The sequence below is a fragment of the Pseudomonas tensinigenes genome (genome assembly GCF_014268445.2).
GTDB classification, from domain to species: domain Bacteria; phylum Pseudomonadota; class Gammaproteobacteria; order Pseudomonadales; family Pseudomonadaceae; genus Aquipseudomonas; species Aquipseudomonas tensinigenes.
The window spans coordinates 2761983-3223355 of record NZ_CP077089.1; the positions used below are offsets into that span (position 1 = coordinate 2761983).

The window sequence follows — 461373 nt, forward strand, 5'->3', positions numbered from 1 at the left end:
TCGGGGTTTTGCTGGATGTCGACGCGAACCAGTGGCATGGGAAGGCTCCGCAGGGCAGGGGACTCATCTCACGCTAGATCAAGTGGGGCAAATTGAAAGGCACGGGTACTTGATCGCGAGGTGTTTTCTAAAAGATCTCTGTATGAGGCTGCCTACTTTACTCACGGATTTTGCCTACGAAACCGCCGGATTCATCCGCTATCTGGCGCGAGATGATTAGGAAATCATGAGGGCACAAAGCAGTCCGGCCAGTCACTGCCAATAGCCAAGGAAGGCGCATGCTTCAGGACGATCGCGAAAACCTGGAGCTCCAAAGGCTCCTGAATGAAACACGGAAACTCGTGGCAGAAAGACAAAAGCTTCTGGCGGAAGCAAAAAAGCTAAAGAGAGAGACGAGTTTTTATCCACTCGCGGTATTGGCTGGAGTGGTGACCGCAATCACTGCGGTAGTAGGCGTTTTTTTCAAGGTTTGAGTGATCACGCTTCACAACAGTCAGACCCATGACCCAAAAAGGAAATCAACATGAGCACATTTGACCGCAAGGCTATGATTGAACTATCGGACCGGGAGTACGATGAGTCGGTCGAAAGAATGCGTATCAAGGACAAGGACGATATGTATCCAATCTGGGGGATGCTGGCGTTCGGCATTTTTTGCATGTCGCTCGGATTCATCCTGGCACGATCAATCTGATCAAGTCCTCGCGACTGCATCAAACATTGGAGCTTGCCAGAAAACGACACAGTACCTACCTGTCACCGACAGTTATTTTCCCGAAAACGACACCCCACTGATCTGCTCCGCACAACCATTCCTCAGCTAAGTCTTTGCTTATGCTCATTTATCACGGAGAATCGCGCCCCTGTTTCGGCCGGAGCATGTCTGTCGGTTTTTTCCGACGCGTCCTGACCGAGTGGCAAGTGACCGGAATGCGGAGATCCGACCGGATGAATGATCAGGCCAAAAGCGTTGATCAACGCTTTGATGCAGCAGCACCCGCTGAACTTTCGAGCTGGAATCGCCAGGACACCACCTGGATGTTGGGACTGTTTGGGACGGCCATCGGCGCCGGTACCCTGTTTTTGCCGATCAACGCAGGGCTGGGTGGCTTCTGGCCTCTGGTGATCCTCGCGCTGCTGGCGTTCCCGATGACGTTCTACGCCCACCGTGGCCTGACCCGCTTTGTGCTTTCCGGTCGCGAAGGCGCCGACATCACGGAAGTGGTCGAGCAGCATTTCGGCATCAAGGCCGGTGCACTGATCACGCTGCTGTACTTCTTCGCGATCTTCCCGATCCTGCTGATCTACAGCGTCGGCCTGACCAACACGGTTGCCAGTTTCCTCGAGCATCAACTGCACATCACGCCGCCACCGCGCGCGCTGCTGTCGTTCGTGCTGATCCTCGGTTTGCTGGCGGTGGTACGTTGTGGCGAGCAGGCGATCGTCAAGGCCATGAGCCTGATGGTCTATCCGTTTATTGTCGCGCTGTTGTTCCTCGCCGTTTACCTGATTCCGCACTGGAACGGCGGCATCCTGACCACGGCATCGCAGGTGCCGGCGCCGTCCGCACTGCTGCATACGCTGTGGCTGGCGATTCCGGTGATGGTGTTCTCGTTCAACCACTCGCCGATCATCTCGGCATTTGCGGTTGATCAGAAACGTCGTTATGGCGTCCACGCTGAAGAGCGCAGCTCGCAGATCCTGTCCCGCGCCCATGCATTGATGGTGCTGATGGTGCTGTTCTTCGTGTTCAGTTGCGTACTGACGTTGTCGCCAGAGCAATTGGCGGAAGCCAAAGAGCAGAATCTGTCGATCCTGTCTTATCTGGCCAACCACTTCAGCAATCCGACCATCGCCTTTGCGGCACCGTTGATTGCGTTTGTGGCGATCTCCAAGTCGTTCCTCGGTCACTACATCGGTGCCAGCGAAGGCCTGAAAGGACTGATCGTCAAGAGCGGTAAGCGCCCAAGTGCCAAAGCGCTTGATCGCATCGTGGCGGCGTTCATGCTGGTGATCTGCTGGATCGTGGCGACCCTGAACCCGAGCATTCTGGGCATGATCGAAACCGTCGGCGGCCCAGTCATCGCGGCGATTCTGTTCCTGATGCCGATGTATGCCATTCGCAAGGTTCCGGCGATGGCGCGCTATCGTGGTCAGGCGTCTAACGTGTTTGTGACGGCGGTAGGTCTGGTAGCGATTTCGGCACTGGTTTACAAGCTGACGATGTAACACGGATTCAATCGATAAAAACCGCTGTGCCTGCCCGGGCACAGCGGTTTTTTTTTGGCTCGGGAGCTGAGCTTGCTCGCGAAAGCGGTGAGTCATTGCCAGCGATGAGGCCCGAACAGGCAACCACCCTCCATCAGGCATAAAAAAACGCCGCTCATCTCACGATGGGCGGCGTTTTTCATTGCGTTGCAGCGTTAGGCTTGAACGGCCGGGATGTTGGCGTTCGCAGCAGCTTCACGGAACTCGGCGATCTGGTCGAAGGACAGGTAGCGGTAGATATCGGCCGCCATGCTGTCGATCTTGCCAGCGTATTCCATGTACTCCTCGACGGTCGGCAGGCGACCCAGGATCGAAGCCACGGACGCCAGCTCGGCCGAAGCCAGGTAGACGTTCGCGCCGTCGCCCAGACGGTTCGGGAAGTTACGGGTCGAAGTCGACACCACGGTGCTGTTAGGCTCAACGCGTGCCTGGTTACCCATGCACAGCGAGCAGCCTGGCATTTCCATGCGTGCGCCAGCCTTGCCGTAGATGCCGTAGTAGCCTTCTTCGGTCAGTTGGTGAGCGTCCATTTTGGTCGGCGGCGACAGCCACAGACGGGTTGGCAGCTGACCCTTGACCTGATCCAGCAGTTTACCGGCAGCGCGGAAGTGACCGATGTTGGTCATGCACGAACCGATGAACACTTCGTCGATCTTCTCGCCAGCAACGCTGGACAGCAGACGGGCATCGTCCGGATCGTTCGGCGCGCACAGTACAGGCTCGCTGATGTCGGCCAGATCGATTTCGATGACTTCGGCGTATTCGGCGTCGGCATCGGCTTCCATCAGTTCCGGGTTGGCCACCCAGGCTTCCATCGCTTGAGCACGACGTTCCAGGGTACGCGCATCGCCGTAACCTTCACCGATCATCCAGCGCAGCAGGGTGATGTTGGAGTTCAGGTACTCGGTGATCGATTCTTTCGACAGCTTGATGGTGCAACCGGCAGCCGAACGTTCGGCCGAGGCGTCGGACAGTTCGAACGCCTGCTCCAGGGTCAGACCTTCCAGACCTTCGATTTCCAGGATGCGGCCGGAGAAGGCGTTTTTCTTGCCTTTCTTTTCAACGGTCAGCAGACCGTTCTGGATGGCGAAGTAAGGAATGGCATGAACCAGGTCGCGCAGGGTGATGCCAGGTTTCATTTTGCCTTTGAAGCGCACCAGGATCGATTCCGGCATGTCCAGCGGCATAACGCCGGTGGCTGCAGCAAACGCAACCAGACCGGAACCGGCCGGGAACGAAATGCCCATCGGGAAACGGGTGTGCGAGTCACCACCGGTACCCACGGTGTCTGGCAGCAGCATGCGGTTCAGCCACGAGTGGATGATGCCGTCGCCCGGACGCAGGGAAACGCCGCCGCGGGTCATGATGAAGTCAGGCAGGGTGTGGTGGGTGGTGACGTCGATCGGCTTTGGATACGCCGCGGTGTGGCAGAACGACTGCATTACCAGATCAGCGGAGAAGCCCAGGCACGCCAGGTCTTTCAGTTCGTCACGGGTCATTGGACCAGTGGTGTCCTGAGAACCTACGGTGGTCATCTTCGGTTCGCAGTAGGTGCCAGGACGAACGCCTTGGCCTTCTGCCAGACCGCAAGCCTTGCCGACCATTTTCTGCGCCAGGGTGAAACCCTTGGTGCTTTCAGCTGGGGCTTCTGGCTTTTTGAACAGGTCGAACGGTGGCAGACCCAGTTCGGCGCGAGCCTTCTCGGTCAGGCCACGGCCAATGATCAGCGGGATACGGCCGCCGGCGCGAACTTCGTCCAACAGCACCGGAGTCTTCATCTCGAAGGTGGTCAGGACTTCGTCGGTGCCGTGTTTGCAGACTTTGCCAGCATGCGGATACAGGTCGATCACGTCGCCCATGTTCATGTTGGAAACGTCGAACTCGATTGGCAGTGCGCCGGCATCTTCCATGGTGTTGTAGAAGATCGGAGCGATTTTGCTGCCGAAGCAGAAACCGCCAGCGCGCTTGTTCGGCACGTAAGGAACGTCGTCGCCGAAGAACCACAGCACCGAGTTGGTCGCCGATTTACGCGAGGAACCGGTACCGACCACGTCACCGACGTAGGCGATCGGGAAGCCTTGACCGCGCATTTCTTCGATCTGCTTCATCGGGCCGATGGCGCCCTGCTGATCAGGAACGATGCCGTCACGGGCCATTTTCAGCATGGCCAGGGCGTGCAGCGGGATGTCTGGACGCGACCAGGCATCTGGAGCAGGGGACAGGTCGTCGGTGTTGGTTTCGCCGGTAACCTTGAAGACGCGCAGGCTGATCTTGTCGGCCAGGGTCGGACGGTTCTTGAACCACTCGCCGTCAGCCCAGGATTGCAGTACGCCTTTGGCGTGAACGTTGCCGTTCTTGGCTTTTTCTGCGACGTCGTGGAACGCATCGAACATCAGCAGAGTGTGCTTGAGTTGTGCGGCAGCGACTGGCGCCAGTTCGGCGTCGTCCAGCAGGTCAACCAGAGTGACGATGTTGTAGCCGCCCTGCATGGTGCCAAGCAGTTCTACAGCGCGCTTTTTGTCCAGCAGAGGGGAGGAAACTTCGCCCTTGGCCAGTGCAGAGAGGAAGCCGGCTTTGACATAGGCCGCTTCGTCCACACCTGGTGGAATGCGATTGGTGATCAGGTCAACGAGAAATTCTTCTTCGCCAGCCGGAGGGTTTTTCAGCAGCTCGACCAGGCCTGCTGTTTGTTCGGCGTTAAGCGGCTGGGGAACGATACCCAGGGCTGCACGCTCTTCGATATGTTTGCGGTAGGCTTCAAGCACAGTTATTACCCTCATCAGTGGTCCCAAATGGGTGTCCGGGACGCTCATCCCGAAATTGCCGTACTCATGCTCCTCACGACGTTGTGGGTCGTTCGGCCAGAATTACCGGCAATTCCTTACAGAAGCTGCTTTCAAAGTTTTACGCCTGCAGAACGGGGAGCTGATGAGGGTTGGCGCTGGATTTTTCCCCGCTGGAAAAATCCTTCGCCAACACCGCTCTGAAGGAACGACTGTGCTCGTGACGCTTTGAAAACAGCTTCTAACGGACATTGGCGCCTTAAAAGGCTGGCTGATTCTACGGCAAAAAAAATTTAAAGGTAAGTCGCGCTCTATTGGACTTTCGTGGCAATGCGCGCGGCCGGGGCAAACGCGCGGTGCGGCTGAGACCCTGATGTTTGAGGGGTGATCAATGCCCGACAAAGGGCTAACATGCCGACCTGTTCCGCGTTTCAGTGTTTTGCCTATCTTATGCCCAATCAGACCATCAAGACCCCCTGCGTCGGCCTCTGCTCCACTGTTTACGGTGATCTGGTGTGCCGTGGCTGCAAGCGTTTCCACCACGAAGTGATCCATTGGAATGGCTACAACGAGGAGGAAAAGCGTGCAGTGTGGTTGCGTCTGGAGCAATTGCTGTCACAAGTGATGGCGGCCAAGGTCGAGATTTTCGATTCCGCGCGCCTGCGCGAGCAGCTGGAACAGCGCAAGATCCGCTTCGTGCCGCACCAGTCGGAATATTGCTGGGCGTATCAACTGATTGCTCGCGGTGCGCGGGTGATCATTAATCTGGAAGCGTACGGGATGGTGTTGCTGCCGGAGTTTCGCGACTGGAACCTGCCGGAACTGCGTGATGCCATTGATCGGGAATTCTTCCTGCTGTCGGAAGCGCACTATCAGCGCTACATCGCCCCCGGGTTCCTCAAAGACGCCTTTGGCGCCTGAAGATCAAAAGCTTCGGGAGCAGGCTCGCTCCCACAGGGGAATGCATTCCAAATGTGGGAGCGAGCCTGCTCGCGAAGGGGCCGGTTCAGGCACCGCAATCCTTAATGTTTCACCGCCAACTCCACCAGATGATCCTCAACCTCCTGCGGCTTGAGCACCAGTACATCGCTCTCCAGCGCATCCAGTACCACTTCCGCAGTATTGCCGATCAACGCCCCTGACAACCCGGTACGCGCCACGGTGCCAATCACGGTCACTGCCGCCTGCAGCTTGTGCGCCATGAACGGGATCAACACATCCGCCGGGCCTTCCTCAATGTGCAGATGTTCATCATCGACATCGAATTCAGCCTGAAACGCCCGGCATTGCTCGCGATAACGCGCCTCGATGGTTTCGCTCAGTTGCAGCGTAGGGTCTGCAGCCGACAACATCGGTGATGGATGCGCAGCGATCACGTGCAGATGCGCCTTGGCCAGACTGGCAATGTCATAGCCATGATCAATGATCGTCGTGTGCAAATGCCGGTGCTCGCCATCGGCATTGCCCACGTTCACCGCCGCCAGAATCACTTTGTCCTTCCACGAACCTGCGGTTTTCACCAGCAGCACCGGAGTAGGGCAGTGGCGCAGGAGTTTCCAGTCCGCCGGGGTCAGCAGGGCTTTTTTCAGGGAACTGTCCGGGAAGTGCTGCTTGATCACCAGCCCGCAACCCTCGGCCTGCTGCACATCGATGATGGTTTCATGCAGGCTCTCGTTCCACGCCTGCTCGGTGGTCACACTGTAGCCATCGGCCACCAGCGCAGCCTTGAGTACGCCAAGCATGCCGGCGTGATCGTGTTTCATGTCGCACACCAGCAGGTGCAGATGGGCCTGGGTCACGCCGGCGATCAACTTGGCGCGCTTGAGCGCCAGGCTTTCCGAATGTTCGGGTTCGATGACCACCAGAATGCTGCGAATGGCTTGCATGAGCGGAGTCTCCAGCAAAGAAAAGGCACGGCGTTGCACAACTATAGTTGCTGCTCGATCGTGCGCGACTTGATGCATATCAACGCCAGCCGCTGGTGGTCTGCGGACAGGCCGGTATAATCGGCGCCCTTCGCTCGAACACCTTTTACCGTGAGCCCCATGACCCTTCCCGAAATCCACGAATTCCTTGGCTGCCGCACCCCCGACGCCTGGGTTCAGGCTGCACTGGCCGATCAGGAAACCCTGCTGATCGACCACAAGAACTGCGAGTTCAAGGCCGCCAGCACCGCCCTGAGCCTGATTGCCAAGTACCATTCCCATGTCGACCTGATCAACATGATGTCGCGTCTGGCCCGGGAAGAACTGGTGCACCACGAGCAGGTCATGCGCATCATGAAACGGCGCAAGATCGAACTGCGCCAGCTCCACGCCGGTCGTTACGCCTCGGGCTTGCGCAAGGTGGTGCGCAGCCATGAGCCGGTGAAACTGGTCGATACGCTGGTGGTCGGCGCGTTTATCGAAGCGCGCAGTTGCGAGCGGTTCGAAGCCCTGGTGCCGCACCTGGACGAAGAACTCGGCAAGTTCTACTTTGGCCTGCTGAAAAGCGAGGCGCGGCATTTTCAGGGTTATCTGAAGCTGGCCTATCAGTACGGTGATGCGAAGGATATTGCTCAGGTCATCGACAAGGTCCGTGCCGCCGAGCAAGAATTGATCGAGTCGCCGGATGAAGAATTCCGCTTCCACAGCGGTGTGCCTGCCAACACTTAAAGATCAAAAGATCGTCCGAATGCGGCCCGAGCCTTCGGCAGCTCCTACAGTTGGAATGCTTTTCCCTGTAGGAGCTGCCGAAGGCTGCGATCTTTTGCGTTTGAATGTTAAAAACTCTTAAGAGTATGAAACATCACCGAAAACCGGCCCCAGCGGCCGGTTTTTGCTGCCTGAAGCAAACGCCTTCAGCGCGATTGCCGCCATAATGCCGACCACTTCACACATGGGTGGCAGACGGTCGTTATGGATAACCTGGGTTTTGGCAAGCTCCTGCTGGTGGAAGACGATGAGCGCCTTGCTGCGCTGATCGCCCACTTTCTTGAACAACACGGCTACGAGGTGCGCACAGTGCATCGCGGTGATCTGGCCGTGGCTGCCTTTCTCGAGTTCAAACCGAAAGTCGTGGTGCTTGACCTGATGTTGCCGGGGCAGAGCGGTCTGCACGTGTGTCGGGAGATTCGCAGCGTGTCGGACACGCCGATCGTGATTCTGACCGCCAAGGAAGATGACCTCGACCATATCCTCGGTCTGGAGTCCGGTGCCGATGACTACGTGATCAAACCGATCAAGCCGCCAGTGTTGCTGGCCCGGCTGCGGGCGCTGCAGCGGCGGCAGGTACCGGACAGCAACGTGGTGAGTTTTTTGGAGTTCGGCCAGTTGAGCGTCGACCGCAGTTGCCGTGAAGTGCGGCTGGCGGGCGAGGTCATCGAAATGACCACCATGGAATTCGAGCTGCTGTGGTTGCTGGCCAGCGCGGCCGGCAAAGTGCTGTCGCGCGACGATATCCTCAATCGCATGCGCGGGATCGCCTTTGATGGGCTCAATCGCAGCGTCGACGTGTACATCAGCAAATTGCGCAACAAACTCAAGGACAATCCCCGCGAACCGATGTGCATCAAAACCGTGTGGGGCAAGGGTTATCTGTTCAATCCGTTTGCGTGGGAGCTGTAGATGCTGCGGTTATTTCTCGGGCTGTTTCTGGTCATGACGATAGGTCTGGTGCTGGCGTTGCAGACGGTCGAACGCACTTTTGATGCCTTGCTCGATTATCAGATGCAGGACTACAACCGCGAGGCTGTGCGGGGGCAAGCGTGGACGTTGGCTCAGCAGTTGCGTGACCTCGATGGCCCGGCCCGGGAAAAGCAGCTGGAAACGATTCGCCCGCATTACGGTTTGGGGCTGACGCTGGTCGATACCTCTGAACTGGCCCTCAGCGACGAGGAAAAAGCCGAGCTGGCCAAAGGGCTGCTGGTGATCCGCGACAAATACAGCCAGTACATTTCCGCCATTGACGATGGCCCGCAACTGCTCAGCATCCGTTTGCCGGCCGAGCCGAGCCTGATGCCGTTCTACATCGCCGCTGCCTACCTGATGATTGCTGTGCTGATCGGCTTCGTCCTGTTTTTCTGGGTGCGTCCGCACTGGCGTGATCTGGAGAAACTGCGCCTCGCTGCCGAGCGTTTTGGCGACAACGATCTGTCGGTGCGCATTCAATTGTCGAAACGCTCGAACATCCGCGATCTGGCCGAGCACTTCAACCTGATGGCGGCGCGCATCGAAGGGCTGATCGCCAATCAGCGTGAGCTGACCAATGCCGTGTCCCACGAGTTGCGCACGCCGATCGCGCGGTTGTCGTTTGAGCTTGATCAGCTCAAGCAGCAGTCGGACCCCAGCCAGAACCGCGAGCTGATTGCCGATATGTATGCCGACCTCGGCGAGCTGGAGGAAATGGTTTCGGAACTGCTGACCTACGCCAGCCTTGAGCGCGGCGCGACGGTGATCAAACGCGAAAACATCCAGGCTGCCAATTGGCTCGACAGTGTGGTCGGCAGCGTGGCGCTGGAGGCCGAAGCGGCGGGGGTGCAGTTGTTGATCGGTGATTGCCGGCTCGACACCGTGCGTATCGAGCCGCGATTCATGGCGCGGGCGGTGATCAATCTACTGCGTAACGCGATTCGCTACGCCGAGCAGCGGGTTGAAGTGACACTGGTGCGCACCGGTGATTATTACGAAGTGCGGGTCAACGACGATGGGCCGGGCGTGCCGGTGCATGGGCGGGAGAAGATCTTCGAGCCGTTTTCGCGGCTGGATGCCAGTCGCGATCGGCGTACGGGTGGGTTTGGCTTGGGTTTGGCGTTGGTGCGCCGCGTGTCGCAGTCCCATGGTGGGCAGGTTGAAGTGGGCGATTCGGCTTGGGGCGGGGCGTCGTTCCGGATGACCTGGTCGCATCTGGATTGAATGCCGTTGTCTGCGCCGGCCCCTTCGCGAGCAGGCTCGCTCCCACATTGGATTTGTGAGCACCACAGATCACTGTGGGAGCGAGCTTGCTCGCGAAGGGGTCAGTTCAATCAGCATTTTTGCGGCTGACCCACCGCTATCGCGAGCAGGCTCACTCCTACAGGGTTTTGTGTCTTGCTCAAAATTTGTAGGCAGCGCAGACCCCCTGTAGGAGCGAGCCTGCTCGCGATGGGGCCATCCGTGGCGCCGCTGTTTCAGCCCAGAATCAGAAATCCCACTTGGTCGTCAGCATCAAATTGCGCGGCTCACCGTAGAACGTGGTGTCGAAGTTGCCCAGCCCCGTCAGGTAACGCTTGTCGAACACGTTGTTGGCGTTGACCGTGAAGCTCAGGTGTTCGTTGTACTGATAGCGGCTCATCAGGTCGACGAGGGTGTAGCCGCCCTGTTTGATCCGCGTGTAGTCGCCGGCCGGGGCGCTGTAGATCTTGCCGTAGAACGCACTCTGCCAGCTCACGCCGCCGCCAACGGTGATCTTGTCCAGTACGCCGGGCAAACGGTAGGTGGTGAAGGTGCGCACCGTATGCTCGGGCTTGGTGGTCGACAACGGATAACCGTACATGCGCTGCTCATCGGCATCACGGGTGCGCGCGTAGGTGTAGCCGGCGGAGATATTCCAGCCTTCGGCCAGTTCGCCGGCCAGCTCCAGCTCCACGCCTTTGGTGGTGGCGCCGTCGATGGCTTTATAGATGCCTTCGTTGGTCACCGCGTTGGTGCCGATCGACTCGGCCACGCCGTCCTGCTCGATGCGGAAGAACGCCAGGCTGGCGTTGAGGCGACCGGCGAAATACGCCGCTTTCAAACCGGTTTCATAGCTGTCGCCCTCGACCGGCGCGAGGGTCGAGCCGTTGGCGTCCTTGTAGGTCTGCGGCTGATAGATGCTGGTGTAGCTGGCATACAGCGAGTAGGTGTTGTCGAGGTCATAGATCACCCCGGCGTACGGTGTGACTACGCCGTGTTCCTTGTAACTGGTGTGGGTGTCGTCGAGGCCGGCCCCCGGGTTATAGCGGTAGTCTTCGTTGTACTTGAAGGTGCTCAAGCGGCTGCCGAGAATCACCGAGAGATCGTCGGTCGGGCGCAGGCGCGTGGCCAGGTAAATACCGTTCTGGCTTTGGGTGCGCTCGTACTTGCCGTTTTTCGGGAAGTCCTGTTTCGGCAGATTGCCGTCCCAGTCGTAAATGCTCCCCGGCACTTCGGAAAAGGCGCTGGTGTCGTAGGTCGAACCGGTCTGGCGCGAATGCGAGGTCATGACGCCGGCGATCAGTTCATGCTCGCGACCGCCCAGCGTGAACGGGCCGGAGACGTTGACGTCAGCGGTGTTCTGTACACGATGACCTTCCCAGCGCCCCCAATACATGAACATGCCTTCGCCCGTGGCGCGATTCGGATTGCCGCCGCTGGCCGAGGCCAGACGCGTGTCGTGATCGGTGGTTTTCTGGTCGAGGCTGACCTTGAATTTCCAGTCGTTGGCCAACGCCTGTTCCAAGGAGGCGAAGTAGGTGATGTTGTCGAAATCGCGGCGGCTCCAGTCCGCAGCGGAGTTGAAGTGGCGCCCGAAATCAGTGCGCCCGCCATCGGCGAAATACACCGGGTTGCCGGTCCACGACGAACCGCGCGGGGTGGTGCTGGATTTGTCGACGCCGAAGGTCAGCAGGGTGTCGTCGCTCAGGTCGGCTTCGAGGATGCCGTAGAACAGGTCTTTGCGCTGGCTGTAGTGATCCAGATAAGAGTTCTGATCGGAGTAGGCGCCGACGAAACGCCCGCGCACGTTGCCCGATTCAGTCAGCGAACCGGAAATATCACCGACGGTACGGTAGGCATCCCACGAACCAACGGTGCCGCTGATAGAGGCTTTGAACTCCTTGGTCGGCTTCTTGCGGATCAGGTTGACCGTAGCCGACGGATCGCCGGAGCCGGTCATCAGGCCGGTCGCGCCCTTGATGATTTCAATGCGGTCGATGCTGGCGGCGTCGTCGCCGTTGTTCGGGTTCTCGCCGTACACGCCATCGTAGGGAATGTTGATGCCGTCGTACTGGAAGTTGGTGATCGCCAGACCACGGGCGGAAAACTCGGTACGGTCGCTGTCGTACTTCTGCATGGAAATGCCGGGAGTATTGCGCAGCGCATCACCGACACTTTGCACGCCACGATCGTCCATTTGCTGACGGGTAATCACCGTCACCGACTGCGGGGTTTCGCGGATCGACAGCGGCAGGCCGGTGGCCGAGGACATGGCGCCGGTGGTGTAGGAGCGGGTGTCTTCAGTGGTACTGCCGAGGCCTTGGGCGGAAATACTGGTGGCGCCCAGTTGCAAGGTCTGGTCGGTTTTTTCAGCGGCGTTGGCAGAAATGCTCAGCAGGGCCAGTGCCAGCGGGCACAGGGCGAAACGGACGTGCGACATGGAGATCCCTTTGCATCGAATCGATCGGTAGTTGAAGTGCTTCTGAGGGGTTAACCGAACGAGTGCGGGAAAAGGGAACTGCACCGAATCAAGAACGATGAAAAACCTGTGGGAGCGAGCCTGCTCGCGAAAGCGTTGGGTCAGAAATATCAATGTTGGCTGACAGGACGCCTTCGCGAGCAGGCTCGCTCCCACAGGGATTTGTGTTTGCCGTGGATCTATCGGGTCAACCCGAGGCGCTCATGCCATTGGGCGATGGACTCTTCGGGGTAGACGTCGAACTGTTGGTCTTTGGTTTTGGCCTCGACTTCCACCCAGCTTGCTTTCGAGCCGAGCATCAGATGCGTGTGCTCCGGCGGTACTGGCAACGGCGTATCGATGGCCGAAGCGAACGGGTGGATCAGCTCCGGCCATTCCGGGCTGAACAGCCACAAGCCGCTGCCGCACAGTGAGCAGAAGTGCCGCTCGGCTGTGCTGCGATGGGCGCGTTTGTCGCCTTCGTCTTTCATCTTCGCGTGGTAAATGCTGATGTGTTTGCGCCCGCGCACCTTGAGGCTGGTCGCGTCGCCGCCGAGGTTGATCGCATAACCGCCACCGCCCTGGGTCTTGCGGCAGATCGAGCAGTAGCAGCGTTGATAAGGGTAGGGGTGGGCGCTGGTGAGGCTGAATGTGACCTCGCCGCAATGGCAGGAGCCTTCGAGCTGCATGGGTGCTCTCCCGTTTTTGAATGTGCGCTTGAGCCTAGAACACTCCGCGCGATTGCGGCCGGTGTGATTCGACGGGCGGGCGCAGCGTCTAGCCCCAGTGTCCCCGCAATCCCATGGGGCGAGACTTCGGAACCCGGCATGCAAGCGCTGTTGAACGAGATTCTTGACGCTGTCCGCCCGTTGATCGGGCAGGGCAAGGTCGCCGACTATATTCCCGCCCTCGGCACTGTGCCGGCCAATCAGCTGGGCATCGCCGTGTACGGCAACGACGGCGAGATGTATTGCGCCGGTGACGCCGAGACGCCGTTCTCGGTGCAGAGTATTTCCAAGGTGTTCGGCCTGGTGCAGGCGATCGATCATTCCGGCGAAGCGATTTGGGAACGCCTCGGTCACGAGCCGTCCGGACAGCCGTTCAACTCGCTGGTGCAGCTGGAATTCGAGCGCGGTCGGCCGCGCAATCCGTTCATCAACGCGGGCGCGCTGGTGATCTGCGACATCAACCAGTCACGCTTTGCCGCGCCGACCCTGTCGATGCGCGATTTCGTCCGGCGCCTGTCCGGCAACCCGCAGATCATGATCGACGGCAAAGTCGCCGATTCTGAATATCAACACCGTGCGCGCAATGCGGCGATGGCGTATCTGATGCAGTCGTTCGGCAACTTCCACAACGATGTTGAAGCGGTGTTGCGCAGCTACTTCAGCCATTGCGCGTTACGGATGAACTGCATCGATCTGGCCCGGGCGTTCTGTTTTCTGGCCAACGACGGTTATTGCAAACACAGCGGTGAACAGATCCTCACACGTCGGCAAACCCAGCAGGTCAACTCGATCATGGCCACCAGCGGGCTATATGACGAGGCGGGCAACTTCGCCTATCGCGTCGGCTTGCCGGGCAAGAGCGGTGTCGGTGGCGGGATTGTCGCGGTGGTGCCGGGGCAGTTCACGGTGTGCGTGTGGTCGCCGGAGTTGAATGCTGCGGGGAATTCGCTGGCGGGGATGGCGGCGCTGGAGATGCTCAGTTCGCGGATTGGCTGGTCAGTCTTCTGACCCGATCCGCCAAACACTACAAAACCCTGTGGGAGCGAGCCTGCTCGCGAAGGCGTCAGGTCAGCCAACATTGATGTATCAGATCCACCGCCTTCGCGAGCAAGCTCGCTCCCACAGGGTTAGCGGTTGCTTTGGAGGATTGTGTTCCTATACATTTTCCGGCCGCTCCCTGCATGGTGAATCCGCTTCATGTCTCTTGCGCTCGAACGTCTAGTCGCTGGCACGCCGATCCCTTTCGCTGGTAACCGCGTCACCGTGGTCAGCCCCGAACTGGCCGCGCGTTTTCAGCCCGGTGACCACCTGCTGGTGGAGCAGGTCAGTGGCGAGTTGCTGCTGATCCCCGTGGCGGATCAGCAAGCGGCGTCCGTGGCGATCGAACGCGCGGCAGCGGCATTCACCGCGTTGTCGGCGGTGTCCGATGAGGCGATCAGCAAGTTCTTCGACGTGTTCGCACAACGTCTGGAAACCCCGGACTGCTGGGCGCACATCGAAACCGCCAACCGCGCCGACATCGAAAGGGCCAAGGCGCGCGGCCGCTCCACCACCCGACTGCTCGCCGATGAGCGCATGCGCTGTGACATGATCGCTGGCCTGCGTGCCTGGCGAGACGCAGCGGCGACGCGCGGTAAAGTCATCAGCAGCGTCGAGCACGACGGCTGGAAGGTCGAGCAAGTGGTGTCGCCGCTGGGCATCGTCGCGTTTGTCTTTGAAGGCCGGCCGAACGTGTTCGCCGACGCCGCCGGTGTCTTGCGCACCGGCAACACCGCCGTGTTGCGTATCGGCAGCGATGCGTTGGGCACCGCGCAAGCCATCGTCACTCACGCCTTGAACCCGGCGCTGGCCGATGCCGGTCTGCCGGCCGGTGCGGTGTCGCTCGTGGAAAGCGTCAATCATGCGGCCGGTTGGGCGATGTTCGCTGACCGGCGTTTGTCGTTGGCGGTGGCGCGCGGTTCGGGTCGTGCGGTCAGTCAACTGGGCAGCATTGCCCAGCAGGCCGGCACCGCGGTCAGCCTTCACGGTACGGGTGGCGCGTGGTTGATCGCCGATCGTGTTGCCGATGCCACACGTTTTGCCGCCGTGGTGCGCAACTCGCTGGATCGCAAGGTGTGCAACACCCTCAACGTCTGCCTGATCCAGCGTGATCGCGCGACGGAACTGGTGCCGCTGTTTCTTGATGCGCTGCAACAGGCCGGTACTGCGCGTGGCCAGGGCTGCAAATTGCACATCGTCGAAGGCAGCGAGAGTTACCTGCCAAGCGAGTGGCAGAACACAACCGTCGAGGTTTATCGCGCCGAGGGCTATCAGACCGAAGCGTTGGCTGAACCTTTGGCGGAGTCGGCGCTGGGCCGCGAGTGGGAATGGGAAGAAACCCCGGAAGTCAGCCTGATGATCGTCGATGATCTGGATCAGGCGATTGCGCTGTTCAACCGCTACAGCCCGCAATTTACCGTGTCGTTGATCAGTGAGGATGCGCAGGTTCAGGAGCGCTTTTACAACGCGGTGAATGCGCCGTTCGTGGGTAATGGCATTACCCGTTGGGTCGATGGGCAGTATGCGTTGAACAAGCCGGAGCTGGGTCTTTCGAACTGGGAGAGCGGGCGCTTGTTTGCGCGCAGTGCGATTCTTTCGGGGGATGGCGTGTTCACTGTTCGTAGCCGGATGACCCAGATCGACCTCACCGTAAAACGCTGATCTCGTGGTCTGTGATCGTTCCCATGCTCCTGCGTGGGAACGCAGCCCGTGACGCTCCGCGTCACTGGACGCAGAGCGTCCCCTGAGGCATTCCCACGCAGAGCGTGGGAACGATCAGTTGCTCAGGCCGCGTGGGTGGTTTGTGCATGGATCGCGCAAGTCGTCGGTTGCTCGGCCAGCGGCACAAACGTGCGGCGGTCCGAGGCCAGCGCATCGATCGAACCGGTCTCGATGTCATACACCCAGCCATGCAGATTCAGCAGGCCTTTCTCCTGAGCCAGACGCACGCTCGGGTGGGTCTGAATATTCGCCAGTTGCGCGATCACGTTCTCGCGCACCATCGAGCTCAACTTAGCCGCGTCATTGGCATGTGGCCGCGCTTCGTTAACCACTTTCGCTGACTCGGCATGCTGCAGCCAGCCACTGACGGCGGGCAGGTGATCCATGCATTTGCACTGCGCAATCGCGGTCATCGCGCCGCAGTCAGAATGCCCGCAGATGACAATGTCGGTCACGCCAAGCACCGCCACCGCGTATTCCACCGTTGCCGAAACCCCGCCCGGGTGCGGGCTGTAGGACGGCACGATATTGCCGGCGTTGCGGATCACAAACAGCTCGCCGGGTTCTTGTTGGGTCAGCAGTTCTGGCACGACACGGCTGTCGGAACAGGTGATGAACAAGGTGCCGGGTTGTTGCGTGGTTGCCAGGTGTTTGAACAGTTCGGTGCGTTGCGGGAACGCTTCGTTCTGGAATTTCAGGAAGCCATCAATCAGATTTTTCATGGTGTTGTCCTCTCAGTTCGAGCAACCGCTGCCGAATTCGCTGTATTGAAGAATGTGTTTGCCGCCGTGGCTGTCCAGATACGTCATCTCCACCGGCACCACGCCACACACGTCGGCAACCGGGGTAATACTCAGCACTTGGGCGACGTCCAGCTGCATCCCGTAGCGGTAGGCAACGGCCTCGTCAGCGGCAGATGCCTGCACGGAAAAGCCGCCGAGCAGGGCCAGAATCAATAGAATTTTTTGCATGGGGCAGCCTCCAGATATGTTTGGTGACGGGTAGCCATTTGAGGTCGGTTGGCCCGCACACAGGGTGCGGGCCGATGTGGATCAGAACGGACGCAGGGGCAGGAACTTGCCGTCGAGGCTGACCACAGCGCGGGAGCCGCCTTCCGGGTCTTCGACTTTCTTGATGTCGAGTTTGAAGTTGATCGCGCTGATGATGCCGTCGCCGAACTGCTCGTGAACCAGCGCTTTGAGGGTGGTGCCGTAGATCTGGATCATCTCGTGGAAGCGGTAGATGGTTGGGTCAGTCGGCACGCCGCTGAGGCTGCCACGCAGGGGGATGATCTGCATTGCCGCGACGTCTTCAACGCTCAGTTCAAGTTTGTCGCCGACCACTTGGGCGGCGTTTTCCGGCAGTGGGTGCTGGCCCAGCAGGGCGGCGGTGACGTACGCCAGGCTCAGGCCAGTGCCGTCGGCGAGATCCTGCCACGACAGATCTTTGCGTGCCTTGGCATCGAGAACGCGGGTGGTCAGGGCCAGGCTGGTGTCGTTGTAGGCGTGGGACTGTTGCATGGTGTCACTCCTTTCAGGGGTTGGCTTGCTGTGTGGGATTGATCTTCTGCCGATTCATCCATAGCGTCCAAGACCGATATACAATGCTTGGCATAAGCCCTGCCTATAGATGGTGACTCCCATGCTGCTGCGACATTTGCGTTATCTGCTGGCCGTCGCCGATCACGGCGGCTTCACCCGTGCCGCCGAGGCGTTGCATGTGTCGCAGCCGACCCTGTCGCAGCAGATTCGCCAACTGGAGGAAACCCTGGGCGTGAATCTGTTTGATCGCACCTCGCGCACGGTCAAACCGACGGATGCCGGCGTGGCCTACATCGAATGTGCGCGGCGGGTGCTGGTTGAGTTGGAGGCGGGCAAGCGCGCGTTGCATGACGTGAAGGATTTGTCTCGTGGGACGCTGCGTCTGGCGATGACGCCGACGTTCATGGCGTATCTGGTCGGGCCGTTGGTACGCGATTTTGCGGCGCGGTATCCGGGGATTCATCTGCAGATTTTTGAGTTGTCGATGGACGACATCGAGGCGGGACTGGCGGATGACTCGCTGGATATTGCGATTGCGTTTACGCCGGTGCGCAGTCCTGATATCGAGTGTATTCCGGCATTTACTGAAACATTGGGGATTATGGTTGGGCGTGAGCATCCGCTGTATGACAGTCGCTCGGTGCTGGCGCCGGAAGATATCGCGTCACTGGATTTCGCCTTGTTGGCGCCGGACTTCATCACGCGGTTATCGGTGGATGAATATTTTCGTCAGCACGGGATTATGCCGCAGGTGCGGATCGAGGTGAATTCGGTGAGTACGTTGCTGGAAGTGGTGCGTCATTCGCCGATGGCAACCATGTTGCCGGAAGCGATTGCCACCGAGGATCGGGCGTTGCGCAGGTTGCGGGTCGAGAGTGATGCGCCGCAGCGTGGGGCGGCGTTGTTGCGGCGGCGCAATAATTATCACAGTGCGGCGGCGGTGGCGTTTGTGGAATTGGTGTTGGGCATGGGAAGCCCCTCACCCTAACCCTCTCCCAGAGGGAGAGGGGACTGACCGAGGGATGCTGGAGTAATACACCGACCTGAAAGTGCTCTGTTGAATCCATAATCAACTCGGTGTGTCCGGTTGACGGATGACTTTATACAACTCGATCGGCCCCCTCTCCCTCGGGAGAGGGCTGGGGTGAGGGGCTACAATTCCAGTCACGCCAAATCAATGCAAGCGAACAAAAAAAGGCCTGCTTCCTTTAAGGAAGCAGGCCTTTCAATTATTTAATGACTAACTCAGCAGAACCGATCAATCACCCGAACTTCATTCTTGTTCTGCATCGAATCCCACGCCTGTTTCAGCGTTTGCAGAACATTACCGATGAAGTCCTTGTCGGCCGCAGCCTTCTTGCCAACATAACCGTGGCCACGGCGATACATCTTCAGGCGGGCCAGCAGGTTCTGATGATTGCGGTCGAACTCTTCTTCGCCAGCATGAGGCGCCAGGCAGTCGATATGCACCTGCCCCGACTTGCTGATCCACAGAATATGGCTGTCGTGGCTGTCTTTCTGCGCAGCGAACATACGAGCCAGTTCTTCGATAGTTGGTTGATTGTTCAGATTCATGATTTTGCCCCTTGACCAGTCTGGTGATCTTTCAAAGTTGATTCGCTAATACAGGTAGCCCATCGGTTAGTTGATCCCTGGCACCGAAACCAGGACGTCAGCGCTCGCCCGTGTGAAGTACGGGGTCGTGCATCTGTTGCATGTAGTCGTGTTGAATAACTGCTACGCAATAGCGTCACAACGAGGAGAAGCAGCGAAAACCGGGAGGCTCCTTGACGACATTTACCGTGTCGACCACAAGCGTCTTGAGAATTTTCGCCAGCGCTTCTCGTCCTTGTACTGGACGTTCAGGCCAGGTCAGCTTCTTCAATCTGCCTTGTGGGCAGCGTGTATCCGGAAAAAACAACTCGGCGGTCAGACGAGTTTGCTCAAGCGTGTTACCGATGTTCCCGATCGGGGAACGTCTTCATCATGCAAAAGCAAAACGATGCCGTCAACGGTTTTGTAGTGATTATTTTTGCTCACTACATATTGTCGGACAAAGCTGTTTTGGAATGAGAAAGAATCCGTTCAGGCAACGGAAAAAGGCGTGCGCAGCCCGTAGAAGGTGCACGGATAACCGTCTACTTCGCGCTGCTGCAGGGTGAAGTGGCCGTCGCTCAGTAACGGAATCAGCCTGGCCCAGAAGCGCTGGGCCGGCAGGTTGGCGTCGATATGGAAAATCTGCCATTGACCGGGGATCTGGCTCAAGAGGGCAGAGATGACAAACTGCGCGACGCCTTGGCCACGAAAGCGTCGCGCTATGAAGAAGTAGCCGATGTTGTGTTCGGCGCCGGCGATGTGCGTTTCGTTGTCGGCGGTCACGAAACCGGCGAGCTCGCCGTCGACCTGAATCAGGAACGGTCGAGTGGCCGGGTGGCGCCAGTAGTCGATTTTCGGCTGGATGGAGAAGAAGCCGTGTTCGGCGAGCTTCAGCGGCAGCCACTCGCTGAAGTCGTGCATGTAGAACTGCATGAGGTTTTCGATGACTTCCAGCTCATCGCGCTGAGCGGGGTGCAGTTCGATATTGGCCATGCTCCGGGTTCCTGAAAGTGATGAGCCTTGCAGAAACAGTAGCGCGTTTTATTTGCCTGACGGTTTCGCTGTGCGTTTTGTCGTACCCGTGGTTTTGCTGCGGGTCGATTTGCGTTTCTTCTTCCACGGTGCCGCCGCTTTACCGGCCGGCGGCGGGCCGCTGATGGTCAGGCTGAGGCTCGAGCAGCGTGTCACCTGTTTGCTCATCCACGCCGCTTGTTTGGTGACAAATTCTTCCAGACTCATTTCGCCGCTTTGCACCATGTCCAGCGCCTGCTCCCAGATCGCCGTGGTGCCGGGGTCGGCAATTGCGCGGGGCACCGCGTCGATCAGGCTGAACGCCGCCGGGGTGGCGGCGAGAGCCTTGCCGTTTTTCACCAGATAGCCACGGTCAATCAAGCCCTGAATGATCGAGGCACGGGTGGCTTCGGTGCCGATACCGGTGGTGTCCTTGAGTTTCTGTTTGAGCAGTGGATCCTCGACCAGTTTGGCGACGTTTTTCATCGCCTTGATCAGATCGCCCTCGGTGTAGGGTTTGGGCGGTTGCGTCCACAGATCCTTGAGCTTTACAGCGGCGATGGCGCATTCGACGCCTTGGCTAAGGGCCGGCAAGGTTTGCGGTGCGGGTGCTTCGCGGCCCTTCGCCGCTGCCAGCGCTTCGGGCAGAGCACGCTTCCAGCCCGCTTCGATGATTTGCTTGCCGACCGCGCGCAACGCTTCACCGGCGCAATCGAAGTCGGCCTGGGTGCGATCGTATTCGTGATTTGGCAGAAACTGCGCCAGATAGCGTGCGCGGATCAGCGTGTACACCGAGCGGTGCTTGCCGCTCAGACGATCAAGGTTCTTCGCGGCGGCGGTAGGAATAATGCCGTGGTGAGCACTGACCTTGGCGTCGTTCCATGCCCGGGATTTGCGTTGCGGCTCCAGAAACCCGTTGAGCGCCTCAAGACCCGGATCGGCCTGCCGCAACGCGGCGAGAATCCCCGGTGCCTCGCTGTGTTGGCTCAAGGGCAGGTAACCGCAATCACTGCGCGGGTAAGTGATGACTTTGTAGGTTTCGTAGAGTGCCTGAGCAATGTCGAGGGTTTCCTGCGCGCCGAGGCCGAGTTTCTTCGAGCAGACTTCTTGCAGGGTGCCGAGATCGAAGGGCAGCGGCGCCACCTCACGCATGCGCTCGGTTTTCAGCTTGACCACCCGGGCACTCGCAGCGCTGCTGATCGCCGCAGCTGCTTGCTGGGCCAACGCCTGATTCACGCAGCGCTCCTGATCGTCACAGACATCCGACGGCGCCCGCCACTGTGCGGTAAACGGAATGTCGTTGTGCAGCAGATCGACATCGATCGCCCAGAATGGCACCGGCACGAAATCGGCGATGCTGCGGTCGCGATCGACCACCAGGCGCAAGGTCGGCGTCTGTACCCGGCCTACCGGCAACACCCCTTGATAACCCGATTGTCGCCCGAGCAGTGTGAACAGTCGGCTCATGTTCATACCGATCAGCCAGTCCGCCCGCGAGCGCCCCAGCGCCGAGTGATACAGGCTGAACGTCTCGGCCCCCGGTTTCAGCGCGGCAAGGGCTTTGCGGATCGAGGCTTCGTCCAGCGCCGACAGCCACAAGCGGCGGATCGGCCCGCGATAACGACAGTGCTCGACCAGTTCCCGGGCGATCATCTCGCCCTCACGGTCGGCGTCGGTGGCGATGATCAGTTCGCTGGCCTCGCCGAGCAGGCGTTTGACCGCTTTGTACTGGCTGGCGGTGCGCGGCTTGACGGTCATTTTCCACTTGTCCGGGATGATCGGCAGATCGGCCAGCACCCAGCGCTTGTAACGCGCGTCATAGGCATCCGGCGGCGCGGTTTCGAGCAAGTGGCCGATGCACCAGGTCACCGTGACGTCCGTTCCCAGCCAGCAGCCGTCGCCCCGACGCTTGGCGCCGAGCACGGCCGCAATGTCTTTGGCCTGAGAAGGTTTTTCACAGAGGTACAACCGCATAACCACCCACGTCGATCAAGGTCCGGACAGGTGCACAGAATGGCCGGACTTGGCGTCAGGGGCAACTTTTATCTGTATGGATATACAGATAAAAAGCATTGCAGCAGGTGACGGGTAATACAGGGACGCAGCCCGGGCTATCGAGAAATTGATTAGCGCCCGGTTTGCGCCTGTGTCAGGTTTTTCGCCGATTCAAACACGCGAGTGACAGGACGATCTCGCCAGAAGATCGCCGTGGTCTGTCGACACTGACTACTCAGAAACAAGGAAGTCCACCATGGCTCAAGCCAAATCCAAAACCAGCAGCGCCTTCGACGAAATCGATACGTTCAGCCACCTGTATGACCGTGGTGTCGGGCTGGTCAATGGCAAACCCTCATTCACTGCCGACCAGGCTGCGGATGAAATCCTGCGCAAAAACCTGTCGTGGGGCGACAAGAACGCTGACGGCAAGATCGACCTCAGTTACACCTTCCTGACCGAGAAACCGGCGAACTACAACGTCAACCTGGGCAACTTCAGCGAGTTCAGCGCCCAGCAAAAGGCCCAGGCCGTGCTGGCCATGCAATCCTGGGCTGACGTCGCCAACGTCACCTTCACTGAAGGCAAGGGCGGCGATGGTCACATGACCTTCGGTAACTACGATGTCAGCACCGGTGGCGCAGCGTTCGCTTACCTGCCGAGTGGCGGCAGCTATGACGGTCAGTCGTGGTACTTGATCAACGATCAATATCAAGTCAACAAAACCCCGGACATCAACAACTACGGGCGCCAGACCCTGACCCACGAGATCGGTCATACCCTCGGCCTGTCGCACCCCGGGGCCTACAACGCCGGCAACGGCAATCCGACCTACAACGACGCCAAGTACGCCGAAGACACTCGCGGCTACAGCCTGATGAGCTACTGGAGCGAAGCCAACACCGAGCAGAACTTCAGCAAGGACGGCAGCGGCGCGTACGCCTCGGCGCCGTTGCTCGACGATATTGTCGCGGTGCAGAAACTGTATGGCGCCAACTACGCGACCCGCGCCGATGACACCACATACGGCTTCAACTCCAATGCCGAGCGCGATTTCTACAGCGCCACTTCGGCGTCCTCCAAAGTCGTTTTCTCGGTGTGGGATGGCGGCGGTAATGACACGCTGGACTTCTCCGGCTTCAGCCAGAACCAGAAGATCAACCTCAATGAAGGTTCGTTCTCCGATGTTGGCGGTCTGGTGGGCAACGTTTCCATTGCTTACGGTGTAACCGTGGAAAATGCCATCGGCGGTTCAGGCAATGACCTGCTGATCGGCAACGCCGTTGCCAACGACCTGGTCGGCGGTGCCGGTAATGACATCCTTTACGGTGGTGGCGGTGGCGACACCTTGTGGGGCGGTGCAGGTGCAGATACTTTTGTGTTCGGTGCTGCCAGTGATTCGACCATGACTGCGCCGGACTGGATCATGGATTTCACCAGCGGCCTGGACAAGATCGACTTATCGGGGATCGCCGGTTTTACCACTGGCGCGGCGTCGTTGAACTTCGTCAGCGGCTTCACTGGGCATGCGGGCGATGCGATCCTGACCTACTTCGCGCAAACCAATCAGACCAGCCTGATGGTTGACCTGACGGGGCAGGGTTCGGTGGACTTTGCCGTGGGCGTGGTGGGGCAGGCGGTGGCGACTGATATTGTTGCGTGATGCCTGAAGAGCGGCCCTCACCCTAACCCTCTCCCAGAGGTAGAGGGGACTGATTGGGGGATGCTGGAGAAATACATCGACCTGATAGCGCGATGCCGAATCCATAATCGACACTGCAATATCAGGTCGAGGTATAACGAAAGACACCACCGTAGGTCCCCTCTCCCTCCGGGAGAGGGCTAGGGTGAGGGGCTTTTGAGGTTAAAAGGGCCGTTCGGCTGTAAAACCACCCCAACCAGAACCGATGGGCTATACCTGAACCGGTCTCTTCGCCGTATCCAGGAGAACCCCCCATGAAAACCTCCGGCCCCAGTCCCGTCATCACCCTCGAACAACTCCCCGGCTGCCTGATAGTGAAATTCCACGGCATCCAGGTCGCCGCGTCCTCCCACGTACTGATCCTCAACGAAGCCAACTACCCGCCGGTCTATTACGTCCCCCGCGAAGACATCGACGAAAAGTATTTCGCCCGCACCGACCACACCAGTTATTGCCCGTACAAGGGCGATGCCAATTACTTCAGCCTGCAAGTGCCGGGGCATGAGGGCGCGAATGCGGTGTGGACTTACGAAAACCCGAAAGTGTCAGTAGCGCCGATCCGCGACTATGTGGCGTTTTATCCGGATCAGGTGAAGTTCGAGGTGATCAAGTCTGAGTAGTAAATCGCTTGCGCCATTAGGCGCTCTATAGCGTCGCCCTGTCATTGAAGGCTGCGGGGCCTGTTCTCTTTCAGTTAAAGTGCGTCGCTATGCACCTCTCTCGGCGGTGCATTTCAATGCGTGAGCGTAGTCAAAAAAGGACTTGGTTTTATGAGTAACGTTGCAAAGGGAATCGATCGGGAAGAAAGGCGGTTCAGATTCGCTGGTTTCGGCTCGGTAGGGGTTTGTTTCATCCGTACAAAGGTTCGCCAGGGAGGCGTTGTCGTTTTGTGTGCACAGCTTAAAAACTACTATGGGACGTCCGTCACCAATGCAGTAGAAGATATTTATGGACGAGTGATAAATCAACTCACCAAGGAGGGGGCGATTAAACTTCCGGTGACGAAGTGGTGGTTCTTCAAACGCAAGGATCCTTCTGAAGAAATCGCAGCTCAGGTCATCTGGATCGAGCACTACCCGCAAGGCGCTGGAATGTTTCCGAACGGCTCTTATGCGCTTGTCAGCTTTGACTCGCAAATGAGTCCTGTGTGGAACTATGTAAGCAAGGAATACATTGTCCGTGAGTGTGGTGTGGAAGAGTCTTTTCTTGAAATAGATCCAGAAGCGCTCGATTATGCCGTTTAAAAGTTTGCTGTTTCAGAAGGTGTTGTTCAAGAAAGCAGAGAAATTTTCGCCAAAATTAATTAATGATTTAAATGTTGGGCTGCATTCACTGGTTGCGGCAGAGAATGCTCTCATTGGCGCGTTGGCGGATGATCATCAAGCAGAACTTGTTGTTCAGCACTTGATGGTTAAACTGCTGATTCCAAACCTGCCATCACCGGATTTGTTAGTGCAAAATCGTGCGGTCCCGCTCAAAAGTCATCCAAAAAAAATACTGATCCCCGACCTTATTATCAATAAGCTCGGCGGAAAGCCTTGGGGTTTTATTGAGTTAAAAACGCTTCTCAAAGACGATAACTTGTCCGTCAGCGATGTTCACGACGATCTAGCGAAGCTCTGTGCGTATAAAGCAGATTATCCAAACGCGGCGGCAATATTTGCGCTGGTTGGCAGTCGGGCGCGACTGTTCAGCCCGACCCGGATGAGTTTTTGGAGTAGTTGTAATATTCAATATGGATCCAAATCATTTGGCGTCAATAAGCTTCTCCCTCAAAAAATTGATGATGATTTTGTTGCTGTACCTTGTGGCTGTGCCAGCGAGGAAGGCACTCCTGATGTATTGAGTTACATGTGGGAGGTACTTCCTGCCAGCAAGGCAAATGTGCTGCTGTCCAGTTCATTTACCTTCTTGGCTCATATGATGTGAAGTAATGGATGCAACGGGGGGAGTGTCCGAGTCATGATCCTGACTACAAGTCAGGATCATGACGACCGTTGTTGCGGTTGGAATCAGTTCTTGTCGAGATCGATATTCTTCGTCTCACGCAAACAGATCATCCCCACCACCAGGCTCACCCCGGTAATCAACACCGGATACCACAGCCCGTAAAAGATGTCCCCGGTGTACACCACCAGCGCAAACGACACCGTCGGCAGGAACCCGCCAAACCAGCCGTTACCAATGTGATACGGCAGCGACATCGAGGTGTAGCGAATGCGCGTCGGGAACAGTTCGACCATCAGCGCCGCCAGCGGGCCGTAGCACATCGCTGAGATGATGATCAGCGCCACGATCAGGGCGACGATCATCGGTTTGTTGATCTGCTGAAGATCGGCCTGTTGCGGGTAGCCGGCGAGGGTGATCGCGCCGCGCAGGGCGGCCTCATCGAAGCCATCGAGTTTGACGTCGCCGACGCTCACTTGCACGGCGCTGCCAGCCGGGGCGGCGGCGCTGGAGTAGGGCAGGCCTTGCTTGACCAGGAAGGTTTTGACCTTGTCGCACGGGCTGTCGAATTTGGCTTTGCCCACCGGGTCGAACTGGAAGGTGCAGGTCGCCGGATCTGCCAGCACGGTGATCGGTGCCTGACGGCTGGCCTGATCGATCGCCGGGTTGGCGTAGTGCGCGAGGGATTTGAAGATCGGGAAGTACAGCGCCGTGGCCAGTAGCAAGCCGAGCATCAGCACCGGTTTACGCCCGACCTTGTCCGACAGCCAGCCGAAAAAGATGAAGAACGGCGCACCGATGACCACGCTGATGATCAACAAAGTGTTGGCCACCGCTGGGTCCATTTTCAGGAACTGGGTGAGGAAGAACAGTACGTAGAACTGCGCCGCGTAGAAGGTCACCGCTTGTCCGGCGTTGATGCTGAACAGGGCGATCAGCACGACTTTAAGGTTCTCCCATTTGCCGAAGGATTCGCGGATCGGCGCTTTCGAGGTTTTACCTTCCTCTTTCATTTTCAGATACGCCGGCGATTCGTGCAGGCTCAGGCGAATCCAGGTGGAAATGCCCAGCAGCACGATCGACAGCAGAAACGGAATACGCCAGCCCCACACTTCAAACTGATCGCCGGTGAAGTAGCGGCAACCGAGCACCACCAGCAGCGACAGCAACAGGCCGAGGGTCGCGGTGGACTGAATCCAGCTGGTATGGAAACCGCGCTTTCCGATCGGCGCGTGTTCGGCAACGTAGGTGGCCGCGCCGCCGTATTCACCGCCGAGCGCCAGGCCCTGCAGCATGCGCAACACCACCAGAATGATCGGCGCGGCGATGCCGATGCTGGCGTAGGTCGGCAGCAGGCCGACGCAGAAGGTCGCCACGCCCATCAGAATGATCGTCGCGAGAAAGGTGTATTTGCGCCCGATCATGTCCCCCAACCGACCGAACACCAGCGCCCCGAACGGCCGCACGATAAACCCTGCAGCGAAAGCCATCAGCGCAAAGATAAACGCCGTGGTGTCGTTGACCCCGGCGAAAAACTGCTTGCTGATCACCGCCGCAAGGGCGCCGTAGAGGAAGAAGTCATACCACTCGAACACCGTCCCCAGTGATGAAGCGAAGATGACTTTGCGTGTGTCCGGGCTGGTCTCGACGCTGCGCACGGCGTCCAGCGGCTGAACGTGTTCTGACATATCGGTATCCCTCACAGTGATTGTTTTTGTTGTTCCACTGGTGTTGCGTGTCCGGGTGATGCCTTGAATTAAACGCGGTTCTTTGTAGGAGCTGCCGCAGGCTGCGATCTTTTGATCTTGCTTTTGATCTGGAAAATCCAAAGTCAAAAGATCGCAGCCTTCGGCAGCTCCTACAGGGTTTGGGCCAGCTCCAATTTCGCGGTGCTGCTCCTGGTGTTGGGGCTGAGGATCAGTTGTGCCGCTTTCTCGGCAATCATCAGCGTAGGCGAACAGGTGTTGCCCGAGGTGATGCGCGGCATGATCGAGGCATCGGCAATGCGCAACCCGGGCACACCGTGAACGCGCAGTTGTGCGTCGACCACCGCTTCGCCGTCATTGCCCATGCGACAGGTGCCGACCGGGTGGAAAATCGTCGTGCCGATTTTCGCTGCTGCTTGCTGCAATTGTTCTTCACTTTGCAGGTTGGCGCCGGGCAGATATTCGACCGGTTTGAACGCTTGCAGGGCAGGGGCGCTGACGATGCGCCGGGTCAGGCGAATCGCATCTGCCGCGACGCGCAAATCCTCTGGATGACTGAGGTAGTTGGGCTGAATCAGCGGCGCTTCCTGCGGATCCGCCGAACGAATGTCGATGCGTCCCCGACTCTGCGGACGCAAGTCGCAAACTGAGGCGGTGAAGGCGGGAAAGCTGTGCAACGGCTCGCCAAAACGCTCCAGCGAAAGGGGCTGCACGTGGTACTCAAGATTCGCCGAGGTCTGCTCCGGCCCCGAACGCGCAAACGCGCCCAACTGACTCGGCGCCATCGACAACGGCCCACTGCGGTCATACAGATAACGCAGACCCATGCCCATCTTGCCCCACACGCTGCCAGCGATCTGGTTCAGGGTTCGGGCGTTTTCCAGTTTGTAGATCAGGCGCAATTGCAGGTGATCCTGCAGGTTGCCGCCGACGCCTGGCAGCTCATGAATCACGCCGATACCGAGGCGTTCGAGCAGTGGGCGCGGGCCAATCCCGGAGCGCTGCAAAATGCTTGGTGATCCGACCGCGCCGGCACACAGGACGATCTCCTTGCGCGCCTTGAACTGCTTGGTCTGACCTTCGTGGCGCGCACTGACTTTTGTTGCGCGACCGTCCTCTAGCAGCACACGATCCACCTCAACCCCGGTCAGCACTGTCAGATTGGCTCGGTCACGCACCGGTTTCAAAAACGCCTTCGCCGCGTTCCAGCGCACGCCGGATTTCTGGTTGACCTGAAAGTAGCCGCAACCCTCGTTGTCGCCCTGATTGAAGTCATCGATGCTGGCGATGCCGCTCTGCTCGGCGGCACTGCGAAAGGCATCCAGAATCGGCCACGACAGGCGCTGCTGTTCAACCCGCCATTCACCCTTGGCGCCATGAAATTCAGCCGCGCCGGCAAAGTGGTTTTCGCTTTGTTTGAACAGCGGCAGCACGTCGTTCCAGGCCCAACCCGGGTTGCCCTCGGCCGCCCAGCCATCGTAGTCGTTGGCCTGGCCGCGCATGTAGATCATGCCGTTGATGGACGAACAACCGCCCAGCACTTTACCGCGCGGATAGCTCAGCGCGCGGCCGTTGAGGCCCGGTTGTTCTTCGGTCTTGAAGCACCAGTCGGTGCGCGGGTTACCGATGCAGAACAGGTAACCGACAGGAATGTGAATCCACGCATAGTTGTCGCGCCCGCCGGCTTCGAGCAACAGCACGCGCTGCTGCGCATCAGCGGAGAGCCGATTGGCCAGCAAACACCCGGCAGGGCCGGCGCCGACCACGATGTAGTCGTATTCATCGAGGGAAGTCTGCATTCCCTGACCTCGCTTTTTGTTTTTATTGTCGGACACTCTAGTTGTTAGCTTTCGTTAAAAGAATGTTAGTTTTTGCGCAGCCGCTGTGCGTTTTCAAACAGCCTGCATAGACCATAGCCGACAAGGACACGCCATGTTCGACTGGAACGACCTGCGGTTTTTTCTCGAACTGCAACGCAGCGGCCGCCTGCTCACCGCCGCCCGCCGTCTCAACACCACCCACGCCACCGTCGCCCGCCATATCGAAGCCATCGAGAAAAGCCTCGGCACCGCGCTGTTCGTCCAGCACGCCCAAGGCTACGAAATGACCCCGGCGGGGGAGGCGCTGCTTAAACATGCTGAGGCGATGGAAAACGTTGCGTTGCTGGCGCAGGAAGAGATCACCCAATCCACCGCGCCACTGGGCAAGATTCGTGTCGGCGTCACCGAAGGGCTTGGCATCAAGTTTCTCGCCAGCCGCATGATCGGCTTGTTCGAACGCTATCCGGGATTGGAAGTGGAACTGGTCGCCGTACCGCGCTTTGTCAGCATTCTCAACCGCGAGGCGGAAATCAGCATTCATCTGGAGCGCCCGGCGGCGGACATGCTGGTGACGCGCAAACTCACCGACTATCGACTCGCGTTGTACGCCAGCCAACGCTATCTCGATAAGGCGCCGCCACTGCACAGCCGCGAAGACCTCGGGCGGCATGCGTGGATCGGTTATGTCGATGATTTGCTGTTCAGCCAGGAACTGATGTTTCTCAACAGCTTCTGCCGCAGCCCTCGGGTTGTGTTCCATAGCACCAGCGTTATTGCGCAGCAGGAGGCCGCTCGGTCAGGGTTGGGGATTGCGGTTTTACCGTGCTACATGGCGTCATCTGACCCTGACCTTGTCCCATTACTGCCGGATGAAAGCATCGAACGCAGCTACTGGATCAGCACGCGGCGCGAGTTGCACAAGTCGGTGCGGCTGCGCGTGGTCTGGGATTATGTGGTGGGGTTGTGTGAGGCGGAGCAGGGGCTTTTACGCGGTTAAACCAGGCGCATCCAAATCCCCCTGTGGGAGCGAGCCTGCTCGCGAAAGCGGTGTATCTGATACGCAAATCTCGCCTGACCCAACGCCTTCGCGAGCAGGCTCGCTCCCACAGGGGGTATGCGCATATCACTCGAGATGTGTGTCATCTCCGGGTTGATTTACATATGGATGTCCGTATATTCGAATTTCCGTATGTATCGAGCCCGTCCCATGATCACCCCCACCGAAGTCTTCAAGAGCCTCGCCGACGAAACCCGCGTTCGGGCCATGCTGCTCATCGCCGATCAAGGTGAGCTCTGCGTCTGCGAGCTGATGTGCGCGCTCGACGACAGCCAACCGAAAATCAGCCGCCACCTCGCGCAACTGCGCAGCAATGGTTTGCTACTTGATCGCCGCCAGGGCCAGTGGGTTTATTACCGGCTCAATCCGGAGCTGCCGGCGTGGGTACGCGAAATCCTGCAAGTGACGTCCAAAGCCAACGCCGATTGGCTCAAGGACAACGCCGCCCGCCTGCAGAACATGGACGGGCGTCCGGTTCGCGAAACCGCCTGCTGCTGAGAAAGAAAAAACCATGCGAATTCTGTTTATGTGCACGGCCAACAGCTGCCGCAGCATCCTGTCCGAAGCCATGTTCAATCATCTGGCGCGCCCCGGATTCGAGGCCGTGAGTTCCGGAAGTTTCCCCAAGGGCCAAGTGTTGCCGCGCAGCCTGTCGACGCTGCAACAGGCCGGCATTGCCATCGATGGCCTGTATAGCAAGGGTAATGACGCGTTCGAAGACAATCCGCCAGACATTGTCATCACCGTCTGTGACAAGGCCGCCGGTGAGAGCTGCCCGGTGTACTTCGGCCCCGCACTCAAAGCCCATTGGGGCCTGGCAGATCCCTCGGATGTGATCGGCGACGATGCCGCCGTGGACGCGGCGTTTGCTGCCACGCTGGCGATCATCGAGCGGCGCTGCGCGACCTTCCTTGGCCTGCCATTTAAAGCACTCAGCCGCGCTGATCTTCAGCGTGAGCTGGATCGTATCGGCTCTCTCTGAGCTGGAGGACACATGTCAGAACACCTGCCCCATCTTGATCATTCGCTGTTCGAAGGAGCGTCCCCTTTGGGCGAACACAAACCGCGCATCCTGCTGCTCTACGGCTCGACCCGCGAACGCTCCTTCAGCCGTTTGCTGGTAGAGGAGGCCGCGCGCCTGCTCGAACATTTCGGCGCCGAAACGCGGATCTTCAACCCGTCCGGTCTGCCACTGCCCGACGACGTTCCGGTCGACCATCCCAAAGTGCAGGAACTGCGCGATCTGGTGCTGTGGTCGGAGGGTCAGGTCTGGTGCTCACCCGAACGTCACGGCGCGATGTCGGCCGTGTTCAAGGCACAGATCGACTGGATCCCGCTGGAACTCGGCGCCGTGCGTCCGACCCAGGGTAAAACTCTGGCCGTGATGCAGGTCTGCGGCGGTTCGCAGTCGTTCAACGTGGTCAACCAGTTGCGCGTGTTGGGCCGCTGGATGCGCATGTTCACCATCCCCAACCAATCCTCGGTGCCCAAGGCCTACATGGAATTCGACGACGCCGGGCGGATGAAACCGTCGCCGTTCTACGATCGTGTGGTCGATGTGATGGAAGAACTGGTGAAGTTCACCGTGCTGCTGCGCGATCAACAGGCGCATCTGGTCGACCGCTACTCCGAGCGCAAGGAAAGCGCCGAGCAACTGATGGCGCGGGTGAATCAGCGTTCGATTTGAGGCCGTCCCTCGGCGAGGGACGGCTGCGTTCAGTCGACCAGTACTTGCGGCGACACCACCCAGGCGCTGCAGGGCATTTTGTACAGCAGCTGTTCCACCGTGCTACCGATCAACCGACCCAGGCCGCGATGGCCGATACGGCCCATGACGATCACATCGATGTCATAGGCATCGGCGTAGCTGCACAGCACGTTGGCCGGATTGCCCATGATCATGTGCTGGCGTTCCGGCGCAATGCCGTTGCGCTCGGCCAGTTCGCGGAATGCATCGCCTTGCGCATCGAACAGCGTTTTCGCCTTGCCCTCGGTGAAAAACGTCGAGGCGTTGCCAAAGCCGAACTCGTCGGCGCTGATTGATGACAGGTCGTAGGCATAGACCACATCCAGTTCGGCATCGCAGAGGCTGGCCAGTTTCGCGGCCTCGCGCAGGATACGGTCGTTGAAGTCGGCGTATTGCTCGTCGCGATGAAACGGATCAATCGCCGCGACGATCCGCCGGGGCCGGGCGTGCTGGACATGGCTGACGAAGTGCAGCGGTACCCGGCATTCGCGCAGCAAATGAACATCGAGCGGGGTGAACATCAACCGTGACATGAACGAGGCGTGCTGCAGATCCTTGATCAGCAGGGCCATCGGCTGCTCCTTGAGGTGAATCTGGATTTCATGCAACGGATTGTCGACCCACACCACTTCCGTGGTCACGGTCACGCCGAGGTGGCGCATGGGCCGCGCCTGGTCCTCTAGCCATTGGCGGTGGCGCTCGACATAACCCAGGCGCATCTGTTCCAGGGCCTGCTCGTTGACCAATCCGGCGGTCGCCAGCCCTTCGAGGTAATCGAATGCCACGATGTGCAGCGCCGCCCCCGATGCTTTGGCCAGGGCCGCGGCCCGATCGAACGCAGGGCTGTGTTTCATCAGCGGTGAAGCTACCAGCATGAAACGTGCTTGCTCGGACATGACGAATCTCCTGTGGGTAGCGGCATTGGACGGCCAGACGCAACGGCGTCAGTTCATGTTGCTCCGTACCGCCGGGCGTGGCTTGATCTTTGTCAATGACGCGGCCCAATAATGCCTGCGTCCGACGTGCGGCATCGGCGATGCGCAATCCAGCATTGATTGATCGTTATCAACCTTGTGTCGGTCAGTTCGGCGCAGCCTTGGAAAGGTGCTGAACTCACTGCAAACACCTGCACAGGAGTCTTGATCATGGCCATGATGAAAGCGGCGATATTCGTCGAAAAGAATCGCATCGTTCTGGATGACAAACCGATTCCCGAGGTTGGCCCGCTGGACGCACTGGTGCGGATCACCACCACGACGATCTGCGGCACCGACGTGCATATCCTGCGTGGCGAGTATCCGGTGGCCAAAGGTTTGACCGTCGGTCACGAACCGGTGGGCGTGATCGAGAAACTTGGCTCACAGGTGCGCGGATTTTTCGAAGGCCAGCGGGTGATCGCCGGCGCGATTACCCCCAGCGGCCAAAGCTACGCCTGCCTGTGTGGCTGCGGCTCCCAGGACGGGCCGGACACTCGCCACGGTTTTCGCGCCACCGGCGGCTGGAAATTCGGCAACATCATCGATGGCTGCCAGGCGGAGTACGTCCTGGTGCCCGATGCCTTGGCCAACCTGTGCCCGATCCCCGACGGGCTCAGCGACGAACAGGTGCTGATGTGCCCGGACATCATGTCCACCGGATTCTCCGGCGCCGAACGTGGCGAAGTCAGTATCGGCGACAGCGTTGCGGTATTCGCGCTGGGGCCGATCGGTCTGTGCGCGGTGGCCGGGGCACGGCTCAAGGGTGCTAGCGTGATCATTGGCGTCGACGCGGTGGCCGAGCGCATGAGCGTCGCGCGGCAGTTGGGCGCGACCCACGTGGTCAACTTCAAGGACGGCGACGTGGTCGAGCAAATCATGGCGTTGACCGACGGGCGCGGCGTGGATGTGGCCATCGAAGCCTTGGGCACCCAAGGCACGTTCGAGTCTGCCTTGCGGGTGTTACGCCCGGGCGGACGCTTGTCGAGTCTGGGTGTTTACGCGTCGGACCTGCGCATTCCCTACGATGCCTTCGCGGCAGGGCTGGGCGATTACAGCATCGTCAGCACCCTGTGCCCCGGCGGCAAGGAACGCATGCGCCGGTTGATGGCGGTGGTGCAAAGCGGTGGCGTCGATCTGTCGCCGCTGGTGACCCACCACTTCAAACTCGACGATATCGAAGCCGCCTATGAACTGTTCGCGCATCAGCGCGATGGGGTGATGAAGGTGGCGATTACGCCGTGATCGGCAACGCGCCCCGCAACGTTTAAAGGTACGGGGCGCAGGAATGTCGCTACAGACTCAGGCGATGAATGACTTGGTGCGGGTCATCAGGATCGCTGTGGGTTTCAAAGCCCAGCGAACGGGCGAGGTCGCGCATGGCCGTGTTGCTGGCCGAATCCACCGAATACAGATGCTTGAAACCGTTGTGCCGGGCAGCCTTGATCAAATGTTCCATCAGCAACGTGGCCAGGCCCAGGTGCATCCACTCATCGGCGACCGTGACGGCGCATTCACAGTACTGTTCGCCCGTGGCGGCGTAGCGGCTGATGCCGATCTCGATCAATTCGCCATTTTCGTGAGCCAGTGCGACGTAGGCCGCGCGTTGCTTGCCGTCGACGTCCATCAACTGATCGAGCAACGCGGTGCCCGGCTCACTGATCTGCGCGAGAAAACGCAGGTGTCGGGACTCGGGCGACAAGCGCTTGATGAACGCATATTCGCGTTCGCGATCCTCGGCGGCCAGGGCACGGATCAAGACGTGGCGGCCATCCCTGAGCGACTCGATCCAGTATTCACCTGGGTGCGCGGCATAGGCCGGCGCCGCGCGGTCATTGTGGTCTTTGACAGTGAGCATGAGATGAGCCTCCATCGGGGCTGAACGAGCAACGCGCAGGAGAGTGCGCTGAGTCTGTTCTACACCGATGTCAGCCCCGGAAGCTGATCTGGATCAGATTCCGACGCGCGGCCACTGTTTTAACGGGCAATGGCGCTCCTGGCTCCGTAACAGACTCAACTCTGCGGCGGTTCGCGAGTGCTGCGTTGCGATGCGGGGAGCGGTTGCCCGTCAGGGATCGACAAGGTCGCGCGCAGGCCGCCCTCAGCGCGGTTGACCAAAGTGATCCGCCCGCCCAACTGCGTGGCGATGGTGTTGACGATGGTCAGTCCCAGCCCCGCACCGTGGGCATTGCCGCGACTGTAGAAGCGTTCGAACAAGCGTGCCCGGTCCGTTTCATCAATGCCCGGCCCCTGATCTTCGACGCTCAAGTGATAAAACCCCTCGGACTGGCTGAGCAGCACGGTGATCACGCCGTGTTCGGGGGAGAAGTTCGCAGCATTGGTGATCAGGTTGTTCAGGGCAATGTCGATCGTGCCGGGGCTGGCCATGATGTTGAACGGCTGGGCGCTGTCTTCGAAGGCCAGTTCCAGGTGTTTGCTCAGCAACCATGGCGTCAGCTGCACCAAGCTGTTGCGCACGGTTTCGCTGAGGTCGATGGGTTGCAACGGCGGGGGATTGGGTTTCGGCTCCAGGCGCGCCATGGTCAGCAACTGGTTGACCAGGCGACTGGTGCGGTCGACCCCGGCGATCAGAAACGCCAGCGATTCGCGGCGCTCCTGTTCGGTGCCGGCCTCCTGCAGGTTCTGCGCATGCACCCGCAGCACCGCCAGCGGTGTGCGCATTTCGTGGGCGGCGTCGGCGATAAAGCGCCGTTCGCGGCCAAGCACTTCCTGAATCTGCGCGAGCATACGGTTGAGCGCTGCCTGCATCGGTTCCAGCTCACTGGGCAGCGGCGCCAGTTGCAACGGTTCCAGCGAACCGCTGTGACGGGCGCGCAGAGTTTCGGCCATGTTCGCCAAGGGCTTGAGGCCCCAGCCGATGGCCAGCCAGACCATCGCCGCGAGCAGCAAGCTGCCGACCACATTCGGCCAAAGGGTGTGGCGGACGATGCGGTCAACCAGATCGGCGCGCACATCGTCGCGCTCACCGACCCAGATGCGCAGGCCGTTCTGTTTGTCTTCAAGGAGAAAGGCGCGCCAGTGACGATTGTTCAGGTCCACTACATCGCTGAAGCCGGGCTGCGTCGGTGGTGCCTTGAAGGACGGTGCGCTGGCGGTGTGCACCAGCACATCACCGGCAGGATTCCACACCTGAAAAGCGATTTTGCGTTCGTAAGGATGACCTTCGCCGCGCGGCACCGCTTCGCCCAGCGCCGAGTTGAACGCCTGGTACAGTTCCGCGTGCTGTTTGCTGGCCAAGGGCATGCGCATCACGCCTTGCAACAGGCGCGCGTTCTGCGCCAATTGTGCGTCGTAGACTTCGGCGATTTCGTGGTTGCTGTCGTGCAGGTTGAAGGTGCTGAGCACCGCGAGGCCGGCCAGCAACAGGCCGATGATCAAGGTCAGCGTGCGGCGGCGGATCGAGGTCATCGACGCTCCTCCACCAGATAACCCACGCCGCGAATGGTGCGGATCAGGTCGGTGGAAAACTTCTTGCGCAAGTGGTGGATGTGCACTTCGAGGGTGTTGCTTTCGGCTTCTTCGTTCCAGCCGTAAAGCAGTTGCATCAGTTGATCGCGGGTCATCACCCGGCCCGGCGGCGACAGCAGTTCGTGCAGCAACTGATATTCCTTGGGCGTCAGGGCCACCGGTTGGCCCTGATAGCTGACTTGCTGGGTGCCCGGGTTGAGGCTGATGCCGGCATGCTCGATCAACGCCTGGGCGCGCCCGGCACTGCGCCGCAACAAGGCGCGCAAGCGTGCCTTGAGTTCGTCCAGGTCGAACGGTTTGATCAGGTAGTCGTCGGCCCCGGCGTCAAGCCCGGCGATGCGATCTTCGGTGGCGTCACGGGCGGTAAGAATCAGCACCGGCAGATTCGAACCGCTGTCGCGCAGGCGGCGCAGCACTTGCAGGCCGTCCATGCGCGGCAGACCGAGATCCAGCACGGCGACATCGAAGGTTTCGCTGAGCAGCGCATGCAAGGCACTGCTGCCGTCCTTGAGCCAGTCGACGGTGTAACCCTCGCGGCCCAGCGCCTGATGAATGCCTTCACCCAGCGCGACGTCATCCTCAACCAGTAATAAACGCACGCGGACTCCTGTCAGTCGAGTTTCTTGTTCACGTCCACCAGCAGGGCGGCGATCTCTTTGCGACGCCCGGCATCGGCACTTTCCCGGCCCGGGCGCGGCGCGGCTTGCTGGGCTTTGAGCAGCGCAGCTTTGGCTTCAGCGTAGCGCTTCTGACGGTAGAGGTGATCGCCCCAGAAGTACAGGCTGTCGATGCCGTTGGGGTTGAGTTGCAAGGCTTGCTTGAGCAGTTGCTCGGCCTTGTCGATGTCGCCGAAGCCGATGGGCCAGCCGGGCACACGGTCATACAGCGCGGCGAGGCTGGTGTAGGCCGAGCCTTGCAGGGCTTTGGGGTCGAGGGTCAAGGATTTTTCCAGATCGGCCTTGGCGTCCTTGGCTTTGCCCAGAGCGCCGAGTCCGCCTTCGGCACCGGCCCAACTGCTGGTGACGATGCCTTTCCAGATCCACGCTTCGGCCACCGCCGGGCGTTGCGTGGTGAACGTGTTGGCCTCGTTGGCCAATTGTTCGAACGCGGCGGCGCGCTGTTTTTCCGCCACTTCATATTGGATGTGCGCCCAGCTCTGCTGGATGCCCTCAAGACGTTTCTGGTCGGCCGGTTCCAGCGCCCAGACGCTTTGACTGAGGGCGGCGAGCAACAGGCATGCGGATAGTTTTTTCATGGCTTTGGCGACTCGTGGTCAGGTTTTTCACTGAGGCGGCGGATCAGCGGCAACTGCTTGCGCAAGCCTCGATCGACCAGATGCGGGAGCAGATTGTTCAGGCGGACGAAGAAGCGTTCCGGCCAGCCCAGGTAGAGGTCGCGACGATCACCGGCAATCGCATGGATCACCGCCGAGGCCACGGTTTGCGGATCGTCGACGTTGGCCTTGAGTGCGTCGTTCAAGGCTTGTGCGGCGGCGCTGTTCATCGAGGTGCGCGTGGCGCGTGGCGCGACGTACAGCACGCTGACGCGGGTGTCAGCGAGCTCGCGGCGCAGCGCCTCGGAAAATCCGCGCAAAGCAAACTTGGTCGCGCAGTAACTGGCGTAACCGGGGTAGCCGATCGAGCCGTAGGTCGAACCGACGTTGACCACCATCGCGCTGTCGGCCTGCTTGAGCAGCGGCAACAGCAGTTTGGTCAGGCACATCGGCGCACTGATATTCACCGCCAGCATCGCGTTGATGTCGCTGTCATCGAGCTGTTCGAGCATGGCGAAGTGATTGACCCCGGCGGCGTTGATCAGCAGGTTGATGCCGCCGATGGCTTCGGCGGCGACCAGCACTTTGCGCCGGTCGCTGAGGAAGGTCAGGTCGGCGCCGACCCAGCACAAAGACTCGGGGTAGCGCTTGAGCAACGGCAGCAGTGCTTCCTGATGCCGCGCCACCGCGAGCACGTTGGCACCGGCGGCGCACAAGGTTTCGGCGATGGCCAGGCCGATGCCGCCACTGGCACCGGTCAACACTACCCGCGCGTCACGCAGCTGCATATTGAGCCTCCGCGTCACGCGGCAAGCCACGGAACATGTCGGTGTACAGGCGATAGACGACCTTCGAGGCATGGATCACGGCGGCTTGATCGGCAGGATCTTCCAGCTGATTCATCAGGCGCCGATAGGTCTGCATGTGCTCGATATCGAGCGAACCGTGAGAGCTTAGGTAACTGAACGCGGTTTCCGGCAAGGCCAAACGCTCGCGAATGCTGTCCGCCGCATGGGTGGCCAGGGCGATGCTGGTGCCTTCGAGCACATTGACCATGCCGAACAGACCGACCGGATTGCCACGGGCGATCAGGTCGTAAAGAAAGCTGACCATCAACTCGATCGACAACGACGGCTGACCGTCGCGCACCGCATCACGATCACCGCCACATGCAGCGATGTCGTTGAGCACCCAGTGTTCATGGCCGTATTCGTCTTCGATGTACTTGGCCACCGCTTTGCGCAGCCATTCCAGACGCGTCGGCAGGCGCGCACCGCAAGCCATCATCAGCGGCACGGTGTGGCGCACGTGGTAATACGCTTGCGCGAGAAACGCCCGATAACTGTCGAGGCTGACCTTGCCTTGCAGGGCATCGACGATGATCGGCAGGTTGAACAGTTCGTGGCGTTCCTGTTGTGTGGCTTCTTGCAGGGTGTCAAAAAAACTCATGATGCGGACTCCTCGGAAACAGCGGATTCGGTCAATTGGCTGTGGTACTGCGCGACGATGGCGTCGCGGCGCGGGCGGCCGTTGGCGGTGAGCAAGCCATTGGCGCCGGTGAAGGGTTGCGGCAAGCGCGTCCACTGATGCACCTGGGCGTAATCGGGCAAAGCCTCGTTGGCTTCGGCGACGGCAGCGGCCAGTTCGGCATCGGTGCAGTCCGGGCGATGCGGCCAGAGCAGGGCGTGATTGCACGGCAAGGCCTCGCCGTAAACGAAGGCCTGGGCGATGTGGCGGCGCTGGGTCAGTTCGGACTCGACCCATTCCGGGTTGACGTTGCGCCCGAAACTGGTGACGAACTGGTGCTTCTTGCGGCCCTTGAGATAGAGAAAACCTTCCGGGTCGAACTCACCCAGATCGCCGCTCGGCCACCATTCCTCGGCATACGGCGCGTCGCCCAGATAACCGAGCAGCGTCGAGCCCTTGATCAGCACCTCGCCGTCCTCGGCCAGCCGCACTTCAACATGCGGCAACGGTCGGCCGACACTGCCCGGGCGGCGTGCCCCGGGTCGATTGAGGCACACCACCGAAGCGCATTCGGACAAGCCGTAACCTTCATAAACCGGCAGCCCGACCCGTTGCGCGCGGTGCAGCAGATCCTCCGAGACCCGCGCACCGCCGACAGCGGCAAAGCGCAGGGTTTGCGGGTCGAAGGCTTTTTGTTCGGCGGCGCTGACCAGTAACAGCAGCAACTGCGGCACCAGGATCAGACTCTCCGGTGCACGGCTGGCCAGATAACCGAGCAGACGCGGAATCTCGACGCCGCTAGCGCCCTGAATGCCGAGGGTTTTCTGGCTCGGCAAACTCAACATGGCGCCGGCATACAGCGCGGCGTAACAGCCAAGGTTTTCCAGCAGAATCGCCAACGGCAACAGCGCCAGATGATGCTGCGGGCCGGTCGCTTCGCTGGCCTGATGCAGCTCCCGTGCCACCCGCAGCAGGCTCTCGGCGCTCAGGCACACACCTTTCGGCGTGCCGGTGGTGCCGGAAGTGAAGGTGAGTTTCGCGGTGCCGACCGGCATACGATTCGGGCCACTGAACGAACGGCACCAGAACTCGCCACGTTGTTCATAACCAGCCGCGAGCAGTTCGACTCCCAGCTCCGGCTCGGCGATCACCCGTTCGGCCTGGCTCTGCTCCAGACAATGAGCGCGTTGCGCCGCACTGAAAAATGGCGGCAGCGTCACGCAGGTCAGGCCTTCGAACAGCACGGCCAGATCCCAGAGCATCGCGTCGACGCCGTTGTCCAACGCCAGCGCAATCACCTGCGCCTGCTCGTCGCGCAAACGCTCCTGGCGATACAACACTTCGGCGTACAGCGTGGCGTAATCGAGTTTCAGCGTGTCGCCCCACAAAGCGGTCGCGTTGTCGTTGCGCCGGGCATGGTCGCGCAGGGTTTCCTGGAAGCGTTGCAGTTCAAGCGACATGGCAGGCTCCTTCAATCGAAGTCGGCAAACCCAGGCGAGTAAACAGGCCGATATCGCGCAAATGGACGAACCCGGCGCGGATGTTGCCGACGTGCACCCAAGGTTTACTTTCGTAATAACTGCCCCAGTGTTGACGCTCGTCACCCAATCGTTCCGGATCAGCGGCGCACAATGTCACTGGCTTCAGACCCAGGCGATGGAAGCTGTTGACCAGTCCGATGTTGCCGGTGAACGTCACCCATTCCAGGCCGCCCATGGCCAGCAGATAGGTGATGGCGATGATGCTCAGGCGCGCACTGCCGGTGTCGCTGGCGGCGAGATTGCCGACTTCGACGATGGCTCTGCGCTCGACCGGACGATCCGCCGCCGCGCTGATCAAAGGCTCGATCGGCTCATCCAGATAGCGCTCAAGGAACAGTGATTCCAGATGCGCGCGACGCACCCCGGCCACGGCGCACAACTCGCCATCGCCGTTGTGCATGCCGAACAGCTCGGGCATGAAATGGCGAATGTCGGCGCCATGGGCCTTGCGAAAACGTTGCTGGATAAAGGCTTCGAACGGCTCTCGCAGGGCATCGTCGGGCAGCGCGCCGGTCAACGTCATCTGCGGTGTTTCGGCTTGACCGAAGCGCAGGGGCAGGGCGATGTTCCAGTCAAAATCGGGCATGGGCAGAACGCCTCCCTCAATAGGTTTGAGGCGAGTATCGGAGGCATTTCTTAACGAAGTCTGAAGGTGAAAAAAGGTTAACGTGAGGGTCTGTCTTCAGACTCTCTTAAGACTGGGCGGGCAGGGTAACGCCGTCGGTTCGCCCAACAACCGGAGCGAGGCGGTCGAACGAATCGGCCGTCACTCACGACAATCACGAGGCACAGCTTATGTCCCGAGACATCGCCGTAACCCGTTACGGAAAACTCTCAATCACCCTGCACTGGCTGATGCTGGCGCTGTTCGTCGGCGTCTACGCCTGCGTCGAAATCAAGGGCTACCTGCCCAAGGGCAGCGAAGCGCGCGGCTTGCTGATGGGCTTCCACGGCCTGTTCGGCGCGAGCATCTTCGCCCTGGTGTGGATCCGCCTGCTCGGCCGCCTCAGCCCACGCCCGCCGATCACGCCCAAACCACCCGCGTGGCAGACCGGCATCGCGCACCTGATGCACCTGGCGCTTTATGGGCTGATGATCGCCACGCCGATCCTCGCCTGGCTGATGCTCGCGGCGGGCGACAAACCGTTCCCGTACTTCGGCTTCCACGTCCCGGCACCCGTGGCCATCGACCCGGACTTCGCCAAACAACTGAAGTACTGGCATGAACTGATTGGCAGCACCGGTTACTGGCTGATCGGGCTGCACGCGCTGGCGGGGTTGTTTCACCATTATTGGGTGCGGGATAACACCCTCGTGCGGATGCTGCCGGGCCGCACCGAATAACCCTGATCCACTACAACCCCTGTGGGAGCGAGCCTGCTCGCGAAAGCGGTGTGTCAGCCTACGATGATTTTGGCTGACATGGCCCCTTCGCGAGCAGGCTCGCTCCCACAGTTTTTTGTGGCGTCTGGCAGAGCGGGGCAGTTGCCGGAACCGCACTTCGCGTCCACTCTATGACCTGCCGACAAGGAGCGTCCGCCGACCCTCCGTCGTGACCACAGGGAGCTTGCAGCATGAGCGAAGACAACAAGGTAAAAGGCCCGGCGTCATACTTTCCCTCCATTGAGAAAAAATACGGCCAGCCCATCGATCACTGGCTAAACCTGCTCGCCGGCATCAGCGACAAGAAACACATGGAACTGGTGGCATGGCTCAAGGAAGAACACGGCATGGGACACGGTCATGCCAACGCCTTGGTCGCGCATCATCTGGCGGGTAAAAAGTGAGGGCAGGGCAGCGATGAATTTCTCCCACCGGCCAGTGACGGCCGACGACGTCAACACCCTGATCAGCTTTCCCCAAGGCGAACAAGAGCTGTTCTTCATGTTCCCGAAAGCCAACTTCCCGCTGACGGAAGAGCAGATGCACAGCGCAATCAGCCAGCGCTTCGACTCCACGGCTTTTCTGGCCAACGGCGAGTTCGTTGGCTTCGCCAACTTCTACCGCGCTGAGCACGACGGCATCTGCTGCATCGGCAACGTCATCGTCGCGCCCTACGCCCGTGGGCAAGGTGTGGCGCGGTACATTGTCGAAACCATGACCGCAGTGGGCTTCGAAAAGTACCAGGCCAAGGAAGTGCAACTGTCCTGCTTCAACGAAAACACCGCCGGCCTGCTGCTCTACCCAAAACTCGGCTTCGTGCCGTACTCCATCGAAGAACGCCCGGCGCCAAATGGTGGACGATCCGCCCTCATCAACATGACACGCCACCGACCATAGCCATCCCCCAATCCCTGTGGGAGCCGGGCTTGCCCGCGATGACGCCAGCCCGCCCGCCGCGAATCCCAACCCAACCACAATCCCCTGTAGGAGTGAGCCTGCTCGCGATAACGCCAGCCCAACCGCCCCAAATCCAAAGCCAGACTCAATCCCCTGTAGGAGTGAGCCTGCTCGCGATAACGCCAGCTCAGCCACCACCAATCCCAGCTCAACCACAAATCCCTGTGGGAGCGAGCTTGCTCGCGAAGACGCCCACCCAGTCCACCCATCAACCACTGACCGAAATAAACAGTAAAAACCACCACTGTTTAAACGAAGCCTCAAGTAACCACCGAAACCCTACAACGCCTTGCGCCGTTACCTACGACTAAGCCAGAATCCGCCGGCTTGTGCGTCTAGGTCGCGGGTTCTATCGTCTGTCGGTCGCTGAAAAACAGTGATCGGGTTTGGTAGCCCTGAGTTTTCGTAGATTGCATAAGCATCATGATTCGCAGTGTCTGTTCGACACGGCTTTATGGTGGTCATGCACAGGGCGTCTTCGGGCGCGCCGGTTTTCTACGTCCCGGTCTACCAACCTGCGCATGGCCGCCACCCTCGTTTGGTAGCGAGAGTGATGGTTCCTTTTTTTGACGTAGGAGCTTCATCAATGATCAAACCAACACCCAACCCACCCGAAACCGACCCCACATCCCCCTACGAATCCCCCGATTCCAAGCGATTCCACGAAGCCGCCGAACGCGCCCTCGACCACTACCTCAAACCCGCCAGCCAAATCATGGCCAGCACCCAACAACCCGAACGCATGTACCTCGCCAACCCGAAGTACAACAGCGAATCCCTGCTCGCCAACGCCAGCGAAACCCTCGGCTCCGCCAGCGAAATGCTCCTGAACTTCGCCGCCATGCTCGACACCCCGCACCGCAAAACCGCACTGGGCATCGCCCAAGTCGTGATGCTCGGCGAAATCGCCGTCAACCAAGCGCTGGATAACGTCGAAATCGCCAGCTAACCAACCCCACCCCGACGAGGGAAAACCCTCGTCGAACCCCGTGGTCACACCCTGGCTGGCACACGGCCACGGCTTGCGCCCCCCAGCCACGGCTGTCACCCTTCGGGCCGTTCTCAAGGATCAGAACCAGGAATCACGGATGAGTGGCTACGTACCCAACCCCCCGAAAAACCACCGCTACGAAGAAGCCAAACCCGTCGATATTCACGCCCAGTTGGGCCGGTTTATGAAGAGCATGGGAAATAGCCAATGACAGGGAAAAATGGTATTTAGAGTTAATCAGAGCCTAGTCGTCGTACAGGTGCATTGTTATCTAGTTTAGATGCTTGGTTTTTTATTAAATCCTGGGCGGATATTCCGGTAGACTCAATTGTTTTAATCATTTCGTCCTTCAGTTCTTTGAAGTCTTTGTTCATTTTTAATAAGTATTCTTTTTGTATCTGTCCGCTACTAGATGTAACAAAGCTTTTGTCGTTGGAGATTGTAATGGTTCTCCCAAGTGTTGTTGTACAATCTAAAAAGCTTTCGCTTGAAAGTATTGCTATTGGGTTCGGTTTGTAACCTGTTGATAGAAGAGCTTTCACTGAGTCTCGCTCAATCATTAATTCGTAAAGCGAGGCGAGGACATTGCTTTCTTTTGTTCCTACCGAGTTTAATAGCTCCCTAGACAAAAAAGCGACTTTTTCATTTATCTCGATTAAATGCGCCATCGTGTCTGCCATCCGAGCATTTTCATTTTCTTGTAATAGAAATGAAAACATTATTCCGGCCCACTGCTGTCTTAAGTAGTTCTCGATGTCGTTGAAGTCTCGGAATGGGATCAAGGCGTTGTTGGCTGCTTGTGTTCTTACTTCGTCAATGAACTCAAAAATTTTCGGTGCGTTTTTATCAATTGACGGGTATGAGATTTTGGATCTGTCCAACTCCTTATTGTTTTTGTTGGATGTGTAAACGAAATGGTCTGAATAAACGGCTTGCTCTATTAAAGCAAATATCGGAATTTTTCGTTTGATAGCTTCTCTGTATTCCTCGTTTGTTATTGATGTTTTCTTTCCGTTGAACTCTCCACCAAACCTGCCTCCGATAATTAGTACGAATAGTTGGCAGTTCGGTACCTCTGTTAAGCAGGAGTCGTGAGTATGTTTTTTGGGGTCATAAAAAACAGCGCCGTCGTCACTTAAAACCGGTTCGTACCCGATATTTCTAATAAAGTATTTCAGGTTCTCTCTGATGTATTTCAGATCATAACAAGTGGAGCTGACAAAAACTCTTGGAGTCGCCATTTGTTTCCTCTGGGGGAGTTGAAGGTGAAAGTTTTAATTATCGAATGAAAAAAAGCTAATCTTAGGGTTGGGGTGTCGATATTTATCTCGCAAAAAGGAAAGCGGTGTAAAGATGGTGGTAGGCTATTCAAGGTGGTGGCTTAACCTAACTTTGCACCTCGGGGCGAATATCAAAGCGCTAAAAAACGATCGTCTAGATTTATTCTGAGCATAGTATCGGCCAGCCATGTTTTGATCTCCAAACTTGTTCTCCAAGGCGGAGCATGACTTCTTTGCATTGGCAATCTGTCATGAATCTGTAGAGTGTTACAAAGTTGAATATCCACTCGTACTTATGAAGTTCAGGGTATTTAAAAAGAGCGAGGCCAGCAGTTCCAGGGTCCGCGAAGGTGTGCTCGCGTGCGCGAGATTGCAACTTTGATGTCAAGCCAGAGTAGACGCCTTTGGTATTGAAGTATGGTGAAAGGTTGTCCGAGAAGCGTTTGGCCCTGTGCTGAATATCATAATTCTTCACCTTAACAATCTCTTGATCCTTTGCTCTCGAATAAGTATTGCTCCACAAATTTTGCTGTTGTAGAACGCTGATAGGTGTGTTCGTACTTATGTAGTACCAGCCTGGTGTTTCCGGAATCCCAATGCGGTGATGCCATTGTTTGTTTTGAAAGTCAATTTGTACGCTGGAGTGCGTGCTGTCGAGGTAATCAACTAAGTTTTTCATGAGAACTCTGATGTCTTAATCGTTGCGCCACAAATTAATATGGTGTTAATGGTTTTTTGAGTGTGAGCAATGGTCATGCCTTGGTTTTTAAATAAGAGGGGATAAAATTAAAAAAATATCAATTTTACATATATACGCTGAAGGCTTTTGCTTAGGGGCGTTTAACTAGATTATTAATCTGGGAGTAGTGTCTTGAATTGAAGCCAATAGGGTTGCCATTGAGCTTGTCGCAAATTTCATTTGTTTCTTTCACGAACTCTAAGAACATGTTATCTAACCCCTCAGTTTCCGGAGTTACGCACATTCGGGAGAAATGGTTGATCATTGCGATAGCTTGGGCATATTCATAGATGGCTACTATCCCTTGAGCGACGCTGGAGTAATCTACCCGCAGATAATCATATTTGAATTTTTCGAACTCTTCATGCTGCTCGACGGTTGTCGCATTGGTCAGAGCGATCGGGTTGGGGTGTGCGCCGAAGTCAATGGCAGCGTCATAGAGCCCCATAATATGATATTCGTAAGGTGTTCCCGTTGACTGTTCATCATGCTCTCTTAGGTACTTTCGAAATCGCTTCATCGCAGGGGTGAACGATTTTTTATTCTCTAGAAAACTATCCTCGTTATCATGCCTGTTCAGCCAAGATTGGTATAATCCAGGTTCTCTATTAAAAAGATAGCCGTAGACAGCAGATTCCATGGCTGTTCTAAGAAGTGGAAAAATAGCCGACAGATGTGCCCCGAGAGCTAGGTTGCAGGCCGCTAAGTAGAGGGAGTGAGAGTGAGCCGCCGCCGCGCGTGATTCGTTGCTACCCAAATTTTCCAATGTCGAAAGGATTAAATGGTCGCATTTCTTCAAATGCCAAACCGCTTCTGGAAGCGAGTTAGTAATATTTTTTTCCGCTTGTACCATCGAATCTCTATATTGTTCAAAATCGAAGGCATTGCCTGAGAATTCCATTTCGTGATCCGCAAGTCTTGTTGAGATAGTGGTTGGCTATGTGCCATCATTCGATAAATTACACTTGTTTTTATAAAAAATCCAGCGAGTTCGCCATTTATTATATGGTCCTTAAATGGGTAATTTGTCGAAGCCAATTTAACTCTACGCAGGTTTTGCGAGGCCAATAGTTAGTTGCTTAAACTCACCAAACAATGATATTGAACGCGGTTCTGCCCAGCAAAGCACCATTCACCATCACTTGAATCGCCTGCCGTCCACTATGATGCTTCCGCGTCGTAAAATCCTTAATCACCTGCCGCCTCCCCACAACCACACTCTCAAACCCCTCCAAAACAACCGTCTTCAACTTAAAAACCTTCCCCGAAACCCCGCCATTCGCCTTCACATAGTCAATCGCATAATCAATCACCAACCGCTGCTCATGCGCCACCGTCGACTTCACCACAAACGACAACGTAATCGCTTCCCCCAACCTGACCACCGCCGGCTCAACCCGCACATCCAACAACTCAACCTCAGCCTTCGCCCCCGCACCAATCACCGTCAGCGCCCTTAAATCCCCCTGCTTAATCAAACTCCGCAACGCATGCTTCGCAATCCACGCCGTGTGCTTGTTCTCCAACGACCAACCTTCGATCGTGTCCAACACCCACTCCGGATGCACCTTCGTCACATCATTCAAATGATTCGCCACGGACTTGCGCACGTACAAACTCTCATCCGCCTTCAACCGATCGAGTATCCCGGCGGCCAACTGCGGATCCGCCTGAACCGCTTCCAACCGAAACGACCAAGGCAGGCGAGGGCGGCTGCCTTCGCTGGCGAGGCGTCGAACGTGGTGGTTTTCGTCTCGGGTCCAGTCGTGCATCAATTCCAGCGAGCGCTCTAGGTCGCTGCGCAGAAAGTGGCGGATGGCGAATTCGGAGGAGCCGAAGGTGGTGAAGTATTTCAGGGCGTCCATGGAGGTGTCGAACGCATGCCCGCCATAGCTCGCGACGTAATGCGGCAAACACATGCTGACGAATCCGCTGTTCAGCCTTGGTGCGAGTTCGAAAAGCACTTCTAGGGATTCTTGGTAATCCAGCGGCAATACGGCGTGCAGGCTTTCGCTGACACGTGCCATGCGTTGCATCACTGATAGTTCAACGAGTCCGTCCTGGGCATGTTTGAGAAACGCTTTGGCCTTGAACGCCGGGTACACGGCGCTCATTTCTCGGGCGATGTGCTGCAAGCGCTCGGCGTTGAAGATTTCCTTTAACGCCGGGGCGGCGGTTTCGGTGGTGCTCATGGTCAGGTCATCGGGGTGCTGACGAACGCTTCTAGGGTTTCGGCGTAGGCGGTGTATTGGGCGATGTGGGGGTAGCGGCGGGTGTCGATCTGGTCGGGGACGACGAGGTCGGTGAAGCTCCAGGCGACGGCGAGGCTGATGCCGGCCTGGGTGAGGGTGCCGTCGGTGGGCAGGCCGGTTTTTTCCAGTTCTTGCTCGAGGGCGGTGAAGGCGGCGGCGAGTTGGCCTTCGACGCGTTCGACCCACGGCTGGTATTGAATGTCGGCCGGGCGCAGGTTGCGTTCGTAATAAAGCTGCACGGCTTTTTCGCAGGCGGCGAGGCTGAGGCCGATCAGACGCAGGGCTTGGGCGCGTTGTTTCAGGTCGGTTGGCAGCAGGCTTTTGCCGGAGCTGGCTTCGAGGTAGTCGAGGATGAGGGTCGAGTCCATCAGGACCACGCCGTCGTCGAGGATCAGCGTGGGGGCTTTGACCACCGGGTTGATCTGCTGGAATTGCTCGAAGTGGCGGAACACCGAGACCGACTCGTGTTCGAGGTCGATGCCAAGGCGTTTGGCGGAGATCGCCACGCGGCGCACGTAAGGGGAGTCCAGCATGCCGATCAGTTTCATGACGCGTTCCTTCAAGTCAAACCGGTGGGAAGGCATAACCTAGCCGACGTTGAGGCAATTGTCAGTCGTCAAAGCCGGGTTGTTCGTGAATCTCATCGACATTCAGTTCCAGCCGATACGCCACCGCCACAAACAACGCCTGGCACAAACACAGCGTCGCACTCAGCGAACGAAAGGCGAGGGCGCTGCCTTCGTTGACCAGCAATACGCTGTTGGCGAGTTTCGCCAGTGGTGAGAGTTGGCTGTCGGTAAGGATCAGGGTGTTGGCCTGTTGCTGGCGGGCGAAGCGCAGGCAGTGTTGGGTTTCCTTGGCGTAGGGTACGAAGCTGATGGCGATGACCAGATCGTTGGCGCGCACGCTGCGCATTTGCTCGCGATAGCTGCCGCCGAGCCCGGACACCAGATGAATTCGTTTCTGAGTGTGTTGCAAGTTGTAAACGAGGTAGTCGGCGACCGCGAAGGAGCGGCGTACGCCGACGACATAAATGTTGTCGGCGTTGACGATCAGGTCGACGGCTTTTTCGAACGCGGCGTCGTCGAGTTCGCGGCCCAGGCGTTCGATGCCGGAGCGGGTGGCGTCGATGCATTCGCGGGCGAGGTCGCCAGCGCTCGCTTGCTGCGACTGGTTGGCGATCATGTTGCGGATGCGTTGCTGGTAGTTTTGCACCGGCGAGGCTTTGTGCGTGTAGGCGCTGCGGAACAGCGCCTGCATTTCGCTGAAGCCGCTGAAACCGAAGCGTTGCGAGAAGCGCACGATGGCGGACGGGTGGACTTCGCACTCGCGGGCGATGTCGCTGATGCGGTCGACCATGATCCGATCGCTCTGTTGGCTGATGTAGCTGGCGATGCGTTTGAGCTGGCGCGGCAGGGCGTCGTATTCGTCGGTGATCAGTTGCAGCAGGCGCTCGGCATTGATCGGGGGGCTGGCGAGTGAAACCTCGTCGGTGGCCGGCAGATCGGGGCGGGGCATAGGTCATCCTTCAGGCTGTTTGATCTCACGGTGGGCCTGATAGTAGGGGGGCTTTTGCGGTTCTGCTTTGCTGAAACGATGCAGTGCGTGGTAAAAAATTACGTCTGGGCGCTGCGTGGTTAGCCGTTTGTCTTCTATATACAGCCGCTCGACTGAATTTCTTGCTATAAACGCACTCCGATGGCCGTGTGAGCGCTGTGTCAGAGCAGTTTCCGAACGTTGTCGGACAAATTCCCTGTATTTACAGTTGCTGAGGCCTCATTCGGGCCTTAGACTGCCGCCCCTCGTAAATTGAGTGCCGGGTGGCATTTGCAATAAACGATGCCTTTTCGCCGACCGCACGCGGTTCGCCGAAACGCTCCCTAATTCGCCTTAATGCACGTTTTTTTATAGAGATATCAATGACAAAGGACAAGTTGCTGGCCATGCCGGCAGATGACTACATGAATTCCGAGCAGCACGCTTTCTTCACTGAGCTGTTGCAGAACATGAAAGTCGAAACCCACGAGCGCATTGAGCAAAATCGTATCGCCATCGAAAGCCTGGACACCCCGGCTGACCCGGCGGACGCGGCTTCGGTTGAAGAAGAGCGCACTTGGCTGGTGAACGCGATCGATCGCGACCAGCGCATGCTGCCGCAACTGGAACAAGCCCTTGAGCGCATCAAGGAAGACAGTTTTGGCTGGTGCGATGACAGCGGCGAGGCCATTGGCCTGAAACGCCTGCTGATCAGCCCGACCACCAAGTACTGCATCGAAGCTCAAGAGCGTCACGAGCAGATCGACAAGCACCAGCGTCAGGCCTGATTTTTCCGGCGCTGTGATCGCGGGCAAGTCCGTCCCACAAGGTTCAACACCGAACCTGTGGGAGCCGGGCTTGCCCGCGAAGCTTTTTATCGTCCGCAATATTTCCGCGCGATTCCATTGACCTGCCACAGACCCCACGACTAACGGACCATGGATAATGGCGTTGTAGTGGCGTTTAATGCAGTCACAATAATGAGAACAAGCGTGGGGTGTTGATATGACGAGAGATGGATCTCTGGTTGGGGCTCTGCCTGCACCAGTGCTTTTGCCGAAAAACCGCTGGATCGCTCCGACCCTGCAAAGCATCGCCCTGATGCTGTTGCTGGCCGGCATGACGCTGGGTGGATGGTCGCTGTACATTGGCATGCCACTGGCGGTGCTGATTGTCTGGCTGCCGCGCCTGCGCTCCCGCGCTATCCCCGATGCCCAGCCTGCCGATACCGGCAGCGCAATGTCCGACCTGACCCGCGACCTTTCCTACACCACCAGTCATAACGCGTTGTCGGCAGCCGGTGTGGCGTTTTCGGTCAAGGAACTGGCGAGCAAACTCGAATCGCAACTGTATGCGGCGGCGCAAATCGTCAGCAATGCCGAGGTGATGATCGCGACCGAACATGCGACTTCGCAGCTTAGCCGCGCCGCACTTGAAGCAGCGAGTCAGGCGCATCACAGCAGCGCGGCGGGGCGCACGGAACTGCTGGATTCGATCTCGCGCATGCATCAGCTCAGTCAGCGTGCCAATGCCAGCCGTGAATTGATCGAAGCCTTGAGTCTGCGCAGCGATGATATTCAGCGTGTGACCCTGGTGATTCAGTCGATTGCCAGCCAGACCAATCTGCTCGCGTTGAACGCGGCAATCGAAGCGGCGCGAGCCGGTGAGCATGGTCGCGGTTTTGCCGTGGTGGCGGACGAAGTTCGCGGGTTGGCGGCGCGCACGGCGTCAGCGACCGGTGAAGTGGGTGAGATGGTCGCTGACATTCAGCAACGCACGGCGCAGGTGGTGGAGCAGATTCGCGAGTTGTCGAGTGATCTGCAGACCGGTGTCGAGCAGGTCGAGCACACCGGCCAGCATCTGGAGAACATCGCGCGACTGGCTGCTGGGGTGGAAAGTCAGGTCGGTGAAATTGCTCAGGGCGCGGAAACCAATCGTGAACAACTCGATAGCCTGTTCAAGGCTATCGAGCAGATGCGCAGCGACCTGGCGATCAGCGATCAACAGACTCGCCGCCTCGCCGAAGCAGCGGTGCAGATGGAAGGGCAGGCGGAAACCATCAGCGAGCGTCTGGCTGAAGTCGGTCTGGATGACTATCACCAGCGCATCTACGATCTGGCCCGCGAAGGCGCGAGCCAGATTGCTGCGCGGTTCGAGGCGGATGTCGAGCAGGGGCGGATTAGTCTTGAGGACTTGTTCGACCGCCAGTATCAGCCGATCCCGAATACGCAACCGGCGAAGTTTCAAACCCGTTTCGACCGTTACACCGATCAGGTGCTGCCGGCGATTCAGGAGCCCTTGTTGCCGCGTCACGAGGGGTTGGTGTTCGCCATTGCCTGTACGCAGCAGGGTTATGTGCCGACCCATAATCAGGCGTTTAGTCAGCCATTGACCGGCGATGCGCAGGTCGATGCGGTCAACAATCGCACAAAGCGCAAATTTGCTGATCGCACCGGTATTCGCTGCGGCAGCCATCAGCAACCGGTGTTATTGCAGACCTACACCCGCGACACCGGTGAGCTGATGCATGACCTGTCGGTTCCGATCATGATCAAGGGCCGGCACTGGGGTGGTTTGCGTCTGGGCTATAAGCCGGAAAGTCCGCGCTGAGGGATTGTTACCCCCGGTGCAATGAATCTGTGCACGGAGCTTGCTGTTTCCGCGCGCAAGAAACCATTAACCTGCCCGCTTAGTTAGGTAGCTAATGATTTCGGGAGGGCTGCATGCAGTGCAGAGTTGATGTCGCCGTGATGATCGGCAGTGGCGTGCCTGCCGGATTGCGCGCAATGGGTCGGAGCGTCTGCTGGGTGGTGTTGCTCAATGGCGAGCGTCGCGGCACGGCGTTTGCCAGTCGCGACGAGGCCGAGGAGTGCAAGGCCGCGTGGCTTGCACAATTGCATGCCGAACCGAGTGACAGCCTGCACTGATCAGGACTACTTGCCGCGGTGCAGGCGTACATTCAGTTCATCGACCATTACCGCTTCTTCACCGTCGGCCCTTAACCATTCCTTGAGCAATTGCGCCTGTTGAGGTGACCAGAAGTCGGCGTCGATCAGTTTGGTCTCGGGGGCCAGCGGATGCGCCTCGATGAAATCGTCGATTGCGTTACCTTCTGAAGGCAGTCCCAGTTGATCGAACAGGGTTTTCAGATCGTATGCTGGCAGTTCCATCGTGTACTCCTTCGGTGGGCGCCGGTATGGCGCGTTCGATCGCTCTCTTTATCTGAGGCAGCCGTTCGCCAGGAGTTCGATCTTTGACTCAAGTGAGCGGGCAAGGGCGCAGGCTTCGTTGTGATCTTCGCGGAAACCTCTTACGCGTCCGGTCGATGTTTCCTTTATGTGAAAGAACGCGTTGCCGGCGGGCACGACCTGAAAACGTGGGCAATGGTCGTTGAAGTCAGTGGCACTCAGTATCAGTGGTGATTTGATCCGGTCGTCAGCAGTCATGGCAAAGTGAGTCAGAGTGCACATATGAAGTCCTTTTCATCAGTCGGCCGGGATTTAAAGGCCGTTGCGGGTAGTCGTAATGAGCATCGCTGCTCTAGAATCGCCAGTACCTGTTGACGACAGGGCTTATCTAAAGCAATTTTTCGCTTGCGATATGTCGGAAAAGTGCTTTTTTTCGTGAGAATTTTCCCTAAAGTTCGTAGTCAGACTGCTCTCGCCGCTAACGAAGATTTTTCCTTCAAGCTTTGGCGACATCGGGATGAGTTTCGCGAGTGACAATCCAGTAGTCTTGGCAACCTCGCGTTGAATGAGCACTCTGCTCGATTCGGGCTTTATTGATTTATTTGCAGTGACATCGGCCTGGCCGTTTATTTGCCGTGCGCGTTTTCCGCGTGCGGTTTTTTCAGATGTGGGGATGTTTCTTTGGCAGTCAGTAATCTCGATATGCATGCTTTGTTCGTGTTGGGTGATTTGCGTGCAAAGCTGGTCAAGCTGTTTCAGTCGCGTTTTGTTTACATCACCGAGCAAAACGCCGAAGGCATTTACGTGGCCGAGATCGACACCGAAAGCGCATTGGTGGTCGATGACAAACCAGGGCTCAAGCTCAAGGTCGGCGACCATTTCAGTGCATCGGTCTTGCCCAGCCGTGAAGGTGGCAAGATGGATATCCGTTTCCGCGAAATCAAACTGACGGTCTATGGACTGGGCGATTACGCCTTTGTCGACACCGCCGACGGGCACGCGATCCTGTTCAAGGAAGGCCACAGCGTGGTGACCGTGTTCGCCGCCCATCAGCAATTGCAGGAAGGCCTGACCAAAACGCTGAAAGCCGTCACCGCCAAAGCCGCCAAGTGGCGCAAGGGTGAACTGGTGACCTTCAAGGCCAGCGAGTGAGCCGCGCGGATTTCCATGCGCAGAACCTCGACACTGCACGCAAGGAGGCTCGGCGTTTATTCGCCGCCAAGGCCGAACTGCAAGGCGCCTGGCTGAATTGGCTGGCTGCGCAGATCTACGCACTGCGTCCTGCGGAATACGCCAGCATGGTCAGACGCGAGCTGCAAAGCCTGCAGGAAAAGTCTGATTCATAACCTCGTCCGGAGCGCGGCCCGGAAAAAGCAGGAACCTCGGCTACAGTCAGTTGACTGAGTATTCAGAGGCTTGTGGTCTTCTGTCAGGCCAACCTGCCATTGCTGAGAACAGCACGAGGTGCAATGCATGAACGGATTTCGACGGTTATTGGCCGCCAGCGTGGCCACGTTCGGTTTGCTGACATCAGCGCCATCGGTGATGGCCGCTCAGGCACCGATCCACTTTGCCGACCTGAACTGGGAAAGCGGCAGCCTGATTACCGATGTGTTGCGGATCATCGTCGAGAAGGGTTACGGCTTACCGACCGACACCTTGCCTGGCACCACCATCACGCTGGAAACCGCACTGGCCAACAATGACATTCAGGTCATTGGCGAAGAGTGGGCCGGGCGCAGTCCGGTATGGGTCAAGGCCGAGGCCGAAGGAAAGGTCGTCAGCCTGGGCGATACGGTCAAGGGCGCTACCGAGGGCTGGTGGGTGCCGGAGTATGTGATCAAGGGCGACCCGGCCAAAGGCATCAAGCCGCTGGCGCCGGACCTGCGCAGCGTCAGTGATCTGAAAAAATACAAGGACGTGTTCAAGGATCCTGAAGCCCCGAGCAAGGGGCGCTTCCTCAACAGCCCGATCGGCTGGACGTCGGAAGTGGTCAACAAGCAGAAGTTGACGGCTTATGGTCTGCAGGACGATTACACCAATTTCCGCAGTGGTTCGGGTGCGGCGCTGGACGCCGAGATCAGTTCTTCGATTCGTCGCGGTAAGCCGGTGCTGTTTTACTACTGGTCGCCGACGCCGCTGCTGGGCAAATTCAAATTGGTGCAACTGGAAGAGCCGCCGTTTGACGCCGAAGCGTGGAAGACGCTGACCGATGCCGATAATCCCAATCCGAAACCGACCCGGTCGCTGGCGTCGAAGCTGTCGATTGGTGTGTCTACGCCGTTTCAAAAGCAGTATCCGCAGATTGCCGAGTTTTTCAGCAAAGTGGATTTTCCCATCGAACCGTTGAACAAGGCGTTGGCCGAGATGAGCGAGAAGCACACGGCGCCGCGTGATGCGGCGGTGGCGTTCATGAAGGCCCACCCGGATGTGTGGCAGGCCTGGTTGCCGAAGGATGTGGCGGAGAAGGTTTCGGCTGATCTGAAATAAAGGGTTGAGGCTGATGGCCTCATCGCGAGCAGGCTCACTCCTACATTTGGAATGCGTCCCCCCTGTAGGAGTGAGCCTGCTCGCGATGCTTTTAAAACTTCGTTTGCACCGCCAATTCAAAGGTACGCGGTGTTCCGAGGTAATAGGCCGGCGAAACATGCGCAAACTCGGCATACACCTCATTGGTCAGATTACGCACGCGCCCGGTCACGGTGGTGTGCGAATCAACCTTGTAGCTGAGGAAGCTGCCGAACAAGGTGTACGACGGCACCGTCATGGTGTTGGCCGTGTCCGCATACACCGACGCCACATACCGCGCATCAACCCCACCTTGCCATTGCGGCGAAAAGTCATAAGTCAGCCACAGATTACCGACCCGATCCGGCACATTGGTCGGCGTATTGCCCTTGCGTGAAACCACCACACCGGCGGCATTCTTTTCGGTGAAATCATCGTACTGCGCGTCGACCCAGGCGAAGTTGCCTTCGGCTAGCAACTTGTCAGTGATGCGCAACGAACTGGCGATATCCAGCCCTTTCGACGTCTGTTGACCGACCGGAATACTGCCGGCCGGATCCAGCGGATCAGTCACGGCGAAGTCCTTTCGCTCAATGGTGTAGGCGGCAATCGTTGCCGAGCCACGCCCGTACAGATAATCAAATTTGCTGCCAATCTCCCACTGCTTGCCGGTCGAGACGTCGAAATTCTGCGTGCCATTCGGTTGTTCGGCGGCGGTGCTGTATTGCACGTAGACGTTGGCCGAGGGAATGAACTGGTAGGTCAAACCGGCACGGCCAGTGACCGGCTCCCAACTGCGCTTGAGATGCTTGGGGTTGGCGGCGGTCACGGTGCGATGGTTGGTCACGTCGAGGTCAATGTCGTCATAGCGCAGACCGGTGAGCAGCGACAGTTTGTCGGTCAACGCCAAACGGTTTTCCACGAACAGTGCCTTGGTGGTGACCTCGTTGGTTTTGTCGCTGATCAATTTCGGGTTGGTGCCGGGAATGTCGTAGAAATGCCCCGGACGGTAGTTGTTCGGGTCCACCGTGCTCGGACCTTTGATGTTCAGCGGCGAGTTGGTGGTCTGGTTGACCTTGTATTCAAAGTCACCCGACCACGTCGTATCCAGACCGAACAGCGTGTTGTCATGGCGCAGTTCGAACTGGTTGCCGTTCTGCTCGCCCTGATGGCGTACTTGATACGCGGTGGAGCGATTCACCGCGGTGTTGTCGGCGTTGTACTGGTAGGATTCGAGATTGCGGTAATCGCGCTGGCTGTCGAGGTGATACAGCGTGTTGCGCAGGGTGGTGCTGTCGTTGATCCGATAGTCGATGATCGAACGGACCCAGATCGTTCGCTGTTCGTAACGACCGTCCTCGACGTTGTAGTTGTTGAAGCGGTTGTGTTTATCGATCTTCAGCTCGCCGGCCTTGGGGTTGAGCACGGGCGTGCCCCAGTACGGACTGTCTTCGTGTTCGTCCTGATATTCCAGTGCCAACGTGTGCGACAGATCGGGCGTCAGGTCGCTGAGCAGCGAGAACGCCACGCTCCAGGCATCGCGCTCCTGGCGGTCGATGTAGCCGTTGCTGGTGTTGTGGCTGACGTCGAGTCGCGCGTAGTGCTGCATGTCGGCGCTGGGATCGGTCAGAGCATGGTTGAGGCCGAACGCGGTTTCGGTGGTGTCGTACGTGCCGTAGCTGACCCGGCCTTCAACAGCTTGTTCGTCGCGGGTGGCGAGTTTGGTCACGTAGTTCAGCGAGCCGCCGACGGAGCCCGCACCATTGATCAGCGATGACGGGCCGCCGACCAATTCCACTCGGTCGTATATCCACGAATCAACTGGCCGCGCGAGGCCGCCGGAAACGTTGATGCCGTTGAACATCTGGGTAATCTGGCTGCTGGTGAAGCCACGATAGGAAACGAAACCGCCGAACCCCGGCGGTGCGCTGGCGTTGACCCCGGGCAAGGTGTTGGCGGCGTCCTGGAAGTTCTGTGCGCCGTGACGTTCGATGTCGTTGCGATTGGCGATGGCTACCGACGCCGGCGTGTCACGCACGCTCAGACCCAGGCGCGAGGCCATGCCGCTGGATTGGTCGAGGCTCAGGCCCGGTTCCGCGCCGGACTCGCCGTCGATGGTGATCGGCGCGAGATCCACGGTGGATTGCGCCCAGACGTTGACGGACAGGCAGCCGCACAGGCTCGCCAGCAAAGTGAGTTGTTTCATCATTGAATCCTGAATGCTTGTCTAGGAGTCAGCGCACAGGCGAACGCCGCGCGTTGGCGCAGTGGGCTGACAAATCAAAAAGGCAGGGACATTCAGGCGAGCGGCGGGGCGCGAGGGTTGGCCGAAGGCCAGGTGAAGCGGGTAGGGAGGTCGGCGCTGACGATGGGCGCGAGCGGCGGACTGTGCTGTTCGGGCAGGATCGCCAGCGTGAGGCTGGAGTTGAACGCTGGGCCCATGCCGCCGCCGACCGAGCACAGCGGGCAGCCGAATGCCTTGGACAGGGTCGGCAGTTGTTCTTCAGTGGAATTGCTGGCGAGCGGCGCTTGAGTGGCCGGGTCGACTGTACAGAACTGGCCGCCGATGCCGTTGAGCTGCATGCCGACCATTTGTCCGTGACCGATGCTGCAGGCGAACACGTTGAACAGGACGCAGCAATAAAGCATCCAGGCCAGCAGTGAGCGATCGGAACGGGAGAATTTCATGGGGCGGCACTTTACCGTACCGCTGATCGGTCGTGCACTTGAAAAAAATCCGACTAGGATGATTTGTTCAAATCCCTTTCCAAGGATTTCAACCATGACCTTTGTGTTGGCTCAATGGCTGGTGACAACGTTTGCGGTGATCGCCTTGATGCACGTGTATTGGGCGTTGGGTGGGCAGTGGGCGGCAGCGGTGGTGGTGCCGCAGGTGCCGGTGCGCGGTTTTGTCGCAACGGTGCGGCCGGCGTTCAAGCCTTCGGGCTGGCTCACGTTGATTGTGGCAGCGGCATTGCTGGTGATTGCTGTGTTGGTGTGCATGCGGGTTGGCTGGGGCATGCCGGCGGTGACGCACAAGGCGCTGCAATGGGTGATCAGCGCGATTGCGCTGTTGATGTTTGCCCGGGCGATTGGTGATTCGAATCTGGTCGGGTTTTTCAAGGAAGTGACGGATTCGCGGTTTGCGCGACTCGACACCTGGGTGTATTCGCCTTTGTGTGCGGTGTTGGGGGCGGGGTTGTTGGCGGTGGCTTGGGTTTGAAGCAGATCTGAAATCTGCGATGACTTGGCTGGCCCCTTCGCGAGCAGGCTCGCTCCCACAGTGATTTTGGGTGTTCACAGATGTGTTATTTCACCCAAAACCCTGTGGGAGCGAGCCTGCTCGCGAAGAAGCCAGTCCAGACACGGAAAACTCTGGACTAACTGCCGCTTTCAGTCCGCCGGCTACTGACCTCAGCCGGCACATCATCCCCGGCCATGCGCTTGCGGAACAACGCCGCCCGCGCCAGCAGCAAAGTAGTCACCGGCACGGTGATTGCGAGCAGGATCGGAATCAGCCAGGCATGCACCACCGGCCCGGACTTAAGCGCCGAAAAGCAGATGATCGACGCCAACGCCACACACCACGCCCCCAGCGTCGAAGCCAGTGCCGGCGGGTGCATGCGCTGGAAGTAATCCTTCATGCGCAATAACCCGATCGCGCCGATCAACGCAAACAGACCGCTGAGCACCAGCAGGACCGCCACCGGAATTTCGACCCACAGCGACAATTCAGCATTCATTCGATCACCTCGCCACGCAGCAGGAATTTCGCCAGGGCAAACGAGCCGACGAAGCCGAACAGCGCAATCAGCAGCGCCGCTTCGAAGTAAGTGTCACTGGAATAACGAATACCTAGGGTCAGCATCATCAGCATGGCGACGATGTACAGGTAATCCAGCGCCAGGACCCGATCCTGCGCTGACGGGCCTTTGAACAGGCGCACCAAGGTCAGCACCATGGCCAGCGAGAACAGGAACAGCGTCAGCAGAATCGCGTTCGACAGTAATGGGCTCATTCGAAAATCTCCATCAGCGGCCGCTCGTAGGTGCTCTTGAAGTGCTCGATGAATTGCGTTTCGTCATCCAGATCCCAGACGTGCAACAACAGAATGCTGCGATCCAGCGACAGTTCCGACCATACCGTGCCGGGCACCACCGTGCAGATCATCGCCAGAGTCGCCAGGCCGTGGGCGTCGCGCAAATCCAGCGGGACTTTGACAAAGCCCGAGCGCGGAGGGCGCCGACCAGCATTGAGCACGCCCCACGCAACGATCAGGTTGGACGTCACCACGTCACGGCCCACGAGCAGAAACAGGCGCAGAATCGTTCCCGGACGGCGAATACGCACTTTTTTCGGGCGCAGTTTGCGCATCATCAACGGTGCAGCAAAACCCAGAATCGCGCCGAGCAACAGATTGCCCGGGCTGACTGACAGGTTCAGGGTCAGCCACAAGACGCACAGTGCCAGCGACAACAACGGTGCAGGAAACACACGCTTCATGGCTGCACCTCCAGCATCGCCGATTTGGCTTCCGGACTCGGTACCGCGCGGGTGCCGAGCACCGCCATCACGTACTGCTGCGGGTTGTGCAACGCCTCGGCGGTGGCCTGGGTGTAACGCAACAGGGGTTCAGCCTTGAAGGTCAGGACGATGCTCAGCCCCAGCAACAGGAAGATCGGCGCGCATTCGAGTTTGCGCAGCAGCGGCGAAGGGCGCTCTTCCGGGGTCCAGAAGCGCTGGATGCCGAGACGCGAGAACGCCATCAGCGATGCCAGCCCGGTGAGGATCAGCAGCGCCAGCAACGCCCAGGCCGCGTTGGAAATCGGCGCGCCAGTGCCCAGGCCCAGCGGATTGAGCAGCGCGCCGATCAGACTGAGTTTGCCGATGAACCCGGAGAGCGGCGGCATGCCGATGATCAGCAGCGCGCAAGCAATGAAGCTCAGGCCGAGAAACGCCATGGTCCACGGGATGACCTGACCGACCACGGCTTTCTGCTCGTCATCGAGGTTGATGCCTTTGGGTGGCTGCAGGGACTCCTGCGGACGCGGCAGCAGTTCGCTTTCGTCTTCCAGCGGGATCTCGTTGGCCGAACGTGAGCGCTCGATCAGCTCGGCCAGCAGGAACAGCGCACTCAACGCCAGCGTCGAGCTGACCAGATAGAACAGCGCTGCGCCGATCAGGTTCGGCTGGGCGAAACCGACGGCGGACAGCAGGATCCCCGCCGACACCAGAATGCTCAGGCTGGCCATGCGCTCCAGGCGTTGCGCGGCGAGAATCGCCAGCGCCGCGCAGGCCATGGTCGCCATGCCGCCGTAGATCAGCCAGTCGCCGCCGAAGAATGCCGACGCACCCGCCTGTCCTGAGAACAGCAGGGTCCACAGGCGCAGCAAGGTGTAGACGCCGACCTTGGTCATGATCGCGAACATCGCCGCCACCGGCGCACTGGCCGAGGAGTAGGCGGGCACGAGCCAGAAGTTCAGCGGCCACATGCCGGCCTTGGCCAGGAACGCGACGGCGAGAATCCCGGCGCCGGCATGCAGCAAGCCACGGTCGGCTTCCGGCACCAGCGGAATCTTCAGCGCCAGATCGGCCATGTTCAGCGTGCCGGTGACGCCGTAAATCAGTGCCGCGCCAATCAGAAACAGCGACGAGGCCAGCAGGTTGATCGAGATGTAATGCAGCCCCGATGAGACCCGTGCCCGACCCGACCCATGCAACAACAAGCCATAAGAAGCCGCCAGCAGCACTTCGAAGAACACGAACAGGTTGAACAGGTCAGCGGTCAGGAACGCGCCGTACAGGCCCATCAACTGAATCTGGAACAGCGCGTGGAAACTCGAACCGGCGCCGTCCCAGCGGGCCATGGCAAACAGTAGGGCGCTGACGCCGATGATCCCGGTCAGCACCAGCATCAGCGCCGACAGTCGATCGACCACCAGCACAATGCCGAACGGTGCCTGCCAGTTACCCGGCAGGTACACGCCAATGGAGCCGGGCACGCCGGTGGTTTGCGTCCATTGCAGCAACAGCACCGAAATGAACAGGCCGACGAGGCTGGAGAACAGATTGATTTTCGCCTTCAGCGGTCGGTGCCGCTCGCCGAGCATCAGCATGATGGCGGCGGTCAGCAGCGGCAGCAGAATCGGTGCGGCGATCAGGTGAGTCATCGCCATCATTCTTTAGGCTCCCGGCCGTCGACGTGGTCGGTGCCGGTCAGGCCGCGCGAGGCGAGCAGAACGACGAGGAACAACGCGGTCATGGCGAAGCTGATGACGATCGCGGTGAGTACCAGTGCCTGTGGCAGCGGATCGGTGTAGTGCAGCAAATCCTGGGTGACGCCGTCCTTGATCACCGGCTCCTTGCCGATGAACAGGCTGCCCATACTGAAGATGAACAGATTGACGCCATACGACAGCAGACACAGGCCCATGACCACCTGGAAGGTCCGTGGCCGCAGGATCAACCAGACGCCGGACGCGGCGAGCACGCCGATGGCGATTGCGATGACTTCTTCCATCAGACGGCTCCTTTGCTGGCGACGGACTTGGGCAGCGATGCGGTCTTGTGACCCCGCACCGATTGGTGGGCGAGGGCGGTGAGGATCAGCAGCGTCGAGCCGACCACCACGCCATACACGCCAATGTCGAAGAACAGCGCGCTGGCGACATGGATGTCACCCAGCACTGGCAAGCTGAAATGCCAGGTGTGCGTGGTCAGGAACGGATAACCGACGACCATCGCCCCCAGTCCGGTGGCGGTGGCGAAGAGTAATCCGGTGCCCATCCAGCGCAGCGGCCGCAGACTCATTTGCGCTTCGACCCACTGCGTACCGGCGACCATGTATTGCAGGATGAACGCCACCGACATCACCAGACCGGCGACGAAACCGCCGCCCGGTTGATTGTGCCCGCGCATGAACAGGTAGAACGACACCACCAGCGCAATCGGCAGCAGCAGGCGCACCAGCACGGCCGGCACCATCATGAAGCCGAGCGCGGTGTCGCTGGCCGAACGCGGGTTGACCAGATCGGTGACCACGTCCGGCGCCAGCAAGCGTTGCTGGGCGGGCAGTTGCAGGCTTTCTTTCGGTGGGCGGAAACGGCGGAGCAGGGCGAATACGGTCAGGGCCACGGCGACCAGTACAGTGATTTCACCGAGGGTGTCGAAGCCACGGAAATCCACCAGCATTACGTTGACCACGTTGCTGCCGCCGCCTTCGGGCATGGCGCGGCTGAGGTAGAACGAGGAGATGTCGTTCGGCGTCTGCCGCGTTAGCATCGCGTAGGACAGCAGCGCCATGCCACCGCCGACGGCTATCGACAGCAGCAAGTCGCGCAGACGGCGAATGCGCGCCTTGCGCAGGCTGCTTGGCAGTGGCGAGACTTCTTCGATGCGGCGTGGCAGCCAGCGCAGACCGAGCAGGATCAGCACGGTGGTGACCACTTCGACCGCTAGTTGCGTCAGCGCCAGGTCGGGCGCGGAGAACCAGACGAAGGTCACGCAGGTCATCAAGCCGCAGACGCTGACCATGGTCAGAGCGGCGAGACGGTGGTACTTGGCCTGCCATGCGGCGCCAAGAGCACAGGCAATCGCCAGCAGCCACAGGGTCACAAATACGATCGAGCCGGGAATCTTCGGCCGGTCGCCCCAGCTCAGCGTGCTGTGCAGCATCGGGATCAGACCGGCGAGCACGGCCGCCAGCACCATCAGGAACAATTGCATCTGCAGACGCTTGGTGCCGAGTCGCCGTTCCAGACGTCGGGCCATGCGCATCATCACTACCAGACTGCGCTCGAACAGGCGCTTGCCGTTGAAGCGGCCTACCAGTGGCGGGTATTTGAAGCGACCGCGCTTGAGCTGATTGCGCAGCAACAGATAGACGATGATGCCGCCGGACATGGCGATCAGGCTCATGATCATCGGTGCGTTGAGGCCGTGCCAGATCGCCAGGCTGTATTCCGGCAAGGTGCCGCCGACCACTGGCAACGCAGCAGCGGCAAGCAACGGGCCGACGATCTGCGCCGGGAAAATCCCCACCAGCAAGCAGGTGAACACCAGCAGCTCTACCGGCGCACGCATCCAGCGTGGCGGTTCGTGCGGGGTGTGGGGCAGATCGGTGGCCGGTGGACCGAAGAACACATCGACGGTGAAACGCAGGGAATAGGCAACGCTGAACGTACCGGCGATGGTCGCAACAATCGGCAGCGCCGCTTCGACCCACGCCGTGGCGTTGATGAACACGGTTTCGGCGAAGAACATTTCTTTCGACAGGAAGCCGTTAAGCAGCGGCACCCCGGCCATCGAGGCGCTGGCAACCATGGCCAGCGTCGCCGTGAACGGAATCAGTTTGATCAGGCCGCTGAGTTTGCGGATATCGCGGGTGCCGCTTTCGTGGTCGATGATGCCGGCGGCCATGAACAGCGATGCTTTGAAGGTCGCGTGGTTGAGAATATGGAACACCGCCGCCACCGCCGCCAGAGGGCTGTTCAGACCCAGCAGCAAAGTGATCAGGCCGAGGTGGCTGATGGTCGAGTAAGCGAGCAGACCTTTGAGATCGTTCTGGAACATCGCGCAGTACGCGCCGAGCAACAGCGTACACGCACCGGCCCCACTTACGATGTAGAACCATTCTTCGCTGCCGGACAGCGACGGCCACAGGCGTGCGAGCAGGAAAACCCCGGCCTTGACCATGGTCGCCGAGTGCAGATAGGCAGAAACCGGTGTCGGCGCCGCCATGGCATGGGGCAGCCAGAAGTGAAAAGGAAACTGCGCACTTTTGCTGAGTGCGCCAATAAGAATGAGGGGTAAAAGAATAGGGTAGAGGGCGTGTGCACGAATCATTTCGCCGGCGGCCAGGACCTTGTCGAGGTCATAGCTGCCGACGACATGGCCGAGAATCATGACCCCCGCCAGCAGGCATAATCCGCCGGCACCGGTGACCATCAACGCCATGTACGCACCGCGACGGGCGTCGGCGCGGTGGTGCCAATAGCCGATCAACAGGAACGAGAAGAGGCTGGTCAGCTCCCAGAAAAACACAATCTGGATCAGATTGCCGGAGATCACCAGACCGAGCATGGCGCCCATGAACGCCAGGAAAAACGCGAAGAAGCGCGGCACCGGATCGTCCGGCGACATGTAATAACGCGCATAGAGAGAAACGAGCGTGCCGATGCCCAGCACCAACATCGAGAACAGCCAGGCGAAGCCGTCCATGCGCAGAACGAAGTTCAGGCCGAGGCTGGGCAGCCACATGAACTCTTCACGGATCACACCGCCGTGGGCAATTTGCGGGTACAACATCGCGACCTGGACGGTGCCGATCAAAGCGACCAGACCTGCCAACAGGGATTCGGTATTACGCGCGTTGTGAGGCAGCACCGCTGCCAGACAGCTGCCAATGAATGGCAGAAGCAGTAGAACTATCAGGGACATAGGCTTCTAATCTGCGGAAGTTTGTGAAGCATCATACGTGCCAGCTCCCCGATCACCAAACGCCAGGATGTCTCAGAATCCTACAAAGTAGTCTGGAATTTTCTGTTTGGCATTGTTTCAGGGCAGTGATGTCGTGGCAGATGGCCCTTTCGCGAGCAGGCTCGCTCCCACATTGGAATGTATTTCAAAATGTGGGAGCGAGCCTGCTCGCGAAAGCGTTGGGGCAGACGCTGAAGATGTTGCGGATTAGCCCTGAGTTTCCCGCTCCAGCTCAACGTCTGCTGGGGCAGCCTTACCCTTGGTCTTCAACTCACTGACAATCACCGCCGCAACAATCAACCCGGCGCCCACCAGCGCAATTGCCGGCAACCGTTCCCCGGCAATTCGCCCGACAATCCCGGCCCACACCGGCTCACCGGCATAGATCAGCGTTGCCCGAGTTGGCGAAACACTTTTCTGCGCCCAGTTCATCGCCACCTGAATCGCTGCACTCGCCGCACCCAACCCCAACGCGGTCACCAGCAAGGTCCAGGAGAAATCCGGAATCATTTCCCCGGTCGGCACCACTAGCAGGAACGACAGCACGGAAGTGGTTGCCAGTTGCACAACAGTCACTCGGCGCACATCGACCTGACCGGCATAGGTGCTGATCAGAATGATCTCGGCCGCGATGGCGATCGCGCTGATCAATGTGGCAATTTCACCCGGACTGAAATTCAGCGCAGCCCCGGACGGCCCCGACAGCAACATCAGCCCGGTGAACGCCAGCATGATGCCAATGCTCGGCATCAGCCCCGGCCGCCGACCCAGCACCAGCCATTGCAACAAAGGCACGAACGGCACATACAACGCGGTGATGAACGCCGATTGACTGCTCGGGATCGTTTGCAAACCGACCGTCTGCAAGCCGTAACCGAGCATGATCGCCACGCCAATAAAGGCGCCAGCCTTGAGTTCGAACAGGGTCAATTCACGCAGATGACGCCACGAGAACAACGCGACAATGCACGCCGCTGCGGCAAAACGCAGGCCGACAAAAAACATCGGACCGCTGACGGTCATCGCGTGCTGCACCAGCAAAAAGGTGCCGCCCCAGATCATGGTGATCAGCACCAGCACGCACTCGGCTTTGCTGAAACGGGAGAAACGGAGGGGGGTGGGGGAGCTGTTCTGCGACGTCATGACCTTGCGCACTATAAAAAGGAGGCCGCACAATGCGCCCAACGTTGCGCAGTATACTGCCCAACCTCACTGAGTGAGCAATATAGTGCACAAAGATTCAACGCAACGCGCCTCCGTCCTGCAACACGTCAGCCTGAATGTGCGGCGCCTACGGCATGCCGCCGACATGAGCCAGACCGCGCTGGCAGAAAAGTCCGGGGTCAGCCGGCGCATGCTGGTGGCGATCGAGGCGGGTGAAAAGAACGTCAGTCTGACTACGCTTGATCGCGTCGCCGAAGCGCTTGATGTGGCGTTCAGCGATCTGATCCAGGCGCCGGATGCCCGCGACCCGAGCCGCATCAACGAGGTGGCATGGGCAGGCACCCACCCGGGGAGCAAAGCTGTGCTGCTGTCCAAAGCCACGGCGACCCGCGAAGTCGAGCAATGGGAATGGTGTCTGCAACCGGGCGAGGTCTATCCGTCACAAGCGGATGCCGAAGGCTGGAGCGAGCAGATTTTCGTCTTCGAGGGTTGCCTGACGCTAATGCTCGGCGATCAGCCGCAGCACATCGGCACGGGTGAGTTTTTCATGTTTGCCAGCAATCAGCCGCATTCCTATCGCAACGATGGCGATGTCGCGGCGCGGTTTGTGCGCAATGTGGTGATTTGAATGAGTCAGAGCGCAGACATCCTGATTATCGGTGGTGGCCTCAGTGGCACGATGCTGGCGGTGCAATTATTGCGTCTGCCTGGCCGGCGCAAGGTCCTGATCGTTGAACCGCGTCCGGAACTGGGACGGGGCGAGGCGTACAGCGCGGTCGAGTTGGGTCACACACTCAATGGCAACGCCGCACGCATGAGCGTCGATCCGGATAATCCGGATGACCTGACGCAATGGCTGACCGAGCACATTGCCGGTGGCGGCTGGCCGGAGTCTGCCGAACAGAATGTGCCAATCAGTGAACTGTTTCCGCCGCGTGGGTTGTTCGGCGTCTATGTGCAGCAGCGCCTGGGTGAAGCGCGCAGAGTAGGGGCGCTGCATGACTCAAGTGTTGAGCACATTCGTGCGGAGGTCGTCGATCTGCAAGTTGACACCGACTCGGTGCAACTGACGCTGAGCGATGGCCAATCATTGCGCGGTGGCTACGCTGTCCTGGCGACTGGAATGTTCCCGGCCGCGCGAACCCCGCAGAAAACCTCCAGCGGTCTCAACGCCGCAGCGCTCGATCCGTGGGATGTCGCGGCGATGCGTCAACTCGACCCGCAATCCACCGTGATGATCATTGGCTCCGGCCTGACCATGGTCGATGCTGTGGTCTCGCTGGAACAGGCCGGGCATCGCGGGCCGATTGAAGTGTTTTCCCGCCATGGTTTATTGCCCCATGTACGCCGACAACCGCCGGCCTGGGTGGATTTTCTGGGTGAAAATCACGGCATTTGCACACCACGGCAGTTGCTCCGAGAATTGCGTCGGCAATGCCGGGCAGCCATCGCGCAAGGTATCGATTGGCAGGCGCCACTGGACACGGTTCGGGTGCACATCGCTCGGTTGTGGAGTCAGGCGACTGACGCGCAGCGTCGACAATTCGTACGGCATGTACGGCCGTGGTGGGAAAGTCATCATCACCGTTCGCCGCCGATGAGTGCGGCGCTGGTTGAGCGTCTTTATAAAGAAGGGCGATTGCGTATTCAGGCAGCTTCGTTCAATGGGCTTGAGCCAAGTCCGGACGGTGGCGTCCGTATTTGCATCCGCCGTCGCGGTGAGTCTGAAACCTGCGTGGTGCAAGGCGCCGCATTGATCAATTCCAGTGGAATTGAATACGACTGGCGCCGGGTGGCGCGACCGTTGCCGCAGCAGGTGCTGGCGCGGGGTTTGGTGCAGCCGGGGCCATTGGCGTTGGGGATTGCGGCGGCGGTGGATGGCGCTGTGCTGGATGCCGAGGGGTGTGCGGCTGATCGGTTGTTTGCAATGGGACCACCATTGCGGGGGATGTGGTGGGAGAGCACGGCGGTGACGGATGTGGCGTTGCAGGCCAAGGCGCTGGCGGCGCGGTTGGTGGGATAAGGTCGGTGGTGTACTTTCGGGCCTCTTCGCGAGCAGGCTCGCTCCCACAGGGGGACTGTGGTTGTAAATACCCTTTGCGCCACACACCAGAACCTGTGGGAGCGAGCCTGCTCGCGAAAGCGGTGGTTCAGTCAATATAAAAGGTGACTGATATACCGCTATCGCGAGCAGGCTCGCTCCTACAGTTGTTGCGTGGTAACCGAAAGAGTTACGCCACCACTCGATAACACGGCACATACGCCGCGCCGCCCGGCAGTTTCATCCGGTGTTGGGCGACGAAGGCTTTGAGCAGGGCATCGAGCGGTTGCATGATCGCCGCGTCACCACGGATCTGGTACGGCCCGTGTTCTTCGATCAGGCGAATGCCCTTGTCCTTGACGTTGCCAGCGACAATGCCGGAGAACGCCCGGCGCAGATTGGCCGCCAGTTCGTGCGGTGGCTGGTCGCGGTGCAGTTTGAGGTTGGCCATGTTTTCGTGGGTCGGATCGAACGGACGCTGGAAGCCTTCGTCGATTTTCAGCAGCCAGTTGAAGTGGAACGCATCGTTGCGCTCGCGGCGGAACTGCTTCACTGCTTTCAGGCCTTGAGTCATCTGCCGCGCCACTTCGGCCGGGTCGTCGATGATGATTTCGTAGTGCTGCTTGGCCGCTTCACCGAGAGTGGCGATGACGAAGGCGTCGAGTTGCTCCAGATACGGCGCGGCGTGCTTCGGTCCGGTGAGGATCACCGGGAACGGCAGGCCTTTATTGTCCGGGTGCATCAGGATGCCCAGCAGGTAGAGGAATTCTTCCGCAGTACCGGCACCGCCCGGGAAGATGATGATGCCGTGGCCAACGCGGACGAAGGCTTCCAGACGTTTTTCGATGTCCGGCAGGATCACCAGCTCGTTGACGATCGGGTTCGGCGCTTCGGCGGCGATGATGCCCGGCTCGGTCAAACCCAGATAACGCCCGCCGTGAATACGCTGTTTGGCGTGGGCAATGGTCGCGCCTTTCATCGGGCCTTTCATCACGCCCGGGCCGCAACCAGTGCAGATGTCGAGGCTGCGCAGGCCGAGTTCGTGGCCGACTTTCTTGGTGTATTTGTATTCTTCGGTGTTGATCGAATGGCCGCCCCAGCACACGACGATTTTCGGCTCGACGCCCGGGCGCAGGGTGCGCGCGTTACGCAGCAGGTGGAAGACGTAGTCGCTGATGCCTTGCGAGGTGGTCAGGTCGATGCGTTGGCTGTCGAGTTCGTTTTCGGTGTAGACGATGTCGCGCAGGGCGCTGAAAAGCATTTCGCGGGTGCTGGCGATCATTTCGCCATCGACGAACGCGTCGGCCGGCGCGTTCAACAGCTCCAGGCGTACGCCGCGATCCTGCTGGTGAATGCGGATTTCGAAGTCTTTGTAGGCTTCGAGGATGGTCTTGGCGTTATCGACATGGGCGCCGGTGTTGAGGATGGCCAGGGCGCACTGGCGGAAGAGGGTGTAGGTGCTGCCGGATCCGGCTTCGCTCAGTTGCTGAACTTCACGTTGAGAAAGGGTTTCCAGGCTGCCTTTCGGGCTGACCGAGGCATTGATTACGTGTCGTTGGGTCATGCAATGATCCTTAAAACGATGTCATCTCAAGACTAGGCGATGGCATCCGAATAGTGTGTATCCATGAATGAAGATGGCACGATCTGCGCTATACCGCCATGTCCCCGTTGGACGCTGAAAAGATGAAAAGGAGCCCCAGCATAGCTAAATCCGCGCTAGAGGCGATAATGCGCCGGCCGGTTTTTTCAGTTAGCCCTTTTGTCGCTCAAGGAAGTCATTTGTGATGTTCGAGATTCAGCCGATGGACGCCGCCACCTTTCGCCAGCAGACGCGACGCAGCACGATCATCATCGCCGTGCTGTTCCTGGTGCTGGCGATGCTGTTTTCCAGCGTGGCGGTGGCGCTGTTTGGCGAGCCCGGCGGCGATAACCTGCGCTTCAATGTCGGCGGGGTGTTTGTCGCCTTTCTGCTGACCGCTGCGTTATTGCGCGGACGCTTCTGGAATCAGAGCTGGATGGCGCCAGCGGTGTACAGCTGGCGGCTCAAGCGCAATCTGATGAGCATCACCAATGTGATGCATCAGGTGACGGCGGCGGTGGAGCAGAACGATCCGACGGCGATGAAGGTTCTACGCTTCTACCATCTGGGATTGACGCAAATGCACGAACTGGACGGTAACTCCAGCGATCATGGGCAACTGTGGCGCGAAGCCGAAGCGCACAAGGAACGGATGCAGGCGCTGGGACTCGATACCGAGCAGACGCGCCTGGATCCGGCCTGGCTGGAGGCGTTGAAGCCGACTTCGCGCTGAGATGCCTGCGATTCAAGCATCAGCCAAAGATCATCGAGCGGTGAGTGCCCGCACCGGCGCGGGCACCGTCGCCAACCGCCAGCGCCACTGAACCGGCAGCCAATGCCGCATCTCCGCAGGCAAATACGCCGGCGACGCTGGTTTGTTGTGTCGCGTCAGTCTGAATAAACGGTCCCATCGGGCCATCCTCGAATGTACATCCCAATTGTTCAGCCAGCGGGCTGGCCATGCGTGTGCGTGGCATGGCGAACAGGCCTGCAACGGCGATGACCTGACCATCGCTGAGTACCACGTCCGCACGCTCGCCACGGATATGACTGACCGGCCGGGTTTCCAGGGTTACACCGCGGCGATCCAGTTCCGCCAATTGTTCGGCATCCGGCTCGAACACGTTGTTAGTGAAGAACGTGGTCGGGCCCCAATCCGGCAGTAGCAGGGCGTGATGAATCGACATCGGTGACGTCGCCAATACGCCGATCGCGTCTTGATTCAGTTCATAACCGTGGCAGTAGGGGCAATGGAAAACACTTTGGCCCCAGCGTTGCCTGAGACCGTCGATGTCCGGCAACTCGTCGATGACGCCCGAGGCCAGGATCAGTCGCTTGGCGCTGAGCCATTGTCCGCTCTCGGTGCGCAGATCGAATCCGCTGTCAGCCCGAGTCGCTTCAACTGCTGTATCTGTTAGCCATTGCACGCTGGGGTAAGCCAGTAACTGTGCGCGTGCTTCGTCAGCAATCTGCCCCGGTGCACGTCCATCCTGGCCGAGGAAACCGTGGGATGTTTCGGCAAAACGGTTGCGTCGCAGTCCTGAATCCAGCACCAACACATTGCGTCGGGCGCGGGCCAGTTGCAGGCCGGCGGACAGCCCGGCATAGCTGCCGCCAACGATGATGACGTCGTACACCATGAGTGAATCTCCTCTTGAATTTTCAGAGTACACCGTAAGTTACGAGAAATATTGCTGTCAATATTCTCGTAACTTCAGACATTGCAAGCGATACTCGGCGCATCTTCGCAACTGGCTAAAAAAGGATCATCGATGAGAAACGACACGCGGTTATCGCGCATGCTCCATGTGTTGATTCACATGGCTCGCCATGAAAAGCGCGCGACCTCGGAAACCATCGCCGGCATGCTTGGCACGAACCCGGTGGTGGTGCGGCGCACCATGGGTTTGCTCAAGGAGCAGGGGTTTGTGACGTCAGAGAAGGGCCATCAGGGAGGCTGGGCGCTGGCCAAACCGCTGGCGCAGATCACCCTGCTGGATATCCACCAGGCGTTGGGCACGCAGTCGATTTTTTCCATCGGTTTGTCGACGGATCACCCGGAGTGTCTGGTCGAGCAAGCGGTGAACGCCGCACTGACACGCACCTTCGATGAGGCGCAGGCACTGTTGCTGTCGCGGTTGGGCGGCATCACCTTGGCGGACCTGGCAGCGGATTTCGAGGCCCGCTTCAAGTCAGTCGGCGAGGATAATTAAAGCGGCGAGGCGGCGCGACGATGTTTCCATGAGCGAATTGCCCGCCCATACACCAGCAGGTTGACCGCCAGCACGACGCTGCCGAGCGCCAGTTGAATCTGCGGGGTGAGCCCGGCCGGATAGATGATCGGCCAGACGTAATGCTCGATGAAGCCGCCGGCATATTCGGTCTGCCCGGCGGCGTGACGCATAAGGTTTTCCCAGTACGTCAGCGGACAGGTCAGATGCAGCACCTCGACCGCCACGCCCCAAGCAGCGGCCGGCAAATGCAGCCACATCAATCGTGGCCATTTGAGGACCAGCAGCCCGCCAAACAGCACGAACAGAATGAATGACAAATGAAACAGCACCAGCCCGTCGGCTGCGATTCGGTACAGCATGTCGTCTCCCTGACGCGGTTGTGAATGGCGCTATGTTACGCCGCTCAGGGGATTAACAGTCAGTGCGAAAATCAGCGAATTGCGCGCTCATCCGGCCGATTTCCCACAAGTGCGCAAGATTGTTCAAGCCAGAAAGGCGAAATGGCTGGCACAGTCTTCGACCGTTTCCTGGTTGAAGAACGTTTATGTCTGATGCACTTATGCCGCGCAGTGCGTTCCTTCGCGGCGCTGCGGCGATCATGCCGTTGTCTCTGGCCACCGCGCCATGGGGGCTGCTGGCCGGCTCCATGGCGATCGAGGCCAACCTCACGCCGCTGCAAGGGCAGGGCTTGTCGAGCATCGTGTTTGCCGGTGCGGCGCAGTTGGTGGCGATCGGCATGCTCAAGGGCGGTGCGGGGATTTTCTCGATTCTGCTGACCACGCTGCTGCTGACCTCGCAGCACTTGCTCTATGGCATGAGCATGCGCTCGGTGATTTCGCCGCTGCCGGGGCGCTGGCGTGCAGGTCTGGGTTTTTTGCTCACCGATGAGTTGTTTGCACTGACCAGTCAACATGATCGCCAGCAGTTCAATCGCTGGTATGCGTTGGGCGTCGGTTTGACGTTCTACATCGCGTGGAATCTGTTCACTCTCGCCGGCATTGTCCTCGGCAGCAGCATTCCAGGGCTTGAGCACTTGGGGCTGGATTTCTCGATTGCCGCCACGTTTATCGCGTTGATCACGCCGGTGGTGCGTAACGTACCGACGCTGGTGTGTGTGGCGGTGTCGCTGTTTTGTTCGGTGCTGTTCAGTTACTGGCAGTGGGGTTCGGCGCTGGTGTTGTCCGGACTGGCCGGAATGACCGCCGGGTTTATCTGCAACAAGCTGTATCGGGAGCGCACATGATGGTTTGGGCGGTGATTTTTGGTATGGGGCTTCTGGTGTTTCTCAACCGCTACGTGTTTCTCGAACCGCGTTTGCCGGTGCGTCTGAGCAGCAATGCGCGACAGTTTCTCGGGTTTGCGGTACCGGGGATGTTGACCGCTATCTGTGGGCCGATTGTCTTCATGCCCGACAAACAGCTGAATCTGCAGTGGGATAATCCCTACCTGCTCAGTTCGCTGGTGGCGATCGCTTTGGTGATCTACACGCGCAGTACTTTGCTCAGCATGTTGTTGAGCATGGCGTTCTTCTTTTTGCTGCGCTGGTGGCTGTAAGTTGTCTGTTCTACGCTTCAGGGATGAAAGGTTACTGATCACGGGAGGTGCACATGGCGACTGAGCAAAAGCATCCAGAGACGGATGACGAAGATACGGATGAACCGACGCAAGAAGAAATAGAGCGGGAGAAGCACAAGGAGCAGACCTGGAAGCACGATGATGGCCGAGAGCTTTCCGATCCTGACCGCAAGTTTTGAGTGACTTCTACGATAAAGCCCCACAAGTGTGGGGCTTTTTTACGGTTTCAAAGTTCGTCCAACTGCGTGAAATCGGGGTGTGTGGCCCGATATCCCAAGGTTCGATCAATCCACGCATTGAGCTCGTTGACCATCACCGGCGCGTGGCCCGGATACCCTTCGAGGGTGGTGCGCAGGATGCGTTCGATTTCGGGTACGGCACGCAGGTTTCGGGTCTTGATGTAGTGGCCGATAAAACAGTCGAGTTCAAAGCGCTCTGTCATGGACAGATAAATACACTCCAGGCCGCTGACCTGTTTGATTGCAAAATCGTCGCGCAACTTATTTCTCTGCAAGGCTTGTAGACGTTAGGGGGTTCCTGGTTTGTTGACTCTTTGGTCAACTGGTATACCAAATGGAAATGCGGCGCGCATGCTAGCCGTAGTGCATCTAAATGTATGTATGACGGTTGAAATGTCAGACAGGCGGTTAGTTCATTCAAACGTGTGTTTTATGTGCGCCGTCTCAAAAATGAAACAGGGGTTGTAACGGCAGTGATTCGCTCTATGAGTTGGTAAAGTTTGCAATAGTTTTATTCCTTATAACGCTGCGTCAAAAGATCGCAGCCTTCGGCAGGTTCTGCATTGATAGACGCGTGAAGTCGGCAAATGTTTAAGTCTGCTCAATAATCAAACTGGCCCCCTGATTGCGTGCGTTACCAACAGCTTTGCCGACTTTGTACCACTCGAACACTTCGCTGCCTTCACCTTCGAATAGCAGCATTTGCTCGGCCCGTTCAACTGGCGTCGCCGGATCCAGCCACTCGCGCACCAATTCCGCGCGGAACACCACCGGTCGGCGATCATGGATATCGAGCATGCCGCCGACGGCATCGGCGGTGACAATCACGAAACCGTCGTCATCCCGATCCGGCGTTTCGGCTGTCGGAAATTGTCCAATGGCCGCGCAGAAAACTGCACCGTGGTCCGCGCGACGGATCAGCCAAGGTTGTCGGGTTTTATCCTCGCTATCGACCCATTCAAACCAGTTGTCCACGGGCACGATCAAGCGATGTCGCCAGATCGCCCGGAAGAACGGGCCATGCGCAACTTTCTCGACCCGGGCATTGATCGGTGGTGGGCGATCCTTGGCCCAGTGCGGGCGCCAGCCCCAGCGCAGATTGTCGGCATGCAGGTGCTGCCCTTGTTGATGCAGGACGGCCAGCGCGGTAGTCGGCGCCGCGTTATAGCGATCAAGCGGCGCATCGCCGACGTGATTGATCAACGCGTCGGGAATGCTCAGCACCGCGACAAAGTCGTGAATGCCACGGTACTGCGAGAGTCTTCCGCACATGGGCCGATCTCCGGTTGGAGAGTTCAGCTTAGTCGCTGGCGCCCTGACCGGTGAATGTGTCGCGCCAGTTCAAGCAGCGGCGTTCGAGCATGGCGAGCAGGCCATCGCTGAATTTGCCGAGCAAGGCGAGCACGATGATCGCAGCCAGCACGATGTCCGGCCGCGAGGTTTCCCGGCCGTCACTGAGCAGATAGCCAAGCCCTTTGGTGGCCGCGATCAATTCCGCCGCCACCAGAAACATCCACGCCAGGCTCATGCCACTGCGCAACCCGGTGAACAAGCCGGGGAGGGCGGCCGGCAGCAAGATCCGTCGCACCAATTGCAAGCGACTGAAGCCATAGATGCGGCCGACTTCCACCAGTTTGCGATCAATGTTGCGAATGGCCGCGACCACGTTGACGTACACCGGAAAAAACGCGCCGATGGCGATCAAGACGATTTTCGAGGTCTCGTCGATGCCCAGCCACAACAGTAGCAGCGGCACCCAGGCCAGGCTCGGAATGGAGCGCAAGGCAGCGAAGGTCGGTTCCAGATAAGCTTCGGCTTCGCGACTCAAGCCGACCCAGGCAGCAAATACCAGCGCCAGGCTGGCACCGATGGCAAATCCGAGCAGCACGCGGATCAGGCTGGCGCCGATGTGTTTCCACAGCGCGCCTTCGGCGAGGTCGGTGAGGGTCAGAGCGATCTCGCTCGGCGCTGGCATCTGGTAGGACGGCAGCCAGCCGATGCGTACGATAATTTCCAGCGCGACGATGATCAGCAGCGGCAAGGTCAGGCCCTTGCAGCGGCGCTGCCACATCGGATTCAAACTCGCAGGACGCCGGCGCGGTACGGCAAGTGGCGCGGACAAGTCTTTGCTGTGAGTGGTCATGGTTTTGGCTCCGCTCACGGCAAATCCGCGACGGGCGCGGATTTGTCGTGAGGCTGATCAATTACTGGTGGGCGACGGCTTGCTGCACACCGCTGTTGAGCAATTGATCGATGACTTGATCGACATTCACTCCACGGCGCACCAGTTCCTCGGAGACCAGAATCGGCGCTGCAGCCTTGGAGGCGCTGATGTCCTGCTGGCTCAGTTGCGGGCTGCTCAGGTCAGTGCGCGACAGTTGCAACTTGGCTACATCCAGCGGCAATCCGGACTCCTTGGCGAGAAGGGCGGCGAACTCATCGGGATTTTTCAGCGCCCAGTCGCGGGCCTGTTCGTAGGCCTTGATCACGGTGTCGATAGTCTGCGGATGTTCTTTGGCGTATTGCTCGGTGACGCTGACCACGCCGTAACTGTTGAACGCCGGGTTGCGATACAGCAGGCGTGAACCGGCCTGGACCTGGCTGGCGGCCATGTGCGGATCGAGTCCGGCCCAAGCGTCGACATCGCCTTTTTCCAGCGCGGTGCGGCCGTCCGGATGTTGCAGGTGAACCAGTTCCACATCGTCTTTTTTCAGCCCGGCCTGTTGCAGACTGCGCAGGGTAAACAGGTAAGGATCGGTGCCTTTGGTGGCGGCGATCTTTTTGCCCTTGAGGTCGGCGACGGTCTGGTAAGGAGAATCCTTGCGCACCACCAGTGCAGTCCATTCGGCGCGGCTGTAGACGTAGACCGATTTGATCGGGCTGCCGTTGGCGCGGCTTAGCACGGCGGCGAGGCTGGCGCTGGAAGCGAAATCCACGCCGCCGCTGTTGAGGTATTCCAGCGAGCGGTTGCTGCCCTGGCTCAGTACCCAACTGACCTTGGTCTGCGGCAAGGCTTTTTCGAGGAAGCCGAAGTGCTTGAGCACCAGACTGACTGGCGAGTAATAGGCGTAGTCGAGATGCACTTCTGCCGGCGCCGTTTCAGCTGCGTGGGCGAGTGGTTGCAGGCTCAGTGCCACTGCGCTGGCAGCCAGCAGGGTTTTGAGTCGAGGAAAGAACGATGTCATGGGGCGCTCCGGCAAAGCCACAGGTTTCTTATGTCCAAAAAGATATTTTTATCGAATGCTTCCTGCATGAATGGAATATTGCAGGCTCTGTGCCATGTGCTTGAAAGCGCCGGTTTATAAGGGTTTTAACGCCAGGTGCAGGATTTCAGCTGTTGCGTGGGCAACAGTGTGATTCGCTACTGTTGCCAAGCAAACAGCAACTATCAGGCGTCATGAGCTTATGCATTTATCGAATTTCAAAACCTTGAATCAACAGCGTTATGGTCTATGCAATTACCTTTGCAGGACTCGCCATGAAGCTTTCTCGTTTCCTCCGCAGTGCGTTAATCACTGCACTACTAACTTCGCCGCTTTCCTACGCAGCCGACCCATTGGTCCTGCATGTCGGTGATCAGAACTACTACAACATCCGTGCCTCGGTGGAGGCATCCGGCGTGTTGAAAGACGCGCCTTATACCGTCGACTGGAAACACTTCCAGGCCGCTGCACCCTTGGCGGAAGCCTTGCAAACCGGTTCACTGGATCTGGGCTTCCTGGGCGATTCCGGTTTTCTGTTTCTGGCCGCCAAGCAGGCGCCGGTGAAACTGATCGGCGTATCGCGGCAAAATCCCGACACCATCGCGTTGCTGGTGCCCAAGGATTCGCCGGTGAAAACCATCGCCGACTTGAAGGGCAAGAAAGTCGCTTATTGGCCCGGCGCCTGGAGTCAGCAGTTGACCTTGCGCGCCCTGGAGCAGGGCGGTCTGCCGGAAAACTACGTCGACTTCGTCAAGTTGATGCCGATCGATGCCGCCGCAGCCCTGCCACAGGGCAGCATTGACGCTTTCCCGGTGTGGGAACCGTACATTTCCCAGCAGATCGTGTTCTCCGGCGCGCGACCGATCCTGACCGCAAAAAACCTGATGCCGGGGCTCAGTGCAATCGCGGCGTCAACGCCGTCGATCGACAGCAAACGTGCAGCGATTGAGGATTTTCTCGGTCGTTTGCAACAGGCTCGGGCGTGGGTCGACAGCCACACGGACGAATACGCCGATCTGTGGGCGAAGAAAGCCAATCTCGATCAGCAGGTGTCGCGCCACTGGTTGCGTCAGGCGCACATGACGGTTGGGCCGGTAGATCAGCAGGCTGCGACGGATCTGCAAAGCACTGCCGACTTCCTGTTCAAAGTAAAAGCGCTGCCGGCTCCGTTGGCTACCGCTGGCATTATCGACACGTCTTTTAAACAGGCATTGGCTCACTGAGCGAGCGCCGGAACCAAACCCTGTGTACCTTATCCAACCTCGGCTCGAATATCCGAGCGCAGGGATGGATAAGGGCGAGGGAGTTTTGCCAATCGATCACATGACGGCAGCCGCCGTGTTCAAGGCAAAACATGACATCCGGATTCAAACTTCTTTGTGCCGCGCTGATTGCCCTCGGGCTGACCGGTTGTATCGCCGCCCCGATCGAAATGACCGCGCAAACCGAAACGCGCCTGAAAACCCAGGCACCGGTGCGCTTTCTGTTGACGTTCGACGACGGCCCCAGCGCCTCGAGTTTGTGGAATCCGTCGGCCACGGTGCTCGACAGTCTCAAGGACAACCCGCTGCAGCCGGGTATCAAAGCGGTGTTCTTTGTGCAGACACGCGCGCCGCGAGCGGGCAACAGTGACATCGGCCGCAGCCTCATGCGTCGCGAGCATGACGAGGGGCACATAATTGCGTTTCACACGGCAACCCATTGGCACACCAATCATCGCTTGCTCGACCCGCAAGAACTCGAAGAGTCACTGACCAACGGCACGGCTGATATTGCTGCTATTTCGGGTGCTCCGCCGACACTGCTGCGCCCGCCGTTCTGGAATTACGACAAGCGCACCTTCGCTGCGTATCAGCAGCACGGCTTGCACGTTTTGCTCACGGATTTAAGCGCCAACGACGGCAAGATCTGGGGTTTCAATGCCAGCCCGCGACGTCGGGCCAACATGTTGCGACAGCTGTCAGAAGTCCGTGAGCGTATCGCCCTTGGCGAATTGCCCACCGTGGACGGGGTCATCCCGGTCGTGGTGACGTTTCATGATCTCAACCGCTATACCGCGCGCCACACGCGCGAATACCTGCAGATTCTGCTGGACAGCGCGGCCGCCACGGGCGTGAGGCTGGCGGACAAACCTTTTTATGATGATCACGCCGCGCTGGAGAAGGCCGCACTGGCGCGCACGGTGGAGAACAGCTCGGAGGCGGTGAATTTGCCGGGGATGTGGAACTGGATCTGGGATCATGACGCGCATTGACGGCGTGCTTGAAAGTTGTGATCGGGTTGGCATTTTTGTGTCGAGCGAGACACAAATTGCTCATCTATGCTCTACGAGTCGACCGACCCACCGCCTGCGAGGCGTCCACTCATGCTTGCCATTGACGATATCTGCCGGATTGTCGAATCCGGCTTTCCTGCGTTCAAGTGTGACTGCATTGCAGGCACTCAGGGGCTGCTGCAAATCAAGGTATATGAGCCGAACAGCGGGCGTGTCGAATTGCTGCTCAATGGCGTTTCCCCGGAACACCTCGTCACGATCCGTGACATTTCCAACTTCATCGGTGAATTACGCACCGAAATCAGCGCGGGCCGCCGAGCGTTCGCTGGTTAACGCCTCATAAACGCCGTTGAAACGCTTGAACAATGCGCAGCGTCGCTTCGCTGGTTCTCAGATTGCGCACCGCATCCAGCGGATGCCAGATGCAATCGATGATCTCGTTCTGTGGACGCACTTGCTCAAAGTCCAGCACGGACGCCTCGTAGACATGATGCCGCGTGCTGCCGCTCTGCAATTCCATTAGATACAACACATCGTCGGCGTCCAGGCCGGTTTCTTCTTGCAGTTCGCGCACGGCAGCCTCCGCTCGGGTTTCCCCGTGCTCGACCTTGCCGCCGGGCAATGTCCAGCGGCAGTGGGGTTTGCGTACCAGGAGAATGTGGCGATCCTGCTCGCATATAACGGTTGCACGTACTTTCATCTGTTACCTGGTTTAATGCTTGTCACAAAATAGAAATAAAACTGCAATATTTGAGCCGAAGCTTGCGACAAAGGTTTCATTGGAGTTTGGAGCGTTCGCTGTGTTGAAAAGTGCCAGATCCTTGACTGTTGCGGCTGGCGACATCCGGTCGGCATTTCGGGCGGGTCAGGGTGTAAGGTAAAAGCGTGAAGCTGGATCTGACCGTTAGCAAAAATGGAGGTATCCATGAGCATGCCGATGTTGAACAAGATGCACATGAACGGCTATGACGTGCTTAGCGTGAACAATGGCCCATGGCGGGTTTGCACTCAGGGCGATCGGCTGGCGTCGTTTGGTAGCCGGGAAGAGGCGCTGGCCTATGCCGCAGCGCTGCCTGGCTACAAAAAACGCACGACGCGCGCGCAAAGTCGCAAAACCCACTGACAGGCTGGCTGTAACGAAAGAGCCCCGGCAATTGTCGGGGCTTTTGTTTTGGCTGGGGCGGACGGGTCTCAGTGGACCTTGGTTCGGCTGATCGCGCGGGCTTTCACTTCCCGGGCATAGAGTTGCAACCGTTCTTCATCGCTTTGCAGCACCTCGCAGGATCTCAGCACGGTTTGCGCATCCGCCTCGTTGCCGGATTTGCGCAATTGTTCCGCGATACGTTTCAGGTCGACCGCCGACCATCTCAAGTCCGATGCAACGCTTTGCAGATCGCGTTGAAGTTCGTGTTCGTATTCATTGAGCCGCATGATCACCTCCAGAACATTCTCGGTAGAAAAGAGTAGTCGCATTTTTCGTCGATGGGCAAAGCCTGTTCATCAGCACGCTGAACGGTTGTGAAAAGTTGTGCAGATTGCGCCAAGGGCGCGTTGCCACGATGGATGTAGAGCCGCTTACACGCTACATTCACTTTTTTCAGATCAGGAATACACCATGCGGATATGGATCGGGAGTCTGGCGTTGGCCATGTTGGCGGGTTGCTCGTTGCCGGCCTCGTTGGTGCCGGGTGAGCCGAATATCAGCAAGACCAGCGCCAAGTCGCCCAAGGACTATGCGGCGTGTTTATTACCGTTGTGGCAGAAGGATGTGGCCAAGACTTCGCAGACATCGATTTCCAACGGCTATCGCATCACCGCACCGAGCATCATCACTGCGGACGAGATCCTCGACATCGTCAAGTACAAGGACGGAAGCCGGGTTTCGTTGTATCAGGGGCCGCCGTGGGCGAAGTCCGGTTCGTTGCGCCAATCGGTGCGTGATTGCCTGTAACGCTATTGTCCTATGCAAAAAAAGCAGAAACCGCATCGACGGTTTCTGCTTTTTTTGGCTGCCTGGAGGCTGAAAGGTGTGGATCTGATTCGCGAAATGAACGGTGACAGTTGCGCACGAAGGGTTTTCTCCGTGTGCACTAGGCTTTTGCGGGGCGGTCGATAGTCAGGTCGGCCGGTCTTTCAAGGAGTCTCGGATCATGGATGATCTGGTCAAAGAAGTTATTCCGCTGTTGCAGTATCTGATTCCCGGTTTTTTGTCAGCATGGATTTTTTACTCACTGACGGCTTTCAAGCGACCCGATACGTTCGGGCAGATTGTGCAGGCGCTGATTTTCACGTTTGTGATTCAGGGAGCGGTTTTGGGGATTGGGGCAATGTGTTTGTGGGTGGGTTCGAGAGGGTTTTCTCTGGGGCAATGGGATGCCAAAGCGGAAACGATGTGGGCATTCGTTGTTTCGGTGACGCTCGGGTTGCTCTCCTGCTATCTGGCTACGAATGACAAATTGCATGGCTGGTTACGTAGTCGAAATGTCACGAAACAAACTTCCTATCCCAGCGAATGGTTCAGCATTTTTGCCCAACACCATCGTCTCGTCACACTGCATTTGAACGACGAAAGGCGCGTGTTTGGCTGGCCGGTGGAGTGGCCACCGGAATCCAGCAGTGGCCAGTTCGTGATGCAGAATCCCTGTTGGCTGGATGCCGAAGGGGCAGAAGTGCCCTTTGGCGCTGAGTTTTTGCTGATAGATTCCGGGAAGGTCAAGTGGGTCGAATTCGGCCCGAAATCGGAGGTTTCGTTATGACAGCCAGAGCACCGCAACCAATGCCGGAATGGGTAGCGCGCCGCTACACGAAAGATGGCAAGCCAGTGGCAAATGCTCAGCCCAGAGCGCCGAGCGCTCCACCACCGCTGAAGAACTAGTATTTCCCTAGCCCCAACCCTCAGCCACTGCCCGGCGAATCGCTTCCAGCAACATCGCAAACGCCGGGTTGTCGTTGTTCTCCCGCCAGATCAGATGCAGCTCGCTCTGCACCCCTTCACCCAGATCGATATCGCGAAACACTACATTTTTGAACACCACACTGGTGGCGCAACGGGGCACCAGCGCCAGGCCCATGCCAGCGTTGACCAAGGCCAGAATCGTCAGCGACGACCCCAGCCACTGCACGTAATCCGGCGCAACCCGGGCCGAACGCAGCATGCCGGTCAGCAATTCGTTGAACGGCGGATACGCGGCGTGGGAGTACATCAGGAACGGCTGTTTATCCAGGTCACTGACTGCCACTTCAGCCGCCGTTGCCAATGGATGTCCGCTTGGCACTGCCAGCACAAACGGCTCGCGCACCAGGCACTCGGTGGCATACCCCGGCTCCAGTAACGGCGCGCGGGCAATGCCCAGATCAATCCGTCTCGCGCGCAGGGCTTCGTGCTGCTGGTAAGTGTTCATCTCCGACAGATCGATTTTCACCTGCGGTTGTTTAAGTCGCGCCTCGGCAATGACTTTGGGCAAAAACTCATACACCGCGCTGCCGACAAAACTGATGTTCACCGAACCGATATCGCCCTCGGCAAACCGCCGGGCGGTTACCGCCGCTTGCTGTGCGCGTTCCAGCAGGTTCTGAGCTTCGATGAAGAAAGCACGGCCGGCGGCGGTTAACGCAACACTGCGGGTACTGCGAGTAAACAGCTCGACACCGAGGTGATGCTCGAGCAATTGAATCTGCCGGCTCAACGGTGGCTGCGTCATATTCAGCCGTTCGGCGGCGCGGCGAAAGTTGAGTTCGGTGGCGACAGTGGTGAAGCAGCGCAGTTGGGTCAATTCGAACATTGATCTAATCCAGGTATCAATCGAATGCCAAGTTAGATTAGACGGGATCAATGATCGCCGTCCATGATCGGCCCATCGCTTTACGCCATCCCTAAAAAAACAAGATCGGGAGTCGCCCCTTGAAAAACCTCCAGAGTCCGCTGGACGTCACGGTTCTCGCCCGTGCCGCCGCCAAGGTCAAGCGCCACGTGCTGCCGCTGTTCGTGGTGATGTTCATCGTCAACTACATCGATCGGGTCAACATCGGTTTTGTGCGCAGTCACCTAGAGACGGATCTGGGCATCGGCGCTGCGGCTTATGGCCTCGGCGCCGGTTTGTTCTTTGTGGGCTACGCACTGTTCGAAGTGCCGTCCAACATGCTTCTGCAGCGTTATGGCGCGCGGGTCTGGCTGACGCGGATCATGTTCACCTGGGGCGCAGCGGCCATGGCCATGGCGTTCGTCAGAGGTGAAACCAGTTTCTATGTGTTGCGCTTTATTCTCGGCGCGGCCGAGGCGGGGTTCTTTCCGGGGATCATTTACTACTTCACCCAATGGCTGCCGGCCTCCGAGCGCGGCAAGACCATGGCGGTATTTCTCAGCGGGTCGGCCATTGCTTCGGTGATCTCCGGCCCGGTGTCCGGTGCGTTGCTGCATATCAGCGGTCTGGGCCTGCATGGCTGGCAGTGGATGTTCCTGATCGAAGGCGCGGCGTCGGTGGTGCTATGCGCATTCGTATGGTTCTGGCTGCAATCGCATCCGCGTCAGGCCAAGTGGTTGAGCGAAGAGGAACGCGAAGCGCTGGTGGCGGCGATTGCCGAGGAACAGCGCGCTCGCGAGGCGTCGCAGGTGGCCAAGCCGTCGATGTTCAAGCTGTTGGCGGATCGGCAGATTGCGCTGTTCTGTTTCATCTATTTCTCCATCGCACTGACCATTTACGGCGCGACGTTCTGGCTGCCGAGCATGATCAAGAAGATGGGCAACCTCGGTGACTTCCAGGTCGGCCTGCTCAACTCGATCCCGTGGATCATTTCGATTGTTGCCATGTACGGTTTCGCGGCCATGGCCGGCAAGTGGAAATTCCAGCAAGCCTGGGTCGCGCTGACGCTGGTGATCGCGGCGATCGGCATGTTCATGTCAACCACTGGCGGGCCGATTTTCGCCTTCGTCGCCATCTGTTTCGCCGCCATCGGTTTCAAGGCTGCATCGGCACTGTTCTGGCCGATCCCGCAAAGCTATCTGGATGCGCGCATTGCCGCGGCGGTGATCGCGTTGATCAACTCCATCGGCAACCTCGGCGGTTTCGTTGCGCCGACGGCGTTCGGCATCCTCGAAGAAACCACCGGCTCCATCGAGGGCGGACTTTATGGTCTGGCGGCGACGTCGCTGATCGCGGCGGTGGTGATCTTCTTCGCCCGCACGGCGCCAGGAGCCAAAGGCAAAACCCCGGCAAAGCCCCGTGACGAGACCGCCGTTGTTGCGACGGCCAGCCCGGCCGCGAGCCACTGAATTGATTGTTGATCTGCCAGGAGCGTTATCTTGAAAATCACCCGCGTAACTGTGACCCCGATTGCCTTTCGCGATCCGCCGCTGCTCAACGCCAGCGGCATCCACGAACCCTTCGCCCTGCGCTCGATCATCGAGATCGAAAGCGACAACGGCTACATCGGCCTCGGCGAAAGCTATGGCGATGCCCCGGCGCTGGCGATTCAGCAGCAGTTGCAGGCGCAGTTGATCGGTCTCGATCCGTTCAACCTCAACCAGTTGCGCGCCATCGTGCAGGCCACCGTCGCCGCGAATAAACCTGCCAGTCTCGCCGGTGCTGAACTGGCCCCCGGTTCCCACGCCAGTAAAGCAGTGAGCAATGCCTATTCGGCGTTCGAAGTGGCGTTCCTCGATCTGCAGGCGCATTACCTGAATGTGCCGCTGGTGGATCTGCTCGGCGGCGCGATTCGCGATGAAGTGCCGTTCAGCGCTTACCTGTTCTTCAAGTACGCGCAGCATGTCGATTCGCCGTACAAACCGGACAATTGGGGCGAGGCGCTCAGCGAGCAACAGATCGTTGCGCAGGCTGCGCGGATGATCGAGGCATACGGCTTCAAGAGCATCAAGCTCAAGGCCGGTACGTTGCCGCCAGAGCATGAAGTGGCGTGCATCAAGGCGCTGAAAAAAGCCTTCCCCGGTTACCCGTTGCGCATCGACCCGAATGGCAACTGGTCATTGGAAACCTCGATTCGCATGGCTGAATTGCTCGGCGATGATCTGCAGTATTACGAAGACCCGACCCCGGGTCTCGACGGCATGGCTGAGCTGCACAAGCGCACTGGTCTGCCGCTGGCGACCAATATGGTGGTCACCGATTTCGACGAATTCCGCCGCAGCATCGCGCAAAACAGCGTGCAGATTGTTCTCGCCGACCACCATTACTGGGGCGGCCTGCGCGACACGCAGACGCTGGCGAAAATGTGCGTTGTGTTCGGCGTTGGTGTGTCGATGCATTCCAATTCGCACCTGGGCATCAGCCTGATGGCGATGGCGCATGTCGCGGCGGCGGTGCCGAATCTTGATTACGCCTGCGATACGCATTACCCGTGGCAGGAGCCGGATGAAGAAGTGATCAAGGGCGGCAAACTGCCGATTGTCGATGGCTGCGTGAAGATCACCCGAGCGCCGGGGCTTGGGCTGGAACTGGACCATGAGCAGTTGGGCAAGCTGCATGATCAGTACCTGACGTGCGGGATTCGCCAGCGTGATGATGTGCGGCAGATGCAGCGGTACAAGCCGGATTGGAAGGCAGTTAAACCGAGGTTTTGAGGTTGCCATTGCCGGCCTCTTCGCGAGCAGGCTCGCTCCCACAGGGGAAATGCATTCCAAGGTGTGGGAGCGAGCCTGCTCGCGAATGGCTGCGACTCATTCCCTCAGAGTGTATGAATCAGCCAATCCCGAAACGCTTTCAGCGACGGCAAATTCTCATTACGCGGCGGATACACCAAGTAGTAGCTGCGTCGACTGGTGATCGGCTCGCCCAGTTGCAGCAGTTCACCATTCAACAACTCATCCTCGACCAGAATCCGTGGCACCAAGCCCACGCCAATATTCGCCCGCACCGCCTGAATCAAGTGCGAAGTCATTTCAAAGCTTGGCCCGATGCGCATACCGCGATGCGGCAAACCGTGATGGCTGAACCATTCCGCCCACGCTTGGGCATTGCTGCTGACATTGAGCAGCAGTTGCCCGGCAATCTGTTGTTCGGCGTCATTGCGCTCGGCGGCGGACAGTTGCGCACTGGCGATCACCACCAGTTCCTCGGTGTGCAAGGGCAGGGCGGTCAGCCCCGGCCAGTCACCGCCACCGACACAGATTGCTGCATCGATTTCGCTGGTATCGAAGTCGATTGCTTCGATGCGCGAATGCAAATGCACGGTCATGCCCGGGTGCGCGGTGTAGAAATCCTTCAAACGTGGCAGCAACCATTTCGAGCCGAAGGTCGGCAGCGTCGCCAGGCGCAAGCTGTGAATGCCCGAGCCGAACGCCATGGCCTGCAAGGTCGCGCTGCGAATCTGCCCAAGCGCTTCGGCGAGTTCGCGCTGATACATGCGCCCGACATCGGTCAGCACCACTTGCCGACCTTCGCGGCTGAACAAGCGCATGCCGAGCATCTTCTCGAGAATCTGCACCTGACGGCTGACCGCACTCTGCGTCAGCGACAGTTCGTGGGCGGCGCGGGTGTAGCTTTCATGGCGCGCGGCGGCCTCGAAGGCCAGCAATAACGACATGGAGGGGGTGAGCGTGCGCGGATTCATTCGTAAAAGTCATCAATAGCGGGTCGAATTTACGGTTGTCCCGGCGTTCGCCAGCAATGAACATGGGCACCATGAGATGGCGGAGCCTGACGTAATCATTCGTTGCGTACAACTGTTTACCGCCACGCGGCCCGATTTGACCGAGATGACCTGACCGATGATTGCCCAGCTGTCCCCCGCCAACGCCCTGACCAGCGATTACCAGCAGTTCCTCAAAGCCCTGAAAGCCAGCGGCTTTCGCGGTGAGATCAGCGCCGACTACGCCAGCCGCGTGGTGCTGGCGACTGACAACTCGATCTATCAGCGCCTGCCGCAAGCGGCGGTGTTTCCGCTGGATGCCGAGGACGTGGCGCGGGTGGCGCGGTTGATCGCCGAGCCGGCGTATCAGCAAGTGGTGATCACTCCGCGCGGCGGTGGCACCGGCACCAACGGCCAATCGCTGACCGACGGCATCGTCGTCGATCTGTCGCGGCACATGAACCGCATCCTCGAAATCAACGTCGAGCAGCGCTGGGTGCGGGTGCAGGCCGGGGTGGTCAAGGACCAGCTCAATGCCGCGCTGAAATCCGCCGGGCTGTTTTTCGCCCCGGAGTTGTCGACCTCCAACCGCGCCACCGTCGGCGGCATGATCAACACCGATGCCAGTGGTCAGGGCAGTTGCACCTACGGCAAGACCCGCGACCACGTGCTCGAACTCGACATGGTCTTGCGCGGTGGCGAGCGCCTGCGCGGTTTGCCCCTTGAGGAAACTGAGCTTGAAGCGTTGTGCGCCCGCGAAGATCGCGTCGGTGAGGTCTATCGCTGCGCGCGGCAGATCATTGATGAGCAGGGTGAACTGATCAAACAGCGCTTCCCCGATCTCAACCGCTGCCTGACCGGTTATGACCTCGCGCATCTGCGTGAGGCTGACCAGCGTTTCAACCTCAACAGCGTGCTGTGCGGTGCTGAAGGCTCGCTGGGTTTTGTCGTTGAGGCGCGGTTGAATGTGTTGCCGATTCCCAAGCACACGATGCTGGTGAACATCCGCTACGCCGGGTTCATGGACGCACTGCGCGATGCGCGGGCCTTGATGGCACTCAAGCCATTGTCGATCGAAACCGTCGACTCGAAAGTGCTGTTGCTGGCGATGCAGGACATCGTCTGGCACGGCGTCGCCGAGTATTTCCCGGAAAGCGCCGAGCGGCCGACCTTGGGCATCAATCTGGTGGAGTTTTGCGGCGACGATCCGGAGGATTTGCAGCGCCGGGTCGAAGCGTTCGTCGACCACTTGAGCTGCGACCGCACGGTTGAGCGTTTGGGCCACACGCTGGCGGTCGGTCATGCGGCGGTGAACAAGGTCTACGGCATGCGTAAACGTGCGGTGGGCCTGCTCGGCAACGTCGCCGGTGAAGCGCGGCCGCAGCCGTTCGTTGAAGACACCGCAGTGCCGCCGCAGCACTTGGCCGAGTACATCGCCGAGTTGCGCGACCTGCTCGACAGCCATGGTTTGCAGTACGGCATGTTCGGTCACGTCGATGCAGGCGTGCTGCACGTGCGGCCGATCCTCGACATGAAAGACCCGCAACAAGCGGCGCTGGTGCGCCCGGTGTCCGATGGCGTCGCCGCGCTGACCCAGCGTTACGGTGGCCTGTTGTGGGGCGAGCACGGCAAAGGCTTGCGCTCGGAATACGCGCCGGCATTTTTCGGTGAGCTGTATCCGGCACTGCAAGCCTTGAAGGCCGCGTTCGACCCGTTCAACCAGTTCAACCCGGGCAAGATCGCCACCGCGGCGAACACCGGCGCCGCACTGCTGAAAATCGACGAAGTGACTCTGCGCGGCGAACTCGACCGGCAGATCGACGAAAAGGTCTGGCAAAGCTACGGCGCGGCCATGCATTGCAACGGCAACGGCGCCTGCTACAACTTCGATCCCGATGACGCGATGTGCCCGTCATGGAAAGCCACCCGTGAACGCGCTCAGTCGCCCAAGGGCCGCGCCTCGTTGATCCGCGAGTGGCTGCGTTTGCAGGGCGAGGCGGGTGTCGACGTGTTGTCCGATGCGATTCGCAAGCCGGCGTTTTTCAGCGCGTTGTGGCAGCGCTGGCGCAACAGCCGTACGCAGGCCGAAGACTTCTCCCATGAAGTCTATGACGCCATGGCCGGTTGCCTGGCGTGCAAATCCTGCGCAGGGCAGTGCCCGGTGAAGGTCAATGTGCCGGAGTTTCGTTCGCGCTTTCTCGAGCTGTATCACAGCCGGTATCTGCGCCCGGCGCGGGATTATCTGATCGCCTCGCTGGAGTACAGCATTCCGTACATGGCGCGGATTCCGGCGCTGTACAACGGGTTGATGGGCGCCTCATTCGTTCGCAGCCTGCTGGAACGGGTCGGCGGCATGATCGACGTGCCGTTGCTCAGTCGTTTTGATTTCCATGCGGCGATGCGCCGTTGGCAGGTGCAACCGGCGAAGGTTTCGACGTTGTCGGCGCTGACCGAGGCGCAACGTGCGCGCAGTGTGGTCATCGTGCAGGACGCCTTCACGCGCTACTTCGAAGCGCCGCTGTTGGCCGATCTGGTCGAATTGATTTCGCGCCTCGGCTATCAGGTGTATCTGGCACCGTTCAGCGCCAACGGCAAGCCGTTGCATGTGCAGGGCTTCCTCTCGGCGTTCAACCGCGCGGCGTTGCGCAATGCGCGGCAGTTGCGTGAATTGGCCGATGTGGGCGTGCCGTTGTTGGGCCTCGATCCGGCGATGACGCTGGTGTATCGCCAGGAATACCTGAAAGTGCCGGGCATGCAGCAATGCCCGGAGGTGGCATTGGTTCAGGAGTGGTTGCTCAAGGTGATGCCGGAGCAGGCGCCACAGGATGCAACCGCGTCGTTCCGACTGCTGGCCCACTGCACCGAGAAAACCAACGCCCCGGCCGCCACCCGCCAGTGGGAACAGGTATTCGAACGCGCAGGATTGAAGCTGGCCACGCAAGCCACCGGTTGCTGCGGCATGTCCGGCACGTATGGCCACGAAGCGCGCAATCGCCAAACCTCAGCGGTGATCTACGAGCAGTCGTGGGCACGTCAGATAGACGCGCCGACAGAGCAGGGCGAAGCACTGGCCACGGGGTATTCCTGCCGCAGTCAGGTCAAGCGCCAGTCGGATCAGGCACTGCGCCACCCGTTGCAGGTGCTGCTTGAGGTTCAGCGTCGCTGAGGGATTCGTCCGTGTCCTTGTCCCAGATCAGGCGCGGATCGAAACTCATCGCTGCGAGCATGGTGAACACCACGACCAGGCCGAAAAACAGAATGCCCGGTCGTGGCTCGATATCGCCCAGCGCCTGAAACTTCACCAATGCTGCGACCAGCGCCACCACCAGCACGTCGAGCATCGACCAATAGCCGATCAGCTCGACGAAGCGGAACAGCTTCGAGCGCTCTTTGCGCGCCCAGGCGCTGTCGCGCTGCACGGTCATCAGCAGCAGCGTCAGGGCGACGAACTTGACTCCCGGCACGGCGATGCTGGCGATGAAAATGATCAGCGCGATGTCCCAGGCGCCGTGCTCCCAGAACTCCAGCACGCCGCTCATGATCGTGCTGTCGGCGCCGCTGCCGAGCATGGTGGTGTTCATCACCGGCAGCAGATTGGCCGGCACGTAAAACGCCAGCGCCGCGAGCATGTAGGCCCAAGTGCGCGCCAGTGAATTGGTCTTGCGCCGGTGCAGCGGCGCGTCGCAACGCGGGCACTCGTGCGGCTCGTCGGTCATGTCGCAAGCCAGCCCGCAGCTGTGGCACAGGCACAGATTGAGTTCGCTGGCAGTCGGTGGCCGTTTCATAGAATGTCCCAGAGGTCGCGGATATCGCGGCCGGCAATCCTGATCATCATCAGGCTCAGCACGGCCAGTGCGAACAGGCCGATGCCGGGCAACACGTCGAGCAATCCGGCCAGTTTGAACACCGCCACCATCGCTCCGAGCAGGCATACCTCAAGCATGCTCCACGGCCGCAGGGTTTCCAGCCAGCGCATGCACAGCTTGAAGCCCGGCGCGCGTCGCGATGACAGCGCGAAACTAAGCACCCAGATCAGCAGCACCAGTTGAAATGCCGGGGCAATGATGATCGAAATCGCCGCGACCATCGCCATGAACGTGATCGGCCCCTGACTCAGCGCCAGCACTGAATCCCACAGCGTCGCGCTGTTTTTCAGGCCTTTGAGACTGATGCTCATCACCGGATAGAAATTGGCGAACAGCCATAACATCGCCGCTGTGAAGGTCAAGGCCAGGCGCTGTTCGACGGTCAAACCGTTGAAGCGCTGCAGTACGCCGCCGCAGCGCACGCACGAGGTTTTCTGGTGTTTGGCCAGCACGGCTTTTTCGTACACACAGTCGCAGTGCTCGCAAATGATCAGGTGTTCGGTGTTGACCATGGACAACGCTCGACAGCAAGCCGCAAGGGCAGGGGACTTGATCACTATAGAAGCCTGAGGCTATTGGGCAACTTGTGCGGCTGAGGTTTTCTGAGAATCACTATCGATTGAGCTTGGGTTTTTACTGTTTATTGTTATAAGGTAACGTGAATTTTTAGCGGTGTTCCTGCTGGGCACCTGCTGTTATCCCTTCGATTGCGAAACGCTCATGACGATTGTGCTTCCTCGTTCTGCCCCGTTAGCCACTGGCCGGCTGCTGTCCATTGATGCCCTCAGAGGCCTGGTCATTCTGTTCATGCTGCTCGACCACGTGCGTGAAACCTTTTTGCTGCATCGCCAGGTCAGCGACCCGATGGACATTGCCAGCACTGAACCGGCGCTGTTTTTCAGTCGCACCCTGGCGCATCTGTGCGCGCCGGTATTTGTGTTGCTGACGGGATTGTCGGCATGGTTGTTCGGCGAAAAGTACGCAGGCAAGGCCGATGTCAGCGCCTTTCTGTTCAAGCGTGGTCTGTTTCTGGTGCTACTGGAATTCACGTTGGTGAACTTCGCGTGGACCTTCCAGCTGCCACCGAGCGTGATTTATCTGCAAGTGATCTGGGCGATCGGCTTGAGCATGATCGCCTTGTCGCTGCTGGTCTGGCTGCCGCGCTGGCTGTTGCTGACGTTGAGCCTGATGATCATCGGCGGACACAACCTGCTCGACGCGGTGCATTTTCCAGTGGAGTCGGCGCTGCATGTGCCGTGGGCGATTTTGCATGATCGTGGCTGGATCGAAGTCAGCGACACTCTGCGCCTGCGCACGTCGTATCCGTTGTTGCCTTGGATCGGTGTGATCGGTCTGGGTTATGCGCTGGGGCCGTGGTTCGCTCGCGGCGTTGAAGCGGGATTTCGTCAACTGCACCTGCTGATTGCTGGTAGCGCCGGACTGCTCGGTTTTGTCGGGCTGCGGCTGATCAATGGCTATGGCGAAAAACCGTGGGCCGTGGGCGACACGTCCGTGCAAACCCTGATGAGCTTTTTCAACATCACCAAGTACCCGCCGTCGTTGCTGTTTATCGCGCTGACCGTGAGCGTCGGGCTGTTGCTGCTACTGGCATTCGAACGCTTGCAGGATCGTCGCTGGATTCGCTGGTTGACCGTGTTCGGTTCGGCGCCGATGTTTTTCTACCTGCTGCATCTGTACGCGTTGAAGGTGTTGTACCTGATCGGCGTGGCCCTGTTCGGGCTGAATCAGGGCAGCTATTTCGGCTTCTCGTCAGTGGCGGCGATCTGGCTGGCGGCAGCGCTTCTGTCAATTGCGCTGTTCCCGGCCGTGCGCTGGTTCTCGGCGTTGAAGGCCCGTCGTCGCGACATCGCCTGGTTGAAGTACCTGTAAGCGCTAGTGCCGGTTGCGCACGAAGTCGATAAACGCCTTCAGCGCTGCCGGCACATGACGGCGGCTCGGGTAGTACAGGTGCAGACCTGGATAGTACGGGCACCAGTCTGCCAGCACTTGCAGCAGACGCCCGCTGGCCAAGTGTTCGCTGACCATATCTTCGAACACATAGGCCAGGCCCAGCCCTTGCAGCGCGGGCCCGACCATCAGGCTGACATCGCCGAGGGTCAGCGGGCCGTTGACCTCGATTTCCTGGGCGATGCCGCCGCGTTCGAGTTCCCAGCGGTACATCGAACCGCTGGGGTAGCGGTGGCGGATGCACGGCAGTCCGTGCAGGTCCTCGGGTTTTTGCGGTGCCACATGGCGTTCGAAAAACGCGGGGGAACCGACCACCACTGAACGCATTGTCGGGCCAATTGGCAGCGACACCATGTCGGCCTCCAGGCGATCGCCGAAGCGCACGCCGGCATCGAACCCGCTGGCGACGATATCCAGCAGCGCATCGCTCTCGACCACTTCCAGACGAATGTCCGGATACATCTGCAAAAACTCACTGGCAATCGGCAGTAACACCAGTTCGCAGGCTTGCCGCCCGCAGGTGATGCGCAGATTGCCTGAGGGTTTGTCACGGAAGTGATTGAGATCTTCCAAAGCATCGTCGATGTCGCGGAATGCCGGTTTCAGTCGGGCATACAGGCGCTCGCCAGCCTCGGTCAATGCCACGCTGCGGGTGGTGCGATTGAACAGGCGCACGCCTAGACGGTTTTCCAGCGCCTTCACCGAATGGCTCAGGGCGGAGGGCGTCAGACCGAGTTCGATGGCGGCTTTACTGAAGTTCAGGTACTGCGCGGTGCAGAGGAAAACGCTGAGATCCGCCGCCGAAGGTGATTTCATCTGTGAATACCTTTCACAAAGCCATGCAAAATTGTTGGGATTATCACATCAGTAGCACGGCCTTAAAGTCGCATCAACTCATCAAGAAGACCTGGCACCCTCGCCAAAGGTCGCAGACAGGAGGAGTTGAAAATGCGTACCTGGTTCATTACTGGCGCTTCCCGTGGTTTTGGCATCCTCATCGCAGAACGCGCCTTGCTTGCCGGTGACGCGGTGATCGCTACCGCGCGCAACCCGCAAGACATCACCGATCGTCTCGGCGATCAGCCGAACCTGCTGGCGGTGCGCCTCGACGTCACCCGCGAGGAAGAAGCACACCAAGCGGTTGCCGAAGGCATCAAGCGTTTTGGCCGTATCGATGTGCTGATCAACAACGCCGGTTTTGGTGTGCTCGGCGCCGTCGAAGAAACCAGCGCCAGCGAGACCGAGCGCTTGTTCGCGACCAATGTGTTCGGCCTGCTCAACGTCACCCGCGCGGTGTTGCCGCATATGCGCGCGCAACGCAGTGGCCGGGTGATCAACATCTCGTCGATCGGCGGTTATCAGGCGTACATGGGCTGGGGCGTTTACGGCTCGACCAAATTTGCCGTCGAAGGCATCACCGAAGCGTTGCATCAGGAACTGGCGCCGTTGGGCATTCAAGCCACGGTGGTCGAGCCGGGTTTCTTTCGCACCGATTTCCTTGATGAACAGTCGTTGATCAAAACGCAACTTGAGCTGCCGGACTACGACGAAACCGTGGGCAAGATGCGTGCGTTCGCCGAGGCGGCCAACCATGCGCAACCGGGTGATCCGCAGAAGTTTGCCGAGGCGATGCTGACGCTGGTCAATGCACCGAACCCGCCGCTGCGACTGGCGCTGGGTAGTGACACGGTTGCGCGGATCGAGGCGAAGAATCGGCTGGTGGCGCAGGAGTTGGAACAGTGGCAGGTATTGGCGCTGTCGACCGACTTCAACAACTGAACGCCAGAGCTGTGAGAGCGAGGCCGCTCGCTCTCATTGTCACCGTCTGCAAACTTCGGTGGATTTTTCACGCCTTATCTGCTGCGTAATGCAGCTTATTGATCCTCAAAGGATGGAATGATGAACGCTATGACTCAGCCGCACGGAGCGCGCGACAAGTTGCTCATACTCGCGGCCGTTTGCCTCTCGGCACTGGTCTTGCCGTTAAGTTTTACTGGCGGCGCGGTGGCGACACCAGCCATCGGCCGTGACCTGGGCGGCAGCCCGGTGGCGCTGACCTGGATCACCAACGCGTTCATGTTGTCGTTCGGCAGTTTGCTGATGGCCGCCGGCGCATTGGCTGATGTGTATGGACGCAAACGCCTGTTCACCTTCGGCATGCTGCTGTTTACCGTCGCCTCGATCGCGCAGAGTCTGGCGCCTTCGGTGTTCTGGCTGGATGTGCTGCGCGCCGTTCAAGGCGTGGCGGGGGCGGCGGCGCTGGCCAGCGGCTCGGCGGCGCTGGCGCAAGAGTTCGAAGGGCATGCCCGGACCCGGGCGTACAGCGTGCTCGGTACAACGTTCGGCATCGGTCTGGCGTTCGGACCCTTGATGGCCGGGGCGTTGATCGAGGCCTTCAACTGGCGGGCGATTTTTGTCTTTACGGCGTTGATCGGTGTGATCGCGATGGTCTTCGGTCTGCCGCGCATGCGCGAAACCCGCGACCCGGATGCCAAAGGGCTGGACTGGCTGGGCACGGTGCTTTTCAGTGCGATGCTGGCGCTGTTCACTTTCGGCCTGATCCAGGCGCCGGACAGTGGCTGGGAAAGCCCGCTCGTGATCGGTTTGCTGGGCGCTTCGGCCGTGTTGTTGGCAGCTTTCGTGATCGTCGAAATGCGCGTCGAACGGCCGATGCTCGATCTGACCCTGTTCCGTTATCCGCGATTCATTGGCGTGCAGGTGCTGCCGATCGGCACGTGTTTCTGCTACATCGTGCTGGTGGTGATGTTGCCGCTGCGCTTCATCGGCGTTGAGGGGCTGAGCGAGATCGACGCCGGTCTGCTGTTGCTGGCGTTGTCGGCGCCGATGTTGGTGGTGCCGATGCTGGCCGCGTCGCTGGCGCGCTTTGTATCCGCTGGCATTTTGTCCGGCGCCGGGTTCCTGATTGCCGCCGTGGGCCTGCATTGGCTGAGTCTGTACAACGTCGGTGACGCGAAATTTGCGCTGGTGGTGCCGATGCTGCTGATCGGCATTGGCGCCGGTTTGCCGTGGGGGCTGATGGATGGTTTGTCGGTCAGTGTCGTGCCGAAAGAACGCGCCGGCATGGCGGCGGGCATCTTCAGCACTGTGCGAGTGGCGGGTGAGGGGATTGCCCTGGCGATTGTCGCGGCAGTGCTGGCTTCAGTGTTGCACGCTGATCTGTCGAGTGCCATGCACGTGGTGGCGGGTAGCGCCGAGGCGTCGCTGATTGCCGAGACCGCGCACCGGGTGACCACGGGTGATATGGCGCATGCGATCAACACGGTTCCCGGGCTGGCCAACGAACGTTTGGTGCAAGGTTATGCGGCGGCGTTTCAGTATCTGCTGCACATCCTGACGGTGATCACCCTCGCATCGGCGGCGGTGGTGCTGGGATTATTGAGCAAGGATCGCAGCGTCGCGGAGCCGCAACAGGCAGCCGCATAAACCCAATGTGGGAGCGAGCCTGCTCGCGATAGCGGTGAGTCAGCAACGGATGGGTTGACTGACATTGCCTCTTCGCGAGCAGGCTCGCTCCCACAGGGTTTTCCGGTGTCTGGGTTATTTGCGATCCAGCCACACGGTCTGGGCGTTGCAGAATTCGCGCACGCCGAAGTGCGACAGCTCACGACCGAAACCGCTCTTCTTCACGCCGCCAAAGGTCACGCGCGGGTCGCTGGCGGAGTAGCCGTTGATGAATACGCCCCCGGTGTCCAGTTCGCTGGTCAGTTGCTGGGCCAGTGCGACGTTGGCGGTGTAGATCGTGGCGGTCAGGCCGAATTCGCTGTCGTTGGCCAGTGCCACGGCATGCGCGCAATCGCGGGCGGTGATGATCGAAGCGACCGGGCCGAACAGTTCCTGTTTGAACGAGGTCATGCGGTCGGTGACATCGGCCAGTACGGTCGGCTCGTAGTAGTTGCCCGGGCCTTCGGATTTGCCGCCGCCAAGCAACAGCGTTGCGCCTTCTTCCAGAGTGTCGCGTACCTGCTGGTCGAGTTCATCGCGCAGGTCGAAGCGCGCCATCGGGCCAATGTAGGTGTCGGCGGACAACGGATCGCCGACCTTCAACTTGCGCGTGGCCTCGACAAACTTGCGGGTGAATTCTTCAACCACGCCTGCTTCGATGATCAATCGTTTGGCCGCTGCGCAGACCTGACCGGAGTTCTGATAGCGACCGATCACCGCCGCTTGCACGGCTTCATCCAGATCGGCGTCGTTGAGCACGATAAACGGATCGGAACCGCCGAGTTCCAGCACGCATTTCTTCAGCGCGGCACCGGCCTGAGCGCCGATGGCCATACCGGCACGCACGCTGCCGGTCAGCGTTACAGCGGCGATGCGTGGATCGGCAATCGCGGTGGAAACGCCTTCCGGGGTGACGTTGATCACCTCAAAAACACCCTCGGCGAAACCGGCGCGAGTAAACGCGTCGCGCAACAGATAGGCGCTGCCCATCACGTTCGGCGCGTGCTTGAGCACGTAAGTGTTGCCAGCGATCAGCGCCGGAACGGCACCGCGCAGTACTTGCCAGATCGGGAAGTTCCACGGCATCACCGCGAGAATCGGGCCGAGCGGACGGTATTCGATGCGCGCCTTGCCACCTTCAACCTGCGTCGGCTCAGCGTCGAGCATGGCCGGGCCGTGTTCGGCGTACCACTCGCAAAGCTTGGCGCATTTCTCGATTTCGCCACGGGCCTGAGCGATCGGCTTGCCCATTTCCTGGGTGATCATCGTGGCCATGGCTTCGCTGGTTTCACGCAATGCACCGGCCAGGGCGCTCAACAAGCGCGAGCGATCTTGCAGCGGCTTGCGTTTCCATTTGCCGAAGCCGTAGGCGGCGCGGGTCAGTGCGGCGTCGAGCGCGGCGGCGGATTCAAACGCGTAATGACCAATCTGCTCGCCGTTGGCGGGGTTGATCGAGATGGCGTGGGTCTGGCTGGAAATCTGGCTCATGGCATCGTCCTGCAGGTTCGTCGGATGGGCTTAGAGTAGGGTGGTGTTTGTTTTCTGGAAACTGAATAATAAAGATCGTTTCTTTCACGATTGGAGAATGGCTGTGGATCTGGTCCAGCTGGAAATCTTCAAAGCCGTTGCCGAACACGGCAGCATCAGCGCCGCCGCCGCGCAGATCCATCGCGTGCCGTCGAACCTGACCACGCGGATCAAGCAGCTTGAGCAGGATCTGGGCGTTGATCTGTTTATCCGCGAGAAAAGCCGTTTGCGCCTGTCGCCGGCGGGGTGGAGTTTTCTCGAATACGCGCGACGGATTCTCGATCTGGTGCAGGAGGCTCGGGCGACGGTGGCGGGCGAAGAACCGCAAGGCGCCTTTCCGTTGGGTTCGCTGGAAAGCACGGCGGCGGTGCGCATCCCCGAATTGCTTGCGGCATACAACCAACTGCACCCGAAAGTCGATCTCGACCTGTCCACCGGGCCGTCCGGCACGATGATCGATGGCGTGCTCTCCGGACGGCTCGCGGCAGCATTTGTCGACGGCCCTGTGCTGCATCCGACGCTGGAAGGTGTGCCGGCATTCGAGGAAGAAATGGTCATCATCGCGCCGCTCAACCACGCGCCCGTCAAGCGCGCAGCGGACGTAAACGGCGAAAACATTTATGCCTTCCGTTCCAACTGCTCCTACCGTCATCACTTCGAAAAATGGTTCAGCACCGACGCTGCCGTACCGGGCAAGATCTTCGAAATGGAGTCGTACCACGGCATGCTCGCCTGCGTCAGCGCCGGTGCTGGCCTGGCACTGATGCCGCGCAAAATGCTGCAGAGCATGCCCGGCAGTGCCACGGTCAGCGTCTGGCCATTGGCGGCGGACTTTCGTTATCTGACCACTTGGCTGGTGTGGCGACGGGGTACGGTGTCGCGCAGCCTGAGCATGTTTGTGCGTTTGCTGGAAGAGCGCGGGGTGGTGCGCGCAGACGCATGATCGCGTCTGCCGCGCACTGGATCGCTGTTATTGCCCGTCGACGCTGCGTGGCAGCTGCAGCGGATTGCCCTCGCGCAACGTCTGTGGCAACAACTCATCCGGAAAACCCTGATAAGCCACGGGACGCAAGAAGCGTTCGATCGAGGTCATGCCGACCGAGGTGAAGCGGCTGTCCGACGTCGCCGGAAACGGCCCGCCGTGCACCGTGGCGTACGTCACTTCCTGTGGATGCGCGAAAGCGTTGACCACGATGCGTCCGGTGCGCCGTTCGAGGATCGGCAGGAGGCGCCGAGCGAGTTCCAGGTCAGGATCTTCAAGGTGGATAGCGGCGCTGAGCTGTCCCCTGAACGAGCGGGCGACCGCCAGCAGTTCCTCGGCATCACTGACCGCCACCAGCAGCGCCGACGGGCCGAACACCTCATGGGCCAGTGCCGGTTCGCCGAGCAAATGCTGCCCCTCGATTTCCAGCAAGGCCGCACGTCCGGCGAACGTGGCATCGGCCGGCTTGCCTGCCGCGATCACCTGCGCGCCGGCACTTTCCATTGCCACCAGACCCTCAACGTAGGCGCCATGAATACCCGGCGTCAGCATTGTCCGTGCCGGTGCCTCGCTGACCCGTTTACGCATGGCGTTGCGCAGTTCATCAAACCCCGCACCGCGGATGGCGATCAGGATCGACGGACACAAACAGGCCTGCCCGACGTTGACCAGCATCCGTTCGATGAAGCCGTCGCCGATTTCGGCGCCGCGAGCCGCCAGCGCCTCGGGCAGGATGAAGGTCGGGTTGACGCTGGTCATTTCGGTGAATACCGGGATCGGCTCGGGTCGCAATTGCGCACGGCGATAGAGCGCCATGCCACCCGGTTCGGAGCCGGTAAAGGTCACAGCCTTGATCAACGGATGATCGACCAGCGCTTCGCCAATGGCATTGCCGCCGCCACGCACCATTGAAAAAACGCCTTCGGGCAAACCATGCGTCTGCACGGCTTTACGAATGGTCCGGGCCTGAATTTCCGAAGCGCCGGGATGCGCATTGTGTGCCTTGAGAATCACCGGAGCCCCGGCCGCCAATGCTGACGCGGTGTCGCCACCCGCCACCGAGTAGGAAATCGGAAAGTTGCTCGCGCCGAAAATCGCCACCGGGCCGATGGCGATTTTTTGCAGGCGATGATCCATCCGTGGGCGCGGCTGACGCTGGGGTTGCGCCGGGTCGATGGCCAGTTGCAGAAAGCGCCCCCGGCGCACCACATCGGCGAATTGGCGGAACTGGGTCGCGGCTTTCAACGCTTCGCCCTCAAGCTGAGCTTCGGGCAGTCCGGTTTCCAGCGCCGCGCGTGCCGCCAGTTCGCTGCGTACTTCGTCGAGGTTGTCAGCGATGCTCTCGAGGAAAGCCGCGCGTTCGGCCAGCGAGGTGTGGCTGTAGCGGTCAAATGCCGCATCGGCGAGTGTCGCTGCCTGATCAACCTGTGCCGCACCGCCGAAAGCAAAGTCCGGTTCGATCAGATGATCAGTCGCCGGGTTCAGCGCTTTCATTGTTCCTTCGGTGGCGGCGACATCCGCCGCGCCGATCAGCAAATGGCCGGTCAGATTCATTGCGCTTCACCCTGGGATTGGAGGTTGGCAATCAGTTCGTCCGTGCTGGCAATGACGTGAGCAAATGTCGGGCCATTGAGTTCGTGGGCGGCGTGCATCATTTCCGCTTTGAAGGCCGCCGTTGCATCGCGGACCAGGGTGACGTGGTAGCCCAGTTCCGCGGCATAGCGCGCGGTGGCTTCGATGCAGGTGTTGGCCAGCAGGCCGACGATGATCACGTGGGTGACGCCTTGTTGTTTCAGGCGAAAATCCAGGTCGGTGTTGGCGAAACCACTGGAGCCCCAGTGTTCCTGAACCACAATGTCGCCCTCTTGCGGGGCGAAATCCGGGTGCCATTCACCGCCCCATTCACCGCGGGCAAAATGGTGCATGTGCATGATCTTGCATTGGGTCGGGGTCGGGTGAGCCCAGCTTTCGTAGTCGCCTTTTTCCCAGCGGTGATGCGGTACGATGACCACCGGAATTTTCAGTTCGCGCACCGTGCGGTCGAGTTTGCGCAGGTTGTCGAGCAGGCCGTTCTCTTCAGCCATGGGTTTGATCAAAGGGAAAATCTTGCCGCCGTCCGAAAGAAAATCGTTGTATGGATCGACCAGCAGATAGGCGGTTCTGTCCAGCGGGTAGGAGGTATTCGACATGGCGGCTTGCTCCGGCAATGGGATTATCGGTGCGCAGGGCTTGTCCCGGCATCGTGTAGATATGATAATCATAGTAACTGTAAAAGAGGCAAGCCCTGATGGCAGTAAACGATAGTCTTCCTGACACGCTGTGCCCGATCTCCCGGGCCGAGACGATCGTCGGCGACCGCTGGACCGTGCTGGTTTTGCGCGAGTTGTTCATGGCCAATCATCGCTATGACGAGATCCAGGCGCAGACCGGCGGTACGCCGCAAATGGTCGCCGCGCGCCTGAAATGTCTGGAAGCGGATGGGCTGGTTGAGCGGCGCTTGTACAACGAGCGGCCGAAACGCTACGAGTATCACCTCACCGCGAAAGGCGAGGCGTTCTACCCGGTAATCATCGCGCTGCGGGCGTGGGGAGAGACCTGGTGCAAAGCACCGGAGGAGGGGCTGGCGGTGAACATGACCCATAAGAACTGCAACCACAGCGCCGGTCTCGGGCCGCTGTGCGAGCACTGCGGTGAAGCGTTGCGTCGGGAAGACCTGATCAGCCAGCCACAAGCAGCCTACGCCGCCGAACGGCTGGCGCGACATGAGGCGTTCAAAGGTAAATAAGCTCGATCACGGCGTACCGTTTCGACCGTGCAGCACGTAGCCGGGACGCAGGCTCAGACGCTCGTAATAAGCCTTTACCGCGGCAAAATCCGGGTGAGCCAATGGTGTTTCGAACCAGCGGTTCACCGACAGCCCGATGGGAATATCCGCCAGGGAAAACGCCTCGCCACTGACGTAAGCGCCGGTCTTTTCCAATTGCCGGTCGAGGATGGCCATGTTTCGCGCCCAGTCGCGGCAACCGGCTGACAATGCGGCGCTGTCCTGATGTTCCGGCGATTGGCGCGCCAGCGATAGAAACGCGTACGACCACGAGCGATTCAGCTCCGATGCCTGCCAGTCGATCCACTGATCAACCCGCGCCCGGGTTTGCGGTTCGGTCGGATAGAGGTGCAAACCGTCATAACGCGACACCAGATAACGAATGATCGTGTTCGATTCCCACAAGGTGAAATCACCGTCCTCAATCACCGGCACCATGGCACAGGGATTGAGCGCGAGGAACTCCGAATCGTTGGTCGATTTGAAGCCCGAACCCCAGTCTTCTCGCTCGAAAGGAATGTGCAATTCAGCGCAAGTCCACAGCACTTTGCGCACGTTGATCGATGAGGCTTTACCGAGTATTCGCAGCACTGGATGTCCCTTACCCAATCGTCGTCAGGCGTAAACAAATACCACACCGCAACGGAGAAGGCCCGCACAGCGCGGGCCTTCTTTTTCAGCGCATCAATCTCACAGATTGCCCGCCAGTTTTCCGCCCATCATCCGTCGACGGTAAGACGTGTCTCGGTTAGCCAGCCAGAAATACAACGGCGAGGTCACCAGCAGTCCCACCAGCCAGGACAGATCCGCACCGTTGATGTGCGCCGACACCGGGCCGACGTACAGCGGCGTGTTCATGAACGGGATCTGCACGGCGATGCCGATTGCGTAAGCCAGCAACGCCTGCGGGTTGTAGCGGCCGTAGATGCCGCCGTCGACCTGGAAGATTGACTGGATGTCGTACTGACCTTTGTGGATCGCATAGAAGTCGATCAGGTTGATCGCCGTCCACGGCACCAACACCACCAGCAACACCAGCACCATGTCGACGAAGTGGCCGATGAAGTCTTTCGAGGCGCCGACGGCGGCAAAGCAGCAAGCCAGCAACACGATGATCGAGATCACTGCGCGGCTCTTGGCGGTGGGGATCCAGCGGTAGGCGAAGGTCTGCACCAGAGTGATCAGCGACAGCACCGCGCCGTAAAGGTTGAGGGCGTTGTGGCTGATCACGCTGAGCAGAAACAGCACCAGCATCAGCGGGCCAATGGAACCGGTGGCGAGTTTCACTGCATCCATGGTGTCCATGCCGACGGGCGTCGCCAGCACCGCGACGGCGCCGAAAATAAACGCCAGACTCGAACCGAGCGCCGACCCCAAGTACGTGGTCCAGAACGTCGACGAGACTTTGACGTCGGCCGGCAAGTACCGCGAATAATCCGACACGTAAGGCGCAAACGCGATCTGCCACAGCGCGGCCAGCGACACGGTGGCCAGCCAACCGGAGAGGTTGAAGCTGCCACGGGTGAGGAAGTCGTCAGTCTGAATGTGGGTGAATATGTAGCCGAAACCGACGACGATGCCGATCCCCAGCACCCAGGTGCCGATGCGGTTGAGTACATGGATAAAGCGGTAGCCAATGATGCCGATGATTCCCGAACCGACTGCGCCAATGACGATACCGACCGGCACCGGAACGCTGTCGACCACGCCGTGCAACGACTTGCCGGCCAGCACGATGTTGGAAGCGAAGAAGCCGATGTACATGACGCCGGCGATCAGCACCACCAGCAACGCGCCAAGCGAGCCGAACTGCGCGCGACTCTGGATCATCTGCGGAATGCCCATCTGCGGGCCTTGCGCCGAGTGCAGCGCCATCAGCACACCACCGACCAGATGGCCGACGAGAATGGCGACGATGCCCCAGACCAGATTCAAGTGAAACAACTGCACGCCCAGCGCACCGGTAACGATGGGCAACGGCGCGATGTTGCCGCCGAACCAGAGCGTGAACAGATCCCTGACCTTTCCGTGGCGATCTTCGGGGGGCACGTATCCTATCGTGTGTTTTTCAATCAGCGGAGCGGAGGTTGCTGCAGGGGTAGCCATGACGAACTCCAAGGCAAGGATGAGTACGTGGACGTACTTCGGCAAGCGCCGGCACGGGCGGCGCATTTCTTGTTGAAGCGATCATGTGCAAAGCACCGCGAGAGATAAATTAGTAAGTTTGTTGCTACAGACCTTAAAAAAAATATGCTCCGGGTGAGGCCTGGCTCCGGTATGTTCAGGCTTCTCTCTTATCTTGATTCACAGCGCTTTGTGCAGGAGCTGCCGAAGGCTGCGATCGTTTGATTTTCTGGAGATTCCCATGGCCGCCTACAACCTGCGCCAGCTCAAATACTTCGTCACCACCGCCGACTGCGGCAGCGTCGCCGAAGCGTCGCGCAAGCTCTACATCGCGCAGCCGTCGGTCTCCACCGCGATCAAGCACCTGGAAGAAAGTTTCGGCGTGCAGCTGTTCATCCGCCATCACGCCCAGGGTGTATCGCTGACGCCCAGTGGCTCGCGGTTCTATCGCAAGGCACTGGAGCTGCTGCGGGTGGCTCACGAGTTCGAACAGAACGCACTGGCCGATAACGATGTGGTAGCCGGGCAAATCGATATCGGCTGTTTTGAAACTGTCGCGCCGCTGTACCTGCCGCGCCTGATCGCCGGTTTCAAGGAACGCTGGCCGGGGGTGGAAATCCGCATTCGCGACGGTGAGCAGCAAGAGCTGGTGCAGGCGCTGACCGCCGGCAGCATCGACCTGGCGATGCTGTTCGAGCACGATCTCGATAGCACGATTGAAACCACGCCGCTGATGCCCGCGCAGCAGCCTTACGCCTTGCTCCCGGCCGATCACCGCTTTGCGCAACAGGCGAAAGTCTCGCTGCATGATCTGGTGCTGGAGCCCATGATTCTGCTCGACGTGGTGCCGAGCCGGACCTACTTCGTGAGCATTTTCGAGGAGCGCGGGTTGACCCCGCACATTGTGTTCAGCTCCCCATCAATCGAGATGGTGCGCGGCATGGTCGGGCGCGGTTTCGGCTTTTCGATTCTGGTCACCAAACCGTTCAGCGACTACACCTACGACGGCCAGAAAGTCGTCTGCGTGCCGCTGGCGGAAACCGTGACCGGGTCGGGATTGTCGGCAGCCTGGCTGCGGCGGGTGCAACTGACCAAACCGGTGCAGTTGTTTGTCGACCATTGCCGTGAAGAGTTGGCCCGACTGTACGCTTGAGAGCAGTCGAGCCACGGTTCAATCGCTGATGAATGTCAGCACCCGTTGGAGCATTTCGTCGCAGGCCTTCAGTTGATCGAGGCTGACAAACTCGTCGGGTTTGTGGCCCTGATCCATGCTGCCGGGCCCGCAGACCACGGTCGGGATACCCGCCGCATCAAACAGTCCGCCTTCCGTGCCGAACGCCACCGTGGCGAAATCCGTTGAACCGCAGAACGCCGCAATCAGCTCGGCGGCCTGGCTCTGCGCATCGGTGACCAACCCCGGATAGGCTGATAATTCGCTGAAGCGGATCTCGCTTTGCGCACTGATCGCGCGCATGCGCGGCAGCACTTCGCGTTCGGCGTAGGCTTTCAGTGCTTGGGCGACGAGGCCCGGATCCTGCGAGGGCAGGGCGCGAATTTCGAAATCGAAACGGCAATCGGCAGGCACGATGTTCAAGGCCTTGCCGCCGCTGATCACTCCGGTTTGCACGGTGCTGTAGGGCGGGTCGAAGCGCGCATCGTGATGCTCCGGCGCTTTCAGTTGCTGACCGAGGCGACCAAGCTCAGCGATCAGTTCGGCGGCGTATTCAATCGCATTGACGCCCAGTGGCGCGTAAGCCGAATGGCACGGATGGCCATGCACATCGCAACGCATCGCCAGTTTGCCTTTGTGGCCGAGTACCGGTTTCAGTTCGGTCGGTTCGCCGATGATGCACAGCAGCGGTTTGACTGGACGCTGCTGCAAGACCTCGAGCAGCGAACGCACGCCGAGGCAGCCGACCTCTTCGTCGTAAGACAGGGCAATGTGCACCGGCAGGTGCAACGACGCCTGCACCAGCGCCGGCACCAACGCCAGCACGCAGGCAATATAACCTTTCATGTCCGCCGTACCGCGCCCGAACAGTTTGCCGTCGCGTTCCGTCAGTTCGAACGGCGGCAGCGTCCACGGCTGACCATCGACCGGCACCACATCGGTGTGCCCGGACAGCACGATACCCGGTTGATCCACCGGGCCGATCGTGGCGAACAGGTTGGCCTTGCTGCGCTCATCGTTGTAGATCAGCGCGCAGGACACGTCGAAACTTGCGAGGTAATCGCGGACGAATTCGATCAGTTGCAAGTTGGATCCACGGCTGGTGGTATCGAAACCCACCAGCGCCTTGAGCAACTCGACGCTGTTCATCGGTCATCACCGGCCACGCCATAACCGGGAGCTTTGGCGGGGTCGAGGGCGCGATCGATGTAGTCCTGCAACTGGGGTTGATACGCATCCCAGAGCTTTTGCAACTGACCGATCGGGTCTTCATCAGCCCAGTCGACGCGCAGGTTGACGATCGGCCAGGTCTGTTCGCCGACCACCACGACAGCGGCCGAATGCACCGGGCCGGCTTCGCCACCGAGCGCTTGCGCGGCGTGCAGGGCCTTGAGCAGACGATCAGCGAGTTGACCTTCGCCGTCCTCGAAGGCGCTGACCATCGCTTCGATCACCGAACGCCCGGCGAGCATGTTACCGGCGGCGACGCACTGTTCGCCGCTGACGGCGTTGTGCACGCCGAGGGTTTGCGCACCGCTGAAATGTGCGGTCTGGCCGAGGTGGTTGATCGCCGTGATCTGGCGGTACTGGCTGTAGCCGTTGCGCGTGAGGACTTTGTCCAGCGCATCGTCCGGCGCCAGGCCTTGCTCCATCAGCGCGAGGACTTCCGGGCCGAGAGACGGCAGGGTGATGTTCTGGCTCGACACCGCACCAACGCCGGGCAGCAGCCACGGGCAGCGCGCACCGACGGCGATGCTGGAGGAACTGATGCCGACACCGAACTGGCCGGTTTCGGCGCAGCGGGCTGCGATTGAAAAGGTCATCTATTGAACTCCTTGTGTGTCTGGACTGGCCTCTTCGCGAGCAGGCTCGCTCCCACAATGAAATGCATTCCAAATGTGGGAGCGAGCCTGCTCGCGAAGGCCGCGACTCGGTGTGATGTCTTACTCAGGAATCACCGCAATCACATCAATCTCCATCAGCCACTGCGGCTGCCCCAGCGCCGACACCACCAGTCCAGTGGAGATCGGGAACACGCCTTTAAGCCACTTGCCGACTTCGCCATACACCGCTTCGCGATAACGCGGGTCGATCAGGTACGTGGTGGTTTTGACGATGTGGCTCATGTCACTGCCGGCTTCTTCGAGCAGTTGCTTGACGTTGCGCATGGCCTGTTCGGCCTGCGCGCGCGGATCACCCAGACCCACCAGATTGCCGTCGAAATCCGTGCCGACCTGACCACGGACATACACGGTGTTGCCGGCACGCACGGCCTGGCACAGGTCATTGTCCAGGGTCTGGTTCGGGTAGGTGTCTTTGGTGTTGAACATGCGGATGCGAGTGTGGGTGGGCTGGCTCATGAAAGGCTCCTGAAGAAGGTTTGCTCGGCGCAATCGGCGCCGGAGCGAAAAAAGGCAATCAAGCGTCGACGGTATCGGCGGCTTTGTTGTGGCTGCTCGAATGCAGTGCGGCTTCACGCTGCTCGGCATCGCGATAGTCCAGATACTTGCGTTGGGTGGCGATGTGATCGGCGACGTGCTTGGCGTCGTGCCACACGCCCCAGATAAACGACGAACCCCGGCGCGACTGCCACGGCAGACCGAGGAAATACACACCCGGTTCGCTCGACACACCGCGCTGATGCACCGGCTTGCCCTTGTCGTCGAACGCCGCGACTCGCAGCCAGGAATAATCCACGGCGAACCCGGTGGCCCAGATGATCGACGTGATACCGGCCTTGGCCAGATCCAGATCGGCCAGCGGATTTTTCACGCACTCGGGGTCCGGATAGGTTTCGCGCGCTTCAGGTTCTTCCGGCAGATCGAGGCCGTTGCGCTCGATGTAGGCATCGGCGGCATCGAGCAACGCCAGGTAATTCTCGTCGCCGCGAGTGAGGTTGCCGACCAGGTCCTGCTTGAAGGTCACCACGCCGTTATTGAACGATTCGGTGACGCCAACCAGGGTCATGCCGCGATGGGCCAGACCACGGAAATCGATGGTGCGCCCGCCATGGGCACCGCTGACCGCGATGGTCACGTGCTCACGCCCCGGTTTCATCGCCGCTTGATCCCACTCGCCAAGCACGCCCAACCACCAGCAGAAATCCCGGTTGCGATAGGCGCGAGGTGGGCGATCGTGGGCGCCGACCGACAGGTAAACCTGCTTGCCGGAACGTTGCAGCTCATCGGCAATCTGCACGCCGGAAGAACCGGCACCGACCACCAGCACTGCGCCTGCCGGCAGTTGCTGCGGATTGCGGTAATCAGCGGAGTGGATCTGCAACAGACGTTCGTCCTGCGGGGCAATCGCCGGAATCACCGGTTTCTGAAACGGCCCGGTCGCAGCGACCACACGACTGGCTTCGATCACGCCTTCGGAGGTCTCGACGGTGAAACCCGGGCGCCCGACATTGCGCACCACGCTTTTCACTTCAACGCCGGTGCGGATCGGCGCATTGAATTTCTTTGCATAGGCTTCGAAGTAATCCGCCACGCGCTCTTTCGGGGCGAAGCCGTCGGGATCGACGTCATCGAATTCCAGGCCGGGAAAGCGGTCGTGCCAGGCCGGGCCGTTGGCAACCAGCGAGTCCCAACGCCCGGTGCGCCAGCGTTCGGCAATGCGATTGCGCTCCAGCACGAGGTGCGGCACACCGAGTTTGCTCAGGTGTTCGCTCATGGCGACGCCTGCCTGGCCAGCACCCACGATCAGCGTGTCTGTTTTTATTATTGCAGTGGTCATCTCTACATCCTTCCTAGCAAGGCAGTGGGATTCGGGCCGCTGTTGGCTTGTCCGTTTTGCTTGCGGTCAGACTAGGGAGGAGGGGGATTTCGGTAAAATATTATTAAGCTGGGATGTGAAGATAAAAATCTGATGCAGCGCTTGGAAACCCTTGAAACACAGGGGTTGCAGGAAATCGGCTGTGGGGTTGGGAGATAAAAAAACCGTTGGCGTAACGTGCAGTGGTGAGCAGAATCTTCCCCTCACCACTGCGCCGGTTTCAACGATTCAGAAACGCCAGCAAATCCTCATTCAGGGCCTGCGCGTGCGTCACCACAAACCCATGTGGCGCACCTGCATAAACCTTCAGTTCGGCGCCCTTGATCTGCGCGGCCGCCTGCTTGCCGGTGGTTTCAAACGGCACGATCTGGTCGCCGTCGCCATGGATCACCAGTGTCGGTACATCGATCTGGGCCATGTCCGGGCGGAAGTCGGTTTCCGAGAACGCGGTCACGCAATCCACGGTGCCCTTTAGCGAGGCCAGCAGCGCAATGTTGAGTGTTTGCGCGAGCACGCCGTCAGAGACTTTCTGGCCTTGATTGGTGCCATAGAACGGCGCGGCGAAGTCAGCGATGAACTGCGCACGATCCTGCAACAAGCCAGCCTTGATACCGTCGAACACCGAGGTGTCGACACCTTGCGGGAAATCGGCTTTCTTGCCGAACAGCGGCGTCACCGCGCCCAGCAATACGACACCGGCAACGCGTTCGCTGCCATGACGAGCGATGTAACGGCTGATATCGCCGCCGCCCATGGAGAAGCCCACCAGCGTCACGTCACGCAGGTCCAGGTGGTTGATCAGTTGCGCGATGTCATCGGCGAAAGTGTCGTAGTCATACCCGGTCCACGGCTGATCGGAACGGCCGAAACCACGGCGATCGAAGGCAATGGTGCGATAGCCACGGCTGCTCAGGTATTCCATCTGGTATTCCCACATGTCGGCATCCAGCGGCCAGCCATGGCTGAACAGCACGGGTTTACCGCTGCCCCAATCCTTGTAGTAGATCTCGGTACCGTCTTGCGTGGTGAAGGTGCTCATGGAAACTCCTGCGTCGGGGGTCAGTGCCGAAATGGCGACATTCACTATCAGCGCAAAGCGCTCCGGCTACTTGTATGCAGGTGCTGGTTTTGCAACGGTCCAGTCGTGAGGTGTGTCTTGGAGTTGTATGATGCAACTGTGAGCCGCGAGGCCAATCGATGAATGCATGGAGTACTCCTACGTGAAACGCAAAAGCTTGCAGGGCAATGCTTGCCCGGTGGCCCGGACACTGGACCTGATCGGCGACTGGTGGTCGTTGCTGATCATTCGTGACGCGCTGGACGGAATTCGGCGTTTCAATGATTTTCAGAAGAGCCTGGATATCGCGAAGAACATGCTCAGCGCGCGCCTCAAAGGCCTGGTGGAGCAGGGGATCCTGCAAGCGCTGCCTGCGGCCGATGGCGGCGCCTATAAGGAATACGTGCTGACTGAGCGCGGCAAAGCCTTGCAGACGGTGATCGTCGCGCTGTCGCAGTGGGGCGGTGAATTCATGTATGCGCCGGGTGAGCCGGGTTCGGTGATGGTCGATGCAAAGAATCGTCAGCCGATTCGCAAGCTGACCCTAACGGCGGCCGATGGCCGCGTGCTGGCCCCCGAGGACGTCGCCACACGACTGGGTATTGAACACTGAAAAGCGGGGCTGCTTGAACTGAGTTACTCGCTGCCGCCAGATCAATGAAAACGCGCCCTCGCTGTACCGAACCCAGTTGTACATTCCTCGATACAAACCCGACAAACGGTCGAAACGATTGTTTGACGTCAAAATGATGGCCATCTAATATCGCGCCACTATTTTGATGTCACTTTTCGTCTCGAGGGATCGAACATGTCCTCACCCGCCCTCGTGGCGAGGTTGTGCGTAGCGTTGCTGTGCCTGTCTCCACTTCAGAACGCCGTCGCCGCACCGACTCCCGGTGACACCGACCTTATCCGTGACCGGCAGAACCGCCTGCTCGAAGAACAGCAGCGGCGCCTGGAAGAACTCAAGGATCTGCCCGGCAAGGATGCCAAGCCTGCGCAACCGGCAGCCCCCACCGATACCCGCTGTTTCCCGATCAAAGACATCGAGCTCAAGGGCGCGGACAGTCTGTCGGATCGCGAAAAGACGCGTCTGCTCAAACCCTATATCGGTGAATGCCTCGGCGTGCCGCAGCTCAACGAGCTGCTCAAAGTCATCACCGATCACTACATCGAGAAAGGTCTGGTCACCAGCCGCGCCTACTTGCCGCAGCAGGATCTGTCCAGCGGGCACCTGCAAGTGCTGGTGGTCGAAGGCAAGCTCGAAGGCATGAAAGGCGCGGAAAACAGCCAGCTCTCGGAGCGCGAACTGGCCATGGCCTTTCCCGGCAAAACCGGTGAACTGGTCAACCTGCGCGAGATCGAGCAAATGGTCGATCAGCTCAACCGCCTGCCATCGAATCAGGCAAAAATGGAGCTGGCGCCCGGCCAGAACGTCGGCGGCAGTGCAGTGCTGGTCACCAACACTCCACAGAAGCCATGGCGAGTCGGGCTGTCACGCAACAACGACGGCCAGCGCAGCACCGGTGAACAGCAATGGGGCACCACGTTTGACTGGGACAGCCCGCTTGGCCTGGCGGATCAGTTGAGCCTGCGCGGCGGTCATGATGCGATGACTGACCATCAACACACCTCCAATAACGCCATGCTCAATTACAGCTTGCCGTGGGGCTGGTGGACATTCAGCTACACCTACAGCCAGAGCGAATACCGCTCGCAAATCGCCGCCAATGGTTACAACTTCAAGCAGACCGGCGACAGCGAAAACCATCAGTTGCGCGCCGAGCGGGTGATCCACCGCGACGCCGTCAGCAAAACCTCGCTCAGCGCTGGCCTGTCGTATCTGCGCACCAACAACTTCATCGAAGACAGCAAACTCAAACTGAGCAGCAACCGCATCAGCGAAGCACAGTTTGGCTTCAACCACGGCCGCCGTGTCGGCAGTGCGTTCGTCAACTTTGACGCGGGCATGCAACAAGGCATTGGCGCTTTCGACGCGCAAGGCAGCCATGATCCTGGCCCCGGTGAGCCGGACGCGCGGTACCGCAAATACACCGCGACTCTGAGTTACCTGCAACCGTTCAAGGTCTGGGGCGAGTCGTTCAGTTTCAGCAGCCTGATGACCGGCCAGCGTAGCGAGGACGTGCTGTTCAGCCCGCAACGCACCAGCCTTGGCGGCTCGTCGTCGATTCGTGGTTACAAGGATCAATCGCTGTCGGGCGACAGCGGTGGTTACTGGCGCAACGATCTGCGCTGGTCGCGTCCGGTGACCATCGAATGGCTGCAACCGGTGTTCTCCGAATACGGCACCAGCCTGGGTTACGACCAGGGTGTGATCCGTGGCGATCGCTACAACGGCGATCAGCACGGGCGTATGTCGAGCAATTCACTGGACCTGTTCGCCAGTGGCAAACACCTGTCCGCCGTGGTGACGTTTGCTCATTCCCTCGAGCGCCCGGATGCATTGACCGAGCGTGAAGCACCGATCTATTTCCGCATTGATTTCTTCATCTAAAAACAACTTTTCGAGATCATCGACATGGACGTTCGTCAGTTCGCCTTTCTTGCGCTTCAACCTTCTGCGGCCGTGAAAGAGCGCGAACGCTTTCTGGGCATGCCCAAGCGCGGGCTGGCGTTTCTGCTGGCGAACGTCATGTTCTGGCAACCGATGTGGGCGCAGGCCGACGGCATTGTGGTGGCCAACCCGAATACCTCGCTGGATCGCGCCGGCAACGGCGTGCCGATCATCAACATTGCCACGCCCAATGCCAGCGGCCTGTCGCACAACCAGTTCCACGACTACAACGTTGGTGCGCAGGGGCTGATCCTCAACAACGGCTCGACGCAGAATAATCTCACTCAACTGGGTGGGCACATCGTCGACAACCCGAACCTGAAGAACAGCGGTTCGGCGCAGGCGATTCTCAACGAAGTCATCAGCGGCAACCCGAGTCAGTTGCGCGGCTACACCGAAGTGGCGGGGCAGTCGGCGCGTGTCATCGTCGCGAACCCGTATGGCATCACCTGCAACGGTTGCGGCTTCATTAATGCACCACGGGTGACACTGACCACCGGTAAACCGGTGCTCGACAACGGCCGGCTGGATCGCTTTCAGGTTGATCAAGGTTCTGTGGCCATCGAGGGTGCGGGCCTCAACGCGACCAACGTCGACCGCTTCGAAATCATCACCCGCAGCGCGAAAATCAACGCCGAGATTCAGGCACAAAACCTGACGATTATTGCCGGGCGCAACGACGTCAACGCACAAACCCTGAATGCCACGGCCCGCGCCGATGATGGCAGCGGTAAACCGCAATTGGCCATCGACTCCTCGGCATTGGGCGGCATGTACGCCGGGGCGATCAAACTGGTCGGCACCGAAGCCGGGGTCGGGGTGAAACTCGATGGCAAGCTGATTGCCAGCGGCGGTGATATTCAGCTTGATGCCAACGGCCAACTGAGTCTGGCCGAAACTTCGGCCACCGGCGCGGTCAACATCAAGGCCGCCGGCCTCGACGCACGCGGCCCGCTTTACGCCGGCACCAGCGCCAATGTGCAAACCCAGGGCAATCTGACCAACCGCCAGACCCTTGCGGCCCGCGACAGCATCAATCTCAGCGCTGGCGGCCAACTGACCAACGCCGGCGTAATCGACTCCGGCGTCAACGCCGATGGCAGTCGCAATGCCAGCGGCGATCTGAGCCTCACCGCACAGAACCTCGACAATACCGGCAAAACGCTCACCGCCAGCCGCAATCTGACGGTCAGCACCGCGCAAACCCTGAACAACCAGGGCGGCACGCTGAACGGACAGAACACAGCGGTCAGCGCCGGTATTCTGGACAACCGCAACGCGGGGCGTGTGCTTGGCAACGCTACGCTGAGCGTGACCGCCAATCAGGCGCTCAATACTCAGGGGTTGATCCACAGCACGGGTAACCTGACCGGCAGTTTCGGCCTGCTGGACAACAGCAATGGTGAGCTTTCCAGCAACGCTGTCATCCGACTCAGCGCCGATGGAGTGAATAACCGCAGCGGTCAGATCCTCGGCGACCTGGGGTTGAATATCGATCTGCGTGGTGCGCTGGACAACCGTGACGGTGTGCTCGGCTCCGGCCAGTCGGTGAACCTGCAGGCTGCCAGCCTGGATAACCGCGATGGCGGTGTGCTGGTCAGTGACGGCAGCATGACCGTCCGTGTGCGCGGTGTGCTCGACAACCGCAACAAGGGCGAGATCACCGCCAAGGGCATCATCGACGCGCAAACCGGCAGCCTCGACAACCGCGACGGCAAAGTCATCGGCAAAACCACGTTGGCGCTGCGCAGCGATACGGCGGACAACCGTACCGGTGTGATTCAGGCTGATCAACAGTTGACGCTCAACGTCGAACGACTGGATAACCGCGACAAGGGCCAAGTCACCGGCAAGGCCGGTGTCGCCTATACCGGCGCGCGTCTGGACAACAGCGGCGGTCTGGTCAGTGCAGTCGGTCCGGTGAGCCTCAAGGCCGGCGAAGTGCAAAACGCTGCTGGGCGGATTTCCAGTCAGGGCGACCTGACGGCCACCATCGGTTTGCTGCAACAACAGGGCGGTGCGCTGGTCGCGCAGGGCAATCTCAGCCTGACCGGCAAGACCCTCGACAATCGCAACGGCGGGCTGGTCGGCACCACAAAAGCGCTGACACTGGCGGTCGATGAGATCGATAACCGCAGCGGCGAAATCTCCAGCAACCTGCTGCTCAACATCAAGGGCCAGCGTCTGGACAACAGCGACGGCGGCAAGCTGCTGGCCGGCAGCGACCTGGGCCTCACTGTGGCGAAGCTGATCAACCTGAGCAAAGGCCTGATCAGTGCCAAAGGCACCACGACGCTGACCGGCAGCAGCCTGGACAACAGCGGCGGTCGCTTCGACAGCCTCAATGGACTGGTGATCACCCTCGACGATGCCTTGATCAACGCTCAAGGCAACATCAGCAGCGAAGGCGCGCTGACAGCCACGGTCGGCCGGATCGATAACAGTGCCGGTACGCTGGGCAGCGCCGGCATCCTGCGCATCACCAGCGCCGGAGCACTGCTCAATCAGGCAGGCTCGATCAGCACCGACAGCACGTTGACCCTCAACAGCGGCACGCTGGATAACAGCCGCAAAGGCCTGATCTCGGGGGCGGGTGCAACACGTGTCACCACCGGTGATATCGACAACAGCCAGGGCGGTCGGCTGATCAGTGGCGCGACGCTGGACCTCGAAGCGGCGCAGGTCAACAACGCCACCGGGCGCATTGCCAGTCAGCAAGCCCTTACCGCTTCGGTGCGCGGACTGGATCAGCAGGGCGGTGAACTGTTCAGCAAGGCCGATCTGACCCTTGACCTGAACAACGGGCAATTGAATAACCAGAACGGTTTGATCAACGCGCCTGGTACGTTGCTGCTGAAAAACCTCAACGGTGTGAGCAACAAGAACGGCGAGATCTCTAGTCAGCAAGCGTTTACGCTCGCCGCCAACGATCTGGACAACAGCAGCGGCAAATTGATCAGTCAGCAGGGGCTGACCCTGCGCATTGCCCAAGCGTTGAACAACGTCAAAGGCGTTATTGCCGCTGCGACGCTGGACAGCCATTCCGCCAGCCTCGATAACCAGGATGGCTTGATCAGCAGCCGTGGTCTGCTCACGCTGACCACTGACAAGACCCTGAACAACCAGCTCGGCACACTCGTCGCCGACGGTGAACTGACGCTGACCGCCGATGCGCTGGTCAACCAGCAGGGCAGCATCGCCGGCAAGTCTGATGCCAGCGTTCAGGTCAAAAGCCTGAATAACCAGGACGGTCAACTGATCGCCACCGGTGTGCTCAAACTGAACGCCGAGACCCTCGACAACCGTCAAGGTGGTTTGCTCGGCTCGACCAAAGCCATGACCCTGACGGTCGATGAGCTGGACAACCGTGGCGGCGAAATCACCTCCAATAGCGAGCTGCTGATTACCGGTAAAAAAATCGATAACAGCGATGGCGGCAAGGTTTTCACCGGCAAGGCTCTGACCCTGACGGTCGATCAATTGCTCAACCGTAACAAAGGCCTGATCGACGCGGGCACGCTGTTGAAGCTGCAGGGACGTGCGCTGGATAACAGCGGCGGTGAGTTGCTCAGCCAACAGGACATGGGCCTGAGCCTCAGTGGCGACTTCGCCAACCACCTCGGCAAAGTCAGCAGCGAAGGGGCGCTGACCGTCAGCGCCGCGCAACTGAGCAACACCGAGGGCAGCTTGTCCAGTGCTGCGCAACTGATCCTCGACAGCACTGGCATCGTCGATAACCAGGGAGGCCGGATCGTCACCGATGGCGCACTCGTGCTCAACAGCACCGGTCTGGATAATCGCCAGAAGGGCATCGTCAGCGGCAAAGGTGCGGTCACGGTCACGACCGGTGCCTTCGACAACAGCAGCGGTTCGTTGAGCAGCGCCGACACCCTCAACCTCGTCGCGGCTCAGGTCACCAACAGCAATGCAGGCAGTATCGGCAGTCAGGGGGCGTTGACGGCGTCGGTCGCAGGCTTCGATCAACAGAGCGGCAAGCTGTTCAGCAACACGCGCCTGAGCCTGGACCTGAACCACGGCCAACTGAACAACATCAACGGTGTGATCAGTGCGCCCGGCACTCTGCTACTCAAGCAACTCAATGGCGTCAACAACCAGGGCGGCACGATTTCCAGCACCGAAGCGTTCACCCTGAGTGCTGAAAACCTGGACAACAGCAACGGCAAACTGCTGAGCAATCAGGGGCTGACCCTGCGCATCGCTAACGCGCTGAATAACGTCAAAGGCTTGATCGGCGCCGCGTCGATTGAGCTGCAGGCGGCGAGCCTGAACAACAGCGGCGGCAGCCTGGTCAGCCGAGGCGATCTTGAACTTACGGTCGATGGTCTGCTGCGCAACGATACCGGCGGGTTGATCAGTGCCGCACAAGCGTTGAATATCACCAGCGCCGACCTGAACAACCAAAGCGGCACAGTGTTGGGCGTCAGCGCGATCACGCTCAATGCGATGGCGCTGAACAACCGCGACAATGGTTTGATCAATAGCAAAGGCAGCTTGTCGCTAACCGCCACCGGCCTGGATTCCAGCAATGGCGGTGAAGTCTCCGCTGCCGGCGACATCAATCTTGTCTTGACCTCGTTGACCCAGAACGGTGGACGCCTGTTGGGCGACAAAGCCGTCACACTGGACCTGGCTAACGGCGACCTCGACAACCAGAACGGTCTGCTCACCGCCAAAGGTCCGTTGACGCTCAAGCGTCTGCGCGATCTGAACAACCAGCGCGGTGAAATCTCCAGCAACCTGAGTTTCGACGTCATCGCCCGGGCAGTGAACAACAGCGCCGGCAAGTTGATCAGCGGCGAAAAACTGTTGCTGCGCGGCACCACACTGACCAACCAGAAGGGCTTGCTGTCCGGTTGGCAGGGGTTGAGCGTCAGCGGCGACAGCCTGGACAACCGCGACAGCGGCACGCTCTCCAGCAAGTCCGGCGATCTCTCGGTCGATCTCAAAGACGCGTTGCTCAACAGCGGCGCGGGTGCGTTGGTCGCCGAGGGCAGCCTGACCGTCAAGGCCGGCAGCCTCGATAACAGCAACAAAGGCATTCTGAGCAGTGGCGCAGGGCAGAGCCTGACGCTGAGCGGGGCGCTCAATAATAGTCAGGGCGGTTTGATTGCCAGCGATGCGGTGCTGGATCTGGTCAGCATGGCGCTGATCAACGTCGGCGGCGCGATCAATGCGCAGCAGGCGATCACCGCCACGGTTTCGCGACTGGACAACAGTGGCGGCCAGATCGCCAGTAACGACGCGATCACCCTTAACCTCAGCGGCGACCTCAACAACAGCGGCGGCCGACTGGCCGGCGCAGGTCCGGTGCTGATCAAGGGCGTAACTGACCTGAGCAACCAGAACGGCCAACTCGCCAGCCAGAAAACTCTGGAACTGCTGACCGGGTCGCTGGACAACAGCAACAAGGGCACCATCGCTGCGAGGGATCTGTTGCAGATCACCGCCAGCGGCGCAGTGCGTAATAATGCTGACGGTTTGATCTATAGCCAGAACGCCGCCCTCCAACTGAAGGCTGCGAGCCTGAATAACGGCAAGGGCGCGCTGCAAAGCGAAACCGGCCTGACCCTGAACGTCACCGGTGACCTCGACAACCAGAGCGGCAAAGTCATCGCCCAGAACGGCGATGTGAGTATCAGTGCTGCCAACATCGATAACCGTGGCGGGATTCTGTCCAGCATCAAGGGCGCACTCGAAGCGCGCACCGTCGGTGTGTTGCGCAATGGCTTTGATCTCAACAACAACCGCCAGGGCGGCATCATTCAGGCACAGGGTCTGATCGTGTCGGCATTGGCCGGGCTGGACAACAACGGCGGACGAATCTCCGCGCAAGCGGCCGATGCAGTCATCACCACGGCAGGTTTCGATAACCGCAACGGTGTGCTCTATGCAAAAGGCCTGGTGAGCGTCAGCGGCACTGGTCTGGATAACGGCGCCGGGCAGATTGCCGCTGAGCGCATCGACTTCGGTCTCAGCGGCGCGCTGAGCAACAGCGCGGGTGTCATTGAAAGCAACACGCAACTGAACGTCAGAGCGGCTAGCGTCAATAACCAGAATGGCCGCCTGCGTTCGCTGGGCAACTCTGGCAAGACCGAATTCCAGATCGGCGGGCAACTCGACAACCGCAACGGCGTTCTGGAAACCGCCAACACCGACATGACCGTCAACGTTGGCAGCTTCCTCAATAACGGCGGGCAACTCAACCACGTTGGTCGTGGCAGGTTCGATATCTCCACTGCGAACGTGATGGGTGCCGGCGGCAGCATCACCACCGGCGGATTGCTGGAACTCAATGCCGATACCTGGAATAACAGCAGTGTCATCCAGGCCGGACGTCTGAACGTCAATGTTCGGCAGTTCAGTCAGGCCGCTAACGGCAAGTTGCTCGCTTCGGATCTGTTGCAGGTGCGCGGTGGGAACTGGATCAACGACGGTTTGATCGCCAGTGACGGCTTGATCGATATGCAGTTGAGCGGCGCCTACAGCGGCAATGGCCGGCTGTCGAGTCAGAGCGGGACTTACCTCTCTGCCGCACAGATGAACCTCGGTGCCGCTGGAAGCTTTGCGGCGGGTGCGACCTCGACCATCAGTGTCGGCGGTCAGCTCATCAATGCCGGACGCATCACCTCCAGCGAAGACCTGACCGTCAACGCCGGCAGCCTCGCCAATTACGGCACCTTGGGTGCGGCGCAGAACCTGAACATCAACACGCCTTCATTGCTTAATGATCGTGGGCTGATTTTCAGCGGAAACGACATGACGCTCAGCGTAGGCAACCTGACCAACCAGAATGGTGATTTCTACGGGCTGGGGAACGTGACGATCAAGGGTTACGGGACCGCACAGGCCAGTCAGGTGTCGAACCTGTCAGGTTCGATGGAGAGCGGCAAGACCTTCAGGATTGACGCCGCCAACTTCGCCAACCGTACCTCGGGGGACGATGGGACGCAGAGCTTCGCGCTGAACCGTAAACTGGTGTCCGGCTTTATCGGCGTTCAATGCGGCGATTGTTCGGGTGGCACCTACGACGTCAACCTGATTGCCCACGAGGTCTTCGAAGGTGGGCAGGACAATGACACCACGGCTTCATCGTTGCTGACGGCCGGTAGCGATTTCATCTTCAACGGCGGTGAATTCCTCAACAGCAAAAGTACGCTCAGCGCCTCCGGCAACATCACTATCAATGCCAACAACATGAGGAACGTCGGAGCGGTCAGCGGCAGCATCGAGCGCACGCGAATTTTCCGTACCGGCGCCATCGACTTGGGCTCTTTCAATGTCTTCATGCCGGAGGTGGTGGCGTACAACCAGCGCAATAACCCTGACTTTCCGAACGTCTATTACATTGACGGTACGGGGAATTTTGCCCAAGGTGTGGTTACCTCGGCAACGGGCCGGGAACCCGGTCACGACGGTGGTCTGACACGAGTGGTTGTGATCAAGGACTCGGTGACGAACAAGTCTGTCGGCGATCTCACTGTCTCCGGTTATAGCTGGGGCAACACCAGCCCGCAGTCTCAATACGACCCCAATAACCTTGTCGAAATGCCGACCAGGCTGCAGGGCTTCACGCTGACCTCTGATAAAGAAGTGGCCACTGACGGCACCAGTCCCGTCGCGGGTCGCAATGCGGTCATCCAGGCCGGTGGCAATGTTTCGATCACGGCCACCAAGACTCTGCAAAACAGCGTGATCCACGAAGATTACGGCTCCACCGGAGGCTCCAACAAGGTCGGCAGCACCAATGTCGGCAATACTGGCACCACCGTCATTCGCATCAACAGCCAACTGCCGCCGGACCTTGCCCAACAGCAAGTCAATCCGCTGTCCCTGCCAGGCTTCTCCCTGCCAACCGGTGAAAACGGCTTGTTCCGCCTGAGCGGTCAGGGAGCCAACGACAGTGCACCCGTGGGCGCCACTGGTCCGGCGCCAACCTGGACCGTGGGTGGGCAGACCGTCGACACTCAAGAGCACATCGTGGCAGGCACCATCGGCGGCCCACGCAATCTTTTCATTGATGCACCGCCGGCAGTTTCCGACAGCACGCGTGCGGTAGACACCTTCCATCGCACCCCGAGCATGGTTCAGGCCGTCGCCAGTACGGTTGACGTCAACGTGCCAGTGAACCCCGCCGGGCCGGGCATGAAAGATCGCGGCAACGACGCCAAGGAGTCGATCGACACCCGCCCGGTGACCCGCGTCACGGGTCTGCCGGACACCAAGGCGCCGTCCAACGCGCACAAATACCTGATCGAAACCAACCCGGTGCTGACCGACCTCAAGTCGTTCATGAGCTCCGACTACCTGCTGGAAAAACTCGGCTATGACCCCGACCAGAGCGCCAAGCGCCTCGGTGACGGTCTCTATGAACAACGTCTGATCCAGCAAGCCGTCACCGCACGCACCGGCCAGGCTTTCATCGACGGCCAGACCTCCAACGAGGGCATGTTCAAGTACCTGATGAACAACGCCATCGCCAGCAAGGACGCGCTCAACCTGTCGGTCGGCGTCGGTCTCACATCGCAGCAAGTCGCGGCACTGACCCACGACATCGTCTGGCTCGAAGAGCACGAAGTGAATGGCGAAAAGGTGCTGGTGCCGGTGGTGTATCTGGCCCAGGCCAACGGCCGTTTGGGCCCGACCGGGGCGTTGATTGCCGGTAATGACGTGACGCTGATTGCCGGTGAGAACCTGGACAACGTCGGGACGTTGAAGGCGACGAATAATCTGTCGGCGACGGCGGGCAAGGATCTGGTCAACAGTGGCTTGATCGAAGCGGGTAATCGTCTGGATCTGTTGGCGACCAACGACATTATCAATAAGTCCGGGGGCATCATCACCGGGCGTGACGTGTCGCTGAACACTCTCAACGGGGATGTCATCAACGAGCGAACCATTACCTCGTCCGACAGCAGCACGCGTTTCGGTACCCAGCATCACGACTTTGCTGATACCGCTGCACGTATCGAAGCCACCAATGACCTGAGCATCATGTCCGGCCGCGACATAAATATCTCCGGTGGTGTGCTGCAAAGCGGTCGAGACATGGATCTTGATGCCGAGCGCGATCTCAGTATCGCAGCGACACAAGTCAATAACAGCGTGTTTCACGACAGCAAACACAACAGTAGTGACACTACTCAGTTGAGTGCGACTGTCAATGCCGGTCGCGACCTTACAGCACAGGCCGGTCGCGACCTGGCGGTGATCGCCAGCCAGATCGATGCGAAACGCGATGTTTCGATGAGCGCAGCCGAAAACCTGATCATCAGTTCTGCGGCGGACGAACAGCACTCTTTGTCCAAGAGCAAGAAGCTTACGGTTCAGGAGGATCATGTCAGCCAGGTCATGTCAGGTGTGACGGCGGGCGGCAGTGTGGCGCTTAGTTCTGGCGAAGATCTGACCGTTGTTTCCAGCCGGATCACGGCGGGCGACGAGGCGTATCTGGTAGCGGGTAACAACCTGAATATTCTCGCGGCTCAGGACTCTGATTACTCTCTGTACGACAAGAAGAAAAAGGGCTCTTTTGGTTCCAGTAAAACCAAGCGTGATGAGGTGACCAAGGTCAATAACATTGGCAGTGTGATCACCTCGGGTGGTGACATGGTATTGGTGAGTAATGGCGATCAACACTATCAGGCCGCGAAACTGGACAGTGGCAATGACCTGACCATTACCAGTGGCGGCTCAGTCACCTTCGAAGGCGTCAAGGATCTGCATCAGGAGAGTCACGAAAAGAGCAGCTCAAGCTCGGTATGGAGTTCTTCCAAGGGCCGAGGTAATACTGATGAAACGTTGCGCCAGACTGAACTCACCGCAAATGGCAATCTGGTGATCAGTGCCATTGACGGCTTGAATATCGATCTGCGCGATATCAACCAGAAGTCGGTCAGTCAAACAATCGACGCAATGGTCAAAGCAGACCCGGGGCTGGCCTGGTTGAAAGAAGCCGAGAAGCGCGGTGATGTTGACTGGCGCATGGTCAAGGAAACCCACGAGTCGTTCAAATACAGCAACTCCGGAATGGGGCCGGCGGCGATGCTGGCGGTGGTCATCATTGTTTCTGTACTGACAGCAGGAACAGGAACAGCCGCGACGATAGGGGCTACTGCAGGTCAAGCGGCTTCGTCTGCGGCAATCGCTGCAGGTGCTTCCGCATCCACGGCTGCAACCATTGCCGCGGCTGCATCGGCGGCAGCCACGGCGGCGTTTTCTGCCGCGGTAGGGCAGGCAGCCACCAGTGCAATCAACAACAAGGGAAACTTGGGCGAGACCTTCAAAGATGTGATCTCTTCGGAGAGTTTCAAGAGTTACGTTTTTGCTGCAATCACGGCAGGTATTGCCTCGAAGTTCGGGTATAACCCCACAGATCTGCACTTCGATCTGGACAGTGTCCAAAGTGTGGCTATGAAGGCGACATTTGATGCCTTGGCGAAAACGGCAGTCATGGGCGGGAGTCTCCAGGACAACCTGGTTTCTTCAGCGCTTGGCTCAGTCGTTGCCATCGGTGGCGCAGTAGCGGCCAACAAGATTGGTGACATCACCGTATTCGACCATGGAAAAGTTACCAAGGTCGTGATGCATGCCGCGCTGGGTGGCTTGATGGCCGAGGCGATGGGCGGGGATTTCCGTACAGGTGCGATTGCAGCGGGTGCGAATGAGGCGTTGGTTGATTTTTTGGCTGACAAAATCCTGCCGAAAGGCGTAGACCCATCCAGTCCTGAATATCTGAAAGGAGTCGGTAATCTTCTGGCTGCATCTCAATTAGTAGGAGTATTGACCGCCGCGATTACCGGTGGAGATGCATCCATCGCTTCCGATGTCACGTCGAATGCAACGCAATACAACTATTTGAACCACGCGCAAATGCAGGAGCTTGCGGAGGAGCTGCAAGCATGCAAAGCGACGAACAGTTGTGAAGGTGTTGCTTCAAAGTATTTTGAAAAACATCTCGCCAACGAGAAGGTGCTCAGAGAAGTATGCGCAGTTGATACCAAAAGTTGCCAGAAGGCAGCGCTTGATATTTACAACACTGTTTTAGGCTACCAGCGCGGCGACTACGATACCGATTTGCCTCCTGATCTGAAGCAGGCTTTTGCTGCCTTTCACCAGCTCAACATTGATGCGAGTGTTGTACCCACGGCTGAAATAGCCAGACCTTCTGCGGAAGCATTTGTGCAGTCGCTTGGTCTTGACATATCCGATCCGAAGGTTCAGGCGATCGTCGGGACTATGGCAACCTTCATAGCTGGTAAAGCCGCAGCGAGTCGCGCCCCAAAGACCGGCATGAAAATGCCAGCCGAATTACCGGATAACCTCACAGGCTATGCGAACCCCAACGATATCCGTTTTACGCAAGACAGTGTTTCAGGTGTTTTCAGGGATGGTACGGTTCTGGATTCAACCATTGATGCATTGAGAAAGGGGATAATCTCGCCGTCCGAAATACCACCGATCCGCGTGTTTGAAAAGGATGGTTTGATTTACAGCCTTGACAACCGTCGCTTACTTGCAGCCTCGGCAGCTGGCGTTCCGGTTAAGATCGTTCCGGCTACGGCGACGGAGATACGCAAGGAAGTTAAAAAGAAAATGACCACGCTGAACAAAGGTGTGATTATTTGTGTTCGTGACATTTGTAAGTAGGATACGTATGGATCTCGATGATCAAGTTGAAGAAATTGAAACCAAAGAGGATTTCGCGAATTTCCTTCATGCGTTTCGTGAAACTCTGTTGCGACAACCAGATGAGTGGGAAAATTCGACACTTGAAAGGTTTTTAGACGCGATGGAGGCTTGGGTCAATTCAATGGAAGGTTATGTTCTTAATTCTGGCGACGCCGACATTCTGCGACCAAGCTGGAAAACCTTTGCCAAGATCCTATCAGCGGCTAGCGTTTATGAGTGAAGCCAAGAGAGCGACGATGCTTTCGTTCAGGTAGCAACTGGTCGACGTGTCGCCAGGAATCATGGTGAAAAATGAAAACGCCCGAAGAGATTCGGGCGTTTTCATGAGTGAGACGTTAGAAGAAATCTCACCGAAACGCCGACACCACATGCTTGATAAACAGCTCCAACGACTTCTTCTTCTCCTCATGCGGCAAGCTGTTGTCACACCAGAAACTGAACTCGTCCACCCCCAGTTCCTGGTAGTACTTGATGCGCGGAATGATCTCTTCCGGCGTACCAATCATCGCCGTCTTGTGCAAACTCTCCAGCTCAAACTCCGGACGCCCGGCAAACTTCTCTTCCGGGCTCGGTGCGAGGAAGCCATTGACCGGGGTTTGCTTGTTGCCGAACCACGCATCGAACGTGCGATAAAACCGTGAAATGGCTTTCGCACCGACTTTCCAGCCATCCGGATTATCAGCGGTGTGCACGTGGGTGTGACGCAGCACCATCAGTTGCGGACGTGGCACATCTGGATTGTTGTCCAGCGCGGTCTGGAATTTGTTCTTCAGGTCGAGGACTTCTTCGTCGCCCTTCATCAGCGGCGTGACCATCACGTTGCAGCCGTTGGCCACGGCGAAGTTGTGCGAATCCGGGTCGCGGGCGGCGATCCACATTGGCGGGTTGGGCTTCTGGATTGGCTTCGGCACGCAGGTCGAGGTGGGGAATTTCCAGATGTCGCCGTCGTGGGCGTAGTCGCCTTGCCACAGGGCGCGGACCACCGGAACCATTTCGCGCAATGCCTGACCGCCCGATGAGGCGGGCATGCCGCCGGCCATGCGATCGAATTCAACCTGATAAGCGCCACGGGCCAGGCCGACTTCCATGCGACCGTTGCTGATCACGTCGAGCAACGCGCATTCGCCGGCAACGCGTAGCGGATGCCAGAACGGCGCGATGATGGTTCCGGCGCCGAGGTGGATGGTGGTGGTTTTGGCGGCGAGGTAGGCGAGCAATGGCATCGGGCTGGGCGAGATGGTGTATTCCATCGCGTGGTGTTCGCCGATCCACACGGTGCTGAAACCGCCGGCCTCGGCCATCAGGGTCAGTTCGGTGAGGTCTTCGAACAGTTGGCGGTGGCTGACGCTTTCGTCCCAGCGTTCCATGTGGATGAACAGGGAAAATTTCATGACGCTTCCTCGGATCTTTTGTTGTTGAGGCTACATGTGGGAGCGAGCCTGCTCGCGAAGGCGGTGTAACAGCCGGCATCTATGGCGACTGACAAGACGCCTTCGCGAGCAGGCTCGCTCCCACATTTGATTTGCATAGGGCTGGAGGTTTTGATCAGGCCAGGACGGGCAGGGCGCCCATCTTGCCGTGGCAGTACACCAGCGGTCCGGCGATTTGCTCGGGGACGATCAGGTTCTTCACCGCGCCGACCATGATGGCGTGGTCGCCGCCTTCGTATTCGCGCCACAGCTCACATTCGATGATAGCTGTCGCGTTAGCCAGGATCGGGTTACCCAGTTCGCTCAAGGTCCATTCGATGCCTTGCGCTTTGTCCTTGCCTTTGCGGGCGAAGGCGTAGGCTTCGCTTTGCTGGCCGCCGGACAGAACGTGGATGGCAAAGCGCTTGTTCTTGATCAGCACCGGATAGGAGTCGGAACTGTAGTTGGGGCAGAACAGCACCAGCGCCGGGTCCATCGACAGCGAACTGAAGGCGCTGGCGGTCAGGCCGACGATCTGACCGTCATCGTCCAGGGTGGTGATAACGGTTACGCCGGACGGGAACGAGCCCATGACTTGTTTGTAGATGGCGGCATCGATCATTGGTCGGTCCTCAGGTGTGGTGCTGTTTTTATGTGTTTGTTGGTCTGATGGTATACCAGTATTCAATCTTTGCAAGGGCTTTTAAGCTGAACCGATAAACGTGCCGCGTTCGTCGGAAACTCAGCATTTACAGGGCTTGCGGCTAGTCTGCAGGCCGCGGTTTCAGCGAGGATGGCGTATCAGATAGCGCCGTAAACTACGCATCAGTCTTGTGAATTGTTTGGAATACCATAATATGGTCTGCATCTGAGGGGCGGCCAGAGAGCCCCCCCGGTTTGGCTTCATACAACGATAAGAACAGACAAACTCGAGTTCATGCATATGTCCCAGATGTCCCGGCAAGATCCATTGATCGAGAACCATACGGTCGACTACGTCCCACTCGCGGAACGCCACGGGAAGGCCCGCGACCTATTCACCCTTTGGTTCAGCACCAACATTGCGCCCCTGCCCATCGTCACCGGTGCCATGGTGGTTCAAGTGTTCCATCTCGATTTGCTCTGGGGGCTGCTGGCGATTGCGCTGGGGCACATGATTGGCGGCGTGGTGATCGCGCTGGCCTCGGCGCAAGGCCCGCGCATGGGTATTCCGCAAATGGTCCAGAGTCGCGGCCAGTTCGGGCGTTACGGCGCGCTGCTGATCGTGTTCTTCGCCGCGATCATCTACATAGGTTTCTTCATTTCCAACATCGTCTTGGCCGGTAAATCCATCGTCGGCATCGCGCCGTCGGTGCCGGCGCCGTTGAGCATTCTGATCGGCGCACTCGCGGCCACGGCGATTGGCGTGATCGGCTACAACTTCATTCACACGCTGAACCGCATCGGTACCTGGGTGATGGGCAGTGCGTTGCTGGCCGGGTTCATCTATATCTTCGCCCATGACTTGCCGGCGGACTTTCTCACTCGCGGAAGTTTTAACTTGTCCGGCTGGCTGGCGACGGTGTCGCTGGGGATCATCTGGCAGATCAGCTTTTCGCCGTACGTGTCCGATTACTCGCGTTACTTGCCTGCGGATATCGGCATTGCCAAACCGTTCTGGGCGACCTATCTGGGTGCGACGCTGGGGACGATTCTGTCATTCAGCTTCGGCGCCGTGGCGGTGCTGGCGACCCCGGAAGGCACCGAAGCGATGGTTGCAGTCAAGCAATCCACCGGGTGGCTGGGGCCGATTCTGATGGTGTTGTTTCTGCTGAATATCATCAGCCACAACGCGCTGAATCTGTATGGTGCGGTGTTGTCGATCATTACCTCGATCCAGACATTTGCCAGCCAATGGACGCCGAGCATCAAGGTGCGCGTCGTGTTGTCGAGCGTGGTGCTCGCGGGTTGCTGCGTGGTTGCGCTGGGTGCGTCGGCGGATTTCATTTCCGAGTTCATCGGTTTGATTCTGGCGTTGTTACTGGTGCTGGTGCCGTGGGCGTCGATCAACCTGATCGACTTCTACCTGATCAAGCGCGGCTGCTACGACATCACATCTATCTTCCGCGCCGATGGCGGGGTTTACGGGCGCTTTAACCTGCACGCGATCATTGCTTACTTCATCGGCATCATCGTGCAACTGCCGTTCGCCAATACTTCGCTGTACGTCGGGCCTTACGCCAATCTGGTCGAGGGCGCGGATTTGTCCTGGCTGGTCGGCCTGGTGATCACCGTGCCGTTGTATTACTGCCTGGCGACACGCGGCCAGACTCAGCAGAGCAGGGCGGCCAGGTTGGGTTATACCGACTGAGCTGATCCGCTTCACCACAATGCCCGGCCATTCGCCGGGCATTGTTGTTTGCGTATCCCGGCGGTCATTCAAATTGGCCACATCGATCCCCTTTTGGCCCATCCCCCACTGTGATCCGTCTACGCTGTCAGCAAGAATCAAAACCATAACCAGACGCTGAACCTTTTTTTACCCTTGGCTACCTTTACAGCCGCTGCCGTGTACAGAACATAAAAACCATCGAACTCACGCTGCCTTTTGGGGAACAACCATGGTCACGATGAAACGCATTCTGGGTGCCACTGTGTGTGGGCTGACGCTGTTGGCCAGCGCCGTCCAGGCTGAGCAACGCGAACTGCGCGTGTACAACTGGGCGGATTACATCCTGCCGTCCGTGCCCAAGGATTTCGCCGCAAAAAGCGGCATCAAAGTGATCTGGGACACCTTCGACACCAACGAATCCCTTGAAGCCAAACTGCTCACCGGCAACTCCGGTTACGACCTGGTAGTGCCGTCCAACCAGTTCCTTGAAACGCAGATCAAGGCTGGCGTGTTTCAGAAGCTGGATAAATCGAAACTGCCGAACTGGAGCCACCAGGATCCGGAACTGTTGAAGCTGCTGGGCAAGAACGATCCGGGCAACCAGTACGGCGTGCCCTACATGGTCGGCACCGTGCTGATCGGCTTCAACCCGGCCAAGGTCAAAGCCGCACTGGGCGACAACGCGCCGGTCGACAGTTGGGATCTGGTGTTCAAACCGGAGAACATGGAAAAGCTCAAATCCTGCGGTGTAGCGATGCTTGATTCGCCGACGGAAATCCTGCCGTTAGCCCTGCATTACCTGGGCCTCGACCCGAACAGCCAGAACCCCGCCGACTATGAAAAAGCCAAAGAGCTGATGCTCAAGGTTCGTCCGTACGTGACCTATTTCAACTCGGCCAAGTACATGACCGACATTGCCAATGGCGACATCTGCGTAGCCATCGGTTACTCCGGCAGCTTCTACCAGTTCGGCAATCGCGCCAAAGAGGCAAAAAACGGCGTGGTGGTCGACTGGCGCTTGCCGAAGGAGGGCGCGCCGATCTGGTTCGATACCTTCGCCATTCCGAAGAGCGCGAAGAACGTCGCCGAGGCGCATGAATTCCTTAACAACCTGCTCGACCCGAAAGTGATCGCGCCGATCAGTGACTTCCTCGGTTACCCGAATGCGAACAAGGATTCGATACCGCTGATCAACAAGGAAATCACCGACAACCCGAACCTGACACCGACCCCGGAAGCGCTGAAAAACCTCTACGTCGTGCAGCCATTACCGCAGAAACTTGAGCGTGTGCGTACTCGGGTGTGGACCAACATCAAGTCCGACAAGTAACAATCACCGCAATCCAAATGTGGGAGCGAGCCTGCTCGCGAAAGCGGTGTGTCATTCAACGTCGATGTTGACTGGTCCGACGCCTTCGCGAGCAGGCTCGCTCCCACAGGGTTTTGTGGTGTGTCATTCCGTGCTGCGTTCGCTTTCTCTGGTCATCACCAGGCTCAGCAGCACCGACCCCAGAATCACCCCACCCACCACCGCCAACGACCACTCCACCGGCATGTGCAACCACGGCATCAACACCATTTTGCCGCCGATAAACACCAGCACAATCGCCAGCCCGTACTTGAGCAGATGAAAGCGGTCCGCCATGTCCGCCAGCAGGAAATACAACGCGCGCAAACCCATGATCGCGAAGATGTTCGAAGTGAACACAATGAACGGGTCAGTCGTCACGGCGAAAATTGCCGGGATGCTGTCGACCGCAAACATCAGGTCACTGGCCTCGATCAACACCAGCACCAAAAACATCGGCGTGGCCCAGCGCACGCCGTTCTGCAGCACGAAAAAGCGTTCGCCATGAAAGCCGCTGGTGATGCGCATATGCCCGCGCACCCAGCGCAGCAACGGATTCTTGTCCAGGTCCGGCTGGTGGTCGGCAAACACCAACATCTTGATCCCGGTGAAGATCAGGAACACGCCGAACGCGTACAGCAGCCACTCGAACTGCGACACCAACCACACCCCGGCGAAGATCATCACCGCGCGCATCACGATGGCCCCGAGCACGCCGTACAGCAGCACTCGGCGTTGAAGCTCCGGCGGCACGGCGAAGTAGCTGAAGATCATCACGAAGACGAACATGTTGTCGATCGACAGCGATTGCTCGATCAGATAACCGGTGAGGAATTCGAGGGTTTTTTCCCGGGCGATCTCGGCGCCGAACGCACCGTGCAGATACCACCAGAGCAGTGCCGCGAAACTCAGTGCCAGCAGGCACCAGGCGATGACCCAGGACAAGGCTTCGCGCACTGACACCCGATGCGCCTTGCGCCCACCAAAGACAAACAGGTCCAATGCCAGCATGGCAAGTACGAAGACGATGAAGGCGCCCCACATCCATGGTTCGCCGATATTGATGTTTGTGGCTGGCATGTCACGCTCCCTGTCTATTCTTGGATTGGGGTCAGACGGGGCCATGCTAGCGACGACTTTGCGGTAAAGAAAAATCGTTTATTTCTGCGCAACAGTTCGATAAAAACGAACTATCCGCCCTCGTTAACAGCTCGGGCACTTTTTACGGAGCAATGTTTTCAGCGATGAATACCGACATTCTCGAACCTCAAGCGGTGTGCAGTCCGATCACCAGCAGCGCGATTTTCATCGTCGCAACGCTGAATGCGGGGACTGAAGCCGCGCAAACCGTCAAAGACTGGTGCGGCGATGTCGCCGGGCTGGTGCGTTCGGTTGGCAAGCGCGTCCCGACCGGCAATCTGACCTGCATCTGCGGCTTTTCCTCGAACGCCTGGGATCGCCTGTTCGGCCATCCGCGCCCGGCGTCGCTGCACGGTTTTCGCGAATTTGGCGGGGAAGGGCGACATGCCCCGGCAACCCCGGGCGATCTGCTGCTACACATTCGCGCCGATCAAATGGACCTGTGTTTTGAACTGGCCACGCAAATCATGGCGGTGCTCGGCGATGCCGTAACGGTGGTCGACGAGGTTCAGGGTTTCCGCTATTTCGACATGCGCAGCATCATCGGATTTGTCGACGGCACGGAAAACCCGGTCGGGCGTAAAGCGGTGAATTTCACCATCGTCGGTGACGAAGATCCGGGCTTCAGCGGCGGCAGTTACGTGCTGGTGCAGAAGTACCTGCACAACATGACCGCGTGGAACGGCTTGAGCGTTGAAGCTCAGGAACGCGTGATCGGGCGCACCAAGCTGTCCGATATCGAACTGGATGACGCGGTCAAACCGAGCAACTCGCACAGCGCGCTGACCACCATCACCAACGCTGACGGCGAGGAAGTGAAAATCCTCCGTGACAACATGCCGTTCGGCCGGCCCGGAGCAGGGGAGTTCGGCACCTTCTTCATCGGCTACGCGCGCTCGCCCGAGCCGATCGAGCAAATGCTGGAAAACATGTTTGTCGGCAAGCCGCCGGGCAACTACGACAAGTTGCTGGATTTCAGCACGGCCGTGACTGGCAGCCTCTATTTCGTGCCGTCAGCGGACTTGCTGGAAGAACTGGCGGATCGCTGATCAGCGAAAAAACTCACCGGGCGTTTCACCAAACTGCTGTCGAAACGCCGCGATAAACGCCGACGTCGAGTCGTAACCACAGGCCAGCGCGACGTCGGTAACGCGTTCGCCTTTCTCCAGCGGTGTCAGCGCGCCGAGCAAACGCAAGCGCTGGCGCCATGCGCGGAAGGTCAGGCCGGTGTCGCGCAGAAACAGGCGCGTGAGGGTCTTTTCGGTGACGCCGAACTTCTTGCTCCAGTGGCTCAGTGTGGTCTGCTGTTCCGGGTGTTGTTCAAGGCTCAGGTAGATCTGCTTCAAGCGTGCGTCTTGTGGCAACGGCAACATCAGGTCGATCTGCGGCGCTTCGGCCAGTTGATCGAGGATCACTTGAGCGAGGCGTCCATGCGGGCCGCTCTGGTCGTATTCCACCGGAACCTGACTGAACGCGCGGATCAGTTCCCTGAGCAGATCGCTGACGCCGAGCACGTGACAACGCTCGAGCGCCCATCCGGCGACGCTGCAATCGATGTAGAGGCTGCGCATTTCCGTGTGCGGCGAGCTGAATACCCGATGCGGCACACCGGCCGGGATCCACACGGCGCGCTCCGGCGGGGCGACGAAGCGGCCGGCGCTGGTCTGGATTTCCAGCACGCCCTGAATCGCGTAGGACAACTGCACCCACGGGTGACTGTGACGCCGGGTCAGGGCGCGATTGGGCAGTGATTCGGTGCGCCCGTAGAGTGGACGCGGCAGGCTGGGCAGCCCGGGAATGCTGCGGCGAACGCTCTTGTCATGTCCTTTAGGCGGCATCTTGTGGCCCTTCGGCGTTAGTCGGTAATTGGCAGTCACGTTAGAGTCGTCGGCACGCACTGGCAACCCCCGGATGAACCGACCATGACTCGCCCACGTTTTTTACCTGATAACTTCACCCTGACACTGATTGGCGTCGTGCTGCTGGCCAGTTTTCTACCGGCCAGCGGCCAGGTCGCCGTCGGCTTCGGCTGGCTGACCAACATCGCCATCGCCCTGCTGTTTTTCCTGCATGGCGCCAAACTGTCCCGTGAATCGATCATTGCCGGCGCCGGCCACTGGCGCCTGCATTTGCTGGTGTTCGGTTTGACGTTTGTCCTTTTCCCGTTACTGGGCCTGGCGCTCAAACCGCTGCTGTCACCGCTGATCGGCGACAAGCTGTACATGGGCATGCTCTACCTGTGCGCACTGCCGGCCACGGTGCAGTCGGCGATCGCATTCACCTCGCTGGCGCGGGGCAATATTCCGGCGGCGATTTGTAGTGCGGCGGCATCGAGCCTGTTCGGGATTTTCCTCACGCCGTTGTTGGTGACGCTGTTGCTCGACGTTCACGGTGATGGCGGTTCGACGCTGGATGCGATCCTGAAAATCAGCGTGCAATTACTGCTGCCATTCATCGCCGGGCAGATCGCCCGGCGCTGGATCGGCGCGTGGGTCGGGCGCAACAAGAACTGGCTGAAGTTCGTTGATCAGGGCTCGATTCTGTTGGTGGTTTACGGCGCGTTCAGCGAGGCGGTCAACGAGGGCATCTGGCATCAGATTCCGGTCGTTGATCTGCTGGGATTGGTGGTGGTCTGCTGCATTCTGCTGGCGCTGGTGCTGTTGGCGTCGACGTTGCTCGGCAAGGCCTTTGGCTTCAGCCAGGAAGACCGCATCACCATTCTGTTCTGCGGCTCGAAAAAGAGCCTGGCCACCGGCGTGCCGATGGCGCAGGTGTTGTTCGCTGGCAGCACGATTGGCGTGCTGATCCTGCCGTTGATGCTGTTCCATCAGATTCAGTTGATGGTCTGTGCGGTGCTGGCTCAGCGCTACGCCAAGCGCCCGGAATCGGTGCCAGAGTTGATGGCGCAAGTCGATCCGTGATCGCCGCAGATCAGACGATGTCGTCGATCAGGATATGCGACAGCCCTTTGCTGCACTGCTCGATCCGCGCCTCGACCTGATAGACATCGCGCAGCATCTGCTCGGTGATCACTTCACTGCTCGGGCCGCTGCCCTGACTGGTGCCATCATCAATCACCAGTACCTGATCGGCGAAACGCAACGCCTGATTCAGATCATGGATGGCTATGAACACAATCACCTCGCGTTGGCGCGCGAGGCTGCGCATGAAGTTCAGCACTTGCACTTGTCGATGCATGTCGAGGGCGCTGGTCGGTTCGTCCATCAGCAGGATTTCCGGTTCGCGCACCAGCGTCTGGGCGATGGAGACCAACTGCTGCTGACCGCCGCTGAGTTCACCAAGGTTACGAAACGACAGCCTGGTGATGCCCAGCGCGGCGAGAATCTCGTCGACCAGTTTCAGCTCATCATCGTGGACCACCCAGCCCGGGGTCAGTTGCTTGCGCGCCAGCAGCACGGATTCGTACACCGTCAAACGCGCACTGGCATTCAGGCCTTGCGGCATGTAGCTGATGCCCGTCGGGCCTTTTTTCGATTCTTTCAGGATGACCTGACCCGGCCCGTCGATCAGCCCGGCCATACGTTTGAACAACGTCGATTTGCCGGCCGCGTTGGGCCCGACCACAGCCACCACCTGACCGCCAAAAAACGTCGCCGTCGAGACACCACGAATGATCTCGCGCTGACCGTAGCGCGCGCCGAGATTTTCCAGTTGCAGCGTCACCATGAGTTTTTCTTCCCGCCGAGAATCAATGAAATGAAGAACGGTACGCCGATCAGCGAGGTGACCACGCCGATAGGGAAAATCGCACCGGGGATCAGGGTCTTGCTGACCACCGAACTGGCCGAGAGAATCAACGAGCCGGTGAGCAAGGAGGCCGGCAAAAAGAAGCGCTGATCTTCACCGATCAGCATGCGCGCGATGTGCGGCCCGACCAGACCGATAAAACCGATGGTGCCGACAAACGCTACGGGAAACGAGGCGAGCAGGCTGACCATGATCAGCGTCTGAAAGCGCAGGCTGCGCACATTGATGCCGAAACTGGCAGCCTTGTCGTCACCCAAACGCAGGGCGGTCAAGGCCCAGGCACGTTTGGCGAAAATCGGCAGGGTGATCAGGATCACCAGACAGATCACTCCGAGTTTCGGCCAGGTGGCTTTGGTCAGGCTGCCCATGGTCCAGAACACCACGGCGGCGACGGCTTGTTCGGTGGCGAAGAACTGCACCAGCGCCAACAGCGCATTGAAAGTGAATACCAGCGCGATGCCGAGCAGTACGATGGTTTCGGCAGTGACGCCACGGCGCATGCTCAGAAAGTGAATCAACAGCGCCGAGAGCATGGCCATGATGAAGGCGTTGAGCGGCACCATGAACTGCGCGGCCAGCGGGAACAACGCCACACCGAAGGCCAGGCCCAGTGCCGCGCCGAAACTGGCGGCGGCGGAAATGCCCAAGGTGAACGGACTGGCCAACGGGTTGTTGAGGATGGTCTGCATCTGCGCGCCGGCCAGCGATAACGCCGCGCCAACGGCCACCGCCATCAGCGCTACCGGCAAACGAATATCCCACATCACCACGCGCACTTGTGGAGACGCGCTGTCCGGCGAAAACAGGGCGCCGAGCACTTCGCTGAAACTGTAACTTGCCGGGCCCAGTGCCAGATCGAGCAGTACACTGCACAACAACAGAATCACCAGCCCGGCGAGTATCAGGCGTTTACGCAACACCAGTCGCCGATAGGTTTCGCGCTGCACCTCGACGGTGTCGGTCAATGAACTCATGGTTTGACCTCAGGATTGCGCAGGCTGACGAAGTAGCCCGACTCATACGGCACGGGCAGAAAACGCTCGTGCAGTTCACGGAATGAGGCGTCCGGGTCGAGATCGGCAAACAGCCCCGGGTGAAACCATTTGGCCAATTGCTGAATGGCCACGAACTGGTAGGGGCTGTTGTAGAACTGATGCCAGATGGCGTGAAAGGCTTGTGTCTCCTGAGCCTTGATTCCGGCGTAGGCCGGACGCTGGGTGTACCACGCGAGTTTTTTCCGTGCCTGGTTCATGTCGGCGCCGGGCCCGACACCGACCCAATGGCCACCGGGTGCAAAGGCTTCCCAGTTGGCCGTGGTGACCACCACGTGCGCCGGATTGGCGACGATGACTTGCTCGGGATTCAACTGGCCGAACGTGGTCGGGATGATCCCCCGGGCGATGTTGTTGCCGCCGGCCATGTCGACAAACAAGCCAAAGTTTTCATTACCGAAACTCAGGCAGCAATCGTCGGTGTAGCCGCCGATGCGCTCGATGAACACACTCGGGCGCGATGGTTGTTGTTTCTCGATGACGTCGGTGACGCGGTGAATCTGCTGATTGCGAAAATCAATGAAGGCTTCGGCGCGTTGCTCTTTACCGAACAGTTTGCCGAACAGACGCATGGTCGGTTCGGTGTTCTGCATCGGGTTGTTGCGAAAGTCGACGTACACCACCGGGATGCCCAACGCGTCGAGCTTCTCGATATAGCGCGCATCTTCGGTGGCGTGCTGCGCTTCGATATTGAGGATGATTACGTCCGGGCGCTGCGAGATCGCTTGTTCGATATCAAAGGTGCCGTCTTCAAAGCCGCCGAAGGTGGGGATCTTGGCAATGCCGGGGAATTTGCGCAGGTAGGCGTTGTAGGTGTCCGGGTCGGACTGGATCAGATCCTTGCGCCAACCGACGATGCGTTCGATCGGGTTTTGTGTGTCCAGTGCGGCGACCAGATACAACTGCCGGCCTTCACCGAGGATGACCCGTCTGACCGGCAGATGCACCTTGACCTTGCGCCCGAGCAGATCGGTCACTTCGGTGCGCGCCGTATCCGCTTCGCTGGCGTTTGCATTGCGCGGCGCCAGCGCAGACAGGCTCAGCAGTCCTGCCAGTAACAGCGCAGCCAGCGCGAGGCTGCGTCGATCGAAAATCACCATGGTCAAAGCCTTTGCAAAGGTCAGTTCGGCCAACGGCTCACACCGCTGTCCGGCTGAACGTTTCAGAAATCGACAGTCGCCGACAGTAATAAGGTGCGCGGTGAGCCTTGGGAGAACGCGCCATAAGAGGCGACGCCCGACCAGTACTCGTGATCGAACACGTTCTGCACGGTGGCGCGAAACGTGGTCGGTCGATCATCGATGCGCGTGCTGTAGCGGGCGCCGACATCGAAGCGGGTCCAGTCATCGAGTTTTTGTGTGTTGGCCTGGTTCACGTACTGGCTGCCGGTGTGGATCGCGCCTCCGGTCAGTGTCAGCCCCTCGACCCAAGAGGTGTCCCATTCGGCCCAGAGGTTGGCCTGAACCTCGGGCACGCCGACCGGTTTATTGCCGCGGTTGGCGGCCACGCCGGTTTTCGTCAGTTCGGCATTGAGCAACGTCACGCCGCCGAGCAGGCGAGTGCCCGGCGTGACTTCGCCAAACACGTTCAGCTCCAGCCCGCGATTGCGCTGTTCGCCTTGTACCGAGAACACCCCGGAGGCCAGTTCGCCGCTGGGTTTGGTGATTTGAAACAGGCTGATGGTGGAGGTAAACGTGCCGTAATCGGCTTTGACCCCGAGTTCGTGCTGGCGGGAAACATAAGGGGCAAAGATCTCGCCAGCGTTGGACGCGGTGGAAGGCGCGATGTCGCCCTTGCTCAGCCCTTCGAGGTAGTTGTAGTAGAACGAAACGTGATCCCAAGGCTTGATCACCGCGCCGAACAACGGTGTCGTCCGGCCGTCGTCGTAGGACGTGGTCACCACGCCGGCGGCGTTGTAGTTGTCGGATTTGATGTTCTGTTTGCGCAAGCCCAGGGTTACCTGCGCGCGGTCATCGAGAATCGACAGCGTGTCGGCAAGCGCCACGCCAGTCAGTTCGCTCTGCGAGACCTTCGGCGTATCCGGCTTGGGGATGTAAGGTTGCGGGCGATCCACCGGGTGATAAATGTTCGACAGGATCGGTGCGCCGGAAATGATCCCGCGCGACAACACATCGCGATAGCGACTGACTTGCACGGTGGTGCGGTGACTGATCGGCCCGGTATCGAAGCGCAGCCGCGCACCGGCATCAACGGTGTAACGCTCGACTTCGAACTTGTAATAACCGGGGATCGACGAGGTGTCGCCAGCGGCATTGATAATGGTCGGCGTCTGGTCGGACATTCGCGCCACATCCGATTTGCCGCCGCCGGCATGGGCGAATACCGTCAACGCATCGCTGAGGTCGTATTCGCTGCTGAGCAGCGCCGATTTGTCCTGGGTTCGCGACCAGCCCCAATCCTGACTGACGTTGCTGCGGCCGTTGGCGGCGGAAGGAATGTCCACGCCTGGAGCAATCAGGAACGGTCGCGAAGCGGCGTCGAAGCTTTCTTTCTGGTTGAGCCAGTCGAAGGTCATGCGCAGGCGGTCGCCCTGGTAATCGAGGGAGATCGCGCCGATGTCGACATGCCGCGATTGATCGTCGATCGCCGTGTTGCCCAGTTGCGTACTGCCGTTGAAGCGCACACCGAAGCGGCGTTCTTCACCGAAGCGGCGACTGACATCGAGATGGCCACCGGCCTGAGCATCCATGGCGTAACTGGCGGTGAAACGGGTCAGGTCTTCATCGAGGGAGCGTTTCGGCACCACGTTGATCACGCCGCCCACCGCGTTGTTGGGTGACATGCCATAGAGCAGGGCGCCGGGGCCTTTGACCAGTTCGATGCGCTCGGCGTATTCGGTGAACACCCGGTAATTGGGCGCCACGCCATACACGCCGTCGAAGGCCAGTTCACCGAGGTTGCCTTCGCCGACGGGAAAGCCACGGATGAAGAACGAGTCGACAATCCCGCCGGTCTGGCCAGTGGAGCGCACCGAGGAGTCACGTTCCAGCACATCGCCGACGGTGACGGCCTGTTGATCCTTGATCAGCGCCGAGGTGTAGGTGCTGATGCTGAACGGCGCGTCCATCACGTCAGTGTTGCCGAGCAAGCCCAGACGTCCGCCATTGGCGACCTGGCCACCTGCATACACCTGCGGTAGGGCATCGCTGCGCTTGTCGGTGCCGATCACGGCGGTTTCATCCAGCGTCACCCGGCGCTGCACCAATGTGTAGCTGCCGTCGTTGCGCAAGACCATGTCCAGGCCACTGCCGGCCAGCAAGCGAGTGACCGCCTCTTGCGTTGAGTAATGACCGATCAGCGCAGGGTTGGTCAGGCCTTCGGCCAGCGAGGGCTCGAACGACAGGGCAATGTTGGCGTCCACGGCGAAGCTCGACAGGGTCGCACCCAGTGGCCCGGCAGGAATGTTGTAGGCACGAACCGCGACAGCGTCCAGTTGCACCGGCACGGCGGCCAAGACAAACGGGCAAACGGCACCGATCAGAACAAGGCTTAGCAACGCACTGCGAACAACGGGTTTGAGCTGACGTTCCGGGCGCAGATGGCGTGCGGCAAGCATGGATGAATGAGCCTATAAACAGGACGAAAAGGTGCTTCTCCCCAATAGCCAGTCGAGATCGGAAAAAGTATCAGCCTAAGGCAAATATTTTTTCACTCAGGCCGGAGAGAGCATGACCCAGTAGCCATTCAAATGGCCGCTGACGAGGATCGGGTAGGTTTGCGCCAGCATGTTCAGGGTGCGCTGGCTGTCGCTGATCGGGTAGGCGCCGGAAATGCGCAGATCGGCAAGCGCCGGATCGAGGCGCACGAAGCCACGGCGATAGCGCGTCAGTTCTTCGACGAAGTCGGCCAGGCGCATCTTGTCAGCCATCAGCATGCCTTGACTCCAGGCACCGACATAACGGTCGGCAACGCTGAGCTGGCCAAAGGTGTGGGACGAGAAGTCGGTGCGTTGACCGGCGTTGACGATCAGTGGCGAGGTCTGGCGATTGTCCGCGAGCTCGACTTTGACCGCGCCTTCCAGTACCGCGAGGTGGGTGCGCGGTTGCAGTTCGCGCACGGTGAAACGCGTACCCAGCGCCTGCATGCGGCCGTGACGGGTGCTGACCAGAAACGGTCGCGCCAGCGGTGAAATGTCCGGCGCGGTCTGCACCAGTATTTCGCCTTCGCGCAGGTGGATGAGGCGTTGATTGGCGTCGAACCGCACGTCGATGGCGGTGTCGGTGTTCAGGGTGATTTTCGAACCGTCGGCCAGGGTCAGCTCGCGTTGCTGGCCAATCGCTGTGCGGTAGTCGGCTGACCATTGCTGCGACTCTGCCAGCTTCCAGCTGCCCCAACCGGCCGGCAGGATCGCCAGAATCATCGCCAGTTTGCCCAGCGCCGCACGTCGTTCCGGGCTGCTCGGGCGATCGAGCGCCGACATTGCCAGTGAGGGTGGCAGGCCGCCGAGTTTGGTCTGCAGCAACTGCGCGCGGGCCCAGGCACGACTGCGCTCGGGAGTGCTGGCTTTCCAGTATTCCCATTCGCCGCGTTCGCTGTCGCTGAGTTCGCCTTCACTCATGCGGATCAACCAGTCGGCGGCTTCTTCCAGGGCCTGGTGATCGAGGTGCGGCTCATGGCGGCGGCTGAGCATTCACTCCACCAGCAACAGGCACTGCACGAAGGCTTGCTTCATGTAGCGTTTGACGGTGATCAGCGACACACCCAACTGCTCGGCGATGTCGTCGTATTTCAGCCCGCTGATCTGCGACAGCAGGAATGCGCGTTTGACCAGCGGCGGCAGGGCGTCGAGCATCGCGTCGATTTCGTGCAGGGTTTCCAGCACCATGAAACGCAATTCCGGCGAAGGCACTTCCGGCGCCGGCACATGGGCGAGGGCGTCCAGGTAGGCACGTTCCAGCGCCTTGCGCTGATACCAGTTGACCAGAATGCCCTTGGCCACGCAGCTCAGATACGCGCGCGGCTGCTCAATGACGGTGACTTGCGAGGCGAGGATGCGCGTGAAGGTGTCCTGCGCCAGATCCGCCGCATCCATGGCGTTTCCCAGTTTTTTTCTCAGCGTCGCGTACAGCCAGCCGTGATGGCCGCTGTACAGGGCTTCGATCGCGCGCAGGTGATTGGCATTATTCGCGGGAAGGGTTTCGCTCATGGCTGCAGATTTTCATGCAATTGAGAAGTATTCCCAATGCTAGTTTACAAAGCCGCTGGGACGCAAGCGCCGATTGGTGTCCTGTTCAGACGCCCTGCAAACCGCGCAGTGCAGCGACCATCGTGTCGATTTCCGCCTCGGTGTTGTACGCATGCACCGAGGCACGGCTGACCTCCAGCAAGTCCCTGTGCTGCATGTCGAGCAGGGTCGAGCGGAACGTCGAGGTGCTGACGTTGATGCGCTTTTCCTGGCCGGCCAGCCACTGTTGCACCTGCGCGGCGCTGTGGTTTTGATGGGTGAACGTGACGATCCCGGATTTCTGTAGCCCCGGATCCTGTGGCGTGACGCCGGGAATCTCAAGTAGTCGCTGGCGCAGGTAACCGGCCAATTGCTGAATCCGCAACCACATCGGCTCGATGCCTTGCGCCAGCGCATATTCCACCGCCGCACCGAGGCCCAGCTTGGCGGCGACGTTGCATTCCCAGTTCTCGAAGCGTCGGGCGTCGGCGCGGATGGTGAACGTGTCGGCGCTCTGCAACGCGGCGGCATGCAAGTCGAGAAACGCCGGCTCAAGGTTCTGGCACAGAGACTTTTCGACATACAAAAAACCCATCCCGCGCGGCCCGCGCAGGTATTTGCGGCTGGTGGCTGCGAGCATGTGGCAGCCGATTTTCTGCACGTCGATCGGCATCTGCCCGACACCCTGACACGCGTCGAGCAGAAACAGCACGCCAGCCGAACGGGCGAGGGCGCCGATCTGCTCGATGGGCTGCACCGGGCCGCCATTGGTGGCGATCACCGGCAGCGAGATCAGCGCGACCCGATCATCCTCGAGCATGGTCGTTAGTGCCGACAGGGAAACCTGGCCGTGTTCATCATTGGGGATGACCCGAATCTCGATGCCACGCCGCTGCTTCATTTGCAGATAGGGAATGTAGTTGCCGGCGTATTCGGTGGTCGACGTCAGCACCACATCGCCGGGTTGCAGCGGCAAGGAGTAGAACGCCATGTCCCAGGCGCGGGTCGCGTTCTCGATCACCGCAATTTCATCAGGCTGGGCGTTGATCAAACGGCCGATGGTGCCATACACGTTTTCCAGGTCGGCCGATTGCCGTCCGGCAGCTTCATAGCCGCCGAGACTCGCTTCAAGCTGAATATGACGGGTCATCGTTTCGATCACCGGCGCGGGCATCAGCGCCGCGCCGGCATTGTTGAAGTGGATCAGTTGCGCGACGGCGGGGGTGTCGGCGCGCAGTTGTTCAATATTCAAAAGCAGACTCCTTGATCATTCGCCGTCCGGGGCAGGGCTTGCTTGCATCGCCGCCGGCCAGTAGCGCAACGCGACGATCGGGATCAGTGCGACGACGTAAGCGAGGCAAACAAACAGATAGGTGTACTGCAAACCGTAGACCTGACTGAGCAGGCCGCCGGCGGAAATCCCCGCAATCGAAGCGAATTGCGCAGTGCCCTGAGCGATGCCCAGTACATGACCCTGTTGCGAGCTGTCGGCGGTCTTCGAGATCAGCGCCATCAACACCGGCGTGGTCGCACCCAGCAACACACCCCAGATGAAGTAGGCAATAACGAACACCACTGGGTTGTGGGTGACGCCTGCCACCGCAGTGAGGACGATGCAGCCGATGACCACGTAAGTCATGCGCTGCAAGGTGTCCTGCTGACCACGGTGTTCGAAATAACGCGACCACGCCGTGGCCGACAGAATGAAGCCCAGCGCCAGCAAGCCGTAGCACAGACCGACCACCGAATTGCTGACCTCGAACACCGAGCTGACATACAGCGAAAACGAGGTCTGCGGCAGCATCCGCGCCAGCAACAGAATGCCCATCACACCGAGCAGCGACAGCAATGGTGAGCCTTGCCAGAGGCTGCCGGAACGAACCGGCGCAGTTTTGTCGGCGACCACGGCTTTCTTCACTGGCGGCACGTCTGGCAAGGTCACGGCGGCGATCACGGTACACACCGCACACAGCGCCGAAGCGATGATGTTGATCCAGAAGAACGTCGCGTAATCGAGGATCAAACCGCCGACCACCGCACCCAGCAGCGAGCCGACATTGGTCGAGATCTGCAGAATGGCGAACAGCCGTGCGCGCCGCGACGGCGCTTCAATGCTCACGCCGTAGGCCTGTGCCGGGGCGATATAGCCGGCAAACGCGCCTTGCAGAAAGCGCAGGATCAGAATCACCCAGATATCACTGAAGAGCGCCAGCCCCAACTGGGTCAACGACAAACCGGCGAGGGCGCGGATCATCATCAACTTGTGGCCGTAGCGATCACCGATCCGGCCCCAGAAGGCACTGGTGAGAATAATGCCCAGCATCGGCCCGACGTACACGGCGATGCTGGCGAAGCTGAAAAGCGACTCTGACGTCGTCAGCCCACGCAGGTGGACAGGCCAGAACGGCCCGCTCATTTCCATCGCGCCCATCGATACCAACTGGATCGCAAATAGAAGATAAATCAGGATTCTTACTCTCGAACCCTGGATGGCACCTGCTTGGGACATGAGTCAGCCTCGGTTAAACGCTAGCGAGCGGGTTGGTCAGGGTGTGTTGCAAACGATAGTTGCTGTACTGCATCAAGTGCATGCGCAACAGCGAACGGGTTGGCCATGGCTCTTCGACGAACGCCTTGTGCTCGGTTTCCCACACGTCTGCCGCGACCCGGTCACGCACCGCTTCGAAGGCGAGGTCGGTTTCTTCGCGCAAGATTTGCCATAGCCGTGTGTTGTTGAAAGCGTATTCCTTGGTCAGCCACAGGGCCATTTCATGCAAGTGCGTGAGGAACGCCGCGTCGAGCACAAACATGCGCACCGGCTCGATATCACCGCAGAACACCGTCGGCAGAATACCCGGCTGCACGTGCGGTTGCAGGCTGTAACCACGGCCCTCGAGCAACGGCGCGTAAGTGCGGCCATCACCGAAATCGCGGATCAGCAGACTACGTGCTTTGCCATCCGGGGAGAACAGCACCATGGTGTTTTGCTGGTGCGCCTCAAGGCCGATGCCGTACATCAAGTAGATCGCCACCACCGGGTGAGTCACCACTTTGGCGTACTCGCGAAACCAACGCTCGACCTGCGCAGCATTGGCGCGCACGCCGTCACGTTCAATCAGATCGGTGAACAGCGGACGACCGCTGCCGGGCAAACGGGTGAACAGTGAAGCCACGGTTATCGGCAGGCACTCATCGTTGCGTTCGAATGCAGGCGCACTGGCGCGATACACCACGGACAGATGACGGCCCGGGTGATCGTCCTGCGTCACCGCGTTTTTGTAACGCACACCGATTTCTTCCGGGAAGATTTCCAGGCGCTGATCGAAGCCGTTTTCCGTCTCGAGAATCTTGCTGATCACCGTGCTGATGCGCGGCCCCATGTGAATCGACTTGGCTTGCAGGCTGCGCAGTTCGCTGGTCATCCACACGGCGATGGGCAGTTTGATCAGCGGCGCGGATTCGTCCAGTACCGGCATCATCGTGCGATAGGACATGGTCGGCAGGGTTGGCAGGTCCGGGCCATCGGTGATCAGAATGCCGTCGGCGATTTCCTGCGCGAAGGTTTCCAGCACGTAGGCTTGTAAATGCCAGCTGTGGATCGGCAAGGGCAGCCATTGGTTTTCGTCCAGCCCCTTGCTGTTGAGCGAGGCTTTCCATTGCGCCCATTGCGTCGGGAAATGCTCGGCGAACCAGGCGCGGTAATCGATCACGTGCGGCATGCTTTCGCTTTTCGCGTTGTCGGCGCGCAGTGCGGCGATGCGCAGCGGCACCTGTGCGTTGAACTCGGGCGACAGTTGCTCGACCTCTTCATCGGTCAGGCCCGGGCGGGCTTTCCAGGTCGGGTAATACGGGTGACCTTCCAGCGAACCCCACTGGTCGAGAAGAATGGCGGCGTCCTTGGTTTTGGCGTGCTGGCGCAGGTAGTCGGTGAAGCTGTCGAGCCCGACATCCTTGGTGGCCTGCTGCAGTCGGGCGTTCCAGTGCTGGCGATGCTGACGGGCATGAGCGTCGTTGCTCAGGCTGTTTTCCATGTCGGACTTGAGCCCGGCCACGCCTTCGTCGGTCGGGGCGAAGTCGAAACTGTCGCGCAGCACATCGAGCATGTCCTGGTGGCTGGTGATGAGCTGGCGCACGCCTTCATCGGTCACTAATACCACGTCGCCGTCGTTGACCACGGTATCGGCCGGGCCTTTGGCGATGTAGGAAAAGGCCAGATGGGCGTGGCCGCCCTTGAGCGGATACGTGGCCTGGTTGCCCTCGACGGAAAAGCTCAGGGCCGCTCGGTCGAGAATGTTTTCCGCAAACAGGCAACGCACCAGACGACGCATGGCGTTTTTGCGGGAGTAGGCGATCAGTGTCTTGAAGTCATCCATATCAGTGGTCTGCTCGTCGAAAATTGAATAGAGATATCAAGCGGCGGCGCTTGTCGTGTGGGGCCATTGGCGCGGGAAATAGTCGAGTGCCGAGTCGCGCAGGCCATTCATGTAGGCCACGCTCCACTGCAGGACTTCCTCGATGTAAGGCACCTTGAGATCGAAACGCTTGGCCATTTCCACCAGCAGCACCAGGCCGTAGGCGACGTCTTCGTTGAAGGCGCGGCTCTCGCGCTCGATCACGTAACCGGCGCGGTTGTCCGCGGCCGGCACCATCGGCGCAAGGATGTCGTTGTAGGCCTGATTGGTGCGCAGGATCGAGAGCATGCTGCTCGGGTCGCGGATCTGCTCGCCGTAAGCCTCGACGATTTCCTGTTTCAGCGCTTTCACCGAAGACAGGTCGATACCCAGACGCTGGCTGATCACCGCGCACAGTTGCTGGCTTTCCTGATCCATGCGTTCAAGGAAATACGCGCCGAGTTCCGGGCATTCGGTCCACCAGCACATGCGCTGCGGGAAAATCTTGCGGTGCCACTGGCCGTAGGGGCCGATCAGGCCGTAGATCACCGAGCTGTGCATGATCGGGTTGCCCGGCGTCAGGGTGATTTCCAGAAAATGCTCGAGCATGGTCACGCAAGGGCCGTACAGTCTGATCAATATTTTCTCCAACTGGCGCCGCGCGGTTTGTGGCTCCCGGGCGTGGGTCGCGACGTACAACTGGCTTTTGCCGCCGCCCATTTTGATCGAACGTCCCGGGGTCAATTCGAACGCCGTGTGCGGCACATCCTTCATGCCCCAGATCACCACATTCGGTCGATCGGGCAGGGTGGCTTCGGCCAGCCAGTCGAAACCGCAGAAGCCGGGAATGGCGCCGATGAACACCGGTTTGCTGGTGGTCAGATGCGGCGCGATGTCTTTCAACGTTTGCGGACGCGCATGGGCCGGCACGGTGATGATGACGATGTCGGCATCTTCCACCGCGGCTTTCGCGTCGCTGGTCACCCGATCGAGCCGGGCGCTCAGGGTCGAGCCGTCCGGCAGCAACGCCTGCATCGGCGTCTGGCGAGCGTGTTGTTCGATGACCTCCTGATTATGGGTGTGCATCGAAACTTGAACATTGGGTAGCTGCTTGAACAGGATGGCGTTGAGATGGCCGGTCCTGCCGCCACCACAGATGGCGACTTTCAACAGATTCATCGAGAGGCGTTCCTGTATGAAGGGTGGGTCATGCGACGCTCAGTTGCAGCGGCGCTGAAACGCTGTCCAGCCAGTGGGTCTTGCCCAGCCAGGCGTCCAGTTGCGGAGCGATGCTCGGGTCGATCAGGTCGCGCTCTTGCAGCCACTTGTCGTCGAACACGGTGTGCAGGTATTTCTCGCCGCCGTCGGCGATCGGCACCACGACGTTGCCGCTCAGCACGCCTTTGTGGATCAGCTCCAGTGCCTTGAAGATCGCACCGCCAGTGGAGCCGCCGACCAGCAGGGCGAAGTTGCGCGCTATGTAGCGCGCGGTTTCGAACGCCTGCGAATCGGTGACTTGCACGCCCAGATCGATGCAGCTGTAGTCGAGCACCAGACCCACGGTGTCGCCGGCCGGCGTACCGGTGCCGGATTGGTAGTAGGGATAGCCGGGGTGGCCGAAGACAATCGAACCGGCCGGTTCCACCGCGACGGTGACGGTGTCCGGGTTGTGCACTTTCAAGCCGCGAGCGATGCCGGTCATCGAACCGCCGGTGCCGACACAACCGACGTAAGCGCCGACCACGCCTTCAGCCTGCACGATGGCTTCGCGGACGAAATCACTGTAGCCGCCGGCATTGGCCGCATTGTCGGACTGGTTCATGAACACCGCGCCGGGAATCTCGCTGGCCAGTTCGGCAGCCATCTGTTGCCGCTCGACCACCGCGACTTCATCTTCGCGATAGGTGCCTTTGACGAAACGAATGTCGGCACCGAGGGCCTTCATCACGGCGATCTTGTCTTGCGCGGCGTGGTGATCGACTACGGCGATGAAATGCAGACCGAACTCGACCGCGGCCATGGCCAGACCAATCCCGGTATTGCCCGACGACGATTCGACCACGACACCGCCGGGTTTCAGGCGACCGGACTTGAGCGCCGCCAGCACCATGTTGCGCGCCATGCGGTCTTTGATACTGCCGCCGGGGTTGTTCTTTTCAATCTTCAACAACAATCGCGCGTTGGTGTCCGGAACATCGATGCCCAACATCGGTGTATTACCAATAAGGTCAGAGACTTTATTCAAGATCATTGCAATTGTTCCCTTTAGTAGTCAGGTGAAAACGCATAGTTACCTTCCGTACAACAGGTCGCCATCAACCGCCGGGGCAGGGGATGGCGATGAAACTCGTTTTCCAGCAAGTCCATCTGGTAACCGGCGGTGTTGATATAAATCAATAAGTCACCGGCTTGCGGTGCCGTTGCAAAGTTGATCAGGCGATGGGTAATGACGTCATCGTCCAGGCAACTATGGCCGGCGATATAAGCCTGGATCGGGGCGTGTGGCTGTTGTTTGGTGCTGACAAGTATCGGATCTACCAGATATTCCGAGGCAAACCAGGTTTCGCAAGCGCTGAAACTGCTGCCCTCCACGAAGATCACGGTTTTATTGTCAGCCAATTGTTTGCTGCGGGTGACGCGAAATATTGAAATGGCGGCTTGATCGACCAGACTTCGGCCGGGTTCGAGTGCGAGGGTTATATTCTGCGTCTGCAAGTAATTGGCAATCGACAAGCCCAGCGAATGCTCGGCTTCGAGCAATAACGTCAGCCATTGCGTCGCGGTCAGTTCACTGCCGTAAGGATAATAAGTGGCGGGAACTTTCTGGTTGTAATAGTGGCTCGGGTTATTGTCATTTTGCAGGAACTGAGCGTAGGTCTCAGGCTCGACATAACGAATCGGCAAGCCACCACCGATGTCGATCATCTGCGGATTCAAGCCCATTTCCCTGGCCGCCTCGATAAATCCGCAGACCTCACGAAAGGCCTGTGCGCGGGATTCGAATCCATAGCCGCCGAGGTGAAAATGGAAACCTTCAAAATGAAAAAGCTCAGGCTTTTCTGTCAATCGTTGCAGGCATTGCAGCAGCTCTTGCGAGCCCATCCCGAATCGGCTGTTCTGACTGCTTTTTGGTCTGTAACGCAGTAGCACTCTGGTTTTCGTCGGACCTGTTTGTGTGGGGATCACGCTATGCAGGTGATCGAATTCCTCCAGCGAATCCACACAAATCAATGAACCGGCGCTGATCAGCGCTTGATGGAAAACGGCTGTTTTGGCCGGTCCTGTGGCGCAGATTTTGGTGCCCGGCACACCTGCGCGCAGGGCAGCATTCAACTCGTGAATGCTCGACACATCGACGCCGATCCCCGAATTCGCTGCAGCGCCGAGCATGCTTTGCGACTTGTTGGCCTTGGCCCCGTAGAAAATGGCATGGGGAACCTGGTATTGCTTCAACACGTTCAGCAGCGCTTGCGTGTTTAATTCAAACGCATGAGGCCAGACCAGATTTAACGGTGAGCCCTGTTGTTCCACCAAGTCTGCAAGTTTGTTCGGGAACTTGTTGATAAGCGTGGAAATAACCGGGTCGATCAGCGGCGTTAATATCTCCGGGTGATGAACTTTATACGGCTGCTCAACAGCAGATTTATTTGTTGTAGGCATAGTTAGCCCCTGGCCTCGAAAGTTACGTCGCCATTGATAGTTCGATCACCGATTGTTATCGATGCAGGTCGTCTTTTTTGCTCGTCAGCGTCGAGCCTTTAAACAACTGGGAGGCGGATGCCAAGTGAAGTCCGCTATTGGATCTGTAGCCCTGATCGTAATAAATGGTTCACAGAACAATTGCATGAGAACCCCATTCCATAAGGTTTGTGCGGATGTACTGAATGGCCATTAGTTGCTGGCCATTGCCCTGTAGCAGCCTGTAGCTGATGTTTTAGTGACATCACTGACAGGTACTTTTGCAGATACCGATGACTTGCTTTGAAACGAGAATAGTTCCTCTTGGCGGCGTGAACAATATTGCGAACAGGAACGATTATCAAGTAAGGTTTTCAAATATTTTTCAATAACGACCTGCTTCAGGTGAATCCATGAACGTGCATTTACACGCTCAAGGACTCGTTCGTCCCGAGATTAAAAAGTCTCTTAATTCCTTGATCAATAAGGCGTTAAGGGCAGTTGCGACAAGCCCCGCAACAGCAGGCAAATCTGCCGTTGATGGGGCCTGAAAATGTTCAGAAACCACGACTGGTTCACGTCAAAGGAGCAACGCCATGCAATCCGATCGACTCAGCCGCAAAGCGCCACTCGCGATCAGCTACCTGTTCGTGCCGGGCAACCGTCCCGAGCGTTTTTCCAAAGCCTGCGATGCGGGGCCGGACGCGATCATTCTCGACCTTGAGGATGCCGTTCATCCCGACAGCAAAGTCGCCGCCCGTGACGCCATCCGGGCATGGCAGGAGAAAACACCGAGCGTTGCCTGCGAGCGGTACATCCGCTTGAACAGCGTCAGCAGCACGCTGTTTGCCGAGGATCTGAGCTGGCTCAGCGACCTGCGCTACCCCGAGCGTTGCGAGGGGATTTTCCTGCCCAAAGCCGAATGCCCCGAGGCCCTGGCACGCGTGGTCGAACGCCTGCTGGCGTGGCAACCGAAACTGGCGATCGTCGCCATCATCGAGACCGCCAAAGGCCTGCAACAGGTCGAAGCGATCGCGGCCATTCCGGGCCTGGCGCGGCTGGCGTTCGGTTCGCTGGATTTCTCGCTGGACATCAACTGCAGCCAGGTGCCCGAGGCGTTTCTGTTTGCCCGCAACCGCATCGTGCTGGCCTCGCGCACGGCGGATTTGCCGTCGCCAATCGATGGCGTGACGCCGGCGATCAGCGACCTGGCGGTGGTCGCCAAGGACTCGCATTACGCGCGGTCGCTGGGCTTCGGCGCCAAGCTGTGCATCCATCCCGGGCAACTGGCGACGGTGCAGCGCGCCTTCCTGCCGGACTCGCGTCAATTGGCCTGGGCTGACCGCGTAATGCGGGCGGTGGCCACGGGCAGTCACGCGGTGCAAGTGGACGGCGAAATGGTCGACTTGCCGCTGATCGAACTCGCCCAGCGCCTGCTCGATATGGCCAGTCAGCATGCGCCGGTGGCCCGCGCCGATGCCTGCTGAATCCCCGGCGAATCAGGAGATCACCATGGACCACGGTTATCAGATTGCGCTGCGACCACTGTGCGACGTGTTGCAATCGGAGCAGGTCGACCCGGCCAACGTGGCGCTACTGCGCGAGTCGATTGTCCGCGCCGGGCATTGGCTGGAACCGATCATCGTCGAGCGTTCGCGCGGCATCGTGATGGACGGCAATCACCGTTTCACCGCGGCGTTGCAGTTGGGCTTGAGACGGGTGCCGTGCATCCAGCTCGACTACTCCGATCCGCGCGTCTGTGTGCGGCATTGGCAGACCGGGCAGGCGTTCGAGGTGGCGCGGATTTTCACCACCATCGCTCGCGGCGAGATTTTTCCGTACAAGACCACCCGGCACGCGTTTGACCCTGCGTTGCCGCTGGTCGCGATCCCGCTGGAACGTCTCTACGCCTGACCCTGAGCGGGCGACAGAAAAAAACTTTACTGCGGGTGATACTTTTTCGCAGATCGACTGGCAATAGGAGTGATTACCATTTTCCCTCGATGAAAAGGATCCTCACGTCATGCCTGTTGTCAGTCGTCCTTGCGGTGAGCGGGTGTTAGCACTCGCCGTGCGTACCGCCATGCTGAATTTCGTTTTGGTCGCAGGAAGCGCCAACGCTTGGGCCGCCAGCCCCGAGCAACCAGGCGTTGCCGCCGACCCGACTGCGAACGCCGCTCCGGACGCGCTGACCCTCGACACCACCAACGTCAACGCCCGTTACAACGGCGCGACTGCGTTACCGGAAACCCTCGCCGGCGGCCAGGTGGCGCGCGGTGCCCGGTTGGGCATGCTGGGCAACAAAGACGTGATGGACACGCCGTTCAGCGTCACCAGTTACACCGCCAAGACCCTCGCCGATCTGCAGACCGTGACCGTCGCCGACGCCTTGGAACGCGACCCTTCGGTGCGCTCGACCGGGCAGACTGGCGGTATCGTCGATTCGTTTTTCATCCGTGGCTTCCCGATTGGCGAAGGCAACCTTGGTGAGCTGGCGTTTGACGGCGTCTACGGTGTCGCGCCGAATTATCGGGTGTTCACCGACTACGCCGAGCGCGTCGAAGTGCTCAAGGGGCCGGGCGCGCTGATGTACGGCATCTCGCCGAACAGCGGCGTCGGCGGCGTGATCAACATCGTGCCCAAGCGGCCGCTGGATGAAGACCTGACCCGGTTCACCGGCAGCTATGCCTCGGATTCTCAAGTGGGTGGGCATCTGGATCTGAGCCGGCGCTTCGGTTCGGAAAACCAGTTCGGCGTGCGTTTCAACGGCAACCTGCAGGGTGGTGATACGGCGATTGACGATCAACACCGCGATCTCGGTGTCGGCGCGATCGCTTTGGATTATCGTGGCGAGCGTTTGCGCTTGAACCTCGATTACATCAGCCAGAAAGAAAGCTGGGAGGGCGCTTCGCGGCCCTTCACCATTGCGCCGGGCGTTGATGTGCCGTCTGCGCCGAACGGCCGCACCAATCACTCGCAGGACTGGGGCTGGTCGGACACCAAAGAGCAGTCGGCCTTGCTCGGTGGCAAATATGACCTGACGGATAACGTCACCGTGTTCGCTCATGCCGGTGGTGGCAAGTCCGACGTCAAGCGCCTGTCCGATCAGGTGCCGAGAATCCTCAACGACGCCGGCGATACCAGCAACATCCCGGGTTACTACAAATTCAACGTTGATCGCTCGACGGCTGACGTCGGTATGCGTGGCGTGTTTGCCACTGGCCCGATCACTCACACCACCACGGTCATGGCGACCCGGTATCAGGATGAGCTGTCGCGCGGTATCAACAACGGCACGGCCATTCTGTCGAATATCTACCACCCGATCGACAGGCCGCAGCAGTACATCAACTCGCCAAAAGTGTTGCGCGTTTCCGAATCGGAGCTGTCCGGCGTGGCGTTGACCGACACGATGTCGATGCTCGATGACCGCTTCCAGTTGACCCTCGGCGTGCGGCGTCAGGACATCGAATCGCGTAACTACAACGCGGCCGGTGCGGTCAGTTCGAAATACAAGGACAACGCCACGAGCCCGCTGGTTGGCGTGGTGGTCAAGCCTTGGCAAGACGTTTCGCTCTACTACAATTATGTCGAAGGCTTGAGCAAGGGCGACATCGCCCCGGGCACGGCGTCCAACGCCGGCGAAACCTTTGCCCCCTACGAATCCAAGCAGCATGAGATTGGCGTCAAGTACGAGCACGGCACGTTCATGACCACGCTGGCGTTGTTCCAGATCGAGAAACCGAGTGGCGAAGTCGGTGCCGACAACGTGTTCTCGGTGCAGGCCGAGCAACGTAACCGTGGTATCGAGTTGAGCATGTTCGGCGAAGTGGCACCGGGCACTCGCCTGATGGGCGGCGTGACCGTGCTCGACGGCGAACTGACCGATTCGGCGACCAAGGCCAATCGCGGCAACAAACCGGTTGGCGTGCCGGATGTGCAAGCCAACCTCTGGGCCGAATGGGACACGCCATGGCTTGAAGGCTTCACCCTCACCGGCGGGGCGATTTACACCGACAGCCAGTACGTCAACCAGGCCAACACTCAGGAACTGGATGCCTGGACCCGCTTCGACGCCGGCGCGCGTTATGCGACAAAAATCGAAGGCCGGCCAACGACGTTCCGCGCCACGGTGCAGAACGTGTTCGATCGTGAGTACTGGTCGGGCGTGGCGTCCTACGGCGCGTTCTCTCCGGGTTACCCGCGGACCTTGCAGCTGTCGGCCACGGTCGATTTCTGACGGGGCGGGAAGGGCGGCGCTGTCGTCACCTTCTATATAGAAAGTCACGATCACGTTGCCTGTCCGACACGTGGTCGGCAGGCGGGAAGCAGCTGCAACCTGCCTGAACATTTCAGAAAGGGAGTATTCGCCATGTTTAACCACCCAGGCGTTGGCGCTGTAAACGCACCTTCAGCGTTTCGGGCAGCGAACAACCCATTGGCCTTTGAGTTTGATCGCAGCGCCAATGCGTATATTCGCGGACTGCTGCGCCACTTCGGATTGCGCACCAGCCTGATCCGCTTCAAAGTCATCAATGCACTGGTGGTGGCCGGCCGCGACGGGCATGGGATAGGGGTGAATGGTGTGCATGCGTTTGTCGAGTCTTCATCGCCCGAGCTGTCGTTCGTCAGCGTGCGTGAAGTGCTCAAGCGTCTGGGTGAAGAGGGGCTGATCGTGCTTGGGAGTGACAAGACCTACCGATTTTCCTCTGAGGCCATGGAATTGCTGCAGCAACACACCGATCCCGTGTAGGAGCTGCCGAGCGCCTACAGAGTCCCCGTGTATTTCACCGCGGCGGCCGCTCGCGAGGGCACGTTCAGCGTGCGTAATAAAGAAGACACATGAATGCGTACCGTGAACGGGGAGATATCCAGTTCGCGGGCGATTTCCTTGTTGGTCTTGCCTTGGGCAATCAAGCGCAGCACGTCCTGCTGACGGGGCGTGAGGGCGGCACCGGTTTCCAGTGGCAGCAAGCCTGATGGCGCGAACTTCACCAGCACTTCACCTTCGCGAATCGCCAGAATCGCCTGACCGATTTCATCGGGGGCGATGTTCTTGCCGATAAAGCCGTCGATACCGGCGGCCATGACTTCGCTGATCAACGCCTCATCATCGATCATCGACACCACAATCAGCGTGGTACGCGGCAGGCGCCGACGCAGTTCGCCGAGCTGGCTGACACAGGTGAGTCCGGGGAAACGCAGGTCGAGAATCAATGTGTCCGGCTCATCACCCAACGGCAGCAGCGCCAGCACGGCGTCGAGATCGCCGGCTTCGTCGATGATGGCGTCGGGAAGCAAACGTAGAACCGTGCGCAGCATCGCCTCGCGAAACAGTGGGTGATCGTCGGCTATGATAATTCGGCAGGTCATGGCGTGACCCTCCTTGGGTCAGGCGTTGCTCAAGGTCTGCACATTAGCACCGAGAGCAAGGGTTGCCTGTAGGCTGCTTCTGAATCTGACGATTGCCGCACAAGGACGTTTCCCGTGAAGTTCGAGAAAAACACCGAACTCGACCAGGCCAATCTGCGCATTATCATCGCCGCTATTGCCGTGGTTTATATGCTGATACTGGGCTTTTTGCCGGGCCAGCGCTTCGATACCTATCTGCCGGTTGTCACCTACATCGTTCTGTTTTTGCTGGCCTCGATCGGTTTGCGTCAGGCGATTGCACGTTGGCCGGGGCATTACCCGGCGCGGCGGATTTTTTCCATGGTTCACGATTACACCGGCACCTGTTTTGGTCTTGTGGTCGGTGGCGAGGCAGCGTTGCCACTGTATGCGGTGATTATCTGGGTCAATCTGGGTAATGGCATGCGTTACGGCTCGCGTTATCTGGCGATTGCCACGGTGCTGGCCTTGCTGGCATTGCTGTGTGTTTATCGCCTGACCCCGGTGTGGCAGGCACAACCGTTCATGGTGTTGATGCTGATGCTCACCAGCACGGTGATCCCGTTTTACGCGCATTTGTTGCTGGAGCGTACGCGCAAGGCCTCCGAAGAAGCGGTGGCGGCGAATCTGGAAAAATCGCGGTTTCTCGCCCAGGCCAGTCATGATCTGCGCCAGCCGATTCACTCCATCGGTCTGTTTACCGCGTGCCTGCGGGAATCGCGGTTGGGCGATGAGGAGCGACGTCTGGTCGACAACATCGACCGTTCGTTGCTCAACGTCTCGCAGTTGTTCCGCTCGATTCTCGATCTGTACACCCTCGACAACGGCCGGGTTCTGCCCAAACTGCAAACTTTCAATTTAGGTGAATGGCTCGCGGATCTGATTCGTCAGAACGCCGAAGCGGCGCGTTGGGCCGGCGTGGAGCTGCGGATTCGCCCCTGCGAATACTGGGTGTGCAGCGATCCGGCGTTGCTCGCGACCATGGTGCAGAACGTACTTTCCAACTGCTTCAAATACGGTGCGCATCGGCCGGTTTTGATCGGCGTGCGTCGGCGCGGGGCAGGGCTGGCCATTGTGATTTATGACCAAGGCAACGGAATTGCCGAAGAGCATCTGGCCAAGGTGTTCGAAGAGTTTTATCGGGTGCGGCAAGTGCGTGACAAAGACGTCGAAGGCGTGGGGTTGGGGCTGTCGATCGTCAAGCGTCTGGGGGAGTTGATTGGCGTGGGCGTTACTCTGCGCTCGCGGCTCGGGCGGGGAACAGCGGTGACTCTGTACGGCTTGCCGATCACCGCGCCGCCGCAGGTAACGGTCAATCGGGATGAAACACGTCAGGTCGGTTTACTGACCGGGTTGAAGGTGTGTCTGGTGGAGGATGATCGCAACGTATTGCTCGCGACTTCGGCGCTGCTGGAGCGATGGGGCTGTGTGGTTCAAGCGGAACTGAGCGGGCGGGATTTGATGACCGACTGCGACATCATCGTCGCCGATTATGACCTCGGCACCCACGCCACTGGCATCGAATGTATCGACGATGTGCGTAAACAACGGGGCTGGGCAGTGCCGGCAATGATCATCACCGGACACGACGTCGAAAAAATCCAGGCCGCGCTACATGACCGCCAGATTGCCATTTTGTCCAAACCGGTGCGCCCGGCCGAACTGCGCGCAACGTTGCGAGCCTTGCGCGATCATCAACCGCAAACCCAAGCCTTGTAGGAGCTTCGGCACGCTGCGATCTTTTGATCTTGATTTTCAGGATCAGGATCAAAAGATCGCAGCCTCGTTGCACTCGACAGCTCCTACAGGGTCAAGCGTCTAGCGCTTGCACAGGTAATCCTGGGTGATAGTGGTTTGCAGGCAGTTGTACTGGCCCATGGTGCGGCAGATGTTTTTCTCGGAGCCGGTGACCTCGGCGTTTTTGTAGCCCCAGGTCTTGCAGCGTTGGGCGGCGACAGTCAGGCCTTGTTCGGCGCTGGTCTGGCCGCTTTCGAACTGGCCCAGTTCATAGGAGACCTGGACGACGCCATCGTTTTTGCTGCCGCCAGTGGCTTCCCATTGTTTCGGCGTGGCGCAGCCAGTGAGGAACAAGGCGCTGAAGGTGAGTGTTGCGATCAGGGTTTTCATGGGCAAACGGTGTCCTTTACCGACGTGATGGAATTACTGGAATGGAATCGGCGAGGCGCCTTTCGGCAGGCACGACAGCGGCGGTGACATGATGCCCATGCTCGCCACAGCGATGATTACGCCGCTGGGCAATTCACAGTTGTATTCCCCGGCCGGGGTGTACGCGGTGTAGTAGGTGAGGGTGCTGTCGTTGCGGATGTTGTCGATTTTCGACACCGGTTTACCGATCACCGTTTGCGCGCGTTCTTTCATGCTCGCTTCAGTGGGTTTGACGGTCTGGCAGCCGGCCATGCCGAGCAGCACGGCACCGAATAAGGCGATTTTGGTGAGGTTTGCATGCAGTTTCATGGTGTGTCTTCCTTGGTGTTGTTCTGATTTCCAGGCACAACGATCCCGCACGCTGCGAGTAGGCAACGTTGAGGAACATCGAGGGGTGCGGGGGAATATAACGCCAGCTGACAGGGCGGTCGATTAGCACAAATGTGCTAGTGCAGTAGGGGGATCGACGGCCGTTAGGCGCTTCTCTTCCTGCCCGATTCGGGCAAAGCTCGAATCAGTCTAAAAACACTGACCCGCGTCGGCGAGCCTTTGCTAGGCTCAAAGATGTAGGCGAAGACGCAGACTGATGCGCAATCGGATAGCAAGGGGGCGTGGGGCGCGCTCCGAAAGGTACACGGTTAGAAAGATCTCCGCGCTGAGATCCAGCCCTTATGCCGTGTGAAGCAGCCGAGGCACTAACTTTCAATTTGACCCGGTACTGTGGGAAGCCCGATAAACCTTGTAAGCCAGAGACCAGCACTGGCCGCCTACTCGAACACCAAAGCCCGCTTTATGCGGGCTTTGTCGTTCCTGCAAAGTCAGATCGATTGCAGCGCCTGCGCCAGATCGGCGCGCAGGTCTTCGACGTCTTCGACGCCCACCGATAGACGCACCAGACCGTCGCCGATCCCCAGTTTCGCCCGGGTATCAGCCGGAATGGTCGCATGGGTCATGATTGCCGGATGCTCGATCAGGCTTTCCACGCCACCGAGACTTTCCGCCAAGGCGAAGATCTTCACGTTCTCAAGGAAGCGCCGCGCGCCCGCCAGATCACTGTTCAGATCCACGGAAATCATTCCGCCGAAACCGCGCATCTGGCGCTTGGCCAACTCATGCTGCGGATGCGAAGCCAGCCCCGGATAGTAGACGCGTTTGACCTGCGGCTGCTGCTCCAGCCACTGCGCCAGATCCAGTGCGTTGCTGCAATGACGCTCCATGCGCAGCGCCAGGGTTTTCACCCCGCGCAGGGTCAGAAACGCATCGAACGGCCCGGCAATCGCGCCGACCGCGTTCTGCAAAAAGCCCAGCTTCTCGGCCAGTTCTTGGTTCTGGCCGACCACGGCGATCCCACCGATCACATCGGAGTGGCCGTTCAAATACTTGGTGGTCGAGTGCAGCACGATGTCGAAACCCAACTCCAGCGGCCGCTGGATATACGGGCTGGCAAAGGTGTTGTCGGCCACGCTGATGATCCCGCGTGCACGGCAGATACGGGCGATAGCGGCGAGGTCCGACAGGCTAAGCAGCGGGTTGGTCGGTGACTCGACAATCACCAGGCGAGTGTCGTCCTGCAGCGCCGCTTCGAACGCCGCCAGGTCAGTCAGATCGACGTAGCTGAAACGGTGTCCGGCACTGCGCTGACGGACCTTGTCGAACAAGCGGAACGTGCCGCCGTACAAGTCATTGCCGGAGATGACGTGCGAACCGGCATCGATCAGTTCGAGCACCGTGGAAATCGTTGCCAGCCCGGAAGCAAAGGCAAACGCCTGGGTGCCGCCTTCCAGGTCCGCCACGCAGCGTTCCAGGGCAAAACGCGTCGGGTTGTGCGAGCGCCCGTAGTCGAAACCCTTGTGTACGCCGGGGCTGTCTTGCAGGTACGTGGAGTTGGCGTAGATCGGCGGCATCAGCGCGCCGGTGGTCGGGTCCGGCGTCTGCCCGGCGTGGATCACTCGGGTCGCGAAGCCTTGGGATTTATCGTCGTGCTGACTCATGCAAGGGATCTCCGTAATTGGTTGAGCATGTCGGTGCGGGTGATCAGGCCATGGAAGCCCGATGCATCGGCAATGATCGCGACAAGGCCACGGCTGAGCACCGCTTCCAGCTCGGAAAGACTGGCGCCGGGGGCAAGGGTTTGCAGCTTGTCGGTCATCACGCTGGACACCGATTGGCTGAAACGGGAAGCGTCTTCGTGCACCGGCAGCAGGATGTCGGATTCGTCGATCACGCCAACCAGTTGCTTGCCTTCCACCAGCACAGGCAGTTGCGAGACATCCGCCAGGCGCATGCGCTGGAACGCAGTCAGCAGGGTGTCGCCGGGGCCGACACTGATCACGCGGCCATCCTCGAAACGCCGGGCGATCAGGTCGCGCAAATCGCCGTAGCCTTTGCGCTGCAGCAGGCCCTGATCGGTCATCCACTGGTCGTTGTAGACCTTCGACAGATAGCGCGTACCGGTGTCGCAGACAAAACTCACCACGCGTTTCGGCTCGGTCTGTTCACGGCAATAACGCAGCGCCGCCGCGAGCAGGGTGCCGGTCGACGAGCCGCCGAGAATACCCTCGGCCTTGAGCAACTGGCGGGCGTGATCGAAGCTTTCTTCATCGCTGATCGAGTAGGCGTGGCGCACGCTGGAGAGGTCGGTGATCGACGGAATAAAGTCTTCGCCGATGCCTTCCACCGCCCATGAGCCGGGCGTCGGCAGCGAGCCGTCACGGCTGTATTGCGCCATGACCGAACCGACCGGGTCAGCGAGGACCATTTCCAGATCCGGTTGCACACGCTTGAAGAAGCGGCTCAGGCCCGTCAGCGTACCGGCCGAACCGACACCGACGACGATCGCGTCCAGATCATGTTCGGTCTGCGCCCAGATCTCCGGCGCGGTGCTGCATTCGTGGGCCAGCGGGTTGGCCGGGTTGTTGAACTGGTCGGCGAAAAACGCGCCGGGAATGTCTTTCGCCAAACGCGCGGCGACGTCCTGGTAGTACTCGGGATGACCCTTGCCGACGTCGGAGCGGGTGATGTGCACTTCGGCGCCCATGGCTTTCAAGTGCAGGACTTTCTCGGTGGACATTTTGTCCGGCACCACCAGCACCACGCGATAGCCCTTGGCGCGACCCACCAGTGCCAGGCCCAGGCCGGTGTTGCCGGCGGTGGCTTCGACGATAGTGCCACCGGGTTGCAGGCGACCATCACGCTCGGCGGCGTCGATCATCGCCAGACCGATGCGGTCCTTGATCGAGCCACCGGGGTTCTGCGATTCGAGTTTGAGAAACAGCGTGCAAGGCCCGGTGTCGAAGCGGGTGACTTGAACCAGCGGAGTGTTGCCTATCAGCCCAAGTACGGCAGGGCGTGATTCCTTTGACATTTCTTCACCTCTTGGTGGTGTTGATCGCGTTCCAATCGCGGGGAAAAGACTCGCGTGCAACATAGGCTCAGACATCGGCTGTCGCAACCTTTAGTCGGTCGCAAATACAGCCATTTCGATCTAACGATAGATCGAAATCAGAGACTTGCCGGGACGGGTTTGAGTGCGTTTACACAGAGGCGTCATTGAGTTTTCAAAGGGCGTCTTCCCGGCCACGAGCGGCTTGATTTGCGAAGCGATATCCTGCAGCGCAAACCGTCCGGAAGATTTCACATGGCGCAGTTATCGGCTGCCGGAGATGGCGGCGGGTCAGCCAATGAAGGTGTTGACCCTGCCGGGGCATGACATTCAGGTTCGGGGAATTTCCATGGCAGCACAGGGTAGGGTGTTGTTACTCTGACCGGCCGCAGTCGAGGCGTTTGCACTACATGAGTCATCAACCGATCATTCAGGCCGTGTCTGAAGCAGACATTGGCGAGGTGCTGAACTTTGTTCTGGCGGCCCGTGCCGAGCTTTTCCCCAAGCTCAGCGCAACGGGTATGCCAGACGATCTGGCGCGTTTCGCCGAGGTTTATCTGGGTGGGAAAGGGCGTTTTCTGATTGCTCGCCAGCAAGGGCAGATCGTCGCGTCCATCGGTTATCTGCCTTACGACCGACGCTTCCCGCGCCTTGCCTGGCCTGACCGTAACGTGGTGGAAATCGTCCGCCTGTTCGTCCTGCCCTCGCAGCGACGCTCAGGGCTGGCCGGCGCGCTGTATCGAACACTCAAGGAAATGGCGCTCGCCGACGGGGTCGAGCTGATCTACCTGCACACTCATCCGTTTCTGCCGGGGGCCATCCAGTTCTGGCAGCGGCAGGGCTTCGAGATTATCGAGGTCGACGCTGACCCGGTCTGGCAGACGACGCACATGCAGGATGTCATGAGTGGAATCGAAGAATCTGCGCCCCATCAAACGGGTCCGTCAGATAGTGCGCCCTGACCCCGAAAGTGTCCTGTAACCGCTGCGGTGTCAGCACTTCCAACGGCGCGCCCAACGCCACCAGTCGACCCCGTTCCAGCACCGCCAGACGATCGCATTTCAACGCCTGATTGAGATCATGCAGTGCGATCAGCGTGGTTACCGGCAACGCTTGCACCACGTTGAGAATGGTCAGTTGATGCTGGATGTCGAGGTGGTTGGCCGGCTCGTCCAGCAATAGAATCTGCGGTCGTTGCGCCAATGCCCGAGCGATGTGTACCCGTTGCCGTTCACCCCCCGACAAGCTGCGCCACAGGCGTGTGCGCAGGTGCATCGCATCAACGTCAGTCAACGCCTGCTCGACGATGGCGTCGTCCACCTGCGACCACGGTTGCAGCGCCGACAGCCAAGGCGTTCGCCCCAGCGCCACGGCATCAAACACGCGAATGCCGTCGTCGGTGTCGGCCTGTTGTTCGACCACTGCCAGCTTTTGCGCAATGCTGCGCCGGGCCATTTTGCCCAGGCGCTGACCTTCGAGCAGCACCTCGCCAGCACTCGGTTCGCGCAACCCCGCCAGCAATTTCAACAGTGTGGATTTTCCCGAGCCATTCGGCCCGACGATGCCCAAGGTTTCGCCGCGCTGAACCTCAAGGCTGACACCGTTGAGCAACTCGGCGCCGCGCACCTTGAATGTCAGCCCTGAACAACTCAAAACGCTGCTCATCGTGCGGACCTGCGGCCAACCAGAATCAAGGCAAACACCGGTGCACCGACCAGCGCGGTAATCACCCCGACCGGAATCACCTGACCTTTGATCAGTGTGCGCGACAGCACATCGGCAGCAATCAGAAACACCGCGCCACCCAACGCACTGGCCGGCAGCAGTCGCGCATGACCAGTGCCAAGCAACAGCCGCGCCGCATGGGGAATCACCAGGCCGACAAAACCGATCGAACCGACAATCGACACCATCACCGCCGTCACCAGCGCCGCACAACCGATCAGCAAAATCTGCACGCGTCGCACCGGAATGCCGAGGGATGCCGCCGAATCCGCACCAAAGGTAAACGCATCCAGCGCCCGCCGATGCCACAGACACACGACCAACCCGAACACGGCCACCGGCACCGCCAGCCACACCGACGGCCAGCGCACGCCGCCGAGATTGCCCAGCAGCCAGAACATGATCCCGCGTGCCTGTTCAGAGCTGGCCGAGCGGGTAATCAAAAACGCCGTGAGCGCGTTGAACAGCTGCGAGCCGGCGATCCCCGCGAGAATGATTTGCCCGGTGCCACTGGCGGAGCCGCTGACGCGCGCCAGCAAAATCACCAGCACGAACGCGGTGACTGCACCGGCGAAAGCTCCGACTGACAGCGAGATGAGCCCGGCGCCAACACCGAACAACGCCACCATCACCGCACCGGTCGAAGCCCCGGCAGAAATCCCCAGCAGATACGGATCGGCCAACGGGTTGCGCAACAGCGACTGCAAAATCACCCCGCACGTCGCCAGACCGGCACCGCACGCCGCCGCGACCAGTGCGCGGGTCAGGCGGTAGTTCCAGACGATGCCTTCGTCGATCGGGTCGAGCGCGTAACCGGCGTTCCACAACTTGTTTGCCAGCACTTGCACGACCACGCCCGGTTCAATCGAGGTTTCGCCGATGGCTACGCCAGCGACCACTGCAATCAACAGTGTGGCCAAGGCCAATAACGTGCGGATCAGGCTGGCACTCATTGCGACAGGTCATAGCCGTTGATGGCCGTGGCCAGTTGCTCGATGCCATCGAACATGCGCAGGCTGGCCTGCATGGCCATGGCGTCAAGAATGATGATGCGGTTGTGCTTTACCGCATCCATGTTGCGTGTGACCGGGTCGCTGCGCAGGAAGGCGAGTTTCTTTTCGTAGTCGTCAGCGGGGAAGCGTCGACGGTCCATGCGCGCGATGACGAGGAAGGTCGGATTGGCTTTGGCGATGGTTTCCCAGCCGACCGTTGGCCACTCTTCATCGGACTCCACCACGTTGCGCACGCCGAGGGTGCTGAGCATGAAATCGGGAATGCCTTTGTGCCCGGCCACAAATGGCTCGATGTCCATTTGTGCGCTGGAAAACCAGACCAGCGCGCTGGCGTCTTTGAGCTGTTTGCCTTGGGCGGTGGCTATCGAACGCGCGAGGCTGGCCTTGAGTTCATCATTGAGCTGCTGGCCACGCTCCTGCACATCAAAGATCTGCGCCAGTTGGCTCACGCTCTTGTAAATCGTCTCGATGCGAAACGGTGCGAGCCGCGTACCGTCGGCGCCGACGAGGTTGTCCTTGGCTTCGCAATCGGAGGGCAGCAGATACGTTGGGATTTTCAGTTCATGAAACTGCTCACGGGTGCCGACCGCGCCTTGCGGGCCGACCATCCATTCCAGCTCGACAGCCACCAGTTCCGGGCGCTTGCCGATCACCGATTCGAAACTCGGCTCGTTGTCGGCCAGGCGCTGGATCTTGTCGTCCTGCGCTTTGTACTTCGTCAGCACATTGTTGAACCACAGTGAGGTGCCGACGACTTTATCGCTCAGGCCCATGGCGTAGAGCATTTCCGTGCCGGCCTGGCCGATGGTCACCGTGCGCGTTGGTGCGTGCTGGAAGGTCAGGGTGCTGCCGCAGTTGTCGATCGTCAGCGGATACGCAGTCGGGGCCGCCTGCGCCATGGCGCAAAGGCTCAGGCCGGTGATGAGGGTGGCAATGCGGGGCAGCAGCATGGGGCAGTCTCCAGGGGAACCGTACGGGAGCGGGAGAGTACGGATCGGAAACACACCATCGAACGCGGTCAGGGAAACTGCGCAAGGCCGGTCATCAAAAGAAGAAGTACACGGCACGATGTCCTTCCCGGACACCCCGCCGGTTAGTAATCACTGTGTCGGCAGGTCTCCTGACTGATGCGTCATCGCCTTGGCTCCGGCCTTCCCGGGATTTACCCAGTGGCAGTTGTGGAGCAGGCTCGGCACCTACAGTTGCGGGGGCAGTTCCGATCAATGCTGTGCAAGCACCTCGGATTCCCTGTTAGTCCCCTTCGGGAACCGACGGCGGCATGGTAGTCGATCGAGCCGCTGAAGGGGAGACGAATCTGCCGTGGCGAGGATCAGTGCTGGCTCATCAAACCGTGCAACACGCCTAAACGCAGGCCCGGTTCCGACGGCAGCATTTGCGCAATGCCGAACACTTTGAACGCCGCCAGCATCAACACCAGACCGGCGGGGAGAATGCTCTGGCGGTGTGGTTGCAGGCCGGCAAGCTTGAGCTGTTGCACGTTGTTCACTTTCAGCAGAAGTAACGACAGGCGCAGCAGGCCGCCGTAGGTGATGCCGTCCTGACCGAAGTCGTTTAGGCGATTGGCCTTGAGCACTTTGGCCAGCATGCGCGCAGTGCCGGACGAACCGATGGTTTGCTGCCAGCCCTGAGCACGATAGCGCCGGGCGACCTTTTCAAACTGCAGGATGGCGAAGCGTTCGGCCTCCTGTAGCGCCCCGGCAGACACGTCACCGCCGCGAAAGAACCGCGTGCTCAACGTGCCGCTGCCGATGGCGATGCTTTCGGTGAGTAACGGTTGCGAGCCTTGGCCGAGGATCAGCTCGGTTGAGCCGCCGCCGATGTCGACCACCAGGCGCAGGTCTTCAGCGCTTGGCAAGGCGTGGGTCACGCCGGCATAGACCAGACGCGCTTCTTCATGGCCGCAAATGACGTCGATGGGAAAGCCCAGATGCCGCTCGGCGCTGGCGAGAAACAGCTGCGCATTGTCAGCCTCGCGCACCGCGCTGGTTGCCACCGCACGGACTCGGCCGGCCTCGAAACCGCGCAGCTTTTTGCCGAACCGCGCCAATGCTTGCCAGCCGCGATCCAGTGCCAACGCATCCAGCGCGCCACCGTCAAAACCTTCAGCGAGGCGCACCGGTTCACGCAGGGTTTTCACTTCCTGAATCTGCAAACCCTTTCGGCTGCGCACCGACTGGCCGATCATCAGGCGAAAGGCATTCGAACCCAGGTCGATGGCGGCAAACAGCGAGGCGTCGTCTTTCATGGGAATCCTTGCAGAGCATCCGTCGCGAGGCTCAAGACGGTTTGCGAGGATTCTGCCGTGATCTTGATGACATCCTGATGACGGGGCAGGGGCGGTTCAATGAATTTGCGGCTGTCATGACACTGTCATTATTCGGCGTCTATGCTGAGGCCAATACATCGCGTGTTCTTAAAGTTTTTGCTGCCGGTTTTGGCAGCTTTTTTTTGCCTGCGATTTGGCTGTTGATCGTTCCCACGCAGAGCGTGGGAATGATCAGGGGCAGGGGGCTACTCAGCAGGCTTGCGGGGTTTCGCCCCGGGCCAGGCGCGCATTGATGTCTTCGATTACCTCGGGCAACTCGGCGATGGTGTCGATCAGATAATGCGGGCGCGAGGGGGCGAACATCTTGCCGATCCGCGCACGTTCTTCCGCCAGTCGATCCGACGGCAACGCCTTGTATTGCTCATAGCTCAGGCCCAGTGCGTTGCCGGAACAGGTCAACGCCACCGTCCACATACCGGCGGCGCGCCCTTCGAGAATCCCCGGCCAGGTGTCGTCGACCTTGACGCAAGCTGCCACGTCATTAATGCCCAAGGCAATCACGTTAGCCAAGGCCTGCGCCGGATAGGGCCGGCCATTCGGCACTTCATCGGTGGCCACGACATGATCGGCGACATAGCCATTTTCCCGCGCCAGTTCGACGACCTTGGCCATCACCACCGCCGGATAACCGGAGCACGAACCGATTTTCAAACCCTTGTCACGCAACGCCGCAATCGCCTCAAGCGCACCCGGTATCAGCGCCGAATGCAGGGCGATTTTCTCGATTTGTAACGGCATGAAGCGCTCGTAGATCGCCGTGACATCGTCGTCACTCGGCAAGCGATCAAACGCTGCACGATAACGCTCGGCAATCTGTGGCAAGTTGCACAAGGTGCGGATGTGATCCCACTTGCCCATGCCCATTGGCCCGCGCGCTTCTTCCAGCGACACCGCGACGCCAAACTCGGCAAAGGCTTCGACGAAGATTTGCGTTGGCGCAAACGAGCCGAAATCGACAACGGTGCCGGCCCAGTCAAGGATCGCGGCTTGCAGGTGAGTCGGTTGTTGGTACTGCATGGTCAATCTCCGTTTTCAGGTAAGCGTGGGCCGTCCCTCGGCAATGAGGTAGGCGGTCAAGGGTCAGTGCTGATCAGGTCAGCGGTGGATTCGCATCAAACAGTTCGGCAATTACTGGCCGGTTCCTGCGGATGCCGAGGCAGCACAGGTGGTATTCGATAAAGAACGGGTGATCGACAAAGGTGATCGGCGTGGTGCCGGGTGTTTCGGCGTACTCGACCGCCGAGACAAACCCGATGCCGATGCCCTTGACGATGGCGTGGACGATGGCTTCGCGGCTGTTGAGTTGCATGACGCAATCGAGCTCGATATCGAGGCGCTTGCAGCTTTCTTCCACCAGTTGTCGGGTGCGCGCACTTTGCTCGCGCATCACCCATTTCTCGCGGCTGATTTCGCTGATGTGAACCTGCGACTGACCGGCCCAGGGATGGTCATCGCGGACCACGGCGATGATCGGATAACGGTGGTACAGCCGCGTGTTGAAGCGCTCATCGAATTCCGACAAAGCCAGAATCGCCACGTCGATATCGAAGTTGAATAACCGCGCCAGGGTGTCCTTTTCCGAAGAAAACGAAGTTTCCAACTCGATGTCCGGATGGCGCTGCATCAGCTCATAGGTCAGGTTCATCGCAATCGGCGGCGACACCGCTCCGAGGCGCAACATGCCGGTTTTGCGCTGCTTAAAGCTCTGCAACAGTTGCACGGCTTCATCCTCCTGACCGAACAGACCCTGAGTGATCGCATAGAGCTTGTGTCCGGCTGCGCTCATTTCGATGTAGCGGCCACGGCGATGGAACAGCTCCACCGAGAAGGTGTTCTCCAGCGCGTTGACCTGCTCGCTGACGGTCGGCTGACCGACGCAGAGGTACTCCGCCGCGAGGGTGAAACTCCCGGTCTTGGCCACCGCATGAAACGAACGCAACCACTTGTGATACTGGTACATGCAAGCCCCGTCAGCGTCGAATGAACAATGCCACTGCCGCACTGCACAGGCAGGCGCTGGTGACCACTATGAAGATCAGAGACGTATTTGCCGTGGTGTCAAGCAGACGCCCGATCAGTGGCTCGGCCAGGCCGGCGAACAGGTAGGAGGAAAAGTTCATGATCCCGGTCGCCGTACCGGCGCGTTTGGCCCCGACCAGATCCGGGCACAGTGCCCAGAAACTCGAGGCCGGGCCGTAGACGAAGAAGCCGCAAAGGAACAGGGCAATCAGGCCGATGATGCTGTGTGGCGGCAGGCTCCACATCCACAGGCTGGTGGCGGCGCCGAGGAACATATAGAGCATGATCGCCAGATAGCGCTTGGAGCCGAACAACTTGTCCGATACCCAGCCGTTGCTCAACGCACCCACCGCCATACCGACGGGGAGGGCGACGGTGATCCATTTCGGATCGATCATGCCGTCACCGCTTTTCCAGTCAGCGCCGAGAAAGTGCACCGGTACCCAAACGATCAAGCCGTAGCGCGCCGCGTTTTGAAAGCCCAGTGACAGCGCGGCGATCAGCAAACGAGGATTCTTCAGCACCGCTTTATAGCGTTGCGCCGAGGACTCGACTTCGCCCTGTGCGGCTTCCTGATGCTTGTCGTCGGCGTTGGCCACACCCGTATCGCCCACCGGCTCGAAGCCCAGGTCCTGTGGCCGTTCGCGGGCAACCAGATAGAAAATGATCCCGCCGGCGAGCATCAGCAGCACTGGCAAACGGAAGATCCAGCGCCATTCCAGTTGCAGCACTTCGAGCACGACGATGGAAGTGACGTACGACAGAATCGACGCGCAACCGGCGGCGAAAGTGTAGAAGCCATAGACCTTGCCGCGCTCGCCCGCCGCCCACCAATTGGCAATCAACCGACCGCCCGGCGCCCAGCCCAAGGCCTGAAAGTAGCCGTTGACGCCCCACGGCAGAATCAGGCTGGTGAAACCGCTGGCAAAACTGGTCAGCCAGTTGGCACCGCAGGACAGCACCGCACCCAGCGTCATGATGCGCCGGCCACCGAATTTGTCGGCGAGGTTGCCGTTGATCGCCTGGCCAATCGCGTAGGCCCAGAGCATCGCCGCAGAAGCCCAGCCGAGGGTTTCCTTGCTCAGGCCGAACTCGGCCTGAATCCCCGGAATGGCAAAACCGAAGGTCTGCCGACCGGTGTAGAAAAACAGGTAACAGAACATCGCCGCCAGCAGCATGCGCCACTGGGCGACCCGGAACGAGGCGGAACGGACGGCGAGACCAGGCATTGTTTCGGCACGATTCATGATCTTTTCCTTATTGTTGTGGAGTCCCGCCGTTTGTCGTCGGCGGGTGCACTCTTTTTCGGTGCGACAGGAAATCACCGCAGCGTTGTACGCCGCCGGCTGTGCTTGGGTCGTTCAGTTTTCGGGCGACGTCAGGCGGCTTGCGAACCAATGAAGTTTTTGCCGCGCGCGCCCTGCATCGCGAGGTGGATGATGGCTTCGGCGTCCTTGGCCGAGACGCCGTAATCGGCAAACTCGGTCTTCACCCCGAGGCTGTGCAGGAACTCGCGCAACTGCTGTTGGGCTTTGCCCTGGTCCGCGCCGAATACCCGTTGCAAGGTACGGTCGCGCGTGGCGTCCTGGCCCCAGGCCAAACCCAATACCAGCGGCAAGGTGAAGGAGCAGGCGATGCCGTGGGGCAAGCCGTGGCGCAAGGTCATTTCATAGGAAATCGAATGCGCCAGTGCGGTTTTGGTGTTGGAAAACGCCAACCCGGCCTTGAGCGCAGCGAGTGCCATGCGGCTGCGCAATTCGTGACTGGAGAGGTCTTTGTGCAGGCGCGGCAGACATTCGAGGATGTCCTCGATCGCGGAAATGGCAAAGGTGTCCGAGACCGGGTTGGCGTTGACATTCCAGATCGCCTCCAGCGCGTGCGACAGCGCATCGAGACCGGTGGACACGGTGACACTGGCCGGCACGGTGAGCATCAGTTGCGGGTCGATGATCGCCACCCGAGGCCAGGTGCAGTCCAGGTGCAGCGAGTATTTCTTCTGGCTGGCGCTGTCCCAGATCGTCGCCCACGGCGTGACTTCGCTGCCGGTGCCGGCGGTGGTCGGCGCGGCGATCAGTTGTTTGCAACGGGCCGGGGTGAACGGTTTGCCGCTGGACAGCAGGCTCAACAGTTCATCGAAGCGGCCGGATTCGGTGCCGACGATCAACGCCTTTGCGGTATCGATGGCGCTGCCGCCACCCACGGCGAGGACCACGTCACAGTCGCCGGCGTGCTGCCAGAAGTGCTCGTAAGTGTTGCGCAGGTGGGCGACGTCGGGGTTGGGCTGGACGTCTTCGACAATGTAGATCAGGCGCTCGCCGAGCAAGGCTTGCAGGCGATCGACCAGCCCCAGCCCACGCGCTTCGGGAAAGGTAACGAGGGCCACGGTCTGCTGCTCGGTGATGGCGGCGAGGTCTTGCAGGCTGCCCCAGCCGAAGCGGGTATCGACGGGGTTCTGAAAACGGGCAGTCATGGTGGATCCTTCTTATTGTTGTCGTGTGGCCACATACTCGATGGCGGTCGACAACGGTACAAATCGATAAATCGCAGGTTTGAATCGGCTCAGCCGATAGCAGCTTTACGCTAGTGCGCCGAACCGCTCTGGATCGCCGCGCGCAGGCGGCTGGAGATGGCGTCGGCGACAATCACCATGAAGGTGATGACGATGATGCAGGTCGCGGTTTCCTGGTATTTGAACAACTTCAGGCTACTCACCAGTTCGAATCCCAGGCCGCCGGCACCGACCATGCCCAGCACGGTGGCCGAGCGCAGATTGACTTCGAAGCGGTACAGAATCACCGCAATCCACGCCGTGATGACCTGCGGTAAAACGCCAAACACGATCACCTGCAACGGCCGCGCCCCGGTCGCTTGCAGCGCTTCAATCGGGCCTTGATCAATCTCTTCGATGCTCTCGGCGAAGAACTTGCCGAGCATGCCCAGGCCATGCAGTGCCAGCGCTAACACGCCGGGAAACGGGCCGAGGCCGACGGCTGAAACGAAAATCAGCGCGAGGATCAGTTCGTTGATGCTGCGGGTGAAATTCAGCGCCTGACGGGTGGCGTGAAACACCCAGCGATTGCGGCTCAGATTGCGCGCGGCGAGAAACGACAGCGGAATCGCCAGCAACACCCCGAGCAGGGTGCCCCAGATGGCGATCTGCAAGGTCTCCACCGCTGGCGCGAGCAGACGCGGCAGGATGCTCAGATCCGGCGGGAAGGTGCGCGAGAGAAAGTCACCAATCTGCGGCAATCCCGCTGCCAGTTCACCGAGGCTGAGTTGCGCACCTTGCGCGCTCCAGTTCAGCGTCCACAGCACGATCAGGACGACGGCGCCGGTGGTCAGCCAACCGCGTGTGCCACGGGGCCGCTCGCCGACCCACTGATAGTTTTGCGATGTCATGCTCAGGCCCTCGAGGCAGTGCGGTAGGACAGGGTGGGCGTGGGCACGTCAGCAGAGGATTGCGCCGATTGCCCCGGATAGATTCGCGCCAGATCGGCGTCGGTGATGCTCGACGCGTTGCCATCGAACACCAGGCTGCCGTGAGCAAGGCCGACCACACGGTCGCCGAACTCGCGGGCGTATTCGACCTGATGCAGATTGCACAGCACGGTGATGCCCAGTTCGCGGGTGGCATCGCGCAGGTATTGCAGCACCAGTCGCGCGGTTTTCGGGTCGAGGCTGGCAATCGGTTCATCGGCCAGAATCACCTGCGGCCGCTGCGCCAAGGCGCGGGCAATACCTACGCGCTGCTTCTGCCCGCCAGACAACGAATCGGTACGCTCACCGGCCTTGTGCGCCAGCTCGACGCGCTCCAGGCATTGCATCGCCAGCGCCACATCCTCACGGCGGAACAGTTGCAGAATCGAGGCGAGGGTGCCGACGGAACCGAGGCGGCCGGTCAGCACATTCTTCAAAACGCTTAAGCGCGGCACCACGTTGTGGTGCTGAAAAATCATCGCCACTTCACGGCGCAGAACGCTGGTGTCAGGGCAGGCGAGGGCATCGATACCGGCGACATTCAGCGTGCCGCTGTCGGCCTGCGCCAGACGATTGATGCAACGCAGCAAGGTCGATTTACCGGCGCCCGACTGACCGAGCACCACGACGAATTCGCCCGCAGCGACTTCCAGGTCGATGCCGCGCAACACTGGGTTGCTGCCGTAGTGTTTGGTCAGTTGGCGGATGCTGATCATTTCATGCTCCGCAAATCGAGATCGAGCACCTTGGCGGTGTCGCGCACCACGTCATACGACGCGTCGGTGGTCGGCTGGAAGCCATTGAGCACGCCCTGATCGCCCCACGGCACGTCCTTGATCGAGGCCAGCGCGTCGGCGACCTTCTTCTTCAATTCCGGATCGAGCGCCTTGCGCCAGACCATCGGCGATTCGGGGATCGGCTTGGAACTCCAGACGATTTCGAAGTCATCCTGCTTCACCACCCCTTTGGCCACGGCGCTTGCGAAGATGCGGTCAGCCACGGCTGCCGCGTCAACTTTCTTGTTCTCCACCGCGAGGATGCTGGCGTCGTGGGAGCCGGAGAAAATCACCCGTTTGAACAAGCTGTCCGGGGCGAAACCGGCTTGTTCCAGACCTGCTTTCGGGAACAGATGACCGGACGCGGAACTCGGATCGACGAACGCGAACGTATGGCCCTTGAGGTCGGCCAGCGTATGAATGCCGCTATCCTTGCGCGCCAGAATCACGCTTTTGTACGCGCTCTGGCCGGTCTTCTTGGTCACCGCCACCGAGAACGCCTCGACGTCCGCTACCGAGGTCGCCAGCACGTAAGAGAACGGCCCGAGGTAGGCGACGTCGAGTTTGCCCGAGCGCAGCGCTTCGATGATGCCGTTGTAGTCGGTGGCCACGAACGGCACCACCGGCATGCCGATTTTGGCTTGCAGATCGTCGAGCACTTGTTTGCTCGATTCGATCATTGCCTGGGAGTCTTCGGAAGGGATCAGGCCAATGGTCAGTTTGTCCTTGGCCCAGACCTGGCTGGCGCCGAAGGCAAGTGCGGTGAAGCTGACGACACGCAGAAACTGTTTGATTGTTTTCATGGCATTCCACGGTGTGGTTGGGAGTTGCCACAGGCTAGGTCTGTCACGTGACAGTCATTCAATCAATTCAATATGCGAAACCGCAGCTAACTATTGATGGAGTCTATGGATGTCGAGCGCCAAATTGCGTGCCTTTCTCGCCGTCGCCCGTCACGGCAGTTTCAGTGCCGGTGCGCGGGCGTCAGGCTTGAGCCAACCGACGCTGACCATGCAAGTTCAAGCCTTGGAACGTCAGCACAATGTTGAGCTGTTCCATCGCCGTGGGCGGCGGATTGAATTGTCGGATGTCGGTCGGCAATTGCTGCCTATCGCTCAGCGTATCGCCCTGCTGGAACTGGAAGCGCACAACCTGATGCGCGATTCCGGACGGCTCGACAGCGGCCAACTGAAGGTCGGTGCGGTTGGGCCGTTTCATGTGATCGAGATGGTCGACAGTTACCTGCAACAGCACCCGAATATCGACGTGTCGATCCGCGTGGGCAACTCGGCGCAAGTGCTGTCGGATCTGGAAAACTATGTGACCGACATCGCCGTGCTGGCCGGGCGTCAGGATGATCCTGCGTTGTGTGCGGTGCGTTATGCGCGGCACGCGATCATCCTGTTTGCCCATCATGAGCATCCGCTGGCCAATCGCGGCAGCGTGCGGTTGGATGAATTGGAAGGGCAGCGGCTTCTACAACGTGAGCCCGGTTCCACCACGCGGCTGGTGCTGGAACAGGCGCTGAATGCGGCGCAGGTGAAACCGCGCATCGCCATGGAAATCGACAGCCGCGAGGCGTTGCGTGAAGCGGTGGTGCGTGGGTTGGGACTGGGTGTGGTGTCGGAAGCGGAGTTCATTGCCGATCCAAAAATCCGCACGATCAGAATCGATGGTGAAGAACTCTTTACCGAGACTTATCTGTACTGCCTGGCCGAGCGGCGTTCCAGTCGGCTTATCTCATCGTTTTTCGATGCGGCGCTGAGTTGATTTGCAATTTCGCGCGCAGCTTGGCTAATATACGTTCCATATACACATCGTATCGGATTCATATATGGGCATCGTAAAGATTTCAGAGGACATGCACGAGAACCTGCGGATCTCCAGCAACGCCCTCAGCCGCTCGATCAACGCGCAGGCCGAGCACTGGATGCGCATCGGCATGCTCGCCGAACTGCACCCCAACCTCGACCACAGCGCCATTTGCCGCTTGCTGATCCGCGCCGAACAGAACGGCGGGCTGGATCTGCAACAACTGACTCAGGAAGCCGTCAGCGCATGAGAAACCAGATCAAGATCAACACCCCTGCCGACATCGCGCAATCTCGCGCTGCCGGCAAACTCGCCGCTGAAGTGCTGGCCATGCTGGTGCCCCACGTCAAGGCGGGCGTCACCACTGATCAACTCGATCAACTGTGCAACGACTACATCGTCAACGTACAGAAAGCCGTGCCGGCCAACGTCGGCTATCACGGTTTTCCGAAAACCGTCTGCGCGTCGGTCAACGATGTGGTGTGCCACGGCATCCCGTCGGGTACACCGTTGAAGGATGGCGATATCGTCAATCTCGATATCGCGGTGATCAAGGATGGCTGGTTTGGTGATACCAGCCGCATGTACGTGGTTGGTGAGGCAACACCTGAAGCGCAGCATCTGATCAAGACTACCTATGACGCCATGTGCGCGGGGATTCGCGTGGTCAAGCCAGGCGCCACCTTGGGCGATATCGGCCACGCGATCCAGACGTTGGCGGAGAAGGAAGGCTTCAGCGTCGTACGCGAGTATTGCGGGCACGGGATCGGCAAGGTCTATCACGATGAGCCGCAGATTCTGCATTACGGCTTTCCCGATCAGGGCATGAAGCTCAAGGCCGGGATGATTTTTACCGTGGAGCCGATGCTCAATGCCGGTAAACGTCATGTGAAAAACATGCCGGATGGCTGGACGGTGCTGACCAAGGATGGCTCGTTGTCAGCGCAGTGGGAGCATATGGTGGCGGTGACGGAGACGGGCTTCGAAATCCTCACCGCCTGGCCCGACGACATCGAAGGCTATTCCCCGATCACCTAAACACCATAAACCCTCTGTGGGAGCGAGCTTGCTCGCGAAGAGGCCGTGTCAGTCACCAACAATTTTGAATGACACAGCGCATTCGCGAGCAGGCTCGCTCCCACAGTTGGAATGCACTCCTGTAGGAGCTGTCGAGTGAAACGAGGCTGCGATCTGTTGATCTTGTTTTTAACAGCAAGATCAACAGATCGCAGCCTGCGGCAGCTCCTACAAGTTATGTGGTGCGTGCAGGGACGCTTTGCAGCCAATCAAGCACCTCATCCCACAACGGCTGTGCGCTTTCACGGAAGTAACCCATGTGCCCGTACGGTTTGCTGCCCAGTTGCGGCTGCAGATCCAGCAATGTCAGCGGCGCATTCACCATGGCTTTGACAAACGCATCGCGCGAACGCGGCGGCGCCCACGGATCATCGACCGACGTGGCGAAAACGCATGGCGTTGTGACCTCGGCGTAGAGCGCATGCAGATGGCTCATCTGGTGGTCGTCGAAGTAGTAGTGGGGGAATTTGCACCAGCGTTTCCAGTCGTTGTAAACGCCCAGCGGCAAATCATCGCCCATGCCTAGCATGCTCCAGGCCATGTAGCCTTTGCGGGCGACAATCACCGGCAGCACAAACGTCCACATCAGACGGATTTTCCAGGCCTCGGTTCGGGACATCCAGCCGCTCCACCCCGCGCCACTGCCCAGGGTGTAGCAAGCTGTCAGGGCGGGGTGATTGGGCAACAGACCAATCGCGTGACCACCAAACGAATGGCCGACCCAATACAACGGCAACGCTTCCTGGCTTAGCAGATCCACTGCCGCCGCCAGATCCTGATAAGCCCAATCCAGATAAGACATCTCAAAGCCTTTGAGGGAAGCCGGCTTCGATTCACCGATGCCCCGGTAATCGAGGGTCAGGACATTGAAGCCCTGACGCGCTGCATGCTCGGCAAAGCGCCGATAAAAACGCTGTTGCACCCCGGTGGCGCCGGCCATGATCAGGTTGCCTTTGACCGCGCCCGGCGCGCTGTAGCGCTTGGCTGACAACGGATAACCATCGCGGGCAATGAGGGCGATGTCCTGTCTCTGGATCGATTCGGTGAAGGCTGCGGCCATGGTGTTCATGAAATTGTTCCGAGTGAGTTGAGCAAAGCCTTCAGCGACCTTTGAACTGCGGTTCGCGCTTTTGCATCATCGCCATGACGCCTTCGCGGACATCCTCGGTTTTGATCAGGGCCAGCAGTTGTTCATCAAGCTTCGACAGTGCCGCATCGTCACCCTGATCCTGCGCCAGAAACGCCGATTGCAGCGTCGCCTGAATCGCCAGAGGCGCAGCCTTGGCAATGCGTTCGGCGTACTCGATGGCGCGTGCCAGAGTCTGGCCGGGTGCGACCACTTCGGTCAGCAGGCGCATGTGCAGGGCGGCAGTGGCATCGAACTCTTCCCCCGTGAGCATGTAGCGCATGGCGGCGGTCCAGCCCGCTGCGCGGGTGAAGCGCACGGTGGAACCGCCGGCGGGTGAGATCCCGCGCAACACTTCCAGATGAGCGAAACGGGCATTGGTGGCGGCAATGCTGATGTCGGCGTTGAGCATCAATTCGATGCCCGCCGTCCAGCAAATGCCTTCAATGGCAACCACCACCGGTTTACGCCTGCGCGGTTTGGAAACGCCCCATGGGTCGATGCCTTCTTCAGGATACTTGAAGGCGCCTGACACCAGTTTTGGCGTCAGTTCCATCAAGTCCAGACCCGCAGTGAAGTGCTCGCCATGGGCGAACAGCACGGCGCAGCGCAGTTCGTCATTGCGCTCATACTCGCCGATGGCCAATGCCAGGTCCGTCAGCATTGCACTGTCGAATGCGTTGCGTTTGCCGGCGCGATCCAGACCGATCAAAAACAACTGACCGCGTTGTTCGCGGGTGACTCGGCCGGGGCCACTGTTGGCTTCGTTCATCTCTGCTCTCCCTGATTTTTTGTCGGCGGCCAGTTACTGACCATCCGTTCGGTAAATAGAAACTAAACGAACAGTTGGTAACCGTCAAATTGAGAAGGGCAGGCTTATGTCATAGAATCACCGCCAGTTATCCGGATCAGGAAATACTCGTGCGACCGTTGAAAATCCCCCGTGAAGAGCTGCTTCTGCGGTGCGCCAATACCTTCAAGCGCCTTGGCTATCATGGCACCACCATGGACGTGCTTGCGTCCGCTTGCGGCTTTACCAAGGCTTCGTTCTATCACCACTATCCGAACAAGGAGGCCTTGCTGCGTGACGTGCTCGACTGGACGCATCAGGTCATCAACCAGACCTTGTTTGCCGTGGCCTTCGACGAAAAACTCACGCCACAAGAACGCCTGAGCAAAATGGGCCGCAAGGCTGCGCGGCTGTTTCAGGATGACTCGATTGGTTGCCTGATGGGCGTGGTGGCGGTCGATGCGGCGTACGGTAAAAGTGAATTGCTGGAGCCGATTCGCGGTTTTTTCGATGCATGGGCCAAGGCGTTTGCGCATTTGCTGGAAGGCGAGGTCGATGAGGGACAAGCCTTGCTGACCGCTCGACAATGGGTGGCGGATTACGAGGGGGCGATTCTGCTGGCGCGGGTCTATGGTGACGCGGCTTACATCGATGCGGTGACGCGTCGGGCGCTGGAACATTTGAGTGCCTGTCAGGCACCGACATAAGGCTTACCCGCTGGGTGTTGTGTCCTCGACAGTTGTCAGTCACGACACACACTGATTTCTTATCCAATCAGGGAGCAACACGATGAGTGTAATCACCCCGGCCGTGATGGCCGATCTCGCGCCCGACGGCGTGCTGCATGCCGCCATCAACTTCGGTAACCCGGTGCTGGCGCAGCGCAGAGCAGATGGTGCGCCGCAAGGTGTTTCGGTGGCTTTGGCGATCGCGCTGGCTGCCGAGCTGGGTGTCGAATTGGAGCTGCGCACGTTTGATGCGGCGGGCAAGGTTTTCGCGGCGCTGGAGGAGGGCGTGTGGAACCTGGCATTCCTCGCCATCGAGCCGGTGCGTGAGGCGCAGATTGCGTTCAGCGAGCCGTACGTGATCATTGAAGGGACTTATCTGGTCGAGGCGCAGGCCCCGTATCGCAACGTCGAGGATCTCGATCAGCCAGGATTGCGACTGGCCGTTGGCAAAGGCGCAGCCTACGACCTGTTCCTCAGTCGCACGCTGCAGCACGCACAATTGGAGCGTGCCGAAACCTCGGCGGGTGCCGTTGACCTGTTTATCGAGCAACACCTGGATGCCGCCGCCGGTGTCCGTCAGCCATTGCAGAAAGTCGCGGATGCCGACGCGCGTTACCGCGTGCTGGACGGCGCGTTCACGGCGATTCGCCAGGCCATGGCGGTGCCCCGTGGGCGGGAGGCAGGCGCAGCGTATGTGCGGGCGTTCGTCGAGCGCAAGAAGGCTGAAGGGTTTGTCGCTGCAGCGCTGGCCGAGAGTGGGCAGGGCGATGTGACGGTCGCGCCTTGAGACCAAAAAAAGAGCCACCGCAGCCCTGAGGGGCAAACACGGTTCAATTGTAGGAGTGAGCCTGCTCGCGATAGCCTCTATGCGAGCAAGCCCGCTCCCACATTTGCAATGCATTCCTGTAGGAGCTGTCGAGTGAAACGAGGCTGCGATCTGTTGATCTTGTTTTTAATGGCAAGATCAAAAGATCGCAGCCTGCGGCAGCTCCTACAGGGGATTTCAGTGGGAGCCGGCGGCTTTGTTGAGGTCGCTTTCGGTCCATTCGGTGTAGACGCAGGCGTCAGCGGTGGCCCAGCGCACTTGCACCGGATCGCCAGCCTTGAGCGGCATGCCGGCGGCTGACAGTGCTTTAACCGTCATTGAGGTGCCGCCCGAGGTGACTACGCTGCACGTCTGGCTCTCACCCAGAAACAGTACTTCCACAACCTTCGCTGAAACCTCATTCCACCCCGAAGGCAACGGCTCGCTGCTCGCCTGCGCGACGCTCAACGCAAGTGCCTTTTCCGGCCGCACCATCAGCAACACATCCTGATCGGTGTGCAAACCAGCGGTCAGGCGAATCGACAATGACTGACCTTCAAACGAAGCCGCCGCATTACCTTGCGCCTTGAGCTTGAGGAAATTCGAATTCCCCAGAAACGACGCCACAAACGCATTCGGCGGATTCTGATACAGGTCATAACCGCTGCCCAGACCGACAATCTTGCCGTGACTGAAAATCGCGATGCGTTGCGACAAACGCATGGCTTCTTCCTGGTCGTGGGTCACGTAAACGATGGTGATGCCCAGACGGCGATGCAGTTGGCGCAATTCATCCTGCAGATCTTCCCGCAGCTTTTTATCCAAAGCACCGAGCGGTTCGTCCATCAACAGAATGCGCGGTTCGTAAACCAAGGCACGGGCAATGGCGACACGTTGTTGCTGACCACCCGATAGTTGCGAAGGGCGACGATGAGCGAACTGCTCAAGCTGAACCAGTTTCAACATCGCATCGACGCGCTTGTCACGTTCAGCCGCCGCCAGTTTGCGAATCGCCAAAGGAAACGCAATGTTGTCGCGCACCGACAGATGCGGGAACAACGAATAACGCTGGAACACCATGCCAATGTCACGCTTGTGCGGTGGCACATTCACCAGCGATTGATCATTGACGAGAATCTCGCCACTGCTCGGTGTTTCAAACCCGGCGAGCATCGACAGCGTGGTGCTTTTGCCTGAGCCGCTGGAGCCGAGGAAGGTCAGGAACTCGCCGTCCTTGATGTCCAGCGAGATATTGTCGACGGCGGCAAAATCGCCGTAGTGCTTGTTCAGATTGCGCAGGCTGACCAGGGGTTTGTCATTCTGCTGGGAAGCGTCTTTGATCACGGCACTCATGTCGTACTCCTGGGCGCTCAGGCGCTGATTTCGTTGCGCCGGCGCAGCGCGGCGGCGATGACCATGACCAACACCGACAAGCCGATCAGCAGCGTCGAAGCGACGGCGATCACTGGCGTCAGATCCTGGCGCAGGGTGGTCCACATTTTCACGGGAAGGGTTTGCAGGGTCGGGCTGGCCATCATCACGCTGAGCACCACTTCGTCCCACGAAACGAGGAAGGCGAAGAGGGCGCCGGCGACCATGCCCGGGCGAATCGCCGGGAACGTCACCTTGAACACCGCTTGCAGGCGTGAGGCACCGCAAATCACCGCCGCGTCTTCAATCGACTGATCGAACAGCTTCAGCGAGTTGATGATCGAGATGATGGTAAACGGCAGCGCGACGATCACATGGCTGACGACGAAGGCGAACATCGTCCCGGTATAGCCGAGCTTGAGGAACAGCGCGTACACCGCCACGGCGATGATCACCAGCGGCACGATCATCGGCAGGGTGAACAGACCGTAGAGCATTTCCCGACCAGGAAAACGCCCGCGCACCAGCGCAAACGCAGTCGGCAAACCGAGGGCTACGGCGCAAATCGTCGTCAGTACTGCAACTTTGAGGCTGGCCGCAGCGGCGTTCATCCAGTCGGGGTTGGAGAAGAACTGGCCGTACCATTTCAGCGTCCAGCCCGGCGGCGGGAATACCAGCCACTGCGAGGAGCCGAACGACAGCAGCACGATAAACACGATCGGCAACAGCAGGAACAGACCGATCAGCCCGGTGGTTGCATACAAGCCGAAGCGCATGCGCCGGCTCATCGCATTGGGGGTCAGGAGCATGTCGGCTTACCTCGCGTTACTGGCGCCAACCGGGGATTCCGGCTGAAGCTTCAGGTAGAAGTAGAACAGCACCAGAGTGATCGCGATCAGCAACGCGGCGCCGGCACTGGCCAGGCCCCAGTTGAGGAACGATTGCACCTGCTGAATGATGAACTCCGGCAGCATCATGTTCTGCGCCCCGCCGAGCAGCGCCGGGGTGACGTAGTAACCGAGCGACATGACGAACACCATCAAACCACCGGAGGCCAGACCCGGCCGGCACAGCGGCAGGAACACCCGGAAGAAGTTGGTCCACGGACTGGCGCCGCAGATCGAGCCGGCCTGCAGAATCATCGGGTCAATGGCCTGCATGGTCGCCTGCAACGGCAGCACGATGAACGGGATCATGATGTAGCTCATGCCGATCACCACGCCGGTGAGGTTGTGCACCATTTCCAGTGGCTGATCGATGATGCCCATCGCCATCAAGGCCTTGTTGATCACGCCCGACGCTTGCAGCAACACCAGCCACGAATAGGTGCGGGCGAGCAGGCTGGTCCACATCGACAGCAGCACGATGTTGAGGATCCAGCGACCCCAGCCGCGCGGTACCAGCGTGATCGCCCAGGCCAGCGGAAAGCCCAGCAGCAGGCTGAACAGCGTCACCAGCCCGGCCACCGAAAAGGTGTTGAGCAGCACTCGGGCGTACGCCGAGTTGGCGAACAGTTGTTCGTAGTTGCCAAGGCCCGGGGTCGGTTCGAGCACGCCGCGCAACAGCAGGCCAATCAACGGCGCAAGAAAGAACAGGCCGATGAACAGCAGCGCCGGGGCGAGGTTGCCGGCGCCGCGCCAGCGTTGTCTGAGGGACGGGGCTTGCTGCATCGCAACCGCCTGTGTTCCGTGGGCCGGGCCGGCAGCGCCGTTGGCGCCCCCGGTGGCAGTGGAGGGACGGGACGCGGTGGCCGCCATTTTCATTTGACCAGCCATTCGTTCCACCGTGTCGCGATGGCCTGGCCGTTTTTGGCCCAGTACGCGAAATCAAGAGTGATCTGATCCTTAGCGTAGGCAGTCGGCAGGTTGGGGGCCAGCGTCGAATCCAGACGCTCCACACTGTCGAGGTTGACCGGGGCGTAGGCGGTCAGGTTGGAGAAGTCGGCCTGGCCCTTGGCGCTACTGGCAGCGGCCAGAAACTTCATCGCCGCGTCCTTGTTTTTCGAGCCTTTTGGAATCACCAGAATGTCGGCCATGACCAGGTTCTGTTTCCAGCTCACACCGACCGGTGCACCGTCTTCTTGCAGGGCGTGAATGCGGCCGTTCCAGAACTGGCCCATGCTTGCTTCACCGGACGCCAGCAGTTGCTGCGACTGCGCGCCGCCGCCCCACCAGACGATGTCTTTCTTGATGGTGTCGAGTTTTTTGAAGGCGCGATCCAGATCCAGCGGGTAGAGTTTGTCGGCCGCTACGCCATCGGCCAGCAGCGCCAGTTCGAGCACGCCGGGGCTTGGCCATTTGTACAGGGCGCGTTTGCCGGGGTAAGTCTTGGTGTCGAACAGGGCGCTCCAGTCCTGCGGCTTGTTGGCGCCGAGTTTGCCCTCGTTGTAGCCGAGGACGAAGGAGAAGAAGAACGAGCCGACGCCGTGATCGCTGACGAAACGCGGGTCGATCTTGTCGCGCTGAATCACTTTGAAATCGAGGGGTTCAAGCAGGCCTTCAGCCGCGGCGCGCAGGGCGAAATCGGCTTCGACATCGACCACGTCCCACTGCACGTTGCCGCTCTCGACCATGGCTTTGAGTTTGCCGTAGTCGGTCGGGCCGTCCTGCACGACGGTGATGCCGCTGGCCTTGCTGAACGGATCGGCCCAGGCCTGTTTCTGCGCATCCTGGGTGCTTCCGCCCCAGCTGACGAAGTTCACGCTTTCGGCAGCCATTGCAGCCTGGCCGGTGACGCTGAGCAGTCCCGCAAAAAAGATCGCGGTTGCAGCTTTGTTCAACACCATTTTCACGCCCTCATTGTTGTGTTTTTGAGCGGGCTTGCGTTGTTGCCCGCCTGTCGGGAGCAGTAGCCGGACGTTCGTTTGAGTGTCCGGTCTATGGAATATCATATTATGGTATTCCAAGCTTTGTGCAAGCACTTTGCCTTACCGGTTATCTGTTGATTATGGTTTTTTGGATGTACTCGGCATGAGATGCAGGGCGCACTTCAAATCCAGCCCCTCACCCCAGCCCTCTCCCAATGGGAGAGGGGGAAAGGGAGCAGATCTTCATGCTATTCAAACCTGAGTTCGACTCGGTATTGCAAAGGGAGCAGATCTTCATGCTGTTCAAAACCTGAGTTCGACTCGGTATTTCAGGTCAATGTATAGCGGGCAAACACCTCGGTCGGCTCCCTCTCCCTCCGGGAGAGGGCTGGGGTGAGGGCAGCTTCATTCAGTGAACGGAATACTCTCGACCACCTCCAGGTCATACCCGGTCAGGCCAGCGTATTTCAGAGGAGGCCCAAGATGCCGCAGCTTACCCACCCCCAGATTTTGCAAAATCTGCGCCCCAGTCCCGACCTCCGAATAAATCCGCGATTGCGAGCGGCTGAACTGCCTTGGCGGCTGGGTCAATTGCGGCACCCGCTCCAGCAACGCCTGCGAAGACTCATGATTGGCCAGCACCACCACAACCCCATGCCCCTCCGCCGCGACCCGTTGCAGCGCCGCCCACAGCGTCCAGTTGGTCGGCCCGCTGTACTCGGCGCCGACCAGGTCCCGCAACGGATCGATCACGTGCACGCGCACCAGCGTCGGCTCTTCACGGCGCAAATCGCCCATGACCATCGCCATGTGCACGCCGCCCTCGATGCGATCCTCAAACGTGATCAAACGGAAGGTGCCATGCACCGTCGGCAACTCACGTTCGCCAATCCGCTCGATGGTGTGTTCGGTGCTCAGGCGATAGTGGATCAGGTCAGCGATGGTGCCGATCTTGATCCCGTGCTTGCGCGCAAACACTTCCAGATCCGGGCGACGGGCCATGGTGCCGTCGTCGTTCATTACCTCGACGATCACCGAGGCCGGGGTGAAACCGGCCAATCGGGCCAGATCGCAACCGGCTTCGGTATGACCGGCGCGGGTCAGCACGCCACCTTCCTTAGCGCGCAACGGGAAGATGTGCCCCGGCTGCACCAGGTCTTCAGCGCGGGCATTCTGCGCGACGGCGGCGGCAACCGTGCAGGCGCGATCCGCCGCGGAGATGCCGGTGGTCACGCCAACCGCCGCTTCGATCGATACGGTAAACGCGGTGCTGAACACGCTGCCATTGGCTGGCACCATTTGCTCCAGGCCTAAACGCTGGCAATGTTCGTCGGTCAGTGTCAGGCAGATCAGCCCGCGTGCTTCACGGGCCATGAAACTGATCGCTTCCGGCGTGCAACGGTCGGCGGCCAGCAGCAGGTCGCCTTCGTTTTCGCGGTCTTCATCATCGACCAGCAAAACCATTTTGCCGAGACGATAATCTTCGATGATTTCTTCGATGCTGTTGAAGGCCATGCTGGACTCTCAGGGTTCGTTGGAAATATATTGGTATACCATAATACAAAATCAACAAAGAGGTCACTATGAAGGCGTACTGGATTGCTCATGTGGATATAGCCGATGCCGATCACTACAGCCAATACACCCAGCGCGCGCCGGCGGCATTCGCTGCGTTCGGCGCGAAGTTTCTGGCCAGAGGCGGGCGCAGCGAGGCGATGGAAGGGCGCGAGACGCCGCAACGCAGTGTGGTGATCGAGTTTGAAAGCTACGAGAAAGCCGTGGCGTGCTACCACTCGGCGGCGTACCAGGAGGCGAAAAGTTACCGGGAAGAATGGGCGAGGGCGCAAATCATCATCGTCGAAGGTATCGCCCCAGTTTAAGCAACACCACTAAACACTGTGGGAGCGAGCCTGCTCGCGAAGGCGGTCGTTCATTCAACATTTGTATCGACTGACACGACGCCTTCGCGAGCAGGCTCGCTCCCACAGGGGGATAGGTGGTGATCAGCGGATAAAGTGGATCTTGCCGCTATCATCATTGCCCATGTAAATCCCATAAACCCCAGCCTGACGCTCTTCGATATAGCGCTCGAGAATCTGCCGGATCGCCGGGTAATAGATCTGCTCCCACGGGATGTCTTCCGGCGCGAAGAATTTGTAATCCATGGTTTCGGGGCCGTACTGCCCGGTGATCTCCAGTGCGATCGCACGGAAGATGATGTACACCTCGCTGATCTTCGGCACGCTGAAAATCGAATACGGCGAGACGATTTCCGCACGCACGCCGCTTTCTTCCCAGACTTCACGGATGGCCGCTTGCTCGGTGGTCTCGCCGCTTTCCATGAAACCTGCGGGCAGCGTCCAGGTGCCCGGGCGCGGTGGGATCGCCCGTTGGCACAACAGGTATTTGCCGTCCTGCTCGATGATGCAGCCGGCGATGATCTTCGGATTGACGTAGTGGATGTAGCCGCAGCCACGGCACATCAGGCGCTCGTGCGTATCGCCCGCCGGTATCTGCTGACCGAGGTCAGGGCCACCGCATTTCGGGCAATAGCTCGGGCTGAACATATCAGTGACCTATACGCGGTTCTTTCAGCGCGATCGGCAGGGTCATGGCCGGGGTTGCGCCGGTCTCTTCCTGCTTGCGCTTGAGATAGTCGAGCGCTACCGCAGCGGCAGCGCGAACGTGATCGACACAGGCCTGATGCGCCACCAGCGGATCACCGCTCTTGATCGCTTCGACCATTTTTTCCATTTCCTGATTACTCGCGCCGCGACGGTTCTCTTGGGAAACCGAGGTCGCGCGCAGGTAGCTGATGCGCGCCTGCAACTGACGCAACTGAGTCGCCGCGACATGGTTGCCCGAGCCTTCGAGCAGCACGTCGTAGAAACCCTGCACCGAGTCGATTACTTGCTGCAATTCGCCGTCCTTCAACGCCTTGCGGTTTTCATCGAGGGCCTTTTCCAGGGCTTTGATGTCCTTGGCCTTGGCGCGCAGGGTGAACAGCTGAACGATCAAACCTTCCAGCACGCAACGCAATTCGTAAATATCGACGGCGTCGGCCAACGTGATGATGGCGACACGCGGGCCTTTGGCATCGGCGAACTCGACCAGACCTTCGGATTCGAGGTGACGCAAGGCCTCGCGCACGGAGGTGCGGCTGACGCCCAGGCGATCGCACAGATCGCGCTCGACCAGACGATCACCGGGCATGAGCTGGAAATTCATGATCGCGCTACGCAGTTTATCCAGCACGATTTCGCGCAGGGTAACGGGGTTGCGATTGACCTTGAAGCTGTCGTCGAGGGGCTGGCGTTTCATGGGGTCCGCTCTTTCGGTTGGCTGTCCATGCCAGACGGGCATCTAAACAGCCGAGGGGTTGACTGAGGCTTCGGCGTCGGCTTCGGCAAAGGCTTCACGGGCCAGCCGGAAACTGTCCACGGCTGCCGGAACGCCGCAATAAATGCCGACCTGAAGCAGAATTTCGCGTATTTGCTCACGACTCAGGCCGTTACGCAAGGCGCCACGCACATGCAGCTTGAGTTCATGCGGGCGGTTGAGCGCCGAGATCATCGCCAGGTTGATCATGCTGCGCTCCTTGAGCGACAACCCCTCGCGCCCCCAGACATGGCCCCAGCAGTATTCGGTGACCATTTCCTGCAAGGGGCGGGTGAAGTCGTCGGCGTTGTCGATTGAACGCTGCACGTAGGCTTCGCCCAATACCTGAGTGCGGATTTTCAGGCCTTTTTCGTACTTTTCGTTATTCATCATTCCTCCAATCCACAGGTGTCCCCTGTGGGAGCGAGCCTGCTCGCGAAAGCGGTCGATCATTCAACATTTGCATCGACTGACACTACGCTTTCGCGAGCAGGCTCGCTCCCACATGGGATCTACGTGGCAGTCAGGCCAGTGTTGGCAACGGCCCGAGCTTGCCCTTGTGGTAAATCATCGGCGTCACCGGTTGCTCGGGCAGGATCAGGTTCTTCACCGCGCCAACGATAATCGCGTGATCACCACCATCGTATTCCCGCCACAACTCGCACTCGATGATCGCCGTGGCCTTGGCCAGAATCGGGTTACCCAACTCGCTTAAATGCCACTCGATGTCTTTGGCCTTGTCCTTGCCTTTACCGGCAAATGCATAGGCTTCAGCCGTCTGGTCAGCGGACAGCAAATGGATCGCGAATTTCTTGCTGTCACGCAACACCGGGTAGGTGTCGGAAGCATAGTTGGGGCAGAACAGCACCAGCGCCGGGTCAATCGACAGCGCGCTAAAAGCACTGGCGGTGATGCCGACGATCCCGCCTTCGGGGTCGACGGTGGTGACCACCGTGACGCCGGACGGGAACGAGCTCATGACGTCTTTGTAAATGCCGGGTTCGATCATTTCGCAGGACTCCTAGCGCATCACAAACGGATCAGGCATTGGTGCCTGGGAAAGGTTGATCCACACCGTTTTCAGTTCGGTGTAGGCCAGCACCGAATCGATGCCGCTTTCGCGTCCATAGCCACTGTTCTTGAAACCGCCGATCGGCGCCATCGCCGACACCGCGCGGTAGGTGTTGACCCATATGATGCCGGAGCGCACATCGCGAGCGAGGCGATGAGCCCGGCCGAGATCGCGGGTCCAGATGCCGGCGGCGAGGCCAAACTGCGAGTCATTGGCGATGGCCAGCGCTTCGGCTTCATCTTTGAAGCGAATCACCGACGCCACCGGGCCGAAGACTTCTTCCTGCATGATCTTCATCGAATTACGGTCGCACTCGAACAACGTCGGCTCGTAGAACCAGCCTTCGCCGAGATCCGTTGGACGCTTGCCGCCAGTACGCAAACGCGCGCCTTCAGCGATGGCATCAGCGACCAGACCTTCAACCACCGCCAGTTGCTGCGCGGTCGCCATCGGGCCCATCTCACTGTGGTCTTCCTGCGGGTTGCCGATGCGAATGTGCTGGGCGCGTTCGACCAGACGATTAACGAATTCGTCGTAGATTTCGTCCTGCACCAGCAGGCGCGAACCGGACACGCAACTCTGACCGGACGCCGCGTAGATCCCGGCAATCGCGCCGTTGATCGCGCTGTCCAGATCGGCGTCGGCGAAGATGATGTTCGGCGACTTGCCGCCCAGTTCCAGCGACAACTTGGCGAAGTTCTCGGCGCTGCTGCGCACCACGTGCCGTGCTGTGGCCGCGCCGCCAGTGAAGGCGATCTTGCGGATCAGCGGATGGCGGGTGAGGGCGGCGCCAGTGCTCGGGCCGTAACCGGTGACGACGTTGACCACGCCCGGCGGAATCCCGGCTTCGAGGGCCAGACGCGCCAGCTCAAGAATCGTTGCCGAAGCGTGCTCGGATGGCTTGATCACAATCGTGTTGCCAGCGGCGAGGGCCGGGGCGAGTTTGATTGCGGTCAGATAGAGCGGACTGTTCCACGGAATGATCGCCGCGACCACACCCATGGCTTCGTGAACCGTGTAGGCAAACAGGTCAGGCTTATCCAGCGGCAGCGTGCCGCCTTCGAGCTTGTCGGCAAGGCCGGCGGTGTAGTGAAAGAACTCCGGCAGATAGCTGACCTGGCCACGGGTTTCGCGGATCAGTTTGCCGTTGTCGCGGCTTTCCAGCTGCGCCAGTTGTTCTTTATTTTCGGCGATCAAGTCGCCGAGACGGCGCAGCAGTTTGCCGCGTGCGGTGGCGGTCAGACCACGCCACGCCGGGCTGTCGAAAGCAGTCTGTGCCGATTGCACGGCGCGTTCGACATCCGCTTCATCAGCGTCAGGCAATTCTGCCCAGGCTTGCGCCGTGGCCGGGTTGAGGCTTTCGAAGGTCTTGCCGGAGAGGGCGTCGACCCATTCTCCGCCGATGAACATCTGGAAGCGTGCGAGTGTCATGCAACGATCCCCTTTATTTGGTTTTGTCGGGAGTGTGCGAATTCGAGAAATTCCAGCAGCGTCTGGTTGACCAGACGCGGCGACTCTACGGGCATCATATGCCGTTGTTCGGGCAGCACGGCAACCTTCGCACCGGGGATGCGTCGGGCCAGTTGCTCGGCCATTTCCGGGGTCGAACCCGGATCGAGTTCGCCGGTTGCGATCAGCGTCGGCGCCTGAATGCTGCCCAGGTCGTCGGCGCGGTACATGTCTTGGGTGGCGAACAATTCATAAGTGGTCAGGTAACCCTGCGGATCATTATTGGCGAGGGTCTGGCGCAATGCGGCGATCTGCGCCGGATTGGCCGCCTGATACTCGCGGCTGAACCAGCGTGACAGCGCGGCTTCAGCATTGGCGTCCGGGCCATGTTCCGCCGCTTGTGCGGTGCGCGCGATGACGCCGGCACGCTGTTCTTCGCTGCGGTTGAACACGCTGTTCAACACCACCAGGCTTTGCAGGCGCTCCGGGTAATGCAGGGCAAAGGCCCGCGCGACCAGACCGCCCATGGAGAAACCGATCACCGCTGCTTGCGGCAGATTGAGGTGATCGAGCAGCTCCAGCAACTGATCGGCGTAACCGAGCAGGGCGGTGCCGCTGGCCGGTCGCGGGCTGGCGCCATGGCCGAGCATGTCGTAGGCGATCACCCGGTACTGGCTGGACAGGCCGACAATCTGCCCGCCCCACATTTCTTTGTTCAGGCCCACGCCGTGGATCAAGACCACGGGCTGGCCTTGGCCGGTCGCCAGGTAACTGGTGCCAGCCGGGGTGAGTTCAGCGGTGAGCCGAATCATGGAGCGCTCCTGCAGTGCCTTTTTATTGTGATTACTGGGCTTTTTCGGCGGCCAGTTCTTCCAGATCGATGTAGCGGTTGCCGATGCGCGGGTGCAGGCGGCCACCGTCGGCGCAACCCAGCACGACAACGATTTCGTCGGCGCGCGGCGCGTCTTCGATCTGCATTTCCAGGGTGATGTAGTGCGAACGCAGGCCTTCGTCGTCCTTGTGCATCATCGGGATCTGAATCGAAGTGCCCGGGCCGCCGCGCTTGTTGGTGAAGCTCAGGTAGCTCTTGGCGTTGACGGCTTCGCGGTAGTGATTGCCGAAGCGCAGGGTGTGGATCACGGCGGAGGCGTGTTCGATCTCGCCATCGGCGCCAACCACGGCGGCTTTGCCATAGGCCTCGATTTTTTCCGCACCGCCGATGATGCCGACCAGACGCTCGACCATCAGTGCACCGAGGTCGGAGCAGTTGGCGCGGATCTGCGGCTTGAGGTCTTCGACGAAACCGTTGCCCACCCAAGGGTTTTTCATCACCACCGCCAGGCCAACCATGGTCACTGGTTTGTCAGTGGCTTTGCCGCCTTCGATGAAGGTTTCTTCGACATAGCTGACGATCTTGCGAATTTCGAAACTCATGAGCTGCTCCGTTGGGGGATTGAGAGTGTCTGTGCGTCTGATGGTATACCATAATACCGATCGTGCAAGTCCCCTCGATGACTTTTGCCGCATCCATCCGGCGAATGGCGCCGCATTCACTGACAACCGCAAATCCCAAGACCACCCCTAACCCCTGTGGGAGAGAGCCTGCTCGCGAAAGCGGTGGGTCAGCCAATAGAAAGGGTGACTGTTACACCGCCTTCGCGAGCAGGCTCGCTCCCACAGGGAAATTTCTTTGTTACAGAAGGCCGCTTTCGGTTAACAAAAGATAACGTGGCGCCGATTGTCAGACGTTTCGAAAGCCCGATAGGATGAGCCAGCTTCCGAAGTGGCTCTGGATTGCGGGTTTCAGGACTATGCTCCTGAGCAGCCATCAGCGGAGCACACTTGCGGCGCCCTTGAAGGCCAGATGGCCTAACAATAATAAAGAGGGGAAGGTCTATGAGTCGTTGCCGCCCGCCGGCGTTACGCAACACCGCGTTGCTGGCCACAGCACTCTCGCTGCTGGGCTTTGCCACGTTATCGGCACCGGTGATTGCCGCCGAGGCCCCGGCTGACGTGGTCTATGCCACCGAATCTACTAAAGCCGCGAAAAGCCTGATTCTCGATGTCGTCCACGCTGGCGCGCGCCTGGTCGCGGTCGGCGATCGCGGGCACATTCTCTATTCCGATGACCAGGGCAAAACCTGGACCCAGGCCAAAGTGCCGACCCGGCAACTGCTGACGGCGGTGTACTTTGTCGACGACAAGCACGGCTGGGCGGTCGGCCACGACGCGCAAATCCTCGCCAGCGCAGACGGCGGTCTGACCTGGAACAAGCAATTCGAAGACCTCAAACGTGAATCGCCGCTGCTCGACGTCTGGTTCAAGGACGTCAACAGCGGTCTTGCCGTGGGCGCGTACGGCGCGCTGATGGAAACCACCGACGGCGGTAAAAACTGGGAAGACGTCAGCGACCGCCTCGACAACGAAGACCAATTCCACCTCAACGCCATCGCGGCAGTGAAGGACGCCGGGCTGTTTATCGTCGGCGAGTCGGGCAGCATGTTCCGCTCCGCCGACGACGGTCAGACCTGGGAAAAACTCGAAGGCCCGTACGAAGGCTCGCTGTTCGGCGTGATCGGCACGGCACAACCGCAAACCCTGCTGGCTTACGGCTTGCGCGGCAATCTTTATCGCTCCACCGATTTCGGCAGCACTTGGGAGCAGGTAGAACTGAAAGCCGCGCGCGGTGCCCTGGAGTTTGGCCTGTCCGGCGCCACATTGCTGCCGGATGGCTCGATCGTCATCGTCGGCAACGGCGGTTCGGTGATCAGCAGCAGCGACAACGGCGAGACCTTCAGCGTGTTCAACCGTCCGGACCGCATCTCGCTGTCATCGGTCACCGCTGCCGGCGACGGCAACCTGATTCTGAGCGGGCAGGGTGGTCTTCACACCACACAGCCGAACGGTGCCGAGATCAATAACAAGAAGGCGGGGCTATGACTTCCTTGATCACTCCTCAGCAGGACAAGGCGACGTTTCTTGAACGCCTGATTTTCAACAATCGCCCGGCAGTGATCCTGATCTGTCTGGTGGTGAGCATTTTCCTGTTCTGGCAGGCGACGCTGATCCGGCCGTCAACCAGTTTCGAAAAAATGATCCCGCTCCAGCATCCGTTCATCGAGAAGATGATGGAGCACCGCAACGATCTGGCCAACCTGGGCAACACCGTGCGCATTTCGGTGGAAGCCAAGGACGGCGACATCTTCTCCAAGGAGTACATGGAGACCCTGCGCCAGATCAACGACGAGGTGTTCTACATCTCCGGCGTTGACCGCTCCGGCCTGAAGTCGCTGTGGAGTCCGAGCGTACGCTGGACCGAAGTGACCGAAGAGGGTTTTGCCGGCGGTGAAGTGATCCCGCAGAGCTACAACGGCTCGCAGGACAGCCTCGATCTGCTGCGCAACAACGTGCTCAAGTCCGGCCAAGTCGGGCGTCTGGTGGCCAACGACTTCAAGTCGAGCATCGTCGACATCCCGCTGCTGGAGTCCTACCCGGACCCGGAAGACCAGGGCAAGTTGCTCGCACTGGACTACCGCAAGTTCTCCCATGAACTCGAAGACAAGATCCGCAACAAGTTCGAAGCGCAGAACCCCAACGTCAAGATCCACATCGTCGGTTTCGCCAAGAAGGTCGGCGACCTGATCGATGGTCTGGTGATGGTCGTGTTGTTCTTCGGCATCGCCTTCGTCATCACCCTGATCCTGCTGCTGTGGTTCACCAACTGCGTGCGCAGCACCATTGCGGTGTTGAGCACGACGCTGGTAGCGGTGGTCTGGCAACTCGGTTTGATGCACTTCTTCGGCTTCGGACTTGATCCGTATTCGATGCTGGTGCCGTTCCTGATCTTCGCCATAGGTATTTCCCACGGCGTGCAGAAGATCAACGGTATCGCCCTGCAATCCAGCGAGGCCGACAACGCATTGACCGCTGCGCGGCGCACCTTCCGGCAACTGTTCCTGCCGGGGATGATCGCGATTCTTGCGGATGCGGTGGGCTTCATCACGCTGCTGATCATCGACATCGGGGTGATCCGTGAACTGGCCATCGGCGCGTCGATCGGCGTGGCGGTGATCGTGTTCACCAACCTGATCCTGCTGCCGGTCGCCATTTCCTATGTCGGCATCAGCAAGCGGGCGATTGCCAAGAGCAAGAAGGACGCCAACCGCGAACACCCGTTCTGGCGCCTGCTGTCGAACTTCGCCAACCCGAAAGTCGCACGCGTCTCGGTGCTACTGGCGCTGATCGCCTTCGGTGGCGGCCTCTGGTACAGCCAGAACCTGAAAATCGGCGACCTCGACCAGGGCGCGCCGGAACTGCGTCCGGACTCGCGCTACAACAAGGACAACAACTTCATCATCAGCAATTACTCCACCAGCTCTGACGTATTGGTGGTGATGGTCAAGACCAAGGCTGAAGGCTGTTCGCGTTATGAAGCCATGGCGCCGATCGATCAGTTGATGTGGAAGATGCAGAACACCGAGGGTGTGCAGTCGGCGATCTCGCTGGTGACCGTGTCGAAGCAGATGATCAAGGGTATGAACGAGGGCAACCTGAAATGGGAAACCCTGTCGCGCAACCCGGACGTGCTGAACAACTCGATTGCCCGCGCTGACGGTCTGTACAACAACAGTTGTTCGCTGGCGCCGGTGCTGGTGTTCCTCAACGATCACAAGGCCGAAACCCTCGATCGTGCGGTGCACGCGGTGCAGGAATTTGCCCAGGAGAATAACAAGGACGGTCTGGAGTTCATCCTCGCCGCCGGTAACGCCGGGATCGAAGCGGCCACCAACGAAGTCATCAAACAGGCTGAGCTGACCATCCTGATTCTGGTGTACATCTGCGTGGCGGTGATGTGCATGATCACCTTCCGTTCGTGGGCGGCGACCTTGTGCATCGTCCTGCCGCTGGTACTGACCTCGGTACTCGGCAACGCGCTGATGGCGTTCATGGGCATCGGCGTGAAGGTTGCGACGCTGCCGGTGGTGGCGCTGGGTGTGGGGATTGGTGTCGACTACGGCATCTACATCTACAGCCGCCTGGAAAGTTTCCTACGTGCCGGGTTGCCGTTGCAGGAAGCCTATTACCAGACGCTGAAATCCACCGGTAAAGCGGTGCTGTTCACCGGCCTGTGCCTGGCGATTGGTGTGTGCACCTGGATCTTCTCGGCGATCAAGTTCCAGGCTGACATGGGCCTGATGCTGACCTTTATGCTGCTGTGGAACATGTTCGGTGCGCTGTGGCTGCTGCCGGCACTGGCGAAGTTCCTGATCAAGCCGGAGAAACTGGCGGGGCAGAAGGGCAACTCGTTGTTTGCCCACTGATCTGCAAGCCTGAAACGACAAAGCCGCAACCTTAGGGTTGCGGCTTTTTTTGTGGCTCAAGATCAACAGCCCCTCACCCTAGCCCTCTCCCGGAGGGAGAGGGGACTGATTGGGGGATATTGGAGATTTACGCCGACTTGAGCATCCTGCTGTGAATCCATAATCGACTCGGTTTTTCAGGTCGATGTACTACGCAAGAACATCGCGGTCGGTCCCCTCTACCTCTGGGAGAGGGCTAGGGTGAGGGCAAAAGGATTCAAGCGTTAAGACAGTTCTGTGCCGAGCACAACGCTGAGTGCACTACGCGCATCATCCAACTGCACCAACGTCGCATGCCGAGCCCCCAGCGCATCCCGATTCTCAATCGCCGTCAAAATCGCCTTATGCCGAGGCAACGCCAATTCATGCAGATTCGGCCGCTGATTCGAATGCTTCAACGCCTCGGCAATCGCCACCGACAACATGTTGCACAGGTTCGCCAGCAAATCATTGTGCGTCGCATCGGCAATCCGGCTATGGAAATCCAGATCCGGCTGCAACAACGCTTCCGGCGTCGGCGCCGCTTCCATGCGCTGGTACGCCTCACCAATTGCGGCGATGTCCGCCTCTGTCGCATGTTGAGCGGCGAGGGCGGCAGCGGCCGGCTCGATGATGCTGCGCACACTGGTCAGCACATTGAAAAACTCATTTTGCGGGCTGCTTTGCATCAGCCAGTGCAGCACGTCCGGGTCGAGCATGTGCCACTCGCGGCGCGCCTTGACCACCGTTCCCACACGTGGTTTGGAATACACCAACCCCTTGGCCACCAACACCCGCGTCGCTTCACGCAGCACCGGCCGGCTGACCGCGTACTCCTCGCAGAGCAAGGCTTCGGCGGGCAGTTTGTCGTCGGGCTTGAAGCGTCCGGAGACGATCTGCATGCCCAGTTCCTGGACGATGCGCGAGTGCATGCTTTTACGGTCGGAGGGTTTGCGGTAATCCATGGGGAGTGGCGCGATCCTGAGCGATGGAGATGCCGCGCATCATAGCAGGCACGGCACAATCTTGAGGCAGACACACAAACCAAATGTGGGAGCGAGCCTGCTCGCGAAGGCGGCATATCAGTCAAATAGATGTCGACTGACACTCCCTCTTCGCGAGCAGGCTCGCTCCCACAGGAGAATTGCGCTGTTAGTGGGAGTGGCGCGGCACTTCGGCGCCTCGGCAACCGACCAGGAAGTCAAAGTCACAACCCTGATCCGCCTGCAGCACATGATCGATGTACAGCTGACGATAGCCGCCCACCAACAACTGCTGCGGCGGCTGCAGATCCGCCATGCGCGCCGCCAGCTCAGCATCCGGAATATCCAGGTGCAGACGCCCGGTCGCGCAATCCAGCTCGATCCAGTCGCCTTCCTTCACGGTTGCCAAAGGCCCGCCGGCTGCCGCTTCCGGTGCCACATGCAAAACCACCGTGCCGTACGCCGTGCCGCTCATCCGTGCATCGGAAATGCGCACCATGTCGGTCACACCCTGCGCCAACAGCTTGGCCGGCAAACCCATGTTGCCGACTTCGGCCATGCCCGGGTAACCCTTCGGCCCGCAGTTTTTCATCACCAGAATCGAATCTTTATCGACATCCAGTTCCGGATCGTTGATCCGCGCCTTGTACATGTCGAAGTTCTCGAACACCACCGCACGCCCGCGATGCTGCATCAATTCCGGCGTTGCAGCGGACGGCTTGAGCACCGCTCCCAGTGGCGCCAGATTGCCGCGCAACACGCAGATGCCGCCATCGGCGCGAATCGGATTGTCGAGGGTGCGGATCACCTCGTCTTCGCCGTAGATCGGCGCGTCCTTGGTGTTCTCGCCGATCGACTTGCCGTTGACGGTCAGTGCATTCGGATTGGGAATCAGATTGGCCTCGCCGAGACGGCGCAGCACCGCTGGTAAACCACCGGCGTAATAGAACTCTTCCATCAGGAAACGCCCCGACGGTTGCAGGTCGACAATGGTCGGCATGCCGCGCCCGATGCGCGTCCAGTCATCCAGATCCAGCTCGACACCGATGCGCCCGGCGATGGCTTTCAAGTGAATCACTGCGTTGGTCGAACCGCCGATGGCAGCGTTCACGCGGATAGCGTTCTCGAAGGCTTCCTTGGTCAGAATCTTCGACAGTTTCAGATCTTCGCGAACCATCTCCACCGCACGCATGCCGGACATGTGCGCCAACACATAACGTCGCGCATCCACCGCCGGAATCGCCGCGTTGTGCGGCAGCGAAGTGCCGAGTGCTTCAGCCATGCAGGCCATCGTCGACGCCGTGCCCATGGTGTTGCAGGTGCCCGCCGAACGCGACATGCCGCCCTCGGCCGCGAGGAAATCGTCGATGGTAATAGTGCCAGCCTTGACCTGTTCGCTGAGCTGCCAAACGACGGTGCCCGAGCCGATGTCCTTGCCCTTGTGCTTGCCGTTGAGCATCGGCCCGCCAGTGACAACGATGGCCGGCACGTCGCAACTGGCCGCGCCCATCAGCAGCGCCGGGGTGGTTTTGTCGCAGCCGGTCAGCAGCACCACGCCGTCGATCGGGTTGCCGCGAATCGCTTCCTCAACGTCCATGCTCGCCAGGTTGCGGGTGAGCATGGCGGTCGGGCGCAGGTTCGATTCGCCATTGGAGAACACCGGAAACTCCACGGGAAAGCCGCCGGCCTCGATCACCCCGCGTTTGACGTGCTCCGCGATCTGGCGGAAGTGCGCGTTGCACGGGGTCAGTTCCGACCAGGTGTTGCAGATGCCGATGATCGGCTTGCCGTGAAACTGGTGGTCGGCGATGCCCTGATTCTTCATCCAGCTGCGGTACATGAAGCCGTTCTTGTCGGCCGTGCCAAACCATTGGGCGGAGCGCAGGGTGGGTTTCTTATCAGACATGATCGATTCTCTTATTGTATGACTATAGTGTTCCAGCTACGGCTTAATCTAAGCGCAAAATCCTAGGTTTGGAAGTGTTGTTGGTGAATTAGTATTACTATATAGTCGTTTTCGACGGAGGGATGGCCCTGACGGTTTTCCGTGAGAGGCGTCCCCCGAGGTTCTATAAAAACAACAATCGGAGACCGATCTCATGAGCCAGGAACTGCGGCTGATACGGCGCATTACGCTGAAACTGATTCCCTTCCTGATCCTGCTGTACCTGATCGCCTATGTGGATCGCTCCGCCGTCGGCTTCGCCAAGCTGCACATGGGCGCCGACATCGGCGTCGGCGATGCGGCTTACGGCCTCGGCGCCGGGCTGTTCTTCATTGGCTACTTCCTCTTCGAAATTCCAAGCAACCTGATGCTCGAACGCTTCGGCGCACGGCGCTGGTTCGCGCGGATCATGATCACCTGGGGCGCCATCACCATCGGCATGGCCTTCGTTCAGGGGCCGCATAGTTTCTACGTGATGCGCTTTCTGCTCGGCGCGGCCGAGGCGGGGTTCTTCCCCGGCGTTCTCTACTACATCACTCAATGGTTCCCGGTGCGCCATCGCGGCAAGATCCTCGGGCTGTTCATCCTCTCGCAACCGATCGCAATGATGATCACCGGCCCCGTGTCCGGCGGCTTGCTTGGCATGGACGGCGTTTTGGGTCTGCATGGCTGGCAGTGGCTGTTCATCGTCATCGGCACGCCGGCGATCCTGCTGACCTGGCCGGTGTTGCGTTGGTTGCCGGACGGCCCGCAGCAAGTGAAATGGATGGATCAGGCGGAAAAAGACTGGCTGACCGGCGAGCTGAAAAAGGATCTGCAGGAATACGGCCAGACTCGCCACGGCAACCCGTTGCATGCGCTGAAGGACAAGCGTGTGTTGCTGCTGGCGCTGTTCTATCTGCCGGTGACGTTGAGCATTTATGGTCTCGGTCTATGGTTACCGACGCTGATCAAACAGTTTGGCGGCAGTGATCTGGTCACCGGTTTTGTGTCGTCGGTGCCGTATATCTTCGGGATCATCGGCTTGCTGATCGTGCCGCGCAGTTCCGACCGGTTGAATGATCGTTACGGGCATCTGGCGGTGCTGTATGTGCTGGGCGCGATTGGCTTGTTCCTCAGTGCGTGGCTGTCGTTGCCGGTGGCGCAACTGGCGGCGCTGTGTCTGGTGGCGTTTGCGCTGTTTTCCTGCACGGCGGTGTTCTGGACCTTGCCGGGGCGGTTCTTTGCTGGTGCGAGTGCGGCGGCGGGGATTGCCTTGATTAATTCGGTGGGGAATCTGGGTGGGTACATCGGGCCGTTCGTGATTGGCGCTTTGAAGGAGTACACCGGCAATTTGGCTTCGGGATTGTATTTCCTCTCTGGAGTGATGGTGTTTGGCTTGATCCTGACGGGCGTGGTTTACCGCGTGCTGGAACGCAAACACGTGCTGCCGGTTGACCAGTTTGCCGCCAGTGCCCGTGGCGCCACCCGCACCTGATTGACCAACACTGAGCCCTTGTGGGAGCGAGCCTGCTCGCGAAGAGGCCGGCACATTCAACATTTGAGGTGACTGACACACCGCTTTCGCGAGCAGGCTCGCTCCCACAGTGGATCGGCGGTGTTTTTAGAGGGAATAGGAGAAAATCATGCATCTGGTTCAATTCGAATTAAGCAACGGCGAGCGCCGCGTCGGCGTGGTCGACAACGATCTGGTGCGCGAGGTGCAGGACGCGCGCAGCGTGCGCGATCTGGCGCTGGCCGCCATCGAGGCCGGCCACTCCCTTGAGCAGCAAGTGCAGAACCTCGGTCTCGGCATCAGCCACGACTACGCCGAACTGCTCGCACAACTGCGCATCCTGCCGCCCCTCGACCACCCGGACCCGGCACACATGCTGGTCAGCGGTACCGGTCTGACCCACTTGGGCAGCGCCTCGGCGCGCGACAAAATGCACCAGCAGGCCGGCGACGAAGCGACGATGACCGACACCATGCGCATCTTCAAATGGGGCGTGGAGGGCGGCAAACCGGCGGCGGGGCAGGCCGGTGTGCAGCCGGAATGGTTCTACAAGGGTGACGGCAGCATCGTCGTGCGTCCGGGCCAACCTTTCCCGGTGCCACCGTTTGCCGAAGATGCCGGCGAAGAACCGGAGATGGCCGGCCTCTACGTGATCGGCCACGACGGCAAGCCTTATCGCCTCGGGTTCGCGGTGGGCAACGAGTTCTCCGACCACGTCATGGAGCGCAAGAATTACCTGTACCTCGCGCACTCGAAACTGCGCAGTTGCAGTTATGGCCCGGAACTTCGCACCGGTGAATTGCCTCAACACCTTGCCGGCACCAGTCGAATTCTGCGTGACGGCGAAGTGCTCTGGCAGAACGAGTTTCTCAGCGGTGAGGCGAACATGTGCCACAGCCTCGCCAACCTCGAATATCACCACTTCAAATACCGCCAGTTCCTGCGTCCGGGCGACGTGCACATTCACTTCTTCGGCACAGCGACCCTGTCGTTCGCCGATGGCATTCGCACGCAACCGGGCGACCTGTTCGAAATCAGCCAGGCCGAATTCGGCGCACCGCTGGTCAACGGCATCGTGCCGATCGCCGCCGCTTTTGAACCAGACAGCATCGGCACCCTTTAAGGAGATCCCATGACTCAGATTCTCGGTCACAACTACATCGGCGGTCAGCGCAGCGCTGCTGGCGACGTCAAACTGCAATCGGTCGATGCCACGACGGGCGAACAGTTGCCCCACGATTTCATTCAGGCCACCGTCGAAGAAGTCGACGCCGCCGCCAAAGCCGCCGCTGCCGCGTACCCGGCCTATCGAAGCCTCAGCGCCGAACGCCGCGCGCAGTTTCTCGATGCGATCGCCGATGAGCTGGATGCGCTCGGTGATGATTTTGTCGCCGTGGTCTGCCGCGAAACCGCGTTGCCGGCCGGACGCATACAAGGCGAGCGCGGACGCACCAGCGGGCAGATGCGCCTGTTCGCCAAGGTTCTGCGTCGAGGTGATTTTTATGGTGCGCGAATCGATTTACCGCTGCCGGATCGCCAACCGCTGCCTCGTCCGGATCTGCGCCAGTACCGCATCGGCCTCGGCCCTGTCGCGGTGTTCGGCGCGAGCAACTTTCCACTGGCATTTTCCACGGCTGGCGGTGACACCGCTGCCGCACTGGCCGCCGGTTGCCCGGTGGTGTTCAAGGCCCACAGCGGCCATATGGCGACAGCAGAACTGGTCGCCGATGCGCTGATTCGCGCCGCAGAAAAAACCGCCATGCCGGCTGGTGTGTTCAACATGATCTACGGCGGTGGCGTCGGGGAATGGCTGGTCAAGCATCCGGCGATCCAGGCAGTGGGTTTCACCGGTTCGCTCAGGGGCGGACGTGCACTGTGCGACATGGCCGCGGCCCGCCCGCAACCGATTCCGGTGTTTGCCGAGATGTCGAGCATCAACCCGGTGATCGTCCTGCCGCAGGCCCTTGCCGAGCGTTCGGAAACGGTTGCCCGCGACCTGACCGCTTCGGTGGTGCAGGGCTGCGGTCAGTTCTGTACCAATCCGGGTCTGGTCATCGGCATCCGCTCGCCAGAGTTCAGCGCGTTCGTCCAGCAAGTCGCCGGTCTGATCGGTGATCAGCCAGCGCAAACCATGCTCAATGCCGGCACCCTCGGCAGCTACGGCAAAGGCTTGCAGAAGCTGTTGGCGCATCCCGGCGTCGAGCATCTGGCCGGCAATCCGCAGCAGGGCAATCAGGCGCAACCGCAGTTGTTCAAGGCCGATGCCAGTCTGTTGATCGATGGCGATGAAGTGCTGCAGGAAGAAGTGTTTGGCCCGACCACGGTGATTGTCGAAGTGGCGGACAAAGCACAACTCAGCGCCGCATTGCTTGGCCTGCACGGGCAACTGACCGCGACGATCATTGGCGAGCAGGCGGACTTCGAGCAGTTTGCTGAACTGACACCGCTGCTGGAACAGAAGGTCGGGCGGATTCTGCTTAATGGTTATCCAACCGGTGTTGAAGTGTGCGATTCGATGGTGCACGGCGGGCCGTATCCGGCGACGTCCGATGCCCGTGGCACGTCGGTGGGCACGCTGGCCATCGACCGCTTCCTGCGCCCGGTGTGCTTCCAGAACTACCCGGACAGCTTGCTGCCCGAGCCGCTGAAAAACGCCAACCCGCTGCGCATTCAGCGCCTCGTCGACGGCAAGCCTAGCCGCGAAGCCCTCTGACACGGTACCCCTGTAGGAGCTGCCGAAGGCTGCGATCTTTTGATCTTGATCTTAAAAACAAAATCAAAAGATCGCAGCCTTCGGCAGCTCCTACAGGGGGGAGTGGGGTGCCATGAGCTATCATTGGCCCTTTCCCCCCTAGAAAGACTGTTTGCCATGACTGCCCAAACCCTTCTCAACGCCCTCGAACACTGCGGCATGGTCGAAATCGACGGCCTGCACGCCTTCGAATTCGCCCTCGATGAAGACGATAACCTGCACATCGAATGCATCGATGGCCGAGCGGCCAAGCATTGGGAATTCACCCCGGCTCAGGTTGCCGCAGCAACCTTCGACGACTCTTTGCAGAGCTGGTTGATCGTCGGCTATTTCAATGAAACCAAAGCGATCGGCGAACACCGCCTGGTCTGCCACGGTGACGTAGTCAGCAGCAGCAGCGACGATGAGGAAGAATCTGATGAAAATGCGTAAATTCTGGCCTCTGCTGATGGCCGGCAGCGTCGGTGCCATGGGACTTTCCAGCGCATCCGCCGAGAGCTTCCAGTTGCTGGTCGGTTCCTACACCGCCAACACCAGCCAGGGCCTCTATCGAATGAACTTCGACAGTGCCACCGGCCAGATCGCCGCCAAGCCGCTGCAAGTGGTCAAGAGCGAAAACCCGTCATGGCTGACCCTGTCCAAAGACCAGCGTCGCCTGTTCGTGGTCAACGAAAACGGCCCGGGCCAGAAAGACCCGGTCGGTCGCGTCAGCAGCTATTCGATCGATCCGAAAACCCACACGCTGACCCTGATCAATCAAGTGCAGAGTCTGGGCAACGAGCCGACCCATTCGAGCCTCAGTGGTGATGCCAGCCACTTGTTCGTCAGCAACTATTCGGTGATGGAAGATCCGGGTGGAACGCTGGCGGTATTGCCGGTTGGTGCCGACGGCAAACTCAAACCTGTCGTGCAGATGAGCGCGCATCCGGCGAGCCGGGTCAATCTTGAGCGCCAGGCCTCCAACCACGTGCACTCGACGGTTTCTTCGCCGGACGGCCGCTACGTCTTCTCCAACGATCTGGGCGCGGACAAGGTTTTCGTCTACCTGTTCGATCCGAAGGCCAACCCGGACTTGCCGCTGACGCCGGCGATGACCGCCGCAGTGCCCTTGCCGGCCGGCAGCGGTCCGCGTCATCTGCTGTTCAGCGCTGACGGCAAACACGCCTGGCTGACCATGGAAATGAGCGCACAAGTCGCGGTGTTCGACTACCACGACGGCGTGCTGACCCAGACGCAACTGGTCGATCTGGCCGCTGGTCAACCGACCTCGGACAAGGCCGGCGCTGCGCTGCATGCCTCGGCCGATGGCAAGTTCCTCTACGTCAGCAACCGTGGTACCGCCAATCAATTGGTGGTGTTCGCGATCGATCCGGCCACCGGTCAGCTCAAAGAGCTGCAAAAACGCTCGGTAGACGGTGATCACCCGCGCGAATTCAGCCTCGACCCGAGTGGCAAATTCCTGCTGATCGCCAACCAGAAAAGCAACGAAATTGTCGTCGTCGAGCGCGATGGCAAGACCGGTCTGCTCGGCAAAACCGTGCAGAAACTGCCGATGGACGCGCCGAGCGACCTCAAGTTTATAGTGCGACAATAAGCCACAGGCCCCGGTTTACGGGGCCTGTCTCTTTGTATTAATCGCGCTGATATCCGGTAATGCTACAAAGCATTTCAAGCGATCAACCCTCGAGCGTTAAGTTTGCTTCACGGCCCAACCGGGCAAGCAAGCCAACCGAACACGAGGGTTACCGCCATGAACTTCAATCTCTTCTCTGTTATCGCCGCTTCCGCCATCTCCGCTACCGTTGTGCTGCCAGCCAGTGCCAACGTTGAAATCAACAGCAAAAAATCCCACACCCAGAGCTACACCCAGAAATACCTGCAACAGAGCGCCAACTTCTACGCCGCCCTGGATCACAAAACCCAACACTGAAATGCCCGCTTCGGACAACTCCCTGTAGGAGCTGCCGAAGGCTGCGATCTTTTGATCTTGTTTGATCGTTCCCATGCTCTGCGTGGGAATGCCTCTAGGGACGCTCTGCGTCCAGTGACGCGGAGCGTCACGGGCTGCATTCCCACGCAGAGCGTGGGAACGATCCGCAAAAGCAAAATCAAAAGATCGCAGCCTTCGGCAGCTCCCACGCGTGTGCGTGTGTTTTTCGCGGCACGATAGGTTTCTTGAACCGCGCAGATAGACTGGCTAAATAATCAACGAAGCTGATGTTTACTATGGCAAACCCTGAGTGGTTAGCGCGGTTTTTTTGATCGATTCTGTGGACATCGAAACATGCCCACGGGAGAACACCATGGCCAGCGCAATCCTTCACTCAGCCAAACGCGGCGCCTACCTGGCCATTGGTCTGTACCTGGCCGTGGTGCTGGTCGTCAGCATCGCCTCGCAGATGGAACACACCTTCGACGCCCCGATTGAAGTCGCCCATCCCGGCATCCAGTTCGAAGTCCGCTCGCAAAGCGTGATGGTCGACCGGGCCGAACTCGCGGGAGTCGGCGGAGCATGAAAGGCTACAGACTTTGGGTTGTCGCCGGTTTAGCGTTCTTCACCAACGGCGCGTCATTACTGGGAATCGGCCAAGGCTCGGTGGGTGCATTGGCCCGTGCCATAGAGGCCAATCACACCATCGCGCACAACATCGAACGGGCGAATACGCTGGGGCTGATGGCCGGCAATCCACCGGTCAAAGTCTCGGCGGATTTTCTCGGGCCATTCGAGATAGATTGCATGGCCCTCGGCATGTGCAACGCACTGGCTTAGACGACGCGATTGATCGTTCCCACGCTCCGCGTGGGAATGCAGCCCCGGACGCTCCGCGTCCGATTGGAACGCAGAGCGTCCCTTGAGGCATTCCCACGCAGAGCGTGGGAACGATCAACACAGGAAGGTAAGGATTACTTCTTCATGATCGAGGTGAATAGCTCGGATTCGAGGAAACGCTGCAGCCAGGCCTGTAAGCGAACATAAGGTGTTTGCGCAAACCACTCGCGATCAACATGGGCAAACTGCCGAACGAAGGGCAGCAATGCCACATCCGCCAGGCTCGTGTGGTCGGTCAGTAAGTAATCGCGATCGGTCAGCAGTTCATCCAGACTCTGCAAGAACAACGCCCCCTCTGCCCGATAAACTTCCATCGGTTGCTCCGGGTAACGTTCGGCGTACTTGTAGCGATTCAAATGCACTTTGAACCCTTGATCATTTGCTTCGATCAGTTCGGCAATCCGCGAATCGCCTGCCAGCAACCAATCATCCGGATCATTCTGCGCCAACGCCCAGCGCATGATATCCAGGCTCTCATCAATCACCCGCCCACCGGCATTCAGCACCGGCACCGTGCCCTTGGGCGAGATCGCCAGCATCGCCGCCGGTTTCGCCTTGAGGCTGATCTCAACGATGTCCACCGGTACACCCGAGTAACGCAGCGCCATCCGCGCCCGCATCGCGTACGGGCAACGGCGGAAGGAATACAGCGTGTTCATTTCACCTCCAGCGTGCTCAAGCCATTGCCCTGACGCTGCACCTGAATCTGCACCGGAATTCGCTCGTGCATTTCCTGCACATGGGAAATCACCGCGACCTTGCGCCCCTGCGCCTGCAAACCATCGAGCGCATCCATGGCCAGTTGCAGCGATTCCGGATCGAGGCTGCCAAAGCCTTCATCGATAAACAGCGATTCAATCTTCAGCGTACTCGACGCCATCGACGCCAGGCCCAACGCCAGCGCCAGCGACACCAGGAATGTCTCGCCGCCAGACAACGAATGCACCGAGCGCAGCTCATCGCCCATTTCCGTGTCCATCACCAGCAAACCGAGCATGCTACCGCCGCGTTTCAGGCGATAGCGTTTGACCAGTTGGCGCAGTTGCACGTTGGCGTGATGCACCAGCAAATCGAGGTTGTAGGCCTGGGCGATCTTGCGGAAGGTGTCGCCGGTGGCCGAGCCGATCAAGGCACTCAGGCGCGCCCAGCGTTGATACTCGGCGTAGGCCGAGGCGATCTGTTGCGCCAGCGCCTGATTGGCGTTCTGTCGGCGCTGATCTTCGGCCTGTTCGGCACGCAGTTCGGCGCATTGCTGCTCGCTGACCGTGAACTGGTTCTGCAGGTCGGTGAGGGCGCTGGCCAGTTGTTCGGCATCAAGGTTGCCGTTGTGTTGCGCCTGATGATCAATCAGACGTTGGTCACGTTCCTGCAACAACACCTTGGCCTGTTCGATGGCTTTCTCGTTGTGCTGCAAGCGCTGACGCAGTTCGGCGACTTGCGCGTCGTCGATCCGCAACAGGTCTTCGAGGCCGCCGTCATCCAGTTCAGGATGGCGAGCGCGCCAGTCGGCAATCTTGCTGGCCAGATCCTGGTCTTCGCTTTGCAGCGCCTGCAAACGTTCCTGCTGCGCCTTGAGTTCGGCGGCAATCTGCACGAGTTGCGTGCGCACGTTCTGCAGTTCCTGCGCGGTGCCGGTTTCGGCATTGCGCGCCTGCTCAACCGCTTGCTCAAGCTGCTGCTGCCAGTGTTCGGCGCTGCTGTGCTCGCCGAGCAGTTGCGCCAGTTTTTGCTGGCAGGTGTGCTGTTGCTCGGTCAGCGCCGTGAATTGCTGTTCGGCACTGAGCAATTGCTGTGCGCGGGTCTGCTGACGATCCTGTTCTTTTTCCAGCGTCTGTTGGCGCTGTTGCTGTTCGGCCTGTTCTTCCTTCTGCTGATCGACTTGCGCCAGGCGCTCGGCGATCTGTCGGTCTAGCTGCATGAAGGTCGCCGCCGGTTCCTGGCGCAAGGCTTCAAGGGTATCGGCCGGCAGCAGATTGCCGAACGCGTTGAGTTCTTCGTCGAGGCGCTGACGGTCGCTGCTCAGCTCGCGCTGCTGATTGCTCAGGTGCTGCGCCGCTTGTTGATGCGCAGTTTCGGCCTGACGCAATTGCTGAGTCAGACGCGCGGCATCCTGTTGCAGGGTGAGCAGGGCGCTCTGGCGTTGTTCGTCCTGAGTGATGCTCTGGTTCAGTTGCTCGTTTTGCCGGGACAGCCAGGCATCACGCTTGTCGGCATCCTGATTGAACAACTGCGCGGACAGCGGATGCACGTCGAGGCTTGGCGCCAACGCTTGTTGCTGGCTGGCCAGTTGTTCCTGCTGTTGCAGCAGTTCTTTCTGCTGAGCAATGACGCCAACGACTTCGGCGCGCAGCTCAGTGAGTTTTTCCTTGAGCTGATCGACGACTTTCTGGGCATTGGCCTGCTCGCTTTCATCGTGGCGACCAAGGCTTTGCAGCAGCGCTTCAGGCTGATGATACGGGTGCTCGTTGCTGCCGCAGACCGGGCATGGTTGGTCGTCCTGCAACTGCGCGCGCAACTCTTCGACACTGGCACTGCGCGCCAGCCGCTGGCGCTCAAGCAGTTCGCGGGTGACGTTGAGGGTTTGCTCGGCAACGGTCAGGTCGGATTTGGTTTTTACGCCGTCCTGGGTCAGGCGCTCGCGCTCCTGCTGGGCGTTGAGTTGACGCTGCTGCAATTCGGCGCTGCGCTTGTCGAGATCCTGTTGCGTGGCCCACAGGCGCGACAGGTCTTCGAAGGCGCGCAGTTGTTTGCGATTGTCCTGCAGCAGCGTGCCGAGGAGGCCGATCTGCTCGGCGACCGCATCCGGTTCGGCGCCGGCCTCTTTGAACAGTACTTCCAGTTGCTGCTTTTGCGTGGTCAGTGCTGCGGCGCTGCGCGTGGCATTTTCTTCGAGACTCGCCAGTTCGGCTTGGCCCTTGTTCAAGCGGTTGCCGATCAGCATCAACTGTTGCAGGCGATCACGGTAGGCATTCCACGCGTCACTCAGCGGCGCCAGATGAGCACTTTGCTCAAGTTCGGCGGCGATGTGTTGCAAGCGCTCGCCGACCTGGGTCTGTTTTTCCAGCAATGCTTGAATGGCGTTTTGGCCCTCGGTGCAAGCCTGCTGCGCATTGAGCTTGGCTTCGGCACTTTGCGCGACATCCTTGGCCAAGCGGGCGAGGGTGCTTTGCTCTTCAAAGGCCTGACGCAACAGTGGTGCGTTCTCGCTTTGCCGGTGCTGCGCGTCACTCAGGGCGACTTTCGCCGCTTCGAGATTCTGTTCCAGTTGCGTCTGCCGCTCAGTCAGTTCGGCATGTTGCTGTGTGTACGCGGCGATTTGCGCGGCCAACGGCGTCAGCAGGGCATCGAGTTCGGTTTTGCGCGCGAACTGATGCCGCTGCGGGCCGAGCTGCTCCAGTCGCGTCAGTTTCACCCGCTCGCCGGCCAGACTTTCCGATTGCTGCTGTGCACTTTGCAGTTGCTCGGATGCAGCTTGCTGCGCGTCCTGCAATACACGCAAATCCTTGAGCCAGCCGTGCTGTTGCTCAAGCTGTTTGAGCTGCGCCTGCTGCAACTTCATTTGTTGTTGCGCAGCGTTGAAGCGCTCGTCCAGTTCGGCCCGGGCTTCGGGCGCCAGCGGGGTGACGCCAGTCGCTTGATCCTGCAACAGCTTGTGCGCTTCGCGAGCTTCTTTGGTCTTGTCGAAGGCGCGGCGGCCGAGGCGGGTGTACAGCGCGGTGTCGGTGAGTTTTTCCAGCAGCTCGCTGCGATCGTTGTCGTCAGCCTTGAGGAATGCGCTGAACTCGCTCTGTGCCAGCAGCACGGCGCGGGTGAACTGTTCGAAGTTCAGGCCGAGTGCAGCTTCCAGTTGCGTTTTGTATTCGCCTTTCTGGCTGGCGAGCAGTTGATCCTGATCGATGTCGCGCAGGCTCTGCCGGCTGGCCTGCAACTTTCCGCCGGCCTTCTCGCGGGCGCGGTTGGCTTCCCAGCGCGCCCGGTAACGTCGGCCATCGACACCGACAAAATCCACTTCGGCATAGCCTTCGCCGGTGCCGCGCCGCAGCAGAGTGCGCGGGTCGCCGGTGGCAATTTCGCCGTCGGCATCGGGGACTTTGGCGTCACGCCCGGTGTTGTTCAGGCGCGGCACCGCACCGAACAGCGCCAGACACAATGCGTCGAGCAGGGTGCTTTTACCGGCACCGGTCGGGCCGGTGATCGCGAACAAACCGGCGCTGGCCAATGGTTCAGCGGTGAAATCGATCTCGAACGGGCCGGCCAGCGAGGCAAGGTTCTTCAAACGAATGGCGAGAATCTTCATGGCTGCTCGCCCTCCAGTTGTACGTCTTGCAGCAGTTCGGCGAAGTCCTTCAGCGTCTGTTCGTCGACTTCGTTGCCGTAGTTGTCGAACCAGGCGCGGCTGAACAGTTCTTGCGGGGTGAGTTGGTCGAGTTCGATCAGCGCGGTGCCATCTTCCTCGCCGTTAGCGCCACGGTTGCCAGCGTATTCAGCGGCGATACGCACCAGGCGCACGGCTTTGCCTTGCAGAGCACTTTCCACTTGATGGCGCAGATCCGGCTGCGGCTCGTCGAGGGTTACGCGCACTTCCAGCCACGGCTGCCGCTGGGTTTCGGCGAGCAGATCGATGTTCGGCAGATCCGCCAGTTGCAGCAAGATTTCCGCCAGCGGTGCCGGGCCGATGCGTTGCAGGTTGACCGAGCGCGGGATCAGTTTCGGCTCGACGCTGACCAGCGTTTCGCCGTCGAGGATGACGTCGAGAATCTGGTGCTGATAGCCAATCTCCGAAAACGACAACGGAATCGGCGACCCGCTATAGCGAATGCGCTCTTCACCGTTGACCTTCTGCGGTTTGTGCAGGTGGCCGAGGGCGACGTAGCTGATGCTCGGCCCGAACAGGCTGGCGGGCAGCGCTTCGGCGTTGCCGATGATCAGGCTGCGTTCGGAGTCCTCTGAAACGGAACCGCCGGCCATGTGCGCGTGGCTGATGGCAATCAATGCCTGACCGGGTTTGCGCTTGGCGTTGGCCGCTTCGATCAGCCACTCATGCACCTGACCGATGCCACGCAAATAGTTGTCGCCCAGATGCGCGCCAGTCACCTCCGCCGGGCGCAGGAACGGCAGCGCCAGGCACCACGCGGCGACTTCGCCGGTTTTATCCGGCAACGGCAGCAGCAGGCGTTCGGCATCCAGTTGCCCGTCATCCAGCCACAACACCCGCCCCAGCGCATGGGTGCGCAAACGGCGCATCAGCGGCGCGGGCAGTTCGATCCGCGAGCCGGAATCGTGGTTGCCGGCGATCATCACAATGGTCAGCAACGGTTGCTGCTCGTGAGCGCTGACGATGAAATCGTAGAGGCGTTCCTGGGCTTTGACTGGAGGATTGACGGTGTCGAAGATGTCCCCGGCAATCAGCAGCACATCCGGCTGCGCCAGTTGCAGTTGGCGCAGCAGCCATTCGAGAAAACAGGCGTGCTCGAAATCGCGCTCCTGGCCGTGCAGGTTTTGCCCAAGGTGCCAGTCGGAGGTGTGGAACAGACGCAAGGTGGACTCCGCATTTTGATCAAAGGGCCGCAAGGACGAATATGGCGGCGAAAAGAAGGGGAGTTTACTGGCAAATCACGCCCCTTGCTTTGTCGCGTGACCAGTCACGCCCACCTCGGCGAATATTTCCGTGATCGGGCGGTGCGGCTGACGTTTTTGCATTTGCCGTACCTGTTCGCTCAGCCGTAGCAATTCCTCGCTCGGTTTGGCCCACTGATCTTCCGGCAGCGGTTCTGACCACTGGCGCATGACGTCGGGCAGTGCCTGTTTGCCGATTCTTTCGAGGCGGCGCACTTCCCATTCGACGAGGTGGTTGGGGATCGTCCACAGGGTCATGACGTGGTACAGGTACCAAAAGAACCCCGAAACACGTGTGCGGGAGCCCTCGCGGATGTGCTTATGCATGCGCGCTCGGGCATTGCGAAAAGTGTGCAGGCCTTCGTGAGGTGGGTCGTCGGGGCCTTGGAGGTCTTGCAGGTCCTGAATGGATCTGAGGTCGTTGACTTCGTATTCCATGTAGCCGCGGATGGCCTCCCAGTGGCTGATGGCGAGTGGCAGGCCGGCGCATTGGAATTCGAGGCTGGTGAGGGTTTCGCCTTGGTAGAAACCGATGCCCATGCCGTATTGACGGTGGATGCCGTATTGGGTCGCGCCTTGGGCTTCGATGATCCAGGCGGAGAGGGATTCCCAGGGGACGAAGACGGGCTCGGTGGCGCCTTCGGGCATGAAGCAGACTTCGCGGCGTTGGCGGTTGAAGCGGGTTGGGATGAGGGTGGCGCGTTTTTTGTGGTTGTGGTGCCAGACGGCAAGACCTATAAACAGCCCGGCCATGAATGTTAAGAGTGCTTCTCGATATGAAACCAGAAAGATGCCCACTATTGCGGCTTTAATGTCGCTCCAGTCATCCCCATACAGAACTCCCAGAAAACCTCCAAATATGGGAATAAAAATTACAATTATGAAGAGAACATTCAACGGCCCGCCAAAAATCACTTGCCATGAAAAGATTTGCGGTAACCCCAAGCCAAAGTCCATGTAAACATCGTTCAGCTCTCCGATATGTGGCCCATAGGGTAGCATTGGAGTTGGTAACGGCAGGGGCGCGAGATAAGTAATTGTTCCACTTGATAACGGTTCGATATCTCCAGCCTTTCTTGGTTGTTCAAGCCGCGTCGTGCCTATTGCCTTATCGTGATTATTCAGCATGATCGGCTTGCTCCAGAAACTGCATTTCAACGAGCAGAACCGGGGGTTTTTCCTTTACCAACTCATGAGCGATTACCGCAAAGTGGCCATCCCCGCGAGGGTCCAGATGAATCACGCGAGTTCGTGATGTGCACTCACCTTTTTCATTCAACGTCTGTATGCAAACTGCCAGCTCCAGCGTTTCTCTCGCAGGGATGTATTCAGAGTCGGGGTCTACGGGGTACTGAAGACAGAGCACCAGTCCCTCTGAGGTGGACTTGACGATTCGCAGGCTACTCACGATCTCATCGCTGATGGCATCACGCTGCTCCCGTTGAATTCCTCGACTGTGCAGAGGAATGGAAATTCGATGTGCGCCGATACCTAGACGGTGCGTCGGTTTACCACCGAAGGGAGGCAACAGATCAGCCAGTGTCAGTCTTGGCAGTACTAGATGGATATCGCTGGGCTTAGCTTTGAACAGAAGGTTTCTCAGCCAGGAGTCGTGCGGGTTTGGGCCAAGTTGCGCGTAAGGCGCATGAATCAGAAAGGCCAGATAGTTTTGATAGTCCTCCAGTGAATGGTCACCACGCATTTCGGCAGCCCGGCTCCACGGTGTAATTTTCAACCATTTGTCATGCGCACTGATGTTGTAGCGGCTGTACAGCCATGAGCCGCTAAGTTCAAGCACAGTGAAAAGTGCTCCAGCCAAATTGAAACGGAAAAATACAGTCGACAGTCGTGTACCGGCAGCAGCCCAAGCGGCGGCTCGCGCCATTTTGTTAGGAGCAGTTAAAACGGTAAGAGAGGCGTGAATGGTATGAGTTATACCGTAGCTGTTTACCATTACCATGCCCCCAGCTCCTAACGTTGCAAGAGTTGCACTTTGATATGCGGCACTATTCCCGCTTCGAGTTGCTTGCTGCCACTTTTCGCTTTGAGCACTGAAGCTAACCATCGAGGAGAAAAAACCGAAAAGATAGGTGTGTGCTCCCAGTCCGATATGCAATTTTCCCATCTGCACATGCACGTTCTGTAAGGCATGGAGCTGTAGGCTTGCCACAAGAGAAGCACTGCGAGCTTTCAATGCTGTATCTGCAAGACTTTGTGCGGCGCTAAACCCTGCCGCCCCCGTTGCAACGACTGCATTCACGAAAGGCTCCCATACTCTTTTATTTGCAGCCTGTCTGCGCACCTCCCGGTACGCACCCACCAAATTCACCACCTGCACCAAAACCACCACCAACCCCATCCCCTCTGTCTTCACCAAACTCCCCGCCGACACCCCACTCACTCCCATCCGAATATTCCCCAACAAACTCCTCAACTCCCCCTGCTGTGCCGGCGGAAACACCACCGTCACCCCTGCTCTTGCAGGCGTTGCGCCGTACAGCCGTGCCGAGCGATCCGGCAGTTCCTCAATCGGGCTCAACGCCGCTGCCAGTCGCCCTTCGATCTGCGTCAATTGCGCTCGTACCCGCACAATCTCTTCCTGCAACTCCACCGCCCGCGCCGTTTTATGGCCCTGGCGATTCTTGTTGTGGGTGATCTGGTTGCGTTCGCGGTTGAGGGTTTTCAGGTATTCGCGTTCGCGCAGCATTTCCTTGATCGCGCCTTGCAGCGCGGATTGTTCGGCGGGGCTGGCGACGGTGAAGGTCACGCCGCTGGTTTTTGCCGCGTCGAAAAGTCGCAGGCGCAGTGCTTTGGGCAGGCGCTGGAACAGTTCATCCAGCTCGGGGATTTTTTCGCCCGACAGGTCGAAGCCTTCCAGTACGCGGTTCAGGCCCAGGTTCAGTGCGGGGCTGTAGGTGTCCTGCACGGCGGCCGCGACGGTGCGGGAGTGCTCGGGCAGATCGTCGAGGGCCGGCAGCTGCGGATGCTCGATTTTGCGCAGCTTCGCCAGCCAGTCCGGCAGGTTGTTGAACGTGGCCATGAGGGCGTTGAACAGCGTTGAGTATTGCCCGCTCTGCTCCAATTGCAGGCGCAGCGGCAAGGTGTAGAACAGGGTTCGGGTCAGTTCCGGGTGCTCCTCCAGATAGCTGAGCATTTTTTCGCTTGCTTCGTCGTTGCGGCACAGGTCTTTTAGGCAGGCGTATTCGGTGCTGAGCGCCTGGCTGTGCTGTTTGCACATGAAGACTTGCTGAGTGACATTTGAAAAACAGCTCATGCATGACGCTTGCCGGTTGGATGCGTGCGCTCTACCTCAGCAAAGATCTCGGTGATCGGTCGATGTGGCTGACGCTTTTGCATTTGTCGCACCTGTTCACTCAGCCGCAGCAGCTCTTCACTGGGTTTGGCCCATTGGTCTTGCGGCAGCGGTTCTGACCATTCGCGCATGGCGTCGGGCAGTGCCTGTTTGCCGATTCTTTCGAGACGGCGCACTTCCCATTCGACGAGGTGGTTGGGAATCGTCCACAACGTCATGACGTGGTAGAGGTACCAGAAAAAGCCCGACAGCCTTGTTCGTGTGCCTTCGCGGATCTGCTGGTGCATGCGCGCGCGGGCGTTGCGAAAGGTGTGCAGGCCTTCGTGGGGGGGATCGTCCGGGCCTTGGAGGTCTTGCAGGTCCTGGATGGATTTGAGGTCGTTGACTTCGTATTCCATGTAACCGCGAATGGCCTCCCAGTGGCTGATCGCGAGCGGCAGGCCGGCGCATTGGAACTCGAGGCTGGTGAGGGTTTCGCCTTGGTAGAAACCGATGCCCATGCCGTATTGGCGGTGGATGCCGTATTGGGTCGCGCCTTGGGCTTCGATGATCCAGGCGCTGAGTGATTCCCAGGGGACGAAGACGGGTTCGGTGGTGTCTTTGGGCATGAAGCAGACTTCGCGGCGTTGGCGGTTGAAGCGGGTTGGGATGATATGGGCGCGTTTTTCGTGGTTGTGGTGCCAGACGGCAAGGCCGATGGTCAGACTCAGAAAAGCTGCGAAATTGCCATATGGATAGATGACATAGAAAAAATCAACAACAAGTTCCCATGTATAGGTGAAGTCATATCCAAACATTAATCCAATGCAGCCGATAATCGCGGGAAAAAGAAACGCGGTCATAACGGCACCACTTAACGGCCCTCCCAATATGACTTGCCATGCGAAAACCTGCGGTGATCCAAAGCCGAAATCCAGATATCGGTCATTTAAATCACCAATATGAGGGCCGTAAGGTGGAATCAGTGTTGGCAATGGAAGTGGCGCAAGATAAGTGATACTTCCACTTGGAAACGGTTCCACTTCTCCGGCTTTTGCTTGCTGTTCAAGCAGCGGCCTTCCTGTTGAGATATCACGTTCATTCGGCATGATCCGCTCGCTCAAGAAACTGAGTTTCGACCAGCAAAACTGGAGGTTTGTCCTTTACCAGTTGCGGATCAACTACCGCAAAATGTCCGTCTCCGCGAGGATTCAAATGAATGACACGAGTGCGCGATGCCCATTCACCTTTTTCATTCAATGCCTGGATGCAAACCGCCAGTTCCAGCGTTTCCTTTGCCGGAATGAATTCAGAATCAGGGGTTACCGGGTATTGAAGACAGAGCACCAGCCCCTCAGTAGTGGACTTGACTATGCGCAGGCTACTGACAATTTCGTCGCCAATATTATCCCGCTGTTCTCGCGGAGTTCCTCGGCTGTGCAACGGAATAGAAATGCGGTGCGCGCCGATACCTAAACGATGCGTCGGGTTACCGCCGAAGGGAGGTAACAGATCATTCAGCGTCAATCTTGGTAGTACAAGATGTATGTCGCTGGGCTTGGCTTTAAACAGCAGGTTTTTCAGCCAAGAATCGTATGGATTTGGCCCAAGTTGGGCGTAAGGCGCGTGAATCAAAAAGGCCAGATAACTTTGGTAGTCCTCCAGTGTATGGTCACCACGCATATCGGCATCCCGACTCCAAGGCGTGAGCTTCAGCCATTTATCATGAGCACTGATGTTATAGCGGCTGTAAAGCCATGAGCCACTCAATTCAAGCACAGTAAAAAGCGCTCCGGCCAGATTGAAGCGAAAGAATACAGTTGACAATCGTGTGCCTGCTGCTGCCCAAGCGACCGTTCGCATCGCTTTGGATGCGGTTAATACCTTTACTGTCGCATGGGCAGTATTACCGACCCCATATGCATTTACCGTCAGCATTCCACTAGTCCCTAATTCGGCTAGGGCAGCAGCTCCTTGTGCCGGACGATTTCCGCTTCGTGTCGCCTGTTCCCAGTTTTTTTGATGGGTGAGAAGACTGCTCATTGAAGAAAGCAAGCCTGAGAAATATGTGAAGAGGCCCAATCCCACATGCATTTTCCCCATTTGTACATAAACGTTTTGAATAGCATGGCTATGAAGCCCTGCGGCCAGTGCGGTGCTACGAGCTTTCATAGCAGTATCTGCGAGGCTTTGCGCAGCAGTGAATCCTGCAGCGCTCGTGACCACAACTGGTGCGACCAACTCCGTCAACTTACGTCGATCCCGTGTCTGGCTAAAAGCTTCTCGCACGGCCCCCACCAAATTCACCACCTGCACCAAAACCACCACCAACCCCATCCCCTCTGTCTTCACCAAACTCCCCGCCGACACCCCACTCACGCCCAACCGAATATTCCCCAACAAACTCCTCAACTCCCCCTGCTGCGCCGGCGGAAACACCACCGTCACCCCTGCTCTTGCAGGCGTTGCGCCGTACAGCCGCGCCGAGCGATCCGGCAGTTCCTCAATCGGGCTCAACGCCGCTGCCAGTCGCCCTTCGATCTGCGTCAATTGCGCTCGCACCCGCACGATTTCTTCCTGCAACTCCACCGCTCTCGCCGTTTTGTGGCCCTGACGATTCTTGTTGTGGGTGAGCTGGTTGCGTTCGCGGTTGAGGGTCTTCAGGTATTCGCGTTCTCTCAGCACTTCCTTGATTGCGGTTTGCAGCGCGGCCTGTTCCGCGGGGCTGGCGACGGTGAAGGTCACGCCGCTGGTTTTTGCCGCGTCGAAGAGGCGCAGGCGCAGTGCTTTGGGCAGGCGCTGGAACAGTTCATCCAGATCGGGGATTTTCTCGCCCGACAGGTCGAAGCCTTCCAGTACGCGGTTCAGGCCCAGGTTCAGTGCCGGGCTGTAGGTGTCCTGCACGGCTGCCGCGACGGTGCGGGAGTGCTCGGGCAGATCGTCGAGGGCCGGCAGCTGCGGATGCTCGATTTTGCGCAGCTTCGCCAGCCAGTCCGGCAGGTTGTTGAACGTGGCCATGAGGGCGTTGAACAGCGTTGAGTATTGCCCGCTCTGCTCCAATTGCAGGCGCAGCGGCAAGGTGTAGAACAGGGTTCGGGTCAGTTCCGGGTGCTGTTCGAGATAACCGAGCATTTGTTCGCTGGCCGTGTCGCTGCGGCACAGGTCCTTGAGGCAGGCGTATTCGGTGCTGAGGGCCTGGCCGATCTGCACCGCCACTTGCGCGTCGTAGTACCAGGCCGAACGATGGAAGCGTCCGGCGATCAACAGTTGCGTACGATCGACGGTGATGCGTTCGAGCAGGCGGTTCCAACGGCCGAGGTTATCGCGGTGACGGTTGAGGACTTCGTCCATCGCCGGACGGTCAATCAGGTCGTTGACCCCGCGTTTACCGCTGAGGAACGGGCCGTCGAGCACGTCGCGCATGCGTCGGTCCTGATCCTTGCCGAGGTCGACCAGCGTGCTCAGGTGCCGCTCGACGAAATCGACCGGGGCGACTTCAGCAAAATACTCACGCGTATAAAAACGTCGATCCGCCTCGGCGGTGACGCGACCATGCGCGGTGAAATCCGGGGCGACGCCGTCAAACCGGTTCAGCGCCAGCGAATCGTCGAGGGCCTTTTCGCGAAGTTGCGAAAGCTCTGGCGTTGCCTCCGCAGAAGCGGACTCAACCCTGCCGCCCTTGTTCAAATACTCAAGCAACGCCTTGCGGGTATTCTCCCGATCCGGCTCGGGCAGTTGCTCCAGTTCGGCATAAAAAGCCTTGGCCCGCGGATCGTCACTGGCCTTGGCCAGACTGTCGAAATCTGCGCTGCCGAGCTGGCTCAGGGACTCGATGTAACTGGCCAGCAGATAATCGCGCTCGTTGTTGCCGCTGTTGCTCCACTCTTCGACCCAGCCGACCACGGTGTCCTGATACTCGGCCAGATCACGCATCACGCCCAGGTCATCATTGACCAGCAGAAACAGCGTGTCGTCCTGATAAGGCCCGCGCACCCGACCGAGAAATTCACCGATGTGCGCCTCGCGAAAGCGCCGTGGCTGCTCCCACAAATAAGGCTCGCGCTCGTGCTCCGGCGCATCGCTGACCTGCACCGCCGGCATTCGCGTCGCATCGGTTTCGGCAATCGGTTCAGCCCCCGTCGCCACTTCCGCCAGCCATTTCCGGGTCTGCTCGACGATCAACAAGTGCTCGCCGCCAACCAGGCAATTGACCGGCCCCAGATCGACTGCCTGCATGAAGTGCTCGCGCTCCTCCGTGCTATCCAGTACCTGCCGGCACTTGGCAGCGCTCAGTTGCACCTCGGCAAACGTCACATACAGCGTGCTCTTGCGCGAAAAGATCAACGCCGGGCGCTCTTCGATCGCTGCACGCTGATCTTCAGTGACGGTTTTACCTTGGTGCAGCAACGCGGTGACGATGCCGTCGAGTACGCGATATTCGTACAACTCGCCACCGAGGCTGTCGATGATGTACAGCCAGCCGTCGCGCAACCGGCGAATGCCCATTGGCCGCGCGGTCAGGGCATACGGCAGCGTCAATTCGGCGGCCGGGTCGTGCGGTCGTTCCACCAGGCCATAGGCCAAAGGCAACAGTTGCACGTGGGTTTGCCGCAACGGGCACGCGCCGGGAGAACCGATGGGGGTTTTGGACGCCGCGGCAGCGGCGAGGTTGGCGGGATGGATCTTGGACATTTGCATATCCCGTGTCTGTTTGAGACAGGGAACTGTGAATGTATCCAAAATCTACAGCAGTCAGACGTTTCTAAATTTTGCGTAGGATGCGATCAATCAGGAAGAGGCATACGCCCTAAAATCCAAAATCCTACAGAGATTACTTAGGGTACAAGGGCGGCAACCCACTATCACCCACCGGATCCTGCACCCGTTCCGCCGCCGGAATGGTGCGGATCGCTCGCCACAAATCCTCACCCTGCCAATGCTGGCCGGTTTCGCTGTAGAGCGCGCCGTTGAGGCCGTCGAGGGCATCCGACAACGGCACAAACCGCGCCGCCATATCGGCCAGCGTTTCCGGCTGCTGACGCGCCCACGCGTCCAGTGCCTGCCGCGTCGCTTGCGGGTCATTGGCTTGACTCGCTCGCTTGATGTCATCCATCAAAGTGCGCGGGCTCGGGCCGGTTTGGGCGGCGCGATGCACCGCCGGTTGCCAGCGTGCGCGCCACCACAGGCCGAAGCCGAGGAGGGTGGTGCAGGCGAGGATCAGGGTGCTGAGTTTCCACCACCACAACACATCGTTATCGGCGACGCTCACTTGCAGATTGCCGGCCGGGGTGTCGACTTGCAGGCTCGGGTTGTTGGCCACTTGCAGGGTACGCGCGGGCAGGCTGCTGTGTTCCAGATGGTCTTCGAAGGTGTTCCACCAGACCACGTCCACCGTCGGCAAATCGATGGCGCCGCTGCGGCTCGGCACCAGCGCTTCGCGTTCTTCGCGGCTGCCGACAATGCCGCGGTCGGTGCTCTGGTTGCTCAGCACCGGTTGGTCGGGGTAGCGGCGCAGACCGTTGACGTCGGTGGCGGGCAGCGCTGGCAGTTGCGAGCTGGCGAGGCCTTCTACTTTCAGGGTCAGGCTGCGCGTCATCGAATCGCCGACCTGAGTGTGTTCCGGCTCCGGGTTCCAGCTTTCGCTGAGGCTCAGGCTGCGCGCGGGCAGCCATGGCGCGTCGACCGGATAAGTCAGGGGTTTGGGTTTGACGGTCAGGGGGATTTCCGCAGAACTGACGCGCATCAGTTTGCCCGGCTTCGGCCCCTGTGCATTGGCGTCCTGAGACGGCTGCGTGTCGACCAGTGTGGCGCTAAAGGTCTGTGGCGCAATGGTCAGCAAACCGCTGTGTTGCGGGTAGATCGCATAGCGCATTTCGATCACGCCATGGCGCACACCGTTGAGGTCTTTTTCGTAGGTGCGCGTGTCGCCCAGTTGCTCGATGCGTGCATCGACGATTTGCAGCGGCGTCAGGCTGCTGTCGTCGTACAGCGACACCGAATGGTAGATGCGCAACGTCAGGATCGCCTGCGCCTGCACATAGACGCTGGACTGATCGAGGCTAGCCTCGATGAACACCGGATCAAGGCTGTTCTTGTTCTCGCGGGTGTCGCTTTCGACCACTTGCACGGTGATCGGCTGGCTCTGCGCGTCGCCCAGTTGCAGTGGCGGGATCACCACGCTGCCGTTTTCTTTAGGCCGCAGGGTAATGATCCAGCGCGTGGTCGCGCGGTTGTCGCCATTGAGGGTGTTGAGCTGGTTGACCTGGCGTGTGCCGCGCACTTCGAACAACGCTTCCAGCGCGGTCAGATCGGGTTTGCCGAACTGGGTGACGTCGCTGGTTTCGAGGGTGAGCTCGACCGTCTCGCCGGAGTTCAGGCGACTGCGATCCACACTGGCGGTCAGCTCGGCCGCCTGGGCGGTGGCCGTGCAGAGCAGCAGGGGCAGCAAGAGAGCGGTGAAGCGGGTCATCGAGTGTTTTCCTGATCCTGATGTTGTTGCTGTTCGTACCAGAATTTGCGTCGCAGCAGTTCGCCCGGGTCGTCCGGGATCTTGCCCAGCCATTGTTCCAGTGCCTGACGTTGCTCGCCTTCGAGGTTGTCTTCACTCGGGCGCAACGTTGGCACGGTGTCCGTTTGTTCTTCCTCGTCGCTGCCCGGCACTTCATTGGGCCCCGGCTGCGGCGGCGTGGTCGGTGGCGGTTCGCTGGCCGATTCGCTCGGTTGCGCGTCGCTCTGGGTTTCACTTTTTACCGCCGGCGGCGGCGTGGTCGCGGGCGCTGGTTCGTCGCCCGGCAGACTTTGCTGCTCGCTTGGCTTGGTGTCCGGCTCGGCGGGCGGAGGGGCGTTTTTCTGCTTGAGCAGATTTTCCACCAGCGTCTTGTTGGTCTGCGCCGGACGTAAATCCGGTTGCTGTTCCAGTGCCTGTTCATAGGCGTCGATCGCCGCTTCCAGCTCACCGCTTTTCGCCAGCGCGTTGCCACGATTGTAGTGGGCGCGGGCGTCGCTGCCTTCGGCGAAACGCTGAGCGGCGCCACTGTAGTCGCCGGCTTCGTACAACGCCACCCCTTGCCATTGGTGATCGTCAAAATGCTGCGCGGCTTCAGCCGGGCGCTTCTGTTTGAGCAGGTGCAGGCCCTGTTGATCGGGGCGCAGCCACAAATCCTCAAAGTCAAAAGCGTAGCTGGGCTGTGGCAAGCAAAACAGCAACGGCAGGCAGAACAACCAGCCGCGACGTCCGGCACAGGCGGCGAGCAACAACAGCGGCAACAGCAGCCAGTAACCCTGATCGGCCCAGGTATCGAGGCGCACGGTCTGGCCGTCGTCACGCAGGCTGCGTGGACCGTTGAGCAGGCCGAGCGCGGCAAGATCCGCTTCGTCGAGGCGGGCAGGGTGGTATTCGCCGCCGACGCTGTTGAGGAATGCGCTCAGGCCCGGACTGTCGAGTTGCGGCACGCGAATCGCGCCTTGTTCGTCCTTGAGGAAGCTGCCGTCCTCTTGGGCGATTGGCGCACCTTCGGCGGTGCCGACGCCGAGCATCAGCAACTGCGCCGATTGTCCGCTGAGTGCGCGGCGAATGCCTTGGCGTTCTACTTCATCGAGCGACGAGCCGATTAACAGAATCCGCCCCTGACCGAGCGCGCCCTGTTTCAGCAGGGCCAGCGCTTTGCTCACGGCCAGATCGGCACGATGGCCGCTTTCCGGCATCAACGACGGTTTGAGCGCGTCGAGCAGATTGCGGCTGGTCGCCAGGTCATCTGACAGCGGCACCAGCGTGTGCGCGCTGCCGGCGTAGACAACGATGGCGGTCTGCGCATCGCTGCGCGCCTGCAACAGATCGAACAGCTTGCGTCGTGCTTGTTCCAGTCGCGTCGGCGGCGAGTCGGTGGCGAGCATTTCCGGGGTCAGTTCCAGCACCACCACCAGCGGATCGGCGGGTTTCTGGCTGGTCTGTTCGACGCGCTCCCAACTCGGCCCGAGCAGCGCCAGAACCGTCAGCAGCCATGCCACGCCGAGGGCGATCCATGGCAGTTTGCTGTCGCGACCATTGCCGCCGCTGAGCAGGGTGGCATGAAACGCCGGCGGCAGAATCATCTGCCAGCGTCCGGCGCGTTTCTGTCGGTGCCAGAGTTGCCAGATCAGCCAGCCCAGCAGCGGCAGCAACAGCAACCACCACGGACGGAACCAGTGCGGCCAGAGCGCAATCATCGGCGCCTCCGCAGACGCAGGCGCTTGAGACGCTCGCGCCAGTCAGGCAACGGACTTTGCAGATACAGTTCCTTGGTGAACAGGCGTTGCAGCGGGTTGTCCGGCCACAATTCACGGGCGACCAGCAATAGGCTCAACCATAACGCCAGCGCCAAAGGCCAGTGATACAAGGCTTGTGCCGGGCGGGCCTGGGTCGGTTGTTGAGTCACCGGTTCGAGCTGGTCGAGTGTGTCTTTGATGGCTTGCAGTTCTTTGCCGTCGTGGGCACGGAAATACTGGCCGCCGGTGACTTCGGCGATGGCTTTGAGCGCCGGTTCGTCGAGGTCCAGGCTCGGATTGACGCCCAGCAGGCCGGTTGAGCCGCTGTCTTCAGGATTGGCGCCGATGCCGATCGGATAGATTTTCACGCCTTCGCTGGCCGCCAGTTTTGCCGCCGTCAGCGGATCGATTTCGCCGCCATTGTTGGCGCCGTCAGTGACCAGAATAAGCACGCGGCTCTGCGCCGGACGCATGCGCAGGCGTTTCAGCGCCAGACCGATGGCGTCGCCGATCGCAGTGTTCTTGCCGGCAATGCCGATCCGCGCTTCGTCGAGCCAGACGCGCACGGTATGGCGATCAAAGGTCAGCGGCGCTTGCAGATACGCTTGGCTGCCGAAGAGGATCAGGCCGACACGGTCGCCATCGCGACTTTCGAGGAAATCACCGAGCAGATGCTGCACCAGCGTCAGGCGACTGACCTCTTCGTCCTGCCACTGCATATCCGGAAAGTCCATCGAGCCGGACACGTCCACCGCGACCAGCAGATCACGCCCACTGGCAGCAATCGGTAGTGGTTCGCCGAGCCATTGCGGGCGCGCGGCGGCGGTCAGCAGCAACAGCCACAAGAGCATGAACGGCGCCTGTTGACGCCACGCGGGCAGGTTGGCGCGAGCGCGACGGCGGGCGAGGCCTTCCAGATCGGCGAGAAAGCTGACTTTCAACGCTGGTTCGCCGCTGTCGGCGACCGGCAGCACCAGGCGCATCAGCCACGGCAGCGGCACCAGCACAAAGATCCACGGCCAGGCGAACTCAAACATGTTTGCGAATCCACGTGTCGACCGCTTGGGTCAGGCCGGCGATGGCTTTGTCGTCGAGTTTGCATTCCGGTTTGTACGCGCCTTCGACCAACACCATCCAACGGGTCAGGCCCGCCGCCGGGCAGCGGTTATCGAGAAAGGCCAACCATTTACGCCCGTTGAGGGTGTGGCTCTGGCTGTAAGGGTAGTGGTTGCGGCACAGGCGTTTGAGCAGGCCGTTGAGTTGCTGCAGCCAGGCACCGGCCGGGGCGCCGTCGTAGGGTTTGGGCATTTGTGCGAGTTCGGCGAGGGCGGCGATGCGCACCGGGTCGAGCGGCTGTTCGGCACGGACGATCGGGCGTTTTTTCATCGGAATGAAACGGCGCAGGCGCCACACGGCAAAACCCAGCAGCGGCAACAATAGAAGCAGCAGCCACCAACCCGGTGCCGGCGGCCAAAAAGCAATCGGTGGCGGCGAGATCAGCGGTTGCAGTTGTTCGAGGCCGTTCATCGACCTTTCCCCGGACGCTGCGGATTAAGGAATTCGCGCATCTGCTCGACCATTTCACTTTGCGTGCTCAGCGGCATCAGCAATACCCGCAGCTTTTGCGCGAGCAATTCCCAGCGAGCGATGCGCGCTTCGGCCTGGGCGCGATAGGTCTGGCGCAGGTCGAAGTTGAGGGTGTCGAGTTCAAGCTGCGCGCCACGTTCGGCGAACCTGAGCAGGCCGGCAGCGGGGAGGGCGTGATCCAGCGGATCGGAAATCGGCAACATCAATAAGTCGCAATGACGCGATAAGAGGCTGAGCTGTTGTTCGGCGCTGTCGGACAACGCACGCTCGTCGCAGATGACAATCACCAGACTGCCCGGGCGCAGCACTTCGCGGGCACGGCGCAGGGCCACGCCGAACGCATCGCGATCCGGCTCACGCTCGCTGTGCAGCGACTGATTGACCTTGACCAGACGATTGAGCAATTGCAGCAGGCTCTGTTTGCTGCGCCGTGGCTTGATTTCGTAGTGCTCGTTGTCGCCGAACACCAGCCCGCCGACCCGGTCATTGTGACCAAGCGCGGCCCAGCCAATCAGCGCCGCTACTTGCGCCGCCAGCACCGATTTGAACATCAGCCCGGAACCGAAAAACAGCCGCGTGCTTTGCTCGACCATGATGAAAATCGGCCGCTCGCGCTCCTCATGAAACAGCTTGGTGTGCGGCTCTTGCGTGCGTGCGGTGACGCGCCAGTCGATGGTGCGCACGTCGTCGCCGGCCTGATAGACCCGCACCTGATCGAAATCGACGCCACGGCCCCGGAATTTCGAGTGATGCAGGCCGATCAGCGGGCTGCGCTGACTCGGCGTGGAAAACAGCTGCACTTCACGCACGCGGTGACGCATCTCGATCAGCTCGGCGAGGCTGACGCGGATGCCCGGTTCGGACGGCAGGGGGGCGTTCATGGGGGTCAAGCGACGGCTACGACGTCGAGAATCCGCTGCACCACCCGATCCTGATCGATGCCGGCGGCTTCGGCTTCAAACGACAAAATGATGCGGTGACGCAACACATCGAACAGCACCGCCTGAATGTCTTCCGGGCTGACGAAGTCGCGACCGGCCAGCCAGGCGTGGGCGCGGGCGCAGCGGTCGAGGGCGATAGAGCCGCGCGGGCTGGCGCCGTAAGCGATCCACTCGGCCATTTCCGGGTCGAACTTGGCCGGGTTGCGCGTGGCCATGACCAGTTGCACGAGGTATTCCTCCACGGCGTCGGCCATGTACAGGCCAAGGATTTCCTTGCGCGCAGCGAAGATCGCCTGCTGGCTGACGCGGCGTTCAGGTTTGGTCTCGCCGTTCAACGCTTCGCCACGGGCCTGCTGGAGGATGCGGCGTTCGACGGCGGCGTCCGGGAAACCGATTTTCACGTGCATCAGGAAACGGTCGAGCTGCGCTTCCGGTAGCGGGTAGGTGCCTTCCTGCTCGATCGGGTTTTGCGTGGCCATTACCAGAAACAGCGGCGACAGCTCGTAAGTGCTGCGGCCGACACTGACCTGACGTTCGGCCATGGCTTCGAGCAGCGCCGATTGCACCTTGGCCGGGGCGCGGTTGATTTCGTCCGCCAGCACCAGGTTGTGGAAGATCGGCCCTTGCTGGAACACGAAACTGCCGGTTTCCGGGCGGTAGATCTCGGTGCCGGTGATGTCGGCCGGCAGCAGATCCGGGGTGAACTGAATGCGATGGAACTGGGCTTCGATGCCCTCGGCGAGCTCTTTGATCGCTTTGGTCTTGGCCAGACCCGGAGCGCCCTCGACCAACATGTGGCCGTCGGCGAGCAGGGCGATGAGCAAACGCTCGATGAGTTTTTCCTGGCCGAGAATCTGCGTTGAAAGAAAGGTTCGCAGCGCCAGCAGCGCTTCACGATGTTCCATCGATGACTGTTCCTGGAAAGGGGTGGCCACGGGCGTTCGGATAACGCCGGGGCTGGGGGCGTTACTTTAATCCATCGCGGGGGGTGGCGACTAACGGCATTTTGCGCAAAGTGCGGGAATGACTGGGGGATTTGTTGGATTTTTTTAGTGCCGGGGAAGGGCGGTGTTCTTTCGGGCCTCTTCGCGAGCAGGCTCGCTCCCACATTTTGAGCGGCGTACATCCGTCAATGTGGGAGCGAGCCTGCTCGCGATGGGGCCAGTTCGAGCGCCATCAAACTTCGTTAATGAAGGTCCCCGTCCCGTCGAGGATGTTCATCAAGGTCTCGACAACCTCATCCATATCCACCATATCCGGGTTAAAGCTGATCTCCAGCACATCATCCCCGTTCAACGCATCGGCATCCGCCGCCGCGATTTCGATCTTCAGCAGATTCGAAGTCAACGTGACCTTCACCCCATCAAGCGTCGAAGGCTCGCCATCCAGGGTGATCTCCAGCTCATCCTCGTCCGGATAGCGGCTCATCAGGAACATGTCGCCCTTGTCGCTGTGGCAGCAGAGCATGGCCATGTTGTCTTCTTCGTCATCGCACGGGTTGACGATCAGTAGGGCGGTGGTCATTTGCATGGTCAATTCCTGCCTCTAAGGGCGTGTCGGTCGCTAATGGGCGCGATTCTGCCAGTCCTCGGGAATTTCTGCATGTGAGAGTGTCAGAGGATGTGTCGTGAACGCGACGTGGGTCAATGGTCATTTCTGGCACGCATGTACCGTAAAAACGGGCATGCAACCCAGCGTTTTCCGCCACGACTGCTAGTGTTTACCGGTGCCAAACCCTCGGTTTACGTGCCAATGACCGAATATGTCGCAGCACCGCAAGCAGACACATTGTCGCACCCTTTAAGCTGCGCAACGGATGAGCACCCGTAAAGGCATTGTCGGCACCGCTGGCAGTCGCTTTTGCAGATGCTCATTCTATGGAAGGTGAATGTGACCTGAGTGTCCCGTCCAGCTTCACCCACCTGTCTCCCTGTTTCCTCTGCCCGAGAATCAGGAACAGGGCGACACAAACCCCGAAAGGGGTGTTGCACGCGACGCTTTCCATCAATAACAAGCTTAAGCGGAGTACCACAGATGGCGTTCTTCACCGCAGCCAGCAAAGCCGACTTCCAGCACCAACTGCAAGCGGCACTGGCGCAGCACATCAGTGAACAGGCACTGCCACAAGTGGCGCTGTTCGCTGAACAATTCTTCGGCATCATTTCCCTGGACGAGCTGACTCAACGTCGCCTCTCCGACCTCGCTGGCTGTACTCTTTCTGCGTGGCGCCTGCTTGAGCGCTTCGATCACGCGCAACCGCAAGTGCGCGTCTACAACCCTGATTACGAGCGTCATGGCTGGCAGTCGACCCACACCGCGGTCGAAGTCCTGCACCACGACCTGCCATTTCTGGTCGACTCGGTCCGCACCGAGCTGAACCGTCGCGGCTACAGCATCCACACTCTGCAAACCACCGTGCTCAGCGTACGCCGTGGGAGCAAGGGCGAGTTGCTGGAAATCCTGCCGAAAGGCACCCAGGGCGACGGCATTCTGCAAGAGTCGTTGATGTACCTGGAAATCGACCGCTGCGCCAACGCGGCCGAACTGAATTTGCTGAGCAAAGAGCTGGAACAGGTTCTCGGTGAAGTCCGCGTCGCGGTCGCCGATTTTGAGCCGATGAAAGCCAAGGTGCAGGAAATCCTCACCAAACTCGACAACAGCGCGTTTGCCGTTGATGCCGACGAAAAGAACGAAATCAAAAGCTTCCTGGAATGGCTGGTGGGCAACCACTTCACCTTCCTCGGCTACGAAGAATTCGTGGTCACCGATCAGGCCGATGGCGGCCACATCGAGTACGACCAGAACTCCTTCCTCGGCCTGACCAAACTGCTGCGCACCGGCCTGACCTACGAAGACCTGCGCATCGAAGACTACGCCGTTGCCTACCTGCGCGAACCGACCCTGCTGTCGTTCGCCAAGGCTGCGCACCCGAGCCGTGTCCACCGTCCGGCTTACCCGGACTACGTGTCGATCCGTGAAATCGATGCTGACGGCAAAGTCATCAAGGAACACCGCTTCATGGGCCTGTACACCTCCTCGGTGTATGGCGAGAGCGTGCGGGTCATCCCGTTCATCCGCCGCAAGGTCGAAGAAATCGAACACCGCTCTGGCTTCCAGTCCAAGGCTCACCTGGGCAAGGAACTGGCGCAGGTGCTTGAAGTGCTGCCGCGTGATGACCTGTTCCAGACCCCGGTCGACGAACTGTTCACCACCGTGATGTCGATCGTGCAGATCCAGGAACGCAACAAGATCCGCGTGTTCCTGCGCAAAGACCCGTACGGTCGTTTCTGCTACTGCCTGGCCTACGTGCCGCGCGACATTTACTCCACCGAAGTTCGCCAGAAGATTCAGCAAGTGTTGATGGAACGCCTGAAGGCTTCCGATTGCGAATTCTGGACGTTCTTCTCCGAGTCGGTTCTGGCCCGCGTGCAGTTGATCCTGCGTGTCGACCCGAAAAACCGTCTCGACATCGACCCGGTGCTGCTGGAAAAAGAAGTCGTGCAAGCCTGCCGCAGCTGGCAGGACGACTACGCCGCACTGACCGTCGAAAGCTTCGGCGAAGCCCACGGCACCAACGTGCTGGCCGACTTCCCGAAAGGCTTCCCGGCCGGCTACCGCGAGCGTTTTGCAGCGCATTCGGCCGTGGTCGACATGCAGCACCTGCTGAGCCTCAACGAAAAAAATCCGTTGGTGATGAGCTTCTACCAGCCGCTCGGTCAGGTCTCCGGCCAGCGCGAGCTGCATTGCAAGCTGTACCACGCCGACACGCCGCTGGCGCTGTCCGACGTCTTGCCGATTCTGGAAAACCTCGGCCTGCGCGTACTGGGTGAATTCCCGTACCGCCTGCGTCACACCAATGGCCGCGAGTTCTGGATTCACGACTTCGCGTTCACTGCCGCTGAAGGTCTGGACCTCGACATCCAGCAACTCAACGACACCCTGCAGGACGCCTTCGTCCACATCGTTCGCGGCGACGCCGAAAACGATGCGTTCAACCGTCTGGTACTGACCGCCGGCCTGCCTTGGCGCGACGTCGCGCTGCTGCGTGCTTACGCGCGTTACCTGAAGCAGATTCGTCTGGGCTTCGATCTGGGTTACATCGCCAGCACCCTGAACAACCACACCGACATCGCTCGCGAGCTGACCCGGTTGTTCAAGACCCGCTTCTATCTGGCGCGCAAACTCAGCGACGACGATCTGGAAGACAAGCAACTGCGTCTGGAACAAGCGATTCTGACCGCACTGGACGACGTCCAGGTGCTCAACGAAGACCGCATCCTGCGTCGTTACCTCGACCTGATCAAAGCCACCCTGCGTACCAACTTCTACCAGACTGACGCCAACGGCCAGAACAAGTCGTACTTCAGCTTCAAGTTCAACCCGCACGCGATCCCTGAACTGCCGAAGCCAGTGCCGAAGTTCGAAATCTTCGTTTACTCGCCACGCGTTGAAGGCGTGCACCTGCGCTTCGGTAACGTCGCTCGTGGTGGTCTGCGCTGGTCCGACCGTGAAGAAGACTTCCGTACCGAAGTCCTCGGCCTGGTAAAAGCCCAGCAAGTGAAGAACTCGGTCATCGTGCCAGTCGGCGCGAAGGGCGGCTTCCTGCCGCGTCGCCTGCCACTGGGCGGCAGCCGTGACGAGATCGCGGCCGAGGGCATCGCCTGCTACCGCATCTTCATCTCGGGCCTGTTGGACATCACCGACAACCTGAAAGACGGCGCGCTGGTACCGCCATTGAACGTGGTTCGCCACGACGATGACGACCCGTACCTGGTAGTAGCAGCGGACAAGGGCACTGCGACCTTCTCCGACATCGCCAACGGCATCGCCATCGACTACGGCTTCTGGCTGGGTGACGCGTTTGCGTCCGGTGGTTCGGCCGGTTACGACCACAAGAAAATGGGCATCACCGCCAAAGGTGCGTGGGTCGGCGTACAACGTCACTTCCGCGAGCGCGGCATCAATGTTCAGGAAGACAGCATCACTGTTGTCGGCGTCGGCGACATGGCCGGTGACGTGTTCGGTAACGGCCTGTTGATGTCCGACAAGCTGCAACTGGTCGCGGCCTTCAACCACATGCACATCTTCATCGACCCGAACCCGAACCCGGCGACCAGCTTCGTTGAGCGTCAGCGCATGTTCGACCTGCCGCGTTCGGCCTGGACCGATTACGACACCAGCATCATGTCCGAAGGTGGCGGCATCTTCTCGCGCAGCGCGAAGAGCATCGCGATTTCCCCGCAGATGCAGGAACGCTTCGACATCAAGGCTGACAAGCTGACCCCGACCGAACTGCTGAACGCCTTGCTCAAGGCTCCGGTGGATCTGCTGTGGAACGGCGGTATCGGTACTTACGTCAAGGCCAGCACTGAAAGCCACGCCGATGTCGGCGACAAGGCCAACGATGCACTGCGCGTGAACGGTAACGAGCTGCGCTGCAAAGTCGTGGGCGAGGGCGGTAACCTCGGCATGACCCAACTGGGTCGTGTCGAATTTGGTCTGAATGGCGGCGGTTCCAACACCGACTTCATCGACAACGCCGGTGGCGTCGACTGCTCCGACCACGAAGTGAACATCAAGATCCTGCTGAACGAAGTGGTTCAGGCCGGTGACATGACCGACAAGCAACGCAACCAGTTGCTGGCGAGCATGACCGACGAAGTCGGCAATCTGGTGCTGGGCAACAACTACAAGCAGACTCAGGCCCTGTCCCTGGCGGCGCGCCGTGCCTATGCGCGCATCGCTGAGTACAAGCGTCTGATGGGCGATCTGGAAGGCCGTGGCAAGCTGGACCGTGCCATCGAGTTCCTGCCGACCGAAGAACAACTGGCCGAGCGTATTGCTGAGGGCCACGGTCTGACCCGTCCTGAGCTGTCGGTGCTGATTTCGTACAGCAAGATCGACCTCAAAGAGCAGCTACTGGGCTCCTTGGTGCCGGACGACGATTACCTGACCCGCGACATGGAAACGGCGTTCCCGCCGTCTCTGGTCAGCAAGTTCTCCGAAGCCATGCGTCGTCACCGTCTGAAGCGCGAGATCGTCAGCACCCAGATCGCCAACGACCTGGTCAACCACATGGGCATCACCTTCGTTCAACGACTCAAAGAGTCGACCGGCATGAGCCCGGCGAACGTCGCTGGCGCTTATGTGATCGTGCGCGACATCTTCCACCTCCCGCACTGGTTCCGTCAGATCGAAGCGCTGGACTATCAAGTCAGCGCTGATGTGCAGCTGGAGCTGATGGACGAGCTGATGCGTCTGGGCCGTCGCGCTACGCGCTGGTTCCTGCGTGCCCGCCGCAACGAGCAGAACGCTGCCCGTGACGTCGCGCATTTCGGTCCGCACCTGAAAGAGCTGGGCCTGAAACTCGACGAACTGCTGAGCGGCGAAATCCGTGAAAACTGGCAGGCGCGTTATCAGGCGTACGTCGAAGCCGGCGTACCGGAATTGCTGGCGCGTATGGTTGCGGGCACCTCGCACCTGTACACCCTGCTGCCGATCATCGAAGCCTCCGACGTGACTGGCCAGAACCCTGCAGAAGTCGCGAAAGCTTACTTCGCTGTGGGCAGTGCGCTGGACATCACCTGGTACCTGCAACAGATCAGCGCACTGCCGGTTGAAAACAACTGGCAAGCCCTGGCCCGTGAAGCGTTCCGTGACGATGTCGACTGGCAGCAACGCGCGATCACCATCTCCGTCCTGCAACAGGGCGACGGCACGCTGGACGTGGAAGCACGTCTGGCGCTGTGGATGGAACAACACGAAAGCATGATCTCGCGCTGGCGCGCCATGCTGGTGGAAATCCGTGCGGCGAGCGGCACGGACTACGCCATGTATGCGGTGGCCAACCGTGAACTGCTGGATCTGGCGTTGAGTGGGCAAGCGGTAGTGCCTGCGGTTGCTGCGAATGCCGAGCTTGAACTGGCGTAAGTAGTGGTTGAATGAAAAAGCCCCGGTGTCGTGAGATGCCGGGGCTTTTTTTGTGCCTCAGTAGAGAGGCGAACAGCGCAAGGCAAAGTTGCGTGGGACCGTGATGGATGACAGGGCATTACCCGCCACAATGATCTGATTCAACTGAATTGCCACAGCCTCAGCTATGTCGAGGTGGTCAGTCAAATCGAGGATCAGTAGCCCTTGATTGCCAAACGCCGCATCGAGAGTGCCGTCTGCTTTGAACTGGGCAAGGACGATTTGCGAGTTTGCCTCCCGCAGGGGGTTGCCGACTGTGAGGATCCGACCACCTGTGCGCAACACAGCACCAGACCATTGGATTCCTCCTGTAGCTTGCGGATAAGTCGTGAAAACAGGCTTGCCTCGGTTGAATGTCGGCACCGCTTTGCCTTGGGCATCGACGCACACCAAAACGCTCTTGAAAACTAAGGCCGAGTGGCTACTGCCGACACCGATAATGCTCTTGTCAGGCATTTCTATCAGTTCGGTTAGTTGGTTGAGTTCACCTTCGAAATCAAACGTTATATAGCCGTTGATTCCAAAATCCTTGATCGGGCTACCTTGCGTGTCAAATCGGGCCATCATGGCAAACGTTTTTTCTTCGATATATGCACTTCCAGCAACGGCAAAGGTTCCATCCTTGAGGGCGATCAAGGAGCCTGCCCAGGTCGAGTTAGCGAGGTATTGAATGAGGATGTAGCCTTTGCCGTCGGCGAAGGTTGTATCCAGCGATCCATTTTTATTCAGCCTCATCAACACGCCCACTTCGTCATAGTAGCTGTACCGGTGATAGCTCAGAACCATGAGCTTGCCATCGGGCAACTCAATCGTATTGCCACGTTGACTGGATGCAGCCGGGCCCTTGCGCTTAATCTCTTCTGCCGAAAGTCGGTACTGTGGGGTACTGAGGGGATGGATGACGGTAAACCCTCCATTTCCAAAGCTTTTGACGGGCACGCCCTTGTCGTCGAACAATGCCAGCCCGCGTTCCTGGGGCGCGTAATCCTCAAGTTCAAACCAGCCTTCGAGGAGGATGTTCCGGTCGCTGAGGACTTGGACGTTCTTACCTGTGGATCGGAAGCCAGGGGCGAATCCACCCGTCACGGTTCCTTGATTGCCAAAACTGTCATCTTGTCTGCCATCAGCATTCAGCCGCGATAGGGAAAACTCCGTCCCGGTGCGGGCTGCGATCAGGATTTTGTTGTCTGGTGCGACGCTCATGCCTCCGGCAATCCCGCTGACACCGTCGGGATATTGGAGCCAGGTGATCCCTGTTTCATCAGGGCCGAAAGTCGGGTCGAGGATTGGCGCAGTCGATGTGTTCGATGAGGTGTTCATTCAATGCTCCTTGAGGTGAGCGAACGCTGCAGACACCGATGGCCAAGGCTGACTTGGGATCAATGCAGTCAGAACATTGAAAGGACTTGTGAGACGGGCGTCTACTGTCAGCTCTGACAGTAGACAGACTGTTTTTTCTATGGAGCGGATGTTGTGTTCTCGCCGCCTTCGCGAGCAAGGCGCTCCCACAATTGACCGCATTAACCTGTGGGAGCGAGCCTTACGTTCAATACAGTTTTTTATTCTGTTTACTGTCGAGCATCGACACCTTGGCCGCAGGCCGCGCGACTAAATTGTTGAGTGACTGGTCAAACTTCTGCAGTGCCCGAACTTGCACATCCTGCTGCTGATTAATATCCGCAACAATCTCTTCCGAACGCTTGAAGTCCGCCCACACCGGCGTTAACTCCCGTGCATCCGAACCTTTCGCCGTACCGATGTAATTCAACCGCGCATCATAAAAATCGGCACTGACATCGGCTTTGATATCCGAGCTACGTGAGGTGATCAGTTGGCTATGGGTATCAACGATCGCTACCACATCCGGTCTGGCCGCACGCAGGCTTTGCATGTCCGGATACACCGTCACCGAGCCGAACTGACGTTGCAGCGAGGCATTCACCCATTCCACCGCCATGTCCGGTTTCGAGCTGGCGACGTAGGCGTCATGAATCGGCTGCACCAGCAGGCTCTGGCCGAAACCGGTGCCGGCGTTGGCCTGATAGTCGCGCAAGTATTCGCGGTTGGTCTGGGTGCTCGGGCTGTAGACCACGCCGAGCGACACGCCGGGACCGCTTTTCACTTGCGTGGCGCTGCTGCGGCCGGTGGGATGGGGTAGCAGGGTGTCCAGTGAGGAAACGGCTTGGGGCGCGGTAGGTACCGAACAGGCTGACAGAGCTAAAACCGATATCGCCAGTACACTGGTGAACGCAAGTTTCATGGTGTTTCTCCCGTGAAACAACATCAGTCGGAAAGTTTGAAATGCTGTCGGCGACGACAGTTAATTCAGACTAAACCCGCCAAGCTGACAATTTGCTGTAATAAAAGCAGAGCAATAGTCTGATTCGCTTTAACCCTTAATCACTAATTGCGCCGGGAAATAAACAGGCGCCAATCAGCGATTTGCGCCTGTTTATTTATGGCTGGTTAAACAGCCATCAGTTTTTCAGCGGGATCAGCACTTGCTCATCCGGAGCCAACACCATGAAAACCAGCAACTTGGCAGGCTTGGTTTGACTGGCGTTTTTCGAGACCAAATGTTCGGAGCCGGCCGGTTCGTACCAGAACTGGCCCTTCTTGTACGTGATCGGTTGTTCACCTTTGACCTGGGAAATCACTTCGCCTTCCAGCACATAGGCCATCGCGGTGCCGTCATGTTTGTGGGCGATGGAAGACTGGCCGGGTTTGTAGTCGACCTCGATCATCATGGCTTTTTTGCCGGGGGCGTTTTTCAGCATCTGGTCTTGCAGAACGGTGACTTTTTCCGAGGGATCGTGGGCGAAAGTGGCCGAGGTGCAAAGGCTCAAGGCGAGGGCGGCGGCGAAGAAGGGCAGGGCTTTCATGGCGGGTTACCTGTGATGATTGGGGGTGTAATCACAGTAGTCCGCAGGGTGGCGCATTCAAACGGCCAATATTCGGGAAGATTGGGTGACCAATTGGCGGTGTTTCAGAAAGGTTGTCGGTGCGGCTGAATACGCCTTCGCGAGCAGGCTCGCTCCCACAGGGTTCAGCGTCGTTCGATAATTAATGTACGACACAAAAACCTGTGGGAGCGAGCCTGCTCGCGAAGGCGTCAGATCAGACGATAGGAAAGCTGTTGAAATCCACGCTATTGGCCAGCCGACTATCGATCAAGTCAATAAACCCTTGCGCCTCGGGCCGGTTGAAATGCGCCTGCATCGCCGCTTCCGACTGCCAGCGCGCACTGACCGTCCAGCGGTGGCTGTCCTCGGGGCAGCGGTCGACCAGGTAGGAATCGCAGCCCGGCGTTTCGCGCAGGGTTTCGACGATCTTCTGCAGTTGCCTGCCCAGTTCATCCGAGCGGCCGGCGGCAGCCTGCACCTCGACCGTATTGATCACTTCGTTGGACATTGCTCACACTCCTGAATCAGGCCGGACGAATCCTGCTCATTGAGGGATAACGCCTGTGCAGGATAGGCCTGCACCCCCGGAACACCAATAACCAATCGGCGGTTAAATCTTTAGGCCAATTGCTCAGGCGACCTGCTGAAGGATGTCGCGCAGGCGATCCAGGGCAATATCAATGTCCAGGGTTTCGATGGCGCCGAAGCCGAAGTACAGGCCATTTTTCGCAGGTTGCTGATGATAGAAACCATTGATCGAGTACAGCCCGACTTCGACCTTTTTCGCCAGTTCGATCACCAGCGGCAAGTCGATCGGCACCTTGCAGAACACCGCCATATGAAACCCGGCGCTGGCCGGTACCGCCTCCAGCCATGGCGCCAGATCAGTGGCCATGCGCGCCAGAATCCGCTCGCGGCGCTGCGCGTAGATCGCATGACAGCGGCGGATGTGCTTGAGCAGGCAACCCTCGGCGATGAACTTGGCCAACGCCCATTGCGGCAGGGTCGAAGCGTGCAGATCGGTGAGTTGCTTGGCGCGGATCACCGCTTCGAGAATGGCCGGCGGCAGGATCGCATAACCCAGGCGCAGCTCCGGCAGCAGGGTTTTCGAGAAGGTGCCGACGTAAGCGACGATGCCGCGCTGGTCGAGATTGAACAGCGAATCGGTCGGCCGGCCTTCGTAGCGGAATTCGCTGTCATAGTCGTCCTCGATGATGATCGCGCCCAGTTCATGAGCGCGAGCCAGCAAGGCTTCACGGCGCGCCTGACTCATCGGCATGCCCAGCGGAAACTGGTGCGACGGCGTCACATAGATGAGGCGCGTGCCATCGGGAATGTTTTCGACCTGAATGCCCTCGGCATCCACCGGAATCCCGACCACCTCGGCGCCATGGGTGCCGAACAACAGGCGTGCCGGCGGATAACCGGGATCTTCCATCGCCACCAGACTGCCGGGGCGGATCAACACGCGGGTGATCAGGTCCAGCGCCTGTTGCGCGCCGTTGCACACGACGATGTCTTCGTCCTGACAGTTGATCCCGCGGGAAAACGCGATGTGCCGGGCGATCGCATTGCGCAGCGCCGGCAGGCCTTCGGCGACACTGTAGAAACCCTTGGACTGGCTCATCTGGCGCATCGCATGGGCGACGCAACGGCGCCAGTCATCCTGCGGAAACTGACCCTTGCTGGTGGCGCCACCGATGAAGTCGTAGCGCAACGAACCTTCCAGCGTCGGGTGACGCAGAAACACCGGCAGATTGCGCCAGCTCTCGATCACCTCGGCACTGGCCAGTTCGCTGTGGCTTTGCTTGCGGTGGACCTGCGCCGGGCGCGCGTTGACGTAGGTGCCTTTGCCGATCACCCCGGTGAGGAAGTTTTCGTAGGTCAGTTGCGCGTAGGTGTCGGAAATGGTCTTGCGCGAGATGCCCAGTTGCTCGGCGAGCAGACGGCTGGGCGGCAGTTGTGTGCCAGCGGCGAGGCGCCCGGATTCAATGGCGCCGCGCAGTTGCTGATACAACTGACCGGCGAGATCCTTGCGGCCGTTGATCACGACGTGAAGTTCCATACCGACGAGGCTCCTGGGGCTAATTGGCGTGCGCGCCAGATTACCGCTGTTGCGGGATCGGCAATAGTTGCCTACCCGAAAAACTCCAAATTGGTCACTAACCCCTGTGGGAGCGAGCCTGCTCGCGAATGCGGTATGTCATTCAAAAATGGGCTGACTGACCTGACGCCTTCGCGAGCAGGCTCGCTCCCACAGGGGATCTGCGCGGGGGGCAGATGGGAGTGGTGTAGCGGTTTTCCGTGCAATTGGGGCTGTAACGCATGGCTGTCGGCGTTTACGGTGAACTCATCATTCCGTCCACCGAGAACCGCCCATGTCCCCGCGCCTGGATTACTACAACGCTTCGCCCAAGGCGATGAAAGCGATGATTGCCATGGAGGCGCTGACCGCCAACCTCAGTATCGAGCAGCCGCTGCTGCAACTGATCAGGATCCGTGCCTCGCAGCTCAACGGCTGTGCGTTCTGCACCGACATGCATTCGGTGGACGCGCGGCGGGCCGGGGAGAGTGATCGGCGCCTGTATGCGATCGCGGTGTGGCGCGACAGCAACTTCTTCAACCCGCGTGAGCGTGCGGCGCTGGCCTGGGCTGAGGCGGTGACGTTGTTGGCGGAGAGTCGCGTGCCTGATGAGGTGTATCAGCAGGCGCGCGAGCAATTCAGCGAAGGCGAAATGGTCGACCTGACCATGGCCGTCACGACCATCAACAGCTGGAACCGCCTCGCGGTGAGCTTCCGCCAAACCCCAAGCGATTGAGCCCGCCCTGATCGTTTGATCGTTCCCACGCTCCGCGTGGGAACGCCTCAACGGACGCTCTGCGTTCGGCTCCGGATGGGACGCAGAGCGTCCCGGGCTGCATTCCCACGCGGAGCGTAGGAACGATCGGTAAGCGACTGAACACCACAGGATCGTTCCCACGCTCTGCGTGGGAATGCCTCAACGGACGCTCCGCGTTCGGCTCTGGATGGGACGCGGAGCGTCCCAGGCTGCATTCCCACGCGGAGCGTGGGAACGATCAAGATCAAAATCATTGCGGTGGGCGTTGCGGTTTCACCGAGGTGCCAAAGGTATTGCCCATCCGCGTACTGGTCGCGGCCGGGGTCGCCAGGCCAACCTGATTCGGCGGCCGCTTATTCACCGGCACATTCAGCGCCTCCTGATTCTTCTCCGCCGCCGCAGCGCCTTCAGGGTTGTTGCCCATCTGCTGGCTCAAACAGTCGTAATTCGGCGCCTTGTAACCACCGACCGTCACCTCGACACAGCCCAACGGTTCCTCGGCATAAGCGCTCGCCAGCGCCATCAACAACAGCCCGCCAAGGCTGATTCGCCACAGTGTGTTCATGCTCGCCTCCTGGCCGGCCCGGAGGGGCCGCGCTTTGGCTTGAGTCTAGTGCAAGCCGTGCGCAATTCCCGTGATGGTTTTTTTGCACCGCCCGTCACACCAGATTCATAAACAGCCCTCAGGATGACGATTTCCAAGGATTCGTCAGCCGTGCAGCGAGGCAATTCCACGGACGGTTTTCAGCGTTCAACGAGGCTTGTGCGCCGGATGTGTCTGGGGTGGCTGCTTGGCTGTGCGGCGGGCCACGCCATGGCCGACGCGGTGCCGGCGGACCTGCGCATGACGCTGCACATTCCGGCACAGGATCTGGCCCGCGCGCTGGATCAGTACAGCCACGCCACCGGCGTCGCGGTGCTGGTCGACAGCCAGTTGAGTCGCGGTCGTCGCTCGCTGGCGGTGGACGGTGAATACACCGCCGCCGATGCCCTGCGTCGATTGCTCGGCGGCAGTGGTTTGATGGCGCGGTATGCCCGCGACGACGCGTTTACGTTGCAAGTGGCGCAGGTCGAAGACGTGCCGGCGCCGCCGCAAAAACAGACGCCGGAAAGCGTCGCCGTCAACCGCAGTTACGCGACAGCGGTGCAAGCAGCGATCGAACGCAACCTGTGCCGCTCGCCGCTTACCCGACCGGGAAGTTATCGCGCGGTGTTGCAGGTCTGGGTCGGCCGCGACGGCGTGGTGCAGCACAACCGGTTGGTCACCTTGACCGGTGATGTACGGCGCGACAACGCGCTGGTGGAGAGCTTTCGCAATCTCAAAATCGACCGACCGACGCCCAGCGCCTTGCGTCAGCCGGTCACGTTGCTGTTGTTACCGGAGTCGTCAGGAAAACGCATGGAATGCACCAAATGGGAAGGAGTTTCCGGGGGATGAAAGACACCGGACAAGGTTCGATGGTCCAACTGTTCCTGACGTCCTACGAGGACTTTCGGGTGCGCCTGCGCAGGCGTCTCGGTTCGGAAGATCTGGCCAACGACGTGCTGCACGAAACCTACCTGCGGGTCGATCGCATGGAGACGCCGCCGAACGTCCTGCGGCCCAATGCCTACCTCTATCGCATGGCCCTGAACATCGCCGCCGACCGCCGTCAGGCCGACGCGCGCCTGCTCACCGGCGAGGAGGTCGAAGAGCTGCTGCAAATCGGCGACGAAGCACTCGATCCCGCGCGAGTGGTCGGCGGGCAAAAGGAGATCCAGTCACTGCTCAGTGCGTTGTACGAGCTGCCCGCACGGCGCCGGAAGATCTTCATCGCGGCGCGTCTGGAAGAGGCGCCGCACCTGGAAATTTCCCAGCGCTTCGGCATTTCCACGCGCATGGTCGAGAAGGAAATCAAAGCCGCATTGGGCTTTTGCGCCGCAAAACTGGAAAGAAAAGTGTTTCAGCGGTTCGGTCGCGGGGCCGGAAAACCGTCTTCTGAATAGTGCCCGATCAATTCGTTGAGAATCTGCGCGTTTGAACATCTTTCGACTGACACCTGCCGAGCCATCGGCGGCCGACCATCTGCACAGCGAAGCCCGCGACTGGCTGGTCCTGCTGACCTCCGGCCGCGCCACCGTGGCCGACGCCCGAGCCCTGCGCGAATGGTGCGCGCAGAGTGCCGAGCATGCCCGCGCGTTCGAAGAGGCCAAGCGGTTGTGGCAGCAACTGCAACCGGCCATGGAGCAGATGCAGGCGCCACGCGGGTTTGGTCGACGTGCTTTTCTCGGTGGGGCGATTGCTGCGTCGGCGGCGTTTTTGCTGGTGCGCGGGACGATTCCCGGTGGCTTTGAAGGGTTGGGCGCGGACTACATCACTGAAGTTGGCCAGCAGCGTCGCTTTGAACCGGCGCAGGGTGTGAGCCTGGAGCTGAATACTCAGACGCGGATCAATCAGCGTGCCGTGTCTGAGGGGGTGCAGGGTTTTGAGCTGGTCAGTGGTGAAGTTGAGGTGCAGACGGCGCGGTTGCCGTTGGCGGTGCAGGCTGGGGGAGGGTGGTTGCGTGCCAGTCAGGGGCGTTTCAACTTGCGTAATACTGATCAGCAAGTCTGTGTGACTTGCCTCGATGGCGCGGTTGAAGTGGATGTTGAAGGTCGTAGTCTGCGTCTTGAACCGGGCCAGCAAGTGACCTACGACGCGCGGCAAGTCGGCAGCGTACAAAGCGTCGACACAGCCGCAGTGATGAACTGGCGCCAACAAGTGCTGGTCTTCAACGGCGCGACCCTCAGCCAGATGATCGACGAAATCAACCGCTACCGCCCCGGCATGTTGCTGCTGCTCAACCGCGAACTCGGCCAACGCCGCGTCCAGGCGCGCTTTAGCCTTGACCAACTTGCTGGTGTTGCGCTGCTAATCCGCGATGCCTACGGCGTCAAATGCACCGAACTACCCGGCGGCGTAGTCGTCCTCAGCTAACCCACCCCCGCCAACACCACCACCCCCGTGGGAGCGAGCTTGCTCGCGAAGGCTTCCTTACAGTTATACCGATATCAGTGGGCCCGCCCTATTCTCGGGCAGGCGAACAGGCCTAATACGGCTTCTGGGTTGTGCAGCAGCAGGTAACATAGAGGCGTGTCAAAGTGCTAGCATCGCGACATTTGGGCCATTGATTCTTTCGAAGATCCGGTGGCCTCCTAGGTGAACGAAGGGAGAGATTGGTGCAGGTAATTACAGGGAACGCTCGGCTTCGTAGAGGCATTCGATCTTTTCAAAAGGTTCTGATCGATCAGGCAGAGCCACGCGGGGAAGAAGTGTGGGCATTTCCGAGTGGAGATAGAGCACCCTGCCTTACCTATGCATTGGAAACCGATCTTGGGGAAATGCTGTTCGCTATTCCTCCGCCTTGGGATGGGAGACAAGCACACCTGTTCAAGCTGGGTTTTGAGGGCGGGACACTCTCTCCCGACGCTGAGATCAACATTCCTGACGGCCTCAACCGCAAGGTTTCAGGGGTTTTGATAGCTGGTCCTGACGGCGAAACTCTAATCGGTCATCGCGGTACCTTTACGGCATTTCGTGGCCGGGTGCCCCGCAGAGATGCGTTCGAGCACTTTCAGGATTGGTTGATAGAGGTAGCAGACGACGGTCGGAACGCAGACGTAATCGCTGTGTCCTCAACAAACTCCCCGAGTATCGCGAATGACATTGCCGAGTTCCTATTCAAGGTGAAGCGGCTCAAGGAGCAAAGAAAGGCGGAGCTTGGAGATGATGCCGAGAACTCAGATCCGGCCCCCGACGACGAAGACGAATCGGGCGCTAAGTGGCGGGAGCAGGAAGAATTTGAGGGCAGCAAGTCTTATGTACCTGGGCAGGACAAATGCGAATACCAGTATCTACACGGCCCGCTCTGTAATGCCCTCCATCGCAAGCTGGATGAACTCGTTAAGGGAAATTCCGAGCTCAAGGTTGGCAAGCACCGTGTCGATTTGGCGCTAGTCAGCAGAGCCACAGAAAAGGCCAAGGTGATTTTTGAGGTCAAAACCAGCAGCGCCATGTCAGCACAGCTCTACGCTGGATTTGGCCAGCTTGCCTACTACCGGCATCGTTTCGGAGATGTTGATACCAAGCTCATCCTGGTGCTGCCTGCGAGCACAGCATCCGATTTTGCAGCAGCGGATTTCTTCAAACAGGCCAACATTCAGGTTTTGTTTGGTGAGGGCGGTCTTTTTGAGAACTCAGATGGTGAAAGCTTGGAAGAAGTGCTGAGCGGCATCCTGTAATCCCCTACGACGCCGATCAGTCCATGAAGGCCAGCGCGGTCTGCATCGGCCCGTCAACGTAATGACATTTCCAAGACGAAGGGCGTGAGGAATCCAAGACCGCTCCCTTGGACTTGTGCTGTGATGCTGGTTTATTGCAGTGGACCAATCACTTGACGGTATTTCTCAGGCCCTTGGGGTGTTTGGCGGGTCAGGTATATCTCCAACCCCAGCGGATCCTCCCGCCGATTCCCGGTCAACTGCCGCCACCCCTTATCCACCTCCCAAACCCGCACCTGCACATCACTCACATCCTGCAAAACAGCAACCCCACTCCCAGGCGCCGGCAACGGATACCGACTCCGCGCCTCAGCCACCGCCCGATACAACGTGTCGCCCTTGACCCACCACCGCACCCGCTGCAACGCCCCCGGCTGATCCGCCGCCGTGCGAATAATGTCCAGCCGAAACCCCTTACTGTCGCTACTGCGCACAGTCAAAGCGGGCGGGGCGGTCGGCGGCTCATCATCCACGCCAACCTTCTTCGGCTCGGTCAACTCAACCCCCGCGCGCATCTCCACATCCCGCTGCAACTGATTCAGCGCCCGCAACAAACCGTCACTCTGCTCACTGCTGGCCTGCAAATGACTGTCCGCCCGCGTCACACTGTCCAGCCCCCGCCAGGCAATCAAACTCACCACCGCCATCAACAAAATCGCGACCATCACCTCAATCAACGTAAACCCTTGCTGGCGCTTCATTGCAGGCTGATCCGGCCCGCGCCATCACGCAGCACACTCAAGCGATTCAACCCATCCGACAACGTCAATTGCAGCGGCGGATTAATCCACTCAGCGTTCAGCACGACTTTCTGTTTCGGCTCCACCCGCACCTCCATCTTCGGACTCTGCCAGGCACGCGGCCGCAACTGCGGATCCTGCGCGAAATGATCAAACCCCTTGCCACTGTCACTGCGCCGACTAAACCGAAACCCCTTGGCATCACTCACCCACACAATCGGCCGGCCATCCGCGCGGGCCTCGGCCTGCGCGACCTGCAGCAACTGCGCCACGCGCTCGGCATCCTTGCGCAGCAACTGCAACGGATCGGGCTTGATACTAAGGCTGATCGCCGCACTGGCGATGCCGATGATCACCAGCACCACCATCAACTCGATCAGCGTAAAACCCTCTTGCCTGTTCATCGCGCGCGCGCTCCTTTGCGTCCTGCGCCATCGTGCACGGCCAACATGTAAGGCGTGTGAAATAAAACGGAGAGAATTGCCGCGTAGGCTGACAGCAGGGATAAAAAGGAGATTCAACCCATGACTTTCACCGCACGCTTTTCCCCACCCCAAATGGTCCAGGCCCTCACACTGCTCGCGGCGCTGGTCGGCGTAGCGACGTGTTCGTCACTGCTGCTGACCTCCGCCGAATCACACACCCCGGCAGCGGCCCCGCAGTTGCTGGCGGCGCGCAGTGATAGCCCGGCGTTGCAGTGGTTTTCCAATCAAACGGCGCCGGTGGATATCAAGGTGAGCGGGGTGATGGCGGGGAGTCGGGGGGCGGTGGCGATACTTAGCCTGAACGATGGGCCGCCGAGGAGTTTTTTGCAGGGGGAGAAGGTTGGGCCTGGGGTGAAGTTGGTGGCGGTTGAGGGGGATGGGGTGGTGATTGAGCAGGGTGGGGAGAGGGTAAGGTTGGGGGTGGAGAGGTTGGTGGAGGGGGTGGTGATGCCTAGGTTGGTGAGGCCCTGACTGGACAACGTGAAGTAAGTTTATTCCTCGTTTGTGGTTTGAGTGTGAGGCCTCTGCATTTAGAGCAGTGCAAGGTACGCGTGATCGCATTGTATTCGGCATGCGAAATTTTTCTGGGCTCCAAAACAGGATGATGGACACGATACTGGCAAAACGGTAGCGTGCACCCGTTTGTGTTCGAAACAATTTTTCGGTCACGTTGCATCAGCATTTGATTCGTTATGGACTTGGCCGTTTACATTTGTTGAGCGTCAGGAATGGTTTGGGTGATAAAAAATGGGTGTGGTTTTGGTGAAGTGGCGAGTATTTCATGATGGTCGCTAACGTCACGTGTCGCCGGAATGGATAATTAGTTGGAGAAAGGAATTGAATAGAACGGGAGATAGATAGGTGGAAGCATTCATACTGCCTACACTCTTAGTATTGCTGAGCGCTGCGCTAAGAAGTTTTATAGTGAGTAAAAGTGGTACAGCTACAATTTTGGGAGAATTGGGGTTGGGTTTGCCTGTTGATCTAACTTTTGGTGCGCTTTCAATAGCTATATCTTCGGCTGCAATATTTCAATATTGGCTTGATAATCGGGCTATGCTTATTGTGGGTGTGCTGTTAGTGGCTATTTTTCAACTTGGAGTGTTGTATCGGCCGTGCAAGGAGTATATCGATGAAGACAAAAATTGGCAGTCGTTCGGTTTGTGGTTTTTGAATGCCTTTGTTACTTTTTGTGTGTTTTTATTTTTGGTTTTTAAGGTGGTGAAATGATCCGTGACATGAGTTCGTTTGAGTTTATTGTTGCATTTGCCATTTTGTTATTGGCTATGACGGCTGCTATGGCTTTAATGTTTTATACAATGAATAAGAGAAGGGAGTCTAAATACAATGAAGAAAAAAATAGGATTGAGTTGGATGCGCTTCGTCACAATGTTGAGTCTGAGATTTATAGTTTGAACAAGCGTCTCACTAGAACTTCTTCGAGGTTTGAAGATGCATTTCATTTACAGCTAGATGGGAATGTGGGTGTGAGCAAAGTTGATAAGCCAACGCTTGCTCTAAATGAATTTCTCAAAAGTGCTGGTTTAAAGCAAGGCGACCTTTTAGAAAAGGACTTTGTTTTTGTTCTCACACCTTTTCATAGTGAGTTTAATGGTGTTTATGACGCGATTAAGTCTGTCTGCGAAAAAGCTGATATCAGATGTATTAGAGGTGACGAGCAGAATTTCAAAGGGGATATATTCTCCCATGTATTGAAAAGCATTGTTCAAGCTAAGGTGGTGATAGCAAATTTGAGTGGTAGAAATCCGAATGTCTTATATGAATTGGGGGTCGCCCATGCTCTGGATAAAACCACTATATTGGTCTCTCATCTACTAGATGACTTGCCAGTTGATATTAAGTCGAAACGAATCGTGACGTATAAGGATGAATCTGACTTAAAAAGCTTATTGCCTGTTGAGTTGTTGAAAGCAATGAAGTGAGCATCGATTTGGACTGCCCATGCAAACGGAAGTTACGGTTGCCATTTTATACTGGTGGATTCCATGGGTAGTACGAACTGTTAATATGGTTGAATGGTCATTTTCGCAGGTAAGTTTCTCATGAGGTCGTACTTGTATCGTGATCAATTTTCTAAAAACATTAGGCTGTAAGGTGTTGGTTTATTGGTTTGTTGTAATCCACAATCGAAACGCCTGTCGATTGGGTTTGGTGCAGCATAAATCACAGATTGTTGAACTCGATAATAGAAAGAGCTTTCAATAAGTATTAGGGGTGGATCGATTTTCTTTAAACTAAATACGTTCCGTTTTCTATATTCTGCTGCCCCTAATCCGCAAATTTATGCTACATGCTGAATCGTTTTGCTAAATTAATCATCGCGCTCGATACGATGGCTCCACGCTGAAGATATAATACACGAAGCTAACATAGCTAGGAGAGATTGGTTGTATGGGGATGTTTGGTTTCTATTCTTCTTGTTGGTCGCTCCTTATCATTTTTCGGTCGGTAACTGCGGAGCGGCGTTCGTTAGAATGGTATGTCATCATCAAATGAATCAAAGTCGATTGCTGGGCTTTGAGTGTCTTGCCTTATTGGTTTGGTTTTCTTTGTGGCTTTTATTTCTATTTCATTTGCCAGGATGTAATCTAGCCCGTCAGGTGTCACGGAATAGGTGTAATACTCGTACCTACCATCTGCATGTATAGATTTTTGAATAAACCCTAGACGTTCAAGTTTGACGACGGCAATAGAGTAAAATTCACCCGATTTAGAGTCGTTAAATAGCTCGCCTGACATAACTCCTTCAACATTATGCAGGCCTTTTTCAAATATCTCTAACAGTAAGCGCAGCTCTATTGTTCCGACTTTATAGTCAAATCCAGTTTTCTTTGTGCGGGCTTTTATAATGGTAGAATCATCCGTGGCCAAGCCGAGTCTTAAAACTTCTTTTTTGATTTTACTGCATGGTGAATTTACTGCTTGTGTAAGATCCCTGTCTGAGCGGTTACCCTCGAAGTCAGCAGGTGTTAACCCCAGGAGGTCCGTAGGGAAATGCATATTAATGCCGCGGGGCTTAATAAGAAAGCATCGTTCTTTTGATAGGCTGCCAATAAAAAGCCCCAACTCAAAAAGCACATTATCCCTAACCACAATGTGGCTCTGCTCCCTAATAGTCGAAACGTCATCCGGAGTGAAGACAAAAATAGCAAAGTCCACCGTTCGAGATTTTTCCATCAAGCTCTCTATCGTATAGCTTGACAGATCAAATCCATCCTTCCAGTGCACAATCTCGGCATCGTAGTCGAGGCTTTCATTGATAGCATTGGCTACATCAAGCCCCTCAACGGAGGATGCCAAAAATATTCGGGGTTTTCTCATCTCCACTGATCCTTGTCCATGTTGAATTGGGCTGCTTTTAGAGTAGCTAAAGGCCTCCCTAATCACCACTATGTTTGGCAACGCGGGGGATTGGGCCCGGTCCGTGGCGTCATCGTCGTAGCGGTGTCATATGCTGGTGGAACCCTTGGTAGGGCTACAGGCGAATGGGCCGGTGAGAAGACCTATGAGGCTAGTAAATGAGTTTGAACGTCGTTGATCAGGTAATTCTGTCCATTGCCATCGTTGATCTGGCAGGGCTAATTCTTTGGGGAGGCCTCTGTTTGCGCCTTGGCTATACGACGACGGATTTGATGTTGGAGCACCTGAAGAATTGCTCAGCCATCATGACTCGGGTTCTGCTTCGGCATGGTGGGCCTTGGGGAAAGCTTCTACTTGTAGGCGGCATTTCGGGAATTGTGACGTTCCCCAAGTTTTATTTGAAAAGAGGTGAGCTGAGCTCTGAAGACTTGACCAGTTTCCGAGCTCCCCTCAAACGGAAGCTAGTAGTGCTGCAATGGAGTGTCATTTCTCTGTTGTTGGTCATCATCAGCTTTGGGATCACTGTTAAGTCCGGTTTTGTTAGCGGTGCTGAACACTGAGTCATTAAAACCAAAAAAACTGTCGCCTCCTTCGGAACCACAAAAAAAGCTTTCAATGGAGGCAATCTTCATCGTATTGGCCATGCTCTGTATCGGCTACTACCATGCCCTTGGGGACGGAGATATCGAAACCATTGAAATTTCGTCCATGTCTTGCCCCCGCTCGTGGAGGTCGATCTTGAACCTTTTGCAAAATTGGCAGCGTGAGCAGTGATTGTGGCTGTGCGAATGGTCAGGTGATTGACAAGGTGGTTACCGGTGCCGTACGAAGGCTTTTTCACCTCAATCTTCTGAATTCAAGGAAATTATGAAGACATCGATCCAGACTGCAGCGGACGCACTTCAGAGCGCGCTATCGAATCCGGCATACAGAGTCATCGCGCTGACTGGGAAATGGGGAACAGGAAAAACCTATTTATGGCAGACTCTGAAACCTAAGAACAAAGGTGTATTGGAGGTTTCAGCATTTGGTGCGAGAAATATAGAAGATATCAAAAGAAAATTATTTCAGGATAGTATAAAGGTTTCCAATATTGAGGCGAAGGACTTCGCAGTTAGCGCTATTAATGTTCTTGAAGCTATTCCTAAGAAGTTTCTTGGTTTAAGTGTCGGTGATGCAGCGCTAGCTGCCTTGCCCCAAATGGTAAAGAAAAAAACGATCATCATTGATGATGTTGAAAGAAAAAATAAATCTCTCGAAATAAGTGAGGTTCTAGGGCTGATCAATGAGTTTACAGAGAAATACAACTGCCGATTCTTATTAATCCTGAATACTGACAGCATGGAGGATAAGCAAATATGGCAAAGCCTCCACGAAAAAGTAATTGATAAAGAAATTGCGTTAAATCCAACTTCGGCGGACAGTTTTAAAATAGCCGCTGGCGGTCTCGATACTCCTATAATCACTATCGCGAAAGAGGTCTTTGCCGAGTACAAAATTCAAAACATAAGGATCATCAAGAAAACATTAGAGGCCGTAATCGAGATCTTGCCCAAGCAAAACTCACTACCTGAAAGCCTATACAGGGCTTACATCCCAACTCTGATATTTTTGGGTATATGTTATTTTCGCGGTTTCAGTAATGGAGTGACGCTGGACTATGCGGCTAACCACATTTTTAGACAGCCAAATGAGCCTAAAAATGAAGAGTGGGACGCGATGATTAGCAAAATTGCCATCCGCGCAAATAAACTCTCCGAGTTGGCTATCGACTACTTCAGGCTTGGCGTCATGGCACATGAAGATGTGGCGATTTTTTTTAAACCATTAAAAGCCAACATAAAAAACGCCGAATTTCAAAACAGAATTGACACCTTTATAAAAGATCTTTACTGGAGCCTTGAGCAGACCGAAACTGATGTTCAGTCATTTTTGCTAATTTTGACTAAGAAAATCTATAGATTGGACGCGGGCCAAATCTCAAGATTTTTCGATGATCTTTGCCTGCACGGTTATAAAAGTGAGGCTGAGCACTTATTGTCCGCTTGGCTGGAGAAGGCCAAAAGCGATCCGGATGCCTACAAAAAACTTGAATATGTCTACCGTGAACGAGCGCCCAAAAGATTGTGGGAGTTCAAAGCCAAGCTGAATCCCCCAGAGGAAAAAATTGTCTCTCTGAAAGAGGCAGTCCAGAGCTACTTATTGACAGACCAACTTACCCAGAAGTCGATCAATACCCTGTCTAGTGCCACCAAAGAAGAATACGAATCGACACTGAAATCCTTAACAACTGCTGAGCTGAAAGATTTTTTTGAGCTTCATTTCCGCTTGGGTGAAAGACGTGAGAACTATTGGCGCTCCGCACAGGAAAGTTTCATCGCAGCTTGTAAAGATATTTCGATGACCGCCACCGAAACAAAGCTTGGGATAATCCTGGGTCGAGAATTGAAACTACGTAAGCTTTAGATAAGGCGGGCTGGTCTGTGGGCGTCGCTGGGATTGTCCCTAGCGAGCCCAATGGAGGGGAACAGAGCGTGCGTGCGGTGGCGACTGTAAAGAGTACAGGTTTATTTAAAACTTCAAATCTTTGGAAGTTAAGAATGCCACCCTTTTCACTGGCGAAAAAAGAGGGCTGATTTCCTACCTAGAAATAAATCATCCCTCTTTGTTTAGTGGATAAGGGATCGGATCTATTTCTGGGGCAAGAGAACGCCACAAAGCCTCAATAAACGCCGATGTTTAAGAATACATCTCCAGACACTCTCTCAGGCTACACATCCTTGCGCCATTGCCTACAGCTACGCCAGAATCCGCCGGCTTGTGCGCCTTGGGGGTGGGTTCTATTGTGGTCCGGTCGCTGACGAATCAGCGATCGGGTTTGGTAGCCCGGTTTAGACTTGGCGCATAGCGTCACCCGATACAGGCCTTTTTGGGGCTGTGTATTTATGGTGGCCATGCGCAGGGCGTCTTCGGGCGCGCCGGTTCTCCAAGTCACCGGTCTACCAACCTTCGCATGGCCACCACCCCTTCGTTTGGTAGCGAAAGATGATGGCTCCTTTTCTATGATTTGGAGATTCACTCATGATCAAACCAACACCCAACCCGCCCGAAACCGCCTCGGTTTCCCCCTACGAATCCATCGATTCCAGAAAACTCCACGAAGCCGCCGACCGCGCGCTCGACCATTACCTCTGTCCACCCGGTTCCACGCCGCCGCCACGTAAAAACCGTGGGATGTACGCCGTGACGGCGGACAACAAAACCGAAGAACTGCTGGTCGATGCCAGTGAAACACTCGCTTCGGCCAAAACCATTGCCCAGAACGTCTCCAGCCTGTTGCCGGCATCGCAGCGCCATGCGCTGGCGGGGATTGCGCAGTTGATCATGCTCGGGGAGCTGGCGGTGAATCGGGCGCTCGATAATTTGCAATTGCCGGGTTGATGCGGTGCGGGGCAGGTAGCGATGGCACATGCGCTGTTTCTGTTGCCTGATAATCCGCTATCGCCAGCAGGCTGGCTCCCACAGGGTTTTGTGTTAGTAGCGGACATTGTGTTCGGCGCTGAAACCTGTGGGAGCGGGTCGGTTACTTTCCTGCGCCGTTTTCACGTGATTACTGAGGCGCCTCGGGACATTCGCGGGTCCATCGCGTCACGGTCATGTCATTGAATTGCTCACCGATGGTATCGACGCGTAGGCAAGTTCCTTTCTTCGCGTAGTACAAGATGCAACGCGAGCTATCAAACGAGCAGGTATCCAGTTCGAAGAACTTGTGTGCAGCCAGCTCCTTCTCCACGCCACTGTATTGATAGCCGTCGTTGGTATGCATCCGGGTTGGCTTCCATCCTTGTTTGATCAGCTTTGCCTTGGCCGCTACCAAACGTTCACCAACGATGATGCCTGGGCTTGGCGCCTCTGAGCTATCGGCAAACGCTACGCTGATACCGATGCAGTAAAGTGCGGAAAGTACGAGGATCGACGCTTTCATTTGACAGTTTCTCCAGCCGATTTCTAGCTCGACAAAAACTCCGGATACCCGGCGGAAGGGGGCGTGGGATTGTTTCTTACCTGGGCCTTCGGCATGCGCCGCCCACCTTATCGCTGCTTTCGCCATCGCGCCCAGAGTAATTAGGGACTGGCCTATTTTCTGAAACAACAAATACGTCCCCAAAAGGCATACCGAAGGCACGTAGACCAACTATTCTGTTCGACCGAGTAGCTGAATTTTCGCTGATACACTGATTTCCAAAGTTTGCCTGTAGCCGCCAATTAGCCGGGAGTTGAGATGGAAATTAAAGAGTTTTGCGTCGCTCATGGATTTGATTTGAGCGGCAGTGGAGTGGCATCGGGAGGCGGAAGTTTTGGAATGACAGATCTGAAAATTTCTCCGATTGAATTTTTGACTTTGGCAGAAGACGATTTTGAACGGGGCGGTTTGGCAGCCCTTGTTAACGCAACGACTAACGTGAAACGCGCCATTGTCGGACAGCTTGATCAGTTGTTGATCTCTTTTGGCTATTCTTCACTTAGATGGAACGTGCCGAAGAAGATCGAGCGAGTAAGGGCGCTAGGGTTATTGGCACCCAGTCTGCTGCGTAAAGTTGTCGATATGCGAAATTTTCTTGAGCACGAGTACGCTACACCTGAGCTCAAAAACGTTGAGGAGGCGTTGGATATCGCGAGTCTCTTTGTGATGTCTGCTTCGGCAATGTTCATTCCTTTCGATGATGTTCTGGAGTTTTCACGATCTGAGCTCCCAGTGTCGGATAGCTCTGTCACCCATCTCACGGCGGGGTTGAGTCGGGAGGATTCGGGCAGGGTTTTTTACACTGTTTACGCGTATGAACCTGGCGATTACGCCGGACATTGTGTTGGTCAATGCCAGATTCAATCAGGTCATGTCCTATTTGAAGCAATGGTGAAGCTTTCCGCATCGCTGATGCTTCGATACAAAGTAAACCAAGCACTCAGTGATTTCGAAGCTGCCTATGCCCGGTTATGAGTGCTCGTTATTTTTTGACCGGGGGAAAGGGCTTGACCCAGTTAAGGGGGAGAGCGGCGCAGCAAGGCCCCGATAAACGCCAATGTTTAAAAAGACATCTCCAAACACTCTCTCAGGCTACACACCCTTGCGCCTTTGCCTACAGCTACGCCAGAATCCGCCGGCTTGTGCGCTTTGTACCTGGTCTTTATTGTCTACGTGTCGCTGGCAACCCAGCGACCGGGTTTAGCGACCTGACCAGGTATAAGTACAACGACGCTCCAGTTTGTCGCAGACGTTTACGACGACGATATGGTGGCTGTGCGTGGGAGACCTTCGGGTCTGCCGGGTCTTATACCTCTCGGTTCGCTAACCCGCGTACAGCTGCCACCCTTACTTGTTTAGCGACAGGTGTTGGTGGTTCCACCAGGTATAAATTTGGAGCTTCACCATGATCAAACCAACACCCAACCCGCCCGAAACCGCCTCGGTTTCCCCCTACGAATCCATCGATTCCAGAAAACTCCACGAAGCCGCCGACCGCGCTCTCGACCATTACCTCTGTCCACCCGGTTCCACGCCGCCCCCACGTAAAAACCGTAGGATGTACGCCGTGACGGCAGACAACAAAACCGAAGAACTGCTGGTCGATGCCAGTGCAACACTCGCTTCGGCCAAAACCATCGCCCAGAACGTCTCCAGCCTGTTGCCGGCATCGCAACGCCATGCGCTGGCGGGGATTGCGCAGTTGATCATGCTCGGGGAGTTGGCGGTGAATCGGGCGCTGGATAATTTGCAATTGCCGGAGTGATACGGGTGTCGGGGGCACTTGGTGATTGATCAGGTGTGAACTCTGGCGCCTTCGCGAGCAGGCTCGCTCCCACCTTTGTGTGTGTTCCAAGGTGGGAGCGGGCTGGCTCTTCAGCCGCGATACATATCGAGAGACCTACGCGTTTCTGTACCTGCGGTTGTGGGGCTTTCTTTGCGTCAATTGACTGCCAGGTTGTCCCGAGCCCACTGTTCAGCCGTAGTGACCTGAATCGACTGCTGTTCGTTGAAAGTCCCCGCTTTAGGCCACGACACGCCTCTGCCTTGGGCAAATACGGCGCGGTATTTTTTGATGTGGTGAGTGGGGTCTTTTTCCAGCTCGTGCATCAGGTACGGAACCGTCCAGACGTTACGCTTGAACGGCCGCCCCAGCACACGTTCAAGGATGCTCGCCACCTGCCCGTACGTCACCGTGTCGCCAGACAGGTAGACGATCTCATTGCGAAAGCGCGGTTCGAAGAAAACGATGTCCGCTGTCAGCTTACCGATGTCCTCGGGTGTCGTGAGCGTCACGCTGGTTTCCAGGCTGCCCAAGGCGTTGATGGCGTCGTTCTCAAAGTCGACGACCTCAAAGACCGGCTCGAACAGAAAACTGGTGAACATGCCGGTCGAGATGATCACCCACTCGGTTTTATCTTGTGCACGAAGTAGTTCGCGCACGTCGAGTTGCGCATCGAACAAGTCCTGCGGGCTGCCCCGGCCAATCACTTCGAAATCGACGCCAAACTGCCAAGGGAAGTAGCGCTTCACGCCGGACCTGAGCGCGGCTGTCGCCAGTTTCATCGGCGTTTCACGGCCCGCGACCATGCCTGCGCAGCCTATGACGGTGTCGAATGCTGCGAACACTTCGGCCAGTTGATCGATGGAATCGTTAACCAGGTCTGCAGCGACTAGCTGGATGCCCAGACTGCGCAGTTCATCGACTTCCAGTTTTTTCTCGGGGGCTTGCGTGTTGATGGTCGAATCCCTGAGCAGGACGCTGATGGTGCTGCCGGGCGAGCGCTTGGCTACTCGCGCAAGATTACGCAGCACCGGCAGGCCGAGTTCGCCGGCGCCGAGTACGAGAATGGATTGTGGGGAAGGGTGGGTCGCTTCGGTCATGATGTCTCCTGAGATCCGTCGTCTGTATGATTTGGCGATGCTGGCACGATTGCGCAGCGCTCAGAAGAAGGCACACGCGTGATACCAGGGGGACAGATGACCGATGAGGAAACCCTTAGCCAGGCAGAAGCGATCTGCCAGACGCTAAGACGAGACGATGATGGCGTGCGTCGCGAAGTCCTGGCTCACGCCGGTAGCCGCTGGTCACTGGGTATCCTGCATGCTTTGGGTGTGTACGGCACGATGCGTCATGCCGAGATCAAACGGCAAATGACGGGCGTGACTCAGCGCATGTTGACCAAGACGCTGCGGGCGCTGGAACGCGATGGTCTGCTGATACGGCGGGAGTTGGATCAAGTGCCGCCCCATGTCGAGTACGAGCTGACGGCGTTGGGTATGGAGTTGTTGGTTCGCATGTCGCCGATTTGGACGTGGGTTGTGGAGCACGTGGATGATTTTCGCGAGGCGCGTCGTGTGTTTGATGGTCAGAGCGGGAAAAAGCCTTCGTGGCAGGTTCCGGTGGTGGGGCTGGTTGATTCAGAAGGGGCCGATTGAACGCTCGTGTCATTAAATGGTTCGCGCCCGAGAAATCAGCGGCGAATCTATTCAAGAAGGCAGGTGATCGAACCACCACCCTCACGGGCGATGGTTCGATACTTAACGCAGGTTAGATATTCGGGGTGTAAGAGAAACTCTGCGAAGCTTCGGTATCGGTGAATGGCGTGACGCGAGTTTTCTTGTTGAACAGGCCATTGACGACCGAGCCGGGGAACATCTCGATGGCGTTGTTGAACAGTTCGACGTTGCGGTTGTAGATGGTGATGGCGGCGCCGACGTTCTCTTGTTGTTCGGCAATTTCACGCATCATGTTGTTCGCCGCTTCTGATGCTTTCAGGTCAGGGTAGGCCTCGAAAGCGATGCGTAGGCCACCCATTAGCTCCCGGGTGGCGGTTTCAACGGTCGTGAGGGCATTGCCATTGGCGCCCGCAGGCAGGGCGTTGACCGCGCTGCGAAGGCCGGTGATCTTTTCCAGGAGGCTGGCCTCATAGACCATGAAATCTGCGAGCACTTTTTGAAGCTGGTCGAGAACTTTGGTCTTCTGGCGTTCGTAAACGAGGACGTCCGACCATGCACGTTGTACTCGGTTGTGTCCCCCGATGATGCCGTTGTAGATGCTGAATCCCCCGATGATCATGACGACAGCGATAACAGCGGCGAGGATGAGTGCAATGTCCATGGCTTACTTCTCTTTGCGGTTTGTAGGGGTAAGGGAGCTGAAGTTGTCATCGTGCAGCTCACTGAGTGCATGGCTCCATTGGAGCGCAGACATCAGTCGCGGCAGTTCGATACCAGCAGAAATTTCTGCGTAAAAATTTTTGGGCGAAGCCAGCGAATACTGAGCACCGTACGCGAACAGGTCGCTGCTCTCAAAACTGAGGCAGAGCTCTCCACTGTCGGAGAACTCCAGGTTCGGACGATGGAGGATGTCGAACAGCTTCAGCAAGTGGAGCACCGTCGAAGGCTTGATGAATTTCGCACAGAGCATCTCGCTGCGACCGGTCAAACGGAATGCTTTATTGAAATCCGGAGAAGTCGTGTCCATGGGGTGCGAATAGTCGTTCTTTGACTGGTAATCCGATCTGACTGATATTCCGGTGACCCATGGAAAGTCGATGACCAAACTGTAGCGATCGTAGTGGTCATAAACCACCCGAGTCTCCGTTTTGGTATTGCCCTTTTCGTCGGTAATCGTGGTATGCACCTCTCGTTGGTTGACATAGTGCAACTGGCGGTACGTGTAAGGGAGGTTGCGCAACGTGCCGGTAAATACGCCCTGTATCGACTCGACCAACTTGCGGCTGTAGTCGCCCCGGCGGTAATCACCAAATTCCGTGTCCAGCTCCTTGAGGGTCGCGGCCGAGTCTTCTCTCAGGAAAGTCAGTCCGTTGTGGAAGTAGGATGACAGTCGAGCAATTCTTTTACTGAGCGACGGCAACCGATCAGATTTGGATTTCATCCATGTCAGACTCCAAACGGCAATCACGATGCCAAGAAAACCAGTACCGATGCCGAACGAGTCGGGATCAATTTCCAAGCGGTAAAAGAACAGAGCGACGCTAGAGATATTCCCAATCCAATAAAGGATCACAGCACTCGCAAGCAATAACAGGCCAGTGCCGAAAAACCACCATGCGCGTGTGTGATCGAATTCGAGCGGGCCACGGTACGAGGCGAACTCATGGATCACCTTCAATAAGTCGGTGTTGGACTTGGCCCTGTCAACACTGGCTTCGCTCACGGCCAGCAACTTATTTAACCTCGTGTTCTGCGATAAGTTGGGCATGTCAGGTATCCATTGATTCAGGGATGCCTGGTGTGGGAGCCACGACCCGGATTGAGGATTTGGTGCTATTCATAATCTGTCAGAAATTTGAAAAAGGAGGGGACGATACCATTGTCATGGCAGTGATGGCTTCTCGCCTGTTGCAGTCTGAAGGGCAAAAGCTACCCTCACCCCAGCCCTCTCCCGGAGGGAGAGGGGGCCGACCGAGTTGTCTTGCGGGGTACGCCGACCTGTAAGATTTTGGTGATTATGGTTTTGGTGATTCTGGAGGCTGCGTGAGTAGAAGCGGCCCTCACCCCAGCCCTCTCCCGGAGGGAGAGGGGGCCGACCGAGGTGTCTTGCGGGGTACGTCGACCTGGAAGATTTTGGTGATTATGGTTTTGGTGATTCTGGGGGCTTCTCGAGTAGAAGCGGCCCTCACCCCAGCCCTCTCCCGGAAGGAGAGGGGGCCGACCGAGGTGTCTTGCGGGGTACGTCGACCTGGAAGATTTTGGCGATTATGGTTCGGTGAAGGAACGTAGCGATTATGGCTTTGGTGAAGGGCCTTCGATTTGGCTTTGTGAGCTTGGCGAATTTGGATTCAATGAAATACGTTCAAGTCGGTGTAGCTTTCGAATATCCCCCAATCGGTCCCCTCTACCTCTGGGAGAGGGCTAGGGTGAGGGGCTTTCCGTTCGGGACATCAAAGTCTCCAGCCTGGCCAGCGGCGGCGCATCCTGGTTGCGGTCGAATACTTGGATGCCGATCTTCAGCAATCGACCATTCTCTGCCGCTGCGATTACCTGTTCACACCGCAACAACAACCGCCCCTGATCACAGTCCTGCGCCTTCATCCCCATCGGCAACTTCCGTTCCAACCGCAACTCCGCCATCCGACTCTGCGCCGCAATCAGCGCCACCGACCGATCCCTTAAAACCCCACTGCTCTGCGTCATCAACCCCGCCACCCGCACAGCCGCTGACATCGCCACGGCAATAATCGCCAGCGCCACCAGCACCTCAATCAACGTGAAACCGTCTTCCCGCGAACGCGCACGCATAAACCGCCCAAAGCCAAAACCCAGCCCTCGACGCTAACCCGCGTCCTTGACGGCTTGACGACGAAAACACCCGAGGATTTTCAACATCACTGACATATCTTCTTGCAACACTGCGCGTCGAATCGAATCAAGCCAGGGTATGTCGAGATGGATATCGCACCTTTCAAATCGCTTCAGCAACCGATGCGCACGCCGCGTGGGCAGCAGGGTTTTACCCTGATCGAGATCATGGTGGTCGTGGTGATTTTGGGGATTTTGGCGGCGATGGTGGTGCCCAAGGTGCTCGATCGGCCGGATCAGGCGCGGGCGACGGCGGCGAAGCAGGATATTGGTGGGTTGATGCAGGCGTTGAAGTTGTATCGCCTTGATCACGGTACTTATCCGAGCATGAACCAGGGGCTGAAGGTCTTGGTGGAGCGGCCGGCGGATGCGAAGAACAGCAATTGGCGCTCGTACCTGGAGCGTTTGCCGAACGATCCGTGGGGGCGTCCTTATCAATACCTCAACCCCGGCGCGAATGGTGAGATCGACATCTTTTCCCTCGGTGCCGACGGTCAGCCTGACGGCGACGGCGTGAATGCCGATATCGGTTCCTGGCAGTTGTAAGGCCGGCCATGAACAGCCGCTCGCCTGAGGGGGCGAAGCAACAGGGCATGGCGATTATCAGCGCGTTGTTGATTGCGGCCGTGGTGGCGGTGATTGCGGCGGGCATGTTGACGCGCCAGAGCGTGTCGACCCGTGCGCTGGAGGCGGATCAGCAGCGTGTGCAGGGACGGTGGCTGGTGCAGGGTGGGTTGGAGATCAGCCGTCAGTTGCTTTGGGACGCACGTCAGCGTGATCCGTTGACCCGGCTTGATCAGCCGTGGGCGCAACGTCTTTCCGCGCAAGGTTTTGAAGGGCGACTGGAGGATGAGCAGGGCAAGTTCAACTTGCGCAATCTGGTCGCCAATGAGCGGGTTGATGAGGCGCAGGTGGCGGCGTTTCAGCGTTTGTGCGAGTTGATCGGGGTCAGCGCCGGGTTGAGTCAGCGCATCAGTCAGCGGGTGATTGCTTCGTACCCGCGACTGCTGAATGCGCAGATTGCCGAGGCGCCGAAAAGTGGTTTTGACAGTGGTCGCGCGACCTCGCCTAACGCTTCACACAAACCGCAGAAGCCGACGTTGCCGATGCTGCGCAGCATCGATGATTTGCGCAGTGTCGACGGCGTGAATGAGGCGCTGATCGGCAAACTGGCACCGTACCTGACGGTGATCCCCGCGACGACTTGGCTCAACGGCAACACGGCCACCGCGCCGGTCCTGGCCGCGTATGTGCCGGGGCTGTCGCTGGAGCGTGCCAATGCGCTGATCGCCGAGCGTGATGCCGGGCGCTGGTTTATCAACCGTGGTGATTTTGTTAACCGCTTGCGCATGCCGCAACTGGAGCTGACTAGCGTCAAGGTCGGCATCACCAGTGACTGGTTTCGCCTGCGCGGTGAGGCGCGGCGCGATCAGCGGCGGGTCAGTCTTGAGGCGTTGCTGCATCGCAGCCAGGACCGCTTGCCGCAGGTGATCTGGTCGCGGGTGGGCGTATGAGCCAGTTGAAAGTGGCGTTGCCGCCCTTGGCGGAGCTGGATCTGCACAGTGAATTGCACTGCGCCTGGCTGGATCGTCAGGGCCAGGTCACGCGGGAAGAACGCCTCAGTCTGAGCCAGTTGAGTCAGCAGGCGAAACTGCCGCCGCTGGTGTGTTTTTTGCATCCGGCTGACAGCCTGTTGGCGAGTCTCGATTTACCGCCGCTGCCTGCCAACAAGATTGTCGCGGCGGTGCAGTGCGCGGCGCAGGCCTTGATGCTGGGCGACAGCAGTGAGATGCACATCGCGCACAGTTCGCGGGATGAAGCCGGGCAGGTGCAGATCGCCTGGGCGCCTCGGCAGCACTTGTTGCGCTTTGGCCTGTTGCTGAAAAGCGTTGGGCTGAACCTGCGCGGACTCTATCCGGCGCCGTACAGTTTGCCGGTGTTGCCGGGCACCGTTGCTTGCGTGCAGGACGGGCATTTGTTGCTGCGCGACAGTGTGCAAGTGGCGCGGGTGCAGCCGTTGTTCGATGACGGCCTCGACGGTGTTGTGTGGGAACCGGGCGTCACTTTGCATTGGATCGGTGATCAACCGCCGCCGGGCGCCGAATTGCCGATGGCGGAGGCGCAGCGCTGGACTGGGCCGCTACCGGGTTGGGGGCTGCATGGCGCGGTCCAGCAACAAAAAACCGAGCATCGCGGCTGGGGCAGGGCGATCGCCCTCTCAGCGTTGGCCGTGGCGGTGTGGGTGATCGGTTTGAACCTGTATGCCGCTCGCGAGGCCGGGCAGGGTCAGCAGTTGAAAAGCCAGATGAACCTGCGGGTAAAGCAGGCCTTCCCCGAGTTGCCGGTAATCCTCAACCCGTTGCAACAGGCGCGTCAGCAACTGGCGGCGCGGCAGAAGGGCGCGGCGGATGATCCGGCGCAGACTTTCAATCGGCTGGTGTTGCAGGCGGGCAGCGGCATGCCGTCGATGGCTGGCAGTGTCGAGCGGCTGGTGTTTGTCGACGGCGCCTTGCAGCTGAGTCTGCTGAGTGAGGCCCGTCGTGGCGGCAATGATCAGGAGTGGCAAAGCACTTTGGCCCAGGCCGGCATCAGCGTGACGGCAGACGACGAAGGCTGGACCTTGCGGCCGTCCACTGAGGCTAGCCCAAGTGAAAGCGATGACAGCGGCGGAGCGGAAGAAGATGAATAAGACCTCGCTCGCGCTGTACCGCGCCAGGTGGCAGCGCTTTAACGCCCAGTTGCAGGTGCGTTGGCAGCCGTTGGCCTTGCGTGAAAAACGCATGGTCGCCGGCATGGCCATAGCGCTGATCGGCTTGCTGCTGTGGGTTGCGCTGATCCAGCCACCGCTGAAGAAAATTACCTATTGGCAAACCGAGACGCCAAAGCTGCGCGCGCAGACCGAAGCGCTGGAAGTGCTGCTGCGCGAAGTGAGCGTGCGTCCGGACGGGCAAAGCGTGGCGCAGTCGCTGGAGCAAACCCTGCAGGCCAGCGGCCTGGCGGGACATTACCAACTACAGGAGGCACAGGGCGCCTGGCAGTTGACCTTCGACGCGGCGCCGGCCGACGCCGTGCTCGACTGGCTGTTGAGCAACCCGGCACAACTTTCTCTGCAAGTGGTCGAGGCCCGTTTGCAACGTGCAGACAACCCCTCGACCGAAGTCACCGCCGGCACTTTGTCAGGCACCGTTCGCATGGATCAGGCGCTGGGCGCTAAGGAAGCTTCATGAAGGGGTCAGGATCCAAACCGGCACGTCTGGCGTTGCCGATGCTGCTGATGGCGTTGAGCGCGTGCAGTAACACCACCACCACACCGCAAAACCAGCCGCCGTTGCTGGTCGACAGTGAACTCGGGCGGCCGTTGGCCAACACCCAGCGCAGCGGCGACGCGGTGCTCGACCGCGAGCGTGCGCAGGCTCAGGCGCGACCTGTGCCGAAGCCATTGCACAACATCAGCAAAAGTGCCCGCAGTGGCGCGGCGGCGTCGGGCATTGCCTTGCCGAGCAATCCTTTGGGCGATCAACCGGTAACGCTGAATTTTGTCGACGCCGATATTCAAGCGGTGGTGCGGGCGTTGTCGCGGTCGACCGGGCAGCAGTTTCTGGTCGATCCTCGGGTGAAGGGCACGTTGACGCTGGTGTCAGAAGGTCAGGTGCCGGCGCGGCAGGCTTACGACATGTTGCTGGCGGCGTTGCGCATGCAGGGGTTTAGTGTGGTGGATGTTGGCGGTGTTGCGCAGGTGGTGCCGGAGGCGGATGCGAAGTTGCTCGGCGGGCCTATTTACAGCGCTGACAAACCGGCGGGCAACGGCATGCTCACCCGCACGTTTCGTCTGCAATATGAGAACGCGGTGAACCTGATTCCGGTGCTACGGCCGATCGTTTCGCCGAACAATCCGATCAACGCCTATCCGGGCAACAACACCATCGTCATCACCGATTACGCGGAGAACCTGACCCGCGTTGCGCAGTTGATCGCGAGCATTGATTCGCCGAGTGCGATCGACACCGATGTGGTGCAGATTCAGAACGGTATTGCCGCTGATATCGCGCCGATGGTGGCGGATTTGCTCGATGCGCCGGGTAATGATCCGACGCAGAAAATCGCGGTGATTGGTGACCCGCGTTCCAACACTATCATCATCCGCGCCGGCAGTCCGGAGCGCACGGAGCTGGCGCGCAACCTGATCTACAAACTCGATAACGCGCAGAGCAATCCGAGCAATCTGCATGTGGTTTATCTGCGTAATGCGCAGGCGGCGAAACTGGCGCAGGCACTGCGCGGTTTGCTGACGGGCGAGAGTGACAGTGGTAGCAGTGACAGTGCGCGTTCGGTACTCAGCGCCATGGGTGCAAGTACTGGCGGTAGCGCTGGGCGGAATGGCCAGAGCGGTACGCAAAGCGGCAGCACATCGACCACTAACAGCAGCGGCAGCACGGGCGGCAGTTACGCGCAGGGCAGCAGTGGCAGCGCGACCGGCAGTGGCGGTGCGCAGAACAGCGATCAGAACGTCGCCTTCAGTGCCGGCGGCGTGACCATTCAGGCTGACGCGACTACCAACACTTTGCTGATTTCTGCGCCTGAGCCGCTGTATCGCAACCTGCGTGAGGTGATCGATCTGCTCGACCAGCGTCGTGCGCAAGTGGTGATTGAAAGTTTGATCGTCGAAGTCGGCGAGGACGATGCCAGCGAGTTCGGTGTGCAGTGGCAGACCGGTAACCTCGGTGGCAATGGCGTGATCGGTGGCGCGAATCTGGGTGGTTCGGGACTCAACACCAACGGCAAGACCAGCATTGACGTACTACCGCAAGGTTTGAACCTGGGCTACGTCAACGGCACCGTGGACATTCCCGGCATCGGCAAGATTCTTGATCTGAAGGTGCTGGCCCGGGCGTTGAAGAGCAAGGGCGGCACCAACGTGCTGTCGACGCCAAATCTGCTGACGCTGGATAACGAAGCGGCGAGCATTTTTGTCGGCCAGACCATTCCGTTTGTCAGCGGCAGTTACGTGACTGGCGGTGGCGGCACCAGCAATAACCCGTTCCAGACCGTGACCCGTGAAGAGGTGGGTTTGAAGCTCAATGTGCGCCCGCAGATTTCTGAGGGCGGCACGGTGAAGCTCGATATCTATCAGGAAGTCAGCAGCATTGATGAGCGGGCTTCGGCCAGTTCGACCTCGGCGGGGATCGTCACCAACAAACGCGCGATCGATACCAGCATCCTGCTCGATGACGGCCAGATCATGGTCCTCGGCGGATTGCTGCAGGACGGCTACAGCCAGAGTAACGACGCGGTGCCTTGGCTGGGCAGCCTGCCGGGCATCGGCGCGCTGTTTCGCAACGAACGTCGGGCGATCACCAAGACCAATCTGATGGTGTTCCTGCGCCCGTACATCATTCGTGATAGCGAAGCGGGGCGCAGCATCACCCTCAACCGTTACGACTTCATGCGCCGCGCTCAGGGTGGTTTGCAACCGGAACGCAGCTGGGCAATGCCGGACATGCAGGCGCCGCAGTTGCCGACGGCAGCGCAGGGTGTGCCGGCGGTTATGCCCGCCTCAGGCCCACGCGCAACCATCAAAGCGGTGCCCATCCAATGACGCCGACATCACCTCTTGATCTGGAAAACCGACGTGTAGGAGCTGCCGAAGGCTGCGATCTTTTGATCTTGCTCTTCGACGGATCCAAACGACCAAAGATCAAAAGATCGCAGCCTTCGGCAGCTCCTACAGGGATTGGGGAGGGCATGAGATGAGTGCACTGCCTTACGCCTGGGCCAAGGCGCAGCGGATTCTGTTGTGCGATGGCGTGCTGACGGTGTGCCCGTCGACGCCGGGCTGGTCGATCAGCGAGGTGCGGCGGCAGTTCGGCGCAGCGACGATACAGCGGGTGCGCGATGATGAGCTGGATGGCTTGCTTGCCAGCGCTTATGCCGACACCGGCAGCGCGGCGGCAGTAGTCGGCGCGGCGGAAAACGAAGTCGATCTCGACCGTTTGATGCAGGACATGCCGGAAATCACCGACCTGCTCGACACCCAGGACGGCGCGCCGGTGATTCGCATGATCAACGCGCTGCTGACCCAGGCCGCGCGCGATGAGGCCAGCGACATTCACATCGAGCCCTTCGAAACCCATTCGGTGGTGCGCTATCGCGTCGACGGCACGCTGCGCGATGTGGTTTCGCCGCGCAAGGCTCTACACGGCGCGCTGGTGTCTCGGATCAAGATCATGGCCCAGCTCGATATCGCCGAAAAACGCCTGCCGCAGGACGGTCGCATCGCGTTGCGCGTGGCGGGACGACCGATCGATATTCGTGTTTCCACGGTGCCGACCGGGCATGGTGAAAGGGTGGTGATGCGTCTGCTCGACAAACAGGCCGGGCGTCTGCATCTGGAAACCTTGGGCATGGACGCGCAGGTATTGGCCAAACTCGATCACCTGATCCGCCAGCCCCACGGCATTGTGCTGGTCACCGGGCCTACCGGCAGCGGCAAAACCACCAGCCTCTACGCCGCACTGGCGCGGCTCGATGCGAGCACCAGCAACATCCTCACCGTCGAAGATCCAGTGGAATACGACCTGCCGGGCATCAGCCAGATTCAGGTCAACGCCAAGATCGACATGACTTTTGCGTTGGCGCTGCGAGCGATCCTGCGCCAAGATCCGGACATCATCATGATTGGCGAAATCCGGGATCTCGAAACTGCACAAATCGCTGTGCAGGCTTCGTTGACCGGTCACTTGGTGCTGGCGACGCTACACACCAACGACGCGGTGTCAGCGGTCAACCGCTTGATCGACATGGGCGTCGAGCCGTTTCTGCTGGCCTCGTCGATGCTCGGCGTGCTCGCGCAACGACTGGTGCGGCGGCTGTGCAATCAGTGCAAGGAAGAAGACCCCACCGCGCCCGGCACCTGGCGCCCGGTCGGTTGCCCGGCGTGCAATCAAACCGGTTACAGCGGCCGTACCGGCATCCATGAATTGTTCTGCATCGACGACGATATCCGTACCCTGATTCACCAAGGGGCAGGGGAGCAGGCCTTGCGCGCTTCGGCGGCCAAGGCCGGGATGTTCAGCCTGCGCGAGGACGGTGAGCGCTGGATTCGCAGCGGCGCCACCGCCCCTGAAGAAATCCTCCGTGTGACACGGGACGCCTGATGAATCGCTATCGTTTTGAAGCCGCCGATGCCACCGGCAAGATCGAATCCGGGCACCTTGAGGCGGACAGCCAGGCTGCTGCGTTAACAACATTACGCGGGCGCGGTTTGACCGCACTGTCGGTGCACAAGGAAAGCAACGTCGCTCAGCACGGCGGTGGCGGACTGTTCAGCGCCAAACTCTCCGACAACGATCTGGCCTGGGCCACGCGGCAACTGGCGAGTCTGTTGGGCGCGAGTCTACCGTTGGAAGCGGCGCTGAGTGCCACGGTCGAGCAGGCTGAGAAAAAACACATCGCCCATACGCTCAGCGCTGTGCGTGCGGATGTGCGCAGCGGCATGCGTCTGGCCGAGTCGTTGGCGGCGCGACCACGGGACTTTCCGGAGATCTACCGTGCATTGATCGCCGCGGGGGAAGAGTCCGGCGATCTGGCGCAAGTGATGGAACGGCTCGCCGACTACATCGAGGAGCGCAACAACCTGCGTGGCAAGATTCTTACGGCGTTTATCTATCCGGGTGTGGTCGGTCTGGTGTCGATCGGCATTGTGATTTTCTTGCTCAGCTACGTGGTGCCACAGGTGGTCAGTGCGTTTTCCCAAGCGCGGCAGGATTTGCCGGGATTAACCCTGGCGATGCTCAACGCCAGTGATTTCATTCGTGCGTGGGGCTGGTTGTGTGCGGCGCTGATTGCCGGGGCGTTTTGGAGCTGGCGCTTGTATCTGCGCAATCCGGCGGCGCGTTTGAGTTGGCATCATCGGGTGCTGAAGTTGCCGTTGTTCGGGCGATTTATTCTGGGCCTGAACACCGCACGTTTTGCCTCGACGTTGGCGATTCTTGGCGGCGCCGGGGTGCCGTTGTTGCGCGCACTGGAGGCGGCGCGGCAGACGTTGTCCAATGATCGTTTGAGTTTGAGCGTCACTGAGGCCACGGCCAAGGTGCGTGAGGGTGTGAACCTGGCGGCGGCGTTGCGGGTGGAGAATGTGTTTCCGCCGGTATTGATTCACCTGATCGCCAGCGGCGAGAAAACCGGTTCACTGCCACCGATGCTTGAGCGCGCGGCACAAACCCTGTCGCGGGATATCGAACGGCGGGCGATGGGCATGACCGCGCTGCTGGAGCCGCTGATGATCGTGGTGATGGGCGGGGTGGTGCTGGTGATTGTGATGGCGGTGTTGTTGCCGATCATTGAGATCAATCAGCTGGTGCAGTAGCCGGTTTTGATGGCGTCTGATCGGGCCTCTTCGCGAGCAAGCTCGCTCCCACAGGGGGCGGTGGTGTACACAGAATCTATGACCACTGAAAAACCTTGTGGGAGCGAGCTTGCTCGCGAAGGGGCCAGTCAGGGCAATAAATAATCCAGATTTTTTCTCCAAACCATTGGCATCACCCGACCCTCGATTCCTCCATCCTCGGGTTCTCCTTTCTGTCATCTGCAACCACCCGCCAACGCCTCCAGCCCGATTCCGCCAAACCCCCGATCCAGACGCTGCACGACACCCGACAAACACCCGAGAAAATCCCTTCAGAAACACCGCTCACCTCCCGAGGTTTTTTCCTTTATCTGTCACCGGAAGCTGCGAATTTCTCAGTGCGACTTAACCAAGGCCAACGCTAGCGAGGGCCCCGGTGAGTCCTCCCAGTGTCATGCAAGTCACCCGAAAACCTGTGTTCCCAAACCTAGTTGAAAAGGAGATTCTTCATGTTCAAGCGCACTCTGATCGCAGCCTCATTGACCGTCGCCGCTCTGGCATCCGCCCAGGCCATGGCCGTAACCGGTGGTGGCGCTTCACTGCCTGCCGCTCTGTACAAAGGTTCTGCCAACAGCATCCTGCCTGCCAACTTCAGCTACGCCGTAACCGGTAGCGGCATCGGCAAAAGTGCTTTCCTGACCAACAACGCCGCACAGTTCAGCACTACTGGCACTGTGCACTTCGCCGGTAGCGACTCGATCCTCAGCGCTTCGGAAATCAGCACCTACAACACCAACTTCGGCGCTTCGTTTGGTCCGCTGATCCAACTGCCATCTGTCGCCACTTCGGTTGCCATCCCTTACAAAAAGGCCGGCAACACCACCCTTAACCTGACCAGCGCTCAACTGTGTGATGCCTTGTCGGGCACCAAGACTACCTGGGGCGCGCTGTTGGGTACCTCCGACACTACCGCGATCCGCGTTGTTTATCGCACCGCTTCGAGCGGCACCACCGAAATCCTCAGCCGTCACCTGAACTCGATCTGCCCGACCAAGTTCGCGGTCAACACCACCTTCACCAACGCACGTCTGCCAGCAGGTTCCGCTGTGCCGTCGAACTGGGTAGGCGTGGCCAATACCGCTGACGTAGCTCCGGCAGTCAACGCGGTTGACGGTTCCATCGGTTATGTCGGTCCGGACGGTGTCAACGCTGCGAGCAACGCTGTTGTTGCGCGTATCAATGGCGTTCAGCCAACCAGCGCCAACGTCAACACGGCTCTGGCTTCGGCTCCACTGCCAACCAACGCGGCCAACCCGGCGCAGTGGTCCCCAGTGGTTGCCAACCCGTCGAGCGGTTATGCAATGGCTGCTTACACCAACTTCATCTTCGGCCAGTGCTACAAGGACGCAGCCGTGGCTGCTGCTGTCAAAGCGTTCCTGACCCAGCACTACAGCACTCCGGGCAACGCCGTGGCCACTGCCGCTCACGGTTTCATTCCGGTTCCAACCAACTGGAAAACCGCTGTAACCGCCAACTTCGTCACCAACTCCACCGGCAACAACCTGGACATCAACAACGCCAGCGTCTGCAACGCTGTCGGTCGTCCTTTGTAAGCATCACTTTGTAAGCCGCAACAGGAATGGCAGTCCCTTGGGGGCTGCCATTTTTTTTAGACAAAAATCCGAGATTTCGCACAAGGAGCTCATCATGTTCAAACGGACCTGCAAAGTTGCAAGTTTGGCTGTTGTCGCGCTGCTGTCCAGTCAGGTCATGGCGGTGACCGGTGGTGGCGCCTCGCTTCCTGCTGCGCTGTACAAAGGTTCCGCCAACAGCATCCTGCCTGCCAACTTCAGCTACGCCGTGACCGGTAGCGGCATCGGCAAAAGCGCTTTCCTGAGCAATAACGCTGCGCAATTTGGCACCACAGGCGCTGTGCATTTTGCGGGTAGCGACTCGATTCTCACGCCTTCTGAAATCAGCTACTACAACTCCTCCTTCGGCGCTGCTTATGGCCCGCTGATCCAGGTGCCATCTGTAGCCACCGCGGTGGTCATCCCTTACAAGAAAGCGGGTGTCACGGCGCTTAACCTGAGCAGCGCTCAACTGTGTGATGTGTTTTCGGGTAATAAATCGACGTGGGGCTCATTACTGGGCACATCCGACGCTACGCCAATCCGCGTGATCTACCGGCGGACTTCAAGTGGCACGACGGAAATGATGAGTCGGCATTTGAACGCCATTTGTCCTTCGGCGTTTTTGGTGAGCACGAACTTTGCGCAGGCGCGCCTGCCATCCGGGGCTCAATTACCCATCAATTGGATAGGAGTCGACGTAGATAGCGACGTCTTGCCGACGGTGAGCTATTTCGATGGATCGATCGGTTACATGGGACCGGATGGTGTGGATGCGAAAAACAATGCGCTAGTGGCGCGCATTAACGGTATCCAGGCAACGACTGCCAATGTGGTTCTGGCGTTGTCGTCAGCGTTTGTGCCGACCAACTCTGCCAGCGGTAATCCACAGCAATGGGTGCCTGTCGTCGCCAATCCTGCTTCCGGTTATCCAATCTCGGGTTATAGCAATTTGATTTTTAGCCAGTGTTACCTCGATGGCGGTGTGGCTGCGAATATTCGAGCATTCCTGACCACCCACTACAGTTTGCCGGGCAATGCAGTGGCGACTGTGGCCCATGGGTTCGCGCCAATCCCGACCATCTGGAAAAGAGCAGTCACCGCCAACTTCATTACCAACACCACCGGCAACAACCTGGACATCAACAACCCGAATGTTTGCACCGGCATAGGTCGTCCGTTGTAGGTCGTTGTTTCCTTCGAGCCTCTCGGCAGCCTGATCCAAAGGCTGCCAGTTCCGCTACAGCGCGCAGTTACACCTCAATCATGAAGTTTGTGTGACATCCGTTCGGTCGCGCCCCTCGCCAACTGCCTATGTCGTAACAGCAGGTTTTTGCTGGCCTGCAGCTTTGTGTGGCAATCAAAAAGGATCTCGTAGTGATGCTCGCTCGCCCATCCCGTCGCAGTACCCGTGCCCCGATGCTCAAGCGTGAGGTCGCCGATCCGGCGCTGTGGCTGCTCAAGCCACTGGCGCACGCGGTGGCGTTGTGTCTGGTGGCGGGCAGTGCGCAGGCGCAAACGGCGTTCAGTTCCAGCTGGTTTTCCGCCAAGGGCGCCGCACAACAAGCGGCGGCAGCGCGGCCGAGTGTTGGCGGGTTGCCGGGGATGACGCCACCACTGGCCCAGCAGCAACGAGCCAATCAGCAATTGCAGCGCTCGTTGCAGACCCTCAACAACACCGTGGCGGCGATTGCCGCACAGCAGGCGGCTCAGGCTGCGGGGCGTGCGGTGGCGTTGGGCAGTGTGCAAAACGTGCCGGATGGATTGGGCGAGGGCGGCTTGAAGGTCGACAACAGCCTCAGCCAGGGTTGGCTGAACGCCAAGGGGCCGCAGCAGACTCTGGCTGACGGCAAGACCACGGTGAAGATCGAGCAGACCGCCGACAAGGCGATTCTCAACTGGGAAACCTTCAACGTCGGCCGCAACACCACGGTCGAATTCGCTCAGCAATCCAACTGGGCAGTCCTCAACCGGGTCAACGACCCAAGCGCGCGTGCGAGCCAGATCCAAGGCCAGATCAAGGGCGACGGCACGGTGATGCTGATCAACCGCAACGGCATCGTGTTCAGCGGCAGCAGCCAGGTCAATGTACGCAATCTGGTAGCCGCCGCAGCCAACATCACCGATATCCAGTTCCGCGACCGGGGCCTGTACTTCGACAGCACCGCCACCCAGCCGACCTTCACTGACGCGGCCGGCAAAGTGCTGGTGGAGCGTGGCGCCAGTATCCAGACTCATGCGCCCAAGGCGTCGACGGACGCTGGGGGCTACGCCTTGCTGTTGGGCAACGAGGTGCAGAACGATGGCAACATCAGCACCCCCAAAGGCCAGACGCTGCTCGGTGCAGGCGATCGCTTTTACATCCGTAAGGGTTCAGGTACCGATGGCAACGCCGTGTCCACGACCTTCGGCAACGAAGTCACGCCGGGCTTCAAGACCGGCGCCGTGGCCGGCAAGGTCAGCAACAATGGCTTGATCCAGGCCGCCACCGGCGACATCACGCTGACCGGCCATGAGGTGCTGCAAAACGGTGTGTTGCTGGCGAGCACGTCAGTGGCCACGCGCGGCACTGTGCACTTGCTCAACCCGGTGACTGACAACGCTGGCAGCGTCACGCTCGCTCAGGGCAGCGTCACCGCGATCATGCTCGATAGCAGCGATCTCACCGCGCTCGACAGTCAGCGTGACGCATCGCTACAGGCCGTCAGTGCCAACAACCGCATCCGTGGTGATCAGTCGCGCATCGACATCGGCAGTGGCGGCAGCGTCGAGTTTCAGAACGGTTCGATCACCCTCGCCACCGGTGGCCAGGTCGCTGTATCGGCGGGGCGTCGCAGTCTGGTACGCGACGGCGCGTTGATTGATGTGTCCGGCGCTGTCGGGGTGAAGGTGGCGATGGAAGCCAATAACATCAAGATCAACGTGCAGGGCAACGAGCAACGCGATGCGCCGGTCAACCGCGAGGGCGGCGCGCTCAACAGCAACGACATCTGGGTCGATGTGCGTGAGTTGGTGTACGTGCCGGCCGGCACCAACGGTTACGCTACAGATCGTTGGTACACGGCCGGAGGTCTGCTGGAAGTCGGTGGCTATCTCGGCACTCAGGGCCACGGCATCGGTGAATGGATGGCGCAGGGCGGTTCCGTGAATTTTGCCGGCAACGATGTGGTCACCGAGAAAGGTTCGCTGATCAACTTGTCCGGCGGCACTCTCGACGTGCAGAGCGGCGAGATCCGGCAGAGCTGGTTGCGCGGCGCCGACGGGCATTTATATGAAGTCTCACGAGCGCCGGGGGATCTGCTTTATACCGGGTTGTACAAAGGCTATGAAGACAGCAGCGAGCGCTGGGGCCAGACGCAGTTTTTCTACAACCCGCTGATTGCACCGGGCTCGCGTCAGGAATCGGGCTACACCGTCGGCCGCGATGCCGGTCAATTGGTGATTGCCACCCGCAACGCGCTGGTCGATGGCCAGATTCTCGGCGAAGTGTTCCAGGGCGAGCGCCAGACACAAGCACCCCGCGCGGTGCTTGATGGCTATGAGCAGAGTCAGATTGCACGGGCTCGCCGGGCGCAATTGATCGTGGGTCAATACGATCCGGCCTGGTCGGCGACCGCCGGTGGCCTGCAGTACCTGCTCGATCCGCGACTGGACCAGGTGCAGATCGGCGGCACTCATGCAGCGGCGCTCACAGCGCCCGGCCTGACGGATGCCGTGGCGCAGGAGCGGGTCGGCAAGTTGTTTCTCGACAGCGATATGCTCAACGGCTTTCAGCTCGGTGCGTTGAAGGTCTCTGCCGCGAAAACCATTGTTGTCGATCAGGCGCTGGCCGTTGATTCCGGTGGTGACATCACCTTGTTCGGCCCACAAGTGCAGGTCAATGCGAACCTGACTGCGCGTGGCGGCAGTTTGAATGTGGGGGATATCCTGACCGGCAATTCCGCGTTGCCGGCACCGGCCGGGACGGCTGTCGGTGTCACGGTGGCCAAAGGCGTGCAGCTCGATGCCCGCGGACTGTGGAGCAATCTGCGTACCGATCCGGACGACGTGAGCAGTCTGGCCTACCTCAATGGCGGCGTGGTGTCTGTGCGCAGTACCGGCAGCGTCAATCTGGGCAGTGGCAGTCTGCTTGACGTGTCGTCCGGCGGGGCGCTGTTGGCCAATGGCAAGACGCGCGGCGGCAAGGGCGGCGACATTACGCTGGAGTCGAGTCCGTTGACCCGTTCGGCGTCGTCACAATTGATGCTTGATGGCGACGTGCGTGGCTACGGTGTCACCGGTGGCGGCAGTCTGACGATTCAGTCCGGCAACGTTGAGATCGGTGGAACCGGCGCCGCACACGGCGACAAAACGCTGCAACTGGCATCGAGTCTGTTCAGCAGCGGTTTTGCCAGTTACAGCGTCACCGGCCTGACCGGACTGAAAGTCGCTGATGGTGCGCAGATCGATGTGGTGATGCCGGTCTACCGTTTCGGCGATGCGGCGCCGAACCAGTCCAGCGGCGCCGATCCGCGCACGGCCCTCGAATTGTGGACCCCCACGCTGTTTCAGGAGAACCCGGCCAAAGGCGTTCTGACCCAGCGTGGCGGCGCCAGTCTGGCGCTCCAGGCCGGTTCCAGTGAGTTAGCGCTGATCGACCCGGCGAGCAGTTCGCTGTCCATCGGCCACGGTGCACGTATCAGCGTCGACCCGGGGCAGCGCATTAAACTGCGCGGTGCCGGACAGATTACGGTCGACGGGCAATTGAACGCCTGGGGCGGCACTCTCGATATTCGTCAGCAACAGTTTGGCTCGCTGGACGTGGCGACCATGCCGCAGAACGCCGACCCGCAGGCCCACAACCGTTCTATCTGGATCGGCGAAGACGCGGTGCTGGATGTTGCCGGTCGCGCCTACACGGCCGTGGATGCGTTGGGTCGGGTTTACGGCCAGATCGGCAAGGGTGGCAGCATTATTCTCGGCGGCGAGATTGATTCGAAGAAAATCACCGCAACGTCGGCCGATGCTTACGTGATTGTGCGCGACGGTGCACGCCTGGACGCCTCCGGTACGCACGCGGTTCTGGATGTCGCCGGGGTCGGACCGACCGACGTCGCCACCGATGGCGGGCGCATTGCCTTGAGTTCTTACAATGGCGTGTTCCTCGACGGTCAGTTGCAGGCTGCAGCGGGTGGTGTCGGCGCGTCGGGTGGTCATCTGGAGATTGTTCAGGACGCGCCGCTCTACCAGATGAATCTGGCGAGCAACGAAGTGCGTGCGCCCCGCGAAATGATCATCAGCCAAGACTCGGATGGCTCGTTGCTGTCGGCGCATCTGCAGGCCGGCGAAGGCGCGGCGCAGTTGCGTTACGGTCAGACCCGCTTGAGCGCGGAGCGTTTGATGTCGGGTGGTTTCGATCACCTGAGCCTGTTGAGTAACGGCTTGCTCACATTCGCCGGCGACGTCGACCTGCGCATGAATCAAAGCCTGAATCTGTACACCGGCTCGATCTCGCTGGCGCAGGCCGCCAGCGACTCGACGCGGATCAATCTGGCCGCGCCATACATGCGCTTGTCGGGGCTGGGTCTCTACGTGCCTTCGGATGTCAGCATGCGTCCACGGGTGCTGGCCAACGCGACCACTGAGCTGTCGAACGCCCGCTTCACCGCCACCGCTGACCTGCTGGATCTGAGCAACACCTTGTCGTTCGGCACCGAAGGGACGATCGCGCAGCTCGACGCGCCGGCCGCTGCCGTCAGCCGTCGTGGCTTCGACCAGGTCACCCTCGACAGTCGTGGCGACATGCGTTTTCTCGCGCCGAACGATAAAGAACGCAGCTCGCGGTTGTGGACACCCGGTGATCTCGACTTGCGCGCTGCGCAGATTTATCCGGCCACGGGTGTTTCGGCCGATGTCCGTGTCGGTTATCAGGGCTATACGGCTGTCCCGGAACTGGCGCGCACCTTGCGTATCAGCGGCCATGGCGAGGCACCGCAGGCCTTGCCGTATTCCGCGTTTGGCAACTTGCTGCTGGTTGCCGGGAAGATCGAGCAGGGCGGCGTCATCCGCGCCCCGTTGGGGTTGATCAGATTGGGCGAGAACTCGCTGGGCAAAACCCAGGAGCTGCGCCTGTTGCCCGGCAGTGTCACGTCGGTCAGCGGCGCTGGCCTGGTCATGCCGTATGGCGGTACCACCGACGGTATCGACTATCGCTACGACGGCAAATCCGTGGTGTTGCACGGGATCGCCAGTGCCCTGGATGGCGTGATCCTTACCGGGCAGTACGTCGATGTGCAGGGCGGCGCGTTGATTGACTTGTCAGGCGGCGGCGATCTGCGTGGCGCCGGTTTTGTCTCCGGGCGCGGCGGCTCCACCGATGCCCGATTCAATCCATTGGTGCGCAACGCTGCCGATGGCACGTTCAGTTTGCCGAGCCTGAGCAGTAACCCGGTGTACGCCATTGTGCCGGGCAACCAGAGTGCCTTTGCACCGGCACTCGCCGAGGCCGGTGCAAGCGATCCGCGCATTGGCCAGCAAATTACCGTAGGCGCCGGTGTTCCTGGCCTGGCCGCCGGCACCTACACCTTGCTGCCTTCAACCTTTGCCTTGTTGCCCGGCGCGTTCCGGGTCGAGGTCAACGGCCAGGCGACGCCAGGCATGACCAGCGGCGCGTTGAAAATGCGCAATGGTTCGTGGTCCAGTGCCGGGCTGATGTCGATTGCCAACAGCGGTGTGCGCGATAGTCTGCCGAGCCAGGTGATCCTGACGTCGGCCGATGTTCTGCGCCGCTATTCGCAGTACAACGAAACCAGCTTCACCCAGTTCATCGAAAGCGATGCGGCCCGTCGAGGTGTGCCACGTGCGTTGGCGCCAATGGATGCGAAATCGCTCAACGTGCAATTGGTGGCCGGGGGCACGCACGACATCGACATGAACTTTCAGGGCCAGGCCCTGTTTGCCCCGAGCAAAGGCGGCGTGGCCGGGAGCGCTGTCGTGTTGGCCCAGGACCTGGAGGTACTCGGTGAAGGCCGTTCGCGCACGCCGGGGTTTAGCGGGATTTCGCTATACGCCGGCAGCCTTGACCGGCTCGAAGCCGGACGGCTGAGCCTTGGCGCCACGCCGACGGTTGAATACGGCTCGGCGGGTAACTTCATTCGCTTTGAGGGTTCGGCTGCCAATATCACTCTGCGTGAAGGCGCAGTGTTATCGGCACCGGAAGTGCTGTTGCGCACTGACAAAGTCGACGGTGGCATCACGCTGGAAGCGGGCGCCGGTATCAACACCCTCGGCCGCGGTGATGCGCCTTACGACTCGACCGACGGCTTCATTTATCAGCCGGGTTCCGCCAGTCTGTTGGTCGTGTCCAACGGTTGGACCAGCACGCTCGCACCGACGGTCGCCACCTATTCGGAAGGCCCGGGCAGCATCCGCATCGGTACGTGCGTTGCGCAGCCGTGCGCGCAGCCAACGTTGCTCTATTCCAATGGCAGCATTACCGCTGCCACCGACAACCAGTTCGAACTGAACGAATCCGTGCGCTTCGGCACCCGTCACCTAGCGCTGGCCGTTGGCGCGGTCAATGCCGGTAGCGCCGAGGCGCTGGCCGCAGCAGGTCGCGTACCGAGTGGCCTGACCTTGAACCAGAACGTGCTCGATCGCCTGCTGCGTGGCGATACGCAGTTCGGTGCTCCGGCACTGGAAACCCTGAGTCTGACCACTCGCGACGCGTTCAACTTCTTCGGCAACGTCAGCCTCGATACGCTTGACCCGCAGACCGGCGTCAGTCGCTTGCAGAACCTGTTATTGGCCACGCCCGCCGTCTATGGCTGGGGCGAGGCTGGCGATGTGGCGACCATTCGCACCGCCAACCTGATCTGGAACGGTGCGACCCAGGCGCCGGGCGCGGTGGCCAGTGGTGGCGCCGGGACTGGAAGCGGCACACTGGACATTCAGGCGCAACGCATCGAGTTCGGTTATGGCCCGAACCCGCAACCCAACGGCCTGGATCAGAACAACCGATTGGCGTTGGGTTTCGCCAACGTCAACCTCAACGCCAGCGAGCGCATCACCGCCAACCACAAAGGCAGTCTTGCGGTGTATCTGGCGCAAGGGGCTTACGACCCGATTTCCGGCTACGTCTACAGTGGCGGCAACCTCAATCTGCGCACGCCGTTGCTCACTGGTGAAGCGGCCTCGGTCAACCTGCTCAAGGCGGGCGACGACCTGACGGTGAGTGGCGTTGCGAATGCTGCGGTGGCCGATGCCTTGGGTGCGGAGTTGACGCTTGAAGGGCGCAATGTGCTGCTCGACGGTCGCATTGCATTGGCCAGCGGCAAACTGGTGGTCAAGTCCGAGAACGATCTGACCCTGACCAACGCCGCGTACCTGGACCTGGCCGGGCGTACCTTGCCCTTCAATGACGTCAGCAAATACAGCTGGGGCGGCGATGTGGCGCTGTACAGCAGCCACGGCAATATCCGCCAGGCAGCCGGTTCACGTATCGATCTGTCGGCGCACAACAACCAGGCCGGCAATCTCAGTGCGGTGGCGCTGGCAGCGGATGCCGGGGTGGTCGATCTGCAAGGCGAGATCCTCGGTGCCAGCAGCGGTTACTACGATGCCGGTGGCACGCAGGTGCCGTACAAGGCCGGTGGCGTGGACATTCGCGCACAACGGCTGGGCGACGATTTGAACCAGGACTTCGCTGCGCTGAACCAGCGCTTGAACGCCGGGCAGGTGTTCGGCAGCCGCAGCTTCCAGCTCAAGCAGGGCAGCCTGGTGCTCGGCGACGGGCTCAAGGCCGGTGAAGTCAATGTCTCGGTGGACAACGGCAGTCTGACCGTGGCCGGCCTGATCGACGCCAGTGGTGAGCGGGTCGGCAGCATTCGTCTGTCCGCCAATAACGGTCTGACTCTGACTGGCAATGCCGTGCTCGATGCCCATGGTCGCGTGCTGCGTGTCGACAGCTACGGCAAGATCATCGATGCCCCCAACCGCGCCATGGTCGAACTCGATTCCGGCAATGGTTTGCTGACGCTGGCGTCAGGCGCACGGATCGATTTGCGCCATGGCACCGACGCGCCGCTTGGCAGCGCAGCCGGTCACAACGATGGTCGGCCGCGCGGTACGCTGGAACTCGATGCACCGCGTATCGGCGCCGACGACATCGCCATCGATGCCAGCGGTGTGCTGAACATTCAGGGCGCGCGTTCCATCGGCCTGAATGCCATGCGCCGCTACACCGATGCAGTCGACGGCACCGATGCCGCCGTCAGCGGGCGCCCGTATCAGGTGATCGATCAGGCTTATCTGGACGGTATCCATGGCGACAGCACGGCGTTCATCGATGCGGCGCTGGGCAACGGCGATTTGCTGCAACGCAAACTGGCCGGATTGAATAACGCGGCTTATAGCGATGCGTTCCATCTACGCCCAGGCGTCGAGCTCGCCAGCAAAACCGCCGACGGCGATCTGGTGGTGCAGGGCGATCTGGACCTGTCCGCTTACCGTTACGCCAGTCTGAATCCGCACACGCAAAAAACCGCTGTTTATGGTTCGGGCGAATCCGGCAGCCTGCTGATCCGCGCCGGCGGCAATCTGGATATTTACGGCAGCATCAACGACGGCTTCGCGCCGCCGCCGGAAACCGTTGACGACGCCGGGTGGAAACTGGTTCCGGGCATCCAGCCTTTTGGTGGTGACCTGATCGTTCCGGGCGCCGGGGTGACGCTGGCAGGAGGCACCTCGTTCCCGGTCGGCACGACGCTCAATTACGACTTGCCGATACAGGGCGCGACGCTGGCCAGCGGCACGCTGCTGCCAACCCAGGGCATCCTCGCCGGGCCTTACACACTGACGGGCGGCACAGTCCTGGCCGGTGCGGTGCATGACGCCGCCGGCAACCTGCTGTACGCCGCCGGTACCTTGCTCAGCGACAACGTGACCTTGCCGGCGGGCAGCCGCCTCGGTGCCGGGACGCGGTTGAACGTGGCCACCGCCATGCAGGCGATGCTCTGGCCCAAGGGCGTGCCATTGCCTGGCACGTTTGCCGACAACAAAATCGTTGGCGTGAAATTAAGCGGTGCATTGGCGTTGTTGCGCGGCTCGCTGATTCCGTCGATGACCGACGTGGTGCTGGCCGACGGCACAGCGTTCATCGATTTGCGTCCGTTGAACGGCACGCAGCAGGGACGCAACTGGGCCCTGGCGAGCATGCTGCCGTCGGGCAGCACCTCGTGGTCGATGCGCGTAGTGGCGGGTGCGGATCTTGATGCTGCCGACAGTCGCACCGTGAAACCGCTCACCAGCGAAGGTCACTTGCGACTGGCGGATACGCATTACGGCATGGTCGTCACTACGAAAAAACTCGACACCACTTGGGCGGTTGATAATGCGCTGGGGTTCCCGGCCGGAGAGGTCGTAAAGGAAGATGAAATGTTCTGGTGCGATTACATTCCTGGTGTCTGTGTCGCGCCCGCCAAGTTCCTCTGGACGGAGGGCAATCCGATGGGCGCACCGGCCGGGTCGCCGGTCAGCGAAGACGATCTGTTCTGGTGTGATATTGACCCTGCTTATTGCGCCGCCAACGTAGGCGGTACCACGGTCTCCACTCATTCGCAGATGTTCAGCGTTTTGCGAACCGGCGCCGCCGATCTGGACGTGATGGCCGCTGGCAATCTGAGCATGGAATCACCTTTCGGGGTGTACACCGCGGGTACCCAATCCAGCGATGTCGACGCGCGTTACAACCAGCCACGCGGTCGTTTGTCGGACGATGGTTCGGTGCTGGGCAGCGCGGGCAGTGATAACGAAAAATGGGTAGATGGTGGTAGCGACAGTTTGTATCAGGCCTGGTATCCGCAACTGGGGGGTAACCTCACGATTGGCGCCGGCGGTTCTGTTTCCGGCGATGTCGTCGGGCGACGTGCGACCAGTATCGCGATGGAAACCCCAGAGCAGGTGCCAAGCGTTGCCGTTGGCAACTGGCTGTGGCGTCAGGGTACGGGGAACGACGAAATACCGACCGCCTGGTGGATCAACTTCGGCAGCTATGCCAGTCAGCCGTTGGCGGATTCGAGCAGGAGTACCGCGCCGTATCTGGTGGGTTTTACGGGTTTCGGCACTCTTGGCGGCGGTAACATCAGCCTGCGCGCTGGCGCAGACGGTGGCATGCTTGACCCGGTCGGTGATGGTCGCAGTAATCTTTATCCGCGTGGCCAGGGCCTGATCGTCGCCGTGGGCAGCACCGGGCGAGTGGGCAGCGATGGCAGCCTGCAACTGACCGGTGGTGGCGATATCGACATGCGTTTCGGCGGTTCGCTCAACCCCTCGCTGCAAGCCCGGGCGGGAGAAACCGGAACGCAAGCGCCGCGCCATGATCTGCAAGGCGCGGTGATCAACTTGCGTGGCGCTGCGCAAATCAATGCCAGTGCCGTGGGCGGCGTCAATCTGCAGTACGGTGCGTTTTCCCTGGATCAGGATTCGCGCGAAGTCCGTGCATACGATCCGTTCAAATCGACCCTGGGCAGTGCCTCCGGCGGTCTGGTACTGATTCCGGGAGATTCGGGGATGCGCCTGAGCACCCGTGGCGACCTGGTGTTGGGCGGTGCAGCAGATCCGGGACGCGTGCGCTTGCAAAACTCCACAGCCTTTACTGACGCCAGTGGGGTGGGCCATGCAGGCGGTGGATTGACCGGTTTCTCGCTGTGGACCGATCACACTGCGATCGATCTGTTCTCGGCGGGGGGCAACCTCACACCCAGCACGCAGTTGGCCGAATCGGACAATTTGTTGGTTTCCACATCCAATACATCACCCACTGACGGTCGCTTCGTCTATCCGTCGATCCTGCGTGCCGTGGCTGCCAAAGGCTCGATTTACGCGGGATCCTCGGCCGCTTATGGCACGGGCAATGTTCCGCCGGCCGAGGGCTACTCGTTGCTGTTGGCACCGTCTACTTCCGGTCAGCTGGAACTGCTGGCAGGCGATTCGATCTATGCCGGCGGTTATGCGATCAATCAGTCAGGCGCCAGTCCAGCGGCGATTACTTCGCCATTTGCGCCGTCCTTCAATGGGTTCGTCAGCAACAGCGCGGACAGGCCGCTCATGACCAATAACAGCGTTGACGGCGTGGCGACGCAACGCAACGCGCGCTACCCATTATTTGCGTTTGGTGCCAATAGCTATTCCGGGTTGAGTGGCGTGCAAGGGCCCGCACGGTTTTACGCGTTGACTGGAGATCTGGTCGGAGTCCGCAGTGGCGAGACGCTGACATTCTTTAGGTCCGGCGTACAGCAGCGCACCTGGTACGAAGCGGCAGGGCCTGTGTGGATGCTCGCCGGGCGCGACCTCGTCGCCTCGGGCACTTATCTGGGCCAGCCAACAGCCGTACCGAATGAAGTCCTGAGCTACAACGGCGACGAGATCAGATCCACCGGCAACCTGTTCATTCACAACCGGCCCAACGATGTGTCGCGGGTTGCGGCCGGGCGCGACATTCTCTACAGCAGCTTCGATATCGCCGGCCCAGGTGTGCTTGACGTCAGCGCAGGGCGCAACCTCCTGATGGAGGACCGTGCCAGCATCACCAGCATCGGGCCGGTGCTGGCAGGCGATAGCCGACCGGGTGCCAGTGTGGTGCTGCAGGCCGGTGTTGGTGCGCAAGGGCTGGATTACTCACGGTTCATCGCGCGCTACCTGAACCCGCAGAACGTTGCTGATTCGCAGGTCTCTCTCAACGGCCAACCGGGCAAAGTGGTCAAGACGTACCTGGACGAACTGCAGAGCTGGCTGACCCTCGGTTACGGCTTCAAAGGCAGTGATGAGCAGGCGCAAGCGTTCTACGCCGCACTGCCGAGTGCCGAGCAGGCGATCTTCGCGCGGCAGGTCTACTTCGCCGAACTGCGCGCCGGTGGCCTGGAATACAACGACGTCGATGGCCCGCGCAAAGGCAGTTATCTGCGCGGTCGTAATGCCATTGCCGCGCTGTTTCCGACCACTGATGTGGCGGGCAATCCGATCCGCTACGACGGCGATATCACGATGTACGGCGGGGCAGGGGTCAAGACCTTGTTCGGCGGCGACATTCAGATGCTTACGCCGGGCGGCGGTCAGGTGTTCGGCATCGAAGGCGCGGCGCCACCGTCGACAGCGGGGATCATCACGCAGGGTTCGGGCAACATTCAGCTCTATTCGCAGGGCAGCATTCTGCTGGGGCAGAGCCGGATCATGACCACGTTTGGCGGCTCGATTCTCGGCTGGTCTTCTGAAGGCGACATCAACGCCGGTCGCGGCTCGAAAACCACCGTGGTCTACACCCCGCCGAAACGGGTTTACGACACTTGGGGCAACGTGACCTTGTCGCCGTCGGTGCCGAGCACCGGCGCCGGTATCGCCACGCTCAACCCGATCGCCGAAGTGGCACCGGGCGACATCGACCTGATCGCGCCGCTGGGCACGATTGATGCGGGCGAGGCGGGGATTCGCGTGTCGGGCAACGTCAACATCGCCGCGCTGACGGTGGTCAACGCCGCGAACATTTCGGTGCAGGGCAAGGCGACGGGTGTGCCGGTGGTGTCGGCGGTGAATACCGGGGCGATTACTTCGGCCAGTTCGGCGGCATCGTCGGCCACCCAAGCGGCGGAAGACGTGGCGCGTCAGCAGCAAGCAGCGTCGCGGCAGAATCAGGCGTCGGTGTTTACCGTGCAGGTGTTGAGTTTCGGCAACGAACAACTTGCACCTTCACGTGATGGTGTCAGCCGTGCACCGACCCCGGGTTACAACCCGAACAGCCCGGTGCAGGTGTTGGGCGCCGGGGCGCTGGATGATCAGGCGAAACAGCAGTTGACCGAGGAGGAGCGTGGGCAACTGTCGTTGTAAAAGACTCTCGTGCAGTACGTTTGGGCGGCCGGTTGGTCGCCCTTTTTTTATATTTATGAGGTTCGTGGGTATTGTTGTCGGGTGTGGACTAACGTCAGGATTTTGATGCGCCCGTTCACTCGATAGACCAGCAGATAGTTTGAATTGACCACCATTTCCCGAGTGCCTGGCACTCGGCCGGACCTGTAACCAAAGGGAATTGATGAAAGCCTTTGCGTTGCTGCACCACCTTGCGCTGCAAAGCCGCTGAAGCGTTGGAATTGTGTTGTTCAATGTAATCGATAATGTCAGCCAGATCGTCCAGAGCCTGATCGCTCCATTCAAGCGGCAGCGAGTCGATTCTTGCGTTTCTCTTCTAATAATTGGTCGAGCCGCACCATGGCTTCCTCATGGGGAATGCCCGGGCGAGGATCATCCAGTGCAGCCTGCACCTTGGCACGAAACCAGCGATCGTAGCTCTCTGCCTCTTCTTCGGATTCGAACTCAGAATAAAACGGGGAAAGCAATATGCTCATATGACCTCCGTGATCAATTTCAAGCAGTCTAAGGCGGGAACGGCCCATTGTCGTCACTGGCTGACGATGCTTCCCATGAGCCCTTGAGGAGCCATGGGATAACGGAGCCCAGTATCTGCAAGCACACCCTTTAAATCTGCCAGACGTTTCCCTCTGTTGTCCGGTAATCTCGACCGCCGCTGTAGGCGTATTCCACCCATGCGGTTTTCAGGTTTTCAGGCTACAAATCCAGGTGCGCTTTCCTACAAATGCACTCAGAACGCATAGGGAATACTCACCTTCGCCCACAACATTTCCCCCTCCGGCCGGTTCTCCACATCAAATTCCTTGGCCCAGCGAATCTCCGCACTGGCGTACTTGAGAAAGGTGAAGTGCAGCGCCGGGCCAATCGCGAACACTTTGCCGCGCACGCCGTCATTCACGTCCTGCCCGGCAAACTGCACGGTGTGGCCGAACTGTTTGTCGTCGGTGGTTTGGTTGAGGTAGTAGCCGTTGACGCCGAGCATCAGGTCGTCGGTGATCTTGTAGCTGGCCGAATAATCGAAGTGGAAGATCTGCCCGGACTTGTAGTCGGTGTCTTTGTTTTTCTCGTTGAAGCTGTAGGTGGTCTTCATCGAGACTTCGGTGCGTTCAGTCGGCAGCCAGGTGAACGAGAACAGCGGCTTATACGTGTAGAAATTGTTACTGGTGTTGGCCAGTCGATCGACGCTGTATTCGCCGGTGGGCACGGTGACTTCCAAGGCGGCACCGAGGGTCAGGTGCTTGCCCATGTCCCACAGAATGATCGGCGCGAAGGTGGTATCGCCCATGCCTTCGCGGGTGTCGCTCAAGCCGAACACCGAGACTTCCTGCTTCAGCCAGGGCTGGGCGATGTAGCCGGCCAGGCGTCCGCCGAATATCCGCACCGGGCTCAAGTAATCGAGACGCGGAATCACCGCGGTGGACTCGATTTCGACATTCGGCACTTTGCCGCCGAACGAGCTGATGTTGAGCTTTCGCGCCTTGTAGTGGTTGTAGTAGAGGTTGAACGCGACCATGTTCTCCGGAAGGCTGTCGACTTCCAGCGGCAGCATGAAAAAGCCGTCGGTGCCGGTGCCGATGTTGTCGACCCCGGCTTCGGTGGCCAGCGCCGGTAAGGTCACGCCGCAGCCCAGCAAGGAAAGGGCCAGGCGCAGGGGCAATGTCGCGCGGTTCGGGTGCATATCCGTCCTCATTATTATTGTGTTTTGGGCGCAACGCCGGCACGCAGTACGCCCGGCACTATAGAAATAAGCGCTTGGCGCCCGGCGGGGCAGGGTATTGGCGGACAGTTAGGGGGACTTCTGCGGACAGTCGGCCAACCCTGTGCTAACTTCCTTCGACATAACCGGTTACAAAAATAACAATCAAGCGTGATCCGGAATGTCAGCCCCCATGAACGTAAAAGTCCAAGACCCGACCTTTGAATTGGCGCTGGTTTCGCCATTTCTTTTGCAAACCCTCGCCGAAGTTGCGCAGAACAAGGGTATCGATCCCCAGAACCTGTGCCGTGGGCTGGGTTTTACCCTTGAGGATCTGCAGGATCCGGCGCAGCGGATTTCTTATCGTCAGGCGGTGGCGATGATTCAGCGCGCACTCAAAGTGCTGCCCAATCAAGGCTTGGGGCTGTGGGTCGGCGCGCAGAACGTACTCGGCACTTTGGGTCTGCTTGGGCATGTGCTGTCGCTGTGCAAGACCTTGCGCGACGCCTTTGCGCTGGGGATTCGTCATCAGCACACGTCGGGCGGGATTGTGGTGTCCAGCGTCGATGTGGTCGACGGTCAAGTGCATCTCGATGCCGAGTGCCGCTTGCCATTTGCCGATGTGCAGGTATTTGCGGTCGAGGAGTTTTTCGCCAGCCTGCTGGTGTATGGCCGCGCACTGGTGGGGGCTGAGTTCAAGGCGATTGCCGTGGAATTCGTGCATGCCGCGCCGGATTATCTGAGCGAATACCAGCGTTTGCTCGGGCCGGAGGTGCGCTTCGGCTGTCTGCACAATCGCATGCTGATCGATGCGCAGTGGCTGGACGTGAATCTGCCCAATCATCATTCGCTAGCGCTGCGTCAGGCCGTTGCCTTGCTGGAACTGGAAGCAGCGCAGGTGCATCAGAAACTCGATCTGATTCAGGCTGTGGAGCGGGCGATTGCCCGGGATCTGAGCAGCGGCAGCCACATTGAAAAGATTGCTGGTGATTTGAATATGAGCAGTCGTACGTTGCGGCGGCGGTTGACTGAGCATGCGCTGACGTTTGAGGCGCTGCTGGAACAGGTGCGCCAGGCGCGCACGCTGAGTCTGTTGGCCAATCCCGATATGCCGATCGAGCGGATTACCGAGGAAGTCGGGTACAGCGATGTGCGCAGTTTTCGCCGGGCGTTCAAGCGCTGGACGGGGTTGAGTCCGAGTGCCTGGCGTAATGACGCTAACCCTCACCCCAGCCCTCTCCCGGAGGGAGAGGGGGCCGACCGAGGTGTCTTGCGAGTTACATCGACCTGAAAGATTGTGTCGATTATGGACTTGAGAGAATGAAGGCTAACCGGGGTTTCTTGTGTCAAACATCGACCTGAAAGTTTTTTGTCGATTATGGATTCGGTACAGCAATTTCAAGTCGGCGTATCTCCACAGCATCCCCCAATCAGTTCCCTCTCCCTCCGGGAGAGGGCTAGGGTGAGGGGCTTTTGACTCCCGCCAAACCCACACAAACCCTCCGGCCACAGGTAAACTCCCGCGCACTTTCCCAAGGAGTTCACATGAGTTACTACCAGCCGGGCATTCTCGCCACCCCAGTTCCTGCGCAAGCACGTCACCTGTTTTTCGCCCTTGAGTCGGTGGAAGCGCTGCCGCAGGCGATCGACAACCTGATCAATCAGGTGGACGGCCAGTCGGCGGTGGTCGGTTTCGGCGAATCCCTGGCCAAAGCCCTCAACGTGCAGATCGACGGCCTGCGCAGTTTTCCGGCCATGACTGGCGTTGGCGTCGAAAACCCGTCGACCCAGCACGCACTGTGGGTCTGGCTGCACGGCGTCGACCGTGGTGACCTGCTCAACCGCTGCAACGCCCTCGAAGCCGCACTGGCCCCGGCCCTGCGCCTGGTAGAAATGCAGGAAGCCTTCCGCCACAAGGACGGCCACGATCTGACTGGCTATGAAGACGGCACCGAAAACCCGCACGACGAAGCCGCGCTTGCCGCCGCCCTGCAAAGCGCCGGCGCTGACGGCATGGTCGGCGGCAGCTTCGCCGCGATCCAGCAGTGGCAGCACGACCTCAAGGGTTTCCACAAACTCTCGTCCGACGACAAAGACAACATCATGGGCCGTCGCCTCAGCGACAACGAAGAGATTGACGATGCGCCAATCTCCGCCCACGTCAAACGCACCGCGCAGGAAAGCTTCGCCCCGGAAGCGTTTGTCGTGCGCCGCTCGATGCCGTGGATCGAAGGTGATCGCGCCGGCCTGATGTTCCTCGCTTTCGGTTTCTCGCTGGATGCCTTCGAAGCGCAACTGCGCCGTATGAGCGGTCTGGAAGACGGCATCACCGATGGCCTGTATCGCATCAGCCGACCGATTACTGGCGGCTACTACTGGTGCCCGCCGCTGAAGGACGGTCACCTCGATTTGCGCGCTTTGCGCATTGGCTGATCTTGAAAAAAGGGACTGAAAAATGAACGTGGTGCGCTGGGGTATGATCGGTTGCGGTGATGTCACTGAACGCAAGAGCGGGCCGGCCTTCTACAAGGTGCCCGGTTCGGCGTTGGTGGCGGTGATGGGCCGACGGTTTGAGGCGGTGACTGACTACGCCGCGCGCCATGGCATCGACCGGGTTTACACCGATGTCGATGCGCTGATCAACGATCCCGAGGTGGACGCGGTGTACATCGCCACGCCACCCGACAGCCACCACGCCTACAGCCTGAAAGTCGCCGCTGCCGGCAAACATTGCTGCGTGGAAAAACCCATGGCGCTGAATGCCGGGCAAAGCCGTGAAATGCAGCAGGCGTTTGCCGAGGCGGGTTTGCACCTGTTCGTGGCCTATTACCGCCGTTCGTTGCCGCGTTTTGCGCAGGTGCGGCAATGGCTGGAGCAGGGGCGCATCGGTGACGTGCGGCACTTGAACTGGACGCTGACCAAGGCACCTTCGCCGGCGGATCTGGACGGTCGCGACAATTGGCGCACCGATCCTGCGGTGGCCGGTGGCGGGTACTTTGCCGATCTGGCCAGCCATGGGTTTGACCTGTTCCAGTATTTGCTCGGCGACATTGTCGACATCGCCGGTTTCACCGCGCGTCAGGCCGGGTTGTATGCGGCAGAAGACGCGGTCAGCGCCAGTTGGCGGTTCGCCTCCGGGGCGTTGGGTATGGGCTGCTGGAGCTTTGTCGCGGATCGGCGTGAGGATCGGGTCGAGATCATCGGCAGCCTTGGGCGGATCAGTTTTTCGGTGTTTGATGAACATCCGGTGCAGTTGCAGGCCGATGAACACATCAGCCTGGAAATCCCCCATCACGAACACATTCAGTGGCATCACGTGCTGGGCATGAATGCGCATATTCGTGGCGAATCACAACACCCCGCCGTCGCCGAACAAGCGCTCAAGACCGACTGGGTCATGGACCAGATCCTCAAGCGCCACTGACCTTACCGACTTACACAAACCCCCTGTGGGAGCGAGCCTGCTCGCGAAGGCTGCGTGTCAGTCGCCATCATTGCTGAAATAACCACCGCTTTCGCGAGCAGGCTCGCTCCCACATTGGGCAGTACGTCGTCGTATCTAAGGTTATGCCCATTCGGTATTTCTCAACCTTGTCATAACAACTCTAAGATCACGTCATAACTCGTTATAACATGTGATCCCGCGATGACCGATAACGTTCTCTCTTTAAGCAGCGTCCCGCTGCACACCCAACTGCGCGACGTCCTCCGTGCGCGCATCCTCGACGGCGAATACCCGCAAGACAGCCAGATGCCCTCCGAAAGCGAACTAGGTGCCTTGTTCAAAGTCAGCCGCATCACCGTGCGCCAAGCCTTGGGCGACCTGCAAAAGGAAGGGCTGATCTTCAAGATCCACGGCAAAGGCACCTTCGTCGCCAAGCCGAAAACCTTTCAAAACGTCAGCAGCCTGCAAGGCCTCGCCGAGTCGATGACCGGCCGTGGCTACGAGGTGATCAACCGCCTGCGCAGCTTCAAATTCATCCCGGCCGACAAGCGCGTCGCCGAGCGTTTGCAAGTTGCCGAAGGCGAAACCGTCGCGCAGATCAAACGCGTACGCCTGATCAACCGTGAGCCGATCTCGCTGGAAATCACCTATCTGCCCAAAGCCGTCGGCGAGCGGCTGGAGAAGGCCGATCTGGTCACCCGCGACATCTTTCTGATCCTTGAAAACGACTGCGGCATCGCCCTCGGTCACGCCGATCTGGCTATCGACGCGGTGCTGGCCGACAGCGACCTGACCCAGGCGCTGAACGTCGAGGCCGGTTCGCCGATCATGCGTATCGAACGCCTGACCCACGACGCGCAAGGCCAGCCGCTGGACTTCGAACACCTTTATTACCGTGGCGATGCGTTCCAGTACCGCCTGCGGATCGACCGGCAAAAAGGGGAGCAGGCATGACCCGCAACGTGCTCGAACAGGAATACGACATCGTCGTCATCGGCGGTGGCACCGCAGGCCCGATGGCCGCGATCAAGGCCAAGGAAAAGAACCGCGATCTGCGCGTGTTGCTGGTCGACAAGGCCAACGTCAAACGCAGCGGCGCCATCAGCATGGGCATGGACGGCCTGAACAACGCGATCATTCCCGGCCACTCGACGCCCGAGCAGTACACCAAGGAAATCACCATCGCCAACGACGGCATCGTCAATCAGGCCGCCGTTTACGCCTACGCCACCCACAGCTTTGAAACCATCGAGCAGCTGGACCGCTGGGGTGTGAAGTTCGAGAAGGACGAGACCGGCGATTACGCGGTGAAAAAAGTCCACCACATGGGCGCCTACGTGCTGCCGATGCCGGAAGGGCACGACATCAAACAGGTCCTTTATCGCCAGTTGAAACGTGCGCGAGTGAGCATCACCAATCGCCTCGTTTGCACGCGGTTGCTGACTGACGCGGAGGGCACCGTCAACGGTGTGATGGGCTTCGACTGTCGCAGCGCTGACTTCCATGTGATCAAAGCGAAAGCCGTGATCCTCGCCTGCGGTGCCGCCGGACGCCTCGGTCTGCCGTCGTCGGGTTACCTGATGGGCACTTACGAAAACCCGACCAACGCCGGCGACGGTTACGCGATGGCCTATCACGCCGGCGCCGAACTGGCCAACCTCGAGTGCTTCCAGATCAACCCGCTGATCAAGGATTACAACGGCCCGGCCTGCGCCTACGTCACCGGCCCGCTGGGCGGCTACACCGCCAACAACAAGGGCGAACGCTTCATCGAGTGCGACTACTGGAGCGGGCAGATGATGTGGGAGTTTCATCAGGAACTGGAGAGCGGCAACGGCCCGGTGTTCCTCAAACTTGATCACCTCGCGGAAGAAACCATCCAGAACATCGAGGAAATTCTGCACAGCAACGAGCGGCCGAGTCGCGGTCAGTTTCACGCCAATCGCGGCACCGATTACCGCACGCAGATGGTTGAAATGCACATCTCCGAAATCGGTTTTTGCAGCGGTCACTCGGCGTCCGGTGTATGGGTCAACGAACGCGCCGAGACCTCGGTGAAGGGTTTGTACTCGGCGGGTGACATGGCCGCTGTGCCGCACAATTACATGCTCGGTGCCTTCACCTACGGCTGGTTCGCCGGGCATAACGCCGCAGATTTTGTCGCCGGCCGCGAGTTTTCTGCGCTGGACGCCGAGCAGATCGAGAAGGAAAAGGCCCGGGTCTACGCACCGCTGGATCGCGAACACGGTCTGCCGCCGGCGCAGGTCGAGTACAAGCTGCGGCGTTTCGTCAACGATTACCTGCAACCGCCGAAAGTCACCAAGAAGATGCAGATCGGCCTGCAACGCTTCAGCGACATCGAACGCGATCTCGAGCAGATGAAGGCCAACAACGCCCACGAACTGATGCGCGCCATGGAAACCAGCGTGATTCGCGATTGCGCCGAAATGGCCGCGCGTGCCTCGTTGTTCCGCGCCGAAAGTCGTTGGGGCCTGTACCACTATCGCATCGACCACCCGCAGCGCAACGACAGTGAATGGTTCTGCCATTGCCATTTGAAGAAGGGCGATGACGGCCAGATGACCAGTTTCAAGAAAGCCGTCGAGCCTTACATCATCCCGCTTGATGCCGAGGAAATGCAGGCTTACGACCGCTTGCGGGTCGGCGCTTTCGCCGCTTGATACATCAATAAATCAAAGAGTCCGAACCATGGCCTATCAAGCTCAGGAAATCTTCTTCCGCTCCAACGCCCCCGTCACCGTGGACGAGGACAAATGCATCGCCGAAAAAGGCTGCACCGTGTGTGTCGACGTTTGCCCGATGGACTTGCTGGCGATCAACCCGGCGACGCAAAAGGCCTACATGGCGTTCGATGAATGCTGGTACTGCATGCCGTGCGAGAAGGATTGCCCGACGGGTGCCGTCAAGGTCGAGATCCCCTATTTATTGCGTTGACCCCAGATCCACTGTGGGAGCGAGCCTGCTCGCGAATGCGATTTTTCATTCACAAATGATGGTGACTGGCACGCCGCCTTCGCGAGCAGGCTCGCTCCCACATTGGAATCGAGACAACCCAAAGCCATCCGGAAACACCGGACGCTGGATTCACCGAAAACCCCTCGTTTCCCACCGCGCCCTGATCGCGGCGGAGACGAACTCAAATAAATGATTCGAGGGGATACAACCATGTTGCGAGCAGCAATCGCCGGTCTGGTACTGGCTTCGTTCACCGTGTCGGCCTCGGCCGAAACCATCCGTATCGCCATCGGCACCCAGGACACCACCATCAACTGCGCCGCCGGCGGCTTGTTGATTCGTGAGCTCGGTCTGCTCGACAAATATTTGCCCCACGACGGCGCCTACAAAGACGCCAAATACGACGTGCAGTGGAAGAACTTCACCAGCGGCGCGCCGCTGACCAACGAGATGGTCGCCGGCAAACTCGACTTCGGCGCCATGGCCGATTTCCCCGGTGCGTTCAATGGCGTCGCGTTCGAAACCGCCGGCAAGCACAGCCTGTTCATCAGCGTTTTGTCGGGGAGCATCAAGGGCAGCGGCAACGGCATCGTCGTGCCGAGTGCATCCGGTGTGCAGGCGCTCAGCGAACTCAAAGGCAAGACGATTTCTGTGCCGTTCGCCTCCACGGCCCACGGCATGTTGCTGCGCGCGGTAGCGGCGCAGGGCTGGGATCCGCTCAAGGACGTCAACATCATTGCCCAGCCGCCGGAAGTCGCCGGCTCCGCGTTGCAGGCCGGCAAGATCGACGCCCACGCTGATTTTGTGCCGTTCGCCGAACTGTTCCCGAGCCGGGGTTTCGCCCGCAAGATTTATGACGGCGCTCAGGCCAATGCGCCGACGTTCCATGGTGCGCTGGTGGATCAGGCGTATGCGAAGAAGTACCCGGAAGTCGTCGTCGCGTACCTGCGCGCGAGTATCGAGGCCAATCAATTGCTCGCCGCCGAGCCTGAGAAGTACAGCGAGCTGATCGCCAAAGTCACCGGCGTCGATGCCGAGGTGAATTACCTGTTCCACGGCCCGCTCGGCGTGCAGACCCGCGACCTGAGCTGGAAGCCGGAATATCGTCAGGCGGTTGGTACGGCCATCGATACGTTGAAGCTGTTGAAGAAGGCTGATCGTGGGCTCGATCTGAATACGTTTATTGACGATCAATACATCCGGGCGGCGTTCAAGGCGTCGAACCTGGATTACACGGCGCAGTTGGCCAACTACGCGCAGACACCGTTGAAGGCTACCGGTAAAGCGATCACTGACTTTAGCCACGTTGCAGAAATCTGGGTGCGCGGTGAGAGCAAGGTGCGGCAGTACGCGTCTGCGGAAGAGGCGTTCGCTGCACTGGCCGCGTTGAAGCAGGAAGGCAAAACCATTCGCGCGGTGTATGCGCAGGCCAGTGACAGCGGGATCAAGTTGCTCGCGGAGCAGGCGTGGTTTGCCAGTGATGAGAAGGGACGGTTAAGTGCGTTTTTGCTTAAGGGGCAGGCTCAGCAATATGCCTCGGCGCAGGGTGGCAAGGTTTTTGACTTTACGGATGCCACGACCCAAGCGGTTGCTGCTCGCTGATTGAAAATCAAAAGCCCCTCACCCTAGCCCTCTCCCAAAGGGAGAGGGGACTGACCGAGGTGTTCGGGCAAGGTACGCCGACCTGAAATACCGAGTCGAACTCAGGTTCTGAAAAGCATGAAGATCAGCTCCCTTTCAAGCTGAGCGCAGGTTTTGAAAAGCGTGAAGATCGGCTCCCTTTCCCCCTCGCCCCCTTGGGGGAGAGGGCTGGGGTGAGGGGGTAAATCTCAGCCACAACACAGATCCAGAACTGGAAACCCGCTCCATGAAAACACCCATCCGCTGGACATCAAGAGCCGCCTCACTGCTGCTCTGCCTGCTGTTCTGGCAACTCGCCGCCAGCCACCACTGGAACCTCGGCCTCGTCACCTTCGCCAACGTGCCGACACCTATCGCGGTGATCGAAGCGGCATTGGGCCTCGGCGACTCCGGCAAGCTCCTGCAACACCTGAGCGCCAGCCTCAGCCGCGTGTTCGCCGGTTACCTCGCCGCACTGCTGATCGGCATCGCCCTCGGTCTGGCCATCGGCCGCTCGAAATGGGCCGAAGACCTGCTGCTGCCACCCCTCGAAGTCCTGCGCCCAATCCCTGCGGTCGCATGGATTCCATTGGCCATCCTGATGTTCCCATCGTCCGAACTGTCGATGGTCTTCATCACCTTCACCGGTGCGCTGTTCCCGATCCTGCTCAACACCGTGCACGGCGTCGAAGGCGTCGACCCACGCCTGATCGCCTCAGCGAAAAGCCTCGGGGCAGGGCGCCGCGCAATCCTGCTCGAAGTGATCCTGCCCGGCGCTGCGCCCAGCATCATCACGGGTCTTGCGATCGGCATGGGCACTTCGTGGTTCTGTCTGGTCACGGCAGAAATGATCTCCGGCCAGTTCGGCATCGGTTACTACACCTGGGAGTCCTACACCATTCAGAACTACGCCGACATCGTCGTCGGCATGTTGCTGATCGGCGTGTTGGGCATGGGCAGCAGTCTGCTGATCAAACGCCTCGGCGGGTTGTTCACGCCCTGGCATCGACCGCGAGGAAAAGCCTGATGAGCGTGATGCAAACCCCTGAGGGGCGGATCGACATTCGCCAACTGTCCATCGTTCTCGGCGCAGGGCGGGAAGCGTTCGAAGCGGTGCGCGAACTCGATTGCCAGATCGAACCGGGCCAGTTCGTCTGTATTCTCGGCCCGTCCGGTTGCGGTAAATCGACCTTGCTCGGTGCGTTGGCCGGGCATCTGAACGCGCACGCCGGCAGCCTGAAAGTCGATGGCGCCGCAGTGTCCGGTCCATCACCGCAGCGCGGCATGGTGTTCCAGCATCACACGCTGTTTCCCTGGCGCACGGTGCGTGACAACGTGGCTTTTGGCCTGAAGATGCGCGGCATCGGCAAGGCCGAACGTCATCGTGCTGCCGATGACATCCTCAAGCTGGTCGGCCTCGAAGGCTTTGCCGAACGCTGGCCCGATCAGCTGTCCGGCGGTATGCAGCAACGCGTCGAGATCGCCCGAGTGCTGGTCAATCGGCCACGGCTTTTGCTGATGGACGAGCCGTTCGGCGCGCTGGATGCGCTCACCCGTTTGAACATGCAGGAACTGCTGCTGGACATCTGGACGCGGATCCGCACCACGGTGGTGTTCGTCACTCACGACATCGACGAGGCGCTGTTCCTCGCCGACCGCTTGCTGGTGATGAGCGCACGACCGGGGCGAATCATCGAAGACTTGCGCCTGGATTTCGCCCGGCCACGCACCAGCGAACTGGTCACCAGTCCTGAATTCTCGCGCCTCAAGCGCCACTGTCTCGACCTGCTGCGCCACGACGATGACCGACCGCTGCCGCGCCTCAATCCGCTCGGCCTGCCTCCTGAAAACCCTTTGCCGCGATTTGCCCTATGACCTCTATTTTTGCTGTGACCGATAACGATGAAATCCTCGCCCTGCAACCGCGCCTCACTGCCGAGGATGCCGGTGTGCGCCGTATTGCGCTGATTGATCTGGCGGATCTCGAAGAGCCGGATGGCTTGCTTTGGCTGGTCGATCGCCTCGGCCAGGATCCCGCTGAAGACGTCCGCGCTGAAGCCGCGCGTTTGCTGGAGGCCTGGGAGGATGAAGACGTTGTGCAAGCCTTGTGCGAGGCGCTGACCGACCCGTCGCCCGCTGTGCAATCTGCCGCTGCACAAAGTCTGAGCCTGCTCAAGACTGAAGCGGCGGGGCGGGTGATTCTGCCGTGGACCGATCACGCCGACGTCAGTGTGCGCATCGCCGCGTTTCGCGCCTTGCGCGAATTGCGTTTCGCCGACGCGGCTCCTTCAGCCGTCGCGGCATTGAACGATGCCGACGCTAATGTCCGTCGCGAAGCCGTCGGCGTGCTCGGCTGGCTCAAACAACTCGACGCACTGCCAGCCCTAGCGCGATTGGCCAGCGATGATCCGGACACCGAAGTGCGCCGCGCCGCCACCGGTGCTCTCGGTTTGGCCTCCAGTGCTGAAGTCCTGCCAGCTCTGCGCCAGGCCTTGCAGGACACTGCCTGGCAAGTGCGTGAAGAGGCCGCAACGACATTGGGCAAAGTCGGCCACCAAGACGCCGGCCCGGCCTTGGTCGAAGCGCTGAGCGATGACTACTGGCAAGTGCGCCTGCGCGCCACTCGCAGCCTCGGTCGGCTGCGTTTCGCTCCAGCGCTGGACGCGTTGATCGAGACCCTCGGCCATCGCATCAGCAACCTGCGCAAAGAGGCCGCGCTGGCCTTGGGTGAATTGAATGATCGTGGTGCTGTGGCGGCATTACAGGCCGCCAAGGACGACGGCGACCCGGAAGTGCGCAAAGCCGTGCGCATCGCCTTGAGTCAATTGCAATGAACCCGCTGTCGGTGGGTAATTCACAGAGTGAAGGGACGCTACGCCTGAGCTGGCCGGATGGCCGCGAACAACAGCTCAACCACGCCGAACTGCGCCGCCAATGCCCGTGCTCGCAATGCCGCGCGTTTCGCCTCAAAGGCCTGACGCCGCTGGTTGATGAGCGCGTGCGCCTGATCGAACTCAACCCCCAGGGCTACGGCGTGCAACTGGTGTTCAGCGACGGCCACCAGCGCGGCATCTACCCGTGGGCCTACCTGGCAAACCTCAACTCTTAACCTGACAAATATCCAAATGTGGGAGCGAGCCTGCTCGCGAATGCGGTGGTTCATTCAGCGTTGATGGCGACTGATATACCGCCGTCGCGAGCAGGCTCGCTCCCACAGGTGGTCAGCGTTTTTCAGAAGGATTTGCTGACGCTGGCGACGACGGTGGCAGTGCAGACATCCTTGAAGCCCCAGTTGCTCAGACATTGGGTTTGTGAGAGATCGGTGTCGATGTAGCTCAGGCCCAACACCACGCCGGCCAGATTGTGGGTGAGTTTCACCTCCCATTCGCGGTACGACTCTTCGGCGCTACCGGACGCCGAATACAAATGCGGATCCTTGAAATCCATATTGCCGTAACGCAGCTTCAAGCCTGAATCGTACGGCAATTCAGTTTCATAACTGATGTAGGTATAGAGCGAGTTCTGCTGGCTATCGATCCCCGGCGCATCGCTGGAGTAATACGCCGCCAGTTTCACCCCATAAACCCCGAGAATCCCGTAAACCTCGCTCTGGTTGAACTGGCTTTCCTTGGGGTAGGCGTACTTGATGTAACCCAGATCGAGACTGACATCCTCGGTCGCCTGCCACAGCCAACCGCCTTAGTAATCGACTTCCTGACGGGTTTTCAGGTCGCCGCCGAAATCGACGTTGGAGCTCCACGCACCAAGGTACAGGCCGCTGCTGTGGGCGAGGGTCAAACCGGCTTGAGCGGCGGGGTCATTTTGCGTTTGCGAGATGCCGCGGGTGCGGTAATCGCTGGCGAGGGTCAGGTCTACCTCCAGCGCAAAGTCATCGTTCAAGGGGATCGCTTGGCTGCTCAACGGCAGCAGACTGAAAAAAATCAGGGCGAACAGGGGCAAGGCTTTCATGTGAAGTCCCGATGTTGTGATTATTTTTGGGCAGTACGAAAACTGTGGGGGGGAATGCAATCTCAGCCACCCTCACAAACTCTGTGGGAGCGAGCTTGCTCGCGAAGGCGGTGGGTCAGTCAGTGAAGATGTTGAATGGACTGGCCTCTTCGCGAGCAAGCTCGCTCCCACAGGGTGGGATGGTTGTTGTTATTTTGTGGCGGTGTAGACCTGACGGCCGCCGAACCAGGTTTGCAGCACTTTGGTGTCATGCAGGGCTTTGTTGTCGACGCTGAACACATCGCGGTCGAGCACGATAAAGTCCGCCTGCTTGCCCGGCGTCAGCGAGCCGATCTGCTTCTCCAGGCCAATCGTGCGCGCGGCGTTGATGGTGTAGGCATAGAACATCGTGTCGCGGTCCAGACGTTCCTCGGCGTTGAGCACACCCAACGATCCGACGCGGGTGATGGCCTGGGCCATGGCATTGAACGGATTCGGCGTCGACACCGGCCAGTCACTGGCGCCGGCAATCGTCGCGCCCTGTTTCAGCAACGAGTGCGCTGGATATTGATAGCGAAAGGCGAGGGCGCTGACGTAGGGCTTGATCATGTCGGTGGTGTAATCGTCGGCGCTGGCCCACAGCAGTTGCATCGAGGCGATCACGTTGAGCGGTTTGAAACGGGCGAACTCTTGCGGGTTGACCATTTGCAGGTGAGTGATCGAGTGGGTCACGCCGCTCTGGCGATCCTTGCGCGCCTGGGCGATGCCGTTCAGCGACTCACGCACCGCACGATCGCCGATCGCGTGGATGTGCACCAGCCAGCCGCGCTGGTCGATGGCGCTGACCAGTTCGCCAAAATGTTTTGGATCAATCAGCAGTTCGCCCTGTTTGTGCGAGTTGCTGTAGGGGTCGATCATCGCCGCGCTCTGCGCCGGGAATTCGATCACACCGTCGGCGAAGATCTTGATGCCGGGCAATGTCAGGTTGGGGATGCCCTGAAATTGCTGGCGCACCTTGTCCAGTGTCTCGAGGTCGGCGGGCACGCTTTTCGGGTTGGCCACCAGCAGCGCCGCGACGTGCACGCTCATGTCGCCGCTTTCCGACAGGGCTTTGTAGGCCGGCAGCACGCCGACGGTTTTTTCGCTCGGCTTGAGCGCGAACACCGCTTCGCCCGGTGCGGCGTTGGCGGCCGGATCCATCCACGCGGTGATACCCAGGCTGTTGTTGTAGCGCACCGCTGATTTGGCGGCGTTCAACATGTCGGCGGGGCTTGGCACCGGCATTTTCGAGGCGACCCGATCCCAACCGGCGTCGACCACAAATCCATTGGGCTCACCGTTGGCCAGTTTGCCGATGGTGTCTTTTTCCGCGTCGGGCAGGGTTTTCAGCAGCGCCGCGTCGATGCCGGCGCGCTTGAGCATGACGTTGTTGGCCCACGCCGTGTGGTGGTCGCTGCCGATAAACACCACCGGCACATCGGCCCATTCGCCGTTGTTGAAGGTGGTGCCCAAGGCTTCGGCCTGCGCCCAGTAAACCGAACTCATGCCGGCAATGCTCAGCACATCGCCGTGTCTGGCCTTGCCGTCTGCACGCCAGTTGCGCAGACGCTTTTGCAGTTCGTCGAGGCCGACGACTTCGTCTTCCATGTTCGCCGAAACCATTTCCAGACCGCCGAAAATCGCGTGGGAATGGCTGTCGATCAGCCCGGGCATGAGCGCTTTGCCCTTGAGGTCGATGACCTTTGTGCCGGGTTCGATCAAAGCTTTTATCTGCGCGTCGGTGCCGACTTTCAGCACTTTGCCGTTTTCCACGGCCAGGGCCTGCACCTTGGGTTGCGCGCGGTCGGCAGTGAAAATCTTGCCGTTGAGCAGGATCAGCTCAGGTGCGGCGATGGCTTCCATCGAGGCAAAACTTACAGCGGCTACCAGCAGACTCGGGATGAATCTTTTCATTGAAGATTTCCTTGTTATTGCGTCTGATGGCGAGATTAGTGGCTGGCGACGGCCGACAGAACGCCTCCCTCACGAAAAACGTTTTTGCCTGAATGGAAAAAGCATGGACAAGTTGGGTGCATTGAAAATGTTCGTGGTCACCGCGCAGCTCGGCAGTTTCAGTCGCGCCGCCGAGCAGTTGGGCAAGACCCCGTCGGCGCTGACCAAAGCGGTCAATCACCTGGAATCGGAGCTGGGCGCACGGCTGTTTGAGCGCAGCACACGGCGGATTCTGCTCACCGAAATCGGCCGGGTGTACCTGGAAACCGCACGGCTGGTATTGCAGCGGCTGGACGAGGCCAGCGAGGAAATCGAGCAGTTGCAGCACGGCTTGCGCGGCAGCCTGAAAATCACTGCGCCGCTGGCGTATGGGCGGGCATTTCTCGATCAGGTGTGTGACGGCTTTTTGCAGCAATACCCGCAGATCAGCCTGCAAGTGGACCTGTGCGATGCCTTCGTCAATCTGCTGGAAAGTGGCTACGACCTGGCATTGCGCGAGGGCCATGATGATTTGCCGGGGCTGATTGCGCGGGTGGTTGGCAGCAATCGTCTGGCTTTGTGCGGCAGCCCCGAATACCTCGCGCGCAAGGACTTGCCGGTGAATCCGCAAACCCTCGAACAGCATGAATGGCTGCTCTATCAGCACCCGTTGCTTAGCCGCGAATTCTGGTGGGCCGAGCGCGACGGGCAGCGCTTGAGCCTGGCGCAACCGGCGAATCCGCTGTTGCGCAGTGACAATTACGATTTGTTGCTGGCCAGTGCCCTGGCCGGGCGCGGTTTGCTGCACACGCCGCTGTGGAGCGCTGCGCCGTACATGGCCGATGGGCGATTGGTGCGGGTCATGGCTGACTACGAGATCGATCCGGATACCTTCGGCCCGCACATTCTGGCGGTGTACCCGAGCCATCGGCGGGCCACGGCGAAGGTCGTTGCCTTCATCGATTACATCGCAGCATTTCTCGCCGAACGCGGCCTTGGCTAACACCCACGCACTGATCGTTCCCACGCTCCGGCGTGGGAATGCAGCCCGTGACGCTCCGCGTCACTGGACGCAGAGCGTCCCTAGAGGCGTTCCCACGCAGAGCGTGGGAACGATCAAGAACGTAGGAACGATCAACGTGGGGTGGGCCGACCTGCGGCGCTTGTCAGGAAAATCCTACAGGAGTACAAATGTACTCCATGACCAATCTGACTCCCCGTCGTACTGCCATCCTGACCTTTATCCGCGATCGAATCGCCGAACACGGTCAGCCTCCAAGCCTCGCTGAAATCAGCGAGGCTTTTGGTTTTGCCTCGCGCAGCGTGGCGCGCAAGCACGTGCTCGCGCTCACCGAAGCCGGTTTTATCGAGGTCAATCCGCATCAGGCCCGGGGCATTCGCCTGCTCGGGCAACCGCCGCGCCCGGAGCTGCTCGACATCCCCGTGCTCGGCCGCGTTGCTGCCGGTGCGCCGATTGGCGCCGATGCCGACATCCATAGCCGCTTGCTGCTCGACCCGGCGCTGTTCTCGCGCACACCCGACTACATGCTGCGGGTGCAGGGCGATTCGATGATCGAGGACGGCATCCTCGACGGTGATCTGGTCGGCGTGCGGCGCAATCCCGAAGCGCTCAACGGCCAGATCGTCGTGGCGCGGCTCGACGGTGAAGTCACCATCAAACGCTTCGAACGGCTCGGCGCTGAAGTGCGGCTGTTGCCGCGCAACCCGGCGTACCAGCCGATTGTCGTGCGCGACGATCAGGATCTGGCCATCGAAGGGGTGTTCTGTGGTCTGGTGAGGCAAGGCTGATGGGCGCCGTCGTTGCGTTGGATACGCTGTTCAATGGCGGCCAGGTCTGGAAGGGCCGGCCTGCGCCCCCGGCCGCCAGCCCGCAACCGACCGGGCACGCCGCGCTGGACGCGGCATTGCCCAGCGGTGGCTGGCCGGAGGCGGCGCTGAGCGAAATCCTGTTGGCCGGCCCCGGTGTCGGCGAACTGCAACTGGTCTGGCCGACGCTGGCGCGGTTGTCGGCGGCGGGCGAGCGCATTGTGCTGGTGGCGCCACCCTTTGTGCCGTACCCGCAGGCATGGGAAAACGCTGGGGTCGATTTGCGCCAGTTGTCGGTGATTCAGGCCAGCGAGCGCGATGCCTTGTGGGCGGCGGAACAGTGTTTGCGTTCGGGCAGTTGCGGCGCCGTACTGTGCTGGCCGCACAAGGCTGATGACCGCGCGTTGCGGCGTTTGCAGGTCGCGGCGGAAACCGGCCAGACCCTGGCGTTTGCCTGGCGCCCGTTGAGTGAAGCAGTCAATCCGTCACCGGCGGCGTTGCGCATCGCCATCGACGCCAAACCCGCGCAGTTGCGCGTGCTCAAGTGCCGTGGCGGTTTGGCGCGTGCGGCGCCGATTGCCTTTGCCGTGGGTCACTGAGGTCGCCATGCGCTGGGTGTGTATTCTGTTCCCGCAATTGGCCCTCGACGCCGTGCTGCGTCAACGCCCCGATCCTGATGAACCGCTGGTGCTGCTCAACGGCCCGGCCCAGCGCCGCGTGCTGCAAGCGGTCAACCCGGCGGCACGCAAACTCGGTTTGCGTCCCGGCCAGTCGATGACCGCCGCGCAGGCGATGAGCAAAGGTTTTGCCACCGCCGATTACGAGGCCGCCGAGGTCGAGCACTGGCAGCAGTTTCTCGCCGCGTGGGCCTACCGTTTCAGCGCGCAGGTCAGCGTGCACTATCCGCGCACTGTAGTGTTCGAGATCGAATCCAGCCTGGGTCTGTTCGGTTCGTGGGCGCAGTTTGAAGCACGACTGCGCCAGGAACTGACCGATCTGGGTTTTCGTCATCGCATCGTTGCCGCACCGAACCCGGTGGCGGCGCGGGTGCTGGCCAACGCCTATGACGGCTTGGTGGTGCCCGACGGCGAAGCCTTGCAGCATCACCTCGGTCAGTTACCGGTCGACCGCGTCGGCCTGGAACCAAGCGTGGCCACGGCGTTGTCGCGCATGGGCCTGCGCAATCTCAGTCAGGTGCAGAGCCTGCCGCGTCAGGCGCTGGCCCGACGTTTCGAGGCGCAGATGCTCAAGCATCTCGACACCTTGTTCGGTGCGCGCCCCTTGGCGCTGGAGTTCTACCTGCCACCGGATCGTTTCGACGTACGCATCGAACTGAATTTCGACGTGCAGTCGCATCAGGCATTGCTGTTCCCGTTACGCCGTTTGACCGGTGACCTGTCGGCGTTCCTCTGCGGGCGTGACAGCGGCGTACAACGTTTCGACCTGCATCTGGAGCACGCCGGGCTGCCGGACAGCGTGATCAAAGTCGGTTTGCTCAGCGCCGAACGTGATCCGGCGATGCTGTTTGAACTGGCGCGCGGGCGGCTGGAACAGGTGCAAGTCGAGGCGCCCGTGCGCGGCTTTCGTCTGCGCGCCGAGGACCTGCCTAGCTTCGTGCCGCAGTTTCAGGAACTGTTCGACGATCGTCCGCAGCAGACCTTGCCGTGGGAGCAGTTGCGCGAACGCCTGCGTGCACGCTTGGGCGATGACGCCGTGCAGGGGCTGCGTTTTCAGGCTGATCATCGGCCGGAGTGCGCGTGGCAGCACGGCGTCGACAAACAACGCTGCGCAGGCTTGCCCAGTGTGCATCGTCCGGGCTGGTTACTGGGTGAACCGCAGAGCGTGGCGCAAGGTTCGGCGCGGATTCTGATGGGGCCGGAACGTATCGAGTCCGGCTGGTGGGACGGTGACGATGTACGCCGCGATTATTACCTGATCCAGAACCGCGCCGGTCAACAGGGCTGGGCTTATCGCGCGGTGGGTGAGGGCGGTCCGTTGTGGCTGCAGGGCTGGTTTGCATGAATGACGGTTATGCCGAACTGCACTGCCTGTCGAACTTCAGTTTCCAGCGCGGTGCTTCCAGTGCCCTTGAGCTGTTTCAACGGGCGAAGAAACACGGTTATCAGGCACTGGCGATCACCGATGAATGCACGCTGGCCGGGATCGTCCGCGCCTGGCAAGCGGCGAAATCCGTTGAGCTGCCGCTGATCATCGGCAGTGAAGTGCGCATTGAAAACGGCCCGAAACTGGTGCTGCTGGTGGAGAATCTTGCGGGCTATCAGGCGCTGTGCGGCTTGATCACCCGTGCACGACGGCGCACGCAAAAAGGCCAGTATCAGGTGTTGCGCGAGGACTTCGACGAAGCGCTGCCGGGATTGCTGGTGTTGTGGGTGCCAGACTCGCTTGATGACGTGGAGGAGGGTCGTTGGCTGCAGCAGACCTTTGGCGAACGGTTGTGGCTGGCGGTGCAATTGCATCGTGGCCAAGACGATCAGCAGCGGTTGGCGGAGTTATTGAGTCTGGCCGCCGAGTTGCAGATTCCGGCGGTGGCTAGCGGCGATGTGCATATGCACGCCCGTGGTCGCCGCGCCTTGCAGGACACCATGACCGCGATCCGTCATCACGTGCCGGTGGCTGAGGCTGGGCTGCGTCTGCATCCCAATGGCGAGCGGCATTTGCGCAGCGTTGAGGTGTTGCGTGAGTTGTATCCGCAGGCCTTGCTGGATGAGTCGGTAAGGCTGGCCCGGCGTTGCACATTTGATCTGGGCGAGTTGCGTTATCAATACCCCAAAGAGTTGGTGCCCGAGGGGCACAGCGCCAGTTCCTGGCTAAGGCAACTGACCAAGGAAGGCATCGCCTGGCGTTGGAAAAAGGGCGCGCCCTTCAAGGTGCTGAGGCAGATCAACAAGGAGCTGAAGCTGATCGCCGAACTTGGCTACGAAAGCTACTTTCTCACCGTACACGACGTGGTGCGCTTTGCTCGTGAGCAAAAAATCCTCTGTCAGGGCCGTGGCTCGGCGGCCAACTCGGCGGTGTGTTTTGCCTTGGGCATCACCGAAATCGACCCGGATCGCACCACGCTGCTGTTCGAGCGCTTCATGTCCAAAGAGCGCAACGAACCGCCGGACATCGACGTCGACTTCGAGCACGAACGCCGCGAAGAAGTCCTGCAATACGTGTTTCGCCGTTATGGCCGTGGTCGTGCGGCGCTGACGGCGGTGGTCAGCACCTACCACGCTGCCGGCGCCGTACGGGATGTGGCCAAGGCCCTGGGCCTGCCGCCCGATCAGATCAATGCACTGGCCGATTGCTGCGGCCACTGGAGCGATGAAACCCCGCCGGTCGAGCGCTTGCTCGAAGGCGGCTTTGACCCGGACAGTCCGGTGCTGCGCCGGGTGCTGAGCCTGACCGGGCAACTGATCGGTTTCCCCCGGCACCTGTCGCAGCATCCCGGCGGTTTCGTGATTTCCGAGCAGCCGCTGGACACGCTGGTGCCGGTGGAGAACGCGGCGATGGCCGAGCGCACGATCATTCAGTGGGACAAGGACGACCTCGACGCCGTCGGCCTGCTCAAGGTGGATATCCTCGCCCTCGGCATGCTCAGTGCAATCCGCCGCTGCTTCGACTTGCTGCGACGTCACCGCAATCTGGACTTGAGTCTGGCGACGATTCCGCCTGAAGACAAACCGACCTACGACATGATCAGCCGCGCCGACACCATTGGCGTGTTCCAGATCGAGTCCCGCGCACAGATGTCGATGCTGCCGCGCCTGAAGCCGGCGAAGTTCTACGATTTGGTGATTGAAGTGGCCATCGTCCGCCCGGGGCCGATTCAGGGCGGGATGGTCCATCCGTATCTGCGCCGCCGGAACAAGGAAGAGGAAGAAACCTACCCGTCGCCAGAACTCAAGGTCGTTCTGGAAAGAACCCTCGGCGTGCCGCTGTTTCAGGAACAGGTCATGCAGATCGCCATCGTCGCCGCCGACTACAGCCCCGGCGAGGCCGATCAATTACGTCGCTCGATGGCCGCGTGGAAACGTCATGGCGGACTTGAACCGCACAAGGAACGCCTCGCCGCCGGCATGAAGAAGAATGGCTACACACCGGAGTTCGCCGCGCAGATTTTCGAGCAGATCAAAGGCTTCGGCAGCTACGGTTTTCCCGAATCCCACGCCGCCAGTTTTGCTTTGCTGACCTACGCCAGTTGCTGGCTCAAGTGCCACGAACCGGCGGCGTTCGCCTGTGCGTTGATCAACAGTTGGCCCATGGGTTTCTACAGCCCGGACCAGATTCTGCAGGACGCGCGCCGGCATCAGTTGCAGATCCGCCCGGTCGACGTGCGCGCCAGTGACTGGGATTGCAGCCTGGAAACCACCACGGCGGCGCAACCGGCGATTCGCATGGGCCTGCGCATGATCAAGGGCTTTCGCGAAGACGATGCCCGGCGCATCGAGGCGGCGCGGGCGCGCGGGGCGTTTGCCGATGTCGCCGATCTGGGCGAACGGGCCGCACTCGACAGTCGGGCGCAGGCGTTGCTCGCCGATTCCGGGGCGTTGCGCGGTTTGGCCGGGCATCGGCATCGGGCGCGCTGGGAAGTCGCCGGGGTGCAGAAACAGCTGGGCCTGTTTGCTGGGTTGCCGAGCCAGGAGGAGCCGGAGGTGGAGCTGCCCAAACCCAGCGTTGGCGAGGATCTTCACGCCGATTACAGCACCGTCGGTACCACGTTGGGGCCGCATCCGCTGGCGCTGTTGCGCGGCCAGTTGAAGGCATTGCGCTGCCGCAGCTCGCAGGAATTGCTCGACGTCGAGCACGGTCGGCCGGTGAGCGTCGCCGGGCTGGTGACCGGACGCCAACGGCCGGGCACTGCCAGCGGTGTAACCTTTGTAACCCTGGAAGACGAATTCGGCAACGTCAACGTGGTGGTCTGGCGCGATCTGGCCGAGCGTCAGCGGCAAGTGCTGGTCGGTTCGCAATTGCTCAAGGTCGATGGCCGCTGGGAGCGCGAGGGCGAAGTGCGCCATCTGATCGCTGGCCGGCTGAGCGACCTCAGCCCGCTGCTAAATGGCATTCGCGTACAGAGCCGCGATTTCCATTGATCCTTTCTCCCAAGCCGAACACAAAACCCTGTGGGAGCGAGCCTGCTCGCGAAAGCAATCTATCAGTCAGAGATGATTCGTCTGACATACCGCTTTCGCGAGCAGGCTCGCTCCCACAGTGGATTTGTGGAAGGCCAATCCAAGCCAATTCACTGACGTCAAAAAAACCTGTCACGAATGATGGCACTTTGTCATAATGCCGGCCCTTTTCAGCTCCCGCCGCGCATTGCCGTGCCGGGACATCCCCGTTTTTCAAAGGAATACTCAGTGAGAATGATCTCCCGGATGCTGGTCTCAGGCGTCGCAATTGCTGTGCTTGGCACGATGGCTGGCACACTCTCAGGTTGCGCGACGGAAAGCTCCCGTGCCTTGCCGGTGGCCAAGGTTGAAAGCGCCACACAAGTCTGGACCGGCGTTCGCGTGCCAATGGCCGTGGGCAAGTTCGACAACCGCTCCAGCTACATGCGCGGGATCTTCTCCGACGGCGTCGACCGTCTCGGTGGCCAAGCCAAGACCATCCTCATCACCCACTTGCAGCAGACCAACCGCTTCAGCGTGCTGGATCGCGACAACATGGGCGAAATCCAGCAGGAAGCGGCTATTAAAGGTCAGGCCCAACGCTTGAAAGGCGCTGATTACGTGGTCACCGGTGACGTCACCGAGTTCGGCCGCAAAGAGACTGGCGATCACCAGTTGTTCGGCATTCTTGGCCGTGGCAAGACTCAAGTCGCCTACGCCAAGGTCAACCTGAATATCGTCAACATCAGCACTTCCGAAGTGGTCTATTCGACCCAGGGCGCCGGTGAATACGCTCTGTCCAACCGCGAAATCATCGGTTTCGGCGGCACCGCTGCCTACGACTCCACCCTCAACGGCAAAGTACTGGATCTGGCCATGCGCGAGGCGATCAATCGTCTGGTCGATGGCATGAACGCCGGTGCCTGGAAACCGGGCAACTGATCGACGCCCATTGCAAGGAGCAACATCCATGAATCTGACTTTGTCGCGCTCGCTGATGGCGCTGACGCTGGCCGCCAGCGCCTTGCTGACCGGTTGTGCCCCCGGCCCGCAAACCCTGTACCAATGGGAAGGCTACGAACCCCAGGTCTACGAATACTTCAAAGGCGAAGAGCCGAAGGAAGCCCAGGCCGAAGCGCTGGAACGTGACCTGCAGAAAATCCGCTCCACCGGCAAAGCCGTACCGCCGGGTTACCACGCGCACCTTGGCCTGCTCTATCTGAGCATGGGCAAGGACGACCAGATGGTGCAGCAGTTCAAAACCGAGAAAACCCTGTTCCCCGAGTCCGGCACGTACATGGATTTTCTGCTTAAGAACGCCAAGACCGGAGACGCGAAATGATCGCGCGTACCTTGAAACTGCTGGCCGCCGGTCTGGCCCTGACCGTGCTGGGTGGCTGCGTTGCGCCCAAGACCGTGGATTACTCGGCCTACAAACAGGCGCGGCCGAAAACCATTCTGGTGCTGCCACCGCTGAACACTTCGCCGGATGTGAAGGCGTCGTACAGCCTGCTGTCGCAAGTGACGTTCCCGCTGGCCGAGGCCGGTTACTACGTGCTGCCGATTACGCTGGTTGACGAGACATTCCGCCAGAACGGCCTGACCACCCCCGACGACATCCATCAGGCACCGGCAAACAAACTGAGGGACATCTTCGGTGCGGACGCGGCGCTGTACATCACCGTGACCGAATACGGTACGCGTTACATGGTGATCAGCAGCGAAACTGCGGTCACTGCGACGGCGAAACTGGTTGATCTGAAAAGCGGCACTACGCTGTGGACCGGTTCGGCGCGGGCGTCGAGTGAAGAGGGCGGCAACAATGGCGGTGGCGGTCTGATCGGCATGCTGATCACGGCGGCTGTGAAGCAGGTCATCAACAGCGCCACCGATGCTGGCTACCCGATCGCCGGCGTGGCGAGCAATCGTCTGCTCTCGGCCGGACACCGGGCAGGCCTGCTGTACGGCCCGCGCTCGCCGAAGTACGGCACGGACTAAGAAACGACATAAATCCCTGTGGGAGCGAGCCTGCTCGCGAAGACGGTCTGTCATTCAAAGATTATTTGTCTGATATACCGCTTTCGCGAGCAGGCTCGCTCCCACAGGGGTGATGCGTTTCCCTGCTGGGTTATTTGGCGGTGGGCCAAAACCGCTCGCCACCGCCCGGTGCTTCCGTCCACGCTTGCAACGAGCGGGTCGGCAAATCGAAGTGATCGCGGGTTCGTGCGTAACCATGGCCACCTATGCGTCCGATCGCATCCAGGCCCAATTGATCGATGTACAGCGTCTTCGCATCGATCAGCTCATCGCGCACATGCGCCATCAACACCTCGCCAAAAATGATCTCCTGCGACTGACCAATGTTCAGCGCCATCCTCCGCCGGTATGCAATATATGAATGCAATTTGCAAAGGCCCGGATTAATCTGCGTTTCCATGGCCAGGCATCGCCAAGGGCTGGTTGCCTGACGCTAAAGGAGGGTTCGAATGACCGAGAAGAAACTGGAAACCACGGTCGACCGCGTCTACCAAGGGGTTTACGAGGCGATCAGCAAGCGTTCGTTGCGCCCGGGGATGAAACTGGGCGAGGCCTCGCTGGCCGAGTTATTCAATGTCAGCCGCACGTCGGTGCGCGCCGCGTTGAAGCAATTGGAGGCCGATGGGCTGGTCACCACCGAGCCCAATAAAGGGGCATCGGTGTCGCTGCCGAGCAATGAAGAGCTCCGCTCGCTGTTTGAAACCCGCCGGCTGATCGAGATCGGCATCGTCACCGAACTGTGCCGGCGCAAGGACGGCGCGGCGATGCACGACCTGCGCGAACACCTGTTGCTCGAAGATCAAGCCCACGCGGCGGGTGATCACGAACGCTTGATTCACCTGCTCGGCGAGTTCCACATCAAATTGGCGCGCAGCCTCAATAATCCGGTGCTGCTCGACTGGTTCCAGAAGCTGATCTCCCGCGCCTCGCTATACGCCGCCGCGCTGGACGACGACAGCCATGAAGTCTGCCGCGACAACGAACACCTGCGCCTGATCGAGTACATCGAGGCCGGCAATCAGAGCGCCGCCATCGAGCTGACCTGTACGCATCTCAACGGTATCGAGAAGGCCATTCTCGACGTCGCCGCGAAAATGAAAACTGGCTACCATCCGCTCAAACACCTGATCGGAGTTTAGGTTTCAGGCGGAGATTAAATCGGCTATACCTCAAATGAAACCAATGCGACTGCAGACGCTCGAAACAGACGGGCGTCGCGTCGATACGGCGTCGCGATTTATCGGGCAATCACCACAGGACACTGAGTCAGTCGATGCAGTTTTTATCCGATAGCCATGGTTGTGACGGCTGGAGAGGCGAAATGGCCGGACGCATCAGTGCGTTCGACTGGAGCCACACCGAACTCGGCCCGCTGAACAGCTGGCCGGCCAGCCTGTGCAGCGCGGTGCAATTGATGCTGGCCTCGCCGCTGCCGATGGTCATGCTCTGGGGCCGCGCCGGCTACATGATCTACAACGATGCCTATTCGATATTTGCCGGTGGTCGGCACCCGTATCTACTCGGTGCGCCGGTGGAGCTGGGTTGGCCGGAAGTCGCAGATTTCAACCGGCACGTGGTCGATACCTGCCTGGCCGGCGGCACTTTGTCTTTCCGCAACAAAGAATTGGTGCTGTTGCGCGACGGCGTCCCCGAAGACGTCTGGATGGATCTGTATTACAGCCCGGTGGCCAATGATGATGGAGCGCCCGGCGGGGTGATGGCAATGGTGGTGGAAACCACCGAATTCATGCACTCCGAACGCCGGCGTCAGGCGGCGGAACAAGCCTACCGCGCTGACAATGAGCGGGTACGTCTGGCGCTGAATGCCGGGGCCTTGCTCGGCTCGTTTGTCTGGGACGTGAAAAACAACACATTGTCCGCAGACGAGCGTTTCGCCCGTACGTTCTCGTATCCGCCGGATCACGACCTGAGCAATCTCGCTCAGGACATTGCCGAGTCGCGCATCCATCCCGATGACCACGCCTGGGTCCAAGAGCGGGTCGCCCATTCCGTGCAGACCGGCGAGCCGTATAACGCCGAGTATCGCGTCCGGCGCAGTGATGGCAGTTATTCGTGGGTGTTGGCCAGTGGCGCGTGTGAGTTCGACGAACACGGTGCGCCGTTGCGTTTTCCCGGGATACTGATCGACATTCATGAGCGCAAGATTGCCGAAGAATCGCTGCTCAAATTTACCCGCAACCTCGAACAGCGCGTGGGCGAAGAGGTCGAGGCGCGGCTGGCGGCTGAAGAACAGTTGCGCCAGTCGCAGAAGCTCGAAGCGATCGGCGGTCTCACCGGCGGCGTCGCCCACGACTTCAACAATCTGCTGCAAGTGATCGCTGGCAATCTGCATTTGCTCGCCCGCCACGAACCGGACAACGCCAATGTGCAGCGCCGGGTCAGTGCCTCGCTGGCGGCGGTCGAGCGCGGTGCCAAGTTGTCCTCGCAACTGCTCGCGTTTGCCCGCCGCCAACCGTTGTCGCCAGCAGTGTGCAACCCGCAGCAGATTTTCGAAGGTGTCGGCGAATTGCTGCAGCGGGCGCTGGGTGAAACCATTCAGATCAACGTGCAGTTGCCGCAAAAACCGTGGCACATCAACGTCGACCGCAACCAGTTGGAAAACGCCATTCTCAACCTGGCGATCAATGCCCGTGATGCGATGAAGGGCGAGGGCACCATTGCGCTCAGCGCTGCCAACGTGCGCCTCGACCGCGAATTCTGTGCCGGCAAAGGCATCGTCCCCGGCGAGTTTGTCCGCGTCGCCGTCAGCGACACCGGCGCCGGCATTGCGCCAGAGATTCTCGAGCAAGTGTTCGAGCCGTTTTTCACCACCAAGGCCGATGGCCTGGGCACCGGGTTGGGCCTGAGCATGGTGTTCGGCTTCGTCAAACAGAGCGGCGGGCATGTCGACATTGCCAGTGCCGTCGGCGAGGGCACGCAGGTGCAGTTGTACTTCCCGCGCAGCCTGCGCCCGATCCTTGATGAATCGCCCAACCTGCAACGGCAGCAGAGCGGCGGCCACGAGACGATTCTGGTGGTTGAGGACAACGACGCGGTGCGCGCTTCGGCGGTGGAATTGTTGCGCGAGGAGGGCTATCGCGTGCTGACCGCCGGTCACGGCGATGCGGCCATGCAAATGCTCCTGGAAGGCACCGAAGTCGACCTGATCTTCACCGATGTGGTCATGCCGGGGCTGATCAAAAGCTCCGACCTGTTCGCCTGGGCCAAGGTGCAAACGCCGCCGGTGGCGGTGCTGTTCACCTCCGGACACACCCGCGACATCATCTCGCGCAATCACCAGTTAAGCCCTGACACCCATTTGCTCGGCAAACCGTACAGCCCCGAAGCCTTGTTGCAGATGATTCGGGTGGTTCTCGGCAACTGAGTGCTGAACATTCCTTTATCAAGGCAGGTCGATGACTTCCAAACGCACCTCCAAAGCACCCGCCGGCATGGTCCGAGTGCGCGGCGCCCGTGAACACAACCTTAAGAACGTTGATATCGACATTCCTCGCGATGCGCTGGTGGTGTTCACCGGGGTGTCAGGTTCGGGCAAATCCTCGTTGGCCTTCTCGACCTTGTATGCCGAAGCCCAGCGCCGCTACTTCGAATCGGTGGCACCGTATGCGCGACGGCTGATCGATCAGGTTGGCGTGCCGGATGTCGACTCCATCGAAGGCCTGCCACCAGCCGTGGCCCTGCAACAGCAGCGTGGCACGCCGAGTACACGTTCGTCGGTGGGCAGCGTGACGACGTTGTCGAGCCTGATCCGCATGCTGTATTCGCGCGCCGGGAGTTATCCGCCGGGGCAGCCGATGTTGTATGCCGAGGACTTTTCGCCGAACACGCCACAGGGTGCCTGCCCGGAGTGCCATGGCCTCGGTCGCGTCTACGAAGTCACCGAGGCGCTGATGGTGCCCGATCCGAACCTGACCATCCGCCAACGTGCGGTGGCGTCCTGGCCGCTGGCGTGGCAGGGGCAGAACCTGCGCGACATTCTCGTAACCATGGGCATCGACGTCGACATCCCGTGGAAAAAACTGCCGAAAAAGCAGCGCGACTGGATTCTCTTCACCGAAGAAACCCCGACCGTGCCGGTGTATGCCGGGCTGACCCCGAAAGAAACCCGCGTCGCCCTCAAACGCAAAATGGAACCGAGTTATCAGGGCACGTTCACCGGAGCCCGCCGCTACATCCTGCACACGTTTACCCATTCGCAAAGTGCGCTGATGAAGAAACGCGTCTCGCAGTTCATGCTCGGCAGTCCTTGCCCGTTGTGTGACGGCAAGCGCCTCAAGCGTGAAGCGTTATCGGTGACGTTCGCCGGGTATGACATCGGTGAGCTGTCGCAGATGCCATTGTTGCAAGTGGCCGAAGTATTGCGGCCGGTGGCGGCGGCCAGTTATCTGCAGCAGGCTGAAGAAACCGGCGAGACCTTGAGCCACGCGCAAACCCGCGAGGCCCGCCAGCAGCGCGTGGCCCATGGTGCCAGCGGCCACGGCTCCGCGCCGGACGTGCGTCACACACCAAACCTGTCGCTGGAAAAACGTCTGGCGGCGCAGCGCATTGCCGAGGATCTACTGGAGCGCGTCAGCACCCTGACCGATCTGGGCCTCGGTTATCTGGCGCTGGAGCGCAGCACGCCAACGTTGTCGTCCGGTGAGCTGCAGCGTTTGCGCCTGGCGACGCAACTGGGTTCGCAATTGTTCGGGGTGATTTACGTGCTCGACGAACCTTCCGCCGGTTTGCATCCCGCCGACGGCGAGGCGTTGTTCGAGGCCTTGCAACGCTTGAAGGCTGATGGCAACACGTTGTTTGTGGTCGAGCATGACCTGGAAACCATGCGACGCGCTGACTGGCTGATCGATGTCGGCCCGGCAGCCGGCGAGCAGGGTGGGCAGGTGCTGTACAGCGGCCCGCCGGCAGGTCTGGCCGTGATCGAAGCGTCGCAGACGCGGGCTTATCTGTTTGCCGAGTCGCAGCGCCAGACGCGCGTTGCGCGCAAGCCGACGGCGTGGCTGAAACTCGACGGGATCACTCGCAATAACCTGAATAATCTCAGTGCCGAATTCCCGCTGGGCTGCTTCACGTCAGTGACCGGCGTGTCCGGTTCCGGCAAGTCGAGTCTGGTCAGTCAGGCCTTGCTGGAACTGGTTGGCGCGCAGTTAGGGCGTCCGACGCTGGAAAGCGAACCGGAAGAACTCAGCCTCGAAGACGACGCCCCGCAGGTCAGCAGCGGCCAGGTCACGTCCGGGCTGGAGTCGATCAAACGCCTGGTGCAGGTCGACCAGAAACCCATCGGCCGCACGCCACGCTCCAATCTGGCGACCTACACCGGGTTGTTCGATAACGTCCGTAAGCTCTACGCCGCGACTGACGCTGCTCGGGCCGCAGGTTATGACGCCGGGCAGTTTTCCTTCAATGTCGCCAAGGGCCGTTGCGCCACCTGTGAAGGTGAAGGCTTTGTCAGTGTTGAATTGTTGTTCATGCCCAGTGTTTATGCGCCGTGCCCGACCTGCCATGGCGCACGCTACAACCCGCAGACCCTGGCGATTCTGTGGGAGGGCTTGAGCATTGCCCAAGTTCTGCAACTGACCGTCGATGAAGCGGTGACGGTGTTTGCCGGGCAAGCGGGGATTCGCCGTTCACTGGAAGTGTTGCGCGATATTGGTTTGGGTTATCTGCGCCTTGGGCAACCGGCCACGGAACTGTCCGGTGGCGAAGCGCAACGGATCAAACTGGCTACCGAGTTGCAGCGCAACCAGCGCGGCGCGACCTTGTACGTGCTCGATGAGCCGACCACCGGGCTGCATCCGCGTGATGTCGATCGGTTGCTGGAGCAGTTGGATGCGCTGGTGACGGCGGGGCATACGGTGATTGTGGTCGAGCACGAAATGCGCGTGGTCGCGCAGAGTGACTGGGTGATCGACATCGGGCCGGGGGCGGGGGATCAGGGCGGCAGGATTGTCGTGGCGGGTACACCGCAGAAGGTTGCGGCGAGCAAGAAGAGCCGGACGGCGCCGTTTCTGGCCCGGGCGTTGAGGCGGTAATTGCGTTGCTGTTACTGGCCTCTTCGCCAGCAGGCTGGCTCCCACAGGTTTTTGCGGTGAGCCCGGAATATGGGTACACCACAAGCCCCCTGTGGGAGCGAGCCTGCTCGCGAAAGCGGAGTGTCAGTCACAGATGAAGTCACTGATCTGACGCCTTCGCGAGCAGGCTCGCTCCCACATTGGATCTGTAATCTACAGAAGTATCTGTGGGAGCCTGCTCGCGAAGGCATTGGCTCAGGCGCCATCGAGCGTGCGGCGGACTTTGTCGAGCAGTTCACTGATCTGAAACGGCTTGACCAGCATGTCCATGCCGCTGCCCAGAAACACCTGGCGATTGATCGCCGTCTCCGCATACCCGGTCATGAACAGAATCGGCAATCCGTCTCGCCAATCCCGCGCCACATCCGCCAATTCCCGGCCGCTCATGCGCGGCAGGCCAACGTCGGTCAGCAGCAGGTTGATCGACGGATCATTCTGCAATCGCTCCAGCGCCGTTTCGATATCCGCCGCCTGGGTGCAGCGATAACCGGCGTCCTCCAGCACTTCAGTGACAAACATGCGCACCGATGGCATGTCCTCGACAATCAGTACATGCTCGCCGCCACCTTGCGGATCAACCACTGGCGCGGGGATGTCGGTGCCTGTCGGATCGGTGGTGGCCGGCAACATGATGGTCACTTCGGTGCCGCGCCGCGCGACGCTGCGGATGTGCGCATCACCGCCCGACTGACGGGCAAAACCATAGATCGTCGACAACCCCAGCCCGGTGCCCTGGCCCAACGGTTTGGTGGTGAAAAACGGATCGAAGACCTTGTCGATGACGTTGTGCTCGATGCCCGTACCGTCGTCGCGCACCGACAGCGCCACGTAGGCGCCATCGGCCAGATTCGGATCGCCGTGTGAGTACGCGGCGTAGGTGTTGACCCAGATATTGCCGCCCGCCGGCAGGGCATCCCGGGCGTTGATCACCAGGTTCAATACCGCACTTTCCAGCTGCACCGGATCGACCAGGGCGATGGCCGGTTTGTTGGTCAGTTCAAGCTTGAGGTTGATCCGTTCGCCGATGGTGCGCACCAGCAATTCTTCCAGCGAACGGACTTGCTCGTTGATGTCCACCGGCCGTGTATCCAGCGGTTGCTGACGGGCAAAGGCCAGCAAGCGGTGGGTGAGGGACGCGGCACTCATCGCTGAATTCAGCGCCGCTTCGGAATAAAACTGCACCTTGTCCAGACGCCCATCGACCACGCGTTTCTGGATCAGCTCGAGGCTGGTGATGATGCCGGTCAGCAGGTTGTTGAAGTCGTGGGCGATACCGCCAGTGAGCTTGCCCAGTGCGTCCATCTTCTGCACTTGCAGCAACTGCGCTTCGGCGCGCACGCGCTCGGCGACTTCCTTGGCCAGTTGCGTGGTGGTGTCATCCAGACGCGCCAGATGCGAGCGCTCGCGGTGGCGGTGCTCGGTAACGTCTTCGACGAAGACCAGGCTCAGTTCGGGCGTGCGGTACGGGGAAATCTGCCACTCGGTCTCGCGAATCTCGCCCTGCACACGCATGTTCAGCGTGCCTTTCCAGCGCTCGCCATCGACCAGGCGCAGGCGCAGTTCATTGAGGATCGCGCTCTGGTCCTCGGCGAAGCATTCACGCAGGGCTTGCGGATCCCGATTGTCGAGAATCAGTTGCGCGAAGGCATGGTTGCATTCATGTACCTTAAGGCTGGCATCAAGCACCGCGATCGGCGCGGACACATTGGCGAAAATTTCGCGGAACCGCGCTTCACTTTCGCGCAGGGCATTTTCCGTATCGCGCACCCGCAATAGCGTGCGCAGGGTCGCCAGCAGTACATCCGGGTCAACCGGGTGAATCAGGTAGGCATCGGCACCGGCGTCGAGGCCGGTGATGATGTCGCCGGTCTGGATCGACGCCGCGGACACATGGATCACCGGCAGCAGCGCGGTGCGCGCATCAGCGCGCAGAATGCGCACGATATCGAAGCCACTCATGTCCGGCAGATTGACGTCGAGAATCAACGCATCGAGTGCTTCGCTGTCGATCAGCGCGAGCCCGTCGCCGCCGGTCCCGGCCTCAAGGACTTCGTAACCGTGGCGCTCCAGCCGTCGACGCAGGGCGTAGCGGGTGGCGACGTTGTCATCGACGATCAATAGGCGGATGTCACGTTTCATCGACGTTCTCCAGAGCGATCGCCAACGGGATGATCACGAAAAAGGTCGAGCCGACCCCCGGCGCACTGTCCATCCCGACTTCACCGCCGAGCAGGGCGGCGAAGCGTTTACACAGCGACAGGCCCAGCCCGGTGCCGCGCAGACGTTTCTGCAACGGCGAGTCGACCTGGGAAAAGTCCTCGAACAATGCGCCATGCAGCTCGGCAGCGATACCGATTCCGGTGTCACTGACGGCAAATCGCACCTTGTCTGCACCTTCGAGCCGCGCGGACACCCGCACTTCGCCACGGGTGGTGAATTTCAGCGAGTTGGAAATGAAGTTGCGCAGGATCTGCGCGAGTTTCTTGTCGTCGGTGTACAGGCGCGGCAAACCGACAGGCTCTTCGAAAATCAGATCGACGGCGGAGGCATCGACAATCGGCCGGAACATCCCGCGCAGGGCGGAGAACAGGTCGAACATGTCGAACCACGCCGGGGAAATGCTGATGCGTCCGGCCTCGATCTTCGCCAGATCGAGCAGGTCATCGACCATGTCGCTGAGTTCGCGTGCGGCGGTGCTGACGAACGCCACCTGCTTGTGTTGTTCAGGGCTGAGCGGGCCGTCGAGTTCATCGGCGAGCAGGCTGTTGATGCTCAGGATCGAACCCAGCGGCGTGCGGAACTCATGGCTCATGTACGACAGGAAACGGCTTTTCAAGTCCGAGGCCTGGCGCAATTCCTCAGCCTGTATGTCGAGTTCGGCGTACAGGGCCAGCACGCCTTGGTTGGTTTCATCGAGTTCTTCGCGCAGGGCTGCAGTCTCGCTCTGCAACTGCGCAATCAGTGCGGCCTGTTCGGCACTGCTCAGAATGGGCGACTCAGCCATGGGCGGCCTCCAGGGCAACGACCAGCACCGTTACATCGTCGCGCCCGCGACAGAAATCGCGGTGCAGGACGCTGGCTATCACGGCGGGATGGCGGTGCACCAGACCGGGGTAGTCTTGAAGATTCCAACGGGACTGCAAGCCGTCGCTGTACATGATCAATAGATGTCCGTTCACGTGAGCATAGTCAAAGGGTCTGGCTTTCCGATACTGCACGCCGACAATGCCTGGGTGCGAGGCCAGTCCTCGGGACTTGTCGGCGTTGATCAGGCTGGCGCCGATGTTGCCGACGCCGGCAAAGGTCAGGCTGTCGCGCCGCGCATCGAACCGGGCAAACGCAACAGCGCCACCGCGAGTGCCGATCATGTCGCGGTGCATGTCCTCCATCAGCATCACCGGCTCGGCGAAAGGCATCAGGGCGAAAGTTTGTGCTCCGGCGCGGCCGGCGCGTTCGGCTTCTTCACCATGACCGAGGCCGTCGATGATCAGCGCGCTGACGCTGCCGTTGTCATACGCCAGGTGCCAGACATCGCCGCAGGCCGGATCGTTGTGCAGTGAGTGCTGGCTTATCCCAAAGCGCATGTCAGGCTCGCGATCCGTGCGCGGATAAAATCGCGCCAATAACACCGCGCCACGGGCATCGGCGTACACATCAAACACTTCGGTCTGACGCGATATCGAGCCGAGGCCGATGCCTTGGGTGCCGCCGGTAGAAAACCCGTCGGCCATGCAGGCCTGCAGATCAAACCCCTGAGCACGGTCGATGGCGAGCAGTTCAATGCCAAAACCATTGGCGCGCGGCAACACCCGCAGGTGCATTTCACCGTGGCTCGCGTGCTTGAGCACGTTACTCGCCAACTCCGTAGCCACCAGTGCCACGCGTCCGGCATCGCGCTCGTCAAAGCCATGTTGTTCGGCCAGTTGTTGCGCGGTGCGGCGGGCGTGGCCGATCTGGCTGCTGTCTTCGATCAGTAAAACCTGGGTCATCGACCCGCTGATATTCATGTCCATCGGGTAATCGTTATTCGGGTGCCCTTGCCGGGCTCGGTGTCCAGTTCGAACTCTTCGACCAGACGTTTTGCCCCGGTCAGGCCCAGGCCCATGCCGCTGCCGGAGGTCCAGCCGTCGGTCATCGCCAGTTTCAGGTCGGGAATGCCCGGGCCTTCGTCGCGAAAGGTCAGGCGCAGACCGACCTTGTGATCCTCATCGAGGATCTGCCAGTCCATGTCGCCGCCGCCACCGTAAACCATGGTGTTACGCGCCAGTTCGCTGACCGCCGTGACCATTTTGGTCAGGTCGATCAGGCGCATCCCGCATTCGGTGGCCAGCTTGCGTGCGGTCTGGCGCGCGAGCACGACATCCTGCTCGATGTTGATGGGTTGAGTACCGCTGCTGCGTACGGTCATTGCCGGTCTACTCGTTCCTGCAGCAGCTTCATCCCGCGCTCGACGTTCAATGCCGTGCTGACGCCGGGCAGGGTCAGGCCGAGTTCGACGAGTGTGATCGCCACCGCTGGTTGCATGCCGACCAGCATGGTTTCGGCGTCCATGATTTTCGACAGGCCGGAGATCGTGCTGATCATCCGGCCAATGAACGAATCGACCATGTCCAGCGCCGAGATGTCGATCAACACGCCACGCGCCGAGGTCTTGCTGATGCGCTCGGACAAGTCGTCCTGCAAGGTGAGGGCGAGTTGGTCATGCATGTCGACCTGAATGGTCACCAGCAGGAACTTGCCCATCTGGAGAATCGGAATACGTTCCATGCTTATACCGTCTTGACGAGGCTGACACCCAGACGGGTCAGGGCCAGTTTCAACGCATCGGCCAGATTGGCTTTGGTCACCACGCCTTGCAGGTCGAGGCCGAGGTGGACGATGGTTTGCGCGATTTGCGGACGCACGCCGCTGATGATGCAGTCGGCGCCCATCAGGCGGATTGCGGTCACGGTTTTCAGCAGGTGTTGCGCGACTAGGGTGTCGACTGTCGGCACGCCGGTGATGTCGATGATGGCGATTTCCGAACCGGTGTCGACGATGCGTTGCAGCAGCGATTCCATCACCACTTGCGTGCGCTGCGAGTCGAGGGTGCCGATCATTGGCAGCGCCAGCACGCCGTCCCACAGCTTGACCACCGGGGTCGACAGCTCCAGCAGTTCTTCCTGTTGACGCTTGATCACCGCTTCGCGGGATTTCTGGAAGGTGCGGATGGTGTGCATGCCGAATGCATCAAGCAGCTCGGAGACTTCCCAGAGTTGTTCGGCGAGCAGCGCCGGCTGGTCTTTGTAATGGCTCTGCAGCAGGTTAAACAACGGGCCTTTGAGGGCGAAGATGAAACTGGCGGTCTGCTGCGAATCCTGGCCGAGCAAGGCGCGGCTGTGGGAGAGCTTCTCGAGGAACTGGCGGGTGGCTTCCCAGCCCGGTGCGGCAATGTTGGTGCCGTTGTCGTTCTCGATGCCACTGACCACCAGTTGCAGGAATTCTGTGGTCTGTTGCTGCAGATCGTGGTCTTTCAGGTTGCGGGTGGCACCGCTGGCTTGCAGGCCGTTGATCCATTCGCCCAGCAGTTGTGCTTGTTTGTTTTTCATCGCATCGAGTGTGCTGTTCTGCAGTGCTGCCATGTGCCTGTTGCTCCGTCGCGAATTGGGGGGCGATCGTGAAAATGATCGCCGCGAAGTGATCGACATTTGCCGTTCGAAATAGTTGTTCGTTCTTGCACGTATATTTTTGATCTGGCGCAAGGAACGTCCCGGTAACTCTAGTCGGCGTGGCCGGGCGCGGCGAAGTTTTGAACGTTGGCGTGGGGCAGGCTTCGAATCTTCAAGGCCCGGCGGGTTTGCGCCGGGCTGGTTTTGACGAACGAGGTGGTCATGAACGAGCAATCGCAAAATCAGCAGAAACCCTCCGCCGAGCCGATCAACCGCAACGACCCGGCGATTGACCCGCAGGTGCCGGGGCAAGCGGTGCCGACGCAGCAACAGGGCGATGACGGTCAGGCGCAGAGTGCGGATCCGGTGGTGGATCAAAAGAACAAGCACACGGACAACGACAATGAATTCAGTCCGGGCTTCGAACCGCAGCCGGATCGGGCGAAACCGGGGGAGGAGACGGATGCCGATATTGATACGGATGGCGGTTGATGTTCGGTGGAGATGACAAGGCCGCATCTTATGGATGCGGCCTTTTTTTGCTTTGGATTTGTGGTGTTGCTGAGATCGATCCCCCTCACCCCAGCCCTCTCCCCCAGGGGGGCGAGGGGGAAAGGGAGCCGATTGGGGGATGTTCAAATCCTGCGTTCAACCCAAGACTTTCAGGTCGGCGTAACTCGAACATTCAACCCGCCCGAATCCCTCTCGCTTGCTCAAAGGGAAGGGGAGCCGATCGGGGGCTATTCAGAACCTGAGTTCGAAGCAAGACTTTCAGGTCGATGTAACTCGAACATCCACCTCGGTCGGCGCCCTCTCCCTCCGGGCGGTCCGACGTTTCGGGAGGGCTGGGGTGAGGGTAAGGCTTTTTACTTGCTCGGATGTTTGGCCTGCAGCTCTTTGGCAGCCGCGAGATGTTTTTCCAGCCCCGGCAGCATTTTCTGCGCAAACGCTTTCAGTTCAGTCGCGCCTTTGACCTTGTCATCGGTCACGGTATTGGCTTGCTTCTTGAACAGCTCAATAGTCTCTTCGTGCGCCTTCACCTGATTGTTGGCGTACGCCGCGTCGAAAGATTCATCACGCACTTCGAGGATTTTTTCCTTGGCCTGTTTGACCAACGTCGTGGTGTCCGGAACTTCGATGTCGTTAGCTTTGGCAATGGTCGCCAGCTCATCGTTGGCCTTGCCATGGTCGGTGATCATCATATTGGCGAAGGCCTTGATGTCAGCCGATTGACTTTTTTCCAGGGCCAGACGACTGGTTTCGATTTCGGCAATGCCACCGGCCGCGGCGTTATCGACAAAATCATTGTCAGTCGCAGCGAAGGCGCTGCCCATACCGCTGCTCAAAGCGACAGCCAAAACCAGATGACGCAGGTTGAATCCGTCCATTGGTGTATCTCCACGCAGTTTTTGTTGGTGTTAAGCAATGGAGGCAATGCGGGGAACAAAGGTTTGATCGCATTTGCGACAGGGCGACGAACGGGCACCGCTGGTCTGACAGGTGGTCGACAGAACCGTGCAACCGAGGCCATTCTGATAACTGGCCAGCGCAATCGGTCGCGTTGGCCAGCCGATCAACTGACGGAGGTGTTCCATGCCGGTTCCCCATGACCTGTTTCAGGACTTGAGTTGCACGAAGGAAGAGATCCAGCAAAAACGCATCCAGGATCCACGATTGGATTCACTGATCAACAAGTATTCCCAAGCCGATGCCGATGTGGTCAAAGCCGAAACGGCCACCTCAGATGCTCCCACCGACGACGCATTGAAAAAGCTCAAAGAGAAGCGCCTGAAGGTCAAAGACGAAATCGTCAGCCATTTGCAGGCTCCGTCCTGATCCGCCGACCTGCGGTTGCGGATTGACGGGAACGACAGCCACGAGCGGCACCTCGAATGTACAGAGTCTTCCATCCGACTCATTGCGAGGTGCCTTATGAACGATCCCAAATTCCCCAGTGAAGAGCAGGGCGCATTCGACCCGGTTCCCACGCATCCCGAACCCAATAGCCCGGCGCATACCACGGCCAATCCCGAAGAGCCGGATGAGGATCTGCCTGAAGACGAAGATCCGGACAAGTTCGATAAATCGAGTAACTGACAGACCGCTTTCGCGAGCAGGCTCGCTCCCACAAGGTTCTCGGCTGACCACAGCATTTGTGGTCAACACAATCCAATGTGGGAGCGAGCCTGCTCGCGAAGGCGTCAGTCCATGCAACACAAAAAGATCAGGTTCACTTAAGGGCCGCATCCAACGGCATCCGTGCCATATGCGTCGCCTTCAACGAGCCAAAATACAACCACGACCCATACTCGCGCACCGTGGTGATCGGCGAGTAATTGCCACTGCTCGCGTCCTGCAAATTGGCAATCACCTTGCCGTCCAGATCCAGCCCCAGCACAAACCCGCGCTTCTCCTCCGGTTTAGGCAAAACCGTCAGCGCCCGCACGATCATCTTGCGCACGAACGGATGCCCGGCGGTGCCATCAAGCAGAGCATTGCGCGGCGCATACAACGCCACCCAGAACCGGTTACTGCCATTGAACGCGAGGTTGTCCGGCAGCCCCGGCAGGTTGTCGATAAACAGGTCATGAGTACCGGCTTTCGGCCCGGTCAGCCAGTAACGGCTGATACGATAGGCGCCGGTTTCGTTGACCAGCACATAGGCATCGTCCGGGCCGAGGGTGACGCCGTTGGCGAACTCAAGCTTATCGAGCAGCACACTGGTTTTGCCGCTCTGAAAGTCATAGCGCAGCAGACGTCCATCGCCGCCGTGCTCAATGACCGCCTCGCCGTCATGGCCATAACCCCAGCGACTGGAAGCATCGCTGAAATAGGCGTAATGCCCTGACTTGTCGATGGCCACGTCATCAGTAAAACCGAAGGCCAGTCCATTGGCCTCCGTGGTCAAAGGAACCAGCTGACCTTGCGCATCAAGGGACAGCAAACCCTTGACCCCGTCGGCGATCACCAGCAAGCCGTTCGGATGTCGGGCCAAGCCCAGCGGACGGCCACCGGTGTCGGCGAGTACTTTGCGTTGCTGGCCGTCGAGGCTGGTGCGGATCAGTCGGCCGTCGTGCAGGCCGGTGATCAAAAAGTCACTTTCCAGCAGCAAGGCTTCTGGCCCTTCGATGTCGCTCGGCCCGACCTGCGCTATGCCTTTGAGTTTCTGGTTCTCGGCATATATACCTTCTGTCAGCGAAGGTGCTGGCGGCGGTGTCCAGGCCACCGGTTCGACTTTGGTGGGCATCAACAATAAGAACGCGATGACGATGAGCACCAGCAGCAACAGCAGATGTCGTAGCTTCACGCGCTGGCCCTCGCCGAGGCCAGGTATTGCGCGGCCATGTCGCGCAGCGCCAGCATCGACGCGGCGGATTCGCGCTCGATGCGGCGTTTGAGCAGCAGGTGATTGGCGATGCGCATGGCCAAACCGTCGAAGCGATAATCCAGCGTGCGCACGAACCGCGTGCCGCTGCCCTCGGCGGTACATTCATACGTCAACAGCAGCGATAATCCATGATCACCTTGCGCCCGCGCGCACCAGCGCCAGCCGGGCAAGTACTCAGTGACTTCCCAGCTTAAATGGCCTTCACGTCCACCCGCGTGAATGTCCTCTTCAAAGCGCGAGCCGGCATGCAGTGGGCCGTGGGCGCCGTCGATCTTCAGCGACGAGGGGTGCCACTCCGGCCAGCGACCGACACTGGCGGCGTAGGCAAGCACAGCATTGGGTTCGCCAGCGATATCGACGGTGTGCTGCATGCGGGTCATGGGCATTCTCGCGTAGCTCAAAGGGGCGGTTTCCGGCTCCCAGTAAAGGGTGCCGAACAGGTAGTCCATCAGCGGCAGGACGATGTTGAAATTGCTCTGCTGCATGCGCTCGCGGCGGTGATGCAGCTCGTGCAAGCGGCGCATCTGGCGGATCCATGGCAGGCGCGCCAGAGGATTGTCTGCCGGCAAATGCTCGCAGGCATGAAACACCTCGTAAGTCAGATAACCCAGCACCATGCAGCCGCCGAACAGTCCGGCGACGTTGGCGTTTACCTGTGCCAACAGCCACCACAGCGGCAGGGTAATCAGCAGTGTGTGCAGCACGATCAGCCAGGCAGGGAACAGGATCACCCGCCAGTCGCGGGCACTGTCGTAGGTCATGTGGTCGGGGGTGAAGAAACTGTGATGATCGCCGGCATGCCGGGCGTAGAACATTTTTGCGAAGGTTTTTTTGTGGTGACCGAGATGGCGATGGACCATGTACACGCCGAAATTGAACAGCAGCAGGGTCAACGGCAGCGTCAGCCATTCCAGCAGGCTGACCTGCTGCACGCTGCTCCAGAACGCACCTATGGCCAGCACGCCGAACAGCAGCACGAAGGCGCCGTGCAGCCACGGGTTGTACAGCGGATGAATGGCCGCGCGGTAACGGCTGCGGAATGTCTCGGTGGTCTGCCTCACTGCGTCACCTGCGGGTATTGTTGTTATACCCGGCAGATTAGCCGATCCGGCCGTTTGTGCAGGCCGGACCTCGGTGTCACATGCGCCATGCTCCGGTGCAAAACTGCCTTTCTTTTGAGTTGATTTTTTTCGTATTTTTTGTCGCTGGTTGTATGTTGTTGAACTGGCTGCGAGCGGTTTGGGTACGCAGCCATTTTTCATTTATTCTTGATTGATGAAGACGTCCTTAGTTCTTTTTGTTACGTGGTCTGCGATAAACTCTGAAAGTTTTTCATTGGATGTAAGTTTTGTGGCTCCAATGCTGTATTTTTTGATGATGTATTTTAGTTCTTCTTTGTTCATTGTAATCAATTCTTTCTCGATCTCGCTTTTCTTTTTTTCTTTGAATGCTTCAAAAATATTGAGGTTCTGGATTTCCTCTCGAACCACTTCCTTTTCTTTTTGCTCTTTCTGGTTCTTTTCGTAGTACGGTCTTAGGAGGTTCAGAAGGATTTCTGGATTCTCCTCCAAAGTCGTTCCTAGTTCTGAAAGGACTTTTCCAAATATCTCGATATCTTTTTTGTTGATGCTTTTCATGCACTATACTCCTACCCGACGAACGAATTCGTCAGTGAGATTCGTAATAATGTTTTTCGTATCTTGAAAGTCCGATTTTCTTTTTGCGGTAGCGGAAGTTATGAACGGCCTAGAGTCAACTGGAGCCTCAGCCACAGAAATTCGTTGAGGGAAATCATTTTCGAAAACGACTTCACTATTATCGCCGGACCGAAGTTCAGTCATAGTGGACTTATGTAAATTCGTTCTGTAGTCGACTTTAGTAAAGATTATGCCCGCCAAATCGATTTTGCAGCTGTGCTTTCTTTTTTTGAAGGAATTGATTCTATTTAGAATTAAGCTAATGCCAATTTTGGATAGGATGTCCGGGACTGTTGGAACAACATAAAAATCGCTTATGCTAATGCCGTTTAAAGTGATTGCTCCCAAGTTTGGAGGGCAGTCGATTAATATATAGTCGTAGTCTACTTTGATGTTTTCGATGATGTTTCCGAGTACGTCTACATGGCTAACGTATGCTTTGTTGTCCATGTCAGGGATGTCGTCTTGAATCTCAACCAGATGTATACTTGATGGCAGCAGGTCTAGACCTTCGATGTCTGCCACGTCTTGTAGGATTGCTTTGTCTATATCGAATTGACTTTCTCCTTTTAGCATGTCGTTGAACATGTGGTAAAGAGTTTGTCCGCTGTCATGTCGCTCTTGCCACTCTTCTTGATCTATAAGCGAAACTGTGGCGTTGGTTTGTGGATCTAAGTCAATTACTAAAACTTTGTAGCCGTCCGTTGCAAGTGTTGCAGCAATATTTACTGTTGTAGTGGTTTTTCCAACGCCGCCTTTGAGATTTATAAAGCTTACTGTTTTTGTCATGACCTTGTCCTTTTGGTATGCTTTTCAGTTTTTATGATTGCTACGGAGCTGGATTTTCTCGGAGATCAGACTCTCTGTAGCTATTTGACGCTACTATTTTGCCATCGCTCAGTCTAGAGCTTTCATCATGGAAAACTCCGAAAACAGTAGCTGATCGCCGAAAACGTGATCAACGATATTCATTTTTTGGACGGTTCAAGCTAATGCCGCTTTTAGTCGCAGAGGACCTCACAATTAGTGGCAAAATAAGTAAAGTCAACTCAGCGGGTTCCAGCGTTGCGACCAGTCGTCATCGGTGCGGATCACTTCGCGCAGCAGGTGGAAGGCTTGTTGCAGCGTCGCCGAATCGCGGTCGCGTGAGTAGACCAGGTAAGTCGGATAGCCGAATTCTGGGGCCTTGGTCACTGCTTCCAGGGCGCCGCTTTCCAGATAGGTGCGTACCACGCGGGTGCGGAAGTAGCCGCTGCCGCCGTGTTCGAGAATGTATTGCAGGGCCAGTGGGCCGAGGTTGAAGCTTAGCGCCGCTTTGGCTTTTTCCGGCAGGGCGGCGTCATGCTGACGGCGGAAGTCCGGGCCCCAGTCGATGTAGACGTAGGGATCGGGACGATCGGGCGCACGCACCAGAATCAGTTTTTCTTCCAGCACTTGCTCGACCTGCAATCCCGGCCAGTATTCCGGCTGATAGACCAGCGCCGCGTCGAGCACGCCGAGTTCGAGCTGGCGCAGCAGGTTTTCGCCGTCGCGGATTTCCATGCGCAGGGCATGCCCGGGAATTTTCTCGCGCAGCTCCGCCGCCCAACTGAGCATCAACGGGTTGCACAAGCTGACTTCGCCGCCGATGTGCAGCACGTTGTGATACCCCTCGGGCAGCGGCAGATCGCGGCGCGCGGCTTCCCAGGTCTGCACCAGTTGATTGGCGTAGACCACGAAGGCCTCGCCATTGGGCGTCAGTTTCGCCCCGGCGCGGTTGCGCACGAACAGCGTACTGCCCAGCTGACTTTCGAGTTTTTGCACCCGGGCGGTGATCGCCGTTTGCGTGACGAACAGCTTCTGCGCGGCCGCGGCGAGGCTGCCGTGGCGGACGATTTCCAGGAAGGTGCGAGCGAGATCGATGTCCATGGGCGGGCCGGTGTTTGAGGTGTCGGGCATTGTAAAGGCAAAAGCCCCTCACCCTAACCCTCTCCCCGAGGGAGAGGGGACTGACCGAGGTGTCTGGCGTCATACATCGACCTGAAAGATCGGGTCGATTATGGATTCAGAACATGAATCTCACATCGGTGTAGATCTCCAATATCCCCGGCTCGGTTCCCTCTCCTTTGGGAGAGGGGACTGACCGAGGTGTCTTGCGTCATACATCGACCTGAAAGATCGAGGCGATTATGGATTCAGTAGAGATCGTTCATGTCGGCGAACCTCTACAGCATCCCCCAATCGGTCCCCTCTCCCTTGGGAGAGGGCTAGGGTGAGGGGAAAGCAGTCACCGCCAAAATCAACTGGCCAACTCGGTCAAACGCACCCGCGCCCACTCTTCGATCAACCGCGCCGGCGTGCCACACACCTTGCGCTTGTAGACAAAATTTCGGCACTTCTCGGCAAACTGATTGCGGTTGTAGAGCATGTCTTCCTGCATCTCCTGCAACTCGGTTTCGCGACACTGCTGGATCAATACCTGATCAACCCGCGCCTTGCGCTCACGCACCGCGGCATAGGCTGGATCGCTCACCACGCCGTTGGCCCGTTGCAACAACCATAACGAAAACTCATCCGGGCAACGCGGGCCGATTTCCTGAACCATGCCCAGTTGCCACGCCTGCACCGCGCTCACCGGCAGGCACGCCTGAGTCAGTTGCTCGGCCATCGCCGGGCCGACGGCGCGGGGCAGGCTGTAAGTCCAGTATTCGGAGCCATACAAACCCATGCTCTTGTAATGCGGATTGAGCACGACATCGGCGCGGGCAAACACAATATCGGCGGCCAGTGCGAGCATCACGCCACCGGCGCCGGCGTTGCCAGTAACGCCGCTGACCACCAGTTGCCGGGCCGTCAGCAGTTCTGCGCAGACATCATCGATCGCCTGAATATTCGCCCAGGCTTCAGCACCGGGATCCTGCGCAGCCTGGATCACGTTCAAATGCACGCCGTTGGAAAAGCTGCCGCGCCCGCCCTTGATCAGCAACACCTGCGTATCACGGGATTTGGCCCAGCGCAGCGCAGCGACCATGCGCTGGCATTGCTCGGTGCTCATGGCGCCGTTGTAGAACTCGAATGTCAGCTCACCGACGATGCCGGATTCGCGATACCGCAGCGGTTGATAGCCTTCATCACTGAACGGCTGTGTAGCGATCGACCAGTCGAGCACCGGCACGTCGGCCAATTGCTCGGCCAACAGGTGCCGCGCCGGTTGTTTGAAGGTTTCTTCGCCGGGTTGCGGTTTGCGCCGTAGTGCACCGATCCACAGGCTTTGATCGCCGGCTGCGACGAGTACGGCATCGTCATGCACCGCGAGAATTTCGCCGGGCACGCCGCTGCGCGAATCGAGGTGTGCGTCGTAAACGTAATATTGACCGCCGGCCAAGCTGGCCAGCACGCCGGGCTGACCATCGGCGGCATCGATGCAGCGTTTGATGAAGCGCGCGCAGTCGTGCCAGCTGAAACTGCGGTCGACCTGTTTCATGTTCGGCTGCAAACGCCCGCGCACTTTTGCATTGGCATAGTCGAGGACAACCGGTTCAAAGCCCTCGATGAATTTCTCCACCACTTCGCGTATGCAGCGAATCGCCGCATCACTGACCCGGCCGTTATACAGCTCGGATTTGCGCAGGCCCGCCGGCAGGTTGAATTCACAAGTGGCCCACACTGGCCCGGCGTCCATTTCCTCGACCGCTTGCAACGCGGTGACGCCCCAACTCGGCAGCTCGTTGGTAATCGCCCAGTCGAGGGCACTGGCGCCCCGATCGCCGACGATGCCGGGATGAATGATCACCACCGGACGCTGTGCATTGCTCCACAGTGCCTCGGGCACACGGTCCTTGAGGAACGGGCAAATCACCAGATCCGCGCCGCTGTGTTCGATCTGTTCGCATACAGCGTTTTCATCGGTAAACAGCACGACGCTCGGCGAGTGCCCGGCCTCGCGCAGTTCCAGCCAGGCACGTTGGGTCAGGCCGTTAAACGCTGACGACAGCAGAATGATGTTGAGTGGTCGCATGCTTGCTCTTCCTTGAGTGGGTTCGCCGTGGGCTCTCGGTGAGCCGTCCCTGGCTTTCGATGGAGCCGCGAGATTAATCAGTGGCCGGCCACGCGCCAGTGACCGAGGTCAACGTTGTGTCAGCCAATGTTTCTGCGGCGACCAAGTGCCTTATGCTCAATGGTTTGCTTGTGCTGATTTTTTATTACTTCAAATGTCTTCGAGGCTATTGCACAGTCGCGCCTGATCAGAGCCGGACGATCCCGGCAGAACGATGGTTTTTCGCAGCGGGTGGGACCCGTTTCAGGGAGCAAGGCATGGGTGGGTACAACCCGCATTACCAGATCATTGGGCAGATGTTCCAAAAGGACTATCGCTGGCTGTGCGCTGCCGTTGGCCGCACGTTGGGTTGCCCGCACAGTGCGCAGGACATCGCTTCGGAAACCTTTCTGCGGGTGCTGGCATTGCCGGACCCCACGGCCATTCGCGAGCCACGGGCACTGTTGACCACCATCGCCCGGCGACTGGTGTACGAAGGCTGGCGCCGTCAGGACCTTGAACGCGCCTATCTGGAAAGTCTGGCGCTGGCGCCCGAACCGGTGCATCCGTCTCCGGAAGAACGGGCGCTGGTGATCGAAGCGCTGCTGGCGGTCGATCGTTTGCTCAACGGGTTGTCGGCCAAGGCCAAAGCGGCGTTTCTCTACCACCAACTCGACGGCTTGACCTACAGCGAGATCGGCGAACGCCTCGGGGTGTCCACCAGTCGCGTGCAGCAATACATGGTCGAGGCGTTCAAGCGTTGCTATCAGGCCATGCAGGCATGAGGCCGGACGACGCGGTGATCGACGAGGCGGCACAATGGCTGGCGCTGTTGCAATCGGGCGAGGCAGGCATGGCCGAGCGGGCAGCGTTTGAGGCCTGGCGGCTTGCCGATCCACGGCATCAGCAGGTCATCGAACAGATGGGCGGCGGCCTGAATTTGCTGCGCAGCCCGAGCTTGCGCAACGTGCCGCGCAATAGCCTGCTGCACAGTCTCAATGCGCCGTCGAGTCGTCGACGCTTTATCAGCGGCAGTTTGAGTGTGCTCGGTGTTGCGCTGTTAGCCGGATTACTCGGACGGCGCTACGGCTGGCTGCCGGAGGCGGGGGAGTTGTCGACCGGCACCGGTGAACGACGTGACTTCACCTTGGCCGACGGCAGTGCGCTGACCCTCAACGCGCGCAGTCGTGTGGTGCCTTTGTTCGATAGCCAACAGCGCCTGCTCGCTTTGCGCAGCGGCGAGTTGTTGGTCGATGTGGCGAAAGAGTCGGCGCGACCCTTCGTGGTCGAGACCGAGCACGGGCGCATGCGTGCGCTGGGGACGAAATTTCTCGTGCAGTACAGCGAGGATTCGACGCGTTTGGTGATGCTCCATTCGCAGGTCGAAGTGGTCACCGCAGGTGGCGCGCGGCAAGTGGTGGCGGCCGGCGAGAGTCTGCTGTTCAACGGCGCAGGGTTGCTGGCGCTGGAGCGCAGCAGTGGCCAGGAAAGTGCCTGGGTGCAAGGTCGACTGGAAGTGCGCGACCGGCCTCTGCGCGAGGTCATCGACAGCCTGCGCCGCTACCGTCGCGGCATCTTGCATCTGAGCCCGGAAGTCGCCGACCTGCGCCTCAGCGGCCTCTATCCGCTCGACGACAGCGATCGTACGTTGCAGTTGCTGGAGCGCTCGCTGCCGATCCGCGTCACCTGGCACAACCCGTACTGGGTCAGCATCGACGCGCGGTTATAAACCCATAACTTCTTGGCCTAATCGCCGCCCTATAAAAAGAGCCGGCCCGCTGCTCATTCCCTGCAGATGCCTCCAACAGGGAAACCCTTCGATGTTCTCAATCAAACAACAATTACCTCGATTGACCCTCGCCGCTGCCTTGGCGCTGGGCGTCAGTCCATTGGCGGCGGTGGCCCAGGAATCGGCAGCGGCGGTGTTCACTTTCGACATCGCCAGCGGACCGCTCGATGAAGTGCTGCTGGGCATCTCGCGGCAGAGCGGTGTGCCGATTTCCTTCAGCCAAGAACTGGTGCAGGGCAAGCGCAGCGCGGCGGTGCGCGGCGCGTTGGGTGGCCGGCAGGCAGTCGAAAAAGCCTTGCTCGGCAGCGACCTGCAAGTCGAGCAAAGCGCTCAGGGCCTGACCGTTCGCGCAGCCGATGCGCCGGCGAAAGTCACTGCCGTGGCACCGGTCACCAGCGCCGATTACCGCATGGAAAAAGTCACCGTGACCGGTTCGCGCATCGCCCGCGCGCAGAGCGATGGCGCCACGCCGGTCAACGTCATCACCCACGAGGAAATGGAAGCGCGCGGCTACAAAAACGTCTACGACGCCCTTGCGACGCAGACGCAAAACACCGGCATGACCCAAGGCGAAGATTACGGCAACACCTGGCAACCGGCGGCCAGCGCGCTCAACCTGCGCGGCCTCGGCCCGAACCATACGCTGGTGCTGATCAATGGCCGTCGCGTGGCCGACTACCCGACGCCGTACGACGGCAAGGTCAACTTCACCAACCTGGCGAACATTCCGTCGGCGGTCATCGAACGCATCGAAATTCTCAGCAGCGGCGCCTCGGCGATTTACGGCTCGGACGCGATCGCCGGGGTGGTCAACATCATCCTCAAGGACAAGATCAACGGCGTCGACGTCAACCTCAAGGGCGGCACCAGTGAGCGCGGCGGCGGTGACAACCAGCGTTTGCAGATCAGCGGCGGCGGCAGTTGGGGGGATTTTGACGGTTTGTTCGGTCTGGAGCTGACCAACCGTGATCCGATCTGGGCCGATGACCGTGGCTTTATGCAAAACGGCCCGTTGGCGGACGTCGGTTACCGCCGCGACCTGAGCAACAGTCGTTATCTGGGACCGGGTTGCGGTGCTTATCAGGGCACCTTCGACAATAAACTGGTCAACAGCGGCGGGCGCTGCCGCACCGACCAGATGTACAACGATTACTGGACCGTGCAGACCCAGAAGGAAAACTACGACGGCTACACCCGTGGCACCTGGCATTTCAGCGACAGCGGTCAGGTCTTCGCCGATTTGATGTACGGCCTCGACCATATCCAGAACAACACGCGCGGGCCGACCTTCACCTCGCCGGATTTCATCAATCAGAACAGCGGCAATCTGGAGCGCTGGTATCGACGCTTCGGTGAAGAGGAAATCGGTGGTCGCACCAGCAACAACAGCAAGTGGCGCGACACCTCGTGGACCGGCACCCTCGGCCTCTCGGACAAGATCGCCGACACTGGCTGGAGTTACGATCTGGCGGCCAACCGCTCGGAATATCGCAGCGTCAGGACCACGCGCTACACGCCACTGTCTTCGATTCAGGGCTTTTACCTCGGCCCGCAACTCGGTGTCAGCGGCGGTTATCCGGTGTTCGCCCCGGATGCTTCACGGCTCGACCGGCCGCTGACGCCGCAGGAGTGGCAGCAGTTTCGCGGCAACCTCACCCAGAGCAGCAAATCGGTGTCGACCAGTTACAACGCTTCGGTCAACGGTGATCTGTTCGACTTGCCGGCCGGCCCGGTGGGCTTCGCCGGAGTACTGGAAGCGGGCAAACAGGAATACCGCGTCGACCCGGATGACGGCCTCAACGACGGCACGTTTTACGGCGTGAGCCCACAACAAAGTTCCGGTGGTTCGCGCAAGCGCTATGCGGCGGGTGGCGAGTTCAGCATTCCGGTCACCGATACGTTGTTGGCGACTGCCGCCGGACGCTGGGACCAATACAAATTCAGCGGCCGCACCGAGCAGCAGAAAACCTACAACCTGGGACTGGAATGGCGCCCGGTCACCAGCCTGTTGCTGCGCGGCAGTTACGGCACCAGTTTCCGTGCGCCGGACCTGAACTACATCTATCAGTCCGACAGCAACGGCTACTACCCGGCGCAGATCGATTACTACGGTTGCAGCCAGGGTGTGGAAGGCGCGTGTGATCGTGGGCGGGTCGATTACACCCAGAGCGGTACGGCGAATCTGGAGTCTGAACGCGGCAAATCGTGGACCTACGGCTTTGTCTGGTCGCCGTCGCGCAACTTCGATTTCTCCACGGATTTCTGGCGTGTCGAGATCGACGATCTGCTGACCACCGTAGATGAAAACCGCTTGTTGCAACAAGAGAACGAGTGCCGCAACGGTACGCAGGACATCAATTCGGCCAATTGCCAGTCGACCCTGGCGCGCATCGATCGCAACGCCGGCAATGCCGCAGTCGATCCGAACCAGTTGAACCGCGTGCGAGTCAACGCGATCAACGCCGCCAGCGAGCGGGTCAGTGGTCTGGATTTCAAGAGCAACATCCGCTGGGGCGCCGGGCAGTACGGCGCGTTCAGTTCGGCGCTGGGTTACACCCTGGTGCTTTCGCATTACTACAAGGAATCTGAGGAAGCGCCGACGCAAGACTGGCGTACTTCACGCACCAATTACGACTGGCGCAGCAAGGTCAACGCCAGCCTGACCTGGGATTATCAGAAAGCCACGGCGACGCTGATGGGCATTCGCTACGGCTCGGTCACCAATGGCGCGGGAGACGGGCGTCTGTCGCCGTGGACGGTGTTCAACGCCAGTGCGCGTTACAAACTCAATGACCGGGCAAGTGTCGGTCTGACCGTGAACAACGTGCTCAATCAGGTCAAACACGATGATTCAGCGGGGTGGCCGTATTACCCGACCGGCAACTATGACCCGTACGGGCGGCAATGGTGGTTGGACGTGAGTTATCACTTCGGCGGCTGAGGGCAGGAATCTCGCGTTGACGTCCTACGGAAAATGGCGGGTTTTGCGGTAAGCAGGGGATATTTCCGACGACTTTTTCAGGTTGGTCGTCGGAAGCGCGATCTATAGCATCGGACCTGACATTGAAGTCGCTGAGCGGCTTGAACGCTCAGGCTCCCAGATCAAGGATCAATTATGCGTACACCACACATTCAGCATGAAACCTCTGTTTATTCCCTGCGCAACTTCTGGATCGACGATCGCGCCAGATGCCCCATGGAGGATGTCGCGATGCCCACAGCAAAAGTGCCCCGGCTGACGGGGCTGAAGAAGGTCGCGGGCAAGCCTGTCGATTTGCTCGTGCATGGCCAGGACCTCGGTGACGACGCCATGCTGATTGTCCGCCTTACCGAGGAGGGCTTTGAGCTGAGCGACGTCGTCAACATGCTTTCGACTTCCGAAATGTACCTGTGCGAAGACATGGTCAAACGCATCACCGGCCGGTCTGTCAGAACCGTGCAGCGGCTGTTGAAGGAAGGCAAATCGATACGGCTTGACTCGCAGCAGAGTGTTGTCGCCTACCAATATGCGCTGGTGCTGGAGATGGCCACTCGTGCGTTCGGGGGGCTGCCACAGGCGGAGGTATGGATGCAGAAATCCACCCCTTACCTTAACGGCTACGTGCCGTTGGAACTGACCCACCATCCGCTCGGTTTCCAGATGGTCGAGCAATACTTGTGTCGGCTCCTGTACGGGGGTTACCCATGAATCCCTTGCCTTGGGAAGGGCACTGGTATGGCTGGCGCCTTGATCAGGAGGCCTACGGAGAGACATGGGACAGCGGGATGGGTTCAAAACTGAAGGGCGGTCGATGGAATGCGCCTGGCCGGCGAGTCGTCTATGCATCTGTTGACCCGTCCTCGGCCATTCTGGAGGTGGCGGCCAATAACAGTTTTGATGCACTGGACAGAGAGCCTTATGTGCTGACGTGCTTTGAAGTCATCCGAGATGCACGGGTCAAAGTCGTTCAGCCTGAAGAGGTACCGAATCCTTACTGGTTGAGTCCCGCGTGGCCGTCGCCCAATCAACAGCGGTTTGCCGACGCTTTACTGGATGAGCATCCGTTTGTCCTGATTCCCTCGGCGGCAACCCGCCACTCGTGGAATCTGCTGGTGAGCTGCGACCTCGCAGAGGGGCAGTTCAAGATGGTCTCCCAGGAGCGGTTTGGCCTGGATACCCGGTTGTTGAGGGAGGTGACATTGGCTTGATGCGGACGCACGGCATTTTGTGCATAACCTCATCACCCAACGGTCTAAACCGCCCTCTATAAATCCTTATTCGTCATTGCACATCCCTGCATAAACCAAAACGCAGGGATGGCTGTTCATGATTCAGTTTTCACCCGTCAAATCACCTTTGAGCCTGGCCTTGCTGCTGGCAATCAACACGCTGCCGGCCATCGCCGCCGACGGCACGGCAACCGAACCGACCACTCAACTGCAGCGTGTCGAAGTCACGGGGACGGCAATCCGCCGGGTCGATGCAGAAACCGCAGTGCCGGTGACCATCCTGCGCGTCGAAGAGTTACGCGAGCAGGGCGTGTCCACCACCGAGGAACTGGTCAGCCGGATATCCGCCAACCAGTCTTCGGTCGGCTCCGGGCGTTCGGTGGGTTCAAGCAGTGGCGGGGCGTCTTATGCGGATCTGCGCGGCATCGGCGCCAATAAAACCTTGGTGCTGCTCAACGGTCGGCGTCTGAGCAACAACGCCACCAATGCGATCAACGGCTCGGGTGTCGATCTCAACACCATTCCGTTCGCTGCCATCGACCGCGTCGAAGTGCTGCGTGATGGCGCCTCGGCGCTGTACGGCACCGATGCGATTGGCGGGGTGATCAACTTCATCACCAAGACCAGCCTCACCGAAGGGCAGATCAGCACCAACTACGACACGCCAACCCATTCGGGGGGCGGTGAAAGTAGAAACTTCAGCGGCAGTTGGGGCTTCGGTGATTTGCAGGATGATCGCTTCAACGTGTTTGGTGTGGTCAGTTACGACAAGCAGCAACGCCTGGCCGCTGAGGATCGCGGCTACACCTACAACTATCAGCCGAACCGTGGACTCGATTACACCTCCGGCACCGCTTCGCCGGCCAACTGGAGCCAGGGCAGTAACGCCACCAACCCTTTGGCCGGTTCTGGCTGCAACGCACCGGGTTTGCTGGCGCGCAACGGCATCTGCCGGCAGAGCCTGTGGAACTACCTTGATCTGGTGCCGGAAACGGAGAAGACCTCGGCCTTCGCCAAAGCCACCGGCAAGCTGTCGGACGATCACAACGTCAGCCTCGAATACTTCTGGGCGCAAAACGAAAACCGCACGCAAATCGGCCCCGGCACTTTGATGGGTAATCAGGTCAACCCCGGCACGGCGTTCTATCCGGGCAACGGCATCACCCCAGGGCCGAACGGTTTTGCCCTCGACCCGACGCAACCGGTCGACGTGAACTGGCGCGAAACTGCCGTCGGCGCGCGTCAACACGAAGACGACAACACCAGTCAGCGTTTGCTGCTGAGTTTCGACGGCACGCTGGTCGGCTGGGATTACAACCTCGGCGCCTCGTACAACCAGAACAAAGTGGTCAACAGCATTCAGGACGGTTACGTCAACGACCGCGCCGTCAGCGCCGGTATTGCCAACGGCGTGATCAACCCGTTCGGCCCGCAGACGGCTGCCGGTTCCGCGCTGTTGGCGGCCAACGCGGTGGAGGGTGATTACGCCACGGCGGTAGGGCGGGTGAAGGCCATCGATGGGCGCATCAGTCGTGAAATCGGCGACTGGTTCGGGGCCGGCCCTTCGGCATTGGCGCTGGGCGGCGAGTACCGCAAGGAAGACTTCCACCAGGATTTCGCGGCATTTGCCGGCGACGTGCAAAGCCTCGGTGTCGATCCGAACGGCAGCGTTGCCGGAGATCGCAGCGTTTCCGCCGAGTACGCCGAGGTCAACGTGCCGGTGCTCGACAGCCTCGAACTGTCCGCCGCCGTACGCCACGACAAGTACAGCGACTTCGGCAGCACCACCAATCCGAAGTACTCGTTCCGCTTCCAGCCGTTCAAGGAACTGGTGGTACGTGGTGCCTACAGCGAAGGGTTCCGTGCACCGTCGTTGTATGAGCTGTACAACCCGACCTTTACCAGTTTCACCAATGCCAACTACAACGATCCACGTCTGTGCGCTGGCGGCAATCCGAGCAATGGCGGCATCGCCAACCGTGATTGCGCGCAGCAGTTCAATCGCACCAGCGGCGGCAATACCGACCTCAGCCCGGAAACCGCGCGCAACGTTACCCTCGGGTTTGTCTATCAACCGTTTGAGCGCCTGAGCGCCGGGATGGATTTCTGGTGGATCGACATCGCCAACCAGATTGCCGAGTTCCCCGAATCGGCTGTGTTCGAGAATCCTGAGCTGTACCCGGATCGGCTGGTGCGCAAGCCGGATGGCTCCATCGATCACATCGTCACCGGCCTGGCCAACCTCGGCAAGATCAAGACCAACGGCGTCGACGTCAGCTTCGATTACCGTTTGCCGAGCACGCCGTACGGAAACTTCGGCATCGGCCTGCAAGGCACTTACGTCACCCGTTATGACTATCAGCAGCAACTCAAGGGCGACTATATCGACAAGCTGGGCGATTTCCGTGGCGGTGACTTTGCCTCGGCGGGTGCCGTGGCGCGCTGGCGCCACAGCCTGACCGGCAGCTGGAATTACGGCCCGTTCGGCGCCGCGCTCACCAACCGCTACACCAGCGGTTACCACGACTCCGATCGCGACACCCACGATTACGTCGGCTCGTACAACGTCTGGGATCTGGCCGGTACTTACACCTGGCGCAAGACCCTGAGCGTGACCCTTGGCGCGAAAAACCTGTTCGACCGCGAGCCACCGTTCAGCAACCAGACCTACACGTTCCAGAGCGGCTACGACCCGAAATATGGCGATCCGTTTGGGCGGACGCTGTACACGCGGGTCAGTTACAAGTTTTGAAAATGCTCAGAGATGGCGGGTTTTAGTCACCTATTGATCTAAAGCACGCCCTATAAAAATCGCCGGCCTGTTGCACATCACAGGTAGGCAGGATGTGTGGTGACTGGCCCGGCGTTATCGCGAGCAGGCTCACTCCTACATTGGATTTGTGTTCACCGCAGACCCTTGTAGGAGTGAGCCTGCTCGCGATGAGGCCAGTAGCAGCACCGTGTAAAAGGATCTGCCCATGTTCTCCAGGCTCATTTTATTCAGCGCATGTGCGCTATTAACCCCGTTCAGTTGGGCCGCCCCGCAACCGGCGTTAACGGTCTACGGCGAACCCGCCAAATACGCCCCCGACTTCCAGCACCTGGCCTACGCCAATCCCGACGCACCGAAGGGCGGCAGCCTGCGCCGTTCTTCGCTGGAAAGCGGCCCGTTCGATCACCTGATGCCTTACACCGACAAAGGCACCGGCGTGGCCGATATCGATGGCTGGCTCTACGCGCCACTGGCCTATCGCAGCAAGGACGAGCCCTACAGCGTCTACGGTCTGGTGGCGCAGCAGATGGAGCTGGATCCGGATCGCCGCTGGATCCGCTTCTATCTGAACCCGAAGGCACGCTTCGACGACGGCACGCCGATCACTGCCGAAGACGTGCGCTACACCTTCAACCTGTTCATCACCCAGGGCAGCCTCAAATACCGCCAGCAGTTTCGCGATGTCGCTGAAGTCGTCGTGGAGTCGCCGACACAAGTGCGCTTCCTCTTCAAGAACAACGACAGCCGCACCTTGCCGCTGGACCTGGCGACACTGCCGGTGCTGCCCGAACATTGGTGGCGGACTCGTGATTTCGCCGAGGGCGGCGGTTTCGAAATTCCGCCGGGCAGTGGCCCGTATCGCATCAGCGCGGTGGATGCCGGGCGCAGCGTGAAATTCCAGCGGGTGCAGGACTGGTGGGCCAAGGATCTGCCGATCACCCGTGGGCTGTACAACTTCGATCAGTTAAGCGTGGAGTTCTTCGCCGACACCGACGTGTCGCGGCAGGTGCTCAAGGCCGGCGGCTTCGATTACAACCGCGAGTTCTCCGCCACCAGTTTCACCATCGGTTACGCGGGCGCTGCACTCGAGCAAGGCAAATTGCTTCGTGAACATCTCGCACCCGGTGCTGCGCAAGGCGCGCAGGGCTTTGTGTTCAACCTGCAAAAACCGCTGTTTCAGGATCGCCGGGTGCGTCAGGCCATCGCCATGCTTTGGGATTTCGAATGGAGCAACCGGCAAATGATGCGCAGCATGTACCTGCGTCAGCGCAGCTTCTTCTCGCACAGCGCACTGGCGGCCACTGCATTGCCGGATGCCGAAGAGCTGAAGATTCTTGAGCCGTTGCGCGGAAAGATTCCCGATGAAGTGTTCACCACGGTGTTTGAAGCACCGAAAACCGACGGCAGTGGCAATATCCGCGCTGAACAACTACAAGCGCTGAAACTGCTGGAGGCCGCTGGCTGGAAACCTCAGGGCGATCAGTTGGTGAACGCCAATGGTGAGCCGCTGCACTTCACGTTTCTCAACGGTCAGAAAGGTTTCGAACGGCTGTTATTGCCGTTCAAACGCAACCTGGCGCAAATCGGCATCGGCTTCGATATTCGCCAGGTCGACACCGCGCAATACACCAACCGCGTGCGCAATCGCGACTACGACATGATCGTCGCCGGTTACCCGGTGAGTCAGGCACCGGGGCGCGAGATGTTCAATTACTTCGGCTCCGACGGTGCCGCTGATCCCGGCTCGAACAATTACATGGTGCTGCGCGATCCGGCCGTCGATGCACTGCTCGAAGGGTTGGTGCAGGCCGACAATCGCCAGAGTCTGCTGCGTCACGCCCATGCACTGGATCGAGTGTTGCAATGGGGCTACTACTGGGTGCCCAACTATTACCCGCCGGGGATTTCCACGGTGTGGTGGAACCGCTTCGGCCGGCCGGCGATTGCGCCGCTGTACGACGCCGGTCTCGACACTTGGTGGGAAATCAGCCCGACCGCACTGACCACTACTCAGATGCCCAAGGAGTACAGCCATGTGGGGTTATAGCCTGCGGCGTCTGCTGCTGATCGTGCCGACCTTGCTGGCGATCCTGCTGGTCAATTTTGTCATCGTGCAAGCCGCGCCCGGTGGCCCGGTCGAGCAGGCCATTGCACGCTTGCAGGGAATTGGCGTCGGCGCGGCAGTGGGCTCCAGCCATGTAGAAACGATCGGTGGCGAATCCCGCGCGACCCGTGGGCTGGACCCGAAACTGGTGGCTGATATCGAGCGTCAGTACGGCTTCGATAAACCCGCCAGCGAGCGCTTGTGGCTGATGCTCAAAAGCTATGCGCAACTGGATTTCGGTCAGAGTTTCTTTCGCGGTGCCAGCGTCACCGAATTGATCTGGCAGAAACTGCCGGTGACCGTTTCGCTGGGTCTGTGGGCGACGTTGATCACCTATCTGGTGTCGATTCCGCTGGGCATTCGCAAAGCCGTACACAACGGCTCGGCGTTCGATGTCTGGAGCAGCGTGGCGATCATCATCGGTTATGCGCTGCCGGGATTTCTCTTTGCGCTGCTGCTGATCGTGGTGTTTGCCGGTGGCACGGCGCTGGACTGGTTTCCGGTGCGCGGGCTGGTCTCGGACAACTTCGCCGAGCTGTCGCCGTGGGCCAAGGTGGCTGACTATTTCTGGCACTTGGTGCTGCCGGTGATTGCCCTGGTTATCGGCGGTTTTGCCACGTTGACGATCCTCACCAAGAACAGTTTTCTCAACGAGATCTCACGGCTGTACGTGGTGACCGCGCGTGCCAAAGGACTGAGTCAAAGGCAGGTGTTGTACGGCCATGTGTTTCGCAATGCGATGCTGCTGGTCGTCGCCGGTTTGCCGCAAGCATTGGTGACGGTGTTTTTCGGCGGCTCGTTGCTGATCGAAGTGATCTTTTCCCTCGATGGTCTCGGTCGCCTGAGCTACGAAGCGGCGGTCGCCCGCGATTACCCGGTGGTGTTCGGCTCGCTGTTCATCTTCACCTTGTTCGGCCTGCTGATAAAACTGCTCGGCGACCTTTGCTACACGCTGGTCGACCCGCGCATCGACTTCACCGCGAGGGCTGCCTGATGCTGACGTTATCTCCAATCGGCCAGCGCCGCTGGGCGCGCTTCAAGGCGCATCGCCGCGGCTGGTGGTCGCTGTGGCTGTTTATCTTGTTGTTTGGCGTGAGCCTTGGCGGGGAACTGGTGGCCAATGACAAACCGCTGCTGGTGGCGTATCAGGGCGACTGGTATTTCCCGGCGTTCAAGCGCTACACCGAGCAGGATTTCGGTGGTGAGTTGCCGTTTCAACCGGACTATCGCAGCGCGCAGGTGCGGCAATTAATAGAGGGGCAGGGCGGGCGGATGTGGTTTGCGCCGATTCCGTTCGCGTTCGACACGGTCAATTACGACCTGACGGAACCGGCACCGAGTCCGCCCAGTAGCGAGAACTGGCTGGGCACTGATGATCAGGCGCGCGATGTGCTGGCGCGGGTGATTTTCGGCACACGTGTATCGCTGCTGTTTGCCTTGGCGCTGACGGCGGCGAGTGCAGTGATTGGCATCGCTGCCGGCGCGTTGCAGGGTTACTACGGCGGTTGGGTCGACTTGATCGGTCAGCGCTTGCTGGAGGTCTGGTCGGGGCTGCCGGTGTTGTACCTGCTGATCATTCTGTCCGGGTTCGTCGAGCCGAATTTCTGGTGGTTGCTGGGGATCATGGCGCTGTTTTCCTGGTTGAGCCTGGTCGATGTGGTGCGGGCCGAGTTCCTGCGCAGTCGCGGTCTGGAATATGTGAAAGCAGCGCGGGCGCTGGGTGTCGGCGATGCGCAAGTGATCGTTCGGCACATCCTGCCCAATGCCATGAGCGCAACGCTGACTTATCTGCCGTTCATTCTCACTGGGGCAATCGCAACCTTGTCCGGGCTGGATTTTCTCGGTTTCGGCATGCCGGCCGGCAGCGCGTCGTTGGGCGAGTTGATCGGTCAGGGCAAGAGCAATCTGCAAGCGCCGTGGCTGGGCTTGACCGCTTTCTTTGCCTTGGCGCTGATCCTTTCATTGCTGGTATTCATCGGCGAGGCCTGCCGCGATGCGTTTGATCCGAGGACTTGAGATGCCTGAACATCTGATCGAAATACGCGACCTGCGCGTCGCGTTCAATGGCCAGGCCGTGGTGCACGGCATCGACCTTGATATCCGCCCCGGCGAATGTCTGGCGCTGGTTGGAGAATCCGGCTCCGGTAAATCGGTGACGGCGCATAGCATTCTGCAATTGCTTGACCCGGCCATCAGCCGGATCGACGGCAGCATCCGTTATGCTGGCGAAGAGCTGCTTGGCGTGCATGAGCGCTACTTGCGGCAATTGCGGGGCAACCGCATCGCGATGATTTTTCAGGAGCCGATGAGTTCACTGAATCCTTTGCACACGATTGAGCGGCAACTGGGCGAAAGCCTTGCGCTGCACAAGGGGCTGGCCGGGGCGGCGGCGCGCCAACGGATTTTGGAGCTGCTGGAATTGGTCGGTATTCAACATCCGCGCGAACGGCTCAAGGCCTATCCGCATCAACTGTCGGGCGGACAACGGCAACGGGTGATGATCGCCATGGCGCTGGCCTGCGAGCCGCAGTTGCTGATCGCCGACGAGCCGACTACGGCGCTGGACGTGACCGTGCAACGCAAGATTTTGTTGCTGCTCAAAGAACTGCAGGAGCGGCTGGGCATGGCGTTGTTGATCATCAGTCATGATCTGAATCTGGTGCGAAACATCGCTCAGCAGGTGGCGGTCATGCGCGGCGGTCTGATCGTCGAACAGGCGTCGTGTGAACAGTTGTTCAGTTCGCCGCAACATCCTTACAGCATCGAATTGCTCAACGCTGAACCGGGTGGCGAAGCGTTGAGCCGGGAGCCCGCCGAGGATTTGCTGGAGGTGCGTGATCTCAATGTACGCTTTCGTTTGGGCGGCGGATGGCTGCGCGCGAAGTCGTACTTGCACGCGGTCAACGGCATTGACTTGAATCTTCAGCGCGGCAAAACCTTGGGGATTGTCGGCGAATCCGGTTCCGGCAAGTCGACGCTGGGCCAGGCGATTCTGCGTTTGCTCGATGCTCAAGGCAGTATTCGCTTTCAAGGCGAGGCGCTGGAGCACTTGAGCGGCAAACAACTCCGGCCACTGCGCAAACGCCTGCAAGTGGTGTTTCAGGATCCGTTTGGCAGCCTCAGTCCGCGCCTGTGTGTGGAGCAGATCATCGCTGAAGGTTTACAGGTGCACAGCGATTTGACCGCCAGCGAGCGCGAGAGCGCAGTGATCGATGTGCTGCGTGAAGTCGGTCTCGATCCGGCCACCCGCCATCGCTATCCCCACGAGTTTTCCGGCGGGCAGCGGCAACGCATCGCCATTGCCCGGGCGCTGGTGCTCAAGCCCGACTTGATCCTGCTGGATGAACCGACGTCGGCACTGGATCGCACGGTGCAGAAGCAGATCGTGGCTTTGCTGCGGCGTTTGCAGGCGGAACACGGCTTGACCTATCTGTTCATCAGCCACGATCTGGCGGTGGTGCGCGCGTTGGCCCATGACTTGATTGTGATGAAGGACGGTGAAGTGGTGGAGCGTGGCGAGACGAATGCGCTGTTTCATGCCGCGCAGCATTCGTATACCCGGGAGTTGCTGGCCGCTTCGTTCACTGACGACCCCATATCAAATGTGGGAGCGAGCCTGCTCGCGAATGCGATGTGACAGGTAACGGTGATGTCGACTGAGTTGACGCCTTCGCGAGCAAGCTCGCTCCCACAGGTCTTGGGTGCGAGCAGTAATCCTCAGCGCTCGAATGTAAAAATCCCGCCATGAAGGCGGGATTTTTGTGTCACTGAACGTCGCTATTACGACGGGAACAGCTCGGACAGTTTCATCGACAGCATCATGTCGCCTTCAACGCGCAGCTTGCCGCCCATGAAAGCCTGCATGCCGTCGGTTTCACCGCTGACGATACCTTTCAGGGTTTCGCTGTCCAGCACCAGCGTGCAGTTGGCGTCCGGGTTTTCGCCTTCCTGGATGTCGCAAGTGCCGTCTTTGACGATCAGCGAGTACTGCTTGTCTTCGTCAGTGATGTTGAAACCGAAGACCAGATCCAGACCGGCAGCAGCGGCTGGGTTGAACTTGGCTTGCATTTCTTTTACGGCATCGGCTACGGAGGTCATGGTTCGATCCTTTCTTGGTAATAGGAGCTGGTTGATTACAGCAAGGTTCACAGCTAACCGGACTCAGCGGAAAGTGATGAGTTCCGGAGCCTTCAACAACTGCAGATGCACATGACTGTTGAAGGAGGCCAAAGCCACCTCGCGACCGCGGAACTTCAGCTGGTTGAGCGAGGTGTTGACGATTTGCCAGTTCAATTCAAAGGCCTGTTTCGCAGGCATTTGCGTAATGAGGTGGAGCAGGGCAGTGATGGTGCCGCCGGAGGTGAACACGGCGATTTTCTGATTTTTATCGGCCAGATCGAGTATGCGCTGCAGCCCGGCCTGAACCCGTTCGACGAAACCCAGCCAGCTTTCCAGCCCCGGTGTGTCATAAGTGCCGGCCAGCCAGCGCTCGATGATCAGGGCGAAAATGCGTTGGAATTCACCACGGTTCTGCGCGGCGTTGCGCAGGATGTCGAGAGCTTCCGGCTCGTCTGCCAGCATGTCCGGGAGCAGGGCGCGGATCACCGCGTCGGCATCGAACTCGTTGAAGGCGGAATCGGTTTCCAGCGTCGGTACTGGCAGCCCTTTGGCGGTGAATTGCGCCAGCGCGCTGGTGGCCGTGTGCTGCTGGCGACGCAGGTCACCGGCGAGGCAGCGATCGAAGCTGATACCCAGTTCAGCGAGGTGCTGACCGAGGATTTCTGCCTGGCGCACACCGGTCGGCGACAGGACGTCATAGTCGTCTGCACCAAAGGAGGCCTGGCCATGTCGAATCAAGTAGATGCTGCCCACGTCCGCGTCATCCCGGTACGTTGAAGGTTGTGGCGAGGTTATGAGGATGACGGTTAGCTGTCAATGAAAAAACATACGCTTGTTTGAAATGCCCGTTACAGGGGTGTTGCCAGAGGTTTCACGGCTGGCCGATGAGCCGGCGCATGGGTATGCTGGAGCCATCCCGCGTGTGTTTCACATCCACGCACTGTTCTAAGGAGTCTCTGTGGAGTTTTTCACCGAATACGCCAGCTTCCTGGCCAAGACCGTCACGTTGGTGATAGCCATTCTGGTAGTGCTCGCCAGTTTTGCTGCATTGCGTAGCAAGGGCCGGCGCAAATCGGCCGGTCAGTTGCAGGTCAGCAAACTCAATGATTTCTACAAAGGCCTGCGCGAGCGGCTGGAGCAGACCTTGCTCGACAAGGATCAGTTAAAGGCCTTGCGTAAAGGCGAAGCCAAGTCCGAGAAAAGCGCGAAGAAGCAGAAGAAACAACCCGAAGCAAAGTCCCGCGTATTCGTCCTCGATTTCGACGGCGACATCAAAGCCTCGGCCACTGAGAGCCTGCGCCATGAAATCACCGCGCTGCTGACCTTGGCCACGGCAAAAGACGAAGTGGTCCTGCGTCTGGAAAGCGGAGGCGGCATGGTCCACAGCTATGGTCTGGCATCGTCGCAACTGGCGCGTATCCGCGAGGCTGGTGTGCCATTGACCGTGTGCATCGACAAGGTCGCGGCCAGTGGCGGCTACATGATGGCGTGTATCGGCGAGAAGATCATCAGCGCGCCGTTCGCGATTCTCGGCTCGATCGGCGTGGTCGCTCAACTGCCCAACGTCAACCGCTTGCTGAAAAAGCATGATATCGACTTTGAAGTCCTCACCGCCGGCGAGTACAAACGCACCCTGACCGTGTTTGGCGAAAACACCGAGAAGGGCCGCGAGAAGTTTCAGGAAGACCTCGACATCACCCATCAACTGTTTAAGAACTTCGTCGCCCGCTACCGCCCGCAACTGGCTATCGATGATGTGGCCACCGGTGAAGTCTGGCTCGGCGTCGCGGCGCTGGATAAGCAACTGGTCGATGAGCTCAAGACCAGTGATGAATATTTGGCAGACCGGGCGAAAAAAGCCGAGGTCTATCACCTGCACTACGCCGAGCGCAAAAGCTTGCAGGAGCGTATCGGCATGGCCGCCAGCGGCTCGGTCGACCGCGTACTGCTGAGCTGGTGGAGTCGCCTGACCCAGCAGCGCTTCTGGTAACTCGAGCAGGCATAAAAAAACGCCGGTCACATGACCGGCGTTTTTTTGTCCGCGCTAAACCTGAAGACTTAGCGGCGACGGAACAGCGGCAGTGGTTCGTCAGTGGCAGCCTGATAGGTCACCGAGAAGTCCTTGAGGCCTTCCAGCGCTTCGTACGGGTCTTTGTCCGCGCGAATGGCAAAGGCATCAAAACCGCAGCGATGCATGTAGAACAGCTGATCGCGCAGCACATCGCCAATCGCCCGCAATTCACCTTTGAAACCGTAACGGTCGCGCAGCAGGCGGGCGTTGGAGTAGTTGCGGCCGTCAGTGAACGCCGGGAAGTTCAGGGCAATCACCTGAAACTCGGCGACGTCTTCACCGATTTCTTCGGCTTCTTCGTCGGCGTCCAGCCAGACACCCAGACCGCCGTCGCGAGCCTTGAGCATGCGGCTGTGTTCGCGCCACAGTTGCAGCGGCACGATCAGATCGTCGCAGTTACTGATCTCGTCGATGTTGAAATCCTTGGGCAGCAAGTGCCAGGTTTCGTCGACGACCTCGTTGTTCTTAATGATTCGCTGCATAGACGCGTTCCTTGAAGAGGTCGATGCCAATACGCTGGTAGGTGTCGATGAAGCGCTCGTCTTCGGTACGTTGTTCAACGTACACGTCGATCAGCTTCGAGATCACGTCAGGCATGGCTTCCTGTGCGAAGGACGGGCCGAGGATCTTGCCCAGGCTCGCATCCCGGCTGGCGCTGCCGCCGAGGGAGACCTGATAGAACTCTTCGCCTTTCTTGTCGACGCCGAGGATGCCGATGTGGCCGACGTGGTGGTGACCGCAGGCGTTCATGCAACCGGAGATGTTCAGGTCCAGCTCACCGATGTCGAACAGGTAATCGAGGTCGTCGAAGCGGCGCTGGATCGATTCGGCGATCGGGATCGACTTGGCGTTGGCCAGCGAGCAGAAATCACCGCCAGGGCAGCAGATGATGTCGGTCAGCAAGCCGATGTTCGGCGTAGCGAAACCGCCTTCACGCAGTTCGCCCCACAGGGTGAACAACTGGCTTTGCTCGACGTCGGCGAGAATGATGTTCTGCTCGTGCGAGGTACGCAGTTGACCGAAGCTGTAGCGGTCGGCCAGATCGGCGACGGCGTCGAGCTGCTTGTCAGTGATGTCGCCCGGGGCAACGCCGGTCGGTTTCAGCGACAGGGTCACGGCGACATAACCCGGCTTCTTGTGCGCCAGGGTGTTGCGGGTACGCCAGCGGGCGAAACCCGGATGCTCTTTATCCAGCTCGGCCAGTTGCGCAGTCTGGTTGTCCAGCGCCTTGTAGTCCGGGTCGACGAAGTGCTTGGCCACACGCTGCAGTTCGGCGTCGGTCAATGTGGTCTGGCCACCGCGCAGGTGTTCCATTTCCGCATCGACTTTCTGCGCGAACACTTCCGGCGTGAGGGCTTTGACGAGGATCTTGATCCGCGCCTTGTATTTGTTGTCGCGACGGCCGTAGCGGTTGTACACCCGCAGGATGGCGTCGAGATAGCTCAACAGATCCTGCCACGGCAGGAATTCGTTGATGAACGCGCCAACCACTGGCGTACGGCCGAGGCCGCCACCCACCAGCACACGGAAACCCAGTTCGCCAGCGGCGTTGTGCACCGGCTCAAGGCCGATGTCATGGACTTCAATGGCGGCACGGTCAGCGGTCGAACCGTTGACGGCAATCTTGAATTTACGCGGAAGGTAGGCGAATTCCGGGTGGAATGTAGTCCACTGACGGACGATTTCGCACCATGGGCGCGGGTCGATCACTTCATCGGCAGCGACGCCGGCGAACTGGTCGGTAGTGACGTTGCGCAGGCAGTTGCCGCTGGTCTGGATCGCGTGCATCTGCACGGTGGCCAGTTCAGCCAGAATGTCCGGGATGTCTTCCACCGCCGGCCAGTTGAACTGCACGTTCTGCCGCGTACTGATGTGGGCGTAGCCCTTGTCGTAGTCGCGGGCAATCTTGGCCATCATGCGCGTCTGACGCGAAGTCAGCTGGCCGTAAGGCACCGCCACACGCAACATCGGCGCAAAGCGCTGGATGTACAGGCCATTTTGCAGGCGCAGGGGGCGGAATTCTTCTTCGCTCAGCTCACCTGCCAGATAGCGTCGGGTCTGATCACGGAACTGCTTGACGCGGTCCTCGATGATCCGCTGATCGTACTCGTCGTATACGTACATATAAGTCCTGTTCTCAGGCTTGGGCCATTCGGAGTAGCACTGCGTTTTCGCTTGCTGGAGTCCGATTGTGCCTCTGCAATTCTGCGCGCACGGCCGCGCACTCCCTAACGGAGCCGGGGCAATATACCCGTTTGCAGTTATGCGCAAAAGTGATGTTTGAGTATATGTAAAGAACCAAATCGCCTAACGAGAATGGCTGTCAAGTAATCCACATTTGTCGTGCGGACAATCATCGTCTTAACTGTGGTCGAGTCTTTCTGCAATCACCGATAAAACCGACAAGAGGCGATGCAATGAGCAACCCGACCAAGGCAAGAAAAAGCGACAGCAGTGTCGATGCGTGGGCCATCCTGTTCCTGATCATTCTCGTAGTAGGAACAGCGGTATTCTGGGTCAGCCATCAGTAAACGACCGATCCGGGCCTCGCTTGCGACAGATTGTCGGACAAAAAGCGGGGTCAGGCATCAATAGCCGATGAAACGAGGGCTATAATGCGCGGCCATTTTTCGTTGGGCCCGGATGCTTCATGTTCAAGTTTTTCCATATCAGTCTTCTGTTGTTCGGCGCGCTGTTCCAGACCGGCGCGCGGGCAGAGTCTGTGCTGTTTTTGAATCCGGGTTCGACGCAAGAAGCGTTCTGGGTCAGCTATTCGCAATTCATGCAGGCGGCCGCTCAGGATCTGGGAATCGACCTGCAGATCCTCTATTCCCAACGCCAGCCCGAACTGACCCTCGCTCAGGCACGCCTCGCATTACAGGGGCCGAATCGTCCCGAGTACCTGATTTTCGTCAACGAACAATACGTCGCCCCGCAAATCCTGCGTCTGGCGCAGAACAGCGGTGTGAAGCTGTTTATGGTCAACGCCGCACTGACGGCTGACCAGCAGGCCATGGTCGGCGAGCGTGACGACCGCATTGGCAGCCTGGTGCCGAACGACGAGGAGGGCGGTTACTTGATGATGAAGGAACTGATCCGCCTGCATCCGTCGACGCCAGGCACTGAGCCGATTGAAGTGTTGGCGTTCTCCGGGCTGAAGGTCACGCCCTCGGCGCAATTACGCGAGCGCGGCATGCAGCGGGCGCTGGCCGAACATCCACAGACACGCTTGCGACAGCTGGTTTACAGCGGCTGGACCCAAGAACGCGCCTATGAGCAGGCCAAACAGCTGTTCGCCCGTTACCCGAAGGTGTCGCTGGTGTGGTCGGCCAATGATGAAATGGCTTTCGGTGCGATGCGCGCCTACGCCGACATCGGCAAAGTCCCCGGCAAAGATGCCTTGTTCAGTGCGGTCAACACTTCACCGGCGGCCTTGCAGGCATTGGTTGACGGGCGCCTGAGCGCACTGGTCGGCGGACATTTCACCTTGGGTGGCTGGGCGCTGGTCGAGTTGCATGACGTCGAGCAAGGCGTCGAGCTGGATCGCTACGGCGGCCGTGACCGGCAGATTCCGTTGCTGCAACTGATCGACAAGCGTCATGCCCGACAAATGCTGGCCATGGGCAAGTCGCCGAACTACGGCGTGAATTTCCGCAAGCTCTCAGCCAAAGGGCAACCGGCGTCGTATCGCTACCCGTTCACCCTGCAGACTCTGATGCGCTGAACGCGTCAGACCCCGGCGAAGTGCAGCACCAGTTTGACGATGGCAAACAGCGTCAACGCGAAGATGGCGGTGAACACAATCCCCAGCATCACGAAATGGCTGGGCTTGCCATGGGTGAAGTCCCTAGCCCGGTTCTTGCCGCTCTGCACCCCGAACGCCGCCGCCATCACGCTGTGCAGCATCTGCCAGAAGGTCGGCGGTTTGTTGTCGACTGGATCGTCCATAAATCCCTCGTCTGCCGTGTGTGTCACACAAGCATAGCCAACCCTTCGAAGAACACTGCAAAACGAACTGTGGGAGCGAGCCTGCTCGCGAAGGCGTCGTGTCAGTCAGCATCAATGCTGAATAGTCGACCGCATTCGCGAGCAGGCTCGCTCCCACAGGGTGATGCGCTGAAGCTGGATCAGTTGTCGTAGCCGAGGTTCGGCGCCAGCCAGCGCTCGGTCACGCTCAACTCCTGGCCTTTGCGCGAGGTGTAGCTGGCGACTTGATCCTTGTCGACCTTGCCCACGGCAAAGTACTGCGCCTGCGGATGGGCGAAGTACCAGCCGCTGACCGCTGCCGCCGGGAACATCGCGTAGTGCTCGGTGAGGAACACGCCGCTGCGACCAGCGCGCATCTCTTCAGCTTCCGGATCGAGCAGGGCAAACAACGCTGCCTTCTCGGTGTGATCCGGGCACGCCGGGTAACCCGGAGCAGGGCGGATGCCGCTGTATTGCTCTTTGATCAGCGCGTCGTTGTCGAGGATTTCGTCCTTGGCATAGCCCCAGTGCTCTTTACGCACCTGCTGGTGCAGCCATTCGGCGCAAGCCTCGGCCAAACGGTCGGCGAGGGCTTTGACCATGATCGAGTTGTAGTCGTCGCCCGCGTCCTGATAAGCCTTGGCCACTTCTTCGGCGCCGATGCCGGCGGTGGTGATGAAACCCCCGACGTAGTCGATCACTTCGCTGTCCTTCGGTGCGACGAAGTCGGCCAGCGAGAAATTTGGTTTGCCGTCGGTCTTGATGATCTGCTGGCGCAAGTGATGCAGTTTGGCCAATGGCTTGCCGTCATCGCCGTACAGCTCGATGTCATCGTCATGCACCTGATTGGCCGGCCAGAAGCCGAACACCGCACGGGCGCTGATCAGCTTCTCGTCGATCAGCTTGGCGAGCATTTCCTGCGCGTCCTTGTACAGCGCGGTGGCGGCTTCGCCGACCACTTCGTCCTCGAGAATGCGCGGGAACTTGCCGGCCAGATCCCAGGAGATAAAGAACGGCGTCCAGTCGATGTACTCGGCCAAGACCTTGAGATCGATGTTGTCCAGCACCTTGCTGCCGGTGAACGTCGGTTTGACCGGCTCATAAGTTGCCCAGTCGAACTGGGGTTTCTTGGCGATGGCCGCTGCGTAGCTCAAGCGCTCGGTGCGGGCGCTGCGGTTGGCGGTGCGTTCACGCACTTCAACGTATTCCAGGCGCGTCTTCTCGACGAAACCGGCCTTCAATTCTTTCGACAGCAACTGCGTTGCCACGCCCACCGCGCGGGAAGCGTCGGTCACGTACACCACGGCATCGTTGCTGTACTTCGGTTCGATCTTCACCGCGGTGTGCGCTTTGGAGGTGGTCGCGCCACCGATCATCAGCGGCAGGTGGAAGTCCTGACGCTGCATCTCGCGAGCAACGTGAACCATTTCATCCAGCGACGGTGTGATAAGACCGGACAGGCCGATGATGTCGCACTTCTGCTCTTTGGCCACCTGCAGGATCTTCTCGGCCGGCACCATCACGCCGAGGTCGACGATGTCGTAGCCGTTGCAACCGAGCACCACGCCAACGATGTTCTTGCCGATGTCATGCACGTCGCCTTTCACGGTTGCCATCAGAATCTTGCCCTTGGCTTCCGGCTTGTCGCCTTTTTCCAGTTCGATGAACGGGATCAAGTGCGCCACGGCCTGCTTCATCACGCGGGCGGATTTCACCACTTGCGGGAGGAACATTTTGCCGGCGCCGAACAGGTCGCCGACGATGTTCATGCCGGACATCAGCGGGCCTTCGATCACTTCGATCGGGCGCGCGAACGACTGGCGCGATTCTTCGGTGTCTTCAACGATATGCGTGGTGATGCCTTTGACCAGCGCGTGCTCCAGACGCTTGTTGACCTCCCAGCTGCGCCACTCTTCGGTCTCGGCTTCCTTGACGCTGCCGTCGCCCTTGTACTTGTCAGCAATGGCGAGGAGGGCGTCGGTGCCTTCCGGAGTGCGGTTGAGGATCACGTCTTCAACAGCGTCGCGCAGTTCTTGCGGGATCTGGTCGTAGATCTCCAGCTGACCGGCGTTGACGATGCCCATGGTCAGGCCGGCGCGGATTGCGTAAAGCAGGAACACCGAGTGAATTGCTTCACGCACCGGGTTGTTGCCACGGAACGAGAACGACACGTTGGACACGCCGCCCGAGGTCAGCGCGTACGGCAGCTCGTCGCGGATGTAGGCGCAGGCGTTGATGAAGTCCACAGCGTAGTTGTTGTGTTCTTCGATACCGGTAGCGACGGCGAAGATGTTCGGGTCGAAGATGATGTCTTCCGGCGGGAAGCCGACTTCGTTGACCAGAATGTCGTAGGAGCGTTTGCAGATTTCTTTCTTGCGCGCTTCGGTGTCGGCCTGGCCGGCTTCGTCGAACGCCATTACCACCACCGCCGCGCCGTAGCGCTTGCACAGTTTGGCGTGGTGGATGAACTGCTCGACGCCTTCTTTCATGCTGATCGAGTTGACGATGCCCTTGCCCTGAATGCACTTGAGCCCGGCTTCGATCACTTCCCATTTCGACGAGTCGATCATGATCGGTACGCGCGAGATGTCCGGTTCACCGGCGATCAGATTGAGGAAGGTCACCATGGCCTTCTTCGAATCGAGCATGCCTTCGTCCATGTTGATGTCGATCACCTGCGCGCCGGCCTCGACCTGCTGCAGGGCGACTTCCAGCGCTTCGGTGTAGTTGTCTTCACGGATCAGACGGGCGAACTTGGCGGAACCGGTGATGTTGGTACGTTCGCCGACGTTGACGAACAACGAACTGCGATCGATGGTGAACGGTTCCAGACCCGAGAGGCGGCACGCCTTGGGGATGTCCGGAATCTGCCGTGGCGCGTAACCGGCGACGGCTTTGGCGATGGCTTCGATGTGCCCCGGTGTGGTGCCGCAGCAGCCGCCGACGATATTGAGGAAGCCGCTCTGGGCGAATTCTTCGATGACCTTGGCGGTTTCCGACGGCAGTTCGTCGTACTCGCCGAATTCGTTCGGCAGGCCGGCGTTCGGGTGCGCGGAAACGTGGGTGCTGGCCTTGTTCGACAGCTCTTCAAGGTATGGCCGCAGCTCACTGGCGCCGAGCGCACAGTTGAGGCCGACGGAAATTGGCTTGGCGTGCGCCACCGAGTTCCAGAACGCTTCGGTGGTCTGCCCCGACAGGGTACGGCCGGAGGCGTCGGTGATGGTCCCGGAAATCATGATCGGCAGTTCGATGTGCAGCTTTTCGAACACGCCTTGCACAGCGAAGATCGCCGCTTTGGCGTTGAGGGTGTCGAAAATGGTTTCGATCAGGATCAGGTCGGCGCCGCCCTCGATCAGGCCTTTGGTGGCTTCGGTGTAGTTTTCCACCAGCTCATCGAAGGTGACGTTGCGGTAGCCGGGGTTGTTGACGTCCGGCGACAGCGAACAGGTGCGGCTGGTCGGGCCGAGCACGCCGGCAACGAAACGCGGCTTGTCCGGGTTCTCGGCGGTCTTGGCGTCGGCAACCTTGCGGGCCAGACGTGCGCCTTCTACGTTTAACTCGTAGGCCAGTTCTTCCATGCCGTAGTCGGCCATGGAAATGCGCGTGGCGTTGAAGGTGTTGGTTTCGAGGATGTCGGCGCCGGCATCCAGGTAGGCTTTCTCGATGCCGCCGATCACGTCCGGACGGGTGATCACCAGCAGGTCGTTGTTGCCCTTGACGTCACTCGGCCAGTCCGCAAAGCGTTTGCCGCGATAATCCTGCTCTTCGAGCTTGTAGCTCTGGATCATCGTGCCCATGCCGCCGTCGAGTATCAGGATGCGCTCTTTGAGAGCTTGCTTGAGAGCTTGAAGGCGGACGCTGCGATCGGACATTTGGACTACTCGGAAAGACCATTACGAAGGAGCGGGATCATAGCAAACCTGTGCGCTTTTAGAGCATGTAGGGCTTTTGCATGAATATCACTCATGTTGGTACGAGCGTCATACTGTAGAATCGCGGCGTTTTTTTAAAAAATCGGGATCAGCAGCATGTCTTACCGCGTCATTGGTTTTGTGTTGCTGTTTCTCAGCTGGGGCGCCGTGGCGCAAGAGCCAGCGACTGTGCCGGCCATTTCTCAGTCGATTTCATACGTCCGCGACATCCAGCCAATCTTCACCGAGAAGTGCGTGGCCTGCCATGCGTGCTACGACTCGGCCTGTCAGCTCAACCTGGGCAGTGGCGAGGGCGCGGCCCGTGGCGCCAGCAAGATGCCGGTTTACGATGGCGAGCGCACACAAGCGGCGCCGACCACTCGGCTGTTCTACGACGCCTTCGGCAAACGTGCCTGGCAGCAGAAAGACTTTTATTCGGTGCTCGACGCGCAGGGCAGTCAGGCGGCGCTGATGGCGCGGATGCTCGAACTGGGGCACAACACGCCGCTGACGCCAAACGCCAAACTGCCGGAAGAGATTGTGCTGGGCCTGAACCGCGAGAACATGTGCGCGCTGCCCGCCGAGTTTGAGGGTTATGCCGGCGCTCATCCGAAAGAAGGCATGCCGCTGGCGGTGACCGGGCTGACCGATCAGCAATATCAGACCTTGCAGCGCTGGCTGGCCTCGGGTGCGCCGATTGACGAACAAGGCCTGGCGCCGAGCGCCAAAGAGGCGCTGCAAATCGTCCAGTGGGAAAACCTGCTCAACGCTCCCGGCGCACGGCAAAGTCTGGTCGGCCGCTGGTTGTACGAGCACTGGTACCTCGCGCACATCTACTTCAAGGATGGCGAGCCGGGGCATTACTTCCAGTGGGTGCGTTCGCGCACACCGACTGGGCAGCCGATCGACCTGATCGCCACCCGTCGCCCCAACGACGATCCGGGCACCCAGGTGTATTACCGCTTGTGGCCGGTGCAAGGGGTGATCGTGCACAAAACCCACATCACCTACCCGCTGAGCGCGGCGAAGATGGCGCGGGTGAAAAGCCTGTTTTACAGCGGCAACTGGCAGGTCAATGCCTTGCCGGGTTACGGCCCGCAGAGCCGTGCCAATCCCTTCGCGACGTTCGAAGCGATTCCGGCGCAGGCGCGTTACCAGTTCATGCTCGACAACGCCGAATACTTCGTCCGCACGTTTATTCGCGGCCCGGTGTGCCGTGGACAGATTGCGACCGACGTGATCCGCGACAACTTCTGGGCACTGTTCCAGGCACCGGAACACGACCTCTATATCACCGACCCGAACTATCGCGGCCAGGCCACGCCGCTGTTGGCCATGCCGGGGCAGAACGACGATGTCGGCAGCGTGTTGAGCCTGTGGCGCAACTACCGCGACAAGCGCAATGAATATGAGGCTCTGCGCCGCGACAGCTACGCGGATCTCCCCGCGCCGAGCTGGTCGACCCTGTGGGCCGGCAACGACAACGCCTTGCTGAGCATTTTTCGCCACTTCGACAGCGCTTCGGTGACCAAAGGCCTGATTGGCGAGGTGCCGCAGACGATGTGGCTGTTTGACTATCCGCTGCTGGAACGCACCTATTACCAGTTGGCGGTCAACTTCGATGTGTTCGGCAACGTCTCCCATCAGGCGCAAACCCGTCTGTATTTCGACCTGATCCGCAACGGCGCCGAGCAGAACTTCCTGCGCCTGATGCCCGCTGATTCGCGCGAAGACTATCTCGACGATTGGTACCAGAGCGGTGGCCAGTTCAAGATGTGGCTCGATTACGAGGCGATTGACGACGATAAGCCGACCGCGTTGAAGCTCGATGAGAAAGACCCGAAATACGACTTCGCCATGCAATTACTCGCGCGTTACGGCGATCTCAATGCGCGGCCCGATCCGATCAACCGTTGCGACGGCGCTTATTGCTCGCGGCCGAATATCGACCCGGCGCTGCAAAATGCCGAGCAGGCGTTGAGTCGCCTGACTTCGCGCCCGGCCGCCGGTTTGACGGTGATTGATCAGCTCCCGGAAGCGACGATGCTGCGCATTGAAACCGCCAGCGGCAAACGCGAGGTCTACAGCCTGTTGCGCAACCGCGCCCATAGCAATGTGGCGTTCCTGCTGGGCGAGTCGCTGCGCTATCAACCGGGGCTGGACACACTGACCATTTACCCGGGCGTGCTCAGCAGTTATCCGAACTTCATCTTTAATGTCCCGGCCGATCAGGTGCCGGCGTTTGTCGATGCAATGGAAAACGCCAAGGATGCCAAGCGCTTCGAGAAAATCCTCGAACGCTGGGGGATTCGTCGCAGTCATCCCCAATTCTGGTTCTATTTCCACGATTTGAGTCAGTACCTGCACGAAACCGAACCGGTGGAAGAGGGCGTGCTGGACATGAACCGCTACGAGAATCTTTGATCGATTCAGATTGGCTTGCTGTCCCAACTTCAAGCAACACCGCAAAACCCTGTAGGAGCTGTCGAGTGAAACGAGGCTGCGATCTTTTGATCTTTAAGAATCAAGATCAAAAGATCGCAGCGTGCCGCAGCTCCTACAGAGATTGAGGTGAATTTGAGGGTGTGATCGGGAGCAGGTGATGTTGATTTCAGTGCAAGCCCTGCGTGCGCTGGCCGCGTGGACGGTGGTCTGCCATCACTTCATGCAGATTTTCTTCGACTTCCAGGCGCGTGGGCCTATCGGGCAGTTGTTCATCGACAAGGGCGCGGTAGGCGTCGATATCTTCTTCGTCATCAGCGGTCTGGTTATTTTCCTCTCGACCGAGAACAAACCGCTGCCGCCCGCGCGTTTTCTGTTGTATCGGCTGTTTCGCATTGTCCCGGCGTATTGGCTATACACGCTGTTGATGGCGCTACTGGTGGTGTTTGCCCAGCCGTTACTGCCGGATCAGACCGTGGATTGGGGCCATCTGCTGTTGTCGTTGCTGTTCATTCCGACTGAGAACCCCGGCGGCTACGGCCTCTATCCGACGCTGAATGTCGGCTGGACGCTGAATTACGAAATCCTGTTTTACCTGCTGTTCGCCTGGGCGCTGCTGTTTCGCTTGCAGGTGCGCCTGCTGGTGGTCGCGGCGCTGCTGTTTGCCGTGTGTCAGGCGTGGACCGGGTTTGGCTGGATCAGCGAGTTTTACCGTTCGGACATCGTCTATGAGTTTCTGCTGGGGATCGGCATCGGCATGCTCTATCGCCGGGGCTGGATCGGCGCGGGACTGTGGCTGCCGCTGGCGGCCATCATCGCGGCGTTGCTGGCGATTTATCATTGGGCACCGGCGCCGAGGTTGCTCAACTGGGGCGTACCGAGTGCGCTGCTGGTGATGGCGTGTATCTCGCTTGAGCGTTATGTCGAGCGCAGTCGTGTCCTCAAACTGCTCGGCGATTGCTCGTATTCGGTGTACTTGATGCACGTTCTGGTGCTCTCGGCGGGCGGTTATCTGGCCCGGCGCTACGGCATCAATCCGTATTTGATGTTTGTCGTGTGTGCGCTGGCCATCGGCGTCGGCTCCTGGTTGAGCTACGAATGGGTGGAGAAACGCAGCTATCGCTGGCTCAAGGCGCGGATCGACGGCGGGGCGGACGAGAATCTTTCCCGACAAAAATACTAGGACTTTGTCCGGCGCAACGATTGGCGTAAACTGCGCCCAAGCCTGCGAGGAGTTTCCATGACCGCTATTACCATTACCGACGCCGCCCACGATTACCTGGCTGATCTGCTCTCCAAGCAGAACACCCCGGGCATCGGCATCCGCGTCTTCATCACCCAGCCTGGCACCCAGTACGCCGAAACCTGCATTGCCTACTGCAAGCCGGGCGAAGAAAAACCTGAAGACACCGCGCTGGGGCTGAAAAGCTTCACCGCGTATATCGATCACTTCAGCGAAGCGTTTCTCGATGACGCCGTCGTCGACTACGCCACCGACCGCATGGGCGGCCAGCTGACCATCAAGGCGCCCAACGCCAAAGTGCCGATGGTCAACGCCGACAGCCCGGTCAACGAGCGCATCAACTACTACCTGCAAACCGAAATCAACCCGGGGCTGGCCAGCCACGGCGGTCAGGTCAGCCTGATCGATGTGGTTGAAGACGGCATCGCCGTTCTGCAGTTCGGTGGTGGTTGCCAGGGCTGCGGCCAGGCGGACGTGACCTTGAAGGAAGGCATCGAGCGTACCTTGCTCGAGCGCATCCCGGAGCTGAAAGGCGTTCGCGACGTGACCGACCACACGCAGAAAGAAAACGCCTACTACTAAGGTGTTCGCTGCGGACATGAAAAACGGCGCCCCGTGAGCGCCGTTTTTTTATGGGTGAGTTTTTTATGGATGAAATGTATCGACGCCTTCGCGAGCAAGCTCGCTCCCACATTTGATCGCATTCCAAATGTGGGAGCGAGCCTGCTCGCGAAGGGGCCTTTGATCGTTCCCACGCTCTGCGTGGGAATGCAGCCCGGGACGCTCCGCGTTCCAATTTATGGTCTGTAGAGGTGAGCATGCCCGGCGCGATACAACGATGACTCGCTGAACACCTCACTCCCCAAAACGCGACCCACCAGAATCAACGCCGTACGCCGAAACCCCTTGGCCTCAACCTTTTCAGCAATATCCGCCAGCGTCCCGACCACCCAATCCTGATCCGGCCACGTCGCCCGGTGAATCACCGCAATCGGGCAGTCGGCGCCGTAATGCGGCAGCAGTTCCGCCAGAATCTTGGCCAGATGATTGACCCCCAGATGAATCGCCATGGTCGCGCCGTGCTGCGCCAGACTGCCGAGTTCTTCGCCTGCCGGCATGGCGGTTTTATCGGCATAGCGGGTCAGAATCACACTTTGTGAAACATCCGGCAGGGTCAGTTCCGCGCCGAGCAACGCGGCACAGGCTGCCGTTGCCGTCACTCCCGGGATGATTTCGAACGGGATATTCAACTCACGCAGATAACGAATCTGCTCACCAATCGCGCCATACAGGCTCGGATCACCGGAATGCACCCGCGCCACATCGTGGCCCTTGGCATGCGCCGTTTTGATCAGTTCGATGATCTGTTCCAGATGCAATTCAGCGCTGTTGACCACCGTTTCGGCTTGATGGCCGTCGAGCACTGCCGCCGGCACCAACGAGCCTGCGTAGATAATCACCGGGCAACTGCGGATCAGCCGCTGGCCTTTGACGGTGATCAATTCCGGGTCGCCGGGGCCGGCGCCGATGAAGTAGACGGTCATCGTTGAATCCTGAGTAAAAGAGGGCACGACCGCGTTGCAGATGAACAACGCTCATGATCAATGGCGGAGATTATCGGGATTTTACGCCGCGCCGGCCAATGCCAACGTTGCCTGAGCGTATTTTTGCCGGGAAATCAGCAGTTTTGCCGGGGCTTGAATCAGCTGTTCAGCGAGCGCAAGCGCGGCACTTTCGGCGACGCCGTAGCAACCGGTGCGTTCGTAGGCGATCTGCGAATGGTGACTGAGTCGTTGCTGGTAACTGGCCAATTCCTCGCTGCTGAAGTACAGCAAGGGCAGGGCCAGTTGTGCAGCAAGCTCTTGCAGACCCGGCTCGTCGCGCTTCAAGTCGATGCTGGCCAAGGCCTTGACCGCTTCAAGGTCGATGCGATGGGCCTGCAATGCCTGATCGAGTAACGCGCGCAGCGTGCTGGCCGGACAGCCGCGCTGGCAGCCCAGACCGACCACGAAGGTCGGCGCTGCGCGGTCATCGGTCATGCGTGGTATTGGCCAGCGCTTTTGCGGCGGAACAACCAGGCGCTGATCAGGCCCAGGGCCAGCCAGAACACCACGTTGGTCAACTGCGAAGCAATTTTGAACTGGGCTTCCAATGCCTCGGGAGCGAGCATCGAATGCACTTGCGGCTGTGGCGCGCCGATCACGTGCGGCACCGCGAGAATGGCGACACCAAGGATCTTCATCAGCCAGTGACGGCTGAACGCGATCAGCGACAGGCCGACAGCGGTCGAAGCGGCGGTGCCGATCCACCACATCTGGCGTGAAGCCAGATCAGCAGCGGCAGTGCCCGGCAATTCAGGTGGCAGGCCCATCGTCGGTGCCAGTACGAATGTCGCGTAACCAGCCAGGCCCCAGAGCAAGCCTTGCGAGGTTTTGGTCGGTGCGCGCAGGGTGTAGAGGCCAGCGAGCATCAGGGCGAAACCCACCGCAACCACCAGATTGCCGCCTGTGGTCGAGACCACGCGCTGCCAGCCGTCTTCCGGCTCCCAGGCCTCGGCATCGTGGGTGTGCGCAGCCACGCCAGCGGCGTGTTCGTGAACCGCCACCGGCTCGGACTTCTCGAAGGTTTCCGCCTGCAGAATCAGCGGCGAGACCCAAAAGCTTTGCAGCAGGGTGAGGAGCAGGGCGGCCAGCAGACCGGTGAAACCTGCGGTTTGCGCAATACGCTTGATCATGTCGACAGGTCTCAGTGGCACGGGAACGCGGCGCTGTGGCGGGTATCGTGGGCGGCGTTGTGCACCGCTTCGATGTGCGAGAAACCGGCGAAGTAGACCAGGCTGGCACCAAGGATCGACGCGAAGATCGCGGCGGTCAGGCGTTGGCTCAGGGTGGCGGTGCTGGAAATTTTGTCCGTGTTACTGCCGGTGCTGCTGATGATCGACATGGCGCTTCCCTCTGGAATGTCAGTGGGTGAATCGAGCGCATGAAAACCCCTGCGGGTCGGGCTCGCAGAGGTTCGAACAGCGCCCGCCCACCGCGGGTTTGTTATGTTCAGCGACGCACAAATGCGGGCTGTGTGTTGCGGGCCGGTCTCCGGGCTCACGAGGGGTTGGCGTCAGGCCGACCTGCAAGCGTCACCTTCCCATGCCTTGTTGGCACAGTGGTTTTGACGCTTCGCTCGCTTACCGTTGCGGGGGCAGCACCGGACTGACATGGGCTTGAGTAAAGCACATGATTCACCGGTTTCCCGTTTCACCCTGTGAAGGGCACCCGTAACAAGTTGTGTAGGAGAGCATGGGGGTGGGGTTTTGGTCAATTTTTGGGTGAATATCCGTTGCTGCGGGTGTGGCTGATTACGGTTCCGCCCTTACGGCGGGTCACTTTTGGCAAACGCCCCAAAAGTAACCAAAAGGTCTTCGCCCTGACGTTCGGCCCGCTCGCTAAAGCTCGGGGTTCCTTCGCTCCGGGATCGATCCGGGCGCAGCGTCTCCGGTTTGCTTCGCTGCACCTCCTCTCGCTGTGTTTGGCTGCGCCAAACGGTCGCTGCGCTCCCACCCCCGGATCAATCCCTCCACTCAGCCTGCCGACGGGCTCCAAGATCAAAAGCAGGCGAGCTGACACTCGGCCTATTGAGTGGTGAGGAGCGGGTGTTGGACTTTGGTTTTGTGGTGGATGTGCCCCTCACCCCAGCCCTCTCCCGAGGGAGAGGGAGCCGATTTGTGGGCTTTTCAAAATCTGAGTTCGACTCGGTATTGCACGTCGGCGTAGCTCTCCCAAACACCCCGATCAGTCCCCCTAACCTCATGGATAGGGGGCCGATTTTTTTGCTTTTTTGAGCCTGAGTTCAACGCGGTATCGCACGTCGGCGTACCTCGCCCAAACAACTCGATCAGTCCCCTCTCCCTCCGGGAGAGGGCTAGGGTGAGGGGCTTTTGATCTGGCTTTGGCTCTTGATCTGGCTTTTGATCTGGCTTTTTTGCCCCTTCGGCAGGCCGAGCGAAGGTGTTCATCCGGGGTTAGGCGCGCAGCGCCGTTCGACGAAGTCGAACACATCGAGAGGAGGTGCAGCGAAGCAAACCGTAGGCGATGCCCCCGGATGGACACCGTAGCGAGGGAACACTGAGCCTCAGCGAAGTGCCGTACGCCGGGGCAAGCCTTTTTGGTTACTTTTTCGGCGTCTGGAAAAAGTGACCCGCCGTAAGGGCGGAACCCTAAGTAGCCGTTGCCGCAGCAACGGATATACCCCCAATCCAAACATTGACCCATAACCACACCATGCGTAGCCTTGCGCTTTCGAGGTTCTTTGGCCGCTGCCGAAGCTAAGAAGGGAACGCGGTCAATGCCGCGGCTGCCCCCGCAACTGTGAACGGTGATGTTCGCTGCCACGCCACTGCCAGCTCAACCCATGAGCCAGCGGGAAGGCGCAGCGAATGCCAGGCCCAGCGCCTGAACACCGTCAGCCAGGAGACCTGCCTCGTCACAGATTCTCACTACAACCGGGCGGGGTGATCCGGTGGCGAACTCTCCGGGCACGCACGTGCGCTGCCGGTTCTCGTCCCGTATGCCCGCCGCTTGCCAAAGGGCATACCGATGAAAACACTGGCCAAACTACCCGTCACCATCGTCACCGGCTTCCTCGGTTCGGGCAAAACCACGCTGCTGCGGCACATGCTCGACAACGCTCAGGGCCGTCGTATCGCGGTAATCGTCAACGAGTTTGGCGAGTTGGGCATTGACGGTGAAATCCTCAAGCAATGCACCATCGGTTGCACCGAAGAAGAAGCCACCGGCCGCGTTTACGAACTGGCCAACGGCTGCCTGTGCTGCACCGTTCAGGAAGAATTCTTCCCGGTGATGCGCGAGCTGGTTGCGCGTCGCGGCGACCTCGACCACATCCTCATCGAAACCTCGGGTCTGGCCCTGCCAAAACCGCTGGTGCAAGCCTTCCAGTGGCCGGAAATCCGCAGCGCCTGCACCGTTGACGCAGTGATCACCGTGGTCGACAGCCCGGCCGTGGCCGCTGGCACCTTCGCTGCATTCCCGGATCAGGTCGATGCCCAGCGCAAACTCGATCCGAACCTCGACCACGAATCGCCGCTGCACGAACTGTTCGCCGACCAACTGGCCAGCGCCGACCTGGTAATCCTCAACAAGGCCGACCAGACCAGCCCTGAAGATCTCGCTCGCGTTCGCGCTGAAGTCGCCGAAGAGCTGCCACCGGCGGTGAAAATCATCGAAGCCAGCAACGGTCGTCTGCCACTGGACGTGTTGATCGGCCTCGGCGCCGGTTCCGAAGAACACATCGACAGCCGTCACAGCCATCATGATCACCACCACGGTGAAGGCGATGACGACCACGATGACCACGATCACGACGCCTTCGATTCGATCTCCATCGAATTGCCGCAAGCCGACGAAAGCCTGCTGCTCGACGCCCTGACGCAACTGGTGGTCAAGCACGGCATCCTCCGTGTCAAAGGTTTCGCCGCCATTCCAAACAAGCCGATGCGCCTGTTGATCCAGGGCGTGGGCACGCGTTTCGACAAGCATTTCGACCGTCAGTGGGGCGCCGATGAAGCGCGCGTGACGCGTCTGGTGTTGATCGGTCAGGAACTCGACGCCGCCCAACTCGAAGCGCAACTGCGCGCTGCGCTCAGCGTTTAAGCCATGCACCTGCTCAGGACCCAGCCCGGCGGTTTCGTCTCGGATGACAACATTGCCGACCTTGGCCAAACCCCCGCCGAGCTGGTGATCCTGTGCAGCGGCGACTCCAGCCTCGCGCTGCTCGCCGAAGCGGCGCAGCAGTTGCCGGAAGATTATCCGAGCCTGCGTCTGGCCAATCCGATGCAGGTGCAGAATCACGCTTCGGTCGATCTGTACGTCGATGAAGTGCTGCGCCACGCCAAGGTGATCCTGATTTCGCTGCACGGTGGCATCGCCTATTGGCGCTATGGCGTCGAGCGTCTGATCGAGTTGTCCGAGCGTGGTGTGCAGGTGATTCTGGTACCGGGCGATGACCGTCCCGATCCGGAGCTCAGCGACTTGAGCACCGTCAACGCGGTGGATCGTGATCGACTCTGGCAGTTCCTGCGTCAGGGCGGTCTGGGCAATGCGCTGGATTTTTTCCGTTGTCTGGCCAACCGTTGGCTCGCCCGTGATTACGCTTGGGAAGAACCGCAGACTCTGCCGCGCACGGCGATTTACCACCCGAACAAAACCAGCGCCGCACTGAGTGACTGGCAAGCCGAATGGCTGCCGGAAAACCCGGTGGCGGCGGTGCTGTTTTACCGCTCGCATTTGCAAGCGGCGAACACCGCGTTCATCGATGTTTTCTGCCAGCGCTTGCAGGCGGCGGGGCTGAATCCGCTGCCGATCGCCGTGGCCAGTCTGAAAGAACCCGGCTGCTTGGTGGTGGTCGAGGATTGGCTGGACGAAGTCGAGGCGAGGGTGATTCTCAACACCACCGGTTTCGCCCAATCCAGCCCTGAAGCACCGCACTTGCGACCGTTTCGCCGCAATATTCCGGTGATTCAAGCGATTTGCGCGCAAGACAACGAGCCCGGTTGGCGCGACAGCGAGCAAGGCCTCGGCCCGCGCGATCTGGCGATGCATATTGCCTTGCCGGAGCTCGACGGGCGCATCATCAGCCGACCGATCAGCTTCAAGGATCTCGCTTGGCGCAGTGAGCGCAGTCAGTCCGATGTGGTCTGCTATCGCGCGCAGCCTGAGCGCATGGATTTTGTCGCTGAACTGGCAAGGCGCTGGATCAATCTGGCGCGGGTGCCAAATGGCGAAAAACGCATCGCGCTGATTCTCGCCAACTACCCGACCCGCGATGGGCGCATCGGCAACGGCGTCGGTCTCGACACGCCGGCAGCAGCGCTGAATATCCTTCGCGCGTTGCAGGCTGAGGGTTATCCCATTGCGGCCGAACTGCCGGGCAGCGGCACCGAGTTGATCCAGCAATTGCTCGGTGGCGTCAGCAACGATCTCGACACGATTGATCTGCGCCCGTGCCAGCAAAGCCTGGCGATGGACGCTTACCTGACGATGTTCAACGCGCTGCCTGAGGCCAATCGCAGCGCCGTGATAGAGCGCTGGGGTACGCCAGAAAACGATCCGATGTGCCGCGACGGGCGCATGATGATCGCCGGCATTCGCTTCGGCCTGACCTTCGTCGGCATTCAACCGGCGCGTGGTTATCAGGTTGACCCGAGCGCGGTCTATCACGACCCGGATCTGGTGCCGCCGCATGCTTATCTGGCGTTCTATTTCTGGTTGCGCAACACCTACGGCGCCCACGGCGTGATTCACGTCGGCAAGCACGGCAACCTCGAATGGCTGCCGGGCAAAGGCGTCGGGCTTTCGGAAAACTGCTGGCCGGATGCGTTGCTCGGGCCGCTGCCGAATATCTACCCGTTTATCGTCAACGACCCGGGTGAGGGCGCGCAGGCCAAACGACGCACCCAAGCGGTAATCATCGACCACCTGATGCCACCGCTGACCCGTGCCGAAACCTACGGCCCGCTGCGCAATCTGGAACTGCTGGCCGACGAGTATTACGAAGCGCAACTGCTCGATCCGCGCCGCGCCCGCGAGTTGCAGCGCGACATTCTGCAATTGGTGCGCGAGACGCAGATCGATCGTGAATTGCAGCTTGATGCCGGGCTGGATAGTGACGCCGATGCGGCGATCTGGTTGCCGCGCCTCGATACGTATTTGTGTGATTTGAAGGAATCGCAGATTCGCGACGGGCTGCACATTTTTGGTGAGTCGCCGAGCGGGCGATTGCGCATTGATACGTTGCTGGCGTTGCTGCGCATTCCACGCGGAGACGGGAAAGGCGCGCAGTCGAGTCTGCTGCGCGCACTGGCCAAAGCATTCGAACTCGGTTTCGATCCACTCGATTGCGCGCTAGCCGATCCATGGACAGGGCCGCGTCCCGAGGCGCTGCAATCGCAAAGCGAGGAAGTCTGGCGCACTGCCGGCGACACCCGCGAACGCCTGGAACTGTTTGCTTCGAACCTAATCTCCCAAAAACTACAAATCCCCTGTAGGAGTGAGCCTGCTCGCGATAGCGGAGTGTCAGCCAACATTGATTTAACTGAAACACCGCCATCGCGAGCAGGCTCACTCCTACAAGGACCGCGTTGGGCTGAAGTCAGTGCGATTATCGACAACTTGCGCGAAGTCGTCGCCCCACGCCTCGATGCTTGCGGCCCCGCCGAAATGCGCGGCCTGCTCGACGCCCTCAGTGGTCGCTTCGTCCCCGCCGGCCCGAGCGGCGCGCCCAGCCGTGGTCGCCTCGACGTGTTACCGACCGGCCGCAATTTCTACTCGGTCGACGTACGCAACCTGCCGACCACCACCGCGTGGCGCATCGGTTTCCAGTCAGCGACGTTGATTCTTGAGCGACACCTGCAAGACCACGGCGATCACCTGCGCCAGCTCGGATTATCCGTGTGGGGCACCGCGACCATGCGCACCGGCGGTGACGACATCGCCCAGGCCATGGCGCTGATGGGCGTACGCCCGGTATGGGCCACCGGCAGTCAGCGCGTCGATGATTTCGAGATCCTGCCGCTGAGCCTGCTCGACCGCCCGCGCGTTGATGTCACGTTGCGGGTTTCCGGATTTTTCCGCGATGCGTTTGCCAATTTGATCCGCCTGTTCGACGCGGCGGTGCAAGCAGTGGCAGCGCTGGACGAGCCGGATGATCTCAATCCGCTGGCGGCGAAAGTTCGGGCCGAACGCGAGGCGTTGTTGCAGTCGGGTCTGGATGAGGACAGCGCGCGGCGCCAGGCCGGTTGGCGCATTTTCGGTGCCAAACCCGGCGCTTATGGCGCAGGTGTGCAAGGCGCGATCGATGGGCGTTTGTGGCAAAGCCGCGAAGACCTTGCCGAGGTCTATCTGAACTGGGGCGCCTACGCCTATGGCGGCTCCGATGAGGGCACTGCCGCGCGCGAACAGTTCGTCCAGCGCCTGAGCCAGGTGCAAGCGGTGCTGCAGAATCAGGACAATCGCGAGCACGACTTGCTTGATTCCAACGACTACTACCAATTCCAGGGCGGCATGCTTGCTGCTGTGGAAACCCTGCGTGGCGAGGCGGCGGCCAGTTATCACGGCGATCACAGCCAACCGGATCTGCCGAAGATTCGCACGCTGAAAGAAGAGCTGAACCGGGTGATCCGCTCGCGGGCGGCCAATCCGAAATGGATCGACGGGGTCAAGCGCCACGGCTATAAAGGCGCGTTCGAAATGGCGGCGACGGTGGATAACCTGTTCGCGTTTGACGCGACGACGCAGTTGATCGATGACCACCAGTACGCTTTGTTGGCGGATGCTTATTTGCTCGATCCGGCGACGCGGGAGTTTGTTCGTGAGCATAATCCGCATGCGTTGCGGGACATGACTGAGCGGATGCTTGAGGCGCAGCAGCGAGGGATGTGGCAGGAGCCGGGGGCTTATAAAGAGGCGTTGGAGAATCTGCTGCTGGATATTGAGGAAGATATGTAGCGTCCTCAGGAAAGTCACCCCCTCACCCCAGCCCCCCAAGGGGGCGAGGGGGAAAGGGAGCCGATTTGTGTTGGCTTGGAGTCTGAGTTCAACTCGATAAACCAGGTCGGCGTACCTTGAAAGTACACCTCGGTCAGTTCCCTCTCCCTCCGGGAGAGGGCTAGGGTGAGGGCTACCCTGACTGACACACCACCACACCAAGAACACCCAAGACCACGACAGAGAAAACCCAAATGACCGACATCCCACATTTCCCGCTCTCCGCCGTGGTCGGCGCCGATGACCTGAAACTCGCCCTGTGCCTCACCGCCATCGACCCGAAAATCGGTGGCGTGCTGATCGAAGGCCCGCGCGGCATGGCCAAATCCACCCTGGCCCGTGGCCTGGCGGATCTGCTCGCCAGCGGCCAGTTCGTCACCTTGCCACTGGGCGCTACCGAAGAACGTCTGGTCGGCACCCTCGACCTCGACGCCGCCCTCAGCGAGGGCCGCGCGCAATTCTCACCGGGCGTGCTGGCCAAGGCTGACGGCGGCGTGCTCTACGTCGATGAAGTCAATCTGCTGCCCGATCATTTGGTGGATCTGCTGCTCGACGTTGCCGCCAGCGGCACCAACCTGATCGAGCGTGACGGTATCTCCCATCGGCACTCGGCGAAGTTCGTGCTGATCGGCACCATGAATCCGGAAGAGGGCGAGTTGCGTCCGCAGTTGCTCGACCGCTTCGGCTTGAACGTTGCCCTCAGTGGCCACACGGCACCGACCGAGCGCGGGCAGATCATCCGTCGGCGGCTGGATTTCGACAGCAACCCGCAAGCGTTCTGCGCGCAGTGGGAAACCGAACAACAAAACCTGCGCGCGCGTTGCGAGTACGCTCGCGGCGCCTTGGCCAATATTGCGCTGGACGATGCCGCACTCGCGCAGATCACTGAGCGTTGTTTCGCCGCCGGAGTCGATGGTCTGCGTGCCGACCTGGTCTGGTTGCGCGCGGCGCGTGCCCACGCGGCATGGCGCGGGGCTGAGGAGATTGGCGAAGAGGACATCGACGCCGTGGCCGAGTTTGCCCTGCGCCATCGGCGTCGCGAGCAAGCGCCATCGAGCCCGCAGCAACCTGCCCAGTCGCCAGCCGAAACCCAGGCCTCGTCGAGCGAAGGGCAGGGCCAGTGGGGCGATATGCCGGCGCCCGCGCTTGCCACTGGCGCTCGCCGTGAAGTGCCGAGCTGGCCAAAAAAGCCTTAGGCATTCGCCCCCGATCCGATGCGGGGGCGAATGCCAGACCCCGCGCCGGACAGTTGGACAACGGACGCCAAGGCAAGCGTCATGTCGCTCGCAGCGGTATGGTGAACTGGCCGGGCACATTGCTCAACGGGCGTCCTCGGACCCGTGAAGATCTGGTCTTTCAACTGCGCACGCGTTCGCCGCATGAACTGTGGCTGGTCATCGTCGATGCTTCAGCTTCGACGCGGCGCCATCACGCCTTGAGCGATGCCAAAGGTTTGCTCGCGCAACTGTTCGATGACGCCTATCGCCAGCGCGCGCGCCTCGCATTATTGACGGCCAGTGGTTCGGCGCCGAAATGGCAGGTGCAGGGATTGAAGGCGTCCAGCGGCTTGCGTGTCTGGCTGGAGGCTTTGGGGGCCGGCGGCGGCACACCGTTGCTGGCAGCGCTTGGGCAGGCAGCGCAATGGTTGGCGGTGCGGCGCAAGCGCTTTCCCGCTGAACAGCAACGGCTGTTGGTGGTGACCGATGGGCGTTTGAAACAGTGGTCAGGATTGCCGGCGCTGGCGTGTCCGGGCTTGTTGATCGATATCGAGCGCGGGCCGATTCGGTTGGGGCGGGCGCGGGATCTGGCTTCAGCGTTGGGATCCGAGTATCGACACATTGATGAGCTGATTTCTCTCTAACCTTTTCGGCAATTGTTCTACCGTCTTCGCGAGCAGGCTCGCTCCCACCCTGGAATGCGTTCGAATGTGGGAGCGAGCCTGCTCGCGAAGGCATCGACTCGATACCCGATCCGGAACACCAAAACTCGCATCCCTGCTCTATGCTGCACCCCAGTCCAATCACAAGGAGTGAGCGATGCGCGTACTGGTCAAAAATCCCGCGGACGATTTCCGCGTCAAAGCCTACGCCGGTACCAACGGCGTGCTACTGGCCATGGATCTGGCCGAACCGCGGCGCAAGGGCCTGCTGGGATTTGCCATCGAAAAGCAGCAAGGCGCCAAACCCTGGTTGTTCCTGTTCAACAGCCTGACATTCCCGGGCAAGGCGCACACCTTCCCCCAGTTCCACGCCACACCGAGTGATATCGCACCACTGCAGAAATTTCGCTGGGCCGATTACGCGGTCAATCCGGGCATGACCCTTCATTATCGCGTGCATCTGGCCTACGGCACTGCGGATGCCGTGCAGTTGGGCGAGTCGCTGCAACTGACGATCACTTCCGATGACGGTCAGCCGAGCAATCAAAGCGTGATGTTCAATCGTGCTGTCGCCGCCAGTCAGGCCTTTCAGCGCAAGTTTCCCGAACTGGACGCACTGATCAGCGCCAACAAGCACATGCCCATCGAAGCCTGGCCCGACGCGCCACGGCAATGGCTGGAAAACGGCTTGCTCGCACGCTTGCTCGGGTTTATCGAGCGTGCGGTCGATGACCAGTGGGCGCTTGATATCGCGATTTACGAGTATCAGTTGCAGGCGATCGTCGACGCGGTGAATGCGGCGTTTGCACGGGGCGTGCAGGTGCGGGTGCTGTATCACGCCCGGCCGGATGATGAAGACACCGCGATCAACGAAGCGAGCCTGGCGGCACTGCCTTCCGCGAGCAAGCGCGGGCGAGTGACCCACAACATCTTTCACAACAAATTCATGGTCCTCAGCCGCGTCGGCGTCAGTGGGGAGCAGCAGCCTGAAGCGGTTCTGTGTGGCAGCACCAATTTCACCGCCAACGGGGTTTATCGTCAGGCCAACGTGGTGCATGTGCTGGACGACGAATCGGTTGCTGCCAGTTATCTGCAGACGTTCGAGCAGATCTGGGTGCAGCCGGATGATCTCGGCGCCACCCGTGACTGGGTGTCCGAACACAACCCGATAAATCCGCAGCAACCGTTGTTCGCCGGGTTCTCGCCGCGTACCGGCGGTGCTGATCTGCGTGAGTTTGTCGAGATCATCGGCGCAGCGAAAAAAGACGTGCTGTTCGTCACGGCATTCTCGCTGCCCGACGCAATTCTCAACGCCTTGCTGGGTCAGCCCCACGACGACATTTTGCGCTATGGCCTGCAAAACACTGCCAGCCGAATCACCGGTTTCCATGCCGACCGCAGCGCCGAATTCGCCGCCACTGCGTTGCTCAACACCGGGCTCGAAGGCTGGTTGCGCGAGAACATGAAAGGTCAGAAAGGCAACCTGCTGGTGCACACCAAAGCGGTGGTCACCGATTTCACCACGGACACGCCGACGATCATCAGCGGCAGCCACAACCTCAGCGTTTCGGCGAGTAACGGCAATGACGAAAACTACCTGATCATTCGCGGCGACACCGATCTGGCCGATCGATATGGTCTGGAACTGCTGCGGTTCTACGAGCATTACCGCTTCCGTTATTTCGCGAAGAAACTGGCGTTGAAACAGGTAAGTCCATTGGCGCCGGATGACAGTTGGACCAATGATTACTACATCGAAGGGGATTTGCGGCAGTTGTCCCGGCTGCGTTTTGCCGGACGCTGACACCGTACTGTAGGAGCTGCCGAAGGCTGCGATCTTTTGACTTTCGAATTAGATAAAAAGATCAAAGGATCGTCCGATCGCGGCCCGAACCTTCGGCAGCTCCTACAGTGGGTTTCGGTGCGGATTACAGATTTTGAAATGATTTGCCTCTGTAGGAAATGTTCCCAATACCTGTACGCTCCAAGGCCATTTTTCATTCAGGATTTGCATGAACACCCTCTCGGAGCCTCCCAGTCGCACCTTCCCCTCGCGCCATGGCGCGGTCTTGACGCACTCGCAACATCCGGTTTTCCGACATCCGACTATCGTTGCTAACGCGGCCCCAGAGCCTTCGCGTTGCGCTTTGCCGTGTCCGGCAGCCTGAATTCACCGAGAGAGATAGAGACGTTTTATGGAATGGTTAGCGGATCCCACGGCCTGGTTAGGCTTGTTGACTTTGATCGTGCTGGAGCTGGTGCTGGGTATCGACAACCTGGTGTTCATCGCAATCCTCGCGGACAAACTGCCACCGCATCAGCGTGACCGCGCGCGGATCATCGGCCTGTCGCTGGCGCTGATCATGCGCCTTGGCCTGTTGGCGAGTATTTCCTGGCTGGTGACCCTCACGCAGCCGTTGTTCGAGGTGTTCGACAAGAGCTTCTCCGGCCGCGACCTGATCATGCTGTTCGGTGGTGTGTTCCTGCTGTTCAAGGCGACCATGGAATTGCACGAGCGCCTTGAAGGCCACATCGGTGAGCGCACGACCAACGCCGCTTATGCCTTGTTCTGGCCGATCGTCGCGCAGATTGTGGTGCTCGACGCGGTGTTCTCGCTGGACGCGGTGATTACCGCCGTGGGCATGGTCGATGAACTGGCGGTGATGATGATCGCGGTGATCATCTCGATCGGCTTGATGATTGTCGCCAGCAAGCCGCTGACGCGCTTCGTCAACGCGCACCCGACGGTGATCATGCTGTGTCTGGGCTTCCTGATGATGATCGGTTTTGCCCTGACGGCCGAAGGTCTGGGCTTCCACATTCCGAAAGGTTATCTGTACGCCGCCATCGGTTTCTCGATTCTGATCGAGGTGTTCAACCAGATCGCCCGGGCTCGACGCAAGCGCTCGATGCAGGGCTTGCGGCCGATACGCGAGCGCACGGCTCACGCGGTCATGCGCTTGCTGGGCGGGCGCAAACTGGCGGCGGAGGAGGTCGGCGAGGAAATTTCCGATCTGCTCGACGACGGTGACGCGCCAAGCGCGGAACTGTTCGATCGTCGCGAGCGGGTGATGATCAGCGGCGTACTGCAACTGGCCGAGCGCCCGATTCGCGGGCTGATGACCGTGCGCGCCGATGTCGACACCATTGATCTGGCCGATGACCGCGAGGCGATTCGCACCCGTTTGATGCATTCGTCCTACTCGCGGCTGCCGTTGATTCGTAATGGTGCGGTGGATGAGCCGCTGGGCTTCGTGCACAAGAAAGAATTGCTCAAGGAGTACTTGGCCGGCGCCGAGCCGAATCTGGAGCACTTGGCGCGCAAGACCATCAACCTGCTCGACAGCTATTCGATCCTCAATGCGCTGGAGCAGATGCGCGCCGCTTCGACGCATATTGCCTTCGTAGTCAACGAATTCGGTGATTTCGTCGGGGTGTTGACCATGACCGACATCCTCGAATCGATCGCCGGTGAGTTGCCGGACGCCAGCGAAATCGAAGGTCCGGACGTGATCGAGGAGCAGGGCGGGTTTATCGTCAGCGGCGCGTTGAACCTGTCGCGAGTGCACCAACGCACCGGGTTTGGCGCCAAGCCGACCGAGGACTATCAGACCCTGGCCGGGTTGGTGATGAGCCTTCTGGATCGATTGCCGGTGATCGGTGATCGTCTGGAGCTTGAAGGCTGGCACATGACGGTCAAAGCAGTGGAAGAGCGGCGGGTGACGCGGGTGCTTTTGGAGCGCGCGCCAGCGTAATCCTTGAGTTCTCTACTAACTGTGCCGGCCTCTTCGCGAGCAGGCTCGCTCCCACATTGGAACGCGTTGCAAATGTGGGAGCGAGCCTGCTCGCGAATGCTTGGGTTCAGGCACCGCAGTATTCACTGATGAAAAGTGTAGTTTTTCAGTCCGCATGTTCAACACAGACTCCGCAGGCGTGACCGAGGAACAGTGCGCAGAGTACGAAATGTTCGACGCAGCCAAGACAGATCATGCGTTCGCTTTCGGGGCGCAGTGGGCACTTTGGTCTTGCCGACATGCTCGGCGAAATCCCGCGCGAGGCTTTCTTCAGTGCCGATGCCTTTGAGTTTTTTCACCAGCCTGCCGTTCTTGTAAAACAGCACGGTTGGCGTCTCGGTCACCAGCGGATGACGCGCAGTTTCACTGGTATTGAGCATGTAGATATTGGCGCGGTGCCGGTACGGCTCGGCAGTCTGGCGAAAAATCGGACCGGCCCACTCGCAGGCGGGGCAGTGCTCGTTAGCGAAATACAGAATCACCGGGCGCCAGGTTTTCAGGGCTTTGCGATAGGTGGCAGGCAAGGCTGCGAAAGGGGTTGTCAAGTCCATTGGAAACTCCCTTTTTCGGACTGCAGTGGTGATGCGTTCACGGAAAAAACGAGCCGTCACGAGATGAAAGCTCGCTTTCAAGAGTATTGGCTCAGAGCAGCTTGGATAGCGTTACATCGCTGAAATAAGAGCCAAGTTCATCAAACGTACCGTCATTGGACTCAACCTTCACCGTGAACTTGAGTGTCGCGAGAGGGGCGTCGAACTCTTGGAACTTGATCGTCCAGCCTTGGTTACCTCCGACGTCAAGTTCAACCGGGTTGCCTGTCGGAAGTGGTTGCACAGTGACGCGGCCAGCATAGCCAGGCAGTGTTTTCATTCTTGCCGAGATCATGAATTTACCTCCGCCCTCGCTGCCCAGGAGAATGTCCTGACTGATGGAGTCAGGAGTCGCGATTATGCAGTGACCATTTACGTAACTGACGTTATTCGGGGTTGTTGCTGTCCAGTGTTCGCCCTGATTCGCAAAATCACCATTTTTAATCAGATTGGCCATTTCAAAAGTCCTTATTGAGATTTTAAGTTCGGTTCCTGACCCGTTCGGTCCGGACCAGTAGGCCTATCAATTCACCGGTCAACAACTGTCAACTCTGACAGGTCGAGCGGTAAATCCGATGAGCGGTCACTTGCGGTCAAGCCATTTTCCAACTCCGATTCAATGCTTTATCTGTGCATCAATCGGTCGCGCACATGCCCTTGAATGTGACGTTACTTCCCAATCGGTTGCCCTCAGTAGCGAAGTTCAAACCTCTATTGGCAATGGTCGCGCGCAGATCCGCGGGCTAACTTGTTGAACCGATTAATGTTTCCGAAGACCTGGGTTTTATTGCCAAAGCTATGGCACACTTTCTGCTGTCTATTCCGTAGTAACAAACCGTGTTCCGGTATAGCGGAATAAACACCATCCTGGAGTGCTTGCCATGCATCGCCGTCCTTCGTTGTTCAAAGCGTGTGTTTTTGTTCTTGCGGCTTCGTCCGCTGTCATGGGTATGGCCCAGGCAGCCGACAGCAAGCTCGACAGTGTTCTGGCCCGTGGCAAATTGATTGTCGGCACTGGCAGCACCAATGCGCCGTGGCACTTTCAGGGCGCGGACGGCAAGTTGCAGGGCTTTGATATCGACATCGCCAGAATCGTCGCCAAGGGTCTGTTCAACGATCCGAGCAAAGTCGAGTTCGTCGTGCAGTCGTCCGATGCGCGGATTCCCAATCTGCTCACCGACAAGGTCGACATGAGCTGCCAATTCATCACCGTCACCGCCAGCCGCGCGCAGCAAGTGGCGTTCACCCTGCCGTACTACCGCGAGGGCGTCGGCCTGCTGCTGCCGAACAACAGCAAGTACAAGGAAATCGAAGACCTGCAAGCCGCCGGCGACAGCGTCACCGTGGCGGTGCTGCAAAACGTTTACGCCGAAGAGCTGGTGCATCAGGCATTGCCCAAAGCCAAGGTCGATCAGTACGACAGCGTTGATCTGATGTATCAGGCGGTGAACTCCGGTCGCGCCGATGCCGCCGCCACCGACCAGTCTTCGGTCAAATACCTGATGGTGCAGAACCCTGGCCGCTACCGCAGCCCAAGCTATGCGTGGAGCCCGCAAACCTACGCGTGTGCAGTGAAGCGCGGCGATCAGGACTGGCTGAACTTCGTCAACACCGCGCTGCATGAAGCCATGACCGGCGTTGAATTCCCGACTTATGCGGCGTCGTTCAAGCAGTGGTTCGGTGTAGATCTGCCGTCGCCCGCCATCGGTTTCCCAGTCGAATTCAAATGATCCCGTGAGAGTGGGGCGATTCCCGTCGCCCCGCTCAAGGTACTGCTGACCATGAACTATCAGTTGAACTTTGCCGCCGTGTGGCGCGATTTCGACACTTTGCTGGCGGGGCTCGGTCTGGGTCTCGAACTGGCGCTGGTGTCGATCGCCATCGGCTGCGTGATCGGCCTGCTGATGGCGTTTGCCTTGCTCTCCAAGCATCGCGCCTTGCGGGTGCTGGCTTCGGTGTACGTCACGGTGGTGCGTAACACGCCGATTCTGGTGTTGATTCTGTTGATCTACTTTGCCTTGCCAAGCCTGGGCATTCGTCTGGACAAGATTCCCTCGTTCATCATCACCCTGTCGTTGTATGCCGGGGCGTACCTGACCGAAGTCTTCCGTGGTGGCTTGCTGAGCATCCCCAAAGGTCAGCGCGAAGCCGGGCTGGCCATCGGCCTCGGCGAGTGGCAGGTCAAGGCCTACGTCACCGTGCCGGTGATGTTGCGCAACGTCTTGCCGGCACTGTCGAACAACTTCATTTCGCTGTTCAAGGACACCTCGCTGGCCGCCGCGATTGCGGTGCCGGAGCTGACCTATTACGCGCGCAAGATCAACGTCGAGAGCTACCGGGTGATTGAAACCTGGCTGGTGACCACGGCGTTGTATGTCGCGGCCTGTTACCTCATTGCCATGCTGCTGCGTTACCTCGAGCAGCGTCTGGCGATCCGCCGATAGGAGGCTGCGATGTACGAATCTCCCAGTTGGTTACATGAATTGTGGATTGCGCGAGAGCCGCTTTGGCAGGGCTTTTTGACCAGTGTGCAAGTGTCGGCGCTGGCGATTCTGCTCGGCACTGTGCTAGGCGTGCTCACCGGTCTGGTGCTGACCTACGGCAAGTTCTGGATGCGCGCGCCGTTCCGTTTTTACGTCGACCTGATTCGCGGTACACCGGTGTTTGTATTGGTGTTGGCCTGCTTCTATATGGCGCCGGCACTCGGTTGGCAGATCAGCGCGTTTCAGGCCGGTGCCTTGGGGCTGACGCTGTTTTGCGGTTCGCACGTTGCCGAGATCGTGCGCGGCGCGTTGCAAGCGTTGCCGCGCGGGCAGATGGAAGCGAGCCAGGCCATCGGCCTGACGTTCTACCAATCCCTAGGCTACGTGCTGTTGCCTCAGGCCTTGCGGCAGATCCTGCCGACCTGGGTCAACTCGTCCACTGAAATCGTCAAGGCTTCGACCTTGTTGTCGGTGATCGGCGTCGCCGAATTGTTGCTCAGCACGCAACAGGTCATCGCCCGGAACTTCATGACCCTGGAGTTCTACCTGTTCGCCGGTTTTCTGTTCTTCGTCATCAACTACGGCATCGAATTACTCGGCCGGCACATTGAAAAGCGGGTGGCCCTGCCATGACTCAAGCTCAAGTTGCTTCACAGGATCAGGCGCTGCTGGACATTCGCGGCCTGCACAAACAATACGGCGCGGTCGAAGTGCTCAAGGGTGTCGATCTGAGCATGCAGCGCGGCAACGTGGTCACGCTGATCGGCTCCAGCGGTTCGGGCAAGACCACGCTGCTGCGTTGCGTGAACATGCTCGAGGAATTCCAGGGCGGGCAGATCCTGCTCGACGGTGAATCCATCGGCTATGACGAGGTCAACGGCAAGCGTGTGCGTCACGCGGAAAAAGTCATTGCCCGCCATCGCGCGATGACCGGCATGGCGTTCCAGCAGTTCAACCTGTTCCCGCATCTGACCGCGTTGCAGAACGTTACCCTGGGCTTGCTCAAGGTGAAGAAGATGCACAAGGACGAAGCCGTCGTCCTCGCGGAAAAATGGCTGGAACGCGTCGGCCTGCTGGAGCGGCGCAATCACTTTCCCGGTCAGTTGTCCGGGGGGCAGCAACAGCGCGTGGCGATTGCCCGGGCGATTGCGATGAACCCGAGCCTGATGCTGTTTGATGAAGTCACTTCGGCCCTCGACCCGGAACTGGTTGGCGAAGTACTTAACGTGATCAAGGGTCTGGCCGAAGACGGCATGACCATGTTGCTGGTGACCCACGAAATGCGTTTTGCCTTCGAGGTTTCGGACAAGATCGTTTTCATGAATCAGGGGCGAATCGAAGAGCAGGGGCCTCCCAAGGAACTGTTCGAGCGCCCGCAATCGCCTCGTCTGGCCGAGTTTCTCAAGAGCACGCGGTTTTAACTTTCGATTTGTAATCAGGAGAAGTACCCATGAGCATTACGCGTTACGGCACCGGCAGCACCGCCGCTGGCGGCCAGCCCCGTCCATTCGCTCGCGCTGTTGAAGCGGATGGCTGGCTGCATGTGTCCGGCCAGGTGCCGGCGGTGGATGGCGAGATCATTGTCGGCGGCATCGTCGAGCAGACTCACCAGACCATGAAGAACCTGATCGCGATTCTCGAAGAGGCCGGTTATGGCCTGGAAGATGTCGTGCGTGCCGGGGTGTGGCTGGACGATCCGCGGGATTTCAGCAGTTTCAACAAGGTTTTCGGCGAGTATTTCAAGCCTGAACACGCACCGGCGCGGGCCTGTGTGCAGGCGAGCATGATGGTTGATTGCAAGGTCGAGATCGACTGCATTGCGTACAAGAAAAAGGCTTGAAAATTGCTGCGTTGCTTAGGCCGCAGCCCCTCACCCTAACCCTCTCCCAAGGGAGAGGGGACTGATCTGTATCGATGCGGATTTTGCGTATGACGCTTACATTTACATCGATACGGTCAGGCTCTTTCTCTCTGGGAGAGGGGACTGATCTCTGTCGATGCAGATTTTGGCAAATGACCACAACATGTGCATCGATACCGTCAGGCTCCCTCTCCCTCTGGGAGAGGGCGGGGGGTGAGGGCAGCAATCCAACTGACACAACACCAAGGGCCAGTTACCATCCGGCGACTTTGAATGGGAACCCACTGAAATGACCGAAGACACCATCAAACGCCGGGCACGCGGTCTGGACCGGGCGTTCGATATCCTCGATTTCCTCAAGGAGATCGGCCAGCCGCTGCGCCCGAACGACATCGCCAACGGCATCGGCAGCCCGAAATCCACCGTCTACGAACTCGTCGCTTCGCTGCTGGAACGACGGATTCTGGAGCCAGTGGGCAAGGACGGTCACGTCTATCTGGGCCGGCAGTTGTACTTTCTCGGTCAGGCGCATTTGCGTCACTTCGACCTCAGCCGCGAGGCCGATCACGCCTTGCAGGAGATCGTCAGCCAGACCCATGAAACCGCGCAGATGTGCCTGCTCAACGGCCGTAAATACACGGTGGCACTAATGAAGGAGGGTGAGCGGCATTTCCGCATTTCCTCCGACATCGGCGAAAACGCGCCAATCCCGTGGACGGCTTCCGGACGCCTGCTGCTCGCGCACTTGAGCGATCAACAGATCATTGACCTGATCGACGAAGACGACTTCATCCTGCCCGATGGCGAGCGTTTGCCTCTAGAACGTTTTCTCGCGGAAATCCGTCAGGCCGGCATCGACGGATTCTTCTCCTTCGACAGTGTTGCCGACACCTTTACCCATTGCTTCGCCGCGCCGGTCAAAGATCCGCAAGGCGTGGCCATTTGCACCTTGTGCATCGTCGCCCCTCGGGCCGATGCGAAGAACAATTACAACGACTATCGCCGGGTGCTGATCGAGAGCGCCAACAGCCTCGCCCGGCGCATCAACGAATAACCGCGGCTGTCTGCGGCCGCGAAAGTGAGGAGTTCGACCATGACGACTGCCAACAAAAACGCTGTGGAAAAGGGCAACGCTGCGATCGGCGCGCACCTGACGCGTGACGTCAGCCTGCCGGCGCTGGTGCTGCATCGCGAAGCGCTGGAGCACAACATCCGCTGGATGCAGAAGTTCGTCAGCGACAGCGGTGCGGAACTCGCGCCCCACGGTAAAACCAGCATGACCCCGGCACTGTTCAAGCGTCAGCTCGACGCCGGTGCCTGGGGCATCACCCTCGCCAGCGCGACCCAGACCCAGGCTGCTTACGCCCACGGCGTGCGCCGCGTGTTGATGGCCAACCAACTGGTCGGCACGCCGAACATGGCGCTGATTGCCGATCTGCTCGCCGACCCGACGTTTGATTTCTACTGCATGGTCGATCACCCGGACAACGTCGCCGATCTTGGCGCTTACTTCGCCTCGCGCGGCGTGAAGCTCAACGTGATGATCGAGTACGGCGTAGTCGGCGGCCGTTGCGGCTGCCGCAGCGAGCAGGAAGTCATCGAACTGGCCAAGGCGATCAACGCGCAACCGGCGTTGGCCCTGACCGGTATCGAAGGTTATGAAGGCGTGATTCATGGTGATCACGCGGTCAGCGGTATCCGCGAATTCGCCGCGTCACTGGTGCGTCTGGCCGTGCAGTTGCAGAACAGCGGCGCGTTCGCCATCGCCAAGCCGATCATCACCGCCTCGGGCTCGGCGTGGTACGACCTGATCGCCGAATCGTTCGAAGCGCAGAACGCCGGCGGGCGTTTCCTCAGTGTGTTGCGTCCAGGCAGTTATGTGGCGCACGACCATGGCATCTACAAAGAGGCGCAATGCTGCGTGCTCGACCGTCGCAGCGATCTGCACGAAGGCTTGCGCCCGGCGCTGGAAGTCTGGGCCCACGTGCAGTCGCTGCCGGAGCCGGGTTTTGCGGTAATTGCACTGGGCAAGCGCGATGTCGCGTTCGATGCCGGTTTGCCGGTGCCGTTGTTGCGTTACAAGGCCGGAGTGGTACCAGCGGTGGGCGAGGATGTCGGTGCGTGCAAGGTCACGGCGGTGATGGATCAGCACGCGTTCATGACGGTGGCGCCAGGGATTGAGTTGCGGGTCGGGGACATCATTTCCTTTGGTACGTCGCACCCGTGCCTGACGTTCGACAAGTGGCGCGTGGGGTTGTTGGTGGATGAGCAGTTGTCGGTGATCGAAAGCATGGAGACCTGTTTCTAAAGCTTGAGACCGAGTCGCGGCCATTTCGCGAGCAGGCTCGCTCCCACAGGGGAAGGCATTCCAAATTGTGGGAGCGAGCCTGCTCGCGAAGGCGCCAGTCCAGACACCCGCGCATCAACAGAGACAGCACAAGATGAACACCCTCAGCCCCCTCGGCCCGAACACCCGGCGCATCGCCCTGATCGGCGAATGCATGATCGAACTGCAGCAACGCGCCGACGGCAGCCTGCAGCAAAGCTTCGGCGGCGACACCCTGAACACCGCGGTGTACCTGTCCCGCGCCATGGGCGACAAGGCCCGGGTTGATTACGTCACCGCGCTGGGCGATGACAGCTTCAGCGACGCCATGTGCCAGATCTGGACCAGCGAAGGCATCGGCCTCGATCTCGTCCAGCGTCTGCCCGGGCGTTTGCCGGGCCTGTATTGCATCCAGACCGACGCCAACGGTGAGCGGCGTTTCCTTTATTGGCGCAACGAAGCGGCGGTTCGCGACTGTTTCACCACCCCGGCCGCCGCGCCGATTCTGGCCGCGTTGCCGGATTACGATGTGCTGTATTTCAGTGGCATTACTCTGGCGGTGCTCGGTGCGCTGGGGCGTGAACGCTTGATCCAGATCCTGGTCGAAGCGCGCCAGCGTGATGCGCGGATCGTTTTCGACAGCAACTATCGGCCACGCCTGTGGACCTCGGTGGAAGCCGCGCGGGCCGCTTATCGCAGCGTTCTGCCGTACGTTGATCTGGCGTTGCTGACGGTGGATGACGAACAGGCGCTGTTCGGTTTCGCCGATTGCGAAGCGGTGTTTGCCGCTTACGCGCAGTTCGGCACGCCGGAAGTGGTGCTCAAGCGTGGGGCCGAGGCGTGTCTGATTCGTTGTGATGACGAGACATTTGAAGTGCCGGCGCAGAAGGTCGAGAAGGTGGTGGACACCACGGCGGCGGGGGATTCGTTCAGTGCGGCCTATCTGGCCAGTCGATTGCTGGGCGGAAGTCCGGCGGAGGCTGCCGAGGCCGGGCATTTGCTGGCCAGCCGAGTGATTCAGGTGCCCGGGGCATTGATTCCGAAACAGGCTTGAATGGCCGCTTGCTGCGCAATCGGTTCGCGAGCAGGCTCGCTCCCACAGGAGAATGCATTCCAAATGTGGGAGCGAGCCTGCTCGCGAAAGGGCCCTGAAGCCAACCCGTCAATCGCGGTAAAACACCTGCACCAAGTGATACCCGAACTTGCTCTTGATCGGCCCATGCACCGTGCGCAGCGGCTTTTTGAAAATCACCGCGTCGATCGCACCAACCATCTGCCCCGGCCGCACTTCACCCAGATCGCCGCCGCGCTTGCCGGACGGGCAGGTCGAAAATTTCTTGGCTAACACGTCAAACGCTTCACCCTTGGCGATGCGTTGTTTGAGCTGTTCGGCCTCTTCGGCGGTTTTCACCAGAATGTGGCGGGCTTGGGCTTTCATCTTGCGGTACCTGATAACGGGGTGACGGCGGGGCGCGGATTATGCCTCAAGTCACGGGGTTTGGCTGATCATCGTGCGGATCTTGCTGGCCAGAAGCTCAATCGAAAACGGTTTGGCCACCATGTCCATGCCATCCTCCAGGAAGCCCTGACGCTCGGCGGCGTTCTGCGCATACCCGGTCATGAACAGCACTTTGAGGGTCGGCCGATGCTGGCGGGCGATCTCTGCCAGTTGCCGACCATTCATGCCCGGCAGGCCAACGTCGGTGACCAGCAGATCCACGCGCAAATCCGACTCCAGCAGCGGTAGGGCGGTCTTGGCGTCTTCCGCTTCGTGAGCCAGGTAACCCAGGCTCTTCAACAGATCGGTGACCAGCATGCGCACCGCCGGGTCATCCTCGACCACCACCACGGTTTCACCTGTTGCAGTGGGCGACGTCTGCTCGATCGGCTCGACATACGGGCATTCAGGCTCGATGCCATGTAAACGCGGCAAGTACAGGCGCACGCAAGTGCCCTGGCCCGGCAAACTGTCGAGGCTGACATGGCCGCCGGATTGCTGGGCAAAACCATAAATCATCGACAACCCGAGGCCCGTGCCCTGGCCGATGGGTTTGGTGGTGAAAAACGGATCGAAGGCCTTGGAGCGCACCGAAGGCGTCATGCCAGTGCCGTTGTCGCTGACCGCCAACATCAAGTAGTCGCCAGCCTTGACCGGTTCAAGCGTCGTAAGGTCACTGCCATCGAGATAGACATTGGCCGTTTCGATCAGCAGCTCACCGCCCTCGGGCATGGCGTCGCGGGCGTTGATCACCAGATTGAGCAGGGCATTTTCCAGTTGGCTGACATCGGTGCTGACCGGCCACACGTCTTCGGCCAGACGCAAGGTGAGTTCGATCGGATCGCCCTTGGTGCGACGGATCAGATCCTCCAACGAATGGATCAGCTCGTTGACGTTCAGGGTCTTGCGATCCAGCGACTGGCGCCGCGAAAACGCCAGTAAACGGTGGGTGAGGGCTGCTGCACGGTTGGCCGAGGACACCGCTGCTTCGGTGAAACGGCCGATCTCGTCGGCCCGACCATTTGCGATATAGCGCTGCATCAGGTCGAGGCTTCCGATGATCCCTGTGAGCATGTTGTTGAAGTCATGGGCGATGCCGCCAGTGAGCTGGCCGACCGCTTCCATCTTCTGCGCATGGCGCAACGCATCTTCGGCGCGCTCACGCTCGAACATCTCGTTCTGCAAACGTTGATTGGCCTGCGCCAGTTGATCCGTGCGGGCGCTGACCCGCTCCTCAAGGGTTTCATTGAGATTGCGCAGTGCTTCTTCGGTCTTTTTGCGTTCGGTTTCGTCGATCACGAAAATGTAGAAACCGTTGACCGCCCCATCGGGGCCGTGACGCGGCAAGTAGTTCATCAGTGCATGCCGGGCGCTGCCGTCACGGTGATGGGTATAGAGGCTGAACGAACAGGGGCGGCCGGCCAGCGCTTCGGCGATATACGCTGCGCGCAGAAAATAGGCCTCTTCGCCGATCACTTCGCGAATTGTGCGGCCGTACAACTCCTGCGGAGTCAGCCCGTACCAGTCGAGATACGCCGCGTTGTTCAGGCGAAAACGTTCCTCGTGGTCGACGTAACTGATCAGGATCGGCATGGCGTTGATGATCAACTGCAGCTCGGTCTGGCTCTGGCGCAATGCCTGTTCGGTGTGTTTGCGTTCGGTCAGATCCAGTGCCGCACCGAGGAAGCGCACCGGGCGGCCATGGTGATCCTTGTAGCAGCGCCCGCGGGCAAACACCCAGCGCTGTTCGCCACCGGGCAGCAACAAGCGGTATTCCTCCGCATATTCAGTGCCGTGAGTGATGCAATGCTTGATGCTGCGGGCGACCAGCGCGCGGTCTTCGGGATGCACGCCTTGCAGGTAATCACTGATGGGCAATTGCGCGGCGCGCGCCGGATCAATGCCGTGCAACTGGGCGAAATGGGCGTCGGCAATGAAGCGATCTTCGCCGATGTCCCAGTCCCAAGTGCCGACTGCATCAGTTGCGGCAAGCGCCAGCTGCAGGCGCTCTTCGGTTTCGCGCTGGGCCTTGAGGCTGTCATCGGAGCGTTGTTGCAGTTCCAGCGCGATGCGCCGGCGCTCGTTGGTTTCGATGGCGGTCACCAGAATCCCGGCCACTTGCGCGCTCTCATCGCGGATCGGACTGTAAGTCAGATCAAGCCAGAAATCCGATTCCTTGCCCTCACGCTGCAAGGTGAAACGCCGCTCACTGTAGGTGCGCACCTGGCCTTGTAGGACGGCGCTGTAAATTGGGTCAGTGAAGTCTCGAAGTTCTGGCCATATCTGGTGCGCAGGTTGTCCGAAAGCGTGCGGATGCTTGCTCCCGGCGAGCAGGGCAAAGCCGTTGTTGTAGATCTGCGTCAGCTCCGCGCCCCACAGCAGCAGCATCGGCATCGGCGAGTGAATCACGATGTCCACCGCGGTTCGCAAACTCTGCGGCCAGGTTCCAGACGCGCCCAACGGAGTACGACTCCAATCCGTTCGGGCGATCATTACTTGGGCATCGTCAGTGGTCGGTACAGCATTCATTACATCAGTCCTGAGCGTCAGTCGGTGAGACGGCGTCTACTATCCTAGTTCGGTAGACGCGGTTTGGCCCCGTGCGTCACGGCGCGGCCCCTCTCTGTTCATTGCAAGCTTCACGGGTGCTTTTTGTCATGGAAATCGACGCACTGCTTAAACAACTGGCAAGCCGGCACGGTTCGGATCTGTTTCTGTCCACGGGCGCGCCACCCAGTGCAAGGTTCGACGGCGTGCTTGCGCCGCTAAGCGAGCAACCCTTCAAACCCGGCGAGGTGGCGACTGTCGCCGCCTCACTGATGGACGCCGAGCAGCGCCGGGAGTTCGACCGGGATCTGGAAATGAACCTGGCGATCTCGCGTACCGGGATTGGCCGCTTCCGGGTCAACATTTTCAAACAGCGCAACGATGTGTCGATCGTGATCCGTAACGTCAAACTCGACATCCCGCGCTTCGAAGACCTGAAACTGCCGCCGGTGTTGCTTGAAACCGTGATGCTCAAACAGGGCCTGATCCTGTTTGTCGGTGCCACCGATTCGGGCAAATCGACCTCGCTGGCGGCATTGATCAACCACCGCAACCGCCATAGTAGCGGGCACATCGTCACCATTGAAGACCCGATCGAGTACATCCATCGGCATCAACGCTCAATCATCAACCAGCGAGAAGTCGGCGTCGACACCCGCAGTTTTCACACCGCATTGAAGAACACCTTGCGCCAGGCGCCGGACGTGGTGCTGATCGGCGAAATTCGTGACCGCGAAACCATGGAACATGCGCTGGCGTTTGCCGAGACCGGGCATCTGGTGCTTTCAACGCTGCATGCAAACAATGCCAACCAAGCGCTGGACCGGATCACCAACATGTTCACCGAAGAGCGTCGCCCGCAGTTGTTGCACGCGCTGGGCAATAACCTGAGAGCCTTTGTCTCACAACGGTTGGTGCGCACGCTGGACGGACAGCGCAGGGCCGCGGTCGAGGTCATGCTGGGTACACCGACAGTGACGGATCTGATTTGTCGAAACGAATTCACCGAGTTGAAGGGCATCATGGAGAAGTCTGCCGAGCTCGGCATGCAGACGTTTGATGCCGCACTGTTTGCGTTGGTGGTGGAGAAAGTGATCAGTGAGGAAGAGGCGCTCAAACATGCGGACTCGGTAAACAACCTGCGGTTGCGTTTGAAATTGCATGACGATGCCGGCCCCGGGTTGCCGCCATCCTCCTCGGGTGAGTGGGGATTGATGGACTAGAGGATCAACAGCTCAATTCGTTTCTGTTGCGAAATTATTCTAACGCTTGCGGGTTGGCCAGTGCATCGGTGTTCTTCACCGGTTCCCCGTTCACCACGTTTCTCACGGCAAGTTCCACGACCTTGCCGCTGATGGTGCGCGGGATATCCGTAACCGCGACGATCTTCGCCGGCACATGACGTGGCGTGGTGTTGGCGCGGATCACCTGGCGAATCTGCTCCTGCAGGGGGGCATCCAGTTCAACGCCATCCTGCAAGCGCACAAACAACACCACTCGCACGTCATCCTGCCATTGCTGCCCGATGGCCACGCTGTCGAGCACCTGCGGGACTTTCTCTACCTGCCGATAAATCTCCGCCGTGCCGATGCGCACGCCTCCCGGGTTGAGCACTGCATCGGAGCGACCGTGGATCAGCATTGCGCCATGGGGCAACTGTTCAGCGTAATCGCCCTGCGCCCAGACACCGGGGAACAGGCTGAAATAGGATTTTCGCAGCTTTTCGCCATCAGCATCGTTCCATAGCCCGATCGGCATCGCCGGAAAATGCCGGGTGCAGACCAGTTCGCCTTTCTCGCCGACCACCGCCTGGCCGGCGTCATTCCACACTTCAACGGCCATGCCGAGACTCTTGCCCATGATTTCACCTCGACGTACCGCCGACAGCGGATTGCTGTTGACGAAGCACGAGACGATATCGGTGCCACCGGACATCGAGGCCAGGCAGACATCGGACTTGATGTCGCGGTAGACGAAATCGTAACTCTGCGGCGACAGGGCAGAGCCGGTGCACAGCAGGGTTTTCAAACTGCCCAGATCATGAGTTTCGCGAGGTTTGCTGCCACTGCTTTCCAGGGTGGCAAGGAACTTGGGACTGGTGCCAAACACGCTGATGCGCTCGTCGTCGATCAAATCCAGCAAGCGATCATTGGCGGGATGAAACGGTGAACCGTCGTACAGCACCACGGCGCTGCCGACCGCGAGTGCCGAGACCAGCCAGTTCCACATCATCCAGCCGCAGGTGGTGTAGTAAAACAGGCGATCAGCGGGGCCGAGGTCAACGTGCAGCCCGTGTTCCTTGACGTGTTGCAGCAGTACACCGCCGCTGCTGTGGACGATGCATTTCGGCACGCCGGTGGTGCCGCTGGAATACAGCACGTACAGCGGATGATTGAATGGCACCGGTACGAAACGCGGTGCTTCGCCGGGTTGGTAGAAACTATCCCAGAGCGTGACGTCGGCCTGCGTCCGGTAATCCTCGCAGCGGGCTTGTGCACGGGCATACGGCACGATGATCAGCTGTTGCAGCGACGGCAGTTGCGCAAGGATTTCGTTGAGCTTGGTGGTTTGATCGATTTCTTTACCGGCATAGCGGTAACCGGCGCATGTGATCAACACCTTCGGTTCGATCTGGCCGAAGCGGTCGATGACGCCGTGGGTGCCGAAGTCCGGTGAAGAACACGACCAGATTGCGCCGAGGCTGGTGGTTGCGAGCATCGCCACCAGCGTTTGCCAGGTGTTGGGCATGCACGCAGCCACCCGGTCGCCGAGGCAAACGCCGGCGGCTTGCAGGCTGGCTTGAAAACCGCCGACGTGCTCTGCGAGTTCGGCCCAGGTCAGTTGCTCACGCTGGCCATTTTCGGCCACGGCCACCACCGCTACGGCGTCATCGCGACGGCGCAACAGATGCTCGGCGAAATTCACGGTTGCGCCGGGAAACCATTCGGCGCCGGGCATTGAAGGGCCTTCGCGCAGCACGGCATCTGGCGGGTTATGGAAACGAATATCGAAGAAATCGACGATGGCCTGCCAGAACGCTGCGCGCTGATCGATACTCCATTGGTGCAGGGCAGGGTAGTCATCAAGGTCCAGCGAATGGCGCTGATTGACGAAGCGTCGGAACGCATCCATGCGTGATCGGGCGATACGATTGGCGTCGGGTTGCCAGAGGATGTCGGACATTGCGTGTCTCTTGTTATCTGATTCATGCACACAGTCTGTGTGCCAAAGACCCATCTGTGCCGAGGGCGAATTATTGCGCCAGCCAGCCACCATCGATATTCCACGCCGCCCCACGAACCTGACTGCCGGCCTCGCTGCACAAAAATAATACCAACTCGCCCAGATGCTGCGGTGTGACGAACTCCAGTGAAGGTTGTTTCTCGGCCAGCAGATCATGCTGCGCCTGCTGTGGATCGACACCCTTGGCGGCGCGATCATCGATTTGTTTCTGTACCAGTGGCGTCAGCACCCAGCCCGGGCAGATCGCGTTGCAGGTGATGTTGCTGGTCGCGGTTTCCAGACCGACCACTTTGGTCAGACCGATTACGCCGTGCTTGGCGGCCACATAAGCTGCCTTACCCGTCGAGCCAACCTGACCATGCACCGAGGCGATATTGATGATCCTCCCCCAGCCTTTGGCGCGCATGCCCGGCACGCTCAGGCGCGTGCTGTGAAACACCGAAGACAGATTGATGGAGATGATCGAATCCCAGCGCTCGACAGGGAACTCTTCCACGGCGGCGACATGCTGGATGCCGGCGTTGTTGACCAGAATGTCGACACCGCCGAACTCGCGCTCGGCGTAATTGATCATGTCGGCAATTTGCGCCGGGTCACTGACATCGGCCGGATGATGGCCGACTTTACCGCCGAATTGCCCGACCTCAGCGATGACTTTGGACGCATCACCAAAGCCGTTGAGAATCAAATTGGCGCCGGCCTTGGCCAGGCTCAGCGCGATGCCCAGACCGATGCCGCTGGTGGAACCGGTAACCAGTGCGGTCTTGCCGGAAAGAGTCGTCATGAATACCTCACACAATGCCAGTGGCGTAGAAAGTGCCGATCACTACGAAAACCGCCAGGGTCTTGATCAGCGTAATACAGAAAATGTCTTTATAGGCTTCACGGTGGGTCAGGCCGGTGACGGCCAGCAGGGTGATGACCGCGCCGTTGTGCGGCAGGGTGTCCATGCCGCCGCTGGCCATCGCGGCCACGCGGTGCAGCACTTCCAGCGGAATGTTCGCGGCGTGGGCCGCACTGATGAACTGCTCGGACATCGCCGCCAGCGCAATGCTCATGCCGCCGGATGCGGACCCGGTGATGCCAGCGAGCAGGGTCACGGTGATGGCTTCGTTGACCAGCGGATTGGGGATTTGCTTGAGCCAGTCCGCCAGCACCAGAAAGCCTGGCAGTGAGGCGATCACTGCGCCGAAGCCGTATTCCGACGCGGTGTTCATCGCCGCCAGCAACGCGCCGCTGACCGCGCTTTTGCTGCCTTCGGCGAGCTTGCTGCGAATCGCCTGAAAACCGAACGCCAGCACCATCAGAATGCCCACCAGCAAAGCCGCTTGCACCGCCCAGATCGCCGTCAGTTTGGCGATTTCAGTGGTGACTGGCGTGGTCATGCCCGGCAAAGCGAGGCTGTGGGTCTTGCCGTACCACTGCGGGATCCACTGGGTGAACAGCAGGTTCATGATGCCCACCGCCAGCAGTGGTGACAGGGCAATCCACGGGTTTGGCAGCTTCAGGTCCTCAGCGGTTTCCGGCTCGTTGCGCAACTCGGTGCCATAACCCTCACCCGCGCGCATCGCCTTGTTGCGCTGACGCTGCAAAAACAGCATGCCGGCGCAGAACACGAAGATCGTACCGATCACACCGAGCCACGGCGCCGCCCACGCGGTGGTATTGAAGAACGTGCTGGGGATGATGTTCTGGATCTGCGGCGTGCCGGGCAGGGCGTCCATGGTGAACGAAAACGCGCCAAGCGCGATGGTGGCCGGGATCAGACGCTTGGGAATATTGCTCTGACGGAACATCTCGGCAGCAAACGGATAGACCGCAAACACAACGACGAACAGCGATACGCCGCCGTAGGTGAGCAGGGCGCAGACCAGCACGATCACCAGCATTGCCTGTTTGGTGCCGAGCAAGCGGATGGCGGCGGCAACGATCGAGCGGGAGAAACCCGACAGTTCGATCAACTTGCCGAATACCGCACCGAGCAGGAATACAGGGAAATACAGTTTGATGAAGCCGACCATTTTCTCCATGAACACCCCGGTGAACGCAGGGGCGACGGCGGAAGGGTCGGTGAGCAGGACTGCGCCGAGGGCGGCAATCGGTGCGAAGAGGATAACGCTGTAGCCACGGTAGGCAGCCAGCATCAGCAGCGTAAGGGCTGCCAAGGCAATGATCACACTCATGGTGTGTCTCTCCAGAATTGTTATTTTTGTGGGTGGAACGGGTGTGGGAGAGGCGTTAGCGAGATCTGTGCCAGTTATCTAACACGTTGAAATATAAAGGTATTGTCGTGCAAGTAGGGCAGGCTTCAGAGTTTTTGTCTCACTATAGAGACGGCATTAAGCCGAAAAGATCGCAGCCTTCGGCAGCTCCTACAGTGCGGACCCGATATTCCCCTGTAGGAGCTGCCGAAGGCTGCGATCTTTTGATCTTGACGAATTTTCTAATTAATGAGATTTGCGTCTCTTTATAGAGACTCAAGCAATCCCCAGCGCCACCATTTTCTTGTACAGCGTCGACCGACCAAGCCCCAGCCGAGCAGCTGCTTGCGGTACATTTCCCGTGCATTGCGCGAGGGCAGACTGAATCAACTGCCGATCAAACCGCTCGCGTGCCTGGGCGAATGTCTCGCCAGCCAGCGTTTCCACGGTACCCGTCGACGCACGCTCAACCGGCGTCAACGTACCGATCGCCGCACGAATATCCTGCTCGGTCAGCATCAAGTCATCACTGAGCAACGCCGCCCGCTCCAAAACATTGCGCAGTTCGCGAATGTTCCCCGGCCAAGCGTGTTGCCCGAGCAGCTCGAGAGCATCCCGGTGAAGCTCGTGCTGACTGCGCAGCTCTTCCAGAATCGCTTCGCTAAGCGCAGGCAGATCATCAAGACGCTCACGCAATGGCGGCACCTGAATTGGCAATACATTGAGGCGATAGTACAAATCGGCGCGGAATTCACCGCGTTTGATCGCCGCTTGCAGATCGGTCGAGGTGGCGGCAATCACGCGAACGTCGCTCTGAATGACGTCATTGGAGCCCACGGGTTCGAACTCCTTTTCCTGCAACACACGCAGCAGTTTGCTTTGCAGTGGCAGCGGCATATCGCCAATCTCGTCGAGAAATAACGTGCCGCCCTGAGCGATTTGCAGCTTGCCGGTGCGTCCCTTGCGATCAGCACCGGTGAACGCGCCGGGTGCGGTGCCGAAAAATTCCGCTTCCAGCAACGCCTCGGGAATCGCCGCGCTGTTGATGCTGACAAAGGCTTTGTGCGCCCGTGGCGAGGCGCCATGAATCGCCTGAGCCAGCAACTCTTTACCGGTGCCGGTTTCACCGAGCAGCAAAACGGGTGATTCGGCGCTGGCGCTGCGCCGGGCGCGGCGTTTGACCTCGAGGCTGGCGGCACTGGTGCCGATGAAGTGGGCGAAGTTGTATTTGGTCTGCCGTGCCCGCAGCAGAGAGCGGGTCGAGGCCAGCTCCTCTTGCATGCTCGAGTAGCGTTTGAGCATTGGCGACAAGGTGCGCAATTCGTCGAACAGGGCAAAGCCGATCGCACCGATCACCGTACCGGCATCGTCGTGGATCGGCAGGCGCATCACCACCAATGGCTCTTTGGGTGTGTCTTGCATGTCCAGAAGAATGGGGCGGCCGGTGCGCACGACTTCGCGCAGCAAACTGCCGGGAATCACACTCTCGCAGGGTTTGCCGATTGCGCCGGCAGCCGATTCGAGACCGAAACGCCGGGCATAACGTTCGTTCATCCAGACGATGTTGGCATCGCGATCGACAATCACCGTGCCTTCGCTCGACTGCTCGATGATCTCGAACAGCGAGCGGATTGCCAGGGTGCGAACCCGTTGGTAGTCCTTGAGGCTTTCGGTGGTGTTCATGGAGGCTGATCCTGATTGTTTGTTGCCTGCGCCGGCCCTTTCGCGAGCAGGCTCGCTCCCACAGTGAACCGGGGTGTTCACAAATTTTGTAAACGACCGTGAACCTTGTGGGAGCGAGCCTGCTCGCGAAAGCTGCGACTCGATTTCAAGTCGATCGGCAATTATGCCTACCCCGGATGCGCCGCCGCCAACAGCTCTTTGGTATACGGATGCTGCGGCGCGTCAAACACATCATGGCTGGCGCCACGCTCGACCACTTTGCCGTCCTTGATCACGATCATGTCGTGGGCCAGCGCGCGCACCACCGCCAGGTCATGGCTGATGAACAGATAGGTCAAACCGTGTTTTTCCTGAAGCTGACGGAGCAGGGCGACCACTTGTTTCTGCACCGTGCGATCCAGCGCTGACGTCGGCTCATCAAGCAGGATCAGCGCCGGTTTCAGCACCAGCGCCCGCGCGATCGCAATGCGCTGGCGCTGACCACCGGAGAACTCGTGGGGATAGCGATGGCGACTTTGCGGGTCGAGGCCGACCTCTTTAAGCACGCGGATCACTTGCTCATCGCACTCGTCAGCGCTCGACTCGCAATGCACTTCGAGGCCTTCGCTGATGATCTGCGCGACCGACATGCGCGGGCTGAGGCTGCCGAACGGATCCTGAAACACTACCTGCATCTGTCGACGCCACGGGCGCATCTGTTTCTGATTGAGACCGTCGAGCGCCTGGCCCTGAAAGCGGATACGGCCTTCGGAGTCGAGCAAGCGCAGGATCGCCTGGCCCAATGTCGACTTGCCGGAACCGGATTCGCCAACGATGCCGAGGGTCTTGCCACGCTGGATGCTCAGACTGATGCCGTCCACCGCCCGCAGGTATTGCTTGCGCTGGAACAGACCGCCGCCGACGACAAACTCAACCTTAAGGTCGTCGACTTCCAGTACGTTCTCGCGCTCATCTCGAGGCAGCGCTTCGCCTTCAGGTTCGGCGTTGAGCAACACGCAGCTGTAAGGATGCTTCGGCTCGGTAAACAGGGTTTCGCAGGGCGCCTGTTCGACGATTTCCCCGGCTTTCATCACGCACACGCGCTGGGCAATACTGCGCACCAGATTGAGGTCGTGGCTGATCAGCAGCAGCGACATGCCCAGGCGTTGTTGCAGGGATTTGAGCAGCAGGAGGATCTTGCGCTGCACCGTCACGTCGAGCGCCGTGGTCGGTTCGTCGGCGATCAACAGCTCCGGTTCGCAGGCCAGGGCCATGGCGATCATCACCCGTTGCCGTTGCCCGCCAGAGAGTTGATGTGGATAGGCCTTGAGGCGTTCCTTGGGTTTCTGGATGCCTACCAGACCGAGCAGTTCGAGGATCCGTGCCTGCGCCGCTTTGCCGCCGAGGCCACGGTGCAACAGCAGGGTTTCGCCAATCTGTTTTTCGATGGTGTGCAGCGGATTGAGCGAGGTCATCGGCTCCTGAAAGATCATGGCGATGCGGTTGCCGCGCAATTCGCGCAAGACCTTGGGATCCGCACCGATCAGCTCCTGTCCGCGATAGCGAATGCTGCCAGTGGTTTGCGCTTCGCTTTCGGGCAGCAATTGCAGAATCGAATGAGCGGTCACCGATTTGCCCGAGCCCGACTCGCCGACCAGCGCCAGGCACTCGCCGGGGCGAATGTCCAGGCACAGGTCGCGCACCACGGTCTGACTATGGAAGGCAACGTTGAGGTTACGGATTTCAATCAGGTTGTCAGTCATGGCCACGCTTCAGGATCGAGGGTCGAACGCGTCTCGCAACGCTTCGCCGATGAACACCAATAAGGAAAGGATCAGCGCCAGGGTGAAAAACGCCGTCAACCCAAGCCACGGAGCTTGCAGGTTCTGTTTACCCTGACCGATCAACTCACCCAGTGAGGCGCTGCCGGCGGGCATGCCGAAGCCGAGGAAATCCAGCGCGGTGAGGGTGGAAATCGCCCCGGTCAGAATGAACGGCAAGTAGCTCAGTGTCGCGTTCATCGCATTGGGCAGAATGTGCCGGAAGATCACTTTGCGGTCGCTCAGGCCCAGCGCGCGGGCGGCTTTGACGTACTCCAGATTGCGTCCGCGCAGGAACTCGGCGCGCACTACATCCACCAGTGCCAGCCATGAAAACAGCGCCATGATCCCCAGCAGCCACCAGAAGTTCGGCTCGACGAAACCGGAGAGGATGATCAGCAGATACAACACCGGCAGCCCCGACCAGACTTCCAGCACGCGTTGCCCGAGCAAATCGACCCAGCCACCGTAGTAGCCCTGCAATGCACCGGCGGCGATGCCGATCAGCGCGCTGACGAAGGTCAGCATAAGTGCGAACAGGATCGATACTCGTGCGCCGAATATGACCCGTGCCAGCACATCCCGCGACTGGTCGTCAGTGCCCAGCCAGTTGACTGACGTCGGCGGGCTCGGCGCCGGTTTGGTGAGGTCGTAGTTCGGTGTGTCGTCACTGAAAGGAATCGGCGGGAACAGCAGCCAGCCACCGTCCTTGCGAATCAGGTTCTGCACGTAATCGCTGCGATAATCGGCCTGAAACGGCAGTTGCCCGCCGAACTCCTGCTCGGTGTGGCGCTTGAATACCGGGAAGTACCATTGGTCCTGATAGCTGACGACCAGCGGCTTGTCGTTGGCGATCAACTCACCGCCCAGTGTCAGCACAAACAGGCCGATAAACAGCCATAACGACCACCAGCCACGGCGGTTTTTCTTGAAGCGCTCGAAGCGCCGACGCCCTAGAGGGGAGAGCTTGAACATCAGGCGTTCCTCGCGGCGAAGTCGATGCGCGGGTCGACCAGCGTGTAGCACAGGTCACCCACCAGTTTTATCAGCAGGCCGAAGAGGGTAAAGATGAACAGCGAACCGAACACCACCGGGTAGTCCCGCGAAACTGCGGCTTCGTAGCTCATGCGCCCGAGACCGTCGAGAGAGAAGATCACTTCGATCAGCAATGAACCGGCGAAGAACACACTGATAAACGCCTGCGGGATGCCGGACACCACCAGCAGCATCGCATTGCGGAACACATGGCCATACAGCACACGGCGTTCGCTCAGTCCTTTGGCGCGGGCGGTTACCACGTACTGGCGAGTGATTTCATTGAGAAACGAGTTTTTCGTCAGGATCGTCAGCGTGGCGAAACCACCGATCACCAGCGCCGTCACCGGCAGCACCAGGTGCCAGAAATAGTCGGCGATTTTGCCCATAGTCGACAGGGATTCGAAGTTGTCCGAGACCAGCCCTCGCACCGGAAACCAGTTCAGCGAGGTACCGCCGGCAAACACCACGATCAGGAACATCGCAAACAGAAACGCCGGCATCGCGTAGCCAATGATGATCGCCGTGCTGCTCCAGATATCGAAATGACTGCCATGATGCACGGCCTTGCGGATCCCCAGCGGGATCGACACCAGATAGGTGATCAGCGTCGCCCACAACCCGAGGGAAATGGTCACCGGCATTTTTTCCAGGATCAGATCGGTGACTGTCGCGCCACGGAAAAAGCTTTTGCCGAAATCCAGTTGGGCGTAGTTCTTCAGCATCAGCCACAAACGCTCATGGGCCGGCTTGTCGAAACCGTACTGTTTTTCGATGTCCTTGATCAGTTGCGGATCGAGGCCGCGACTGGCGCGTGAGGTGCCGCTCATTGTTTCGCTGGCGCCGCCGCCGACACCCGCGCCACCGATCCCTTGCAGGTGGGCGATGGCCTGTTCTACCGGACCGCCGGGCGCGGCCTGAATGATCACGAAATTGACCAGCAGAATGATCACCAGCGTCGGAATGATCAGCAGCAGACGCCGCAGTATGTAACCCCACATCAGTGCGGCCCTCCGGGTCTGCCACGGGCAATTTTTTCCGCGGTCATCTGCTGATTGGTCAGCGGTGTGCTGCTGATTTCCCACCAGCTCTCGATGGCTTCGTCATTGCTGGCTTGCACCGACGGTATGCCGAAGCGGTTCCACCACACGGTCGAGGTGCCTGGTGGATAGTAGTTGGGAATCCAGTAGTAATTCCATTGCAGCACTCGGTCCAGGGCATGGGCGTAATGCAGCATGTCGGACTGGGTTGAGGCGCGAATCAGGCCGTTGATCAGCGTATCCACCGCAGGGTTTTTCAACACCATGTAGTTGTTCGCGCCCGGGTCGTTGGCCGACGCGGAAGCAAAGTAATTGAGCAACTCGCCTCCCGGGGAAGTACTGACCGGGTAGCCGGTGACGATCATGTCGTAGTCACGGCTCATCAGGCGATTGACGTATTGCGAGGAGTCGATGCGGCGAATGTTCAGGTCGATGCCGATCTGTTTCAGCGTGCGCTTGTACGGTAGTAGCAGGCGATCCATACCGTTCTGGCTGACCAGGAAGGTAAAGCTCAGCGGCTCACCCTGGGCATTCACCAACTGATCGCCATCGGGTTTCCAGCCGGCCTGCTCGAGCAGTTCAAGGGCTTGCAACTGTTTGTCACGGATAACGCCGCTGCCGTCGGTTTTCGGCGCTTCGAAGACTTTGCTGAAAACCTCGTCCGGAACCTGGCCACGCAGCGGTTCGAGGATTTTCAGTTCTTGCGCATCGGGCAGTTCGCTTGCCGCCAGTTGCGTGTTGGAAAAGTAGCTCTGCTGGCGGATATACATACCGCGCATCATTTGCCGGTTGCTCCACTCGAAGTCCCAGAGCATTGCCAGGGCCTGGCGCACACGGCGATCGGCGAACATCGGTTTCTGCAGGTTGAATACAAAACCCTGAGCCGACTGTGGCGCCTCGGTGGCCAAGTGTGCTTTTTGCAGACGCCCGTCGTTCAGCGCGGGGCTGTCGTAGCCGATCGAGTAGCCAGTGGCCGAGAACTCGCGGTTGTAGTCATAGGCACCGCCGCGCAGCACTTGCCGGGCGACGTCGGTATCACCGAAGTACTCGATGCGGAAATGATCGAAATTGTAGAGGCCGCGACTGACCGGCAAGTCTTTGCCCCACCAGTCAGCGTTGCGCTCAAAGGTGATGCTGCGCCCCGAATCGACTTTGCCGACTCGATAGGGGCCGCTGCCCAAAGGTGGTTCATAGCCGCCACCCCCGGCGAAGTCGCGGCTCTTCCACCAATGCTCGGGGAATACCGGCAGGGTCGCGACGTCCAGTGGCAGGGTGCGGTTTTCATTGCTCTTGAAGTCGAAACGCACGATCAGCGGTGCTTCCACTTCGACGCCTTTGACATCGGCGAACTGCGTGCGATAACGCAGGCTGCCCTGGGTCATTAACAACTCGTAGGTGTAACGCACGTCTTCGGCGGTGATCGCTTTGCCGTCGGCGAAACGGGCCTTTGGATTGATGAAGAAACGCAACGACAGACCGTCGTCCGAGCGCTCCATCTTTTGCGCGACCAGGCCGTAAACGGTGTAAGGCTCGTCCAGCGAGCGCTGGGCCAGGGGCGAGTACAGCATGCCGTCAATCTGGGTGACGCCGATGCCTTTGTCTATATAAGGAAGGACGTGGTCGAAGTGACCGATTTCAATCGCCGAGCGGCGCATCGTCCCACCCTTGGGAGCCTGCAGGTTGGTGTAGTCGAAATGACTGAAACCGGCAGGGTATTTGGCGGGCTCGGCATAAACGGTCAACGCATGTTGCGGGGCCGCGTTCACACCGGCGGCGCCCGACAGGAGGGCTAGGGCGGTGAGCATCAATGTGGGGAAAACCAGTCGCATTGTCAGCCTTGGAACCGGGAAATCGATAAGCGCAAGTTTTACGCGAGAGGCACGCCAGTCGCCAGCCGTATGTGTAACTGAAACACAACGGCCCACCAGAAGGCGGGCCGTTGGCTAGCAATCAGGTGACGGATCAGTCCTGACGGCTGGTGACTTCCAGCAGGTGATAACCGAACTGGGTTTTCACCGGGCCTTGCACGACGTTGATTGGCGCACTGAAGACCACGGTGTCGAATTCCTTGACCATCTGGCCAGGACCGAACGAACCCAGGTCACCGCCCTGACGGCTGGATGGGCAGGTGGAGTTGGCCTTGGCGACTTCGGCGAAATCGGCGCCGCCTTCGATCTGGGCCTTCAGTTCGTTGCACTTGTCTTCGCTGGCAACAAGGATGTGGCGGGCAGTGGCTTTTGCCATGGGGAAACTCTCCAGTCTATTTCAGTAAAGTGTGGAGCCTACCGGATTCAGTGGGCGAATTCTCGGCAAAGTTCCGTTCGCAGGGGTGCGGGCTGATCAGAGATTCGCAGCTCGCAGGCGCGCGGCGTGTTCAACGTAAAGATCAATCGGATCGAGTTCGCGGATGGCCGCGCCAGCAGTGCGGCGCAGACTGCTCAGGTGATCCAGCGGATAGTCGGAACGGATCACGTGCCCCAGATGAGAGCTGAAACGCCCGACGAAACCGTCATTCTGTTCTCCTTCAGTCATGAAATATTGTGACAGCGCCAGGCAAACGCTGCGTACCGGGTCGCCAATCGGCAGCTCGTCTGTCTCGTTTGTCGGCAACACCCCGCTCCACGAGTAATAGTGCACGCCATTGACCTTTGCTGCGCCATGTCCGCCCCAGGTGCCGGGCAGCCCTTGGGGGAACCTGTCGTTGAAAGTGCCCACGCCCTCGGTTGTCAGTCCATTGAGCGCCGCCAGTGCATTTTGCGGCAGCGTGACGCTACCGCTGAGCAGTGACAGAAAATCGGCAAACAGTGTCGCCACGTTTTGCGCGACGATTTCCGGCAGCCGGCCTGGCACCAGCGCCTTGCGCAGGAAGTCCGCCAGTTCCGAACCGTGGTTCGGGCCGCTGACCGAAGTCACCGAGGCGATGGCGTCTGGCGCAAGCGCCGCAGCGTATCGTGCAGCCAAAGCACCCTGGCTGTGCCCGATGAGATTGACCTTCCTGGCATGCGTGCCGCGCAGGACACTATCGATCTGCTTCAACAGTTGCTCACCCCTGACTTCATTGTCGTGGGTTGCGCTGAGGTGGGGAACGAACACTCGGTTGCCAGCCGCTTTCAGGGCGCTCTTGACGTCATGGAACAGCTCGAAATGGCCGATGCGTTCGAATCCGAACAGGCCGTGTACCAGAAGGATGGGATAACGAGTTGTAGCATTCCGTTGCATGTTCTTACCTTTTTCTCAGAAGTTCATCGGGAAATCTGTGGGCCACTCTAAAACACACAACTCGTTTAAGAAGTAAGAAGAGGCTTCACTTGCCCGTTGAATCTGGACTATGGGCTGTATGATTTTTCGGATACTTGGGAAGTCCAAATCGGAAGATCTGGCGGTCTCGCGCCTGGGCGAAGTCGATTTAGCGTCGGTTGCCTACTGGGCTAGTAGCTTTTACTTCGTGTCTGCGGCGTATTGGGCTGATATCCAGAGCAGGAACAATCGCGTTGAATGTTGACTGTCGACGTCGTCAATGAAGACAGCGTTAGTCCAAGGCATGGAGCCAACAATGAACACGCATGAAATCGAGTTTTGCTACCGGATGCGCCACCCCGCCAGCCCTCTCGCCGCCAAAGAGTTGCTGCCGGCAGCGACGCTCGAATCGCTGGAAGGGCGCGTACTTGATCCTTCGCTGGGCAAAGTCGTCGTCCGTATTGCCCCTTATCCGAACATGGCGTCTGGCGATCAATTGCTTTTGCGCTGGGAAGGGCTTGATATAGAGGGCTTCGCCTATCACCACGAAATGACGCGGCATGTCAGTGAGGCCCAGGTTGGCAAAGACATCATTTTCGTGATCAAGGGGCTGCATATCGCCGCACTGGATGGCGGTTCACTGGAGGTCTACTGGACACTTTTCAGCGCCGGCCTGACCGAGCCCGCATCGTCTGCGCGCGTGCAATTGTCGGTAGGCGATACACGGCCTCAACTGCTGGCTCCACATATTGTGGACGCAGTCGCCGGGACACTGGATCCGGCACGGGTCACGGAAGGTGCACTCGTCACTCTCCAGCCTTATGCCCGCATGGCGGCAGGTGACCACGTTGCGTTGATGTGGTCTGGAGACACCTCGCCTCTATCATTCAGTGATCGATTGAAGGTCGAAGTCTTCGCTGTTGCCGACACCCTGTCTTTCTGGATCCCGCATGAGTACATAGCTGCACATCTTGGAGGCGAGGTGACGGTACGCTATCGAGTCGAGCGAGAGGGTGGTGCGGTGCTCGAATCCGATCCCGCGAGAGTTCTCATCAGCGCCTTGCTGCATGGTCAACTGGACGCACCCGATGTGCTTGAAGCTGAGGATGGCGTGTTATTGGTGCAGGATTGCATTGATGGCGTCACCGTTGTGATCGGCAATGCCCGGACGCAAGAAGGCGAGCTGGTCTATCTCAAGTGTGATGGCGATTTTTTCAATCACCGCGATGACCGCGAAATCACCCGGGAAACCGCCGGCAAGCCGCTTATCTTTATCGTGCCACAACGCTTCTGGCGCGAGCATCACGGGTCGATCGTGCGCGTTGCCTACACGGTTGAGCGTTTGGATGACGTCAGTCAGGAGTCTGCGGTGACGCAGGTCCGGCTGGAGGCGTAGCTGGAGCGGACCACCCTCCGGTTCTTTGACCGGAGGGTAGCGCCGTCAACTTCAGTGGTGCGCGCCAATGCGCTGAGCTGCATCAAGCAGCAATTGTTGCGTTGCGTCAAAGCCGAGACAGCCATCGGTGATCGATACACCGTACCGTAGCGAGGCACTCAGCGGCTGACAACCTTCGAACAGGTGAGACTCCAGCATCATGCCGATCAGGGAGCTATCGCCCTGCAAGCGTTGTTCAAGCACTTCATTGAAAATGCCTGGCTGGCGTAATGGATCCTTGCCGCTGTTGGCGTGACTGCAATCAACCATGATCCGGTTCGGGACCTTCAGCCGGTTCAGGTCAGCGTGGATTCTGGCAATGCTCTCGCGATCATGATTGGGGCCGTGATGACCGCCGCGCAGGACCAAATGAGTATCAGGGTTGCCTGGTGTCTGAATGATCGCCGGGTGACCCTGGCTGTCTACTCCGAAATGCCGATGAGGATGGGCTGCCGAGCGCATGGCATCGACAGCTACGGCTGCGCCGCCGTCGGTGCCGTTTTTGAAGCCTACGGGCATGCTCAAACCACTGGCCATTTCGCGATGAATTTGAGATTCGGTGGTGCGTGCGCCAATGGCAACCCAACTGAGCAGATCGTCAAGGTAGCCGGCCGCCAGAGGTTGCAGCAACTCGGTCGCCACGGGCAGACCGAGGCGGATCATTTCCAGCATCAGTTCACGGGACAGTGCCAGGCCAGCGGCCATGTCATCACTGCCATCCAGGTGCGGATCGTAAGCCAGGCCTTTCCAGCCAACGGTAGTGCGCGGCTTCTCGACGTAGGCTCGCATCACCAGGAGCATTCTGTCGCTGACCTGTTCGGCCAGTCGTGACAGTTTGCCGGCATATTCGAGTGCAGACTGGGGATCGTGAATAGAGCAGGGACCGACGATTATCAGCAGACGCTGATCATCACCGTTGAGGATCGCTCGAACCGCCTCGCGATGGGCGGCGACTTGTTGGCTCAAGGCATTGCTCAAGGGCAATTGCTGTTTGAGTTGCAACGAACTGGGCAGACGCACGGTCAGCGCTTCGTTGGCGCAATCGAGGGTGGACAATGGCAGAGCAGAAACGGACGAGTTCATATTCGGTCTTCCTGGGCTGGCGGCGGGTTCTTCCCGCGCGCTCGGCCCTACTGGGGTGTTCGACAATTGGCCGTATTGGCAATGTGGGCGTGTTTGCCACCTGTAGGTGACCGATCGGAGGCGGCAGGCTGTCCCGAGCGGAGACTGGTAAATCGCCAGGCGCTAAAGCTGTCGTAACGGTAATAAGTGGCGTAGTTCATTTCGTGAATCCTCAAAGTATCTGGTGTGTTGCTGAAAAAGTTCGGGGCTGAAAAAACAAAACCCCCGGTCGGGAGGCCGACCGGGGGTTGAGAAATCTCTGGTAGGCGACCCGTTATCATGGGCGCCGTTTGGGTATCAGGCGCGCCAGTGGCTAAACCAATACCCAAAATAAAAGCTGACCGGAGCGCAAACGTCATTCACCCGGGCAGCCGCAACCGAGCGCAGGGCGCTGGCGGTACGAAGCTGTGAGAGGGTGTTGAACATGGTTTGTCTCCGATGAGTGGGCCGAGCTTACTAGAGGCCGATGTGGCTCAGCAATCAGAAATTGCTATCGCGTTATCAACAAAATGCCTATTGCCTGATTTGGGCAAGAGTGGTGACACTCAGCGTTTTGCTTGATTGCCAAGGATGAACCGTGTCGACACTGACCATTGCCGCTGCCCAAAGCCTCTCCCTTGCCGGGGACCTCCCCGGGAATATTGCCCGACATTGCCGCTTCATCGAGACAGCAGCGGAGCAGGGTGTTGAGTTACTGGTTTTTCCCGAGTTGTCGCTGACTGGCTATGAAGGAGATGCGGCCGCAGCGTTGGCGATCGAACCGCAAGATGCCGTGTTGCAACCTCTTAGGGGTTTGGCCCGAAAGCTTGGGGTAACTGCCATTGTCGGTATGCCCATCCGGTTGGAGGGCAGTGTTTCGGCGCTGATCGGCGCTCTGGTTCTGGGCGCGGATGGTTCTCTCGGCGTGTACAGCAAGCAGCATTTGCACACGGGCGAGGAACTTGTTTTTGCACCCGGTTTCGGTGGCCCGACGCTGAATATCAACGGGGACGTCGTCGCGTTGGCGGTGTGCGCCGATTTCACGCATGCCAGCCATGCCGCGGCGGCCGCCGATCAGGGCGCTAACCTGTACGCAGCCGGTGTATTGATCAGCGAGAAAGGTTACGCAGTTGATACGGTAATACTTCAGGGCTACGCCCGGCAACACTCGATGGCTGTGCTAATGGCCAATCACGGTGGGCTGACCGGCGGTTGGCAATCCACCGGGCGCAGTTGCATCTGGTCTGAAGACGGTTCGCTGATTGTTGCCGCTCCGGGGACGGGCGATCTTCTGGTTGTCGCTCAGCGTAATGAAGGTGTATGGCAGGGACGGGTTGTTCCTGTTACGCAAGCCCGATGACATTCCAGTTGCGTCTTGCCGCTCCAGAAGACCTGGGATTTGCCCGCGATCTCACCTGTCAGAACATGCTGCGTTACTACATTCACCATGACCTGTTATGGCAGGATGAAGCGTTTGACGTAGCGTGGTCGGGGCGGCAGAACTGGCTGATAGTGAGGGGTGAGCTGGCGCTGGGGTTTCTCAGTCTCAGCCGGGATCTGCGTGCACTCTACATTCGGGAGTTGCAGATTGCTGAAGCGTTTCAGGGGCAGGGCGCTGGTTCCTGGGCGATTGATCAGGTTATCGACATGGCCATTAAAGAAAGGCGCCGGGCTCTGCGCCTTACCGTGTTCGAAAATAATCCGGCAAGAAACTTGTACGAAAGAAAAGGACTACAGGTTCAGGGTGCGGACGAGTGTTTTCTGCGAATGCAGCTTGATATAAGTACACCTGTGCTCTGAAACCCGCAGCCGGCAAGCCTTCAATGATGAATTGAAACTTTTTAAATGAAGCTTTCCGCTAGGTCTGTGTGGCACTTTTTGCTAAGGTGTCCGGCATCCCAATATGACCATATCGCGAGGTGTCTGCTTGATTAGGGTGCTAGTGGTCGATGACCATGATCTCGTTCGTACAGGCATTACACGTATGCTGGCCGATATCGATGGCTTGCAAGTGGTTGGCCAGGCCGAATCCGGGGAAGAGTCCCTGATCAAGGCCCGAGAGTTGAAGCCCGATGTGGTGCTGATGGACGTCAAGATGCCTGGCATCGGCGGCCTCGAAGCCACGCGCAAACTGTTGCGCAGTCATCCGGATATCAAAGTGGTCGCGGTTACGGTGTGTGAGGAGGATCCTTTTCCGACACGCTTGCTGCAGGCTGGCGCTGCGGGGTATCTGACCAAGGGTGCGGGTTTGCCGGAAATGGTTCAGGCGATTCGCCTGGTGTTTGCCGGACAACGCTATATCAGTCCGCAAATCGCCCAGCAATTGGCGATCAAATCCTTTCAACCGTCCAACGATTCTCCTTTCGATGCCTTGTCCGAGCGCGAAATTCAAATCGCGTTGATGATCGTCGGCTGTCAGAAGGTGCAAATCATTTCCGACAAGTTGTGCCTGTCGCCGAAAACCGTGAACACCTATCGCTACCGTATTTTCGAGAAGCTTTCGATCAGCAGCGACGTCGAGTTGACACTGTTGGCGGTTCGTCACGGCATGGTTGATGCCAGCCTCTGACCATGACTGACACATTCGATTCCGGCGCGTTTCTGTCGACAGTCAGCGGCCGCCCGGGCGTCTATCGCATGTTCGACAGCGATGCACGCCTGTTGTACGTGGGCAAGGCCAAAAATCTGAAAAAACGCCTGGCCAGCTACTTTCGCAAAACCGGTCTGGCGCCTAAAACCGCAGCGTTGGTGGGTCGCATTGCGCAGGTCGAAACGACCATCACCGCCAACGAAACCGAAGCGCTGCTGCTTGAACAAACGCTGATCAAAGAGTGGCGGCCGCCGTACAACATCCTGTTGCGCGACGACAAATCCTATCCCTACGTGTTTCTGTCCGACGGGCAGTTTCCGCGCCTGAGCATTCATCGCGGGGCCAAAAAAGCCAAGGGCAAGTATTTCGGTCCTTATCCGAGCGCCGGCGCCATACGCGAAAGCCTGAGTCTGCTGCAAAAGACCTTCTTCGTTCGCCAGTGTGAAGACAGCTACTACAAGAACCGTACCCGGCCATGTCTGCAGTATCAGATCAAACGCTGCAAAGCGCCTTGCGTCGGGCTGGTCGAGCCTGAGGTCTATGCCGAAGACGTGCGTCACTCGGTCATGTTTCTTGAGGGGCGCAGTCACGCGCTGACCAACGAATTGTCGACGGCGATGGAAGAGGCGGCGATCAACCTTGAGTTCGAGCGAGCTGCCGAGTTGCGCGATCAGATCGCGCTGTTGCGCAGGGTCCAGGATCAACAAAGCATGGAAGGCGGCACAGGAGATATCGACGTCATCGCGGCTTTCGTCAACCCGGGTGGTGCCTGCGTGCATTTGATCAGCGTCCGCGGCGGGCGCGTGCTGGGCAGCAAGAATTTCTTTCCGCAAGTCGGTATCGAAGAGGATGTGTCGGAGGTCATGGCCGCGTTTCTCGGCCAGTACTTCATCAGCAGCCCCGAGCGGGATTTGCCGAGCGAACTGATCGTCAATGTGGTTCACGAAGATTTTCCGACGTTGATCGAGGCGATCCACGAGTTGCGTGGCCGAGAGCTGGCCATCAGTCATCGGGTGCGTGGTACACGTGCGCGCTGGCAGCAACTGGCCGTGACCAACGCAGAGCAGGCATTGGGCGCACGCCTGGCCAACCGTCAACACACGGCAGCGCGGTTTGAGGCATTGGCCGAAGTGTTGAATCTGGATGAGCCGCCGCAGCGTCTGGAGTGCTACGACATCAGTCATTCCAGTGGTGAGGCAACGGTTGCTTCCTGCGTGGTGTTTGGCCCGGAAGGCGCAATCAAGTCGGACTACCGGCGCTACAACATCGAAGGAGTCACGGCGGGTGACGACTATGCCGCCATGCATCAGGCCCTTACACGACGCTTCAGCAAACTCAAGGAGGGCGAGGGCAAGCTGCCGGACATCCTGCTGGTCGACGGTGGCAAGGGTCAGCTGTCGATGGCTCGTGATGTTCTCAATGAACTCGCCGTGCCGGATCTGATCTTGCTGGGTGTCGCCAAGGGGGCCACGCGCAAGGCAGGCTTCGAAACGTTGTATCTAAATGATGCGGCGCATGAGTTCACCTTGCGTGGCGATTCGCCGGCGCTGCACCTGATTCAACAAATCCGCGATGAGGCCCACCGTTTTGCAATTACCGGACACCGCGCCCGCCGCGGCAAAACCCGCCGTACGTCAACGCTGGAAGGCGTTGCGGGCGTTGGCCCGACCCGGCGTCGCGACTTGTTGAAACATTTTGGTGGATTGCAGGAGCTGACTCGTGCAAGCATCGAAGAGATCGCCAAAGCCCCGGGGATCAGTAAAAAGCTCGCAGAGTCGATTTATGCAAACCTGCATAGCGAGTAGAATGCCCCTTCACCTCGTAGCCAGTTGTGCCGATGAATATCCCTAATCTGATTACCGTTCTACGCGTTCTGCTCATTCCGATCTTCATTTTGCTGTTCTATCTGCCTTATCAGTGGAGTTACATGGCCTCCGCCTCGGTGTTTGCCTTTGCGGCAGCGACTGATTGGCTGGACGGCTACCTGGCGCGCCGCCTCGAACAAAGCACTCCGTTCGGGGCGTTTCTCGATCCGGTGGCCGACAAACTCATGGTCGCCGTGGCATTGGTGCTGCTGGTGCAGGAGCACGGCAATCTGTGGCTGACTTTGCCTGCGGCCGTCATCATTGGTCGCGAGATCGTCGTTTCGGCACTGCGTGAATGGATGGCCGAACTCGGCGCCCGTGCTCACGTCGCAGTCTCGAACCTGGGCAAATGGAAAACCGCTGCGCAAATGCTGGCACTGGTAATCCTGTTGGCCAATCCAAAGGACTTCAGCTTCTGGGTGATATTGGGTTACGCGTTGTTGATGGTGTCCGCAGGCCTGACTTTATGGTCGATGGTTCAATACCTTCGTGCGGCCTGGCCACATCTGAAAACCGATGTTGAAAAGAAATAAAACTTTTTTGAATCAAAGGGTTGACGGGGCTTCTGAAATCTATAGAATGCGCCACACCAAGCGGGAATAGCTCAGTTGGTAGAGCACGACCTTGCCAAGGTCGGGGTCGCGAGTTCGAGTCTCGTTTCCCGCTCCAGTTTGTACGTGTTTGTTGTTGTGCTACTGACAGCAAATGCTTTGAGGCCGAGTAGCAAAATGGTTATGCAGTGGATTGCAAATCCACCTACGCCGGTTCGATTCCGACCTCGGCCTCCACTATAAACAAGCTCCGTAGATCCATGATTTACGGAGCTTTTTTATTTCCAGTGCGCTGCAAGATTTAGTTTTGAAAAGCGGCCACTGCGAACTTGCGTCACCGGGAAGTGATGTATATATTTCCCGCTCTGCTGCCAAAGCCCGATCCTGTCAGGATTGCGAATCGGCGGTTGAAGAGAGCAAAACCGCGCTACCGCCCGAATGGCGAAACTGGTAGACGCATGGGACTTAAAATCCCCCGCTCGTAAGGGCGTGCCGGTTCGATTCCGGCTTCGGGCACCATATACGCTATTCAGTTCTTCTCCAGACCTATCAGAAAGCTCCGCTGGCATAGACCTGACGGGGCTTTTTCTTTGTCCGCGCCTACACACCTTTCTTTTTTGTACATCATTCAGTCTTTCCCCGGTTCGATATGACTGTGAGGGCGGCTGCAAGATTTTGATAAATCAACGCCAGGGCGAGTTTGTCCGGCTTGAGTAATGTCTCTGACATTCCCCCAATATCTTCCACCTTCAAGCAACCCCTTGCGGGGTCATTGCACACAGGCCCATGAGCCATCTGGCCACGCGGATGAAGAAAAGTAACGAAGAAACCCGGCCTGGCGCCGGGTTTTTTATTTGCGCTGATCAGGAAGCAAAAAGCCCGAGCGTCGCCGGGCTTGTCAGGCGAAACGTCAGCGCGAATCTGCCTCGCGCGCGATCTCGGCGGCAGATCTTTCCCTTCGTCTGCGAAGCCAACTGTAAAACGCATGAACCGGGTGCAGAAAGGCCACAAGCACGGCCAGCAACATGATGATGAAGATGATAATCAGCGGAATGCTTTCGTGCGAGAACATGGTGGGTACTCCTGTAGTCACTATGTCGGAACCGCAGGGTAGACGCGTTGCTCGCTGTTTTCGATGAACGTATGTTCATCCCCGGGTGCTTGATCTGTGCTACGACAGGGCTCGCGGCAATCTTTGATTTGCGCAGGGAGCACGCACCACAATCTGTAGAACTGCCCCCTCTGCTAACACCTATGGTTGATTGCCGCATATCGGTTTTCCTGCAAAGATTTTCTGTCGATTTTTTCTTCGCGTTTCTCTCAGCTACGGTTAGCAATGGCGCCAGCTGGCAGCCAGGTAACGGTGTCCGATGATCAAGCATTTACCAATGGCTGCGATGGCGATGAATGAAGGTATGCAGGTTCTGTGGGACGACGGAGAGCGCATGTTCTGTCGGCGCAAACATGCGGGTGACGGTCTGGACGTGAACGTTCTCATTGCCTCGACGGCAGCGGAGCAACCTTGGCGCACCACCCTTGATCGCCTGGCCCACGAGTATTCACTCAAGGATGAACTGCAGAGCCCGTGGGCGGCTCGCCCGCTGGAGTTGCTGCGTGAAAATGGCACAGTGCAGCTGGTGCTCGAAGACCCCGGTGGCGTGCTGCTTGCCGAATTACTTTCGGCGCCGATGCAAACCGAGACTTTTTTGCGGTTGGCCATCAGCATCTCCGTAGCGCTGGGCAAGCTGCACAACTGCGGGCTGATTCACAAAGACATCAAGCCTGCCCATATTCTGGTCAACTGTGACGATGGTCACGCACGGCTCACCGGGTTCGGCCTGGCGTCGCGATTGCCTCGCGAGCGGCAGGCACCGGAACCGCCCGAGACGTTGTCCGGCACGCTGGCGTATATGGCCCCGGAGCAAACGGGGCGGATGAATCGCTCGATTGATTCGCGCAGCGACCTCTATGCCTTCGGCGTCACTCTCTATCAAATGCTCACCGGTTCGCTGCCTTTTGCTGCGGCTGACCCGATGGAGTGGCTGCATTGCCATATCGCGCGCAAGCCAATGCCACCGAATGTGCGTGTCACCACCGTGCCCGAAATGCTTTCGCAGATCGTCATGAAGTTGCTGGCCAAGACCGCTGAAGAGCGTTACCAGTCCGCGACCGGGGTCGAGCAGGATTTGCGCCGCTGTATGCAGCACTGGCAACGGCAGCAGTCAATCAGCGAATTTGCGCTGGATGAGCGGGGGATGTTCGACCGCTTGCTGATTCCCGAGAAGCTTTACGGGCGCGAATCCGAGGTCGAGACCCTGATTGCCGCTTTCAAACGCATGACGGTCAGTAGCCAGCCCGAGTGGGTGTTGATCTCCGGTTATTCGGGCATCGGCAAGTCTTCACTGGTCAGCGAATTGCATCAAACCTTGATTCCGGCACGCGGGCTGTTTGCTTGTGGCAAATTCGACCAGTACAAACGCGATGTGCCCTATTCGACGCTGGTGCAGGCTTTTCAAAGCCTGGTGCGCACGTTGCTGAGCAAAAGCGACGCCGAGTTGGCCGGTTGGCGCGATGAATTGCTGGCGGCGCTCGGCGCTGAGGCGTGGCTCATGACGGAGCTGATCCCGGAACTCAAGTTGATCATCGGAGAAGTGGCCGCAGTCGCTGATCTTGAACCGCCTCAGGCGCAGCGACGCTTCCTGCGGGTATTGCGCAGATTCATCGGCGTGTTTGCCCGGGCCGAACATCCATTGACGCTTTTTCTTGACGACTTGCAGTGGCTGGACCTCGCCACGCTCCACTTGCTTGAGGAGCTACTGACCCGGTCGGACGTGAAGTATTTGCTGTTGATTGGTGCTTATCGCAGCAATGAAGTCGATGCCTCGCACCCGTTGACGGCTCGGCTGCAGTCGATAAAAACGGCGGGGGGGCGGGTGCAGGAGATGACTCTGGCGCCCCTTGCCCGGTCGCACATCGAGCAGTTGCTCGCGGAGTCGTCACAGTCCGAACGTTCCTGCATCGCGCCGCTCGCGCAATTGATTCTGGACAAAACGGCGGGCAATCCCTTTTTCGTCATTCAGTTTTTGCAAACGCTCGTCGAGCAGGGCCTGCTGGCCTACGACCATGAAGTCCGACGCTGGGTCTGGGATGCAGACTGTATTGATGCTCAAGGTTATACCGATAACGTGGCCGATCTGATGATCGGTAAACTGGCACGGTTACCCGCCCAGACGCAGCAAGTCTTGCAGCAGTTGGCGTGCCTGGGCAACGTCGCTGACCTCGCCACGCTCTCAACCGTTCTAGGCGTGGCTGCCTCGCAGATTCATTCACTGTTGTGGGAAGCGGTTCGTCACGAACTGATCACGCGTCAGGATAACGTCTATCGATTCGTTCACGACCGGGTTCAGGAAGCGGCTTATCTGTTGATTGAAGAAACATCCCGCGCGCAAAGCCATCTGCGAATCGGTCGAATATTGGTCGCACGGACGCCAGCACGAAAGCGCGAAGAAGCGATTTTCGAGATCGTTGGCCAGCTCAATCGTGGCGCCGTATTGATGGACGAACAGGAGGAGCGCGAACAACTGGCACAGTTGAACCTGTTGGCGGGGCAACGCGCTCGGGCTTCGACGGCCTACGCATCGGCGCTGAAGTATTTCGCCCTCGGTTCAGACCTGCTGGGGGACACAGGGTGGGAGTGTCAGCGTCAATTGCTGTTCGCTCTGGAGTCTAGCCGGTCCTTGTGCGAATTTCTCACCCGGCAGTTGCCTGCCGCCGAAGCGCGCTTGAAGCGCTTATCACGACGCGCCCTGACACTGCCTGAACGCACTCAGGTCGCCTGCCTGCAAGTCGATCTCTACCTGATGCTGGATCAGAGTCACGACGCGGTGGCGGTCTGTCTAGCGTTCCTGCGTCATCTGGGCATCGATTGGCCGGCACATCCCGGTGACGCAGAGGTGGAAGATGAATACCTGCGCATCGAGCGTCAGCTCGGCGGCAGACGCATCGAGGCGTTGATCGACCTGCCGCCCATGGAGGACGCCGTTGCTCTGGCCACTCTTGAGGCGTTATCCAAGCTGATTGTGGCGGCGCTGCACATGGACGGTAATCTTCCCGGCCTGGCTATCTGCCGAGCGATCAACCTGAGTATCGAGCACGGTAATAGCGATGCTTCGTGCGTGGCCTATGCCAACGTTCCGAGGATCGCCGGACGGCGTTTTGCCGATTACCCGGCGGGTTTGGCTTTCGCTGAACTTGGCTGTCGACTGGTCGAGCGGCGAGGCCTGGAGCGTTATCAGGCGCGCACTCAACTGGCGTTTTTGCTGTTTGCCCAACGCTGGGTTCAACCGGTGCGCACCTGTGTTGCGCCATTGCGTCAAGTGTTCGAGGTGGCCAACCGCACGGGCGATTTGCCGGTCGGCGCTTTCGCCGGTAACAGTCTGGTCTCCAATCTGTTGGCCACTGGCGAACCGTTGGCCGAACTGCAAGGCGAAGCCGAACGCGGTCTGGCCTACGCCCGGAAAATAGGCTTTGGTCTGGGCATCGATTTCATCGAAGCACAGTTGGGGTTTATCCAGATGCTGCGTGGCCAGACGCGGCCTTTCGGCCGACTCGAAGCTGCGCCACCTTCTGACCTTGGTAACGAGCATCGCCAGACATCCACTTCGCTGGTGTCCGCTTGTTGGCGTTCGATTCGCAGGTTGCAAGCCAGCTATTTCGCGGGTGATTACCCAGCGGCTACCCAGGCGGGCCTGATCGCTCAGAAGTTGTTGCGGTCGTCACACGCATTCATTGAAGAGGCCGAATACTCCTTCTACAGCGCCCTGACAGCTGCCGGCCTGTGCAGCGCTGCCTCTGCCCAAACCCGACAGGCATCCCTTGCAGACATTGGCATGCACCATCGGCAACTGCAGGTGTGGGCTGATCTCTGCGCGCAGAACTACGCCAGTCACGCCACGCTGGTGGCCGGTGAAATGGCACGTATTGAAGGCCGATACCTGGACGCCGAGCAGGCCTATGAACAGGCTATTCATCTCGCGCAGAGCACTGGGTTTTTGCATATCGAAGCTCTGGCCAATGAACTGGCGTCGCGCTTTTATGCGCAGCGTGGCCTGGGAAAAATTGCCCGAATGTACCTGCAGGATGCCTGTTACGGCTATCGACGCTGGGGAGCCGAGGGCAAGGTTCGGCAACTGGAGGCTGACCATCCGTTTCTGCGCGTCGAACAACCGGTACTCGGGCCGACCACCACAATCGCCACACCGGTCGAACAGCTGGACCTCGCCACAGTGCTGAAGGTCTCGCAAGCGGCGTCCAGTGAGATCGTCCTGGAGCGGCTGATCGAAATGATCATGCGCACAGCCATCGAACAGGCGGGCGCCGAACGCGGTGTGTTGATCCTGACGCAGGCCGGTGAACAGCGGATTGTTGCCGAAGCGACGACCCGCGATGACACCACGCAGTTGGCCCTTCGTGATGAGCCGGTGAGTGCGGCGCTGATACCTCAGTCGATCCTTTTCCATGTGCTGCGTACCCAGGAGAATCTGTTTCTGGATGACGCGCTGGCCGAGCCGCCGTTCGCCGTCGATCCTTACGTCATCGAGCACTGCGCACGCTCGGTTCTGTGCCTGCCGCTGATGCACCAGGCGAAGCTGATCGGCGCGTTGTACCTGGAGAACAATCTGAGCTCGCGAGTGTTCAGCCCGACGCGGATTGCAGCGTTGAAACTGGTCGCTTCGCAGGGTGCCATCTCACTGGTCAATGCGCGTCTGTACCGTGATATTGCAGTGCGCGAGGCGAAAATCCGTCGTCTGGTTGACGCCGATATCATCGGCATCTTGTTCTGGACGACTGAGGGCGAGATTGTCGAAGCCAATGACGCATTTCTGCGCATGGTCGGTTACACGCGCGAGGATGTGGTTTCGGGGCGTGTGCGGTGGCGAGAAATGACCCCGCCGGAGTTTCGCGATGTCAGCGAAACGGCCATGGCCGACGCCGTGCGAACCGGGCACGCGCCGCCATTCGAGAAGCAATACTTCAGGAAGGATGGCAGCCGCCTGCCGGCGCTCGTCGGTCTGGCCATACTTGAAAGCAGTCAGCAGCAGGGCGTTGCGTTCGTCCTTGATCTGACCGAGCGAAAACTCGCCGAAGCCAGCAATCGCGCCAGCGAGCAGCGTTATCGCGAGATTCAGGCGGAACTGGCGCATGCCTGTCGCGTCGCGACGATGGGCCAGCTTGCCGCATCGATCGCTCACGAAGTCAGTCAACCGCTGGCCTCGACACTCGCCAGTGCGCAGGCGGCGGTACGTTGGCTGACCGCCCAGCCAGCGAACATCGAGGAAGTGCGATTGTGCCTTGAACGTATCGTCAAGGATGCCAATCGGGGCAGTGAGGTATTGGCGCGCATTCGCGGGCTGATCCGCAAATCGCCACAACCCAGGGAGTCGGTCAACCTCAACGACGTTATCGGCGAAGTCATTGAAATCACTCGCGGTCAGGCCCAGAAGGGCGATGTAGCGGTTCATCTGCAGCTGTTGCCCGGGTTGCCTCGGGTCAACGGCGATCGGGTCGAACTGCAACAGGTGGTGCTCAATTTGATGATGAATGCGCTGGAGGCCATGGGCAGCACAAGTGCCGGCGAGAGAGCGCTGGGCTTGCGCACGCAGATCACGGAGACGGGGCAGGTATGGGTCAGCGTCAGCGATTCCGGGCCGGGGTTCGGCGCGCAGTCCTGTGAACATCTCTTCACGCCGTTTTACACCACCAAACCCAGTGGCCTGGGCATGGGCCTGGCGATTTGCCGATCGACCATCGAGATCCATGGCGGGCAACTCTGGGCCTGCGCCAACGAACCCTGCGGTGCGATTGTTCAGTTTGTCCTGCCCGCCGAAATGGTTGGTTGACTGGCTCATCGAGCAGATCGGCCGGGGCGCAAAAAAAACGCCCGCCAAAACAATCAATGGCGGGCGTTTGGGAAGTGCCGGCGCAGCAAGGAGAGCGCTGCCCCGGTCAGGGACTTGATTTCAGATCAGGCAGCGCGCCCGTTTTGCTCAAGGCGCAGGCGATTGAACCCCACCAGGCGCATGACGTAACCGAGTTTGATTGCCGTGGGCCCGAGTATCGTCAACGCATGGGCGGCCACCAGTTCAGGCAACGTCAGGTGCGCGTCAATGCCGTAAGCCAGGATGACCCCGACGACGAGCATGATCAGCCCGCCGAGCAGCAAAGCGAGTGACAGCTTCAGCACCCGATAGGTACTTTCGAAAAAGCTGAACATCGTCCGACGCGGCTCAAGCCACTGGGATCAACGGATCGGCAGCCGCCAGTGCCGTCGCCCGATCCGCTGCCGGTGGGTAGATCCACACGGTATTGATCTGCGTCTTGAGCTCTTTGGCCTCCTGCCCGACCAGTTTCAACTGACGGTCCCAGCCTTCGGTGTAGACCGCGCCCCAGGCTCCCAGATCAAGGCAGGTCACATACTTGGGCTGGCTGTAGGTCATCGGTTCGACGCCCAGCAGATCCGCGGCGACGTTGTTGCCGGCATACCGACCCAGACAAATAGCGTGTTGGCAGGACATGGCAGCGAAGTTACCGACGGTATCGGTAGCGGCGTACGCGACATCGCCGGCGGCAAAAACATCGGTGTGGCCGAGCACTTTCAGGTGGCCGTCGACATGCAGGCGGCCTTGCGGATCGCGGGTGCCGGCCACCTGTTCAGTGAGCGCACTGGCGCGGAAACCAACGGTCCAGATGACCGTGCTCGCCTCGATGCGCTGTCCATCGGCCAGGGTGACACCACCGGCATCGACGGCGGCGACGGAAGCGTCAAGCACCCATTCGACGCCCAGTTCTCTGGACGCTTCGACGATGGAAGGTCGAATGCCATCACCCAGCGACGCGGCGATCTGCGGGCCCCGATCCACTACGATTACGCGGATATCGGCGTCGTTGCCCAGTGCAGCACGCAAGCGGGCCGGTAGTTCGGTCGCGGTTTCGATACCGGTGAAACCACCGCCAGCCACCACCACGGTGTTGCGAGCAGCGCTCGGCGGCAGGCTCTTCAACGACTTGATATGGGCTTCGAGGCGAGCGGCCTCTTCAATCCCATCGACGTCGAAAGCATGCTCGATAATGCCTTCCAGCGCCGGACGGATAACGCGGCTGCCAGCAGCCAGCACCAGGCGATCGTAGCTCAGCGTGCCCTGCGCGCCGGCGGCGTCGGTGTAGGTGACGCGTTTGCTGTCGGTGTCGATGTTGTCAGCGCTGCCTTTGACGAATGTCACCCCGACGGCCTCGAACAGTTCGCCCAGGGGGGCCTTCATGGTATGGACATCCGGCTCGTAAAAACGCGGGCGGATACGCAGTTCCGCCTGCGGAGCGAGGAGGGTGATCTGCACATCGTTACGATCATGCTGGTCCAGCAGGCGGGCTGCGCTCAAGGCACTCCAGACGCCACCAAACCCTGCGCCAATAACCAGAATATGCTGTTTCATCGGATGACTCCTGAAGAAAAATGGATCATTTAACGGGCAGTCTGTTCAGGCGTGACCGTTTCCAGGTCACGCGATGTGCAGGCTGCAATCAACGACCGCCGTGCGCGTGCCGGTTTGATTCGCTGGAGGAAATGCTATCGGGTCAACGTTGGCGAAACACTTCTACATAGGGTCAGCGCCGCCATGCCTAGGTGTGAGGCGGACATACCCAGGTATATAGGGAGGACGGTCAGGCGGGGCGATTGAGGATGGCGTCGATGCAGGCCAGGAGTTCGCTGCAAGGGAATGGCTTGGGAAACCAGGCCACGGGTTCGGCGGACTTTGCGCTCAGGCGAGGTGGGCAGCCCTGGTAACCGGTGATGAAAATGATCGGCACACGAATGCCTCTGGCACAGAGTTGATCGTACATTTGAATGCCCGACAGACCGGGCATCTGTATATCTGAAATGAGGCAGCGTGTGTGTTGCGCTGCACTCGAGGACAGAAATGCCTCGGCGCTGGCGTACAACTGCACGGTGTACCCGTTGGACCGCAACAGACTGTCGAGCGCCATGCGTACGGACTCATCATCGTCGACAACCGAAACAACAGCAGTGTGGGCCATTTCTATACCAGGACGATCTCGGGTAGCCCAGCAAGGACGCCCGCCATTTGCGCAAGATACGCCGCTCGATCAAGCGGCGTACTTATACGTGCGTATAGAAATCGCATTGAACTTTCGCGGTTCTGCAGGGTAGCGCGTGGCGCAGATCACACGGCTGTCAGCGTGAAAACCGGCTGCGGTATTCGCGCGGCGTAATCGAGAGGTGACGGTGGAAGGTATAGCGCATGCGCTCCTCGTCGCCGAAGCCGCATAACTGTGCGATCTGATCGATGTTGCGCTCAGAGTCCTCGAGCAGCCGCCGTGCGGCTTCCAGGCGAAACAGCTCCAGCGCTTTCGCAGGCGTACGCCCCAGCTTGTTTTTGTAGACGCGGGCAAAGTTGCGGGTGCTCATCTGCGCCTGGCGCGCCAGTGACTCGACTGTCAGACGAGGGTCGCTGAGGTTATCGCTGATCCATAGATGCAAAGCGTCAAAGCTGCCTCGGTCGTCAGTTTGCGCTTGCAGCAACTGGCTGAATTGCGCTTGCCCTCCTGGGCGCTTGAGAAACACCACCAGTTCCCGTGCGACTTCCAGTGCGACGTCGCGACCGCAATCGGCTTCGACCAGTGCCAGTGCCATGTCGATGCCGGTGCTCACGCCCGCCGAGGTCCAGAGCGTACCTTGCTGGATGAAAATCGCATCAAGGTCGACATCGATGCCGGGGAAACCATGCTTGAGCAGGTCGCACATCGCCCAGTGCGTGGTCGCGCGCAAACCTTCAAGCAGTCCGGCCTGGGCCAGCAGAAAGGTGCCGCTGCATACCGATGCGGTGCGTCCGGCCTTGACCGACGCCTCGCGCAGCCAGTTCACCAGGGCGACTTCGTCAATCAGCGCCTGACGAATGTCGGGCGCGCCGGGCACGATCAGGGTGTCGATTGCCAATCCATCGAAAGTGGCCAGGGATGTGGTGTGCACCGACAGCCCCTCGGCCGTGGCGATCAGTCCACCTGCAAGGCTTGCCGTGTGTATGTCGTAGCCAGGCAGGCCGCGGACGGCCATGGCTTTGGACGCGGCCCAAAATACGGTTTGCGCACCGGTCAGGTCCAGCAGACCCATGTGTGGGTACGCGAGAAACACCAATGTGCGCGGTTGAACGCGCAGATTGCTGATGTGGTGAGTCTCGGGAAGAATCGAGTTCATGATTGCATTGAGGCCCGGTACGAATGATTGAGGTATTGGCAGCCATCCGTTTTGGCCGTAATCCACGGTTATAAGTCATAAGCCTTTCGCGCGCCAGCCGGCATGTGTTGGCGGGCGAAACGCTCTTCTCACTGAATGACGGGGGGCCCGAGTATCAGCGAGAAGGGCGCAGACATGGCGGGTCAGCGACAGGCCAGGCAGAAACTGGCGACCGCGCCGGCGCCATAGGTTGCGCTGTTGTCTGCCACGCGATTTTCGATCAAACGATCCGAGCCGCCTTCGGCGATTTGATTCTGCTGCAGGCGATCGGAGCCGTCGGCGGCGACTTGACGTTCTCGCAGACGCTCGGCGCCGTCGGCGGCAAGTTGACGTTCTTTCAAACGCTCAGCACCGCCTTCAGCGACATGCTGATCCCTGGCCTTGTGGCGCGTGTGTTGCAACAACGGCGCAGATGCATCCCGGTCACCCCCGGCGCGACCGCCACTGCGAACTTCAGTGGCATATATCGTTGATGACAGACAGCTGACGGTGCTCATCAATGCCATGCTCAGAAACAGATTGGGTAGTTTCATTGTTTGATCCACTCATTAATTATGGAAGTTTGCACAACAGCATCAATTTTAATGAAGTGGTGAATTTCGGCACTTATGCAATGGGTTGTCCGGGCGCGCCGATTGGTATTAAAGACTCATTCCTGGGTATATCTGCCGTTTACCGATAAAGGACGTTTATTCAACGACGTTTCAGTCGTGGCGGGCCGTCGTGGCAACCACAACAGTGAATACGTTTTAACCGGCAGGTTGGCACTTATACATTGGTATGGCTCACCGTTGCCGCAACGTCGGTGGCACTCACGCAATACGGTTCTTTCCCTATACCCGCGTATGGTTTTTGGCGCCGTGGTCGCCATGCACACTCCTTCTCAAGGAGCGCTGTATCGCTCTCGCCAACAGGGCATTCGCCCAAAAGGGTTTTTGAATCAGTAACAGGAGCGCGACCATGTCAACGTATCTGAACCACTCTGCGGCGTATCAGCAAGACTTTGCACCGCAAACTTCCTCCGGCCAGACCATCACGTCGACCTTCGGCGGCGTGCAGGAACTGGTTCCTTCGCGTTACGCGCTGCGGGTCGGCGACATTGATGTGGTCGTGATCAGCGATGGCGTGCTGCCTCTGCCGACATCGACCATGTCTACCAACGCCGACCCGGCCGCGCGCGCCGCCTGGTTCAAGGACATGTATCTGGGGCCGGATGCATTTGACTGGGCCTTGAACGTGCTGGTGATTCGCAGCGGCGAACAGATCATTCTTGTCGATGCCGGGCTGGGCGGGCAGTTTCCCGGTTTCCCGCGTGCCGGGCAATTGCCCAAGCGCCTGCAAGCCGCTGGCATTGATCTTGGCGCGGTGACGGACATAGTGATCACCCACATGCACATGGACCACGTCGGCGGATTGCTGGTCGACGAAGTGAAGAACCAGCTGCGTCCGGACGTACGCGTGCATGTTTCGGCAATCGAGGTGGCGTTCTGGGAAACGCCGGATTTCACCCAGACCGTCATGCCGACACCCGTGCCGGATGTACTGCGCGCGACCGCCAATCAGTTTATCGAGGCTTACCGCGGTAACGTCCGTACATTTGATGACGAATATCAGGTGGCGCCCGGTGTGGTGGTGAAACTCACCGGTGGTCATACACCGGGACATAGCGTCGTTTACGTGAACTCCGGCGGGGAGCGCCTGACCTTTGCCGGCGATGCATTGTTTCCGGTGGCGTTCGAACATCCTGACTGGCACAACGGCTTTGAGCACGATCCCGACGAGTCGGTCCGCGTCCGGGTTCGCCTGATGCGGGAGGCGGCGGCAAGCGGCGAATGGTTCGTCGCCACCCACTTGCCGTTCCCTTCGGTCGGTCGCGTGGCCGTCGACGGTGAGGCGTTCCGCTGGATTGCGGCGTTCTGGGATTACTGATGAGCCAACCGGGTAACGGTAAGGCTCTGTAGACACTGTGGCACGCTGCGATCGTTGATCTTGTTTCAAATGACAAGATCCAAAGATCGCAGCGTGCCGTTTTTTTTGCAGGATTAAACATTCAATGGTCGCGACTAAACCCTGAGAGCTTGCCAGCGAACCAACATCGACGCTGGCTGAGGCGACGCCAACGCAAGCAGGCTGGCAGTTTCGCCATCAACGCCCGCGCTTCAACGCCCGCTCAATACAGGCCAAAAGCGCCTGAGTGTCGAATGGTTTGGAAAAGTAACCTTCCGGTTTCCTGACCCTGGCACTGAACTGCGGGGGCAGGCCAGGCTTTCCCGTGATGAACAGGGTCGGAATATGAGCATTCTTCGCCGCCAGTGCCTCGTACAGTTCGACTCCGCACATGCCGGGCATCTGGATGTCGGAAATCAGGCAATCGGTGTGCTCGCAGTCACCCGCATCAAGAAACGCCAATGCACTGCTGTAAGTCTTTACGGTATAGCCGTATGCGCGCAATAGACTGTCCAGAGAAACAAGCATACGTTCATCGTCATCGACGACTGCAATTACTGCGGATTTGAACATGGCAGACCTTGCGTCTTTACCCTGGTTATTCATGGGGCAAGTTGTTCTTGATCAGGGAAAGAAACTGCGCGTTGCGCCGAGTGCATTCTTCGAAGAGCCTTTTACTGGCAGGGTCTTTATTGGCGATCGCACACTCGCGAAACTCGCGCAGCATTGCGTCCGCGACCTGTAGCCGGCGCACACCTCGACAGATGTCGGCCAGGCAGTCGGCGAAACACTGGGTCTCGGTGGCCCCGCTCAGGCTGTAAAGCCCCTCGGCTTGCGTGTAACCACCCAGGTCAGCGATACCGGTGACGAGGAACCGGGTGTAGTTGGCATTGGCGCGAGCGAGTCTGCAAAACATTTGCTGGACTGGCCGGAAACTGACGTTATGCAGTTTTTTCTCAATGCATTCGAGCTGCGCCTGAATGCTCACCGTTGTGCGCAGTGTCTGCGTAAGGGCGTCGATAACATCAATACGCGCGGCGGTGGACAAGGATATATGCGCGCCATAACGGCTGATGCGCAGCGGATGACTGATCCGGTATAGCGTTTGCGGTGCGTTCATGACAACCGTCTCAGGCTGGCGCGTCAGCGCGGTAAGTGACTTGTTGGTGCGTGGTAAACAGCTTAAGGCGACGTGTTGCCGTTAACACTTCTACCTTGAGACGGCGGGCTAGCACGTGGGGTCAGGCGCCTCATACCGGGGTATGAGGCGTGGCGTCAGTCGGTTGCATATTGCGATTGCAACAACGGACTCCATTGTTCCTGATTGTCCGGGCGCCGGTAGTAAACCACCATGCGCCGGGCGACCTGCATGGCCACATCACGACCGTTATCGGCCTCGACCAGCGCCAGCGCCAGGTCGATTCCGGCACTGACACCAGCGGAAGTCCACACCGGAGCCTGCTCGACGAAAATCGCTTCGCGGTCAAGTTCGACCCGCGGAAACATCTGCTCGAACAGGTCTGCCATCAGCCAATGCGTCGCGACTCGCAAGCCGTCGAGCAAGCCGGCGCGAGCCAGAAAAAAGGCGCCGCTGCACACGGAGGTGGTACGCCAGGCCTTGCCGAAGGCGACACGCAGCCAGTCCACCAGTGGCGCGCTGTCCATCAGTGCCTGGCGAATGTGCGGCGAGCCGGGAACGATCAGTGTATTGATCGGCTCATCAAGCAGATCGTCCAGACGCAAGGTCTGGACGACAAGACCTTCACCCGTGCGGACCGGGCCACCGTGCAGGCTGGCCGTGTGCAGCACATATCCGGGTAATCCGAGGTCGGCCAGGCAGCGGGTCGCCGCCCAGAAAACCGTCTGGGCACCGGTCAGGTCCAGCAGGCCCATTTGCCCATAGGCAACAAAAATGATGGTGCGAGGATCGGCGCATTTTGCGCGGTGAGCGTTTTCTGGATTAGGCACTGCCGAAGCTCCTTAACGCCGCATGGCGAGGGTGGATAACATTCATTTTTCGAGCCTGAGCGAGTTCAGCGCAATCGCAAACATGAACTGCGTGCCGAGCCCCTCGTTACTGTTGACCCAGATGCGACCACCGTGAAATTCAATGATCGAACGGCAGATCGACAGGCCCATGCCCAGCCCGGTGGGTTTGGTGGTGAAGAACGGATCGAACAGTGAAGGCAGAATGTCCTCGGCAATACCGATACCGGAGTCGGCGATTTCGAGCACGGCTTCGTCTTGTTGTACCGAAGTGTGAATGCGGAGCACGCGCGCCCGGTCATGAACATTGGCCATGGCCTGGCAGGCATTGATGATCAGATTGATGATGACTTGCTGCAGTTGCACCCGGTCTCCTTTTATCAACGCGTCCGGGGCGCCGAGCTGCGCGTGCGTGCGGACGTCGTGCAGCGCAATGTCGTGCTGCATGAGCGTCAAGGCATCGGTGACGATGTCGTCGAAGATTTCGACTTTGCGCTGCACTTCGCTCTGGCGCGACAGCGCCCTGATACAAGTGATGACATCGGACACTCGGGCGGAGTTTTGTATGACCCGGTCCAGGGATCGTCGCGCTTCTTCCAGGTTGGGCACGGGGCGATTGATCCAGCGTTTGCAGGATTCGCCACTGGTGATGACTGCTGCCAGCGGCTGGTTGATTTCATGGGCAATGGAGGCGGCCAGTTCGCCCATTGAAGTCAACCGCGTGACGTGGGCGAGGGTTGCCTGAGAATGAAACAGCGCTTCTTCGGCCTGTCTGGACTGTGTGACATCCATCAACGCGCCGGCGTACTCGGTCCGTGTGCCGTGCTTGAACAGCGGGCTGGCGATCATTTGTACATATTTGGTCCGGCCATCCGGCATGACCAGTCGATGTTCGACTTCGATCAGGCTTTTCTGACGCCTGGCCTGTTCCACGACACTGTCGACAATGGGCAGATCATCGGGATGCGTCCGCGCCTGAATCAGCGCCAGCGTGGGCACGACGTGCGGCGGGTACTCGAAAATCCGTGAAGACTCTTGCGACCACGTTACCGTCACTTCGTCATGGATGATGAAACCGACGCTTCCGGTATGACTGAGTTGTTGCGCGCCCAGAAAGAACGCCTCTTTGCGCTTAAGCGTTTCGGTTGCACGCTTGCTGCGCAGGGCCAGCAAACTGATGGTGGTCAGCGCAATCAGACAACGGATGAAGGCGGCGATCAGCTTGTAATCACGATAGCCTTCGTCAGCGATGAAACTGGCGGTGAGGATCGTTACGCAACCGAGGGCAACGGCGAGAAAGACCGGCACCGAGAAGATGCTCGCCGACATGAAAACCAGGGTGATGTAGAACAACGTCGGTGCGACGTCCAGTTCCAGATACGCGTTGGTAATGAAGATCATGCTGCCGACGGCGATGGCCGCCAGCCAGGCGAGGGCGTCTGAACAAAAAAACTGTGCGCGACGTTTGATGATAGACATTTTTTATTCCGGGTTTTTGCTATCGGACGGCACGCGCAAGATCATCGCTGATGCCGGGCAAACTCTTTGACAGACGAAAAATGACGAGGGAAGAAAGGTGTTTTCGATGACGGGTTGCTGGCCGCCCCAACCACGGGTTTGCCATGAAAAAAGATGGTATTGCAACGGCCTGGGCAGGGCACCGCTACATTGGGTCATTGCCGCCATGACTAGGTATGACGCGGATATACCCAGGTATTAATGGCAGGGCGCCAGACGGCGCAGGGGATGACGCAAAGGGCTGTCGCGCAGAATTTTCAGCGCCTTTTGACGCGCTGTCAGTGAGAAGCACGATGTGGGGAACACACCGTGCGGGTTGTGCGATCAGCGGTTTGCCGGCTGGGCGGCAATGGCCTCGGACATGCGCACCAGATCGGCAAAGGAGCGCGCACCCATCTTGCGCATGGCCTGGCCGCGGTGAATTTTCACGGTGATTTCACTGAGGCCGATTTCCCCGGCGATCTGCTTGTTCATCAAGCCAGAGGCCGCCAGCGCCATGACCGTCTGCTCGCGAGCCGTCAGCGTAGCGTGACGTGCCCGTAATTCATCGGCGTGTCGGCCCGACTCACGACGCTGTTTGTCCCGGGTGTGAGCGGCGCACACGGCATCGATCAAGTCTTGCTCGCGAAACGGCTTGGTCAGGAAGTCCACTGCACCGGCTTTCATGGCGCGCACCGTCATGGCGATATCCCCGTGCCCGGTGATGAACACAATCGGCACGCTGATGCCGGCGATCGCCAGTTCGTTCTGAAAGTCCAGACCGCTGCTGCCTTGCAGGCGCACATCAAGAACCAGGCAACTGACGGTATCCGGGCGCTGATGGTGCATGAACTGGGCGACCGATCCGAACAACTCGACCTGCAGACCGATGGAGCGCAGCAGGCTGCCGAGGGATTCGCGCAGGGCTTGATCGTCGTCGACAATGTAGACCACGGGGTCGCCTGGATTTTTGTTCGGCACGGGATGATGGTTCATTGCTTTTTCCCAAAAGGTTTGACTGTGTCAGATCGCCGAGGCGTAACCGGGGTCGTTAACGGCCAACAGCGGCAACGCAAACATGAATGAGCTACCCTGACCGACCGTGCTGCTCGCCCAGATTCGCCCCTGATGGGCGTCGAGTATCGAGCGGCAGATGCTCAAGCCCATCCCCAGACCGTGCTCCTTGGTCGTAAAGAACGGTGTGAACAACTGTTCCAGTAAAGTGGCGCAGATACCCGGGCCTTGATCGGCCACTTCCAGCAGCGCCTCGCGGTCACTCACCGAGGTGCGCAGCAACAGCGTCCGAGGCGCGGCGTTCACCGTGCTCATCGCCTGGCAGGCGTTGATGATCAGGTTGATGATCACCTGCTGTAATTGCACGCGGTCGGCGCTGATCTGACCGTCGAAAACCGTCAGCTCGATTTTAGCGCTGATCCCGTGATCGGCCAGTTCATGCCTGACCAAAGGCAGGGTCTCGTTGACAATGTCGTTAAGTGACTCGGTGCGCCGCAGCGGAGCGGATTTTTGTGACAGCGCCCTGACCCGGGCCGTGATCTCGCTGCCCCGATCGGCGCTGGCGATGATCCGCTCCAGCGCCTGGCGCGCTTCCGGCAGATCGGGTTGCGGGCGGCTGAGCCAGTTGCGGCAAGCTTCACCACTGCTGGTAATCGCTGCCAGTGGTTGATTGACTTCGTGGGCGATGGACGCCGCCAATTCGCCCAGAGCGGTCACTCGGCTGACATGTGCGAGTTGCATCTGTGCCTGGCTCAGCGCGGCCTCAGCGTGTTCGATGGCGGTCACGTCCATCAGCGCCCCAAGGTATTCGAAGCGATCAGGGCGGGTGCAGAGCGGCGTCGCGATCATGTGCAAATGCCTGACGCGCCCATCCGGCATCAACAAGCGATACCTGACTTCGATCATTGCGTCATGGCACGACGCTTTCTGCAAAGCGTTCAGCACCAGCGGTACGTCCTCCGGGTGGGTGCGAGCGAGGATCATGTCCACGGTGGGCGGCGTGTCTGACGGATACTCGAAGATCCTTGCCGACTGTTGCGACCAGCCGATGCGGGTGAGGTCTGCGCGAAAACCGAAGCAGCCGGTCTGGCTCAGGCGCTGTGCGCCGCTCATATAAACTTCTTTGTGGCGCAGGTGATCGGCCACCTGTTTGCCGCGCAAGGCCAGCAGCGCGATCGCTGCGAACACCGCCAGTTCGCGTAGCCAGTGTGCCGTCGATTCCCGCTGCTCGAATCCGCCCTGAAAGACAAACATCACCGTCAGCGCCAACATGCTCAGCAGTACCGTGTAGATCACCCCGACGATCGTCAGCAAGTTGGCGGTCAACAGCAGCAACGCAAGGTAAAGCGCAGTGGAGGCGAAATCGACATCGACTTGATTGGCGAGGAACATCCCGCCTGCCACCAGCACCGCCATAAACCCGATCAACAGGTTTTCCAGCGGCTTGAGAGAGGCATCGAGCAGACGCGTCAGCCTTGGGTTCGAGTTAAACGGCATCTGACTGCAATTTCCTTTGGCGCAGAATTCGCGCGGCGCGTATTTGCAGAGGGTATGGACGGATGTCGATCATGCGCGCTCTGGTTTGTTGTAGGGGGCGGGAGCAGAGAATCGGTTCAGTATCGTAGTTGGCCGGGCGCTGCATCGGCTAGGACAAAAAACCCGGAAAAACCGCCATCCCGGGTTTCCCTGTTCTGCCTGCCATCATCTGCAAGTTGTTTATTTCACGGGCTTTTTTTATCTGGTTCATACAGAGGTATCAAAGCCTGCACCTAACGCATGATGGTGCTGTCCCGATGTACCACAGACGTCCGGCGAGCGCCGCCGTAACCTGAGCGTGCTCTCTGTCGATCTCAATGGCCGCATGCCGGGTGGTGAACTCCATGAACAGAAATGATCTGCGTCGCATCGACATTCATCTGCTGGTGGTGTTCGAGACAATGATGCATGAGCGCAATGTCAGCCGCGTCGGTGAAAAACTGTTTCTCGGTCAGCCGAGCATCAGCGCCGCGTTGGGCCGCTTGCGCCATTTGTTCGATGACCCGTTGTTCGTGCGTGCTGGCAGATTGATGGAGCCCACGGCGCGGGCGGAAGAAATTTTCGCCAATCTGACGCCGGCACTGGATGGAATTGCTGCGGCGTTGAACCGATGCCAATCGTTCGAACCCTGCACCAGTGACGCGACGTTTCAGGTCGGTCTGTCCGATGATGTCGAATACGCGTTGCTGCCCCGATTGTTGCGGCATCTGCGTGCCGAGGCGCCGAACATCACGTTGATCGTGCTGCGCGTCGACCAGCAACAGATGTCACAGCGGCTGTTCAACGGCGAAATTTCGCTGGGCATCAGCCACACACTTGATTTGCCAGCCAGCGCGCGCCGCAAGGTGCTGCGCCCGATCCGGCCAATGCTCCTGCGCACGGATGATCGTCCCGGCGAATTGGGCCTGGATGAATTCTGCCAACGTCCGCACGCCGTTGTGTCTTGCATGGGCAACGCCACCGATCAGACCGATCATGCCCTGAGTCGTCTGGATCGGCGCCGCAAAGTGGTGTTGGCGGTGCCGCAGTTCAGTGCGCTGCCCAGACTGTTGGCGCACAGCGAGATGCTGGCTATCGTCCCGGATTATGTCGCTAGGGCGATGGTCTCGGTGGAGGGCGTCAGAGCCGAACCCGTGCCGCTGCCACTGCCGGTGCAGGAGCTTACGATGGTCTGGCGTGCCGCGGCGCACAACGATGCCGGGCAACGCTGGCTGCGTTCGCGGTGCCAGGCGTTCCTCGGAGTGCCTATTGAATTGCAGGTGGTGCCAAAATCTTCAACGCCCTCGCGCATCGGTTCGACGTTATTGGCGGCGTGGTAGGCTGACGTCGGGCCAAATCATCGTCGAGCCAATAAAAAGCTCCGATTCAATCGGAGCTTTTTATTGCCATGTGCACGCGCTTTCCGGCTATCGGTCTGTCTCAAGCGTTGATGAACGCCAGCAGGTCCGCATTGATTTGTTCGCCGTGGGTGGTGCACATGCCGTGGGGCAGGCCGGGGTAGGTTTTCAGCGTGCCGTGCCTGAGCAGTTTGATCGACAGCTGAGCCGAGTTGGCGATCGGCACGATCTGGTCATCTTCACCGTGCAGTACCAGGGTCGGCACATCGATAGTTTTCAAGTCATCCGTGAAGTCGGTTTCGGAGAATGCACGAATGCAGTCGTACTGCGCTTTGACCCCTCCGCTCATGCCCTGGCGCCACCAGTTTTCAATGATCGCTTCGCTGACTTTGGCGCCTGGGCGGTTGAACCCATAGAACGGGCCACTTGGGAAATCCCGATAAAACTGCGTGCGATTTTCCGCTACTGCTTTGCGCAAGCCATCGAGCACGTCCAGTGCGATGCTGCCCGGATTGTTCGCGGTGCGCACCATCAGCGGCGGGACAGCACCGATCAATACGGCTTTGGCCACACGACCGCGACCATGACGCGCCACATAACGCGCCACCTCGCCACCGCCGGTGGAGTGGCCGATGTGCACGGCGTTACGGATGTTCAAGTGCGCCATCAACTCGGCAACGTCGGCGGCGTAGGTGTTCATTTCGTTGCCGACAGCGGTCTGCGAAGAGCGGCCATGACCACGTCGATCATGGGCGATGACCCGAAAGCCCTTGTTGAGGAAAAACAGCATTTGCGCATCCCAGTCGTCGCTCGAAAGCGGCCAGCCGTGATGAAAAACGAGCGGCTGGCCGTGCCCCCAGTCCTTGTAGAAAATCTGCGTACCGTCCTTGACGGTGAACAATCCAGAGCCATTGGCACTGCCAGCGCTTCTGCCGCCCGTTGGCGCGGTCGTCTGTGTTGACTGTGCCGCCAGTGCAGGCAACGCCACCGCGAGGGTAGCGGCCATGGCCCCGGTAGTGATCAAGCCTCGACGTGTGGTTCCGCTGGTCTCGTCAGTCATGTGCAACACCCTTTGAATGGTTGAGATAAAGAAGCGACAAGGCGTGAGCCTCGGTCTGGGCAATATTTGGGCAAAGGCCGGAGACTGACCACCAGACATGGGTGTTTGAAACTAATGCTTTGGTATGCCTGCCGGTCATGCGCAGGCATGTGAACGCCACAAGAAAACGTGAGAGTGAACTCCGGGTTCAACCTAAAGAAGGATCTTGGAAAAGCGAGAAGCCTGAAGAAGCTGGGGGCAAAAAGCACCTGCTCAATCAGGCATTGAACAGGTTGAAAAGCTGCAGCGTACAACTGACAAATAAACAAGGGCCGATTAATCGGCCCTTATTCATCCAGGTCTAAACGAATGCCTGTCCAGCAAAGCCGCGAGGCAGCCGTTGCAGGCCGGCCATCTCCGTCAACCGCTCAATCCACTCGGCGCGCCAGTTCGTGGCGTGTGCGGTTTTTGCTTGCCGGGCGTTGCGGCGCGCGGCATTGCGTTGATCTTTTCTCGCCTGTTTGTAGGCTTCGGTATTACGGCAACTGCGGCACTTTACGCGATTGAGCTCTTTGCTTGCTGCCAGTTGGTTGCCTTTATGACCACAGGCCAAATGGCCGCCGACGTTGAAGTGAATGACCATGAACTGTCTCCTTCGTGACGTGTACAAGTTTTGACCGTTCATGGACAGCGCAGTTCTTTGACTGGATCAGCACGCAAAAAAACACCCGCATGCGGGCGGGTGAGAGGGGTTTATCTAAAGGAGTGAATGCACTGTAGGCGCGCCGATGTGATTTTTATGTGAAAAGAAACAACCCGCACAGGAAATATACAAACAGCGCACAAACGACAGCGCGGTGACGCTTGTATCACCGCTCCTGGACCCTCTTTCGATGAACGTTACGCAACCGGTTTACCTGAATCGAGGCAGTGGCCGATCAACAGGTTTGAGCGCCGATAGCGTGTTGCGGATCAGCGGGGCATCCTTTTCGATATCGTTAAGGCGGTCGCGGATGCGCAGGGCGGTCGGGTGCCCGCCTTGGTGGTCGACCCAGTCGGCGATCTCTTTGCAGGCGGCCGCGAGGCGCGCTTGGCGAGCGTCGAGCAGGGTGAGGAGGGTGGTGATGGACTCTTTTTCGGACATGGAACACCTCCGTTCGATGAAACCTGAGCTGCAGCAAAAAGCCCGCGTGTTGCGAGCCTTCTGCCGTGGGGCGCTGCTCCTTCAGCTGGTTTCAGTATAGACCCGCTTATGATCGGCATCAGCCGGACGATTCGCGGACCGCTTTTGGGGAACTGGCTGCGTTGAGGCGTTTGCATTCACGTCGTGCGTCCTCTTCAACGTCGTAGCCATCGCCGATGAAGCCGTTGGTGCGGGTATCGCAGATGCGAAACCAGCTCAAGGCTTCGGCGGGATCATGCTGGCTGTCTCCGGCGCGTCGACCATGAATGATGATCTTGTTGCAACGCTTCACAACGAAAATGTCTTCCATGGCGTCACCGCAGCTGATTCGTGTCAGATCAACTATAGAAGCCCCCGGCAATCGTGCAAAAAATACACAGGTCAACTCGTCGGTTGCCGACGCTATTCTCAGCGCACCGATCAATCCAGAAGTTGGTCAACGGGAACGAATCTTCGACGCTGGTGAGCTGCCGGTCCTGGGCTGTTGCTGGGTGATAAATTGTCGATCAAGGCGCGGTGGTGATGTCGCTCATGCGTTCAAGAAACATTGCCAAAGCCACTTCTTCGGCGCGCAGGCCTTTGCGCACGCGGGGGCGCGGTAATTCGGCGAGGGTGCCGAGCATGAAATTCTCCACTACCGCCGGGTGGATATAGCACTTGCGACACACCGCCGGGGTGTTACCCAACTGCCTGGAGACATTTTTCACCATCTCCACCACATGCCGTTTGGCCTCGGTCTCGGATTCATGCTTGAGTTCGCGCAATACCGCCAACGCCAGGGCGCTACCAGCCCAGGTGCGATAGTCCTTGGCGGTGAAGTCGGCACCGGTCAGGGTTTGCAGGTAGGCGTTGACGTCGGAAGAGCTGACGGTGTGTCGCTCGCCTTGTTCATCCAGATACTGAAACAGGTTCTGCCCGGGAATCTCCAGACAGCGCTTGATAATCCGCGCCAGCCGCCGATCCTTGACGGTGATCTGGTGTTCGATGCCGCTCTTGCCGCGAAACTGAAACAGAATCGCACTGCCGTTGACTTCGACATGCCGGCTGCGCAGGGTGGTCAGGCCGTAGGAGCGGTTGTCGCGGGCGTATTGCGTGTTGCCGACCCGAATCAGCGTGGCGTCGAGCAGGGTGATTACGGTGGCCATGACCTTGTCGCGACTGAAGCCGGGCGCGGCCAACAACGCTTCCAGTTGCTTGCGCAGTTTTGGCAAGGCCAGACCGAACTCGCGCAGCCGCGAATATTTATCGGCATCGCGCACTTCGCGCCAGCGAGCGTGATAACGATATTGCTTGCGGCCACGGGCATCACGGCCGGTGGCTTGCAAATGACCTTGCGGATCGGGGCAGATCCACACATCGATGTAGGCTGGCGGTACCGCGAGAGCATTGATGCGTTTGATTTCGTCGGTGTCGGTGATGCGCTGGCCTGACGGCTCGAAGTAGCAGAACTTGCCGCGCAGTTTCTTGCGGGTGATACCGGGCTGGGTGTCGTCGACGTAATGCAGGTCGGATGGCAGGTCGGCAGTCAGCACGGTGTCGGGCATGGCAGTTTCCTTTAATGGCGCGGCGGTCTGTAAAGCGATTGACCGCACGCCGTTGCCGTGGTGCCGAATGATTTAGGCGAGGACCGCGACCGCTTTGATCTGCGCCCATAAATGCTGGCCCGGATGCACGCCCAATTGGTCTCTGGAGTAGCGCGTGATGCGTGCGACCAATGGAGTACCGCCGGCGTCGAGACGAATCAGCACGTGGGCGGCATTGTCTGCTGATTGCTCGCTGACCACGGTGACCGGCAGTCGATTGAGAATGCTGCTGAACTCGCTGTTCTGCAGGCTCAGGCTGATGTCCCGGGCGTGCACTTTGCAGCGTAGGGGCTGACCCAATGCAATTGGCGCGTGGGTGACGCGAATGCTCATCTCGGTGGCCGGCAATTGCAGGCTCAGTAACTGGTAGTCCGCGTCGTAAGCGCTGACCTGGCCTTCAATGATCACGCCAGCGTCATCGCCCATCGCCATCGGCAGATCCAGACGCGCGAGAGTTTCACCGATCGGGCCGCTGGCCAGCGCCTTACCTTCGCTGAGCAACACCAGATGGTCGGCCAGCCGCGCTACTTCGTCCTGCGCATGACTGACGTACAAGACTGGAATGTCCAACTCGTCATGCAACCGTTGCAGGTACGGCAGGATTTCGCTTTTGCGCTGGCTGTCGAGAGCGGCCAGTGGCTCGTCCATCAACAGCAGTTTCGGGCTTGTCAGCAACGCACGGGCGATACCGACTCTCTGGCGTTCGCCTCCCGACAAATGCTGCGGATGACGTTCGAGCAAATGACCGATACCCAAGAGTTCAGTGGCCTGCGCCATGTCTACCCGACGTTGGGATCTGGCGATACGCTTGAGGCCGAATTGCAGATTGGCCAGCACTGACAGGTGGGGGAACAGGCTGGCTTCTTGAAACACATAGCCGAGCGCACGTTTGTGTGGCGGGACGAAAATGCCGTTGTCGCTGTCCTGCCAGACTTCGTCGTTGATCTGCACGAAGCCATGTTCAGCGCGTTCAAGCCCGGCGATACAGCGCAGGCAGGTGGTTTTGCCCGAGCCGGAATGCCCGTAAAGCGCGGTCACGCCACGGCCGGGCAAGTTCAGGTCGACATCGAGGCCGAAGTCCGCATAGACCCGTTTCAGACGTACAACAATCATTGGTCAGCTCCAACCTGCGCGGGTCTTGCGGCTGGAGTACAGCGCCAGCAACACCAGAAACGAGAACACCAGCATCGCCCCGGCCAGCCAATGAGCCTGTGCGTATTCCATTGCTTCGACGTGGTCGTAGATTTGCACGGAAACCACGCGGGTCTTGTCGGGAATGTTGCCGCCAATCATCAGCACCACGCCGAATTCACCGACGGTATGCGCGAAACCGAGAATCGCCGCAGTGATAAAGCCGGGGCGCGCCAGCGGCACAATCACGCTGAAAAAAGTGTCCCACGGATTGGCACGCAAGGTCGCGGCGACTTCCAGTGGGCGGGTGCCGATCGCCGAGAACGCGTTTTGCAACGGTTGCACCACGAACGGCATGGAATAGATCACCGAACCGATCACCAGGCCCGTGAAACTGAAGGTCAGGGTGCCCAGACCCAGCCATTGGGTGAATTGGCCGAGAAACCCGTGCGGCCCCATCACCAACAATAGATAGAAACCGATCACGGTCGGTGGCAGCACGAGGGGCAGGGCGACAATTGCCCCGATCGGGCCGCGCAACCACGAGCGGGTGCGCGACAACCACAGGGCAATCGGCGTGCCGACAACCAGCAGAATCACGGTGGTCAGGGACGCCAGTTGCAGGGTCAGCCAGATCGCCGCGAAATCGGCACTCGTCAGCGACATTTACAGCTGGTATCCGTAGGACTTGATCACCGCAGCGGCTTTCGGGCCTTTGAGGTATTCAACCAGCGCCTTGGCGGCGGCATTGTCTTTGCCCTTGTTGAGAATGACGGCGTCTTGTTTGATCGGGTCGTGCATGCTGGCAGGGACGATCCATGCCGAACCGCTGCTGACTTTGCCGTCCTTGTAGATCTGCGACAGGGCCACGAAGCCCAGTTCGGCGTTACCGGTCGAGACGAATTGGTAAGCCTGGGTGATGTTCTGACCTTCAACGATCTTGGCTTTGGTCGCCTCGGTCAGTTTGAGTTTTTCCAGCACTTGCGTGGCGGCCAGGCCATAGGGTGCGGCTTTCGGATTGGCGATGGACAGGTGCTGGTACTCGTTCTTTTTCAGCACCTCGCCTTTGTCATCCACATAACCCTCTTTCGCCGACCACAACGCAAGTGTGCCGACGGCGTAGGTGAAGCGCGAGCCCTTGACGGTGTCGCCTTCTTTCTCGAGTTTTTCCGGGGTGGTGTCGTCAGCGGAGAGGAACACTTCGAACGGCGCGCCGTTTTTGATCTGGGTGTAGAACTGGCCGGTGGCGCCGTAGGCTGCAACCAGTTTGTGCCCGGTGTCTTTTTCGAAATCGGCGGCGATGGCCTGGATCGGCGCGGTGAAGTTGGCCGCAACCGCTACCTGAACTTCATCAGCCTGAACAGCGCCGACGGCGAAGACCGCGAGCAAGGAGGCCACGCAGGCAGGGGCAAAACGTGGGGCACGAATGGTCATGTAACAGCTCCGTTATTGGCGAGTGCAGAGCGCAGCTATTGTTGGAAGTGGACTGCGCCCATGCAGGGGGGGTAATTCGCTATATAGCGGAATATATAGCGAAATACCGCCAAACAGGAAGTGTTGGTTGAAACCCGTGTGAGGACGCCTGAATCCTCACACTGCGCAGCTCAATGACCAGTGAGTTTTGCCAGTGCACCTTCAGCCAGTTGCCGGGTCAGTTCAGCGCTACCCATGTCTTTGCCCAGGGTGAATGCCTGACCCGCCCAGAGGTTGGCAAACTCTGCCTCGTTGATTGCTCGCAACGGCATCAGCGCCCCACCGGCCAAGGGAAACGCCGGTGCTTTCGAAGACATCGGCCCCAGCTCACGCATGACGCGGTTGAGAATGCCCCGCGCCGGCCGCCCGGTGAAAATATTGGTGACCGCCGTTTCGCTTTCCTTGGCGGTGCGCAGTGCCTTGTGGTGAGAAGCGCTGACTTTCGCTTCTGGCGTGAACAGGTAGGCAGTGCCAACCTGTGCCGCTGAGGCCCCCAACAGGAACGCTGCCGCCACGCCGCGTGCATCGGCAATAGCCCCGGCGGCAATCACCGGCACTGTCACCGCATCGACTATCTGAGGCACCAAGGCAAACGTGCCGACCTGACTGCTCAGGTCATCACTGAGAAACATGCCGCGATGGCCGCCGGCCTCGTAACCCATGGCGATAATCGCGTCGCAGCCGTGCTGTTCCAGCCAGATCGCTTCATCGACAGTGGTGGCCGAGGAGAGGATTTTTGCTCCGGTTGCCTTGACCCGATCGAGCAGGGATTTCTCTGGCAGACCGAAATGGAAACTCACCACCTGCGGCCGAAATTCTTCCAGCACCTCACAGGCTGCCGCATCGAACGGCGCGCGGTTCGACACCGGCGTCGGCGCAGCGAAATCGGCACCCAGTTCACGGTAATAAGGCTCCAGCAGATGCTTCCAGTCACGTGCTCGTTGCTCATCGGCTGTCGGTGGCTGATGGCAGAAGAAGTTCACGTTGAAGGGCTTGTTGGTGTGCTGGCGAATGGTTTTCAGCTCTTCGCGCAATTGCTCGATGCTCAGCATCGCCGCCGGCATCGACCCCAGACCACCGGCATTGCACACGGCGATGACCATGGACGAATTCGTCGCACCGGCCATCGGGCCCTGGATGATTGGCAGTTCTATGCCGAGCAGATCAAGTATGCGGGTGTCTGGCCATTGGCTCATGAAAGATGTTCTCCGAACGAGGTAGCGGGCAGGGACGGCAGAACCGGTTTTTAACAGCAAAAGCGGATCCGCAGCCAGTTCGAAATTCAGAACAACCCGTGCAGTTTTTCAGCGTCGATGAAGTCCGCCACCACCACCGCCAAACGAGCGATTCATCAATTGTGAGGAGTTGTGAAAGTTGTTGGTGCGCTGGTTGCCGAAGTTGCGTGCGGCGGATTCACGGTTGAGATTCTGCAACTGGGCATTGTTATTGACCGGTGCATTCCGGGTCGCGCCACCCTTGACCATTGGTTGCCAGCCGTTATCGGTTTTTTTGTACACGTTGCCATCGTGACCCGCGTAAACGTTGTCACCCACGCGTGCAGCGCCGCCATTGCGCCCGCGAACGCCACCATACTGTGTGGTGTTGCCAGTGTTGGGGTTGTACACGGCGCCACGATTGGCCGTGACCTGCGTACCGCTGCGCGCATTGCCGGCGGTGACGCGTTCGCCGGCAATGGCGCCACCGTTCGGTCCGACGGCCACGCCGCTGCGCCCAGCCGCGTAATTTCCGGTGTAGACGTTATGCACGGCACCGCGTTGACCGGCAGCCGCGACGCCAGTGCGTGAGTTATAGGAAGAACCAACCTGACCGGCCCAGCGATTGCCGGTCCAGGCGTTGTAGCCAGCGCCATAGCGGCTGACCGTGGCCCGGTCACCCCATTGGTGATAGATGTTGCCGGTAGTGCCCGCCCAGCCACCGGGACCCCAGGCCACCGCGCCACCGCGGTAACCGTAAGCGGCGCCGCCCCAGGCCAACGGCGCTGGGTACAGGTGCGGGCCCCAGGCGTATCCCCAGCCGTAATTGCCCCACCACGGGTAGGCGCCCCAGCCCCAACCCATGGCGACAGTGCTGCCGCCCCAGCTCCAGCCAAAACCGAAACCGAAAGTCCAGCCCGTCCACGGTGTATAGCGAATGGCGACGCCAAACCCATAAGTCACCGGCGGGCCATACCAGACGCTGCCCACCCAGGGTGTGTAGGGATAACCGGTGCCATAGACCACGACGCCCGTGGCCGTATCAAGATTCGAACCCTGATAACCGGGCGTGTAGCCGACGACCACGGTATCGCCGCTGGACTCGTAGACTTTGACGTAGGTGAGGTAGTGCATGGGCGAGCTCGGCGGGATCGAATAGATCACCGCCGGCACGGAACTGGCGACAAGCCAAGGGCCGCTCACGCTGGTGGCGGTGAACCAGATACCGTTTTCCACGGCGTACCAACTGTTGTTGTCGACGCGGATGATGGGCGTTGCGCTGTTGACCACGTATTGCAACGTCGTGCTGTTGATGGCTTTGAGTTGCGGCTCGCCATCGAACTGTGGCGCGGTCATGTTTACCGCGCTTTTCTTGATCGCCGAGGTCTGTGGAATGGTCGCGGCGATAGCCGCTTCTTTGGCTTGCGGTGTGCCGGCTACCGACGCCTTGATGTTTTCTTTCGGGCTGTCGTCGGGGATGTTGGCGAAATCTGCCGGCAGTTTGTCTGCCGGGGTAAACGTCCACGGACCATTCATGTCAGTGGCGCGGAACCAGCGGCCGGAGATCAGCACATAGCTGTTCTGGTCACCGATCTCCTTGAAGATGTGCCCGGTGGTATTGGTGACATACAGCAAGCCTGTGCCTTGAATCGGTGACCACTGCGCTGCGCCATCGGTGACCAGCAATTCGGTGGGAGTGGTGGCGATGAAAATTTTCGGTTGTGGCGGTTTGGCCAGGCTGGGGACCTTGTCTTTCGGGTCGCTTTGCCCGGTCAGCAGATCCACTTGCCGGCTCTGAATGGCGGCCTGTTTGGCTTTCGCCAGATCCGCCGGCGGTGTGGCCAGACGCGTATAGGCGCCATTGAGCTGATCGGCGACCATCCAGCCATCGAAGACGTGCAGGTAATGTTTGCCCTGCGCGTCTTTCAACAACAGCGGGCGAGTGTTGATCACCCGTTGCAGCGCCGTGCCGTCTACCGGCCGGTAGGCCGCGTCGCCATCGATATAGACGAGCAGGGCGGGGACGTCGGAGCTGATGATCGTCGGTGGTGTGTTTTCCAGCGGCGCGCTGTCAGCTTTCTGCTCGGCTGACAGTACGCCGACGGCCGCTTCGAGTTGATCCAGCGAGATGGTTTTCTTGCGGTTCTCGGCGTCTTTCTGCAAAGCCGCAACCCACGTGGTGGCTTGACTGGCATCAGCCGGGAAATCGGCCTTGATGATTTTGTACTGATCCAGCGCGACCCAGCGCGTGGCCTTGTCGACCAGCGTATGCGCACTGAATTGCACAATGCCATAGGTGGATTTGCCATCCGCGCCAGTGGCTTCAACGGCTGCGCGGGCATTGAGGGTGTAGCCGTCCCAACTGTCGAGTTGCGGCTGATATACGGTCAGTTTCGCTTTGCCGCTGCTGATGACTTGTGGCCAGGTCGGCTCGATCGGGGCCTCGGTGGCCTCGGTGGCCGGTGCCGCCGAGGCGCTGCCGAACGCCAGCAGAAAGAGCATCAACAGCACGAAGCACGAGCGCGGGTAAGACATTGTCAGCTCCATCGACAGGCCTATTTCTAAAGGAATAACGGCAAAAGCACGACCGTCGAAAAAGCATAGCCGCCCGCCATGGAAATACCCGGCGGATTCGCCGATTGGCGCAAAGTCGAATGTGGCAGGGTGTTGCGATGTGGTATTTCAAGGCACGACATTTTGAAAACAGTCATGCGAGGCAGTCATGTTCAACGCCATTGTGATCGACAAAGACGACAGCGGTTATCGCGCCAACCTGCAGCAGGTCAACGAAGAGCAATTGCCCGAAGGCGATGTCACCGTGGCCGTCGCGTACAGCACCCTGAACTTCAAGGACGGTCTGGCGATTACCGGCAGCAGCCCGGTGGTGCGCAAATTTCCAATGGTGCCGGGGATCGACCTGGCGGGCACCGTGGAAGCCAGTTCCCACCCCGACTATAAGGTGGGTGATCAGGTGGTGCTGAATGGCTGGGGCGTTGGCGAAAATCACTGGGGAGGTCTGGCGCAGAAGGCGCGGCTCAATGGCGACTGGCTGATTCCCTTACCCAAGGACTTTACCGCGGCGCAAGCCATGGCCATCGGTACGGCCGGTTATACGGCGATGCTGTGCATTCTGGCGCTTGAGCGTAATGGCGTGACGCCAGAGCAGGGTGAAGTCCTGGTGACGGGCGCCAATGGCGGCGTCGGCAGTTTTGCCATCGCCCTGCTGAGCAAGCTTGGTTATCGCGTCGTCGCGTCCACCGGCCGCGTTTCCGAGCATGAATATCTGCAGCAATTGGGCGCCAGTGAAATCATCGACCGCGCCACGTTGTCAGCGCCCGGCAAGCCGCTGGCCAAAGAGCGTTGGGCAGCGGTAATCGATTCGGTCGGCAGTCACACGCTGGCCAATGCTTGCGCGAGCACCCGCTCCGAAGGCACCGTCGCCGCCTGTGGTCTGGCGCAAGGCATGGATTTCCCGGCTTCGGTGGCGCCGTTCATTTTGCGCGGCGTGACCCTGGCCGGCATCAACAGCGTGACCCAGCCCAAGGCCCGCCGCCTGCAAGCGTGGGATCGTCTGGCCAAGGATCTGGATTTCTCCTTGCTGGCCTTGATCAGCCATGAAATCGGCTTGAGTGAAGCCATCGATGCGGCGCCGAAATTGCTCGCCGGGCAACTTCGCGGACGGGTTGTGGTGGACGTCAATCGCTGACAACCGCCGATGGCGCGGGACAGCCTCTCAGGACGCCGTCTCACGCTCCAGCAACTGACGCTTGCGCTCGACACCCCAGCGATAACCGGAAAGATTGCCATCGCTGCGCACCACGCGGTGGCAAGGGATCGCCACCGCCAGGCGGTTGGCTCCGCAAGCCTGGGCCACCGCGCGCATGGACGTCGGTGCGCCGATGCGCTGGGCAATTTCGGCGTAGCTGGCGGTGCTGCCCAACGGAATCTCCCGCAGCGCTTGCCAGACACGTTCCTGAAACGCTGTCCCACGCACGTCCAGTGGCAGGTCCAGGCCAATGGCCGGCGCTTCGATAAAACCCACGACTTTGGCGATCAACTGTTCAAACTCGCTGTCTGCGCCAATCAGGTTGGCTTTACGAAACTGATCCTGCAGGTCGCACACCAGTTGATGCGGGTCGTCACCCAACAGAATCGCGCACACCCCACGCTCGCTTTGCGCCACCAGAATCGCGCCGAGCGAGCATTGGCCGACGGCAAAATGAATGTCGTTGTTCTTTCCGGCAGCGCGATAGTCACCGGGTTTCATCCCCAGCAAGTGATTGGCTGATTCATAGAAACGACTGTTGGAGTTGAAACCTGCTTCATACAGGGCGTCCGTCACTGAACTGCCGTCCGCGAGATGCTCACGCACTCTGCGCGAACGATGGGCCGCCGCGTAGGCTCTGGGTGTGAGGCCGGTGGCGGCTTTGAACACCCGATGAAAGTGAAACGGGCTCAAACCGGCCGTCTCTGCCAGCTCGCTCAGGGCGGGCGGATTCTCGGCCGTTTCGATTTGCCGGCAAGCTGTGGCGACGGTCGCGGCATGCTGCGCGGCGACATCACTTTGATCCTTGCTTGCACGTTTGCTAGGCCGGTACCCCGCTGCTTCGGCCTGTTGGGCGGTGTCGAAAAACTCGACATTTTGCGGTTTCGGCAGGCGTGCCAGGCTGCTCGGGCGGCAGTAGATGCCAGTGGTTTTCACCGCGTAGACAAACTGCCCGTCCGCCTGCGGATCGCGCGCAAGCACGGCGGCCCAGCGAGGATCATGTTCGGTGTTGAGCGGGGTCGAAAGCGTTTTCATGATGAGTGATCCGTTGACCTGTTTGATTCAGGTTAACCAGCCTCGCCTGGCACAACACTCCGGGCCTTGCGGTCAAACTTTTCGAGCTCAGCGAGCAACCCGAAAAGTCAGGTTGATCCGTTGTTCACCCAAGCGTGGATGCTGACCTTGTTTGATCGGCAATACGCCGTGGTAGCGCAATCGGTCAACGCCGCCCCAGACCACCAAGTCACCGTGCAGCAGGGGGATTCGCCGGGTCTTGTCGCTGCGTGCAAAACCACCGAACAGAAACATGGCCGGCAATCCGAGTGACAGGGAAACGATCGGCGCGGCGTAGTCCTTTTCGTCTTTATCCTGATGCAATGACATTTTTGCGCCAGGGACATAGCGATTGATCAGACAGGAATCTGCAGTGAAATCAGAAAAACCAGCTCGCTCGGCAGCCGAATGCGCCAGAGCAGCGAACGATGTTGGCATCTGCGGCCAAGGCTGCCCGCTGAGCGGATCGACAGCCGAATAACGATAGCCGCTGCGATCGGTGATCCAGCCCCAGTCACCGCAACTGCTGGTGCCGACTGACATGCTGAAGCCGCCAGGTGTCACCATGTGACGCAAGGGCGATGCGGCGAGAACGACGTCCAGTGCCGGCAGCAACTGATCGACAATCGGCAGGGCGAAGCCGCGCAAGAGCCAGGATTGCTCGCCAATTTGTTCGGCTCGGGCTTGTTGTTCGGGTTCGTGGTCAGCGAACAGGTCGAATGTTGTTGAAAACATAGCCATCAGGTTGCGTCGTGAAAGATGATGCCTAGGGTATGCCTTTTTCCACTGTGCAGGCGACTGACGCCATGACGCATGGTCACTCGATAGTCGCCGCGCCCGCCTTTGACCGGGCGTTGATTCACGGCAAAAATCAGTGCGTCGCCTTGTTTCAGGTCTTGCACCAATGGACGCGATTGCATGCGCGGGCGTTGTTCGGTGAGCACGAATTCGCCGCCGGTAAAATCCTTGCCCGGTTCTGACAGAAGAATCGCCACTTGCAAGGGAAATACCAATTCGCCGTACAAGTCCTGGTGCAGACAGTTGTAATCCTGCGGGCCGTACTGCAATAGAAGCGGAGTAGGGCGCGTCTGGCCGGCGGCATGGCAGTGTTGTAGGAACTCGCTGTGGGTCTCGGGAAAGCGCTTTGCCAGGTTCATGCGTTCGAACCAGCGGTTTGCCAGCGGCACCAGATGAGGGTAAAGCGCAGTGCGCAGGCGTTCTACGGTTGAGGGAAGCGGATAGCGGAAATACTTGTACTCGCCACGACCGAAACCGTGACGCGCCATGATGACCTGCGAGCGAAACGGTTCGGCTTGCGGATAGAGCGCACTTAAACGCTCGCAGCTTTTTGACGACAGCAGTGAGCGGATAATCGCGCAACCATCGTGATCCATTTGCTGCTCCAGACTTGCCCAGTCGAGCAACTCCAGCCGGGAGGGTGACATTGACATGCTGACGCCTTGACTCATGGTCGAGGCGGTCAGCTTAGGCAGGGCCTTGCGGCAGAACACTCCGCCGCTTGCGGTCGAATTCGTGGTTGCGCCTTACAGTGCTTTGCTGACGCTGATTTCGCTGATCACGTCGTCGCTCTGACCGTGAATCGCGTCCAGAGCAACTTTGGCTTCTTCTTCGGTGCCGTTTTCGAGCTGCGCGAACTCAAAGCGGCGTTCACCGTTGAGTTTGTACTTGATGACGTATTTGGTCGTTTGGGCCACGGTCATGCTTTCCTTTCTGGTTGGATGGCGCGTCTCAGCTGAGTTTGGTGCTGGAGCGACGGATGATCTTGATCGAATGGGTCAGCGTCGGCTTGCGGGTCACGCTGATCGCACGGCGGTTGACGGTGTCGATGGTGATGTTCCAGAAACCGGTGCTCGGCGCGGTGATACGGGCCGGAAACGTGTCGAAGGCGCCGCCGTGATAGGTGTGACGGCCGCCATTCTTGAAGCTGCGGAAGTTGGCGTCGTTCATCAGACGGATGTTGCACATTTGCGAGCATTGGATGACGACGATGTCGTCTTCGTTGAGGTGCTCGCGCTGGTGAATGAATTTCATGGGCGCCTCCAGAAGGGCTTTTTCTACAAAATCAAAACGATAGCTTGTAATTGCGCGCAGTTTATCAGCCTGCACGGGTTATTATCTGGCCGTCGGGCGTTGGTTTGACAATTTTGAACAGATATTCGCGATTGGATGCGAGTTAAATGCAGAAGGCCCCGGAGAAAAACGGCATTTGTGCTGTCGGACGGTCTTTAACGGAGGAATTGTATGAAGTGGGGTGTGGTGTGTCTGCCGTTGGTTCTGGCTGTGGGTGGTTGTGCGAGTGTTTCCGAAATCAATGAAACGCTGCCGACCGTGAGCGTAATCTCCGGCAAGAAACCCCATGAATATGCTCAATGCCTGGCCGAGAAGCTGGCGGACAGCCGCGGCGCGCTGCAAATGCAGCCACACAAGGACGGTGTTCGGGTCATCGTCCCGGGGAAATTTTCCACCGGCGCGGCAGCGGTATTTGATATTGAAGATCGCTCCGGCGGCAGCAGCATCAAGCTGCATGAGCGCATGTCGAATGTGCCAGTGCGTCCGCGTGACGTGCGAAACGCTGCCAATGCATGTATTTCCGGCTGATAGACTGACAGTCATCAGCACCGATGCCGTCGCAGTCATGCTGTGACGGCATTTTCATTTATGGAGCCGCGATGAAGCGAGAGCAAGTACGGGAACGCCACGTAGAGGGGCTGATCTCTGCCACCCACGTCATCCAGAACCCGGCGAATCCGGGAGAATGGATTGTGTTTTTCAAGAAAAGCGCTGGCCGCAGTTATTTCCTGGTGGACGATAACGACGAGGTCGAGTCTTTCAATCGACTCGACGATCTGATCGAGGTGGTGCGCGGACTCGGAATCAAGTTCGCCGAAATTCATATGTAAGGTCTATTTGCAGACCACGACGACGCTGCGGTTTTTGTAGTTGCCGACATCGACGCCGAGGGTTTTGTCGCTTTCTTTGGGCGCAGGCGTGCCGTCAGTGCCAACGATGCGATAGCCAGTGCCCGCGCAAGAGGCATCGGCCTTTTCATAGCAGGTCGCCCAGGAGTTGGCTTCGCCGGAGCAATCGATGGACAGCCCCTGTTCGCCGTTATTCAGGTAGGTAGGTTGGGAGGTGGCGCAGCCGGCCAGAGCCAATACCGCAATCAGGGGCAGCCATTTTTTCAAGGTCATGTTCGTGGTCTTCAGCAAGGGGGACTAGACGCTCTGACAGCGCCGCTGTGAAAAGGTTATAGCGTTTGGCCACTTGTTTGTAGGTGGGCACAAAAAAGCCCTGCTCAAAGGCAGGGCTTGGGGCGTATCGCAGCAGATCAGTCCTGATCTTTGCCGCGGCGCTTGGCCGATGCCGGAGTGTCGGTGAACACTGCCGCTACATCGGTCGCCATTTGTTCGCTGTCGAAAGGCCCGGCGATGTGTTCGCCATTGGTGGTGGTCAGCGTCCACTTGCCGTCTTTCTTGTCGATCACATACCCGTTGACGATTTTTACCGCAGCCATCTATTTGTCTCGTTCGCTGGTTCAAAGGCGCCATGATACCGGCAAATGCTGGCATTGGGGGGCGATGAGCGTATGGTAATCCGGATTGTCGACAGCTTTGAGCTACGCTGATCTGGCTGCGTCAGGATGTCGATGGAACTATCGGCGAGAATATTTCTCTATGTTGGCATCGGTTAGCCAGTGCGGGGCATTGTAAGGTGCACGCCGCCTGATTAGACTGCGCCGAAACTCGTACACACAGCCCTTTCAAGGACTTATATGATCAAGAAATGCTTGTTCCCAGCAGCCGGTTACGGTACTCGCTTCCTGCCAGCGACTAAAGCCATGCCTAAAGAAATGCTGCCGGTGGTAAACAAGCCACTGATCCAGTACGGCGTTGAAGAAGCTCTGGACGCTGGCCTGACGGAAATCTCCATCGTGACCGGTCGTGGCAAGCGTGCTCTGGAAGACCACTTCGACATCAGCTACGAGCTGGAAAACCAGATCAAAGGCACCGACAAAGAGAAATACCTGGTCGGCATCCGCAAACTGCTCGACGAGTGCTCGTTCTCCTACACTCGCCAGACCGAAATGAAAGGTCTGGGCCACGCGATCCTGACCGGTCGCCCGCTGATCGGTGACGAACCGTTCGCCGTGGTCCTGGCGGACGACCTGTGCGTCAACCTCGACGGCGACGGCGTACTGACCCAGATGGTCAAACTGTACAAGCAGTTCCGCTGCTCGATCATCGCCATCCAGGAAGTCGATCCGCAGGAAACCAGCAAGTACGGCGTTATCGCTGGCGAGATGATCCGCGATGACATCTACCGCGTTCACAGCATGGTCGAGAAACCAAAACCGGAAGACGCGCCATCGAACCTGGCCATCATCGGCCGTTACATCCTGACCCCGGACATCTTCGACCTGATCGAACAAACCGAGCCAGGCAAGGGCGGCGAAATCCAGATCACCGACGCCCTGATGAAACAAGCCCAGAACGGCTGCGTCATGGCCTACAAGTTCAAAGGCAAGCGTTTCGACTGCGGTGGCGCTGAAGGCTACATCGAAGCCACCAACTTCTGCTTCGAGAACTTCTACAAGACCGGCAAGGCTTATTAAGAGCGCTTGACCGGTTTGCAATAAAAACCCGCTTCGGCGGGTTTTTTCATTTTGCGCCCCCATATGACTGGCAGCGCTTGCCCAATGGGTGGCTGCAGGTATGCTGATCCCCTGCCGAGGAGATAGAAATGGCCTACGATTTTGACCTTTATGTGATTGGTGCCGGTTCCGGCGGTGTGCGCGCTGCGCGTTTTGCGGCCGGGTTCGGTGCGAAAGTGGCGGTGGCGGAGAGCCGTTATCTGGGCGGGACCTGCGTCAACGTCGGCTGCGTGCCGAAAAAGCTGCTGGTGTACGGCGCGCACTTCGCTGAAGACTTTGAGCAGGCGTCCGGTTTCGGTTGGAGCCTGGGCGAAGCGAATTTCGATTGGGCGACGCTGATCGCCAACAAGGATCGCGAGATAAATCGCCTCAACGGCATTTACCGCAATCTGCTGGTCAACAGTGGCGTGACCTTGCACGAGGCGCACGCGAAGATCGTTGGCCCGCAAGAGGTTGAGGTGAATGGCGAGCGCTTTACCGCGAAGAACATTCTGATCGCCACCGGTGGCTGGCCGCAGATTCCGGAGATTCCGGGGCGCGAGCACGCGATCGGTTCCAATGAAGCGTTCTTCCTCAAGGAGCTGCCAAAGCGTGTGCTGGTGGTTGGCGGCGGTTACATCGCGGTCGAGTTTGCCGGGATTTTCCACGGTCTCGGCGCGAACACTACGCTGCTGTATCGCGGTGACCTGTTCCTGCGCGGTTTCGATGGTTCGGTGCGTAAGCACTTGCAGGAAGAGCTGACCAAGCGCGGTCTGGATCTGCAGTTCAACGCCGACATCGCGCGTATCGACAAGCAGGCTGACGGCAGTTTGAAAGCCACGCTCAAGGATGGTCGTGTGCTGGAAGCGGATTGCGTGTTTTACGCCACGGGCCGGCGCCCGATGCTCGACAATCTGGGTCTGGAAAACACCGATGTGCAGCTCACCGACAAAGGCTTTATCAAAGTCGACGAGCAGTACCAGACCAGCGAGCCGTCAATTCTGGCGCTGGGCGATGTCATCGGTCGTGTGCAACTGACGCCTGTGGCTTTGGCTGAGGGCATGGCGGTAGCGCGGCGTCTGTTCAAGCCAGAGCAATACCGTCCGGTGGATTACAAGATGATCCCGACGGCGGTGTTCAGCTTGCCAAACATTGGCACGGTCGGTTTGACCGAGGAAGAAGCGCGCGAGGCGGGTCATGATGTGGTGATCTTCGAAAGCCGTTTCCGACCGATGAAGCTGACCCTGACCGAATGTCAGGAAAAGACGCTGATGAAGCTCGTAGTCGACGGCAAGACTGACAAGGTCCTCGGCTGCCACATGGTCGGCCCGGACGCGGGTGAGATCGTGCAAGGTCTGGCGATTGCCTTGAAGGCTGGCGCAACCAAGCGTGACTTCGACGACACGATCGGGGTGCACCCGACGGCCGCCGAAGAATTCGTCACCATGCGTACGCCGGTCGGCGCTTAAGCGTCTTTCGGCTTGGCTGAGTCTGGCGCTGCCGCAACGGTAGCCGCCAGACGCTGGCTTTCTTCCAGGCTTGCGTGAGCCTTGTTCAATTCCTTTTCCAGTGACTGGTTGAGCAGCGTCTGCTCCTCGACGCTCTGTTTGAGTGTCTGGCTTTCCAGGGTGGCTACGCGCAAGCGTTCCTGGAGGAGGGTGCGCTCGCTGTCGACGCGGGTCGCTTGCTCCAGCAGTTGATCCTGACGCTGATTGCTCTGCTTGAGCTGATCTTGCAGCAAACTCAGCTCGCGTTGGGTGCCACGGTTTTCCGTGAGCAGGCGTTCGTTGTCGCGGTGCAGTTGCGTGATCTCGTCCTGACGGACCAGTGCGCTTTGCTGCGCCTGACGCAGTTCGGCCTGAATCTGCTGCACTTGCGCTTCGTGACGGCTCTGTTCCTGCTCGCGCTGCTCTTTGCTGGCGTTGCGATAGTGCTCTAGTGCGTCACGGGCGTGCAGGTGTTTTTCTTCCAGCGAACGAATCTGTTCGTCTTTGTCCTGCAGGCGCAATTCAAAATCGGCCAGTGCCTGATTCAGCCCGGCATTGCGGGTTTGTTCGGTTTGCAGCATCGACCGGGTGTTGCCAAGCGCTTCGGACTCACGCTCCAGCGCAGCCCCTTGAATGTCGTGCTCGTGTTCGAGCTTTTCCAACGCCTGGCGCATTTGTTTCAGCTCCGACTCCAGTGCTTCGCGCTGTTCCTCGAACTGCTCGCGGGCCTGCTCGATAGGCTCTTGCGCCTGTTCTTTGAGGCGTTGGGCGAGGCGCGAGACGAGGGCGGTCAACTCGTCATCGATGGGTTCCGCCGAAGCTTCTACGGGCTGAGCACCGTCATCCAGCTCTTTCAAATAGCGATGGATCGTGGTTTTCGAGCCGGTGTTGCCCATTTCAATGCGTACTGCATCGATGCTCGGGTGTTCGCCACGGGCGAGGATCGCTGTGCGCGCGATCTGCACCAAGGCTTTGGTAATGCCGCCACGGGCCATGTGAACTCCTACGGTTACGTACTGTGGTACATGCCACTAAGTTACGCAGTGTACCATTTCAAAAATAAAGATAAACCTTTGATAATAAAGACACGGGATATACTGGTATTACCCAGTGTCAGGCGGCAAAATGCGTTTCTGCATCCCTGTCTCAGTACGCCAGCGAGAAAACAGCCCATGAGCGATCTGGATCGCTATCTGCAAGCCGCCACCCGTGACAACACTCGCCGCAGCTATCGCGCGGCCATCGAGCATTTCGAAGTGAAGTGGGGCGGGTTCTTGCCGGCAACCGCAGACAGCGTTGCGCGGTATTTGGTGGCGCACGCTGAGGAGTTGTCGATCAACACGCTGAAGCTGCGTTTGTCGGCGCTGGCGCAGTGGCACAACAGCCAAGGGTTTGCCGATCCGACCAAGGCGCCGGTGGTGCGCAAAGTCTTCAAAGGCATACGCGCATTGCATCCAGCGCAAGAGAAACAGGCCGAGCCGCTGCAGTTACAGGATCTGCAGCGAGTGATCGATTGGCTCGAACATGAAGTACAAACCGCGCGAGAACAGCAGGATCGCCCGTTATTGCTCAAGGCCTACCGTGACCGCGCATTGATCCTGCTCGGATTCTGGCGCGGCTTCCGCAGCGATGAGTTGTGTCGCTTGCAGATCGAGCACGTGCAGGCGCACGCCGGCAAAGGCATCACCTTGTATCTGCCACGCAGCAAGGGAGATCGAGAAAATCTAGGGCAGACTTATCAAGCCCCGGCGCTACTCAAGCTTTGCCCGGTGCAGGCCTATATCGACTGGATCACCGAAGCGGCACTGGTGCGTGGCCCGGTTTTTCGCAGTATCGACCGCTGGGGCAATCTGAACGAGGAGGGGCTGCATGCCAACAGCATCATTCCTCTACTGCGTCAGGCATTGCAGCGCGCCGGCATTGCCGCCGAAAACTACACCAGCCATTCATTGCGTCGAGGCTTCGCAACCTGGGCCCATCAAAGCGGCTGGGATCTAAAATCCCTGATGAGTTACGTCGGCTGGAAGGATATGAAGTCCGCCATGCGCTATGTTGAAGCCAGCCCATTCCAAGGGATGGCTCGGATTACGGATAACCCGGCTTCGTCGTAGATATCGTTTTCTTCTATTAATACAGTCGGCTAATAGCGAAAACAAATCAGCAGCATCAGGTTTGCCAATGAGCCATCCGTCGAGTGAGTGGGTAGGATTCACCCATCAACTTCATAACCCCTGACGGAGAGTCATCAATGCCTATCATCAACAGCCAAGTAAAACCGTTCAAAGCTACCGCGTTCAAAAACGGCGACTTCGTTCAAGTCTCGGACGCTGACCTGAAAGGCAAGTGGTCGGTCGTGTTCTTCTACCCAGCCGACTTCACCTTCGTTTGCCCAACCGAGCTGGAAGACCTGGCTGACAACTACGCTGCTTTCCAGAAACTCGGCGTAGAGATCTACAGCGTTTCCACCGACACCCACTTTGCCCACGCTGCCTGGCACAACACTTCGCCAGCCATCGGCAAAATCGAATACACCATGATCGGCGACCCGACCCACGCCATCTCCCGCAACTTCGACGTGCTGATCGAAGAAGTTGGCCTGGCTGACCGTGGCACCTTCGTGATCAACCCTGAAGGCCAGATCAAAATCGTTGAACTGAACGATGGCGGCGTTGGCCGTGACGCTTCCGAGCTGCTGCGCAAGATCAAGGCTGCTCAGTACGTTGCTGCTCACCCAGGCGAAGTTTGCCCAGCCAAGTGGAAAGAAGGCGAGGCCACTCTGGCACCGTCCCTGGACCTGGTCGGCAAGATCTAAGTCTGTGACACGCAACTCGGGGCGGATCTCCGCACCTACTTAAGTTAGCTGCACCGCCCCATAAAAATGCCCGGGCGAGATTCGCTCGGGCTTTTTTTCGCCTCAAATAAAGGAAATCGCCCGTATGTTGGACGCCAATCTTAAAGCCCAGTTGAAATCGTACCTGGAACGGGTCACCCAGCCGATCGAGATCGTTGCCTCCCTCGACGACGGTGCGAAATCCCGTGAAATGCTGGAACTGCTGAAAGACGTTGCCAGTCTTTCGAGCCAAATTACCTTGATCGACAGCGGTGACGATGCTCGCAAGCCATCGTTCTCGATCAACCGTCCGGGCGCTGACATCAGTCTGCGTTTCGCCGGCATCCCGATGGGCCACGAATTCACTTCGCTGGTGTTGGCCTTGCTGCAAGTCGGCGGCCACCCATCGAAAGCCAGTGTTGAAGTGATCGAGCAGATCCGCACGCTGAAAGGCGAGTTCAGCTTCGAGACGTACTTCTCGCTGTCCTGCCAGAACTGCCCGGACGTGGTCCAGGCGCTGAACCTGATGGCCGTACTCAACCCGAACATCCGCCACGTCGCTATCGACGGCGCGCTGTTCCAGGACGAAGTCAACGATCGCAAGATCATGGCCGTGCCGAGCATTTACCTCAACGGTGAAAACTTCGGTCAGGGCCGCATGGGTCTGGAAGAGATTCTCGCCAAACTCGACACCGGCGCTATCGAGCGCCAGGCCGAGAAGATCAGCGCCAAAGAAGCGTTTGATGTGTTGGTCGTCGGCGGTGGCCCGGCCGGTGCTTCCGCAGCGATTTACGCTGCACGTAAAGGCATTCGCACCGGTGTTGCGGCTGAGCGTTTCGGCGGTCAGGTGCTCGACACCATGGCCATCGAGAACTTCATTTCCGTGCAGGAAACCGAAGGGCCGAAACTGGCCACCGCGCTGGAAGAACACGTCAAGCAGTACGACGTCGACATCATGAACCTGCAACGCGCCGACAAGCTGATCCCGGGCAAGAACGGCGAGTTGCACGAAGTTCACTTTGCCAGCGGCGCCACCCTTAAAGCCAAAAGCGTGATTCTGGCGACCGGTGCGCGCTGGCGTGAAATGAACGTGCCGGGCGAGCAGGAATACCGCAACAAAGGCGTGGCGTACTGCCCGCACTGCGACGGTCCGTTGTTCAAAGGCAAGCGTGTGGCGGTGATTGGCGGCGGTAACTCCGGCGTGGAAGCGGCCATCGACCTGGCCGGGATCGTGTCGCACGTAACGCTGCTGGAGTTCGACGTACAACTGCGTGCCGACGCCGTATTGCAACGCAAGCTTCACAGCCTGCCGAACGTCACCGTGATCACCAGTGCGCAAACCACTGAAGTCACCGGTAATGGCGAGAAGGTCAACGGTCTGCGCTACAAGGATCGCAACACTGATGAGCTGCGTACCGTCGAGCTGGAAGGGATCTTCGTGCAGATCGGTTTGCTGCCGAACACCGACTGGCTGAAGGGCACCATCGAGCTGTCGCCGCGTGGCGAGATCATTGTCGATAACCGTGGTGAGACTTCGATCCCGGGGATCTTCGCTGCCGGTGATGTGACGACTGTGCCCTACAAGCAGATCGTGATTGCGGTGGGTGAGGGCGCGAAGGCTTCACTGAGCGCTTTTGATCATTTGATCCGCACTTCGGCTCCGGCATAACTGTCAGGCCAGAAATGAAAAAACCCGTGAGCGATCACGGGTTTTTTATTGCGCGCGAAAAACTGCCCCTCACCCCAGCCCTCTCCCGAAGGAGAGGGAGCCGACCGAGGTGTCTGGCGTTGTCCGTCGACCTGAACGATCCAGTCGATTATGGAGTCAGCGCCATTCGTTCAAGTCGATGAGCCTCTGCCATATTCCCCGATCAATCTCTCCCTCCAGGAGAGGGAGAGGGAGAGGGAGCCGGTCGAGATGTCCGAAGTGGGGTGTCGATCTGTAAGACCTGATCGATTTTGGATTCAATGCCAATCGTTCAAGTCGGCGTAATTCTCCAATATTCCCCAATCAGTCCCCTCTCCCTCTGGGAGAGGGCTAGGGTGAGGGGCTTTTGCTTTTACAGCGGCGCAGGCTGAATAATCTCGACCCAGTAACCATCCGGGTCCTTGATGAAGGCCAAGCTTTTCATGCGGCCATCGGTCAGGCGCTTCTGGAAGTCGCAGCCCAGCTCTTCAAAGCGTGCACATGCCGCGACAATATCCGGCACCGAAATGCAGATATGGCCAAAACCACGCGGATCGGTATTGCCGTTGTGATAGGCGAAATCGGCGTCGTTCTCGGTGCCGTGGTTGTGAGTCAATTCCAGTATGCCTGGAATCGACTTCATCCACTCGGTGCGCGCAGCGGCGTCAGCAGGAATCTGTGCCTTGTCGACCAATGCCAAGAAGTACAGGCTGAACTCGGCCTCGGCGAAGTCACGCTTCTCAACCAGCGAGAAACCCAGCACGCGGGTGTAGAAGTCCAGGGATTTGCTGATGTCTTTGACACGCAACATGGTGTGGTTGAAGACAAAATTACGGGTTGCGCTGTCTGGCGTGGCGGTGACGCCGGGGAAAGTGTTGAGTTCGTGCAGGCTCATGGGCCCTCCAATAACTATGGGCGAGTGAATGGGCGCAATGATACGCATGCCTGTCGGCATCGCCAAATGAAAGGGCAGACTTGCCCTGCGTGCGGGCGAGCCTCAGACTTTACCGCTCAATCTGCGAGTGCGTCCGGCAATGATCCGACTGTTCAAATCCGTGTTTGTTTTTTCTTTATTGTCGTTTGTGGCGGTGTGCGCGTCAGCGGACGAACCGAGCATCACTTGGCCGGCCGGTTGGCAAGTCGAGGCGCTGCCTGAGGCGACTGCGCAGGTTTCCCGTCAGCGAGCGGTGAAGAATGATGCCGATGGCAATCAGGTGATGGTGATGGAATTGACCATGACTCAGGTTGAGGAAGGTCATCAGGTCAATTTGCAAGGCGTGCTGCTGGAGATGCGCAAGTCGATACAGAAGGACTTCTTCCAGGGTGGCTACCAAAGTGTCTGCAACAAAGTGCATCCGGCCACGCTGGGCACTTTGTCAGCACTGGAAACCACTTGCACGATCACCGAAAACGGTCGGCATGTGTTGTCGCAAACCTTGGTCGCGGCGGTCGAGGCGGACAAGGCTTATGTTCTTTCCTACGCTGGGCAGGCAGAGGTTTATAAGGCAAGCGCAGACGAGATAGTGGCGGTGAGAAACAGCTTGAAACTTTAAGTCGCTGTACTCTTCATGGCTTGATTAGATACCCGAAGGGATTAAGCACAAAGTTTAACGCAGGGCTGCGATCGCAACATTGCGCAGCAAAATGTTTAGCTGTCTGACTCAGCCACGTTACAGAAAAGTCGAAATTGTTAGATGAAATTCATTTCATTTGTTAGATATTGTCAATAAAAAAGCCCTGCATCATGCAGGGCTTTTTTGTTGGCGTCGGATTAACCGCGCAACCAGGAATCAACGGTAGCTGCACCGTATTGTTCCTTCCAGGCTTTCAGGCCGCGATGGTTGCCGCCCTTGGTTTCGATCAGTTCACCGGTGTGCGGGTTGTGATAAACCTTGACCACGCGAGCGCGGCGGGTTTTAGGTGCTGCAGAGGTCTGCAGACCGGATTTTGCCGGGTTCGGATCGAGAATGGCGATGATGTCTTTCAGGCCTTTGCCGTAGTGTTTCATCAGCCCCTGGAGCTTTTCTTCGAATTCGATTTCTTTCTTGAGCCCGGCATCGTTCTTCAGCGATTCCAGCTGCTTGAGCTGTTCCTGAAGGGCCTTTTCAGCTGCACGAAATTCAGCGAGTCTGGACAATATCTTTACTCCAATAGTGTATTTGGCTGATACCAACCGCAAACAAAGCTGTAAGCCAAGAGCCTTGAAGCGACTCGGTGATAAATGGCTCACCTGCCAATCTTGCTCAGGTTGAAAAAATTGTAGTAGTTAATGCGCCAAGAGTAAATCCTGATGTTGTCTTCATGTAACAACAGCGGTCTTTTGTATCAATTTGGTGCGTCTGGTCGGTACGCTCGTCTTAATCCGGCTTAGTTAATGGTGAGTTAATGCGCTGATGAAGTCCGCTGCCGGCATCGGTTTGCCGAACAGGTAGCCTTGCAGAAAGTTGACGTGATGTGCTGTCAGATAGTCGGCCTGCGCCTGAGTTTCGACACCTTCGGCCACAATACCCAAATCAAGCTTGGCCGACAGTTCGATAATGGTGTCGAGAATGTGTCGGGACAGCGCATCGATGCCGATCATGGCGACGAAACTCTGATCGATCTTGAGGAAGTCCACATTGAATTTGCGCAAGTAGCCGAGGCTCGAGTGGCCGGTGCCGAAGTCGTCAATCGCGATCTTCACGCCCAGCGCGTGCAGTTGCTCGAACAATTGCCGGGTGATGTCGGTCGGCTCGATCAATTCGCGTTCGGTCAACTCCAGTACCAGGCTGATGCTGTCGGGCGCGAACGCGGCGAGGAACGTTCGGCAGTCGTCCACCAACTCCAGGTTTTTGCAGTGGCTCGCGGTGATATTGATGCCGATATGAAACGGCGGGGTGAACGTCGGTGACAATGGGCCTAACAGCGCTGCGGTTTGTTGCATCAGTGCGCGAGTCATCGGCACGATCAACCCCGAATGCTCGGCGAACGGAATAAACAGATCCGGGCGCACCAGACCTTCTTTGGGATGAGCCCAGCGCATCAACACTTCGGCCCCCGACCATGCCTTGCTGTCGCCATGCACCACGGGCTGAAAGTAAGGAATGAACTCGCCTGCCTCCAACGCGCGGAGCATCTCGTGGCTCGGTGACGTGGAGCGCTTCTGCAAGACATGGCCGATGGCCCCCGATACCACGCCAAAAAAGATCAACAGACTGAACAGCGGCGGATACTCATCGGCCATGTAGCGCCAGGTTTCGCCCTCGGGAAAACCCGCAGAAACGCTGAACGCATAACGGGAGGAGTCCAAGCTGTTTTGCGCTATCGGCAACGCTGGCAGGGCGCCACTGTGCACTTTGCCGTCGGCCGACAGCCAGTTGTCGCCCACTTGCAACACCAGCAGCATGTGCCGACCGATCAGACGCAACATGTTGCTTAGATGGTAACCGTCCAGTGTTGTCAGGGCACCGCCGCGACCTTCGCTGAGCCGATAGACCAGCAGAGCGGTGTTGGGTGTCACCGGGTTGCCATTCATCAGCCACAACTTGCCCTGGTTGTAGTCGCCTGCGTTGACGGCTTCTTTATAGTCGCCAAACAACGAGCTGCAATAGAGATTGTCGTCCCACACCAGATTGGTCGAGCGCACGAACGGGCGGCGAGTTACTTGCTCGCGTAAAGCAAGTTTGACGTTCTCACACGTCTGGCCGGCCAGTGGCAGCAATTGATGGGCGGCCTGGGCGGTGTTGTCGAGCATCAACTCGAATTGGCGCAACGCCTCTTCGGCAGTCTGTCTTGAACCTTGCTCCAGCGTGCGTTCGGCTTGCATATAAAGAATCGCGCTACCCAGCAGCACCGGAAGCAAACCGCTGAGCAGTGTAAAAACGATGCGGGTGCTGCGCTTGCGGCGGGGTCTGACGGTCAACGGCATGGGCGCATCCTGTCGCGATGGAGTGGGGCTCTCGAATGCAGGCCGGATAACGGCGCGCCGCTGAAAAACACATCAGCCAGAGGGGATGATAGATGGCAGAAGGCGCCCGCGCCGCTCATCAGTAGTTCATCCGCGTCGCTAATTCGATAAAAGCCAGGGTGGCAGGGGAGGCCTGGCGCTGATCGAGGACGGCAAGTCCAACCTCGCGCGGCACGGCGGGTAACAACGGCCTTTTCACGTAACGAGGGGAGCCGCCGTCCGGCAAAGACCCTTCGGCAACAATCGTGATGGCATCGCCACGGCTGACCGTGTCGAGGGTGCTGAGCAGTTGCGAGCAGCGATACCGAATGTTCGGTTGCAAACGCGCGGCTGTGAACAGCCGCGACACCAGTTCCGCTGATCCGGCCTCGGTCAGCACGAACGGGGTGTCGCACAAGTCCGTGAGGCTCAACGCCGACCTTGCTGCCAGCGGATGGCTGATAGGGAGCAGGGCAACCATCTGATCTTCGAGCAAGGCAAACGTGTCGAAACGCTCTTCGGGCAGTACTACGAAACCGATGTCGATCCGCCGTTCTTCCAACCATTGAGTCACTTGACGGTCCGGGCCTTCATCGATGTGCACTTCGATGCCCGGATGCGCTTCTCGATAGCGTCGCAGAATATTGGGCAACAGTTTGATCGACGAAGTTGGCCCGAACGAGCCGATGCGCAAGGTGCCGCTTTTCATCCCGCGAGCATCGGCGGCCTCCTGGCGCAGAGTGTTGGCCAGGCCGAGCATGGCGCGGGCACGCAGCAACAATTGTTCGCCGATATCGCTGAGTTCCACTGCCGACTGGTGTCGACGCAGCAGCTCGACCCCCAGTTCCTGCTCCAGCGATTTCATTGCGTGGGACACCGCCGACTGTGAAATCCCCAACCGATGGGCCGCGAGGGTAAAGCCGCGCAGTTCGGCGACCAGCGAGAAAATCTCCAGTTGCGTAAGGGTCATGAGTATTTGCTCATTTTACGATGATGGGGAATGAGGTGAATGATACGGCATTCCTCAACTTCCTAGGTCTGGAGCGTCATGCGCAACGCCGAGCAGCTGCACACAATTTCATCCGACATACCCGTTTACCTGACGCTGGCGGCGGTCACCATGATCTGGGGCGGGACCTTTGTCGCCGGGCGTTTCCTGGCCGGCAGCCTGAGCCCGATGTTCGCCGCCAGCCTGCGCTTTTTGCTGGCCAGTGCAGCGTTGCTCGGCTTTTTGTGGCTGGCGCGGATCCCCTTGGCGCGGCCGACGCCCCGGCAATGGCTGCAACTGACTCTGCTGGGTTTCTTCGGGATTTTCTTCTACAACCTGTGCTTCTTTTACGGCCTGCAATACATCAACGCCTCGCGCGCCTCGTTGATCGTCGCGTTGAACCCGGCAGTGATCGGTCTGGCCTCGTGGTGGTTGTTCAAAGAGCATCTGGGCCGGATGAAAGTCGCCGGCATCGCCACCTGTATTGTCGGCGCCGGTATGGTGATCGTCAGTCGCAATCCGCAATTACTGGCTGCAACGCCCGATGCATGGATCGGTGATCTATTGATTCTCGGCTGTGTGCTGGGATGGGGCGTTTACTCGTTGTTTTCCCGTGAGCTGAATCAGACACTGGGGCCAGTGCAGACCGTGACGTACTCGATCCTGATCGGCACGTTGATGTTGTGGTTTCTGGCGGCGGTACGCGGCGAGTTGAGCTTGGGGGAGCTGAATAACCTCGGCCTGCCGCAATGGTTGAGCCTGATTTACCTCGGTGTCCTCGGCTCGGCGCTGGCCTACATCGGCTACTACGACGGCATTCGTAAAATCGGCGCGACGCGCAGCGGCGTGTTTATCGCTTTGAACCCGTTGACGGCAGTCATCCTTGGCGCGCTGTTACTGGGCGAGCAACTCACGGCGGCCATGTGCATGGGCGGAGCGCTGATCCTGAGCGGCATCTACCTGTGCAACAAACCCCTTGCAGCGGGCGCAAAAAAGCGGATTTTATAGAGAGAGCAGACAAGCCTATTTACGCTGTGTAGAATCGGTTTACGCATACAATAATAATCGTCTTCTGGCAGCAGAAGCCTCGCCCGCAAGAGCCTTGGGTCGACAATGAAGATATTCGGGTTTCAACTGATCTACGGTGACTTCCTCGCCCGCAGTGTGCGTGGCATCTCCTGTGCGCCACCCACCGACCTCGCAGACTGACAAATAACCCAGGTTAATTTGATAAGAATGATGAGGCGTCACCATGACAGATTTATACGAAAACCCAATGGGCCTGATGGGCTTTGAATTCATCGAGCTCGCATCGCCGGTACCGGGCACCCTGGAGCCGATCTTCGAGATCATGGGCTTCACCAAAGTCGCCACCCACCGTTCCAAGAACGTACACCTGTACCGTCAGGGCGCGATCAATCTGATCCTCAACAACGAACCGAACAGCGTCGCCTCGTACTTCGCTGCCGAGCACGGCCCTTCGGTGTGCGGCATGGCGTTCCGCGTCAAGGATTCGCAAAAAGCCTACAATCGCGCACTGGAACTCGGCGCTCAGCCGATTCATATCGAAACCGGTCCGATGGAGCTGAACCTGCCGGCAATCAAAGGCATCGGCGGCGCGCCGCTGTACCTGATCGACCGTTTCGGCGAAGGCAGCTCGATCTACGACATCGACTTCGTGTTTATCGAAGGCGTTGATCGCAACCCGGTCGGTGCCGGCCTGAAGATCATCGACCACCTGACGCACAACGTGTATCGCGGTCGCATGGCCTACTGGGCGAACTTCTACGAGAAGCTGTTCAACTTCCGCGAGATCCGTTACTTCGATATCAAGGGCGAATACACCGGCCTGACCTCGAAAGCGATGACCGCACCGGACGGCATGATCCGCATCCCGCTGAACGAAGAATCGTCCAAGGGCGCGGGCCAGATCGAAGAGTTCCTGATGCAGTTCAACGGCGAGGGCATCCAGCACGTGGCGTTCCTCACTGACGACCTGATCAAGACCTGGGATCAACTGAAGAAGATCGGCATGCGCTTCATGACCGCGCCGCCGGATACCTACTACGAAATGCTCGAAGGCCGTCTGCCGAACCACGGCGAGCCAGTTGATCAGCTGCAATCGCGGGGCATCCTGCTCGACGGCGCCTCGGAGCAGGGCGACAAGCGTCTGCTGCTGCAGATTTTTTCGGAAACCCTGATGGGCCCGGTGTTCTTCGAGTTCATCCAGCGTAAAGGCGATGATGGTTTCGGCGAAGGCAACTTCAAGGCCTTGTTCGAATCGATCGAGCGTGACCAAGTGCGTCGCGGTGTACTCGCAACCGAGTAATCCGCCACTGAACTGAAAAAATCCCGGCCTGCAGAGATGCAGTGCCGGGATTTTTTTTAAGATCAAAAGATCGTCCGATCGCGGCCCGAGCCTTCGGCAGCTCCTACATTTGCAATGCATTTACCTGTAGGAGCTGCCGCAGGCTGCGATCTTTTGCTTTTAAGGGCGGCGTTGCCGCATCAGGTGTTTGAAGCCTTCAAAGACCAGCACCACAACCGCCAGCCAGATCGGAATGTATGTCAGCCATTCCCCGGACTTGATGCTCTCACCGAGCAACAACGCCACACCCAGCAACAGCACCGGCTCAACATAACTCAACAGGCCAAACAAACTGAACGGCAGCAAACGGCTGGCAATGATGTACACCACCAACGCCGAAGCACTGATCAATCCAAGCAATGGAATCAGCCACATCAGCCCCGGATATTGATCGAACACGGCCATGCCTTGTTCGCCGCCCTGCACGAACCAGTACGCGACCGGCAACATCAGGGTCATGTCGACCCACAGGCCGCCGAGGTTGTCGGTTTTCAGGAATTTGCGCAGCACGAAATACAGCGGGTAGCCCACCACGACCACCAGCGTCGCCCAGGAAAAGCCGCCGACCTGATACAGCTCATTGAGCACGCCCAGGCTGGCGAAAAACACCGCGACTTTTTGCAGATACGACAGGCTCTCACCGTAGGCAATACGCCCGGTCAGCACCATCGCCAGTGGCAGCAGGAAGTAGCCCAGCGAAACATCGAGGCTGTAGCCGTTGAGCGGCGCCCACATGAACAGCCACAATTGCACACCGAGCAGGGCCGCCGAAACGATCAGGCCTGCGATCAATTTCGGCTTTGCCGCCATCAGCCGAACCAGCTCCAGCACCCGCCGCCATTCCCCGGACACCAGCATGAACACGGTCATGCACGGAACGGTCAGTAGCATCCGCCAGCCAAAGATCTCCACGCCACTCAACGGCGTGAGCAACGAAGTGTAGTAATACATGACGGCAAACAGCACCGAGGCTGAAACCGATAGAGCGATACCTTTAGACAAACTGTCCTCGCGGGTTGATGGTCAAACGGGGCGCGAAGGATACGTGGTTTTTGTGCTGAATATTGGCCAAGTGGTCAATATTCCCCACATCCTGAAGATAAGCACAAAACCTGTGGGAGCGAGCCTGCTCGCGAAAGCGGTGTGCCAGACAACGCAGATGTTGAATGTGCCGGCCTCTTCGCGAGCAGGCTCGCTCTACAATGGATTTGTATTGCGCCCCCAATCTGCTTACTTCAAGCCGAACGCGGTTTACGCCCAGACACAAAATGACTCACATCGTTGAACCCGGGTGTCGATGAATGCCCCGGTGTTACCAGCGAATCGATAAACGCCTCATCCTCAGCCGTAATCTTCACCGTTTGCGCCAGGGTGTACGCATCCCATTGCGCCTCAGTGCGCGGCCCGACAATCGCCGATGTGACCGCGCCGTTGTTCAACACCCAGGCAATCGCAAACTCGACCATGCCGACCCCGCGTTGCTCAGTGTATTGCTGAATCTGCTGGGCAATGCGCAGCGACTCCACGCGCCACTCGGTTTCCAGAATGCGCTTGTCCTGACGCCCGGCGCGGCTGTTCGCGTCCGGTGTCGCGTCCGGCGCGTACTTGCCACTGAGCACGCCACGGGCCAGCGGACTGTAAGGCACCACGCCAAGGCCATAGGTTTGCGCGGCCGTGATCTGTTCGGTCTCGGCCTGACGGTTGACGATGTTGTACAACGGCTGACTGATCACCGGACGGTCAACGCCGAGTTTATCGGCGATGCGAATCACCTCGGCAATCCGCCAGCCGCGATAGTTCGACAAACCCCAATAGCGGATCTTGCCCTGACGAATCAGATCGCCAATCGCCGACACACTCACTTCAAGCGGCGTGTTGTGGTCTTCACGGTGCAGGTAATAGATGTCGAGATAGTCAGTACCGAGCCGGGTCAGACTGGCATCGATGCCATTGAAGATGTGTTTGCGGCTCAAACCGCTGCGATTCGGCACACCGTCCACCGGGCCGAAACCGACCTTGGTCGCCAGCACCCACTCATGCCGATGCCGGGCAATCGCTTCACCGACGATCTCTTCGGAACGGCCGTTGGTGTAGACGTCGGCGGTGTCGATGAAATTGATTCCCTGATCCCAGGCCTTGTTGATGATGCGCAGTGAATCTTCGGCGCTGGTCTGCTCGCCAAACATCATCGTGCCGAGGGTGAGGGTGGACACCTGTAACCCTGAGTGACCGAGTGTGCGAAAGCTCATGCCGAAATCCTTTTGTCGGTGGGAAAGGGTTAATCAAATACCAGAAGCGTGCGATGCGGCAAAGTGAATTATTGGCTCAATTCTGCGCAACGTTCTTGCAGAAACGCCTGCAACACCCTGACCCGTTCAGACACTTGAACCCGATGCGGACACAGCAAATTGAACGGCACGTTTTCACCTTGCCAATCATCGAACAACGTTACCAAGCGCCCGGCGCGGACGTCTTGGGCAATGTCGAGCCAAGCCTTGTACGCGATGCCATGCCCGGCCAGCGCCCAGCGGCGGGCGACTTCACCGTCGTCGCTGAGGTAGTCGCCGTGGACTTCCACTTCCTGCGTTTCAGCGCCGCGACTGAAGCGCCAGCTGTTGTAGGGCCGGCCATTGCGCAGGTAGAGCAGGGCGCTGTGCCCGGACAATTCACCGGGATGTTGCGGGGTGCCATGGCGCGCCAGATAGTCAGGGCTGGCGCAGGCGACGCGGCGGTGTTGCGGCAGAATCGGCAATGCTACCAGCGTCGAATCGCTCGGTACGCCAAAGCGCAGCGCTACATCGACGGTCTCGCGAAACAGATCGGCGTGCCGGTCGTTGAGCAACAATTGCAGTTGAATGTTCGGATGTTCACGCTTGAAATCGTCGAGCCACGGTAACAACACATTGCGCCCGAAGTCCGACGGCGCAGCCATTTGCAACACGCCGCTCAGCCCTTCGCTTTGCTGCTTGAGTGCCTGTTCGCCCTCGGCTAGCGCCGCCAGTGCCAGGCGCACGCTTTCAAGATAACGCCGACCTTCTTCAGTCAGACGAATGCTGCGGGTGGAGCGTGCGAACAAACGGATACCGAGGCGGGTTTCCAAGCGTTTCAACGCAATACTGGCGGCGGCTGGCGTCAGCTCCAGCGCGCGAGCAGCGGCGGAAATGCTGCCAGCATCGGCGACACGAACGAAGATCTCCAGATCGAGAATCGAGCTCATTGCTAAAAATCCTTTAAAGATCTTTGCTTTTTTGCGGGATTTTTTCGTGATTGGCAAGGTTGGATACTGCAATCAATCAACTATCGCAGGAGAGGCGCATGAGCTGGACATTCGATCATCTGGCGTTCAATACCGCTGACGGGCAGACCTTGCAGGAAGATTTCGCCAAGTTGCTCGGGTTGAAGCCGGGCCGTCGGCCGCCGTTTCCGTTCCCCGGGCGTTGGCTGTATCAGGATGAACACGCCGTGGTGCATGTGATTGAGCGGCCGTTGCCCGATGACACGGAATTGAGCCACATCGCGTTTCGTACCGATGAGCCGGCGGAAACGGTGTTGCAGCGGGTGCGTGACAGTGGATTGCCGTATCAACTGGCGCAGGTGCCGGGTGAGGGGATTGCGCAGATTTTCGTGCAGATGCCGGGTGGTCTGGTGATTGAGCTGGACGCCAAAGCACAGCCCTCACCCTAACCCTCTCCCAGAGGGAGAGGGGACTGACCGAGGTGTTTGAACGAGGTACACCGACGTGCAATACCGAGTCGAACTCAAGTCTTGAAAAGCACCAAAATCGGCTCCCTTCTCCCGAGTCGAACTCAGGTCTTGAAAAGCACCAAAATCGGCTCCCTTTTCCCGAGTCGAACTCAACTCTTGAAGAGCACTGCAATCGGCTCCCTTTCCCCCTCGCCCCCCTGGGGGAGAGGGCTGGGGTGAGGGGGAAAAGATCTACAGAACACCACAAAACCCAAGTCGAAACCCCAATAAAAAACGGCCCAGAAAAGGGCCGTTCTCCTGTGCATCAAAACCTCAAGCCCGCAACGTCCGCGTCATGCGCAACGCCAGCAAACTCCCGCCAACAATCACCCCCGCCAGCAAATACAACGCCGCATCGGTCGAACCGGTGCTGTCCTTGACCCAACCCACCAGATAAGGGCTCAGGAACCCGGCCATCTGCCCCATCGAGTTGATCAACGCCAGCCCACCGGCCGCAGCGCCGGCACTCAACATCGCCGTCGGCACCGGCCAGAACATCGGCAGGCCAGTCAGCGCACCCATCGTGGCAATGGTCAGACCGAGAATCGCAATCGCCGGGTTAGCCGCGAAGTTCACCGCAATCACCAGACCGATCGCGCCCATCAGCATCGGTACCACCAAATGCCAGCGACGTTCTTTACGAAGGTCCGCCGAACGCCCGACCACCAGCATGAACACCGCCGCCAGCAGATACGGAATCGCACTCAGCCAACCGATCACCAGGTTATCGCTGAAGCCGAGGTTCTTGATGATCGACGGCAACCAGAAGTTGATCGCGTACACGCCGCTCTGGATGCAGAAGTAGATCAGACCAAACGCCCAGATCGCCGGGTTCTTGAACACCGCCAGCAGCGAGTCGGAAGTGGTTTTCGGCTTGTTCGCCAGGTCTTCAGCCTGATCCGCCTCCAGCACCGCGCGCTCATGCGGGCTCAACCATTTGGCGTTGGCGAAGCTGTCGCTCAGCAGGAAATAGGCGAGGGCGCCGAGGATCACCGTCGGAATACCCTGCAGCAGGAACATCCACTGCCAGCCGGCCAAACCACCCTGGCCCGCCGCGAAGTGATTGAGAATCCAGCCAGAGAACGGGCTGCCGAGCAAACCGGACACCGGGATCGCCGACATGAACAGCGCCATGATCCGGCCACGGCGGAAGGTTGGGAACCACTGCGAGAGGTACAGCACGACACCTGGGAAGAACCCGGCTTCGGCCGCACCGGTGAACAGCCGCAGGGTGTAGAACTCGGTCGGGGTGGTGACGAACAACAGGCAGGTCGACAGCGTGCCCCAGGTGATCATCATCACGGCGATCCAGCGCCGTGGGCCGAATCGGGTCAATGCGAGGTTGCTCGGCACGCCGCACAGCACGTAGCCGATGAAGAAGATACCGGCACCGAGGCCGTACACGGTTTCGCTGAATTTCAGGGCGTCGAGCATCTGCAGTTTGGCAAATCCAACGTTGACCCGGTCGAGGTAGTTGAACAAGTAGCAGATGAAAATGAAGGGGATCAAACGCAGGGTGATGCGTTTGTAGACGGCGTTTTTATCGTCATCGATGGTCTGGGTAGCTGCGGCGCTCTGCGACATAGCGGCTCTCTCTTTATTATGATTTTTTGCGATGCAAAGGGTAACGTTGATCGCCCCGAGAGTCTCGGTCACCTTTGGCCGGATTGTCTTTGTGCCTGAGCACAGGGTTTGCCGCCAGACCCTGTGCGGGTGAACAACCGACTGCCGCGTTTTTCAAGGATCTTGCCCATCATGTTTGAACTCGATCACGACCTCGCCCAGGACATCGTCGACCGGGCCATGGCCATTTTGCCGTACAACGTCAACGTCATGGACAGCCAGGGGCTGATTCTCGGCAGCGGTGAACCGGAGCGCATCAACACCCGTCACGAGGGTGCGCAACTGGTGCTGGCCAACGGTCGCGTGGTAGAGATCGACGCGCAGACCGCCGTGCATTTGAAAGGTGTGCAGCCGGGCATCAACCTGCCGCTGTTGCTCGATCAGCGCTTGATCGGTGTACTCGGCATCACCGGCGAACCGGAGCAGTTGCGCACTTATGCCGAACTGGTGCGCATGACCGCCGAAATGCTCGTCGGCCAGCGCAATCAGCAGGCCGAGCAGCAATGGCGGCGCCAGCGTTGCGATGATCTGCTGGCGTTGCTGTTGAGCGAGGCGGGGGACTCGCCGCGACTGGTCGATGAGGCACAGCAGCTCGGGCTTAAACCGCAATTGACGCGGGTGCCGTATCTGTTCGAGCTGGGCCTTGAACATGGACCGGGGCAAACCGTCGAGGCGCTGAGTGCCTGGCTGATGTCGCGTTATCCCGATAGCTGGTGCGTGAGTTCGGCGAAGTCATCGCTGCTGTGGTGTCGACCGGCAAGTCAGCACCTCGAGCATGATCGCTTGCTGGAAAAACTCGACGGCCTCGGCTGGAAGATTCTGCGCATCGCCGTGGGCGGGCAGGCCGATGGATTGGCGGGGCTGCGCCGTTGCTATCGGCGTGTGGGCGACTTGCTCGCCTATGGCCGGGAAGTGTTGCCGCATTCGCGATTGCTGACGCTGAACCGCTATCGCTTGCCGGTGATGCTGTGGCGCCATCGCAATGACGATGCGCTGGACGAATTGCTCAAACCGCTACGCAAGGTGATCGCCAAGGACGGCAACGGCCAGTTGCTGGCGACGTTGCGCAGTTGGTGCGAGCACGATGGCCAGAGTCAGGCCTGTGCCGATGCGTTGGGGATTCATCGCAACAGTTTGCGTTATCGGATGGAGCGGATTGCTGAACTGAGTGGGGTTGATCCGTTGCGGCTCGATGGGATGCTGGCGCTGTATCTCGGGGTGCAGCTTCTACCCCAGACAGATCTGTCGGCATGAAATGTTCTTCAGGACGCCTTCGCGAGCAAGCTCGCTCCCACAGGGGAATGCATTTCAAATGTGGGAGCGAGCTTGCTCGCGAAGGCGGCGGAACATTCAACATCAGATCTTTTGTGAAAATGAACAATAAACGCCCCCGCCACTTGTGCAGCGGACAGGCGTCAATACGCAGGCCGACTGGCAGCATGAGGGGCATTGCAACTGGAGAATTCGCATGAAGATCGTCATCGCCCCCGACTCGTTCAAGGACAGCCTGAGTGCCCAAGGCGTCGCTGAAGCCATTGCCCTTGGCCTGGCCCAGGTCTGGCCGCAGGCCACACTGGTCAAATGCCCGATGGCCGATGGCGGCGAAGGCACGGTCGAATCGATCCTCGCCGCCTGCGAAGGCGAACTGCGCCGCACCCGCGTGCGCGGCCCGCTGGGCACATCTGTCGACGCTGCTTGGGGCTGGTTGCCGCACAACCATACCGCAATCATTGAAATGGCCGAGGCCAGCGGCTTGCAACTGGTGCCGCTGGGGCAACGCGATGCCTGCATCAGCAGCACTTTCGGCACCGGCGAACTGATTCGCGCAGCACTGGATGCCGGCGCGCAGCGGGTGATTCTGGCGATTGGCGGCAGTGCGACCAACGATGGCGGCGCAGGGGCGATGCAGGCGCTGGGCGTGAAGTTGCTTGATGCGCAGAGTCAATCGCTGGTACCTGGCGGTCTGGCGTTGGCGCAACTGGCACAACTGGACCTGAGCGAACTCGACCCGCGTCTGGCACAGGTGCGTTTCGACATCGCTGCTGATGTGAACAACCCGCTGTGTGGCCCGCACGGTGCCTCGGCGATTTTCGGCCCGCAGAAAGGCGCCTCGCCGGCGCAGGTGCAGCAACTCGATCAGGCGTTGGGCCACTTCGCCGAACTGTGCGCGCAGGCCCTGGGCAAAGACGTTCGTGACGAGCCGGGCAGTGGCGCGGCGGGCGGTTTGGGTTTTGCCGCCAAAGCGTTTCTCGGGGCGCAATTTCAGGCCGGGGTGGAAGTGGTTGCCGAACTGGTCGGCCTCGCCGACGCGGTCAAAGGTGCCGATCTGGTGATCACCGGGGAAGGGCGCTTCGATGCGCAGACCCTGCGCGGCAAGACGCCGTTCGGCGTTGCGCGGATTGCCAAGCAGCACGCGGTGCCGGTGATTGTCATCGCCGGCACTTTGGGCGAGGGTTACCAAGCGCTTTACGATCACGGCATCGATGCGGCATTCGCCGTAACCAGCGGCCCAATGACGCTGGAACAGGCCTGCGCCGAAGCGCCGCGCCTGCTGCGTGAACGCGCGACGGACATCGCCCGCGTCTGGCAGCTTGCCGCGAAATCCTGAGCAAATCCTGTAGGAGCTGCCGAAGGCTGCGATCTTTTGATTTTGCTTTTAAAAGTCCAGATCAAAAGATCGTCCGATCGCGGCCCGAGCCTTCGGCAGCTCCTACACAAAGCGATCCTCCAGTGTTTCATTGCTGTAACACCCTGAAAAATAGTTGCTCTTGTCCCGCAATCTTCCTAAAGCCTGGCCGATACAGCTAACAGGCGCGCACATAACTTCCTAAAACAGTGACGCCGGACTGAGCCCGCCCCCCTCGGGCCAGTGATGACGCATGGACGCTCGTAGTTTCTATCTTTCGAGAGCTCAACTATGTCCCTGCGTAACCTGAATATCGCGCCCCGTGCCTTCCTCGGTTTTGCCTTTATCGCCCTGTTGGTGATCGTGCTCGGCGTATTCGCCGTCAACCGTATGTCGATCATCCGTCAGGCGTCCGTCGAGATGGATTCGACGCAACTTCCCAGCGTGACGCAACTTGCCGTAGTGACAGAAAACGTCCTGCGTCTGCGCATTCTGTCGTTCCGCGTGCTGGTCAATCGCGAAGCGGCCGGGTTGCAGGAAGCGCAGACCCGCATCGGCGTTCTGGTCGACAAGGTTCGCGCCGCCCAGGCCAGTTACGCCGCACTGCCGGCAAGTCCGGAAGAGCGGGCGTTGTACCAGACCTTCGCGACCACGCTGGACAACTACCTGCAAGCGCAGAATCAGATGATGGAGCTGTCGCGCCAGGACAAACTCGACGAGATGCGCAGCCTGATCAACACGCGGATCAAGGACGGCACCGACCAGATGGGCGAGCAGCTCAATAAACTGATCGTCATGAATGCTTCCGACGCGAAAACCGCGTCGATTCAGGCCGGCCAATATTATGACAGCGCCATCACCGGCATCATTATCGTCGCTGTTTTCGCAGCCTTTGCCACGGTGCTACTGGCCTGGTTGCTGACCCGCAGCATCGTCACGCCGCTGAACCGTGCCGTGCAGGCCGCGCAAACCATTGCTGACGGCAACCTCACCAAAGTCATCGAAGTCGATGGCAAGGATGAAGCGACGCAGTTGCTGCAGGCGCTCGCCACCATGCAGACCAACCTGCGCAAAACCATCGAGCAGATCGCCGGTTCCGCCACGCAACTGGGCGCTGCTGCCGAAGAACTCAGCGCGGTGACCGAAGAAGCCTCCCGTGGCTTGCAGCAGCAGAACAACGAAATCGAACAAGCCGCCACCGCCGTCAACGAGATGACCGCCGCCGTCGAGGAAGTGGCGCGCAACGCCGTGTCGACTTCGGAAGCCTCGAACCAGTCGACCCATGCCGCCCGTGAAGGTCGCGACCAAGTGGTGAAAACCGTCGACGCGATCCAGACCATGACCCACGACGTGCAAAACACCGCGCAGATGATCGAAGGTCTCGCCGCGCAGGGCCGCGACATCGGCAAAGTGCTCGACGTAATCCGTGCCATCGCCGAACAGACCAACCTGCTGGCGCTCAACGCCGCGATCGAAGCCGCGCGCGCCGGTGAAGCCGGACGTGGTTTTGCCGTGGTCGCAGACGAAGTGCGGGCACTGGCCCATCGCACCGCGCAGTCGACCCAGGAAATCGAAAAAATGGTCGCCGGCATCCAGAACGGTACCGGCGAAGCGGTTTCGTCGATGCAGCAAAGCAACCAGCGCACCCAGACCACTCTGGAAATGGCCCGCGCGGCCGGTGTTGCGCTGGAGCAGATCACCCAGTCGATCCACCAGATCAACGAGCGCAACCTGGTCATCGCCAGTGCTTCGGAAGAGCAGGCGCAAGTCTCGCGCGAGGTCGACCGCAACCTGGTCAATATCCGCGATCTGGCCACGCAATCGGCTGCCGGGGCCAACCAGACCAGCGCCGCGACCCATGAACTGTCGCGTCTGGCGGTTGATTTGAATGCGATGGTGGCGCGTTTTGTGATTTGAGATACGGTGAAGGCTGGAGACCGCGCAATCAGGAGACGTACATGCGCTATTCAGCCTTGACCCAACGAATCGCCGGAGAAGGAGCCGCCGCCTGGCAGATTCACGACCGAGCGCTGGAGTTGCGCGCCGAGGGTGTCGATATCCTGCTGCTGAGCATTGGCGATCCGGATTTCGATACACCTCTGCCAATTGTTCACGGCGCGATCGACAGCTTGTTGGCCGGCGATACCCATTATTCCGAAGTGCGCGGTCGTTTGGCGCTGCGCACGCTGATTGCCGAACGCCATCGTCGGCGCAGCGGGCAAGCGGTCGATGCCGACCACGTGATCGTCATGCCCGGTGCGCAATGCGCGGTGTATTCGGTGGCGCAATGCTTGCTGGATCCGGGCGATGAAGTGATCGTCGCCGAACCGATGTATGTCACCTACGAAGGCGTTTTTGGCGCTTGCGGCGCGACGGTGGTGCCGGTGCCGGTGCGCCCGGAAAACGGCTTTCGTGTCGACCCGGTCGATGTTGCTGCGCGCATCACCCCGAAAACCCGCGCCATGCTGTTGAACAGTCCGAACAATCCGTCTGGCGCGAGCCTGTCACTGCTGATCTGGCAGGAATTGGCGGCGCTGTGCGTGCGCCATGATTTGTGGTTGATCAGCGACGAGGTTTACAGCGAGCTGCTCTATGAAGGTCAGCACGTCAGCCCGGCGAGTTTGCCGGGCATGGCCGAACGCACGGCGACCATCAATAGCCTGTCGAAATCCCATGCCATGACCGGGTGGCGCATCGGCTGGATGATCGGGCCGAAGTCGCTGGCCGAGCATTTGGTCAATTTGTCGCTGAGCATGTTGTTCGGACTGCCGGATTTTGTGCAGAAAGCCGCAGAGATTGCGTTGGAAAGCGATTTGCCAGAGGTGACTCAGATGCGCGAGGAGTATCGCCTGCGTCGGGATCTGGTTTGCGAACGTCTAAGCGGTTGTCCGGGGCTGTATCCGATTCGCCCGGATGGCGGCATGTTCGTGATGGTCGATGTGCGCCAGACCGGGCTCGGTGCCCAGGCGTTTGCCGAACGGTTGCTGGAGGGCTATGGCGTGTCGGTGCTGGCCGGCGAGGCGTTCGGGCCGAG

General features: G+C 59.4%; 408 protein-coding genes, 3 tRNA genes, 3 pseudogenes and 3 riboswitches (2 of these 417 running past the window's edge). Of the genes and pseudogenes, 190 read left to right on the forward strand and 224 right to left on the reverse strand.

All coding sequences use genetic code 11. The features are described from left to right. Positions 1–38, reverse strand: partial view of a tautomerase family protein gene (locus HU718_RS12175; protein WP_150708396.1) — the start only. It extends 346 nt beyond the left edge of the window; the window shows 38 of its 384 coding nt (coding positions 1–38); its start codon is at positions 36–38; the stop codon falls past the left edge of the window. A 240-nt stretch (positions 39–278) separates the two neighbouring features. On the opposite strand from HU718_RS12175, the gene HU718_RS12180 reads away from it, so the two are divergent. From HU718_RS12180 to HU718_RS12190, 3 genes are all read left to right on the forward strand, one after another. After that, entirely contained in the window at positions 279–473 is a 195-nt protein-coding gene (locus HU718_RS12180; protein WP_016982943.1) for a hypothetical protein, read from the forward strand. A 50-nt stretch (positions 474–523) separates the two neighbouring features. Continuing rightward, on the forward strand, positions 524–694 hold the full coding sequence (locus HU718_RS12185; protein WP_016982944.1) for a hypothetical protein: 171 nt from the start codon (positions 524–526) through the stop codon (positions 692–694). A 254-nt stretch (positions 695–948) separates the two neighbouring features. Continuing rightward, positions 949–2229, forward strand: a complete 1281-nt coding sequence (locus HU718_RS12190) for an HAAAP family serine/threonine permease (protein ID WP_186614267.1) — start codon at positions 949–951, stop codon at positions 2227–2229. A 194-nt stretch (positions 2230–2423) separates the two neighbouring features. On the opposite strand, the gene acnB is transcribed toward HU718_RS12190, so the two are convergent. Beyond that, on the reverse strand, positions 2424–5033 hold the full coding sequence (gene acnB, locus HU718_RS12195) for a bifunctional aconitate hydratase 2/2-methylisocitrate dehydratase (RefSeq protein WP_186614482.1): 2610 nt from the start codon (positions 5031–5033) through the stop codon (positions 2424–2426). Positions 5034–5501: 468 nt separating this feature from the next. Here acnB and HU718_RS12200 point away from each other — a divergent pair, with 468 nt between their 5' ends. Then, complete coding sequence (locus HU718_RS12200; protein ID WP_064117650.1) at positions 5502–5972, forward strand: DUF1289 domain-containing protein; 471 nt, start codon at positions 5502–5504, stop codon at positions 5970–5972. A gap of 101 nt (positions 5973–6073) precedes the next feature. Here HU718_RS12200 and HU718_RS12205 read toward each other — a convergent pair whose 3' ends face one another. Then, positions 6074–6937: a universal stress protein gene (locus HU718_RS12205; protein WP_186614269.1), complete on the reverse strand. Its 864-nt coding sequence runs from the start codon at positions 6935–6937 to the stop codon at positions 6074–6076. 159 nt (positions 6938–7096) lie between these two features. On the opposite strand from HU718_RS12205, the gene HU718_RS12210 reads away from it, so the two are divergent. From HU718_RS12210 to HU718_RS12220, 3 genes are all read left to right on the forward strand, one after another. Beyond that, positions 7097–7705: a MiaE family protein gene (locus HU718_RS12210; protein WP_186614271.1), complete on the forward strand. Its 609-nt coding sequence runs from the start codon at positions 7097–7099 to the stop codon at positions 7703–7705. 243 nt (positions 7706–7948) lie between these two features. Continuing rightward, entirely contained in the window at positions 7949–8656 is a 708-nt protein-coding gene (locus HU718_RS12215) for a winged helix-turn-helix domain-containing protein (protein ID WP_102902035.1), read from the forward strand. Then, the gene (locus HU718_RS12220) at positions 8657–9943 is read left to right on the forward strand and encodes an ATP-binding protein (protein WP_110720490.1); all 1287 of its coding nucleotides are present in this window, start codon (positions 8657–8659) and stop codon (positions 9941–9943) included. Between the two features lie 265 nt (positions 9944–10208). On the opposite strand, the gene HU718_RS12225 is transcribed toward HU718_RS12220, so the two are convergent. After that, entirely contained in the window at positions 10209–12401 is a 2193-nt protein-coding gene (locus HU718_RS12225; protein ID WP_186614273.1) for a TonB-dependent siderophore receptor, read from the reverse strand. Positions 12402–12619: 218 nt separating this feature from the next. Beyond that, the gene (locus tag HU718_RS12230; protein ID WP_186614275.1) at positions 12620–13108 is read right to left on the reverse strand and encodes a GFA family protein; all 489 of its coding nucleotides are present in this window, start codon (positions 13106–13108) and stop codon (positions 12620–12622) included. Between the two features lie 138 nt (positions 13109–13246). Between HU718_RS12230 and glsB the strand changes: the two genes are divergently transcribed. Next, on the forward strand, positions 13247–14155 hold the full coding sequence (gene glsB, locus HU718_RS12235) for a glutaminase B (protein WP_186614277.1): 909 nt from the start codon (positions 13247–13249) through the stop codon (positions 14153–14155). Between the two features lie 189 nt (positions 14156–14344). Next, entirely contained in the window at positions 14345–15847 is a 1503-nt protein-coding gene (locus tag HU718_RS12240) for an aldehyde dehydrogenase family protein (RefSeq protein ID WP_186614279.1), read from the forward strand. Positions 15848–15969: 122 nt separating this feature from the next. Here HU718_RS12240 and HU718_RS12245 read toward each other — a convergent pair whose 3' ends face one another. The 3 genes from HU718_RS12245 to cynS all read right to left on the reverse strand — a co-directional run bounded on the left by HU718_RS12245 (position 15970) and on the right by cynS (position 17427). Further along, complete coding sequence (locus HU718_RS12245; protein ID WP_186614281.1) at positions 15970–16629, reverse strand: carbonic anhydrase; 660 nt, start codon at positions 16627–16629, stop codon at positions 15970–15972. A 12-nt stretch (positions 16630–16641) separates the two neighbouring features. After that, entirely contained in the window at positions 16642–16878 is a 237-nt protein-coding gene (locus HU718_RS12250) for a DUF2790 domain-containing protein (protein WP_186614283.1), read from the reverse strand. 81 nt (positions 16879–16959) lie between these two features. Further along, a complete protein-coding gene (gene cynS, locus HU718_RS12255; protein ID WP_186614285.1) occupies positions 16960–17427 on the reverse strand; it encodes a cyanase in 468 nt (155 codons plus the stop codon). Between the two features lie 121 nt (positions 17428–17548). On the opposite strand from cynS, the gene cynR reads away from it, so the two are divergent. Next, positions 17549–18436 (forward strand): transcriptional regulator CynR, encoded by an 888-nt coding sequence (gene cynR, locus HU718_RS12260; protein ID WP_186614287.1) that lies wholly within the window; start codon positions 17549–17551, stop codon positions 18434–18436. A 257-nt stretch (positions 18437–18693) separates the two neighbouring features. Here cynR and HU718_RS12265 read toward each other — a convergent pair whose 3' ends face one another. The 3 genes from HU718_RS12265 to HU718_RS12275 form a co-directional block, all read right to left on the reverse strand. Then, positions 18694–19023 (reverse strand): hypothetical protein, encoded by a 330-nt coding sequence (locus HU718_RS12265; RefSeq protein WP_108226457.1) that lies wholly within the window; start codon positions 19021–19023, stop codon positions 18694–18696. A gap of 510 nt (positions 19024–19533) precedes the next feature. Beyond that, positions 19534–20037 (reverse strand): GNAT family N-acetyltransferase, encoded by a 504-nt coding sequence (locus tag HU718_RS12270; protein ID WP_186614289.1) that lies wholly within the window; start codon positions 20035–20037, stop codon positions 19534–19536. A 48-nt stretch (positions 20038–20085) separates the two neighbouring features. Then, entirely contained in the window at positions 20086–22029 is a 1944-nt protein-coding gene (locus HU718_RS12275; RefSeq protein WP_186614292.1) for a DNA topoisomerase III, read from the reverse strand. A 277-nt stretch (positions 22030–22306) separates the two neighbouring features. Here HU718_RS12275 and HU718_RS12280 point away from each other — a divergent pair, with 277 nt between their 5' ends. The 4 genes from HU718_RS12280 (at position 22307) to HU718_RS12295 (ending at position 25681) form a co-directional block, all read left to right on the forward strand. Further along, on the forward strand, positions 22307–23713 hold the full coding sequence (locus tag HU718_RS12280; RefSeq protein ID WP_186614294.1) for a serralysin family metalloprotease: 1407 nt from the start codon (positions 22307–22309) through the stop codon (positions 23711–23713). 293 nt (positions 23714–24006) lie between these two features. Further along, positions 24007–24372, forward strand: a complete 366-nt coding sequence (locus tag HU718_RS12285; RefSeq protein ID WP_150708411.1) for a DUF427 domain-containing protein — start codon at positions 24007–24009, stop codon at positions 24370–24372. 150 nt (positions 24373–24522) lie between these two features. Beyond that, positions 24523–24996, forward strand: coding sequence for a hypothetical protein (locus tag HU718_RS12290; protein ID WP_150708412.1), 474 nt, complete (start codon positions 24523–24525; stop codon positions 24994–24996). Further along, complete coding sequence (locus HU718_RS12295; protein ID WP_150811729.1) at positions 24986–25681, forward strand: hypothetical protein; 696 nt, start codon at positions 24986–24988, stop codon at positions 25679–25681. The genes HU718_RS12290 and HU718_RS12295 overlap by 11 nt, the downstream gene beginning before the upstream one ends. An 83-nt stretch (positions 25682–25764) precedes the next feature. Here HU718_RS12295 and HU718_RS12300 read toward each other — a convergent pair whose 3' ends face one another. Together HU718_RS12300 and HU718_RS12305 are read right to left on the reverse strand one after the other, a co-directional pair. Next, the gene (locus tag HU718_RS12300) at positions 25765–27387 is read right to left on the reverse strand and encodes an MFS transporter (protein ID WP_007910646.1); all 1623 of its coding nucleotides are present in this window, start codon (positions 27385–27387) and stop codon (positions 25765–25767) included. Positions 27388–27557: 170 nt separating this feature from the next. After that, a complete protein-coding gene (locus HU718_RS12305; protein WP_186614296.1) occupies positions 27558–29204 on the reverse strand; it encodes a GMC family oxidoreductase in 1647 nt (548 codons plus the stop codon). Between the two features lie 133 nt (positions 29205–29337). Between HU718_RS12305 and HU718_RS12310 the strand changes: the two genes are divergently transcribed. The 4 genes from HU718_RS12310 to arsH all read left to right on the forward strand — a co-directional run bounded on the left by HU718_RS12310 (position 29338) and on the right by arsH (position 31969). Then, positions 29338–30222: a LysR family transcriptional regulator gene (locus HU718_RS12310; RefSeq protein ID WP_150708415.1), complete on the forward strand. Its 885-nt coding sequence runs from the start codon at positions 29338–29340 to the stop codon at positions 30220–30222. Between the two features lie 210 nt (positions 30223–30432). Continuing rightward, positions 30433–30780: a metalloregulator ArsR/SmtB family transcription factor gene (locus HU718_RS12315; protein ID WP_122607133.1), complete on the forward strand. Its 348-nt coding sequence runs from the start codon at positions 30433–30435 to the stop codon at positions 30778–30780. Between the two features lie 13 nt (positions 30781–30793). Then, complete coding sequence (locus HU718_RS12320; protein WP_038366335.1) at positions 30794–31264, forward strand: arsenate reductase ArsC; 471 nt, start codon at positions 30794–30796, stop codon at positions 31262–31264. Between the two features lie 12 nt (positions 31265–31276). Continuing rightward, on the forward strand, positions 31277–31969 hold the full coding sequence (gene arsH, locus HU718_RS12325) for an arsenical resistance protein ArsH (RefSeq protein WP_150730008.1): 693 nt from the start codon (positions 31277–31279) through the stop codon (positions 31967–31969). 29 nt (positions 31970–31998) lie between these two features. Here arsH and HU718_RS12330 read toward each other — a convergent pair whose 3' ends face one another. Next, on the reverse strand, positions 31999–32925 hold the full coding sequence (locus HU718_RS12330; RefSeq protein WP_102902053.1) for a universal stress protein: 927 nt from the start codon (positions 32923–32925) through the stop codon (positions 31999–32001). Between the two features lie 249 nt (positions 32926–33174). Between HU718_RS12330 and HU718_RS12335 the strand changes: the two genes are divergently transcribed. Further along, a complete protein-coding gene (locus tag HU718_RS12335; RefSeq protein WP_110720474.1) occupies positions 33175–34248 on the forward strand; it encodes an NAD(P)-dependent alcohol dehydrogenase in 1074 nt (357 codons plus the stop codon). Between the two features lie 49 nt (positions 34249–34297). Here HU718_RS12335 and HU718_RS12340 read toward each other — a convergent pair whose 3' ends face one another. The 8 genes from HU718_RS12340 to HU718_RS12375 form a co-directional block, all read right to left on the reverse strand. Then, positions 34298–34861 (reverse strand): GNAT family N-acetyltransferase, encoded by a 564-nt coding sequence (locus tag HU718_RS12340; RefSeq protein WP_186614298.1) that lies wholly within the window; start codon positions 34859–34861, stop codon positions 34298–34300. 155 nt (positions 34862–35016) lie between these two features. Next, entirely contained in the window at positions 35017–36432 is a 1416-nt protein-coding gene (locus HU718_RS12345) for an ATP-binding protein (RefSeq protein WP_150708417.1), read from the reverse strand. Then, on the reverse strand, positions 36429–37091 hold the full coding sequence (locus HU718_RS12350) for a response regulator (protein WP_007910671.1): 663 nt from the start codon (positions 37089–37091) through the stop codon (positions 36429–36431). The genes HU718_RS12345 and HU718_RS12350 overlap by 4 nt, the downstream gene beginning before the upstream one ends. An 11-nt stretch (positions 37092–37102) precedes the next feature. Further along, on the reverse strand, positions 37103–37747 hold the full coding sequence (locus HU718_RS12355) for a tetratricopeptide repeat protein (protein WP_150708418.1): 645 nt from the start codon (positions 37745–37747) through the stop codon (positions 37103–37105). Beyond that, positions 37744–38553 carry an SDR family oxidoreductase gene (locus tag HU718_RS12360; protein WP_150708419.1) on the reverse strand — a complete coding sequence of 270 codons (810 nt, stop codon included), beginning with the start codon at positions 38551–38553 and terminating at the stop codon, positions 37744–37746. Before HU718_RS12360 ends, HU718_RS12355 begins: the two co-directional genes overlap by 4 nt. Continuing rightward, complete coding sequence (locus HU718_RS12365) at positions 38540–39214, reverse strand: iron-containing redox enzyme family protein (RefSeq protein WP_150708420.1); 675 nt, start codon at positions 39212–39214, stop codon at positions 38540–38542. The genes HU718_RS12360 and HU718_RS12365 overlap by 14 nt, the downstream gene beginning before the upstream one ends. Beyond that, entirely contained in the window at positions 39211–40692 is a 1482-nt protein-coding gene (locus tag HU718_RS12370; RefSeq protein ID WP_150708421.1) for an AMP-binding protein, read from the reverse strand. Before HU718_RS12370 ends, HU718_RS12365 begins: the two co-directional genes overlap by 4 nt. Further along, a complete protein-coding gene (locus HU718_RS12375) occupies positions 40682–41359 on the reverse strand; it encodes a thermostable hemolysin (RefSeq protein ID WP_150708422.1) in 678 nt (225 codons plus the stop codon). The genes HU718_RS12370 and HU718_RS12375 overlap by 11 nt, the downstream gene beginning before the upstream one ends. Positions 41360–41568: 209 nt before the next feature. Here HU718_RS12375 and HU718_RS12380 point away from each other — a divergent pair, with 209 nt between their 5' ends. The 4 genes from HU718_RS12380 to HU718_RS12395 all read left to right on the forward strand — a co-directional run bounded on the left by HU718_RS12380 (position 41569) and on the right by HU718_RS12395 (position 44062). Next, entirely contained in the window at positions 41569–42117 is a 549-nt protein-coding gene (locus HU718_RS12380; protein WP_186614300.1) for a cytochrome b, read from the forward strand. Positions 42118–42347: 230 nt separating this feature from the next. Beyond that, positions 42348–42560 (forward strand): DUF4287 domain-containing protein, encoded by a 213-nt coding sequence (locus HU718_RS12385; protein WP_034152439.1) that lies wholly within the window; start codon positions 42348–42350, stop codon positions 42558–42560. Between the two features lie 13 nt (positions 42561–42573). Next, positions 42574–43053, forward strand: coding sequence for a GNAT family N-acetyltransferase (locus HU718_RS12390; RefSeq protein WP_186614302.1), 480 nt, complete (start codon positions 42574–42576; stop codon positions 43051–43053). Positions 43054–43699: 646 nt separating this feature from the next. Beyond that, positions 43700–44062, forward strand: coding sequence for a DUF6124 family protein (locus HU718_RS12395; RefSeq protein ID WP_016982978.1), 363 nt, complete (start codon positions 43700–43702; stop codon positions 44060–44062). Between the two features lie 275 nt (positions 44063–44337). On the opposite strand, the gene HU718_RS12400 is transcribed toward HU718_RS12395, so the two are convergent. The 6 genes from HU718_RS12400 to HU718_RS12425 form a co-directional block, all read right to left on the reverse strand. Continuing rightward, positions 44338–45345, reverse strand: coding sequence for a DUF4062 domain-containing protein (locus HU718_RS12400; RefSeq protein ID WP_186614304.1), 1008 nt, complete (start codon positions 45343–45345; stop codon positions 44338–44340). 199 nt (positions 45346–45544) lie between these two features. Beyond that, entirely contained in the window at positions 45545–46063 is a 519-nt protein-coding gene (locus tag HU718_RS12405) for a hypothetical protein (RefSeq protein WP_186614305.1), read from the reverse strand. Positions 46064–46214: 151 nt separating this feature from the next. Continuing rightward, positions 46215–47024 carry a hypothetical protein gene (locus tag HU718_RS12410; RefSeq protein ID WP_186614306.1) on the reverse strand — a complete coding sequence of 270 codons (810 nt, stop codon included), beginning with the start codon at positions 47022–47024 and terminating at the stop codon, positions 46215–46217. Between the two features lie 184 nt (positions 47025–47208). After that, positions 47209–48315, reverse strand: coding sequence for a DNA alkylation repair protein (locus HU718_RS12415; RefSeq protein WP_186614308.1), 1107 nt, complete (start codon positions 48313–48315; stop codon positions 47209–47211). Between the two features lie 2 nt (positions 48316–48317). Next, the gene (locus HU718_RS12420) at positions 48318–48923 is read right to left on the reverse strand and encodes a glutathione S-transferase (protein ID WP_110720452.1); all 606 of its coding nucleotides are present in this window, start codon (positions 48921–48923) and stop codon (positions 48318–48320) included. 61 nt (positions 48924–48984) lie between these two features. After that, the gene (locus HU718_RS12425; protein WP_186614310.1) at positions 48985–49893 is read right to left on the reverse strand and encodes a MurR/RpiR family transcriptional regulator; all 909 of its coding nucleotides are present in this window, start codon (positions 49891–49893) and stop codon (positions 48985–48987) included. A 401-nt stretch (positions 49894–50294) separates the two neighbouring features. On the opposite strand from HU718_RS12425, the gene HU718_RS12430 reads away from it, so the two are divergent. The 3 genes from HU718_RS12430 to HU718_RS12440 all read left to right on the forward strand — a co-directional run bounded on the left by HU718_RS12430 (position 50295) and on the right by HU718_RS12440 (position 52838). Further along, complete coding sequence (locus tag HU718_RS12430) at positions 50295–50699, forward strand: TraR/DksA family transcriptional regulator (protein ID WP_008084239.1); 405 nt, start codon at positions 50295–50297, stop codon at positions 50697–50699. 598 nt (positions 50700–51297) lie between these two features. Then, entirely contained in the window at positions 51298–52521 is a 1224-nt protein-coding gene (locus tag HU718_RS12435) for a methyl-accepting chemotaxis protein (RefSeq protein ID WP_437180879.1), read from the forward strand. Between the two features lie 113 nt (positions 52522–52634). After that, entirely contained in the window at positions 52635–52838 is a 204-nt protein-coding gene (locus HU718_RS12440; RefSeq protein WP_122600076.1) for a hypothetical protein, read from the forward strand. A gap of 6 nt (positions 52839–52844) precedes the next feature. Here the strand turns inward: HU718_RS12440 and HU718_RS12445 are convergent, their stop codons facing one another. The 3 genes from HU718_RS12445 to HU718_RS12455 form a co-directional block, all read right to left on the reverse strand. Then, positions 52845–53081: a DUF2789 family protein gene (locus tag HU718_RS12445; RefSeq protein WP_016982991.1), complete on the reverse strand. Its 237-nt coding sequence runs from the start codon at positions 53079–53081 to the stop codon at positions 52845–52847. A 48-nt stretch (positions 53082–53129) separates the two neighbouring features. Continuing rightward, complete coding sequence (locus HU718_RS12450) at positions 53130–53381, reverse strand: hypothetical protein (protein ID WP_016982992.1); 252 nt, start codon at positions 53379–53381, stop codon at positions 53130–53132. Positions 53382–53483: 102 nt separating this feature from the next. Beyond that, positions 53484–53807 (reverse strand): hypothetical protein, encoded by a 324-nt coding sequence (locus HU718_RS12455; protein WP_175554634.1) that lies wholly within the window; start codon positions 53805–53807, stop codon positions 53484–53486. On the opposite strand from HU718_RS12455, the gene HU718_RS12460 reads away from it, so the two are divergent. From HU718_RS12460 to HU718_RS12470, 3 genes are all read left to right on the forward strand, one after another. Further along, a complete protein-coding gene (locus HU718_RS12460; RefSeq protein ID WP_175554633.1) occupies positions 53802–54251 on the forward strand; it encodes a hypothetical protein in 450 nt (149 codons plus the stop codon). The genes HU718_RS12455 and HU718_RS12460 overlap by 6 nt on opposite strands. Then, positions 54248–54445: a hypothetical protein gene (locus tag HU718_RS12465; RefSeq protein ID WP_186614314.1), complete on the forward strand. Its 198-nt coding sequence runs from the start codon at positions 54248–54250 to the stop codon at positions 54443–54445. The genes HU718_RS12460 and HU718_RS12465 overlap by 4 nt, the downstream gene beginning before the upstream one ends. Positions 54446–54572: 127 nt before the next feature. Next, positions 54573–55589: an ABC transporter substrate-binding protein gene (locus HU718_RS12470; protein WP_186614316.1), complete on the forward strand. Its 1017-nt coding sequence runs from the start codon at positions 54573–54575 to the stop codon at positions 55587–55589. A gap of 91 nt (positions 55590–55680) precedes the next feature. Here the strand turns inward: HU718_RS12470 and HU718_RS12475 are convergent, their stop codons facing one another. Then, positions 55681–57813 carry a TonB-dependent receptor gene (locus tag HU718_RS12475; RefSeq protein ID WP_186614318.1) on the reverse strand — a complete coding sequence of 711 codons (2133 nt, stop codon included), beginning with the start codon at positions 57811–57813 and terminating at the stop codon, positions 55681–55683. Between the two features lie 92 nt (positions 57814–57905). Next, on the reverse strand, positions 57906–58295 hold the full coding sequence (locus HU718_RS12480) for a DUF2946 domain-containing protein (RefSeq protein ID WP_186614320.1): 390 nt from the start codon (positions 58293–58295) through the stop codon (positions 57906–57908). A 94-nt stretch (positions 58296–58389) separates the two neighbouring features. On the opposite strand from HU718_RS12480, the gene HU718_RS12485 reads away from it, so the two are divergent. Next, positions 58390–58830: a DUF3995 domain-containing protein gene (locus HU718_RS12485; RefSeq protein WP_186614322.1), complete on the forward strand. Its 441-nt coding sequence runs from the start codon at positions 58390–58392 to the stop codon at positions 58828–58830. Positions 58831–58987: 157 nt separating this feature from the next. On the opposite strand, the gene HU718_RS12490 is transcribed toward HU718_RS12485, so the two are convergent. From HU718_RS12490 to HU718_RS12520, 7 genes are all read right to left on the reverse strand, one after another. Further along, positions 58988–59350, reverse strand: coding sequence for a Na+/H+ antiporter subunit G (locus tag HU718_RS12490; protein WP_186614324.1), 363 nt, complete (start codon positions 59348–59350; stop codon positions 58988–58990). Then, complete coding sequence (locus tag HU718_RS12495) at positions 59347–59625, reverse strand: K+/H+ antiporter subunit F (RefSeq protein WP_007910754.1); 279 nt, start codon at positions 59623–59625, stop codon at positions 59347–59349. Before HU718_RS12495 ends, HU718_RS12490 begins: the two co-directional genes overlap by 4 nt. Next, positions 59622–60110, reverse strand: a complete 489-nt coding sequence (locus tag HU718_RS12500) for a Na+/H+ antiporter subunit E (RefSeq protein ID WP_186614326.1) — start codon at positions 60108–60110, stop codon at positions 59622–59624. Before HU718_RS12500 ends, HU718_RS12495 begins: the two co-directional genes overlap by 4 nt. Further along, positions 60107–61786, reverse strand: a complete 1680-nt coding sequence (locus tag HU718_RS12505) for a monovalent cation/H+ antiporter subunit D (RefSeq protein WP_110720445.1) — start codon at positions 61784–61786, stop codon at positions 60107–60109. The genes HU718_RS12500 and HU718_RS12505 overlap by 4 nt, the downstream gene beginning before the upstream one ends. Beyond that, complete coding sequence (locus HU718_RS12510) at positions 61783–62127, reverse strand: Na+/H+ antiporter subunit C (protein ID WP_007910763.1); 345 nt, start codon at positions 62125–62127, stop codon at positions 61783–61785. Before HU718_RS12510 ends, HU718_RS12505 begins: the two co-directional genes overlap by 4 nt. Beyond that, complete coding sequence (locus tag HU718_RS12515) at positions 62127–65045, reverse strand: monovalent cation/H+ antiporter subunit A (RefSeq protein WP_186614328.1); 2919 nt, start codon at positions 65043–65045, stop codon at positions 62127–62129. The genes HU718_RS12510 and HU718_RS12515 overlap by 1 nt, the downstream gene beginning before the upstream one ends. A 246-nt stretch (positions 65046–65291) precedes the next feature. Continuing rightward, positions 65292–66227 (reverse strand): DMT family transporter, encoded by a 936-nt coding sequence (locus HU718_RS12520; protein WP_186614330.1) that lies wholly within the window; start codon positions 66225–66227, stop codon positions 65292–65294. Between the two features lie 85 nt (positions 66228–66312). Here HU718_RS12520 and HU718_RS12525 point away from each other — a divergent pair, with 85 nt between their 5' ends. Both HU718_RS12525 and HU718_RS12530 read left to right on the forward strand, forming a co-directional pair. After that, positions 66313–66876 carry a helix-turn-helix domain-containing protein gene (locus HU718_RS12525; protein WP_095120325.1) on the forward strand — a complete coding sequence of 188 codons (564 nt, stop codon included), beginning with the start codon at positions 66313–66315 and terminating at the stop codon, positions 66874–66876. Then, positions 66877–68271: an FAD/NAD(P)-binding protein gene (locus tag HU718_RS12530; RefSeq protein WP_186614332.1), complete on the forward strand. Its 1395-nt coding sequence runs from the start codon at positions 66877–66879 to the stop codon at positions 68269–68271. It abuts the gene before it with no gap. Between the two features lie 208 nt (positions 68272–68479). Here HU718_RS12530 and ppnN read toward each other — a convergent pair whose 3' ends face one another. Beyond that, on the reverse strand, positions 68480–69853 hold the full coding sequence (gene ppnN, locus HU718_RS12535) for a nucleotide 5'-monophosphate nucleosidase PpnN (RefSeq protein ID WP_102902084.1): 1374 nt from the start codon (positions 69851–69853) through the stop codon (positions 68480–68482). A 223-nt stretch (positions 69854–70076) separates the two neighbouring features. Between ppnN and HU718_RS12540 the strand changes: the two genes are divergently transcribed. Beyond that, positions 70077–70604: a DUF3087 domain-containing protein gene (locus HU718_RS12540; RefSeq protein WP_150730984.1), complete on the forward strand. Its 528-nt coding sequence runs from the start codon at positions 70077–70079 to the stop codon at positions 70602–70604. 19 nt (positions 70605–70623) lie between these two features. On the opposite strand, the gene HU718_RS12545 is transcribed toward HU718_RS12540, so the two are convergent. Beyond that, complete coding sequence (locus tag HU718_RS12545) at positions 70624–71511, reverse strand: NAD(P)/FAD-dependent oxidoreductase (RefSeq protein ID WP_186614334.1); 888 nt, start codon at positions 71509–71511, stop codon at positions 70624–70626. A gap of 132 nt (positions 71512–71643) precedes the next feature. Here HU718_RS12545 and HU718_RS12550 point away from each other — a divergent pair, with 132 nt between their 5' ends. Beyond that, positions 71644–72084 carry an Rrf2 family transcriptional regulator gene (locus tag HU718_RS12550; protein ID WP_095120329.1) on the forward strand — a complete coding sequence of 147 codons (441 nt, stop codon included), beginning with the start codon at positions 71644–71646 and terminating at the stop codon, positions 72082–72084. On the opposite strand, the gene HU718_RS12555 is transcribed toward HU718_RS12550, so the two are convergent. Then, positions 72081–72464, reverse strand: coding sequence for a DUF2784 domain-containing protein (locus HU718_RS12555; protein ID WP_186614336.1), 384 nt, complete (start codon positions 72462–72464; stop codon positions 72081–72083). The two genes, HU718_RS12550 and HU718_RS12555, sit on opposite strands and share 4 nt — an antisense overlap. A 185-nt stretch (positions 72465–72649) precedes the next feature. Between HU718_RS12555 and HU718_RS12560 the strand changes: the two genes are divergently transcribed. From HU718_RS12560 to HU718_RS12570, 3 genes are read left to right on the forward strand one after another with little or no spacing between them, the layout of a single operon-like run. Further along, complete coding sequence (locus tag HU718_RS12560; protein ID WP_150707537.1) at positions 72650–73348, forward strand: AzlC family ABC transporter permease; 699 nt, start codon at positions 72650–72652, stop codon at positions 73346–73348. Then, the gene (locus tag HU718_RS12565; RefSeq protein WP_162835977.1) at positions 73348–73659 is read left to right on the forward strand and encodes an AzlD domain-containing protein; all 312 of its coding nucleotides are present in this window, start codon (positions 73348–73350) and stop codon (positions 73657–73659) included. Before HU718_RS12560 ends, HU718_RS12565 begins: the two co-directional genes overlap by 1 nt. Positions 73660–73712: 53 nt before the next feature. Beyond that, positions 73713–73859, forward strand: a complete 147-nt coding sequence (locus tag HU718_RS12570; protein WP_176470073.1) for a hypothetical protein — start codon at positions 73713–73715, stop codon at positions 73857–73859. 47 nt (positions 73860–73906) lie between these two features. On the opposite strand, the gene HU718_RS12575 is transcribed toward HU718_RS12570, so the two are convergent. The 4 genes from HU718_RS12575 to HU718_RS12590 form a co-directional block, all read right to left on the reverse strand. Beyond that, positions 73907–74179 (reverse strand): hypothetical protein, encoded by a 273-nt coding sequence (locus HU718_RS12575; RefSeq protein WP_150707538.1) that lies wholly within the window; start codon positions 74177–74179, stop codon positions 73907–73909. Positions 74180–74510: 331 nt separating this feature from the next. After that, positions 74511–75191, reverse strand: coding sequence for an SOS response-associated peptidase (locus HU718_RS12580; protein ID WP_150707539.1), 681 nt, complete (start codon positions 75189–75191; stop codon positions 74511–74513). A 28-nt stretch (positions 75192–75219) separates the two neighbouring features. Then, positions 75220–76062, reverse strand: coding sequence for an ABC transporter permease (locus tag HU718_RS12585; protein ID WP_150707540.1), 843 nt, complete (start codon positions 76060–76062; stop codon positions 75220–75222). A gap of 61 nt (positions 76063–76123) precedes the next feature. Further along, positions 76124–77104, reverse strand: a complete 981-nt coding sequence (locus tag HU718_RS12590) for an aliphatic sulfonate ABC transporter substrate-binding protein (protein ID WP_186614338.1) — start codon at positions 77102–77104, stop codon at positions 76124–76126. Between the two features lie 293 nt (positions 77105–77397). Here HU718_RS12590 and HU718_RS12595 point away from each other — a divergent pair, with 293 nt between their 5' ends. The 3 genes from HU718_RS12595 to HU718_RS12605 all read left to right on the forward strand — a co-directional run bounded on the left by HU718_RS12595 (position 77398) and on the right by HU718_RS12605 (position 79730). Further along, positions 77398–78345, forward strand: coding sequence for an ABC transporter substrate-binding protein (locus HU718_RS12595; RefSeq protein WP_186614340.1), 948 nt, complete (start codon positions 77398–77400; stop codon positions 78343–78345). 131 nt (positions 78346–78476) lie between these two features. Further along, on the forward strand, positions 78477–79376 hold the full coding sequence (locus HU718_RS12600) for a polysaccharide deacetylase family protein (protein WP_186614342.1): 900 nt from the start codon (positions 78477–78479) through the stop codon (positions 79374–79376). Positions 79377–79487: 111 nt separating this feature from the next. Then, the gene (locus tag HU718_RS12605; RefSeq protein ID WP_110720431.1) at positions 79488–79730 is read left to right on the forward strand and encodes a DUF1652 domain-containing protein; all 243 of its coding nucleotides are present in this window, start codon (positions 79488–79490) and stop codon (positions 79728–79730) included. 4 nt (positions 79731–79734) lie between these two features. Here the strand turns inward: HU718_RS12605 and HU718_RS12610 are convergent, their stop codons facing one another. Next, positions 79735–80097 (reverse strand): NUDIX hydrolase, encoded by a 363-nt coding sequence (locus HU718_RS12610; RefSeq protein ID WP_150773906.1) that lies wholly within the window; start codon positions 80095–80097, stop codon positions 79735–79737. Between the two features lie 225 nt (positions 80098–80322). On the opposite strand from HU718_RS12610, the gene HU718_RS12615 reads away from it, so the two are divergent. Continuing rightward, a complete protein-coding gene (locus HU718_RS12615) occupies positions 80323–80520 on the forward strand; it encodes a DUF2188 domain-containing protein (RefSeq protein ID WP_102902095.1) in 198 nt (65 codons plus the stop codon). A 68-nt stretch (positions 80521–80588) separates the two neighbouring features. On the opposite strand, the gene HU718_RS12620 is transcribed toward HU718_RS12615, so the two are convergent. Then, complete coding sequence (locus HU718_RS12620) at positions 80589–80828, reverse strand: hypothetical protein (protein ID WP_065259780.1); 240 nt, start codon at positions 80826–80828, stop codon at positions 80589–80591. A 184-nt stretch (positions 80829–81012) separates the two neighbouring features. Between HU718_RS12620 and HU718_RS12625 the strand changes: the two genes are divergently transcribed. After that, positions 81013–81348 carry a hypothetical protein gene (locus HU718_RS12625; RefSeq protein WP_102902096.1) on the forward strand — a complete coding sequence of 112 codons (336 nt, stop codon included), beginning with the start codon at positions 81013–81015 and terminating at the stop codon, positions 81346–81348. 199 nt (positions 81349–81547) lie between these two features. Next, positions 81548–82153 carry a DUF6338 family protein gene (locus HU718_RS12630; protein ID WP_186614345.1) on the forward strand — a complete coding sequence of 202 codons (606 nt, stop codon included), beginning with the start codon at positions 81548–81550 and terminating at the stop codon, positions 82151–82153. Positions 82154–82279: 126 nt separating this feature from the next. Here the strand turns inward: HU718_RS12630 and HU718_RS12635 are convergent, their stop codons facing one another. Continuing rightward, positions 82280–83179: a LysR family transcriptional regulator gene (locus HU718_RS12635; RefSeq protein ID WP_127926836.1), complete on the reverse strand. Its 900-nt coding sequence runs from the start codon at positions 83177–83179 to the stop codon at positions 82280–82282. A 119-nt stretch (positions 83180–83298) separates the two neighbouring features. Between HU718_RS12635 and HU718_RS12640 the strand changes: the two genes are divergently transcribed. Both HU718_RS12640 and HU718_RS12645 read left to right on the forward strand, forming a co-directional pair. After that, on the forward strand, positions 83299–84666 hold the full coding sequence (locus HU718_RS12640) for an MFS transporter (RefSeq protein ID WP_186614347.1): 1368 nt from the start codon (positions 83299–83301) through the stop codon (positions 84664–84666). A 30-nt stretch (positions 84667–84696) separates the two neighbouring features. Then, positions 84697–85971 carry a glucarate dehydratase family protein gene (locus HU718_RS12645; RefSeq protein ID WP_186614349.1) on the forward strand — a complete coding sequence of 425 codons (1275 nt, stop codon included), beginning with the start codon at positions 84697–84699 and terminating at the stop codon, positions 85969–85971. A gap of 104 nt (positions 85972–86075) precedes the next feature. Here the strand turns inward: HU718_RS12645 and HU718_RS12650 are convergent, their stop codons facing one another. Beyond that, a complete protein-coding gene (locus HU718_RS12650; RefSeq protein WP_186614351.1) occupies positions 86076–86960 on the reverse strand; it encodes a LysR substrate-binding domain-containing protein in 885 nt (294 codons plus the stop codon). Between the two features lie 157 nt (positions 86961–87117). Here HU718_RS12650 and ydiJ point away from each other — a divergent pair, with 157 nt between their 5' ends. Next, on the forward strand, positions 87118–90144 hold the full coding sequence (ydiJ, locus tag HU718_RS12655) for a D-2-hydroxyglutarate dehydrogenase YdiJ (RefSeq protein WP_186614353.1): 3027 nt from the start codon (positions 87118–87120) through the stop codon (positions 90142–90144). On the opposite strand, the gene HU718_RS12660 is transcribed toward ydiJ, so the two are convergent. Next, positions 90077–90763 carry a paraquat-inducible protein A gene (locus tag HU718_RS12660; protein WP_186614355.1) on the reverse strand — a complete coding sequence of 229 codons (687 nt, stop codon included), beginning with the start codon at positions 90761–90763 and terminating at the stop codon, positions 90077–90079. The genes ydiJ and HU718_RS12660 overlap by 68 nt on opposite strands. Beyond that, positions 90760–91356 carry a paraquat-inducible protein A gene (locus tag HU718_RS12665; RefSeq protein ID WP_077573324.1) on the reverse strand — a complete coding sequence of 199 codons (597 nt, stop codon included), beginning with the start codon at positions 91354–91356 and terminating at the stop codon, positions 90760–90762. Before HU718_RS12665 ends, HU718_RS12660 begins: the two co-directional genes overlap by 4 nt. 208 nt (positions 91357–91564) lie before the next feature. On the opposite strand from HU718_RS12665, the gene HU718_RS12670 reads away from it, so the two are divergent. Then, positions 91565–92734, forward strand: coding sequence for an acetyltransferase domain-containing protein (locus tag HU718_RS12670; protein ID WP_150730971.1), 1170 nt, complete (start codon positions 91565–91567; stop codon positions 92732–92734). A 3-nt stretch (positions 92735–92737) separates the two neighbouring features. Here HU718_RS12670 and HU718_RS12675 read toward each other — a convergent pair whose 3' ends face one another. Then, positions 92738–93628 carry a LysR family transcriptional regulator gene (locus HU718_RS12675; RefSeq protein WP_150730970.1) on the reverse strand — a complete coding sequence of 297 codons (891 nt, stop codon included), beginning with the start codon at positions 93626–93628 and terminating at the stop codon, positions 92738–92740. A 132-nt stretch (positions 93629–93760) separates the two neighbouring features. Between HU718_RS12675 and HU718_RS12680 the strand changes: the two genes are divergently transcribed. Then, positions 93761–94591, forward strand: a complete 831-nt coding sequence (locus HU718_RS12680) for an oxidoreductase (RefSeq protein ID WP_150730969.1) — start codon at positions 93761–93763, stop codon at positions 94589–94591. Between the two features lie 120 nt (positions 94592–94711). Beyond that, positions 94712–96256, forward strand: coding sequence for an MFS transporter (locus HU718_RS12685; RefSeq protein ID WP_186614357.1), 1545 nt, complete (start codon positions 94712–94714; stop codon positions 96254–96256). Positions 96257–96370: 114 nt separating this feature from the next. Here HU718_RS12685 and HU718_RS12690 read toward each other — a convergent pair whose 3' ends face one another. After that, a complete protein-coding gene (locus HU718_RS12690; protein WP_186614359.1) occupies positions 96371–97762 on the reverse strand; it encodes an aldehyde dehydrogenase family protein in 1392 nt (463 codons plus the stop codon). A gap of 103 nt (positions 97763–97865) precedes the next feature. Here HU718_RS12690 and ptrR point away from each other — a divergent pair, with 103 nt between their 5' ends. Continuing rightward, positions 97866–98744: a putrescine utilization regulator PtrR gene (gene ptrR, locus HU718_RS12695; RefSeq protein WP_186614361.1), complete on the forward strand. Its 879-nt coding sequence runs from the start codon at positions 97866–97868 to the stop codon at positions 98742–98744. Between the two features lie 27 nt (positions 98745–98771). Here the strand turns inward: ptrR and HU718_RS12700 are convergent, their stop codons facing one another. Both HU718_RS12700 and HU718_RS12705 read right to left on the reverse strand, forming a co-directional pair. Then, positions 98772–100337, reverse strand: coding sequence for an aldehyde dehydrogenase (NADP(+)) (locus HU718_RS12700; RefSeq protein ID WP_186614363.1), 1566 nt, complete (start codon positions 100335–100337; stop codon positions 98772–98774). Beyond that, entirely contained in the window at positions 100334–100972 is a 639-nt protein-coding gene (locus HU718_RS12705; protein ID WP_186614365.1) for a cysteine hydrolase family protein, read from the reverse strand. Before HU718_RS12705 ends, HU718_RS12700 begins: the two co-directional genes overlap by 4 nt. Before the next feature lie 98 nt (positions 100973–101070). Between HU718_RS12705 and HU718_RS12710 the strand changes: the two genes are divergently transcribed. Further along, positions 101071–101568, forward strand: coding sequence for a winged helix-turn-helix transcriptional regulator (locus tag HU718_RS12710; RefSeq protein WP_150707558.1), 498 nt, complete (start codon positions 101071–101073; stop codon positions 101566–101568). Positions 101569–101574: 6 nt separating this feature from the next. Here HU718_RS12710 and HU718_RS12715 read toward each other — a convergent pair whose 3' ends face one another. Together HU718_RS12715 and HU718_RS12720 are read right to left on the reverse strand one after the other, a co-directional pair. Beyond that, on the reverse strand, positions 101575–102198 hold the full coding sequence (locus tag HU718_RS12715) for a glutathione S-transferase family protein (RefSeq protein ID WP_186614367.1): 624 nt from the start codon (positions 102196–102198) through the stop codon (positions 101575–101577). Between the two features lie 99 nt (positions 102199–102297). Continuing rightward, positions 102298–103713, reverse strand: a complete 1416-nt coding sequence (locus HU718_RS12720; protein WP_186614370.1) for a purine-cytosine permease family protein — start codon at positions 103711–103713, stop codon at positions 102298–102300. A 259-nt stretch (positions 103714–103972) separates the two neighbouring features. Between HU718_RS12720 and HU718_RS12725 the strand changes: the two genes are divergently transcribed. Next, a complete protein-coding gene (locus tag HU718_RS12725; protein WP_095120359.1) occupies positions 103973–104884 on the forward strand; it encodes a LysR family transcriptional regulator in 912 nt (303 codons plus the stop codon). A gap of 18 nt (positions 104885–104902) precedes the next feature. Here HU718_RS12725 and argE read toward each other — a convergent pair whose 3' ends face one another. The 5 genes from argE to HU718_RS12750 all read right to left on the reverse strand — a co-directional run bounded on the left by argE (position 104903) and on the right by HU718_RS12750 (position 109718). Beyond that, positions 104903–106051, reverse strand: a complete 1149-nt coding sequence (gene argE, locus HU718_RS12730) for an acetylornithine deacetylase (RefSeq protein ID WP_186614372.1) — start codon at positions 106049–106051, stop codon at positions 104903–104905. Then, complete coding sequence (locus HU718_RS12735) at positions 106048–106725, reverse strand: DUF1028 domain-containing protein (RefSeq protein WP_186614374.1); 678 nt, start codon at positions 106723–106725, stop codon at positions 106048–106050. The genes argE and HU718_RS12735 overlap by 4 nt, the downstream gene beginning before the upstream one ends. Before the next feature lie 120 nt (positions 106726–106845). Beyond that, on the reverse strand, positions 106846–107262 hold the full coding sequence (locus HU718_RS12740; RefSeq protein WP_007910844.1) for a RidA family protein: 417 nt from the start codon (positions 107260–107262) through the stop codon (positions 106846–106848). Between the two features lie 58 nt (positions 107263–107320). Further along, on the reverse strand, positions 107321–108640 hold the full coding sequence (locus tag HU718_RS12745; protein ID WP_186614376.1) for a flavin-containing monooxygenase: 1320 nt from the start codon (positions 108638–108640) through the stop codon (positions 107321–107323). Positions 108641–108899: 259 nt separating this feature from the next. Beyond that, positions 108900–109718, reverse strand: coding sequence for an alpha/beta fold hydrolase (locus HU718_RS12750; RefSeq protein WP_186614378.1), 819 nt, complete (start codon positions 109716–109718; stop codon positions 108900–108902). Positions 109719–109899: 181 nt separating this feature from the next. Here HU718_RS12750 and HU718_RS12755 point away from each other — a divergent pair, with 181 nt between their 5' ends. The 4 genes from HU718_RS12755 to HU718_RS12770 all read left to right on the forward strand — a co-directional run bounded on the left by HU718_RS12755 (position 109900) and on the right by HU718_RS12770 (position 124237). Continuing rightward, entirely contained in the window at positions 109900–110349 is a 450-nt protein-coding gene (locus HU718_RS12755) for a winged helix-turn-helix transcriptional regulator (protein WP_186614380.1), read from the forward strand. A gap of 195 nt (positions 110350–110544) precedes the next feature. Further along, entirely contained in the window at positions 110545–112251 is a 1707-nt protein-coding gene (locus HU718_RS12760) for a ShlB/FhaC/HecB family hemolysin secretion/activation protein (RefSeq protein WP_186614382.1), read from the forward strand. 24 nt (positions 112252–112275) lie between these two features. Then, positions 112276–123975, forward strand: a complete 11700-nt coding sequence (locus HU718_RS12765; RefSeq protein WP_186614385.1) for a two-partner secretion domain-containing protein — start codon at positions 112276–112278, stop codon at positions 123973–123975. A 7-nt stretch (positions 123976–123982) separates the two neighbouring features. After that, positions 123983–124237: a DUF7660 family protein gene (locus HU718_RS12770; RefSeq protein WP_186614387.1), complete on the forward strand. Its 255-nt coding sequence runs from the start codon at positions 123983–123985 to the stop codon at positions 124235–124237. Positions 124238–124364: 127 nt separating this feature from the next. On the opposite strand, the gene HU718_RS12775 is transcribed toward HU718_RS12770, so the two are convergent. Together HU718_RS12775 and HU718_RS12780 are read right to left on the reverse strand one after the other, a co-directional pair. Next, the gene (locus HU718_RS12775) at positions 124365–125408 is read right to left on the reverse strand and encodes an LLM class flavin-dependent oxidoreductase (RefSeq protein WP_186614389.1); all 1044 of its coding nucleotides are present in this window, start codon (positions 125406–125408) and stop codon (positions 124365–124367) included. 154 nt (positions 125409–125562) lie between these two features. After that, positions 125563–126048 carry a flavin reductase family protein gene (locus tag HU718_RS12780; RefSeq protein WP_016987069.1) on the reverse strand — a complete coding sequence of 162 codons (486 nt, stop codon included), beginning with the start codon at positions 126046–126048 and terminating at the stop codon, positions 125563–125565. Positions 126049–126369: 321 nt separating this feature from the next. Between HU718_RS12780 and HU718_RS12785 the strand changes: the two genes are divergently transcribed. Continuing rightward, the gene (locus HU718_RS12785; RefSeq protein WP_186614391.1) at positions 126370–127776 is read left to right on the forward strand and encodes a purine-cytosine permease family protein; all 1407 of its coding nucleotides are present in this window, start codon (positions 126370–126372) and stop codon (positions 127774–127776) included. Positions 127777–128026: 250 nt separating this feature from the next. Further along, entirely contained in the window at positions 128027–129127 is a 1101-nt protein-coding gene (locus HU718_RS12790; protein WP_186614393.1) for a polyamine ABC transporter substrate-binding protein, read from the forward strand. 14 nt (positions 129128–129141) lie between these two features. On the opposite strand, the pseudogene HU718_RS29640 reads toward HU718_RS12790, so the two are convergent. Together HU718_RS29640 and HU718_RS12795 are read right to left on the reverse strand one after the other, a co-directional pair. Then, positions 129142–129234: pseudogene (locus HU718_RS29640) on the reverse strand (metal ABC transporter ATP-binding protein); the annotation flags it as partial. A gap of 16 nt (positions 129235–129250) precedes the next feature. Then, the gene (locus HU718_RS12795) at positions 129251–130225 is read right to left on the reverse strand and encodes a TerC family protein (protein WP_110720922.1); all 975 of its coding nucleotides are present in this window, start codon (positions 130223–130225) and stop codon (positions 129251–129253) included. A 164-nt stretch (positions 130226–130389) separates the two neighbouring features. On the opposite strand from HU718_RS12795, the gene HU718_RS12800 reads away from it, so the two are divergent. Further along, the gene (locus HU718_RS12800; protein WP_186614395.1) at positions 130390–131334 is read left to right on the forward strand and encodes a Dyp-type peroxidase; all 945 of its coding nucleotides are present in this window, start codon (positions 130390–130392) and stop codon (positions 131332–131334) included. On the opposite strand, the gene HU718_RS12805 is transcribed toward HU718_RS12800, so the two are convergent. Beyond that, positions 131335–132123: an AraC family transcriptional regulator gene (locus HU718_RS12805; protein WP_186614397.1), complete on the reverse strand. Its 789-nt coding sequence runs from the start codon at positions 132121–132123 to the stop codon at positions 131335–131337. It lies immediately after the preceding gene. 84 nt (positions 132124–132207) lie between these two features. On the opposite strand from HU718_RS12805, the gene HU718_RS12810 reads away from it, so the two are divergent. Next, positions 132208–133206 carry a bile acid:sodium symporter family protein gene (locus HU718_RS12810; protein WP_110720925.1) on the forward strand — a complete coding sequence of 333 codons (999 nt, stop codon included), beginning with the start codon at positions 132208–132210 and terminating at the stop codon, positions 133204–133206. Between the two features lie 10 nt (positions 133207–133216). On the opposite strand, the gene HU718_RS12815 is transcribed toward HU718_RS12810, so the two are convergent. The 12 genes from HU718_RS12815 to HU718_RS12870 all read right to left on the reverse strand — a co-directional run bounded on the left by HU718_RS12815 (position 133217) and on the right by HU718_RS12870 (position 148341). Then, positions 133217–133972: an ABC transporter ATP-binding protein gene (locus tag HU718_RS12815; RefSeq protein WP_186614399.1), complete on the reverse strand. Its 756-nt coding sequence runs from the start codon at positions 133970–133972 to the stop codon at positions 133217–133219. Next, positions 133966–135027 (reverse strand): FecCD family ABC transporter permease, encoded by a 1062-nt coding sequence (locus HU718_RS12820; protein ID WP_093437627.1) that lies wholly within the window; start codon positions 135025–135027, stop codon positions 133966–133968. The genes HU718_RS12815 and HU718_RS12820 overlap by 7 nt, the downstream gene beginning before the upstream one ends. Then, on the reverse strand, positions 135024–136205 hold the full coding sequence (locus tag HU718_RS12825) for an ABC transporter substrate-binding protein (RefSeq protein WP_186614401.1): 1182 nt from the start codon (positions 136203–136205) through the stop codon (positions 135024–135026). Before HU718_RS12825 ends, HU718_RS12820 begins: the two co-directional genes overlap by 4 nt. 62 nt (positions 136206–136267) lie before the next feature. After that, positions 136268–138682 (reverse strand): TonB-dependent receptor, encoded by a 2415-nt coding sequence (locus HU718_RS12830; RefSeq protein ID WP_186614403.1) that lies wholly within the window; start codon positions 138680–138682, stop codon positions 136268–136270. A gap of 96 nt (positions 138683–138778) precedes the next feature. Next, positions 138779–139756 (reverse strand): FecR domain-containing protein, encoded by a 978-nt coding sequence (locus HU718_RS12835; protein WP_186614405.1) that lies wholly within the window; start codon positions 139754–139756, stop codon positions 138779–138781. Continuing rightward, positions 139757–140272 carry a sigma-70 family RNA polymerase sigma factor gene (locus HU718_RS12840; RefSeq protein ID WP_016987079.1) on the reverse strand — a complete coding sequence of 172 codons (516 nt, stop codon included), beginning with the start codon at positions 140270–140272 and terminating at the stop codon, positions 139757–139759. 85 nt (positions 140273–140357) lie between these two features. Then, positions 140358–141542: an aminotransferase class V-fold PLP-dependent enzyme gene (locus HU718_RS12845; RefSeq protein ID WP_186614407.1), complete on the reverse strand. Its 1185-nt coding sequence runs from the start codon at positions 141540–141542 to the stop codon at positions 140358–140360. A gap of 15 nt (positions 141543–141557) precedes the next feature. Next, entirely contained in the window at positions 141558–142799 is a 1242-nt protein-coding gene (locus tag HU718_RS12850; RefSeq protein ID WP_150707583.1) for an MFS transporter, read from the reverse strand. Positions 142800–142812: 13 nt separating this feature from the next. Beyond that, positions 142813–144663, reverse strand: a complete 1851-nt coding sequence (locus tag HU718_RS12855) for an IucA/IucC family protein (RefSeq protein WP_186614410.1) — start codon at positions 144661–144663, stop codon at positions 142813–142815. Between the two features lie 36 nt (positions 144664–144699). Further along, complete coding sequence (locus HU718_RS12860) at positions 144700–145860, reverse strand: NAD/NADP-dependent octopine/nopaline dehydrogenase family protein (protein WP_186614411.1); 1161 nt, start codon at positions 145858–145860, stop codon at positions 144700–144702. A 28-nt stretch (positions 145861–145888) separates the two neighbouring features. Then, on the reverse strand, positions 145889–146932 hold the full coding sequence (locus tag HU718_RS12865; RefSeq protein WP_150707586.1) for a PLP-dependent cysteine synthase family protein: 1044 nt from the start codon (positions 146930–146932) through the stop codon (positions 145889–145891). 14 nt (positions 146933–146946) lie between these two features. Beyond that, a complete protein-coding gene (locus tag HU718_RS12870) occupies positions 146947–148341 on the reverse strand; it encodes a Y4yA family PLP-dependent enzyme (RefSeq protein WP_150707587.1) in 1395 nt (464 codons plus the stop codon). Positions 148342–148955: 614 nt separating this feature from the next. Here HU718_RS12870 and HU718_RS12875 point away from each other — a divergent pair. The 4 genes from HU718_RS12875 to HU718_RS12890 all read left to right on the forward strand — a co-directional run bounded on the left by HU718_RS12875 (position 148956) and on the right by HU718_RS12890 (position 153112). Beyond that, positions 148956–149846, forward strand: a complete 891-nt coding sequence (locus tag HU718_RS12875) for an HpcH/HpaI aldolase/citrate lyase family protein (protein ID WP_150731066.1) — start codon at positions 148956–148958, stop codon at positions 149844–149846. Continuing rightward, positions 149836–150273 carry a ParB N-terminal domain-containing protein gene (locus HU718_RS12880; RefSeq protein WP_225936854.1) on the forward strand — a complete coding sequence of 146 codons (438 nt, stop codon included), beginning with the start codon at positions 149836–149838 and terminating at the stop codon, positions 150271–150273. Before HU718_RS12875 ends, HU718_RS12880 begins: the two co-directional genes overlap by 11 nt. 109 nt (positions 150274–150382) lie before the next feature. Next, entirely contained in the window at positions 150383–152599 is a 2217-nt protein-coding gene (locus HU718_RS12885) for a TonB-dependent receptor (RefSeq protein WP_186614413.1), read from the forward strand. Positions 152600–152731: 132 nt separating this feature from the next. Continuing rightward, positions 152732–153112: a fe2+ zn2+ uptake regulation protein gene (locus HU718_RS12890; protein ID WP_186614415.1), complete on the forward strand. Its 381-nt coding sequence runs from the start codon at positions 152732–152734 to the stop codon at positions 153110–153112. A gap of 14 nt (positions 153113–153126) precedes the next feature. Here HU718_RS12890 and HU718_RS12895 read toward each other — a convergent pair whose 3' ends face one another. Next, positions 153127–153732 carry a LuxR C-terminal-related transcriptional regulator gene (locus HU718_RS12895; RefSeq protein WP_150731063.1) on the reverse strand — a complete coding sequence of 202 codons (606 nt, stop codon included), beginning with the start codon at positions 153730–153732 and terminating at the stop codon, positions 153127–153129. A gap of 114 nt (positions 153733–153846) precedes the next feature. Here HU718_RS12895 and HU718_RS12900 point away from each other — a divergent pair, with 114 nt between their 5' ends. Then, on the forward strand, positions 153847–155469 hold the full coding sequence (locus HU718_RS12900; protein ID WP_186614417.1) for an ATP-binding response regulator: 1623 nt from the start codon (positions 153847–153849) through the stop codon (positions 155467–155469). Positions 155470–155568: 99 nt separating this feature from the next. Here HU718_RS12900 and yecR read toward each other — a convergent pair whose 3' ends face one another. From yecR to HU718_RS12920, 4 genes are all read right to left on the reverse strand, one after another. Next, complete coding sequence (yecR, locus tag HU718_RS12905) at positions 155569–155877, reverse strand: YecR family lipoprotein (RefSeq protein ID WP_186614420.1); 309 nt, start codon at positions 155875–155877, stop codon at positions 155569–155571. 33 nt (positions 155878–155910) lie between these two features. After that, positions 155911–156225: a hypothetical protein gene (locus tag HU718_RS12910; RefSeq protein WP_186614422.1), complete on the reverse strand. Its 315-nt coding sequence runs from the start codon at positions 156223–156225 to the stop codon at positions 155911–155913. 509 nt (positions 156226–156734) lie between these two features. Continuing rightward, positions 156735–157907, reverse strand: a complete 1173-nt coding sequence (locus HU718_RS12915) for a cystathionine gamma-synthase (protein ID WP_102902144.1) — start codon at positions 157905–157907, stop codon at positions 156735–156737. Beyond that, complete coding sequence (locus tag HU718_RS12920; RefSeq protein WP_110720940.1) at positions 157904–159280, reverse strand: pyridoxal-phosphate dependent enzyme; 1377 nt, start codon at positions 159278–159280, stop codon at positions 157904–157906. The genes HU718_RS12915 and HU718_RS12920 overlap by 4 nt, the downstream gene beginning before the upstream one ends. 428 nt (positions 159281–159708) lie before the next feature. Between HU718_RS12920 and HU718_RS12925 the strand changes: the two genes are divergently transcribed. Beyond that, the gene (locus HU718_RS12925; protein WP_186614424.1) at positions 159709–160260 is read left to right on the forward strand and encodes a GNAT family N-acetyltransferase; all 552 of its coding nucleotides are present in this window, start codon (positions 159709–159711) and stop codon (positions 160258–160260) included. Here HU718_RS12925 and HU718_RS12930 read toward each other — a convergent pair. The 11 genes from HU718_RS12930 to phnD all read right to left on the reverse strand — a co-directional run bounded on the left by HU718_RS12930 (position 160199) and on the right by phnD (position 171458). Next, on the reverse strand, positions 160199–160963 hold the full coding sequence (locus HU718_RS12930) for an ABC transporter ATP-binding protein (RefSeq protein ID WP_102902147.1): 765 nt from the start codon (positions 160961–160963) through the stop codon (positions 160199–160201). The two genes, HU718_RS12925 and HU718_RS12930, sit on opposite strands and share 62 nt — an antisense overlap. Continuing rightward, the gene (locus tag HU718_RS12935; RefSeq protein WP_186614484.1) at positions 160960–161964 is read right to left on the reverse strand and encodes a FecCD family ABC transporter permease; all 1005 of its coding nucleotides are present in this window, start codon (positions 161962–161964) and stop codon (positions 160960–160962) included. The genes HU718_RS12930 and HU718_RS12935 overlap by 4 nt, the downstream gene beginning before the upstream one ends. Before the next feature lie 8 nt (positions 161965–161972). Next, the gene (locus tag HU718_RS12940; RefSeq protein WP_186614426.1) at positions 161973–162986 is read right to left on the reverse strand and encodes an ABC transporter substrate-binding protein; all 1014 of its coding nucleotides are present in this window, start codon (positions 162984–162986) and stop codon (positions 161973–161975) included. A gap of 143 nt (positions 162987–163129) precedes the next feature. Beyond that, positions 163130–163324: riboswitch (cobalamin riboswitch) on the reverse strand. A 42-nt stretch (positions 163325–163366) separates the two neighbouring features. After that, positions 163367–164302, reverse strand: coding sequence for a Ppx/GppA family phosphatase (locus tag HU718_RS12945; RefSeq protein WP_186614428.1), 936 nt, complete (start codon positions 164300–164302; stop codon positions 163367–163369). Between the two features lie 270 nt (positions 164303–164572). Continuing rightward, on the reverse strand, positions 164573–165400 hold the full coding sequence (gene phnX / locus HU718_RS12950; protein ID WP_186614430.1) for a phosphonoacetaldehyde hydrolase: 828 nt from the start codon (positions 165398–165400) through the stop codon (positions 164573–164575). A gap of 73 nt (positions 165401–165473) precedes the next feature. Next, the gene (locus HU718_RS12955; protein ID WP_186614432.1) at positions 165474–166343 is read right to left on the reverse strand and encodes a LysR substrate-binding domain-containing protein; all 870 of its coding nucleotides are present in this window, start codon (positions 166341–166343) and stop codon (positions 165474–165476) included. A gap of 10 nt (positions 166344–166353) precedes the next feature. After that, positions 166354–167649, reverse strand: a complete 1296-nt coding sequence (locus tag HU718_RS12960) for an MFS transporter (protein WP_186614434.1) — start codon at positions 167647–167649, stop codon at positions 166354–166356. A 131-nt stretch (positions 167650–167780) separates the two neighbouring features. Beyond that, positions 167781–168872: an iron-containing alcohol dehydrogenase PsrA gene (gene psrA / locus HU718_RS12965; protein WP_186614436.1), complete on the reverse strand. Its 1092-nt coding sequence runs from the start codon at positions 168870–168872 to the stop codon at positions 167781–167783. Positions 168873–168982: 110 nt separating this feature from the next. Next, complete coding sequence (gene phnE, locus HU718_RS12970; protein WP_186614438.1) at positions 168983–169801, reverse strand: phosphonate ABC transporter, permease protein PhnE; 819 nt, start codon at positions 169799–169801, stop codon at positions 168983–168985. A gap of 2 nt (positions 169802–169803) precedes the next feature. Then, positions 169804–170595 (reverse strand): phosphonate ABC transporter ATP-binding protein, encoded by a 792-nt coding sequence (gene phnC / locus HU718_RS12975; protein ID WP_150707603.1) that lies wholly within the window; start codon positions 170593–170595, stop codon positions 169804–169806. Next, positions 170592–171458 carry a phosphonate ABC transporter substrate-binding protein gene (phnD, locus tag HU718_RS12980; protein ID WP_186614440.1) on the reverse strand — a complete coding sequence of 289 codons (867 nt, stop codon included), beginning with the start codon at positions 171456–171458 and terminating at the stop codon, positions 170592–170594. The genes phnC and phnD overlap by 4 nt, the downstream gene beginning before the upstream one ends. 109 nt (positions 171459–171567) lie before the next feature. On the opposite strand from phnD, the gene HU718_RS12985 reads away from it, so the two are divergent. The 3 genes from HU718_RS12985 to map all read left to right on the forward strand — a co-directional run bounded on the left by HU718_RS12985 (position 171568) and on the right by map (position 173505). Then, on the forward strand, positions 171568–172425 hold the full coding sequence (locus tag HU718_RS12985; RefSeq protein WP_186614442.1) for a LysR substrate-binding domain-containing protein: 858 nt from the start codon (positions 171568–171570) through the stop codon (positions 172423–172425). Positions 172426–172489: 64 nt separating this feature from the next. Beyond that, positions 172490–172717 (forward strand): ParD-like family protein, encoded by a 228-nt coding sequence (locus HU718_RS12990; protein ID WP_007918027.1) that lies wholly within the window; start codon positions 172490–172492, stop codon positions 172715–172717. After that, positions 172714–173505 carry a type I methionyl aminopeptidase gene (map, locus tag HU718_RS12995; protein WP_122854178.1) on the forward strand — a complete coding sequence of 264 codons (792 nt, stop codon included), beginning with the start codon at positions 172714–172716 and terminating at the stop codon, positions 173503–173505. The genes HU718_RS12990 and map overlap by 4 nt, the downstream gene beginning before the upstream one ends. A gap of 214 nt (positions 173506–173719) precedes the next feature. Here the strand turns inward: map and HU718_RS13000 are convergent, their stop codons facing one another. Beyond that, positions 173720–174613: an alpha/beta hydrolase family protein gene (locus HU718_RS13000; protein ID WP_064392983.1), complete on the reverse strand. Its 894-nt coding sequence runs from the start codon at positions 174611–174613 to the stop codon at positions 173720–173722. Positions 174614–174644: 31 nt separating this feature from the next. After that, the gene (locus HU718_RS13005) at positions 174645–175442 is read right to left on the reverse strand and encodes a crotonase/enoyl-CoA hydratase family protein (protein ID WP_095111468.1); all 798 of its coding nucleotides are present in this window, start codon (positions 175440–175442) and stop codon (positions 174645–174647) included. 149 nt (positions 175443–175591) lie between these two features. Here HU718_RS13005 and HU718_RS13010 point away from each other — a divergent pair, with 149 nt between their 5' ends. Together HU718_RS13010 and HU718_RS13015 are read left to right on the forward strand one after the other, a co-directional pair. Further along, the gene (locus HU718_RS13010; RefSeq protein WP_038368069.1) at positions 175592–176167 is read left to right on the forward strand and encodes a TetR/AcrR family transcriptional regulator; all 576 of its coding nucleotides are present in this window, start codon (positions 175592–175594) and stop codon (positions 176165–176167) included. A gap of 82 nt (positions 176168–176249) precedes the next feature. Then, positions 176250–176975, forward strand: a complete 726-nt coding sequence (locus tag HU718_RS13015) for a transporter substrate-binding domain-containing protein (protein ID WP_186614444.1) — start codon at positions 176250–176252, stop codon at positions 176973–176975. A 216-nt stretch (positions 176976–177191) separates the two neighbouring features. Here the strand turns inward: HU718_RS13015 and HU718_RS13020 are convergent, their stop codons facing one another. From HU718_RS13020 to ribBA, 5 genes are all read right to left on the reverse strand, one after another. After that, positions 177192–178346: an ABC transporter ATP-binding protein gene (locus tag HU718_RS13020; protein WP_186614446.1), complete on the reverse strand. Its 1155-nt coding sequence runs from the start codon at positions 178344–178346 to the stop codon at positions 177192–177194. 17 nt (positions 178347–178363) lie between these two features. Further along, positions 178364–179173 carry an ABC transporter permease gene (locus HU718_RS13025; protein WP_007918021.1) on the reverse strand — a complete coding sequence of 270 codons (810 nt, stop codon included), beginning with the start codon at positions 179171–179173 and terminating at the stop codon, positions 178364–178366. 6 nt (positions 179174–179179) lie between these two features. Further along, the gene (locus HU718_RS13030) at positions 179180–180127 is read right to left on the reverse strand and encodes an ABC transporter permease (RefSeq protein ID WP_186614486.1); all 948 of its coding nucleotides are present in this window, start codon (positions 180125–180127) and stop codon (positions 179180–179182) included. Beyond that, positions 180124–181149 (reverse strand): ABC transporter substrate-binding protein, encoded by a 1026-nt coding sequence (locus HU718_RS13035; protein WP_007918009.1) that lies wholly within the window; start codon positions 181147–181149, stop codon positions 180124–180126. Before HU718_RS13035 ends, HU718_RS13030 begins: the two co-directional genes overlap by 4 nt. Positions 181150–181575: 426 nt before the next feature. Continuing rightward, the gene (ribBA, locus tag HU718_RS13040) at positions 181576–182685 is read right to left on the reverse strand and encodes a bifunctional 3,4-dihydroxy-2-butanone-4-phosphate synthase/GTP cyclohydrolase II (RefSeq protein WP_186614448.1); all 1110 of its coding nucleotides are present in this window, start codon (positions 182683–182685) and stop codon (positions 181576–181578) included. A gap of 68 nt (positions 182686–182753) precedes the next feature. Here ribBA and HU718_RS13045 point away from each other — a divergent pair, with 68 nt between their 5' ends. Beyond that, on the forward strand, positions 182754–183050 hold the full coding sequence (locus HU718_RS13045) for a DUF1330 domain-containing protein (protein WP_186614450.1): 297 nt from the start codon (positions 182754–182756) through the stop codon (positions 183048–183050). 123 nt (positions 183051–183173) lie between these two features. On the opposite strand, the gene HU718_RS13050 is transcribed toward HU718_RS13045, so the two are convergent. From HU718_RS13050 to HU718_RS13080, 7 genes are all read right to left on the reverse strand, one after another. Further along, positions 183174–183737, reverse strand: coding sequence for an NUDIX hydrolase (locus HU718_RS13050; protein WP_095111462.1), 564 nt, complete (start codon positions 183735–183737; stop codon positions 183174–183176). A gap of 1 nt (position 183738) precedes the next feature. Continuing rightward, positions 183739–184491: a GntR family transcriptional regulator gene (locus tag HU718_RS13055; RefSeq protein ID WP_007918001.1), complete on the reverse strand. Its 753-nt coding sequence runs from the start codon at positions 184489–184491 to the stop codon at positions 183739–183741. 42 nt (positions 184492–184533) lie between these two features. Next, positions 184534–184938, reverse strand: coding sequence for a carboxymuconolactone decarboxylase family protein (locus tag HU718_RS13060; protein WP_150730906.1), 405 nt, complete (start codon positions 184936–184938; stop codon positions 184534–184536). A 133-nt stretch (positions 184939–185071) separates the two neighbouring features. After that, the gene (locus HU718_RS13065; protein ID WP_077573256.1) at positions 185072–185557 is read right to left on the reverse strand and encodes a flavin reductase family protein; all 486 of its coding nucleotides are present in this window, start codon (positions 185555–185557) and stop codon (positions 185072–185074) included. 12 nt (positions 185558–185569) lie between these two features. Further along, entirely contained in the window at positions 185570–187051 is a 1482-nt protein-coding gene (locus HU718_RS13070; RefSeq protein ID WP_186614452.1) for an aldehyde dehydrogenase, read from the reverse strand. Then, positions 187048–187881, reverse strand: coding sequence for an alpha/beta fold hydrolase (locus tag HU718_RS13075; protein WP_186614454.1), 834 nt, complete (start codon positions 187879–187881; stop codon positions 187048–187050). Before HU718_RS13075 ends, HU718_RS13070 begins: the two co-directional genes overlap by 4 nt. A 31-nt stretch (positions 187882–187912) precedes the next feature. Further along, positions 187913–188503 (reverse strand): amino acid synthesis family protein, encoded by a 591-nt coding sequence (locus HU718_RS13080; RefSeq protein WP_186614456.1) that lies wholly within the window; start codon positions 188501–188503, stop codon positions 187913–187915. A gap of 462 nt (positions 188504–188965) precedes the next feature. Here HU718_RS13080 and HU718_RS13085 point away from each other — a divergent pair, with 462 nt between their 5' ends. Both HU718_RS13085 and HU718_RS13090 read left to right on the forward strand, forming a co-directional pair. Beyond that, positions 188966–190009, forward strand: coding sequence for a WD40/YVTN/BNR-like repeat-containing protein (locus HU718_RS13085; RefSeq protein WP_186614458.1), 1044 nt, complete (start codon positions 188966–188968; stop codon positions 190007–190009). Continuing rightward, positions 190006–192390: an efflux RND transporter permease subunit gene (locus HU718_RS13090; protein ID WP_186614460.1), complete on the forward strand. Its 2385-nt coding sequence runs from the start codon at positions 190006–190008 to the stop codon at positions 192388–192390. Before HU718_RS13085 ends, HU718_RS13090 begins: the two co-directional genes overlap by 4 nt. Before the next feature lie 263 nt (positions 192391–192653). Here the strand turns inward: HU718_RS13090 and HU718_RS13095 are convergent, their stop codons facing one another. Both HU718_RS13095 and HU718_RS13100 read right to left on the reverse strand, forming a co-directional pair. Then, the gene (locus tag HU718_RS13095; RefSeq protein WP_095122912.1) at positions 192654–193373 is read right to left on the reverse strand and encodes a FadR/GntR family transcriptional regulator; all 720 of its coding nucleotides are present in this window, start codon (positions 193371–193373) and stop codon (positions 192654–192656) included. A 187-nt stretch (positions 193374–193560) separates the two neighbouring features. Further along, the gene (locus HU718_RS13100) at positions 193561–195297 is read right to left on the reverse strand and encodes an IlvD/Edd family dehydratase (protein WP_007917984.1); all 1737 of its coding nucleotides are present in this window, start codon (positions 195295–195297) and stop codon (positions 193561–193563) included. 193 nt (positions 195298–195490) lie between these two features. On the opposite strand from HU718_RS13100, the gene HU718_RS13105 reads away from it, so the two are divergent. The 8 genes from HU718_RS13105 to HU718_RS13140 all read left to right on the forward strand — a co-directional run bounded on the left by HU718_RS13105 (position 195491) and on the right by HU718_RS13140 (position 202353). Continuing rightward, a complete protein-coding gene (locus HU718_RS13105; protein ID WP_186614463.1) occupies positions 195491–196813 on the forward strand; it encodes an MFS transporter in 1323 nt (440 codons plus the stop codon). Positions 196814–196961: 148 nt separating this feature from the next. Then, positions 196962–197954, forward strand: a complete 993-nt coding sequence (araD1, locus tag HU718_RS13110) for an AraD1 family protein (protein WP_186614464.1) — start codon at positions 196962–196964, stop codon at positions 197952–197954. Between the two features lie 9 nt (positions 197955–197963). Continuing rightward, positions 197964–199544: an aldehyde dehydrogenase (NADP(+)) gene (locus tag HU718_RS13115; RefSeq protein ID WP_150730913.1), complete on the forward strand. Its 1581-nt coding sequence runs from the start codon at positions 197964–197966 to the stop codon at positions 199542–199544. A 156-nt stretch (positions 199545–199700) separates the two neighbouring features. After that, on the forward strand, positions 199701–200015 hold the full coding sequence (locus HU718_RS13120; RefSeq protein WP_186614466.1) for a DUF5629 family protein: 315 nt from the start codon (positions 199701–199703) through the stop codon (positions 200013–200015). Continuing rightward, positions 200002–201177, forward strand: coding sequence for a lactonase family protein (locus tag HU718_RS13125; protein WP_186614468.1), 1176 nt, complete (start codon positions 200002–200004; stop codon positions 201175–201177). Before HU718_RS13120 ends, HU718_RS13125 begins: the two co-directional genes overlap by 14 nt. A gap of 156 nt (positions 201178–201333) precedes the next feature. Beyond that, on the forward strand, positions 201334–201513 hold the full coding sequence (locus tag HU718_RS13130) for a hypothetical protein (protein WP_095122902.1): 180 nt from the start codon (positions 201334–201336) through the stop codon (positions 201511–201513). Between the two features lie 373 nt (positions 201514–201886). Continuing rightward, positions 201887–202099, forward strand: coding sequence for a hypothetical protein (locus HU718_RS13135; RefSeq protein ID WP_095122900.1), 213 nt, complete (start codon positions 201887–201889; stop codon positions 202097–202099). Next, on the forward strand, positions 202096–202353 hold the full coding sequence (locus HU718_RS13140; protein ID WP_102902177.1) for a hypothetical protein: 258 nt from the start codon (positions 202096–202098) through the stop codon (positions 202351–202353). The genes HU718_RS13135 and HU718_RS13140 overlap by 4 nt, the downstream gene beginning before the upstream one ends. Before the next feature lie 134 nt (positions 202354–202487). On the opposite strand, the gene HU718_RS13145 is transcribed toward HU718_RS13140, so the two are convergent. The 14 genes from HU718_RS13145 to HU718_RS13210 all read right to left on the reverse strand — a co-directional run bounded on the left by HU718_RS13145 (position 202488) and on the right by HU718_RS13210 (position 223623). Further along, on the reverse strand, positions 202488–203072 hold the full coding sequence (locus HU718_RS13145) for a glutathione S-transferase (RefSeq protein WP_186614470.1): 585 nt from the start codon (positions 203070–203072) through the stop codon (positions 202488–202490). Continuing rightward, entirely contained in the window at positions 203069–206710 is a 3642-nt protein-coding gene (locus HU718_RS13150) for an AAA family ATPase (RefSeq protein ID WP_186614472.1), read from the reverse strand. Before HU718_RS13150 ends, HU718_RS13145 begins: the two co-directional genes overlap by 4 nt. Next, entirely contained in the window at positions 206707–207951 is a 1245-nt protein-coding gene (locus HU718_RS13155) for an exonuclease SbcCD subunit D C-terminal domain-containing protein (protein ID WP_175554553.1), read from the reverse strand. The genes HU718_RS13150 and HU718_RS13155 overlap by 4 nt, the downstream gene beginning before the upstream one ends. Positions 207952–208026: 75 nt before the next feature. Continuing rightward, on the reverse strand, positions 208027–209157 hold the full coding sequence (locus HU718_RS13160) for a hypothetical protein (protein ID WP_225936855.1): 1131 nt from the start codon (positions 209155–209157) through the stop codon (positions 208027–208029). Then, positions 209147–211267: a hypothetical protein gene (locus tag HU718_RS13165; RefSeq protein WP_186614474.1), complete on the reverse strand. Its 2121-nt coding sequence runs from the start codon at positions 211265–211267 to the stop codon at positions 209147–209149. The genes HU718_RS13160 and HU718_RS13165 overlap by 11 nt, the downstream gene beginning before the upstream one ends. 32 nt (positions 211268–211299) lie before the next feature. Beyond that, on the reverse strand, positions 211300–212430 hold the full coding sequence (locus HU718_RS13170) for a hypothetical protein (protein ID WP_189683953.1): 1131 nt from the start codon (positions 212428–212430) through the stop codon (positions 211300–211302). Further along, positions 212420–216019 (reverse strand): toxin VasX, encoded by a 3600-nt coding sequence (locus HU718_RS13175; protein WP_367617188.1) that lies wholly within the window; start codon positions 216017–216019, stop codon positions 212420–212422. The genes HU718_RS13170 and HU718_RS13175 overlap by 11 nt, the downstream gene beginning before the upstream one ends. 133 nt (positions 216020–216152) lie before the next feature. Then, positions 216153–217790: a BatD family protein gene (locus HU718_RS13180; RefSeq protein ID WP_186616062.1), complete on the reverse strand. Its 1638-nt coding sequence runs from the start codon at positions 217788–217790 to the stop codon at positions 216153–216155. Then, the gene (locus HU718_RS13185) at positions 217787–219526 is read right to left on the reverse strand and encodes a tetratricopeptide repeat protein (protein ID WP_186616061.1); all 1740 of its coding nucleotides are present in this window, start codon (positions 219524–219526) and stop codon (positions 217787–217789) included. Before HU718_RS13185 ends, HU718_RS13180 begins: the two co-directional genes overlap by 4 nt. Next, positions 219523–220602, reverse strand: a complete 1080-nt coding sequence (locus tag HU718_RS13190) for a vWA domain-containing protein (RefSeq protein WP_007950106.1) — start codon at positions 220600–220602, stop codon at positions 219523–219525. Before HU718_RS13190 ends, HU718_RS13185 begins: the two co-directional genes overlap by 4 nt. After that, positions 220595–221092 carry a DUF4381 domain-containing protein gene (locus HU718_RS13195; RefSeq protein WP_095050116.1) on the reverse strand — a complete coding sequence of 166 codons (498 nt, stop codon included), beginning with the start codon at positions 221090–221092 and terminating at the stop codon, positions 220595–220597. Before HU718_RS13195 ends, HU718_RS13190 begins: the two co-directional genes overlap by 8 nt. Further along, complete coding sequence (locus HU718_RS13200) at positions 221089–222033, reverse strand: DUF58 domain-containing protein (protein WP_150652195.1); 945 nt, start codon at positions 222031–222033, stop codon at positions 221089–221091. Before HU718_RS13200 ends, HU718_RS13195 begins: the two co-directional genes overlap by 4 nt. Positions 222034–222038: 5 nt before the next feature. Then, positions 222039–222998, reverse strand: a complete 960-nt coding sequence (locus HU718_RS13205; RefSeq protein ID WP_007913915.1) for an AAA family ATPase — start codon at positions 222996–222998, stop codon at positions 222039–222041. Positions 222999–223269: 271 nt separating this feature from the next. Beyond that, positions 223270–223623: a hypothetical protein gene (locus HU718_RS13210; RefSeq protein WP_186616060.1), complete on the reverse strand. Its 354-nt coding sequence runs from the start codon at positions 223621–223623 to the stop codon at positions 223270–223272. Between the two features lie 504 nt (positions 223624–224127). On the opposite strand from HU718_RS13210, the gene HU718_RS13215 reads away from it, so the two are divergent. Continuing rightward, positions 224128–229023 (forward strand): NAD-glutamate dehydrogenase, encoded by a 4896-nt coding sequence (locus tag HU718_RS13215; RefSeq protein ID WP_186616059.1) that lies wholly within the window; start codon positions 224128–224130, stop codon positions 229021–229023. A gap of 57 nt (positions 229024–229080) precedes the next feature. Here HU718_RS13215 and HU718_RS13220 read toward each other — a convergent pair whose 3' ends face one another. The 5 genes from HU718_RS13220 to pdxR all read right to left on the reverse strand — a co-directional run bounded on the left by HU718_RS13220 (position 229081) and on the right by pdxR (position 234030). Beyond that, positions 229081–230382, reverse strand: coding sequence for an NHL repeat-containing protein (locus tag HU718_RS13220; protein ID WP_150731349.1), 1302 nt, complete (start codon positions 230380–230382; stop codon positions 229081–229083). A 226-nt stretch (positions 230383–230608) separates the two neighbouring features. Beyond that, on the reverse strand, positions 230609–231322 hold the full coding sequence (locus HU718_RS13225; protein ID WP_150731348.1) for an ATPase: 714 nt from the start codon (positions 231320–231322) through the stop codon (positions 230609–230611). A 217-nt stretch (positions 231323–231539) separates the two neighbouring features. Beyond that, positions 231540–231944 (reverse strand): cupin domain-containing protein, encoded by a 405-nt coding sequence (locus HU718_RS13230; protein ID WP_186616058.1) that lies wholly within the window; start codon positions 231942–231944, stop codon positions 231540–231542. A 235-nt stretch (positions 231945–232179) separates the two neighbouring features. After that, a complete protein-coding gene (locus tag HU718_RS13235; protein WP_095122856.1) occupies positions 232180–232473 on the reverse strand; it encodes a putative quinol monooxygenase in 294 nt (97 codons plus the stop codon). A 123-nt stretch (positions 232474–232596) separates the two neighbouring features. Continuing rightward, positions 232597–234030, reverse strand: coding sequence for a MocR-like pyridoxine biosynthesis transcription factor PdxR (gene pdxR, locus HU718_RS13240; RefSeq protein WP_150708682.1), 1434 nt, complete (start codon positions 234028–234030; stop codon positions 232597–232599). Between the two features lie 313 nt (positions 234031–234343). Between pdxR and HU718_RS13245 the strand changes: the two genes are divergently transcribed. Beyond that, entirely contained in the window at positions 234344–234784 is a 441-nt protein-coding gene (locus HU718_RS13245) for a carboxymuconolactone decarboxylase family protein (RefSeq protein ID WP_064119828.1), read from the forward strand. Between the two features lie 271 nt (positions 234785–235055). Here the strand turns inward: HU718_RS13245 and HU718_RS13250 are convergent, their stop codons facing one another. Next, positions 235056–235370 (reverse strand): hypothetical protein, encoded by a 315-nt coding sequence (locus tag HU718_RS13250; RefSeq protein WP_186616057.1) that lies wholly within the window; start codon positions 235368–235370, stop codon positions 235056–235058. A gap of 207 nt (positions 235371–235577) precedes the next feature. On the opposite strand from HU718_RS13250, the gene HU718_RS13255 reads away from it, so the two are divergent. The 4 genes from HU718_RS13255 to HU718_RS13270 all read left to right on the forward strand — a co-directional run bounded on the left by HU718_RS13255 (position 235578) and on the right by HU718_RS13270 (position 239065). Next, a complete protein-coding gene (locus HU718_RS13255; RefSeq protein ID WP_186616064.1) occupies positions 235578–236243 on the forward strand; it encodes an STN domain-containing protein in 666 nt (221 codons plus the stop codon). Then, positions 236240–236791 (forward strand): RNA polymerase sigma factor, encoded by a 552-nt coding sequence (locus HU718_RS13260; protein ID WP_007913935.1) that lies wholly within the window; start codon positions 236240–236242, stop codon positions 236789–236791. Before HU718_RS13255 ends, HU718_RS13260 begins: the two co-directional genes overlap by 4 nt. Before the next feature lie 31 nt (positions 236792–236822). Beyond that, positions 236823–237761, forward strand: coding sequence for a FecR family protein (locus HU718_RS13265; RefSeq protein ID WP_186616056.1), 939 nt, complete (start codon positions 236823–236825; stop codon positions 237759–237761). A gap of 242 nt (positions 237762–238003) precedes the next feature. Continuing rightward, the gene (locus tag HU718_RS13270) at positions 238004–239065 is read left to right on the forward strand and encodes a hypothetical protein (protein WP_186616055.1); all 1062 of its coding nucleotides are present in this window, start codon (positions 238004–238006) and stop codon (positions 239063–239065) included. Between the two features lie 131 nt (positions 239066–239196). On the opposite strand, the gene HU718_RS13275 is transcribed toward HU718_RS13270, so the two are convergent. Together HU718_RS13275 and gspH are read right to left on the reverse strand one after the other, a co-directional pair. Continuing rightward, a complete protein-coding gene (locus tag HU718_RS13275; protein WP_186616054.1) occupies positions 239197–239805 on the reverse strand; it encodes a type II secretion system protein GspJ in 609 nt (202 codons plus the stop codon). Then, positions 239802–240248 (reverse strand): type II secretion system minor pseudopilin GspH, encoded by a 447-nt coding sequence (gene gspH / locus HU718_RS13280; protein WP_186616053.1) that lies wholly within the window; start codon positions 240246–240248, stop codon positions 239802–239804. The genes HU718_RS13275 and gspH overlap by 4 nt, the downstream gene beginning before the upstream one ends. Positions 240249–240368: 120 nt before the next feature. Here gspH and HU718_RS13285 point away from each other — a divergent pair, with 120 nt between their 5' ends. From HU718_RS13285 to HU718_RS13295, 3 genes are all read left to right on the forward strand, one after another. After that, positions 240369–240800, forward strand: a complete 432-nt coding sequence (locus HU718_RS13285; RefSeq protein WP_186616052.1) for a type II secretion system protein N — start codon at positions 240369–240371, stop codon at positions 240798–240800. Positions 240801–241190: 390 nt separating this feature from the next. Further along, positions 241191–241559, forward strand: coding sequence for a hypothetical protein (locus HU718_RS13290; protein ID WP_186616051.1), 369 nt, complete (start codon positions 241191–241193; stop codon positions 241557–241559). Further along, positions 241556–242272, forward strand: a complete 717-nt coding sequence (locus HU718_RS13295; RefSeq protein WP_217868286.1) for a TIR domain-containing protein — start codon at positions 241556–241558, stop codon at positions 242270–242272. The genes HU718_RS13290 and HU718_RS13295 overlap by 4 nt, the downstream gene beginning before the upstream one ends. 547 nt (positions 242273–242819) lie before the next feature. On the opposite strand, the gene HU718_RS13300 is transcribed toward HU718_RS13295, so the two are convergent. After that, the gene (locus HU718_RS13300; RefSeq protein ID WP_186616049.1) at positions 242820–243671 is read right to left on the reverse strand and encodes a TIR domain-containing protein; all 852 of its coding nucleotides are present in this window, start codon (positions 243669–243671) and stop codon (positions 242820–242822) included. Between the two features lie 197 nt (positions 243672–243868). Here HU718_RS13300 and HU718_RS13305 point away from each other — a divergent pair, with 197 nt between their 5' ends. The 3 genes from HU718_RS13305 to HU718_RS13315 all read left to right on the forward strand — a co-directional run bounded on the left by HU718_RS13305 (position 243869) and on the right by HU718_RS13315 (position 247151). Beyond that, complete coding sequence (locus tag HU718_RS13305; RefSeq protein ID WP_186616048.1) at positions 243869–244270, forward strand: hypothetical protein; 402 nt, start codon at positions 243869–243871, stop codon at positions 244268–244270. Positions 244271–244577: 307 nt separating this feature from the next. Further along, entirely contained in the window at positions 244578–246176 is a 1599-nt protein-coding gene (locus HU718_RS13310; RefSeq protein WP_186616047.1) for a P-loop NTPase fold protein, read from the forward strand. Positions 246177–246791: 615 nt separating this feature from the next. Continuing rightward, positions 246792–247151 carry a DUF6124 family protein gene (locus tag HU718_RS13315; protein ID WP_137218217.1) on the forward strand — a complete coding sequence of 120 codons (360 nt, stop codon included), beginning with the start codon at positions 246792–246794 and terminating at the stop codon, positions 247149–247151. 169 nt (positions 247152–247320) lie between these two features. On the opposite strand, the gene HU718_RS13320 is transcribed toward HU718_RS13315, so the two are convergent. After that, on the reverse strand, positions 247321–247695 hold the full coding sequence (locus HU718_RS13320) for a hypothetical protein (RefSeq protein ID WP_186616046.1): 375 nt from the start codon (positions 247693–247695) through the stop codon (positions 247321–247323). A gap of 297 nt (positions 247696–247992) precedes the next feature. On the opposite strand from HU718_RS13320, the gene HU718_RS13325 reads away from it, so the two are divergent. Beyond that, positions 247993–248709, forward strand: a complete 717-nt coding sequence (locus tag HU718_RS13325) for a hypothetical protein (protein WP_186616045.1) — start codon at positions 247993–247995, stop codon at positions 248707–248709. A 430-nt stretch (positions 248710–249139) separates the two neighbouring features. Next, a complete protein-coding gene (locus tag HU718_RS13330; RefSeq protein WP_186616044.1) occupies positions 249140–249499 on the forward strand; it encodes a DUF6124 family protein in 360 nt (119 codons plus the stop codon). A 176-nt stretch (positions 249500–249675) separates the two neighbouring features. Here HU718_RS13330 and HU718_RS13335 read toward each other — a convergent pair whose 3' ends face one another. Then, positions 249676–250617, reverse strand: coding sequence for an aromatic alcohol reductase (locus HU718_RS13335; RefSeq protein ID WP_186616043.1), 942 nt, complete (start codon positions 250615–250617; stop codon positions 249676–249678). Between the two features lie 96 nt (positions 250618–250713). On the opposite strand from HU718_RS13335, the gene HU718_RS13340 reads away from it, so the two are divergent. Further along, positions 250714–251172, forward strand: coding sequence for a winged helix-turn-helix transcriptional regulator (locus tag HU718_RS13340; protein ID WP_077573217.1), 459 nt, complete (start codon positions 250714–250716; stop codon positions 251170–251172). Between the two features lie 112 nt (positions 251173–251284). On the opposite strand, the gene HU718_RS13345 is transcribed toward HU718_RS13340, so the two are convergent. The 3 genes from HU718_RS13345 to gspI all read right to left on the reverse strand — a co-directional run bounded on the left by HU718_RS13345 (position 251285) and on the right by gspI (position 254001). Continuing rightward, entirely contained in the window at positions 251285–251854 is a 570-nt protein-coding gene (locus HU718_RS13345) for a LemA family protein (RefSeq protein WP_110719111.1), read from the reverse strand. 3 nt (positions 251855–251857) lie between these two features. Beyond that, positions 251858–252961 carry a hypothetical protein gene (locus tag HU718_RS13350; RefSeq protein ID WP_186616042.1) on the reverse strand — a complete coding sequence of 368 codons (1104 nt, stop codon included), beginning with the start codon at positions 252959–252961 and terminating at the stop codon, positions 251858–251860. A 653-nt stretch (positions 252962–253614) separates the two neighbouring features. Beyond that, positions 253615–254001: a type II secretion system minor pseudopilin GspI gene (gspI, locus tag HU718_RS13355; RefSeq protein ID WP_186616041.1), complete on the reverse strand. Its 387-nt coding sequence runs from the start codon at positions 253999–254001 to the stop codon at positions 253615–253617. 147 nt (positions 254002–254148) lie between these two features. Here gspI and gspG point away from each other — a divergent pair, with 147 nt between their 5' ends. The 10 genes from gspG to HU718_RS13405 all read left to right on the forward strand — a co-directional run bounded on the left by gspG (position 254149) and on the right by HU718_RS13405 (position 277893). Further along, a complete protein-coding gene (gene gspG / locus HU718_RS13360) occupies positions 254149–254607 on the forward strand; it encodes a type II secretion system major pseudopilin GspG (RefSeq protein ID WP_038368790.1) in 459 nt (152 codons plus the stop codon). 8 nt (positions 254608–254615) lie between these two features. Next, entirely contained in the window at positions 254616–255575 is a 960-nt protein-coding gene (gene gspK / locus HU718_RS13365) for a type II secretion system minor pseudopilin GspK (RefSeq protein ID WP_103302424.1), read from the forward strand. Next, positions 255572–256750 (forward strand): type II secretion system protein GspL, encoded by a 1179-nt coding sequence (gspL, locus tag HU718_RS13370; RefSeq protein ID WP_186616040.1) that lies wholly within the window; start codon positions 255572–255574, stop codon positions 256748–256750. The genes gspK and gspL overlap by 4 nt, the downstream gene beginning before the upstream one ends. Beyond that, positions 256743–257288, forward strand: a complete 546-nt coding sequence (gene gspM, locus HU718_RS13375; RefSeq protein ID WP_186616039.1) for a type II secretion system protein GspM — start codon at positions 256743–256745, stop codon at positions 257286–257288. Before gspL ends, gspM begins: the two co-directional genes overlap by 8 nt. After that, a complete protein-coding gene (gspD, locus tag HU718_RS13380) occupies positions 257285–259657 on the forward strand; it encodes a type II secretion system secretin GspD (RefSeq protein ID WP_217868288.1) in 2373 nt (790 codons plus the stop codon). Before gspM ends, gspD begins: the two co-directional genes overlap by 4 nt. Positions 259658–259808: 151 nt before the next feature. Continuing rightward, a complete protein-coding gene (gspE, locus tag HU718_RS13385; protein WP_186616037.1) occupies positions 259809–261215 on the forward strand; it encodes a type II secretion system ATPase GspE in 1407 nt (468 codons plus the stop codon). Continuing rightward, positions 261215–262426 (forward strand): type II secretion system inner membrane protein GspF, encoded by a 1212-nt coding sequence (gene gspF, locus HU718_RS13390; protein WP_186616036.1) that lies wholly within the window; start codon positions 261215–261217, stop codon positions 262424–262426. Before gspE ends, gspF begins: the two co-directional genes overlap by 1 nt. 488 nt (positions 262427–262914) lie before the next feature. Then, positions 262915–264018 (forward strand): substrate-binding domain-containing protein, encoded by a 1104-nt coding sequence (locus tag HU718_RS13395; protein ID WP_186616035.1) that lies wholly within the window; start codon positions 262915–262917, stop codon positions 264016–264018. 94 nt (positions 264019–264112) lie between these two features. After that, complete coding sequence (locus tag HU718_RS13400; protein WP_186616034.1) at positions 264113–265222, forward strand: substrate-binding domain-containing protein; 1110 nt, start codon at positions 264113–264115, stop codon at positions 265220–265222. Between the two features lie 194 nt (positions 265223–265416). Then, entirely contained in the window at positions 265417–277893 is a 12477-nt protein-coding gene (locus HU718_RS13405) for a filamentous hemagglutinin family protein (RefSeq protein WP_186616033.1), read from the forward strand. Between the two features lie 115 nt (positions 277894–278008). Here HU718_RS13405 and HU718_RS13410 read toward each other — a convergent pair whose 3' ends face one another. From HU718_RS13410 to HU718_RS13420, 3 genes are all read right to left on the reverse strand, one after another. Beyond that, positions 278009–278233, reverse strand: a complete 225-nt coding sequence (locus HU718_RS13410; RefSeq protein ID WP_367617190.1) for a type II toxin-antitoxin system RelE/ParE family toxin — start codon at positions 278231–278233, stop codon at positions 278009–278011. Next, positions 278214–278408, reverse strand: a complete 195-nt coding sequence (relB, locus tag HU718_RS13415) for a type II toxin-antitoxin system RelB family antitoxin (RefSeq protein WP_102901959.1) — start codon at positions 278406–278408, stop codon at positions 278214–278216. The genes HU718_RS13410 and relB overlap by 20 nt, the downstream gene beginning before the upstream one ends. A gap of 254 nt (positions 278409–278662) precedes the next feature. Continuing rightward, positions 278663–279610, reverse strand: coding sequence for a SphA family protein (locus tag HU718_RS13420; RefSeq protein ID WP_186616032.1), 948 nt, complete (start codon positions 279608–279610; stop codon positions 278663–278665). Between the two features lie 211 nt (positions 279611–279821). On the opposite strand from HU718_RS13420, the gene HU718_RS13425 reads away from it, so the two are divergent. From HU718_RS13425 to HU718_RS13475, 11 genes are all read left to right on the forward strand, one after another. Further along, positions 279822–280919 (forward strand): AraC family transcriptional regulator, encoded by a 1098-nt coding sequence (locus HU718_RS13425; protein ID WP_186616031.1) that lies wholly within the window; start codon positions 279822–279824, stop codon positions 280917–280919. Between the two features lie 254 nt (positions 280920–281173). After that, positions 281174–282061, forward strand: coding sequence for a Dyp-type peroxidase (locus HU718_RS13430; RefSeq protein ID WP_150705619.1), 888 nt, complete (start codon positions 281174–281176; stop codon positions 282059–282061). 22 nt (positions 282062–282083) lie between these two features. Next, positions 282084–283052: a Gfo/Idh/MocA family protein gene (locus tag HU718_RS13435; protein WP_186616030.1), complete on the forward strand. Its 969-nt coding sequence runs from the start codon at positions 282084–282086 to the stop codon at positions 283050–283052. Positions 283053–283274: 222 nt separating this feature from the next. After that, on the forward strand, positions 283275–284027 hold the full coding sequence (locus tag HU718_RS13440; protein ID WP_038368826.1) for a GntR family transcriptional regulator: 753 nt from the start codon (positions 283275–283277) through the stop codon (positions 284025–284027). Continuing rightward, positions 284024–285754: a fumarate reductase/succinate dehydrogenase flavoprotein subunit gene (locus tag HU718_RS13445; RefSeq protein ID WP_186616029.1), complete on the forward strand. Its 1731-nt coding sequence runs from the start codon at positions 284024–284026 to the stop codon at positions 285752–285754. The genes HU718_RS13440 and HU718_RS13445 overlap by 4 nt, the downstream gene beginning before the upstream one ends. A gap of 28 nt (positions 285755–285782) precedes the next feature. Continuing rightward, positions 285783–286028 carry a 4Fe-4S dicluster domain-containing protein gene (locus HU718_RS13450; protein ID WP_007959413.1) on the forward strand — a complete coding sequence of 82 codons (246 nt, stop codon included), beginning with the start codon at positions 285783–285785 and terminating at the stop codon, positions 286026–286028. A gap of 210 nt (positions 286029–286238) precedes the next feature. Further along, positions 286239–287651: an ABC transporter substrate-binding protein gene (locus tag HU718_RS13455; RefSeq protein ID WP_437180874.1), complete on the forward strand. Its 1413-nt coding sequence runs from the start codon at positions 286239–286241 to the stop codon at positions 287649–287651. Between the two features lie 265 nt (positions 287652–287916). Continuing rightward, a complete protein-coding gene (locus HU718_RS13460; RefSeq protein WP_150692229.1) occupies positions 287917–288696 on the forward strand; it encodes an ABC transporter permease in 780 nt (259 codons plus the stop codon). Beyond that, the gene (locus HU718_RS13465) at positions 288696–289544 is read left to right on the forward strand and encodes an ABC transporter ATP-binding protein (RefSeq protein WP_077573190.1); all 849 of its coding nucleotides are present in this window, start codon (positions 288696–288698) and stop codon (positions 289542–289544) included. Before HU718_RS13460 ends, HU718_RS13465 begins: the two co-directional genes overlap by 1 nt. Next, positions 289541–290503: a HEAT repeat domain-containing protein gene (locus HU718_RS13470; protein ID WP_186616027.1), complete on the forward strand. Its 963-nt coding sequence runs from the start codon at positions 289541–289543 to the stop codon at positions 290501–290503. The genes HU718_RS13465 and HU718_RS13470 overlap by 4 nt, the downstream gene beginning before the upstream one ends. Continuing rightward, positions 290500–290778, forward strand: a complete 279-nt coding sequence (locus HU718_RS13475) for a DUF971 domain-containing protein (RefSeq protein ID WP_102901948.1) — start codon at positions 290500–290502, stop codon at positions 290776–290778. Before HU718_RS13470 ends, HU718_RS13475 begins: the two co-directional genes overlap by 4 nt. 122 nt (positions 290779–290900) lie before the next feature. On the opposite strand, the pseudogene HU718_RS13480 reads toward HU718_RS13475, so the two are convergent. Continuing rightward, positions 290901–291638: pseudogene (locus HU718_RS13480) on the reverse strand (TorF family putative porin). Between the two features lie 189 nt (positions 291639–291827). Continuing rightward, complete coding sequence (locus HU718_RS13485) at positions 291828–293570, reverse strand: amidohydrolase (RefSeq protein ID WP_186616026.1); 1743 nt, start codon at positions 293568–293570, stop codon at positions 291828–291830. Between the two features lie 103 nt (positions 293571–293673). Between HU718_RS13485 and HU718_RS13490 the strand changes: the two genes are divergently transcribed. The 8 genes from HU718_RS13490 (at position 293674) to HU718_RS13525 (ending at position 302527) form a co-directional block, all read left to right on the forward strand. Next, positions 293674–294591, forward strand: coding sequence for a LysR family transcriptional regulator (locus HU718_RS13490; RefSeq protein ID WP_186616025.1), 918 nt, complete (start codon positions 293674–293676; stop codon positions 294589–294591). Between the two features lie 188 nt (positions 294592–294779). Beyond that, positions 294780–295397, forward strand: coding sequence for a transcriptional repressor LexA (lexA, locus tag HU718_RS13495; RefSeq protein ID WP_095121012.1), 618 nt, complete (start codon positions 294780–294782; stop codon positions 295395–295397). After that, a complete protein-coding gene (gene imuA, locus HU718_RS13500; RefSeq protein ID WP_095121011.1) occupies positions 295397–296014 on the forward strand; it encodes a translesion DNA synthesis-associated protein ImuA in 618 nt (205 codons plus the stop codon). The genes lexA and imuA overlap by 1 nt, the downstream gene beginning before the upstream one ends. A gap of 7 nt (positions 296015–296021) precedes the next feature. Then, entirely contained in the window at positions 296022–297437 is a 1416-nt protein-coding gene (locus HU718_RS13505; RefSeq protein WP_186616024.1) for a Y-family DNA polymerase, read from the forward strand. Continuing rightward, complete coding sequence (locus HU718_RS13510) at positions 297413–300511, forward strand: error-prone DNA polymerase (protein ID WP_217868295.1); 3099 nt, start codon at positions 297413–297415, stop codon at positions 300509–300511. Before HU718_RS13505 ends, HU718_RS13510 begins: the two co-directional genes overlap by 25 nt. Positions 300512–300784: 273 nt before the next feature. Further along, positions 300785–301471, forward strand: a complete 687-nt coding sequence (locus HU718_RS13515) for a CsgG/HfaB family protein (RefSeq protein ID WP_176470095.1) — start codon at positions 300785–300787, stop codon at positions 301469–301471. Positions 301472–301499: 28 nt separating this feature from the next. After that, positions 301500–301871 carry a DUF4810 domain-containing protein gene (locus HU718_RS13520; RefSeq protein ID WP_102901941.1) on the forward strand — a complete coding sequence of 124 codons (372 nt, stop codon included), beginning with the start codon at positions 301500–301502 and terminating at the stop codon, positions 301869–301871. Beyond that, complete coding sequence (locus HU718_RS13525; RefSeq protein ID WP_038368878.1) at positions 301868–302527, forward strand: DUF799 domain-containing protein; 660 nt, start codon at positions 301868–301870, stop codon at positions 302525–302527. The genes HU718_RS13520 and HU718_RS13525 overlap by 4 nt, the downstream gene beginning before the upstream one ends. Positions 302528–302657: 130 nt before the next feature. Here the strand turns inward: HU718_RS13525 and HU718_RS13530 are convergent. Beyond that, positions 302658–302912, reverse strand: a pseudogene (locus HU718_RS13530) (flavin reductase family protein); the annotation flags it as partial. A 103-nt stretch (positions 302913–303015) separates the two neighbouring features. Here HU718_RS13530 and HU718_RS13535 point away from each other — a divergent pair. The 3 genes from HU718_RS13535 to HU718_RS13545 all read left to right on the forward strand — a co-directional run bounded on the left by HU718_RS13535 (position 303016) and on the right by HU718_RS13545 (position 308616). After that, on the forward strand, positions 303016–303705 hold the full coding sequence (locus HU718_RS13535) for a GntR family transcriptional regulator (protein ID WP_150705607.1): 690 nt from the start codon (positions 303016–303018) through the stop codon (positions 303703–303705). Positions 303706–303839: 134 nt separating this feature from the next. Continuing rightward, positions 303840–305951 carry a PAS domain-containing hybrid sensor histidine kinase/response regulator family protein gene (locus HU718_RS13540; RefSeq protein WP_150705606.1) on the forward strand — a complete coding sequence of 704 codons (2112 nt, stop codon included), beginning with the start codon at positions 303840–303842 and terminating at the stop codon, positions 305949–305951. 31 nt (positions 305952–305982) lie between these two features. Beyond that, on the forward strand, positions 305983–308616 hold the full coding sequence (locus HU718_RS13545; RefSeq protein WP_186616022.1) for an excinuclease ABC subunit UvrA: 2634 nt from the start codon (positions 305983–305985) through the stop codon (positions 308614–308616). A 234-nt stretch (positions 308617–308850) separates the two neighbouring features. On the opposite strand, the gene HU718_RS13550 is transcribed toward HU718_RS13545, so the two are convergent. From HU718_RS13550 to HU718_RS13575, 6 genes are read right to left on the reverse strand one after another with little or no spacing between them, the layout of a single operon-like run. Next, complete coding sequence (locus HU718_RS13550) at positions 308851–310794, reverse strand: PAS domain-containing hybrid sensor histidine kinase/response regulator (RefSeq protein WP_186616021.1); 1944 nt, start codon at positions 310792–310794, stop codon at positions 308851–308853. Then, positions 310784–311659, reverse strand: a complete 876-nt coding sequence (locus HU718_RS13555; protein WP_077573176.1) for a sensor histidine kinase — start codon at positions 311657–311659, stop codon at positions 310784–310786. Before HU718_RS13555 ends, HU718_RS13550 begins: the two co-directional genes overlap by 11 nt. After that, positions 311652–312662, reverse strand: a complete 1011-nt coding sequence (locus tag HU718_RS13560; RefSeq protein ID WP_150752100.1) for an ATP-binding protein — start codon at positions 312660–312662, stop codon at positions 311652–311654. The genes HU718_RS13555 and HU718_RS13560 overlap by 8 nt, the downstream gene beginning before the upstream one ends. Then, the gene (locus HU718_RS13565; protein WP_186616020.1) at positions 312659–313063 is read right to left on the reverse strand and encodes an anti-sigma regulatory factor; all 405 of its coding nucleotides are present in this window, start codon (positions 313061–313063) and stop codon (positions 312659–312661) included. The genes HU718_RS13560 and HU718_RS13565 overlap by 4 nt, the downstream gene beginning before the upstream one ends. After that, positions 313060–313422 carry an STAS domain-containing protein gene (locus HU718_RS13570; protein WP_007912539.1) on the reverse strand — a complete coding sequence of 121 codons (363 nt, stop codon included), beginning with the start codon at positions 313420–313422 and terminating at the stop codon, positions 313060–313062. Before HU718_RS13570 ends, HU718_RS13565 begins: the two co-directional genes overlap by 4 nt. A gap of 2 nt (positions 313423–313424) precedes the next feature. After that, positions 313425–314276: an STAS domain-containing protein gene (locus HU718_RS13575; RefSeq protein WP_102901936.1), complete on the reverse strand. Its 852-nt coding sequence runs from the start codon at positions 314274–314276 to the stop codon at positions 313425–313427. Positions 314277–314525: 249 nt separating this feature from the next. Here HU718_RS13575 and HU718_RS13580 point away from each other — a divergent pair, with 249 nt between their 5' ends. Beyond that, on the forward strand, positions 314526–314795 hold the full coding sequence (locus tag HU718_RS13580) for a hypothetical protein (RefSeq protein ID WP_150705602.1): 270 nt from the start codon (positions 314526–314528) through the stop codon (positions 314793–314795). A 374-nt stretch (positions 314796–315169) separates the two neighbouring features. Here the strand turns inward: HU718_RS13580 and HU718_RS13585 are convergent, their stop codons facing one another. Then, on the reverse strand, positions 315170–315691 hold the full coding sequence (locus HU718_RS13585; RefSeq protein WP_016983387.1) for a DUF4142 domain-containing protein: 522 nt from the start codon (positions 315689–315691) through the stop codon (positions 315170–315172). 30 nt (positions 315692–315721) lie between these two features. Continuing rightward, a complete protein-coding gene (locus HU718_RS13590) occupies positions 315722–315898 on the reverse strand; it encodes a hypothetical protein (RefSeq protein WP_186616019.1) in 177 nt (58 codons plus the stop codon). On the opposite strand from HU718_RS13590, the gene HU718_RS13595 reads away from it, so the two are divergent. Both HU718_RS13595 and HU718_RS13600 read left to right on the forward strand, forming a co-directional pair. Beyond that, positions 315897–316139, forward strand: coding sequence for a DUF465 domain-containing protein (locus tag HU718_RS13595; protein WP_150730709.1), 243 nt, complete (start codon positions 315897–315899; stop codon positions 316137–316139). The genes HU718_RS13590 and HU718_RS13595 overlap by 2 nt on opposite strands. 96 nt (positions 316140–316235) lie before the next feature. After that, entirely contained in the window at positions 316236–316400 is a 165-nt protein-coding gene (locus tag HU718_RS13600) for a hypothetical protein (RefSeq protein ID WP_007912545.1), read from the forward strand. Positions 316401–316533: 133 nt separating this feature from the next. Here HU718_RS13600 and HU718_RS13605 read toward each other — a convergent pair whose 3' ends face one another. The 6 genes from HU718_RS13605 to HU718_RS13630 all read right to left on the reverse strand — a co-directional run bounded on the left by HU718_RS13605 (position 316534) and on the right by HU718_RS13630 (position 323385). Continuing rightward, positions 316534–317610 (reverse strand): SMP-30/gluconolactonase/LRE family protein, encoded by a 1077-nt coding sequence (locus HU718_RS13605; RefSeq protein ID WP_186616018.1) that lies wholly within the window; start codon positions 317608–317610, stop codon positions 316534–316536. Continuing rightward, complete coding sequence (locus HU718_RS13610; RefSeq protein ID WP_186616017.1) at positions 317607–318752, reverse strand: sterol desaturase/SRPBCC family protein; 1146 nt, start codon at positions 318750–318752, stop codon at positions 317607–317609. The genes HU718_RS13605 and HU718_RS13610 overlap by 4 nt, the downstream gene beginning before the upstream one ends. 201 nt (positions 318753–318953) lie before the next feature. Further along, positions 318954–319328: a hypothetical protein gene (locus HU718_RS13615; protein WP_186616016.1), complete on the reverse strand. Its 375-nt coding sequence runs from the start codon at positions 319326–319328 to the stop codon at positions 318954–318956. 3 nt (positions 319329–319331) lie between these two features. Next, on the reverse strand, positions 319332–320177 hold the full coding sequence (locus tag HU718_RS13620; protein WP_186616015.1) for a ParA family protein: 846 nt from the start codon (positions 320175–320177) through the stop codon (positions 319332–319334). A 255-nt stretch (positions 320178–320432) separates the two neighbouring features. Next, positions 320433–321296 (reverse strand): LysR family transcriptional regulator, encoded by an 864-nt coding sequence (locus tag HU718_RS13625; protein WP_007912548.1) that lies wholly within the window; start codon positions 321294–321296, stop codon positions 320433–320435. 370 nt (positions 321297–321666) lie between these two features. Beyond that, a complete protein-coding gene (locus HU718_RS13630) occupies positions 321667–323385 on the reverse strand; it encodes a hydrogenase maturation protein (RefSeq protein ID WP_186616014.1) in 1719 nt (572 codons plus the stop codon). Between the two features lie 296 nt (positions 323386–323681). Here HU718_RS13630 and HU718_RS13635 point away from each other — a divergent pair, with 296 nt between their 5' ends. The 10 genes from HU718_RS13635 (at position 323682) to HU718_RS13680 (ending at position 337915) form a co-directional block, all read left to right on the forward strand. After that, the gene (locus HU718_RS13635; protein WP_034152323.1) at positions 323682–324188 is read left to right on the forward strand and encodes a sigma-70 family RNA polymerase sigma factor; all 507 of its coding nucleotides are present in this window, start codon (positions 323682–323684) and stop codon (positions 324186–324188) included. Next, positions 324185–325132 (forward strand): FecR domain-containing protein, encoded by a 948-nt coding sequence (locus HU718_RS13640; protein WP_150730704.1) that lies wholly within the window; start codon positions 324185–324187, stop codon positions 325130–325132. Before HU718_RS13635 ends, HU718_RS13640 begins: the two co-directional genes overlap by 4 nt. A 91-nt stretch (positions 325133–325223) precedes the next feature. Continuing rightward, positions 325224–328133: a TonB-dependent receptor gene (locus HU718_RS13645; protein ID WP_186616013.1), complete on the forward strand. Its 2910-nt coding sequence runs from the start codon at positions 325224–325226 to the stop codon at positions 328131–328133. 270 nt (positions 328134–328403) lie between these two features. Beyond that, positions 328404–328880 carry an antitoxin Xre/MbcA/ParS toxin-binding domain-containing protein gene (locus HU718_RS13650; protein WP_186616063.1) on the forward strand — a complete coding sequence of 159 codons (477 nt, stop codon included), beginning with the start codon at positions 328404–328406 and terminating at the stop codon, positions 328878–328880. Continuing rightward, positions 328877–329380, forward strand: a complete 504-nt coding sequence (locus HU718_RS13655) for an RES family NAD+ phosphorylase (RefSeq protein ID WP_095120991.1) — start codon at positions 328877–328879, stop codon at positions 329378–329380. The genes HU718_RS13650 and HU718_RS13655 overlap by 4 nt, the downstream gene beginning before the upstream one ends. A gap of 118 nt (positions 329381–329498) precedes the next feature. Beyond that, positions 329499–332153 (forward strand): TonB-dependent receptor, encoded by a 2655-nt coding sequence (locus HU718_RS13660; protein ID WP_186616012.1) that lies wholly within the window; start codon positions 329499–329501, stop codon positions 332151–332153. A gap of 226 nt (positions 332154–332379) precedes the next feature. Next, complete coding sequence (locus HU718_RS13665; protein ID WP_186616011.1) at positions 332380–334221, forward strand: extracellular solute-binding protein; 1842 nt, start codon at positions 332380–332382, stop codon at positions 334219–334221. Further along, complete coding sequence (locus HU718_RS13670; protein ID WP_186616010.1) at positions 334208–335272, forward strand: microcin C ABC transporter permease YejB; 1065 nt, start codon at positions 334208–334210, stop codon at positions 335270–335272. Before HU718_RS13665 ends, HU718_RS13670 begins: the two co-directional genes overlap by 14 nt. After that, positions 335272–336294 carry an ABC transporter permease gene (locus HU718_RS13675; protein WP_186616009.1) on the forward strand — a complete coding sequence of 341 codons (1023 nt, stop codon included), beginning with the start codon at positions 335272–335274 and terminating at the stop codon, positions 336292–336294. Before HU718_RS13670 ends, HU718_RS13675 begins: the two co-directional genes overlap by 1 nt. A 1-nt stretch (position 336295) precedes the next feature. Then, positions 336296–337915 carry an ABC transporter ATP-binding protein gene (locus HU718_RS13680; protein WP_186616008.1) on the forward strand — a complete coding sequence of 540 codons (1620 nt, stop codon included), beginning with the start codon at positions 336296–336298 and terminating at the stop codon, positions 337913–337915. Positions 337916–338058: 143 nt separating this feature from the next. Here the strand turns inward: HU718_RS13680 and HU718_RS13685 are convergent, their stop codons facing one another. Further along, the gene (locus HU718_RS13685; protein WP_095126376.1) at positions 338059–338376 is read right to left on the reverse strand and encodes an SCP2 sterol-binding domain-containing protein; all 318 of its coding nucleotides are present in this window, start codon (positions 338374–338376) and stop codon (positions 338059–338061) included. 63 nt (positions 338377–338439) lie between these two features. Beyond that, positions 338440–339150, reverse strand: coding sequence for a histidine phosphatase family protein (locus tag HU718_RS13690; protein WP_186616007.1), 711 nt, complete (start codon positions 339148–339150; stop codon positions 338440–338442). Positions 339151–339355: 205 nt separating this feature from the next. Here HU718_RS13690 and sohB point away from each other — a divergent pair, with 205 nt between their 5' ends. Continuing rightward, the gene (gene sohB, locus HU718_RS13695) at positions 339356–340387 is read left to right on the forward strand and encodes a protease SohB (protein WP_186616006.1); all 1032 of its coding nucleotides are present in this window, start codon (positions 339356–339358) and stop codon (positions 340385–340387) included. A gap of 68 nt (positions 340388–340455) precedes the next feature. On the opposite strand, the gene HU718_RS13700 is transcribed toward sohB, so the two are convergent. Together HU718_RS13700 and HU718_RS13705 are read right to left on the reverse strand one after the other, a co-directional pair. After that, positions 340456–340950, reverse strand: a complete 495-nt coding sequence (locus HU718_RS13700) for a DUF934 domain-containing protein (RefSeq protein ID WP_038368934.1) — start codon at positions 340948–340950, stop codon at positions 340456–340458. Continuing rightward, positions 340934–342592, reverse strand: coding sequence for a nitrite/sulfite reductase (locus tag HU718_RS13705; RefSeq protein WP_007912574.1), 1659 nt, complete (start codon positions 342590–342592; stop codon positions 340934–340936). The genes HU718_RS13700 and HU718_RS13705 overlap by 17 nt, the downstream gene beginning before the upstream one ends. A gap of 526 nt (positions 342593–343118) precedes the next feature. Here HU718_RS13705 and HU718_RS13710 point away from each other — a divergent pair. Next, entirely contained in the window at positions 343119–344192 is a 1074-nt protein-coding gene (locus tag HU718_RS13710; RefSeq protein WP_150730697.1) for an ABC transporter substrate-binding protein, read from the forward strand. Between the two features lie 5 nt (positions 344193–344197). Here HU718_RS13710 and HU718_RS13715 read toward each other — a convergent pair whose 3' ends face one another. Together HU718_RS13715 and metH are read right to left on the reverse strand one after the other, a co-directional pair. Further along, positions 344198–344416: a DUF2970 domain-containing protein gene (locus HU718_RS13715; RefSeq protein ID WP_110719153.1), complete on the reverse strand. Its 219-nt coding sequence runs from the start codon at positions 344414–344416 to the stop codon at positions 344198–344200. Positions 344417–344595: 179 nt separating this feature from the next. Continuing rightward, positions 344596–348306 (reverse strand): methionine synthase, encoded by a 3711-nt coding sequence (gene metH, locus HU718_RS13720; protein ID WP_186616005.1) that lies wholly within the window; start codon positions 348304–348306, stop codon positions 344596–344598. A 156-nt stretch (positions 348307–348462) separates the two neighbouring features. Between metH and HU718_RS13725 the strand changes: the two genes are divergently transcribed. The 3 genes from HU718_RS13725 (at position 348463) to nfuA (ending at position 352612) form a co-directional block, all read left to right on the forward strand. Then, complete coding sequence (locus HU718_RS13725) at positions 348463–350769, forward strand: fatty acid cis/trans isomerase (protein ID WP_186616004.1); 2307 nt, start codon at positions 348463–348465, stop codon at positions 350767–350769. A 178-nt stretch (positions 350770–350947) separates the two neighbouring features. Continuing rightward, a complete protein-coding gene (locus HU718_RS13730) occupies positions 350948–351970 on the forward strand; it encodes an acyltransferase family protein (protein WP_186616003.1) in 1023 nt (340 codons plus the stop codon). Between the two features lie 57 nt (positions 351971–352027). Further along, positions 352028–352612 carry a Fe-S biogenesis protein NfuA gene (gene nfuA / locus HU718_RS13735; RefSeq protein WP_007912592.1) on the forward strand — a complete coding sequence of 195 codons (585 nt, stop codon included), beginning with the start codon at positions 352028–352030 and terminating at the stop codon, positions 352610–352612. Between the two features lie 215 nt (positions 352613–352827). Here the strand turns inward: nfuA and cobM are convergent, their stop codons facing one another. From cobM to HU718_RS13755, 4 genes are all read right to left on the reverse strand, one after another. Next, positions 352828–353574, reverse strand: coding sequence for a precorrin-4 C(11)-methyltransferase (gene cobM, locus HU718_RS13740; RefSeq protein WP_186616002.1), 747 nt, complete (start codon positions 353572–353574; stop codon positions 352828–352830). Positions 353575–353655: 81 nt separating this feature from the next. Beyond that, complete coding sequence (locus HU718_RS13745; protein WP_150705584.1) at positions 353656–354069, reverse strand: cobalamin biosynthesis protein; 414 nt, start codon at positions 354067–354069, stop codon at positions 353656–353658. Further along, positions 354066–354764, reverse strand: a complete 699-nt coding sequence (locus HU718_RS13750) for a CbtA family protein (RefSeq protein WP_150705583.1) — start codon at positions 354762–354764, stop codon at positions 354066–354068. The genes HU718_RS13745 and HU718_RS13750 overlap by 4 nt, the downstream gene beginning before the upstream one ends. Before the next feature lie 11 nt (positions 354765–354775). After that, positions 354776–354973 carry a CbtB domain-containing protein gene (locus HU718_RS13755; RefSeq protein WP_003225486.1) on the reverse strand — a complete coding sequence of 66 codons (198 nt, stop codon included), beginning with the start codon at positions 354971–354973 and terminating at the stop codon, positions 354776–354778. A 123-nt stretch (positions 354974–355096) separates the two neighbouring features. Beyond that, positions 355097–355318: riboswitch (cobalamin riboswitch) on the reverse strand. Positions 355319–356308: 990 nt separating this feature from the next. Beyond that, positions 356309–356520, forward strand: a riboswitch (cobalamin riboswitch). Positions 356521–356619: 99 nt separating this feature from the next. Here HU718_RS13755 and cobW point away from each other — a divergent pair. From cobW to HU718_RS13785, 6 genes are all read left to right on the forward strand, one after another. Further along, on the forward strand, positions 356620–357693 hold the full coding sequence (gene cobW / locus HU718_RS13760) for a cobalamin biosynthesis protein CobW (RefSeq protein ID WP_034154301.1): 1074 nt from the start codon (positions 356620–356622) through the stop codon (positions 357691–357693). A gap of 3 nt (positions 357694–357696) precedes the next feature. Beyond that, positions 357697–361545, forward strand: a complete 3849-nt coding sequence (gene cobN, locus HU718_RS13765; protein ID WP_186616334.1) for a cobaltochelatase subunit CobN — start codon at positions 357697–357699, stop codon at positions 361543–361545. 233 nt (positions 361546–361778) lie between these two features. Continuing rightward, the gene (locus HU718_RS13770) at positions 361779–362780 is read left to right on the forward strand and encodes a magnesium chelatase ATPase subunit I (protein ID WP_186616335.1); all 1002 of its coding nucleotides are present in this window, start codon (positions 361779–361781) and stop codon (positions 362778–362780) included. A 53-nt stretch (positions 362781–362833) separates the two neighbouring features. Continuing rightward, positions 362834–363445 (forward strand): vWA domain-containing protein, encoded by a 612-nt coding sequence (locus HU718_RS13775; RefSeq protein WP_437180875.1) that lies wholly within the window; start codon positions 362834–362836, stop codon positions 363443–363445. 175 nt (positions 363446–363620) lie between these two features. Then, positions 363621–365267, forward strand: a complete 1647-nt coding sequence (locus HU718_RS13780) for a phospholipase D-like domain-containing protein (protein ID WP_186616336.1) — start codon at positions 363621–363623, stop codon at positions 365265–365267. A 391-nt stretch (positions 365268–365658) separates the two neighbouring features. Beyond that, a complete protein-coding gene (locus tag HU718_RS13785) occupies positions 365659–367218 on the forward strand; it encodes a TerC family protein (RefSeq protein WP_186616337.1) in 1560 nt (519 codons plus the stop codon). A gap of 158 nt (positions 367219–367376) precedes the next feature. Here the strand turns inward: HU718_RS13785 and HU718_RS13790 are convergent, their stop codons facing one another. Together HU718_RS13790 and HU718_RS13795 are read right to left on the reverse strand one after the other, a co-directional pair. After that, entirely contained in the window at positions 367377–367808 is a 432-nt protein-coding gene (locus HU718_RS13790; protein WP_186616338.1) for a thioredoxin family protein, read from the reverse strand. A gap of 91 nt (positions 367809–367899) precedes the next feature. Continuing rightward, on the reverse strand, positions 367900–368304 hold the full coding sequence (locus HU718_RS13795; protein WP_186616339.1) for a hypothetical protein: 405 nt from the start codon (positions 368302–368304) through the stop codon (positions 367900–367902). A gap of 424 nt (positions 368305–368728) precedes the next feature. On the opposite strand from HU718_RS13795, the gene HU718_RS13800 reads away from it, so the two are divergent. The 8 genes from HU718_RS13800 to HU718_RS13835 all read left to right on the forward strand — a co-directional run bounded on the left by HU718_RS13800 (position 368729) and on the right by HU718_RS13835 (position 375571). Beyond that, positions 368729–369577: a transporter substrate-binding protein gene (locus HU718_RS13800; RefSeq protein ID WP_007912334.1), complete on the forward strand. Its 849-nt coding sequence runs from the start codon at positions 368729–368731 to the stop codon at positions 369575–369577. 51 nt (positions 369578–369628) lie between these two features. Next, on the forward strand, positions 369629–370291 hold the full coding sequence (locus HU718_RS13805) for an amino acid ABC transporter permease (protein ID WP_003225455.1): 663 nt from the start codon (positions 369629–369631) through the stop codon (positions 370289–370291). 9 nt (positions 370292–370300) lie between these two features. After that, positions 370301–370963: an amino acid ABC transporter permease gene (locus tag HU718_RS13810; RefSeq protein WP_186616340.1), complete on the forward strand. Its 663-nt coding sequence runs from the start codon at positions 370301–370303 to the stop codon at positions 370961–370963. Next, the gene (locus tag HU718_RS13815; RefSeq protein ID WP_073474746.1) at positions 370960–371751 is read left to right on the forward strand and encodes an amino acid ABC transporter ATP-binding protein; all 792 of its coding nucleotides are present in this window, start codon (positions 370960–370962) and stop codon (positions 371749–371751) included. The genes HU718_RS13810 and HU718_RS13815 overlap by 4 nt, the downstream gene beginning before the upstream one ends. A gap of 29 nt (positions 371752–371780) precedes the next feature. After that, complete coding sequence (locus HU718_RS13820; protein ID WP_007912330.1) at positions 371781–372170, forward strand: RidA family protein; 390 nt, start codon at positions 371781–371783, stop codon at positions 372168–372170. 310 nt (positions 372171–372480) lie between these two features. Continuing rightward, positions 372481–373245, forward strand: coding sequence for an IclR family transcriptional regulator (locus HU718_RS13825; RefSeq protein ID WP_007912327.1), 765 nt, complete (start codon positions 372481–372483; stop codon positions 373243–373245). Positions 373246–373284: 39 nt separating this feature from the next. Then, on the forward strand, positions 373285–374499 hold the full coding sequence (locus HU718_RS13830) for an amino acid deaminase (RefSeq protein ID WP_186616341.1): 1215 nt from the start codon (positions 373285–373287) through the stop codon (positions 374497–374499). A gap of 133 nt (positions 374500–374632) precedes the next feature. Then, positions 374633–375571: a sugar kinase gene (locus HU718_RS13835; protein ID WP_186616342.1), complete on the forward strand. Its 939-nt coding sequence runs from the start codon at positions 374633–374635 to the stop codon at positions 375569–375571. A gap of 108 nt (positions 375572–375679) precedes the next feature. On the opposite strand, the gene HU718_RS13840 is transcribed toward HU718_RS13835, so the two are convergent. Both HU718_RS13840 and HU718_RS13845 read right to left on the reverse strand, forming a co-directional pair. After that, entirely contained in the window at positions 375680–375955 is a 276-nt protein-coding gene (locus tag HU718_RS13840) for a peptidylprolyl isomerase (RefSeq protein WP_007912322.1), read from the reverse strand. 51 nt (positions 375956–376006) lie between these two features. After that, a complete protein-coding gene (locus HU718_RS13845; protein WP_150731086.1) occupies positions 376007–378544 on the reverse strand; it encodes a PAS domain-containing hybrid sensor histidine kinase/response regulator in 2538 nt (845 codons plus the stop codon). Positions 378545–378672: 128 nt separating this feature from the next. Here HU718_RS13845 and HU718_RS13850 point away from each other — a divergent pair, with 128 nt between their 5' ends. After that, positions 378673–379785, forward strand: coding sequence for a PilT/PilU family type 4a pilus ATPase (locus HU718_RS13850; protein ID WP_186616343.1), 1113 nt, complete (start codon positions 378673–378675; stop codon positions 379783–379785). A gap of 34 nt (positions 379786–379819) precedes the next feature. Here the strand turns inward: HU718_RS13850 and HU718_RS13855 are convergent, their stop codons facing one another. From HU718_RS13855 to HU718_RS13900, 10 genes are all read right to left on the reverse strand, one after another. Continuing rightward, positions 379820–381745 (reverse strand): acetoacetate--CoA ligase, encoded by a 1926-nt coding sequence (locus tag HU718_RS13855; protein ID WP_186616344.1) that lies wholly within the window; start codon positions 381743–381745, stop codon positions 379820–379822. A 70-nt stretch (positions 381746–381815) separates the two neighbouring features. Then, positions 381816–382589, reverse strand: a complete 774-nt coding sequence (hbdH, locus tag HU718_RS13860) for a 3-hydroxybutyrate dehydrogenase (protein ID WP_186616345.1) — start codon at positions 382587–382589, stop codon at positions 381816–381818. Between the two features lie 7 nt (positions 382590–382596). Then, entirely contained in the window at positions 382597–383988 is a 1392-nt protein-coding gene (locus HU718_RS13865; RefSeq protein ID WP_150731089.1) for a GntP family permease, read from the reverse strand. A gap of 294 nt (positions 383989–384282) precedes the next feature. Continuing rightward, positions 384283–385689: a sigma-54 interaction domain-containing protein gene (locus HU718_RS13870; RefSeq protein WP_186616346.1), complete on the reverse strand. Its 1407-nt coding sequence runs from the start codon at positions 385687–385689 to the stop codon at positions 384283–384285. A gap of 167 nt (positions 385690–385856) precedes the next feature. After that, entirely contained in the window at positions 385857–387431 is a 1575-nt protein-coding gene (locus tag HU718_RS13875; protein ID WP_186616347.1) for an ABC transporter ATP-binding protein, read from the reverse strand. Positions 387432–387440: 9 nt separating this feature from the next. Beyond that, on the reverse strand, positions 387441–388463 hold the full coding sequence (locus HU718_RS13880; protein ID WP_095047801.1) for an ABC transporter permease: 1023 nt from the start codon (positions 388461–388463) through the stop codon (positions 387441–387443). Continuing rightward, entirely contained in the window at positions 388463–389524 is a 1062-nt protein-coding gene (locus tag HU718_RS13885) for a microcin C ABC transporter permease YejB (protein WP_186616348.1), read from the reverse strand. The genes HU718_RS13880 and HU718_RS13885 overlap by 1 nt, the downstream gene beginning before the upstream one ends. Further along, the gene (locus tag HU718_RS13890) at positions 389524–391392 is read right to left on the reverse strand and encodes an extracellular solute-binding protein (protein WP_186616349.1); all 1869 of its coding nucleotides are present in this window, start codon (positions 391390–391392) and stop codon (positions 389524–389526) included. The genes HU718_RS13885 and HU718_RS13890 overlap by 1 nt, the downstream gene beginning before the upstream one ends. A 133-nt stretch (positions 391393–391525) precedes the next feature. Further along, positions 391526–391807, reverse strand: coding sequence for a peptidylprolyl isomerase (locus tag HU718_RS13895; RefSeq protein WP_003445034.1), 282 nt, complete (start codon positions 391805–391807; stop codon positions 391526–391528). A gap of 96 nt (positions 391808–391903) precedes the next feature. Continuing rightward, positions 391904–392782: a lipase family alpha/beta hydrolase gene (locus HU718_RS13900; protein WP_186616350.1), complete on the reverse strand. Its 879-nt coding sequence runs from the start codon at positions 392780–392782 to the stop codon at positions 391904–391906. 334 nt (positions 392783–393116) lie between these two features. Here HU718_RS13900 and HU718_RS13905 point away from each other — a divergent pair, with 334 nt between their 5' ends. Further along, entirely contained in the window at positions 393117–394196 is a 1080-nt protein-coding gene (locus HU718_RS13905; RefSeq protein ID WP_150707086.1) for a hypothetical protein, read from the forward strand. A gap of 51 nt (positions 394197–394247) precedes the next feature. On the opposite strand, the gene HU718_RS13910 is transcribed toward HU718_RS13905, so the two are convergent. Continuing rightward, complete coding sequence (locus tag HU718_RS13910) at positions 394248–395318, reverse strand: 3-deoxy-7-phosphoheptulonate synthase (RefSeq protein WP_110719176.1); 1071 nt, start codon at positions 395316–395318, stop codon at positions 394248–394250. Positions 395319–395934: 616 nt separating this feature from the next. Here HU718_RS13910 and HU718_RS13915 point away from each other — a divergent pair. The 8 genes from HU718_RS13915 to HU718_RS13950 all read left to right on the forward strand — a co-directional run bounded on the left by HU718_RS13915 (position 395935) and on the right by HU718_RS13950 (position 400861). Further along, on the forward strand, positions 395935–396696 hold the full coding sequence (locus tag HU718_RS13915) for a carbon-nitrogen hydrolase family protein (RefSeq protein ID WP_186616351.1): 762 nt from the start codon (positions 395935–395937) through the stop codon (positions 396694–396696). Further along, on the forward strand, positions 396693–397136 hold the full coding sequence (locus tag HU718_RS13920) for a GNAT family N-acetyltransferase (RefSeq protein WP_150730103.1): 444 nt from the start codon (positions 396693–396695) through the stop codon (positions 397134–397136). The genes HU718_RS13915 and HU718_RS13920 overlap by 4 nt, the downstream gene beginning before the upstream one ends. A 127-nt stretch (positions 397137–397263) precedes the next feature. Then, a complete protein-coding gene (gene gacA, locus HU718_RS13925) occupies positions 397264–397905 on the forward strand; it encodes a response regulator transcription factor GacA (RefSeq protein WP_016984198.1) in 642 nt (213 codons plus the stop codon). A 2-nt stretch (positions 397906–397907) separates the two neighbouring features. Next, positions 397908–399731 (forward strand): excinuclease ABC subunit UvrC, encoded by a 1824-nt coding sequence (uvrC, locus tag HU718_RS13930; RefSeq protein WP_095120948.1) that lies wholly within the window; start codon positions 397908–397910, stop codon positions 399729–399731. Positions 399732–399763: 32 nt separating this feature from the next. Next, positions 399764–400324 (forward strand): CDP-diacylglycerol--glycerol-3-phosphate 3-phosphatidyltransferase, encoded by a 561-nt coding sequence (gene pgsA / locus HU718_RS13935; protein WP_007950102.1) that lies wholly within the window; start codon positions 399764–399766, stop codon positions 400322–400324. 60 nt (positions 400325–400384) lie between these two features. Continuing rightward, positions 400385–400460: transfer RNA gene (locus HU718_RS13940), tRNA-Gly, on the forward strand. 45 nt (positions 400461–400505) lie between these two features. Next, positions 400506–400579, forward strand: a tRNA-Cys gene (locus HU718_RS13945). A gap of 195 nt (positions 400580–400774) precedes the next feature. After that, positions 400775–400861 (forward strand) — tRNA-Leu (locus HU718_RS13950). Between the two features lie 391 nt (positions 400862–401252). On the opposite strand, the gene HU718_RS13955 is transcribed toward HU718_RS13950, so the two are convergent. Continuing rightward, complete coding sequence (locus HU718_RS13955) at positions 401253–401414, reverse strand: hypothetical protein (RefSeq protein WP_016984201.1); 162 nt, start codon at positions 401412–401414, stop codon at positions 401253–401255. Positions 401415–401757: 343 nt separating this feature from the next. Here HU718_RS13955 and HU718_RS13960 point away from each other — a divergent pair, with 343 nt between their 5' ends. Further along, complete coding sequence (locus tag HU718_RS13960) at positions 401758–407241, forward strand: trifunctional serine/threonine-protein kinase/ATP-binding protein/sensor histidine kinase (protein WP_186616370.1); 5484 nt, start codon at positions 401758–401760, stop codon at positions 407239–407241. Positions 407242–407366: 125 nt separating this feature from the next. On the opposite strand, the gene HU718_RS13965 is transcribed toward HU718_RS13960, so the two are convergent. The 5 genes from HU718_RS13965 to HU718_RS13985 all read right to left on the reverse strand — a co-directional run bounded on the left by HU718_RS13965 (position 407367) and on the right by HU718_RS13985 (position 411184). Next, complete coding sequence (locus HU718_RS13965; protein WP_016984966.1) at positions 407367–407615, reverse strand: hypothetical protein; 249 nt, start codon at positions 407613–407615, stop codon at positions 407367–407369. 13 nt (positions 407616–407628) lie between these two features. Continuing rightward, on the reverse strand, positions 407629–408831 hold the full coding sequence (locus HU718_RS13970) for an NAD(P)/FAD-dependent oxidoreductase (protein ID WP_186616352.1): 1203 nt from the start codon (positions 408829–408831) through the stop codon (positions 407629–407631). Between the two features lie 229 nt (positions 408832–409060). Continuing rightward, positions 409061–409435, reverse strand: a complete 375-nt coding sequence (locus HU718_RS13975; protein WP_026000593.1) for a response regulator transcription factor — start codon at positions 409433–409435, stop codon at positions 409061–409063. Between the two features lie 157 nt (positions 409436–409592). Continuing rightward, positions 409593–410612 carry a GlxA family transcriptional regulator gene (locus tag HU718_RS13980; protein ID WP_016984969.1) on the reverse strand — a complete coding sequence of 340 codons (1020 nt, stop codon included), beginning with the start codon at positions 410610–410612 and terminating at the stop codon, positions 409593–409595. A gap of 182 nt (positions 410613–410794) precedes the next feature. Next, positions 410795–411184, reverse strand: coding sequence for a hypothetical protein (locus HU718_RS13985; protein WP_224795120.1), 390 nt, complete (start codon positions 411182–411184; stop codon positions 410795–410797). 427 nt (positions 411185–411611) lie between these two features. Here HU718_RS13985 and HU718_RS13990 point away from each other — a divergent pair, with 427 nt between their 5' ends. Continuing rightward, positions 411612–412580: an MBL fold metallo-hydrolase gene (locus HU718_RS13990; RefSeq protein ID WP_186616353.1), complete on the forward strand. Its 969-nt coding sequence runs from the start codon at positions 411612–411614 to the stop codon at positions 412578–412580. A 216-nt stretch (positions 412581–412796) separates the two neighbouring features. On the opposite strand, the gene HU718_RS13995 is transcribed toward HU718_RS13990, so the two are convergent. The 6 genes from HU718_RS13995 to HU718_RS14020 all read right to left on the reverse strand — a co-directional run bounded on the left by HU718_RS13995 (position 412797) and on the right by HU718_RS14020 (position 418592). Then, positions 412797–413204: a response regulator transcription factor gene (locus HU718_RS13995; RefSeq protein WP_225936857.1), complete on the reverse strand. Its 408-nt coding sequence runs from the start codon at positions 413202–413204 to the stop codon at positions 412797–412799. Beyond that, the gene (locus HU718_RS14000; RefSeq protein WP_186616354.1) at positions 413197–413718 is read right to left on the reverse strand and encodes a hypothetical protein; all 522 of its coding nucleotides are present in this window, start codon (positions 413716–413718) and stop codon (positions 413197–413199) included. The genes HU718_RS13995 and HU718_RS14000 overlap by 8 nt, the downstream gene beginning before the upstream one ends. A 155-nt stretch (positions 413719–413873) precedes the next feature. Beyond that, entirely contained in the window at positions 413874–414566 is a 693-nt protein-coding gene (locus tag HU718_RS14005) for an AraC family transcriptional regulator (RefSeq protein ID WP_180697927.1), read from the reverse strand. Positions 414567–414608: 42 nt separating this feature from the next. Then, positions 414609–416063, reverse strand: coding sequence for a sensor histidine kinase (locus HU718_RS14010; RefSeq protein WP_150730110.1), 1455 nt, complete (start codon positions 416061–416063; stop codon positions 414609–414611). A gap of 363 nt (positions 416064–416426) precedes the next feature. Further along, on the reverse strand, positions 416427–417077 hold the full coding sequence (locus HU718_RS14015; protein WP_016984976.1) for a response regulator transcription factor: 651 nt from the start codon (positions 417075–417077) through the stop codon (positions 416427–416429). Between the two features lie 27 nt (positions 417078–417104). Next, on the reverse strand, positions 417105–418592 hold the full coding sequence (locus tag HU718_RS14020) for a PAS domain-containing sensor histidine kinase (RefSeq protein WP_186616355.1): 1488 nt from the start codon (positions 418590–418592) through the stop codon (positions 417105–417107). Positions 418593–418975: 383 nt separating this feature from the next. On the opposite strand from HU718_RS14020, the gene HU718_RS14025 reads away from it, so the two are divergent. Then, positions 418976–419950, forward strand: coding sequence for a LysR family transcriptional regulator (locus HU718_RS14025; protein ID WP_186616356.1), 975 nt, complete (start codon positions 418976–418978; stop codon positions 419948–419950). Between the two features lie 100 nt (positions 419951–420050). Here the strand turns inward: HU718_RS14025 and HU718_RS14030 are convergent, their stop codons facing one another. The 10 genes from HU718_RS14030 to HU718_RS14075 all read right to left on the reverse strand — a co-directional run bounded on the left by HU718_RS14030 (position 420051) and on the right by HU718_RS14075 (position 430126). After that, the gene (locus HU718_RS14030) at positions 420051–421028 is read right to left on the reverse strand and encodes an alpha/beta fold hydrolase (protein ID WP_186616357.1); all 978 of its coding nucleotides are present in this window, start codon (positions 421026–421028) and stop codon (positions 420051–420053) included. Positions 421029–421368: 340 nt separating this feature from the next. Then, positions 421369–421650, reverse strand: coding sequence for a hypothetical protein (locus tag HU718_RS14035; RefSeq protein WP_150730113.1), 282 nt, complete (start codon positions 421648–421650; stop codon positions 421369–421371). A gap of 270 nt (positions 421651–421920) precedes the next feature. Then, a complete protein-coding gene (locus HU718_RS14040) occupies positions 421921–422151 on the reverse strand; it encodes a hypothetical protein (protein ID WP_008082703.1) in 231 nt (76 codons plus the stop codon). 118 nt (positions 422152–422269) lie between these two features. After that, on the reverse strand, positions 422270–422500 hold the full coding sequence (locus HU718_RS14045) for a hypothetical protein (protein ID WP_016984981.1): 231 nt from the start codon (positions 422498–422500) through the stop codon (positions 422270–422272). 196 nt (positions 422501–422696) lie between these two features. Beyond that, positions 422697–423734: a DNA topoisomerase IB gene (locus HU718_RS14050; RefSeq protein ID WP_186616358.1), complete on the reverse strand. Its 1038-nt coding sequence runs from the start codon at positions 423732–423734 to the stop codon at positions 422697–422699. A 72-nt stretch (positions 423735–423806) separates the two neighbouring features. After that, positions 423807–424886 carry a molybdenum ABC transporter ATP-binding protein gene (modC, locus tag HU718_RS14055; RefSeq protein ID WP_095120944.1) on the reverse strand — a complete coding sequence of 360 codons (1080 nt, stop codon included), beginning with the start codon at positions 424884–424886 and terminating at the stop codon, positions 423807–423809. Between the two features lie 3 nt (positions 424887–424889). Further along, the gene (gene modB, locus HU718_RS14060) at positions 424890–425570 is read right to left on the reverse strand and encodes a molybdate ABC transporter permease subunit (RefSeq protein ID WP_150730114.1); all 681 of its coding nucleotides are present in this window, start codon (positions 425568–425570) and stop codon (positions 424890–424892) included. Then, the gene (modA, locus tag HU718_RS14065) at positions 425571–426338 is read right to left on the reverse strand and encodes a molybdate ABC transporter substrate-binding protein (protein ID WP_150707099.1); all 768 of its coding nucleotides are present in this window, start codon (positions 426336–426338) and stop codon (positions 425571–425573) included. Between the two features lie 170 nt (positions 426339–426508). Next, positions 426509–427573 (reverse strand): NAD(P)H-dependent flavin oxidoreductase, encoded by a 1065-nt coding sequence (locus tag HU718_RS14070; RefSeq protein ID WP_095120941.1) that lies wholly within the window; start codon positions 427571–427573, stop codon positions 426509–426511. A 108-nt stretch (positions 427574–427681) separates the two neighbouring features. Further along, positions 427682–430126, reverse strand: coding sequence for an autotransporter (locus HU718_RS14075; protein ID WP_186616359.1), 2445 nt, complete (start codon positions 430124–430126; stop codon positions 427682–427684). Between the two features lie 187 nt (positions 430127–430313). Here HU718_RS14075 and acuI point away from each other — a divergent pair, with 187 nt between their 5' ends. After that, complete coding sequence (acuI, locus tag HU718_RS14080) at positions 430314–431297, forward strand: acrylyl-CoA reductase (NADPH) (RefSeq protein WP_150707101.1); 984 nt, start codon at positions 430314–430316, stop codon at positions 431295–431297. Between the two features lie 27 nt (positions 431298–431324). Here acuI and ada read toward each other — a convergent pair whose 3' ends face one another. From ada to HU718_RS14105, 5 genes are all read right to left on the reverse strand, one after another. Beyond that, entirely contained in the window at positions 431325–432392 is a 1068-nt protein-coding gene (gene ada / locus HU718_RS14085; RefSeq protein ID WP_186616360.1) for a bifunctional DNA-binding transcriptional regulator/O6-methylguanine-DNA methyltransferase Ada, read from the reverse strand. A gap of 87 nt (positions 432393–432479) precedes the next feature. Continuing rightward, the gene (gene alkB, locus HU718_RS14090; protein WP_150707132.1) at positions 432480–433145 is read right to left on the reverse strand and encodes a DNA oxidative demethylase AlkB; all 666 of its coding nucleotides are present in this window, start codon (positions 433143–433145) and stop codon (positions 432480–432482) included. 5 nt (positions 433146–433150) lie between these two features. Next, a complete protein-coding gene (locus HU718_RS14095) occupies positions 433151–433861 on the reverse strand; it encodes a 2OG-Fe(II) oxygenase (protein WP_150707103.1) in 711 nt (236 codons plus the stop codon). 93 nt (positions 433862–433954) lie between these two features. Beyond that, entirely contained in the window at positions 433955–434131 is a 177-nt protein-coding gene (locus HU718_RS14100) for a hypothetical protein (RefSeq protein WP_095120937.1), read from the reverse strand. A gap of 28 nt (positions 434132–434159) precedes the next feature. Continuing rightward, the gene (locus HU718_RS14105) at positions 434160–434462 is read right to left on the reverse strand and encodes a DUF1883 domain-containing protein (RefSeq protein WP_007912251.1); all 303 of its coding nucleotides are present in this window, start codon (positions 434460–434462) and stop codon (positions 434160–434162) included. Between the two features lie 210 nt (positions 434463–434672). Between HU718_RS14105 and HU718_RS14110 the strand changes: the two genes are divergently transcribed. Then, the gene (locus HU718_RS14110) at positions 434673–435029 is read left to right on the forward strand and encodes a hypothetical protein (protein WP_095120936.1); all 357 of its coding nucleotides are present in this window, start codon (positions 434673–434675) and stop codon (positions 435027–435029) included. A gap of 71 nt (positions 435030–435100) precedes the next feature. After that, positions 435101–435331, forward strand: coding sequence for a hypothetical protein (locus HU718_RS14115; RefSeq protein WP_008082673.1), 231 nt, complete (start codon positions 435101–435103; stop codon positions 435329–435331). A 3-nt stretch (positions 435332–435334) separates the two neighbouring features. On the opposite strand, the gene HU718_RS14120 is transcribed toward HU718_RS14115, so the two are convergent. Continuing rightward, a complete protein-coding gene (locus HU718_RS14120) occupies positions 435335–435622 on the reverse strand; it encodes a hypothetical protein (protein ID WP_102901883.1) in 288 nt (95 codons plus the stop codon). 137 nt (positions 435623–435759) lie between these two features. After that, positions 435760–435945 (reverse strand): hypothetical protein, encoded by a 186-nt coding sequence (locus HU718_RS14125; protein WP_090283267.1) that lies wholly within the window; start codon positions 435943–435945, stop codon positions 435760–435762. Between the two features lie 258 nt (positions 435946–436203). Between HU718_RS14125 and galU the strand changes: the two genes are divergently transcribed. Together galU and gorA are read left to right on the forward strand one after the other, a co-directional pair. After that, entirely contained in the window at positions 436204–437043 is an 840-nt protein-coding gene (gene galU, locus HU718_RS14130) for a UTP--glucose-1-phosphate uridylyltransferase GalU (protein WP_053120371.1), read from the forward strand. A 128-nt stretch (positions 437044–437171) separates the two neighbouring features. Further along, the gene (gene gorA, locus HU718_RS14135; RefSeq protein WP_186616361.1) at positions 437172–438530 is read left to right on the forward strand and encodes a glutathione-disulfide reductase; all 1359 of its coding nucleotides are present in this window, start codon (positions 437172–437174) and stop codon (positions 438528–438530) included. Here the strand turns inward: gorA and HU718_RS14140 are convergent. Further along, complete coding sequence (locus HU718_RS14140) at positions 438527–439543, reverse strand: DNA-binding protein (protein ID WP_186616362.1); 1017 nt, start codon at positions 439541–439543, stop codon at positions 438527–438529. The genes gorA and HU718_RS14140 overlap by 4 nt on opposite strands. Positions 439544–439720: 177 nt before the next feature. On the opposite strand from HU718_RS14140, the gene HU718_RS14145 reads away from it, so the two are divergent. The 3 genes from HU718_RS14145 (at position 439721) to ahpF (ending at position 443047) form a co-directional block, all read left to right on the forward strand. After that, positions 439721–440659: a site-specific integrase gene (locus HU718_RS14145; RefSeq protein WP_150707106.1), complete on the forward strand. Its 939-nt coding sequence runs from the start codon at positions 439721–439723 to the stop codon at positions 440657–440659. 137 nt (positions 440660–440796) lie between these two features. Beyond that, the gene (gene ahpC / locus HU718_RS14150) at positions 440797–441360 is read left to right on the forward strand and encodes an alkyl hydroperoxide reductase subunit C (protein ID WP_007912224.1); all 564 of its coding nucleotides are present in this window, start codon (positions 440797–440799) and stop codon (positions 441358–441360) included. Between the two features lie 124 nt (positions 441361–441484). After that, positions 441485–443047, forward strand: a complete 1563-nt coding sequence (gene ahpF, locus HU718_RS14155) for an alkyl hydroperoxide reductase subunit F (RefSeq protein WP_150707107.1) — start codon at positions 441485–441487, stop codon at positions 443045–443047. A 391-nt stretch (positions 443048–443438) separates the two neighbouring features. Here ahpF and gloA read toward each other — a convergent pair whose 3' ends face one another. Next, a complete protein-coding gene (gene gloA, locus HU718_RS14160) occupies positions 443439–443960 on the reverse strand; it encodes a lactoylglutathione lyase (RefSeq protein ID WP_102901879.1) in 522 nt (173 codons plus the stop codon). Between the two features lie 139 nt (positions 443961–444099). Between gloA and HU718_RS14165 the strand changes: the two genes are divergently transcribed. Beyond that, positions 444100–444618 carry a DUF4946 domain-containing protein gene (locus HU718_RS14165; protein ID WP_150730122.1) on the forward strand — a complete coding sequence of 173 codons (519 nt, stop codon included), beginning with the start codon at positions 444100–444102 and terminating at the stop codon, positions 444616–444618. A 218-nt stretch (positions 444619–444836) separates the two neighbouring features. Here the strand turns inward: HU718_RS14165 and HU718_RS14170 are convergent, their stop codons facing one another. The 3 genes from HU718_RS14170 to HU718_RS14180 all read right to left on the reverse strand — a co-directional run bounded on the left by HU718_RS14170 (position 444837) and on the right by HU718_RS14180 (position 447960). Further along, positions 444837–445202: a histone-like nucleoid-structuring protein, MvaT/MvaU family gene (locus HU718_RS14170; RefSeq protein ID WP_077573093.1), complete on the reverse strand. Its 366-nt coding sequence runs from the start codon at positions 445200–445202 to the stop codon at positions 444837–444839. A 234-nt stretch (positions 445203–445436) separates the two neighbouring features. Continuing rightward, positions 445437–446972 (reverse strand): EAL domain-containing protein, encoded by a 1536-nt coding sequence (locus HU718_RS14175; protein WP_186616363.1) that lies wholly within the window; start codon positions 446970–446972, stop codon positions 445437–445439. Between the two features lie 118 nt (positions 446973–447090). Beyond that, positions 447091–447960, reverse strand: coding sequence for a LysR family transcriptional regulator (locus tag HU718_RS14180; RefSeq protein WP_186616364.1), 870 nt, complete (start codon positions 447958–447960; stop codon positions 447091–447093). Positions 447961–448038: 78 nt separating this feature from the next. Between HU718_RS14180 and HU718_RS14185 the strand changes: the two genes are divergently transcribed. Next, positions 448039–448986, forward strand: coding sequence for a DMT family transporter (locus HU718_RS14185; protein WP_186616365.1), 948 nt, complete (start codon positions 448039–448041; stop codon positions 448984–448986). A gap of 244 nt (positions 448987–449230) precedes the next feature. Further along, positions 449231–450307: a 4-hydroxyphenylpyruvate dioxygenase gene (gene hppD / locus HU718_RS14190; RefSeq protein WP_016984437.1), complete on the forward strand. Its 1077-nt coding sequence runs from the start codon at positions 449231–449233 to the stop codon at positions 450305–450307. Positions 450308–450466: 159 nt separating this feature from the next. On the opposite strand, the gene rarD is transcribed toward hppD, so the two are convergent. From rarD to HU718_RS14205, 3 genes are all read right to left on the reverse strand, one after another. Next, the gene (gene rarD / locus HU718_RS14195; protein WP_150707112.1) at positions 450467–451348 is read right to left on the reverse strand and encodes an EamA family transporter RarD; all 882 of its coding nucleotides are present in this window, start codon (positions 451346–451348) and stop codon (positions 450467–450469) included. Between the two features lie 233 nt (positions 451349–451581). Beyond that, on the reverse strand, positions 451582–452595 hold the full coding sequence (locus HU718_RS14200) for an aldo/keto reductase (RefSeq protein WP_186616366.1): 1014 nt from the start codon (positions 452593–452595) through the stop codon (positions 451582–451584). Between the two features lie 68 nt (positions 452596–452663). Next, positions 452664–453563: a LysR family transcriptional regulator gene (locus HU718_RS14205; protein ID WP_186616367.1), complete on the reverse strand. Its 900-nt coding sequence runs from the start codon at positions 453561–453563 to the stop codon at positions 452664–452666. 98 nt (positions 453564–453661) lie between these two features. Here HU718_RS14205 and HU718_RS14210 point away from each other — a divergent pair, with 98 nt between their 5' ends. Further along, the gene (locus HU718_RS14210) at positions 453662–454030 is read left to right on the forward strand and encodes a VOC family protein (protein WP_095120924.1); all 369 of its coding nucleotides are present in this window, start codon (positions 453662–453664) and stop codon (positions 454028–454030) included. A gap of 333 nt (positions 454031–454363) precedes the next feature. Here HU718_RS14210 and HU718_RS14215 read toward each other — a convergent pair whose 3' ends face one another. Then, positions 454364–455674 (reverse strand): MFS transporter, encoded by a 1311-nt coding sequence (locus tag HU718_RS14215; RefSeq protein WP_095120923.1) that lies wholly within the window; start codon positions 455672–455674, stop codon positions 454364–454366. 171 nt (positions 455675–455845) lie between these two features. Between HU718_RS14215 and HU718_RS14220 the strand changes: the two genes are divergently transcribed. The 4 genes from HU718_RS14220 to HU718_RS14235 all read left to right on the forward strand — a co-directional run. Then, positions 455846–456967, forward strand: coding sequence for a sugar diacid recognition domain-containing protein (locus tag HU718_RS14220; RefSeq protein ID WP_186616368.1), 1122 nt, complete (start codon positions 455846–455848; stop codon positions 456965–456967). A 214-nt stretch (positions 456968–457181) separates the two neighbouring features. Beyond that, positions 457182–458321 carry a glycerate kinase gene (locus HU718_RS14225; protein WP_186615934.1) on the forward strand — a complete coding sequence of 380 codons (1140 nt, stop codon included), beginning with the start codon at positions 457182–457184 and terminating at the stop codon, positions 458319–458321. A gap of 309 nt (positions 458322–458630) precedes the next feature. Next, a complete protein-coding gene (locus HU718_RS14230; RefSeq protein ID WP_186615935.1) occupies positions 458631–460256 on the forward strand; it encodes a methyl-accepting chemotaxis protein in 1626 nt (541 codons plus the stop codon). A 41-nt stretch (positions 460257–460297) separates the two neighbouring features. After that, on the forward strand, positions 460298–461373 hold the 5' portion of the coding sequence (locus tag HU718_RS14235) for a pyridoxal phosphate-dependent aminotransferase (RefSeq protein ID WP_095120918.1). The gene runs 112 nt beyond the window's last position; only the first 1076 of its 1188 coding nucleotides appear in the window; its start codon is at positions 460298–460300; its stop codon lies beyond the right edge, outside the window.

Bases quoted from the DNA above. Each gene is read 5' to 3' on its own strand.
- HU718_RS12180 (WP_016982943.1), top strand. From the start codon at position 279: ATGCTTCAGGACGATCGCGAAAACCTGGAGCTCCAAAGGCTCCTGAAT.
- HU718_RS12185 (WP_016982944.1), top strand. From the start codon at position 524: ATGAGCACATTTGACCGCAAGGCTATGATTGAACTATCGGACCGGGAG.
- HU718_RS12190 (WP_186614267.1), top strand. From the start codon at position 949: ATGAATGATCAGGCCAAAAGCGTTGATCAACGCTTTGATGCAGCAGCA.
- HU718_RS12200 (WP_064117650.1), top strand. From the start codon at position 5,502: ATGCCCAATCAGACCATCAAGACCCCCTGCGTCGGCCTCTGCTCCACT.
- HU718_RS12205 (WP_186614269.1), bottom strand. From the start codon at position 6,937: ATGCAAGCCATTCGCAGCATTCTGGTGGTCATCGAACCCGAACATTCG.
- HU718_RS12210 (WP_186614271.1), top strand. From the start codon at position 7,097: ATGACCCTTCCCGAAATCCACGAATTCCTTGGCTGCCGCACCCCCGAC.
- HU718_RS12215 (WP_102902035.1), top strand. From the start codon at position 7,949: ATGGATAACCTGGGTTTTGGCAAGCTCCTGCTGGTGGAAGACGATGAG.
- HU718_RS12220 (WP_110720490.1), top strand. From the start codon at position 8,657: ATGCTGCGGTTATTTCTCGGGCTGTTTCTGGTCATGACGATAGGTCTG.
- HU718_RS12225 (WP_186614273.1), bottom strand. From the start codon at position 12,401: ATGTCGCACGTCCGTTTCGCCCTGTGCCCGCTGGCACTGGCCCTGCTG.
- HU718_RS12230 (WP_186614275.1), bottom strand. From the start codon at position 13,108: ATGCAGCTCGAAGGCTCCTGCCATTGCGGCGAGGTCACATTCAGCCTC.
- glsB (WP_186614277.1), top strand. From the start codon at position 13,247: ATGCAAGCGCTGTTGAACGAGATTCTTGACGCTGTCCGCCCGTTGATC.
- HU718_RS12240 (WP_186614279.1), top strand. From the start codon at position 14,345: ATGTCTCTTGCGCTCGAACGTCTAGTCGCTGGCACGCCGATCCCTTTC.
- HU718_RS12245 (WP_186614281.1), bottom strand. From the start codon at position 16,629: ATGAAAAATCTGATTGATGGCTTCCTGAAATTCCAGAACGAAGCGTTC.
- HU718_RS12250 (WP_186614283.1), bottom strand. From the start codon at position 16,878: ATGCAAAAAATTCTATTGATTCTGGCCCTGCTCGGCGGCTTTTCCGTG.
- cynS (WP_186614285.1), bottom strand. From the start codon at position 17,427: ATGCAACAGTCCCACGCCTACAACGACACCAGCCTGGCCCTGACCACC.
- cynR (WP_186614287.1), top strand. From the start codon at position 17,549: ATGCTGCTGCGACATTTGCGTTATCTGCTGGCCGTCGCCGATCACGGC.
- HU718_RS12265 (WP_108226457.1), bottom strand. From the start codon at position 19,023: ATGAATCTGAACAATCAACCAACTATCGAAGAACTGGCTCGTATGTTC.
- HU718_RS12270 (WP_186614289.1), bottom strand. From the start codon at position 20,037: ATGGCCAATATCGAACTGCACCCCGCTCAGCGCGATGAGCTGGAAGTC.
- HU718_RS12275 (WP_186614292.1), bottom strand. From the start codon at position 22,029: ATGCGGTTGTACCTCTGTGAAAAACCTTCTCAGGCCAAAGACATTGCG.
- HU718_RS12280 (WP_186614294.1), top strand. From the start codon at position 22,307: ATGGCTCAAGCCAAATCCAAAACCAGCAGCGCCTTCGACGAAATCGAT.
- HU718_RS12285 (WP_150708411.1), top strand. From the start codon at position 24,007: ATGAAAACCTCCGGCCCCAGTCCCGTCATCACCCTCGAACAACTCCCC.
- HU718_RS12290 (WP_150708412.1), top strand. From the start codon at position 24,523: ATGAGTAACGTTGCAAAGGGAATCGATCGGGAAGAAAGGCGGTTCAGA.
- HU718_RS12295 (WP_150811729.1), top strand. From the start codon at position 24,986: ATGCCGTTTAAAAGTTTGCTGTTTCAGAAGGTGTTGTTCAAGAAAGCA.
- HU718_RS12300 (WP_007910646.1), bottom strand. From the start codon at position 27,387: ATGTCAGAACACGTTCAGCCGCTGGACGCCGTGCGCAGCGTCGAGACC.
- HU718_RS12305 (WP_186614296.1), bottom strand. From the start codon at position 29,204: ATGCAGACTTCCCTCGATGAATACGACTACATCGTGGTCGGCGCCGGC.
- HU718_RS12310 (WP_150708415.1), top strand. From the start codon at position 29,338: ATGTTCGACTGGAACGACCTGCGGTTTTTTCTCGAACTGCAACGCAGC.
- HU718_RS12315 (WP_122607133.1), top strand. From the start codon at position 30,433: ATGATCACCCCCACCGAAGTCTTCAAGAGCCTCGCCGACGAAACCCGC.
- HU718_RS12320 (WP_038366335.1), top strand. From the start codon at position 30,794: ATGCGAATTCTGTTTATGTGCACGGCCAACAGCTGCCGCAGCATCCTG.
- arsH (WP_150730008.1), top strand. From the start codon at position 31,277: ATGTCAGAACACCTGCCCCATCTTGATCATTCGCTGTTCGAAGGAGCG.
- HU718_RS12330 (WP_102902053.1), bottom strand. From the start codon at position 32,925: ATGTCCGAGCAAGCACGTTTCATGCTGGTAGCTTCACCGCTGATGAAA.
- HU718_RS12335 (WP_110720474.1), top strand. From the start codon at position 33,175: ATGGCCATGATGAAAGCGGCGATATTCGTCGAAAAGAATCGCATCGTT.
- HU718_RS12340 (WP_186614298.1), bottom strand. From the start codon at position 34,861: ATGCTCACTGTCAAAGACCACAATGACCGCGCGGCGCCGGCCTATGCC.
- HU718_RS12345 (WP_150708417.1), bottom strand. From the start codon at position 36,432: ATGACCTCGATCCGCCGCCGCACGCTGACCTTGATCATCGGCCTGTTG.
- HU718_RS12355 (WP_150708418.1), bottom strand. From the start codon at position 37,747: ATGAAAAAACTATCCGCATGCCTGTTGCTCGCCGCCCTCAGTCAAAGC.
- HU718_RS12360 (WP_150708419.1), bottom strand. From the start codon at position 38,553: ATGCAGCTGCGTGACGCGCGGGTAGTGTTGACCGGTGCCAGTGGCGGC.
- HU718_RS12365 (WP_150708420.1), bottom strand. From the start codon at position 39,214: ATGAGTTTTTTTGACACCCTGCAAGAAGCCACACAACAGGAACGCCAC.
- HU718_RS12370 (WP_150708421.1), bottom strand. From the start codon at position 40,692: ATGTCGCTTGAACTGCAACGCTTCCAGGAAACCCTGCGCGACCATGCC.
- HU718_RS12375 (WP_150708422.1), bottom strand. From the start codon at position 41,359: ATGCCCGATTTTGACTGGAACATCGCCCTGCCCCTGCGCTTCGGTCAA.
- HU718_RS12380 (WP_186614300.1), top strand. From the start codon at position 41,569: ATGTCCCGAGACATCGCCGTAACCCGTTACGGAAAACTCTCAATCACC.
- HU718_RS12385 (WP_034152439.1), top strand. From the start codon at position 42,348: ATGAGCGAAGACAACAAGGTAAAAGGCCCGGCGTCATACTTTCCCTCC.
- HU718_RS12390 (WP_186614302.1), top strand. From the start codon at position 42,574: ATGAATTTCTCCCACCGGCCAGTGACGGCCGACGACGTCAACACCCTG.
- HU718_RS12395 (WP_016982978.1), top strand. From the start codon at position 43,700: ATGATCAAACCAACACCCAACCCACCCGAAACCGACCCCACATCCCCC.
- HU718_RS12400 (WP_186614304.1), bottom strand. From the start codon at position 45,345: ATGGCGACTCCAAGAGTTTTTGTCAGCTCCACTTGTTATGATCTGAAA.
- HU718_RS12405 (WP_186614305.1), bottom strand. From the start codon at position 46,063: ATGAAAAACTTAGTTGATTACCTCGACAGCACGCACTCCAGCGTACAA.
- HU718_RS12410 (WP_186614306.1), bottom strand. From the start codon at position 47,024: ATGGAATTCTCAGGCAATGCCTTCGATTTTGAACAATATAGAGATTCG.
- HU718_RS12415 (WP_186614308.1), bottom strand. From the start codon at position 48,315: ATGAGCACCACCGAAACCGCCGCCCCGGCGTTAAAGGAAATCTTCAAC.
- HU718_RS12420 (WP_110720452.1), bottom strand. From the start codon at position 48,923: ATGAAACTGATCGGCATGCTGGACTCCCCTTACGTGCGCCGCGTGGCG.
- HU718_RS12425 (WP_186614310.1), bottom strand. From the start codon at position 49,893: ATGCCCCGCCCCGATCTGCCGGCCACCGACGAGGTTTCACTCGCCAGC.
- HU718_RS12430 (WP_008084239.1), top strand. From the start codon at position 50,295: ATGACAAAGGACAAGTTGCTGGCCATGCCGGCAGATGACTACATGAAT.
- HU718_RS12435 (WP_437180879.1), top strand. From the start codon at position 51,298: ATGATCGCGACCGAACATGCGACTTCGCAGCTTAGCCGCGCCGCACTT.
- HU718_RS12440 (WP_122600076.1), top strand. From the start codon at position 52,635: ATGCAGTGCAGAGTTGATGTCGCCGTGATGATCGGCAGTGGCGTGCCT.
- HU718_RS12445 (WP_016982991.1), bottom strand. From the start codon at position 53,081: ATGGAACTGCCAGCATACGATCTGAAAACCCTGTTCGATCAACTGGGA.
- HU718_RS12450 (WP_016982992.1), bottom strand. From the start codon at position 53,381: ATGTGCACTCTGACTCACTTTGCCATGACTGCTGACGACCGGATCAAA.
- HU718_RS12460 (WP_175554633.1), top strand. From the start codon at position 53,802: ATGCATGCTTTGTTCGTGTTGGGTGATTTGCGTGCAAAGCTGGTCAAG.
- HU718_RS12455 (WP_175554634.1), bottom strand. From the start codon at position 53,807: ATGCATATCGAGATTACTGACTGCCAAAGAAACATCCCCACATCTGAA.
- HU718_RS12470 (WP_186614316.1), top strand. From the start codon at position 54,573: ATGAACGGATTTCGACGGTTATTGGCCGCCAGCGTGGCCACGTTCGGT.
- HU718_RS12475 (WP_186614318.1), bottom strand. From the start codon at position 57,813: ATGAAACAACTCACTTTGCTGGCGAGCCTGTGCGGCTGCCTGTCCGTC.
- HU718_RS12480 (WP_186614320.1), bottom strand. From the start codon at position 58,295: ATGAAATTCTCCCGTTCCGATCGCTCACTGCTGGCCTGGATGCTTTAT.
- HU718_RS12485 (WP_186614322.1), top strand. From the start codon at position 58,390: ATGACCTTTGTGTTGGCTCAATGGCTGGTGACAACGTTTGCGGTGATC.
- HU718_RS12490 (WP_186614324.1), bottom strand. From the start codon at position 59,350: ATGAATGCTGAATTGTCGCTGTGGGTCGAAATTCCGGTGGCGGTCCTG.
- HU718_RS12495 (WP_007910754.1), bottom strand. From the start codon at position 59,625: ATGAGCCCATTACTGTCGAACGCGATTCTGCTGACGCTGTTCCTGTTC.
- HU718_RS12500 (WP_186614326.1), bottom strand. From the start codon at position 60,110: ATGAAGCGTGTGTTTCCTGCACCGTTGTTGTCGCTGGCACTGTGCGTC.
- HU718_RS12505 (WP_110720445.1), bottom strand. From the start codon at position 61,786: ATGATGGCGATGACTCACCTGATCGCCGCACCGATTCTGCTGCCGCTG.
- HU718_RS12510 (WP_007910763.1), bottom strand. From the start codon at position 62,127: ATGGAAGAAGTCATCGCAATCGCCATCGGCGTGCTCGCCGCGTCCGGC.
- HU718_RS12515 (WP_186614328.1), bottom strand. From the start codon at position 65,045: ATGTCCCTGATAGTTCTACTGCTTCTGCCATTCATTGGCAGCTGTCTG.
- HU718_RS12520 (WP_186614330.1), bottom strand. From the start codon at position 66,227: ATGACGTCGCAGAACAGCTCCCCCACCCCCCTCCGTTTCTCCCGTTTC.
- HU718_RS12530 (WP_186614332.1), top strand. From the start codon at position 66,877: ATGAGTCAGAGCGCAGACATCCTGATTATCGGTGGTGGCCTCAGTGGC.
- ppnN (WP_102902084.1), bottom strand. From the start codon at position 69,853: ATGACCCAACGACACGTAATCAATGCCTCGGTCAGCCCGAAAGGCAGC.
- HU718_RS12540 (WP_150730984.1), top strand. From the start codon at position 70,077: ATGTTCGAGATTCAGCCGATGGACGCCGCCACCTTTCGCCAGCAGACG.
- HU718_RS12545 (WP_186614334.1), bottom strand. From the start codon at position 71,511: ATGGTGTACGACGTCATCATCGTTGGCGGCAGCTATGCCGGGCTGTCC.
- HU718_RS12550 (WP_095120329.1), top strand. From the start codon at position 71,644: ATGAGAAACGACACGCGGTTATCGCGCATGCTCCATGTGTTGATTCAC.
- HU718_RS12555 (WP_186614336.1), bottom strand. From the start codon at position 72,464: ATGCTGTACCGAATCGCAGCCGACGGGCTGGTGCTGTTTCATTTGTCA.
- HU718_RS12560 (WP_150707537.1), top strand. From the start codon at position 72,650: ATGTCTGATGCACTTATGCCGCGCAGTGCGTTCCTTCGCGGCGCTGCG.
- HU718_RS12565 (WP_162835977.1), top strand. From the start codon at position 73,348: ATGGTTTGGGCGGTGATTTTTGGTATGGGGCTTCTGGTGTTTCTCAAC.
- HU718_RS12570 (WP_176470073.1), top strand. From the start codon at position 73,713: ATGGCGACTGAGCAAAAGCATCCAGAGACGGATGACGAAGATACGGAT.
- HU718_RS12580 (WP_150707539.1), bottom strand. From the start codon at position 75,191: ATGTGCGGAAGACTCTCGCAGTACCGTGGCATTCACGACTTTGTCGCG.
- HU718_RS12585 (WP_150707540.1), bottom strand. From the start codon at position 76,062: ATGACCACTCACAGCAAAGACTTGTCCGCGCCACTTGCCGTACCGCGC.
- HU718_RS12590 (WP_186614338.1), bottom strand. From the start codon at position 77,104: ATGACATCGTTCTTTCCTCGACTCAAAACCCTGCTGGCTGCCAGCGCA.
- HU718_RS12595 (WP_186614340.1), top strand. From the start codon at position 77,398: ATGAAGCTTTCTCGTTTCCTCCGCAGTGCGTTAATCACTGCACTACTA.
- HU718_RS12600 (WP_186614342.1), top strand. From the start codon at position 78,477: ATGACATCCGGATTCAAACTTCTTTGTGCCGCGCTGATTGCCCTCGGG.
- HU718_RS12605 (WP_110720431.1), top strand. From the start codon at position 79,488: ATGCTTGCCATTGACGATATCTGCCGGATTGTCGAATCCGGCTTTCCT.
- HU718_RS12610 (WP_150773906.1), bottom strand. From the start codon at position 80,097: ATGAAAGTACGTGCAACCGTTATATGCGAGCAGGATCGCCACATTCTC.
- HU718_RS12615 (WP_102902095.1), top strand. From the start codon at position 80,323: ATGAGCATGCCGATGTTGAACAAGATGCACATGAACGGCTATGACGTG.
- HU718_RS12620 (WP_065259780.1), bottom strand. From the start codon at position 80,828: ATGCGGCTCAATGAATACGAACACGAACTTCAACGCGATCTGCAAAGC.
- HU718_RS12625 (WP_102902096.1), top strand. From the start codon at position 81,013: ATGCGGATATGGATCGGGAGTCTGGCGTTGGCCATGTTGGCGGGTTGC.
- HU718_RS12630 (WP_186614345.1), top strand. From the start codon at position 81,548: ATGGATGATCTGGTCAAAGAAGTTATTCCGCTGTTGCAGTATCTGATT.
- HU718_RS12635 (WP_127926836.1), bottom strand. From the start codon at position 83,179: ATGTTCGAATTGACCCAACTGCGCTGCTTCACCACTGTCGCCACCGAA.
- HU718_RS12650 (WP_186614351.1), bottom strand. From the start codon at position 86,960: ATGAATCCGCGCACGCTCACCCCCTCCATGTCGTTATTGCTGGCCTTC.
- ydiJ (WP_186614353.1), top strand. From the start codon at position 87,118: ATGATTGCCCAGCTGTCCCCCGCCAACGCCCTGACCAGCGATTACCAG.
- HU718_RS12660 (WP_186614355.1), bottom strand. From the start codon at position 90,763: ATGAAACGGCCACCGACTGCCAGCGAACTCAATCTGTGCCTGTGCCAC.
- HU718_RS12665 (WP_077573324.1), bottom strand. From the start codon at position 91,356: ATGGTCAACACCGAACACCTGATCATTTGCGAGCACTGCGACTGTGTG.
- HU718_RS12670 (WP_150730971.1), top strand. From the start codon at position 91,565: ATGACGATTGTGCTTCCTCGTTCTGCCCCGTTAGCCACTGGCCGGCTG.
- HU718_RS12675 (WP_150730970.1), bottom strand. From the start codon at position 93,628: ATGAAATCACCTTCGGCGGCGGATCTCAGCGTTTTCCTCTGCACCGCG.
- HU718_RS12680 (WP_150730969.1), top strand. From the start codon at position 93,761: ATGCGTACCTGGTTCATTACTGGCGCTTCCCGTGGTTTTGGCATCCTC.
- HU718_RS12685 (WP_186614357.1), top strand. From the start codon at position 94,712: ATGAACGCTATGACTCAGCCGCACGGAGCGCGCGACAAGTTGCTCATA.
- HU718_RS12690 (WP_186614359.1), bottom strand. From the start codon at position 97,762: ATGAGCCAGATTTCCAGCCAGACCCACGCCATCTCGATCAACCCCGCC.
- HU718_RS12700 (WP_186614363.1), bottom strand. From the start codon at position 100,337: ATGAATCTGACCGGCCATTTGCTGATCGGCGCGGCGGATGTCGCCGCC.
- HU718_RS12705 (WP_186614365.1), bottom strand. From the start codon at position 100,972: ATGTCGAATACCTCCTACCCGCTGGACAGAACCGCCTATCTGCTGGTC.
- HU718_RS12710 (WP_150707558.1), top strand. From the start codon at position 101,071: ATGGCAGTAAACGATAGTCTTCCTGACACGCTGTGCCCGATCTCCCGG.
- HU718_RS12720 (WP_186614370.1), bottom strand. From the start codon at position 103,713: ATGGCTACCCCTGCAGCAACCTCCGCTCCGCTGATTGAAAAACACACG.
- HU718_RS12725 (WP_095120359.1), top strand. From the start codon at position 103,973: ATGGCCGCCTACAACCTGCGCCAGCTCAAATACTTCGTCACCACCGCC.
- argE (WP_186614372.1), bottom strand. From the start codon at position 106,051: ATGAACAGCGTCGAGTTGCTCAAGGCGCTGGTGGGTTTCGATACCACC.
- HU718_RS12735 (WP_186614374.1), bottom strand. From the start codon at position 106,725: ATGACCTTTTCAATCGCAGCCCGCTGCGCCGAAACCGGCCAGTTCGGT.
- HU718_RS12740 (WP_007910844.1), bottom strand. From the start codon at position 107,262: ATGAGCCAGCCCACCCACACTCGCATCCGCATGTTCAACACCAAAGAC.
- HU718_RS12745 (WP_186614376.1), bottom strand. From the start codon at position 108,640: ATGACCACTGCAATAATAAAAACAGACACGCTGATCGTGGGTGCTGGC.
- HU718_RS12750 (WP_186614378.1), bottom strand. From the start codon at position 109,718: ATGAGCACCTTCACCACGCAAGACGGTACCGAGATCTACTACAAGGAT.
- HU718_RS12760 (WP_186614382.1), top strand. From the start codon at position 110,545: ATGTCCTCACCCGCCCTCGTGGCGAGGTTGTGCGTAGCGTTGCTGTGC.
- HU718_RS12765 (WP_186614385.1), top strand. From the start codon at position 112,276: ATGGACGTTCGTCAGTTCGCCTTTCTTGCGCTTCAACCTTCTGCGGCC.
- HU718_RS12770 (WP_186614387.1), top strand. From the start codon at position 123,983: ATGGATCTCGATGATCAAGTTGAAGAAATTGAAACCAAAGAGGATTTC.
- HU718_RS12775 (WP_186614389.1), bottom strand. From the start codon at position 125,408: ATGAAATTTTCCCTGTTCATCCACATGGAACGCTGGGACGAAAGCGTC.
- HU718_RS12780 (WP_016987069.1), bottom strand. From the start codon at position 126,048: ATGATCGATGCCGCCATCTACAAACAAGTCATGGGCTCGTTCCCGTCC.
- HU718_RS12785 (WP_186614391.1), top strand. From the start codon at position 126,370: ATGTCCCAGATGTCCCGGCAAGATCCATTGATCGAGAACCATACGGTC.
- HU718_RS12790 (WP_186614393.1), top strand. From the start codon at position 128,027: ATGGTCACGATGAAACGCATTCTGGGTGCCACTGTGTGTGGGCTGACG.
- HU718_RS12795 (WP_110720922.1), bottom strand. From the start codon at position 130,225: ATGCCAGCCACAAACATCAATATCGGCGAACCATGGATGTGGGGCGCC.
- HU718_RS12800 (WP_186614395.1), top strand. From the start codon at position 130,390: ATGAATACCGACATTCTCGAACCTCAAGCGGTGTGCAGTCCGATCACC.
- HU718_RS12805 (WP_186614397.1), bottom strand. From the start codon at position 132,123: ATGCCGCCTAAAGGACATGACAAGAGCGTTCGCCGCAGCATTCCCGGG.
- HU718_RS12810 (WP_110720925.1), top strand. From the start codon at position 132,208: ATGACTCGCCCACGTTTTTTACCTGATAACTTCACCCTGACACTGATT.
- HU718_RS12815 (WP_186614399.1), bottom strand. From the start codon at position 133,972: ATGGTGACGCTGCAACTGGAAAATCTCGGCGCGCGCTACGGTCAGCGC.
- HU718_RS12820 (WP_093437627.1), bottom strand. From the start codon at position 135,027: ATGAGTTCATTGACCGACACCGTCGAGGTGCAGCGCGAAACCTATCGG.
- HU718_RS12825 (WP_186614401.1), bottom strand. From the start codon at position 136,205: ATGGTGATTTTCGATCGACGCAGCCTCGCGCTGGCTGCGCTGTTACTG.
- HU718_RS12830 (WP_186614403.1), bottom strand. From the start codon at position 138,682: ATGCTTGCCGCACGCCATCTGCGCCCGGAACGTCAGCTCAAACCCGTT.
- HU718_RS12835 (WP_186614405.1), bottom strand. From the start codon at position 139,756: ATGCTCAGCCGCCGCCATGAGCCGCACCTCGATCACCAGGCCCTGGAA.
- HU718_RS12840 (WP_016987079.1), bottom strand. From the start codon at position 140,272: ATGAGCGAAACCCTTCCCGCGAATAATGCCAATCACCTGCGCGCGATC.
- HU718_RS12850 (WP_150707583.1), bottom strand. From the start codon at position 142,799: ATGTCCCAAGCAGGTGCCATCCAGGGTTCGAGAGTAAGAATCCTGATT.
- HU718_RS12855 (WP_186614410.1), bottom strand. From the start codon at position 144,663: ATGGATGACTTCAAGACACTGATCGCCTACTCCCGCAAAAACGCCATG.
- HU718_RS12860 (WP_186614411.1), bottom strand. From the start codon at position 145,860: ATGAATCTGTTGAAAGTCGCCATCTGTGGTGGCGGCAGGACCGGCCAT.
- HU718_RS12865 (WP_150707586.1), bottom strand. From the start codon at position 146,932: ATGATCTTGAATAAAGTCTCTGACCTTATTGGTAATACACCGATGTTG.
- HU718_RS12870 (WP_150707587.1), bottom strand. From the start codon at position 148,341: ATGCCTACAACAAATAAATCTGCTGTTGAGCAGCCGTATAAAGTTCAT.
- HU718_RS12875 (WP_150731066.1), top strand. From the start codon at position 148,956: ATGCAATCCGATCGACTCAGCCGCAAAGCGCCACTCGCGATCAGCTAC.
- HU718_RS12880 (WP_225936854.1), top strand. From the start codon at position 149,836: ATGCCTGCTGAATCCCCGGCGAATCAGGAGATCACCATGGACCACGGT.
- HU718_RS12885 (WP_186614413.1), top strand. From the start codon at position 150,383: ATGCCTGTTGTCAGTCGTCCTTGCGGTGAGCGGGTGTTAGCACTCGCC.
- HU718_RS12890 (WP_186614415.1), top strand. From the start codon at position 152,732: ATGTTTAACCACCCAGGCGTTGGCGCTGTAAACGCACCTTCAGCGTTT.
- HU718_RS12895 (WP_150731063.1), bottom strand. From the start codon at position 153,732: ATGACCTGCCGAATTATCATAGCCGACGATCACCCACTGTTTCGCGAG.
- yecR (WP_186614420.1), bottom strand. From the start codon at position 155,877: ATGAAAACCCTGATCGCAACACTCACCTTCAGCGCCTTGTTCCTCACT.
- HU718_RS12910 (WP_186614422.1), bottom strand. From the start codon at position 156,225: ATGAAACTGCATGCAAACCTCACCAAAATCGCCTTATTCGGTGCCGTG.
- HU718_RS12915 (WP_102902144.1), bottom strand. From the start codon at position 157,907: ATGAGTCAGCACGACGATAAATCCCAAGGCTTCGCGACCCGAGTGATC.
- HU718_RS12920 (WP_110720940.1), bottom strand. From the start codon at position 159,280: ATGTCAAAGGAATCACGCCCTGCCGTACTTGGGCTGATAGGCAACACT.
- HU718_RS12925 (WP_186614424.1), top strand. From the start codon at position 159,709: ATGAGTCATCAACCGATCATTCAGGCCGTGTCTGAAGCAGACATTGGC.
- HU718_RS12930 (WP_102902147.1), bottom strand. From the start codon at position 160,963: ATGAGCAGCGTTTTGAGTTGTTCAGGGCTGACATTCAAGGTGCGCGGC.
- HU718_RS12940 (WP_186614426.1), bottom strand. From the start codon at position 162,986: ATGCTGCTGCCCCGCATTGCCACCCTCATCACCGGCCTGAGCCTTTGC.
- HU718_RS12945 (WP_186614428.1), bottom strand. From the start codon at position 164,302: ATGAAAGACGACGCCTCGCTGTTTGCCGCCATCGACCTGGGTTCGAAT.
- phnX (WP_186614430.1), bottom strand. From the start codon at position 165,400: ATGCAGTACCAACAACCGACTCACCTGCAAGCCGCGATCCTTGACTGG.
- HU718_RS12955 (WP_186614432.1), bottom strand. From the start codon at position 166,343: ATGTACCAGTATCACAAGTGGTTGCGTTCGTTTCATGCGGTGGCCAAG.
- HU718_RS12960 (WP_186614434.1), bottom strand. From the start codon at position 167,649: ATGAATCGTGCCGAAACAATGCCTGGTCTCGCCGTCCGTTCCGCCTCG.
- psrA (WP_186614436.1), bottom strand. From the start codon at position 168,872: ATGACTGCCCGTTTTCAGAACCCCGTCGATACCCGCTTCGGCTGGGGC.
- phnE (WP_186614438.1), bottom strand. From the start codon at position 169,801: ATGACATCGCAAAACTATCAGTGGGTCGGCGAGCGGCCCCGTGGCACA.
- phnC (WP_150707603.1), bottom strand. From the start codon at position 170,595: ATGATCAGCATCCGCCAACTGACCAAACACTACGGCAGCAACCCAGTG.
- phnD (WP_186614440.1), bottom strand. From the start codon at position 171,458: ATGAAAACAATCAAACAGTTTCTGCGTGTCGTCAGCTTCACCGCACTT.
- HU718_RS12985 (WP_186614442.1), top strand. From the start codon at position 171,568: ATGTCGAGCGCCAAATTGCGTGCCTTTCTCGCCGTCGCCCGTCACGGC.
- HU718_RS12990 (WP_007918027.1), top strand. From the start codon at position 172,490: ATGGGCATCGTAAAGATTTCAGAGGACATGCACGAGAACCTGCGGATC.
- map (WP_122854178.1), top strand. From the start codon at position 172,714: ATGAGAAACCAGATCAAGATCAACACCCCTGCCGACATCGCGCAATCT.
- HU718_RS13000 (WP_064392983.1), bottom strand. From the start codon at position 174,613: ATGAACACCATGGCCGCAGCCTTCACCGAATCGATCCAGAGACAGGAC.
- HU718_RS13005 (WP_095111468.1), bottom strand. From the start codon at position 175,442: ATGAACGAAGCCAACAGTGGCCCCGGCCGAGTCACCCGCGAACAACGC.
- HU718_RS13015 (WP_186614444.1), top strand. From the start codon at position 176,250: ATGAGTGTAATCACCCCGGCCGTGATGGCCGATCTCGCGCCCGACGGC.
- HU718_RS13020 (WP_186614446.1), bottom strand. From the start codon at position 178,346: ATGAGTGCCGTGATCAAAGACGCTTCCCAGCAGAATGACAAACCCCTG.
- HU718_RS13025 (WP_007918021.1), bottom strand. From the start codon at position 179,173: ATGCTCCTGACCCCCAATGCGATGAGCCGGCGCATGCGCTTCGGCTTG.
- HU718_RS13030 (WP_186614486.1), bottom strand. From the start codon at position 180,127: ATGAAAATGGCGGCCACCGCGTCCCGTCCCTCCACTGCCACCGGGGGC.
- HU718_RS13035 (WP_007918009.1), bottom strand. From the start codon at position 181,149: ATGGTGTTGAACAAAGCTGCAACCGCGATCTTTTTTGCGGGACTGCTC.
- ribBA (WP_186614448.1), bottom strand. From the start codon at position 182,685: ATGGCCTTCAACAGCATCGAAGAAATCATCGAAGATTATCGTCTCGGC.
- HU718_RS13045 (WP_186614450.1), top strand. From the start codon at position 182,754: ATGAAGGCGTACTGGATTGCTCATGTGGATATAGCCGATGCCGATCAC.
- HU718_RS13050 (WP_095111462.1), bottom strand. From the start codon at position 183,737: ATGTTCAGCCCGAGCTATTGCCCGAAATGCGGTGGCCCTGACCTCGGT.
- HU718_RS13055 (WP_007918001.1), bottom strand. From the start codon at position 184,491: ATGAAACGCCAGCCCCTCGACGACAGCTTCAAGGTCAATCGCAACCCC.
- HU718_RS13060 (WP_150730906.1), bottom strand. From the start codon at position 184,938: ATGAATAACGAAAAGTACGAAAAAGGCCTGAAAATCCGCACTCAGGTA.
- HU718_RS13065 (WP_077573256.1), bottom strand. From the start codon at position 185,557: ATGATCGAACCCGGCATTTACAAAGACGTCATGAGCTCGTTCCCGTCC.
- HU718_RS13070 (WP_186614452.1), bottom strand. From the start codon at position 187,051: ATGACACTCGCACGCTTCCAGATGTTCATCGGCGGAGAATGGGTCGAC.
- HU718_RS13075 (WP_186614454.1), bottom strand. From the start codon at position 187,881: ATGATTCGGCTCACCGCTGAACTCACCCCGGCTGGCACCAGTTACCTG.
- HU718_RS13080 (WP_186614456.1), bottom strand. From the start codon at position 188,503: ATGAGTTTCGAAATTCGCAAGATCGTCAGCTATGTCGAAGAAACCTTC.
- HU718_RS13085 (WP_186614458.1), top strand. From the start codon at position 188,966: ATGAGTCGTTGCCGCCCGCCGGCGTTACGCAACACCGCGTTGCTGGCC.
- HU718_RS13090 (WP_186614460.1), top strand. From the start codon at position 190,006: ATGACTTCCTTGATCACTCCTCAGCAGGACAAGGCGACGTTTCTTGAA.
- HU718_RS13095 (WP_095122912.1), bottom strand. From the start codon at position 193,373: ATGGATTACCGCAAACCCTCCGACCGTAAAAGCATGCACTCGCGCATC.
- HU718_RS13100 (WP_007917984.1), bottom strand. From the start codon at position 195,297: ATGTCTGATAAGAAACCCACCCTGCGCTCCGCCCAATGGTTTGGCACG.
- HU718_RS13105 (WP_186614463.1), top strand. From the start codon at position 195,491: ATGAGCCAGGAACTGCGGCTGATACGGCGCATTACGCTGAAACTGATT.
- araD1 (WP_186614464.1), top strand. From the start codon at position 196,962: ATGCATCTGGTTCAATTCGAATTAAGCAACGGCGAGCGCCGCGTCGGC.
- HU718_RS13115 (WP_150730913.1), top strand. From the start codon at position 197,964: ATGACTCAGATTCTCGGTCACAACTACATCGGCGGTCAGCGCAGCGCT.
- HU718_RS13120 (WP_186614466.1), top strand. From the start codon at position 199,701: ATGACTGCCCAAACCCTTCTCAACGCCCTCGAACACTGCGGCATGGTC.
- HU718_RS13125 (WP_186614468.1), top strand. From the start codon at position 200,002: ATGAAAATGCGTAAATTCTGGCCTCTGCTGATGGCCGGCAGCGTCGGT.
- HU718_RS13130 (WP_095122902.1), top strand. From the start codon at position 201,334: ATGAACTTCAATCTCTTCTCTGTTATCGCCGCTTCCGCCATCTCCGCT.
- HU718_RS13135 (WP_095122900.1), top strand. From the start codon at position 201,887: ATGGCCAGCGCAATCCTTCACTCAGCCAAACGCGGCGCCTACCTGGCC.
- HU718_RS13140 (WP_102902177.1), top strand. From the start codon at position 202,096: ATGAAAGGCTACAGACTTTGGGTTGTCGCCGGTTTAGCGTTCTTCACC.
- HU718_RS13145 (WP_186614470.1), bottom strand. From the start codon at position 203,072: ATGAACACGCTGTATTCCTTCCGCCGTTGCCCGTACGCGATGCGGGCG.
- HU718_RS13150 (WP_186614472.1), bottom strand. From the start codon at position 206,710: ATGAAGATTCTCGCCATTCGTTTGAAGAACCTTGCCTCGCTGGCCGGC.
- HU718_RS13160 (WP_225936855.1), bottom strand. From the start codon at position 209,157: ATGCTGAATAATCACGATAAGGCAATAGGCACGACGCGGCTTGAACAA.
- HU718_RS13165 (WP_186614474.1), bottom strand. From the start codon at position 211,267: ATGTGCAAACAGCACAGCCAGGCGCTCAGCACCGAATACGCCTGCCTA.
- HU718_RS13170 (WP_189683953.1), bottom strand. From the start codon at position 212,430: ATGCCGAATGAACGTGATATCTCAACAGGAAGGCCGCTGCTTGAACAG.
- HU718_RS13175 (WP_367617188.1), bottom strand. From the start codon at position 216,019: ATGCAAATGTCCAAGATCCATCCCGCCAACCTCGCCGCTGCCGCGGCG.
- HU718_RS13180 (WP_186616062.1), bottom strand. From the start codon at position 217,790: ATGACCCGCTTCACCGCTCTCTTGCTGCCCCTGCTGCTCTGCACGGCC.
- HU718_RS13185 (WP_186616061.1), bottom strand. From the start codon at position 219,526: ATGATTGCGCTCTGGCCGCACTGGTTCCGTCCGTGGTGGTTGCTGTTG.
- HU718_RS13190 (WP_007950106.1), bottom strand. From the start codon at position 220,602: ATGTTTGAGTTCGCCTGGCCGTGGATCTTTGTGCTGGTGCCGCTGCCG.
- HU718_RS13195 (WP_095050116.1), bottom strand. From the start codon at position 221,092: ATGAACGGCCTCGAACAACTGCAACCGCTGATCTCGCCGCCACCGATT.
- HU718_RS13200 (WP_150652195.1), bottom strand. From the start codon at position 222,033: ATGAACGCCCCCCTGCCGTCCGAACCGGGCATCCGCGTCAGCCTCGCC.
- HU718_RS13205 (WP_007913915.1), bottom strand. From the start codon at position 222,998: ATGGAACATCGTGAAGCGCTGCTGGCGCTGCGAACCTTTCTTTCAACG.
- HU718_RS13210 (WP_186616060.1), bottom strand. From the start codon at position 223,623: ATGCAAATGACCACCGCCCTACTGATCGTCAACCCGTGCGATGACGAA.
- HU718_RS13215 (WP_186616059.1), top strand. From the start codon at position 224,128: ATGGCGTTCTTCACCGCAGCCAGCAAAGCCGACTTCCAGCACCAACTG.
- HU718_RS13220 (WP_150731349.1), bottom strand. From the start codon at position 230,382: ATGAACACCTCATCGAACACATCGACTGCGCCAATCCTCGACCCGACT.
- HU718_RS13225 (WP_150731348.1), bottom strand. From the start codon at position 231,322: ATGAAACTTGCGTTCACCAGTGTACTGGCGATATCGGTTTTAGCTCTG.
- HU718_RS13230 (WP_186616058.1), bottom strand. From the start codon at position 231,944: ATGAAAGCCCTGCCCTTCTTCGCCGCCGCCCTCGCCTTGAGCCTTTGC.
- HU718_RS13235 (WP_095122856.1), bottom strand. From the start codon at position 232,473: ATGTCCAACGAAGTGATCAATACGGTCGAGGTGCAGGCTGCCGCCGGC.
- pdxR (WP_150708682.1), bottom strand. From the start codon at position 234,030: ATGGAACTTCACGTCGTGATCAACGGCCGCAAGGATCTCGCCGGTCAG.
- HU718_RS13245 (WP_064119828.1), top strand. From the start codon at position 234,344: ATGTCCCCGCGCCTGGATTACTACAACGCTTCGCCCAAGGCGATGAAA.
- HU718_RS13250 (WP_186616057.1), bottom strand. From the start codon at position 235,370: ATGAACACACTGTGGCGAATCAGCCTTGGCGGGCTGTTGTTGATGGCG.
- HU718_RS13255 (WP_186616064.1), top strand. From the start codon at position 235,578: ATGTGTCTGGGGTGGCTGCTTGGCTGTGCGGCGGGCCACGCCATGGCC.
- HU718_RS13260 (WP_007913935.1), top strand. From the start codon at position 236,240: ATGAAAGACACCGGACAAGGTTCGATGGTCCAACTGTTCCTGACGTCC.
- HU718_RS13275 (WP_186616054.1), bottom strand. From the start codon at position 239,805: ATGAAGCGCCAGCAAGGGTTTACGTTGATTGAGGTGATGGTCGCGATT.
- gspH (WP_186616053.1), bottom strand. From the start codon at position 240,248: ATGAACAGGCAAGAGGGTTTTACGCTGATCGAGTTGATGGTGGTGCTG.
- HU718_RS13285 (WP_186616052.1), top strand. From the start codon at position 240,369: ATGACTTTCACCGCACGCTTTTCCCCACCCCAAATGGTCCAGGCCCTC.
- HU718_RS13295 (WP_217868286.1), top strand. From the start codon at position 241,556: ATGATCCGTGACATGAGTTCGTTTGAGTTTATTGTTGCATTTGCCATT.
- HU718_RS13300 (WP_186616049.1), bottom strand. From the start codon at position 243,671: ATGAGAAAACCCCGAATATTTTTGGCATCCTCCGTTGAGGGGCTTGAT.
- HU718_RS13305 (WP_186616048.1), top strand. From the start codon at position 243,869: ATGAGTTTGAACGTCGTTGATCAGGTAATTCTGTCCATTGCCATCGTT.
- HU718_RS13310 (WP_186616047.1), top strand. From the start codon at position 244,578: ATGAAGACATCGATCCAGACTGCAGCGGACGCACTTCAGAGCGCGCTA.
- HU718_RS13315 (WP_137218217.1), top strand. From the start codon at position 246,792: ATGATCAAACCAACACCCAACCCGCCCGAAACCGCCTCGGTTTCCCCC.
- HU718_RS13320 (WP_186616046.1), bottom strand. From the start codon at position 247,695: ATGAAAGCGTCGATCCTCGTACTTTCCGCACTTTACTGCATCGGTATC.
- HU718_RS13325 (WP_186616045.1), top strand. From the start codon at position 247,993: ATGGAAATTAAAGAGTTTTGCGTCGCTCATGGATTTGATTTGAGCGGC.
- HU718_RS13330 (WP_186616044.1), top strand. From the start codon at position 249,140: ATGATCAAACCAACACCCAACCCGCCCGAAACCGCCTCGGTTTCCCCC.
- HU718_RS13335 (WP_186616043.1), bottom strand. From the start codon at position 250,617: ATGACCGAAGCGACCCACCCTTCCCCACAATCCATTCTCGTACTCGGC.
- HU718_RS13340 (WP_077573217.1), top strand. From the start codon at position 250,714: ATGACCGATGAGGAAACCCTTAGCCAGGCAGAAGCGATCTGCCAGACG.
- HU718_RS13345 (WP_110719111.1), bottom strand. From the start codon at position 251,854: ATGGACATTGCACTCATCCTCGCCGCTGTTATCGCTGTCGTCATGATC.
- HU718_RS13350 (WP_186616042.1), bottom strand. From the start codon at position 252,961: ATGCCCAACTTATCGCAGAACACGAGGTTAAATAAGTTGCTGGCCGTG.
- gspI (WP_186616041.1), bottom strand. From the start codon at position 254,001: ATGCGTGCGCGTTCGCGGGAAGACGGTTTCACGTTGATTGAGGTGCTG.
- gspG (WP_038368790.1), top strand. From the start codon at position 254,149: ATGGATATCGCACCTTTCAAATCGCTTCAGCAACCGATGCGCACGCCG.
- gspK (WP_103302424.1), top strand. From the start codon at position 254,616: ATGAACAGCCGCTCGCCTGAGGGGGCGAAGCAACAGGGCATGGCGATT.
- gspL (WP_186616040.1), top strand. From the start codon at position 255,572: ATGAGCCAGTTGAAAGTGGCGTTGCCGCCCTTGGCGGAGCTGGATCTG.
- gspM (WP_186616039.1), top strand. From the start codon at position 256,743: ATGAATAAGACCTCGCTCGCGCTGTACCGCGCCAGGTGGCAGCGCTTT.
- gspD (WP_217868288.1), top strand. From the start codon at position 257,285: ATGAAGGGGTCAGGATCCAAACCGGCACGTCTGGCGTTGCCGATGCTG.
- gspE (WP_186616037.1), top strand. From the start codon at position 259,809: ATGAGTGCACTGCCTTACGCCTGGGCCAAGGCGCAGCGGATTCTGTTG.
- gspF (WP_186616036.1), top strand. From the start codon at position 261,215: ATGAATCGCTATCGTTTTGAAGCCGCCGATGCCACCGGCAAGATCGAA.
- HU718_RS13395 (WP_186616035.1), top strand. From the start codon at position 262,915: ATGTTCAAGCGCACTCTGATCGCAGCCTCATTGACCGTCGCCGCTCTG.
- HU718_RS13400 (WP_186616034.1), top strand. From the start codon at position 264,113: ATGTTCAAACGGACCTGCAAAGTTGCAAGTTTGGCTGTTGTCGCGCTG.
- HU718_RS13405 (WP_186616033.1), top strand. From the start codon at position 265,417: ATGCTCGCTCGCCCATCCCGTCGCAGTACCCGTGCCCCGATGCTCAAG.
- relB (WP_102901959.1), bottom strand. From the start codon at position 278,408: ATGAGCATATTGCTTTCCCCGTTTTATTCTGAGTTCGAATCCGAAGAA.
- HU718_RS13420 (WP_186616032.1), bottom strand. From the start codon at position 279,610: ATGCACCCGAACCGCGCGACATTGCCCCTGCGCCTGGCCCTTTCCTTG.
- HU718_RS13425 (WP_186616031.1), top strand. From the start codon at position 279,822: ATGAACGTAAAAGTCCAAGACCCGACCTTTGAATTGGCGCTGGTTTCG.
- HU718_RS13430 (WP_150705619.1), top strand. From the start codon at position 281,174: ATGAGTTACTACCAGCCGGGCATTCTCGCCACCCCAGTTCCTGCGCAA.
- HU718_RS13435 (WP_186616030.1), top strand. From the start codon at position 282,084: ATGAACGTGGTGCGCTGGGGTATGATCGGTTGCGGTGATGTCACTGAA.
- HU718_RS13440 (WP_038368826.1), top strand. From the start codon at position 283,275: ATGACCGATAACGTTCTCTCTTTAAGCAGCGTCCCGCTGCACACCCAA.
- HU718_RS13445 (WP_186616029.1), top strand. From the start codon at position 284,024: ATGACCCGCAACGTGCTCGAACAGGAATACGACATCGTCGTCATCGGC.
- HU718_RS13450 (WP_007959413.1), top strand. From the start codon at position 285,783: ATGGCCTATCAAGCTCAGGAAATCTTCTTCCGCTCCAACGCCCCCGTC.
- HU718_RS13455 (WP_437180874.1), top strand. From the start codon at position 286,239: ATGATTCGAGGGGATACAACCATGTTGCGAGCAGCAATCGCCGGTCTG.
- HU718_RS13460 (WP_150692229.1), top strand. From the start codon at position 287,917: ATGAAAACACCCATCCGCTGGACATCAAGAGCCGCCTCACTGCTGCTC.
- HU718_RS13465 (WP_077573190.1), top strand. From the start codon at position 288,696: ATGAGCGTGATGCAAACCCCTGAGGGGCGGATCGACATTCGCCAACTG.
- HU718_RS13470 (WP_186616027.1), top strand. From the start codon at position 289,541: ATGACCTCTATTTTTGCTGTGACCGATAACGATGAAATCCTCGCCCTG.
- HU718_RS13475 (WP_102901948.1), top strand. From the start codon at position 290,500: ATGAACCCGCTGTCGGTGGGTAATTCACAGAGTGAAGGGACGCTACGC.
- HU718_RS13485 (WP_186616026.1), bottom strand. From the start codon at position 293,570: ATGAAAAGATTCATCCCGAGTCTGCTGGTAGCCGCTGTAAGTTTTGCC.
- HU718_RS13490 (WP_186616025.1), top strand. From the start codon at position 293,674: ATGGACAAGTTGGGTGCATTGAAAATGTTCGTGGTCACCGCGCAGCTC.
- lexA (WP_095121012.1), top strand. From the start codon at position 294,780: ATGTACTCCATGACCAATCTGACTCCCCGTCGTACTGCCATCCTGACC.
- imuA (WP_095121011.1), top strand. From the start codon at position 295,397: ATGGGCGCCGTCGTTGCGTTGGATACGCTGTTCAATGGCGGCCAGGTC.
- HU718_RS13505 (WP_186616024.1), top strand. From the start codon at position 296,022: ATGCGCTGGGTGTGTATTCTGTTCCCGCAATTGGCCCTCGACGCCGTG.
- HU718_RS13515 (WP_176470095.1), top strand. From the start codon at position 300,785: ATGATCTCCCGGATGCTGGTCTCAGGCGTCGCAATTGCTGTGCTTGGC.
- HU718_RS13520 (WP_102901941.1), top strand. From the start codon at position 301,500: ATGAATCTGACTTTGTCGCGCTCGCTGATGGCGCTGACGCTGGCCGCC.
- HU718_RS13525 (WP_038368878.1), top strand. From the start codon at position 301,868: ATGATCGCGCGTACCTTGAAACTGCTGGCCGCCGGTCTGGCCCTGACC.
- HU718_RS13535 (WP_150705607.1), top strand. From the start codon at position 303,016: ATGACCGAGAAGAAACTGGAAACCACGGTCGACCGCGTCTACCAAGGG.
- HU718_RS13540 (WP_150705606.1), top strand. From the start codon at position 303,840: ATGCAGTTTTTATCCGATAGCCATGGTTGTGACGGCTGGAGAGGCGAA.
- HU718_RS13545 (WP_186616022.1), top strand. From the start codon at position 305,983: ATGACTTCCAAACGCACCTCCAAAGCACCCGCCGGCATGGTCCGAGTG.
- HU718_RS13550 (WP_186616021.1), bottom strand. From the start codon at position 310,794: ATGAAACGTGACATCCGCCTATTGATCGTCGATGACAACGTCGCCACC.
- HU718_RS13555 (WP_077573176.1), bottom strand. From the start codon at position 311,659: ATGGCTGAGTCGCCCATTCTGAGCAGTGCCGAACAGGCCGCACTGATT.
- HU718_RS13560 (WP_150752100.1), bottom strand. From the start codon at position 312,662: ATGAATATCAGCGGGTCGATGACCCAGGTTTTACTGATCGAAGACAGC.
- HU718_RS13565 (WP_186616020.1), bottom strand. From the start codon at position 313,063: ATGACCGTACGCAGCAGCGGTACTCAACCCATCAACATCGAGCAGGAT.
- HU718_RS13570 (WP_007912539.1), bottom strand. From the start codon at position 313,422: ATGGAACGTATTCCGATTCTCCAGATGGGCAAGTTCCTGCTGGTGACC.
- HU718_RS13575 (WP_102901936.1), bottom strand. From the start codon at position 314,276: ATGGCAGCACTGCAGAACAGCACACTCGATGCGATGAAAAACAAACAA.
- HU718_RS13580 (WP_150705602.1), top strand. From the start codon at position 314,526: ATGAACGAGCAATCGCAAAATCAGCAGAAACCCTCCGCCGAGCCGATC.
- HU718_RS13585 (WP_016983387.1), bottom strand. From the start codon at position 315,691: ATGGACGGATTCAACCTGCGTCATCTGGTTTTGGCTGTCGCTTTGAGC.
- HU718_RS13595 (WP_150730709.1), top strand. From the start codon at position 315,897: ATGCCGGTTCCCCATGACCTGTTTCAGGACTTGAGTTGCACGAAGGAA.
- HU718_RS13590 (WP_186616019.1), bottom strand. From the start codon at position 315,898: ATGGAACACCTCCGTCAGTTGATCGGCTGGCCAACGCGACCGATTGCG.
- HU718_RS13600 (WP_007912545.1), top strand. From the start codon at position 316,236: ATGAACGATCCCAAATTCCCCAGTGAAGAGCAGGGCGCATTCGACCCG.
- HU718_RS13615 (WP_186616016.1), bottom strand. From the start codon at position 319,328: ATGAAAAGCATCAACAAAAAAGATATCGAGATATTTGGAAAAGTCCTT.
- HU718_RS13620 (WP_186616015.1), bottom strand. From the start codon at position 320,177: ATGACAAAAACAGTAAGCTTTATAAATCTCAAAGGCGGCGTTGGAAAA.
- HU718_RS13625 (WP_007912548.1), bottom strand. From the start codon at position 321,296: ATGGACATCGATCTCGCTCGCACCTTCCTGGAAATCGTCCGCCACGGC.
- HU718_RS13630 (WP_186616014.1), bottom strand. From the start codon at position 323,385: ATGCGACCACTCAACATCATTCTGCTGTCGTCAGCGTTTAACGGCCTG.
- HU718_RS13635 (WP_034152323.1), top strand. From the start codon at position 323,682: ATGGGTGGGTACAACCCGCATTACCAGATCATTGGGCAGATGTTCCAA.
- HU718_RS13640 (WP_150730704.1), top strand. From the start codon at position 324,185: ATGAGGCCGGACGACGCGGTGATCGACGAGGCGGCACAATGGCTGGCG.
- HU718_RS13645 (WP_186616013.1), top strand. From the start codon at position 325,224: ATGTTCTCAATCAAACAACAATTACCTCGATTGACCCTCGCCGCTGCC.
- HU718_RS13650 (WP_186616063.1), top strand. From the start codon at position 328,404: ATGCCCACAGCAAAAGTGCCCCGGCTGACGGGGCTGAAGAAGGTCGCG.
- HU718_RS13655 (WP_095120991.1), top strand. From the start codon at position 328,877: ATGAATCCCTTGCCTTGGGAAGGGCACTGGTATGGCTGGCGCCTTGAT.
- HU718_RS13660 (WP_186616012.1), top strand. From the start codon at position 329,499: ATGATTCAGTTTTCACCCGTCAAATCACCTTTGAGCCTGGCCTTGCTG.
- HU718_RS13665 (WP_186616011.1), top strand. From the start codon at position 332,380: ATGTTCTCCAGGCTCATTTTATTCAGCGCATGTGCGCTATTAACCCCG.
- HU718_RS13670 (WP_186616010.1), top strand. From the start codon at position 334,208: ATGTGGGGTTATAGCCTGCGGCGTCTGCTGCTGATCGTGCCGACCTTG.
- HU718_RS13675 (WP_186616009.1), top strand. From the start codon at position 335,272: ATGCTGACGTTATCTCCAATCGGCCAGCGCCGCTGGGCGCGCTTCAAG.
- HU718_RS13680 (WP_186616008.1), top strand. From the start codon at position 336,296: ATGCCTGAACATCTGATCGAAATACGCGACCTGCGCGTCGCGTTCAAT.
- HU718_RS13685 (WP_095126376.1), bottom strand. From the start codon at position 338,376: ATGACCTCCGTAGCCGATGCCGTAAAAGAAATGCAAGCCAAGTTCAAC.
- HU718_RS13700 (WP_038368934.1), bottom strand. From the start codon at position 340,950: ATGCAGCGAATCATTAAGAACAACGAGGTCGTCGACGAAACCTGGCAC.
- HU718_RS13705 (WP_007912574.1), bottom strand. From the start codon at position 342,592: ATGTACGTATACGACGAGTACGATCAGCGGATCATCGAGGACCGCGTC.
- HU718_RS13710 (WP_150730697.1), top strand. From the start codon at position 343,119: ATGTTCAAGTTTTTCCATATCAGTCTTCTGTTGTTCGGCGCGCTGTTC.
- HU718_RS13715 (WP_110719153.1), bottom strand. From the start codon at position 344,416: ATGGACGATCCAGTCGACAACAAACCGCCGACCTTCTGGCAGATGCTG.
- metH (WP_186616005.1), bottom strand. From the start codon at position 348,306: ATGTCCGATCGCAGCGTCCGCCTTCAAGCTCTCAAGCAAGCTCTCAAA.
- HU718_RS13725 (WP_186616004.1), top strand. From the start codon at position 348,463: ATGTCTTACCGCGTCATTGGTTTTGTGTTGCTGTTTCTCAGCTGGGGC.
- HU718_RS13730 (WP_186616003.1), top strand. From the start codon at position 350,948: ATGTTGATTTCAGTGCAAGCCCTGCGTGCGCTGGCCGCGTGGACGGTG.
- nfuA (WP_007912592.1), top strand. From the start codon at position 352,028: ATGACCGCTATTACCATTACCGACGCCGCCCACGATTACCTGGCTGAT.
- cobM (WP_186616002.1), bottom strand. From the start codon at position 353,574: ATGACCGTCTACTTCATCGGCGCCGGCCCCGGCGACCCGGAATTGATC.
- HU718_RS13745 (WP_150705584.1), bottom strand. From the start codon at position 354,069: ATGACCGATGACCGCGCAGCGCCGACCTTCGTGGTCGGTCTGGGCTGC.
- HU718_RS13750 (WP_150705583.1), bottom strand. From the start codon at position 354,764: ATGATCAAGCGTATTGCGCAAACCGCAGGTTTCACCGGTCTGCTGGCC.
- HU718_RS13755 (WP_003225486.1), bottom strand. From the start codon at position 354,973: ATGTCGATCATCAGCAGCACCGGCAGTAACACGGACAAAATTTCCAGC.
- cobW (WP_034154301.1), top strand. From the start codon at position 356,620: ATGAAAACACTGGCCAAACTACCCGTCACCATCGTCACCGGCTTCCTC.
- cobN (WP_186616334.1), top strand. From the start codon at position 357,697: ATGCACCTGCTCAGGACCCAGCCCGGCGGTTTCGTCTCGGATGACAAC.
- HU718_RS13770 (WP_186616335.1), top strand. From the start codon at position 361,779: ATGACCGACATCCCACATTTCCCGCTCTCCGCCGTGGTCGGCGCCGAT.
- HU718_RS13780 (WP_186616336.1), top strand. From the start codon at position 363,621: ATGCGCGTACTGGTCAAAAATCCCGCGGACGATTTCCGCGTCAAAGCC.
- HU718_RS13785 (WP_186616337.1), top strand. From the start codon at position 365,659: ATGGAATGGTTAGCGGATCCCACGGCCTGGTTAGGCTTGTTGACTTTG.
- HU718_RS13790 (WP_186616338.1), bottom strand. From the start codon at position 367,808: ATGGACTTGACAACCCCTTTCGCAGCCTTGCCTGCCACCTATCGCAAA.
- HU718_RS13795 (WP_186616339.1), bottom strand. From the start codon at position 368,304: ATGGCCAATCTGATTAAAAATGGTGATTTTGCGAATCAGGGCGAACAC.
- HU718_RS13800 (WP_007912334.1), top strand. From the start codon at position 368,729: ATGCATCGCCGTCCTTCGTTGTTCAAAGCGTGTGTTTTTGTTCTTGCG.
- HU718_RS13805 (WP_003225455.1), top strand. From the start codon at position 369,629: ATGAACTATCAGTTGAACTTTGCCGCCGTGTGGCGCGATTTCGACACT.
- HU718_RS13810 (WP_186616340.1), top strand. From the start codon at position 370,301: ATGTACGAATCTCCCAGTTGGTTACATGAATTGTGGATTGCGCGAGAG.
- HU718_RS13815 (WP_073474746.1), top strand. From the start codon at position 370,960: ATGACTCAAGCTCAAGTTGCTTCACAGGATCAGGCGCTGCTGGACATT.
- HU718_RS13820 (WP_007912330.1), top strand. From the start codon at position 371,781: ATGAGCATTACGCGTTACGGCACCGGCAGCACCGCCGCTGGCGGCCAG.
- HU718_RS13825 (WP_007912327.1), top strand. From the start codon at position 372,481: ATGACCGAAGACACCATCAAACGCCGGGCACGCGGTCTGGACCGGGCG.
- HU718_RS13830 (WP_186616341.1), top strand. From the start codon at position 373,285: ATGACGACTGCCAACAAAAACGCTGTGGAAAAGGGCAACGCTGCGATC.
- HU718_RS13835 (WP_186616342.1), top strand. From the start codon at position 374,633: ATGAACACCCTCAGCCCCCTCGGCCCGAACACCCGGCGCATCGCCCTG.
- HU718_RS13840 (WP_007912322.1), bottom strand. From the start codon at position 375,955: ATGAAAGCCCAAGCCCGCCACATTCTGGTGAAAACCGCCGAAGAGGCC.
- HU718_RS13845 (WP_150731086.1), bottom strand. From the start codon at position 378,544: ATGAATGCTGTACCGACCACTGACGATGCCCAAGTAATGATCGCCCGA.
- HU718_RS13850 (WP_186616343.1), top strand. From the start codon at position 378,673: ATGGAAATCGACGCACTGCTTAAACAACTGGCAAGCCGGCACGGTTCG.
- HU718_RS13855 (WP_186616344.1), bottom strand. From the start codon at position 381,745: ATGTCCGACATCCTCTGGCAACCCGACGCCAATCGTATCGCCCGATCA.
- hbdH (WP_186616345.1), bottom strand. From the start codon at position 382,589: ATGACGACTCTTTCCGGCAAGACCGCACTGGTTACCGGTTCCACCAGC.
- HU718_RS13865 (WP_150731089.1), bottom strand. From the start codon at position 383,988: ATGAGTGTGATCATTGCCTTGGCAGCCCTTACGCTGCTGATGCTGGCT.
- HU718_RS13870 (WP_186616346.1), bottom strand. From the start codon at position 385,689: ATGAACACCACCGAAAGCCTCAAGGACTACCAACGGGTTCGCACCCTG.
- HU718_RS13875 (WP_186616347.1), bottom strand. From the start codon at position 387,431: ATGACTGACAACCTGATTGAAATCCGTAACCTCAACGTTGCCTTCCAT.
- HU718_RS13880 (WP_095047801.1), bottom strand. From the start codon at position 388,463: ATGTTCAAGCTCTCCCCTCTAGGGCGTCGGCGCTTCGAGCGCTTCAAG.
- HU718_RS13885 (WP_186616348.1), bottom strand. From the start codon at position 389,524: ATGTGGGGTTACATACTGCGGCGTCTGCTGCTGATCATTCCGACGCTG.
- HU718_RS13890 (WP_186616349.1), bottom strand. From the start codon at position 391,392: ATGCGACTGGTTTTCCCCACATTGATGCTCACCGCCCTAGCCCTCCTG.
- HU718_RS13895 (WP_003445034.1), bottom strand. From the start codon at position 391,807: ATGGCAAAAGCCACTGCCCGCCACATCCTTGTTGCCAGCGAAGACAAG.
- HU718_RS13900 (WP_186616350.1), bottom strand. From the start codon at position 392,782: ATGCAACGGAATGCTACAACTCGTTATCCCATCCTTCTGGTACACGGC.
- HU718_RS13905 (WP_150707086.1), top strand. From the start codon at position 393,117: ATGAACACGCATGAAATCGAGTTTTGCTACCGGATGCGCCACCCCGCC.
- HU718_RS13910 (WP_110719176.1), bottom strand. From the start codon at position 395,318: ATGAACTCGTCCGTTTCTGCTCTGCCATTGTCCACCCTCGATTGCGCC.
- HU718_RS13920 (WP_150730103.1), top strand. From the start codon at position 396,693: ATGACATTCCAGTTGCGTCTTGCCGCTCCAGAAGACCTGGGATTTGCC.
- uvrC (WP_095120948.1), top strand. From the start codon at position 397,908: ATGACTGACACATTCGATTCCGGCGCGTTTCTGTCGACAGTCAGCGGC.
- pgsA (WP_007950102.1), top strand. From the start codon at position 399,764: ATGAATATCCCTAATCTGATTACCGTTCTACGCGTTCTGCTCATTCCG.
- HU718_RS13955 (WP_016984201.1), bottom strand. From the start codon at position 401,414: ATGTTCTCGCACGAAAGCATTCCGCTGATTATCATCTTCATCATCATG.
- HU718_RS13960 (WP_186616370.1), top strand. From the start codon at position 401,758: ATGCAGGTTCTGTGGGACGACGGAGAGCGCATGTTCTGTCGGCGCAAA.
- HU718_RS13965 (WP_016984966.1), bottom strand. From the start codon at position 407,615: ATGTTCAGCTTTTTCGAAAGTACCTATCGGGTGCTGAAGCTGTCACTC.
- HU718_RS13970 (WP_186616352.1), bottom strand. From the start codon at position 408,831: ATGAAACAGCATATTCTGGTTATTGGCGCAGGGTTTGGTGGCGTCTGG.
- HU718_RS13975 (WP_026000593.1), bottom strand. From the start codon at position 409,435: ATGGCCCACACTGCTGTTGTTTCGGTTGTCGACGATGATGAGTCCGTA.
- HU718_RS13980 (WP_016984969.1), bottom strand. From the start codon at position 410,612: ATGAACTCGATTCTTCCCGAGACTCACCACATCAGCAATCTGCGCGTT.
- HU718_RS13985 (WP_224795120.1), bottom strand. From the start codon at position 411,184: ATGAAACTACCCAATCTGTTTCTGAGCATGGCATTGATGAGCACCGTC.
- HU718_RS13990 (WP_186616353.1), top strand. From the start codon at position 411,612: ATGTCAACGTATCTGAACCACTCTGCGGCGTATCAGCAAGACTTTGCA.
- HU718_RS13995 (WP_225936857.1), bottom strand. From the start codon at position 413,204: ATGAATAACCAGGGTAAAGACGCAAGGTCTGCCATGTTCAAATCCGCA.
- HU718_RS14000 (WP_186616354.1), bottom strand. From the start codon at position 413,718: ATGAACGCACCGCAAACGCTATACCGGATCAGTCATCCGCTGCGCATC.
- HU718_RS14010 (WP_150730110.1), bottom strand. From the start codon at position 416,063: ATGTCTATCATCAAACGTCGCGCACAGTTTTTTTGTTCAGACGCCCTC.
- HU718_RS14015 (WP_016984976.1), bottom strand. From the start codon at position 417,077: ATGAACCATCATCCCGTGCCGAACAAAAATCCAGGCGACCCCGTGGTC.
- HU718_RS14020 (WP_186616355.1), bottom strand. From the start codon at position 418,592: ATGCCGTTTAACTCGAACCCAAGGCTGACGCGTCTGCTCGATGCCTCT.
- HU718_RS14025 (WP_186616356.1), top strand. From the start codon at position 418,976: ATGAACAGAAATGATCTGCGTCGCATCGACATTCATCTGCTGGTGGTG.
- HU718_RS14030 (WP_186616357.1), bottom strand. From the start codon at position 421,028: ATGACTGACGAGACCAGCGGAACCACACGTCGAGGCTTGATCACTACC.
- HU718_RS14035 (WP_150730113.1), bottom strand. From the start codon at position 421,650: ATGGTCATTCACTTCAACGTCGGCGGCCATTTGGCCTGTGGTCATAAA.
- HU718_RS14040 (WP_008082703.1), bottom strand. From the start codon at position 422,151: ATGTCCGAAAAAGAGTCCATCACCACCCTCCTCACCCTGCTCGACGCT.
- HU718_RS14045 (WP_016984981.1), bottom strand. From the start codon at position 422,500: ATGGAAGACATTTTCGTTGTGAAGCGTTGCAACAAGATCATCATTCAT.
- HU718_RS14050 (WP_186616358.1), bottom strand. From the start codon at position 423,734: ATGCCCGACACCGTGCTGACTGCCGACCTGCCATCCGACCTGCATTAC.
- modC (WP_095120944.1), bottom strand. From the start codon at position 424,886: ATGATTGTTGTACGTCTGAAACGGGTCTATGCGGACTTCGGCCTCGAT.
- modB (WP_150730114.1), bottom strand. From the start codon at position 425,570: ATGTCGCTGACGAGTGCCGATTTCGCGGCGATCTGGCTGACCCTGCAA.
- modA (WP_150707099.1), bottom strand. From the start codon at position 426,338: ATGACCATTCGTGCCCCACGTTTTGCCCCTGCCTGCGTGGCCTCCTTG.
- HU718_RS14070 (WP_095120941.1), bottom strand. From the start codon at position 427,573: ATGAGCCAATGGCCAGACACCCGCATACTTGATCTGCTCGGCATAGAA.
- HU718_RS14075 (WP_186616359.1), bottom strand. From the start codon at position 430,126: ATGTCTTACCCGCGCTCGTGCTTCGTGCTGTTGATGCTCTTTCTGCTG.
- acuI (WP_150707101.1), top strand. From the start codon at position 430,314: ATGTTCAACGCCATTGTGATCGACAAAGACGACAGCGGTTATCGCGCC.
- ada (WP_186616360.1), bottom strand. From the start codon at position 432,392: ATGAAAACGCTTTCGACCCCGCTCAACACCGAACATGATCCTCGCTGG.
- alkB (WP_150707132.1), bottom strand. From the start codon at position 433,145: ATGTTTTCAACAACATTCGACCTGTTCGCTGACCACGAACCCGAACAA.
- HU718_RS14095 (WP_150707103.1), bottom strand. From the start codon at position 433,861: ATGTCAATGTCACCCTCCCGGCTGGAGTTGCTCGACTGGGCAAGTCTG.
- HU718_RS14100 (WP_095120937.1), bottom strand. From the start codon at position 434,131: ATGACCGTGGCCCAAACGACCAAATACGTCATCAAGTACAAACTCAAC.
- HU718_RS14105 (WP_007912251.1), bottom strand. From the start codon at position 434,462: ATGAAATTCATTCACCAGCGCGAGCACCTCAACGAAGACGACATCGTC.
- HU718_RS14110 (WP_095120936.1), top strand. From the start codon at position 434,673: ATGAAGTGGGGTGTGGTGTGTCTGCCGTTGGTTCTGGCTGTGGGTGGT.
- HU718_RS14115 (WP_008082673.1), top strand. From the start codon at position 435,101: ATGAAGCGAGAGCAAGTACGGGAACGCCACGTAGAGGGGCTGATCTCT.
- HU718_RS14120 (WP_102901883.1), bottom strand. From the start codon at position 435,622: ATGACCTTGAAAAAATGGCTGCCCCTGATTGCGGTATTGGCTCTGGCC.
- HU718_RS14125 (WP_090283267.1), bottom strand. From the start codon at position 435,945: ATGGCTGCGGTAAAAATCGTCAACGGGTATGTGATCGACAAGAAAGAC.
- galU (WP_053120371.1), top strand. From the start codon at position 436,204: ATGATCAAGAAATGCTTGTTCCCAGCAGCCGGTTACGGTACTCGCTTC.
- gorA (WP_186616361.1), top strand. From the start codon at position 437,172: ATGGCCTACGATTTTGACCTTTATGTGATTGGTGCCGGTTCCGGCGGT.
- HU718_RS14140 (WP_186616362.1), bottom strand. From the start codon at position 439,543: ATGGCCCGTGGCGGCATTACCAAAGCCTTGGTGCAGATCGCGCGCACA.
- HU718_RS14145 (WP_150707106.1), top strand. From the start codon at position 439,721: ATGAGCGATCTGGATCGCTATCTGCAAGCCGCCACCCGTGACAACACT.
- ahpC (WP_007912224.1), top strand. From the start codon at position 440,797: ATGCCTATCATCAACAGCCAAGTAAAACCGTTCAAAGCTACCGCGTTC.
- ahpF (WP_150707107.1), top strand. From the start codon at position 441,485: ATGTTGGACGCCAATCTTAAAGCCCAGTTGAAATCGTACCTGGAACGG.
- gloA (WP_102901879.1), bottom strand. From the start codon at position 443,960: ATGAGCCTGCACGAACTCAACACTTTCCCCGGCGTCACCGCCACGCCA.
- HU718_RS14165 (WP_150730122.1), top strand. From the start codon at position 444,100: ATGATCCGACTGTTCAAATCCGTGTTTGTTTTTTCTTTATTGTCGTTT.
- HU718_RS14175 (WP_186616363.1), bottom strand. From the start codon at position 446,972: ATGCCGTTGACCGTCAGACCCCGCCGCAAGCGCAGCACCCGCATCGTT.
- HU718_RS14180 (WP_186616364.1), bottom strand. From the start codon at position 447,960: ATGACCCTTACGCAACTGGAGATTTTCTCGCTGGTCGCCGAACTGCGC.
- HU718_RS14185 (WP_186616365.1), top strand. From the start codon at position 448,039: ATGCGCAACGCCGAGCAGCTGCACACAATTTCATCCGACATACCCGTT.
- hppD (WP_016984437.1), top strand. From the start codon at position 449,231: ATGACAGATTTATACGAAAACCCAATGGGCCTGATGGGCTTTGAATTC.
- HU718_RS14200 (WP_186616366.1), bottom strand. From the start codon at position 452,595: ATGAGCTTTCGCACACTCGGTCACTCAGGGTTACAGGTGTCCACCCTC.
- HU718_RS14205 (WP_186616367.1), bottom strand. From the start codon at position 453,563: ATGAGCTCGATTCTCGATCTGGAGATCTTCGTTCGTGTCGCCGATGCT.
- HU718_RS14210 (WP_095120924.1), top strand. From the start codon at position 453,662: ATGAGCTGGACATTCGATCATCTGGCGTTCAATACCGCTGACGGGCAG.
- HU718_RS14215 (WP_095120923.1), bottom strand. From the start codon at position 455,674: ATGTCGCAGAGCGCCGCAGCTACCCAGACCATCGATGACGATAAAAAC.
- HU718_RS14220 (WP_186616368.1), top strand. From the start codon at position 455,846: ATGTTTGAACTCGATCACGACCTCGCCCAGGACATCGTCGACCGGGCC.
- HU718_RS14225 (WP_186615934.1), top strand. From the start codon at position 457,182: ATGAAGATCGTCATCGCCCCCGACTCGTTCAAGGACAGCCTGAGTGCC.
- HU718_RS14230 (WP_186615935.1), top strand. From the start codon at position 458,631: ATGTCCCTGCGTAACCTGAATATCGCGCCCCGTGCCTTCCTCGGTTTT.